The organism is Pseudomonas sp. BNK-44-b (genome assembly GCF_047456245.1).
In the GTDB taxonomy this organism is placed as follows: domain Bacteria; phylum Pseudomonadota; class Gammaproteobacteria; order Pseudomonadales; family Pseudomonadaceae; genus Aquipseudomonas; species Aquipseudomonas machongensis.
In genome coordinates this window covers 2,567,942-3,018,389 of the sequence record NZ_CP179908.1, presented here as the reverse complement: position 1 = coordinate 3,018,389, position 450,448 = coordinate 2,567,942, and the positions used below count along the sequence as shown (strand labels likewise).

Here is a 450,448-nt window from a genome sequence, read left to right as displayed (position 1 = left end):
GAGTGCGCCACCAGCAGCCCGACACAGCCCTGGCCGAAGCGGAACACTTGGCGATGCAGGCGCAGTTGCGCGCCGGATACTCCGAAGACGATGGCCATCAGCATGGGGCCGAGAAACAGCCCGGCCGGTACGGCGAGGGCGTGGAGGATTTGCCCGGCGGCGCCAGCACAGAGGATCAGCGCGAGCCATCGCAAAATCAGGGTGGGGGACGCGTTCTTTGCTGCTTGGGGGGGTAGGGCGGTGGGCAAGTCGATCTCCCTGTACGGCGAGAGCCAGAGGCGGCTGACAGAGAAAATTATCGACCTGTGAATTGATCAAGTCTATTTTCTAATTTCTATGAATCCATAACTGAAATTCATCGATCATGGACCTACGTGACCTGACTTACTTCGCCACCATTGCCGAACTCGGCCACCTGGGGCGCGCCGCACAGCAGCTCAACCGCAGCCAACCGGCGCTGAGTAAAAGCATCCAGCGCCTGGAAGAATCGTTGGGCGCGCGGCTGTTCCAGCGTGATGGCCGGCGCATCAAACTGACCGATGCTGGCGCGTTGTTGCTAGCGCGCGGCAAGCAGTTGCAGGTGAGCATCGCCGAGACCGAGCGTGAAGTGCGCGACTTCGCCAGCGGCCTGGTGGGCAACATCCGTTTGGGCTGTGCCGCGAGCATGGCCGAGCACCTGCTGCCGCAACTGACCGCTTCGCTGCTGGAGCGAGCGCCGCAACTGACCTTGAAGCTGTCGATCGGCCAGGACGACATGCTCAAGGACTCGCTGCGCTCAGGGCGGCTGGACGCAATCATCTGCGGCTTGATCGTCGATGACCCGCAGTTTCGTTCCTACCCGATCCTGCAGGACGAAGCGGTGGTGGTGGCCAGCGCCGATCACCCGGTGTTCTCGGGTGATGTGCAGTTGAAGGACCTGTGCAACTACCGTTGGGTGCTGGCAGCTCCCACGGTGACGGCGCGACGCTGGATCGACAATGTGTTCAGCAGCCACCAGTTGCCGCTGCCCGAGGTGCAGATCGAGACCAACTCGATCTCGCTGCTGCCTCGGCTTATTGCCAAGACCCGTCTGCTGAGCTTTGCCGCACGCGAGACACTGGAGCATGGCCTGGGCATGTCGTGGCTGCGCGAAGTGCCGCTGGAGGCCACTACCATGCGCCGCACGGTCGGGGTGACAGTGCGCGCCGAAGGCTACCTGCCGCCAGCGGCGGGGGCGATGGTGGAGTTGTTGAGAAATGCCGGGGATGGGTTCTTTCGCGGGGATTGATCGGTTTGGCGCTGGCCATGCCGGTATTTGCGCTCAAACCCGCCCCCCGGCCCCGGCTCACATGGGCAACAGCCGATCCTGGATCACTTCCTTCATCACCAGCGTGGAGCTCAGCCGTTTCACATTGGGAATGCTGGTGAGGATTTCGTCATACAGCTTCTGGAACGCCGGCAGGTCCTTGGCCACCACATGCAGCAGGTAATCCGGATCGCCGAACAGGCGCTGCGCCTCGACGATCTGCGGCACCTCGGTCACCGCGGCTTCGAAGTCGGCCACTGGCTGGCGGGTCACCTCGCGCAGGGTGACGAACACCAGCGCCGCAAAGTTCAGGCCCACCGCCGAAGGCGCCAGGCGTGCGTGGTAACCGAGGATCGCCCCGGACGCTTCCAGCGCCTTGAGCCGACGATGGCAGGGCGAGAGGCTCAGGCCAACGCGGTCGGCCAGTTCGGTAACCGACAGGCGACCGTCCTTTTGCAGTTCGGCAAGGATTTTTCGATCAGTGCGATCCATGAGGGAGAATCTTCCAGGCGTTCTACGGTTGTCGGCAATATACGAAAGATAATCCCCGCACGGAATCCGTAATCTTCCTTTCAACCAGACCTCTGAAAGGAACACCCGAAATGACCCTCAGTGTATTGGCCGCGTTCTGGGCCGTGTCGTTGCTGTTCGTCATCACCCCCGGCGCCGACTGGGCTTACGCGATCTCGGCCGGGATGCGCGGCCGTTGGGTGATGCCGGCGGTGGCCGGGATGTTGTCTGGGCATTTCATGGCCACCCTGGTGGTGGCGGCCGGGGTCGGTAGCCTGATCGCAGGGCACCCGCTGGCACTGACGCTGCTGACCCTTGCCGGTTGCCTGTACCTGCTGTGGCTGGGGGGCAACCTGTTGCTCAAGCCGGCGGCGCCGCAGGCGGGAGTGGTTCAGGCGGGAGAGACCGGATCGCGCTGGGCGCTGCGCGGATTTTGTGTCAGCGGGCTCAACCCGAAGGTGTTCCTGCTGTTCCTGGCCTTGTTGCCGCAATTCACCGACCCCACCTCCAACTGGCCGCTGCCGCTGCAGATCCTGCTGCTGGGGCTGGTGCACCTGTGCAGTTCGCTGGTGATCTACCTGATGGTCGGCTACGGCGCCAAGGCCGTGCTGCGCACCCGGCCACAGGCGGCGCAGATCGTCGGGCGGGTGTCGGGCTCGGTGATGATCACGATCGCGTTGGGTCTGATTGTCGGGCAGTTCGGATGAATGCCTGGATTTGCAGGGGCAGCCGTTCCACGATGGCCTCGACAGCGGATACACTTCGCGCTCCCCTCGCACGCCAAGGATGCGCCCGATGCCTGAGTTATCCCACCTGCTGGCTTTTGCCCTGATCGCACTGGGCATGGTCCTGACCCCCGGCCCGAACATGGTCTACCTGATCTCCCGCTCGATCTGCCAGGGGCGGGTTGCCGGGTTGATCTCGCTGGGCGGCGTGGCCATGGGCTTCGTCTTCTACATGCTCTGCGCCGCACTGGGCATCACCGCACTGGTGATGGCCGTGCCCTACGCCTATGACGCACTGCGCATTGGTGGCGCGCTGTACCTGCTGTACCTGGCCTGGCAGGCGCTCAAACCAGGCGGGCGTTCGCCGTTCCAGGTCCGCGACCTGCCGGCCGACAGCCCGCGGCGGCTGTTCATGATGGGGTTTCTGACCAACCTGCTGAACCCCAAGATCGCGGTCATGTACCTGTCGCTGATGCCGCAATTCATCGAGCCGGGCCATGGCAGCGTACTGCTGCAATCGCTGGTGCTGGGCTCCACGCAGATCGTCATCAGCGTCACGGTCAATGCGATCATCGCCCTGATGGCCGGCTCCATTGCCGTTTTTCTCGCCGGTCGGCCACTGTGGCAGCAGGCTCAGCGCTGGTTGATGGGGACGGTATTGGCCGCGCTGGCGGTGCGCATGCTGGCTGAAGGGCGTCGCTGAAGGCGCTGATGCGAAGACGGATGGAACGTCTGCGCTGCGCTGATTTCATATCCTCAGATACTCAATACAGTGCCCGGAAACACTGATGGTCTGCATGACATGAAATCACTACAGGACGGTGATACCGAACACGCTCGGCCCCTGGCGCCCGCCTTTCTGATCAACGGCGGCACGGTCGGCTCGCTGTTGCAGAGCCTGGAATGGACCGAGTCGCCGCTTGGCGCCCCAGGCACATGGTCATTCAGCCTGCAGACGCTCATGGCGACTATCCTCCCGGCCAAGGCCCAGATCGTGCTGTTCTGGGGGCCGGAGTACGTGGCGCTCTACAACGATGCCTACGCCCCGACCATCGGTGCCAAGCACCCACGTGCGCTAGGGCGGCCTGCCCGCGAGCACTGGAGCGAGTTGTGGGACGATCTCGAACCGTTGCTACGCAATGTGCGTGACACCGGCGAGACCTTCTCGGCGCGCGACCGTCCGTTCTATATCGAGCGCCGGGGCCTGGGCGAGACAGCCTATTTCGATGTCTCCTATTCGGCGGTACGCGAGGCCGATGGCAGCGTGGGTGGGGTGCTGTGCATCGTCACCGAAACCACCGAGCGCGTTCAGTTCGAGCGGCGCCAGGCGTTCCTGCTGGCATTGGGCCGGGCGCTTCCGGGGATGGACGAACCCGAGGCGATCGAGACCTTTGCCACGCGCCTGCTCGGTGAGGAGCTGGGCGCCTGCCGGGTGTGCTTTGCCGAGGATCTGGGCGATGACGAGCGCTATGTCGTCGCCCGTGACTGGGTCGATGGGGTGCCGTCGCAAACAGGGGAGCACTTCTGGCGCGGACATGACGGGTTGTTGCGCGAGCAACTTCAGGCGGGGCATGGGGTTCATGACGACTATCCGGCTGGCGCCTCCAGAGACCTGTGCGCCAGCCTGAAGGTGCCGCTGCTGCGCAGCGGTGTGCTCGACGCCATGCTGTGTGTCTACTTCAATCGCCCTCATGCGTTCGTCGACGATGAATGTCAGCTGGTGGAAGAGGCGGCCAAGCTGGCCTGGTCTGCGATCATCCATGCCCGCTCGGAGCGAGCGTTGCGCGCCAGCTCCGCGCACCTGGAGGCAACGCTGGCCGAGCTGATGACGCTCAACGCCACGCTGGAGGAGCGGGTTGCCAGCATGCTGGCCGAGCGTGAGTCCGACCTCATGCAGTTGCATGAAGCACGCAAGATGGAGGCCGTCGGCCAACTGACCGGCGGCATTGCCCATGACTTCAACAATATGCTCACCCCGATCATCGCCTCACTGGAGCTGATCGCCCGGCGGCCGGACGACGCGGCGCGTTCGACGCGTCTGATCGAGGGCGCCCTGCAGGCGGCGGAGCGGGCACGCAGCCTGGTCGGCCGTCTGCTCAGCTTTGCCCGGCGCCAGACCCTCAAGCCTGAGCCCGTCTGCCTGGCTGCACGGATCGGTGACATGCACGGATTGATCATGCGCTCGCTGGGGCCGACCATCGAGGTACAGGTCGATGTCGACCCGGCGCTGCCGGCAGCGGTGGTGGACCCGCATCAACTGGAGCTTGCGCTGCTCAACCTGGTGCTCAACGCGCGCGATGCGATGCCAGGCGGTGGCAGGTTGAGGATTCGTGCGGGGCTGGACGCAGCACGGGCAGCAGATCGGCCTGCAGGGCCTGGGCAAGGGGCGATGGTGTGGCTGGAGGTGGCCGATAGCGGCTGCGGTATGAGCGATGAGGTGCTGGCGCGCTGCTGCGAGCCATTCTATTCCACCAAGGGCGCGGGCAAGGGCACCGGGCTTGGCCTGCCGATGGTGCAGGGGCTTGCACTGCAGTCTGGCGGCGGGTTTGCCATTCGTTCGCAGCCGGGGCAGGGGTCGACAGCGACATTGTGGCTGCCGACCACTGACGCCGAAACCCTGTGTCGGGATGACCCGGTGGACGAAGTGTCCAGGCCGACGCGCCCGGTCAGGGTATTACTGGTGGATGACGAAGCCATCGTGCTCCATGCCACGGCAATGCAGCTGCGTGACTTGGGGTATGAAGTGAAAGCGGTCTTGAGTGCGGCCGAAGCCGAGCAGGTGCTGGAGCAGGGATTCGCCGTGGAAGTGCTGGTGACCGACCAGATGATGCCCGAGCGGACCGGCGCCGAGTTCGCCCAGGCGCTGCGGCGGCGTATGCCGGCGCTGCCGGTGTTGATCATCACCGGCTATGCCAACCTCACGCCGCGTGAGCTCTGTGGCTTCGAGGTATTGCGCAAGCCGTTCCGCCGGGCGGAGTTGGCGCAGAGCCTGGCGCGCTTGCTGCCGCTGGTTTACGCGCAATCCGAGGGCTGACGTCGTTTCCTGTGGGGGCGGACCCTGCAGACTCCAGTTGCAAAGACCCAGCGCCCACTGATCCCATCGCACAAATACTGTGCAAGGCCGTTGCAGCTACTGCGTGAGCACCTGATCCAGCAACTGGCACACCTGCTCGGCCGAATACGGCTTGGCCAGGAAGGCGAAGCCCTGATGCCCCCCTTCGGCAATGGCATCGCTGTAGCCGGAGGTGAGGATCACCGGCAGTTGCGGCCTGGTGCGGCGCAGTTCCCGGGCCAGAGCCAGGCCGCCCATACCGGGCATTACCACGTCGGAGAACACCACATCGAAGCCTTGCGGTGTCATGTGCAACTGCGCCAGTGCATCCTCGGCACTGGTCGCCCAGCTGATCTGGTAGCCATGATCCTTGAGTATCTGCGCGGTAAAGCTGCCGACGTCGCGGTTATCCTCCACCACCAGGATGCGCCGCGGCCGGCTGTCGACCGGGGCATTTGCAGCGCTGGCGAGGCTCTGTTCGGTTTCCGGGGGCGAGACCTGAGGCAGGTACAGGGTGAAGGTAGTGCCCTGGCCCGGCACGCTGGTGACCTGCACGTCGCCGCCGGACTGCTTGACGAAGCCGAACACCTGCGACAGGCCCAGGCCGGTGCCATGGCCCGAGGCCTTGGTGGTGAAAAACGGGTCGAAGATGCGCTCCAGCAATTCATGGGCGATCCCGACGCCGCTGTCGATCACCGAGATCGCCGCGAACACCCCAGGCTGCCCCGAGTGCCCACGTTGCGCCGGCATCAGCTGGTCTGGCCGCAGGCGCAGGCGCAGCGTGCCTTCGCCGTTCATGGCGTCGCGGCCGTTGATCATCAGATTGATCACCGCCGTTTCCAGCTGGCCAAGGTCGGCGCGGATATGGCAGGGCGTCTCGGGCAGATCCAGTTTGACCTGGATCCGTGCGCCGGTAGCGGTGTCGAGCATGTCGGCCATGGCTTCCAGCCGCGGGCCCACTTCGAACACCTGTGGGCTCAGGGCCTGGCGGCGGGCGAAAGCGAGCAGTTGGCCGGTGAGCTTGGCGCCGCGATCGACGGTGTCTGACACGGTCTTGAGGTAGCGCTGGCGGCGACTGTCATCCAGTTCCGGGCGCTGCAGGAAATGCAGCGACGAGCGGATGATGGTCAGCAGGTTGTTGAAGTCGTGGGCGACACCACCGGTGAGCTGGCCGATGGCTTCGAGCTTCTGGGTCTGGCGCAGTACGGCCTCGGTGTGCAGCAACTGTGCGGTACGTTCTTCGACACGCTGCTCAAGGGTGGCGTTGAGCGATTCGAGCGCCTGCATCGCTTCGCGTACTTCGGCATGTGCCTGAACCCGCTGGATGTGCGCCCAGCTACGCTCGGTGACTTCGCTGATCAGCGCCCGCTCGTAGCCGGTCCAGGCACGCGGCTGCTTGTCATGGATGGCCATCAGCGCCGTCAGGCGCCCATCCTTGATCAGCGGCATGCAGATGGTCGCAGTGATGCCGATGGCCTGGAAGGTCGCGGCCTCCTGCGGTTCGAGCTCGCTGAAGTTGTCGTTGATCACCAGCGCCAGGCCTGCGCGCAGGCGCTGTACGGCCAGGCGGCCGAAGTCGGCGAGACGATATTGGCCGAGCAGACGCGGCGAGCCGGGCGTGACCCAGTCTCCGCAGATGGTGAAACCGTCCTGATCGGGCTCCATCACTGCGTAGGCGCAGCTCGACAGGCGCAGGTGCTCGCCCAGCTTCCGGGTGGTGATGGCCAGGATCCGGTCCGGCTCGGTGGCGTTGGCCACGGCGCGGCCGAGGTCGTCGAGGAAGTTGAGGCGGCGGTTGGCGACCACGCTGGCGGTGGTTTCGGTGACAGTGTCGAGCATGCCGACGATCTGGCCGTCCTGGTCGCGGATCGGGCTGTAGCAAAAGGTGAAATAGGCACGTTCCGGCCCGTTGTGGCGGTCGATGATCAGCGGGAAGTCTTCGATGTACACCGCCTCGCCGTCCAGGGCGCGGCGGGTCATGGCGCCTATATCGTTCCAGGCTTCATGCCAGACGTGGCTGAAGGGGCGACCCAGGGCCAGAGGCTTGTCGCCGAGGATTTCGCTGAAGGCATCGTTGTGCAGGGTGATCAGGTCATCGCCCCACAGCACCGCCTGCGGGAATCGCGAGGCCAGGCACAAGGCCACGGTGGTCTTGAGCACGTCGGGCCAGGCATCAATTGCGCCCAGGGGCGTTTTCGCCCAGTCGTGATTGCGGATGCGTTCGGCCATTAGCCCGCCGCCATCCAGCCATTTCGCCATGAGGTTTGCCGCTTCGTTTGCGTGGAGGGGATAGGGTGCACCGAGAATGTCGGGCTGGCGAGCGATTTGTGAGACAGGGCCGGCCGTGTTGAGGGGCGGGCGCTATTCAGCGCATGAAATGCACCTTGCCGGTGTCGTCATTGCCCATGTAGATGCCATACACCCCGGCCTGGCGTTCGAGGATGTAGCGTTCGAGGATCTGGCGGATCGCCGGGTAGTAGATCGCGTCCCAGGGAATGTCCTCGGGCGCGAAGAAGCGGTAGTCGAGGGTCTCGGGGCCGAACTGGCCGGTCTCCTGGGTGGCGATGGCGCGGAAGATGATGTACACCTCGCTGATCCGCGGCACGCTGAAGATCGAATACGGCGAGACGATATCAGCGCGCACGCCGGTTTCTTCCCACACCTCGCGCAGCGCCGCCTGCTCGGTGGTTTCGCCGGCCTCCATGAAGCCTGCTGGCAGGGTCCAGGTACCAGGACGTGGCGGGATGGCGCGCTGGCACAGCAGGTACTTGCCGTCGCGTTCGATGATGCAGCCGGCGATGATCTTCGGGTTGATGTAGTGGATGTAGCCGCAGGCGGGGCAGTGCAGGCGCTCGTGGGTGTCGCCGGTGGGAACGCCCCGGTCCAGTGCCGTGGTGCATTGCGGGCAGTAGCGCGGGGCGTTGGGCATGATCGGTGGCCTGTGGGGGGTTAAATGCGTGGATCCTTCAGCGCCAGGGGCTCGACCATGTCGCGAACCTTGGCATTGTCGTCCTGCTTCTGGCGCAGGTAGTCCAGTGCCACCTTGGCGGCGGCGCGTACGTGGTCGACCGAGGCCTGATGAGCGGCCAGCGGGTCGCCGCTCTTGATCGCCTCGACCATCTTCTCCATTTCACGGTTGCTGGCGCCGCGGCGGTTTTCCTGCGAGACCGAGGTGGCGCGCAGGTAGCTGATACGTGCCTGCAACTGACGCAGCTGGGTAGCGGCGACGTGGTTGCCGGAGCCTTCGAGCAGCACGTCGTAGAAGCCCTGTACCGAATCGAGCACCTGCTGCAGCTCGCCTTCCTCCAGCGCCTCGCGGTTTACGTCAAGGGCGCGCTCCAGAGCGCGGATGTCCTTGGCTTTGGCGTTGAGGGTGAACAGTTGGACGATCAGGCCTTCGAGCACGCAGCGCAGCTCGTAGATGTCGCGGGCGTCTTCCAGGGTGATGATGGCCACGCGCGGGCCCTTGGCATCGGCGAACTCCACCAGGCCCTCGGACTCGAGGTGGCGCAGGGCTTCACGCACCGAGGTACGGCTGACGCCGAGACGGTCGCACAGGTCGCGCTCGACCAGGCGGTCGCCCGGCAGCAGGTGGAAGTTCATGATCGCCCCGCGCAGCTTGTCGAGCACGATTTCGCGGAGCGTGACGGGGTTGCGGTTGACCTTGAAGCTGTCGTCGAGTGGCTGGCGTTTCATCAGGTGCGCTCTTTATGAGGCTGTTGCGCCAACGTCGGAGTGCCCCGAACCCAGGCGCTCCTTGCAGTGGTTCGAACAGCCCGCTGTTAACGGGTTGGCTCCGCATCGGCTTCGGCGAACGCTTCGCGGGCCAGGCGGAAGCTGTCCACCGCCGCGGGCACGCCGCAATAAATGCCGACCTGGAGCAGGATTTCGCGAATCTGTTCACGGCTCAGGCCGTTGCGCAAGGCGCCGCGGATATGCAGCTTGAGCTCGTGGGGCCGGTTGAGGGCGGAAATCATCGCCAAGTTTATCATGCTGCGCTCTTTGAGCGATAAGCCGTCGCGGCCCCAGACATGACCCCAGCAATACTCGGTGACCAGCTCCTGGAGCGGCTTGGTAAAGTCGTCGGCGTTCTGGATGGAGCGGTTGACGTAGTCCTCGCCCAGCACCTGGGTGCGGATCTGCAGGCCTTTCTCGTACTTTTCATTGCTCATTGCAGTGCTCCGAATGAAAACAGGGGCCGCAACCGAGGGTGAGTCGATTAGCGCGGCCCCTAAAAACAGGGACATCGGTGTGGGTTTCTTCGCGGGTGAAACCGATCCCACAGAGGGCGCAGAAATTCTGACCCCTGTGCAGTCCCTGTGGGAGCGGGTTTACCCGCGAAGCAGACCGCGCGGTCTATCAGCCCAGCGAGGGCAGGGCGCCAAGCTTGCCCTTGTGATAGACCATCGGTGTCACCGGCTCGGCCGGCAGCACCAGGTTTTTCACCGCGCCGACGATAATCGCGTGATCACCGCCGTCGTACTCGCGCCACAACTCGCACTCGATGATCGCCGTGGCCTTGGCCAGCAGCGGGTTGCCCAGCTCGCTCAGGTGCCAGTCGATGCCTTTGGCCTTGTCCTTGCCTTTACCCGCAAAGGCATAGGCCTCGGCGGTCTGGTCGGCCGACAGCAGGTGAATGGCGAACTGCTTGCTGTCGCGCAGGATCGGGTAGGTGTCGGAGGCGTAGTTGGGGCAGAACAGCACCAGCGCCGGCTCGATCGACAGCGCGCTGAAGGCGCTGGCGGTAATGCCGACGATACCGCCATCGCCATCGAGCGTGGTGACCACGGTCACGCCGGACGGGAAGGAGCCCATCACGTCTTTATAGATGCCAGGTTCGATCATCTCGTCCTCCTTCTCAACGCATCACAAACGGATCGGGCATTGGCGCGGTGGACAGGTTGATCCACACGGTCTTCAGCTCGGTATAGGCCAGCACCGAATCGATGCCGCTCTCGCGACCGTAGCCGCTGTTCTTGAAGCCGCCGATCGGCGCCATGGCCGAGACTGCGCGGTAAGTGTTGACCCAGATGATCCCCGAGCGCACGTCGCGCGCCAGGCGATGGGCACGGCCCAGGTCGCGGGTCCAGATGCCGGCGGCAAGGCCGAACTGCGAGTCGTTGGCCATGGCCAGCGCCTCTTCCTCGGTCTTGAAGCGGATCACCGCGGCGACCGGGCCGAACACCTCTTCCTGCATGATGGTCATCGAGTTGCTGTCGCACTCGAACAGGGTCGGCTCGTAGAACCAGCCGTCGCCCTCGACCTCGGCGCGCTTGCCACCCAGGCGCAGCTTGGCGCCCTCGGCCTTGGCCGCAGCGACCAGGCCTTCGACCACGGCCAGTTGCTGGGCGGTGGCCATCGGGCCCATTTCGCTGGCGTCGTCCTGCGGGTTACCGATGCGGATGCGCTTGGCCCGCTCGATCAGGCGCTCGACGAACGCGTCGAAGATCTCGTCCTGCACCAGCAGGCGCGAACCGGCCACGCAGCTTTGTCCGGAGGCGGCGTAGATGCCGGCCACTGCGCCGTTGATGGCGCTGTCCAGGTCGGCGTCGGCGAAGATGATGTTCGGCGACTTGCCGCCCAGCTCCAGCGACAGCTTGGCGAAGTTCTCGGCGCTGCTGCGCACCACATGGCGGGCAGTGGCGGCGCCGCCGGTGAAGGCGATCTTGCGCACCAGTGGATGACGGGTGAGCGCCGCGCCGGTGCTTGGGCCGTAACCGGTGACGACGTTGACCACACCGGCCGGGAAACCGGCTTCCAGCGCCAGGCGGGCCAGCTCCAGAATGGTGGCCGACGCATGCTCCGAAGGTTTGAGCACGATGGTGTTGCCAGCGGCCAGGGCCGGGGCGAGCTTGATCGCGGTCAGGTACAGCGGGCTGTTCCACGGGATGATGCCAGCCACCACACCGATGGGCTCGTGCACGGTGTAGGCGAACAGGTCGGGCTTGTCCAGCGGCAGGGTGCCGCCTTCGAGCTTGTCGGCAAGGCCTGCGGTGTAGTGGAAGAATTCCGGCAGGTAGCCGACCTGGCCTCGGGTCTCGCGGATCAGCTTGCCGTTGTCGCGGCTTTCGAGCTGGGCCAGGTGCTCCTTGTTCTCGGCGATCAGGTCACCGAGGCGGCGCAGCAGCTTGCCCCGTGCGGTGGCGGTGAGCCCGCGCCAGGCCTTGCTATCGAAGGCGCGCTGGGCGGCCTGTACCGCCAGCTCGACGTCCTGCTCGTCGGCATCGGGCAGTTGCGCCCAGGCCTGGGCGGTGGCCGGGTCGAGGCTGTCGAAGGTCTTGCCGCTCTGGGCATCGCGCCATTGGCCGTCGATGCACATCTGGAAACGAACGAGGGTCATGCAACTATCCCCTTGGCGGATTCGGTGAGGGTGCGGGCTTGGCTCAGGAAGTCCAGCAGCATGCGGTTGACTTCGCGCGGAGCCTCAACGGGCATCATATGCCGTTGTTCGGCCAGGACCACGCTGCGGGCGCCGGGAATGCGCGCGGCGAGCTGGCGGGTCATGGCCGGAGTGGAGCCGGAATCGAGTTCGCCGGTGGCGATCAGCGTTGGCACCTGGATGCTGCCCAGGTCCGCTTCGCGGTACATGTCCTGGGTGGCGAACAGCGAATAGGTGGTGTGGTAGCCCTGGGGGTCGTTGCTGGCCAGCACCTGGCGGATGGCCGCGACCTGGGCCGGGTTGGCCGCCTTGTATTCGCGGCTGAACCAGCGGTCCAGCGCCGCGTCGACGTTGGCGTCCGGGCCAAGCTCGGCAGCCTGCGCGGCGCGGGCGATGACACCGGCGCTCTGCTCGGGGCTGCGGTTGAACACGCTGTTGAGCACGACCAGGGCCGCCAGCCGCTGCGGGTAGTGCAGGGCGAAGGCGCGGGCGACCAGGCCGCCCATGGAGAAGCCGATGACGGTGGCCTGGGGAATCTGCAGGTGGTCGAGCAGTTCGGCGAGCTGGGTGGCGTAGCCTTGCAGGTCGGTGTCCGGCGCGGGCAACGCGCTCTGGCCATGGCCGAGCATGTCGTAGGCGATGACCCGGTAGTCGGTGGACAGGCCGACGAACTGGCCACCCCACATTTCCTTGTTCAGGCCCACGCCGTGGATCAGCACCACGGGTTGGCCCTGGCCGAGGCTCAGGTAGCTGGTCCCGGCAGGTGTACGTTCAGCGACAGGCTGAATCATGGATGGCGCTCCTTGAAAGGCCGGTGCCGTGACGCTTGGCTCCGGCCCGTCTGCTTATTGTTATTGAGCGTTGGCTTTCTCGGCAGCCAGTTCTTCCAGGTCGATGTAGCGGTTGCCGATGCGCGGGTGCAGGCGGCCACCGTCGGAGGCGCCCAGGACCACGACGATCTCGTCGGCGCGCGGAGCGTCTTCGATCTGCATTTCCAGGGTGATGTAGTGCGAGCGCAGGCCTTCGTCGTCCTTCTGCATCATCGGGATCTGGATCGAGGTGCCCGGGCCGCCGCGCTTGTTGGTGAAGCTCAGGTAGCTCTTGGCCTGGACCGCTTCACGGTAGTGGTTGCCAAAGCGCAGGGTGTGGATCACCGCCGACGCGTGCTCGATCTCACCCTCGGCACCGACCACCGCTGCCTTGCCGTAGGCCTCAATCTTGTCGGCACCACCGATGGCGGCGGTCAGGCGCTCGACCATCAGCGCACCCAGTTCGGAGCAGTTGGCGCGGATTTCCGGCTTGAGGTCTTCGACGAAACCACGGCCAGCCCATGGGTTCTTGATCACCACGGCCAGGCCGACCATGGTCACTGGTTTGTCGGTGGCCTTGCCGCCTTCGATGCGGGTTTCTTCGGAGTAGGTGACGATCTTGCGGATTTCGAAACTCATGGGGGGCTCCTGGTGAGGGTTATCAGCTCTTGTTGTCTGATGGTATACCATAATATTTGATGTGCAAGAGGGGGCGGGAAATTTCTCCTGCGGGGGGACGAAAGGTGTGCTGTGCCGCGGTTTTCTGGGGTGTCTGTACTGATCTTCTGGTGGGCAGGCGCAGTTGAAGCGCAGCCAAAAAAAATGCCCGCTCTCACAGGTCATGAAAGCGGGCAGGTGCAGCGGGCTACCGATCAGGCAAACGCTGGCACCACTTCCTTGATGAACAGCTCCAGCGATTTGCGTTTCTCTGCGTGCGGCAGGCTGTTGTCACACCAGAAGCTGAATTCGTCGACGCCCAGTTCCTGGTAGTACTTGATGCGCGCAATGATTTCTTCGGGGGTGCCGATCATGGTGTTCTTGCGGATGTTCTCCAGCGCGAAGGCCGGTACCTCGGCGAACTTGGACTCGGGGCTGGGCTCCAGGAAGCCATTGACCGGGGTGGTCTTGTTGCCGAACCAGGCATCGAAGGTGCGATAGAAGCGCGAGATCGCCTGGGCGCCGATCTTCCAGCCATCGGGCTCGGCCGGGCTGTGCACGTGGGTGTGGCGCAACACCATCAGTTGCGGGCGCGGCACTTCAGGGTTGTTGTCCAACGCGGCCTGGAACTTGTTCTTCAGGTCCAGCACCTCTTCATCACCCTTCATCAGTGGGGTGACCATGACATTGCAGCCATGCTTGACCGCAAAGTTGTGCGAGTCCGGGTCGCGGGCGGCGATCCACATCGGTGGCATGCCGTGCTGCACAGGCTTGGGCACGCTGGTGGAGGTGGGGAAGTTGTACACCTCGCCTTCGTGGGCGTAGTCGCCCTGCCACAGGGCGCGGACCGCCGGGACCATCTCGCGCAGGGCCTTGCCGCCGTCGGTGGCGGGCATGCCACCGGCCATGCGGTCGAACTCGAACTGGTAGGCGCCGCGGGCCAGGCCCACTTCCATGCGGCCGTTGCTGATCACATCGAGCAGGGCGCATTCGCCAGCTACGCGGATCGGATTCCAGAACGGCGCGATGATGGTGCCGGCGCCCAGGCGGATGGTCTCGGTACGGGCAGCCAGGTAGGCCAGCAGCGGCATGGGGCTGGGCGAGATGGTGTATTCCATGGCGTGGTGTTCGCCGATCCATACGGTGCTGAAACCGCCGCGCTCGGCCATCAGGGTCAGTTCGGTCAGGTCTTCGAACAGCTGGCGGTGGCTGACCTGGTCATCCCAACGTTCCATGTGTACGAACAGCGAAAATTTCATGGGGCTTTCCTCGGAGCTTGTTGTGGTCGATGTGGGGACGGCGCGGCACAGGGAAACAGGCCGCGTCCTGAATGACACCGGCTTTGCCGGTGATCGCGGGACGAGCCCGCTCCCACAGAGTCTTGCGTCGAACTGCAGGTATCAGGCGAAGGCGGGCAGGCTGGCCATTTTGCCGCGGCAGTAGACCATCGGTCGTGGGGCGTCCTCAGGCACGATCAGGTTGTGTACCTTGCCGACCATGATGGCGTGATCGCCACCTTCGTACTCGCGCCACAGCTCGCACTCGATGATCGCCGTGGCACCGGCCAGCAGCGGGTTGCCCAGCTCGCTCAGGGCCCACTCGATACCGCTGGCCTTGTCCTTGCCCTTTTTGGCGAATGCATAGGCTTCGGCCTGCTGCTCGCCGGACAGCAAGTGGATGGCGAAGCGCTTTTGCTTGATCAGTACAGGATAGGAGTCGGAGCTGTAGTTGGGGCAGAACAGCACCAGCGGCGGGTCCATGGACAGGGAAGAAAAGGCGCTGGCAGTGAGGCCGACGACCGAGCCGTCGTCGTCCAGGGTGGTGATGACCGTGACGCCGGACGGGAAGGAGCCCAGGACGTGCTTGTAGACGGTTGCGTCGATCATGGCGTGAACCTCTAAGGGGCGTGCGGTGGTCCGCGTTTTTTATCGTTGATGTGTCTGATGGTATACCGTAATACCTATATTGCAAGCAGAATTTTCCGCGCACCGGAACACACGATGAACGGTAAAGGCCCCGTATTCATTGGTCTTGATTACTAGAGCCCTGCGCCACAGTGGCGCTCAAGGCAGATCCGATGCGCTGAAAAAGCACAGCGCAGTGTTGTCAAAAGTTTGGAATACCATAATATGGTCTTCAGCTGAGAGGCCGCCCCGAGCGGTTTCCATACAAAGATAAAAATGATCCTTTCGAGCTGAAATCCTATGTCCCAACCGTCGTCGCAACACCAGTTTGTCGAGAATCACACGGTCGATCATGTTCCCCCCTCCGAGCGCCACGGGAAGGCGCGCGACCTCTTCACCCTCTGGTTCAGTACCAATATCGCGCCACTGCCGATCGTCACCGGCGCGATGGTGGTCCAGGTGTTCCACCTGAACCTGCTGTGGGGCCTGGTCGCCATCGTGATGGGGCATCTGCTGGGCGGGATCGTCATCGCCCTGGCCTCTGCGCAGGGACCGCAGCTGGGCATTCCGCAGATGGTGCAGAGCCGCGGCCAGTTCGGGCGCTACGGCGCCTTGCTGATCGTGTTCTTCACCGCGCTGATCTATGTCGGCTTCTTCATTTCCAACATCGTCCTGGCGGGCAAGTCGATCCACGGCATCGCCCCGAGCGTGCCGATGCCCACGGCTATCGTCATCGGTGCCCTGAGTGCCACGGCCATTGGCGTGATCGGCTATCGCTTCATCCATAGCCTGAACCGCATCGGTACCTGGGTGATGGGCTCGGCGCTGCTGGCCGGCTTCATCATGATGTTCGCCCAGGAGCTGCCAGCCGACTTCTTCAGTCGCGGGGCCTTCAACCTGTCGGGCTTCATCGCCACGGTGTCGCTGGGCACCATCTGGCAGATCAGCTTCTCGCCCTACACCTCGGATTATTCGCGCTACCTGCCGCGCGAGATCGGTATCGCCAAGCCGTTCTGGGCGACCTATTTCGGCGCGACCCTGGGCACCATCCTGTGTTTCAGCTTCGGGGCGGTGGCGGTGTTGTGCGTGCCTGAAGGCACCGATGCGATGGATGCGGTCAAGCAGGCCACCGGCTGGCTGGGGCCGGTCCTGATGGTGCTGTTCCTGCTCAACATCATCAGCCACAACGCGCTGAATCTGTATGGCGCGGTGCTGTCGATCGTTACCGCGATCCAGACGTTCGTCGCCCACTGGACGCCGAGCGTGCGGGTGCGGGTAGTGCTGGCGTCGGTGATCCTGTTCGGGTGCGGGCTGGTGGCGCTGAATGCCTCGGCGGGGTTCATCGGCCAGTTCATCGGCCTGATCCTGGCACTGCTGCTGGTGCTGGTGCCCTGGGCGTCGATCAACCTGGTCGACTTCTACCTGATCAAGAAGGGCGAATACGACATCGCCTCGTTCTTCCGCGCCGATGGCGGCATCTACGGTCGCTTCAACCACCACGCCATCGTTGCCTATGTATGCGGGATCCTGGTGCAACTGCCGTTCGCCAATACGGCGCTGTATGTGGGGCCGTATTCGAACATCGTCGAAGGCGCCGACCTGTCGTGGCTGTTCGGGTTGCTGGTGACGGTGCCGCTCTATTATTGCCTGGCCACTCGCGGCAAGGCGCTGAAGGCGGGACGTGCGCTAGGTGTGAGCGACTAGTTGATGTGCAAGAGGGCCGCAAAGCGGCCCTCGGTGTTTCAGTTCACACCTTGAACTGTGCCACCATCCCGTTCAATTCCACCGCCAGGCGCGAGAGATCCTGCGCCGCGGCGCTGGTCTGGTTGGCTCCCGCAGAGGTCTGCATCGCCAGGTCACGGATGTTCACCAGATTGCGGTCTACCTCACGCGCCACCTGGGCCTGCTCTTCGGACGCGCTGGCGATCACCAGGTTGCGCTGGTTGATCGCGGCGATCGCCTCGGCAATCAGCTCCAGTGCCTGACCTGCGGCCTCGGCGATCTCCAGGGTGCCGCTGGCACGGCCCTGGCTGCTGTGCATCGAACCCACGGCGCGCTCGGTGCCGGTCTGGATACCCCCGATCATCTGCTCGATCTCGGCCGTGGACTGCTGGGTCCGGTGGGCCAGCGCGCGCACTTCATCGGCGACTACGGCAAAGCCACGTCCGGCTTCACCGGCCCGTGCCGCCTCGATGGCGGCGTTGAGCGCCAGCAGGTTGGTTTGCCCGGCAATCGAGCCAATCACATCGAGCACGCGGCTGATTTCGTTGGCGCTGGTGGCCAGTTGTTCGATCTCGCTGGAGGTGCCGGTGACGTCCTCGACCAGTTGCTGAATCGAACTCAGCGCCTGGTTGACCTGGTCGCGGCCATCGCGGGTGGTCTGGTCGGCGCCTTTGGAGGCGTCGGCGGTGCTGACCGCGTTGTTGGCCACTTCCTCCACCGCAGCGGTCATCTGGTTGACCGCAGTGGCGGCCTGGTCGATCTCCGCGCTTTGCTGGTGCAGGCCGCGGCTGGTGTCTTCGGTGACGGTGTGCAGCTCTTCGGACGCCGAGGCCAACTGGTCGGACGAGGCCGCAATCTTGCGGATGGTGTCGCGCAGGCTTTCCTGCATGCGGCTCAGGGCCCGCAGCAGCAGCGCCGGCTCGTCACGACCGACGATGCGGATTTCCTGGGTCAGGTCGCCGGTGGCCACGCGCTCGGCAACGCTCACGGCTGCGGCCAGCGGTACGACGATGCTGCGGGTCAGCAGCACGGCGATGGCCACCAGCGCGAGGATGATCACCACCAGCGACAGCACGATCAGTGTAAAGGCTTCTTCATAGGCGTCACTGCTGCGCTGCGAGGCTTTGTCGGCACCGTCGGAGTTGTACTGCATCAGGGTGCCGAGCGCTTTCATCATCGAGTCGGCGTACTCGGCCAGCGGGCCGTTGACCAGGCGCCTGGCCTCGGCAATGTCGCCGTTGGCCGCGGCATCGCGGATCGACTTCTGCAGGCCGTGGTAGCGCTGGGAGAGAGAGACGAAGTTATCGAACAGGGCGCGGTCGTCCTTTTCGATGATGGTCGATTCGTAGGTTTTGATGCCTGCTTCGAGCGAAGTATTGATCTCGCCGATGCGGCTGAGGGTGGTCTGGCGGACGGCGGGATCTTCCTCGATCACGCTGCGCAGGGTCATGGCACGGGCGCGGCCGAGATAGGTGCTGACCTCGTTCAGGGCGATGATCGCCGGCATCCAGGTGACGCGGATTTCATCGGTGGCGCTGTCCATGCGCCGGGTTTCGTACAGCGATATCAGACCCATGAACAGCACCAGAACGCCCAGCAGCGTAAATACGCTGGCTGCCCGGATACCGATCTTCATATTCCTTAAGTGCATGGAGCTACTCCTTGAATGTGGCGTGCAGGCTTCAAGCGCTGGGTCGTGGGGCCGGAATCGGCGAAAGGGGCCAGGCGTCTCGGTGCGCTGCGGGAAAGTACAATGTCCTTAACTTTAGTAGGTTTTTTGACGTCAATAATGCCACGGTGCCACTATTATTGACCAGTCATTCAATGTAACTACACGTATAAACAGATCCGTCATTTTTTGACGGATCTGTCAGGTTTATTCGCTTAAACGATGGCGATCATTGGATCGGCAGCGGCCAGGGCCTTGCTGCGATCAGCCTCGGGCGGGTAGATCCAGACCGAGTTGATCTGGCGCTTGAGCTGCTTGCCTTCATCGCCCTGCAGCTTCAGTTCACGGTCCCACCCTTCGCTGAACGCCGCGCCCCAGTCGCCCAGGTCGAGGCAGGTGACGTACTTGGGCTGGCGATACACCACCGGCGCCTCGCCGAGCAGGTCGGCCATGGCATTGTTGCCCGAGTGACGGCCCATGGGGATGGCGTGCTGGCAGGTCATCAGCGCGTGGTTGCCCAGGTCATCGACTGCGGCCCAGGCCACGTCGCCGGTGGCGTAGATATGCTGCTGGCCGATGACCTTGAGGTGCTCGTCGACGCGCAGGCGACCCTGGGCATCACGTTCGCCGACGATCTGCGCGGTCAGCGGGCTGGCCTTGACGCCTGCGGTCCAGATCACCGTCTTGCTGGCGATGTACTCGCCGTTGTCCAGGGTCACGCCACCGGCATCCACCGCGATCACCGAAGCATTGGTGAGCCATTGCACGCCGGCGTGCTGTGAGGCGGCAACGATGGCTGGGGTGATGCCTGCACCCAGGGCTGCGCCGACCTGTGCGCCGCGATCGATCACGATCACGCGGATATTGGCCTGCTCGCCCAGTACTGCGCGCAAGCGGGCAGGCATTTCGGTGGCGGTCTCGATGCCGGTGAAACCGCCACCGCACACCACCACGGTGTTGCGGGCCGGGGAGGCCGACAGGCTGGCGAGGTCGGTCAGGTGTTGCTCCAGCTTGATCGCCGACTCCATCTGGTCGACATCGAAGCTGTGCTGGTCCAGACCCGGTACGGCAGGGCGGGCAACCTGGCTGCCGGCGGCCAGTACCAGGCGCTCGTAACCCAGTTGGCGGGTCTGGCCATTGGCGTCGATATAGGCGACCGAATGTGCTCCGGCATCGATGGATTGGGCATGGCCCTGGATGAAATTCACCCCTACAGCCTCGAACAGCTCGCCAAGCGGCGCTTTCATGGTGTGCACATCGGCTTCGTAGAAGCGCGGCCGGATGCGCAGCTCGTCCTGCGGCGCGAGCACGCTGATATGGATGTCGCCACGCTTGGCGAGGTCGAGCAGCCGGGCGGCGCTCAGGGCGCTCCAGACGCCGGCAAAACCGGCACCGATGATCAGGATGTGTGGGTTCATGGACAGGCTCCGCGAGAGGATCGAAGGGGTTTGGGTCGAGGTTCGGCGTGCGTTGCTGCGCTTGCCGAATAACTACGACTCTATTGGTCGTAGTTTAAAACGACAAGCTTTTTTTTAGCGGGCAGTCGCAGGCGGCCCTCGCTTTGCAGGTGAAGCAGCGATAAATCAAGGGTTCTGGGTGATTGAGGAAAATAGGCAGGCGACCGATGGTGGCCGATGGCTTTGCCAGTTTCTGGGGAAGGGCGTACTATTTGCGACAGATTTGGTCGGAGATTGATATGTCGTTATACAGCGCGGGCGTCGAGTACGGCATTCACTGCCTGCTGTTCCTCATCGACGAACGCGGCGACAGCCGCGAGTCCAGCGTGCGCGATCTCGCCGAACTGCAAGGGGTGCCGCAGGAATACCTGGCCAAGGTCTTCACCAAGCTGGCGCGTGCCGGGCTGGTGGCGGCCACCGAGGGCGTGCGTGGCGGTTTTCGCCTGGCCCGGCCTTCGGACGAAATCACCGTGCTGGATATCGTCAACGCCATCGATGGGCCGAAGAAGATCTTCGATTGCCGCGAGATCCGAGAGCGCTGCTCGCTGTTCGACGGCGCAGCGCCCGGCTGGGCCACCGAGGGCACCTGTGCCATCCATGCGGTGATGCTCGGCGCGCAGAAACGCATGGAAGAGGCACTGGCTCAGCAGACCATCCTCGACCTGGCGCGGCGCTTCGGGCGCAAGGCGCCGGCCGAGTTCGGGCAGAAGGTCAATGACTGGATGAGCGAGCGGCGCGATGGCAAGGGTGGGGCAGGAGACATCGCGCTCAAGCAGCTCTAGCTCATAGGGGCTGTGTAGAACACTGCCAGCCAGACCGTCGTCGCATCGGCCTGCGTCCACTCCACGCGATGTCGGCAATGCGGCGGGATATCCAGGTGGTCGCCTGCCTTCAGTACCCGCGTTTCGCTTTCGTGCTCCAGGCGTAACCCGGCGCTGCCGGTGAGAACCACCACCCACTCGCCTTCGGCCTGGTCGTACCAGAAATCGGGCGGGCTGCATTGGCCGCTGGAGACGATGCGCTCGATGCGCAGCCCTGGGCGGCGCAGCAGTTCGTCGAATTGCTCGGCGGCCGCAGGGTCGAGCGGGGGCAGAGGGCTGAACAGGTTGTCGGGCATGGACGTTTGCCTTTCTTGATTCCGGACGGTGATTGTAGGAAGGTTCCGGGATTTTCCGCACGGAGCTACGTTGTTACGGAGCTACCTTACGGAGCTACTTTACGGCACTGCGCAAGGAATCACGCCAATGGACAAGCTGCTGGCCATCAAGATGTTCATGGCGACTGTTGAAGCCCAGGGCTTTTCCGCTGCCGGCCGACGGCTCGGGATCGCAACCTCGTCGGTGACACGCCTGGTCGATGCGTTGGAAAGCGAGCTGGGTACCAGCCTGCTCAACCGCTCGACCCGGCAGGTCAGCCTGACCGAGGCGGGTGTCGGCTACTACCAGCGCGCCCGCGCTATCGTCGCGGCCTTGGCCGAGGCCGATGCCAGCGTCGCCGATCGCGGGCAGGAACCGGTTGGCGTGCTACGCCTGTGCCTGCCGGTGGAGTTCGGGCGGCGGATGATTGCGCCGCACCTGGGCCGCTTCATGGCCCGCTACCCCTCGCTGGAGCTGGATATCGACCTGAGCGACCGCTTCGACGATTTGCTCGACGGGCGCTACGACCTGTCCATTCGCCTGGGGGATCCGGCGCCGAGCGACGAGCTGGTCAGTCGCACCCTGGGCACTTTCGAACGCTGGCTGGTGGCCAGCCCGGATTACCTGGCCAGCCATGCTGCGCTCGAACACCCCGCGCAGTTGAGCGAGCATGCCTGTTTGCGCTTTCGCTATAGCGGCCTGGGGCGACCTTGGCAACTGCGCCAAGGAGACGAGCTGATCGAGGTGGATGTGGCCGGGCCCTTGCGCTGCGCCAACTCCGACTTGCTGCGCGAGGCGGCGGTGGCGGGCAGTGGCGTCAGCCTGCTGGCAGACTGGCTGGTGCGCGACGATGTCGCTGCCGGGCGTCTGGTGCGGTTGTTCCCGGGCTGGCAGGCCAATCCGATCGCTGCCAGTTGCAATATCAATGCCCTGTACCTGCCCAACCATCGCTGGTCGCGGCGGGTAACGGCGTTCATCGAGTTCTGCGAGTCGTTGCTCAGGCCCTGAGCGTGGTGGCGTTGCGCTTGGCGCAAAGCGGCTTTGCGTTGCGCTCCGATTCCCTCGGCAGGCCCTGGCGGCTAAGGTGCGTGGCATGTCTTGCCATGTGTGAATAATCTGAAATGACTGCTTCTTTAGCGACTTCCTCTACATCCGGCACTTCACTGAGCCGAGGCCTGGTGACACTGCTGGCGTTCTGCTGCGGTGCCATCGTTGCCAACATCTACTACGCCCAACCCATCGTCGGCCTGATCGCGCCGGACCTTGGGCTGTCCACCGAGCGTGCCAGCCTGATCGTCTCGCTCACCCAGCTGGGCTACGCCCTGGGGCTGCTGTTGCTGGTGCCGTTGGCCGACCTGGTGGAGAACCGCCGGCTGATGATCGCCACGGCTGTGCTGTCCTGCGCCAGCCTGCTCCTGGCGGGCAGCAGCGGGCACGGCCAAGGTGAGCTGTTTCTCGGTTATGCCCTGCTGATCGGCTTCAGTTCGGTGGCGGTGCAGATGCTGATCCCACTGGCTGCGCATTTGTCGCCGGAGCAACAGCGTGGCCGGGTGGTGGGCAACATCATGGGTGGCCTGCTGTTGGGCATCCTGCTGGCGCGGCCCTTGTCGAGCCTGGTGGCCGATCACTTCGGCTGGCGTGCCGTGTTCCTGGGGGCGGCGGTGCTGATGGCGGCAATCGTCGTGCTGCTGGCCGTGACCCTGCCCCGGCGTGTGCCGGAGCACAAGGCCAGCTACGTCGAGTTGATGGCCTCGCTGGGCGGGCTGCTGCGGCGCTACCCGTTGCTGCGCCAGCGCTCGCTGTATCAAGGCTTGATGTTCGCGACGTTCAGCCTGTACTGGACCGCCGTGCCGCTGGTGCTGGCAACCGAGCATGGCCTGTCGCAGAGCCAGATCGCGTTGTTCGCATTGGTGGGCGCGGTGGGCGCCATTGCGGCCCCGATTGCCGGGCGCCTTGCCGATGCCGGGCATGCGCGCCAGGCGTCGTTGCTGGCCCTGGTGCTGGCGCCGTTGTCGCTGCTGTTCGGGCTGAGCGCGCCGGGCTACAGCGTGATCGGCCTGGGGTTGACCGGGGTGCTGCTGGACTTCGCCGTGCAGATGAACATGGTGATCGGCCAGCGTGAGATCTACGCACTGGACCCAGCCAGCCGCGGGCGGCTCAATGCCGTGTACATGACCAGCATCTTCATCGGCGGTGCCCTGGGTTCGGCAGTGGCCAGTGCCTTGTATGCGGGTTATGGCTGGAATGGCGTGGCGCTGGTGGGCGCGGTATTGCCGGGGCTGGCGCTGGTGATCTTCCTGATGGTTGCTCGGCGGGCTTGACCCACCCTTCGGTAGGCGCGGAACACGTCGCAGCGGCGAACCGCCGCGCCTACCGAGGCGAGGGTCAAGCCTGCATCTGTTCGATCAACGCCCACAGCCGTGGGTCGTTGTAATCCTCGATCACCAGTTGCGCGCCGGCCTGCAGCAGGCGCTCGGCCGGCTGGGTGGTGGCCAGGGCCACGGTGAAGATCCCGGCGTCGACCGCCGCCTTGACGCCGGGCAGCGAGTCTTCGAAGGCCAGTGCCTGCGCGGCCTTGGCTTCCAGGCGCTGGAGGCCGGTGAGGTAGGGCAGTGGGTCGGGCTTGGGCCGGGCCAGTTCGTCGGCCACCAGCACATGCTCGAAGCGCTCGCCCAGGCCCATGGCCCCCAGCATGTGCTCGGCGTTCAGCCGCGGGGCATTGGTCACCACGCACATGCCGATGCCATGGCGCTCGGCGTGCTCCAGCAGGCGCAGCAGGCCCGGCATCGGCTCGAGCGTGGGCGACATTTCGCGGAACAGCGCCTCCTTGCGGTCGGCCAGGTGCTTGCACTCGGCGGCATCGGCCTGGGGGAACAGCTCCTTGAACAGCAGGCCATTGGAGCGGCCGCTGACCTGGGCGTTGAATTGCTCCTGGGTCAGTTCGCGGCCGTCGTAATCGTGCAGCAGCTTGCGAAACGCCTGCAGGTGCAGGGTGTCGGTGTCGGTGAGGGTCCCATCGAGGTCGAACAGCAGGGCGGTCAGCATCGGGCATCCTGGCAGTGAAGAAACAATTCAGCAGCGGCCATCATACCTGTATCGATCGATTACCGGTCAAGGGACTCGGCATCACGCCATGGGCAGTCGCAAGGTGGCGGCCAGGCCTTTGTGCGGTCGATTTTCCAGTCGCACCTGGCCGCCAAGGCGATCGATGATGGTCGCCACGATCGAAAGACCAAGACCTGCACCGTTCGTGGTGTTACGACTGTAGAAGCGTTCGAATACACGGGAAAGACTCGCTTCATCGATACCCGGGCCTTCATCCTCGACCACTAATTCGAAGGCGTTGTCCAGGCGCTTGAGTGACACGATGATGCGGCCTGCCGGGGGTGAATGCTCTACTGCGTTGGACACCAGGTTCTGCAGGGCGATGCCCAGCGCACCAGCATCGATCACCAGGTGATGGTCGCCTTCGTCGATCTCCAGGGAGGGCTCCAGCCCCCGGTCCAGTATCCATGGGGTCAGCTCGGCCAGAGTGTCGGCGACCACCTCGGCCAGGTCTACGCGGGTAGTCGCACGCTGACCCAGCCGGGGCTCGACGCGGGCCAGTGTCAGCAGCTGATTGACCACTCGCGTCAACCGATCGACCCCGCCCATGAGAAAGCCCAGCGCTTTTTGCCGCTCGCTATCGTTACTGGCAGCCAAGGCGTTCTGTGCATGCAGGCGCAGGACCGCCAACGGCGTGCGCATTTCGTGGGCGGCATCGGCGATGAACCGATGCTCGCGCCGTAGCAGGTCCTTGATCTGTGCCAGCAAGCGGTTGATGGCGGCCTGCATGGGCTCAAGCTCCGAGGGCAGAGGCACCAGTTGCAGGGGCTCCAGCGAGTCGGCGTGACGCCCGCGTATGACATTGGCCATGTTCTGAAGCGGTCCAAGTCCCCAGCCAATGGCGACCCAGACCAGCAATGCCAATGCCAGGCTGCCGAGTAGAAAAGGCAGCAGGGTGTGACGCACGATGCGGTCGATCAGGTCGTAACGTACGTCGTCACGCTCGCCTACCCAGATCACCCAATGTTTCTCCGGCACCGGTAACACGAAACCACGCCACTGTTCGCCAGCGGTGATGAAATCGTAGAAGCCCGCCGCAGTTGGAGGCGGCATCGCCGGTGCGCTGGGGGTATGCACCAGCAGGCCTGCCCCCTCCTGCCACACCTGGAAAGCCAGTTTGCTTTCATACGGGTGCCCGACCTGATGCCGTCCTGCCTTGCTCAACGCCTGGTTGAAGGCCTGATACAGCACTTCCCGTGAGCCTTCCTGCACCGGCATGCTCATGACGCCCTGTAGCAGGCGGGCATTCTGGGCGAGGTGGGCGTCATAGACTTCGTTAATTTCGCGGCGGCTGTCGTGATAGTTGTAGAGCGCCAGCAGGCCGGTGCCGAGTAGCAGCAACAGCATCACCCGCCAGAGTGTGCGTTGGCGTAGCGAAGTCATGCCTTGGCCTCGACCAGGTAGCCGATCCCGCGCACCGTCCGGATCAGTCCGTTGAACAGCTTCTTGCGCAGGTGGTAGATATTGACCTCCAGGGTATTGCTCTCGGGCTCTTCGTCCCAGCCATACAGTAGCTGGGTCAGGCGTTCACGGGTGAAGACCCTGCCCGGTTGCGCCAACAGTTCGTGCAGCAGCAGGTATTCCTTGGGGGTCAGCACCACCTCGTTACCCTTGTAGTGCACTTGCTGGGTGGCCGGATCGAGGCTGACGCCTGCATGCTCGATCAATAGCTTGGCGCGCCCGGCGCTGCGCCGCAGCAAGGCGCGCAAGCGCGCCTTGAGCTCGTTGAGGTCGAAAGGCTTGACCAGGTAATCGTCAGCGCCGGCATCGAGGCCGGAGATACGGTCGTCCAGTGCATCCCGTGCCGTGAGGATCAGCACCGGCAGGCTTTCGCCACCGGCGCGGACCCGTCGCAACAGTTCCAGGCCATCCATGCGAGGCAGACCAAGATCCAGAATCACCAGGTCGAAGCTCTCATGTTGCAGCGCATGCAAGCCACTGACACCGTCACGAAGCCAGTCCAGGGTGTAGCCTTGCTGGCGCAAACCGTCACAGATCCCTTCGCCCAGTGCAATGTCGTCTTCAACCAGCAGCAGCCGCATGCTCAGTCCTGTTTGTCCTTGATCATTTTCATTAAAGCATCGATATCGCCGCGTCGACCTTGGTCAGCCAACTCACGTCCTGGTCGCGGTGGGGCCTGCAAGGCTTTGTGCAGGGCTTGAGTGGCTTCAGGATAACGCTTCTGCCGGTAGAGGTGATCGGCCCAGAAGTAGTTGCTGTCGATCCCGTTTGGGTTGATCTGCAGGGCTTGGCGCAGCAAGGCGTCTGCCTTGTCGGAATCGCCGAACCCGATCGGCCAGCCAGGCACTTGGTCGTATAGCGTGCCGAGACTGGTGTAGGCCGAACCCTGCAAGGCGTTGGGGTCCAGTTTCATGGCTTGTTCCAGGCTGGCCTTCGCCGCCTTGACCTTGCTCAATGCGCCAAGGCCACCTGTAGCCCCGGCCCAACTGCTGTTGATGATGCCTTGCCAGATCAAGGGTTCAGGGGCGCCGGGGTACTGATGCACGAACGTGGCGGCATCGCCAGCCAGCTTTTCAAGCGCGTCGGCACGTTTTTCCTTGGGCAGTTGATACTGGATCTGCGCCCAGCGCTGCTGCAGGCTGCTCAGGTGTTCGGAGCCGGCCTGGTCCAATGCCCAGGTCAAAGGTGTGAATGCCAGCAAGCTGGCGACGAACAGGCGCTTCATTTGATCGACTCCTTGGAGTGGTTGCCGATATAGCGGCGAATGACGGGCAGTTGCTTGCGTAGCGCACGATCGACGATGCCTGGCAGCATGCTGTTGATCCGCACGAAGAGTTTTTCCGGCCAGCCCAGGTATACCTCGCTGCGCTCGGACTGCACGGCCTCGAGCACCGCGCGCGCGACATCTGCCGGATCGTCCATGCCGACCTTCAGCGCTTGGTTGAGCGCGGTCGCGGCGCTGCTGTTCATGGCGGTATGGGTCGCCCGGGGGGCGGCGTACAGGACGTTGACCGTGGTGTCGGCCAGCTCACGGCGTAACGCCTCCGAGAACCCGCGCAAGGCGAACTTGCTGGCGCAGTAGGTGGCGTAGCCCGGATAGCCGATCGATCCATAGGTTGAGCCGACGTTGACCACCAGCGCCTTGGGCTGAGCACGCAGCAGTGGTAGGCAGGCACGTGTCAGTTGCAGCGGCGCCTTCAGATTGATGTCCAGCAGTTCGTCGAGCGCTTGCTCGTCCAACTGATCGAGCAGGGCGAAGCTGTTCACGCCAGCGGCGTTGATCAGCACGTTGACGTGGCCTCTCTCGCGGGCGCGGGCGACCACCTGTTCTCGCCCCTCTCGTGTGCGCAGGTCGGCGGCTTGCCAGTACAGACGGTCCGGGTATCGGTTCATCAGGCTGGCCAGCTTGCTCATGCGTCGGCTGACGGCCAGCACCTGGGCACCGGCAGCGCACAACTGCTCGGCCAGCTCCAGGCCAATGCCGCCACTGGCACCGGTAAGGATCACGACAGATTCAGGCAAACGCATGATTCACCTCATGCAGCCCAGCGCGTGGCAAGCCTTGGAACATCTCGGTGTACAGGCGATAGACGACTTTCGCTGCGTGGATGACGGCCTGTTGATCCGCAGCATCGTCGAGACGGTCCATCAACTGTTTGTAGGTCTGCATGTGGCCCTGGTCGAGCGCACCATGGGAGCTGAGGTAGCTGAACGCTTGGTTAGGCAGGCCCAGGGTACTTTGGATGGTGCCCGCCGCCTGGGTGGCCAGGGCGATACTGGTGCCTTCGAGCACATTGACCATGCCGAACAGGCCGACCGGGTTGCCGCGAGCAATCAGGTCGTAGAGGTAGGCGACCATCAGCTCTATCGACAGTGCCGGTCGACCATCACGTACCGCTTCCCAGTCACCGCCGCACGCCTTGATGTCGTTGAGAATCCACTGCTCGTGGCCGTACTCCTCGTCGATGTATTCGCACACCGCGCCGCGCAGCCACTCCAGCCGCGACGGCAAGCGTGCGCCACAGGCCATCATCAGTGGAACGGTGTGACGAACATGGTGGTAGGCCTGGGTCAGGAAGGCGACATAGCTGTCCAGGCTGACCTGGCCGGCCAAGGCTTCACGGATCACCGGCACAGCGAACAATGCCTGGCGTTGTTGGGCTGTCTGTGTTTGCAGCGTGTCGAAAAAGGACATGGTAGACCTCACAAAGAGATGTCGGATAACAACGTGTGGTAACGCTTCAGGATCGCCTCGCGCCGGGGACGGCCATTGGCTGTCAGGGTCTCGTCATGGATGCTCAGTGGGGTCGGCAACCGGCGCCATGCAGACACGCGGGCGTAATCGGGCAGTTGCGCGTTGCAGTGCTGCACGGCCTGCTCGATGGCTTCATCGCTGGCGGTGGGGTCCAGTGGCCACAGCAGTGCCAGGTTGTGCGGCAAGGCTTCGCCATGTACGAATGCCTGGGCGATGACGCCGCTCTGGGTCAGCTCGGCTTCAACCCACTCTGGGTTGACGTTGCGCCCGAAGCTGGTGATGAACTGGTGTTTCTTGCGCCCGTTCAGGTACAGGTAGCCCTCGTCGTCGAGGTGGCCGAGGTCGCCGGTCGCCCACCATGACCGGGTAACCGGGGCGTCCTCCAGGTAGCCAAGCAAGGTCGAGCCGGCCACCAGCACCTCGCCGTCCTCGGCAATGCGCACCTGCACGTGGGGCAATGGCTTGCCGACGCTGCCAGGGCGAATGGCCCCCGGACGGTTCAGCGCAACCACTGACGCGCATTCCGACAGACCATATCCTTCGAACACCGGTAACCCGACCGCTTCGGCCCGTGCCAGCAGGCTTGGCGATACCCGTGCACCGCCCACCGCGACTAAACGCAGTGGACCAACGCGCATCAGTTCGCGCTCGATGGCCATGACCAGCCCCATCAGCAATTGCGGTACGAGTATCAGGCTCTGCGCACCGCTGAGCGCAATGACGCCCAGCAGCTGCTTGAAGTCGACCTGGCTCGCCCCGTTCATGCCCAACTGCTGCTGCGGATATAGCTGTACGCAGGCGCCCGCCATCAGTGCGGCGTAGACGCCAATATTCTCCAGCAGCACACCCACTGGCAGCACTGCCAGATAGTGCAGTGCTTCGGCTGGTCGGCTGGCAGCTTCCAGCTCGCGCGCTACACGCAGTATGGCTTCGGCGCTGAGGCAGACACCTTTGGGGTTGCCGGTGCTGCCAGAGGTGTAGGTGATCTTGGCTGTGCCATCAGGCAATTGCGCGCGGGGCGCGTTTTCGCGTACCCAGAACTCACCATTCTGGACAAATCCCTTGTCTGGCAGATGCGGCGTCCACTGTGTCGCGCACAACACGGCTGATGCACCGCTTTGGACGATGCAGTGATCGAACTGCGCCGCACTGAAGAACGACGGCACGATCACGCAGGGGCGCTCTGCGAACAAGGCCGCCAGATCCCAGAACAACAGCTCAGGGCCGTTATCCAGGGCCAGTGCCAATGTACCCGCAGGTTGTCGATGCAGCACCTGAGCGCGCAGCCCCACCTCTGCGAGCAATTGCCGATAGGTGTAACGGTCATTCGCTCCCTTGACCGCCACGGCACCGGCATGATCACGTGCGAGCGACATCAGCTGCTCGCGGAAACGCTCCAGCTCACGCAGCATGACCGGCCTCCTTGGCAATCAAGGGAAAGCCCAGTCGTTGGAATACGCCGGATCGGGTCAATGCGTCGAAGCCGTCGCCGATGCGCCCGACGAACACCTGGGGGCGTTGGTCATAGTAGGTCCCCCATTGGTCTACCTGGCCTGGAAGGCGGTTTGGGTCTGCCGACGCCAGCACGGTGGGTGTCAGCCCTAGCCGCCGAAAGCTGTTGATCAAGGTCGCGGCGCCGGTGAATGCGACCCACTCAAGGCCACGGATGGCAAGCAGCCAGGTGATGGCAATGATAATGATGCGGGCGCTGCCGGCGCTGAGCGAAGCCAGGTTGCCTACCTCGACCATGCAGGCGCGGCTTGGCGAAGTGCCTGTGAGCTGGGAAACGGCGGCCTCCAAGGGCATGTCCAGATACTTTTCGAGGAAAAGCGGACCCTCGCAGGCGGGGCGCATGCCTGCAGCTGCGATCAGTTGCCCGTGACTGTCCCGCAATGCCAGCAGCTCTGGCAGGTAATGCTGCACATCGGCCCGGTGCACGGTGGCAAAACATTGGTGGATAAAGTGCTCCAAGTCCTTGCGCGCGGGGTCATCCGCTCGATGAAGCGACAGGTGCGCGCGATGATCCGGGTGATTGCCGATAGCGAGTGGGAGCAGGCTGCTCCATTGAGATTCGGTCATGAAACTCCCCCTAATTGGGCTTGACGGGGTGGATTATCGGTATCGAATCTGAATGGAATCTGAAGTGGTGCGTTCGATGTTGGGCGCGCGCAGCAGGGGCACTGTTCGAGGGTGTCGGTCTGGGCAAGGACCCGAGGTGCGGCGACGAAGGGGGCTGTTCAGTGTTCCTGGAAAAGAGTACAAATGTGCTCCATGGACAAACTATCTCCCAAACGCCGCGCCATTCTCGAATTCATCCGCGAGCGCATCGCCGACCACGGCCAGCCGCCGAGCCTGGCCGATATCGCCGAGCGCTTCGGTTTCGCCTCGCGCAGTGTGGCGCGCAAGCACATCACTGCCCTGCATGAGGGTGGCTACATCGAGGTCACGCCTAACCAGGCGCGGGGCATTCGCCTGGCCGAACCGCTGCGCCGCCCGGAAATCCTCGAGATTCCGGTGCTTGGCCGGGTCGCCGCCGGTGCGCCGATCGGTCCGGACCTGGGCATCCACGAACAATTGCTGATCGACCCCAGCCTGTTCCGTCGCACGCCCGACTACCTGCTCAAGGTGCGCGGCGATTCGATGATCGGCGACGGTATCCTCGACGGCGATCTGGTCGGCATTCTCCAGCAGGGCGATGCTCGCGACGGGCAGATCGTCGTTGCACGGCTCGATGGCGAGGTCACCATCAAGCGCCTGCAACGGGTGGCGGGTGGCTATCGGCTGCTGCCGCGCAACCCGGCCTATGCCCCCATCGACGTGGGCCCCGAGCACGACTTCTGCATCGAAGGTGTGTTCTGCGGCCTGCTGAGGCGTGACTGATGGGCGCGGTAGTCGATCTCGATGGGTTGCTCGACCAGCGCCGAATCTGGCGTGGGCGGCAGGTCCAGGCGCGCCCGCTCGGCTTGCAGCCCACTGGTCATGCCGCGCTGGACGAGCGCCTGCCTGAAGGGGGCTGGCCATCGGCGGCGCTCAGCGAGTTGCTGCTGGCCAGCCCCGGTTGTGGTGAACTGCAGTTGCTCTGGCCGACCCTCGCCCGGCTGAGCGGCGAGGGTGGGCGGGTGGTGCTGGTAGCGCCGCCGTTCATTCCCTATGCGCCGGCCTGGCAGGCGGCAGGCGTCGATCTGCGCTGGCTGGCGCAGGTCGCGGCCGAGCCAGACGAGGCCCTGTGGGCTGCCGAGCAGTGCCTGCGCTCTGGCAGTTGTGCGGCGGTGCTGTGCTGGCCGGAGCGCGCCGATGACCGCTCATTGCGCCGCTTGCAGGTCGCCGCTGAAACCGGTGAGGCGCTGGCCTTCGCCTGCCGACCCCAGCAGGCGGCGCACAACCCGTCGCCTGCGGCTTTGCGTATCGCCCTCGATACGCGTCCGGCACAGTGGCGAGTGCTCAAGTGCCGTGGCGGCCTGGTGCCGGCCACGCCCATCGCCGCTCCCGGACGAGGCTGATGCGCCATGCTCTGGGCCTGCATCCTGCTGCCGCAGCTGGCGCTGGACACTGTTCAGCGCGGGCGGGACGACGCCGATTCGCCGCTGGTCCTGCTTGGCGGCCCAGCGCAACGACGGGTGTTGCAGGCGGTCAATGCGGCGGCCGCCGACCTGGGGCTGCGCGCTGGGCAGACGCTGACTGCCGCCCGGGCTCTGGCTGACGGCTTCACCTGTGTCGAGGCCGATCCGGCGCGCATCGACGAAGTACAGCAACTGTTAGCGGCCTGGGCCTATCGGTTCAGCGCTCAGGTCAGCCTGCACTATCCGCGTGCGTTGTTGCTGGAGGTGGGGTCGAGCCTGCAACTGTTCGGTCCGTGGGCGAGTTTCGAGGCGCGTCTGCGTACAGAACTGCAGGAACTCGGCCTGCGTCATCGCATTGTGCTGGCGAGCAATCCGGTGGCGGCGCGCATGCTGGTCAACGGGCACGATGGCCTGGCGCTGACCTGCGCCGAGCAGACGCGCGCAGCATTGGCGAACATGCCTCTGGATCGGGTCGGCTTGCCTGCCGATGCCGCCCAGGCCCTCTCGCGCATGGGGTTGCGCCGGCTGGGCGAGGTCATGGCCTTGCCGCGTGATGCCCTGGCCAAGCGTTTTGCTGCGCCTGTGCAGTTGCACCTGGACCAACTCTTCGGCCAGCGTGCGCTGGGGCTGGATTTCTATCAGCCGCCAGACCGGTTCGAGTCCAGGCTGGAGCTGAATTTCGATGTGGAATCGCACCAGGCATTACTGTTTCCCCTGCGCCGGCTGATCAATGATCTGGCCGCTTTTCTTGCCGGGCGTGACTGCGGTGTGCAGCGCTTCGAGCTACATCTGGAGCATGTAGAAGGGCCGGATACCGTGCTGAAGGTCGGCTTGCTGGCGGCCGAGCGCGAAGCGGCGATGCTCTTCGAACTGGCCCGTGGCCGGCTGGAACCGCTGCGCATTCCGGCGCCGGTGCGCAACGTGCGCCTGCTGGCCGCCGACCTGCCAGCGTTCGTGCCACAGCATCGCGCGCTGTTCGATCCGCGTTCGCAGCAAGCCCAGCCCTGGGAGCAGTTGCGCGAGCGCTTGCGTGCCCGGTTGGGCGACGAGGCGGTCAAAGGCCTGCGCGCAGAAGCCGATCATCGCCCCGAGCACGCCTGGCAAGCCAGCGAGCAGGGCGCTGCGGGCAGCCTGGCAGTCGCGCCCGGCAGCCGTCCTGGCTGGTTGCTGCCCCAGGCCCTGGCCTTGCCCGAGGGCGGCCTGCAATGGCTTGGCCAAGCCGAGCGCATCGAATCGGGCTGGTGGGATGGCGGTGATGTGCGCCGCGACTACTACCGCATCGAAACCCGCGAAGGGTTGCGCGGTTGGGCCTACCGCGACCTCGCCCAACCCGGCCCCTTGTGGCTGCAGGGCTGGTTCGCATGAGCCTGCCTGAGTACGCCGAGCTGCATTGCCTGTCGAATTTCAGTTTTCAGCGCGGCGCCTCCAGCGCCGACGAGCTGTTTCGTCGTGCCCAAGAGCAGGGCTATCAGGCCCTGGCAATCACCGACGAATGTACCCTGGCCGGGATTGTTCGCGCCTGGCAGGCGGCCCGCGAGCATGGTGTACGGCTGATCGTCGGCAGCGAAGTGCAGGTGCAGGATGGGCCGCGCCTGGTGCTGCTGGTGGAGAACCTGACCGGCTACCAGAGCCTCTGCGCGCTCATTACCCGCGCGCGGCGCCGGGCAGAGAAGGGCGAGTATCGATTGCTGGCTGAAGACCTGCAGGCGCATTGCTCAGGCTTGCTGGCGCTGTGGATCGCTGACGACCCTGGCGACCCCGAACCCGGCCGCTGGTTGCAGGCACTGTTCCCCGAGCGGCTGTGGCTGGCAGTGCACCAGCACCGTGGCAGCGAGGACGCAGCGCGCTTGCAGCGTTTGCGTGCCCTGGCCGGGCAACTGGCGATTCGCGCCGTGGCCTGTGGCGACGTGCACATGCATGTCCGTGGTCGTCGCGCCTTGCAGGACTGCATGACCGCGATCCGCCAGCACTGCACGGTGGCCGAGGCCGGGCGTTACCTCTACCCCAATGGCGAACGCCACCTGCGCAGCCGCGAGCAACTGGCCGAGCTGCACCCCGGCGACCTGCTGAGCGAAACCCTGGTCATTGCCGAGCGCTGCCGCTTCGACCTGAGCGAGCTGAAGTACCAGTACCCCCATGAGCTGGTCCCTGAAGGCCACAGCCCGGCGAGCTGGTTGCGTCATCTGTGCGAGCAGCGCCTGTCGATACGCTGGCCGCAGGGTGCCAGCGCCGAGGTGTACCAGACGCTTGAGGGCGAACTGACGCTGATCGAGGAACTGGGCTACGAAAGCTACTTTCTCACCGTCCACGACATCGTCGATTTCGCCCGCCGGCAGAATATCCTCTGCCAGGGGCGGGGCTCTGCGGCCAACTCGGTGGTGTGTTTCGTGCTGGGGATCACCGAGCTCGACCCAATGACCCACCGCCTGCTGTTCGAGCGCTTTCTCTCACGTGAGCGCAATGAACCGCCCGACATCGATGTGGACTTCGAACACGACCGCCGCGAAGAGGTGATCCAGTATGTGTTCAGGCGCTATGGCCGGCACCGCGCGGCGCTGACCGCGGTGGTCAGCACCTATCACGCTGCTGGCGCCGTGCGTGACGTGGCTCGGGTGCTGGGACTGCCGAGCGACCAGGTGGATGCCCTGGCCAAATGCTGCGGGCGCTGGAGCGATCGCATTCCCGATGCGCAGCGCCTGGCCGAGGCTGGTTTCGAGGCGCAGAGCCCATCGTTGCGGCGTATCCTGGTGCTGGCGGGTGAGCTGATCGGTTTCCCTCGACACCTGTCGCAGCACCCTGGCGGTTTCGTGATCTGCGAGCAGCCACTGGACCAGCTGGTGCCGGTGGAGAACGCCGCCATGCCCGAGCGCACGGTGATCCAGTGGGACAAGGACGACCTGGACATGGTGGGTCTGCTCAAGGTCGATGTGCTTGCCCTGGGCATGCTCAGCGCCCTGCGCCGTTGTTTCGATCTGCTCCGGCTGCACCGTGGGCGCGAGCTGACCCTGGCCAGCATCCCCCAGGAAGACCCCGCCACCTACGCGATGATCAGCCGCGCCGAGACCATGGGGGTGTTCCAGATCGAGTCGCGGGCACAGATGGCCATGCTGCCGCGCCTGCAGCCGCGCACCTTCTACGACCTGGTCATCGAGGTGGCGATCGTGCGGCCCGGGCCGATCCAGGGGGACATGGTGCATCCCTATCTGCGGCGGCGTCTGAAGCAAGAGCCGGTCACCTATCCTTCGAAAAAACTCGAGGCGGTTTTCGAGCGGACCCTCGGTGTACCGTTGTTCCAGGAACAGGTAATGGAACTGGCGATGGTCGCGGCCGACTACACCCCAGGCGAAGCCGACCAGTTGCGCCGCAGCATGGCGGCGTGGAAGCGTCATGGCGGGCTGGAGCCGCATCGGCTGCGCTTGCTCGACGGCATGTTGCGCAATGGTTACGAGCTGGCCTTTGCCGAACGCATCTTCGAGCAGATCAAGGGGTTCGGCAGCTATGGCTTCCCCGAGTCCCACGCCGCCAGTTTCGCCTTGCTGTGCTACGCCAGCAGTTGGCTCAAGTGCCACGAGCCGGCGATCTTCACCTGCGCGTTGATCAACAGTTGGCCCATGGGGTTCTACAGCCCCGACCAGCTTTTGCAGGAGGCCCGTCGCCAGGGCATCGAGGTGCGACCGGTGGATGTCGTTCACAGCGCCTGGGACTGCACCCTGGAACCGCAAGGCGGTGATGCCCTGGCGATTCGCCTGGGGCTGCGGCAGGTTCGTGGTTTCGGCGAGGACGATGCCCGGCGCCTGGAGCAGGCGCGGGCGCAGCGGCCATGGCGGGATGTCGAGGATCTGTGCCTGCGTGCGTCCCTCGACAGCCGCGCCCGCGCGCGCCTGGCCGATGCCGGTGCCTTGCGTGCCCTGGCTCGCGATCGCCATCAGGCGCGCTGGCAGGTCGCTGCCGTGCAGGCGCAACTGCCGTTGTTCGCTGGGGTCGAGTCTGCGCCTGAGAGCGAAGTGAGCTTGCCGACGCCGAGCATCGCCGAAGACCTGTTCGCCGACTACGCGACCCTGGGCACCACACTTGGCCCGCATCCTTTGACCCTGCTGCGTTCACGCCTGCGCGCGCTGGGTTGCCGCAGCTCTCGTGAGCTGGATGGCTTGAGCCATGGCGACAGCGTTGCCGTGGCCGGCATCGTCGTGGGTCGCCAGCGCCCCCAGACGGCCAGCGGCGTGACCTTCGTCACCCTGGAAGACGAGTTCGGCATGCTCAACGTGGTGGTGTGGCGGGATCTGGCCGAGCGACAGCGGCGAGCCCTGGTGGGCTCGCAATTGCTCAAGGTCAGTGGCCGCCTGGAGCAGGAAAAGGGTGTCAGACACCTGATCGCGCGGCGGTTGGAGGATGTCAGTGGGTTATTGCGGGGGCTGGATGTGAGGAGTCGGGATTTTCATTAGCCTTCCTCACCCTCGCCTGACATGCCGCACCAACACCTTCTCCAGCAACTCCCACATCCCGGGATCCGTACTGAATGCCACATTGAACCGCATCCACCCCGTGGCCTGCGCATCGACCATGAACAACTGCCCAGGCCCAAGCATGATCCCCTGTTCCAGCGCATCGTCGAGCAGCGCCGCACTATCGGGAATGGCCGGGTGACGGGTCCAGATGTACATGCCTTCATCCGATTCGATGAACAGCTCGAAGCCCAGCCGATGCAGGTGTCTACCCACTTCCTGATGCGCTTCGGCCAGGCGCTGGCGCAGGCGCTTGAGGTGCTTGCGCCAGCGACCGTCGATCACTGCGGCGTACACCACCCGCTCCATCACCTGCGAGGTGGTCAGCCCTGAACGCATCTTCAGCTGCAACAGCTGCTGCATCACCTCGGCTTCGGCCACCAGGTAGCCCACCCGCACGTTGGGCGAGATGCTCTTGGAGTAGCTGCCCACGTATACCACCTGCTGCAGATGATCGAGGCTGGCAAGGCACGGCTGTGGCTCGGCGATCATGTCGGCGTAGAGGTTGTTCTCCACCAGGCGCAAACCATGCTGCGACGCCAGTTGCAGCAGGCGGTGCAACTGCGCGAGCGGCGTGCGCGAACAGGTCGGGCTGTGCAGGTGTGGCTGGGTGAAGAACACCGTCGGGCGATGGTGGGCGAGCAAGCGCTCCAACTGGTCGAGGTCGTAGCCCACCGGTGTGCGCGGGACGCCCACCAAGGTCGCGCCCTGAAAGCGCAGGATGCTCATCAGGTTGGGATAGCCTGGGTCGTCCACCAGCACCACGTCACCCGGTCGCACCAGGGTGCGCACGGCCAGGTCCAGCGCCTGGCTGGCGCCATGGGTGAGCATCAGTTGCGCAGGGCTGGCGACGATCGACAGCTCCTGCTGCAGGTTCTGCGCGGTCAGCGCGCGCAGTTCAGGCAGGCCCATCGGATCACCATAGCCAGACAGCTCCAGCGGGCTGCCGGCCACCTGGCGCATGCCGCGACGCAAGCCATCTTCGTACATCCAGTCGTTGGGCAGCCAGCCGCAGCCGGGTTTGAATGGCAGTTGGCGGGTTTCGAAGATCTGTTGCAGGTACCACTCGGAGTTGAACGATGGTCGGGTTGTGTCAGCTTGCGGGGTATGCGTGTCGAGCAACTCGCCCGCCGAGCGGCTGACGAAGAAACCCGCGTTGCCGCGACTGACCAGCAGCCCCTGGGCCACCAGGCGGTCGTAGGCTTCGACCACGGTGAAGGTGCTCACCGAGTAGGTCGAGGCAAACGCGCGGATAGACGGCACCTTGGCGCCGGGCTTGAGGGTCTGGTTGTCGATGAGCTCGCGCAATCCGTCGATGATCTGGTTGACCAGCGGGGTAGGGGAGTCGGGATGTAGTCGCAGCATGGGGTGCCTTCAGGTGTGCGTAACGCCAAGCGCCTGCAGGGTGTCGCGGGTGTATTGCATTGGCGGCCTGTACAGTGCAGTGCGAGTTTCATGCCACTGTGCATGGCTCTATGTGGCGGACATTTTTACATTAGGTGTCAGATATCGCCAGATGCAACACGTTCAGTTCGCCCGAGCGGCAACCCTCGGGCGCGTCAGCAGGCCGCCATGGATGGTCTGCGTGTGTTCTTCACACCTCCTGCCCGCAATAGCGCTGATGTACAGGTGAGGCCGATAACCATCGGGGTTTCACAGTTTTTCCTTGGATAAAAAGAAGCACGGGGTACACAACTGATGGACGCAACATCCACATCCACCACCTCCGCGGAAGGCGGGCACGAGAGCAAGCTCAGTGCCTCGCTCAAGTCGCGCCACCTGACGATGATGTCGATCGCCGGGGTCATTGGCGGCGCCTTGTTCGTCGGCTCCGGCAGCGTGATCCACAGCGCCGGCCCAGCGGCTGTCCTGGCGTACCTCGCCGGCGGCATCCTGGTGGTGCTGATCATGCGCATGCTCGGCGAGATGGCGACCTCCTCGCCGGACACCGGCTCGTTCTCCACCTACGCCGACCGCGCCATCGGGCGCTGGGCCGGTTTCACCATCGGTTGGCTGTACTGGTGGTACTGGGTCATCCTCATGGCCTGGGAAGCCTACGTGGCGGGCAAGATCCTGCATGGCTTCTTCCCTGGTGTCAGCGTCAACGTGTTCGTGCTGGCGACCACCTTGCTGTTGATCACCGTGAACTTCTTCAACGTCAAGCACTACGGCGAGTTCGAGTTCTGGTTCGCCTTGATCAAGGTGGTGGCGATCGTCTGTTTCCTGGTGGTGTGTACCGCCGCAGTGATGAACGTCTGGCAGTTCGGTGAGGTGCGCGGCATCACCCACCTGACCGCCGAAGGCTTCATGCCCAACGGCATCACCACGGTGATCGGCGCCTTGCTCGGCGTGATGTTCGCCTTCCTCGGTGCCGAGATCGTGACCATCGCGGCTTCGGAAGCGAAGGACCCGGCTACCCAGATCGTCAAGGCCACCAATTCGGTGGTGTGGCGTGTGTGCCTGTTCTACGTCGGCTCGATCTTCCTGATCGTCTGCCTGGTGCCGTGGAACGATCCGCACCTGGGCGTTTCCGGCTATGGCGCCTACCGTCGCACCCTGGAACTGCTGGGTGTGCCGTATGCCGAGCTGCTGATGAACTTCGTGGTGTTGACCTCGGTGAGCAGTTGCCTGATCTCCGGCCACTACACCGCTTCGCGCATGCTCTTCTCGCTGTCGCAGCGCGGTGATGCACCGTCGTTCTTCAAGATCACCCGCACCGGGACCGGCGTGCCGGTATACGCGATCCTCGGCTCCTGCGCCGTGGCGGTGGTCTGTGCGCTGATCAACTTCAGCGAGACCCTGCGCCCGAAGGACGTACTGGAAACCCTGATGAACACCACCGGCATGATCGCCCTGCTGGTGTACCTGGTGATCGCCTTCTCGCAACTGCGCATGCGCCGCAAGCTGATCGCCGAGGGCCGTGAGGTGCGCCTGAAGATGTGGCTGTTCCCCTGGCTGACCTACCTGGTGATCGCCTTCATCGTTGCCGCACTGGTGACCATGGCCTTCATGCCTGACTACCAGATCCTGGTGATCTCCACCGGCATCGCCGCGGCCATCGTGGTGGCCATGGGTGTGGTGCATCAGATCCGTAGCGCCAAGCGGCACTGATCGCTACCTGAGTTGTACTGAAAACGCGGCCGGCTCCTCCAGGGACCGGCCGCGTTTTCATTTGCGCCGCACCAGGGTCAGCCAGTCGGTGTAACGGGCGACCTTGATCGGCAGGGTGGCCTGCAGGTCATCCAGGGCCTGGTCGGTGTCGTCCAGGGCCAGGTCGTCTGCGACCTTCAGGTCGGCCAGCGAGGGGGCATCGAACAGCAGCAGGCCACGGTGGTGCCGGGCCAGGCGCTCGAGGGTTTCGTTCAATGGCTGATCATCGCCGGGTAGGCGCTCCAGGTACCAGGCTGCCTGGGTATCGCCGGTATCGACCTGGGTCAGGGTGCCGGGGGTGATGCCATCGAAGCGCAACTGCTGGCCGCGGTTGAGCGAGCGTTGGCGGTCGTTGCCCGCCAGTTCGACCCGCCCCTCCAGCACGGTGACTTCGCTGCTGTCCTGCAGCCGTTCGACGATCAGTTTCGCGTCCAGCGGCCGCAGGCTGCCGTGTGGGGTGACGATGAACAGCGGGCGGGTATCGCCCCGTGCCACCTCCAGCAACAGTTGGCCCTTGAGCAGGTCGATCCGTCGCTGGGCGCGGTCGAACGTCAGGTCCACGGCCGACCCGTTGTCCAGGGTCAACAGGCTGCCGTCCTCCAGTTGCCGGGTCAGGCGGTTCTGGCTGTCGGTGGACAGGTCGGACAGCTCGAAGCCCTGGCCCATCCAGGGCGAGGCGAGCAGGAAGGAGGCGCCGATCAACGCAAGGATGGCCAGAGGCAGGGCAAGACGCGGATAGGGGAAGGCATTCATGGCAAGCGACGTGTGGAGGTTATGCGGATGACCTCCAGCATAGGCTGTCGGTTCCTGTTTTCGTTCAGGCGAAGCGGATCGGTCAGACCGATACCCCGGACGTTCGGGAAAAGGCCTATGCTAGCGCTTCCAACTGCCGAAGGAGTCGCCCATGGCCTGGTCCGCCACCCAATATTCGCTCTTCGAAAATGAACGCACCCGCGCCGTGCGCGATCTGCTCGCGGCCGTGCCACCGCGGCCGGTGCGCCATGCCACTGACCTTGGTTGCGGCCCTGGCAACTCCACCGAGGTCTTGCTGCAACAGCATGGCGACGCCCAGGTGCTGGCCTTGGATAGCGACCAGGACATGATCGACAAGGCGCGCGAGCGACCACGCCTGAAGGTGCCGCGGGTGCGTTGCGAGGTAGCCGACATCGCCACCTGGAAGGCTGCCGAACCCCAGGACCTGATCCTCGCCAACGCGTCGTTGCAATGGGTGCCGAACCACCGTGAGCTGTACCCGCACCTGATCCGCCAGCTTTCCGAGGGCGGCAGCCTGGCGGTGCAGACTCCCGACAACCTTGACGAGCCTGCCCACAAGCGCATGCGCGAGATTGCCAGCCAAGGCCCGTGGAAAGACAAGTTCAGCGATTTTTCCTTGCCACCGCGACACAGCGGCGCGTTCTACTACGACCTGCTGAGCCCGCTGTGCGAACGCGTGGATGTGTGGCGTACCACCTATCACCATGTCCTTGAGGGCGGCGCGGGCGCCGTGGTGGAGTGGTTCAAGGGTTCGGGCCTGCGGCCGTACCTGGCGCGGCTGGACGAGGCCGAGCGCGAAAGCTTCCTGCAGCTCTACTTGCAGGCCATGGAGCAGGATTACCCGAAAGCCACCGATGGCAAGGTGTTGCTGCCGTTCCCGCGGTTGTTCGTGGTCGCTACCCGCTAGCACGCCACCCGCGCCAGAGCACATAGCCGTAGATGCCAAGGTTGAGCAGCAACACGATCAACCCGAGCAGCACCTGGATCTGCGGTGTCAGCCCTGCAGGGTAGATCAGCGGCCAGACATAGTGCTCGACGAACCCACCCTGGTAGCCAGCCTGGCCGACTGCCAGGCGCATGCGGTTTTCCCAGCCCGTCAACGGGCACTGCAGATGCAGGCATTCCACCGAAAGCCCCCACGCCAGGGCCGGCAGATGCAGGAGCAGGGCGCGGCGCCAGCGCAGCACCAGCAGGCCGCCGAACAGCACCAGCAGGATGAAGGCCAGGTGCAGCAGGACGAGGGCGTCGGCGCTTAGGCGGTAGAGCATGGTGGGCGGGGTCCGCTGTGGGGCGAGTCATCAGCATAGGGTAGATTGCAGGGTTGTCGGGGCCGGCCTGATCGCAGGGACGGCACCGATGGATTCACAGCGCCTCTTGCACCATCTGCAAAAATGTCGCCACCACTCGCCGCGTGCGTTGTTCGCTCAGGCACACCAGCGTCTCGGTCAGGTGGCGTTGGCAATCGACGATGGGCAGCGCACACACCCGTGAGTCGGCGCCGAACTCCGCCGCCGACACCACCCCCACGCCAATCCCCACCACCACCGCTTCACGCGCCGCTTCACGCCCCTCGACCTGGATGGCCGGGCGGATGCGCAGGCCCGCGCGCTGCATCTCTTCTTCCAGGGTCTGGCGTGTCACCGAGCCGGGCTCCCGCAAGACCAGCGGCGTGTCGTCCAGGTCGGCCAGGCTGATCGAGGCGCGGGTGGCCCAAGGGTGGTCCCGGGACACGAAGGCCACCATCGGGTCACGCCGCATCGGCACGCAGAACAGCCGCTCGTCATCGACGTCGCGCCCGAGCAGGGCCAGGTCGGCCTGGTAGCTGAACAGGCGCGCCAGCGACTCATCGGTGTTGCCCGTCTCGATCTTGACCTGAATCCCCGGGTAGCGCTGGCAGAAGCGCGCAACCTGCGGCAGTACGTGCACGGGGGCATCCACCGCCAGCACCAGGCTGCCGGTGTGCAGGGCTCGCGAATCCTGCAGCAGCTCCAGGGCTTCGGTTTCACAGGCGAACAGGCGTTGGCTGATGCCCAACAGGCGTTCGCCCAGGTCGGTGAGCTGCACCGAGCGCTTGTTGCGCTGGAACAGCAGCACGCCGAAGCGTTCCTCCAGCTTGCGCACCTGGTCGGACACCGCCGGCTGGGTGAGGAAGAGTTTCTCGGCGGCCCGGGTGAAGCTGCCGTGTTAGGCCACGGCGTGAAAGGCCTTGAGCTGCGCTTGCGAGACCGACATGAACACCTCGGAACAGATTCAGTTAAAAGCTGGGCTTATGTGTGAAATACGATAAATCGATTTTATTTATCAGTCATCAGCTGTTTCCATGTCGCTCAACCCGAGGCAGCGCCAAAAGCGCCTGCACCGGGCCATGGTCCAGCCAGATGACGTCCCTCCGTCATGCAGTGCGCAACACAACAACAAGACAGGCGTTTCTTCACATTCTGCCGGCACACTCAGCAAGAGGTCAGAGTCAAATGAACCAGTCTTTCGGTGCCATCAAGCGGTGGCGCATGCAGATCTTCGCCATCACCTGGCTGGCCTACGCCGCCTTCTACTTCACCCGCAAGGCCTTCTCGGTCGCCAAGCTTGGCATTGCTGAGGATCCAGGCTTCATGCTCGACAAGGCCGCCATGGCCAATCTCGACGCGATCTACCTGGCGGCCTACGCCGTGGGCCAGTTCACCTGGGGCATGCTCGCCGACCGCTTCGGCCCACGCGTGGTGGTACTCGGCGGCCTGCTGATCTCGGCCGCAGCAGCGGTGGTGATGGGCAGTTACGCGACCTTCCCGATCTTTGCCACCTGCATGCTGATCCAGGGCCTGGCGCAGTCGACCGGCTGGGCAGGGCTGTGCAAGAACATCGGCAGTTTCTTCCCGTCGTCCCAGCGTGGCCGGGTACTTGGGCTATGGAGTTCGTGCTACGCCTTTGGCGGCCTGGTGGCCTCGCCCTTTGCCGGGTGGTGGGCATACACCCTGGTTGGCAGCTGGCACGCAGCGTTTTTCTCCAGCGCCGTGGTGGTGGCAGCGGTGGCGCTGCTGTTCTTCTTCTTGCAGCGCAACAAGCCCGAAGATGTCGGCCTGCCGGCGGTGGAGCCGGAGCCGCAGAGCATGGCGCCAGGCGCGAACCTGTGCAGTGTCTGGGCGCCGCTGCGCGAAATCCTGCGCAACCGCACGGTACTCACGTTGGGTCTTGCCTACTTCATGCTCAAGCCGGCGCGCTACGCGATACTGCTATGGGGCCCGGTGATCGTTTTCGAGCAGATGCCCTCGGTGGGCAAGGTGGGCGCGGCGATCATTCCCACAGCCTTCGAGCTGGCCGGGTTGCTCGGCCCAATCCTGATCGGCCTGGCCTCGGACAAGCTGTTCGGTGCCCGGCGCATGCCGGCGTGCGTGATCAGCCTGGTGCTGCTGACCTTCACCCTGGCTGGTTTCATGGCCGCAATGCACAGCGGCAGTGTGGTGCTGGTCGTTGCGCTGTTGTTCGTCATGGGCCTGACCCTGTACGGACCTGACTCGATGATCAGCGGTGCTGCCGCGATCGACTTCGGCACCGCCAAGGCCGGCGCCACCGCCGCCGGTTTCGTCAATGGCTGCGGCTCGGTGGGCGCGGTGCTCGGCGGCCTGCTGCCGGGCTATTTCGACAGCGTCACGGTGTTCATCGTGTTCGCCGGTACTGCGCTGTTCTCCGCCCTGGTGCTGCTGCCGCACTGGAACAGCCGCCCGGCCAGTGCGGAGGCGGTACATGACGTGGCCCCCAATACCGGCATGGCGATCAAGCCGGTACGTACCTGAAGGAAAGTGAAACGATGAGACCGTTCTGGCTGCAACAGGCCCTGGATCCGCAAAACGAAGCGGTATGCCCGCCGCTGCAAGGTGATGTGCGCTGTGATGTGTGCATCGTCGGTGGCGGCTATACCGGCTTGTGGACCGCGCTGATGCTCAAGGAGGCGGTACCGGCGCTGGATGTGCTGCTGATCGAGGCGGATATCTGCGGCGCCGGTGCCAGCGGGCGCAATGGTGGTTGTGCGCTGTCGTGGTCGGCCAAGTACTTCACCTTGGAGCGCTTGTTCGGTGTGGCCGAGGCGGTGCGCCTGGTCCGTGAGTCGGAGCGCAGTATCGCGGCCATCGGCACGTTCTGCGCCGAACATCACATCGACTGCGACTACCGCATGGACGGCACCTTGTACACCGCCACCAATGCCGCCCAGGTCGGCAGTACCGATGCGGTGATCGCCGCGCTGCAGCGCCAGGGCATCAACTCGTTCCAGCGTCTGGCGCTGGATGAGGTGCAGCGCCGGGCAGGCTCTGACCGCCACCGGGAAGGCTGGTTCTCGCCAGCGGCCGCCACGGTACAGCCGGGCAAGCTGGTGCGTGGCCTGCGCCGGGTCGCGCTGCAGCGTGGCGTGCGCATCCACGAGGGCACGGCGATGACCAGCCTTGAGCACGGCGCCCCGGTGCAGGTGCGCACCGCCCACGGCACCGTGCGTGCCGACCGGGTCGTGCTGGGCCTGAATGCGTGGATGGCGCGACAGTTTGCGCAGTTCGAGCGCAGCGTGGCGATCGTCTCCAGCGACATGGTGATCACCGAGCCGTGCCCCGAACTGTTGCGCCAGACGGGCCTGGAGACCGGCATCAGCGTGCTCGATTCGCGCATCTTCGTGCATTACTACCACAACACACCCGACGGTCGGCTGATGCTCGGCAAGGGCGGCAATACCTTCGCCTATGGCGGGCGCATGCTGCCGGTCTTCGATCAGCCATCGCCCTATCGATCGCTGCTGAAACGGACCTTGGGCGAGTTCTTCCCGGCGCTGGCCGAGGTGCCGCTGGCCGCGAGCTGGAACGGGCCATCGGATCGCTCGGTGACCGGCTTGCCGTTCTTCGGCCGGCTGGACGGGCAGGGCAACGTGTTCTATGGCTTCGGCTATTCCGGCAGCGGGGTAGGGCCTTGCCACATGGGCGGGCAGATCCTTTCGTCGCTGGCCCTGGGGATGGACAACGCCTGGACGCGCTCGCCCCTGGTCAAGGGGCCGCTGGGGCAGTTCCCGCCGGAGCCGATCCGCTACCTGGGGTCGCTGATGGTGCGCGATGCCGTGCGGCGCAAGGAACGCGCCGAAGACCGAGGGTTGCGCCCACGGCGGCTGGATGTGCGGTTGGCGAAGTTCGCGGCGGCGGCGGGGAAGGCGGACAAGGGCTGAGTCGGTGTGGGCATTTTCGCGGGCAAGTCGGGTCGCCGCACCGCCGCTCCCACAGGTACCCACCGCTTGCAGGGGCGGCGGTTCGCCGCTACGAGCTGCCCGCGAATGTCCGCCATGCGATTTCTTGTCGATCCCACCCGCGAGGGCGTATAAACTCTCCGCACTTTTGGCCGGTCGCTTCCTGAACCGGCCGCTGAGACAAAGAGAGTCGAGATGGGCGCACAGTGGAAAGCCAAGCATAGAGAAACGGCCGCCAACGCCAAGGGCAAGATCATGGGCAAGTTGGCCAAGGAGATCCAGATCGCGGCCAAGTCGGGCGCTGACCCGGACATGAACCCGCGTCTGCGCTTGGCGATCGCCCAGGCCAAGAAAGCTTCGATGACCCGCGAAACCCTCGAGCGTGCGATCAAGAAAGGCGCTGGCCTGGATGGCGAGGCGGTGCAGTACCATGCCGTCAGCTACGAGGGCTTTGCGCCTCACCAGGTGCCGCTGATCGTCGAATGCCTGACCGACAACGTGAACCGTACCGTCGCCCAGATCCGGGTGCTGTTCCGCAAGGGCCAGCTCGGCGCAAGCGGCTCGGTGGCCTGGGACTTCAACCATGTCGGCCTGATCGAGGCCACCCCGGAGGGTGGTGCCGACCCGGAAATGGCCGCCATCGAAGCTGGCGCCCAGGACTTCGAGGACGGCGAGGAAGAGGGCTCGACCCTGTTCATCACCGACACCACCGACCTGGACGCGGTGCAGAAGGCCCTGCCCGAGCATGGTTTCACCGTCACCTCGGCGAAGATTGGCTATACCCCGAAAAACCCGGTGAGCGCCGCCAGCCTGAGTGCTGAAGCCCTGGCCGAGGTCGAGGCCTTCCTCGAGGCGATCGACGAGAACGAAGACGTGCAAAACGTCTATGTCGGTCTGACGGACTGACTTCCTGCCGGGCCGCCTCGCGGCCCGATGGGCCCCGCCATGGGGCCCTCCACCTCACCCGCGCAGGTCACCCCATGACCCCCACCTTCGCCTCACTAAGCCTGGCCCACCTGCGCACCCTCGATTGCCTCCTGCAATTGAAGAACCTCAGCCACGCCGCCGAGCGCCTGGGGTGCAGTCAGTCGGCCCTCAGTCGGCAGCTCGCTCACCTGCGCGATGCCTTCGGCGACCCGCTGCTGGTCCGCCAGGGGCGCGGCTATGTGCTCAGCGAACATGCCGAAACCTTGGTCGAACCCTTGCGCCAGGTGCTCGATGAGCTCAGCGCCCTGCGCCAGCCTGCCGCCTTCGACCCGGCGCGTTGCGAGCGGCGTTTCTGCATCGCTGCCTCCGACTATGTGGCCGAGCACATCCTTCCGGACCTGGTGACGGCACTGGAGCATGAGGCGCCCGGGGTGTCCCTCGAGTACCGCACCTGGCAGGCCGGCCAATACGCCTCGCTGGCCAGTGGTGAGGTCGATCTGGCCACCACACTGTTCGATGAGTCCCCGCCCAACCTGCATGGCCGGCTGCTCGGTGAAGACCGTGCGGTGTGCCTGATGGCGGGCGGGCATCTGCTGACCGCCTGCACCACGATCAGCCAGGACGACTACCTTGCCTATCGCCATGTGCGGGTATCCGGCGGCGGCGACAAGGACAGCTTCATCGACCGACACCTGCGTGCCCAGGGCCTGCAGCGACGCATGCAGCTGCAGGTGCCGTTCTTCAGTGCCATGGTGCAGGTGATCGGCAATGGTCAGGCGTTGGCCACGGTGCCGGAGCATATCGCCCGCCAGCTTTGCCGTTTGCATGGCCTGGCCTGGCGGCCGCTGGGCTTCATCGAGCACAGTCAGCGCTACTGGGTGGTCTGGCACCAGCGCTTGCAGGCCTCGGCCGAGCACCGCTGGTTGCGTAACCGGGTATTCGAGCTGTGGCGCCAGTCGTCGTTTGGCGTGCAGGGCGGGGATGCGCGGTTGCGATAGCAGCTATGCGCGAAACGGGGTTATTGCCCGATGGTGGGTTGCCTAGACTGGGCTTATTGCGGGGTGTCGGTGCTGACACCTCATCCCTTCGCCCAGGAGCCAGCCCAGTGACCCCCGAACAATTCCGCCAATACGGCCACCAGCTCATCGACCTGATCGCCGACTATCGCCAGACCGTCGGCGAGCGCCCGGTGATGGCCCAGGTCGAGCCCGGCTACCTCAAGGCCGCGCTGCCCGAGGCTGCGCCGCAGCAGGGCGAGCCGTTCGCCGCCATCCTCGATGATGTCTCCAGCCTGGTGATGCCCGGCCTGTCGCACTGGCAGCATCCGGACTTCTACGGCTACTTCCCCTCCAACGGCACGCTGTCGTCAGTTCTCGGCGACTTCCTCAGCACAGGGCTTGGCGTGCTCGGCCTGTCCTGGCAGTCCAGCCCAGCCCTGAGCGAGCTGGAGGAAACCACACTCGACTGGCTGCGCCAACTGCTGGGGCTGTCGGTGCAGTGGAGCGGGGTGATCCAGGACACGGCCTCCACCAGCACCCTGGTCGCGCTGATCAGCGCACGTGAGCGCAGCACCGACTACATCCTCGCCCGCGGCGGCCTGCAGGCCCAGGACAAGCCGCTGATCGTCTACGTCAGCGCCCATGCCCACAGCTCGGTGGACAAGGCCGCACTGCTGGCCGGGTTCGGCCGCGACAACATTCGCCAGATCGCAACGGACGAGCGCTTCGCCATGATCCCCGAAGCGCTGCAAGCCGCCATCGAGCAGGACCTGGCCGCAGGCAACCAGCCCTGCGCCGTGGTTGCCACCACCGGCACCACCGCCACCACGGCCCTGGACCCGTTGCGCCCAGTTGGTGAGATCGCCCAGGCGGCGGGGTTGTGGCTGCATGTCGATTCGGCGATGGCAGGCTCGGCGATGATCCTCCCCGAATGCCGCTGGATGTGGGACGGCATCGAGCTGGCCGACTCGGTGGTAGTCAATGCGCACAAGTGGCTGGGCGTGGCCTTCGACTGTTCGATCTATTACGTGCGCGACCCGCAGCACCTGATCCGGGTGATGAGTACCAACCCCAGCTACCTGCAGTCGTCGGTGGATGGCGAAGTGAAGAATCTGCGCGACTGGGGCATACCGCTGGGGCGGCGGTTCCGGGCGCTGAAGCTGTGGTTCATGCTTCGCAGCGAAGGGGTCGAGGCCTTGCAGCAGCGCCTGCGCCGAGACCTGGAAAATGCCCGGTGGTTGGCCGAGCAGGTCGCGGCGGCGCCGGGTTGGAAACTGCTGGCGCCGGTGCAGTTGCAGACCCTGTGCATTCGGCATGAACCAGAGGGGCTGGACGGTGAGGCGCTGGATGAGCACACCCGTGGCTGGGCAGACCGGCTCAATGCTTCCGGCGATGCCTACGTGACCCCGGCCACCCTGCAAGGTCGGTGGATGGTACGGGTGTCGGTCGGCGCGCTGCCGACGGAACGGGCGGATGTGGAGCGGTTGTGGAGAAACCTGCAGGCGGTGGTCAAGGCTTGAGGTTGCCGGGGCCGCTGTGCGGCCCCGACTGTCTTACGGGCTCACCACCTCGAAGCTGCTTTTGCGGCTGGCTTCATAGGCGTCCTTTTCCAGCGGTTTGGCCTGCGGGTTACCCAGGTCTTCCATCGCCATCCGGTAGGTTTCAGGCGCCACATAGGCGGCCAGTGCACACACGCAGGTGATGGCGAAGGCCAGTGCCCCGACTACCAGCCAGATATGCTCCGAACCGGGTGGGGCGACGGCTGCGAACAGCGCCGGCAGCATCGCCGTGAGCATGGTGCCGATGTTCTGTGCGATGGCCATGGCCGACACCCGGTAGCGGGTCTGGAACAGCTCGGGGTAGAAGCTTGGGAACACAGCGTTGTAGCCCTGGTAGACCATGCCCCACATCAGGATCGAGCCGACGAAGGCCAGTGGCACGTTCTGGATGCTGATCGCATACAGGTAGACGAACGCCAGCAGGCCCGATCCCAGGCACCCGGCAATCATGGTCGGGCGCCGGCCGATGCGGTCCGACAGGTTGCCCACGAACGGAATCACCAGCACCGCGACGATATTGCCCACCACCGGGATCCACAGGTACACGCTCTTGTCGAAACCGATGCCGTAGGCCGGCTGCACCGCATAGGCCGCGCCGAAGATGGTGGCGACCACCGGGATCACGTTCATCAGTGCCATGAACATCACCAGCACCATGTGTTTCCAGCTGTGGCGGAACGCTTCGCCGATTGGGGACTTGGCCACCTTGTCCTGTTTTTCTTCCTGAACGAATGCCGGGGTTTCGTGCACCTCCTTGCGGATGATGAAGCCTGCGATCAGCACCACTGCACTCATCAGGAACGGAATGCGCCAGCCCCATTCGTTGAACGCTTCGCTGGGCATGAAGTAGGCCAGTGGCAGGAATACCGCAGCGGCCATCACTTGGCCGGCCTGCACGCCTTGCAGCGTATAGCTGGCGTAGTAGCCGCGACGCCCGAAGGGCGCGTGCTCCATGATCATGGAACTGGCGCCGGAGATCTCTCCGGCCACGGCGAAGCCTTGGACCAGGCGCAGGACCACCAGCAAGGCAGGGGCGAGGAGGCCGATGTCGTGGTAGGTGGGCAGCAGGCCTACGGCCATGGTCGAGATGCCCATCAGGAACATGCACAGCAGCAGCACGTTCTTGCGTCCTCGCGTGTCACCCCAATGGCCGAGCACGAAGGCGCCGACCGGACGAGCCAGGTAGCCGACGCCATAGGTGGCAAGGGAGGCGATGATGGCCATCTTCGGGTCACTGGACGGGAAGAAGATCTGCGGGAAGATCAACGCTGCCGCCTGGGCATAGATGAAGAAATCGTAGTACTCGAGGGCCGAGCCGATCCACCCGCTGGCGGTGGCTTTCTTGGCCTGTGAAGAGTGGGCCATGGTGTCTCCGTTGTTCTTGTTGGTTGTCGGATGGCGGTCGCCCTCGGGCAGGCATGAGCCCGGATGGCGGCGACTGAATCCATGGTGGTCCAGGGTTCTGCGGTGAATCAATTCGCCTGGCTGGCTTTTGTTCGATTACCGAACACAAACTAACCATTTCGTACAAAGTGCATTGCCGTCCCGACTTTACCTGCGAATAATCGATCCTGCCATCGTCGAGAACAAGCAGGCTCACAGGTCAGACGAACCCGCGCCTGTACAAACAACAAGGAACTCAACATGCAGCGTTTGATCGCCACCGTCTCACTCAGCGGTACCCTGCCTGAAAAGCTCGAAGCCATCGCTGCCGCAGGCTTTGATGGCGTCGAGATCTTCGAGAACGACCTGCTCCATTACGCCGGTGCCCCGCGTGAAATTCGGCAGCGGTGTGCGGACCTGGGGCTGGCCATCACGCTGTTTCAGCCGTTTCGCGACTTCGAGGGCTGCCGCCGTGATCGCCTGCACAAGAACCTCGACCGCGCGGCGCGCAAGTTCGACCTGATGCAGGAACTGGGCACCGACCTGGTGCTGGTGTGCAGCAACGTGCAGCCCGATGCGCTGGGCGATGAGCAACTGCTGGTCGATGACCTGCGCCTGTTGGCCGAGCATGCCGGGGCGCGGGGCCTGCGCATCGGTTACGAAGCCTTGGCCTGGGGGCGTCACGTCAACACCTGGCAGCAGGTGTGGCACTTGGTGCGCAAGGCCGATCATCCGGCGCTGGGGGTGATTCTCGACAGCTTCCACACGCTCTCGCTCAAGGGCGACCCCAGTGCGATCCGCGATATTCCCGGTGAGAAGATTTTCTTCGTGCAGATGGCCGATGCGCCGATCCTGGCCATGGACGTGCTGGAGTGGAGTCGGCATTTTCGCTGTTTCCCCGGCCAGGGCGAGATGGACCTCGCAGGTTTCCTTGCGCCGATCATCGCCAGTGGGTATCGCGGCCCGCTGTCGCTTGAGATTTTCAACGATGGCTTTCGTGCCGCGCCTTCGCGTCAGAACGCCGCCGATGGTCTGCGCTCGTTGCTGTACCTGGAGGAAAAGACCCGCGTGCGGCTGGCCGAGCAGGCGGTCGCAGTGGAACCCGGCGTGCTGTTCGCACCGCCTGCGGCGAGCCGTTATGACGGGGTGGAGTTCGTCGAGTTCGCCGTAGATGACGCGGTCGGTGCACGGCTGGGTGGGTGGCTGAAGCGCCTGGGGTTCGCCGAGGCCGGTCAGCACCGCAGCAAGGCGGTCAAGCTGCTGCGCCAGGGTGATATCAATATCGTGCTCAACGCCGAACCCTATTCCTTTGCCCACAACTTCTACGAGGCTCATGGTCCATCGCTGTGCGCTGCAGCCTTGCGCGTGGATGACGCCCAGGCGGCGCTGCAACGGGCAATGGCCTATCGTGGTCAGCCATTCCGTGGCCTGGTCGGCCCCAACGAGCGGGAAATCCCGGCGGTGCGCGCGCCGGATGGCAGCCTGATCTACCTGGTGGAGCCGGCCGGGGCAGGGCAGAGCATCTATGACAGTGATTTCTGCCTCGATCCGTCGGCCACTGCCGCTGGCGGGCTACAGCGCATCGACCACATGGCCTTGGCCTTGCCGGCCGAGGGTCTGGACAGTTGGGTGCTGTTCTACAAGAGCCTGTTCGACTTCACCGCCGACGACGAAGTGGTACTGCCCGACCCTTATGGTCTGGTCAAGAGCCGCGCCCTGCGCAGCCCGTGCGCGACGTTACGCCTGCCGCTGAACATCTCCGAGAACCGCAACACCGCCATCGCCCACGCCCTGTCGAGTTACCGTGGTTCGGGCGTGCACCATATCGCCTTCGACTGCGCCGACATCTTCGCCGAGGTCACGCGGGCCAAGGAGGCTGGCGTGCCATTGCTGGAGATCCCGATGAACTACTACGACGATCTGGCGGCACGCTTCGAGTTCGACGATGAGTTCCTCAGCGAGCTTGCGTACTACAACGTGCTGTACGACCGCGATGCGCAGGGCGGCGAGCTGTTCCATGTGTACACCGAACCGTTCGAGGGGCGTTTCTTCTTCGAGATCCTCCAGCGCAAGGGGGACTACGCGGGGTATGGCGCGGCGAACGTGGCGGTGCGCCTGGCGGCGATGGCCAAGCTGCGCGCGAGTGCGGGTGGCTAGCAAGCCGCACATGCACCCTCGCGCTTCCCTGCACCGCCCGGCTCACGGATAATCCCCGCACATTCCAAACAACAGCCTGTGAGTCGGTATGAGTGATCCGCAAGTCAGCCTCGGTCAGCCCGCGGGCGGGGCGCGCAAGTCGCGCAAGAACAACCCGGAGAAAACCCGCGAGGACATTCTCCAGGCTGCGATCCACGAGTTCGTCCAGCAAGGCCTGGCCGGCGCGCGGGTCGATGCGATCGCCGAGCGCACCGCCACTTCCAAGCGCATGATCTACTACTACTTCGGCAGCAAAGAACAGCTGTACCTGGAATGCCTGGTCAAGCTCTACGGCGACATCCGCAAGACCGAGCACAGCCTGGACCTGGAGTCGCTGCCGGTCGAGCAGGCGATCCGCCGGCTGGTGGAGTTCACCTTCGATCACCACGACCACAATGTCGACTTCGTACGCATCGTCTGTACCGAAAACATCCATTACGGTGAGTTCGTCAAGCAGGCGCCGGTGATCCGCGAAATGAGCAGCCTGGTGCTCGAATCACTGGCGCGCACCCTGCAGCGCGGGGTCGAGGAAGGCATGTTCCGTGCGGGCATCGAGGTCATCGACCTGCATATGCTGATGAGTTCGTTCTGCTTCTATCGGGTCTCGAACCGGCATACCTTCGGCCAGATCTTCCAGATCGACCTGGCGGACGACGCAATCAAGCTGCGCCACAAGCAGATGATCTGCGAAGCCGTGCTCAACTACATCCGCGCCTGATGCCCAGCATCGGCATCACTCGCCCAGCCGCTGCTCACGTGAAGGTGGGTAGCCGAAATACGCCGCGTAGCACTTGCTGAAGTGCGACACCGAAACGAACCCGCACGCCACCGCCACTTCCATGACCGACAGGTCCGAGTACTGCAGCAGCCGCCGGCTCTTGGTGATGCGCAGCTCCATGTAGTAGCGCCGCGGCGAGGTACCGAGCTGGGCCTGGAACAAGCGGTCGATCTGCCGACGCGAGCGGCCGCTGTAGGCGGCCAGCTGATCGAGGCTGAGGGTCTCTTCCAGGTTGTTTTCCATCAGCTCGACAATGGTGCGCAGTTGCAGGCTCATGGACTTCTTCGCCCCGGGCCCGACCTGGCGATAGCGGGCGCCGGAGAACGACAGGATCTCTTCGACACCTTCGGCCAAGGCATCGCCATACAGCCGGCGTACCAGGCCCAGCATCAGTTCCATGGCGCCATTGGGGCTGGCGGCGGTCAGGCGATCGCGATCAAGGGTGAAGCTGGCCGGCGTGATGCGCGTCTGCGGGCTGCGTTCGGCGAGGCTGGCACGCTGTTCGGGGTGGATGCTGCAACCGTAGTCGCCCAGCACCCCGGCGCGGCCGAGGAACCATGCACCGCTCCACAAGCCACCCAGGGCCATGCCGTGGGCCGCGCAGTCGCCCAGCAGGCGGTCGAGCTCGGGGTATTTGAGCGGGGTGCGCAGGCCGGCGCAGATGACCAGGAGGTCGGGCTCCTTGAGCTTGCGCGGGTCCAGCTCGCTGGCCACCAGTTCCAGCCCCAGGTCACTCAGCACTCGGTCACCTTCGAGCGACAGCGGGGTGAAGCGGAAACTGTCGGCTCGCAGCAGGTTGGCGGTGACCAGCACGTCCATCGCCACGGTGAAACTGGCCATGGAAAAATGCTCGAGCAGAACGAAGTCGACGCGGTACGGCACCTGTTCGTCGCTGGCGCCGGATTTGAGCCGCAACATGTTACTGGTGCTAGTCTTCTTGCTGAACTGGCGAGGCGTGGGCACAGCGGACTCCGTTTCCTTCGATGGCGCAGGGAGTGTGCTGGGAGTTGCGGGGAAAGACAATCACTGGCCGGATAATGCCGCGAGCCCTGCACTGGCGGTACGCGGATTGGAATGAACCCTTGGCGCCTGGCGTGAACAAATGCATTACATGCTCACAGGAGAACGCTCATGGAAATCGGAACGGTCTGGATCCTCGTCGCAGTGCTGGTGATTCTTCTGCAGATCTGGGCGATATGGCACATCATCGGCAGCGAGCGCCGTGCCGAGCGCAAGATGTTGTGGGTCGTGTTCGTGGTTTGGGCGCCGTTCCCCGGCCTGTTGTTCTGGGCCTGGCGCGGGCCGCGGGCGGTGAAGGGCAGGGCCGTGCTGGAAGAGAAATGAGCCTTGCCTGGCGCCTGTCGCAAGGACAGGCGCCACGGACTTGGATCTCGGTGCCGATACCTGGAAAAACCTGTCTGGGCGGGTAGAATCGGCGCTCCTGCCTTCAGCGAGCCTGCCCCTATGTCAGCGCCGTCACTCGAGCTGTTCCCGACCGGCCCTGAACACGCCGAAATCATCCGCAATCTTTATCAGTTCTATGCCTACGAGTCCTCGGACTGGGAGCAGGAAGACGTCGAGGCGGATGGACGTTTCTACCTGCACGAGGCGCACATGGCGCGCTACTGGCAATCGTCCGGTTGGGGCGCCAGCCTGGTGCTGGTCGACGGCTTCATCGCCGGTTTCGTGCTGGTCGAGCGTAGCGAGCTGCCAGGGGTCGAGGCCCTCGAGCTGGCCGACCTGTTCATCCTCAAGCGCTACCGCCGTCAAGGCATTGGCCGGGCAATAGCGTGCCAGATGCTCTGCAGTGGCGCGCATGACTGGCTGTTGCGCTGCTATCGGCAAGATGAAGCGGCCATGGCCTTTTGCAGCCGCGTCGTCGCCGAGTTGCCGCGCGCCGTGCAGGCAATCGCGCCGGAAGATGACCCGCAGTTGCACACATGGCGTGTCGCGGCGGTGCGTCACTGAGGTCCAGCAAGCGCGAATTTTTGTGATCCACTTCACAAAATCCTGTCGCTCAAAGGCATAATGCCAGTATCTTGAAAAACGGCCCCGCAGGTTCAGGAAGAATGCCATGTCGCTAGTCGCGAGCCCCGACGTCATGTACCGGTTGTTGATCCAGAGCGTGGTGGACTATGCCATCTACCTGCTGACCCCGGAGGGGGTGGTCGCCAACTGGAACCCGGGGGCGCAGCGCGCCAAGGGCTATGAGGCTGCCGAGGTTGTCGGGCAGCACTACTCGCTGTTCTACAGCGAGGCGGACCGCGCTGCCGGCCTGCCGCAAGCCAACCTCGAGCAGGCGCGCCGCTGTGGTCGTTTCGAGGAGCATGGCTGGCGCCTGCGCAAGGACGGCAGCCTGCTGCGCGCCCATGTGGTGATCGAGGCGGTGCATGACGACGACGGGCAACTGGTGGGTTTCGCCAAGATCACCCGTGATTGCACCGAGCAGTACCATGCACAGATGGCTCAGCGCGAGCAGGAGCGGCATTTCCGCCTGCTGGTGCAGGGCGTGCGCGACTATGCCATCTATATGCTCGACAGCGCCGGCCATGTGATCAACTGGAACGCCGGGGCCGAGCGAGCCAAGGGCTACAAGGCCGATGAGATCGTCGGCCAGCATTTCTCGGTGTTCTACACCCATGAAGACCGCGTCCGCGGCCTGCCCGAACAGGGGCTGGAGACGGCACGTCGGGAAGGGCGCTTCCAGGCCGAAGGTGTACGCCAGCGCAAGGACGGCTCGCATTTCTGGACCAGCGTGGTGATCGAGGCCATCCATGACGAGGACAGCGGCCAACTGATCGGTTTCGCCAAGGTTACCCGTGACATCTCCGAGCGTCGCCGCTACGAGCTGGAGCTGCTGCAGGCCAAGGAGCTGGCCGAGCAGTACAGCCAGGAGATGAGTACCCTGTCGCAGTTTCTCGATTCGGTGATCGCCAATATTCCAGCCTGTGTCATCGTCCAGGACCTGGTCAGCCAGCGCATCCTGTTGGCCAACCAGCAGGCCGAGCGCTTGTTCGGTGGCCAGGGGGCGAGCCTGATCGGCACGCTGCCCGCAGATTGCGCGGTGCCGGCTGCCGCCGAGTTTCTCGAGCAGCAACTGGCGCGCGGCGCACGCAGTACGAAAGGTTACGCCGCTGAAACCCGTGTCGAAACCGTCGCGGGAGCTCGCACCCTGCGCAGCCGCGCGCTGCTCAGCCAGAACCGCGACAACCAGGCCGATTACGTGCTGTTCATCGCCGAGGACGCCACTGAAGAACTGGCAGCCCACGCGCAGATCCACCACATGGCCCATCACGATGCGCTGACCGGCCTGCCCAATCGCACGCTGTTCCATGAGCGCCTCAAGCAGGCGCTGGCGCGCGGCGAGGACAGTGGCAAGCTGACCGCCACCTTGTGCCTGGACCTGGACAACTTCAAGAACATCAACGACTCCCTCGGCCATGCCTTCGGCGACAAACTGCTGCGTGCCCTGGGCAAGCGCCTGCGTCGAGAGCTGCGCGAGCACGACACCTTGGCTCGGCTAGGCGGGGATGAGTTCGCCGTGGTTCTGGCCGGGCTGGACAACCGCGAGGCGGCCTGCAACACCGCCCGACGCCTGATCGATGCGATCTGCCCGCCGTTCCAGATCGAAGGGCACCAGTTCGCTGTTGGTGTGAGCATTGGTATTGCCTTTGCGCCCGAGGACCAGGACAACGCCGAGCAACTGCTCGGCTACGCCGACATGGCCCTGTACGAAGCCAAGCGCAATGGCCGCAACCGCTACGAATGCTTCCATGTCGAACTCGACGTCGCCGCACGCCAGCGCCGCCTGGTGGAGACCGATCTGCGCACAGCCCTGCACCTGGGGCAACTGCAATTGCACTACCAGCCGGTGGTGGACCAGCAGTGCAACAGCGTCACCGGCTACGAGGCGCTGCTGCGCTGGGAACACCCCAGTCGCGGCCTGATCTTGCCCATGGATTTCATTCCCATCGCCGAGGAGACCGGGCTGATCCACGAGATTGGCGCCCGTGTGTTGAATCTCGCCTGCCAGGAGGCGGCGACCTGGGAAGGGCAGGAGGTGGTGTCGGTCAACCTGTCGCCGGTGCAGTTCAAGAACACTGGGCTGGTGCACACCGTTTCCCTGGCACTGTCGGACTCAGGGCTTGCCCCGCATCGTCTGGAGCTGGAGATCACCGAGTCGGTGCTGCTGGGCAACAGCGAGGAGAACGTGCGGATCCTGCGGGAGCTGAAGGAGCTTGGCGTGTCGATCTCGCTGGACGATTTCGGCACCGGCTATTCGTCGCTGGGTTACCTGCGCTCGTTCCCGTTCGACCGGATCAAGATCGACAAATCCTTCGTCCACGACATGTGCGACAGTCGCGAGGCGATGTCGATCATCCGCGCGATCACCGAGCTGTCCAACAGCCTGAAGATCAAGACTACGGCCGAGGGCGTGGAGTCGGCCGAGCAGATGGAGCGCCTGGCGGCAGAAGGGTGTTCGCATTTCCAGGGCTATTTCTATGGGCGACCGGCACCGGCCAGCGAGCGTCTGAAGACGCCGGGCAGGATTGTCAGGGACTGAGGCACGGTGTCTGCTTCGCGGATAAACTCGCCCTGACGCGGGCAAAAACACTTGCCATCCGGCGCCCCATCTCTTCTAAACTCGCAAGGTTCGTCTTACCCAGAGATCCGCATGACCACCCGCACCCCGCTGTCCGGCGTCAACCACCCCTTGCGCGGCATCGCCCTGGTGGTGGCCGCGACTTTCCTGTTCGCTAGCCACGATGGGCTGTCGAAATTCCTCGGTGGTATCTACCCGGTGATCATGGTGGTCTGGGCGCGCTATGTGGTGCATACGCTGCTGATGGCCGGCATCTTCATGCCCCAGGCGGGGCTGCGTGTGCTGCGCACCCGGCGTCCGTTGCTGCAGACCTTGCGTGCCTTGAGCCTGCTCAGCACCAGCCTGTTGTTCACGGCGGGCCTGCAGTACCTGCCGCTGGCCGAGGCCACGTCGGTCAACTTTCTCGCCCCGGTGCTGGTCACTGCGCTGTCGGCTCCGCTGCTCAAGGAGCGGGTCACGCTCGGCCAGTGGCTGGCGGTAGTGATGGGGTTCATCGGGGTACTGGTGGTGGTGCATCCGGGCGGGGCGATGTTCACCCCGGCGATCCTGTTTCCCTTCGGTTCGGCCCTGGGTTTCTGCTTCTACCAGCTGCTGACCCGGATTCTGGCCGCCCATGACAGCCCAACCACCAGCAACTTCTACGCAGGCCTGTGCAACACCCTGATCATGAGTGCGCTGGTGCCGTTCTTCTGGCAGACACCGCAATGGCAACACGTACTGCTGATGCTCGCCCTTGGCGGTTGCGGCATGACCGCCCACCTGCTGCTGACCAAGGCCTTCCGCCATGCAGCGCCGGCGCTGCTGGCGCCGTTCAGCTACTGCCAGATCGTGTTTGCGGGTGTGCTGGGCCTGGTGGTGTTCGGCCAGGTACCCGATACCACCAGTATCGTGGGCATCGCCATCATCTGCCTGAGCGGCCTTGGTGCTGCCTGGATGCAGCGGCGCAAGTGACCGTCAGCCTTTGACCAGGGCCTTGAGCGAAGCGTCGAAGCTGCGCAGGGCGTCGGCCTGCACGTTTTGCTCGACCTGCAACTGGCGAGCGACATTCGCCGTGTCGCTGGGCAGCGCTTCACGGGCCTGGCCTTCGGCGCGGCCGATGTAGGTCAGTTGGTCGTCGTAGAAGCGTGCGACCACCTGGGTTTCGATGTCCGGGCTGTTGGCGCTGGCGAGCCGGCTCTGGGCATCGAGCAGCACGATCACGTCGGGGCGATCGGCGAGCAGGGTGTCCAGATCGTCGTAGAAGGTGACCTCGGCGAAGGTTTGCGCCAGCGACTGGGCCAGCCAGCCATAAGCCTGGCTGCCACCGTTGAGCGTGGCCACTTGCACGGCACGCGAGGCGCCAGGCACTGAAGGAGGGACCTCGCGATGGCGCTGCAGGTAGTCCAGGGTGGCAGCGGCATTGCGGCCCAACAGCACGGCGACGTGTTGGCCCGGTTTCAGCGACACGCTGGACAACTCGGTGGCCGAGTAGAAGTGACCGTAGGGTTGCGCCACCTGCGAGGTGGCCGAGGCGGCACAGCCACCCAGAGCGGCCAGCAGGGCCAAAATCGCGGCGAGCATGCCGCCTTTGCTGATCGATGCCATGATCGATGCCTCATCGAAGGTTCAATGAAGCCATCTTCCGCCTCCGGGCCCAGCGGTGGAACTTGAAGATATTCATGGTCGCTATCGACGATGTCGATGGGGCGCGGCTGCCTCGTCTGCCTGACAGACCCAGCCTATCGCCCTTCAATAATCGCTCTATTAGACCTCTGCCCATGCTGGGCTAGTCTTTCCCGTGGCCTCGCGATTTGCGCGTGCAGCGCCGCGGGCCTGCGTCGGCAACAGACCGACCATCACCTGATGAAGAGAAGGCACGAGCCTTGCGGCTCGGGCTGCAGAACACCTGGCATAGACCAGAAATCTGGACAACCGACCCATAAGGTACCCGCAGATGTCGAACGAATCGAAATGCCCGTTCCATCAAACCGCAGGCGGCGGCACCACCAACCGTGACTGGTGGCCCGATCAGCTCAACCTCAGGATTCTCCACCAGCATGGCAGCCAGTCCGATCCGATGGACCCGGATTTCGATTATGCCAAGGCGTTCAAGAGCCTTGACTTCCAAGCCCTGAAAAAAGACCTCACCGCGTTGATGACCGACTCCCAGGACTGGTGGCCTGCGGATTTTGGCCACTATGGCCCGCTGTTCGTCCGCATGGCCTGGCATAGCGCAGGCACCTACCGCATCGCGGACGGCCGCGGTGGCGCGGGCTCCGGTCAGCAGCGCTTCGCCCCGCTCAACAGCTGGCCCGACAACGTCAGCCTGGACAAGGCCCGGCGGCTGCTGTGGCCGATCAAGCAGAAATACGGCAACAAGATTTCCTGGGCCGACCTGATCGTGCTCACCGGCAACGTCGCGTTGGAGTCGATGGGCTTCAAGACCTTCGGTTTCTCCGGAGGCCGCGCCGATGTCTGGGAGCCGGACGAAGATGTGTACTGGGGCTCGGAGAAGGTCTGGCTGGGGGGCGACACCCGCTACGGCAAGGCCCAGCCGCCCGGTAAAGGTGATCTGGTGGCCGAGCCTGCCAAGCATGCAGAGGAGCAAAGTCGCACCGAGCCGGCAGGGCGCAACCTTGAAAACCCGCTGGCAGCCGTGCAGATGGGCTTGATCTACGTAAACCCCGAAGGCCCGGAGGGCAATCCTGACCCGGTCGCTTCGGGCAAGGACATTCGCGAGACCTTCGGCCGCATGGCGATGAATGACGAAGAGACCGTGGCCCTGATCGCGGGCGGCCACGCCTTCGGCAAGACCCACGGTGCAGGCCCTGCGGACAACGTCGGTGCCGAACCTGAAGCCGCAGGGCTCGAGCTTCAAGGGCTGGGTTGGGCCAACAAGTTCGGCACTGGCAAGGGTGGCGATACCATCACCAGCGGCCTGGAAGTGACCTGGACCTCGACCCCGACCCGTTGGAGCAACGAATACCTGAACAACCTGTTCAACTTCGAGTGGGAACTGACCAAGAGTCCGGCGGGCGCCCATCAATGGCGTCCCAAGGATGGCAAGGGGGCTAACAGCGTGCCCGATGCCCACGATCCGGCCAAGCGCCATTCACCGATGATGCTCACCTCTGACCTGGCCTTGCGCTTCGACCCGATCTACGAGCCGATCGCCCGGCGTTTCAAGGAGCATCCCGAGCAACTGGCCGACGCCTTCGCCCGTGCCTGGTACAAGCTGATCCACCGTGACATGGGGCCGCTGGCCCGTTACCTGGGCCCGGAAAACCCGCAGGAAGAACTGCTCTGGCAGGACCCGATCCCCAAGGTCGATCACCCGCTGGTAGACGAGCAGGACATCACGGCGCTCAAGGCCAAGGTGCTGGCCTCGGGCCTGAGCGTTGCCGAACTGGTGTCCACCGCCTGGGCGGCAGCTTCGACCTTCCGTGGCTCGGACAAGCGCGGTGGCGCCAACGGCGGGCGCCTGCGCCTGGAACCTCAGCGCTCCTGGGTCGCCAACCAGCCTCAGCAATTGGACAAGGTGCTCAAGGTGCTGGAGAAAATCCAGGGCGAATTCAACAGCGGCGGCAAGAAGATTTCGCTGGCCGACCTGATCGTGCTGGCGGGCTCCGCTGCGGTCGAGAAGGCCGCCCAGGACGCTGGGCACACTGTCAGCGTGCCTTTCCGGCCGGGTCGCACCGATGCCTCCCAGGAGCAGACGGATGTCGAGTCGTTCGCCGTGCTGGAGCCGCTGGCAGACGGCCTGCGCAACTTCACCAAGGCCAGGTACAGCGTCAAGGCCGAGAAGCTGCTGCTGGACAAGGCCCAGTTGCTGACCCTCACCGCGCCGGAACTGACCGTGCTGGTCGGTGGCCTGCGGGTGTTGGGCGCCAACCATGGTGGCAGCCAGCATGGGGTGTTCACCGACAAGCCTGGCACCTTGAGCAACGATTTCTTCCGCAACCTGCTGGACATGAGCGTGGAATGGAAGCCGACCTCGGCTGACAACGAGACCTTCGAAGGCCGTGACCGCAAGACCGGGCAGGTGAAATGGACCGGCACGCGGGTCGACCTGGTGTTTGGTTCTCACGCCCAGTTGCGGGCGTTGAGCGAGGTGTACGGCAGCAGCGATGCCAAGGAGAAATTCGTCAAGGACTTCGTGGCGGCGTGGGTGAAGGTGATGGAGTTGGATCGTTTCGAATTAAATCGCGGGGTGTAGAGGTGATGTTGCCATAACGTTGGCATTACCCGAACAAGGTGCTTCTGCGCGCCCTCCGGCTCCCACGCCAGCGGAGGGCGTCCAGCGCCCATCAACCTAGCATCCTTACCAATACCGGCTACCGGCCACGATTTCGAGGTTCAGAATGTTCCAATGACTACAAAGCAACCCGACTGGGAGGCGATCAAGCGAGCCTCTCCGGCCGGGCTGAGTGTGGTCAGGCCCGAGAGGCCTAGTTTTTACTGCACGTACTTGACGGTCGCGCTAACCAGCAACTGATCGTTTACTGTGACTTTGCAAAAGCGCTTCGTGACTGTTTTGTTATCATTCGCGAGCGTGGGGGCGCATTGCAAGAGCACCTTTTTGCCCTCCCAATCCTTAGTGACACCAGAAGTCGTTGCGCTCGCATACTCTTTCATGAATTTGCGATTCCAAGGCCCGAAAAAGACCTCCGGCTCGCCGCCTCCGAAGAAACCAGACTCATCAGTGGCGCAGATCGTACCTTCCACCCGTTTGCCGTCGATGATATTGGCATCGGTATAGCAATTCATCTGACCGTTCCAGGCGTCTAGATCCACTGGGCCCCTGTTAACCCAAGTGGGCGCGGTAACGCATCCCGAGAGAGTTGCGACTGCGAGAGCGCCAAGGCAGATGCATTTCATGCAAGACATTGAATTGAGCTTCCTTACTTTTTGAAGCCGCCACCAATACTCGTAATACCCCACAATTTCAAGTTCAGAGTGATCCATGGGAAGGCCATCCTCTCCATCATCACTTTCGACCTGTCCGAGCTTTCCTACTTCGGTATCCTTCTGACACCAGCATCCTGGCGTAGTAGGGCAACTCGTCCCTGAGCGCTTGTTGGCATCCATTGGTCCTTGCGTGCGAAAGAAGCCCGGCGCTTGGCCGGGCATGGAATCACCTGCTGTTCAGAGGCTTGGTGCCTGTATCGTCGCACGGAGCTGGGCTAGATCCTTGGACGGTATGACATAGGTTCTAGACAGCATGTCACCGACCCGCTGGCACCGTGCGGACTGCGTATAGATGAAGATCGTTATGATCCCCAGAGGTACGTCAATGTGTCTCATGAACCCTCGGATCAGAGCTTGAACAAGCGTTGGCGGCCCGCCTGCTCCGTTGATGACGGTCAGTCCAAAGACGTACTTTCCTGGTGTTCTACCTTTGAAAAGCCACTCGCACAGGGGATATAGGAATAGATGGACGAAGACCAGTTCAAGCCCTGCGAACAATAGGGTCTCTTGATTAGCAAGCCCGAGGCCGAGCAGGACGACTGCTCCGTAATCGATGATGTACGCCCCTATGCGTTTCATTAGAAGGGACGTTCTTGAGACTTCCATCAGGTGCTCCGTGCTGTGGTGTTTGTCATGCGAGAAGGGCTCAGTGCTTGGCCGGGCTTGGTTTCTCTAGGAATGGGCATGTGACCCGAGTAATGCAGGACGCCGATTTATGCACTTAGAGATCCTCCTGGTGTTCGTTTGGCTTATTCACGGGTTCCCTTCTCCTGAGTGCTCTACTGTATCTAGCCGGTAAAGCGATCGCCATCACACGTCTCAGGCGACAGCCTTCTGCGCCTCGGCCACCTTGGGCTTCGCCGGCTTGAGCCGCGATACCCCCAGCAACACCAGCACCAGCCCGGCAATCTGGTAGCCCGAGATCGCCTCGCTGAGGATGGCCCAGGACGCCAGCATGGTCAGCACCGGCCCGAGGTTGCCGACCGCCGCAGTGTGTGTCGGGCCAAGGCGCTGGATCGCCAGGGCCACCCAGTAGATCGGCAGTACCGTGGAAAACAGCGCCATCATCGCCGCGTTGGCCCACACTGCAGCGGGCAATTGCGCCAACTGGGTGACATCCGCCACCAGTAGGTAATGCGCCAGCACCATCAGCGACGAGGCCGAACCACACAGCCCGGCCATGCGCATCGAGCCCATGCGCTTGAGCATCACTCCGGTACCGGAGTAATACAGCGCGTAGGTGACGGCGCTGGCGAACACCCACAGCGACCCCATCAGCACTGCGTGCCCACCGCCGGCGGTGCCCAGGTCATGCACGAAGGCGATCCCCAGCCCCAGGTAGCACAACCCCATCGCCACCAGGGTGCGCGGGGTAGGGCGCTCACGCAGGGCGATGGCCTGGAAGACCAGCACCAGGGTCGGGTAGGTGAACAGAATCAGGCGTTCCAGCCCCGCGCTGATGAACTGCAAACCGTAGAAATCGAACAGGCTCGACAGGTAGTAGCCCAGCAGCCCGAGCACAGCCACGCGAAACCCGTCACCCAGGGTCGGCGGGGTGCTCGCCGAGCCACGACTGGCCCACACCAACCAGGCGAACAGCGGCAGCGACAGGCCCATGCGCAGCGCCAGCAAGGTCACTGCATCCACCGGCCCCGCGGCGTAGGCGAGCTTGACGAAGATCGCCTTGAAGCTGAAGCCCAGGGCGGCCAGGACGGCATAGAGGCTTCCGCTTCGCAGGTGTCGCTCAAGTGAGATACGCAGGCTGTTCATGCTGAATCCGCAACAAAATAAGTCAGAGGCTTATTCTGAATAGAAGGCTCGAAAGCTAGAATCGCTTTTTCTGGAACATGGCGTTCGCTTTTGGAGAAACCCCCATGCACTTCGATCTTCAGGACTTGCGTCTGCTGGCTGCCATCGCTGCGACTGGCAGCCTGAGCAAGGCCGCGGCCAGTTTTCCAGTGGCAGTGTCGGCGGCAAGCACACGCTTGCGCCTGTTCGAGGAGCGCAGCGGTCTGATGTTGTTCACCCGCAGGGCTGACGGTATGCAGTTGACCCCTTCTGGACGACTGGTACTGGAGTCGGCCCGTGGAGTGCTGGGCGAGGCGCAGAAACTGCAGGACACGCTCAAGGAGCTGGCCGGCCAGCGTCGAATCAACCTGCACCTGGCGGCCTCGACGGTCACCAACAGCACCTTGCTGCCGGCGGTACTGGGGCCGTTCCTGGCCGACTACCCCGAGGTCGACCTGCTGCTGGTCGAGCACAAGAGCGTCGATGTATTGCGGGTGGTGCTGGCTGGGGAGTGCGAGATCGGCGTGTTCGACGGCAACCTGGTCAACGATGGGCTGGTGTCGCTGCCGTTTCGCACCGAGCGTCTGGTGCTGCTGGTGCCTGCCGATCATGAACTGGCGACGCGTGAGCAACTGCGTCTGGTCGATGCCCTGGATCATGCCTTCGTCTGCCTGCCGGCAGAGCGCGCCATGCAGCGCTTTGTCGAGGAGCTGGCGATGAACCTCGCCATGCCGCTGAAGATTCGCGTGCGCGCGCCCAGCTTCGAGGCCATCGCCCAGCTGGTGGCCCAGCGCGCCGGGCTGGCGATTGTCCCGGAGATCGCGGCCGTGCGTGCCGAGCAGGAGCTGGCGGTGCGCAGGGTGGCACTGGAGGAGCGTTGGGCGACTCTGGAGCTGCGCATCTGCTTTCGCAGTTGGGAAGGCCTCAGTTCCCACGCCAGGCAACTGGTTACCTTCCTTTCCGGGCAGTAATCCGATGAGGTGGCACTCTGCAATCCTGGCCGGAGCGCTTACAATCACCGCTTTTGCCCTCCAAGACAGGCACGCCGGTCAATGACGCTCGACCCCCCAACCCTCCTGGCCCTGACCGTCGCCCTTGCGGCAGCAGCTGCGCTATACCTGGCGATCGAATGGCGCAGTGTGCGCGAGTCGTCGTTGCTCTACTGGAGTGCCGGTTTCGCCACCATCACCGTTGGTTCTACCCTCGCGCTGCTGCGCATGAACGGTTTTCTGCTGATTGGTATCTGGTTCGCCAATGGGATGCTGGTGTTCGCGCATTTCTGCTTCCTGCTGGGCGTTGCCCGTTTCACCGAGGTGCGATTGTCACGGGGCTGGCTGCTGGTCGTGCTGCTGTGGGTGAGCCTGCTGCTGCTGCCGGAAGGGCCGTCGTGGTCGAAGATCATGCTGGTGGTCAATTCGCTGCTGGTGGCCCTGGTGTCGCTACGTGCCAGTTTCCTGCTGCGTCCGCACGGTGTGTCGCTGAGTGTGGGGGCGGTGCAACTGCGCTACGTGATGCTGATCCACGGGCTGTTCTACGTGATCAAGGCCCTGACCGTGGTGATTCCGGGAACCTTGATCGACCTTGCGGCATTTCGCGGTGAAATCATCCAGATTTCGCTGATCGAAGGGGCGATGGCGATCATGCTGATCGCCCTGTCTATGACCGGCACCGAGCGCTACCGGCGTGAGGAGCGCATCGCGCTTCTGGCCGCGCGTGATCCGCTCACGGCGCTGTTCAACCGCCGCGCCCTGGAAGTGCGTGCGCCGGTGTTGCTGCGGGCGACAAGCCACGAGCGCCCTGGCGCCGTGCTGTTGATCGATATCGACAACTTCAAGCTGGTCAACGACCTTTACGGCCATACCGCAGGTGACCGGCTGCTGGTGGCGCTGAGCGAAACCATTCGTGGCCTGCTGCCGGCCAATGCCCTGGCAGCGCGACTGGGGGGTGATGAGTTCGTCATTCTGCTGGGCAATGCGCGCCGCGACGAAGTCGAGGTGCTGGGCACGATACTGCGCGAGCGCTTCCAGGACATCGCTGCACAATCCTTCGTCACCCCGATGGCGGTGACCCTGAGTATCGGTGCCAACCTGTTCGATCAGCCGCCGGCCAGCCTCACGGCACTGATCGAGCAGAGCGATGCCGCGCTGTACCAGTCCAAGCGCAGTGGACGCGACAGCATGCGCCTGGTGGACCTGACCTTGACGGGCGATTGAGCCGGCAGCGGGTTTTCACTTGTTGTTGATGCACTCGGACTGCACCGAATAACGCACGGTGCGCAGGGTGCCCTGGCTATCCTCGAAGGTCATCAGGCGCGTTACCACCTCGCACGTGCGCGGGTCGCCCGACTGGCGCACCAGCCGCGCCACATCCAGTGGCATGCCATAGCGGTAGTCGACGATCTCCGGCATGGGCTTGTCGCGCTTGATGGCGTAGGCGGCCACGGCTTGCTGGTGGGCCTGCAGCAACTGCTCGCTGCGCTGACCGGAAAAGCCGGTGGCCTGGGCGCCGAAGGCCAGCAGGAGCAGGGCGATTGCTGTGCTCAGTCGTTTCATGGGGTGTCTCCGGAAGGGCTGTGGTTTCCGGATCACGCTAGCGAGCAGCAGCCAACAAGGGCATGACGACAGCCTTACAGTTGTGAAAGGTCCGCACGCATGACGCCATTGTAATGTGCCGATCACCTTCCCGTTATCCACCTGCGGCGAGCATCGATGCTGGCCGCGAACGCACCTGCGAAACGGCCTGACAAGAACAACAGCCGTTATCGAAGGAGCATCGCATGAGATATCGTCCGGGACTTTCCCTGGCCGCGCTGGTGGCGCTGGCCGGTCCTTCGGCGTGGGCCGAGGACGCTACGAAAGAAGGGTTCATAGAGGGCAGCCGCCTGAGCGTGCTGAACCGCAACTACTACTTCAACCGTGACAACCGCGACGCGGTGGCACCGACCTATAACAGAGCCAAGGCGCCCGACAATGGCTATTCCGAAGCCTGGGCGCATGCTGTCATCACCCGCTTCGAGTCCGGCTTTACCCAGGGCACCGTGGGGGTAGGGGTCGATGCCTTCGCCATGCTCGGGCTCAAGCTCGACACCGGAGGTGGGCGCAACGGTGGACGCAGCTCGTTCGATGTACTGCCGGTGGATCGCGACGGCCAGGCGCGTGACGAATACAGCAAGCTCGGCGGCGCGGCCAAGGTGCGGGTGTTCGACACGGTGCTGCGGGTGGGCGATGTGTTTCCGGCCAACCCGGTGGTCGCGGCGGGCGATTCACGCCTGCTGCCGGAGAGCTTTCGCGGCGTGACCGTCGAGAACACCAGCCTGGCGGGCCTGAACTTGCAGGCCGGGCGCCTGCATGCGATGAGCCAGCCGATGTCCAGCGACATGCGCGAATCTTTCGCAACCTTCTATGGCGGGCCTGTGGACTCGCCATGGATCGCCTATGGCGGCGGCGACTATGCCATCAACGAACATGTCAGCGTCAGTCTGTTCGGCAGTCGCCTGAAGGATGTGTGGAACCAGTACTACGCCGGTACCAGCGTTACCTGGCCATTGAGCGAAGAGCTGGCGTTGATCGGTGGCTTCAACGTCTACAACGCCAAGGACGAAGGGCGTAAACGCCTCGGCACCTTCGACAACGACATCTGGAGCGCCAAGCTCGGTGTGCGTTACGGCGCCCACACCGTCGCCTTGACCCACCAACGCAACAATGGCGACGACGATTTCGATTACCTGCGCCAGTCCGACTCGATCTTTCTTGACAACTCCATCCAGTACAGCGACTTCAACTCGCCCAAGGAGCGCTCGTGGATGCTGCGCTATGACCTGAACATGGCCGGGTATGGCGTCCCCGGGCTGTCGTTCATGACCCGCTACGGACGCGGCAGTGACGCCGATTACTCGAACGCCAACGCCTACTACATGCGTCGCGATGGCAATGGCGATCCGCTGACCGACCAGAAGCGCTGGGAGCGCGACATCGAGGTCAAGTACGTAGTGCAGACCGGCGCGGCCAAGGACCTTTCGCTGCGCGTACGCCAGGCGACCACCCGGGCGACGGCGTTCGAGTCCGACCTGGATGAGGTGCGGGTGATCGTCGAGTATCCGTTGTCGATCCTTTGAGCTTGAGCCCATTCACCTTCAGAAGCCTTGCGCTCCTTTGGTTGCAGGTGAATGTCTTGGCGCCTCGATTGAGGCGCCTTTTTTGTGGCTGCCATTTGGCAGCGCACATCACCCCTTGTCGGAGGACGGCAGGATGCGGTTGATGACCGTGCTGCCGTTGTCGTTGCGGGTCAGGTAGATCGGCAGGACCTTGGGCAGGTTGTTCACCAGGCGGTTGACGTCGCGGGTGTCGTAGATGCCGCTGATGCGGATGTTGCCGACAGTGCTGTCGGCCAGCAACAGGGGTTTGTCCAGGTAGCGGTTGATCACCGGCAATGCCTGGGACAGGCTGAGGTTGTCGAGTACCAGGCGACCGCTGCGCCAGGCCAGGCTATTGGCATAGTCGTCGCTCTGGGCCAGTTGCGGTTCGAAGTCACCGATGCTGTAGCTGGCCTGCATGCCGGGGCCGAGGCGGTAGCCGCCTTCGCCACTGTTGCTGGAAACCAGCACTGAGCCTTCCACCAGGGTCACCTTGACCTGATCTTCGTACTTCCACACGTTGAATTGCGTGCCGGTGACCCGCGTCTGGCCGTGACCGGCGCGCACGATGAAAGGGTGCTCGCTGTCGTGGGTAACCTTGAAGAAAGCTTCGCCCTTGATCAGGTCGACCTGGCGCCGGTCCTTGTAGTTGAGGTAGCGCAGCTCGCTGTTCAAGTTGAGCTCGACCTGGCTGCCGTCGTGCAGTTGCACCGTACGCACCTGCTGGTCGCTGTCGAAGTGCTGGTAGCGATTGGGCAACCAGCCTTGCTCCCAGCCAACCCAGCCGGCCAGGGGCAGGGCGAGCAGGGTGATCACCGCGGCTGAGGCCAGTGGTCGCCAGTTGCGCTGGTGGGACCTGGCCACAGGCAGTTCGGTCACGTGGGTGACACGCGGCAGCATGTCGGCGGTATGCCAGATCTCCTGCATCGCCTGGTATTCCTCGGCATGCCGGGTGTCGGCGGCCAGCCACTGGGCAAACGCCTCACGCTCGGCGGCCGAGCAGTCCTCGGCGTGCACGCGCATGCACCAGTGCGCAGCGGCATCGGTGATGGCATCGTCGTCGAGGGGGGTGAGGCGGTCTTGGTTCATTGCGGCTCCCGGTTTTGCGCATTCTACCTGCCAGAAGGGCCCTGCGAGAACCAAGATAATGGCGAATGACTATCAGTTGCGATTTTTTTGTCGGTTTTCCGGCGCAGAGGCATAGGGGACACCAAGAGGACTGAGGGAACAACGACTTAGATAGCCTGCTAATAAAAGCTTTGACATTAACTGCCTAGGCAGTAATATTTTCTAACATCTTTTCTGAGCGATGCCGATGGCCCATTTCACCCCGGAAAACTTCCAGACCTGCGCCATTGGCATGTTGCTCGGCCGCGCCGCGTTATTGAAGGACCGCATTCTCGACTGGCACCTGGAAGCTGATGGCGTTACCGCTGCGCAGTTCAAGGTGCTGATCATCGTGACCCAGTACCAGGTAGATACCCCGGCCGAACTGTGCCGCTGCCTGGGGCTGGACAGCGGTTCGATGACGCGCATGCTCGATCGCCTCGAGCAGAAGGGCCTGATCCTGCGCAACCGCTGCCCCGACGACCGTCGTCAGGTGCGGCTGGCGCTGACCGACGACGGTCAACGTCTGGCTGACCGTCTGCCGGAGATCGGGGCAATGGCGATGAACGAGCTGGTCGGTTCGCTCGAACCCGACGAGCTCAAAATCCTCGAGGCGCTGCTGGCAAAGATTCTCTTGGCCGCCAGCGACCCGTTGACGATTGCCCGTTTCGGCGATCGCACCCCTGATCCGACTTGATTCAAAGGTACTTCTCATGGCCACACCCTCGGATGCACCCACTCCCGCCGAAGTGCCCGACGCCACGCGCAAGCGCAAGACCTGGCTGCTGGCCCTGCTGCTGGTATTGATATTGGCCGGCGCCGCCGGCTGGGCCTGGTACAGCTTGGTCGGGCGCTGGCACGAAAGCACCGACGATGCCTACGTCAACGGTAATGTGGTGGAGATCACTCCACTGGTGACGGGTACCGTCACCAGCATCGGCGCCGACGATGGCGACCTGGTGCATGCCGGCCAGGTGCTGTTGCGCTTTGACCCCAGTGACAGCGAGGTCGCGCTGCAGGCCAGCGAGGCCAAGCTGGCGCGCACGGTGCGCCAGGTGCGCGGCTTGTACAGTAACGTCGATGCACTCAAGGCCCAGATGCAGACGCGCCAGGCCGAACTGAAGAAGGCTCGCGAGAACTACGCCCGGCGCAAGGTCCTGGCTGACAGCGGGGCGATCGCCGCTGAAGAGCTGTCGCACTCACGCGACGACCTGACCGCCGCGCAGAGCGCCATGGACAACGCCCGCCAGCAACTCAACACCAGCACTGCGCTGATCGACGACACCGTGGTGTCGTCGCACCCGGACGTGATGGCCGCGGCCTCCGACCTGCGTCAGGCTTACCTGGACAACGCTCGCACGACGTTGGTGGCGCCGGTGACCGGCTACGTCGCCAAGCGCACCGTGCAATTGGGGCAACGCCTGCAGCCGGGCACCGCGACCATGGCGGTGATTCCGCTCGACCAGGTATGGATCGACGCCAACTTCAAGGAAACCCAGCTGCGTGACATGCGTATCGGTCAGCCAGTGGAGATCACCGCCGACCTGTACGGTAGCGAAGTCAAGTACAGCGGGACGGTCGACAGCCTGGGCGCCGGCACTGGCAGTGCCTTCGCCCTGCTGCCCGCGCAGAACGCCACGGGCAACTGGATCAAGATCGTCCAGCGTGTGCCGGTGCGGGTGCACCTGAACCCCGAGCAGCTCAAGGACCATCCGCTGCGCATCGGCCTGTCCACCGTGGTCGAGGTCGACCTGCACGACCAGAGTGGCCCGGCGCTGGCCCAACAGCCGCCGCAACAGGCCAGCTACACCACCCAGGTGTATGACCGTCAGTTGGCCGAGGCCGATCGTCTGATCGCCCAGCTGATCCATGACAACAGCGCCGCCAGTGGCAAGACGGCGCAGCGATGAGCAACGGCGCATCCGCCCAGTTCACCCCGCCGAGCCTGCTGCTGACCACCATTGGGTTGTCGCTGGCGACCTTCATGCAGGTGCTCGACACCACCATCGCCAACGTGGCGTTGCCAACCATTTCCGGCAATCTGGGGGTGAGCTACGAGCAGGGCACCTGGGTCATCACCTCGTTTGCGGTAAGCAATGCCATTGCGCTGCCGCTGACGGGGTGGCTGAGCCGCCGCTTTGGCGAAGTGAAACTGTTCATCTGGGCCACCTTGCTGTTCGTGCTGGCGTCGTTCCTCTGTGGTATTGCCCAGTCGATGCCCGAGCTTGTGGGCTTTCGCGTGCTCCAGGGCGTGGTCGCAGGCCCCTTGTATCCGATGACCCAGACCTTGCTGATTGCGGTCTACCCGCCCGCCAAACGGGGGATGGCCCTTGCGTTGCTGGCAATGGTGACGGTGGTGGCCCCGATTGCCGGGCCCATCCTCGGCGGCTGGATCACCGACAGCTATAGCTGGCCGTGGATTTTCTTCATCAACGTACCGATCGGTCTGTTCGCTGCCGCCGTTGTACGCCAGCAGATGCGCACACGTCCGGTGACCACCAGTCGCCAGCCGATGGATTACATCGGCCTGCTGACGCTGATCGTCGGTGTCGGCGCGTTGCAGGTGGTGCTCGACAAGGGTAACGACCTGGATTGGTTCGAGTCCTCGTTCATCGTGGTGGGTAGCCTGATCTCCGCGGTCTTCCTGGCCATCTTCGTGATCTGGGAACTCACCGATCGGCACCCGGTGGTGAACCTGCGGCTGTTCGTGCACCGCAATTTCCGCATCGGCACCCTGGTGTTGGTGGGCGGGTATGCGGGCTTCTTCGGCATCAACCTGATCCTGCCCCAGTGGCTGCAGACGCAGATGGGCTACACGGCGACCTGGGCGGGGCTTGCGGTAGCGCCGATCGGCCTGCTGCCGGTGATCATGTCGCCCTTCGTCGGCAAGTATGCGCATCGCTTCGACCTGCGCCTGCTGGCAGGGATCGCCTTTCTGGCCATTGGCGCAAGCTGCTACATGCGTGCGGGTTTCACCAGCGAGGTCGACTTCCTGCACATCGCCATGGTGCAACTGTTCATGGGGATCGGAGTCGCGCTGTTCTTCATGCCGACCCTGACCATCCTGCTTTCGGACCTGCCGCCGCATCAGATTGCCGACGGCTCTGGGCTGGCCACGTTCCTGCGTACACTCGGCGGCAGCTTCGCCGCCTCGCTGACCACCTGGATCTGGATCCGCCGGGCCGACCAGCACCACGCCTACCTGAGCGAGCACATCAGTCAGTACGACCCGGCAACGCGTCACACCCTCGAGCAACTCGGCGGGGCGAGTCCGCAGAGCTATGCGCAGCTTGAGCAGATCCTCAACAGCCAGGCTTACATGATGTCGACGGTGGACTACTTCACCTTGCTGACCTGGGTGTTTGGCGCCTTGATCCTGCTGGTGTGGCTCGCTCGCCCTCCCTTCACGGCCAAAGCCGGACCCGCTTCGGCGGGGCACTGAGGTGTACTTGCGGCACGGCTGCGTGCAGCCGTTGCCGCGATCGGGGCTTTTCCCCTAACCTTGCAGGTCTATTCCTTCGACAGTGGCAGTTTCATGGACAAGGTCATTCTCATCACTGGCGCCAGCCGCGGTATCGGTGCCGCGACCGCGCGGTTGGCGGCGCAACAGGGCTACCGCATCTGCATCAATTATCACGCCGACGATCACGCTGCCGAACGCATCCTTGCTGAGGTTCGGGGGCTGGGCGCCCAGGCCATCGCCGTGCGGGCCGATGCCAGCGTCGAGGATGAAGTGATCCAGGTGTTCCAGCGGATCGACCAGGAGCTGGGCCCTGTCACCGCACTGGTCAATAACGCCGGGACCATCGCGACTCAGAGCCGGGTCGACGAGATGTCCGAATTCCGCCTGCTCAAGCTGATGAAAACCAACGTGGTCGGCCCGATGCTCTGTGCCAAACATGCCTTGCTGCGCATGTCGCGGCGCCATGGCGGGCAGGGTGGTGCGATCGTCAACGTGTCGTCGGTGGCCGCACGCCTGGGCTCGCCCAACGAGTACGTCGACTATGCCGCTTCCAAGGGCGCGTTGGACACCTTCACCCTTGGGCTTGCCAAGGAAGTGGCGGGCGAGGGTGTGCGGGTCAACGGCGTGCGTCCCGGTTATATCCATACCGACTTTCACGCCCTGAGCGGTGATGCCCAGCGCATCACCAAGCTCGAACCTGGCCTGCCCATGGGCCGCGGTGGGCAACCGGAGGAAGTGGCCGAGGCGATCCTCTGGTTGTTGTCGGAGAAAGCATCCTATTCCACCGGCAGCTTCATCGATCTGGGTGGCGGGCGCTGAGCTTCAGCCCAGGATGTGTGTCACCCGTTCGAGCAGTGCTTTGAGCTCGAACGGGCTGGAAATGATTTCGATATTTGTTGGCAACCCGCCGTGGTCTGCCAGCGTCTGGGTGGCGTAGCCGTTGATGAGCAAGGCTGTGCAGCCAGGTGTCAGGGCCGCATTCATTTCGATCAGTTGCCTACCCTTGGGGCTGTCGGACAAGGCGATGTTGCCGACCAGCAGGTCCGGGCGCAGCCCCTTGCGCAGGGCGGCAAGCGCCCGGTCGATGCTGGCGAAGGCATGCACGTCGTAGCCCGCCTCGCTCAGCAGCTCGCTGATGACCAGCTTCATCGCCGCCTGGTCCTCGATCAGCAGGATTGACTGCGCAGTGGGCGGGGCCGGCAGGCTCTGCGGTTCGGGGGGCGGGAGGTTTTCGGCCCTGGGCAAATAAAGGTGAACGCAGGTGCCGTTGCCCGGAATCGAGTCGAGGTGCATTTGCCCTCCAGACTGCCGCACGAAGCCGTACACCATGGACAACCCCAAGCCAGTGCCCTGCCCGAGCGGCTTGGTGGTGTAGAACGGTTCGATGGCTCGTTGCGCCACCTCCGCTGGCATGCCTTGGCCGTTGTCCTCGACTCGCAAGTGCAGGTATTGGCCCGGGGCGAGCCGCAGACGTTGGGCTTGCGCCGGGGTCATTTCCAGGTTTTCGCAATGAATCACCAAGGTGCCACCGTCGGGCATGGCATCGCGGGCATTGATGCACAGGTTGAGCAGCGCGCTTTCCAGTTGCGAGGGGTCGATGCAGGTTGGCCACAGCTGTGAAGCTGTGCGATCGATGAGCTCGATGTCCGAGCGCAGCGAGCTCTGCAGCAGCGCCAGCATGTCGCCGACCAGTTGCTGGATGTCGGTGGCGCGGGGCAGCAATGTCTGTCTGCGCGAGAAGGCCAGCAGGCGCTGCACCAGTGACGCGGCCTTGGACGCGTTTTGCTCGATGATGCCGAACAGCCGGCTCACCTCATCGTTCTGCGGCCCGCACAGGCGTGGCTTGGCAAGCTCCAGCGCACCGAAGATGCCACCGAGCAGGTTATTGAAGTCGTGGGCGATGCCGCCGGTGAGTTGGCCGACCGCTTCCATTTTCTGCGCCTGGCGCAGTGCCTGCTCGGCTTCGCGCAGGCGCTCCTGCTCAAGGGTGCGCTCGGTGATGTCGTAGGCGAACAGACAGGCGCTGAAAGGCGGGCGTTCGTCGCTGTGCAGCGGGGTGATCCGCAGCTCGTAGTGGCGCCGATAGGGCGGCCCGTCGAAGGCGACGCTTTCGATCACCGTTTCACCCGCCAGCGCTCGGTTGACCAGTGGTAGCAGGCATTGGAGCGGCTGTGGCAGGCCGGCAAGCGCTTCGTCCAGGCGATCGCCGACTCTGAGGCAAAAACCGTGCAGGCGTTGGAATGTCTGCCGGCCGGTGCGGTTGATCGCTTGCAGGCGCAGGTCCGGGGCGATGACGAAGACATTGGCCAAGCTGTGATCGACCAGCTCGATGAACAGCCGGCGTTCGGCCAGGGTCTGGTCGAAGCGCTGCTCGAGTTGCTCGTGCACTCGGCGCAACAGGACGTTGTCCAAGGGCGATACTTCGGCTTGCTGCGCCAGCCGGTTTTCCAGCTCGCCGTTGCGCTGCTGCAAGGCCAGGATCTGTTGGCGCAGTTGAGTGGGGTCGTCCATCGGGTGCTCGTCCATGTGCAGGTAGCCTCACTATAGCGGCTGATCCTTCAGAATGAGCGCACGATACGCCCCAGTGTCTCCATCGCAGTCTCCGTGGCGTCGTTCCACGGGCTGCCGTAGTTCAGCCTGATGCAGTTGCCGAAGCGCCGGGTCGGCGAGAAGATCGGCCCCGGTGCGATGCTGATGCCTTGCGCCAGGGCCATGTGGAACAGCTTGAGCGCGTCCATCTGCTCGGGCAGTTCCAGCCACAGGAAGTAGCCGCCGGCGGGCTGGCTGACCCGTGTCTGCGCCGGGAAATGGCGGGCAATGGCGGCGAGCATGTTGGCCTGCTGGCCTTCCAGGGCGTAGCGCAACTTGCGCAGGTGGCGATCGTAACCGCCATGTTGCAGGTAGTCGGCGATGGCGGCCTGGGCCGGCATCGAGGCGCACAGCGAGGTCATCAGCTTGAGCCGCTCGATCTTCTGAGCGAAACGGCCGGCGGCGACCCAGCCCACCCGGTAGCCTGGGGCGAGGCTCTTGGAGAACGAGCCGCAGTGCATGACCAGGCCGTCGCGGTCGAAGGCCTTGGCCGGCTTGGGCGCTTGCTGGGCGTAGTAGAGCTCGGCGTAGACGTCGTCCTCGATCAGCGGCACCTGGTGGCGGTGCAGGAGTTCGACCAGTGCCTGCTTTTTCGCCTCGGGCATGCTCGCGCCGACCGGGTTCTGGAAGTTGGTCATCGACCATACGGCCTTGACCGGGTGTTTCTCCAGGGTTTGTGCCAGCACCCCCAGGTCCATGCCTTCACGTGGGTGCACGGGAATTTCCACGGCCTTGAGCTTCAGTCGTTCGAGCACCTGCAGGCACACGTAGAAGGCCGGGGCTTCGATGGCAACCAGATCTCCAGGCTCTGTGACTGCCTGCAGGCACAGGTTGAGGGCTTCCAGCGCGCCATTGGTGATCAGCAGCTCTTCCATCGGCAGCATCAGGCCGGCGACCATGTAGCGCAGGGCGATCTGGCGACGCAACTGCGGGTTGCCCGGTGACAGGTCGGTGACCACCACGCGTGGGTCCATGGCGCGGCTGGCGCTGGCCAGCGAGCGGGCCAGGCGCTGCAGCGGGAACAGGGTGGGGCTGGGGAAGGCCGAGCCGAAGGGGACGGTGTGAGGGTCCTTGATTGAATCAAGGATGGAAAATACCAGGGCACTGACGTCGACATCGGTGGATTCGCTGACCGGTGCCTGTGCCTGGGGTTCGCTGAACTGGCGAGGTGCGTGGGTATTGACGAAGTAGCCCGAACGCGGCCGGGCACGAATCAGCCCGCGGCGCTCGAGCAGGTAATAGGCCTGGAACACCGTGGAGGGGCTGACCCCATGGGTCTGGCTGGCGTAGCGTACCGAGGGCACACGCTGTCCGGGGCCAAGCACCCCGGAGCGGATCAGTTCGGCGATATCGTCGGCGAATCGTTCGTAGCGTTTCATCGTTGTGTTATTCGGCCTGGCAGGCAAGGTTCAAGGCAGTGTAAGGGATCAGCGGTTGAGCGGCGCAACGAAACGGCTGCGTGCACGGCTGTGCACCTGCGGCTGGTCGCTGTCCTGTACTTCGAATGTGAGGTCTACCGAACTGCTCGTGGGGCGGTCGGCGAGCATCGCCACCGATACCGGCAGTTCGCTCATTTCTCCGGCTGGAATGGATATCGCTTGCCTGCCGTGCAGCACGAAGCCTTCGGCGTCGACCAGACGCAGTCGATAGTGCTGGGGATGCTGGGTCTTGTTGATGATCTTGAGCAGGTAGATATTCTCGATCTGGCCCTGGGCATTCTCACGGAACAGGCCGCGGTCCTTGATGACGTCCAGCGACACCATCGGGCGCATCTGCAAGGCCATCACCAGGGCACCGATCATGACCAGCAGGGCCGTGGCGTAACCCAGCAGGCGCGGTCTCAGCCAGTGGGTGCGGCCGCCTTGGAGGTTGTGTTCGGACTTGTAGCCGATCAGGCCGCGGGGGTAGCCCATCTTGTCCATGACCCCGTCGCAGGCGTCGATGCACGCAGCGCAACCGATACAGGCCATCTGCAGGCCGTCGCGGATGTCGATGCCGGTGGGGCAGACCTGCACGCACAGGGTGCAGTCGATGCAGTCGCCCAGATGCTGTGCCTGTCGGTCGCTGCCTTTCTTGCGGGGGCCGCGGCTTTCACCGCGACCTGGATCGTAGGCCACGGCCAGGGTGTCCTTGTCGAACATCACGCTCTGAAAGCGCGCATAGGGGCACATGTGCATGCACACGGCTTCACGCAGCCAGCCGGCGTTCAGGTAGGTGGCGGCAGTGAAAAAGACCACCCAGAACAGCGCTACGCCGCCCAGCTGAAGGGTCAGCAGCTCGTGGGCCAGCGGGCGGATGGGGGTGAAGTAACCGACGAAGGTGATGCCAGTGATCACCCCGATGGCCAGCCACAACCCATGCTTGAGGCTGCGGCGGGCGAACTTGCCGAGGCTCCAGGGCGCGGCGGCCAGGCGGATGCGCTGGTTGCGGTCGCCTTCGGTGACCTTCTCGCACCACATGAAAAGCCAGGTCCAGACGCTCTGCGGGCAGCTGTAGCCACACCACACCCGCCCGGCGAAGACGGTGATGGCGAACAGGCCGAAGGCGCAGATGATCAGCAGTGCCGACAGCAGGATGAAATCCTGTGGCCAGAAGGTTGCGGCAAAGATGTGGAACTTGCTGTCGGCAAGGTCCCAGAGCACGGCCTGGCGACCGTTCCAGTTCAGCCAGGCCGTGCCGAAGAACAACACGAACAACAGGCCGGCGAAGCCGATCCGCAGGTTGCGGTACAGGCCTGTGAAGCTGCGGGTCTGGATACGCCCGTCTGCGTGGCGCTTGGGGGTCTTGGCCGCAGGCTCGATCTGGATGATTCGGAAGGGGATTCTCTCGCTCATGGTGGTTCGCTCATCAGGCCTCGATCAGGCCCGGGCACTATGGCCCCCGATCTGTTTACAGCACAGGCTCAGGTAGAGCGATAAAAACCATATCAGATGAACGAGAAGTCCCTTGCAGGCCTCAGATTACCGAGCCTGGAGCACTGCTCTTGAGATGTCTGCGACTATCCACCGCACCGATCACGGTCAGGGCGTCGGCTTCGGCTTCGGTGATTGGTATGCGTTCACCCGCCAGCACCGCGACCGACATGCGCAGCTGTTCATCGGTGAAGATCTCGATCTCCGGCCCCAGGCCTTCTATGTGCAGCTTGTCACCGATCAGTGTGCAGCGTTGGTTGCTTTCGTCGATTTCTACCGGCATGACGTTACCCTCCGCAGGTGGTTACGGGTGTGACCACGGCGAGCTTGGGGTTGCTGCATCGTTCTGCCGGGCGGATGCTGCCGCACTCCGGGCAAACGCAGCGGTCAATCTTTCAATAGGCCACGGCGCGCTGGTGTGGAGAAACCCATGGATTCCTGGTGGCAGAATGTTTGGCAAGCGATACGGGCAGAGTTCACCGACATCACCGATGAAGGCGAGGTGACGCGGATTCTCGTGCGTCTGCTGATGGCGGCGGTGCTTGGCGCGGTGTTGGGTTTCGAGCGCGAGCACAAGGGCAAGTCGGCCGGGGTGCGGACACACATGCTGGTGTCCATGGGTGCAGCCCTGTTCGTGCTGGCACCGAGCATGGCCGGTGCCGATGCACAGGCGCTGAGCCGGGTGATACAGGGGATCGTCGCCGGGATCGGTTTTCTCGGCGCGGGCACCATTCTCAAGGGCCATGGCCAGGACACCAATCACGTTAAAGGGCTGACGACGGCAGCCGGCCTGTGGATGACGGCGGCGATCGGCACGGCGGCGGGCATGGGGCGCGAGGCGACGGCGTTGGTCAGCACGGTGCTGGCCTTGCTGGTGTTGAGCAGCATGCCGGTGCTGGTGGAGAAGGTCGAGGGGGAGGGTGGTGAGGCGAAGAATGAGGAAAACACAAAGCACTGAGGGGAGCCGAAGCTCCCCTCAAAGCGTTGTTGCCTGCTCTTTTTATTATTGAAAACCGGCCTGTTGTTGTTTTTGTCAGCCTGTTTCGGTGTAACCGGGCCCCTATCCGGGGCCAAGAGCAAACGTATTTTTTTGAGCGCTGACCTGCCTTCATCATTGCTGATCCGATCCTGACAGTCGCTACCTCGAGGTAGTTTTGTTGTTCTGCGTCAGGTCGCGGGGACGAACCCCTGGAACGCGTGTCTACTCCAAAAAAATCTGCTTGCTGCGCCTCTGCCGTGTTGTTCTTGTTATGTCAGAGCCGGTGCATGTTGTTTTTATTGGGGTATCACGTTTTTTTATTTTTGTTGTGCCAGAGATAAAGCAGATGCCGTGCCAACTTTTCAATATCCATTAAAATCAAGGGCTTAGAGATTTTGGGCGATTTTTCACGACCTGAAAATCTCGCGAATTGTTTCCGTGTTACCCGATTTTTTGCCGGGTGGGCGGGGCCGGGTAACACTTTTGACACAGTCGTGTGGTCGGGCGCGGCTTACCCCTGTGCGAATGCCTTCAGGCGCTCGCCGTCCAGGCGATAACGTACCCATTCATCTTGCGCTTCTGCGCCCAGCGCCTGGTAAAAACCGATAGCCGGTTCGTTCCAGTCCAGTACGCTCCATTCCAGGCGCCCGCAACCTCTGGCTACGGCCTCGCGCGCGATGTGCCGCAGTACCTGGCGACCAGCACCGCCGCCGCGTTGTTCGGGGGTGATGTACAGGTCTTCGAGGTAAATGCCGTTGCGGCCCAGCCAGGTTGAGTAGCTATAGAAGTACACGGCAAAGCCGATGGCCGTGCCGTCGCGCTCGCACATCAGACTGTGCACGGTGCTGCCTTCATCGAACAGGCTGTGCTCGATATCGGCGAGGGTTGCTACCACTTCGTGGCGGGCGCGCTCGTAGTCGGCAAGCTCGGTGATGAAGGCGAGGATCTGGGCGGCGTCGGCGCGACGGGCAGGGCGGATAGTCAGGCTCATGAAGGCTTCCTTGTGGTTGGCGGGCACCATGGTAATGGGCCTGGGCCGGCTTGCCGAGATGTAAAGCAAGCTTGACATGGCGCGCGACCTCGCCTTCAATGTAAAACACACTTTACATCCGAGGCTGTTGGCATGCTGCACAAACGTCATGTGATTTCATTCGTTCTGTTCCTCGTCGCCTATATGGCCTGTGTGCTGGTCAGCAGCCATTTCCTCGCGTCCATGGCACCAGGCATTGCCAAGACCCTGGTGGCGCTGGTGCCGGTGCCGGCCATGATCGGTATGGCCTGGGCTGTGGTGCAGCAACTGCGCAGCCTCGATGAAATGGTCCGGCGCATCCAACTGGAGGCGTTGGGGCTGGCGTTCGTCGCGACGGCGCTGTTGACCTTCAGCTACGGTTTTCTGGAGACCGCAGGCTTCCCACGTTTGTCGATGTTCATGGTCTGGAGCCTGATGGGGCCGTTGTGGGCGCTGGGGACCTTCATCGGGGTGAGGCGTTACCGTTGAACAACCGCATCCGTGAATTGCGAAATGGGCGTGGCTGGTCGCAGGCCGAACTGGCCGAGCGGCTCGGTGTTTCGCGCCAGACCGTCAATGCCATCGAGACCGGCCGCTACGATCCCAGCCTGCCGCTGGCCTTCAGCATTGCCGGGGTTTTCGAGTTGAGTATCGAAGAGATCTTCGATCCCTCTGCGGCGGTACAGTGATGTGTACAGGTTTAATTTAAGGTAACTGTACCGGTCTGCGCGAGAGGGGTTCCGCTAGTGTGGCAGGACACGATAATCAGTACCTGACGGAAGTCCCTGCCATGCTCGGCTCATACGATCTGCTCACCGCATTCATCCTGTTCGCCTTCGTTTCTTCGATCACCCCAGGGCCGAACAACACCATGTTGCTGGCGTCCGGCGTCAACTTCGGTGTGCGCCGTTCGATCCCCCATGCAATGGGCATCAGCATCGGCTTCATGCTGATGGTGCTGGGCGTGGGGTTCGGGCTGGGCGAACTGTTCAAGGCCTGGCCGCCGCTGTACAGCATCCTGCGCTACGTGGGGGCCGCTTACCTGCTGTACCTGGCGTGGAAGATCGCCACTTCCGGGCCGATCTCAGGGGATGCCGCAGGGACGCGCAAGCCCCTGAGCTTCTGGGGAGCGGCTGCTTTCCAGTGGGTCAATCCGAAGGCCTGGGTCATGGCGGTCGGTGCGATCACGACCTACACCCCGGCCCAGGGCTATGTGCTCAACGTGATCGTCATCGCCGCGCTGTTCGCCTTGGTCAACCTGCCCAGCGTGGGGATCTGGGTCATGTTTGGCAGCGCCTTGCGCAACCTTCTGCAAAATCCGCGCTGGCTGATGCTGTTCAATGTCCTGATGGCCTTGCTGCTGGTGATTTCGTTGTATCCGCTGCTGTTTGTAGAATCGTCGTTTTCCTAGTTCGATGAGTGCGGTACACGATGCAGCTGATTCCCTGGTCCCATGATTGCTCGGAAGGTTTCACGCTACGGGGTTGGCATTCCGAGCCGAGCGGCAAACCGTTGCTGCATTTTCTGCACGGCAACGGTTTCTGCTGCCTGGCATACGAGCCCATGCTGATGCGCCTGGGGGAGCACTTCGACCTGTGGTTGTGCGACGTCCAGGGGCACGGCGACAGCGATCACGGCGGCGCCTTTCGTGGCTGGAACCGTACTGCGGAGTTGGTCCTGGAAGCATTCGAGGCGGGGCGCCAGGCGTTTGGCGATGTGCCGCGCCATGCGCTCGGACACAGTTTTGGTGGGGTGCTGACCGGGCTGATCCTCGCCAGCAGGCCTGGGTTGTTCGAGCGTGCAGTACTGCTCGATCCGGTGTTGTTCAGCCGACGCATGATCGGGGTGATGGGCGCGGCGGCACTGGTGGGCCTGCACCGGCGTCATGCCCTGGCGCGCAAGGCCGCAACCCGGCGCAGCCATTGGCCAGACCGCGAGGCGGCGCTGGCGTCGCTGCAGGGGCGGGGGATCTTCAAGGGCTGGAGCGACGCGGCGCTGCACGCGTATATCGGGCATGCCATCGGTGATTGCGGCGAAGGCGTGGTGCTCAAGTGCCGACCCGGCCGTGAGGTTGAGATTTTCAGCACCTTCCCGGCGCGCATGTGGCCCAGTCTGCAGCGCATCACCACGCCGACGCTGATCCTGCATGGTGAAACCACCTACCCATTCGTGCCGCATTCGGTACGGCGCCTGGTGGCGCTCAATGCCAATGTCAGCGAGCGGCAGGTAGCGGGTGGTCATTGCTTCATGCAGGAAGACCCGGTGAGCGCCGCGCAGGCGGTCGAGGCGTTCCTGCGCGGTTGAGTCCGGTGGCCTGCGCCGTCAGGCCAGTTCCAGCCAGATGGGGGCGTGGTCCGAGGGCTTCTCCATCGCCCGCAGTTCGTAGTCGACGCCCGCCGCCTTCAGGCGTGGAAGCAGTGCCTGCGACGCCATGATCAGGTCGATGCGCAGGCCACGCTTGGGTTCGTCCTCGAAACCGCGGCTGCGGTAGTCGAACCAGCTGAAGCGGTCCGCTACCTCCGGGTGCAGGTGACGGAAGCTGTCCACCAGGCCCCAGCCTTTGAGGCGTTCCATCCATTCACGTTCTTCGGGCAGGAAGCTGCATTTGCCGGTCTTGAGCCAGCGCTTGGCGTTATCGGCACCGATGCCGATGTCGCAGTCCTGGGGCGAGATGTTCACATCGCCCATCACCACCAATGGCTGGTCATTGCGGAACTGACCTTCGAGCAGGGTCTGCAGGTCGCTGTAGAAGCGTTGCTTGGCCGGGAACTTGGTGGGGTGGTCGCGGCTTTCGCCCTGGGGGAAGTAGCCGTTCATGATGGTGATCGGGGTGCCGTCGGCATCGGCGAAGGTGCCCCAGATGAAGCGGCGTTGGGCGTCCTCTTCATCGGTGCTGAAGCCCTTGACCAGCGACAATGGCGCCTGGCGCGAGAGCAGAGCAACCCCGTAGTGGCCCTTCTGGCCATGGAAATGCACGTGATAGCCCAATGCCTGTACTTCGGCCAGCGGGAACTGATCGTCACTGACCTTGGTTTCTTGCAGGCCGATGACGTCTGGCTGGTGCTTCTCGATCAGCGCAGCCAGCTGGTGCGGGCGGGCGCGCAGGCCATTGATGTTGAACGAGACGATCTTCATGGAAAGACGATCCTGGTAAAAGCCTCGGATGCTAGCCGACATTGGCCGTCATCACCAGCGTGGCAGCGTCGCCGGGGCGCTGCTAACGTGCTGGAGGGGGAACGATGTGCGACACGACGCCTCCAAGGCTCTGTTACGTACATTCCAGGAGGATCATCGCAATGTCCGACGCCCCGGCGCATATCAGCCTGCTCGACGATGGCTACAGCCGCGAAGTGCGTTCGCTGCTCTACCATGCCTATCGCCACGAGCCGACCTTCGCCTATCTGTTCGATGCACAGCGGCGGGGTTATGAGCGCCGCCTGCGGGTGATGGTGCGCGAATGGGTGCGTCAGCACTTCTACCTGCAGTTGCCGGCAATCGGTGTGCTGGTCGACGACCGCCTGGTCGGTGCCGCGCTGATCGTGCCGCCGCAACGTCGCCTTGGCGTGGCCGACAGTTGGGCCTGGCGCCTGCGCATGCTGCTGGGAACAGGCCGGCGCTGCACCCGTCGATACCTCGAGTATCAAGCGGCACTGGCGGCGTGCCTGCCCAGTCAGCAAGTCCATGTGCTGCCTCTGCTGGGGGTGCACCCGCAGTTTCAGGGGCAACACTATGGTGAGCAATTGTTACAGGCAGTGCACGACTGGTGCGCCGACGATCCCGATACCCAAGGCGTGATCCTCGACACCGGCAATGCCCATTACCTGGCCTTCTACGAGCGCCAGGGCTATCAGGAGATTGGTGAGGTCGCGGTCGGGCCAATCCGAGAGAGAGTGTTCTTTCATCCGAATCCGCTGTCCTCCAACCCGCCAATTGCTTGATCGCAACCTCCTGCGGCTTACGCTGCCGCTTCGCTCTGGTAGCATGCCCCGCATGACGTATTCAGGAAGACTTGGTTGGGGCGTGCTGTTGCTCGCCGCCAGCTGCACAGCATGGGGCCAGAGCGAACTGTTGGTACGGGTCAAACCGTCCAACAAGACGTTGCAGGCCAATATCGAAGGCTACATCGGCAGCCTGGGCGATCGCGACGAGGAGGCCTTGCTGCGGTTCAGCCGCGGGGCTGAGGAGCAGGCGCGCAAGGCGGCCCAGGCGCTGGGCTACTACCAGGCGCAGATCGATACCGAGGTCAAGCCGCCGAGCAAGGCCGATCAACCCGTACAACTGATCATTCGGGTCGACCCTGGCGAGCCGGTGCGCCTGCGCAATGTGACCGTGCGCATCGAAGGCCCGGCGAGCGAGATGAAGGCCTTTCGCATTCCGGACAGCAAGGCATTGCGCCCGGGCGAGCAGCTCAATCATGGTGTCTACGAGGACGCCAAGCGGCTGATCCAGAACCAGGCTTCGCGCTATGGCTTCTTCGACGGGCGCTTTTCCCGTCAGCGCCTTGCGGTAGACCCGCAAGCAGGCGTTGCGGATATCGAGCTGGTGTACCAGAGTGGCCCGCGTTATCGCCTGGGCAAGGTGACCTTCGGTGGCGACGCACCGCTGGACGACGACCTGCTGCAACGCATGGTCGGCTTCAAGCCGGGAACACCCTACGATTCAGAACTGGTGGCCGAACTCAATAACGACCTGCAGTCCAGTGGCTATTTCGAAGGAGTACGTGTCGATGCGGCGCCGACGGCGGCGGTCGATGACGTGGTGCCGGTGGACGTGCGCCTGGATACCCGTAAACCGCGAACGCTGGGGCTGGGCCTGGGGTTCTCGACCGACGTGGGGCCACGGGGCAAGGCGAACTGGACACGGCACTGGGTCAATCCCCAAGGCCACAGTTATGGCTGGGAGACCGAGCTCTCGGCGCCCCGGCAGAACGTCGGCCTGTGGTATGACATCCCGCTGGACCCTCCACTGACCGACAAGCTGCGCTTTGCCGGTGGTTACCAGAACGAAGAGATCGCCGGCACCGACACCCTCAGCAAGCTGCTGACTGTCGGCCCCGAATGGCACAGCAAACTGCCCAGCGGCTGGCAGCGGGTGATCTCGCTGAAGTACCAGCGCGAGGAGTACCGCCTGGGCGACGACTCCGGGCTGAGCAACCTGCTGATGCCTGGGGTGAGCTTTTCCTATTTGCGCAGTGACAACCGCATCGACCCGCACAATGGCTATCGCCTGCAGTTCGACCTGCAGGCGGCCAAGGAAGGGCTGGGCTCGGACACCAACCTGGTGCATGGCAATGTCCTGCTCAAGGGCCTCACCACCCTGGGGCAGAACCATCGCTTCCTCGGGCGCGTGCAGTTCGGTGGCAGCGCTACCAACGGCTACCAGCAGAACGTCCCGCCCTCACTACGCTTCTTCGCCGGTGGCGACCAGAGCGTCAGGGGCTATGACTACCAGACGCTGTCGCCGAAGAACAACAAGGGCGACCGTATCGGTGGCCGCTACCTGGTGGCCGGCAGTGCCGAGTACCAATATTCGGTCACGGAGAAATGGCGCGTGGCGACCTTCATCGACCAGGGCAACTCGTTCAATTCGCTGGAACTGCCCAGCCTCAAGACTGGCGTCGGCATCGGCGTGCGCTGGGTCTCGCCGGTCGGGCCGCTGCGTCTGGACCTGGCGCGCGCGCTGGACGACGACGGTGGTATCCGGCTGCATTTCTCCATGGGGCCTGAACTGTGATGCGCCTGCTCAAACCTGTGTTGTCGATCGTATTGGGCTTGCTGGTGCTGGTGGGGCTTTGCGCAGCACTGGTACTGGGAACGCAAGCGGGCAGCCGCTGGGCCCTGAGCCGGGTGCCGGGGCTTGAGGTCGAGGACTTCCAGGGCCATCTGGGAGGCCAATGGCAGGCCGCCCGTGTGGTCTGGGCCCAGGATGGCAGCCGGGTCGAGCTGCAGGCACCGCAACTGCAATGGTCACCCTCGTGCCTGTTGCGCGCCACGCTGTGCGTGCAGCGGTTGCAAGCCGAGCGCATCGACATGGCGTTCGCTGCGAGTGAGTCGCAGGCGGACACAGGGCCGTTGCAACTGCCCGAACTGCGTTTGCCGATCGCAATCGAGCTGGGTGAGGTCAAGATCGGTCAGTTACGCCTGGATGGCAGTGACCTGCTCGGCGACCTGCAACTGGCCGCCCACTGGACCACCGAAGGCCTGCGTATCGACGCCCTGCAATTGCAGCGTGACGACCTGCACCTGAGCCTGCAGGGCAATCTGCAGCCCCAGGGGGATTGGCCGCTTCAGGCCGATGCCACCCTGCAACTGCCGGCAGTGGATGGGCAGGCCTGGCAATTGGTGCTCAATGCCAAGGGCGACCTGCAGAAGACCCTGGCCCTCGAGGGCACCAGCACGGGTTATCTCGAGGCGAAGCTCGAGGGTGAGCTGCAAGCGCTGGCCGATCACTTGCCCGCGACACTGCAGATCCGCGCCGAGACGTTCCGGCCCTCTGCCTCGTTACCCGACCCCCTGCAACTGAATCAGCTCAACCTTCAGGCCAAGGGTGACTTGCTCAAGGGATACCTGCTCAAAGGTACGGCCAGCCTTCCGGCCGAGCAGGGGCCAGTGGCCCTGGCCCTGAATGGCAAGGTCGATGCCAAGGGGGCCCGGCTCGAGACACTGGACCTCAGCGCCAGTGAGACCCAGCGCCTCACGTTGCAGGCCAGTGCCGACTGGCAGCAAGGGCTGACGGCCGATGCCCGGATCGACTGGCTCGATTTTCCCTGGCTGCGTCTGTACCCGATGGACGAAGCACCGCAAGTCACGCTCAAACGCTTCAACGCCCAGGTGCACTATCGCGACGGTACCTACAACGGTGATTTCAAAGGAGACCTCGATGGCCCGGCCGGTGCGTTCAGCCTGGCCAGCCCGTTCGATGGCGACCTGACCCAGGTGCGCCTGCCACAGTTGGCATTGGTCGCCGGGCAGGGCAAGGCATCGGGTGCCGTGGCGCTGGGCTTTGCCGACGCGATTACCTGGGATGTCGATCTGCAACTGTCGGCGCTCGACCCCGCCTATTGGCTGGCGGAGCTGCCGGGCACCCTGGCAGGGCCGCTGCGCAGCAAGGGCGAATTGAAGAACGAGCGTCTGCAGCTCGATGCCCAACTCGACCTCAAAGGGCGCCTGCGTGGTCAGCCGGCGGTGCTCAAGGCTGATGCCAAGGGGGCAGGTGAGGCCTGGACGCTCGGAGCGCTGGCGATCCAGTTGGGTGACAACCGGATCAATGGCAGTGGCAGCCTGCAGCAACGCCTTGCCGGTCGCCTCGATATCGACCTGCCGCGCCTTGGCCAGCTGTGGCCGCGCTTGCAGGGGCAGGTCAAAGGTCGCCTCGATCTGGCTGGCACGCTGGCTGCGCCGCAGGGTGTCCTGAGTCTTCAGGGGCAACAGCTGGCCCAGGCCGACAACCGCATACAGCGCCTGGATCTCGACGCACGCCTGGACAGCGCCCAGCGTGGACTGATCACCCTCAAGGCCGGCAATATCCGCCTGGGCGAAACGGCCTTGGGCAATCTTGATGCCACGGGCAAAGGTGATATCCGCCAGCAGGCGCTGACAGTGGCGCTGAATGGACCCCAGCTCAAGCTCGACCTTGCGTTGGACGGCACGCTCGGCAAGGGTGATTGGCGTGGCCGCCTGGCCAGCGGGCGCATCCAGGCAGGCGGTCAGGACTGGCAATTGCAAGCCCCCGCACGCCTGCAGCGCCTGGCCAACGGGCAGCTCGACTTCGGTGCACATTGCTGGCGCTCCGGCGCTGCCAGCCTGTGTGGCGAGGATCAGCGCCTGGCGCCGGATCCACGTTTGCGCTACCACCTCAAGCAGTTCCCCATCGACAGTCTGGCCCAGTGGCTGCCGAAGGATTTCGCCTGGCAAGGCATGCTCAATGCCGACATCAACCTGGATATGCCGGCCAGCGGCCCCAAAGGCACGGTGCGCATCGATGCCAGCGGCGGCACGCTGCGGGTCCGTGATAACGGGCGCTGGATCGACTTCCCCTACCAGACGCTCCGCCTGGACAGTACCTTGGCACCGCGCCGGGTAGACACGTCGCTGGCGTTTCGTGGCGACCGGTTGGGGGCGTTGAACCTGTCGACACGCATCGATCCCCTGGGCCGGGACAAACCGCTTTCCGGTGAGTTTCGCCTTTCCGGGCTGGACCTGTCGATCGCCCGGCCTTTCGTGCCGATGGTCGAGCGCCTGGCCGGGCAACTCAACGGCGACGGGCGTTTGTCGGGTACCTTGCTGGCGCCACAGGTCAACGGCAACCTGACGCTTAGCGGCGGGCATGTCAGTGGCGCCGAGTTGCCGGTCAGCCTGGAAGACTTGTCGTTGCGTGCGCTCGTGGCCGGGGAGCAGATCCGGATCAGCGGTGACTGGCGAAGTGGCGGGGCCGGGCGCGGGCAATTGGCCGGCGAATTGGCTTGGGGGCAGGCGTTGGCTGTCGACTTGCGTTTGCAAGGCCAGCAGCTTCCAGTGAACGTCGAGCCCTATGCCGCGCTGGAGGTCGCGCCGGACCTCAATATCCGCCTGTCCGGCGACAAGCTGGCAGTGACGGGCAACGTTCAGGTACCCAAGGGCAAGATCACCGTGCGCGAGCTGCCGCCTTCGACGGTGAAGGTCTCCGACGACACGGTGATTATCGGCCACCAGACCGAAGAGGGCACGCCGCCGATGGCGGTCGCGATGGACATCGATGTCGAAGTCGGTCGTGACAAGTTGTCCTTCAGCGGCTTTGGCCTGACCGCCAATCTGCTGGGTCATGTGCACATAGGTGACAACCTGGACACGCGTGGTGAGTTGAGCCTGGCTGACGGTCGTTATCGAGCCTACGGCCAGCGCCTGACCATCCGTCGTGCGCGGCTGTTGTTCGCAGGCCCCCTCGATCAGCCATACCTGGATATCGAAGCGATCCGCAAGGTCGATGACGTGATTGCGGGTATTCGCCTGAGCGGCAGTGCCGAGCAGCCGACTACCCAAGTGTTCTCGGAGCCGGCCATGAGCCAGGAGCAGGCGTTGTCGTATCTAGTGTTGGGACGTCCCCTGGGCAATTCTGGCGAGGATAACAACATGCTGGCTGAAGCGGCCTTGGGCCTGGGCCTTGCCGGTAGCGCCGGGATTACCGGGAGCCTGGCCTCGAGCCTGGGAATCGATGATTTTCAGCTCGACACCGAAGGTTCGGGCAACAAGACCAACGTGGTGGCCAGCGGCAACCTGACCGAACGCCTCAGCCTGCGTTATGGGGTCGGTGTGTTCGAGCCAGCCAACACCATTGCCTTGCGCTACAAACTGAGCAAGAAGGTCTATCTGGAGGCCGCCAGCGGGCTGGCGAGCTCGCTGGACATCTTCTACAAACGCGACTTCTGATCTGATCGGCGGACAGTGGCGGCTTCGATGAACTCGTTGCCGTCTGCGCCTGGCTCCGGGGCGGGCATGGGCGGTGTGCGCACAGGCATGATCAGGTTGGTGTACTCCTCGATGAGCCGGTTGATCGCTTCGGGCGGCTCGCAGGCCTGGAACTGCATGCGAATCTGTACTTCGTCGGGGTCGCGTCCTTCGCCACGGCGCGTTTGGGCGCCGACGGTGACCTTGAAGTGCGAGCACGAGGTGGTGTCGTTGGCCTGCTGCAGCAAATCCTGTCGGGCCTGAGCGTTCTTCACGTGAACCGACAGGTCGACCTGCATGCGCTCCAGGGCCAGGCCCTTGGTGGACACCAGGGCAATCAACGGGATGCGCAACGTGTGCGTATCGTCCATCGCCACTTCGACCATCTTGGCGCGCATCGGCATGCCGGGCTGCTCGGCGTCCACGTCGAAGAACTGATCGAAGAGTCTGAGGTATTGCTGGGCAATCAGGGTATTGGTTGCCGCGGCGGCTTCCTGGAGCCCGCGCGTGATGTCGCGCAGGTCGGTGGATGTCATGGGGGTCGGTTGAGCGTGTTCGCAGGGCTGATCCAATCAAGGGTCTCCAGTGCGCAGGCCGCAGGTGCCCCGGAGGGGACCTGCGGCAGGTGTGGGTGAGGTAGGGCATTGCGCATCAAGTCGTTGTAGCGGGTTTCTCAGCGCCGGCCAGGGTGTCTTCGCTGGAGATGCTGTCGGTACTGCGTAGCTCTGAGCTGGCGAGCACGGCAGGTTTGGTTGCAGCATCGGTGAGGAATTCCATGACGCGCATGAGGGCTTCCGGTGGTTGCTGACGGCGCACGGTAGTGTTGAAGGCGTAGCGCGCGCGGGTATCGGTCTTGCGGGTCTGCTCCGACTTGTGGCTTACACTGCCTTTCACATTCAGCTTGAACGGTCCCCAGCCGAGCGAGGCCTCCATGCTGCCTTCCGCCTCCTTGGAGGATCGGTCCTCGGCCATCTGGTTGATGGTCATCTCGAACTCGATCTTGCCTTCGTCGATGGCAATGTTCGGGTGAGTGATGGCCGCCAGCAGTGGCACCTTCATGCTCTTGGCGACGATACCTTTGTATTCGCCATCCTCACCGACGATGGTCTCGTCGTAGTCGAACTGGATGGCGACTGCCTTGCCATCCTGGATGCAGACATTCATGAGGAAGTCGGCGTACGACTTGCTCGCGGTGACCTGCGCCTGGACCATGGCCTGCAAGGGGCCGGCAATCATTCGGTCCATGGGTAGAGAGTTGATGACGGAACCGATCAGGCTGTTGTCAATGGACATGGGTGATACTCCTTCGGGGGCGGTGAATGTTCAGGCCCGGTTTTCAGTGGGGGTGGTTGTCCTGGCGCCGGATGTTGCCGATCTGACGCAGGCTCAGTCCGTACTTGTCCGCGAGCAGGCTGCGCGACAGCCCGCTGGCACTTTCTTTCTGGATTTGCAGGTTGCGCAACTGGCGCTGGAAGTGGTCGGCCTTGGGAATCTCCAGGGCAATGCCGGCATAGCGCTTGATCAGTGCGTCCAGCGCGTCGGCTGGCAGCAGCTCGGCCAGCCGTGTGCGGTCACGGTGTTTGGGGATGTACTTGGGGCGGCCGCCGTAGGCGCAGGTCAGCCGGTACGCATTTTCAAGGCCGATGCACTCGATCAGCGATTGCAGTGAATGAGGTAGCTGGGCGACATCGATTGCAGTCAGATCTGGCAGTTCCATATTCGATTTCCCTGTGTCTTAGAGGCCAGCACGATGGGTGCCCAGGGATTCTCAGCCACCTCTCCCGATCATTCCTAGGCGCCAAGTGGCCCATGCTCTGTAGTTCCTGTAGAGCGTTTGTTGCAGGCAGAGGAGAGCTCTTACGTAGGAAGTTGAGCCGTGATTTTCCAGTAGGTCTTGTTCTTTCTCGGTCGACTTCTTAGGCGTGTTCCAAGGGTGTCGGTACCCATTTCAATCGCAGGGGTAGGCTTTGCGCAGGCTCGCCAAACCCAGGTAGCTCTGAGGGGCGGAAACCGCTGCGGCGGGCAATGCGCGCCAGTCCACGTCTACGCACAGTGCTTCGAGCGCTTGGCTACCGCGATAGCCGATGACTTGCGGGCTGAATACCCGGCGGTAGCGCGCGTGGGTAATGGCGAAGGGTTCCACATGCTGCGCCTGTGCCAAGGTCAATCTGACCATGGCCGGCAGTTCCGAGGGGGGAGGGACGAAGCGCAACTGGCCTGGCTGGGCCTGCAACAAGCCGTTGCCACGAACCTGTTGCCACAACTGCTGCCATTGGTTGCTGCCGCTGGACGCTTCGAGGCGTGTGCCGAGCTCGAGCAGTTGTTCGCGGGGCAGGGTGCTGGTATCGATGGCGTGGGCGCAGGTGAGTGGGAGAAACAGCAAGGTGCAAAGCAGGATGGGTGTTGGCATGGTCGCTCCGGGGCACGAGTCGGGCGTCCATGTTTTCAATCTTGAGCGGCGAAGCTCAGCAGGAAATGCATCGCGAGTGGATCTGGCCATGTATCATGTGGCCGGCTCGTGACGAGCTTCTTTTGTCCCTGATGCTCCAAGGAATTGCCGATGACACACATGCAGCGCTTCAAATATTCGATCCTCATCATCGTGGTGATGATGGGTGTGATGTTCGGCCTGAGCTACCTGCAGAAACAGGGCACGATCAGCGAGCAGACCTTCCAGTACCTGGCCATTGGTATCGCCGTGGTCGTCGTGGTGATCAACGGCATCCTGCGGCGCAAGGTGAAGTCCTGACGCAGGCCAGCCGGCCGTCCTGGCCGGCCGGGTAATCAGCGCAAGGCGTTCTGCTCCAGCACGGCGCGGGCTGCAGGCTGAAGGCTGTAGCACTTGTCATCGCCCAGGCTGATGACGCCCTCGGTGCAGAGTCGCTTGAGCACTTCGCGCACGCTCAGGAATGACAGCGGGATATCCAATTGCTCCAGCTGCGCATGTACGCCGCGTACGCCGATGCTGCGGCCACTGCGATCGGCCGAATGCAGCGCATCGATGACTTTCAGGCGAATCAGGCTGGTGCGCAGACCGTAGGCGCGCAACAGTTCGCGGATCTGTTCGTTGCCGATCCGTTCCTGCGCGCCAGTGCTGTCTTGCGGCGATGTGCGCTCAGCGGTGCGCTGGTGCTGCGCCTGCAGTTGCGGGTTGTACATGTGAATGCTCCTTTTCGTGGACTGTCCCGAAATCATGAGTGCCTAACTATTAGGACGAATGAGCGCGGGAAAACTGCAGTTCTGACTGAAAAAAAACTGCCACGTCCTTTTCAAGACGTTCCCGCGTAGCGCAAGACGTAAAATTTTCATCCGGCCGCTCGTCTGATCGGGATGACCTCTCATTCCCCAGGAGTGCCCGTGATCCCACTATCGCGACCCTTATCCTGCCTTGGCCTGGCCATCGTGCTTGCCACCGCTGCTGCCGGCGCGCAGGCGCGGGAAGTTGCCGGCGATGCTTCGGCGCAGATTCGCCGCACCAGCTTCGGTGTGCCGCACATCCTGGCCAGCAATGAGCGCGGCCTGGGCTATGGCATCGGCTACGCCTATGCCCAGGACAACCTGTGCCTGCTGGCTGACGAAGTGCTCACGGTCAATGGTGAGCGGTCGAAATATTTCGGTGCCGAAGGCAAGACGGTCGAGCAGCGCGACAACCTCGACAGCGATCTGTTCTTCACCTGGCTGAACGACAATGCGGCAGTCAACGGATTCCTCCAGGCGCAGTCGGCGCCCATTCGCGATCGCCTGGAGGGCTATGCTGCCGGCTGACAACCGAGCGCTTGCCGAACGCAAGGCCCAGGGGCTGCCGGTGGAGTGCGGGGCGGGCGACTGGGTCAGGCCAATCACCAGCCTGGACCTGGTGAAGCTGACCCGCCGACTGCTGGCTGAAGGGGGTATCGGCCAGTTCGCCGAAGCGGTGGTCGCAGCAACGCCGCCGGGGCTGGCCATGCACAGGCCGAAGGCCGACTACGGCGTGGCCCTGGCACGCCAGCAGGCGTTCGCCAGCGAGCGTGGCAGCAACGCCGTGGCCATCGGTGCGCAGCGCTCGGCCAATGGGCGTGGCTTGTTGCTCGCCAACCCACACTTCCCCTGGATCGGCGGCCTGCGGTTCTATCAGATGCAGTTGACCATTCCCGGGCAACTGGATGTGATGGGGGCTGCGCTGCCGGGGTTGCCAGTGATCAACATCGGTTTCAACCGTGATCTGGCCTGGACCCACACCGTCGACACCTCCAAGCACTTCACCCTGTACCGTCTGCAGCTCGACCCGAAGGATCCCACCCGTTACCTGCTGGATGGCCAGTCGCTGCCGCTTCAACAGCAGGCAATCACTGTTGCGGTGAAGGGGGCGGACGGAACGCTCAGCCAGGTGCAGCGCCAGATCCACGTCTCCAGGTTCGGCCCTGTGGTGCAGTGGCCGGGGCGCCTGGACTGGGATGGCAAATATGCCTACAGCCTGCGCGATGCCAATCTCGACAACACGCGAGTGCTTGAGCAGTGGTACGGGATCAATCGCGCCAAGGACATCGATGCTGTCAAGACCTCGGTGGCCAAGCTTCAGGGCATTCCTTGGGTCAACACCCTGGCAGTGGATGCCGGTGGCCGCGCGCTGTACCTGAATCAGTCGGTGGTGCCGTATGTCGACAAGGCCATGCTTGCCCAGTGCAGCGACCCGTCGCTGGTCGGGCCGTTGGTCGTACTGGACGGTTCGCGCAGCGCCTGCCAGTGGAAGGTTGACCCCGACGCTGCGCAACCTGGAATTTTCCCCGCGCGCCTGCAGCCAAGCCTTGAGCGCGCGGACTTCGTGCAGAACTCCAATGACTCGGCCTGGCAGGTCAACCCGGCCCAGCCGCTGACAGGCTTCTCGCCGCTGATCAGCCGTGAAGACCAACCCTTGGGGATGCGTACCCGCTTTGCCTTGCAGCGCCTGCAAGGTCGCGCCAAGCTCGGCGTAGCTGAGCTGCAGCACATGGTGCTGGACGACGAGGTGTATCTGGCCAGCCAACTCCTGCCAGAGCTGCTGGACTGGTGCAAAGGCGCCGAACGCGATCTGCAGGCTGTTTGCGCCAGCCTCAAGGCCTGGAACGGCAAGGCCGGCACCGACAGCGGCATGGGGCTTGTGCATTTTGCCAACATCATGGAAGCGCTGGGCGACCAGCCGCAAATCTGGCGTGTGGCGTTCGATCCGGCCGATCCGCAGCACACGCCGCGTGGTCTTGCAGTAGAGCAAGCAGCAGTGCGCGCGCTGCTGCGTGAGGCGGCGCTGGCTTCGTTGGCGCAGGTGCAGGAAGGCGGCATGGCGCAAGAACAACACTGGGGGCAGGTACAGCAAGCGCTGGACGGCACGCCGGTGCCGGGTGGCCCGCAGGAGTTGGGGGTCTACAACGCCATGGTCAGTGTGCCCAATGGGGCAGGGAAGCGTCTGGTAGTCAGCGGTACCAGCTATCTGCAGTTGGTCAGCTTCACCGAGCAGGGGCCCCAGGCCAAGGGGTTGCTGGCATTTTCACTGTCCAGCGAGTCGGCCTCGGTGCACGCATTCGACCAGACGCGTGCCTTTGCGGCCGGACAATTGGCCCCCATTCCGTTTACCGAAGCGCAGATTACCTCTGATCCTCAGTATCGCCAGTATGGGGTGAGCGAGCGGGATGAGCAGGCACTGGTCAGCGCGGGGAAATAGTCGAAATCAGTGGCCCTGTGGTGGCACGAGCCACCTCAGGGCCTGCGCGTCAGGAAAATTCGAACGGCGCCAGGTGCATGCCCTGGTCGTCCACCTGCAGCGCCCAGCCTCGGCGATCCCAGTCCCCCAGTACGATGCGCCGAGCCGGCTGGCCCTCGACCACCAGCTTGTGCAGGGCAGGGCGGTGAGTATGGCCATGGATCAGCGTGCGCACACCGTGCTCGCTCATCACCTTGGGCACTTCGTCGGGGGTGACATCGACGATTTCAGTGTTCTTCATCCGCACCTGCGCCTGGCTTTCACTGCGCAGCTTGCGCGCCAGTTTCTGGCGCGTGGACCGCGGCAAATGACGCAGAATCCAGAGGCTCAGCGGGTTGCGCAGGTAGCGGCGCAGCTTCATGTAGGCCACGTCGCGGGTGCACAGGGTGTCGCCATGCATCAGCAGTACCGGCTCGCCACCCAGCTCAACCACGCTAGGTTCGGTCAGCAGGGTGCAGCCAGCGGCCTTGCAGAAGTCCTGGCCGATGAGAAAGTCGCGGTTGCCGTGCATCAGGTAGATCGCCGTGCCGCTCTCGGACAGCGTGCGCAACGCCTGGCAGATCGATTGCTGGAACGGCGTCATGGCATCGTCGCCGATCCAGGCATCGAAGAAGTCGCCAAGAATGTACAGCGCCTTGGCGTGTCGCGCCCGCCCATCGAGCAGATCAAGAAACGCCCGGGTAATGTCCGGGCGTTCTTCTTGCAGGTGCAGATCGGAGATCAGCAGGATCACTCAATGATCTCGGCTTTCTCGATGATCACGTCGTCCTTCGGCACGTCCTGGTGGCCAGCCTTGGAACCGGTGGCGACTTTCTCGATGGCATCGACCACTTCACGGCCTTCGGTCACTTCGCCGAACACCGCGTAGCCCCAGCCCTGCACGTTCTTGCCGCTGTGGTTGAGGAAGTCGTTGTCGGAAGCGTTGATGAAGAACTGCGCCGAGGCCGAGTGCGGCTCCATGGTGCGGGCCATGGCGATGCTGTACTTGGTGTTCTTCAGGCCGTTGTCGGCTTCGTTCTGGATGCTGGCGCGGGTTTTCTTCTGGTTCATGCCAGGCTCGAAGCCGCCGCCCTGGATCATGAAGCCCTTGATCACACGGTGGAACACGGTGCCGTCGAAGTGGCCGTCCTTGACGTATTGAACGAAGTTCTCGACGGTTTGCGGGGCTTTTTCGGCGTTCAGTTGCAGAACGATGTCGCCGTGGTTGGTGCTCAGTTTGACTTTGGACATGCTGAAATTCGCTCTTTCAAGGCATTCGGGAATAGGGTGCACAGGTCGCGTACTGTACCTGACGCAGGATCTGGCGGCGGCGACACAAGGCGCGCGGCGGCCATTTTGCCAGCTGACGACAAAACGCTGCGAGAAATCGCGCCAGTTTGTCGGTGCCCGGCTGTCAGCAGCTTGACTGCTTCGGCTATGATAGGCCCTTTGATTCAATCGGCCTACCCGGACCGGACATCTGCATTCAAGGATCCTATGAGCAAGCCCACCGACAACGCGACCAACGCCGCTGCCAAAGGCGCCCCCGCCGTCCCTGCGAACTTCCTGCGACCGATCGTCCAGGCTGACCTGGACTCGGGCAAGCACAGCAGTATCGTCACCCGCTTCCCGCCGGAACCGAACGGTTATCTGCACATCGGCCACGCCAAGTCGATCTGCGTCAACTTCGGTCTGGCCCAGGAGTTCGGTGGCGCCTGCCACTTGCGTTTCGACGACACCAACCCGGCCAAGGAGGACCAGGAGTACATCGACGCCATCCAGCGTGATGTCAAGTGGCTGGGCTTCGAGTGGACAGGTCCGGTGCGCTTTGCTTCCGACTATTTCGACCAGTTGCACGACTGGGCGGTCGAGCTGATCAAGCGCGGCAAGGCCTACGTCTGCGACCTGACCCCCGAGCAGGCCAAGGAATATCGGGGCACCCTGACCCAGCCCGGCAAGAACAGTCCGTTCCGCGAGCGCAGCGTCGAGGAGAACCTCGACCTGTTCGCCCGCATGAAGGCTGGCGAGTTCAAGGACGGTGAGCGTGTGCTGCGTGCCAAGATCGACATGGCTTCGCCCAACATGAACCTGCGCGACCCCATTCTTTACCGCATCCGCCATGCCCACCACCACCAGACCGGTGACAAGTGGTGCATCTATCCCAACTACGACTTCACCCACGGCCAGTCGGACGCCATCGAGGGCATTACCCACTCGATCTGCACCCTGGAGTTCGAGGGCCATCGTCCACTGTACGACTGGTTCCTCGACAACCTGCCGGTCCCGGCGCATCCGCGCCAGTACGAGTTCAGCCGCCTGAACCTGAACTACACCATCACCTCCAAGCGCAAGCTCAAGCAGTTGGTGGACGAGCAGCACGTCGAGGGCTGGGACGATCCGCGCATGTCCACGCTCTCGGGCTACCGCCGTCGTGGCTACACCCCGGCCTCGATCCGCAACTTCTGCGACATGGTCGGCACCAACCGCTCCGATGGCGTGGTCGACATGTCGATGCTCGAGTTCAGCATTCGTGACGACCTCGACCGCACCGCGCCGCGCGCCATGTGCGTACTGCGTCCGCTGAAGGTGGTGATCACCAACTACCCTGAAGGCCAGGTCGAGCAGCTCGAACTGCCGCGCCACCCGAAGGAAGACATGGGCGTGCGCGTCCTGCCGTTCGCCCGTGAGCTGTACATTGACCGCGATGACTTCATGGAAGAGCCGCCCAAGGGATACAAGCGCCTGGAGCCAGCCGGTGAAGTGCGCCTGCGCGGCAGCTATGTAATTCGTGCCGACGAGGCGATCAAGGATGCCGAGGGCAATATCGTCGAGCTGCGCTGCTCGTACGATCCGGACACCCTGGGCAAGAACCCCGAGGGTCGCAAGGTCAAGGGCGTGATCCACTGGGTACCGGCCGCCGCTAGCATCGAGTGCGAGGTGCGCCTGTACGACCGCCTGTTCCGCTCGCCCAATCCGGAGAAAACCGATGAGGGCGGCAGCTTCCTTGAAAATATCAATCCGCAATCGCTGCAGGTGCTGACGGGTTGTCGTGCCGAACCTTCGCTGGGCCAGGCCCAGCCAGAAGATCGCTTCCAGTTCGAGCGTGAAGGCTACTTCTGCGCCGACCTGAAAGACAGCCAGCCGGGTCGCCCGGTGTTCAACCGCACCGTGACCCTGCGCGATTCGTGGGGCAGCTAAGGAATCCTCGTGCTTAACATCTACAACACCCTGAGCAAGACCAAGGAAGTCTTCAAACCCCTGGATGGCAACAACGTGCGCATGTACGTCTGCGGCATGACCGTGTACGACTACTGCCACCTGGGCCATGGTCGCAGCATGGTGGCGTTCGACCTGATCACCCGTTGGCTGCGCAAGAGCGGCTACGCGCTCACGTACGTGCGCAACATCACCGACATCGACGACAAGATCATCAACCGCGCCAACGAAAACGGCGAGCGCTTCGATGAGCTGACTGCGCGCATGATCGATGCCATGCATGAGGATGAGCGTCGTCTCAACATCCTCAAGCCGGACCTGGAGCCGCGTGCCACCGATCACATCCCCGGCATGCACGCGATGATCCAGACCCTGATCGACAAGGGCTATGCCTACGCGCCGGGCAATGGCGACGTGTACTACCGCGTCGGCAAGTTCGTCGGCTACGGCAAGCTGTCGCGACGCAAGATCGAAGACCTGCGTATCGGCGCGCGGATCGAGGTCGACGAGGCCAAGCAGGATCCGCTGGACTTCGTCCTGTGGAAGGGCGCCAAGCCGGGCGAGCCGAGCTGGGATTCGCCCTGGGGCCCAGGTCGTCCGGGCTGGCACATCGAGTGCTCGGTGATGTCCACCTGCTGCCTGGGCGAGAGCTTCGACATCCACGGTGGTGGCAGCGACCTCGAGTTCCCGCACCACGAGAACGAGATCGCCCAGAGCGAGGCGGCCACCGGCAAGCCTTATGCGGCGGCCTGGATGCACTGCGGCATGATTCGCATCAATGGCGAGAAGATGTCGAAGTCGCTGAACAACTTCTTCACCATTCGCGACGTGCTCGAGAAGTACCACCCGGAGGTGGTGCGTTATCTGCTGGTGGCCAGCCACTACCGCAGCGCCATCAATTACTCCGAAGACAGCTTGCGCGATGCCAAGGGCGCCCTGGAGCGTTTCTATCACGCACTGCGTGGCCTGCCGCGCGTCGCCGCCAAGGGTGGCGAGGCGTTCGTCGAGCGGTTCAGCGTGGCGATGAACGATGACTTCGGCACCCCTGAAGCCTGCGCCGTGCTGTTCGACCTGGTCCGCGAGATCAACCGCCTGCGCGACAGCGACGCTGAGGCAGCGGCAGGCCTTGCCGGTCGCCTGCGTGAGCTGGGTGATGTACTGGGTGTGCTGCAGCTCGATGCCGACGACTTTTTGCGTGCCGGTGCCGAAGGCAAGGTCGATGCTGCCGAGGTCGAAGCCTTGATCCAGGCGCGTTTGCAGGCGCGTACGGACAAGAACTGGGCAGAGTCCGATCGCATTCGCGATCAACTGGCTGCCATGGGTGTGGTGCTTGAAGACAGCAAAGGCACCACCACCTGGCGTCTGGCTGACTGATACGACTCGAGGGCTGCCCAGCAGCCCTGTTGCGGGACAAGTCGGGGCACCGAACCGACTTGTCCCGTGATGTTTTTCAGGCCGTCGAGCAGTGCAGCACCAGCTTCGCTCCACCCAGCTCGCTACTGCCCACTTCCAGTCTGAATCCATGCAGGTCGACGATCGCTGCGACGATCGACAAGCCTAGCCCGAACCCTGGGTGACGATGTCCTTCCTCGCTGCGATAGAAGCGCTTGAGCACCGCAGCACGCTCCTGTTCAGGAATCCCCGGTCCGCTGTCCTCGATGGCGATATGCACGCCATCGTCGTCGTGCAGTGCCTGGATCCGTACCTGCCCACCCTCCGGGGTGAACTTGATGCCGTTGCCGACCAGGTTGGCCAAAGCCTCGAACAGCAGTTCGCGGTCGCCGTGCAGCGCGGGCAGCTGCGCAGGCTGCTCCAGTTGCAGGCGAATGCTGCCATCCTCTGCGAGCGGCAGGTAGAAGTCGTGCAACTCCACCAGCAAATTGTGCGGATCAAGCTCGACGAACCCTGCGCGGCGTTGGCGGTCTTCCAGCTCGCTGATGCGCAGCAGGCCGCGGAAACGTGCCATCAGGGTGTCGGTCTCGCTAATGGCTTGATCCAGTGCTTCGGCTTCCGGCGAGTTCGCTCCGCTCTGCTGGCGAATGCGGTAGAGCTGGGCGCGCAGGCGGGTCAGCGGTGTACGCAGGTCGTGGGCAATGTTGTCGCAGACACCCTTGACCTCGTGCATCAGCCGTTCGATGCGGTCGAGCATGGCGTTGACGATCGCGGCCAGCATGTCCAGCTCGTCTCGTCGTGCCGACAGCGGCAAGCGGTGGGTGAGATCGCCGGCCACGATCAGCTCGGCACTCGCCTGTACGGCGCGGATACGCTTGAGCGGGCGCCTGCGTAGCAGATACCAGCCCGCGAAACCGGGAATCAGCGTCAGCGAAATGCCCCAGAGCAGCGCGTGCAGAATGATCCGGGTCACCACGAACAGCGAGCCGTTGTCGCGCACCAGCACCAGCCAGCGGCCATCGGGGATGCGGATCGCCACGGCATCGCAGCTGTCGCGCGGCAGGTGCGGATCGTCGGCATCCAGGCAACGCTTGAGTTCGTGAACCTTGCCGTCCAGGCCCAACTCCGACGGAATCGAGCGGATACGACCGCCGATGGGGTTGAGCTGCGGGTCGAACAGGCCGTACGCGTCGAAGCTGCGTTCCTCGAAGGCCTGGCTGGCGATCAACGCATCGTCCAGCTGCTTGCCGGTCATGTGCGCGAAGAGGTGCTGACGTTGCAGCATGGAGTGGCGGGTCAGCTTGTTGAGGTAGCTGGTGACCTCGAAGTACAGCACCCCCATGAGGATGCTGCTCCAGGCCACGAACAGGAAGCTGTACAGCGCCAGCAGGCGGCTGGTCGAGGAGCTCCAGCCCTTAGATGGGTTCAGCAATGGCATAACCGGAGCCCCGTACGGTTCGGATCAGCGGTGTCTGGCCGGGTGGGTCGATCTTCTTGCGCAGACGACCGATGTGGACGTCGATCAGGTTGGTGCCGGGATCGAAGTGATAACCCCACACTTCCTCGAAGATCATCATGCGAGTGATGACCTGCCCGGAGTGACGCATCAGGTATTCGAGCAGTTTGTATTCGGTTGGCAGCAGGTTCAGGCTGCTCTCGCCGCGTCGGGCCTCATGGCTGATCAAGTCCAGCTCCAGGTCGGCGACCTGGAGGCGGGTCTGGGTCATGGGCACGCTGTTGCGCCGCAGCAGCACCTCGACGCGGGCCGCCATCTCGTCGGAGGCGAAGGGCTTGGTCAGGTAGTCGTCGCCGCCCGCACGCAGGCCGCGCACGCGCTCGTCGACATCCGACAGGGCGCTGATCATCAGGATGGGCGTGGCGATCTTCAGGCTGCGCAGGGTGGTGACGATGGTCAGGCCGTCGACTTCCGGGAGCATCCGGTCCACGGTGATCAGGTCGTAGCCGCCGGCAATGGCCTTGGCCAGGCCTTCGCGGCCATTGTCTGCCCAGTCGACCTCCAGCCCGTGGCTGGAAAGTTCGGCGACGATTTCCTGGGCGGTGACGGCGTCGTCTTCGATAGTCAGTACGCGGGGCATGCTAATACCTGGGCGGCGATTGGATGGCTGATTGTGCCAAAGAATAGACAAGCGGCGATTTAAGAAAAATTCATCTATCAGAGGCAGGGTGCCAGTATCGGTGTTTTCACGCGCCTGGCGTTCAGCGCGACTCCGTTGGGGAGCAGGCTCGCCTGCGAAGAAACCGGCCCTGACAGCAATGAAAACGGGGCGTGCCATTGCTGGCACGCCCCGTTTTCATTGCAAGGCGATGCCTCAGGCGACCTTGATGATCCAGCCCGCCGGTGCTTCGACGTCACCGCTCTGGATGCCGGTCAGCTCGTTGTAGAGCTTCTGGGTGACCGGGCCGACCTTTTCCAGGTCGTGGAACACGTGCAGTTTGCCGTTGTACTCGATGCCGCCGATCGGAGTGATCACTGCGGCGGTACCGCAAGCGCCCGCTTCGATGAAGCGGTCAAGCTTGTTGATTTCGACGTCGCCTTCGATCACGGTCAGGCCCAGGCGCGATTGCGCCAGTTCCATCAGCGACAGGCGAGTGATACCGGGCAGGACCGAGGCCGATTTTGGCGTGACGAACTCGTTGTTGGCGGTAATGCCGAAGAAGTTGGCCGACCCGACTTCCTCGATCTTGGTGTGGGTCAGCGGATCCAGGTAGATGGCGTCGGCGAAGTTGGCTTTCTTCGCTTCGGAACCCGGTTGCAGGCTGGCGGCATAGTTGCCCCCGACCTTGGCTGCACCGGTGCCCTGCGGGGCGGCGCGGTCGAAGCTGGAGATCTGGAAGTTGTGCGGCTTCATGCCGCCCTTGAAGTACGAGCCAACCGGGATGGCGAACACCGAGAAGATGAACTCCGGCGCGGTGCGCACGCCGATGTTGTCACCGGTGCCGATCACGAACGGACGCAGGTACAGGGCACCCTTGCCATGCGGCGGGACGAACTTCTCGTTGGCCTTGACCACCTGCTTGCAGGCCTCGATGAACACATCGGTCGGCACGTGCGGCATCAGCAGGCGGGCGCAGCTGCGCTGCATGCGTGCGGCGTTCTGGTCCGGGCGGAACAGGTTGATCGAGCCGTCCTTGCAGCGGTAGGCCTTCAGGCCCTCGAAGCATTGCTGGCCGTAGTGCAGGGCAGTCGAGCCTTCGCTGATGTGCAGCACGTTGTCGTCGGTCAGGGTGCCTTTGTCCCACTCGCCGTTGCGCCACACGGACAGGTAGCGCTTGTCGGTCTTGATGTAGTCGAAGCCCAGCTTGTCCCAGTTGATCTCGTTGCTCATGACACCCTCTATTGTCTTGCAGAGGCCCGATCGCTCGGGCTGCTTTTAAATGCGCACCTCGCCACGATAATACATCCGCAGAGGATGGGGAACGGCCAGTCATGAATTGGTTGGCTGGCTGTCGGATGATCTGCAGTGCAGTGCTGGTGGGGGCTCTGGTCGGGCGTGAGGTATTTTGCGTAGCCGTGTGGCCTATCCGCAGTGCTCGCTCTGTACCGTTGTGCTACGAGCCTTCTCTCTGATCGGCATCTGAACAATGTTTCGTCTGATGGGTAAGCAAGTGGATTCCTGTGGCGGCCAGAAATATCGGCCATAGAAATCCTGGGATGCCCAGCAATGTTCCATGTTCGAGAAAGAAGCTTGCGATGGCACATGACATCAGAACGATGCCCGTCCACTTGCGCCGGTTTGGACGACGTAGGATTTGGTCTGTGAGGAGCGCTGTCAGGGACAAGCAGGCGATGCTGGTCAGGTCGTTCATCACGCTGCTCGGCTGTTGATGATTAGACTCTTGATGGTGCGCTCGTGATGACTGACGACTCGATATCTACTTGTAACCTGCAAGCGAAGCTCCTTATTGATGTCGAATCTATTTCAGGTTCGCGCACAATGCAGAGCTTTCGCTGCTGAGCCTACTCACTTGCTTCTAAGTAGTGCGTAGGAGATTTCAGTAACGCTATGCATCCCCTATCTGCTGACAAAACCGCAGCAAATTGCCGAACGGATCACGGATCTGCATTTGCAGACCCCAGTCCACCTGCTCGGCTTCGGGGCGTGAATAGCCGTACTTTTTGGCCTGCAGTTCGCTTTCGAGCGCCTTCAGATCTTCGACCCGGGCAAACACGGTAGAGCCTGGCGTGGCGTCGCCATAGTGCTCGGACAGGTGCAGGATCAGTCCGTCGCGATGAATCTGCGCATACAGCGGCAGGTCCGGGGCGAAGCGGTGTTCCCATTCGAGGCTGAAGCCCAGGAAGTCGAGGTAGAACTCCTTGGCCTTGTCGACCGAGAAGATGCGCAGCACGGGAATGGCGGGGGCGAATTGCATGGAGGCATCCTTACCGGGTGAGAGGTCGCCACTCTAGCGCATCGCGGTGGGCCATGGCGATTGGCTCACAGCCCCACGCTGGCGCGCACCATGGCATAGGCCTGGCGCACCAGCGGGTTGACCGTATTGGCCCGCACCCACAGGTGGTAGGTGACGTCCGGCAGTGGCGGCAGGCCGTCGCTCTGGCCGAGCACGCGCATGTCCGGGCCGACCATCTCCTGGCTGCGCGCGGTGATGCCCAATCCTGCGCGGACTGCAGCCTTGATGCCGATCAGGTTGGACGCCAGGTAGGCCTGGCGCCACGGGATGCCGGCCTGTTCCAGGGCGTCCAGGGCTAGTCGGCGGTACAGGCTGGGTTCGTCCACCAGCACCAACGGTAGCGGTTCGCCGGGGATGTGCTGGTACTGCGCTGCACAGATCCACCACACCGGCGAGGTGCGCAAGGCGAAACCCTCCACGCCGGGGGCGGTGACGGTGGAAATGACCATGTCGACCTTGCCACGCTGCAGGTCGTCCATCAGGAACGGGCTGCGGCCGACGTTTATCTCCAGGCGCAGGTTCGGCGCCGAACGGGCGATATGGCCGAGCAGAGGTGGCAGGATGGTGTCGGCGATGTCATGCGGCGAACCGATCCGCAGCACGCCGCTCAGGCCGTCCTGACGCAGGCCGGCGAGGGCTTCGTCGTTGAGCGCGAGCATCTGCCGGGCATGGCGCAACAACTGGCGGCCGGCATCGGTGAGTGCTTTGTGTCGGCCCTGCTTGCGCAGCAGCGCCACGCCCACCTGCTGTTCCAGCCGTTGCATGTGCTGGGTGACCGAAGCCTGGGTGCGGGCCAGGTGGCGACCGGCTTCGGCGAAGCTTGTGTGATCGACGATGGCGACGAAGGTGCGTAGCAGATCGAGGTCCAGGGCGGGTGTGGTCATGGGCGGGCCTGCGGTTGGAGTGGGGGAGGCGGAACGCCCGCTTTTACATTACTGTCAGTCAATAAATGATAAAGAAACATTATGTTTTGTTGGCCTGAATTTGCAATGCATGGATGCAATGCTCTTTGTTTTCGCTGCTTATACCAAATCAAGCTCCTACTCATTCGATCCAAGTTATAACGATAGTCAATATTTGCATTTCCCCTGATCCCACCAAGTTTCTAGGATGCGCCCTCATTGGCCGGGTGTTCCGGCTGCCGGGATGAGGAGCCCCACCATGTCGCTGTCCACCGTTGCCCGTCGCGGCCTGTTTGCCGCGTTGCTCGCCACCACCGGCCTTGCCGCCAGCGGCCTTGCCCAGGCCGATGCCACGCTGGACAAGATCCAGCAGCGCCACAAGCTGGCGGTGGGGGTGGTGCTTTCCGGCGGCCCCTTCGGTGCCATCGACCCGAACACCCGCGAGCCGATCGGTTTCAGCGTCGATCTGGCCCGCGACCTGGCGCGCCAGTTGGGTGTCGAGGTCGACCTGGTCGCGGTACAGCCGGCCAACCGCGTGCAGTTTTTGCAGCAAGGCAAGGTCGATCTGCTGATTGCCAACATGGAATGGACACCTGAGCGCGACAAGCTGCTGGGCCATGTGCCCACGCCGTTCTACCGGGTTGGCGGCACCGCCGCGCTGGCCAAGGACAGCCCGGTCAAGACCTGGGCCGAGCTCAAGGGCCAGCCGGTGTGCACCTCCCAGGGCAGCAGCTACACCCAGGCACTGATCGACCTGGGCGCCGACCTCAAGGCCTTCAAGACCTCCGCCGAATCCCTGCTGGCCCTGCGCGGTAACAACTGCGTGGCCGCCGTGCATGACGCCACGCTGATCAATCCGCTGTTGGCCAAGGGGGGAGAGTGGAGCGGCTATCGTGCCCTGACCCCGGAGCTGAACCCGGCGCCCTCGGTGATCTGGACCCGGCTGGGCGAAACCGACACCCAGCAGCGCCTGGACCCCTTCGTCAAGCAATGGCACCGCAGTGGCTGGCTGATCGAACGTGAGCAGGCCAACCACATCACCCCGGCCTCGCCGGCGCTGGTGGAGTTGCGTGCCAAGCTGCAGGGCGAAGGCGCCAGATGAGTGACAGCCTGCACTGGCTGGTGGGGCAGCTTGCCCATCTCGGCCTGAACTATGCGTTCCTGCTCGACGCCTACGCCAGCGGCAAGCTGCTCGACGGTGCGCTGACCACGCTCGGTCTGTGCCTGTTCAGCATCCTCGGCAGCTTGTTGGTGGGTGTGCTGCTGGCTGCTGCGGTCACGTCCGGGCAGCGCTGGCTGGCCTGGCCGGCGCGGGCCTTCATCGAGGTGACGCGTAACACGCCGACCCTGGTGCAGCTGTACTGCGCCTTCCTGGTGTTGAACATGCTGATCAACCAGAGCCTGGGCAGTGCCAACCCCATGACCCCCTTCGCCTGGGTGGTGCTGGTGATCTCCCTGCACAAGGGCGCCTTTCATGCCGAAGCCCTGCGCGCAGGGATCGAGGCGGTGCCGGCAGTGACCCTCGAAGCGGCCAGCTCGCTGGCCTTCAGCCGTCGCCAGCAACTGCTGCAGGTGCAGTTGCCACTGGCCGTGCGCTTCGCCTTGCCGGCGCTGGTCAACAATCTGATCGACCTGGTGAAGATGACCGCCGTAGCCTCGGCCATCGCCGTCAACGACATCACCTATGCGTCGATCATGATCTGGACCCAGGGCGACAACGTCATCGAATTGATGCTGCTGATCCTGGCCTTTTTCGGACTGCTCAGCTTTGCAGTCAACTGTATCGGCCGCGCCCTGGAAGCGCGCCTGAGGATGCCCGGTTATGGCCATTGAGCATTTCGCCACGCTCTGGCAGTGGTCGCCCACCCTGGGAGCGGGCCTGTTGCAGAACATCCAGATCAGCGTCGGAGCCATCGCCCTGGGTACGCTGCTGGGCCTGTTGGTGGGGATGCTGCTGCTGTCGCCGCTGCGCCCCTTGCGCGGGGTGGCGCGGTTGTGGGTGCAGGTGTTTCGCAATGCGCCCTGGTTGGTGCTGATCTACTTTACCTCCTATGTATTCCCGTTCGATGTGCAGATTGCCGGTACCTGGGTGGCCTTTCCCGACTGGCTCAAGGTCACTGTGGGCCTTGCACTGCCAGCCAGCGCCAACGTTGCCGAGATCTTCCGCGGCGCGGTCGCTTCGATTCCGGCCACTCAGTGGGAGGCTGCGCGTTCGCTGGCCTTCAGCCGTGGTCAGATTTTCTCCTCGATCATTCTGCCGCAGTGCCTGCGGCGCATGTTGCCGCCGTGGATGAACCTGTACGCGGTGGTGACCATGGGCACCGCACTGGCTTCGCTGGTGGGCGTGCACGACCTGATCGACAGCGCGCAGATCGCTGCCAACACCGTCAACCGCAGCGGTTTCACGGTGCTGGTGTATTTCAGTGTGCTGGCGCTGTTCTTCGTCTACTGCTACCCGATTGCCCGCCTGACCCAACGCCTGGAGCGTCGCTATGCCTTCTGAACCTTTGATCCAGCTTCGCGATGTGCACCTGGCCTTTGGCGACAATCCGGTGCTGCGCGGTATCGACCTGGACGTGCAGGCCGGGCAGGCGGTGTCGATCATCGGCCCGTCCGGCTCAGGCAAATCGACCATCCTGCGCTGCATGACCGGGCTGTTGCGCCCGCAGCGCGGCAGCATCCGCATAGGCGATACCGCGGTGGAGCAACTGCAGGGCGAAGCCGGGCTGATCGCCCTGCGCAAGCAGGTCGGTTTCGTCTTCCAGCAGTACAACCTGTTTCCCCACCTGAGTGTGCTCGACAACCTGCTGATCGCCCCGACCAAGGTGCTCGGTCGCCCGCGTCAGGAGGTACGTGACGAGGCCCTGGCACTGCTCGACAAGGTTCGCCTGGGCCACAAGGCCACGGCATTTCCCGGTGAGCTCTCCGGCGGTCAGCAGCAGCGCGTGGCGATTGCCCGTGCCCTGGCCATGCGGCCCAAGCTGATCCTGTTCGATGAGGTGACCTCGGCGCTCGACCCAGAGATGGTCGGCGAGGTGCTGGCGGTGATCCGCGAGTTGACCGAGGAGGGCATGACCTGCGTGCTGGTCACCCACGAGATGCGCTTTGCCGAAGAGATCAGCGACCAGGTGTACTTCACCGAGCATGGCCGCATCGTCGAGCACGGCAGCGCCGAGCAGGTGTTCCGTGCCCCGACCCATGCGCGCACCCAGGCCTTCCTCCAGCACGCGCTGGGCGAGAGCAGTCAGCGCCCGAGCCGCCCGGCGCCCGATGTATTGACCAACCTGGGGCGCTACAGCCTCAGCGTGTGATTTCAGCCTCCAGCCAAGAGAGACCGACCATGTCCCGTGATTCCGTGATCCAGCCGTTCCTTGCGCAAGTACGCGCCATCCATGCGCGCGGCGTCGACCGTGCAGCCCTGCAGCAGATCGTCAAGCTGCTCGAGGGCCTGGCCGAGCGCCGCGAATTGTTCAACTTCGAGCGTTTTCCTGCCCCGGATGCCGTCACCGGCGAAACCCAGTTTCGCTATCGCCTGAACGACGACGGCGAGTCGCCGACCCTGTACGTCAATTCGCTGTTGCCGGGCAAGGCGACCCTGCCGCACAACCATGAGACCTGGGCGATCATCGTCGCCGTCGAGGGCCAGGAGCTCAACCGCGTGTACCGCCGCGAAGACGACGGCAGCGATCCGGCCCGTGCCACCCTGGCGCTGGAGCGCGAGATCGTGGTGCAGCCGGGAACCTCGGTGGCCTTCCTGGGCGAGGACCTGCATGGCATCCGCGTCGAGGGCGACAGCCCGACGCTGCACTTCCACCTCTATGGCCGCCCGCTGGAGTCTCTGGAACACCGCTACGGCGTCAAGGATGACGGCAGCGTGGTGAACTACAACAAATCACAGATGGCGCCTTCGATCGAGGCTTACGGGCTTTGAGATCGGTGTCGCGCTTTTCGCGGGCAAGCCCGCTCCTGCATCCTGAATGCCCAGTAGGGCACCTGTAGGAGCGGGCTTGCCCGCGAAAAGCGCGACACGATCTGCCAGCCCTGCACCCCACCAACGACCACGGACTGCGTCCCATGATCCCCAGCATCACCCCCGAGCTCCTGCACACCTGGCTGTTCGACGGCCAGGAAATCGCCCTGTTCGACCTGCGCGAGCACGGTCAATACGGCGAGGCCCACCTGTTCTACGCCGTCAATCTGCCCTACAGCCGCCTTGAGCTCGAAGCGCAGCGCCTGGCGCCCAATCCCGCGGTACGCGTGGTGGTCTACGACGAGGACGGCGGTGCGTTGGCCCAACGCGGGGCCCAGCGTCTGCTAGCGTTGGGCTACACCTGCGTGCAGTGCCTGGAGGGCGGCAGCCTGGGCTGGCAGCGCGCCGGTTTCGAGCTGTTCGCCGGTGTGCACTTGCCCTCGAAGGCCTTCGGCGAGCTGGTCGAGCATGCCTGCCACACCCCGCGCATCAGTGCCCAGGAGCTGGCCGAGTGGCAGCGCCAAGGCAAGCCGTTGGTGCTGCTCGATGGTCGCCCGCTGGAGGAGTTCGCCAAGATGAGCATCCCCGGCGCCACCTGCTGTCCGAATGGCGAGCTGGGCTATCGCCTGGAAGACCTGGTGAGCGACCCGCACACCCCCGTGGTGATCAATTGCGCCGGCCGCACCCGCAGCATCATCGGTGCGCAGACGCTGATCAACCTGGGCATAGACAACCCGGTCTATGCCTTGGAGAACGGCACCCAAGGCTGGTACCTGGTGGACCTGCCGCTGGATCACGGCAGCCAGCGCGCGTATCCCGAACACAGCGGCGCCGCACTGGCCAGACAGCGTGCGCGAGCGCGGCAATTGGCCCAGCAGGCGGGGGTCGCCTGGGTGGACGCACAACAGGTCCGGCAGTGGGCCGCCGACGCCGGGCGCAGCCTGTTTCTCTGCGACGTGCGCACCCCTGAAGAATTCGCCGCCGGCAGCCTGCCGGGCGCACAGCATTGCCCAGGCGGCCAGCTGATCCAGGGCACCGACCTGTATATCGGTGTGCGCAAGGCCCGCGTGGTGCTGTTCGACGCCGATGGCGTGCGTGCGCCGGTGGTCGCCAGTTGGCTGCGCCAGATGGGCCACGAGGCCCATGTGCTCGAAGGCGGCCTGGACAGCGGCCTGGCTCTGGACGTCGCTGCGCCATTACCGGTGACCCTCGCCGAAGCCCGCGCCGATGAGCTTGCAGAGGCGTTGCTGATCGACCTGCGCTCCAGCACCTCCTACCGCAAGCGCCACCTGCAAGGCGCCCGGTGGTCGATCCGTCCGCAGTTGGCGCAGCAGGTGGGCGCAGCTGGGCAGCGCCTGGTGTTCATCGCCGACGATCCGCGCGTGGCACAGTTGGCGCTCGCCGAGCTGGCACCTGCCCAGCAACAGGCCGCGCGGCTGTTCCCCCGGGCATCGCTGGACGACTGGCCGCAGGTGGAGAACGACCTGTCTTTGCCGGATGCGGCCTGTATCGATTTCCTGTTCTTCGTCCATGATCGGCACAGCGGCAACAAGGACGCGGCGCGCCAGTACCTGGCCTGGGAAACCGGCCTGATTGCCCAGATGAACGAGGCCGAAACCCGCAGCTTCAGCCCATTGACCGCTGTCGACCCGGTGGCCACGCGCCTGGTGCACGGCGGGCGTGGCGAGCCGGGCGCAGGGGCGCATGGCGTCAATCCGCCGGTCAGTCGCCTGAGCACGGTGTTGTTCGACAGCGTCGCCGACATGCGCCAGGCCCGCAGCCGTCGCGACGAGGAGCGTGTGCTCAGCTACGGTGCCCGTGGCAACCCCACGGCCTTTGCCCTGGAAGACCTGGTCAGCGAGCTGGAAGGGGGGTATCGCACCCGGCTGTTTGCCACCGGCCTGCAGGCAATCGCGCAGACGTTCCTGGCCTACTTGCGTCCGGGAGATCATCTGCTGATCAGCGATGGTGTCTACGATCCGGTGCGGCGCCTGGCGCGTGAGCTGCTCGAACCCTTCGGTGTGCAGGTGCAGTACTTCGCCGCCGACGGTCGTGACCTGGAGCAGGCGCTGCGCGCCGAAACACGCATGGTCTACAGCGAAAGCCCCAGCTCGTTGCTCTACGAGCTCGACGACCTGCCGGCCATGGCTGCCCTGTGCAAGGCCCGCGGCGTGCTGCTGGCCGTCGACAATACCTGGGGCTCGGGCTACCTGCACCGGCCGCTGACCTTGGGCGCCGACATTTCGGTCATGGCCTTGACCAAGTACCTGGGCGGACACAGCGACGTGATGATGGGCAGTGTCTGCACCACTCGCGAAGCCTTTGCCGCGCTCTCGCGCATGAGCGACAACTGCGGCTGCACCGTAAGCCCCGACGATGCCTGGCTGGTGTTGCGTGGTGCGCGCAGCCTGGCCAGCCGCATGGCCGGGCACGAGCGTCAGGGGTTGGATATCGCGCGCTGGTTGCAACAGCGCGAGGACGTGGCGCAGGTGTTCCATCCAGCCTTGCCGGAGCACCCTGGGCACGCCTTGTGGCAGCGCGATTTCAGCGGTAGCAATGGCTTGCTCAGTTTTACCCTGGCGAACCCATCGCTGGCGAGCGCCGAGGCCTTTGTCAATGGCCTGCGCCTGTTCGGGATCGGTGCATCGTGGGGCGGCTACGAAAGCCTGGTGACCTTGGCCGGGACACGCGAGCGCCAGTTTGCGCCGACCCTGGGCGGGCCCCTGGTGCGCCTGCATGTGGGGCTGGAGGACGTGCGTTCGTTGCAACGCGATCTGGACCAGGCCCTGCGCCAGGTGTATTGAGTCAGAGCGTCGGCGGTCCCTCACGCCGACGCTGCGCCCACAGGCATGCCGCAGCACACAACCCGCCGCCGCAGGCGGCGGTGACCATCAGCGCGATGAACATGCTGCCGGGCATGCCTGTTCCCAGCAGGTAGCCGCACAGTACCGGGCTCAGTGCGCCGCCGACTGCCGCCAGGTTCTGGAATCCGTAGTAACTGCCCTTGAGGTGTTCAGGGGCAATGCTGTCGATGAACAGGAATTCGCTGGGCAGCAGGATCATCTCGCCCAGGGTGAAGACGAACATTGCCAGGCACCAGCTGATCAGGTTGTCGGCATACAGGAACCCCGCCAGCCCGCCGATGAACAGCACCGCACCGATGCTCATCCAGCGCCCCAGGTTGTCACGGCTGAGCAAACGGCCGAACTGGAATTGCAGGACGATCACCACCAGGGCGTTGCAGGCCAGCAGCGCCGAGAGGGTGGTCATGGCTTGCGCGGGTGGGTATTTCACCAGCAGGTACTGCGACAGGTAGATGGTGAAGCGGCCGTGCACCAGTGCGTTGAGCAAGCTGCCCGCGGTAAACAGCAACAGGATGCGGTCGGTGCGCACAGCCGCCAGTACCGCCATGAAGCGGGTTGGCGGCTGCGCGGACGGGGCGCTGCTCGCCGTGCTCGCGGGAACCGCGCTCATCACCCACAGGCTCAGCAGTGCCACCGCACTGGCGGTCCAGAAGGGCGCCAGCGGGTGCAGCCCGACCAGCACCACGCCGAGCATCGGGCCGGTCGCATAGCCGATGTTGGTAAGGGTGTAGCGCAATGAGAAGGCCTTGGCGCGCTGCTCGACGGCCAGGTACTCGCCGAGCATGGCCTTGGAACCGATGACGAACAGCGCCGAGGCCGATTCGGTCAGCACCAGGGTCAGCACGGCCTGCCAGGCGTCCTGGGCGAAGGTCAGCAGGAGGAAACCGATCGCGGTCGAAAGCATCGCCAGGCCCAGCAGGCGACGCTTGTCGAAGCGGTCGATCACGTAGCCGCCGTAGAGGCCGAACACCGTGCCCGACAGTGCGGCGACACTGATCAGCAAGCCGACGTCATGCTGGGCCATGCCCAGTTGTGTCGTGAGGAACAAGGCCAATAGGGGGCTGGTGAGCGAGCGGCTGATCACCAGGGTCAGCGAGCTCAGCATCAGGCGGCGGATGACGGGGGAGTAGGTGGCCACAGTCCATTCTCGGGCATTGGGAAATGTCGGTATGGGCCTTTTCGCGGTTTCACCCGCGAAAAGTACGCCGCAATTTCAACCGGTCGAATCACTTCCCGCCGTTGATGGTGATCGGGTTCAGCACGCCATCGGCTGCGCCCCATTTCTCCAGGATCTTGCGGTAGCTGCCATCGTCGACCATCGCCTGCAGCTCGCTGCGAATCGCAGCCGACAGCGCAGCGTTATCCTTGGCCACGCCCAACCCGGTGAGCTGGGTGGTCAGCGGCGTACCCAGAATCTTGAAGGTGCCTTTCTCCAGGTCCTGGATATACGGCAGCGTTTCGCTGCCTTGCACGGCGGCATCAAGGCGCCCTTGGCGCAGTTGCGCACGCGCGTCGGCACTGCCTTCGGAGCCGAGCACGATCACTGCCGGCTTGCCGTTGGCCTCGCAGTTGGCCTTGCTCCAGGTAGCGACATCGTTGGGCCAGGTGGTGCGGCGGCTGGTGCCGACTTTCTTGCCGCACAGGTCGGTCATCTCGTTGATCTCGCCGCGGCTTTGCAGGGTGTAGAACTGTGGGCCGCTGGTGAAGTAGTCGACGAAGGTCACCACCTGCTGGCGTTCCTTGGTGTCGGTCATGCCCGAAAGGATGATGTCGACGCGCTTGGTGACCAGGGCGCTGATCATCTGCTCGAAGGCGGTCTCCTGCCACTTGATCTTCACCCCCAGGCGTTCGGCCAGGGCGTTGCCCAGGTCGACATCGACGCCAGTCAGCTGGTTGGTGGCCGGGTCCTTGAAATCCATCGGTGGGTAGTTGGGGACGATTGCGGCGACGATTTCGCCCTTGGCCTTGATCGAGGCCGGAAGTTCCGTGGCGGCCTGGGCGTTGAAGGCCAGGGCGGTCAGTACGCTGCACGCAAGAAGGGTTTTTTTCATGCCTAGGGTTCTCTTTATGGTTGTGGGCGGCAGTCAGGTACGAACCGCGGAAATGAAGTTCTGGGTCCGCGGGTTCTGGGGGGCCAGGAGCACCTCTTCGGGGCTTCCTGCTTCTACGATCTGTCCGGCGTCCATGAATACCACTCGATTGGACACCTCGCGGGCAAAGCCCAGCTCATGGGTGACCACGACCATGGTCATGCCGGACTTGGCCAGGTCACGCATCACCGACAGCACCTCGCCGACCAGCTCGGGGTCCAGCGCGGAGGTGGGTTCGTCGAACAGCATCAGTTTCGGACGCATGGCCAGGGCGCGGGCGATGGCCACACGCTGTTGCTGGCCACCGGAAAGCTGGATCGGGTAATGGTCGCGCTTGTCGCTCAGGCCGACCCGGGCCAGCAGTTCGAGGGCATCCTCGGTGGCTTCCTTGGGCGAGCGGCGTAGCACCTGGCAGGGGCCTTCGATGATGTTCTGCAGCACCGTCAGGTGTGGGAACAGGTTGAAACGCTGGAACACCATGCCGGTGGCCAGGCGCTGGCGGGCGATCTGCGACTCGGTCAGTTCGTGCAGCTTGTTGCCGGCCATGCGGTAGCCGACCAGCTCGCCGTCGACCCACAGGCCGCCGCCATCGACTTTTTCCAGCTGGTTGATGCAGCGCAGGAAGGTGCTCTTGCCGGAGCCCGAAGGGCCGATCACGCAGAGCACTTCGCCTTGCTCGATTTCCAGGTTGATATCGTTCAGCGCGTGGTAGTCGCCGTAGTATTTCTGCAGGCCGACGGCCTTGACGATGCTTCTCATGGGCATGTTCTCTCTATGGCCGATCAGGAGCGCTTGCCAGCGCCCTTGGCGAAGTGACGTTCCAGGCGGCTCTGGCCGAACGACAGCAGGGTGACCACTGCCAGGTACCAGATGCCGGCAACGATCAGCAGCTCCATCACCCGAGCGTTGGCGTAGTAGATGTTCTGCGCGTTGTGCAGCAGCTCCGAATACTGGATGACGCTGGCCAGGCTGGTCATCTTGACCATGCCGATGAACTCGTTGCCCACCGGCGGGATGATGATGCGCATGGCCTGGGGCAGGATGATTCGGCGCAGCGCCTGCAGGCGCGGCATGCCGATCGACTTGGCCGCCTCGTACTGGCCAGTGTCCACCGACAGCAAACCGGCGCGCACCACTTCGGCGGTATAGGCGCCCTGGTTGATGCTCAGGCCCAGCAGCGCGGCAACGAAGGGGGTCATCAGCGTCACGGTGTCGAACTGGAACAGGCCAGGAATGACGATGGTGGGGAAGATCAGCGCCAGGTTGAACCACAGCAACAGTTGCAGGATCAGCGGCGTACCCCGGAACAGCCAGGTGTAGGCCAGCGCCACGTACTGCAGGATCGGGTTCTGCGACATGCGCATCACCGCCGTGATGACGCCGAAGACAATGCCCAGGGCCATGGCGATCACCGACATGACGATGGTATTGCCCAGGCCCCAGAGGATCGCCTCGGAGGTCAGGAACTGGCCGACGAAGGCCCATTCGATCTTGCCATTGGCAAAGGCATTGGCCAGCCCCAGCAACAGCACGACGATCAGCGTGGCGAAGAACATGCGCCCGTAATAACGGCGCGGGACATGCTCGTAGCGGCTGATGTCGAACTCGTTTTCCTGTTGCCTGCGCTCATCGGCGAGGCGTTTGGCGTGTATCTGACTCATGGTGTGGCTCCGCAGTCGGCGCAGGGCGCCTGGGCGTGTCGATCGGTGGCGGGCAGCAGGTCCTTGCGAAACCGCAGCCCACAGGTCTTCAGGTGCGCGGCCCTTGGTAATGGGCAGCCCAGGCCTGCTGTGCTTCAAGGGCGACTTTCAGGCGCGCGATCTGCTCGCGCACGCGTTGTGGGGCAGTGCCTCCGTGGCCGCTGCGCATGGCGATGGCAGCTTCCAGGGTGAGGCTCTCGCGCACCTCGGGCGTCAGGCGCGGGTCGATGTCGGCGAGCATCGCCGGGCTCGCCTGCCACAGCTCCATGTCCTGGGCTTCACACGCGCGCACCAAAGCCCCGGTGATCTCGTGAGCTTCCTTGAACGGTACGCCGCGCATGGCCAGCCAGTCGGCGACCTCGGTGGCCAGGGTGAAGCCCAGCGGCGCCTGGCGGCGCAGTTCGTCCACGCGCACCTGCATGGTCCGCACCATGCCGGCCATGGCCGGAAGCACCAGGCCCAGCGTGTCGAGCGTGTCCATCACCTCGCTCTTGTCCTCGGCCAGGTCGCGGTTGTACGACAGCGGCAGGGCCTTGAGGGTGGACAGCAGGCCGGTCAGGTTGCCGATCAGGCGCCCGGCCTTGCCGCGAGTGAGCTCGGCGATGTCCGGGTTCTTCTTCTGCGGCATGATCGAACTGCCGGTGGCATAGGCATCGTCCAGCTCGACCCAGCGGAACTGGCGCGACGACCACAGGCAGAATTCCTCGGACAGGCGCGACAGGTTGATGCCGAGCATGCTGGCGATGAACAGGAACTCGGCGACATGGTCGCGGCTGGCCACGGCGTCGATGGAGTTCTCGCACGGGCCGCTGTAGCCCATCTCCAGCGCCGACTGCTGTGGCTGGCGGGCGATGGCCGAGCCCGCCATGGCCGCGGCGCCCAAGGGCGACAGGGCCGTGCGTGCATCCCAGTCGACCAGGCGTTGCACGTCACGCAGCATTGCTTGCGCATGGGCCAGCAACTGATGGGCGAAGCTGATCGGCTGCGCCTGTTGCAGGTGGGTGAAGCCTGGGCACAGTGTGTCGACGTGCTGTTCGGCCTGGCTCACCAGGGCGTCCTGCAGCGCCAGCACCTGTTCGGCGAGCTTGCGTGCGTGATCGCGCAGGAACAGGCGCAGGTCGTTGGCCGCCTGGTCATTGCGCGAGCGCCCGGCGCGCAGCTTGCCGCCCAGCGCACCAAGACGCTCGGTCAGCACGCGCTCGAGGAAGGTGTGCACGTCCTCGTCGTCCTCGATCGGCTGCACGCGGCCGGCACGAAAGTCGGCGTCGAGGGTGTCGATGGCGGCCAGCATGCGCGTGGTCTCGTCGCTGTCCAGCAGGCCTGCGCGCTGCAGCTCACGGGTATGGGCACGGGAGCCTGCGAGGTCGTAGGGCGCCATCTGGAAATAGCGTTGCGGCGAGCGCGACAGGGCGGCGAGGGCGGCTGCAGGGCCTGAGGCGAAGCGGGCGCCCCAGAGGCGATCGGTGGGCTGAGTCATTGTTGTCGTTCCTCGAAGGAGAATCTTCTGTCAGCGGGTTCGGGCCGTCATGAGGCCTGCGAAGGCAGGTTTCACATAGCTTGGGGCAGGGTATAAAAATGAGTTAAATCAATCGCTTGCGACTGAAATAGGGATTACGGTGAGTCTTGCAATATGCCGTTGCATAAGGTCATGATGGCGAGGCCGGCTGATTTCTTGTTGTGCTATCCAGCCTGTTGAAAGCCGAGCGCGAGGTAAATACTTACAATGGAAACCTCACTTTCCACTGCGGGAAACCTGCCGGAAAAAACCCGCATTCGTGCGCCACTGGCCTTGAGTGGCCAGGACTTCAAACTGCTCAAGGTGTTCAAGGCAGTGGTCGAGGCAGGAGGCTTCAGCGCGGCGCAGAACGAATTGAACGTGGGCCTGGCAGCCATCAGCAAGCAGATTTCCGATCTGGAAATCCGTATTGGCATGCGGTTGTGCAGCCGCGGGCGCGAAGGTTTCAGCCTGACCGAAGAAGGGCAGGTGGTGTACCAGGCCTCGATCGAGCTGTTCAACTCGGTCGACAACTTCCGCGACCGCATCAGCAGTGCCCAGAACGAGCTGATCGGCGAACTGGGCGTAGGCGCCATCGACAACACCCTGTCCGATCGCGGCTCGCCGCTGATCGCTGCGATCCGGCAAATTTCCAGCGATCACCCGAAGGTGCGTGTCCGCCTGAACGTGGCACAGCTGGACGAGGTGGAGCGCGGCGTCATCGAAGGTCGGTTCATTGCCGGCATTGTCCCGCTGTACCAGCGCCGGGAAGAGTTCGACTACTTCGAGATGTACCAGGAAGCCTCGGCGTTGTATTGCGGCGAAGGCCATTCATTGTTCGCCCGAAGCGATGCGGACATCCCCCTCGACAGCCTGCGCGAACACAACTTCGTGCACCATCGCTATGCCATGCACACGGCCAAATGGCAGTTCTTCGAACAGGAGAACAACCAGACGTCGGCCACCCAGGTCGAGGCGGTGGCCATGCTGCTGCTCACGGGCAACTTCATCGGTTTTCTGCCCTGTCACTTTGCGCAATCGCTGGTCAGCCAGGGCCGCTTGCGTGCGATCCATCCAGAGATGGTGCGTTTTCATACACCGTTCTGCCTGATCCTGCGGCACAACACCCCACGCAGCCCACTGGTGAAAACCTTCGCCCAGGCCATGGGGGTGGATCTGCGTTTGCCCGGCACTTGAGACATAGCTACCACGTGCGCTTCTGCACCCGCTGGCTTCATGCGCGTTTTCAATGCGATGGAGCAGTATCATGTCGACCCAATCCCTTCCCGATGAAACGATCGATACACTGATCGCCAGCCGTCTGCCCAATTGGTTGAGCGCAGCCAAGCCCGAACAACTGGATGGACTGCACCGGGCGTTGCGCGCCCAGCAACGTACGCAGCATGCGGTGCGCGCCTTGCTTGGGCAGATCCAGCCGCTGGACGAATTCGCCGCGCCCTTGCTCAGCGAAGCGTTGGACAAACGGGTGCAACCCTCGTTGGATGTGCGTCGCAGCATGCTGCGGCGCGAAGTCCAGATCCGCTTCCCGTCAGGCGTCGGCTGGGTCCCGGATGGCATCGTCACTCGCAGTTTCGAAAACAGTCTGCTGGCCTCGGCACTGCATAATTTCGATCGTGCCGAAACATCGAAGGTCGCCTGGCAGGCAGCGTCGGCAGTGGTCGATGCGCAAGGCAACAGGCTTGCCCTGCAGCCCCGGGCCTTTGCGGGCCTGTGTCGCTCCCTGGATCTGGGGGGGCTTTACCAGCAGCATCTCAAGGGCGTGCTGTTTGGCAACGATGCCGTACGCCGAAACAATGAAGCCTTGCTCGAGCGGGGCTGGCGAGAGGGACTGGAGGCTGCAGCGTGGCTGGCGCGGCTCAAGGGCGATATCGACGAGCACATGCTGGCGGAGCTGCAAAAGGTCTGCGCTGCGACGCCCCAGTCAGCCACGTTGACGGCACTGGACATGCGCCTGCTGGGCCGCAAGATCCAGGGGGTGGTGGTGTTCCAGATGCCCGCAAAAGAGGGCGCAGATGCTCAGCTTGCACAGTTGATTGCCTGGATACCGGACGATCCGCAGGGCGTACTGAGTATCCACCGCTCCTGGTCCGAGCTGTTCAAAGCGTTGGGCAAGCGTTTTCGTAAGGCTGATTACTGGTCGTTCTTCCAGCGCTTCGTCAGCGCAAAGGATCGCGTGCATTTTGCTCAGGTGCTGAAACGGTTGCTGGCCGAAGGCGGCCCGCAGGATACCATCGAGCTGGATGGTCGGTGGCAGTCTGTCGGCGGCGCGCTGTTCGCCCACCTGCGCCAGGTGCAGGTCGATACCCTGCTGGACGATGCAAAGGTGCTGGCCGTACCGACCAGCCTGGTCGACAGCGTCGAGCGTGATCGTCGCCTGCACTGGCTCAAGGGCCTGGGTCTCGACATTCTGGGCATTGCCAGTTTCTTCGTTCCAGAACTTGGCTTGCCACTGCTGGCGATCACCGCCGAGCAGCTGACCGAAGAAGTGTATGAGGGCTACCGTGACTGGGAGCTCGGTGATCGCGAGGCTGCGCTTGGCCATCTTGTGGCCGTGGCGCAGAACGTTGCGATGCTCGGTCTCACGGTCGGCGCCAGCAAGGTGCTTGAGCGCGTAGCGCAGGTCGACGAGCTGGCACCCATACAGAATGCCGATGGTGAACTGCGCCTGGCGCGTGCCGATCTTCCGGGTTATGCCACGCAAGAGTTGGCGCTGGCGCCCGGTGAGCGTGCAATCCACGACGGACACGCGTATCAAGGGGTCGAGGAGATGACCTACCGGTTGGGCGCCGACCCGGATGTAGCCGCAGTGGCGCATCCGAACCGGCCCGAGGCGCCGACCATCGCACTTGAGGACAACGGCGCCGGTGGCGTGCGTCATGCCCTGGAGTCTGCCCAACGATGGCAGGGGGAAGGCGTGCTGATACGCCGCCTGGGCAGAGGGTTGCGTCAGGTGAGTGACGATATGGCCGGCCCGCTGCTGCGCAGCATTGGCATGGATGAGTCGCAGCTACGGCGCCTGCACCTTGAAAATGCACCTGCGCCAGCGCGCCTGTACGATGCGGCGCAGCGTTATCAGTTGCACGCCAGCTTCCCCAAATTGCGTGGCGCCGCCTTCGAAGCTCACGTCCAGGAGCAGCAGGCCACACCCGTCCCGGCAGCGCAGCCCTTGCACCGTGATTTTCCCTCCCTCACCACGCGTGCCGGCCAGGAGCTACTCGACCAGGCCAATGCTGACCAGCTCCAGCAACTGCTGGAGCAAGGGCGGGTGCCACTGGGGTTGGCCGAGCGTGCGCGATGGCAGTTGCGTGACGCCCGTCTTGATCGGGCCTGTGCAGGTTTCGAGCAGGCCGCCGCGGTGGTTCAGGATACCGAACAACTGACGTTGGGACTGTTGCAGGCCTGGTCGCCCTGGGACAGCTCTGTACGTGTCGAGGTGCGTGACGGACAGTTCGACGGCCAGGTGCTGGCACAGGTAGGCGATTCGCTTGCCAGCCAGACGCGTCGAATGATCAAGACCGCGAAAGGCTATCTGGCAGTCGATGCGCAAGGGACGCCCATGCCGGGTGCCTACGCCACGGACGATCTGTTCCAGGCCCTGCTGTGGCATCTGGATGCCCCACAACGCCTGCAGTTGGGCGAGGCGGCCAGTTCTGCCCGGCACCTGGCCAGTGCCCTGGCCGAGCGCGCCTTTGCCCAGCGCGAGCAAGCGGCCCGCCTCATTGGCATGGCGCCCATCGGTACAGGGCTGCGCCCTCCACAACGTTTGGGCGACGGACGCATCGGTTACCCGTTGAGCGGCCGGCCCGAAGGGTCACGTCTTGCGCTGCTGCGCGGCTACCAGCAAGTCTTTCCAACCCTGTCGGACGTCGAGGTGGAAACCTACCTGGAGACTGTGCGTCAACGCGGCGAGGGCCTGTGGGATCACCTGCGCAACCTGCAACAGCTAATGATTCGCCTCAACCAAAGCCTGGGCACCTGGCGTCGCGAGGCAACCCGCGTGCCCATGCTCGAGCGGCGTCGCCTGGTCGCCCGGCGCATCCGCCATTGCTGGCGGCGCAAGCGTGCCGAGCAGGATGGCCAATACCGGCTGATCATCGACAGCGAATGGCTCGACAGCCTGCCCGTACTCCCCGAGGGCGTGACGTTCGAGCATGTCACCCAACTGACGTTGCGCCGCTTGAACCTGCCGACAATCGGCGCAGATTTTCTCTCGCGCTTTGCCAACCTGCGCAGCCTCGATCTGCGTGACAACCTGATCGACAGTATTCCTGACGGGCTTCAGGTGCTGACGCAGCTCACCGAACTGCGCCTGGCCGGCAACCAGATCGTCATCGACGAAGCCGGCATGGCCAGGCTGAGCGTGTTGACGCAGCTGCGTACCCTGGACCTTGCGCACAACCCCATCGGTCGACTGCCGCCGCTTGGTCCCCTGGAGAACCTGCAGCGTCTGTCATTGCGTGGTACTGGTCTGGCCGAGCTGCCTGTCGAGGTGTACATGCATCCGCAGCTCGAGGATATCGACCTGCGCGACAACAATATCAACGACATGAGCCCGTCCCTTGCCCGTTCGCGTCGTCGCCTGGCAGGCCTGAGCCTGCATGACAATCCGTTGCCGGAAGCCACGCAGGCCGCACTGCGTACCACGATGGGAGAGGATGCTGCGGTGGCCTTGCCCCTGCGCCGACATGTCCCGGGAGGGCAGGAGTCGCTCGAACTCTGGCTGGCAGGCTCTACCGATGTGGAGAGAACGGTGCGAGAGCGCCAATGGACGGGACTGGTGCATGAACCGGGCAGCAGTGACCTGATGCGCTTTCTTCATGATCTTGGCCGTTCCCGTGACTACGCACTGCAGGGATTGGACCTGCGGCGCAGGGTCTGGCAGGTGATCGACGCCTGCGTACAGAACAGCGAGGTTCGCGAGGCGATCTTCCAGCAGGCTGCCGGGCCACGAACCTGCTCGGACCAGATGCTGCTGATTCTCAGCCTGCTGGAAGTCCGCGCCCTGGTCGCCACACGCACTGCCGGGCTGGCCCCCGCTGCGGTCGGCCCCGCATTGACGCAATTGGGCCGCGAGCTGTATCGGCTGGACGAGGTCGACAGAATCGCCGCCCAGCACATTCAACAGGCGCGTGCCACCAACCCCTATGGTTTGCACGACGAGGTAGAGGTGCATCTCGCATACCGGGCCGGGCTGGTCAGGCCGCTCGGGCTGCCGGCCCAGTCACGCTACATGTACCACCGGATGTTCTCTGATGTAGGGGACACACAACTGCGTGCGGCCAGCACGGCGATCCTGCAGGCGGAAACCGATACTCGCATTGCCGAATCCTTGGTACAGCGAAGCTTCTGGCAGGACTATCTGCGCAACACGCAGCCCGACGCATTCGAAACGCTCAACCAGCCCTACCATGATCGCCTCGAAACACTGATGGCCGAGGTCGAGTCCGCGCCAGAGCAGAGTGTGCTGGAAAATATCGAGGCGTTGGCCGAGGAGCGCAGTGCTGCCGAGCACGAGTTGGTCCTGGCGTTCACCCTGAGCATGCTGGACGCGCATCCGTGGGTTAAAGGCTAAAGGTTCAATGCGCCATGAGCTGCTCGAGCAGGCGCTGTTTCAGGATCTGAAGGGCGGGATGGGTGCGCTCGCGTGGATGTGCCAGGTCGATAGGCAGGTCTTCGCGAATGCGCCCCGGGTGGGCATCCATCACGATCACTCGGTCACCCAGGTACAGCGCTTCTTCGATGTCATGGGTGACCATCACCACGGTGCAACGCTCGCGCTCGCGGATGCGCTGCAGCTCCTGCTGCAGGCGTACCCGGGTCAAGGCATCGAGCGCGCCCAGGGGTTCGTCGAGCAGCAGCACCTTGGGCTTGTTCACCAACGCCCGGGCAATCGCCGCACGCTGGGCCATGCCGCCAGACAACTGGTGTGGATAGGCGTGTTCGAAGCCGCGCAGACCAACCAGCTCGATATGCTCGGCGACCAGGCGCTGCTTTTCCTCGGCAGGCAGCGCGTGGTTCTTCAGGGCCAGGGCGATGTTTTGCTGCAGGGTCATCCAGGGAAACAGGCGGTGGTCCTGGAACACGATGCCGCGCTCAAGGCCCGGGCCGCGTACCGGTTGGCCGTCGAGCACGATCGTGCCCTGGTGATCGGTGTCCAGGCCGACGATCAGCCGCAGCAGGGTCGATTTGCCGCAGCCGCTGGCACCGAGGATGCTGATGAACTCGCCGGGACGAATGTCCAGGTCGATGTCCTGCAGCACCGGCAGGGTCTGGCCCTTGAGCCGATAGGCCTTGCTCAGGCGGCGGATCTGCAGGGCGCCGGCCTGCACGGCAGGCGGGTGGGGATGGGCGATGGCATTCATGGTCGCGGCCTTCAATCAGTGGTGCGCCAGCGCAGCAGGCGCCGGCAGAAACGGGTGCACAGCCAGGTCATCAGGTAGCCGCACAGGCCGATGCACAGTACACAGACGATGATCACTTCCATCCGTGCGCCGGCTTCGGCGTTCATCATCAGGTTGCCAAGGCCGGCGCCAGAGGCGAGGAACAGCTCGCTGCCAACGGCCGTGACCCAGGCGAAGGCCAGGGCCTGCAGCACGCCGGTGGCGATGCTCGGCAAGGCACCGGGCAGCAGGATCAGGCGCAGTTGCTGCCAGCGATCGAGCATCAGCACCTGACCGACCTCACGCTGGCGGACGTCGACCTGGCGCAGGCCTTCGTAGGTGTTGAGCACCATCGGATAGAACGCCGCCACACTCACGATCAGCAACTTGGCCGGCTCGCCATTGCCGAACCACAGGGCGATCAGCGGAATCCAGCCGAGCATCGGGACCTGGCGCAGGGCATGGAACAGCGGTGCGGTCAGGCGGTTGGCCAACGGCGACAAGGCCATCAGTGCGCCGAGGGCGATGCCGGCCAGCATGCCCAGGGCGAGGCCGCTGCTGGTGCGCGCCAGGCTCGCCAGCAGGTTGACCGGCAGCTCGCCGTTGCCAAGCAGCTCGAGCAGTGCCGAGCCGACCTTGGACAAGGACACGAAGGCATAGGCGCCGGCTGCATCCTGGCGCGAGGCGTACTCCCAGGCCGCGAGCAGCAGCAGCGGCAGTAACAGGCCACGCAAGTGTCGGACAGTCATCATTCGCTCCTCAACTGCGCTGCCAGGCAGACAGGCGCCGCTCCACACGTCGCAGCGAACAGTCCAGGGTGAAACCGATCACCCCGGTGATCACCACGCCGACCATCACCACATCGATGCGCAGCATCTGGCGCCCCATTTCGATCATCTGCCCCAGGCCGCTGTCGGCGGCGAGCAGTTCGCAGGCCACCAGCACCACCCAGGCGCGGGTCAGCGCCACGCGTACGCCGGTGACGATGGCCGGTACGGCGGCGGGCAGGGCGATGCGTGCGACCAGGGTCGGCCAACCCAGGCGATAGACCGCCGCCACCTCGAAATGGCTGCGCGGGATGGCACGGATACCGTCGCCGGTGGCCAGGGCCACGGGGAAGAACGCGGTCTTGGCGACGATGACGATCTTGAAGGTCTCGTCGATACCGAACAGCAACACGAACATCGGGATCAAGGCGATGCTGGGGACCTGGCGCAGGGTATGGAACAGCGGTGCGCAATAGGCCTCGACAGTTTTCGACAGGGCCATGGCCGTGCCCAGGGCCAGGCCCGACAGAGCGCCGAAGGCAAAGCCAAGCCCCAGCCGCGAGAGGCTGCCGGCCAGGTGCTCCTGAAGCTCGCCGGTGCCCAGCAGCTCCTGGAAGCTGCGCCAGACCTCCAGCGGCGATACCAGCAGGTTGGCCGGAAACAGCCCGGCAGCGGCCACCGAGGCCCACAACGCGAGCAGGGCCAGGGGCGAGATCAACCAGGAGAGAGGAACGAGCAGGGCGCGCATGGAAGGCCTTGAGTGATCGGTGATACGGGGATATCGCAAGACCTGTGCCAGTGTGCCGAGCCCCGTGTTTTCGGGGCTCGGCCATGGGCGCTGATGATGGCGCAGCAGTACGCTGCTGCTGGGGCAGCAGTCGATCAGCAGTGGGGCGCGCGCCGAGTCAGAAGTCGTAACTCAGGCTGGTGTAGTAGAACGCCCCCTGTGCGCCCTCGGGGCTGGTGATCGAATACTTCGGCACACCATACAGCTGCGCGCCTTCGAGCTTGTCCGGGTGGCTGTCGAACAGATTGATCGCACCGACCGACAGGGTCAGCCCCAGGTCAAGGCGGTACGACACGTCCAGGTCGGTCACCCACTGCGGGCTGAACGTCTGGTCCAGCGTCGGGTTGCTGGCGTTCAGGCTCTTCCATTCACCATAGCGACGCTGGGCCAGGGTGATGCTCCAGCCGTCGTACAGCCAGTTGGCGCTCAGGGTCAGCTTGTCCTTGGGCGTGCCGTCTTCGATCAGGCCCTGGGTGTTGCGACCGATGATCTGGTTGCCGGGAATGCCGCCGACACTGTCCAGGCCGGTGATGCGGGTGTTATTGCGCGCATAGCCACCGTTGAGGTTGACCCGGCCCCAGGCACCCAGGTCCAGGTCGTAGTGCCCGGCCAGCTCGATGCCATCGGTGCGGGTGTCGGCGATGTTGCTGTAGAACGCAGCGCTCTGGATATTGGCGTAGGGCGTACCGGCGAAGATCGGCGAGACCACCGACGCCGGCAACTGGTCCGACAGGGTGATGCGGTTGTCGATGTCGATGCGGTAGGCATCGAGGGTCAGCGAGGCGTTGGGCAGCGGGCGCCAGACCAGCCCCACGGAGAAGTTGGTCGACTCCTCGGGCTTGAGCGCCTTGCCCCCGAGCAGCTGTGCCTCGGGGCTGTCGGCACGCAGGGTGCGTTGCTGCACCTCGACCCAGTTGCCGCTGCCAGGCGGCTGTTCGACGACTTGTACGCTGAACGACGAAAGCCCGCTCTGCACCAGGGACGGTGCTCGATAACCGGTGCTGGCGCTGGCCCGCGCGGCGATCTGCGGCGAGAAGTCATAGCGTAGCGACAGCTTGCCGTTGGTGGTGTCACCGAAGTCCGAATAATGCTCGCTGCGCACGGCCAGTCCGGCCTGGAATTTCTCGGTGATCTGCCCTTCGAGGTCGAAGTAGGCGCCGATCACCCGACGATCCAGCGAAGCGGCATCGACCTGGGTGATCCCCGAGTAGTAGCCCGGCAGGCGGCGGCCGGTGATCGGGTCGAGGGTATTGAACAGCGGGCCGTTGGACCAGCCGGCGGCGTCGCCAGCGGTTAGCTCGTAGTTCTCCTTGCGCCAGGCCAGGCCTGCAGAGACCGTCAGCGGCTTGAACAGCAGGTCCGTGGCGAAATCGCGGGTCCAGTCCAGGGTCAGGTTGGTCTGGTCGGCTTCACGTCGGCCGGTATAGATGGTCGACGGGCTGGCCGCGCCCCAGCTGGGGTTGATGGCGTCGCGGTCGGTGGAGTCGAGGCGGTTGTTGCCGTAGTTCAAGGCCAGGTCGAAGTTGCCCAGGGTGGCGTCTTCGAAGCGCAGGCCACCGGTGGCCGCGTAGTCCTCCAGGCCGTAGCGAGTGATCGGCAGGCGACCATCGGGGTAGCGGGCCAGGGCTGTGCTGCCGTAGTTGTTGCGCAGGGTGGTGGGCGGGTCGAAGAAGCCCTCGGCATCGGTGTTCTTGTGCGCGTAGCTGGCAAAACCGTAGGCCGTCAGCCCGGCGCCGAGGCCGGTCTCGGCGTTGGCCGTGAAATTGTACTGATCGGACACATTGCCTGAGCCCCAACGCCAGTTACGGTAGCGGTTGTTCTGCTCGCGCGGGGTGTTGATGCTGGTGTCGCCGGGGTAGAAGATCCGGTTGTCATCGCGGGTGTCGCTGGCCGGGTCCTGGCTGCCTGCATCGAAGGCCAGGGTGAGGAAACCATCGTTGGGCAGGGCGAAGCCTTTCCAGCCGCTGAGCTTGCGCTGCAGGCCGTCGCCCTTGTCGTAACCGCCGAAGCGATAGCCGATGTTGCCGCCGTCGTCGCGTTCCTTGAGCACGATGTTGATCACCCCGGCGATGGCGTCCGAGCCGTACTGGGCGGCGGCGCCATCGCGCAGGATCTCGACCCGCTCGATAGCGCTCAGCGGGATCAGGCTCAGGTCCACGGCGGCGGCGCCACGGCCATTGACCAGGCCCTGGCGGGTGACGTTGGCGCTGGTATGGCGGCGTTTGCCGTTGACCAGCACCAGCACCTGGTCGGAGGCCAGCCCGCGCAGCGAGGCGCCTTGGGCGATGGAGCCGGCGAAGGCACCCTGTGGCGATTGCGGGAAGCTGAACGACGGCGACAACGCGGTCAGCGCGCCAGACAGGTCGCTGGCGCCGGTCTCGCGCAGTTTCTCGCCGCTGAGCACGTCCACCGGGGCGGCGCTTTGCAGGGCGGTCACATCGCTTCTATGGGTGCCGACCACGACCACGGTGTCGAGTCGGTCGTTGGGTTCGGCAGCGAAAGCGGGCACGGCGAAGCCGGCGATGGCCACGGCGATGGCGCGTGCCAAGGGAGTGTGGTGGGGCATCTGGGGTTCCTGCTAGAAGTGTGTGTTGGTTGTGCTGACCCTATCGCTTGTGGGAGCGGGCTTGCCCGCGATAGGGCCCGCAAGAGCGACCTAGAACCGGCTGGTGACACTAAGCCCCACGGTGCGCGGATCGCCGTAGGTGATCACGTACTGCCCGGCGGTGCCGTTGGGCCGGCCGTGTACCTGGTAGCGGCGGTCGGTGAGGTTGTTGACGAAGCCGGTGACGCTGAGCTTGTCGTCGGCGCTGAACCAGCTCAGGCGCGCGTTGGCCAGGGTGTAGTGGGGCTGGCTGAGGGTTTCGTCGGCGCCGCTGCTCTGGCGGTCGGCCAGGAAATATTCCTTGTCGCGAAAGCTCACGTCGCCGCCGGCCACCACGCGCCCTGGCACATCCAGGGGCAGGGTGTAGTCGGCGCCCAGCGAGACCACGTTGCGTGGCGAACGCACGAAGCTGTTGCCGCTGTAGTCGGCGGTCACCGCGCCGGTGGCGGGGTTGACGTTCTTGAAGTCGGTGTACTCGGTGTCCAGGAACGACAGCGCTGCGCGCAGGTGCAGGCGTTCGGTGGGCTGGCCCTCGATCTCCAGCTCCGCTCCCTTGACCTTGCCCTTGGCGCCGTTGGTCAAGGCGGTGGTCAGCACGCCGTTGTTGACCGTCAGCAGGTTCACCTGGATATCCGAGTAGTCGTAGTAAAAGACGTTGGCGTTGACCGTCAGGCGCCGGTCGAACCACTCGGATTTCAGGCCCAGCTCGTAGGCGTCGAGCTCTTCCGGATCCACCGTGGTCAACTGCGCCAGGCTGGTGGACAGCCCGGTGTTGAAGCCACCAGAACGGAAGCCATGGGCATAGCGGAAGAACACTCGCAGGTTGTCGTTGATGCGGTACTCGGGCGTGAGGTCGTAGGTCCAGGCCTCCCAGGTCTTGTCCTGCTGGCGATTGCCATTGCTGCCAGCGCCGGCGATGGGGATCAGCGGGCCATTGGCGGTGGCGCGGGTCAGTTGCACCAGGTCCAGGTCGATATCCTTTTTCTCCTGGGTCCAGCGCAGGCCACCGGTCAGGCTGAAGGCATCGGTGAAGTCATAGGTGACGTTGCCGAACAGCGCATAGCTGTCGGTGCGGTGGTCGAAGTCCTGGTTGCGATAGGCGGTGCTGCCGACCTGGTTGGAGCCGGTGCCGTTGGGCGTCGGGCCAGGCGCGACGATACGCTGGGCCGAGCTGTCGAGGTTCTCGTGGAAATAATGCGCGCCGGCCAGCCAGTGCAGGGGGCGGTCCTGCGGCGAGGCCAGGCGCAGCTCCTGCGACCACTGGCGATAGGCGTTGTCGGTGATCGAGGCGCCGTTGACTTCATAGGGGGTGTAGTCGGCGTCGGTGGTGGAGCGGTTGCGGATGTAGTCGTAGGCGCTGATCGAGGTCAGGGTGTAGTCGCCCAGGTACCAGTTGAAGGTCAGCGAGGCGCCATCGTGGTCGAGGCGATAGTCCTCGTTGACGTTGAGCGAAATGTCGCGGCCATTGGGGCGCTGGTAGCCGACGTTGTAGTAACGGCCAACTGGCAGCGAGCCGTTGCTGCCATCGCCCTTGAACTGGCGACTGTGCAGCTTCAGCAGGGCATCCAGATCGGGGTTGAGCTGGGCGAGGAACTGCAGGCGGATGGCCTTCTTGTTCACGTCGCCATAGGTATTGCCATCGAAGTCGTTCTTCTGGAAGCCGTCGCGCTCCTCGGAATACAGCGACACCCGGCCGGCGAGCTTTTCATCCACCAGGGTGCCGCCCAGTGCACCGTTGAGGATGCGCTCGTTCTTGCTGCCGAAACCGACGGTGCCGTAGCCGTCGGTGTCGAAGGTCGGCTTCTTGGAAATGACGTTCACGGCGCCGGCCGTGGTGTTCTTGCCGTACAGCGTGCCCTGTGGCCCGCGCAGGATCTCGATGCGTTCCAGGTCGAACAGCGGCCCGCCGCCAGCAATGGGCGCGTTGAGGTAGACGTCGTCGGCATAGATGCCCACCGGGTAGACCGTCGCCGCACCGGTGTCGCCGGTGCCCAGGCCACGGATGTACCAGCGTGGGCGGCCGTCGCCATCGGGGTTCTTGGCCGAGGCGTTGGGCACGAAGGTGGTGATGTCGCCCATCGAGCGAACGCCGTCGGCGGTGAGCTGGGTGCCCTTGATCGCCGAGACCGCGACGGGCACTTCCTGCAGCGTCTGTTCGCGGTGCTGGGCAGTGACGGTGACGGTTTCGAGGGCGGGTTCGGTTTTCTTTTCTTCGCTGGTTTCGGTGGCGGCGTAGGCCTGGTTGCCGGCACCGGCCAGCAGCAGGGCCAGGCCTATCTGGCGGGCCAGAGGGTTGAGCTGGTGCATGTGGTTCTCCCCGTGTTTCAAGTGTTGTTGGGGAGGGGTAGAGCAGGGACTGTGCCAGTATCTGCAAGTGATTGTTTTATATTGATTTTCTTTGATTTAAAGAAGGCTTTTCGGCGCGGTTGCGGGCGGGGCAGCAAGGGGCTGTTTGCGGGGTGCTGCTGGGGCAGCAATGGGGCGGGGGGATGTTGCTTGGGCAGCAGGTCGGCGTGGCCCTTGTAGGAGCGGGCTTGTCCCGCGAACACGGGCGTAGCCCGTGCCAGGCAGCGCGGTGTCTTTTTCGCGGGCAAGCCCGCTCCCACGGGGTGTAGTGCTGAGGGCCGTTACGCCCTATGTGGACCTACGCTCAGACCGCCAGCCGCGACGTCGAGCCGATCACCTTCTCCAGCACACTGAAATCGATCCACTCGCGCACGTCGAAGCGCCGCGGGATGAACCCCCAGCGGTGGAGGAATTCGGTGAAGTCCTGCAGCGCCTCGATCGAGCGATTGTCCAGGGTGGTGCGCAATCGCCGGTGGGCATCCTCGCCATAGGCGGCTGCCACCCAGTACTCGCTGGTGTTCAGCTCACGGGCCAGAAAACGCCGGGTCTCCTCGGGGTTGGCCCAGGCCCATTGCTCGGTGCGCAGCACGGTATCGACCAAGGTCACGCTGGCGTCGAAATGCTCGTGCAGCAAGTGCGTATCGACCGTCAGGGTCCGCGCCGTGCCGTTGTTGCTGCGAATCAGCGGATCGGGATGGCTGCCAGTATCGACCACCACGCGCAGGCCGAACTCGTGGGCCAGGCTGACCGCGTGCGCACCCTTGAGGAAGATGGCGTCGATATCGCCGCGCAGCAGGCCGATCAGTTCGTTGTTGCGCCGACTGAAGCGGCTGGTGCCCAGGCTGACGGCGGAGCCGTGCAGGTGGTGCTTGGGGTCGTCGCTGTAGGTGCCGCCGTAGGGATAGTCGACCAGCTCGACATCGGCCACCGACAGGCCTTCGAGCTTGAGCGCGTTTTCCAGGCCGCGCAGGGCCTGGGCGCGGGTGAAGTCGATCTGCACGTTGGCCCATTTCGGCAGGCCGAAGCGGCGATTCTTCAGGTCGCGGATCGTGCGCACGCTGCTTTCTTCAGTGGTGAGAATCAGCTGGACCTCGTCGATCCACGACAGCCCCAACACCCGGGTCTGGACGCCGCTGGCATAGGCCCAGATCGCCGGGATGCTACCGCCGTGGCGCACCGAGTTCTGCAGGTGATGGTCGTAGTGGGCTTCGCGCACCTCCCGTTCGCTGGACTCGCGCAGTGATTGGATATTGGTGCCGAACGGTTGAAACGCCTGGGCCAGGCGTCCGGACTGCACGGCGATACCGAGCCCGGTGGGCACCGGGCTGTGGGTGTACCAGAGGGTTTCCAGTGGCTTGCTCATAGGGCGACGGAGGTCCTTTCCATGGCAGGGGTGTTGGCCAGCAGCGCGTCCAGTGGGCCGCGGTCGATCCAGTCGCTGACCGTGAAACTGGCGGGGATGAAGCGCCAGCGCTTGAGGAAATGGACGAAGTCCTGCAGGGCGGCGAGGGCCTGCTCGTCCAGGGCTGTGCGCAGGCGCAGGTGGGCATCGTTGCCGTAGGCGACGCTGACCCAGTACTCGCTGCTGTTGGTTTCGCGGGCCAGGTAGCGGCGGGTTTCGTCAGGGTGTCGCTGGGCCCAGTCTTCGGCGCGCAACACGGCGGCAAGGATCGTGCGGGCGACCTGCGGATGCTGGGCGAGCAGGTGGCTGTCCACCGCCAGGGTGCGCGGGGTGCCGTTGTTGCTGCGCACCAGCGGGTCGGGATGGGCACCGGTGTCGATCACCGTGTGCAGGCCAAAGGCATGGGCCAACTGCACGGCGCTGGCACCCTTGAGGAAGATCGCGTCGACCTCGCCACGCAGCAGCCCGGCCAACTCCAGATTGCGTCCGGCCGTCTGGGTGGTGGAGACCGGCGTGCCGGCCACGTTACGCACCGGGCGGTCGCTGAAGGTGCCGTCGTAGCGGTAGTTGACCAACTGCACGTCCCCCACCTGCAGGCCCTCGAGGCGCAAGGCGTTTTCCAGCCCGCGCAGGGCCTGGGCGCGGGTGAAGTCGATCTGTGCCGCGGCCCAGTCGGGCAGGCCGAAGCGCCGCCCGGCAAGGTCCTTGACCGTGCGGATGCCACTGCCCGGAAGGCTCAGGATCAACTGCGCCTCGTCTGCCCACGACAGGCCGATCACGCGGGTTTCGCGGCCTTGGGCGCGGGCCCAGATCGCCGGGATGCTGCCGCCATGGCGCACCGAGTTGCGCAGGCTGTGGTCGAAGTGCGATTCGCGCACGGCCTGGTCGTCGGCTTCGCGCAGCGACTGGACCTGGGTGCCGAGGGCAGACAGGTCGGCCTGCAGCCAGCCTTGCTGGACGGCGATGCCAAGCCCGGTGGGAACCGGACAGCGGGTGTACCAGAGGGTGTCGAGGGGATGGCTCATGGTGAGGTCTCTGCAAGGATTCAGGCGCGGGCCTTGAAAGGGGTGGCAGCCGGTTGCTGCACCAGCGGCAGCACTTCCTGGCCGATGCGCAGCGCTTCTTCAAGATGCGGGTTGGCGGCCAGGATGAAGGTGGAGAAACCGGCATCGCGGTATTCGGCCAGGCGTTCTGCAATGTTCTGGTGGCTGCCGACCAGGCCTACGGTCGGGCCGGGCTTGGCCTTGGCGAAACCGGCCCAGAGGTTGCGGGCCAGGATCAACTCGTCGAAGCCTTCCAGGTGCTGGTGATAAGCGGCCTGGCGTGCGCCGCCGACAGAATCGGAGCCGGTGATGAAGCGTTTCGCCGTGCTGCTGGCGTTGCCCTCCAGGCGCTCGAACTGCTGGCGCAGCTCGCGCCAGGCCTGGTCTTCGGTCTCGCGGGCGAACAGGTCGACACGCAGGCCGAAGCGCACACTGCGCCCTTGCTTGTCGGCCAGTTCGCGAACCCGCTCAAGGTGCGGCTTGAGCTTGTCGATCGGCTCGGCCCAGTTCAGGTACACGTCGGCGTGACGCGCGGCGACCTCCAGTGCCGCGTCGGAGAACCCGGAGAAATACACCCCCGGCTTGCGCTCGTGCTGCGGGCCCGGCGGCAGGCTGCCGTGCTCCAGGCGGTAGATGTCACCCTGGTAGGAGAAGCTGTCGTTGCTCCACAGGCCCTGGATCACGTCGAGGAATTCGCCGGTGCGCTTGTAGCGCAGGTCGTGTTCGAGGAAGTCGCCATTGGCGCGTTGGCTGGCGGGATTGCCGCCGGTGATGATGTTCCAGTCCAGCCGCCCACCGCTGAGGTTCTGCAGGATCGCAGCCTGTTGCGCAGCGTACGCGGGCAGGGTCCAGGTGGCCTGGAAGGCGATCAGGAAACGAATGCGTCGGGTCTCGCGCGCCAATGCCGCCGCCGCGATCCACGGCTCCGGCCCCGTGGGCAGCAGCGCCCCTTCGAAACCGGCCAGTTCGGCGGCCTTGGCCACCTGGGCGATATAGTCGATATAGCTGAAACCGTCGGCCTCGCCACTGGGCAGGCGTCCAGGCGCGATGTTGCCGGGGCGGTGCCGGGGGGCGCCACGGTTGTGGCGGTCGGTGGACAACTGCGGGCCGTCGGTGCCCAGCGGCAGGCGCCAGAAGAATTCGGTGGACATGGGGGCTCCTGTGAGCAATGAGCGAATGGATTCAGGGGTGCAACGGCTGTGCCATTGCCGCGGCGCACCCCGTGGGGCGCGGGCTCGGGCGATGCGAGGAGAGCGGGGTGCGTCTGTGGCAACACCCCGCCAGCAATGGTTGCTGGGGGAGCAGCAGGGCGCTGCGGTGCGCCGTTGCCATCCCCCGAGGCCCTGCACGTGCGACTTCAGGGTTGCGAGGTTGTTTCGAGCGCTGCGGCGCTGCGCATGTAGGCGTTATGCAGCGCTGTATAAGCACCATCCAGGGCTAGCAACTGGCCGTGCGATCCGTGCTCCACAACCCGTCCATGGCGCACCACGGCAATCCGGTCGGCATCGCGGATGGTTGCGAGGCGGTGGGCGATGACGATCGCCGTACGCCCTTCGCACAGGCGTCGTAGCGCCCGCTGGATGCGCCGCTCGGTATGTACATCCACCGCTGAAGTGGCTTCGTCCAGCACCAGTACTGCTGGGTCCGCCAGGTAGGCCCGCACCAGGCACACCAGTTGGCGCTGGCCATGGCTCAGGTGCGAGCCCAGTGCGCCGACTTCGGTGTGGTATTGCTGCGCCAGGCGCTCCAGCACCTCGTCAGCGCCCAGCTCGCGCGCCGCAGCAATCAGCTGGGCGTCATCAGCCTGCGGTGCGGCCAGGCGCAGGTTGTCGAGAATGCTGCCGCTGAACAGTACGTTGTCCTGCAGCACCACCCCGACATTGCGCCGCAGCTCGTGCTGCGACAGGTGGCGCAGGTCGATGCCGTCCAGCTTCACCGCGCCAGCGTGCACGTCGTAGAAGCGCGTCAGCAATTGCACCAGGGTGCTCTTGCCATGTCCGGAGGGGCCGACGATGGCCAGCACCTGGCCTGCGGGCACATGCAGGTCCAGGCGGTCGATCACCGGCCTTGTGGCCTGGGGGTGATAGGCGAATTCGACCTGCTCGAAATCCACTTGCCCGCGCGCCCGGCCCAGCGGTCGAGGGCGGTCCGGGTCGAGCAGTTGCGGACGGGTGTCGAGCAGCAGAAAGATTCGCTGGGCCGAGGCGGAGCCTGTGGCGTAGCGTTCGAACAGGTCCGACAGCTCCTGCAGCGGGCCGAGGAACAGGAACACATAGAACAGGCTCTCGGCCACCTGGCCGACGCTGACCGTGCCTTGCGCCAGGCCATGGGCGCCGACCAGCAACAGCACGGCCATGCCGGCGGTGCTGAGCAGCGCGGTGAAGGGGGCGAACCAGCCCGCGCGCAAACTCCCGCGGATCAGCGCCTGGTTGAAGTCCTCCAACAGGCGCCGGTAACGCTGTGCATTGGCCGTTTCCTGGCCGCACTGCTGGATCAGCCGCACGCCGTTGACGCTCTCGACCAGGTGCGCCGTGAAGCGGCTGCGCTGCTCGGCAACCTTTGCCCAGTTGCGCTGGGAGATGCGCTTGAAGCGCCAGGTCGCCAGCACCAGCAGCGGCACCGTACCTGCCAGGCTGAAGAAGAAGCTTGGCTCGATGCGCCACAGCATCACCGAGGCCAGGCCGCAGCGCAGCAGGGCGCCGAGCAGCTCCGGCGGACCTTGTACCAGCAACGGTTCCAGGGCATCCACGTCACGGTCGGCGCGAGAGATGATGCGCCCGGCGCGGGTCTGGTCGAAGTAGCTCACCGACAGTGCCTGGACATGGCTGAACACCTTCACCCGCAGATCGTTCAGCACGCGGATCGCCGCGGAGCCTGCGATGAACTGCGACACCCCCGCGAGCAGGAAACGCACCAGCCAGCTGGCCGCCAGGGCCAGGCCCAGCCACAGCACCAGGCGTTCGTCCAGCAGCCAGTGGTCGCCGTCGTGGATCAGCCCACGGTCGAGCAGCTCGCGCACGAACCAGGGCCGCAGAAACACGGTGAACACCAGCAGCAGCTCGATACCGATCACGGTCAGGATCGCGCTACGGATCGGCTGCATCAGCGGCAGCAGGCGGTGCAGCATGCCGCGGTCCAGGGCCTGGCGGGCGAGGGTCTGTTCGATCTCGAGGTCGCTCGGGGTCTTGCGTGGCTCAGTCATGCTCGATCCCCAGCAGGTCGCGGTAATGGGCGTTGTGCGCGCTGAGTTCGGCGTGGCTGCCGCTGGCGGCGATACGGCCGTTGTCCAGCACCAGCACGCGGTCGGCGAGCAGCAGGGTGGAGAGGCGGCTGGTGATCAGCAGCAGGGTGGGGGCGTGGCCCTGATCGCCGCGCAGGCGGCGGATGTTGTCCAAGACCCGCCGCTCGGCGTGGGCGTCGAGGGCGCTGGTGGCGTCGTCCAGGCAGAGGATGTCCGGGGTGCCGAGCAGCGAGCGGGCCAGGCACAGGCGCTGGCGCTGGCCGCCGGAGAGCGTTACACCACGGTCGCCCAGCGGTGTATCCAGGCCATGGGGCAGACGCTCCAGGATGTCCTCTGCCGCAGCCAGTCGCAGGCCCTCGCGCAGTTGCTGGTCGCTGGCGTAGGGGGCTGCCAGTCGCAGGTTGGCCGCCAGGCTGTCGGAGAACAGGAAGCTTTCCTGGGGCAGCACCTGCACGCGACGACGCAGTTCTGCCAGGTCCAACCCACGCACATCCTGCCAGCCGTGTTGCTCGGAGCCGATCAGCACGGCACCGCCCTGAACATCGGCCAGGCGTGGCAACAGGCTGGCCAGCAGGCTTTTGCCGGTGCCGGTGGCGCCCACCAGCGCGACCACTTCGCCGGGCTGCAGGGTGAGCGAGCAGTCGTGCAGGATGTCACGTCCGCCGTTCGGCGCGCCGACCCGTACCTTCTCGAACTTCAGGCCCAACGGCCCTCGGGGCAAGGCCTGAGGGCTGCTGCTGATCGCTGGCGGTTCGTCGAGCAGTTGCCAGATGCGCTCGGCGCTGGCACGGGCGTCGGCGAAAGTCTGCATGACCCGGCCGATGCCCTCGATGCGAAATACCAAAGTCGTGGCCAGCAGCAGCGAGGTCACCAGCTCGCCGATTCCCAGTCGCCCGTTCGCCACCAGGTGAGCGCCATGGACCAACACCCAGGCGTGCCCCAGCGCCACCACCGCCTGCGGCAGGGGAATGCGCGAGGCGGCGTAGGCGAGGGCGGCACGGGCATGCCCGGAGAACACTGCCACCTGCGCGGCAAAGCGTTCGATGCGTGTCTGTTCCAGGCCGAAGGCCTTGATCACCCGCACGCCGCCGATGCCTTCGGCGAGGTCCTGGCTGACCTGGTCATAGGCGGCACCTACGGCGCGGTCGAGGGTGACCAGGCGCTCGGTCTGTACCACGAACAACCACAGGCCGACACCGGTCAGCAGCAGCGGTACCAGGCCCAGCAGCGGGTCGTACCAGGCCAGCAGGCCGACCACCGCCAGCACCACCAGGGGTGTTTCGACGATCTGCCGCCAGAAGGTGATCAGCGCATCGCGGACCTTGTCGGCATCGCGGGTGGTACGGGTCACCAGTTCGCCCATGCCGTGCTGCCAGTGGTAGCCCAGGTGCAGGGCCTGTACCTGTTCGAGGATACGTTCGCGCAGGCGCGTGAGCAGCGCCTGGCTGAGCACCAGCGACAGTACGGCAGCCGCGTACTGCAGCAGGCCACGGCCGAGGGCGATGGCCAGCAAGAGCCACAGCCAGTACCAGGCGACACTGGCGTCGAGGCTGCCGTCGGCCTGGCGAACCACGGCGTGACCGGCGCTGACGTCGTTGACGGCATGGCCGATCAGCCATTGCTGCCATACCAGGCCGAGGTTGCCGGCGATGTAGAGCGAGGCGACCAGAAGAAAGCGCCAGGGCATCTCGCGGTAGATGGCCAGGGCGCGCAGCAGAGGGTGGGGCATACAGATGTCCGAAGGGAGTGGATGTGCCGGCCACGGCACGGGCTTGCCCCGCGACGTGGCCGCTGCGGATTCAGCGGCGCGTCGCGCCCTGGGCCTCCTTGGCATTGAGAATGGCGGTGTACTCGCCGGGATCCGCGCCATTGAGGTAGTAATTGCCGACGTTGTGCAGGCGCCAGCGGATCGGATCGTGAGTGGTGTGCACCCGCGCGTTGCGCCAGAAGCGATCGAGGTTCCACTTGCTCAGGCTGGCGCTGGCACCCAGCAGCGAGAACAGGTCGCTGGCGATTTTCAGCGAGGCGCTGTCGGCATGGGCGCGGGCGGTGGCCACCGAGAGGATCAGTTCGTCCTGCAACGCCTTGTTCTCCGGGTCGCGCTCGTGTTCGTCGAACACCCGTGCAGCATCGCGCAGCACCGACTCTGCCCCGCGCAGGGCCACGGCGTATTCGCCAATCTGGCGGATCACATGGGGCTCGTCACTGGCCCGTTCGACGCCGCTTTCAACCCAGGCCCGGGCATGCTCGCGCAGGTAGGCGGTGGCCGCCTGCAGCGCGCCGGCGGCGATGCCGGTGTCGATGGCCGCGTGGAGGATCTGCGGGAAGGTCAGGCCGGTGCGCTTCATCGGCCCGTTACGGCGCGAGAGATAGCGCTCGTCGAGGACGATGTCTTCGAAGTTGACGGTGCCGCTGACCGAGTTCTGCTGACCGAAGGCGTCCCAATCGTCGATCAGTGTCAGGCCTGGCGTATCGCGCTGCAGCAGCACGCCGACGCCGCCGTCGTCGCTGGCGGCGGTCAGCGAGATCCACTCGGCCAGGTAGGCGCCGGTGGAGTAGAACTTGCTGCCGTTGAGCACCAGCTTGCCGTCCGCGCGGCGCTCGACGCGGGTCTTGAGGGCGAACTTGTTCTTGCCGCCGACCTCGGCCAGGGCATTGCCCAGGCGCTTTCCAGCCAGCAGGTCGGCGACCAGGCGATCGCGTACTTCATCCGGATAGCCGCTGACGACGCCGCGCAGCATGACGTTGTGAATCTGCAGCAATTGGCCCACGCCACCGTCGGCGACCGAGATCAGGCGCACGGTTTCGACAAGGGTGGCGACGGAGGCACCGAGCCCGCCGAGTGCCGCAGGCACGCCGATGGCGGTGAGGCCGCTGCTGGACAGCAGCTCAGCCTGGCGGCGAGGGAGTTGGCCGTTGTTGCGTGGGTCGGCAGCGATGGCGGCGATTTCCTCGGCGACCTGGCGGGCGACTTCGATGGCCTCGGTTTCGCTGGTGAGGCGGCGGTGGGTGGGCGTTGTCATGGGGTTTCCTCGATGGGGGTCTGGGGGGCCGCTGCGCAGCCCATCGCGGGACAAGCCCGCTCCCACAGGTACGGCGCCGCTTCCAATGACGCCGGGGGTTCCTGTGGGAGCGGGCTTGTCCCGCGATGGGTCGCGCAGCGGCCCCACGCTCTGCCAGACCTAGAGCAACTTCTTTGCCACACCGCCGAAACCCTTGCGGCACAAGGCTTACAGCGCTACTCACAACGTCGATTGCTGCCCCAGCAACACCCCCATCCCGGCCACTGCTGATCTGGCAGCAGCCACCCCGCAATCCTGCCCGCCAATCAGCACTCGTCCCCCCGAAGCCTTGGCCTGGGCCCCGTGATTCGGGGCCTGCAGCCGTTGGCACGGGCGCTGCAATAGCGCTGTCACGACCCTCAAGGAGCGACCCCATGACCCTCGCCACTGCCCCTGTACTGCCAGCCGCCGACACGCGTCTGGAGCGCATCTGGTTCACGCGCTGCCCCGTCCCGACCGCTTCGGGTATCGCCTACAAGCTCGGCTGGCTAAACGAAGAATTCGCCGCCGACGGCCTGCCGGTGGAAACCCTTCAGGAGGCCCGTCAGCTCGGCCAGCATCACTATGATCACCAACTCCCCGGGCTGTTTCGCGAAGGCGGCAACCTGCCGGCGCTGGCGGCCCGTGCTGCCGGTGCACCGAGCCGGCTGATCGGCCTGACCTGGATCGAGGAATGGCAGACCATCCTGGTACGCCCCGACTCGGGCATTCGCAGTGCCGCCGACCTGCGCGGCAAGCGCCTGGCACTGCCGGCCTGGGGCGACAACCGCCCCGGCAGCATCGCTCGGGCCATGAGCCTGCATGGCTACAAGGGGGCCCTGGCCTCGGCCGGCCTGAGCCTGGACGACGTGCACCTCAAAGAGGTGGCGCTGCTCGACCAGACTCGGGCCGAAACTCCGCAATTGGGCCTGCAGCGCCTGTGGTCGGGCCTTGATTACCTGGCCCGCGGCGAGGTGGATGCGGTGTACGTCAAGGGCGCAGCCGCCGCCGATGCCGCGCGGCGCCTGGGCCTGGTGGTCGGTGTCGACCTCGACGCACTGCCTGATCCGCGCCACCGCATCAACAACGGCACGCCAAGGCCGATCACCGTGCACCAGAGCCTGCTCGACGATCACTTCGATCTGGTGGTGCGCTTTCTCGCTCAGACCCTGCGTGCCGCCCAATGGGCTGCAGGCAACCGCGATGCGCTCAACGCCATTCTCGAGGAGGAAACCCGCGCCGGCAGCCAGGGCGTGGCCGAGGCGTACCGCGGCGATTTCCACACCACCCTGGCGCCGGACCTCTCGGCGCAACGCCTGGACTACCTGGACGTGCAGAAGACCTTTCTCAACCTGCATGGCTTCCTCGAGCGCGACTTCGACCTCGCCGACTGGGTCGACCATCGCCCCCTGCAAGCTGCCCATGAATTGCTGGCCCAGCGCCGCGCCTGATACCGGAGACCTGAGATGACCGTACTGATCAACGAGCAAATCGACCTGGACACCTTCGTCGACCAAGTGGTGGCCGAGGCCGAAGCGGCCTTCACCGTGTTCCGTGAAACCCACACCATCACCGCCAATGGCACCGTCGGCTTCATCGAGCGGGTGCCTGGCCAGGAGCTGCTGGTATCGGTGAACTATGGCGGGCCGTGGAAGCGCCACCAGCCGCTGCAGGCCAGTGTCAGCGACTTCGCCGGCAATGTGGTGCGCGGCAAGGCGAAGGGCGGGCTGGGCCGCTACACCAAGCTGTTCCAGACCCACGCCGATGTCACCTCCGTGTCCCATGTGCACAGCCCCTACCTCGGCGCCTGGGCCCAGACCCACCGCACCTTGCCGTTCCACTACGTGCCGGTGCAGCGCTACCAGTTGGCCCGCGAGCTGCCGGTCTACATCGACCGACGCCAGGCCGAGGTGGACTTCATCCTCGACAAGATCGCCGAGAACCCCTTCAACCTGGCGATCCTGGAGGCCAACGGCGGCGCTACGGTATGGGGCAAGCAGGGCCTGCGCGCCACCGCCGAGTTCATCCTGCTGCTGGAGGAGGGCGCGCAGATCCAGTTGCTGGCCGACGCGCTCGGTGGCTCGCGCCCCTATGGGCCAGGGGTGCTGACCCAGCAATGGAAGATGAGCGGCCTGTACGAGCGCGCCACCGAGCTGGGCCTGGTGCCGGGCATCGACCGTCGCAACTGAGCCGTTCAATTTCTCGCAAGGAGCACGCCCATGGCGGTCAAGATCCTCTGGTACCTCACCACCCCCGACGGCCCCTATCCCTGGGAGCCCCAGGGGCGCTGGAACACCGATTTCCAGCACCTCAAGCAACTGGCCGTGGCGGCCGACCGCCTTGGCTACTATGGCGCGCTGCTGGGCTCGAGCCCGAACGAAAGCCTGGCGGTGTCGGCCGCGCTGATCGATGCCACCGAGCGCTTGCGTTTCCTGGTGGCCCAGCACCCCGGCGAGCTGTCGCCTGCGGTGCTGGCCAAGTGGGCGCTGACCTTCGACCAGTTCTCCAATGGCCGACTGCTGTTCAATGTGGTCAACGGCAACGATGCGGGCCTGGCGACCTTGGGCGTGCATTACCCGCACGATGAGCGCTACGACTTCAGCCTGGAGTACTGGCGCGCGTTCCAAGGTTTCTATGCAGGCGAAACGGCAGGCTACCAAGGGCGTTACGTCCAGCTCTCGCCGCGCTCGCCGGCAGCGGCCAGCCACCCGTTGGGCGGCTGGCACCCACCCAAGCAGAAACCGGGCATCCCGCTGTGGGGCGCTGGCACCTCGGCGCCGGGGGTGGCCCATTCGGTGCAATTGCTCGACGTCTACCTGAGCTTTGCCGATACCCCGCAACGATTGGGGGACAAGTTCCGCCGCGTCGCCGCCGAAGCGGCGAAGATCGGCCGCGAACTCACTTATGGCACGCGCCTGCAAGTGATCGTGCGCGAAACCGAGGAAGAGGCCTGGGCCCACGCCGAACGCCTGCTGCAACGCACGTCGCTGGCCACCGCGCGGGCCTCCATCGAGCGCCAGCTACCGCCGGGGCAGACCCTGGAAAGCTTCATCAGTGACGACCCACGCATCCAGCGCAACCTCGACAGCATTCGTGCCGGGCGCCTGCCGAGCGCGCGGGAGCTGGAGATTCATCCCAACGTCTGGCTCGGCCCGAGTCTGTTCGGCTTCAACATTCTTGGCCCAGCGGCCGGCACGTACCTGGTGGGCAGCGCCGAGCAGGTCGCCGAGCGTATCCGCGAGTACGAGGCGCACGGCACATCGGCCTTCATCCTTTCCGGCTTCCCGCTGATCGATGAAGCGCAGCGGGTCGCCGACCTGCTGTTCCCGTTGCTGGACCTGGACCACGGCTTCGAAGTGCCGCGCCTGGGCGCCGCACGCCAGGCGCCGGTGGCGCAACCGGCATGAGGACCGAGCGATGACTGAGTTTTCCCGCCGGGTCTTTCTCGGCCACAGCCTGGCGGTCGGTGGTGGCCTGTTGCTTGGCGGCAGCCTGCTCGGTGGTTGCGATGCCGGCCAGCCAGCGGCGGTCGGTGGTGCACTGCCGGGGACGCCGGTACGCGGCGGTCGCCTGCGGGTCGGGATCATCGACGGTGACCAGGCAGGCAACCTCGACGCCCACAAGCCGGTGGGCGGCGGAATCATTCGCGGCTGGGCGCTCTATGCCAAGTTCTGGGAATGGAACCCCGATGTCAGCACGCGCCTGGCCCTGGCCGAGTTCGCCGAGCCCAACCGCGATGCCAGTGTCTGGACCATCCGCCTGAAGCCGGGGCTGGAGTTCCACCACGGCAAGAGCATCACCGCCGACGACATGCTGTTCTCGATCCTGCGCCTGACCGACCCGAAGCTGGCCTCGCCCTATGCCGGGCTGGTCGGTGCCATCGACCGCGATGCCCTGCGCAAGGTCGACGATCGCACCCTTGAAATCCGTTTCAAGGGCGGCCAGAGCTTCTACCCGCTGGATGAAACCCTGATCAGCTTTGGCGGCATCGTGCCCACCGACTATCACCCGGTCACCAACCCGGTGGGCGCCGGGCCCTATCGGCTCAAGAGCTTCATCCCCGGGCAACGCTCGCTCTACACCCGCTTCGAGAACTACTACAAGCCCGAGCGCCCCTACACCGATGAACTGGAGATCATCGAATTCAAGGACCAGGTCTCGCGCGCCGCCGCGCTGCGCGCCGGGCAGATCGACGTCGCCAGCGGCGTGCAGGCCGAACACAGTGCATTGCTCAAGGCCGACCCGCGCCTGCGCCTGTATGTGTCGCCCACCACCTCGTTCAGTGGCTTCAACCTGAACCTGGCCAAGGCGCCGTTGCAGGATGTGCGCGTGCGCCAGGCTCTGCGCTTGCTCGCCGATCGTCAGGAACTGGTGGCCCGTGGGCTCAACGGCTTCGGTCGGGTGGCCAACGATCTGTATGCGCCGCACGATCCTACCTACAACCATGACCTGCCCCAGCGCCCTTACGATCTGGATCAGGCCCGCGCACTGCTGCGCCAGGCCGGCCACAGCGACCTGCGCCTTGAGCTGACCACGCCTGCAGGCTCCGGGGTGAATGCCGCCTTGGTGTTCGCGCAGCAGGCGCAGAAGGCGGGTGTTCAGGTCAAGGTCACCCAGGTCGATGGCTCGGTATTCAATGGGCCGCAGCGCGAGCACTGGCAACTGTCGCCAGGCTCGACGCCAGCGCGCGGTTTTCTGGCCTCGGCGCTGCACAACGATGCGCCGCAGGCGATCTACAACCGCAGCAACTTCCACGATCCGCGCTTCAGCGAACTGTTCGGGCAGGCCTTGGCCCAGCCCGACCTTGCCCGACGCAAGGCCCTGGTCCACGAGGCCCAGGCGATCCAGCACGCGCGCGGTGGCCTGCTGATCTGGGGCTTCAGTGATGTGCTCGATGCCGCCAGCGCACAGGTCGGCGGGCTCACTCCGGAGCAGACCACCTTCGCCTCCTGGCGCTTCGACGAGTTGTGGTTGAACCATGCCTGATCCTCATCACTGCACACCGCGCACGCCGGCCTGGCTGTCGTGGTTCATCGGCCGCCTGGGCTACGGCCTGCTCACCGCCTGGGTCATCAGCCTGGTGGTGTTCATTGCCACCCAGGCGCTGCCCTCGGACCCGGCGCGGGTGATCCTCGGCCCGGACGCGCCACTGGAAAGCATCCTCACCCTGCAGCGGCAACTGGGGCTGGACCAGCCGATCCTGGTGCAATACCTGCGCTGGCTCGGCGCCGCGCTACGCGGCGACCTGGGCATTTCGCTGGATTCCCAGGTGCCGGTGGCCGACCTGTTGTTCGGCCGCCTCGGCCACACCCTGGCGCTGTTGGCCGGTGTGCTCGCGCTGGTGGTGCCGCTGGCGCTGCTGCTGGGCGTGGCCCTGGCGCTGCGGCGCGACAGCCGCCTGGACCGCTTCGGCCTGTCGGCGCTGATCCTGTTCAAGGCCACGCCCGGGTTTCTCCTGGCCATCGGCCTGGTGCTGCTGTTCTCCATGCCCGGCATGGGCTGGCTGCCGGCAGTGTCGATCCTCGATCCGCAGCGGCCATTGTGGGTGCAACTGCAGTACCTGGTGCTGCCGGTCATTGCCCTGGGGCTTTCGGCCTTGCCCTACCTGACACGCATGGTGCGTGCCGCGATGATCGAAGCGCTGGAGTCGGACTATGTGATCGCTGCGCGCCTGCGCGGCATTCCCGAGCGGCGCATCGTCTGGCGGCATACCTTGCCCAACGCGCTGACCCCAGCGATCCAGGGCGTGGCCCTGACCCTGCGCACCTTGGTTGGCGGTGCGCTGCTGGCCGAGGTGATCTTCAGCTATCCCGGTATCGGCACGGCACTCAATGCGGCGATCCAGATGCGCGACCTGCCGATGATCCAGGGCATCGTCCTGGTCATCACCTTGGCGGTGGTGCTGATCAACCTGCTCGCGGACCTCCTCACCGTGCTGCTGACCCCCAAGCTGCGCACCGCGCGCCGGGTGCGGATGATCCGGCGCAACCGCCGCGGCATCCTGCCCTGGTGGCGCCGCTCGCGCAGCGTACCTGCCCAGGAGGCGAACCATGATTGATACCCCTTGGCATGCCGATCGGCAGATCCGCCGTGGTGCCTTCATCACTTTGCTGGTGGCCGGGTTGGCGCTGCTGGGCCCCTGGCTCGCACCGCATGCACCGACGGCCATGGTCGGTCCGGTGTACGGCCCACCGGCGGCCGGTGCGCCGCTGGGCCATGATTTTCTGGGGCATGACCTGCTCTCGCGGCTGCTCAGCGGCGGGCTGTCGGTCCTGTGGATGTCAGTGGCGGCTGCGACCCTCGCGCTGCTGGCTGGTGGCAGCCTGGGCTTGCTGGCGGGTTTTTCACGGCGACGCCTGGACCAGGCGATCAGTTGGGCGGCGGATGTTTCGCTGGCATTTCCCGACCTGATCCTGGTGCTGCTGATCGTGTCGATGCTGGGGCGTGCGCCTTGGCTGATCGTGCTCACTGTGGCCATCGCCTTCACCCCTGGGGTGATCCGCCTGGCGCGCGGCAGCGCGGTGGCGGTGGCCGGGCAGGAGTTCGTCGAGGCGGCGCAGATGATGGGCTATTCGCGCTGGCGCATCCTGTTCAGGGAGATCCTGCCGAACATTCTCACGCCGCTGCTGGTGCATTTCGGCAACATGCTGACCTGGGCCGTGGGCATGCTCTCGGGCCTGGGTTTTCTCGGATACGGGGTGGCACCGCCGGCCGCCGACTGGGGCCTGATGATCAACGAGAACCAGGCCGGCCTGCTGGTGCAGCCCTGGGCCGTGCTGGCCCCGGCGTTGCTGATCGGCGTGTTCGCCTATGGCACCAACATCCTGGCCGAAGGCATTGGTCGCGCCAGTGCGCGGATCGGGGAGAAACAACCATGAATGCGGTCGTGCAGAGCGTCGCCGAAGTGCTGCGGGTCAGCGACCTGCGGGTGGAACTGGCCGGCCGGGTGGAGGTGCTGTCGGGCGTGTCGTTCAGCCTGGCAGCAGGGGAGATCGTCGGGCTGGTCGGCGAATCCGGTTCGGGCAAGACCACCCTGGCGACGGCCTTGCTGCGTCATGCCCGCCAGGGCGCGCGGATCGTTGCCGGGCGTGTCGAGGTCTCCGGTCACTCGCTGCTGGAGCTCGAAGGCGAGGCATTGCGCCTGGCTCGTGGTGGGCTGGTCGGCTATGTTGCCCAGGACCCGGCCACGGCCTTGAACCCGGCGCTGCGCATCGGTGCGCTGCTACGCGAAACCGTGCTGGCCCATCAGCCGCGCCTGGCCCGCGAGGCCCTGCAACAGCGCATCGCCACGACGCTCGAGGAGGTCGGGCTGCCGTCTGACGCCGGATTCCTGCGCCGTTTCCCGCATCAGTTGTCCGGCGGGCAGCAACAACGGGTGATGCTGGCCCTGGCGTTCGTCCTGCGGCCGCGCTTGATCGTGCTCGACGAGCCGACCACGGCGCTGGACGTCACTACCCAGGCCCATGTGCTCGGCACCCTCAAAGACCTGTGCCGCAGCCACGGCGTGGCGGCGCTGTACGTCACCCATGACCTGGCCGTGGTGCGCGACCTGGTGGACCGGGTGATGGTCATGTATGCCGGGCGCCTGGTCGAGATCGCCGCGCGCGAGGCGTTGTTCGCCGCGCCAGCCCATCCCTATACGCGAGCGTTGCTCGGGGCGATCCCGGATGTTGCCCGGCGTCAGCCGCTGCAAGCCATCGGCGGTCATGCCCCGGCACCCGGACAGAGGCCCGAGGGTTGTGCCTTCGCGCCCCGTTGTGCACGGCGGCAGGCGCAATGCAGGGTGCTGGAGCCCGCGCTGGTGCGCCTGGGCCGCGAGCAGCAGGTGGCCTGCCTGGTGCCGCATCAAGAGCCGCTGGTATTGATCGATAGCGCGGCGGGTGAGGGGCACCTCGAAGCGCTCACTGCGACGCCGCTGCTCGAGGTACAGGGTCTGGACGTGGCCTACGACCGCCAGGTGCTGTTCGACGTTGCGCTGCAGGTGGGGCAGGGCGAGTGCCTGGCGTTGGTCGGTGAGTCCGGCTCGGGCAAGACCAGCCTGGCGCGGGCCATTGCCGGGCTTGGCGAGAACGTGCAGGGGCACCTGCGCTACGCCGGGCAGCCCCTGCCCTTTGCCGCCCGCCAGCGTGATGCCGGGTTGCGCCATCAGATCCAGTACATCTTCCAGAACCCCTACCGGGCGTTGAATCCTCGGCAGACGGTGTTGCAGACCCTGAGCGCGCCGTTGGCGCATTTTTTCGGTATTCGCGGCGACGAGGCCAGGCGTCGGGTCGAAGCGGTGCTCGAGCGGGTATCGCTGCCGGCACGGGTGGCTGGCCTGTATCCGCACAGCCTTTCGGGCGGCGAGCGCCAGCGCGTGGCGATTGCCCGGGCGCTGGTGTGCGAACCTCGGCTGCTGGTGTGCGACGAGATCACTTCGGCACTGGATGTGTCGGTACAGGCGTCGATCCTGGCGCTGCTGCGGCGTTTGCAGGGCGAGGGGCTGACCGTGCTGTTCGTCACCCACGACCTTGGGGTGGTGCGTGCGATTGCCGACCGGGTGCTGGTGTTGAATCGGGGCAGGGTGGTGGAGCAGGGCGCAGTGGACGCGGTGTTCGAGCGACCTCAGCAGGGGTACACCCAGACATTGCTCGCACATTCGCCGCGCTTGCACCTGTGACCTGCCGCGGTACCGGCGCACCTCTGTCGTAGCGACTTCAGGAAAAAATCATCAAGCGCGGAATTATTTAGTGTCCATTTGTATCTGACCCCATAGGGCCCGTTGCCACTATTGCTTTGGCAGCGTGGTCGAAAACTGTTCGCCCGCCCGATCTGCCCCGGGGACAGCGGATTGTCACGACAGGTCAGCTACAGAGTAAGCACTTATGAAATCACGCAAGAGAGTCAAGCCGATCGGCTTGAAAGACATCACCATCGTCGACGACGCCAAGATGCGCAAGGCGATCACTGCCGCAGCGCTCGGCAACGCCATGGAGTGGTTCGACTTCGGCGTCTACGGCTTCGTCGCCTATGCCTTGGGCAAGGTGTTCTTCCCCAACGCCTCGCCCAGCGTGCAGATGATCGCGGCACTGGCAACCTTCTCGGTCCCTTTCCTGATCCGTCCGCTGGGGGGGCTGTTCTTCGGTGCCCTGGGTGACCGCTATGGCCGCCAGAAAGTCCTGGCGGCGACCATCGTCATCATGTCGCTGAGCACCTTCGCCATCGGCCTGATACCGTCCTATGCCTCGATCGGCATCTGGGCGCCGATCCTGCTGTTGCTGGCCAAGATGGCCCAGGGCTTCTCGGTCGGCGGCGAATACACCGGTGCCTCGATCTTCGTCGCCGAATACGCCCCTGACCGCAAGCGCGGCTTCCTCGGCAGTTGGCTGGACTTCGGCTCGATCGCAGGCTTCGTGCTCGGTGCCGGCATGGTGGTGATGATCTCGGCCATCGTCGGCGAGGAGCAATTCCTCGACTGGGGCTGGCGCCTGCCGTTCCTCGTCGCGTTGCCGCTGGGCATCATCGGCCTTTACCTGCGCCACGCCCTGGAGGAGACGCCAGCCTTCCAGCAGCATGTCGACAAGCTCGAGCAGGGTGATCGCGAAGGCCTGGCCTCGGGGCCGAAGGTGTCGTTCAAGGAGGTCGCCACCAAGCACTGGCGCAGCCTGCTGACCTGCATCGGTGTGGTGATCGCGACCAACGTCACCTACTACATGCTGCTCACCTACATGCCCAGCTACCTGTCGCACAACCTGCACTACAGCGAAGACCACGGCGTGCTGATCATCATCGCGATCATGGTCGGCATGCTGTTCGTGCAGCCGGTGATCGGCTTCCTCAGCGACAAAGTCGGGCGTCGCCCGTTCATCGTGGTGGGCAGCGTCGGCCTGTTCGTCCTGGCGATCCCGGCGTTCATGCTGATCAACAGCGGCAGCCTCGGGGTAATCTTTGCCGGGCTGCTGATCCTGGCGGTGCTGCTGAACTTCTTCATTGGCGTGATGGCCTCGACCCTGCCGGCGATGTTCCCCACTCACATCCGCTACAGCGCCCTGGCCAGCGCCTTCAACATCTCGGTGCTGATCGCCGGCCTCACCCCGACCATCGCCGCCTGGTTGGTGGAAAGCACCGACAACCTGTACATGCCGGCCTACTACCTGATGGTCATCGCCGTGATCGGCCTGCTCACCGGGCTGACCATGAAAGAGACCGCCAACAAGCCCCTGCGCGGAGCGGCGCCTGCGGCCTCGGACCTGGAAGAAGCCAAGGAACTGCTGCAGGAGCACCACGACACCATCGAGCAGAAGATCGAGGACATCGACGAGCAGATCGCCGAGCTCGAGGCCAAGCGCAAAGTGTTGGTGCAGCAGCATCCGCGGATCGAATGAGTCAGGAAGTGATGATGGCAAAATGATGCAACCCCCTCGGGAGTGAACCAACTTTCCGGCTCCACTATGGACAGTGAGTCGGAACCATGGAACCCAACGTCACCCCGCAATCCCTCCTTGCAGCGGCGCAGGACACTGCGTCGCTACCCACCTTCAGCAGTTCTGCCACGCACACGGCGGCCCAGGACCTGGCCCACTGGCAGTTGATCGCCAGCGTGCTGTTCGATGTCGGTGCCCGCACACCCACGCCTTTTTGCACGTCCCTGACGGTCTACCACTTCAGCCGCTTTCTGTTCTGCAGCGGCCATCTGGACGCTGCCCGTTATCGACGCGATACCACGCGCCTGAGTTGGTGCGACCTCGATCACTACCTGCTGCACCTGCCACTGCAGCGCGGTCTGGCCTGTGCCAACGGCCTGCGGGTACGTCCGTGGGACGTGGTGTTGCTCGACCTGGCGCAACCGGCCACGTTCAGCATGGCGGCCAGCGAAGGAATCAGCCTGCTCATGCCGCGCACGGCACTGTCGCTGCTGTTGTTCGACGCTGGCCAGTTGCATGGCCTGGTGCTACGTCGGGAGACGGCCGCGGGCATGTTGCTGGCCCGCCTGCTGTCGTCGTTGGCGGCCACCGCGCCGCACCTGGGCATGGATGAAGCACTGCGTCTGGCGTTGCCGTTGCTGGGGATGGTCGCGGCCTGCCTGACCAAGGCCATGGCTGGCCAGGCGCAGGCTCAGGTCGCAGGCCAGTCTGACCTGGGGCGCCGTGTGCGCCTGCACATCGAGCGCAACCTGCACCGTGAAGACCTCACCCCGGCGGTACTGGCCAAGGAGGTCGGCACCTCGCGTAGCCAGTTGTATCGCTCTTTCGAGCGCTTCGGCGGCGTGCGCCACTACCTGCTGCAACGCCGCCTGCGCCGCTGCCTGTTCGCCTTGTGCGACAGCACCAACGCCGGCCGGCGCATCGGCGACCTGGCCTACGACCATGGCTTTGTCGACGAAACCCATTTCAGTCGCCTGTTCCGCAAGGCGTTCGGTCTCTCGCCGCGGGCTGCCCGTGCGGCGCTGAACAATGGCGGGGTCTCTGGATTCTGTTGCCTGGTGCCGGACAACGGCGAGCGGCCTGTGCTCGATCACTGGGTCAGGGAACTGATCCATGGCTGAGTGCGCGGCCGGATGAACCTGGGACGCACATCCAGGTTTTCGGGACGCCGATACCGGGACGGCGCGTGTCCCTGGCCATAACCTGAGCTCACCAACCACAACAGGTGTCAGCCGCTGATGGCCCGTTCCCGTGACGGCCCGCGCCCGGCACCGACAATCGACAAGGAGCGTCTGTCGTGGCGAACCACTCCCTTCATCACCTGATCCAGAGCATTGCCGGTGCCGTGGCCGAGGCCCAGGACAAGATCCAGCGCTTCCAGATGGCGACCGTGCGCCAGTACTTCGATGACGACAACCGTCCGGTCAGCGTCGATGTGCGCCTGCCGCTGCAGTCGCCCGACGCCAAGGACGGCGAGGAACGCCTGGTCCGGGTGCCCCTGCTGTCGCTGGTCGGCTCGCGCTTGCTGACCGTCAAGGACATGCAGATCGACTTCGAGGTCGGCCTGCATGCCGATCACCGTGAACCGAGTGCGGCACAGGCCGGTGATGTCGACCCCGACTCGCCATGGCCGACCGATACACACACGCCTTTGAACGTCGATATGGGCGTTCGCCGAAATGGTGAAAGCGGGCCAGTGGCGCGCGTCACCCTCAGAGTCGAAACCCAGCCCTCGTCCGAGGGCATGGCGCGACTGATCCACAACCTCGATAAATTGATCTAGGAGAGACGTCATGTCTGACTTTGTAATGGGTAACCAATTCCGCGGCCTGCCGATGGCAGACCTGATCGGTGCCCCCCTGAGCGCCGCCTGCGACGCTCAGGTCCGTCTGGCCAATGCCACCGCGAACTTCATCAAGGTGATTGGCTTCCTGCCCCCGGCCGACCCGGCCAACGCCGGCCCCAACGATGTCGGCGACATCCGCAACGTGTCGTTCCGCTACGACCGTTCGGCACCGACCGAAGACGATCCGGCCGCCATCGAGAAAGTCGAGCTGCAGCTGCCGCTGCTGGCGGTGGTGAAGGTGCCCAACCTTGCAATCAACAAGGTGGACATCAGCTTCGACATGGAGGTACGCAACTCCGAGCAGTCACGCGACACCGAAGACCGCTCCGGCAGCTTCTCCGCCGAAGCCAAGCTGGGCTGGGGACCGTTCAGCGCCAAGGTCAACGTGTCCGGTTCGGTGGCCTCGCACAAGGAGAACACCCGTTCCACCGACCAGTCGGCGAAGTACCACGTCGAGGTTCATGCCGTCGACGATGGCATGCCTGAAGGCCTGGCACGGGTGATGGACATCATCGCCCAGTCGGTCACGCCCAAGATCGCCGCGTGACGCGCGGATGTCCTGAGCGACACGCTGGCGAGGGAGAGGCCTGATCCGCAGGCCGACGCTGGCAACCCGTTTTTCCGGAGAGGGAATGCCGTGATGTTTGATTTGACGGATGTTGGATATGTGAAGCGCATCGTGGTCGGCAGTCTCGATCCGGAAAAACTGACCCCGGAGGAGGCGGTCGAGGCACAGGCCGCATTGCTCAACCGCTGCCTGAGCGGCACGCCGCGCGGGCGGGTGCTGGGCATCGAGAAGAGTTTCAAGCTGCTCAACATCGGCGAGCACCAGGTCGTGCTGCAGGCGTTGACCTACCACGTCGGTTTCGCCCGCAGGCCCTACTGGCTGACGGACGAAGCAGAGCAATCGTGATGGATAGCCTGGAACAGTTCGTGATGTCGCTGGGGGCCGAGATGCAGCGTGCGCAGCAAGCCTGCGACCGTCTATGGCCAGGCACCCAGGTGGCTTCGTTGAACGTGGTGGTGGACGCCACGGTGGAGCCGGTCGGGGAAGGTCTGGCGTTGCGTGTCGGCGGTACGCCCGCACGTGGACAGGGCAGCCATGCGTTGAGCATCGAGGTGCCGGGCTATGGCAACGAGGCCATCGTCGTGCGCGTGGACGGCGAGTTGTTGGGTATCTACAGGAGGCCAGGCGATGAGCAGGCGCAATGACCGTTCGATGCTGTTGGTTCTATCCCAGGAGGAGGGCAGTGCCTTGAAATCAATCATCGATCTGCAGTCGGTTCGCAACCGCAGGATGTCCGGCCCCCGGCGACTGGTGATCGGTATCGGTGCCAGCTTGCTGGTTGCGCTGATGGCGCTGGGCCTGGTGCGCCCGGAACTGGCGATCGCCATCGCCGAATGGGCGGGCTTGCTGTTGGCGTTCTGAACATGTGCATTCATTCAACAAGGAGAGTCGAGATGAAATCCACCTTTGCAACACTGGCCGGTGCACTCGCACTGGCGACACTGCTGCCGGCGTTCGCCGAGCAGAAATATGTAGGGCAGTTCGAGACCGAGGACGAGTTCCTCGACCTGAACCTGGTCATTCCCGACGAGGGGCGTGAAGGGACAGGCCGACTGCGCATCGATACCTGGTCGTGCAACCTGGCACTGGGCTCGCCAGCCCCAGCAGCGGTCGCCGATGCCACTCGCTATCCCATCATCAAGGCTGATGCCGGCCTTTGCGCCGATCTGGACAAAGGCTACGTACTTGGCTGGCAGGTCGGCAAGAACCTTCAGATCCAGGTGTTCAATCGCTACAAGAAGGACAGGTTCGGCACTCGCCTGACCCTCGTTCGCAAGTAGCGGCCAGACCCGCCCGACCCACCGCAACCCCTATCAAAACCAGCGCAAGGCAGGCATTGGCCGTCGCCGACGGGAAAGTCGTGCCCGCTGCAAGGAGGCAAGCATGTGCATCAAGCAATCGGTTGGTGAAGGTGGCAACAACGACAAGGGCGATGTCCGCACCCTGCAGTTGTTGCTCAACATGAACAGCGGGCGCGGCGAATTCGTCTGTGCCCTGGTGACCGACGGACTCTGGGGGCCGGGCTCGCGCACGGCCCTGAAGCGCTACCAGGAACTCCAGGGCATTGCTCAGAGCAAGACGGTCAGTGCCGACGACGACACCATCAAGGCCCTGCGCGCAGGCCTGCCATCGACGATCGGCACGGCGACCTTGTGGGCGGTGCTGATCCATGCCACCGGTGCGAAGGTCGAGGCGTTTCGACAGCCCATCCTCGATGTGTTCGCCCGTTACAAGATCGACACGCCACTGCGCCAGGCGCACTTCCTGGCGCAGATCGCCCATGAAAGTGGGTGCCTGCTCTACACCGAGGAAATTGCCAGCGGCAGCGCCTATGAAGGGCGCAAGGACCTGGGCAACACCCAGTCGGGCGACGGCAAGCGCTTCAAGGGACGTGGCCTGATCCAGCTGACCGGACGGGCCAATTATCGCCAGTACGGCCAGGCCTGCGGGCGCGACTTCGAACTCAAGGATGCGCCCACCCTGGTCAGTACCGACCCGTTCCTGGCGGTGGATGTCGCCGGCTGGTTCTGGGACAGCCGCAAGCTCAACACCTACGCCGACAAGGACGACGTGAAGGAAGTCACCCGCCGCATCAACGGTGGCTTCAACGGCCTCGACGACCGCATCGCCTACCTGACCCGCGCCAAGTGGCTACTGGGGCTGTGACCGGCTTGCCGGGCATTCGCCCGAGCAACGCATGAATGATTCAACCCAACGAAAAGGAGCTTCACGATGAACAAGCGTATTGTCAGAAACTGCACGCGCCTGGCCCTTGTCAGCCTGGTGACCCTGGTCGGCATCGGTGCCGCCCAGGCCGACCCGACCTGCAGCAAGGGAACCCTGGCCGGCACTCCGCGGATCAATGCCCAGCACATCTTCTGCGGTGAGGTCAGTGCACCTGGCGTTGCCAAGGGCTTCCACAGCCGTCCGGGCGGGATCAACCCCGACAGCGTCAGCAATGCACCGGCGGGGACGCACGGCGCGGGTGATGTCTACACCTTGAAGAACTTCACCATCGCCGAGGGTGCGAGAACCGGGACGAAGAGCATTTCCACGATGTTCCCCGATCGCTGCACCGAGACCCAGGTGATCGCTGCAGTGCGCAATGCCTACGCGACCAGGGTTCAGGATGCCTCGAACAAGAGCAAGTATGTCGGCTCCTCGGGGACCGAGTGCCAGAAGGGCACACCTGCTGCTGCGTTCGATATCGTGTTCTATCTGAACGGCGATCTGATCAATACCGCCTATCCTAAACCCTGATTGCATCCACTCGTCGCCACGGGGCAGGTACCCGTGGCGACTGTTTTTCACTTTGCGACAGGAGTACGCCCATGACCTTTTCCGATGGCTTGCAGGCATTCATCGCCGAAGAGGTGACTCGCGAAAGTATCGATACACTGCTGGAAAAGGCAGAAGCCGTTCGCTACGGATCGGCCGACGTTATCTACAGTGGCAACGCCTTCCTGGTGACCTTCGTGGCGGACACCGCCGTGCTGCGCCACCACCACGTGGCGGATTGGCCGGAAGTACGGGTGCCGCTGGCCGAGTTCATCCAGCGCTTGCGCGCCTGGGCCGAGTGAGGTGATGCAAAAGGGTTTTATGCGATGATGGCGAGTCGCCTTTAGCCAATACGCGCCAAGCGCAGGGCGGCTGCCTTCGACCAACCATGGATGATCATCGTGTTCAAACCGCTACTCCCTCTCGCCCTGAGCGCCCTGTTCCTGGGCGGCTGTGCCGGCCACGCGCCGAGCAAGGACAAGGTTTCCCTGCGCACCGACAAAAGTGCGATCGTCGGTATCTGGGCGATGATGCCGCTTAAGAGTGGCATCGCCAACGTCGCCGAATACAAGGCCGACGGCAAGGTGCTACTGCACCCGTTCAACTGCGCCGAGCCCAAGACCCAGGCCGTCGAGATTTCCGACTACAAGGTGGCCGAGGACGGCAGTTCGATCCACGTTCAGTCCGAGGCGCGTGCGTTCGACCTGAAGGTATTGGGTTTTGCCCCGACGGTCATGATGTTGAGCATGCCAGTCGCCGATGCCCAGCTCACCTTCCTCTACCGCAAGGTCGACCAGGTGGCGCCGCTATGTGACCTGTACGTCGATGCCAAGGGTGAGGCGGCACGGCGAACCCCGTTCCAGGCAAGTGACTTCGCCCCGGCGCCGGCAGTACCAGCAGGCCATGCGGGGCTCGAACGCTATATCGGCAAGTGGGCGAGCAAGGCCGGCGCGGTGCAGATCGAGGTCGTTCGTGACGCCAGTGGCGTCTACCTCTATCACCGCCCGGACGAGAACTGGCGCTACCTGTACAACAACGTGCGCTGGACGGGCGATGCCCTGGCCTTCAACAGCTACGCCTATACCGAGAAGCCGGCGCTGTTCCGCCATCCCTACCACAAGACCAATACGCCCATGACCCTGGAACCGCTGGAAAACGGCCAGGCGCGCCTGACCTACCTGATCGACGGCAAGCGCTTCGACAGCCTGCTGCACAAGACCAAGGACTGAGCCGAGCCCAGTAGAGACGGGCTTGCGTCATGGCGGCTCGTCTCTACAGGAATATGGAATATAAATTAATTTGCATATTAGGTTATTCCTAAAATCAATTTAATTTATCTATCGCGACTCGGTACAGTCAGTGCTCCAACGCACGTACCTTCCCGAGGAGCTCCATGCCGATCCGTTCCCGCCTACTGTTGATTGCCGCCAGCCTGCTGCTGGCAACCCAGGCCTTTGCCGCCGAGCGCCTCACCCTGCGCGTCGGTGACCAGAAGGGCAACATGCGCGCCCAGCTCGAGGCTGCCGATGCACTGCGCGACCTGCCCTACGACATCCACTGGGCCGAGTTTCCGGCCGCCGCGCCACTTGCCGAGGCGCTCAACGCAGGCGCCATCGATGCAGGCATCATCGGCGATGCCCCACTGCTGTTCGTGCTCGCCTCCGGGGCGCCGGTCAAGGCCATTGCGGTGGACAAGTCCGACCCCTACGGCACCGCGGTGCTGGTGCGCCCGGAGTCGTCTCTGCGCAGTGGCGCCGACCTCAAGGGCAAGCGCATCGCCACCGGCCGCGGCTCGATCGGCCACCATATTGCGCTCAAGGCCTTGGAGCAGGCCGGCCTGAGTGAGAAGGACGTGGAGTTTCGCTTTCTGGGGCCGGTGGACGCCAAGATCGCCCTGGCCAACGGCTCGGTGGACGCCTGGGCGACCTGGGAGCCTTACACTGCACTGGCCGAGACCAGCGGGCAGGGCAGGGTGCTGGTGAACGGTCGCGGCCTGTCCAGCGGCAACAGCTTCCTGGCGGTTACCGACCAGGCGCTGCAAGACCCTGCGCGACACGCGGCCTTGCAGGACTACCTCAAGCGCCTGGCTGGCGCCCAGGTGTGGGCCAACCAGCACCTGGACAGCTATTCCAAGTCCCTCGCGGCGATCATCGGTTTTCCCGAAGAGGCCGCGCGGTTGCAGTTCGAGCGGCGCAAGCTGCACTGGCAAGGCATCGATGAGCACACCGTGACCCAACAGCAGGAGACCGCCGACTTCTACCATGCCCATGGCCTGATGACGCAACGGCTGGATGTTACCCCAACCTTCGCCAAGGGTTTCAGCGTACCTGCCGACTGAGGCACGCGGCGAGGTTCACACCCCGCGGGTCAGCCCGCCATCGACCTTGATGTTCTGTCCGGTGATGTAGGCCGCACCTTCGCTGGCCAGGAAGGCGATGGTCGCGGCGATTTCCTCGCTCTTGCCGTAGCGCTTGAGCGGCACGCTGTCGCGGCGTTGCTCGGTGGCCGGCAGGCTGTCGATCCAGCCGGGCAGAACGTTGTTGATCCGCACGTTATCCTTGGCGTAGGTGTCGGCGAAGATCTTGCTGAACGCTGCAAGGCCGGCACGGAACACGGCCGAGGTCGGGAACAGGTCGCTGGGCTCGAACGCCCAGGCGGTGGAGATGTTGATGATCACGCCACCTTGCTGTTTCTGCATGGCCGGGGTGACCAGGCGGGTCGGGCGGATGACATTGAGCAGATAGGTGTCCATGCCCTTGTGCCAGTCGTCGTCGCTGATCTCCAGGATCGGCGCACGTGGGCCGTGGCCTGCGCTGTTGACCAGAACATCGATGCGCCCCCATTTCTCCAGCACGGTGTCGACCAGGCGTTGCAGGTCGTCGTTGGACTGGTTGCTGCCGGTCACGCCGATGCCGCCCAGTTCGTTGGCCAGGGCCTCGCCCTTGCCCGATGAAGACAGGATTGCCACCTTGAACCCGTCTGCGGCCAGGCGCCGCGCCGCCGCTGCACCCATGCCGCTACCGCCGGCGGTGATGATCGCTACTTTTTCTACTGACATGTGACCTCCAATGCAATGCTTGGCTGATGTGAGGGGGTCAGCCTAGCACCGGTACACCGCTGGCAGGGAGGCAGCAGGGGTTTGTCGATTCAGTAGAAAATCTATTGCCTCAGGGGGCTTCCACCTGCGCCAGCAGCCAGCCGCGAACCACGTCCAGTGCGGTCGGTGTGCTGCCCTTGCGGGGCCAGACCAGGTAGAAGTGCTTGTCCATCTCCAGCGCCTGCTCGAATACCTGCACCAGCCGCCCGGCCTGCAGGTCTTCCTGCACGAACAGTTCGCTGGACAGCGCCAGCCCTTGCCCGGCCACGGCGGCCTCGATGGCCAGCGAGGTCTGGTTGAAGCGTACGTTCTTCGGCATCGGTTGGGTCGGCTGGCCGAACAGCTGGGTGATGAACTCGGGCCAGAAATTATGCGCATCGTGCAGCAGCAGGAAATGCTGCAACTGCTCGAGGCTGTGCGGTTTACCCCACTGCGCCAGCAGTGCGGGGCTGGCCACCGCGACCACCCGCTGCCTGAGCAGCAGTTCGGTGTTGAGCCCTGCGCCGAAGGGCGGGTGGCCGTAGCGCACGGCAAGGTCCACGCCGTCGGCCTGGAAGCGCGACAGGCGATCGGTGGCCAGCACCCGCAGGTCGATCTCGCCATGGGCCTCGGTGAACGAACTCAGCCGTGGGATCAGCCATTTCGAGGCGAAGGTCGGGGTGACGCTGACGGTGAGGTGACGGTTGTCCGGGCGCAATGCCGCAGTGGCTTCGCCGATCAGGGCCAAGGCGTTGCGGATACTATGGCTGTAGCCCAGGCCCGCATCGGTCAGGCGCAGGCCGCGTGGCAAACGCTCGAACAGCCTGATGCCCAGGCTCGCCTCCAGCCCCCGTATCTGCTGGGCCACAGCCGCCTGGGTGACACCCAGCTCCTCGGCCGCCAGGCGGAAATTCAGGTGACGCGAGACAACCTCGAACACGCGCAGGGCATTGAGTGGGGGGAGGGCGGTCGGGCCTTCGGTCATGGTCGTGCCTGCTGGTGGAGATCGCTGGAGGATAACAGTTTGCGCCGCCGGCTCTGTTGCAGGATCGGTGTAACCGGTACCCTCGACGGCCCATCGTTTTCAGGACCATGCCCATGTCTCGAGGTGCCGTGATTGCAGCCGGGCTGCTGCTGTTCGCCAGTGTTCGGGTGTTCGCCGAGCCGCCCACCGTGATGCAGCGCTACGCCTGCAGCGCTTGCCACCAATTGGATGCGCGGGCCGTGGGCCCGTCCTGGCGGGAGATTGCTGCGCGTTATCGCGACGGCAGCAAGGACGCCGGGCAGTTGGTGCAAAGCGTCCGACAGGGCAGCCGGGGGCAATGGGGAGTGGTGCCGATGCCGCCACAGGCGCAAGCCCGCGAGGAAGATTTGCAGGCCATTACCCAGTGGATTCTCGAACAGCATTGAAAGCTGGGTTCACTATCCTGAAATTCGCAATGAATCATCCTGATCTGTCCTGCTTATCGCGACGGACCTGAACGCATAACCTGTGCCTCACCGACACCCGGCGAGGCCGTCAGTCCATGCAGCAAGTCCCTGTCTCACGTGCCCTCGCGGCACGCCTGCTCCGCCACTTCCCGGGCCAGTGCGAGAAACGCGGTCATGCCTGCCGAGGGATTGCGCCGCCCGGCGTAGTACAGGCACAGCCCCGGCAATGGTGGCGTCCAGTCGTCCAGCACACGCACCAGGCGCCCGGCCGCGATGTCCTCGCGCACGTCCTGCTCCATGAAGTAGCCAAGGCCCACGCCGGCCATGACGGCAGCACGTGCCAGGCTGGCCTCGTCCAGGGTGATGGGGCCCTGCACGTCGATCTGCTGCGCGCTGTTGCCGTTGGCGAACCGCCAGCGGAACAGCGCGCCATCCGGCAGGCGCACGCGGACGCAACTGTGGCGCTGCAGGTCGGCCGGCAACCGTGGCGTGCCCCGCGCGGCCAGGTAGGCGGCGGAGGCGACCACGGCATAGCGCTGCGGCCGGCCGAGGGAAAGGCTGATCATGTCGCTGGGCACCAGGTCGGCGACTCGCACGCCCAGGTCGAAACCATCGGCGACGATGTCCACCAGGCGCCCCTCGGTGACCAGGTCCACCTGCATCTGCGGATAGCGCCGCAAGAACTCCAGTACCAGCGGCCCGATGATCTCGCGTGCGGCGAACGCCGCAGCGTTGATGCGCAGCATGCCACTGGGCTGATCGCGCTGGGCGCGCACCACTTCCAGGGCGCCTTGCACCTCGCCCAGCGCCGGGGCGACGTGCTCGACGAACAGGCGCCCGGCATCGGTCAGCGACACGCTGCGCGTGGTGCGGTTGAACAGGCGCACGCCAAGGTTCGCCTCGAGCTTGCCGATGGCATTGCTCAAGGCGGTGGTGGACATCCCCAGGTCGATGGCCGCCGCGCGAAAACTGGCGCGCCGGGCGATGGCGAGGACGGCATCGAGGTCGTTGAGGCTGACGCGCTCCATGGTTCGGCTCGTTCGGACAAAAACACGATTCTATCCGCAACCCAGGTTGCTACCACCGGAGAATATCCATGAGTCATCCGTCAGAAACCCTGCGTGGCAAGCGCGTACTGGTCACCGCTGGCACCAAAGGCCTGGGCAAGGCCACGGTCGAGCTGTTCCTCGAGCTGGGCGCCCGTGTACTGACCTGCGCGCGCACAGCGCCCGTCGATGCCCCTCAGGCGTCGTTCGTCAAAGCCGATCTGACCACCCTCGAGGGGTGCGAGCAGTTGGCGGGCGAGGTCGAGCGGCAGCTGGGCGGTGTCGATGTCATCGTTCATGTGCTGGGCGGTTCCAGCGCACCGGCCGGGGGCTTTGCCGCCTTGGGCGAGGCGCATTGGCAACAGGAGCTGGACCTCAACCTGCTGCCCGCCGTGCGTCTGGATCGGGTCTTGCTGCCCGGCATGCTGGCGCAGGGAGGCGGGGTGATCGTTCACGTCACCTCGATCCAGCACCAACTGCCGCTGCCGGAAGCCACCACCGCCTATGCGGCGGCCAAGGCGGCGCTGTCGACCTACAGCAAGAGCCTGTCCAAGGAAGTCGCACCCAAGGGCGTACGCGTGGTGCGGGTCGCGCCCGGCTGGATCGAGACCGAGGCCTCGGTAGCCCTGGCCGAGCGCCTGGCCAGCGAGGCGGGCACCGACTACGAGGGCGGCAAGCGCATCATCATGCAGGCCTTGGGCGGCATCCCGCTGGGTCGGCCCGCCAGCCCGAAGGAAGTGGCCAACGTCATCGGCTTCGTGGCCTCGCCAGCAGCTGCGGCGGTGACTGGCACCGAGTTCGTGGTGGATGGCGGGACCGTCCCTACCGCTTGAACCGCGTTACGAGGCGGTCCACACGGCCAGTTCGTAGCCGTCCGGGTCGATGAAGTGGAAGCGCTGGCCGCCAGGGAAGGCGAAGGTGGCGCGGCTGATGCGCGCGCCTGCTGCTTCTGCACGTCGTTGGGTGGCTTCAAGGTCGTCGGCGTAGAGGATGACCAGCGGGCCACCGGGTCGTACCGCTTCGCCGGTGGTAAAGCCGCCGCTCAGGCGGCCATCGGAGAACTCGGTATAGGTGGGGCCGTAGTCGGTGAAGGACCAGCCGAACACTGCGCCGTAGAACGCCTTGCTGCGGCCGATGTCGGTGACGTTGAACTCGATGTTGTCGATCTGTCGATCCTGCCCGCGAATACCCATGTGGCCTCCTTGCGTGATGGAGCGCGCAGTCTAGCGCATCAGCGCAAGCGCAGGGGCTTGATCACGGTCTCTCCCAGCGTATCGCCGGCTCACCTGCTCGTGGCTTGCTCAAGCTCCAGGGCCTGCAACGATCGTCCACGGACGATATACTCCGCGGCCCATGTCGTCCCCCGGAGAACCCCATGCGGCAGGCTTTGCTTATCGTCGATGTCCAGTCCACCTTCAGCCCTCCTGAGTGGCTGATCGATGGAATCCGCGCGTTGGCCGCGAAACTCCCCGCCATCGCCTCGGTCGAGTTGCACGACGAGCAGGTCACGCCGTTCCAGCAGCAGCTTGGCTGGCATCCAGCGCGCGAGGACGAGAGCCTGATCGAGGCAGACGAAGTGTTCGTCAAGCACGGCTACGGGCAGACCGCCGAGGCCATCGACTACCTCAAGCGACTGGGGGTGGAGCGCGTGCTGGTCTGCGGCCTGCAGACCGAAACCTGCGTACTGGCCGCCGGCTTTGCGCTGTTCGATGCCGGACTGAACCCGACCTTGATCACTGACCTGACGGTGGGCTCTTCACTGGACCGCTCGGGCAAGTTGGGTATCGAGCTGTGGACCCATCACTTTCGCCAGGTGACCACGGTGGCGCAGGTGGTCGAGGGGCTGCAAGGCTGAAGGGGCTGCACGCCAGCCCCTTGCACCTACACCACCGCGATCAGGTCAATCTCCACCGCGGCATTCTTCGGCAACTGATACACCCCCACCGAGGTGCGGGTATGCTTGCCGGCGTCGCCCAGCACTTCATGCAGGATCGCCGAGGCGCCGTTGGCCACTTCGCTCTGCTGGGTGAAGTCTGCCGCCGACTGCACGAATACATTGATCCGCGCGATACCCTTGACCGCATCCAGCGAGCCCAGGCTTTCGCTCAGCAGCTTCAGGCAGCGCAGGGCGCTGATCTTGGCGGCAGTCTGCGCATCGGCGAGGCTGACGTCCTCGCCCACCCGCCCCGGGAGCACCACGGTGTCGTTGACCCGCGGGATTTGCCCACTGATGTACACCTGGTCGCCCAAGTGCAGCACCGGCACGTAGTCGCCGCCGATCTTCAGCGGGCCATCGAACGAATAACCCAGCGCCTGCAGAGCGGCTTCATAGCGGTCGTGTCTGGACATCGGTAGTGCTCCCTGTGTGCTCGAGGCGATGGCCAAGCGTAATCAAACGCCCGCGTGCCGACCAGTGGCTCAACCCTCCCAGCGCTTGAAAATCACGCTGGCATTGACGCCGCCGAAACCGAAGCCGTTGGACAGCGCGTATTCGGTATCCAGGGGCCGCGGCTGGCCCGCGGCAATGTCCAGCCCGGCGGCTGCGGGGTCAGGCTCGACCAGGTTGAGCGTGGCCGGCGCCTGTTGGTCGCGCAGGGCAAGCACGGTGAAGATCGCCTCGATTCCGCCGGCGGCGCCCAGCAAGTGGCCGGTGGCAGACTTGGTCGCGCTGATCACCGGTGAGGGCACGTTGGCGAACACCGCCTTGATCGCTGCCAGCTCGCCCTTGTCGCCCACCGGTGTCGAGGTGGCATGGGCATTGAGATGGCCGACCTGTTGTGCACGGATACCGGCCTGGCGCAGGGCCAGGGTCATGGCGCGTCGCGCGCCGTCGCCGTCTTCTGGCCCCGAGGTGATGTGATAGGCGTCGGCGCTGGTGCCGTAGCCCACCAGCTCGGCCAGCGGCGTGGCGCCGCGTGCCAGTGCATGCTGCAGTTCTTCGATCACCAGCAGGCCGGCGCCTTCGCCCATGACGAAGCCGTCGCGGCGGGTGTCGAACGGGCGCGAAGCCTGTTCCGGGTGCTCGTTGAAATCGCTCGACAAGGCCCGCGCGGCGGCAAAGCCGGCCAGGCTGACACGATGAATGGCCGCCTCCGCGCCCCCGCACAGCGCCACGTCCGCTTCACCGGCCAGGATCATTCGCGCGGCGTCGCCAATCGCCTGCACCCCGGCAGCGCACGCGGTGACCGGTGTACCCAGTGGGCCCTTGAGCCCGTGGGCGATCGACACCTGGCCGGCAGCCAGGTTGCCGAGGAAGGAGGGGATGGTGAAGGGTGACAACTTGCGTGGGCCTTTGCTGTCGGTGGTGCGCACGGCCTCGGCGATGGCCGGGAAGCCGCCCACGCCGGTACCGATGATGGTTGCCGTGCGTTCCTGCTGTTCGGCGCTTTGCGGTTGCCAGCCGGCCTGCGCCAGGGCCTCCTGTGCGGCGCCCAGGGCGAACAGGATGAAACGATCGACCTTGCGCTGCTCCTTGGCTGGCAGTACGCGGTCTGGATCGAAGCCGGCCTCGCTGTCCTGCTGCAGGTCCGGCACCTGGCCGCCGATGCGCACCGCCAGGTCGCCGATCAGCGATTCCGGCAACTGCGCAATACCCGAGCGCCCCGCCAGCAGGCGTTCCCAGACCCGCTCAACGCCACACCCCAGCGGTGTGACCGCTCCCATTCCGGTAACGACGATACGCTTGCTCATGAAGGTCCAACTCCCATGGAGGTTTGCTACTATTCAGCTCAAGAGACGTTACTATCATTATAGAAGTAACATCCAGCCCGAATATTTCACAGACCCGTGGTGAGCCTGCCTGATGCAACGCAAGACGCTTGTGGATTCCGAATGCCCTATCGCCCTGAGCCTTGAACACGTGGGGGAGTGGTGGAGCCTGTTGATCATGCGCGATGCCTTGCAGGGCCTGAGCCGCTTCGACGATTTCGCCAAGAGCCTGGAGATCGCTCCGAGCATGTTGACCCGCAGGCTCAATGCGCTGGTGGAGGCCGGCCTGCTCGAGCGCCATGCCTACAGCACCCGACCCTTGCGCCACGAATACCGGCCCAGTGCTCGGGGGCGCGACCTGCAGGGCGTGCTCTATGCGCTGATCGCCTGGGGTAATCGGCATTTTGCGCCTGAGGCCATCAGTGTGCAGGTGGTGGAAAAGGGCACGGGCAAGGCCTTGCAGCCGATGATGGTGGACGTGGAGTCCGGGCGCGTAGTGCCCTGGTCGCTGTGCGAGCTGGTGCAGGGCCCTGGCGCCAGTGAGGGGATGCGGGCGCGGCTGCAGCGCAGTCGCGAGGGCTGATCAGCCGCGCAGGGCAGGGGCCTGGCGCAGGCCGTCGCCGGCCACTTCCACCTGGTCGGCACGCAAGATTGCAGCGCGCTGATGTTCGTATTCCTGCTGCGACAGGCCTCGGCGTTGCAGCGCCTCGAGCTGCAACTGGCGCGTTTCCTCGGCTGTGTAGGGGCGTTGTTCGGGATGGCTGGCACAGCCGGCAAGTGCGGCGATACCAAGGGCGGCCAGGGCAGCGAGCAGCAGGCGGGCGGTGGCGTTCATCGGCGGGTTTCCTGGTTCGAGGATTCGTCTTGCGAGTCGTTGAACACAGGTTATCGAGCACGGCCGCCGGGCAGAAATCGTCGTGCTCGATAGTCACTATCGATGAACGCGTCCGGCTCAGATCACCCGCGCACTGTGCAGGGCTTCCAGCGCCTGGCCGCGCAGACGAGCCAGGCGTTCGTCCTGACGCTCGCGCGGGTAGCCGAGGCCGACCCTCAGTTCGCGGCAGACAGTGCCCGGCCGGTTGCCGATCACCAGCACGCGGTCGCTCAGGTACAGCGCCTCGTCCACGTCATGGGTGACCACCAGCAGGGCGATGCGGTGGCGGCGTGCGAGGTCCAGCAACAGGTCCTGCAGCTTGAAGCGGGTGAAGGCATCCACGGCGCTGAACGGCTCGTCGAGCAACAGCAATTGTGGTTGGCCGTACAGCCCGCGGGCGATGGCCACGCGCTGGGCCATGCCGCCGGACAATGCCTTGGGCAGCGCATCGGCGAAGCCGCCCAGGCCCACCTCGTCGATCAGGCCATTGACCCGGGCACGGTCGTAGCGCCGGTCCTCACTGAAGCCGATATTGTCGGCCACGCTCAACCAGGGCATCAGGCGCGGCTCCTGGAAAACGAAACCGACCTGTTCCGGGCGTTGCTGCAGATGGCCAACGAAGTCGCGGTCCAGTTGCGCCACCAGGCGCAGCAGGGTGCTTTTGCCGCAGCCACTGGGGCCCAGCAGGCTGACGATCTCGCCGGGTTGCAGTTGCAGCTCGACCGCCCCCAGTACCGCAGTGGCACCGAATGCCTTGTGCTCGACGCGCAGGTCGAGCAAGGGTGCAGGTGTCGGTGCGGCAACGCGCAAGGGTTGGTTCATGGATTCAGGCTCCTCGGTCCGTGCCGTCGAAGGTGTCGCGCCAGTTCAGCCAGCGCTGCTCCAGCCCGGCCAACAGGCCATCGCTGAGTTTGCCGAGCAGTGCCAGGACAATGATCGCCGCGAGCACCAGGTCCGGTCGTGAAGTCTCCCGGCCGTCGCTGAGCAAATAACCCAGGCCGCGGGTGGCGGCGATCAGCTCGGCGGCGACGAGAAACATCCAGCTCAGGCTCAGGGCGCTGCGCAGGCCGGTGAATACGCCGGGTATCGCAGCCGGCAGCAGGATGCGCCGGGCCAGGCGCAATGGGCCGAAGCCGTACATGCGCCCGACCTCGACCAGCTTGCGGTCGATGTTGCGGATCGCGGCCACGCCGTTCAGGTACACCGGGAAGAACGCGCCGATGGCGATCAGTGTCACCTTGGAGGTCTCGCCGATGCCCAGCCACAGCAGCAACAGCGGCACCCAGGCCAGGCTCGGGATCGCCCTCAGGCTGGCGAAAGTCGGTTCCAGCCAGGCCTCGGCCTCACGGCTCAGGCCCACCCAGGCGGCGAACAGCAGCCCCAGGGCGGCGCCGATGGCAAAGCCGGCCAACACCCGCGACAGGCTGGCACCGATGTGTTTCCACAGCGCGCCGTCGGCCAGTTGCACCAGGGTCTGCGCCACTTCGCTGGGGGCGGGCATCTGGTAGGAAGCGATCCAGCCCAGGCGCACGACGGCCTCCAGCAGCAGGATGATCGCCAGAGGCAGCGCCAGGCCCTTGAGCCGACGTGGCCAGGGCGAGGCGGCAGTGGCGGGCGCCGGCGCGCTCACGCTGCGAGTGTGCGTGGAGAGGCTCATCGCTCGATGCTGGCCTTGCCGAAGGACGGGTCGATCAGCTGGTCGATCACGGCGTTGACGTCGGCGCCACGCTTGACCAGCTCCTCCGACACCAGGATCGGCGCCGCGGCCTTGGAGGCTGCTACGTCCTGTTCGGTCAGTTGCGGTGCCGAGAGGTCGGTACGCGACAGCTGCAGCTTGGCCACATCCAGCGGGAGCTTGGATTCATCGGCCAGCAGGCGGGCGAACTCGTCCGGGTGTGCGACTGCCCAGTGGCGGGCCTGCTCGTAGGCCTTGATCACCGTGGCGATGGTTTGTGGATGCTGCTTGGCGAAGGTCTCGGTGACACTGACCACGCCATAGCTGTTGAAGTCCTTGTTGCGGTACAGCAGGCGTGAGCCGGCTTGCAGTTCGCTGGCAGCCATGTGCGGATCGAGGCCGGCCCAGGCATCGACATCGCCTTTCTCCAGTGCGGTGCGGCCATCGGGGTGCTGCAGGTGCAAGAGCTCGACGTCGTCCTTTTTCAGCCCGGCCTTTTCCAGTGCACGCAGGGTGAACAGGTACGGGTCGGTACCTTTTGTGGCGGCGATCTTCTTGCCCTTGAGGTCGTCGAGTGTCTTCAGCGGCGAGTCCTTGGCCACCACCAGCGCGGTCCATTCGGCGCGGCTGTAGACGTACACCGACTTGATCGGGCTGCCGTTGGCCCGGGCCAGCACCGCCGAGAGGCTGGCCGAAGAGCCGAAGTCGGCACCGCCGCTGTTGAGGTATTCCAGCGAGCGGTTGCTGCCCTGGCTGAACACCCAGGTGACCTTGGAGTCAGGCAGGGCTTTTTCCAACCACCCGAAATGCTTGAGCACCAGGCTTACGGGGGAGTAGTAGGCGTAGTCCAGGCGGACTTCCTTGGGCGCGGTTTCGGCGTGGGCGACGGGATTGAAGGCCAGGGCAACGAGGCCGGCAATAGACAGCGACTTCAGGGCGCTGGGCAGGGCTTGGGCAAACAGACGCATGGGGCGATCCAGTCGAGAAGAGGGATCAGGACCGGTTGCAGGCAGCGTGCCATCTCGCCAGGCCCTTGTTCTGCGTAGGCGCAGGAGCAAATCGGGGCTGACAGCTGTGGTGAGGCGGGCAAAGTGTTGCCCTGCTGTTGCAGGGCGAACAGTTGAAGGGGCAGCAGGTCAGCGCTGCGCGAACCGTGCCATCAACGCCGGATAATCCTGTGGGTCGGGAAAGCCTTCGAAGCTGACGACAGCACCGGTACAGGCCCATGGCAGCTTCTCCTGTGTCCAGGTTTCCATGAACGGTGCGTAGTGCTGCGGGTTTTCCAGCAGGCTGCTGCGCACGCCCACGACCGCGTCGTTACCGGCGGGCCGGGTGAACAGCCAGCTCATGCAGTGGGGGCAGAACTCATGACGGGTTGCGCCCCGAAGACCTCCAGGCACCGGCGCCCCGCGCGTGACCCTGAACCCTTCGGCTGGGAACAGCGCCGTCAGCGAGAACACACTGCCCGACATCTTCTGGCAGCCCGTGCAATGACAGGCGCTGGTCATGATCGCGGGGTGATCGGATCGAACGTCACCTGCCCGCAACGGCACCCACCTTGAATCTTCATGCAACGGACCTCGTGTCGGTATGGCAGGCCGTTTGACTAACGGCCTGGATACGTGAAGCATGCGCGAGTATCAGCCTGGTTAAAACTGATCAAACCTGCCGAGCTGCTCATAGGAAATGTATGAACACCCCTCAACTGCAATGGGAAACCCAGCGCCTGTTCCTGGCGGTCTTGCGCACGGGCAGCCTCTCTGCCGCCGCGCGCATGCTGGGCATTGCCCAGGCCACCGCGCGTCGGCGTATCGACGCGCTGGAGCAGAGCGTGGGCATGAGCCTGTTCGTGCGCTCGCCGGCAGGCTTGATGGCCACGGAAACGGCGAAGGAGCTGATCGGCCATGTCGAGTCCATGGCCCTGGCAGCGGAAGCCTTTGCCCGCGCCGCGTCTGCCGAGGCCCAGGTGCCGGGAGGCACGGTGCGCGTCACCAGCAATCAGTTGCTGGGGGTGGAGGTGCTGCCGGCGATGCTGGGTGAGATCCGCACGGCCCGGGCGGAGCTGACACTGGAGCTGAGCATCTCGAACCGGCTTGAGGCCCTGGCACTGCAGGAGTCTGACGTGGCGGTGCGGATTCGCAGGCCTACCGAGGCGGCAGTGGTCACCCGGCATGTGGGGGACCTGCGGATAGGCCTGTATGCGACCCCTGAGCTGCTGCTGCGCCATGGCGTGCCGAACACCCATGCATACCTTGCGCGCTATCCGCTGATCGGGCCTGATCGCAACCTTGCTGAAGTGATGTTTCTCGAGCAGAACGGCTTTATCTGTGTGCCGGAACGCATGGCGCTGCGCACCGACGATCACCTCGCCCAGTTCGCGGCACTCAGGGCTGGTGTGGGGGTTGGGGTGTGTGCCGAGCAACTGGCGCGGCGGCATGGGCTGGTGAGGGTGTTGCCGCAGGCCGTGGCATTTTCGGTGGATGTCTGGGTGGCAATGCACGGCGATCTGCGATGGGTTCGGCGGATTGGCCTGGTGTTCGAGGCGCTGGGGGCGGCGCTGTCGGCGTTTCTGGCCGCCCCGCGTGTCAACTAGTTCTGCTGCAGAGCATCGACAATAACCTGCCGCAGCCAGCGATGCCCTGGGTCCCGATGTACCCGCTCCGGCCACAGCATCAGCATCTCGAATCCCTGCACCGCCAGGGGCGCCTCTACCACCTTGAGCCTGGGGTCGCTGACCACCAGCCGCTGCGGAAGCATGGCTACTAGGTCCGAGCCGACCAGCACCGCCGCCAGCAGCATGAAATGCGGCACCGACAGCACCACGTTGCGCGCGAGTCCTTGCGCGGCTAGCGCGGCGTCCGTAGGGCCATGGAAGCCGCCGCCGTCGGGTGAGACGATCACCTGCTCCAGCGCACAGAACTGCTTGAGTGTCGGCTTGCGCCTGAGCCCTGGATGGTCGACTCGGCCGACCAGCACGTAGCGCTCGACGAACAGGCTGCGCTGGCGCAGCTCTGCCGGCGCCTGCAGGGCAATGTGAAAGGCCATGTCGATCTCGCCTAGCTCGGCCTGGCGGACCAGGGCCGAAGGCTGCAGGTCGAGCACCGCCAGGCGTGTGCCCGGGGCGGCGCTGCGTAACCTGGCCAGGGCGGGTAGCAGGATGCTCGAGGCACTGTAGTCGGTGGCGGCCACGCGCCAGGTCTGGCGGGCGGCGGCCGGGTCGAAGGGTTGCGGCGCCGCGATGGCAAGCTGCAACGCCTCCAGCGCCTGGCGCAACGGTGCGCGCAAGGCGTCTGCCCGCGCGGTCGGACGCATGCCCCTCGGTCCGGGTAGCAGCAGGGGGTCTTCAAGCAGCTCGCGCAGCCGCGCCAGCTGCACGCTGACGGTTGGTTGTGCCAGATGCAGGCGCTGCGCCGCGCGCGTCACATTGTGCTCGCTGAGCAGGGCGTCGAGGGTCACCAGCAGGTTGAGGTCGAGGCGACGCAGGGAATCGTGCAAGGCAATACCTGGAATAATGGATATTCATTTCAACTATACCTTGCGGCCGCCCATCATGGCTCGCATCCCTTTACGGAGAGCCACCATGAATGTGCTGATCGTCTACGCCCACCCCGAACCTCGCTCGCTCAACGGCTCGCTCAAGGACCATGCGGTTGCGCACCTGCAGCGCCAGGGCCACGTCGTGCAGGTATCGGATCTTTACGCCATGGCCTTCAAGCCGCTGATCGATGCCAGCGACAATACCGCCGGCCAACCCGGCGTGCGTTTTCGGGTCTCGGAAGACTCACGCCAGGCCTTCGCCGATGGCACGCAGAGTGCCGACATCGCCCAGGAGCAGGAAAAACTGCGCTGGGCCGATGCCATGATCCTGCAGTTCCCGCTGTGGTGGTTCGGCCTGCCGGCAATCCTCAAGGGCTGGGTCGAGCGGGTCTATGCCTATGGCTTCGCCTACGGTGTGGGCGAGCATTCCGACCAGCGCTGGGGTGACCGCTACGGTGAAGGCAGCATGGCCGGCAAGCGCGCCATGCTGATGGTCACGACCGGTGGCTGGGCTTCGCACTACGCGCCGCGGGGCATCAATGGCCCACTGGAGGCGATCCTGTTCCCCATCCAGCACGGCATCCTGTTCTATCCGGGGTTCGAGGTGCTGCCGCCGTTCGTGCTCCATCGCACCAGCCGCATCGACGATGCAGCATTCGTCGATGCCTGCGTGCAACTGGAGCGGCGCCTTGATGGTTTGTGGGTCGATACGCCGATTCCTTATCGACGCCAGAATGGCGGGGACTACCTGATTCCCGAATTGACCTTGAGGCCAGAGCTGGCACCGGGGGAGGAGGGGTTGGGGGTTCACTTGCGTGGCGATTGAACATGCAAGTATTTGAATAGCAGCTATGGTGTCAAAGTGCCATGTCTGGTGCCTACACGGCCATGGGTCAAGGACCTTTTACAAATCCATTGAAGGAGCAAGTGACATGAGCATCAAACCTGGACCGAAACCGATCGCTGAATCAACTGGCAAAGAGGATCAGCGTCGTCGTGTTACTCCAGAGAACCATCCGAAGCATCCAGATCTAAAAGAGCACAATCACAAGAAAGGTAAATGATTCTGAAGCCCCTCCTTGCAGGGAGGGGCTTTTACATCAATGTGCTGGGCGGACCAGTCGCACGTGCACATGCTTGTGATAATCAGGCTCGAGTGGTGTACCTCGTGTGCGAAGGCCCGGGATTTCAATCGACATTCTGCAGATAACACGGGTACTCGTATTTCTGTCGCCGAGCCTGCTCCAGGTCAATCCGTACAACCTGCAACAAGGCGTGGTCGTCAGCCTTGGCGGCGACGGCCAGTGGCTGGCCCGCGGGGGAGTACGCCATGCCGTGGCCGCCAAAGCGCTGACCCTGTGCAGCCTGCCCGGTGCGGTTGGCGCTGATCACGTAGGCGCCGGAAACGATCGCGGCCATCGCGGCGGCGCAATCCCAGTAGCGATAGTCGGTGCCGGAGGCGCGGGGGACGGCGATCAGGTCGGCACCATCGCGTCCGTAGTGGCGGGCGCGTTCGTTGAACATCAACTCGGTACACAGCAGCACACCGAGCTTGAGCTTGCCCACCTCGATCACCTCGAACCCTGGCTCGACGGTGGTGAACCAGGTCTGCTCATGAAAGCCCGGCTCCTCGGGGAAGAAGTGTTTCTGGTGGACGAAGCGGTAGCCTGTGGCATCCAGCACGAAGGCTTCGTTGATCAGGCGCCCGTCCGCGAGCAGCGGCCTGCTCGACAGCACGGCAGGTACGTCGAGCCTGGCCAGGGCGCCGAGGGCGGATTCATGCAGGGCCACACTGTGCTGTGCAGCCTGAGCGTCGAAGGTGGCGTGCTCGGCCAGCCAGGGGCCGAAGGGCATTTCGTTGGTGATCAGCAGATCGGCCTCGGCGGCACGAACCTGCTCGGCGATCTGTTGCCACTGCGGACTGTCAGGGGTCAGGCCTTCTGGCCATTGGGCGTAGGCCACGGTGATCAGGGACATCTGCAAACCTCGAGGGGCTGGGCGGGTGCGGCCAGTCTAGGCAACGAGCGGAAGAAGCACTTGCAGATTCTTGCGCTTGAGTCAGTGTCTCAACCCGCTTGCGACCGACGCCGCTTGACCCGGTACATCTCGCCGTCAGCATGGCTGAGCAGGGCATCGGCATCGCGCCCGTCGGCGGGGTAGCAGGCGACGCCGATGCTGCAGGTCGGCATGGCGAGGCCGCCGAAGTCGGCATCCAGCGGCTCGACCATGACGGCCAGGATCTGTGTGACCTTGTCGAATACGGCGCTGTGCGACGGCAGGTCGGTGAGCAGGATGGCGAACTCGTCGCCGCCCACCCGCGCTACCGTGGCATGCGCGCCGGCACAGCGCTCCAGGCGCTGGGCCACCAGGCGCAGCACGCGGTCGCCGGCACTGTGGCCGTGGGTGTCGTTGATTTCCTTGAAGTCGTCGATGTCGACGAATAGCAGCGCCAGGGTATCGCCGTGCTGCTGCGCCGCCTTCAACGCAGCGTCCAGGCGGCTGTTGAACAGGGTGCGATTGGCCAGCCGGGTCAGCGGGTCGTGGTGGGCGAGAAAGCGCAGCTCTTCTTCGGCCTCGGTGAGGGCGGTGACGTTGCGCGCCACGCCGATGCGTGCGCCGACCTCTTCTGACCAGAACGCCGCCCAGAGGATATGGACGACACCGCCATCCTTGCGGATGTAGCGGTTGCGAAAATCGAAATGCGCCTGGCCGGACATGACCCGGACGATCGAGGCCCGAGTGGCGGGCAGGTCGTCGGGGTGCATGTAATGCGTGATCGGCGTGCCGATGAGCTCCTCGGCGCGGTAGCCCAGCAGCGCTTGGCAGGCATCGCTGACGAACACGATCTGGTCGTCCTGGTCGACCACGAAGACGGTGTCGAGCATCAGGTGGACCAACTTGGGATAGAGCGCTTGCAGGTCGACGGGCATGGTGCGGGTGTCCGGGTCGTAAGGCTCGATCAGGGCCAGATCGCAGAAGGGCCGACGAGTCATCCTGCGCGCGCCCGGCACCCGGGCGGTACCGGCCGATCGTTCGCGGCCACAGCACAGCCTACAGGGTCTGACCGTTATGGCCAGCAGGGCGGTGAAAAATAGCGGCAGGCGCAGCCGAACGGGTTCGGTGATGGCATGATGCGCCGACGAATGGCATCTTGCAGCTGCCATTGCTGGCAGCTGACGGTTTCTGGTCCAGACTGTGTTAAGCCTGTCGCTGTTCATGTCGCCTGTCGGTCAGTCATCGCTTTTTCCCTGCTGTTCTATTCAGACGAGGGCCACCAATGATCGAGCGCCGTTCCTGTCGGGCCTTGCTGCTGTCGCTGACCTTCGCGGTATTGCCGCAGGTGGCGCTGGCGGTCGATGACTGCACGCGCCTGACCGCCACCGGCAACCCCGAGTATCCACCGTACCTGTGGCGTGACCCGCAGGACCCGCAGCACCTCGTCGGGGCCAATGCCGATCTGCTCAAGTACATGGCAGGTGAGCTGGGGCTGGATGTGGAAGTGAAATATTCCGGGCCCTGGGGACGCGCCCAGGAAGAAGTGCGTACCGGGCGGGTCGATCTTCTGGCGGGCTACTTCCTGACCCGCGCGCGGCAGAACGAGGTGAACTTCATCGAGCCGCCGTTCCTGCACACCCCAAGCGTGGTCTGGGTGCGCAGCGACAGCGCTTTCGCCTATAAAGGCTGGGACGATCTGCGCGGGCTCAAGGGTGGGGTACTGGTCAACAACAGCCATGGCGAGCAGTTCGACGAGTTCGCCCGGACCAACCTCAACCTGGAGGCAGTGCCCGGCGCCAGGCAGGCGTTCGAGAAGCTGCTGCACAAGCGTAGCGACTATGTGATCTTCGAGCAGTTTCCAGGCATGGCCCTGGCGCGCGTGCTGAAGGTCGACGAGCAGGTGCAGGTGCTCGAGCCTCCGGTATCCAGCGAGGGGCTGTACCTGGCGATGTCCCACGACTCGCCGTGCAACCGGCCACAGTTGCGCGAGCAACTGGCCGCGAAGATGAGGGAGATCGTGTCCAGCGATTTGCCGCAGCGCCTGGTTGCACGAAACCTGGCGCTTTGGCGCCAGCAGCAGGAGAACGTGGCGGCGCCTTGATCAGGGCGGTGTGGCTGCGGCAAGACTTCCCAGCGAAAAAACCGGATAATGGCGCCCATTTCGTTTTACGCGCTGGTGTGCCCGCATGGAAATAAAGGTCAATTTTCTCGACAATCTCCGACTTGAAGCCAAGTTCGACGACTTCACGGTGATCGCCGATCAGCCCATTCGCTACAAGGGCGATGGCTCGGCGCCTGGTCCGTTCGACTACTTCCTGGCCTCCTCGGCGCTGTGCGCGGCGTACTTCGTCAAGCTCTACTGCCAGACCCGCGACATCCCCACCGAAAACATTCGCCTGTCGCAGAACAACATCGTCGACCCGGAAAACCGCTACAACCAGATCTTCAAGATCCAGGTCGAGCTGCCCGAGGATATCAGCGAGAAGGACCGCCAGGGCATCCTGCGCTCCATCGACCGTTGCACCGTGAAGAAAGTGGTGCAGACCGGCCCCGAGTTCATCATCGAGGAGGTCGACAACCTCGACGCCGATGCCCAGGCGCTGCTGATGCCGGTGTCCGACACCACCACCTACATTCCCGGCAAGGACCTGCCGCTGGAGCAGACCATCGCCAACATGTCGGCGATCCTGGCCGATCTGGGGATGAAGATCGAGATTGCCTCCTGGCGCAACATCGTGCCCAACGTCTGGTCGCTGCACGTGCGCGACGCGCAGTCGCCGATGTGCTTCACCAACGGCAAGGGCGCCACCAAGGAAGCTGCGCTGGCCTCGGCACTGGGCGAGTTCATCGAGCGCCTGAACTGCAACTTCTTCTATAACGATCAGTACTGGGGCGAGGACATCGCCAACGCACCGTTCGTGCACTACCCGAACGAGCAGTGGTTCATGCCTGGCCCGAAGGACGCGCTGCCGCAGGAGATCCTCGACGAGTACTGCCTGGAGATCTTCAACCCCGATGGCGAACTGCGCGGCTCGCACCTGTACGACACCAACTCGGGCAACAAGGCCCGGGGCATCTGCTCGCTGCCGTTCGTGCGCCAGTCCGACGGGCAGACGGTGTATTTCCCGTCCAACCTGATCGAAAACCTCTACCTGAGCAACGGCATGAGCGCCGGCAACACCCTGGCCGAAGCCCAGGTGCAGTGCCTGTCGGAAATCTTCGAGCGGGCGGTCAAGCGCGAAATCCTCGAAGGCGAACTGTGCCTGCCGGACGTGCCGCAAGAGGTGCTGGCCAAGTACCCGGGCATCGTCGCCGGTATCCAGGGGCTGGAGCAGCAGGGCTTCCCGGTGCTGGTCAAGGATGCCTCGCTGGGCGGCGAGTTCCCGGTGATGTGCGTGACCCTGATGAACCCGCGCACCGGCGGGGTGTTCGCCTCGTTCGGCGCGCATCCAAGCTTTGAAGTGGCGCTGGAGCGCAGCCTCACCGAATTGCTCCAGGGTCGCAGCTTCGAGGGGTTGAACGATCTGCCTCAACCGACTTTCGAAAGCCAAGCGTTGACCGAGCCGAACAACTTCGTCGAGCATTTCATCGACTCCAGCGGCGTAGTGTCGTGGCGCTTCTTCAGTGCCAAGGCCGACTTCGAGTTCGTCGAGTGGGACTTCTCGGGCCAGGGCGAAGACTCCAACGAGCAGGAGGCGCAGACGCTGTTCGGCATTCTGGAAGGGCTGGGCAAGGAGGCGTACATGGCGGTGTACGACGACCTCGGTGCCACCGCTTGCCGCATCCTGGTGCCGGGCTATTCGGAAATCTATCCGGTCGAGGACCTGATCTGGGACAACACCAACCGCGCGCTGGGCTTCCGAGCCGACATCCTCAACCTGCACAACCTCGACAGCCGCTCGCTGAAGTTGTTGTACAAGCGCCTGGAACAGGTCGAGGTGGACGAATACACCACCATCACCACGCTGATCGGCGTCGAGTTCGACGACAACACGGTGTGGGGCCAGCTGACTATCCTCGAGCTCAAGCTGCTGATCCAACTGGCGCTGCAGCGTTTCGAGGAGGCCAAGGAACTGGTGGAGATGTTCCTGCAGTTCAACGACAACACCGTCGAGCGCGGGCTGTTCTACCAGGCGCTGAACGTGGTGCTGGAAGTAGTGCTGGACGACGAGCTGGAGATGGACGACTACGTTTCCAACTTCCGGCGCATGTTCGGCAATGAGCGCATGGACGCGGCACTCGGCTCGGTGGACGGCAGCGTGCGCTTCTACGGGCTGACCCCAACCAGCCTGAAGCTTGAAGGTCTGGACCGCCACCTGCGTCTGGTCGAGAGCTACAAGAAGCTGCATGCGGCGCGTGCCCGCGCGGCGGGCTGAGGGCCGCTTCAGCCAAAGAGGGGGTACATAGCGACCCTCTCGTCTATTTTTTGTACCAATCCCCTCAGCCATGTGTCCATTTGGCTGAACTTGGCGTCAGATTTGCCTGTCCATCATGTAACAAAACTGTCATATATCCGTGACAAGTGTGACGAGCTAATCCGATGCCGCTGACAACCCCTCCCGCCAAACACAGAGCGACGATCATCTGCTTCGACAAAGGAAGGGTCTTGCTCGTGCGCAAGAAAGGCGGCAAATGGAACTTCCCGGGCGGCGTCATCGAGCGAGGCGAACAGCCGCATGAGGCGGCAGCCCGAGAGTTGCATGAGGAAACCGGCCTGAGCGACCACGGTTTGCTGCATCTGTGCACCTTGGAAGTGGCCGGGGTTCTCCATTACATCTTCACCACCCACCTTCACCCCGGCGATCGCCCATGTGCGCGCAGAGAAATTGCCGCGTGTACATGGATCGAGCGCCGTGGGCTGGCGCGTGCGCCGCTCAATCCAGCGGCCGAGGCGTTGCTCGCCTGCCAGATTCCGGCGCTGTCGGCCTGGGCAGCCTGATACCGAACGCCGCTTCGCTTGGCAATGGCAGCCGAGACTTGTGACGGCGCCCGCATTACTGCATCTTCACCGTTCATTTCTGTAGGAGGTATCCCATGGACTGGAATGACCTGCGCGTCTTCCTGGCGATCGCCCGCAGTGGCTCGCTAGGGGCGGCCGCCAAGCAGTTGGGCGTCAGTCATCCAACCGTAGGTCGGCGCCTGCAGGTGCTCGAACAGAGCAACGGTCATGCTTTTTTCCGTCGCACCAGCGAGGGGCTGGTACTCACTGCGGCCGGGGAGAGCATTCTTGAGCTGGCCGAAAACATGGAACGTAGCGCCTTGGCCATCGAACGGCGTATCACAGGCTTAGGCGAACAGCCCGAGGGCTTGCTGCGCATCGCCTGTGCAGACTGGTTCGCAGGATTCGTGCTGGCACCTGTGCTGCATGAGTTGCACCGCCGTCATCCGTTGATCGTGGCCGAGGTGATCCCCAGCCATCGATTGTTCGACCTGGCCCGCCGGGATGCCGAAATCGCTTTTCGCATCGTGCCGTTCACCGAGCCGGACATCGTTCAGCGTCGGCTCATGACCCTGCGCTATGGGCTGTACCAGGCCGAGCACCAAGCCTTCGATCCCGGCGAGGGCGGTGAGGCGCTCGGTCTTGTCACCATGAATACGGCCCAATCCCATTACCCTGACGTCCACTGGTTGCAGTCGCACTTCCCCAAGGCGCGGACTGTGTTCACCAGCAGTAGCCGCAGTGTGCAGGCGCGGCTATGTGCATCAGGGCTGGGTGTTGCAGTGCTGCCGCGAGCGATCGGCGACCAGTCGCCGTTGCTGCGCCGGCTGGATATCGGCGAGCCGCCACCAGACCGTGAGATCTGGATGGGCTATCACCAGGACATGCGCCAGATGGACCGTCTGCGGGCATTGGCCGATCTGGTGGTAGAGAGGCTTGGCGATGCTCCATGAGCGCAGGCACCGCTACCGGGCAGCTGCGGGGCGGCGCGCCAGGGTAAAACTCAAGCCTGCGCCCAACACCAGGCAAGCGGCCATGCACAGCAGCGCAATGGTGAAGGCATGACTGATGGCGGTCGGGTCGGTGCCAGCGCCCAGCACCCCATAGAATATGCCGCCGATCACCGCCACGCTGAGCGCCGTGCTCACTTGCAAGGTCGAACTGGTGACACCGGCCATCATCCCGGACAACGCTGGGGCGACGCGCCCTGTGATCATGCGCATCAGGGTCGGCATCGCCAATCCCTGGCCGAAGCCGATGACGAATAGCACGACGGCGAAAATCGCGGGCTGCGGGCCAGGGTTGCCAGGTGTGAGGGTAATGAGGCCTGCGAGTGCGACCAGGCCTGCAACCATCAATGCCAGGCCAACGGCGTTGGTGTAGAGGCCCAGCACGCGTGTGCACAACGGCGCGGTCAACGGCCCGATGAGAAACCCCGCGCCGAAGGGCAGGAAGACCAGGCCTGCATGCAGCGCGCTCACATGCAATGCACCTTGCAGGTAGATCGAGAAAAGCAGGAAGAAGGCACCGATCGTGTAGAACGACAGGGCGACCAGCAATGCCCGGCGCAGCCCCGGCACGCGCAGCGCGGCCGGATCCAGCAAGGGCGCTCCCCCCGCGCTGGCCAGGCGGGCCTGGTGGCGCCAGAAGGTCCAGCCAAGCAATGGACAGGCGATCAGCGACAGCCACGCCCACAGCGGCCAGCCGGCCTCACGACCTTCGATCAACGGCACGATCAGCGTGGCAAGTGTGAGCATCGACAGGCCCATGCCGCCGAGATCGAGCCTGCGCGCATGGCTGGCGCGAGTCTCCTTGATCAAGGGAATGCCGAAGAGGATGACCAGCAGCGCGACCGGCAGATTGATGAGAAAGATCATCCGCCAGCCAAGCCCGAACAGATCGAGCGAAATCAGGATACCGCCCAGTGCCTGTCCGATCACGCTGGCCAGACCGAACACCGCACCATACAGGCTCAGCGCCAGGGGCTTTTCCGCCTCGGGGAAGATCGCCTGTACCGAGGCCAGTGCCTGTGGCGCCATCACTGCCGCGGTGATGCCTTGCAGCGCACGGCCAGTGATCAGCATCCAGGGCGTGGCAGCGAACCCGCAGAGCAACGAGGCGGCGGTGAAGCCGACAAGCCCGATGAAGAACATGCGTCCGCGGCCATGCAGGTCGCCCAGCCGGCCACCGGTGATCAGCGTTACCGCATAAAGCGCGGCATAGGCGGAAATGACCAGTTGCTCGGCCGATGCCGAAGCATTCAGGTCGCTGCGTATCGATGGCAGCGCCACATTGACGATGAAGAAGTCCAGCGGTGGGAGGAATGCCCCGACAAGCAGGACCACGAACATCGCCCAGCGGCGTTGGTCCGGGCCGGCTGCCCTGTCGTCAGGTGCCAGCGTGAGTGAGTGGTCAATATCAGGTGGGTTTTTCATACGAGGCCCTCGTAAAAGATGGGGCCATGCTAGGAAGCGCTTGCAGATGGGGTCAACGCTTTACCCCCTTACAAAAATGAACGTTGAAACTGCAGGAATGACAGTCCCGTCAATGCCTTGCGACTCGCACAATGGCTCGGACAACCGGCTGTGAACGCCGGCTCCCCAGACCTGCAGGAGATCGTTGCAATGAACCTTGAGACTTTGGAAAAACGCCTGGACCGCATCGAAAGCCGCCTGGCGATCGAGTCGCTGATCTGGACCTACGCCCAGGCCTATGACCGCGTGGATGAGGCACTGCTGGAAAGCATCTGGCATGTCGATGCAACCCTGGACTTGCCGGCATTCGGGCACGGAACCGGGCGCGAGGGCATTCTGGCCATGGCTCGGGAATCGTGGCGGAAAATGCCGCACATGCATCACTGGATGGCCAACCCGCTGATCGAGCTTGATGGCGAAAGCGCCACCGCGGTCTCACAGGCCGACTGTCTGTTCCATGACATCGAACAAGGCCCTGTGCAGGCCGCTGGCTTGTACCATGACCGCTTCGAGCGACGCGATGGAGAATGGCGCTTTACCGCGCGACGCTTTGAGCTGATGTTCCTGGTGCCACTGCAAAACTGGCAACCCATTGCCGGTTCGCAGGCGTTCGCCCGCTCATGAAATCAATAGCCTTGCTCGGATGTGGCAACTAGCTCGAACCCGTGTAGGAGCAACTGTCTTGTTCAAAATCTAAAGGCCAGCCCAGGAGCCCGCGCTGCTTCTGTAGGAGCGTCCTTGTGCCGCGATCGGGCGCGAAGCGGCCGCAAGCCAGGCAACCGAAATCTTCCTGATAGGTCTGAGGGCCTGGTTTCACGGCCGCTTCGCGCCCGATCGCGGCACAAGGCCGCTCCCACAGGGGATTGGGCTGGTCTTTAAATTTTGAGCAAGACAGTTGCTTCTACAGGTGCGATGGGCACCTGTAGAAGCGGTTCAGGGTGTGCGTCGGAGCAGCAAGACAGCGCCCGCCAGCTTGCGAAAACACCTTCACTCCTTCACCACCGCCAGCCCCGCTTCCTGGGGTGTTTCGGCCTCCAGCTTCAACCGGTCGGCCTTGCTGATGTACTTGGGCTTGTTGCTCTTGGGCGCCAGCTTAGCGTTGGCTTTCTTGGCGTGAGCCTTCAACAGCTGTTTGATCTTTTTCTGACGATTCATGTTTTTCGCGCCCCTTGAGCGCATCCACTGGCAAAACGCGGCGAGCTTAGCGCCGCCGGCCCTGATGGACAAGGTTATCGATGTGCCGCCAACGAGAAGGGTGCATCGGTCTCGTGCGGCCGGCCGTGAATGATCTGCCGGGTGATCATCTCGCCGCTGGCGCAGGCAAGGGTGAAGCCCAGCGCGCCATGGCCGACGTTAAGCCACAGGTTCTCCAGCCCCGGCGCCCGGTCGATGATCGGCTTGCCCAGCGCAGTGGCAGGACGCAGGCCCGCCCATGCCTGGGCCTGGCGCAGGTCCAGGGCGGGGAACAGTTCCGCCACCTGTGCCTTCAGGAGGTCGATGCGCCGCTTCGGGGCCTCGGCCGAACGCACGCCCATGTCCACCATCGCGGCGATCCGCAGGGTGCTGCCCAGCGGTGCGTAGACAATCTTGCGACTGGCGTCGGTGACGCTGAGCCGGGGCAGGGCGTTGGCATCGGCAGGCTGCACGCTGAGGCTGTAACCGCGCAGCCCATAGAGGGGCAGGCTGATCCCCAGCGGTTTGAGCAAGCCGACACTGGCGATACCTGAGGCGATGATGAAGGCGTCAGCCTCAAGGGTTTCGTTGCCCAGCTTCAGCGCCGTAATCCGCTTGCCCACCTTGGTAAAACCGCTCACGGCCTGGCCCAGCTTGAAGCGCACATTCGCCAGGCCATCCAGATGACGTTTGAGCCCCTCGCAGAACAACCGGCAGTCTGCGGTGGCTTCGCCGGGGGTGAAGATGCCGCCGGCAAGTTGCCCGACCACCCCTGACAGCGTGGGCTCAAGGTCGCTGCATTGGCTGGGCGTCAACAGGCGTTGCTGCGACCCGGCCTGTTGCTGAAGTTCGGCCAGCCTGACTGCGGCGCCCAGCGAAGCTTGGCTGCGATGGATGATCAGTTTGCCGGTCTGGCGGAGGTTGAAATCGATCGGTGTCTGTTGCAGCAACTGCTCCAGCAACGCCTGGCTGCGTTGAGACAGCCTGAGCATCTCGCGTACCGTGCGCTCGGCCCGGCTTGCCCGGCATGCCCGCAGGAAGGCCAGGCACCAGCGCCATTGCTGCAAATCCAGGCGCGGCTGCAGGCGCAGTGGCGAGTCGCTGGCGAGCAACCACCTGGGCAGGTTGGCGAACACCGACGGGTCGGCCAGGGGCGCCACGTAGTTGTAGCTCAGTTGCCCGCCATTGGCGAAGCTGGTCTCCAGGGCGATATCCTCGTTGCGTTCGACCAGCGTGACCTGAAGCCCTTCGCGCGCCAGGTACAGCGCACTCGAAAGGCCAATGACCCCACCCCCCACGACCACCACATGCATGTGCCTTCTCCTGAAATCGTGCCACTGCGCTCAGTATCCAGCCTTGCCGTTCACGTCCGCCAAGGCCTATAACTGCAGCTTCCATAACCTTGGGCTATGACCATGCGTATCCGTCACATCGAAGTGTTCCAGGCAATCCTGCGAACCGGTTCCCTGACGCGCGCAGCACAGGCGCTCAACATCACCCAGCCTGCGGCCAGCAAGCTGCTGGCCCATGCCGAGGCGAACCTGGGTTTCGTCTTGTTCGAGCGGGTCAAGGGGCGTCTGCAGCTCACCCGCGAGGCCGAAATACTGATCCCGGCCATCGACAAGGTGTTCCGCGACCTGGACGATGTGCGGCGGCTGTCGCGCAGCCTCAGGCATCAGTCCAGGGGTGCGCTGCGCATCGGCTGCATTCCGTCACTGGGCTTGAAGGTGCTGCCTCACGCCCTGGCTGCAAGCCAGCGCGCCAATCCCGAGCTGTCCCTGGACCTGATCACCGCCCACAGCGAACAACTGGCGCAGGCGCTGCTGGCGCGCGAGATCTCGATTGCCTTCACTTTCAATGGCCAGCCGCGACCCGGCTTGAAGGTCATTGCCTTGCACGAAGTCGAGCTGGTCTGCCATGACGGCACGCAAGACCAGGGGCCGGTGTCTCTGGATGCCATCGACCCTGCGCGGATCATTGGCCTGCCGGCCTCGGACCCCCTCGGTGAGCTGGTCCGGCCATGGCTTGGCGGCGTGGACAGCCGCACCCAGGTCCAGACCTACTATGTGGCTTGCGCCCTGGCCCAGGCGGGGGCAGGTATCGCCTTGATCGATGAGTTCACCGCCGACGCCTTGCTCCCGCCAGGGCAGCGCGCGCGACGGATCACGCCACGGCTGCCCGTGGTGCTGACAGCGGTGGTGCATGAGAATGCGGCGTTGTCGAAGCTTGAGAAAGACTTCATGGCCTCGGTCAGGCTCATGGCTGCCGGGGCAGCCATAACCTGAACTCATGCTTTGCTGCGTTTGCCTGCCTGGCGGATCGGGGTGCGACTGGCTGCACGCAGGTTGTTTCGCACGACCTTCTTGAACTGCGACGAGAGACGGGACAGGCGGTTATGCATCATGCAGGAGTAGACGAACACGATCGCGCAGACGATGAAGATGATGTGCAGATGCTGCGCGGACGCACACATGAGCGCTGTAATGCATCCTGCGAAGGCATTGAACGCCGCGCCTCGAGCGATGCGATCCCTGCTGACGTAGGTCTCCATCATCCTCACGGCATCGGGGATCGAGTGCGCGACGATCTGCGCGGTCTTTTCGTAAGGCTGTTTCTTCGGGCTGCCAACCAGTCCTTCCCAGATTGACAGGACACGATCGCGCTGTGGCGCGACGGGCTCCAGCCAGGCATGGATCTGCTTGTCCAGTTGCGCGCTTCTTCTGATCAGGAACGAAGACGTGGTGTCGACGTAGATACCCAGCACGTAGACGACTGGCAGGTAGACCAGGATGAAGAGTTCCTTGGTGTCCTTGAGTGCGGCCAAAGGATCCGCTGGAAGATAGGGCGCGTAAAACTTGTGCAGCAAAGCCGCCAGCCACGCCGAAGCGGCAATGCCGGAAATCAGGTATTCGATAAGCGCTACTGCGAACTGCATGGTGCCCTCGGTCAGGCTCGGGTGGGGGGTAGGGGTGGAGTGGCGGTGATCGGGGATATGTGTCCGGGATGATGTGGATCCTGCCACGAGCCTTCATGCGGCAGCCATTTGCAGGGGTTCAGATCGACGTCCTCGTATTGATTGAGCTGGATGCGCTTTCTGTTTTCACGCTCAAGCTGGCGGATATGCTCCATCACCTGTTTGTACCTCAGGTTGAAGGCATACTCGTTTCCTCGATAGGTGATCCCGCTCAGTCGTTTTCGACCCTCGGCAAGGGGAATGAACATTTTCAAGTAGCTTGGACGATAGTTCTTGTCGCACTGAGCCAGCCAGCCGGCCAGAAGGTTCGCCGCTGGCATCTTGTCCTCTGCCATCGCAAGGTTGGTGATCGAGTCGATCTCGCCCCAGGTATCGTCGATGAACGTTTCCTTGACCTTCACCGAGTCATAAGCGATGCCATGATGACTTGCGAACTCAAGGTAGGTTTTGAAGGTGTCGTTGATAAGGGCATAGAAAGCCTGGTCATCGCTTTTGAACAGCTTGCTCAACAAGGTTGAAAAATGCCCCCCGTTTGGGTCGGCATAGACGAAGTGGGTATCGGTCTTGAGCGAGAAGTAGCTGAAGAGGAAGAAGTCTCCCGGTTCGATGCCGCACTCCTTCAGTGCTACATAAGGATGGTCGGCCAGATACAGCTTGCGTTCGCCCTGTTCGTTGAAGCGCCCGATGGCGGCGCTCTGTGGGGGCGGGAAGAACGCATTGGCATCGATCGAGCGGTTCATGAAGGTATGCCTGCGCCCGCTTCTGATCTTGCGCACCCGAGAGAACACCGAACCCTTGCAGTAGGTACGCGACTCAAGAGGTATTGCACCCAGGCTGAAGGCGTAAGGGTTCGATTGCGGCAACAGGTGCTGGCGTATGGCTTTACGATAACCGTCCATTCCGATGATGGGATTGAAGGCGTCGAAGCTGACGGTCAGCGGTGGAACGAATCGAAGCTGGAAATTCATGCGTAGAGCCTTGGGACGTTCTTGCAGTTAACGATCGATTGCCCGCACAACCCTCTTGAACGAGGCGATCAGCGCGTTGGGCCAAGCTTTTTCTCGAAGTACACCCGGTTGAAGCCGTCTTCGCTGCGCCGTGCGACCTCGACATAGCCGAGCCTGGGGTAGAGGCCGAGGTTGTCGGTCATTCGCTCGTTGGTATAGAGCTGCACTGCATTCAGCCCGAGTTGGCGCGCGCGGCTTTCGCACAGGTTGATCAGCGCCTTGCCGATACCACGTCCGGCGGCACTGGGCAGCACGGCCACGTTTTCCAGCAGCATGTGGTTGTCGTGGGGGTAGAACACGATGAAGCCCTGCAGGCTGGCCTGCTCGTCCAGGGCCACGTGGACCCAGCCAGTTGCGATCTGGCTGGCGTAGTCGGCCAGCATGGGGGCGGGCTTGCGGCCTATCAAAGGGATGTAGCGGGCATAAGCCTGTTCGGCGCAGGCCTGGATGGCGGATTGGTCGGCGGGGGTAGCGGGGCGGATCATCGTGCGCTCTCCTGGAGGCGGATGCGGGCTGAACCCGCGGGCGCGATCAGGGCCCGCAGGCTTGCAACCTAGTGGAGATCCTTGAACAGGGCAACCAGATTGCGCATTTGCTCGACTGCCTCGGCAGCCGCTCTGGCGGGGGGAGGCTTTCGCTGCGGCGTATGGTGAAAAAGCCGTCTTCTCGTGAAGTCTTGCGGATGTTATGCAATGCCCGTTCAGCATTGGCGATCTTGATAAATGTATCTCGATACTGCGACTTCACGCAGCCAAGAAATATGAAGGAGGTAACCCTGAAGTGGTCTCCTTCCTGGCGCACTCTGATTGCCGCTGGAAATGATCCGCCCAGTTCATCGTCCCGGAAGCGGTCGAGCAGCTCCAGGCTGAAGTAGGTGACAACCCTCAGCGGATCGGACAGCAGTGTGCCAAACGCTTCGTGCAACGCGGTGTGAAAGCGCGCGAACTTGCGCTCCTTCAAACAACGATCCCAGATCAATGGTCGTCTGGCGTAAAGCTGGAACAGGCGGACATTTGCCTTTGCCTCGTTTCCAGACGGGCCGTTGATGAGTTTCGCCAGGTCTTTGGCCCGCGAACGGGGAGCGTTGGCTGTCAGGATGTCGTGCAATGCTTCCAGGGCTTCGTCATGATTGCTCGCCACTGTAGTGACAAGCTTGCCTAACCCATCGCTGTCGGCAATCTCTTCTTCTTCCTGAATAACTCGACGGAACTGGGCCATAGTGGATTTGACGTGAGGTGCTACCCAGGCTAATTGCTCGATCTGGGTAAGAAAGATCGTCAGCCAGGTGTAGTCGATCGGGATCCATTGCTCGTGGTCAGGTTCGTTTTCGTGACTGTCGAGGTAGATATGAATGCCACGATAGTTCGGGTAAAGGTCTCGCAACGCTTCATAGTAGGTTTTTGTCTGGTCTTTTCCCTCATGGTGACCAAACTTGTTTTCGATCGCGATGTAGAGCTTGGCTGCCGGGTCCACGGCCAGTACGTCGATGTAGCGCTTCTGGTTGTGCACACCCAGTTCGGCTTCGGTCATCACCACGATCGATGAAAATGCCAAGGTTTGGACATTGGATGCGGCCAGGAAGCGTCGGTCGTTGAGGCCCAGGTAATCCGTGCGGCTGGATTGTCCGGCTCGGGTCAGCAGGGACTTGATCGCCTGGTCGCCCAGCCCGTGGCCTTGTGTGGGGTCGATCAACCAGGCCAGAAAGCGAGAAATGTTCACTTCCTTGGGAAAGCAGATCTGAAGAGCGTCGCTGTGGGTGGAAAGCGCGAGCATCCGTTGCACATCCGAGTCGGCGTAAAGAGCGTCGACCAGAGATTCCAAAGTCATGCGAGTCCTGCAAGTCAGGTGGAGAAGATTGGTTCCGGGTGTTAGGGCCATTCACATGGCAGGCTTGTGCAACGTCGGGTGGACCGAGCGGTGGACAAGCGCTAAAGGCATTGTGCCATCAGCGCTTGTAGTGTTGCTATGGTGTCACGCCAATAGTTACTGCTTACGAATACCAACGATGTTCGCAGCCCCCCCTTCCATACGGAAATCGAAGCCGACCTTGTCACCGACCTTCAGCCCTTCGAGCTGCTCGGCGCTGGCCTTGAAGCCCATGGTCATCGCCGGCCACTGCAGTGCAGCCACAGGCCCATGGGCCAGCGTCACCTTGCCGTGCTCGGTGTCGATCGCCTTGACCGTGCCTTCGGCATGTGCGCTTGGCGCTGCCTTGCTGGCCGACATGTCCATGCCCTCCATCGTCATGCCTTCCATGCTTTGCTGCGCTTGCGCACCGGCGGCAAAGGCGACCATCAATACAGCGCCGAGGTACAGATTTTTCATTGGGTTTCTCCTGGTTGGGGGGTATCGGTTACTGCAAGATCGCGACGCCTGATCAGCCAGTACGCCGCGGGAATCACGAACAACGAGAGCAGGGGGGCGGTCAGCATGCCGCCGACCATGGGTACGGCGATGCGGCTCATCACTTCGCTGCCGGTGCCGCTGCTCCAGAGAATCGGCAACAGTCCGGCGACGATCACGGCCACGGTCATTGCCTTGGGCCGGATACGTTGCACGGCGCCCTGGCGAATCGCCTCGCGCAATGCCGCTTCGGAGTGCTCGCCCGTGGCCTGGCGCTCGGTCCAGGCGTTGTTCAGGTAGATCAGCATGATCACCCCGAACTCCGCCGCGACCCCGGCCAGGGCAATGAAGCCGACCCCGGTGGCCACTGACAGGTTGAAGCCCATCAGGTACAGCAGCCACACCCCGCCCGTCAGGGCGAAGGGCAGGGTGCCCATGATCAGCAGCGCCTCGCCGAGACGGCCGAAGGTCAGGTAGAGCAGTACGAAGATGATTGCCAGGGTCGCCGGCACCACCCAGGCCAGGCGGGCATTGGCGCGTTCCAGGTACTCGAACTGGCCGGAGTAGCTCAGGCTCATGCCAGGGTCGAGCTTCACCTCGCGGTCCACGGCCTGGCGCAGGTCGTCGACCACCGACGACAGGTCGCGCCCACGCACGTCGATGTACACCCATCCGGAGGGGCGGGCGTTCTCGCTCTTGAGCATGGGCGGGCCTTCGGCAAGGCGCACCTGGGCCACGCTGGCGAGGGTGATCTGGCCGCCCAGGGCGGTGTAGATCGGCAATTCGCGCAGTGCCTGGACCGAGTCGCGCCACTCGCGGGGGTAGCGCAGGCTGATCGGGTAGCGCGCCAGGCCCTCGACCGTTTCACCCACCGTATCGCCACCGATGGCGCCGGCGACGATGGCCTGCACGTCGGCGATGTTCAGGCCATAGCGCGCCGCGGCCTGGCGATCGATGTCGAGGTCGATGTAGCGCCCGCCGGTGAGACGCTCGGCCAACGCCGAGGTGACGCCCGCTACCCCCTTGGCTGCGCGCTCGACCGCCTGGGTGGCGCGGTCGATCTGGGCCAGGTCGCTGCCGGCCACCTTGACCCCGATCGGGCTCTTGATACCGGTGGCGAGCATGTCGATACGGTTGCGGATCGGCGGAATCCAGATGTTGGTGAGCCCCGGCACACGCACGGTGCGGTCGAGTTCCTCGACCAGTTTTTCGCTGGTCATGCCTGGGCGCCACTGATCCTTGGGTTTGAGTCGCACGAGGGTTTCGAACATCTCAAGCGGCGCCGGATCGGTGGCCGACTCGGCGCGCCCAGCCTTGCCGAACACACTGGCCACCTCGGGTACGGTGCGGATCAGGCGGTCGGTACGTTGCAACAGCTCCGCGGCTTTTTGCGCCGACAGACCGGGCAGGGCGGACGGCATGTACAACAAGTCGCCCTCATCCAGCGGTGGCAGGAACTCGCCGCCCAGGTGGCTCAGCGGCCACAGGCTGCTGAGCAGCACCAGCAGTGCCCCGGCCAGGGTCAGCAACGGCTTGCGCAGCACCTGCTCCAAGGCTGGGCGATAGAGGCGGATCAGCCCGCGATTGAGCGGGTTGCGCGCCTCGGCCGGCAGAGGGCCGCGGATCCAATAACCCATCAGTACCGGCACCAAAGTGACCGCCAGCCCGGCAGCAGCGGCCATGGCGTAGGTCTTGGTGAACGCCAGCGGTGCGAACAGCCGCCCCTCCTGGGCCTGCAGGGTGAACACCGGGACGAACGACAGGGTGATGATCATCAGGCTGAAGAACAGCGCGGGTCCGACTTCCTGCGCCGCTTCGGTCATCACCTTCCAATGCTGTTCACCGCGCAGCACCTGCCCGGGATGCCGCGCATGCCAGGCCTCGACATGCTTGTGCGCGTTCTCGATCATCACCACGGCCCCGTCCACCATCGCGCCGATGGCGATGGCGATACCACCCAGCGACATGATGTTGGCGTTGATGCCCTGGTGGCGCATGACGATCAGTGCGATCAGCACCCCCACCGGCAGCGACACGATCGCCACCAGCGAGGAGCGCAAGTGCCAGAGAAACGCGGCACAGACCAGCGCGACGACGATGAACTCCTCGAGCAGCTTGTGGCTGAGGTTGTCCACTGCACGGTCGATCAGTTGGCTGCGGTCATAGGTGGTGACCAGCTCCACGCCGGCCGGCAGGCTTTTCTTGAGTACTTCGAGCTTGTCCTTGACGCGCCCGATGGCCTCGCGGGCATTCTTGCCGCTGCGCAGGATCACCACGCCACCCACGGCCTCGCCCTGGCCATCCAGCTCGCCGATACCGCGGCGTTCCTGCGGGCCAAGCTGGACCCTGGCCACATCGCCCAGGGTCACCGGTGCACCATTGGCCGCCAGGCGCAGAGGGATGGCGCGAAAGTCATCGAGCGTCTTCAGGTAGCCCGAGGCGCGCACCATGAACTCCGCCTCGGCCTGTTCCAGCACGCCGCCACCGGTCTCCTGGTTGGCCTTGCCGATCGCCTGCGCCACCTCGTCCTGAGTGATACCCAGGCTTGCCATGCGCAGCGGATCGAGCACCACCTGGTACTGCTTGACCATGCCACCGATGCTCGCGACCTCGGCCACATCGGGCAGGGTCTTGAGCTCGAAGCGCAGGAACCAGTCCTGCAGGCTGCGCAACTGTGCAAGATCGTGCCCACCGCTGCGGTCGACCAGGGCGTACTGGTAGATCCAGCCCACCCCCGTGGCATCCGGGCCAAGCACAGGCCTGGCCGTGGCCGGCAGGCGCGACTGCACCTGGCTGAGGTACTCCAGCACACGCGAGCGTGCCCAGTACAGGTCGGTGCCGTCCTCGAACAGCACGTAGACGAAGCTGTCGCCGAACGCGGAGAAACCGCGCACGGTCTTGGCCCCCGGCACCGAAAGCATGGTGGTGGTCAGTGGGTAGGTGACCTGATTCTCGACGATCTGCGGGGCCTGCCCGGGGTAGGAGGTGCGGATGATCACCTGCACGTCCGACAGGTCCGGCAAGGCATCGATCGGCAGGCTGCGCAGGGAAAACACGCCCCAGGCTGCCAGGAACAGCGTGGCCAGCAACACGAGGATGCGGTTGCCGACCGACCAGCGAATCAGTTTCGCGATCATGGCCGAGCCTCCTGCGCGGCAGGCATCGAATCCGGCGCAGTGGTGGCCTCGATGCCCTTGAGGCTGGCCTCGGAGTCGATCAGGAACTGTCCCGATGCAACGACCTTCTGGCCTGCCTGCAACCCCTGCAGCACGGCGACCTGGCCGCCGCTCTCCTGGCCCAGCAGCACCTCGACCGGACGGAAGCGGCCCTGGTCCTCGGCGAGCATCACCAGGTCGCGCTTGCCGGTCCGGATGACGGCCTCGGCCGGCAGCGTCAGGCCCTCATCGTCTGGCGCTTCCGGGCTCAGGGTTACCTGTGCCGTCATGCCGGGCCGCAGTCGTCCCTCGCGGTTGGGCAGCTCGATGCGCAGGCGCAAGGTGCGGCTTTGCGGATCGGCATCGGCCAGCAGGGCGGTCAGTGTGCCGCTCACCGTCTCGCCGGGATACGCCGGCAGGCGTGCCTGCACCGCCTGGCCCTCGCGCAGACCCTGGGCCTGGGCTTCGGGTACCGCGGCTTCGAGCCATACCTGGGCGATACCGTTGATCCGCGCCAGTGTTGCGCCCGGCGTCAGCGTCATGCCCGGTCGCAGGTCCAGGCTCTGCAGCGAACCCGCGCTGGGCGCCACCAGGGTCACCCACTGCTGCACCTTGCCGCTGCGCGCGACTCGCTCGATCAGCTCGGCAGGCATGCCGGCCAACAGCAACCGCTGGCGCGCAGCAGCCTGCAACCCCGCATCGCCGGTACGGCGCAGTGCGAGAAACTCCTCCTGCAACCCGGCCCACTCCGGTGCCAGCACATCGGCCAGCGGCGCGCCTTTGGCGACCACATCGCCGGTGGCGCGCCCGTAGGTGCGCTCGACGAAACCCGCGGTACGTGCCTGCAATACGCTGAAGTCGCGTTCGTCGAAGGCCAGCACGCCGCTGACCTGCAGTGTGCGTTGCAGCCGGCTGCGCGTCACGGTCGCCAGACGTACCCCCAGATTCTGCTGAACGCCCGGGGTGATCTGCACCGCCGGTTGCCCCTGACCGCCATCACCCTCGGCATACTTGGCCACCAACTGCATGTCCATGAAGGGTGACTTGCCCGGTGCCGGGAAATGCTGCTGCGGGTACATCGGGTCATACCAGTACAGCGCCTTCTGTTCTGCGAGTGCCGCCGCCGTGGTCGGGCCGCCTTTGCGGGCGAGCCCGTAGCCGACGCTGGCGCCGACCGCCAGCGCGAGCACCGCGATCAAGCCGATGGATGTGTGTTTCATGCCTGCACCTCGCCATAGATGAAGTGCAGCCGCGCGGCGGTCGCCGCCAACTGCCCTTGCCAAACGATATCCTGCAATTGCGCCTCGACCCGCTGACGGCGGGCTGCGAGCAGATCGCCCAACGCCGACTTTCCGGCCCGGTAATCGGCCAGGGCCAGGCGAACCCGTTCTTCGGCCAGGGGTAGCAACGTCTCGCGACTGCGCGTGACGGCCCGTTGCAGGCGCTGGTACTCGGCCAGGTCCGTTTCCAGTTGCGCGGTGTGCTCGCGCAGCGCGGCTTGTTGCTCATCCTCGAGCTGACGCACTTGGGCCTGGCGAGCGGCGATGGTCGGGTCCTGGCGCGAGCCGGTGAACAGCGGCAACTGGAAGCTGACTTGCAGGCTGACCATGTTGCTGAATGCCGGGCCGCGTCGTTGGTAGTCCAGCTCCCAGCCCCAGTCGGATTTCTTCTCGGCTTGTGCCTGGTGCACCTGCGCCTGGGCTTCGCGGGTCATCGCGCCATAGGCGGCCAGTTCCGGGTGCACATGCAGGGCGTGCAGGTATGCCGGGGCATCCACTGCCCATTGCGGGAAGCTGCGCGCCAGGGTCTCGCCGTCCTGGCCGATCCAGCGTTTGAGCGCCGCACGCGCCTGGGAGGCCTGGCTGAGCAACTGGTCTTTCTGCTCATCCAGTTGCGCGGCCTCCTGCCCAGGTGCCAGGGCATCGGCCGCGGCGCCGCCACCACCGGCCAGGCGCGCCCGCACGGCGGCGTCCAGCAGACGGTTCTCGTGGTAGAACGCCTCGAACTGCTGCAGCTTGCGTTGCACGGTATAGGCCGCGATCCACGCCTGGGCCGTGGCTGCGCGTACTTTCAGGCGCTCCACCAAGGCTTCGGCATCGGCCCGTTCGACGGTCGCTTGGGCGGTCTCGACCCGCGCCTTGCGCTTGTCGCGGTTGGGCACTTCCTGGGCCAGGCCGACCACTTGCATGGTCATGAAGTCGCGGTTCGTGCTCCAGCGGTCGCTGCCGTCCACCGGCAGGTTCTGCAGCCCGAGGTTCAGGCGTGGATCGGGCAATTCACCGGCTGGCAGCACCGCATTGCGTGCCGCAGTGACCTGCTCCTGGCGCGCCTGCAGGGAAGGGGCGTTGCGTTCGGCCAGTCGCAGGGCGTCGTCCAGGGACAATGCAGCGGCCTGCGCCGACAGTGCCGGCAGCAGGATCAGCAGGGTGGCCGCAAGCGTCCACCCGGCTTGGAAACGTAGGGGAGTCATGGACATGATTCCTTGAAAACACTCGCGCACAGGCGCATGCCATTGCCTGGCCGCAAGGACAGGGCAATGGAGTGAGGGTCAGCAAGGGATCAGGCGCGCGGAGGACGCCAGCGATCAGGCGGTGCGCGCGACAGCAGACTGTGGGCGTAGCTGTCGGAGGGGCGTGGGGTGGCGAAGGTCAGGGCAGGTGTCGCGAGGCTGACCTGCAAGGTGGTGGCGGTCTTGCACTCTTGGCCGGCCTTGCAGGCCTTGGAGGCGTGCTGCGAGGAGGATTTGCCGCTGTCCTGGTCCTGGCAGCAGTCATGGTCCATCCCCGCCATCATGCTCATGCCCATGGCCTGCATGGGGCAGGGTTCGGCAGGCGATTCGATGCCCGCCATCCCGGAGAGGGGAAGCGAGAGCATCAAAAGCAGGATGATCAGGCGGCGCAGGGTGGCGGACATGGCGCGAGTCTAGCGGGAATTGCGTTAGGGGAACATTAACAAAATGTGTCTGCGCCAGGCTGGCCGCTCGCTTCGAAACCAAAAGCCAGCCCAATCCTTGTTCAACATCCAAAAGCCAGCCCAATCCCTGTGGGAGCGGGCTTGCCCGCGAAAAGGGCACTGCGGTGAATGGCACGGGCTACACCCGTGTTCGCGGGCGAGCCCGCTCCCACCAAGAGGCAGAGCCGGGCGGTTCAGTGAACGGCGCCGAACCCCGATCCTGGTACCTGCCGCAATGCTCCGACCAGGGCATCTGCCTGTCCGAGCGCGATCTCAAGGCTGCGCATGCTGGCACCCATCAACTGGCGCACCTCGACATCGGCACAGGTATCGTGGGCATGGTACGCATCGGTATAGGCGTGGAGCATGAAGTGGCAGGCGTTGGACAGCACCTCCTCGATGGGGACCAGACCTTCGAGAATGGCGGTGGAGAGGGATTTGCCGGCGGGGACTGCGAATTTGCGGAGGAGATTTTCGGGTGGGTCGGGGACGATTTTTTTCATGACAGCTCCGTGTAGGTTGAACTGCATCCTTTCGTTTCCACACGTTAGGGTGGCAGCTGTTCACGGGGTGGAAAGCCGGGTACACGGAAAACCCCGGTAGGTCCGAAGACCTCCCGCGCACAGCTGCCATAAAGGGCTGCCGCTTTCCATGTATCCGGGTTTCCACACCCGGTCGCTGAACATCAGCGACCGGGGAAGCCTATGGGCCAGGCTTCCCCGGGACAATCAGACGGGAGTCGACAGGTTGCGTAGGGTATTTCCCTGTGGCCATTGCTCTCTGTCAGACGCGGAGTAGTCCGCTGTAGGAATTAGCCCTTTATCGCGGCGCTTACGGCAAGTCGAGGCTGTACTCAGCGGCCGCGCCCCAGCGCATCCGGATTGGCCACGTTCATCGGCGCACCCTCGAAAAACGCCAGCACATTATCGAAAGCATCACCGAAGTACAGCTCGTAACCCGCCTTCTCCACATACCCCAGGTGCGGCGTGCACAGTGCGCGCGGGTGCTGGAGCAAGGGGTGGGCAGGGTCGAGCAGCGGTTCGCTCTCGTACACATCCAGGGCAGCAAAGCCCGGGCGTCCATTGTTCAGTGCCGCGAGCAGGGCACCGGGGGCGATCAGCTCGGCGCGGCTGACGTTCACCAGCAGGGCATCGGGCTTCATGTGTGCCAGGTCTTCGCCGGTCACGAGGTGGCGAGTGCTGTCGGACAGGCGCAGGTTGAGGCTGACAATGTCGGCTTCGGCGAAGAACGCCTCGCGCGAAGCTGCAGCCCGGTGGCCATGGGCCTGGGCAGCTGCGCGGCTGCTCTCGCTGCCCCACACCAGCACCGGCATGTCGAAGGCCTGGGCGTAACGCGCCAGGCGTTGGCCGATCTTGCCGTATCCCCAGATCCCCAAGGTCTGCCCCGCCAGGGCCTGCCCCAGGTTGACCTGCCAGCGCCCTTGCCTGAAGGCATCGATGGCCGGCACTAACTGACGGCGGGCGTTGAGGATCAGCGTCCAGGCCAACTCAGCCGGCGCTACCGGCGAGCCGCGGCCTTCGGTCACGACAACGCCGCGTGCGGTGCAGGCAGCCAGGTCCAGGTGGCTGGATACCTTGCCGGTCTGGCTGATCAGCTTGAGCTTGGGCAACCGGTCGAGCAGCGCCGCGTCGATGCGCGTGCGTTCGCGGGTGAGCACGAGCGCGTCGGCATCGGCGAATCGCTCGACGAGCTGGTCCTCGGTGGCCGGTTGCAGTTGGTGGAGCACAGTGACCTGGTGCTTGCCCAGGCGGGCGAAGCAGTCGAGCGTGCTGATCACATTCTGGTAGTCGTCGGGGATGACAATGTGCATGTGCGGCGGTCCGAGCGGGTCTGGAGAGATCAGACGATAGCCGAATTCGCCAGCGGTGCACGAGCCCTCTTCAGGTATCGCCACCGCGCGATAGCGCCTGGAGTACGGCCATCGCCTGTGCAGCGTCGTCACTGGCGACAAAGATATGGTCGTGATAATAGGCGGCGATCACGTTGCAACTGATGCCCGCTTCCCCAAGTGCGCTGGCGAAGGCCGCAGTGAGGCCGACGGCATCGAGCGCGGAGTGAATGGTCAGGGTGATCCAGGCCGCGACGAAGCTGTACTCCAGGCCCAGCGCATCGGCGCGTGAACGGTCGAGGATTGCGGTCAGACCTTCCTGCTCGCGGAAGCTGCCGAGCACTTCGCTGCCCTGCAAAGCTGCGCTGTCGGCCACGGTGCAGAACACGTATTCGCCGGGGTTGAGTTTGGGGCTCATGCCGCGCAGCAGCGCGGTGATGGATTTTTCGCCTGACATGGGGGAGCTCTGTGTCTGAAAAGTTTGCCAGTGTGCCTGTCCGGTACCGATCAGTAGAGCGAATGTTGCTGATAGCCGATTAGCCTGGCTTATGTAGACAACGATGGACGCAGGCTTGCGGGCTGTGGAAGATTGATCCCCCTTTGGTGCCAGACTGTTCCCCCGCAAAGCGAGTGAAGCAATGGATCTGAAATTCAGTCATGTCGATGTACTGGTGAGCGACCTCGAGGCCGCGTGTGCGTATTACGCACGGATACTCGGTGCGCGGATCTCGAAAACCCAGGTCTGGGAGCGCGGCGGCCTGCATGTGCACTACGCCGTGGTGCTGATGGGGGCGGAGCGTTTCATGCTGGTCCAGCCGCTGGCAGGCAATCTCAAGACGCTACTCGAGACCCAGGGCGAGGGCACCATCTACCGCCATTGCTATTCGACCCCGGACATCGAGGTGGTGTACGACCAGCTGATGGCGCAAGGTGTTCAGCCCGAGGACGAAAATGGCAACCCGCTGGCCCGAAATGACCTGCAAGCACCGGGAGGCGGGCGGATCATCTGGCTGCCCAAGCAGTTCGGGCACTTTTCGATCGAGATCCTCGAGGCCGAGGGGCTGGAGCGCTTTATCGAAGAGGTGTTTGCCTGACCTGGCATCGACCTCGATCGATCAACGGAAGATCAGCGACTGATGGGCTGCACCGCCAGTACGGGCGCCGTCACCTACCGCAATCGCCACGTTCCCTGCGGCCACTGCCGCATCGCCGCAGGCGAACACACCCGGCACGCTGGTTTCGCGCAAGGCATCGACCTTGATGAAGTCGCCGGTCGGTCCCGCCTCGAGGGCGCAACCCAACTGCTGCGCCAGCGGGCTGGCGATACGCGTGTGTGGCTGGGTGAACAGGCCCGCCAGGGCGATCACCCGGCCGCTGGCCAATCTCACCTCGGCGTGCTCGCCGCCCACCGCTATCACCGCCTCGCGCTCGACCACCACACCGCGCTTGTCGAGCAGCGCCTGCTGTTCGGCATCGGGCTCGAAGACCTGATTGAGGAACAAGGTGGTCGGCCCCCAGTCGGGGACCAGCAATGCGTGGTGGATGGCCAGGGGTGAGGCGGCCAGAACGCCAATCGCCGCACCGCCCATTTCATACCCATGACAGTACGGGCAATGCACCACGCTGCGGCCCCAGCGCTCCTGCAGACCGGGCACATCCGGCAGTTCATCGACCACACCGGTGGCCAATATCAACCGCGCACCGGTGAAGGTCTGGCCATCGGCGCAGGTGACCGCGAAGCCTTGGTCAGCCTTGCTGGCCTCGACGGCTGCTTGTGCTAGCCACTCGACGGTCGGGTAGGCAAGCAACTGCTCGCGTGCCTGACGGGCGATGAGGGCGGGGTCGGTGCCGTCCTGAGCGAGGAAGCCGTGGGCGTTGCGGGCGAAGCGGTTACGCCGCTGCCCGGCATCGATCACCAGGACCTTGCGGCGTGCCCGCGCCAGTTGCAGGCCGGCCGAGATACCGGCGTAGCTGCCGCCAACGATGATCACATCGAATTGCATGGGAGGTTCTCCGTGAAAGTCTCGACACAACGTAAGTTGCGTGAATGAGCGCGTCAAGTTTCTCGTAACTTTTGTTGTGTCGGGTGATACTGCGCGCACCTCCCTCGACGATTGCCCTCCCATGAGAAACGACACCCGCCTGTCCCGCATGCTCCATGTGCTGATTCACATGGCGCGGCACGAACAGCCTGCGACGTCCGAAACCCTCGCGCAGATGCTTGGCACCAACCCGGTGGTGGTGCGGCGCACCATGGGGCTTTTGAGAAAGCAGGGCTATGTGCAGTCCGAAAAGGGCCACCGCGGCGGGTGGACATTGGCCCGCCCGCTGGAACAGATCACCCTGCTGGATATACACGAAGCACTCGGGGCTTCGACGTTGTTCGCCATTGGTCTTGCGACCGATCACCCGCAATGCCTGGTCGAACAGGCAGTGAACGCCGCGCTGACCGACGCCTTCGATGCAGCACAGGCGCTGCTGCTCGAGCGCCTGGGGAGCGTGACCCTGGCGCAGTTGGCAGAAGATTTCGAACGGCGTTACCAGGGCCGTGTGCCCTTGGCCAAAGCGTGATTTGCCGGTATCGATCAATACCGGCACCGGTCACCAAAGCACGATATCGTAGGTCAGGTAGAGCCGATTGCTATCGCGGCCACGGGCGAAATCCGAGCGGTACACGTAGTTGCGCAGCTTGGCGCCCAGCCCCTTGAACGGTCCGGATTGCACAACGTAGGCCAGTTCCGCGTCGCGTTCCCATTCGCGCAACCCGTCTTCGCCTGAGCGCTGGTTGTCGCCACTCAGGTAGCGGGTCATGAAGGTCAGTCCCGGCACCCCTGCGGCAGCGAAGTTGTAGGCATAGCTGGCCATCCAGGTCTTCTCGTCTTCCTCGATGAATTTTCCGATACCGACGTTGCTGAACGAATACACGGTCGCGCCGCTGATGTAGGGCAGGCCGGCGTCGCCGCGCAGCACCTGGTAGCCGGTGCCGAAGGCATGGCCACTGTGGCTGTAGGTCAGTTGCCCGCTGAGCATGTGGTTGTCGATGCGTCCGGCCTGGGCCGCGCCCTCGTCGCGACTCCTGAAATAGCGCAGGTCGCTGGCAAGCGTGCCACCGGCCAGCGGTAGGTCATGCTGGATGCCGGCGAAGTCCTGGCGGTAGAAGTCGCTCAACTCACCGTGGAAATAACTCAGGCGCAGTTGCTTGCTGACCGCGTAGTCGGCGCCGCCGTAGCTGAAATCGCCGGATTCACGACCGCTGTAGCCGTCCACAAACAGCCCGGTGCTGTTCGATGAGTCGCGCTGCTTGAAGCGATCCAGATGCCCGAACGTGAGGGTGAGGTTGTCGAAGTCGTTGCTGACCAGTTGGCTGCCCTGGTAGGTCTGCGGCAGCAGGCGGGCGTCGTTGTAGACCAGTACGGGTGTCTTGGGCAGCAGTGTGCCGTGCTTGACGACTGTCTTGCCCAGGCGTGCCTTGGCAGTGACGCCGGCGCTGGCGAATTCTTCGGCGGCGTGGCCGTCGTCGTGTACCGGCAGCAAGCCGGTGCCACTGCGTCCGGGGCCTGAGTCCAGGCGCACGCCAAGCAGGCCCGATGCGTCGATGCCAAGCCCCAGGACACCCGGGGTATAGCCGGATTGATAATCGAGCAGAAAGCCTTGCGCCCATTCCACTCGCTCGCTTTTGGCGTTGGCGGCGGCGCGGCTGCTCATGCCCTGTTCGTCACGGAAATTCTCGTTGAAGTAGACGTTGCGCAGTTGCAGCTTCAGTGTGCTGTCGTCGATGAAACCGGCAGCGTCGACAACAGGCATGCAACCGCAGAGCAGGGCACAGCCGGCCCCTCGCAGAACGATTCGAGACATGATCGGTACTCTAATGTGGGACGCGCAGAAGGCGGGCGCCAGTGGGCGCCGCGCAGTGGTTCAGACGAAGAACGACAGGGCGCCGGTGAGCAGCGCCAGTGCGGTGATCACCAGTGAGGTCAGCACCGCCCATTTCACCGTGGCCTTCTGGAAGTCGCCGATGTCGCGGTCGACCATGCCCACCAGCAGCAGGGTCGAAGCCACCAGTGGGCTCATCAGGTGCACCGGTTGGCCGAGTACCGAGGCCCGGGCAATCTCCACCGGATCGATGCCGTAGGCTGCCGCAGCGTTGGCCAGGATCGGCACCACACCGAAGTAGTAGGCGTCGTTGGAGAGCACGAAGGTCAGCGGCATGCTGGTCAGCGCCACCACCAGCGGGAACCAGTGGCTCCAGGCCTCCGGGATCCAGTCCACCAACGTCTGGGCCAGCGCATCGACCATCTTGGTGCCGGAGAAGATACCGGCGAAGATGCCCGCTGCGAACACCAGCAGCACCACGGTCATGGCGTTGCCGGAATGGGCGAGGATGCGTGCTTTCTGCACCTCGAGTTGCGGGTAGTTGATCATCAGTGCGGCGACGAAGCCAATCATGAACAGGATCGCGGCGTGCATCAGGCCCATGACCAGGGCGCTCATCACGATGATGACCAGCACCAGGTTGACGTAGGCCAGGCGTGGGCGCTTGTGCGGGTTATCGCCGAGGATCTCCTTGATGTAGCAGTTGCCGCCCCCGGACTCCAGCGCCACGTTGCCGATGCGTCGGCGTTCGGCACGACCGAGCAGGAACGCGGTGAATACCACCCAGGCGGCACCTCCGATCACCGTCGGCAGCATCGGGATGAAGTATTCGGTCGCATCCAGGCCAAGTGCGGCGATGGCGCGGGTCGCCGGGCCACCCCAGGGGCTCATGCCGCTCATGATGCTCAGCGACAGCATGGAAATGGTGGCGAGGATCATCGGGTTCATGCCGATGCGCTTGTAAAGCGGCAGCATCGCCGCGCAGGTGATCATGTAGGTGGTGGTGCCGTCGCCGTCGAGGGCCACCAGCAACGACAGCAGCGCGGTGCCGATGGCGATCTTGATCGGGTCACCATTGACCCGCTTGAGGATCTTGCGAATCAGCGGATCGAACAGGCCGGCATCGATCATCAGGCCGAAGAACAGGATGGCGAACAGTAACAGGGCGGCCGATGGTGCGACCATTTTCAGACCGTCGAGCATCATCTTGCCCAGGTCCGGGGCGAAGCCGCCGATGATCGCGAAGACGATCGGCACCACGGTGAGTGCGACGATCGGTGACAGGCGTTTGCTCATGATCAGGTAGGTGAAGGTCACCACCATGACCAGGCCAAGGAGTGCAAGCATGGGTCGTTTCTCTTGTTTTTATTGTCGTCATGGTCGCCTGGCGCGCAGGCGTCCGCCAGCCCCCGCCCGAGGCGGGGGATCAAGTGAGGTGAATGTCAGTGAGTACGATGGGGTGGGGTTGCAGCCTGGGTAGGCTGCCAGGCCTGCTCGGCCGGGGTGTCGGCTTTGCCGCTGGCCAGGGTGCGCATGAGCGTTTCCCGGTCGCAGGCGTTCTCCGACAACGAAATGACTACGGTGGCCACCGCGTTGCTCGCCAGGCTGGTGAGGGCTCGCGCCTCGGACATGAAACGGTCGATACCGATCAGCAGTGCAAGGCCGGCCAGCGGGATGTCGTGGATGACCGTAAGGGTCGAAGCCAAGGCGACGAAGCCGCTGCCGGTAACACCTGCAGCCCCTTTGGACGACAGCAGCATGATCGCCAGCATGGTCAGGATCTGGCCGAGGCTCAGGTCGATGTTGCAGGCCTGGGCGATGAACACCGCGGCCAGCGACAGGTAGATCGCGGTGCCGTCGAGGTTGAACGAGTAGCCGGTCGGTAGCACCAGGCCCACCACGCCTTTCTTGCAGCCCAGAGCCTGGAGCTTTTCCAGCATGCGTGGCAGCACCGGCTCTGTGGACGAGGTCCCCAACACCACCAGGAACTCTTCGCGCAGGTAGCGCAGCAGCTTCCACAGGCTGAAGCCATGCGCCCGGCAGATGCCGCCCAGCACCACTATGACGAAGAAGGCGCAGGCGATGTACAAGGTGCCGATCAGCTTGGCCAAGGCACCGAGCGAGGTGATGCCGTACTGGCCGACGGTGAAGGCCAGTGCGCCGAAGGCTCCGATCGGGGCGAAGCGCATCAGGTAGCCAAAGATGCGGAACACCATCTGCGACGCGGACTCCAGCACCTCCAGCACCGGCCTTGCGGATTCGCCCATGGCTGAGAGGGCGAAACCGCAGAGCACGGCGATGAACAGCACCGGCAGTACTTCGCCTTTGTCGAAGGCACCGATGAAGGTCTCGGGGATGATATGCATGAAGAAGTCCACCACGCCCAGTTTGGCGGCGGAGGTGGTGTATTGGCTCAGGCCCGCAGTACTGAGCGTTGCTGGGTCGATGTTCATGCCCACGCCTGGACGGAACAGGTACACCGCGACCAGGCCGATGATCAGGCTGACCACGGTCAACACCAGGAACAGCAACAAGGTCTTGCTCATCAACCGACCCAGCGAACGGCGGTCGGTCATGCCGGCGATGCCGGTGACGATGGTGCAGAACACCACGGGCGCGATCATCATCTTGATCAGCTTGATGAAGGCATCGCCCAGCGGCTTGAGCGCAACGGCCTGTTGCCCCCAGAAGTGACCGACCACCACGCCTAGCAGGACGGCGCAGAGAATCTGAAAGTACAGCGATTTCATGAGTTTCATAAGGCATCACCCATTATTGAAGTTGTGCGGATGCGCTGGATGGAGCTGGATCGGGCTTAGCCCGCGAGTCGCCGCGTGGACGGTGCGTAGACGAACCCCGAGAACAATCGGCGTGCGGTGCGTACCACCGAGGCTTGCAGTGTCTGGCCATCGGCACCGGAGCGCGACAGGGCGATGTCGATGGCCCCGCTTGGATGCTCCAGACGTACCTCACGCAGGGTCAGGGCCTGTTCACCGAGCAGGTCGCCGATCACTGTGCCGGGGCTGACACAGGCAGTGGCCAGTCCGATCGCACCGGTGATCGCCAGCGCCCGGTGGCAGCTGTGCGGCATGAAGTAGCGAACCTGCAGAGTGCCATCGAAGCGTGGTGCGGATACCACGACCGGCTTCGGGATCACCATGTTGCTTACATCTCCCAGGCCCATGGCCCGGCCGGCCTTCAGCCGCAGGGCTTCGAGGCGTTTGAGCAGCTTTGCATCGGCGTCCAGTTGAGCCGGGCTCTCGCTGCCCTCAAGCCCCAGGTGACGGGCGTCGACGATCATCATCGGCATGGCCATGTCGATACAGGTGACCGGTACGCCATCGATCACCTGCTGGGACTGGCCAGTGGGGAACAGGCTGCCGGTCTTGCTGCCGACGGCATCGAGGAATGTCAGGTGCACAGGGGCCGCGGTCCCAGGAACGCCGTCGATGGCGGTACGGCCCTCGTAGCGCACGATCCCGCCAGGCGTCTGTACCAGAGAGTTGACGAATGTGCCGGTATTGAGGTTGCGGATGCGGACCAGTGTCTGGCCGTCGTTGCCCTTGACCAGCCCTTGTTCGATGGCGAAGGGGCCGACCGCGCAAAGCATGTTGCCGCAGTTGGGCGCGGTATCGACACGGCGCTCGGCGACCATCACCTGCACGAACAGATAATCGACATCGGCATCGGGGTGCAGTGAGGGGCTGATGATCGCAACCTTACTGGTCTGCGGGCTGCCGCCGCCAATGCCGTCGATTTCCAGTTCATGGCCCGAGCCCATCAGGGCGATCAGCATCTCGTCGCGCTCGACGATATTGGACGGCAAGTCCCAGGCATGGAAGAAGGGGCCTTTGGAGGTCCCGCCGCGCATCAGCACACAAGGAATTCGTTGCATGAAGTCTAGCTCTTGTTGATCAATGGACATCATTGATGTGTATGGGACAAGAGTGACAGGGGTGGATAAATCAATCAAATGCAAATATCGTCGCTATTATTGCGTTATACAAATAAATTGTCGGCCAGTGTCTGAAAGAGAATCAGCATGGAATATGAGCTTCAAGACATACGATCTTTCGTGAAAATCGCCGAACTGGGCAGTTTCCATGAGGCTGCAGAGGTTTTGCACTTGTCGCAGCCAGCCTTGAGCCGCCGCATCAAGAAGCTTGAGGACGGCCTTGGGACACCCCTGCTCGAACGCACCACGCGGCGCGTCGGACTGACCAGTGTCGGGCGTGACTTTCTACCCAAGGCCCGGCGCCTGCTGGACGATTTCGAGGATTCGATCCTGAGCATTCGCGAGCTGGCCGAGCGCCAGACCGGGCAGGTAACTTTGGCCTGCATCCCTACCGCAGCGTTCTACTTCCTGCCCTCGGTCATTCGCCTCTACAACGAACAGTACCCCAAGATTCGTATTCGCCTGCTCGACCTCAGTGCCAACGATGGCCTCGAGGCGGTGCTGCGTGGCGAGGCCGATTTCGGGATCAACATGATGAGCGGGCAGCACCCGGACATCGAGTTCGTTCCACTGGTGCAGGAGCAGTTCGTGCTGGCCTGTCGGCGCGACCATGTGCTGGCTGGGCGCGTGTCGGTGAGCTGGACGGAACTGGCCGAGCACCGGCTGATCGGGGTAGGGCGGCTCAGCGGCAACCGCATGCTGCTCGACCACGCGCTGTCGGGATTGGGGCTGCGGCCAAAGTGGTTCTACGAAGTACAGCATCTGTCGACCTCGCTGGGCATGGTCGAGGCCGGGTTGGGGGTGTCGGCGATGCCGAGCCTGGCGATGCCGGCGGCGGATCACCCGACCCTGGTCAGCGTGCCGCTGATCGAGCCCGAGGTGACCCGCACGCTGGGCCTTGTGTATCGCCGCGGCGCTTCATTGTCGCCAGCGGCGGAGAAATTCGTCTCGATCCTGCTGGAGCAGTGGCCGAACGTGTGAGCCGCCCTGTAGACAGGGCGGGCTGTTGCGCCTCGGTCAGCGAATCGCCACCGGGTTGATGTTCACCTGGGTCGAACCTTTGTAGAGCGGCTGGCCAAGCACGAACATGAACTCGAAGGCCTTGTCCTTGACCAGCGCCCGAGTGTCGATCAGCTCGAGGTTGTAGATCCCGCGCTTGGCCAGCATGAACTGGTTGACCGGGAACTCGTCGCCCGTGGGGTTCGGATACACCTCCGAGGCCCAGGTATCACCGCCGAAGGCGACGATGCCCTGGTCGGCCAGCCATTGCGCAGCCGGCAGGTCGATGCCGGGCTCGGTGGCGAGAAACTGTGCGTTATCCTTGCCGATCAATTCCAGCCAACCGGTGTTGAACAGCACCACATCGCCTTTGCGCAGGGTGATGTGCTGCTTTTTCAGCACGGCCTGGATGTCGGCGACGGTGAACGCGGTGCCGCCGGGAACGATGGCCTGGCCGTAGTGTGCGGTCATGTCCAGCACCACGCCGCGGGTCACCATCGGCGGTACCTTTTCGATCCCAAGCTTCGTCACGCCTTCGACCGTGACGAAATCGGCGGCCTTGTTGCCGTTGTAGTAGACGTTGTCGATGCCGATATGGCCGATGCCGTTGAGCTGGGTGCCGACGCCGGTCCAGCCGTTGACCAGTTCATCGTTGAAGGTGAACTTGTTGCGACCGAGGGTCTGGCCGGCCTGTTCGCCGGGCTGGATGTTGTAGAGGTGGAAGCTGCGGTGGCGAAAGGCTGGCAGGTCCTTGCTCACCGGCACGGCAAGGGGGTAGGTCTTGCCGGTCTTGATCAACTCGGCGGCCTGCTTGACCACGTCGGGGGTGAGCAGGTTGGCCGCGCCGATTTCATCCTGGGCGCCATAAGGCGAGGCTTGCCAGTCGGCGGCCAGTGCACTGTGCGCAGTGGCGGCCAGTGCGGTGGCCAGGAGCAGGGGTTTGAACGCTTTCATGGAATCTCCGAGGTGTGAAATGCAGTCGGGAGATTCTCGGCAGCGGGCGGTCTGGGAAAAAGTAGCGGTCGGGACAATCACTTTTGTCTGTGGGGCAACAGGGGGGCCATCGCGGGACAAGCCCGCTCCCACAGGGATTGAGCTGGCTTTTAGATTGTTGGATGAGGCCCTTGCTCCTGCCATCACGGTGTCCAGCTACCTGAGAACACTCGACAATCACACCTCCAGACACCGCTGCAACGCCTCGATAAACACCCCCTCTGCCCGACTCAAGCGCTGCTCGCGGTTCCACAGCAGGTGGATATCCACATCGGCAATCCCTTCATGCGGCGCCAGCTTCCATAGCAGCCCGGCCTGCACATCGGCGGCCACCACATGCTCGGGCAGGCATCCTATACCGAACCCTGCGATCACCAGCCGACGCACTTCTTCAAGGCTCGGGGAGGACGCGACGATCCTGCCGGAAAACCCTTGCTGGTCGCGGAAGATGGTCAATGGCGAGAGCATGCCGCCAATCTGGTCGCTGGTGAAACTGACGAAATTCTCCCGTTGCAGGTCGCCTTCCTGGGCGCCGAACAGCGCATGGTGCTTGCCGCAGAAGAAGGCATAGCGCTGGCGCAGGAACAGGCGTTGCTCCAGGCGCGGTTGAGCACGGCGGTTGAGGCTCAGGCCTGCGGTGGCGGTCTTTTCCTGCAGGGCGGCGACGATGTCGGAGCTGCGCATGACGTCGATTTCCAACTCCACCCGTGGGTGCTGGCGATGAAAGTCGGCGAGAAAGTCGTCGAAGCGCTCACTGACGATACGGCTGATCATCAGCAGGCGCACCTTGCCCACCACTTCGTCAGCAGGCTGCTCCAGCAGCCCACCGATCTGCGACATCTGCCCATACACCTCGCCTGCCAGCTGGAACAGTTGCTCGCCCGTTTCGGTAAGCACGAAGCGTGGGCCGCGGCGGGCGATGAGCTGGCGGCCGAGTTGTTCTTCCAGGCGCTTGAGCGCCTGGCTCACGGCAGGTTGCGTAAGGTGCAGGCGAGCGGCTGCGCGGCTGATGGAGAGTTCCTGGCCGATCACGCGGAAGGTGCGCAGCAGGTTCCAGTCGAGGCGGTCGTTGAGCAGGCGGTCGGACATGATGGGCTCGAATTATAAGTGCGTCTAATAATTCGAATAATAAATAGAAAATTGACTAATCATAGCCCCAGGCCGATAAATCAAGGGCATGCAGGGGCCAGTAAAAGCGGGCTTGACCGTGAAACGGCCACCCCTGCAGCAAGACCAAGCGCCAAAGAGCGCCACCGTGACCCTCAACTCCTGCCAGAACAACAAGCAAAGGAGCCACCCCCATGCAGCCTTCCGCTTCGCCCCAGCCACGCCGGGCCGCGGCCGCCGCGTTCATCGGCACCATGATCGAATGGTACGACTTCTACATCTACGCTACTGCCGCCGCCCTGGTGTTCGGTGCCTTGTTCTTTCCTTCCGACAACAGCCTGTTCAGCACCATGGCGGCCTTCGGCACCTTCGCCGTGGGCTTTTTCGCCCGGCCATTGGGCGGCATCGTGTTCGGCCATGTGGGTGACCGCATCGGGCGCAAGAAATCCCTGGTCATCACCCTGCTGATGATGGGCGTCGTCACCATCGGTATCGGCCTGCTGCCGACCTACGCACAGATCGGCGCCACCGCACCGGTGCTGCTGATCCTGCTGCGTATCGTCCAGGGCATCGCCGTGGGTGGCGAGTGGGGCGGGGCGGTGTTGATGGCGGGCGAGCATGCGCCCAAGGGCCGACGTACCTTTTTCGCATCGTTCGCCCAGCTGGGCAGCCCGGCCGGCTTGATCCTCTCGCTGCTGGCCTTTGGCGCCGTCACCCGCCTTCCGGAAGAAGACCTGATGAGCTGGGGCTGGCGCCTGCCGTTCCTGGCCAGTGCGTTGCTGCTGCTGGTGGGCCTGGCGATTCGCCTGGGGGTCAACGAGTCGCCGGAATTCATCGCCAGCCGCGAGCAGGCGCTCAAGGCCCAGCGCAAGGAGCAGGCGCCGGTGCTGGAGGTGCTGCGTACCGCCTGGCGTCCGCTGTTGCTGTGCATCGGTGCCAATACGCTGGGTATCGCCGGCGTCTACTTCACCAACACCTTCATGATCAGCTACACCACCCAGCAGCTGCACCTGGAGCGCGCGCTGATCCTCGAATGCCTGTTCTTCGTGGCGATCATCCAGTTCTGTGTGCAGCCGGTTGCGGCCTGGCTGTCGGAGAAGCTCGGCGCCACCCGCTTCCTTGCCCTGATGGCGCTGCTGGCGATGGCTTCGCCCTACCCGATGTTCGTGCTGGTCAGCTCCGGGCAGGGGCCGCTGATCGTGCTCGGTATCGCCCTGGCGGCGGCTTGCATGGCGTCGTTCTACGCGGTGATTGCCGGCTTCGTCAGCGGCATGTTCCCGACGCGGGTGCGCTACACCGCGATTTCCCTGGCCTACCAGGTGTGCGGCGCTATCGCTGGTGGCCTGACGCCATTGATCGGCACCTGGCTTGCCCATCAGTTCAGCGGCCACTGGTGGCCGATGGCGCTGTTCTACACCTTGATCGCCAGCATTTCGCTGGTCTGTGTACTGGCCCTGGCCCGCCAGTATGCCCACAGCCAGCGCCTCGAGCTGGCCTGAAATCCCGATTCGACTGGAGGACCCATGATGTTGAAAAGCAATGGCGAGCGCCTGTGGGCGAGCCTGATGGCCATGGCCGAGGTCGGCGCTACCGCCCGTGGTGGCAGTTGCCGCCTGGCCTTGAGCGAGGATGACAAGGCCGGCCGCGAGCTGTTCGCCGGTTGGTGCCGCGAGGCTGGCTTGAGCCTGTCGGTGGATGCCATCGGCAACCTGTTCGCCCGGCGCCCCGGCCTCGACCCGCAGGCCGCGCCCGTGATGATGGGCAGCCACCTGGACACCCAGCCTGAAGGTGGGCGCTTCGATGGTGTGTACGGCGTGCTGGCGGGCCTGGAGGTGATGCGCCGCTTGAACGACCTCGGCATCCAGACCCGCAAACCCCTGGAAATCGCTGTGTGGACCAACGAGGAGGGCGCACGCTTCACCCCGGCGATGTTCGGCTCGGCGGTGTTCACTGGCGTGCTCGACCTGCAGCAGGCCCTGGCGATCCTCGATGCCGATGGCATCAGCGTTGCCGAGGCGCTGGCGTCCACTGGCTATGCCGGTGAGCGGCCATTGGGCGGGCCGGTGGACGCCTATTTCGAGGCGCACATCGAGCAGGGGCCGATCCTGGAAGACAATGCCAAGAGCATTGGCGTGGTGACGGGCGGTCAGGCGATTCGCTGGCTCGACGTCACGGTCCAGGGCATGGCCGCCCACGCGGGCACCACGCCGATGGCTCTGCGCAAGGATGCGTTGTATGGCGCTGCGCGGATGATCCAGGCGGTGGAGCAACTGGCGGCCGACTTCGCCCCCGAAGGGCTGACCACGGTGGGCGAACTGTCCATCGCCAAAGCGTCGCGCAACACGATCCCGGGCGTGGTGCGCTTTACCGTCGACCTGCGCCATCACCGCGACGAAGCCATCGAGGCCATGGAACGTGGCCTGGGAGAGTTGCTGCAGGCTGTCGCCGCCCAGCGCGGGCTGCAGGTGAGCGTCACGCGGCACTGGGTCAGCCCGGCCACCCCGTTCGACGCCGAGTGTGTGGCGACGGTGCAGCACGCGGTCGATGCCCTCGGCCATACCCAGCAGCGGATCGTCAGTGGCGCCGGGCACGATGCGATTCTGCTGGCGCGCTACTGCCCGACAGCCATGATCTTCATCCCTTGCGTAGGCGGCCTTAGCCACAACGAAGCCGAAGACGTGCTGCCCGACGACGCCCGTAACGGCGCCGATGTATTGCTCAACGCCGTGCTGGCCCGTGCCGGCCGTGTCGAACCAGGAGAGGCCTGATGCGCTGCTATTTCCACCCCGAACAACTGCTGCACCATCCGCGCAGCTACTACTCCCGTGGTGCCATGCGCACCCCCCAGGAAGTCCCTGAGCGTGCTCAGCGCCTACTGCAAGCGGCTCGCGACCTGGACATGGACATCCGCCAACCGCAGGATGCCGGCCTGGCGCCGCTCGTTGCGGTGCATGGCGAGGCCTACCTGGCCTTCCTTCAGGAGGCTCACGCGCGCTGGAAAGAAGTGCCCGAGGATTGGGGCGATGAAGTGATGTCGAACATCTTCGTGCGCGAACCCAACGCCTTGCGCGGCATCCTGGCCCAGGCCGCGCGCTACCTGGCCGATGGCAGTTGCCCGGTGGGCGAGCAGACCTGGCGCTCGGCCTACTGGTCGGCGCAGAGTGCGGTTGCCGGGGCACGGGCGATTCTCGACGGTGAGCGTGCGGCCTACGCGCTGTGCCGACCGCCAGGGCACCACGCACGCTTCGAGGCTGCAGGCGGTTTCTGCTACCTCAACAATGCGGCCGTCGCCGCCCAGGTATTGCGCGAGCGCTACCACAAGGTCGCAGTGCTGGACACCGACATGCACCACGGCCAGGGCATCCAGGAGATCTTCTACGCGCGCAACGATGTGCTGTATGTCTCGGTGCACGGTGATCCCACAAACTTCTACCCGGGCGTGGCCGGCTTTGCCGACGAGCGCGGCACGGGTGAGGGCGAGGGTTACAACCTGAACTTGCCGATGGCCCATGGCGCGAGCGAAGGGGATTTCATGGCGCAACTGGGCATTGCCCTGGATGCGGTGAAGGATTTCGATGCCGAGGTGCTGGTGCTGTCGCTCGGCTTCGATATCTACGAACTCGACCCGCAGAGCAAGGTGGCGGTCACTACCCAGGGCTTCGCCACCCTCGGCGAGCGGATTCGCGAGCTGGGGCTGCCGTGCCTGATCGTGCAGGAGGGCGGCTATCACCTGCAGAGCCTGGAAGCGAATGCCCAGGCGTTCTTCGCTCAAACGAGTGACTGGCGCTGAGATTGACATCCAAATGGATTGTTTTGCCGCGTAAAGTCGCTTTTTTGCTCGCCAAAACCGGGCAAGCTGCTGTGCAGCTCGCCCGATTGGCCGGTACCGCTCAGGCCGAGCGGCGTTGAGTCTCGGCCATGGTCGGGGCCATTTGCTCGGCCGATTCGAGAATCAGGTCTGCACCTTTCTCCGCCACCATCATCACTGCCGCGTTGGTATTGCCTGAGGTCACATTGGGGAATACCGAGGCATCGACGATGCGCAGCCCCTCCAGCCCATGCACTGCCAATCGCGCATCCACCACGCTGGTCGACGGGTCGTTGCCCATCGCGCAACTGCCGCACAGGTGATAGATCGATCCGCAGTTCTCGCGAAAGTACTGCAGCATGCTCGCGTCGTCGTCCACCGCCGGGCCCGGCAGCACTTCCTCGACCGTGATCGCGCGCAGCGCCGGGGCCTGCATGATCGAGCGCATCAGACGGCTGCCCTGGATGGCCTCGTCGATGTCTTTCTGCGTGCTCAGGTAGTTCGGATCGATCAGCGCAGGCTCACGCGGATCGCGCGAGGCGATGCGAACTTCGCCGCGGCTGGTCGGTCGGCAGGGGTTGAAGCACAGCAGGAAGCCCGAGTAAGGCTCCGGCTGCAAACTGGCCTTGTTGTTCTTGGGAATCTGGTACGACAGCGGGTTGAAGTACAGCTGCAGGTTCGGGTGCGCCTGTTGGGCATCGCTGCGGAAGAACCCGCCGGACTGGTTGACGCTCAGCGCCAGCGGCCCCTTGCGGGTCAGCAGGTATTGCAGGCCGAGCCTGAGCTTGCCCAACAGCGAGCCGAACACATCGTTCAGGGTCGGGATATTGGCCTTGTAGTAGTAGCTCACGCACAGGTGGTCCTGCAGGTTCTTGCCCACGGCCGGCAGGTGGTGGCGGGTGTCGATGCCGTGCCGGCCGAGCAGGGCGCGGTCACCGATGCCGGACAGTTGCAGGATCTTGGGCGTGTCCACCGCACCTGCCGCCAGGATTACCTCGCGGCGGGCACGAAACTCGCGCGCTACGCCGTTCTGCGAAATGCGGACGCCGACCGCGCGCTTGCCCTCGAGCAACACCTGTTCGACCAAGGCGTGATGCTCGATGTGCAGGTTCGGGCGCCCCAGCGCCGGGTGCAGGTAGGCGAAGCTGCTGGAGCTGCGTTGGCCGTCACGCACGTTGACGTCGTAGATGCCGGCGCCTTCGAAGTGCTTGCCGTTGAAGTCTTCGCTGCGCGGGTAGCCCAGTTGCTCGCAGCCTTCGAGAAACACATCGCAGATCGGATGGGCCTGGCCCTTCATCGGGGTGATGCCGATCGGCCCGCTGGCACCGTGGTATTCGCTGGCCCCGGCCGGGTGCGATTCGAGCTTGCGAAAATACGGCAGCACGTCCTTGAACGACCAGCCCTTGGCGCCATTGGCGGCCCAGTCATCGAAATCATGAGCCTGGCCGCGTACGTAGATCATCGCGTTGATCGAACCGGAACCCCCTTGCACCTTGCCGCGCGGCGCATACAGGTTGCGCCCGGCCAGATGGGCCTGGGGCTGGGTGTAGTACATCCAGTTGAAGGTGGGGTTGTAGTAGAGCTTGGCGAAGCCCACCGGCAGCTTGAACCATGGCGAGCTGTCCTTGCCGCCGGCTTCGAGCAGCAGCACGCTGTGGCGCCCCGACTCGCTCAGGCGCGCGGCGAGGATGCAGCCAGCCGAGCCTGCGCCGGCGATGATGTAGTCAAAATCGTTCATGTATCGCTAACCCTGTGAATAGAGGGCCGCCCCGAGGTCGGGGCGGCTTGACGCTCAACCTTTGGCCGGCGAGACGTCCTTGACGTCGACCGGATGCGGCGCCATCTGCAGGTGCAGGCGCTCGCCTTGGTAGCCCGAGTGACGGCGTACCACGTCCATGTCCAGCTCGACCCCGAGGCCCGGCTCGCGAGAAGGGATGATGTAGCCGTCCTCCCATTGCAGGGGCTTCTTGAGGATTTCGGCGTGGAAGCCATCCCAGGTGCCGATGCTTTCCTGGATCAGGAAATTCGGCGTGCAGGCCGCCAGCTGGAAGCTCGCCGCCGCGCCGATCGGGCCGTTGTAGAGGTGCGGGGCGATCTGCGCGTAGTAGGCCTCGGCCATGCTGGCGATCTTCTTGCCTTCGAGCAGGCCGCCGCAGCGCCCGACGTTCATTTGCAGGATCGACGCACCGCCCGCCTGCAGCAGCTTGAAGAACTCGTACTTGGTGGTCAGGCGCTCGCCGGTGGCAATCGGAATGCTGGTCTTGGCCGCGACCTGGGCCATGGCTTCTTCCTGGCCCGGAGGGATCGGCTCTTCGAACCACAGCGGATCGTATTTTTCCAGGCGCTTGGCCAGGCGGATCGCCGACGACGGCACCATCTGCCCGTGGGTGCCGAACAGCAGATCGCAACGGTTGCCCACCGCTTCACGGATGCGCTTGCAGAAGGTTTCGCAGCGCTCCAGCACCTCCAGCGACAGCTGATGGCCGGAGAACGCGGTGTAGGGGCCGGCCGGGTCGAACTTCAGTGCGGTGAAGCCCAGTTGCATGTTCTGCACGGCGCACTCGGCGGCCAGGTCCGGGTCGCTGTAGTCGTACTCGCCCTGGGCGTTGACGGGGTAGAGGTAGGTGTAGGAGCGCAGGCGCTCGTGCACCTGGCCGCCGAGCAGCTCGTAGACCGGCTTGTTCGCGGCCTTGCCGATGATGTCCCAGCAGGCCATTTCCAGGCCGCTGACCACGCCCATCATGGTCAGGTCCGGGCGCTGGGTGAAACCGCTGGAGTAGGCGCGGCGGAAGAAGCGCTCGATATGGTGCGGGTCCTGGTCGAGCAGGTAGCGCTCGAACACATCCTCGATGACCGGCACCATGGCGCGCGGATGGAAGGTCGCGGCGTAGATCTCGCCGACGCCCTCGATACCGCAGTCGGTCTTGAGGGTGACGAACAGCCAATACATGCCGCCGACATGCGGCGGTGGCACGGCCACCACGTGGGTTTGCAGGGATACGATCTTCATGCTTTGCCCGCCTTGGACTTGATGCGTTTGTTCAGGATGAGGGTGGCGACGACGCCGAGCAGGCCCATCACCACGACGTAGGAGAAGTAGATCTGGTAGCCGAGGAAGCCTGGGAAGTGATCGATGATCCAGCCGTTGAGCAGGGGCAGGAACACGTCAGGCGAGTAGCCGACCAGGGAGATGATGCCGATCGCCAGGCCCGTGACCCGCAGCGGCACCTGGCAGTCGTCGAGGATGGCCCAGTACAGGCCGCGGATGGCGTAGGTCATCAGGCCGATGAAGATCACCAGGAACACCAGCACGCCCAGCACCCGCAGGCTCGGCAGCACGATCAGGCCGATCATGCCGACGGCGGCGAGGACCATGGCCCAGGCCAGTACGCCGGTCTTGGAGAAGCGGTCACCCAACCAGCCGCCGCCGATGCCGCCCAGCGGGCGCATCCACAGCTTGATGGTGGTGATCAGGCCGGCGGCGGTGGCGCTGAGTCCGAAGCCACCCTCCTGCAGGTAGGCCGAGAAGCTGTAGGTGGCCCAGAAGAAGTGGTAGCCGCAGAACACGATGGCAGTGACCAGCCACAGCTCCGGGATCGCCATCAGGGTGCGCAGGTCGTGCAGCAGGTTGGCCTTTTCGCGGGCCTGCTGGGCGCTGCTCTTGACCTGCGGGTCGCGCACCAGCATCAGCGCCAGGCCCAGGATCACGCAGCAGGCGGCATAGAAGTGGATGACCCGGGTCAGGCCCACGGCGCTGCCACCGGCACTGTCGGCGACCTGGGCGAACAGGGCGATGGCGATGGTCGCCAGCAGCGCCTCGACCAGGCCACGGCCGCCATCGAGCACACCGAAGAAGCGGCCTTGTTCGCTTTCACCCGCGATCATCTTGACCCGCTTGATCAGCGAGGCCCAGAAGGTCAGGCCGGTGGTGATGCCAAAGCCGCAGAAGATCGCCAGCAGTGCTTCGAAGCCTGGCAACTGGGCGTACCAGACGCCGAGCAGGCCGGTGCCGACCAGCGAGAAGCTGATCAGGAAACGCGGTGAAATGCGGTCGGCGAGCCAGCCGCTGGGCAGGTAGCTGACCAGGAAGGCGGTGCCGAGGATCGAGTACAGATAGCCCAGCTCGCTGTTGCTGATCGACAGCGCCTCAAGCATGGTGCTCTGGTACACCTGGCGCAGGTACAGCATCGGGTAGATGGCGCCAGCGGCCAGCACCAGCAGGGCCAGTTGCAGGTAGCGTGAGAAGTTGGCAGAAGTGCTGGGCACGCTGAGCGCCTCGGGGTTTATTGTTTTTTTCATTGTTGTTCTCGTGGGCGGATCTGTCGTCGGGGTTGTCGCCGGGCAGTGGAGCAGGGCACGCAGGCAGCGTGCCCTGCGCGGGTCAGTACTTGAGGACCACCAGGCGGGTCTGGGTGAATTCGAGCATGCCGTGCTTGCCGTCATCGCCGCCCAACCCCGAGCGTTTCCAGCCGGCGTGGTAGCCCTGGTACGGATCGGCAGGTGTGCGGTTGACGTACAGCTCGCCAGCCTCGATGGCGTTGGCCAGCTTCATGGCGCTGCGGTAGTTCTCGCTGTAGAGCACCGACGACAGCCCGAACTGGTGGTCGTTGGCCATGGCCAGGGCCTCGTCGAGGGTGTCGTAGGCCAGTACCGGCAGCACCGGGCCGAAGGTCTCTTCCTGGACGATTTCCATGTCCTGGCGGCAAGCGCTGAGCAGGGTCGCGGGGTAGAAATTGCCTGGGCCCTCGGGCAGGTAGCCGCCGGCTTCGATACGGGCCCCGGCCGCCACGGCGCGCTGCACCTTGGCGTGGATCTCCTCGCGCGAGCCTGCACTGATCAGCGGGCCCATGCAGGCGGCATCCTCGGCGCGATTGCCGATGCGCACGGCGGCGAACTTGTCGCGCAGCAGGTCAAGGAAGCGCTGGTGCACGCTGGCCTGCACATAGACGCGCTCGATGGCGGTGCACAGTTGGCCGCAGTGGGTGGTCTTGGAGGCGACGATGGCGGCGGCAGCGGCCTCCAGGTCGGCATCGGCCTCGATGATGGCCGGGGTCTTGCCGCCCAGCTCCAGCGAGGGCTTGGCGATGTTGGCCTTGCAGTATTCGAGCACCGTGCGCCCGGCGCGCACGCTGCCGGTGAGGGTGATCATGCCGACCGCCGGCTGGGTGCAGAGGGTGGCGGCGACATCGTGCTGCATGGCCAGGATGTTGATTACTCCGTCGGGCAGTTGTGCCTGTTGCACGGCGCGGGCGATGGCGAAGGCCGACAGCGGGGTGTTGTTGCTTGGGCGCACGACGACGGTGTTACCGGCGATCAGCGCCGGGGCAACCTTGCGCAGCAAGGTGTAGACCGGGTAGTTGAACGGGATCAGGCAGGCGACCACGCCGATGGCTTCGCGCTTGAGCAGGAGGGTTTCGTCGCGGGTGTCGCTGGGGATCACTTCGCCTTCGATGCGGCGTGCCCATTCGGCGTGGTAACGGGTGATCTCGGCGGCGTACAGCGCCTCGTTGCGGGCTTCGCCGGGGGCCTTGCCGGATTCGCAGGCCAGCGCTGCACCGATGTCGTCGGCGCAGGCTTCGAGGGCATCGGCCAGGCGGCGCAGGTGCTGGGCACGCTCGATCGAGGGCAGGGCAGCCCAGCTGCGCTGGGCGCGGCTGGCGGCTTCGACGGCCTGGATCGCCTGGGCAGGGCTGGCGGCGCTGACGCTGCCGACCTGTACGTCGGTGGCCGGGTCGAACACGCTCAGGGCGGGTTGCTCGGGGGCGACGACGAAGCGACCGTCGATGAAGTTGTGCTCTGTACGCATGAAATTGTCCGCTTGCGGGGTGAACGGGCCCACAAGGGCTGGCGAGCGGGCACGGGGCGGCGCTGGCGTAGCGGTTTTTCTTGTGGGTTATGGCGAACAATTTGTCGCAGGCAGGGACGGGGAACAAACGATTAATGCGTGGGGGTAATGTGCTTAAAACGCATGTTACTTGAGCGGTAGTGGGGACTGCTTCGCGGGCATGCGGGGCGCCGAACCGCCACTCCTGCGGGTACCCCAACGACTCTGAAATCGGCGCGGTACCTGTGGGCACCGGTCTTGCTCAAAAATCCAAGGCCAGCCCGATCCCTGTGGGAGCGGGCTTGTCCCGCGATCACCGGCGTAGCCGGTGCCATGCTCCGCGGTGTTCTTTTCGCGGGTAAACGCGATCCCACAGGGATTGGGCAGGCCTCAGATTTTTGAGCAAGACAGTTGCTCAACAGGTAACTGGAGCAGTATTCAGAAGTTGCGGGGCTGTTGTAGGCGGTTCGGCGCCGCGACTTGCCCCGCGATGGCGGCGGCGCCTATTCGCAGACCGCCACCTCCGATGGCCCACCCAGGTTGCGCTCGGCCAGCCACACTTCCTGCATCAGCCACTCGCGAAACTGCTCCACATGCGCGGGCAGTTGCTGGTCCGGTCGGGTCACGAACCAGTACGACTGGTGGCCGTCGACCTGCACGTCCAGCACCTGCACCAGTTGCCCGGCAGCCAGCTCCCTGGCGACCATCTGCCGGTCGGCGATGGTGATGCCCAACCCGTCGATGGCGGCGCGGATGGCCATGTCCAGCAGGTCGAATTCATAGCCGCCACGCAGGTCCACGCCCTGGATCCTGGCGGCGTCCAGCCAATGGCGCCAGGTCAGGAAGCGTTGGTCCTCGCGGGCCAGGACATGCAGCAAGGTCATGTGGTGCAGGTCGACCCGGCGCTCCTCCTGCTGTGCCAGCAGCGAGGGCGAGCACACCGCGATGTGCCGTTCGTGCATCAGCAGCGAACTGTCCAGGCCGTCCCATTCGCCATTGCCGAAACGGATCGCGCAGTCGAGCGTGGCGATTTCCGCGAGGTTGTCCTGCAGCTGGGTCGTCAGCGTCACCTCCAGGCCCGGACACGCCTCACGCAGGCGCCCAAGGCGCGGCAGCAGCCAGCGGCTGGCAAAGGTTGGCGGGGCGTTGAGGCGGATGCGCGTGGGGTGCTGGCGTTGCTGGATGCCGCGTACGGTGAGCTCGATGCGGTCGAACGATTGCTGCAGTGCATTGAGCAGCGTACGCCCGGCGTCGGTGAGCTGCAGGTGATGGTGGCGGCGCTGCAACAGCGATTCGCCAAGCTGCTCTTCAAGCTGACGCACCTGGCGGCTGACCGCGCTCTGGGTGACATTGAGCAGTTCGGCGGCGCGGGTGAAGCTGCCGGTGCTGCCGGCCACCTCGAAGGCTTTGAGGGCGTTGAGTGCCGGGATCTTGCGTTTCACTCGCCGGGTCTCCTGGTGGGAGTGGGGCCGCACAGCGGCCCGGGGTTTCAGAAGTAATAGCCGATGTTCATGTACAGCTGGTTCTCCCAATGGTCGGTGCCGCCCTGGGCGAGGCTTTCGGTGTAGCTGCTGCCGCCGATGTACGGGTCGTTGCGTCCGTTGAGCCACTCCACCGCGATGTAGAAGCTGCGCACCGAGAACGAGGTGCCGAGGATGAAGCGTTCGGAGCTGTCGAAGCCGCTGGCGGACTTGTCGAAGCGGCTGTAGTTGCCATACAGCGTGACCCCGCTGACCCAGTCGCCGAGAAAGGTGCCGGGCACGCTGTAGCTGAGGTCGCCGACGTACAGGTTACCGCGACTGGCAACGTTGTAGGTGCCGTCGTAGCCACCGAAGGTCACTCGCTCGCTGTTGTCCGGGTTGCGTGGCGACATCTGCTGGCGCGCGGCAAGCATCTGCACGCCCCAGGGGCCGTTCTTGCCCAGGTAGTGCACGCCGATCACATTGCGCCGGCCGTCGTCGTGGGTGTCGCGGTTTTCCAGGCGCGAGGTCAGGCCCGAGATGCCGGCCTCCGATTGCCAGTCGCCGAGCTTGAACGAGCGCGCCAGGCGCGCCACGGCGATCTGGCGCTCCTGGTTGCGGCTGCCGTTGGCGACATAGTCGTCGGCCGAGGTCACCACGCTGGAGTAGGTGGTGCCGTTGCTGGTGCCGCGGCCAGGCCAGGCGGGGCGTCCGTAGAGACCCAGTTGCAGGTTCCAGTCGCCTTGCTGGTGGATGTACTTGGCGCCCACCGCCTCGACGTCCTCCAGGCCGATCACGTTGCCGAGGGTCTCGTAGAAGGTGCTGCCGAAGTACGGCTGCAGGCCGAAGGGGATCTTGTTCAGGCCGACCTGGACCTGGCGGTTCTCGTCGAACTTGTAGCCGACCCAGGCGTACTCGGCGAACTGGATGTCGCCGATTTTGTCGGTGTACTGGTAGGGGTAGGCCTTGCCATAGAAGCGGTAGCGCACGGCGCCGATCCAGCTGTCCGAATCGTAGTTGGCGCGCAGCATGATGGTGTCCAGGCCGGCCTTGTCGATCTTGCGGTCGGGGTCGTGGTCGAAGCGTGCGCGGATCGCACCGCCGACGTCGAGGTTCTCGGTGATCGGCACGGCGTGGGCGGCGGCGCTGAGGGTCAGCAGGGCGGGAAGCAGGGTGTGACGCAACGGAAGTGCGGGCATGGGTGGAGGCACCTTTGGTGGTTTCTTGTCGTTATTGGGGCCGCTGTGCAGCCCAATCGCGGGGCAAGTTGCAGCGGCGAACCGCCCCTCCCACAGATACAGCGGTGCGCTTAGGAACGGCGCGGTACATGTGGGAGCGGGCTTGTCCCGCGATTGGGGCGACCCTATCCAACGCCCGTGCCCCGGCACAAACGAGCATTACGCAGCGGTAACCCGAGAAAAACGCATGTTTGCAGGCAGTCGCACGCCTGTAGAATCGCCCTACAAAAACAACGATCAGCAGAGTCCCACCATGCGCACCCTGCCGCCTTTGAACATGCTCAAGGTCTTCGAGGAAGTTGCCCGCCACCGCAGCTTCAATCGCGCCGCCGATGCGCTGAACGTCACCCAGGGCGCCATCAGCCGACAGATCAAGCAGCTGGAGGATTACCTGGGCGTGGTGCTGTTCGTTCGGGGGCCGCGCGGCTTGACCCTGACCGACGCCGGCAACGCCCTGGCCCCGCACCTGGGCGAGGCCTTCGATCGCATCGAGCGGGCACTGGAGGCGGTGCGCGTGCCCAATCTGCGCCAGCGTCTGCGCATCCTCGCGCCACCGACCTGGGCCACCCGCTGGCTGTCGCCACGCCTGCGCGGTTTCATGCAGCGCTACCCGGACATCAGCCTCAGCGTCACCAGCCAGCGTGACGACGAACACCCCGGCGAGCTCGATTGCCGCATCCTGTTCAGCCGCGAAGGCGAGGGCACGGGCAATCGCCGTTTGCTGGTGATGGAACGGCACATCGCCGTGGCCAGCCCCGAGCTGTTCCAGGACGGCCGCGAGCCGTGCCTGCGCGATCACCCGCTGCTGCACATTCTCCATGAAGGCCGCCGCCTGCGGGTGTGGGAGAACTGGCTGGCGGCCACCGGGCGCAGCGATGTCGATGCCGACAGCGGTATCGAGTTCAGCACCCTGGACCAAGTGATCCATACCGCGCTGGCCGGCGGCGGCCTGGCGGTGATCGACCGGCAGATGATCGAGCGCGAATTGGCCAGCGGCAGCCTTGTGCCGATCACCCCGGTGGAGGTGATCGGGCCTTATGGCTACTGGCTGGAGGTGCCGGGCGACAAGCGCGGGTTGTCCAAGGTGGAGCGCTTTGCCGATTGGCTGGCAGTGGTGAGCAATCCTTAAGATTGCGGCGTCCGATCAGGCCGCCGCCACCTTGCCCGCAGGCGCCGGGTTCTCCTCGCCGCGACAGGCCTCGGCCAACGACAGGCTCTTGGTCTCCGGTGCCCAGGCCATCGACACCAGCGCCCCGAACAGCAGGATCCCGGCGAGGATCGCCATGGTCGGGTTCAGGCCGATCCCAGCCACGCTCACCGGTAGCAGGAAGGTACTGATCGCCGATCCCAGCCGGCTTGCGGCGGTGGCCAAGCCGATGCCGCTGGCGCGCACTTCGGTGGGGAAGCTCTCGGCGGGGTACACCCCGACCAGGTTGCTCACCGCCGACAGTACCAGGGTGAACAGCCCGAACAGCGCCACCATCGCCCAGGCCATGCTGCTCGGCATCAGCACCAGCAGGAACAGCGCCGCCGCCAGGATCAGGAAGCTGTTGATCAAAAAGCCTCGGCGGCTGAACTTGATGGTGCACCAGATCCCCAGCAGCGCGCCGATGATCAGCAGGGCATTGAGCATCATCTCGGTGCCGAAGCCTTCGGCCAGCCCCATCTTCTGCAGGATCGCCGGCAGGAAGGTGTAGATGGCGAAGTAAGGCATGACGATGCAGATGAAGAACAGGCAGTTGAACGCTGTGCGCTTGCGGTACTCACGGCTGAACAGCGCGGCGAAACCGCTGTGGCTGGGGCGGGCGATTTCGTCGTCGAGCACCACGTTGGCACCCAGGTGCTTGCGCACGATGGCCCGGGCTTCCTCGGCGCGGCCCTGGTGCATCAGCCAGCGTGGCGATTCCGGCGTGCCGATGCGGGCGATGAGGATCATGGCTGCCGGAATGGCCGAGGACGCCAGCATCCAGCGCCAGGCGTCGTCGCCCAGCGGCAGCAGGGCGGTGCCGACGAAGGTCGCGGCGACATAGCCGAAGGTCCAGATCACGCTGAACGAGCCCAGCAGCACGCCACGGTGCTTGCGTGGCGAGAACTCGGCGAGCATGGCGTGGCCGACGCTGAAGTCGCCGCCAAGCCCGATGCCGATCAATACCCTGCAGAGGAACAGTTGCGTCGCCGTCTCGACGAAGAACTGCATCACCGAGGCGAGGGTGATCAGCACGAAACTGATCAGGAAAATTTTCTGCCGCCCCAATCGGTCGGAGATCCAGCCGAAGAACAGGCTGCCCAGAAACAGCCCGAGCAGCGCCGAGGCGCCGATCAGTCCTTGCCAGAAAGGGCTCAACTGCATCTGCGGATTGATCAGGGTAAAGGCGATGCCGATCAGGCCGAGGATATAGCCGTCGGTGAAATGCGCGCCGAAGGTCAGACCGGCGATCTTGATATGAAAACGTCCGATCGGCAGGTCGTCGATCTTGATTGTCTGTCCCGTCATGTTGACACCTCGTTGTTATTGTTTGGGTCAGGGGCGTTGCTCTGAGTCGCGCGCGATACGTGTAGACGCGGCACAAGGCCGCGTCTACAGGGCTGGATCAGCTGTTCAGCCCACCCATCAGCACGTACTTGATCTCCAGGTAATCCTCCAGGCCGTACTTGGAGCCTTCGCGGCCCATGCCCGACTCCTTGATGCCACCAAACGGCGCCACCTCGGTGGAGATGATCCCTTCGTTGACGCCGACGATCCCGGCCTCCAGGCCCTCGGCCATGCGCCAGACACGGCCGATGTCGCGGCTGTAGAAGTACGCCGACAGTCCATAGGGCGTGTCGTTGGCCAGGCGCAGGACCTGGGCTTCATCCTGAAAACGGAAGCAGGCAGCCACCGGGCCGAAGGTCTCCTCGTTGGCGATCAGCATCTCTGTAGTGGCTTCGGCCAGCACCGTCGGCTCGTAGAAGGTGCCGCCCAGCGCATGCCGACGGCCACCACAGAGCAGGCGTGCGCCGTGCTCCAGGGCATCGCCCACGTGCTGCTCGACCTTGGCCAGGGCCGCAGCGTTGATCAGCGGCCCTTGCTCGGTCTCGCCCTGCAGCGCCTCACCGACGCGCAAGGCCTGCACGGCTTCGGCGAGCTTGTGGGTGAAGGCTTCGTACACACCGTCCTGGATATAGAAGCGGTTGACGCATACGCAGGTCTGCCCGGTATTGCGGAACTTCGAGGCCATCGCTCCGCGCACGGCGGCGTCGAGGTCGGCATCGTCGAAGACGATGAACGGGGCATTGCCGCCCAGTTCCAGCGACACCTTTTTCAAAGTGTCGGCGGCCTGGCGCATCAGCAGCTTGCCAGTGCGGGTGGAGCCGGTGAACGACAGCTTGCGCACCACCGTGGAGGCCTGTAGGGCGCCACCGATGGCCGGGGCGTCGCCGGAAACGATGTTGAACACACCTGCCGGGACGCCGGCCTGTTCGGCCAGCAGCGCCAGGGCGAAGGCCGACAGTGGCGTCTCTTCGGAGGGCTTGAGGATCAGCGTGCAGCCGGCCGCCAGGGCCGGGCCGACCTTGCGGGTGACCATTGCCAGCGGGAAGTTCCATGGCGTGATCGCCGCCACCACACCGATTGGCTCCTTGGTCACCAGCACCCGCGCGTCGGCCTTGGGGGTAGGAATGACGTCACCGTACACGCGTCGACCTTCCTCGGCGAACCATTCGAGAAAGCTTGCCGCATAGGCCACTTCGCCCTTGGCTTCGGCCAGCGGCTTGCCTTGCTCGCGGCTTAGCAGGGTGGCGAGGGCGTCGCGCTGCTCGAGCATCAGCTCAGACCAACGGCGCAGGATCTGCGCACGCTCCTTAGCCAGCTTGCCACGCCAGGCGGGCAGGGCGCGTTCGGCGGCAGCGATGGCCGCCTGTGTTTCCTCGGCGCCGCCGCGCGGCACCTGGGCGAGGGTTTCACCGGTGGCCGGGTTGAGCACTGGATAGGTGGCAGCGCCACTGAGCCATTGCCCGTCGATGTAGTGACCCGCCTTGAGCAACGTACTCATGCCACCGCCTCCTGGATCGCGAAGTCGCCACGTGGCGGACGACCGACGCGCAGGATGCGCTTGCCGGCGGTGTAGTCGTTGATCAGGTCGCAGGGCGTGTAGTTGCGCTCCAGTTCGTATAAGTCTTCTTCGTCCAGGCGCATGTCCAGGGCCGCGAGGGCGCTGTCGAATTGCGCGGTGGAGTCGGCGCCGACCAGCATGCTGTCCACGACCGGGTGTTGCAGGACCCAGGCCTGGGCCACCTGGGCGTTGGACACGCCGTGACGATGGGCCACGCGCTGTACCGAACGGGCGATGGCGAACGAGGCTTCGTCGCTGTACATCTGCTGGGTGAAGAAGTCGGTCTGGTTGCGGGTCGACTGGACGTCGCCAGTGAGCAGGCCGCGGGCCAGCGGGCTGAACACCGAGACGCCCAGGCCCTGGTCGCGGCAGAACGGAATCATCTCGCGTTCTTCTTCGCGGTAGGCGCAGTTGAGCTGCAACTGCATGTTGATCGGCTTGGCCCAACCATGGCGCTCGCAGGCCAGGAGGATTTTCGCCAGTTGCCCGGTGAGCATGGTCGAGACCCCGATGTAACGGGCCTTGCCGGCGCGGACGATATCGTTGAGCGCTTCCATGGTTTCTTCGACGGGGGTGTTCACGTCGAAGAAATGCAGCATGTAGACGTCGAAGTAATCCATGCCGGCGCGCTGCAGCGAGGCGTCGATGCCGTCGAGGATGTGCTTGCGCGAATGGCCACTGGCGTTGATGCCGCTGCGTGTGCCGTAACCGACCTTCGTCGTCACTACCACGTCGTCACGCCGGACCAGGCGCTTGAGGATACGCCCGACCACTTCCTCGCCGACGCCGGCGGAATAGAAGTCGGCCAGGTCGATGAAGTTGACCCCTTTGTCCAGCGCGTGGCGCACGATCGGCTCGCTGGCCGCCTCGTCGAAGATCCACGGCTTCCACTGCGGGGTGCCCATGTTCATGGTGCCGAGGCACAGCTTGGAAACCTGCAGGCCGGAGTTGCCCAGACGAATGTATTGCATGATCGGACCTCAGGCTTTCGGGGTGTAGAAGGGGTTGGCGATCTGATTGACTACATCGGCCAACTGCGCACGCGCCGGCAGGCCCTGGAGGGCGGCGCGGATCGCGGTGCGGCAGGCGTTGTAGTTGTTCAGGTAGACGGCATCGAGATCGTCGCAGGCCGGGTTGACCCAGTTGGCGGTAACGATGGCCCATTCATCCTCGGCTTCGGCCGGCAGGGTGCCATCGAGCAAGGCTTCGGTGACCGCCTTGGCGATACCGGCCTGGGACGCCCCCCACGTGGCGTTGGCGTGCAGGTCGCCGGCGATCACCGCCTTGTTGACGTACAGGGTCATGGGTTTGACCGGGATGTTCGGCTGGGCGATGACCATGAACGGGCAGTGGCCCTGGCTGGGGGACGCCAGGCTGTTGGCGAAGGCCTGGCCGGCCGGGCCGTTGCGTGGCCCCATCATGATGTTGATGTGCGCGGCGTTGACGCCGGGACCTTCGAAACCTTCGCCGATGTACAGGGCAAGTTGCTTCATGACAAAACCTCGATCACTCACGGGATGAACGAAGCCTCGGCGGCGCCTGCCGCGCGAGGCGCGAAATCAGGTGCTCGGCACGCAACAAGGGCGAAGGGATAGCTGCAATGCAGGCATGGCGCGACGCTCTTTGTTGTTTTTGGGCGAGCAGTGCTGGCGGTCGCCAGTCGTGAGGATTTTTATCAGGCCGGCGTGGGGAGGCAGTAGGGAGAAGAAATCAAGAGGGTATGAGGGCAGGTCATAGCTGTGCAGCGGGCCTTGTACGAGCCATTGCCTTGAAGACCAGCGCAGGCCATTGGAGCTCCCACATGAGCTCCACATGGATTGCGCTGGTTTGCGGTTTTCGAGCTGCAGGCGGCGAAAGCGCTAGCTGCCGCTGCCGCCCGATCCGGAACCCCCAGATCCGCCGGAACCCCCTCCGCCGATGCCGCCGCCGGTACCGCCACTGGTCGAGCCGCTGCGAGTGCCGTCGCCGCCAGTGCCATTGGTATCGTTGCTATCGGTTCCACCGCTGCCGGAGCCCATGCCGTCACCCGGCGTGCCGGAGCCGGTGCCAGTGCCAGTGCCACTGCCGTTGTCCTGCATGGTGCCGCTGCCGTGGGGCTGTTGACCCGGTGCGCGCTGGTCGTTCATGTCGGTGGCTGCCAGGGCCAATGGGGCGGCCGTGGCCAGACACAGTGCGAAGAGACTTGCGTGTATGCGTTTGCCGATCATGGTCGATCTCCTGTCCAAAGGTTTACCCTTGTTAAGGCTTTGGCGCAGTGTCGATGTGCGGATGGATCGACCGGAGGTCGCAGTCACTGGGGTACTTGAATATAGCGCTCGAAGAAATCCAGCGTGGCCAGGTTCTTGTGCTTGGCCTCGAACATGATGTCGAAGCGCTCGATGAACTGCAGGGCATAGCGATTGGTCCAGTCGTTCCACATACGTTCGCTGTGCTGGTAGAGATCGCGCTTGCTGACCTGCTTGAGCAGCATGTTGATCGTCAGTTTTTCCCCGGCGCAAAAGCCCAGTTCCTGCAGGCGCTCGGGTGGTTGCGAGTAGTGCATGGTCGGCCGCACGCCGCGCCAGCTGTCGATGATCCGCGCAACCCGCGGGTCGTGCGGGTCGATGTAGTCATTTTCATGGATCCAGCAGTGATGGATGTCGAGCACCACAGGCGCAAGGTCGGCCAGGGCCAGGCAATCGTCCACGCCATAGGTCTTTTCGTCGTTCTCGAACGTGATGACATTACGCGCCTCCTGCGACAGTCGCGGCCAGACGGCGCGCACGCCCGCTGCACCCAGGCGACCGGCGATATGGATATTGCACTTGAAGTCCTGGAAGCGCCGGCCGTAGCCCATCATGCGGATCATGTCGGCGTGGTACTCGAACTCGGCCAGGCTGTTCTCGACCACTTCGGCGCGGTCCGAGCCGAGCACGCAGTACTGGCCAGGATGGAACGACAGGCGGATGTCGTGCGCTCGGGCGAAATCGCCGATGCGCGCGAAGCGTTGCTCCAGCATCGCCTGGACGGGTGGCTCGTGGTAGAAGGCGGCCACCTCGGGGTGGCTGTACAGCGGCAGCAGGTCGCTGGACAGGCGCATCATGTGCAACATCGCCGGCAGCTCGGCCACATAGCCGAGCAGGCGCAGTTGGGCATCGAGGTTGTGCTCCACCAGCTCCAGCAACTTGGCACGTGCCGCTTCCTGGCTCGCGCCAGACAGCCACCGCAGCGTGGTGGTGCGCGGATTGAAGGCGCGTTCGATGGCCTCCAGCGTCTTGATCGATTGGTCGCGGTGAGGATGGCGGTACTGGCAAGCGAAACCGAGGCGCGGCATGGGACATTTCCTGAAGGGGTACGGTCAGCTTGGACAGCGGCATGGCGGCAAGCGATCCGCGCGATCAGGCCTGGCTCGCTTCCACGCGGTTGCGGCCGCTGCGCTTGGCGACGTAGAGGGCGCGGTCGGCCTGATTCAGGGCCAGCGTCGGATCTTGTTCGTCGCTTGCACAATGCGCGACCCCCAGCGAGATGGTCACCGTACCCACCGGGGCGATCGGTGTTTCGGCGACGATCCGGCGCAGGCGTTCGGCGACATTCATTGCCACGTCCAGGCTGGCACCGGGCAGCAGCATGAGGAACTCCTCGCCGCCGATGCGGCACAGCACATCGCCTTCGCGGCAACAGGTGCGCATCAGCTCGGCCAGCGAGCGCAGTACCTGGTCGCCGATGTCGTGGCCATGCTGGTCGTTGATTCGCTTGAAGTGATCGATATCCAGGACGATGACGCAGAAGCTGCGGTGATCGGCCTGCAGCAGCGACAAGCTCAGGTCCAGGTGACGACGGTTGCCAAGGCCGGTGAGCGGGTCGGTCTGGACATCCCGGTTCAGGCGCCCGATGCGCTCCTGCAACAGGTTCAAACCGAACAGCAGGGCACGCTTGAGCTCGGCGGCCTCGAAATACCAGGCACGCACGGCATGGATGCGTTCGTGAGTGTCGGCCTTGTCCAGGCTGCGGGCGCCGGCAGCCAGTTGCCAGAGTGGTCGGGTGATGGTCAGCGCGAGCCACCACAGGGCAAGGCCGCCGAGCAGGGCAAGCGGTACGGAAATGCCGACCACGTTGAGGATCAGCCGCTGCGACGGTTGCACGGTCTGTGACAGCGGCTGCTGGGCGACGATGCCCCAGCCGCTGATCGGCACCGTGGCGAAGCCTGCGACCATTTCCTTGCCCAGGCTGTTGGTGAACTGTTGGGTGCCGCTGCGCTTTTGGTGCAATTGATTGATCAGCGGGTTGTCATTCACCACCGTGCCCACCCGTTCGGCGTCGGGATGATAGAGCAGGCGGCGGTTGTGATCGACCACGTAGAGGTAGGAGCCATCCTGATAGAAATGTTCACCCAGCAGGCTGTTGAAGATGTTGTGCTGGCGTAGATAGAGGCTGCCGCCGACATAACCCAGGTAGCGCCCGTCCTCGGCGAAGATCGGCTGCGAGGCGACCACCACCAGGTTGTTGGCCTTGGAAATGAACGGCGTCGAGATCAGCGCCCGGCGCTCACGCAGCGCTTCCAGTGACCCCGGCGTTTCCAGGTGTTGTCCGAGCATGGTGCGCAGGGGCGCGGGCGAGATCGCTCGCAGGACACCTTCGCTGTCGACGAAGAAGGTGGAGTTGAAGGCAGTGCTCTGGGCCAGCAGGCGTTCACTTTCGCGTTGCAGGCGGGCCGTGTCGTCAAGCGTCCCTCCACTGGTGTCGGCACTGAACGCGAGCTGCTTGAGCGCGCCTTCCAGGAACAGTTCGGTGATCGAGGCCAGCTTGGCTGCATATACCAGGTTCGATTCCAGGGAGTGATCGATCAGCAATTGTCGCTGCACCCGATAGCTGGCGAAGTAGCTGGTCAGCAACATCACCACGGCGGTGAGTGTCGACAACAGAAGGATGAGCGTGCGCAGGTCCAGGCGCAGGCCTTTCTTGGCGTGTGGCAATCCGGAACTCACTGGCAAGTCGATTTGCGCAACATTACTCGGAATGCGTGCAGTCAGCTACGGGGCGAAACGAACGGGCCGCCAGCGGGTTTCATTTGCCGGGTGCGCTCAGCTCCGACAGCTCGTCTTCCACCTGCTGCATGCGCTCTTCAGCCAATGCCTGTACGTGTTTGTCCTGCGCTGTGGCGCGCATCAAACCGGTCAGTTTCTCGCTCAGGCGCTTGCCTTCCTCGCTCTCGCCCAGCTGCCGGGCTTTCTGCGGGTCCTGGGTGGCGGCAACGATGGTGTCGAACTCGGCATCGCTGAAGTTCTTCTCGCTGTAGAGCTTGAACAGGTCCTTGCGTTGGTCCTCGACGGTCAGGTGCTTGCGCAGCACGTCCTTGATCTTGTCCTGCGGCACCTGCGGGTGGGTCATCGCCAGCAGTTGGGCCATGCGCTCGATGTTGTGGTCGTAGGCTTCCTGCAACGGCAGGTTGGCCAGGATCCGCTCTTCGCGGGTGGGTTTCTGGTCGCAGGCGGCGAGGGTGGCGAGCAACAGCAAGGGCAGCAGCAGTTTCGGCAGGCGAGGCATGGGGGTGGCTCTGGAGGTTCGAGGGAAGTGAGTTTACTGCAAGGCCCGCAGGCGCGGCAGTGTGGGAAAGGTCGTGGGCAAGTGTCCTGCGCTGCCAGGTAGCGGCTCAACACCGCGTTTTTGACGTGGGGCCTGTTGCGCTCGGTTAATACGGGCCGTACCGACCAAGGAGACCTCCATGCATATCGACCACTTGATTGGTGGCATCGTGCCAGTTCTGCCCTTCGCTTCGTCCGAAGACGCCCAGGCGTTTCTATCGAACCTGGAGGCCGAGGATCAGATTGCCCTGATCTCGGCGCTGTACTTCGGCCGCTCGCATCTTCACAGCGATACCGTCAACGAAGACTACCTGCCCTACCTGCTTTCCGGTGACATGAACCGGTTCTGGGAACAGGGCAATGTCGCACCGAGCGACTTTGCCACCGTCCTTTATGAAAAAGGCAGCAACCTGGTCAGTTACTACGACGCGTTCATCCGCGCAACCGACGGATCGGGCTACGACCGTTCGAACTACTGAACCCTCGGTCGCCCAGGATCAGTCCTTCATCGGATTGCGCAAGCGCACCCAGACGATCGCGGGCAGCGCCATCAGCAGCCATTTGAGGTACTGGTTCACACCAAAGTGTTCGCAGAGCGTGCCGATGGCCGTGCAGAGCACGACCACCACCACGAACTGAATCATCCTGTTCATCTCGGGGTTTCCGTCGTTGAGAGCGGCGATGGTAAACGATTCGGGCGCTTTCGCTCACAGATACTTGAGCCAGCGAATGTCTCGGCGGCGGGCCTTGAATCCGGCGAACTGCCGCACTGGCCAGTACAGGGCGGCGGCCAGCAACGCTGCAACCAGCCACAGTGCGCCCACGCTATCGAAACCGAAGTACTCGCCCTGGTTGTGCCCGAACAGGCCGACGCTGGCCAGGTAGAGGGCTTTGAGCACGTAAAGGTGCAGCAGATAGAAGAACATCGGTGCGCTGCCGAACACGGTCAGCACGCCGATCCAACGTGCCTGGCCGGCGCGCTCGAAGGCCCGCAGCAGCAACAGGCCGACACCCAGGGTCAGCAGCAGGAACAGCAGCGACGGTGGGTACTTGGTGATGTTGAACAGGCTCATCAGGGTCTGGGTCAGGTCGGGGTAGAGCTGCCACTGGGCCTCGCCGTAGCCGTTGAGCAGACGCAGCGCGACGAAACCCACCAGGGCAGCGCTACCGGCGAAGAACAACTGACGCTGGCGCTTGGCGGTATTGCTGCCACGCGCGAACCATGGCCCCAATGCATAGCCCACGGCGATCACGCCGATCCAGGGCAGCAGTGGATAGGAGGTCCGCAGGCGCAGGTTCTGCGACACCTCGAGCCAGCCGCGATCATGCAGGATCGCCCAGGGTGCGTGCAGCAGTGTGCCGGGGGCAAAGTGCAGGCCGTCGAGCAGGTTGTGGCCGGCGATGATGATTACACCCAGGGCCATCAGCAACGGGCGCGGCAGCCACACCAGCAGCGACAGGACGATCATGCTCAGGCCGATGGCCCAGATCACTTGCAGGTAGATCACGCTGGGCGGCAGTTGGAAGGTCCAGGCGAAGTTGACCAGGGTGAACTCCAGCACCACCAGGAACAGCCCGCGCTTGAACAGGAACGCCGAGACATCGCCCAGGCCCTGGTGTTTTTCGCCATAGAGCCAGGCGCTCAAGCCGGTCAGCAGGACGAACACCGGGGCACACAGATGAGCGAGGGTGCGGCTCGCGAACAGCGCGGGCTCGGTGGCGTCGATGGTCATCGGGTCGCTGACCTGGCGATGCAGGAAGAAGGTTTCGCGCACGTGGTCCAGTAGCATGAACAAGATGACCAGGCCGCGCAGGGCGTCGATGCTGTGCAGGCGGGAAGAGGGTGGGGTAGATGGCATGGGTCTGGGGCGGCGTTGAGTAAGATTTGGAATGTTATCTTATATCTTTGCTGTTGTGGTGATGTTGAGGGCCCTATCGCGGGACCAGCCCGCTCCCACAGGTAATCACTCTCCTGAAGACTGGCGGAGCACCTGTGGGAGCGGGCTCGTCCCGCGATAGGGCCGGCACTTACAACCAAACAGCATCCCAGTGCGAATACTCCCGCACACTCCCAACCAGCCCCGCACGCAGCGGGTTGGAAACGATGTACCGCGCCACGGCCTGAACATCCTCCTCCCTGCGGATAGCCCTGTCCTGGTACCCAGGCTGCCAGATCCGCCCTGTACCCCCACCCTGTGTGGTAAAGCGCATGACTGGTCCTGGACTTGAACCTGCGCATCAACGCCCCTAGCGTCCCAGTGCGCAACTCGATCAGCCAGTGGAGATGATCCGGCATCACAACCCAGGCCAGGGAGCGACATGACTGTTCCTCTTCGGCGTGACGCAGTTGCTGGACGACTGCACGTGCCGGACGCAGAAACTGGAAAAAAGGCTGGCGGGAGCGCGTGACGGTGGTGAGCAGATAGATTCTGCCGGGCTCGGAAAAGCGGCCACGACGCAACAGGCTGGAATGAGGGCGATCCATGCTTTCTCCTTGAACATCTTCCTGTGCTCAAGGTAGCGAGGCTGTGGCTGGTTGCCCGGGAGATTTTTTGCTGAATGTGCCGGCCCTATCGCGGGACCAGCCCGCTCCTACAGGTGCTCCACCAGTCTTTAGGAGGGTGGTTACCTGTGGGAGCGGGCTGGTCCCGCGATAGGGCCGGCGAGGCCTACGGCATCAGAAGCTGTAGTCCACCGTTGCGAAGTACGAGCGTGGCGCGCCCAACAGCCATTGTTCGCCACTGTGCGCGGCAACCACGTAGTCGCGGTTGAACAGGTTGTTCAACTGCAGGCCCAGGCGTACGTCAGGCAGTATGTGCCAGCCGAGATTGGCATCAACCACGGTGTAGCCGGGGACGCTGTAAGCGTTGGCGGTGTCGGCATAGCGCTGGTCGACGTAGCGCAGGCCGATGCCGGCGTCGACGGTCTGGCCGAAGCCCTTGTTGAGCCAGAGGTTGGCGGTGCGGCGCGGAACGTTGGCGGGGCGGTTGCCGGCGCGGTCCTGGGCGATGCCGCCGACGAGCTCGTCGAAGTCATCGTACTTGGCGCGGACCACCGAGGCGTTGGCCGATACCTGCCATTGATGGCCCAGATCCAGCTCAAGCGCGGCTTCCAGGCCGTCGGAGGTCTGCTGGCCGGCCTGCTGTTTCTCATGGCTGATCGGGTCGTCGACCAACAGCTTCTTCTTGACGATGTGATACGCCGCCAGGGTCCATTCACCACGCCCATCCCAGAAGCGCTGCTTGAGCCCCAGCTCGGTCTGCTTCGATTCGGTCAGGTCGTAGTTGATCTGGCTCGGGCTGAGGCTGATCAGGTTGCTCACCCCGTCTTCGCTGGTGGAGTACTGGCCGTACAGCGACAGGTTGTCGGTTACCGCGAATACCAGGCCGGCGCGCCAGTTGCCGCCTTGCAGGCTGCGGTCGACTCGCGTGTCGTTGGTCAGGTTGTCACGGTCTATGTGGTTCTGGTCGCGGCGGATACCGGTCACCAGCGACAGGCGATCGGTCAGTTGGGTACGGTTCTCGGCGAACAGGGCGAAGGTGTGGGTTGTCGAGAGAGTCTGTGGACGTGTGACGTTCTGGCTCTGGAACCCGCCCGGTGCCGGACTCCAAGGATCGACGTAATCGCCGCCGACATCGTTGTACGGCGAGTTGCTGTCGACATTGAAACGGATCTTGTTGTACTCGGCACCGACCACGGTCTTGCTGTTCAGCCCGAACAGCGAATGATCGAAGGTGAAGCTCTGGCGGTCGCCGATCTGCTCCTGGGTGTGCTTGATCTCCAGGTAGCTTGCCCGCTCCAGCTGCTCGCGGGTCGGATCCCAGGTGTAGTCCTCGGCATTGCGCCAGTGCCGACGGCTCTTGATGTAGTACAACTGGTTGCTGGCCGTGACGCTGTCGCTGAGGGTCCAGTCGGTGTTGAAGCGGGTCCATTCGTCGTGGTAGCGCTGCACGTCGTTCTGGATGTTGTAGTTCTTCTTGCGCAGGCTGTCGCGCAGGTGGCCGTCGATCAGCGGAGTGCCAAAGTAGTTCGAGGGCTGTGCGTCGCTACGCTCATGGGCGAGGGTGAAGCTCAGGTCGTCGGTGGCATCGAAGCGCAAGGCTGCACTCAAGGCCAGGCTGCGCGAATCGGTACGGTCGACCCAGCCATTGCCTTTCTGCTTGTTCACGGTCACGCGGTAGCTGAGGCGCTCGCTCAGGCTGCCGCCGCTGTCCAGCCCCAGTTGCTGGCGATCCCATGAGCCATAGCCCAGGCGCAGGTGGTTGCGGATCTCGCCGGCGAAGGGTTTTTTCGGGATCACGTTGATCACAGCGCCCGTGGCGCCTTCGCCATAAAGCACCGAGGCGGGGCCGCGGATCACATCGATGCGCTCGACCATCCACGGGTCGACCGGAAAGGTCTGGGTGCCGGCGCCGGTGTACAGGCGCGAGCCGTCGAACAGGGTCATCACCGAGGCGTGTCCGGTGAAACCACGGGCGGAGAGGGCGGTGTTGCCGTTGCCCGGGGTGCCGACGGAGGTGATGCCGGGCGATCGGGTCACTGCATCCTGCACCGTGAGGTTGGCGCGCTGCTGGATCTGCTCGGCGGTGATGCTGGTGGTGCTGGCCGGGGTTTCCAGGGCGCTGAGGTTCAGGCGCGAACCGGCTTGGGTAGGGGTTGCCAGGTCGACGATCTGCTCGTCGCGGGTCTCGGTGATCGCCGTCGAGGGCAGGTCGAGGACCTTGCCTTGCGGCTGCTCGGCCAGCGCCGGCAGGGACACGGCCATGCAGGCGGCCAGGGTGTGAAGCTTGAAGTGTCGGGACATGTCGTTCCACGGGTTCAGGAATGAATGGATCCCGGTGGAAACAACGCAAAGACGAGCAGACACGCACGCAGGCGCGCACGCGAACACCGGCCTGCGCCCGCCCACCGCGGGTTTGCCAACAGAAGCGTCAGGCCGGTCTCCGGGCTTGCGAGGGTCGTGAAGCCTTCACCTTCCCATGCATGAGCACAGTGGTGTGTCGAAGGATTCGCTCGCTTACCGTTGCGGGGGCAGCGCCGGACTTGTCTGCAAAGACGCACCGGCTTCCCGTTTCACCCTGCGCACGGCGGCGCAGGACACCTGAAACTGGCGGCATCTGACCATCGAACGCAGGGGGAGTCAATCGTTTGGATAGGCGAAAAAACGTGATGGGCTGCAGGGTTGCGCGTTTTTATTAGATTTTTTTCGAACTTTTCCGACTGACGTTGTCTCGAACCGCTCGTTCGCCCTTTTTATTCAACGTCATGGAGACTTTTGCGAATGTTTACTGGAAAACTGCTGCGTCACACTTGCGCCCTGGCCCTCCTCGGCGCGCCGTTGGCAGCGATGGCAGCCCCCAGCACCGAGCCCCTGTTCACCTTCGGCCTGCTCGGTTCCTACGACAAGTTCAAGTTCGAAGGCGGCGGCGACTCCGACAAGGAGCACCTGGGCCAAGGCGGTGTGTTCGCCAACTTCGGCAACAAGATGACGGCCGAGTCCGGTTTCATCTACCAGATCGGTGCCGAAGCCAAGTATGGCAAGAAGAACGACAACAAGCTCAAGGAGGCGCAGGCCGACCTCGACCTTGGCTGGCGTGCCGCGCTGGATGCGCGCAACTTCGTCGACGTGATCGTCGGTGGCGGTTACAGCTGGACCCGTTTTGAGCCCGAGATCAACGACCTGGACACCAAGCTGACCTACAAGTCGCCATTCGCCAAGGCCGCGCTGGGTTACAACCACCAGTTCGATGCCTCGACCCTGCGTGTCGAAGTCGGTGCTCGTCACACCATCGATGGCCGTGCGCGCTTGAAGGTCGACGACTTCGGCAGCGACAGTGTCGACATGAAGGACCGCACCAACCCGTATGCCGAAGTCACCCTGCTGATGAACCAGCAAGGCAGCATGCCGATCCAGGCGGGCGTGTACTACACCCGTACCGAGTACAAGATCGACGAGGACTCGCCGGTTGCCGACAACAACAAGCTCAAGCGTGACGAGTTTGGCGTGAAGGTCGGCCTGGCGTTCTGATGCCTTCGATGGTTGTACGCCGTTTGTAAGGGCAGCCTCGTGCCGCAATCTCGGCACGAGGATTCCCCTGCAGGCTCAAGGGCGCCTAGCGGCCCCGGCGCCGCGATACCCGCGCCTCGATGTTCTTGCGTCCGATCAGCAGCGCCGGTTTCTCGGTCACCGGCTCATCGGCCAGCCACTTGTACATCACCAGGCAATCCACCAGCCCCAGTGCTGCATGACGAAAAGCCTTGGGCAGGCGCCCGACGGTCTCGAAACCGAGCTTGTGCCACAGCCCCACGGCCACCTCGTTGCTCGCCACTACCGAATTGAACTGCAAGGCCAGAAAACCCTCCTGGCGCGCCAGCTTCTGCGAGTGCTCGCACATCAGCCGTGCCACGCCACGTCCGCGTGAACGGGGTGTGACCATGTATCCGCAATTGCCCACGTGCGCGCCCGGGCCGGCGGCATTGGCCTTGAGGTAGTAGGAACCGAGCAGCTCGCCATCCTCTTCGGCCACCAGGGTGTGCAACGGAAACTCCAGCCACAGCGTGCGCGCCTGCTCCTGCGACATCTGCGGGTCGTATGCGTAGGTTTCGCGCGCCTGGACGATGGCCTGGAAGGTCGGCCAGAAACGCTCGAAGTCTTCCGGGGTCATTGGGCGAATGTGGATCATGTCGGTTCCTGCTCGGGCTGGGCCTGGCAAGTCTGGGTGGATGGGCGCCGTCATGCAAGGGCTGTGGCGCCCAAAAGCGTCAACTGCCGGCCTTGCCGACCGCATCCAGCGCCCGTGCCGAATACACCAGGGCAGCGCCCGCGTTCATGGCCACGGCCACGCCGAGGGCTTCGGCGATTTCCTCGCGGGTCGCACCGTGCTTGACCGCCTGCTGCGAATGCACGGCGATGCAGCCGTCGCAGCGAGTGGTCACCGCCACGGCCAGGGAAATCAGCTCGCGGGTCTTGGCGTCGAGGTGGTTGGTCTTGGCGCCGGCAGCGCTGGCGGTGGCGTAGCCGGCCACGGTGTCGGGGGACAGCTGCTTGAGATCGCCGATGCCGGCCATCAACTGCTTACGGTAGGCGTCCCAGTCCATCATGCTCATCGTCTTCACCTTGTCAGGTTGGCAACAGGAGCTTTCAGGCTAGTCGAAGATGGGGGGAAGGGCAGGCCTCGTCACCGAGGGGCAAGGAGGCCGCAGGACGTGTCAGATGTAGATGAACAGCAGCACCAGTGCCGCCACCACGGCCCATTTCTCGAGGTAGTAGCGGGTGCGGTTGCGCTTCTTCATGGCCTTGCCACGTTCACGGATCTTGTAGATGCGCGTGAACAGTCGATTGATGCCGCCAGTCTTGTCGTTGGCATCGTTGGGCGCGGCTGCCGCGGCCATGACGTTGCGGCTGAACCAACGGTTGAAGGCGCTTGCCCAGCGGTACTTCAACGGGCGCTCGACGTCGCAGAACAGGATGATACGGTTGTGCTCGGTGGTATTGGCCGCGTAGTGGATGTACGTCTCGTCGAAGATCACCGCCTCGCCGTCGCGCCAGGAATACTTCTCGCCGTCCACATCGATGTAGCAACCATCGTCGTTCGGTGTGTCCAGGCCCAGGTGGTAACGGTAGGAGCCGGCATAGGGGTCACGGTGACGAACCAGCTTGGCTCCCGGCGGCAGGGTGGCGAACATCGCCGCCTTGACCGTGCCGATACCTTGCAGCAGTTCGGTCGTGCGTGGGCACAGGGTCATCGCCGAAGGGTGGCTCTCGCCGTACCACTTCAGATAGAAGCGCTTCCAGCCGGTCTTGAAGAACGAGTTGAAGCCAACGTCATCATAGTTGTCGGATTTCTTGATCTCGCCGGCGTGCAGCAATTGCTGGGCTTCTTCGCGGATTTCCTGCCAGTGGTCCTTGAGCGGCTGCAGCTCAGGGAACGACTCGACGGGCAAATAGGGCTTGGCCGGGTGCTTGGAGAACAGGTACAGGAAACTGTTGACCGGGGCGAGGAAGCTCGAGTGGTCGCCCAGCTGGCGAGTCAGCTTGTGGCGAACGCGACCGCGCAGGTGAACATAGGCGATCGAGAGGACGAAGATCAGTACGAGTGCAATTTTCATGGACGGTTACTTGTCGAATAAAAATGGCCATGCGCCATGGCTGTAGCCCGCCAGCATAAACAATCGTGTCGCCAGTTTGTACTTATTGTTAAGTCATCGCTGATGGACGAAGGTGGAATACCCTGCAAGCTGCGCAAACGATTCAACCCTGGCAGCGTTTGAACCTGCATGCCCTTCAGCCCTCGAGGAGTTTCCGATGGTCCAGGATGTACGCCCAAGCGGCGCGCCCTTCAAGCGCCTGTTTTTCGCCCTGGCTTTGCCCGAAACCCAGCGCCGGGCCGTTGCCCAGTGGCGTCGTGAATTGGGGTTGCGGGCCGGCAAGCCGGTACCCGCCGAGAATTTTCATGTGACGTTGCTGTTTCTGGGCGATGTGGATGCCGCCCAGGTACCGGCACTGTGCGCGGCGGTAGACGGCATGACGCGCCCAGGGGCGCCGATACGCCTGTTGCTCGACCGTCTGCAGGTGTGGCGACGTGCCGGCGCGCTGGTACTCGAACCTGGCGATACCCCTGCCAGCCTGCGCCAACTGGTCTACGGACTGGAGCAGCGGCTACTGCCACTGGGCATCGCCGAGCAGGCCCGTGAATACCGTCCGCACCTGACGCTGTCACGGGATTTCCAGGGACAGCCACCAGAGGCGGCGCAGGCTCCGGAGTTCTTCCTCAATGCCCGCCGGTTCGGTCTCTATGAATCGCGCAAGGGCCGTTACTGTCCGCTGGCCGAGTGGACGCTGGACGAAGCCTGAGCGGCGAACAGACGTTGTCCGAGGGTGTAGGCGGTGGGTAAGTGCCTGGCGGTATCCGGGCCTTCGCTCTCGTCCAGAAGGATCGAGCTCGAGACCTGGGCGCCGCACCAGTCGAAAATGCCATGCTCGATCTGTACGCGCATTGCAGCGCCGTAGCCATGGCGGTCGAACAGGGCAGCGTCGGCGCCGCCGACCGCCACCAGGTGGACCTTCAGGTGGTTGAGCAGCTTGGTGGTCTTGCCGTCTTCGTAGCTGAAGGCCCAGCCATTGCTGAACACACGGTCGATCCAGCCCTTGAGCAGTGCGGGGAACGACCACCAGTACACTGGGTAGACCAGCACCAGGGTATCAGCCCGTTCGATGCGTGCCTGCTCGGCAAGGACGTCCGCCGGCGGCTTGGCCAGGTGACGATGGACATTGAGGTCGGGCAACTCGAAGCGCGGATCGAAGCCCTCTGCGGCCAGGTCGGCGATTTCGCTGGTATGGCCTGCTTGGGCCAGGCCGTCGGCGATCTGCCTGGACAATGCGTGGGTGAGTGATTGGGCGTCGGGGTGGGCGAGTACGATCAGGGCGTGCATGAATGCGTTCCTTATGGGATGCGGGAAGAGGCCGGGCGCTATATACTCGGCGTAAGTTACGGTTGGTAAGTTACTTTTGGTAGGTAAGCTATGTCAAGCGATGAGACGCGCCCTGTACGTAAACGCCTGTCCCGTGAGGATCGTCGGCGGCAATTGATAGCGGTGGCCTGGCAGATGGTTCGCGAGGAGGGCACCGATGCGCTGAGCCTGGGGCGCCTGAGTGAGCTGGCAGGGGTGACCAAGCCGGTGGTGTACGACCACTTCGAAACCCGCAACGGCTTGCTGGTGGCGCTTTACGAGGAATACGACGCGCGCCAGACCGCCATGCTCGAGGTCGTGCTGGCGGACTGTCCTGTGGACCTTGAGGCGCGTGCGGCGGTAATCGCCGCAGCCTATGTCGATTGTGTGATGACCCAGGGGCGTGAGATACCGGGCGTCAGTGCGGCGTTGGCCGGTTCGCCGGAGCTCGAGGCGCTCAAGCGGGGGTACGAGGATCCGTTCCTGGACCGGTGCCGCCAGGCGCTGGCGCCGTTTGCGCCGGGCGGGGATATCGGATTGGCCGGCTTGCGTCTGCTGGTCGGCGCCGCCGAGGCATTGTCACAGGCGGCGGCGTCGGGGGAAGTCGAGCCAGGGCAGGCCAAGGCGGAACTGAGCGCCGGTATCGTGGCGATGGTCCGGCGCCAGGGCTGAGGGCTGGGTCATACCGGCAGGCTGCGGTAGGGCAGTTCGTCTCCCGGGCTGCGGGCGAATTCGCGCTTGTATTCGCGGCTGAACTGCGAGGTGCTCTGGTAGCCTACCCGGTGCGCCACCTGGGCCACGCCCAGGCTCTCGCCGATCAGCATCTGCTGCGCCTTGAGCAGGCGCAGGCGTTTGAGGTACTGCATCGGCGCCAGTTCGGTGCAGCGCTTGAAGTGTTCGTGGAAGGTCGAAACGCTCATGTTGGCACGGCTGGCCAGCGCTTCGACACTCAACGGCTCGGCGAAATGATCGCGCAGGTAGGCGAGCGCGACACCGATCCGGGCAAAGTGCCCCTGCTGTTCGACCAGGGCCCGCAACACACCGGCTTGAGGGCCGCGCAGGGCCGTATACAGCACCTCCCGCACCCGTGCGGCCCCCAGCATTTTCGCATCCAGTGGGTCCTGCAGGCATTCGAGCAGACGCTCGACGCTGGCGCGCATTGGAGCACCCAGCGCCGCCGAGCTCATCGACTGCGGCGTCTGCGCCTGTACCGCCGGGTCCGGCGGCAGGGCCATGTTCTGCACCAGTTCGCTCAGCACGGTACGGTCGATGCTCACGGCCACGCCGAGCATGGGCGCCTGGGGCGTGGCGAAGGTTTCGCACATGAAGGGCACTGAAAGCGCCTGGATCAGGTAGTGCCCGGCACCGTATTCCAGCGTGCGCGGCCCCAGGCGCGCGAGCTTGCTGCCCTGGGCGATGATGATCAGGCTCGGTTCGTAGATCTGTGGGCTGCTCGCCACATAGTGGTCCCACGACAACACCTGGACCTGGGGCAGGTAGGTGTCGACGAATCCGGGGCGCGAGGCGAGGGCGCGGATCAGCGAGCAGAGAGGGGCATTGGCGTCGACGTGTTGGGTCAGGTGCATGGCAAACCAGGGACAGAGAATCAGACACTGGCATCTTCGCAGATTGACAGTCCAGCGCCAGATCGCTGCGGCCAATTCCGGAGAATCAGGCACGAATGCCGGAGGATCGGCTGTGGGCCGGGCCCGTTTCGATGCGCAGAATGCGTGGCCTGAATCGTTTCAATATTGCGAGGTCCAGAGCATGTACACCGCCATCGGTTATGCCGCCCAGTCTTCCACCGCGCCCCTGGCGCCCATGACCTTCCAGCGCCGTGGCCTGCGCCCGGATGATGTCGCCATCGACATCCTCTACTGCGGCGTGTGCCACTCCGATATTCACCAGGCCCGCAATGAGTGGGGCATAGCCGTCTACCCACTGATGCCCGGCCACGAGATCGTCGGTCGTGTCACCGCTGTAGGTGAAAAGGCCGGCAAGTACCAGGTCGGTGACCTGGTCGGCGTCGGCTGCATGGTCGATTCCTGCCGCCATTGCGAGGCTTGCCGGCAGGACCTGGAGCAGTATTGCCTGGAAGGGCCGACCCAGACCTACGCCAGTCCCGACCGTATCGACGGCAGCAATACCCTGGGTGGCTATTCCAGCAGCATCGTGGTCAGCGAGCACTTCGTCCTGCGTATTCCCCAAGGGATGGACCTGCCCAGTGCAGCGCCGATCCTCTGCGCGGGCATCACCACTTACTCACCGCTCAAGCACCACGGCGTGGGGCCTGGGCACAAGGTCGGCGTGCTGGGCATGGGCGGCCTGGGCCACATGGGCATCAAGTTCGCCAAGGCCCTGGGCGCCGAGGTGACGCTGTTCACCCGCTCCCCGGCCAAGGCCGAGGAAGCCCGTCGCCAGGGCGCCGATCATGTCATCGTCTCCACTGACGAGGCGCAGATGCGCGAGGCGGCGGGTCGCTTCGACTTCCTGCTCGACACCATCCCGGTGCAACACGACCTGAATCCCTACCTCGAAACCCTGAAGTTCGACGGCGTGCACATCCTGGTCGGCCTGATCGAGCCGGTCGATCCGCCCGTGCATGCGGCCAACCTGGTGCTCAAGCGGCGGGTGCTGGCCGGCTCCTTGATCGGCGGCATCGCCGAAACCCAGGAAGTGCTGGACTTCTGCGCCGAGCACGGCATCAGCTGCGATATCGAGATGCTGGATATCCGCCACATCAACGAGGCGTTCGAGCGGATGATCAAGGGTGATGTGAAGTACCGCTTCGTGATCGACATGGCGACCTTGCAGGCCTGATCCGGGCGTTGAACGCAATCGCGGGGGGAGTCCCGCGATTGCGGCCAGTACAGGCGCTACCAGACCATCGCCTTCTTCCACCCTTTCCAGAACAACCAGCGCCGCACCTCGGCGTGTTCGCCAGTGCCGATCTGCCAGGCAGGCCGCTTGCTGTCCAAGGCGATCAGCGAGATGAATCCGGCATGGCTGGCTGCGACCAGGGTGCGGCCGTCGGCGCTGATGTCCATGGCGCTGATGGCCGACCCCAGATAATGCTGCCAGTGCGCGCGACCGTCTTCGCCGAAGCCACGCAGGTAACCTTGGGCATCGCCGACGATGTACTCGCCTTGACGTGCGACGCCGGCATGGATCTGCACGCCGTCCTGCAGCATCGAGACCTGCGGATCGATTGCCAGATTGGCGAGCGTTACGCCAAGGCTGGCGCCGCCGTCGCCCTGGCAGGCATTGAGCAGCAACTGGTCGCCGCAGTGGTTGAACAAGGCGAAGTGCGGATGTTCCCCCGCCGGGACGATCTCGGCCAGCGGCTCCAGGTGCTCGTCGAGTACCTGGTGGTTGCCGCGCTGCTCGCCCAGCACGATCCGTCTGCCGTCCGGCGACAGTGCGGCATGGGCTTGGGTCAGGGGCAGCGCGATGTCGTCAGGGTCGGTGCCGTCGGCCAGTTGCCCGAGGATGTCTGCTTCGCGGCGCAGCAGGCGGGTGGCACCTTGAGGTGTGAGCAGGAAGATGCCCTCGCGGCTGACCAGCAGTACCCGTCGGCCATCCGGCAGGGGGAGCAGGCGGGTTGGGGTGGGTGGCAGGTCGAAGGGATCGAACGGGTAGCCAGGCGGCAGGCCTTCCAGGCCATGGGGCCAGGACAGCCGAGCGACCTGAGGGCCGCCCCAGCCGTCGGTGACCCTTACGCCCTCCGCATTGGCCAGGGCGAAGTAGCGTCGTCGCGGGCAGCGGCCGAAGTGCTCGACACCGATCATGGGGGTCACTCCGTTGCGGTCGATCTGCACCACCTGGCCGTTGTCATGGGGCATGCCGATGCGTGCCAGCAAGCGGCCGTCATCGAGCAGCAGCACCTGGGCGATACCCTGGCCATGGCTCGGGAGCAGTGGCAGCAAGGGATCATGGGCGGGCGGCCAGGCTTCGCGAAACAACTGACGCTGGTGCTCGTCGATGCCAGGTCGGTTGATGGCGTGCAGTGCGAGCTGCCAGGCGTCGAGCAGGTGATCGATGGCCGGTGGGCAGGGCGCTTGTGCTGTGTCGTGTCCTTGTGCGCAACCTTGCGCAACATGGCGGTTGACGGCCTCGGCGTAGGCGGTGACCGCCTGTTGCCACTGCTGCTGAGGGTGTTGCGTGTCCATGAGCGGATCGGACTCCTTGTTCCGCATGTTGCTACAGTGCGTCATGGTACTCCGTGCGCGCGCGGTTGTGAGGCCTGGCCTTGACGCGTACCATGCCGAGTATTCCTACCAATAACAAACGTGCATCCGCGACCCGAACCTGGGCACGTGGGGCGCGTCCTATCGCTTTGCCTGCGGAGATTGCATTGGCCTCGATGAATGGACCCCTACCTGATTCCCTACCTGCACCGGCAGGCGGCGGCAGTTGGCTGAGCGTGATCGCGCTGGCGCTGGCGGCGTTCATCTTCAACACCACCGAGTTCGTGCCGGTGGCACTGCTCAGCGACATCGGTCGCAGCTTCGACATGACCACCGCGCAGGTGGGCCTGATGTTGACCATCTACGCCTGGGTGGTGGCACTGGCTTCGCTGCCGATGATGCTGATGACCCGTAACATCGAGCGGCGGCGCCTGTTGCTGTTCGTGTTCCTGGTATTCATCGTCAGCCACTTGCTGTCGTGGATGGCGCAGAGTTTCGCCATGCTGCTGGTCAGCCGCATCGGCATCGCCTTGTCGCACGCGGTGTTCTGGGCGATCACCGCGTCGCTGGCGGTGCGCGTGGCGCCGGCTGGCAAGCAGGCCAAGGCGCTCGGGTTGCTGGCCACCGGCACTACCCTGGCGATGGTCCTGGGCATACCGCTCGGGCGTGTGGTGGGCGAGGCGCTGGGTTGGCGCATCACCTTCCTCAGCATTGCGGGCGTGGCGCTGGCGACCATGCTGTGCCTGATGAAGTCGCTGCCCTTGCTGCCGAGCCAGAACTCCGGTTCGCTGCGCAGCCTGCCGATCCTGTTCCGCAGGCCTGCCCTGGTCATCACCTATCTTCTGGTCACGCTGGTGATCACCGCACAATTCACCGCCTATAGCTACATCGAACCGTTCGCCCTGCATGTGGCGCAGATCAGCGGTGAGCACACGACCCTGATCCTGTTGCTGTTCGGTGGGGCGGGTGTGCTCGGCTCGGTGCTGTTCAGCCGTTACAGCGATCGCTTCCCGCACGGTTTCCTGGTCGGCTCGATCGGTTGTCTGGCCGCGTGCCTCTTGCTGCTGTTGCCGCTGTCGGGGAACTTCGCCGCGTTCGCCGTGCTGAGCATGTTCTGGGGCGTGGCGATCCTGAGCTTCAGCCTGTCGCTGCAGTCGAAGACGCTCAAGTTGGCGTCCGACGCTACCGATGTGGCCATGGCACTGTTCTCGGGGATCTACAACATCGGTATTGGTGGCGGGGCATTGCTGGGCAGCATCGTCAGCAGCCAGATCGGTGTGGCCAATATCGGCCTGGTCGGTGGTGTGGTGGCGGTGCTGGGGTTGGGCCTGGCCTTGGCCAGCAGCCAGCGCTTTCGCGATGCCCTGGCCGCGCCCCCCGCGCCTTGAGCTTCACGCCAGTAAAGCCGACCACGCCGACACCAGCAGCAACAGTGCCAGCAACTGATTGAAGCGCTGCAGGTGCCGGGGCGAACGCAACCAGCGGGCACTGCCGATCCCGAGCAGGGCCCAGGCGCCCATGCAGGGCAGGGCGATGATCAGAAATACCAGCGCCAGGTGCCACACCGGCAATCCTGGCGTGGCAAACACCCCGATCACCGCCACCGCCATCAGCCAGACCTTGGGGTTGACCAGTTGCAGCGATGCCGCGCTGCCGACCCCGAAGCGCTGCCGCGCCGTGGCATGCAAGGGCTCGCCAGCGGCGCGGAACAACTGCCAGGCCAGGCGACTCAACCACAGCACGCCCACCCAGCTCATCACCTGCTGCGCCAGCGGGTGGCGCAGCAGCACCTCTCCCAGCCCCAGGCCTACCACCCAGACGATCGCCGCGGCCGCCGCACAGGCCGCGAAGATCGGCGCCAGGCTGGCACGCAAGCCGTTGTGCGCGCCGTGGGCGAGAATCAGCAGGTTGGTCGGCCCGGGGCTGATGCTGGCGGCCAAGGCGAAAAGGATGAAGGGCAACAGCGATGACGACATGGTGAGGCTCCTGTGGTTCGGAACACCATGGTCAGGCGTGGGGGCGGTTCAGTCTGGAAGCTTTGAGCAGCGTCGGCGGTAGTCGGCCGGTGTCAGCCGGTAGGCACGACGGAACCAGCGCCCCAGGTGGCTCTGGTCGGCAAAGCCCAAGGCCATGGCCACTTCGCTGGGTGTGTCGCCGCGAGCCAGCAGGCGCCGGGCGCGGGCCAGGCGCAACTGGATCAGGTAGGCGTGCGGCGCCAAGCCGAAGGCGGCCTTGAAGGCGCGGGTCAGGCGAAAGCGATCGACGCCGCAGGCCTGCGCTACTTCGTCCAGGCCGATGTCCTGGTCGATATGGGCGTGCAGGTAGTCGCGCGCTCGCTGGGCGCACAGCGGCAGGCGTGGATCGGGGTCGAGGCGCTTGCGCCAGTGCAGGTGCCGGGTCAGGCAGGCCAGCAGGTCGTCCATGGCGGTCTGGCGCACGATTCGTAGCTCGCCGCCGTGCATGACCTGGAAGGCGCGCAAGGTGGCGCCCGCCAGTCGCGGGTCGGTGCATAGGGTGTCGGCGAAGGCCGGCAGGCAGCCTGCCGGTGCCTGTTCGAACAGTGCGTGCAGTTCGTTTTCCAGCCACTTCGAGTCCAGGTACAGCGTGGAGTAGGTGAAGCCTTCGCGCGTGGGAGCGTCGCCATCGTGAAGGTCACCGGGTTCCAGCAGGAACACCTGGCCCGGCGTGCTCTGGTGCCGAACCCGGCGGCAATTGAACTGCTGCACACCCTGTTCGGTGACCCCGACCAGAAAGCTGTCGTGCCAGTGCGGGTCGTAGGCGTGGCCGACGAAATGCGCGCGGACCGACTCTATGCCGGTGTCGGCGTCTTGCTTGAGGTCGATCCAGTTGGACATGGGCGGGGCCTGCGAAAGGGAGTCTTCACCTTAGCCTAAAAGCGCTTCGGATTTTAGAACGGATGTGCATGGGATGGCCTGGGTAGTGGCATTGAGCCGGTATACTGGGTGTTTTTGCAGGAAGCTGTTGATCTGATGAAAAAGACATCCGGAAATTGGCTGCGCGCGTTGCTGGTCACGATCGTCGCTGCGGTGATCGCTCAAGTGGTAGCGATCTTGGTACTGATTCCCTTGGTCCAGAACATGGGCGCTACGAGCACCTCGCTGTTGTTCGTCTACCTGGTGTTCGTCGGCTTGTGCTCCCTGGCGAGCGGAGCTCTATCCTTCCGAGCGCCGACGGTGGGGTTTGCCCATGACTGGAAAATAATGTCGCTGATCGCCTCCAGCAAACTCATGCTTCTGGTGACTGTGGCCCTGAGTGTCGTACCTCTGGCGGTCGAAGGGTTCAAGCTGGCGGGATATATCAAGCAAATGCCCTTCAGCTTGTTCATGTATTGGCTGAGCGGTTTGAGCCTACTGGTTTTTTCCGTGCTGTATCACCTGTGCGCACCCGTCGCGTATCGGTATCCGACCTTTGAAGACCTGATCAGGCGTGAAGGCAGTGCCAGGGTACTCCGTGGCGATGCTGGCAAGATCTTGGAGGGCTTGCGCGCCAGGCAAACGGCGAGCGAGGCTGCTGGTGCGGCGCCCTTCACGAGCCAGGACGAGCATGTTCTGGAAGTGCTCGCCCAAGGCCGTGTCATTGACGATGCCCAGTGTTATTTCGTCATGCGCGTGCATAGCGCCAACGCCAATTGGAAGGTGCGTTTGGTGCTGACGCTGGCGCTGCTGATTCCCGCCTATGTCATTCCAACCGTGACCGTGGGCAAGATGTTCGCGGTGGTGGACACCGCTCGGCAGCAGGTGCACGAGCGGGGTGGCTGGTTGTGCGCCATCTATGGCAACGTGCTGATGCTTGGCAAGGATGCCAACGAGAGGGCCGAGTCTTCCTGCAAAGCGCACTAACCAGGGTCGGGCTGCAACTGCCCAAACTTGCCCTGCAACCACTGATGCAAACGCGCCACCGCCGGCGACAGCTGCTTGCGGTGCGGGCACACCAGGATCAGGGGGCGCAGGTCGCCGGGGAAATCCGGCATCAGCACCTCGAGTTCGCCGGCCGCGACATTGGCGTGCACGTCCAGCCATGACTTGAAGGCGATGCCTTCGCCGGCCAGTGCCCAGCGCCGTACCACATCGGCGTCATCGCAGAACAGCGGCCCGCTGACCTGCACCGTCTGCTCACCCAGTTGCCAGCGGTCGAAGACCCGCGACTGCTGCAGGTACAGCAGGCAATCGTGCTGTTGCAGGTCTTGCGGGGTGTGCGGGCGGCCGCGGCGGGCGAGGTAGGCGGGGGCGGCGACCAGTACCCTGCGGTTCCACGGCGCCAGTGGCAGCGAGATGTAGTTGGCAGTGTCGTCGATGCCATAGCGGATGCCGACATCCACTGGGTCGCGGTACAGGTCGGCGAGTTCGTCGGAGAGAAAGAAGCGCAGGCTCAAGCCCGAGTGTTCGCGGCGAAACTCGGTGAGCCAGGGCAGCACCAGGTTGCGTCCGACATCCGAAGGCGCCGACACCTGCAGTACACCACGCAGTTCACTGTGATCGCCATGCAGGCTCTCACGCCCGTGACGCAGGGTCTCCAGCACACTGTGGGCGGTGGGCAGGTACAGTTCGCCCTCGGCGGTCAGGCGCAGGCTACGGGTGGTGCGGGCAAACAGACGCACGTCCAGCTCTCGCTCCAGGCGCTTGATCGCTGCTGCGACCTGGCCCGGTAGCAGGTCGGCTTCCAGGGCGGCGGCGGTGAAGCTGCCCAAGGCGCTGGAGCGAATGAACAGTTGTAGATCGTCAAGGCGCAGCATTTTCACTCCTGGAATGAAAGTGTTGCTGCATTGTGCTGGTTTTTCTTTCCTGTGGGAAAGATAAGATACGCGCCATCACCTTCCCTGACAGGAGCAGTTCCGATGGATACCGTCACCCTGGCCAAGCGCCGCTACACCACCAAGGCCTACGACGCCAGCCGCAAGATCCCGCAGGCCACCGTCGATGCACTGCTCGAGCAATTGCGTCATAGCCCGTCCTCGGTCAACTCGCAGCCCTGGCACTTCGTCGTCGCCGACAGCGCCGAAGGCAAGGCACGCCTGGCCAAGGCCACTGAAGCCTTCGCCTACAACACACCCAAGATTCTCAACGCCTCGCACGTGATCGTGTTCGCCACCCGCACCGAAATGACCGAGGCGCACCTGCACGCCGTGCTTGACCAGGAAGCGGCCGACGGCCGTTTTCGCGATGATCAGGCCCGTGCCGGCCAGGACACGACGCGCCGTGGCTATGTGAACCTGCATCGCTACGACCTCAAGGATGCGCAGCACTGGATGGAAAAGCAGACCTACCTGGCCCTGGGCACCGCTTTGCTGGGCGCTGCCGCCCACGGGCTCGATGCGACCCCGATCGAGGGCTTCGACAGCAAGGCGCTGGACGCCGAGCTGGGCCTGCGCGAGCGTGGCTTCACCAGTGTCGTGCTGCTGAGCCTGGGGTACCGCAGCGAAGATGACTTCAATGCCGGCCTGAGCAAGTCGCGGCTGCCGGCCGAGACGGTGTTCACCTTCCTCTGAAAAAAACCGGGGCAGGCCTCTACGGTCTGCCCCGGCTTTCAATCCTCCTCCAGCGCCTGCTCGACCACGTCGCGGCTGGCGTCCAGCACTTGCTGCTGTACTTCCTCGCTGGCCAACATACGCCCGACCACCAGAGCACCGACGCACTGGCTGATCAACGCCCAGGCCCTGCGCTCGTCCCCAAGCGTTTCACTCCACGCGGCCTGCAGTTCGAGCAGCCAGTGTTCGGCCTGTTCACGCACCGGTCGCTCGGCGCGAGCGATCTCGACCCCCAGCGGCGGCAGCGGGCAGCCACCTTCGGGATTGTGCAGGTGGGCCAGGCTCAGGTACTGCTTCAGGCAGCGGCGCAGGCGTTCGCGGTCGGCGCCCTGGCTGGCCAGGCGAGCGAACGGGCTATTGCACAGCTCGCGTCGCACCACCTCGCTGAACAGGTCATCCTTGGACGGGAAGTGATTGTAGAAGGCGCCACCGGTAAGGCCGATGGCCTTCATCAACTCGGCGACGCCGGTACTGGCGAAACCACCACGCTTGGCCAGGACGCCGCTGCTGGCCAGCAGCTTCTCGCGAGTCTGTTGCTTGTGATCGGTGGAGTAGCGCATCCGCGACCCTCGGTGTGCTGGCTTGACGGTGCAGCGATCATAGCATAGCGTTCGTTTACTAAATGATCGTTCATCAATTGGGGTGCCGATGACAGAACAACGAAAAGCGGTCCTGGTGATAGGGGCGGGTGATGCCACCGGCGGCGAGATCGCCAAGCGTTTTGCCCGCGAAGGTTATATCGCCTGTGTGACCCGTCGCGACGCTGACAAGCTGCAACCACTGGTGGACGAGATCCGTGCGGCTGGCGGTCAGGCCTACGGTTTCGGCTCCGATGCACGCAAGGAAGAGGCGGTGGCCGAGCTGATCGAAACCATCGAGCGTGATATCGCCCCGATCGAGGCCTTCGTGTTCAACATCGGCGCCAACGTGCCCTGCAGCATCCTCGACGAAACGCCGCGCAAATACTTCAAGATCTGGGAAATGGCCTGCTTCGCCGGCTTTCTCACTTCTCAGGCAGTGGCGCGGCGCATGGTCACCCGCGAACGCGGCACCCTGATCTTCACCGGCGCCACTGCCGGCACCCGCGGCGCCGCCGGTTTTGCTGCCTTCGCCGGTGCCAAGCACGCCTTGCGCGCCCTGGCCCAGAGCATGGCGCGCGAGCTGGGGCCGCGAAACATCCACGTGGCGCACGTGGTGGTCGACGGCGCCATCGACACGGCGTTCATTCGCGATACCTTCCCTGAGCGCTACGCCCTGAAGGACCAGGATGGCATCCTTGACCCGGCGCATATCGCCGACAGCTACTGGTACCTGCATACCCAGCCCCGGGACGCCTGGACGTTCGAACTTGACTTGCGCCCCTGGATCGAACGCTGGTGATCCGCTGTGCCCAACCACCTTCCGCCACAAGGAGTGCTGCATGAGCAAGTGCGTCGAGTTCTACTTTGATCTGGGCAGTCCGGCCAGCTACCTGGCTTGGACCCAGTTGCCCGCCCTGTGTGCCCGCCGAGGCGCCACCCTGGCGCTGCGGCCAATGCTGCTGGGCGGCGTGTTCCAGGCCACCGGCAATGCCTCGCCGGCGACGATACCGGCCAAGGGGCGCTACATGATCGGTGACCTGAAACGCTTCGCTGCCCGTTATGGCGTGCCGTTCAGCCTCCCGCCCGGGTTTCCGGTCAATACCCTGAACCTGATGCGGGGCGTGCTCGGCACGCAGATGCGTTCGCCCGAGCGCCTCGAACCCTTGCTCAAGGCGTTGTTCGACGGGCTTTGGGTGCAACAGCGCAATCTGTCGGAACCTGAGGTGCTCGATGCGACGCTGCGCGAAGCAGGCATGGACCCCGAGGCGTTTCGTGCCCTGGCGGCCGACGTCGAGGTCAAGGAGCGGCTCAAGCAGGTGACCCAGGAGGCGGTCGAGCGGGGCGTGTTCGGCGCGCCGATCTGTTTTGTCGGCGGGCAGATGTTCTTCGGTCAGGACCGCTTGGACTTCATCGAAGAAGCATTAACCTAACAGCCGCTCCAGTTGCGTGCGTTCCCAGACGCTGAGCAGCTCGACCGGGTCGGTGCCATAGCGCTGCCAGTGGCCGCGCTCGGCCTCGCGGCCATCGGGGGCGCGGCATTCGCTGCAATGGGCGAGGCCTTCGTCGTCGAGGGTCAGGATCAGTTGCCAGTGGCCGATCTGTACCCTGACCCGCCCGTCGCTCAGGTGCTCGTGCACGTCCAGCGCCTGGACGCCGAGGGCGGCGTCACGCAGGCACTGGTAGATCTCACGGCTGTTGGGGGCGGACATGAACGATCAGAAGTTCGCCGGGGTGTTGGCGCTGATGATTTCTGCTTCGTCCGGGCCGATGTTCTTGAAGCTGTGCGGCAGCGTGGTGGGGATGTAGTAGCCGTCGCCCGAGTTGAGCACGCTGACCTGGCCATCGACCCACAACTCGACCGTCCCCCGGGTGACCAGCCCGCATTCCTCGCCTTCGGCATGCACGATCGGCTCGCCCGAGTCGGCACCCGGTGCGTAGAGCTCGCGCAGCATGCGCATCTGTCGGCCTTCGACACTGGCGCCGACCAGCAGCATGCGCAGCCCGTTGCGACCCAGGTCAGGTTGCTCGCTGCCGCGGAACACGTAGCGCTCTTCGCGTGCAGGTTCATCGAAGCTGAAGAACTCGGCGAGGCTCATGGGGATGCCTTCGAGGAGTTTTTTCAGGGAACTGACCGAGGGGCTGACGCGGTTCTGCTCGATCTGCGAAATCGTCGAGTTGGTCAGGCCGCTGCGGCGGGCCAGCTCCCGCTGGGAGAGGTTGTTGCGTTCACGCACCAGTTTGAGTCGTGTCCCCGTGTCCATAGCCGCCTTGAGTAGTGAGTGATCAGAGGTGTCAAAAATAATGGGCAGCGCATTAAAACACACTCTGACCGGCAACGCGCTGTGCTTGTCAGGTGCGCTGGACGGCGGGGGCAGGCCACAGCCCGACCAGCAGCAACAGCACGGCCACGGCCACGAACGGCAGGCGCGGATCGACGGCGTAGACCAGCGTCCCGGCCAGCGGCCCGATCACCGCTCCCATGCCTTGAGCAGCGCTGATCGACCCCGCGGTGGCCCCTTGTTCGCTGGCTTGCATGGCATTGGCGGCCAGCGCCGAGAAGGCAGGGAAGACGAAACCCATGCCGGCAGCGGCGACGAAGAAGCACGCCCACAATGCCGGAGCAGTGGTGGCCAAGGCCCCGGCGGCAAAGCCCAGCGCGCTGATGCTGGCGCCCACGCGGATCATCTTCAGCGGTGGCCACTCCAACTGGCGCAGCAGAATCTGCGAGCCAATCAGCGCCACGCCCACGGCGGTCAGGGCGATGCCTGCGGCCTGGGCGGCATCGGCACTGTTCAGTTGCAAGCGATCAAGGGCGAAAAAGCCCACGGTGATCTGCGACACGGTCACGCTGAGCATGGCGCTGAAGGCCACGATCAACGGTCGGCGCAGGCGCGGGTCACCCAGGCGCACAGGGCTTGGCGCGTGGTTGTGGGGCAGCGGCTGAGGCTTGAGCTTGAACAGCAGCACGAGGAATGCGCTGGCCGGCAGCAGCGACATGATGAAGAACGGGGCGCTCAGGCTATGGCGAGCCAGCAACGCGGCCAGTGCCGGGCCGAGCACCAGCCCTACGGCATTGGCTGCGCCGAGCAAGGCCATGGCGCGGGCGCGGCGCTCGGGCTCGACATGGTCGGCGATCAGTGCATTGCCGCCCACCGGCAGCGCGGCATAGAAGGCGCCGATCAGGCCGCGGGTCAGCATCAGGCCGAGAAAGGCCAGGGTCGCGCCCGGCAGCCAGCGCAAGGCGCCATCGATGAACAGGCACAGCAGCCAATAGGCGACGGTGAAGCCGGCACTGCCCATCAGCAGGATGCGTCGCCGGCCCAGGCGGTCGGCGGCCCGGCCCCATGGGCGTGCAAGAATGACCCAGACCACGCCTGCCACGGTGACCGCCGCACCGGCTTGCCAGGTGGCCATCCCCAGCAGGCGGGCGATGGGGCCGATCAAGGCGACGAACGCCATCATCGACATGGTGCAGGCCATGTTCACCAGCAGCAGCGGGCGCAGGTCCAGGGCGGGGGCTTGGGGCGGGGTGGGAGATGCAGTGTCCTTCGCGGTGGTCATTGAAACATCCATGGCAGGCGGAAAGGTATCGGCCCCATTCCGCCTGCAGGCGTTTTTCAGTCGCCGCGGCGCAAGGGCCCTGGCCACATGCTACGCAATACGCCATCGCGACGCACGAGTGCATGGAACAGCGCTGCGCCGAGGTGGGCCAGGATGGTGACGAACAGCAGGTAGCCCGCCCAGCCGTGCGCTTGGCGCAGCACGGCATACAACTGCAGGTCGTGAGGCATGATCGCCGGCAGTTGCAAGGGCCGTGGGTAGCCGCCGGCCGAGAGCATCGCCCAGCCGAGCAACGGCATGGCCAGCATCAGCCCGTACAGCGCCAGGTGCGAGGCGCCTGCAGCGAAACGCTGCAGCGGTGGCAGGTCGGCGGGCAGTGGCGGGTGCGGCAGGGTCAGGCGCAGGATGATGCGCAGCACCACCAGTGCCAGCAGCGCCAGGCCCGTAGCCTTGTGCAGCTCCACCAGCCAGGGGTGACGTGGCGACAGGTCGCCGACCATGCTCACGCCGATGAACAGCATCGCCAGGATCAGTATCGCCATGAGCCAGTGCACCAGGCGGGCCAGGGGGTGGAAGGCGGACGGTTTCATGGGCGGGCTCCTGCGCCGAGGCTTTCACGGCTACGGCGGTTGAACGATTCCGAGTAGGCGGCCGAGCGCGCGGCCAGGATCGGATCGGCGGAGGCTTCGATGCCGCTGGGCAGAATCAGCGGGTCGAAGTTGAGGTCGCGGCAGGCGCCTTGTTCAGGTGCATCGACGTGGTCGATCACCAGGGTGCCGGCATCGATGCTGCGGCGCGAGTCGGGCCATTGGCTGGCCGGGTCGTCGATGGCGTCGCCGGGTTCGGCGAGGGTCAGGCGCAGTGTCCAGCGCAACGGCGCCTGGCTCAGGCGTTGTTGCAGGTCGTGTTGAAGGTACAGGTTGTCCTCGACCTGGGCGGGCAGAGGGGCAAAGGGTGTTTGCGCGACCATGCGCCAGCGCACGGCTTGCGCCTTGCCGCTGGCATCGATCAGGCGAAAGGCGTTGATGCTGTTGTAGTCGGTGTTGGCGAAGCTGTCGCTGGGCTTGGCGCTGGCGGCCCATTGGCGAAAGGCTGCGCTCTCCGGGTGGGCGGCGAAGAACGCCTGCAGCTTGGCCGGGTCCGGTTTGCCGGTGGCCGGGCTCGGGCCGCTGGCCACGACCAGTTCATAGAAACCTTGCGGGGTGCTTACCGCCAACACGGGTGGATTGTTCATGCCGGTACGCCAGACCTGGCCGTCGTCGGTACTCAGCTGGACCGCCAGGCTGCGGGTCGGTACGCCGGCGTCGGGGCTGTAGGGGTTGGCACCGCCGATGGCGAAGCGGCCGATCACCGGCACCCGTGCCTGGCTGAATACCCGCGCACTCGACAGCGCCTGCGCCTGGCCGCTGCTTTCGAAGTAGCCGCTGACGCACAGGCCCTTGGCGTGGTTCTTGCGGTAGCCGGGATGGTGGCCGGCCTGGGCTTCGAAGGTGTCGATGATGCGCTGTGGCGTCAGGGCAGGGGTGCCGATCCATCCGGCGGCATAGGCGAAGCCCGCACCCAGCGCCACGACCGTGGCGCCTATGGCGGCCAGGCGCAGGGCCTTGGCAGGGCCTTGCAGGGGTGTGTTCATGGTGACGTTCCGAGTCAGTGAATGAGCCGGTATGACGTGGGAGCGAAAAATTTATTCCCTCGACGGGAATAGATTTCGTCGCGCCCCGTCTGCCCATTACACTGACAGCCCATGGGGCCGGGGCCTGACCATGCATGACCTGGATGAACAACAATGGCGCGAACTGCTGCAGAGCCTGCGGCGCTTCGCCCTGTGGCTGACCCGCGAAAGCGGCAGTGCCGACGACCTGGTCCAGGCCACCGTCGAGCGTGCGCTCACCCGCAGCGGTCAACAGCGAGAGGAACAGAACCGGCGTGCCTGGCTGTTCACCATCCTCTATCGGCTGTTCCTCGACGGCAAGCGTCGCGATCGCCTGCACTCGCGCTGGCTGAACTGGTTCGGTCGTGGCGGGCAGGCCGAGGAGCCGCTGGGCTACGAGACCGAGAGCATCGTGCTGGCCCAGGCCGACCTGCAGGCCTTCGCCCGCCTGCCCAGCGAACAGCGCGCGCTGTTGCTGCTGGTCAGCGTCGAGGGCTTGAGCTACAAGGAAGTCGCCCAGGCCCTGGATATACCGATCGGCACCGTCATGTCGCGCTTGTCGCGCGCCCGTGCCGCGTTGCGTGAACTGACCGAGGGCAAGCCATCGTCCCCGGCCTTGCGGAGACTGAAATGACTCGCCTGATCCCCACCGAGCAAGAGCTGCACGCCTTTGTCGACGACCAACTGGAGCCTGTACGCCGGGCCGAGGTCGAGGCCTGGCTTGCGGCCAACCCGGAGCAGGCCGCGCGGATCGAGGCCTGGCGCAGCGATGCCCGGCGCCTGCGCGCGGCGCTTGCCGGTTTCAACGACATGCCCCACAACCCGCAACTGGAGCTGGCCCACCTGCGACGGCGGGTGCGTCAGCGTCGCCAGCAGCGCTTCGCGTCGGCCGCTGTCCTGCTGCTGGCGTTGGGGCTTGGCGGGCTAGGGGGCTGGCACGCACGTGAATCGACGATGCTGGCTGGGGATTTGCCGATGGCCGACGCGGTGCAGGCACACAAGCTGTTCGCCGATGCCACGGCCCTCGATGTCCAGGCCGATGACCCTGCGCAGTTGCAGTCGTGGCTGGGGCAGCATTTCAACCGGGTCGGCCAGGTGCCGGATCTCAGCGGATACGGCTTCCAGCCTGTGGGTGCACGCCTGCTGGCCAACGAGGACGGCCCGGCGGCATTGTTGGTGTTCCAGGACAAAAAAGGCGAACGCATCAGCCTGTTCATGCGCTCCCCAGGCGGGCGCTACGACCAGATGCCCAGCGGGCAGCGCGTCGATGGGCAGCTCGAGGCGCGCTACTGGTCCCATGGTGACTACAACTTCGCCTTGGTCAGTGCGGCGGATGATGCCCGTAGCGAGCAGCTGCGCAAGGTACTGGGGGTCAGTCTCTAGCGACGATTTCCAGGGGAGGCGAATTTTCATTTGAAAGCGCTATGCTTGGCCCATGTCCAGCACACCTGCCTTGCGCCAGCCTTGCCCTCCCGGCGCCTGTGATTGCGGGCGCGAGCAGTTGCACGCGCACCCACCCCAGGCCCAACGCATTCTTCTGCTCAACCGCCAGGAGGAGAAGCGCCTGCTCGAACGTCTGGAAAACCTCCAGAGCCTGGAAGACCTGCAGCGCCTGCAGTCACGCCTCTACGAGCAATTGGGCATTCGCGTGCATATCGCACCAGGCTACAACGAGGTGCGTACCATGCGCGGCTTCGTCATCGAGCTGGACGACCAGCCGGGGCTGTGCCGCAAGACTCGCCAGTCGATCCCAGCCGCCATTCGCAAAGGCCTGGAGCGCAATCCGGAAGTGGCCTTCCGGCTGCTCGATGCCCACGACCTGCTTGGTGGTGCCTGAGTCTCAGCGCATTGCCGCCAGCTTGATGCCAAACCCGACCAGACAAGCGCCGGCCAGCCGCTCGAGCAGGTTGGATATCCGCGGATTGGCGCGCATGCGCTCGGCCAGGTGGTGGGTCAGCAGCACCGCGAACAGGCCGTAGAGAAGGGTCAGCCCGGCGACCGTCACCGCCATGAAGGCGAAAGTGATGAAGCCCTGATGCTGTACCGGATCGATGAACAGTGGGAAGAAGGCCATGTAGAACATGATCGCCTTGGGGTTGAGCAGGGTGATCATCATGGTCTGGCGCAGGTAGTGGCCGCTGTCCATGCGGCTTTCACGCGGCGCAGTGCCGGGCTTGCTCAGCACCATGCGCAGGCCGAGCCAGGCCAGGTAGGCGGCGCCAGCCCACTGCACGACGTGAAAGGCGGCCGGGTAGGCGGCGAGCAGGGTGGCGACGCCTGCAACGGCCAGCCACATCAGCACCTGGTCGCCGAGGATCACCCCGAGGGTCGCCGCCAGCCCGCCCTTGATCCCGCCTTTGCCGGTGGCGGTGATCAGGGCGAAGTTGCCGGGGCCGGGAATGGCCAGGAGGACGATGAAGGCGATGACGAAGGCGCCGTAGTCGGTTACGCCGAGCATGGGAAAGTTCTCCTGGGGGAATGCCAGGATATATGCCACGTTCCGCCCGCCTTGCATAGCGGCCCATCATGAATGCGCTGGAACCTGCAGAAGCGGATCTTGCCGGTCAGAACGTCGCCTTGACCTGCAGCCCCACGACAAGTGCGTTGTCGATCGCTTCGCCGGAGAAGGCGCCCGGCTCGATGATGTACTGCACATCCGGGCGCAGGTTCAGCCACGGCGTGGCCTGGTAGCCATAGCTGAGTTCGATCAGTTGCTCGGCGCTGTCCAGGCCGGGGAAGTCACGCCCGGCATCCAGCGCGGTGGTTTCCAGCAACTGACGGCTGCGCGGATTCGGCACCGCCCGCCCGTAGCCCAGCGCCAGGGTGTCGCGCGGTCGTCCTTCGAAGGGCTTGTACAGCACCACGCCGGCGCCATACCAGCGAGTGAAGGGCGAGGCGGCCTTGCTGGACGCTGAATATTGGCCGAACGCATGCAGGCTGCGACCCGCAGAGGCTGGGTCGCTCCACAACGCCTGGTCGACCAGCAGATAATGGCCACTGCGTCCGGCCACGTCCTGGTCGCTGCCGATGCGCTTCACGTTGGAGCTGTCGTAGTAGTAGCCCAGCTTGTACTCGCCCGGCCGTTCGCCCTGCACCTTGTAGACCAGCTCCACAGGCACCACGGTGCCGGTACTGTGCTTGGGCCCCAGGTGCCAGGCGCGGCTGGAGTTGCCGTTGCTCTGCGGATCGACGTTGAAGGCCGCCACGCGCAGTTGCCAGGAGGGCGAGAGATCGTATTTTACCCGGGCGCCGAGGTGCGCGTTGGGGTAGTTGGTCCAGCCGCTGCCACCGGACATGTTCAGCGGGTGGCCGCAGAAGCCGGCATTCATGAAATTGCACAGGATGCCGCTGTCCAGGCCGCCGAGGTCGTTGCCCATGGCCATGTAGCCGAGCTTGAGGTTCAAGGCCGGGGTGAACAGGTTGCGCTCGTAGCTCAGTTCGGTGAGGCGGGTATACAGGCCGCCGTAGTTCTCCTGGATCGGCAGACGGTTGCCGACCAGGTCTTCAGAGGCGCTGTTGCCACGACGGTCGTTGACGGTGAGCTGGACCTTGCCGCCGTTGTCCAGGCCATACAGTTTCGACAGGTCGAACTGCACGCCGAACTTGAGGTTCTGCGAGTAGCGCGCCGAGCGGTGCAGGCCACCGTGGGCGTTGTAGGCGGTCTCGCCGCTGTAGTCGCCGGTGATGTGGATGCCGTCTTCTTCCAGTTGCTGGCGCAGGCCGCCCCAGTCACCGGTCAGGGTGTTGTCGGCGGCGAGCGAAGCGGTGCTGGTCAGGGCGAAGACAAGAGGGGTCAAGCGAAAAGCGGGGGACATTGCAGGGTCTGGGATGGTCTGTGAGGGCCCCTTCGCGTGCAGGCCGCAGCGACTTGCACGCGAAGGGAGCAACGCGGTCTATGGCAAGGCGTACGAAATCACATAGTCGCCACGGTCAGTCGACTGTCGCGCGCCACCGGCGGTGATCACCACGTACTGCTTGCCGGTCTTGGGCGATACGTAGGTCATCGGCCCGCCCTGGCTGCCGACCGGCAGGCGCGCCTTCCAGATCTCGTTGCCGTTGCTGCTGTCGTAGGCACGCAGGTAGAAATCCTGGGTACCGGCGATGAACACCAGGCCGCCTTGGGTGGACAGGGTGCCGCCCAGCGTCGGCAGGCCGATCTTGATCGGCAGGTGCATGCGGATACCGAGCGGGCCGGTGTCCTCGACGGTGCCGACCGGCACCTGCCAGGCGATCTGCCGGGTCTTCATGTCGATCGCGGTGAGGGTACCGAACGGCGGCGCCTGGCAGGGGATGCCGGCCACCGACAGGAAGCGGTTCTTGTTCACCGCGTAAGGCGTGCCCTTGAGCGGCACGGCACCCATGCCAGTGTTCAGCGCCTCGCCACCGGAGGCTGCCTGGCCACTGTTCTGCGAAGGGATCATCTGGATCCACAGGCCCAGGCGCATGTCGTTGACGAAAATGAAGCCGTGCACCGGATCAGTCGAAAGGCTGCCCCAGTTCATGCCGCCCAGCGAGCCGGGGAAGCTCAGCGACAGGTCAGTGCCGGGGGCGGTGTACAGGCCGTCGTAGCGCATCTTCTTGAAGTCGATGCGGCACAGCAGTTGATCGTACGGGGTGGCACCCCACATGTCCGACTCGGTCAGGGTCTGCGCGCCGATCTGCGGCATGCCGACGGATTTGGGCTGGGTCGGCGAATAGGGCTCGTTGGGGATGTTGCTCGGCTTGACCGGTACTTCATCGACCTGGGTCAGCGGTGTACCGGTGGCGCGGTCGAGCACGTAGATCTGCCCGGCCTTGGTGCCGATCACGACTGCCGGCACCGTGCTGCCGTCGTCCTTGGTGAAGTCGATCAGGCTTGGCTGCATCGGCAGGTCGAAGTCCCAGAGATCGTTGTGCACGGTCTGGTAGACCCACTTCTGGTTGCCGGTGGTGGCGTCCAGGGCCAGCACCGAGGCACCGTAGGTGTGGTCGAGCTTGCTGCGCTCCACGCCGTAGATGTCGGTGGAGGAGGAGCCCATCGGCAGGAACACCGTGTTCATCGCCGGATCGTACGACATCGGCGCCCAGCTGTTGGGGGTGCTGCGCACGTAGGTGCTACCGTCGGCGGGGGCGTTGCGGTCCTGCGGATTGCCCGGATCGAAGGCCCAGCGCATCTGCCCGGTCATTACATCGAAGCCGCGCAGTACGCCGCCGGGCATGTCGGTCTGGACGTTGTCGGCGACCCGCCCGCCGACCACTACGGTGGTGCCAGCCATCAGTGGCGCCGAGGAAAGCTGGTAGTAGGAATCCGGGACGTCACCCAGGCCGGCCTTCAGATCGACCTGGCCGTTGTTGCCGAAGCCTTCGCAGAAGGCACCGGTGTCGGCATCCACCGCGATCAGGCGACCGTCGATGGTGTTGGTCAGCAGGCGGCGCTGGCAGTTGGCGCCCGCCGGCAGCGCGGCAACGGTGATCGGCGAACTGTGCGGTTGGGTCGGCTGGACGATTGGCGCGGTGGCATCGAAGTAGGCCAGGCCACGGCAGCGCTGCCAGACCTTGGATTGCGCGTTGATGGCGTTTTTCCAGAGCTCCTTGCCGGTGTCGGCATCCAGGGCGATCAGGTTGTTGTGCGGGGTGCAGATGAACACCTTGTCGCCGACCTGCAGCGGGGTGAGCTGGTCTTCGGCGCCATTGCCGTCGCTGATCGCGACATCACCGGTGTGGTAGGTCCAGGCCACCTTGAGCTTGTCGACGTTGGCGCGGTTGATCTGGTCCAGCGCGGCGAAGCGGCTGCCGCCTTCGGTGTTGCCGTAGTGCGCCCAGTCCTTCTGCTCTTTGCCCGGTTCCACGGCGGTCAGGCCAGGGCCGTTGCCGGTCGGTGCGACGCTGGGGTGAGCGACGAACATATTGCCTGCGGCGATGGCCAGTACCACTGCCAGTGCTGCAGCCAAAGCATAGGCGCGTCGGCCGCTACTGCCGCCGTTGGCACGCACCAACAGGGGATAGACCAGCGCAACCACCAGGCCGATGGCGCCGAACATGAACAGTCGCGAGAACAGCGGCCAGAACACCAGGCCTGCATCGGCCAGTGCCCAGATAACGGTGCCGAGCAGGAACACGGCGTAGAGCCATGCGCCGGCAGGCTTGCGACGGGCGATGAGCAGGCCGGCGATGGCCATCGCCAGGCCGCCGATCAAGAAGTACCAGGAACCGCCCAGGCCGACCAGCTTGACGCCGCCTGCGGCCAGGAGCAGACCGAGCAGGGCGATGATCACGCCCAACCCGACCAGGAGGAATGTGGAGGCGCCAGAAGCGCGGGGTGTGTCGTTCATGCCAGGGATCTCGCAGGTGGAATGCGTGAAGTCTAAGCCCTTAGCAAGCTAATTAACAAGTTAGTACATTTTATTGGGTGACGGATTGTCGCAGGCGCCTAACAGCGTATTTCCGGGAATTCTCACGAAAATTGCGATTAAATGTAGCCAAATGGAGGCGAACGGTATTACTTGCGCATGCGACCAACGTCGTATGCGCAAGGTCGCGCTACGTCGAAATCAGCGCTTGAGTTCGTGTTGCTTGCGGTAGGCACCCGGTTGCATGCCGATCGCTTTTGCGAATGCTCGGGTGAAGGCCGCCACGGATTGATAGCCCGCCTGGGCGCCGACCTGTTCCACGGTATTGCCTGCGCGCAGCAACTGGCAGGCATGGCGCATGCGCAAGGCCAGCAGCACCTGGCCCGGCGACTGCCCGGCGAGTTCGTTGAAACGCTTGAAGAACGCCGAACGCGAAAGCCCGGTGCAGGCCGCCATGCTCTCCAGCGACCAGCTCTGGCCCGGGTCTTCGATCAGGCGTTCGAGCAGGCCGGCAAAGGCCGGCTGGCGGGCGAGGGCGATCAGCCCGCCCAGCGATTGGCCGCCATTTGCCTGCTGGCGCAGCACATAGAGGAACAGCAGGTGGGTCAGGCGTTCGAGCAACGTCTGCGACGGTGTCGGCTGGCGGCGGCACTCTTCCAGGATCAGCTCGAACAGCGCTCGCGCGGCGCTGCCGGCCGGATCGTTGGCCCGCAGCAGGATCCAGTCGGCCAGCCCTTCGACGATCAGCGATGACAGCCCCGACTGGAACTGGAAGAACCCGCACACCAGGCCCACGCCATCCCCTGCTTCGAGGTCCAGCGCCTGCATGGTGCGCCGCGGCTGGGCGCAGGCATCGACGGGGTCGGCGTCGCTGGAGAGCCTATAGGCCAGGTCGCGCAGCAGAAACACCGCATCACCGCTGTCCAGGCGGATCGGCTCCGGTTGCCCGTCGATGTGCAGCCAGCAGTGTCCCTGAACCACCAGGTGAAAGCTGGCCCGGCCCATGCCCTGGGTGCTGGCGTGCCAGCCGCCGCAGTAGCGGCCGACATGAAAGAGGCTGGCGTCGAGCTCCAGGCCCTCTAATAACCAATCGACAAGGTGGCAGGACGAAATCATCTAATGCAAAGACTCAGGAGCAAGGAAAGGCGACTGATGAATATGGATGCTATTTCTTATAACCAACAGACTGTATGGACACACATCAAAGGAGACTACTCCATGTCCTCGCGCATTACTCTACACACTCTGCAGAGCGCCCCGGAAGCGGCACGTCCCTTCCTTGAAAACGCCCAGAAGAATTCCGGCTTCATCCCCAACCTGCTGGGCATTCTCGCCAACGCCCCGGCGGCCCTGGAAACCTACGTCACGGTTTCGGCCCTCAACGGCAAGTCCGAACTGACCCTGGCCGAGCGCGAAGTGGTGCAACTGATCGCCGCCACCCAGCACGGTTGCGACTTCTGCGTTGCCGGCCACACCGCAGTGGCCCTGAACAAGGCCAAGCTGCCGCAGGAGGTGGTCGATGCCCTGCGTGCGCGTGGCGAGCTGCCTGATGCGCGCTACGAAACCCTGGCCGAGTTCGCCCGTGAAGTCATCGCCACCCGCGGCAATGTCAGCGATGCCACTTACCAGGCCTTCCGCGATGCAGGTTTCAGCGAAGGCAATGCTCTGGAAGTGATTCTGGGCGTGAGTCTCGCAACCCTGTGCAACTTTGCTAATGTGTTCGCCCAGACGCCGCTCAACGACGAGTTGAGCAAGTACCGCTGGCAGCCTTCGGCGTAATCCACGCCTGGTGCCGGCGCGCCGGCGTTTTCAAAGGAGTAGGGACATGCTTGATTCTGCATTTCGACAATGGCTGGATGCCAATGCCGAGGCAATCGACCAGGGCCAGTGCGACCCGCACCTGGTGCTGGCCCATATCGCCGAGTCGCAGTTGCTGCGGGTTGGCGTCGATCCGGCACTTGGCGGCTCGGGCGGTGACGTCACCGACGCCGTAGAGGCCATCGCCGCCATCGCCAGCCGCTCGCTGGCCTCGGCCTTCGTCTGCTGGGGACAGCGGGCCTTCATCGAATACCTGCTGCACAGCCCCAACCAGGCCTTGCGCGAGCGGTTGCTGCCAGACCTGCTGACCGGCGAACTGGCCGGCGCCACTGGCTTGTCCAATGCCATGAAGTTCCTCTCCGGTATCGAGGCCCTGCAAGTGCAGGCGCGTACCGAGGGCGAGGGCTGGACCCTTGAAGGCCGCCTGCACTGGGTGACCAACCTGCGCAAGAGTGGCTTCGTGGTAGCGGCGGCGATCGAGGCTGAAGCGGGCCAGGCACCTTTCGTGATGGCGATTCCGTCCAGCAGTCAGGGCCTTGAGCGTTCCGACGACCTGCAACTGATGGGCCTGCAGTCGAGCAGCACCGCCGCGCTGGCGTTCCACCAGGTCGCGCTGGACCGGACCTGGCTGCTGCACGAGAACGCCCGCGAGTTCCTGCCTCGGGTGCGGCCGGCATTCCTGGCGCTGCAGTGCGGCATGTCCATCGGCCTGACCCGTCGCGCCCTGGATGAAGTGCGCGAACACCTGCAAGGGCGCGGTTCGTTCCTCGCCGAAGCGGAACAGGTGTTGCGCGAGCGTCTGGAGAATACCGTCGGCGAGCTCAAGCAGGGTCTGCTCGACGGGCGTTTCCTCAACCAGCCCGCGGCACTGTTCAAGCTGCGCATCACCCTGGCCGAAAGCGCCGCCGATGCGGTGCAGATGGAGCTTCAGGCCAGCGGCGGCAAGGCTTATCTCACCGCCTATGGAGAAGGCTTTGCCCGGCGTTGGCGCGAGTCGGCCTTCGTGCCGATCGTCACGCCGAGCCTGGTGCAACTGCGCGCCGAACTGCAACGCCAGGCGGCGAACGTATGACCGACGTGTTGCTCGAAGCCCGCGCCATCAGCCTGGGCTACCCCCGCGAGGGCGGCTGGCAGGCGGTGCTGGAACAGTTCGACCTCAAGCTGTCGCCGGGCGAAGTGGTGACCATCCTCGGCCCCAGCGGTGTCGGCAAGTCCAGCCTGCTCCGCGTGCTGGCCGGTCTGCAGCAGCCTGGTGGCGGTGCGGTGTCCCTGCACGGCGAGCCCCTGCAGGGGCCGCACCCGCGTCTGGCCGTTGCCTTCCAGGATCCAAGCCTGCTGCCCTGGCTGAGCCTTGAAAAGAACGTTGCCTTTGGCCTCGACTTCGCCCGTCAGCCTGCGCTGGCGGCGGCCGAGCGGCGTGCCCGGATCGACCACGCCATCGAGGCAGTGGGCCTGAACCATGCGCGCAGCCAGTACCCGGCGCAGCTGTCGGGCGGCATGGCCCAGCGCACGGCACTGGCCCGTTGCCTGGCGCGCCAGCCCGAAGTGCTGCTGCTGGACGAACCCTTCGGCGCACTCGATGAAGTGACCCGCGCGGACATGCAGCAACTGCTGCTGCAACTGATCGCTACCCACAACACCGCGGCGGTGCTGATCACCCACGATATCGACGAAGCCCTGCTGTTGTCCGATCGCGTGCTGCTACTGGGCAACCACCCGGCGCGCACCCTCGGGCAATGGCACATCGACCTGCCGCAGCCGCGCGCGCAGCGGGTCGAGGAGCTGGGCGCGCTGCGCATCGAGATTCTGAAAACCCTACGGCAGGCGAGCCGCCCCACCTCAACATCTTCTTCCCCCCTGTCGTCGGAGCCTGCCCATGTGCATGGATGATTGCTGCTCTTCCACGTCGCGTCGCGATTTCATCAAGCTCAGCGCCATGCTCACCGCCGCCGGCGCCTTGCCGATGCTGTCGAGCCTGCAGGCACGCGCTGCCGCCGAGCCGGACGCGCCGGTACGCATCGGCTACCTGCCGATCACCGACGCCACGCCCTTGCTGGTGGCGCACAACAATGGCCTGTTCGAGGCCGAAGGCATCAAGGCCGAGCGTCCGGTGCTGCTGCGCAGCTGGGCGCAGGTGATCGAAGCGTTCATCTCCGGCCAGGTCAACGTGATCCACCTGCTGTCACCGATGACGGTCTGGGCCCGCTATGGCAGCAAGGTGCCGGCCAAGGTCGTGGCCTGGAACCACGTCGGCGGCTCGGGCCTGACCGTTGCGCCGGACATCACCGACATGAAACAGCTCGGTGGCAAGACCGTCGCCATTCCGTTCTGGTACTCGATCCACAACGTGGTGCTGCAACAGATGCTCAGTGACAACGGCCTGAAGCCTGTGTCCAAGCCTGCCACTGCGCAACTGGCGGCCAACGAGGTCAACCTGCTGGTACTGCCGCCTTCGGACATGCCGCCAGCGCTCGCCAGCAAGCGCATCGCCGGCTACATCGTCGCCGAACCCTTCAATGCCCTGGCCGAGAATCTCAAGGTCGGGCGCGTGCAGCGCTTCACCGGCGATGTCTGGCGCAACCATGCTTGCTGCGTGGTGTTCATGCACGAGCATGACCTGAACAATCGCCCGGAGTGGTCGCAGAAGGTGGTCAACGCCATCGTCAAGGCGCAGCAATGGACCCGCGATCACCGCGCCGAGGCCGCGGCGTTGCTGTCCAAGGCCGGTCCCAACAAATACACCCCGCACGAGCCTGCGGTGCTGACCAAGGTCCTGGCGCCTTCGGCCGAAGACCGTGCCGCCTACATCGCCAGCGGTGCGATCCAGCATCAGCAGTGGGACGAAAAGCGCATCGACTTCCAGCCGTACCCGTTCCCCAGCTACACCGAGGAGCTGGTCAAGCGCTTGAAGCACACCCTGATCGAGGGCGAGAGCGGCTTCCTCGCCGGGCTGGATCCGGCGCAGACCGCGCGCGACCTGGTGGACGACCGCTTCGTGCGCAACGCCATCGCCGCCGTGGGTGGCCCGTCGGTGTTCGGCATCGCCGACAACTTCGAGCGTAGCGAGGAGTTCGCGGTCTGATGCGCAAGCATGTCGTACATGGCGCCCTGGGCCTTGCCGGGCTGGCGGTGCTGTTGCTGTTGTGGTGGGCGGGGGTGCAGGTGTTCGGCGAGGCCGACGGCCTGTCGGCGCGTTTCTCGCCCCAGGCGACGCTGGAGAGCCTGGTCGAGTTGCTGGGCCATGGCGAGGTCTACGGGCACATCTGGGTGAGTCTCAAGCGTATTCTCATCGGCCTGCTGTTGGCGCTGCTGATCGGTGTGCCGCTGGGTTTGCTGGTGGGCAGCTACCGGCATCTGGAGGCGGCGACCACGCCGGCGTTCCAGTTCCTGCGGATGATCTCGCCGCTGTCGTGGATGCCGGTGGTGGTGATGCTGATGGGGGTGGGCGATCAGCCGATCTACTTCCTCCTGGCGTTCGCCGCGCTGTGGCCGATCCTGCTCAACACCGCCGCAGGCGTGCGTCAGCTCGACCCGCGCTGGTTGCAGCTGTCGCGCAGCTTGAGTGCCACGCGCTGGGAAACCCTGTGCAAGGTGATCATCCCAGGGGTGATCGGCCATGTGCTGACCGGCGTGCGCCTGGCGATCGGCATCCTGTGGATCGTGCTGGTGCCGTGCGAGATGCTCGGGGTCAGCGCGGGCCTTGGGTACTTCATCCTCGACACCCGTGACCGCCTGGCCTATTCGGAGCTGATGGCGATGGTGCTGCTGATCGGTGTGCTGGGCTTCATGCTCGATGCCCTGGCGCGCGGGCTGCATCGGCGCTGGGTGCATGCCTGAGGTGTTGCTGGCGCCCGCAGGTTGGGCGCCGCACACCGGGCAGCGCCCCACCTGTGGCGGCGCTGACGGTCAGCGTGTGACGCGGGCCTGGCGCCGCCGCACTTCTTCTCGCACCGCCGGAATCACCCAGCGTCCATAGTCCACGGTGTCGTACAGCGGGTCGTAGCCACGGTTGAGGAAGGTGGTCACGCCCAGGTCGACATAGTCGAGCAGGGCCTGCGCCACGGTTTCCGGTGTGCCGACCAGCGCGGTGGTGTCGCCATAGGCACCGACTGCGGTCGCGGTCGGCATCCACAGAGCACGATCATGCCGGTCTGCACGTGCTGCAGCGGCGAGCAGGCGCTCGGAGCCGGTGCCCTTGATGCGCTTGCTCCAGGGGCTGTCGGCGGCGAACTGTGGGTTGGCCTTGATCTGCGCCAGGATCTGCTCCGCTCTCTGCCAGGCCAGCTCCTCGGTGGCGCCGAGGATCAGGCGTACCGACAGGCTTACCCGCGGCGCCGCCACCCCGGCGCTGCTGGCGGCCGCCTTGAGCTTGGCGATCTGCTCGGCCACGCCACTCAACGGCTCGCCCCACAGGGCGTAGAGGTCGGCGTGCTTGACCGCGATCTGGTAGGCGATGTCCGACGAGCCGCCGAACGAGATCGGGATGTGCGGCTGTTGCAGCGGCTTGACCGGCGAGAACGCGCCCTTGATGTTGAAGTAGCGCCCCTCGAAATCGAACGGCGCCTCGGCGGTCCAGGTGCGCCGGACGATTTCCAGGTATTCGTCGGTGCGCTGGTAGCGTTCGGTCTTGTCCAGCAGGGTGTCGCCTTCCTGGGGTTCGGCGGTGATCCCGGTAATCGCGTGCAGACGGATACGCCCGCCGCCGGTGGTGTGGTCGAGGGTGGCGAAGGCGCGCGCCGCCACGGTCGGGGCGGTGAGGGCCGGGCGGTGGGCGATCATGAAGCCCAGGCGCTCGGTGTGCGCGGCGGCGTAGGCGGCGATCTGCAAGCTGTCGGCGCTGCCGGGGCCGCTCGCGATCAGCACCCGGTCGAACCCGGCGTGCTCGTGGGCGCGGGCATGATGACGAATGAACGGCAGGTCGAAGTCGGGCGTGCGTACGCCGCGGGTCTCGGACCACTGGCGGGGAAAGATCATACCGACGAATTCGATGGACATGGCAAAGCCTCCCGGGTGTGGGGTTGAGGGTCAGAACTGGTAATCGACCTGTGCCAGCAGGGTTCGGCCCGGCATGGGTTGCAGGAAGGTGTTGGTGGAGCCGGCCAGGCCGCTGACGAAATTCAGCTCGTCGGTGACGTTGAGCATGCGCAGCGTCACCCCCCACTGCGGCTGGCGGTAGTACACGGCCAGGTCGAGGTTGTATTCGTCGGGCACCTTCACCGTCTTGCTCAGGTTCAGGTACCAGCTGCTGGTCCACCAGCCGGACAGCTCCACGCCAAAGCCTGAGTCGAAGCGATAGTCCACATAGCCCCCGGCGTTGTACTCGGGGATCTGCACGGCATCGAACTTGCCCGAGGGGCGCTGGTTGAGGCTGTTGTTGTCGCCGAACACGGTGCCGTTGTCGGGAATGAATCCGGCAGAGGCGAAGCCGGCCTGGCTGGTGAACTCGTTGTAGGCGCTGATGCGCCTGAGATTGAGGCCACCGCGCAGGTGTTCGTCCTGGTAGCGCAGCGTCGCTTCCAGGCCTTTGACGATCAGCCGGGCGATGTTGTTGTTGCTGTCCGGCGCCTGGTCGCGGGCCTGGCGATAGGCCGCCAGGGTCAGGAACAACTGGTCGGGCACGGCTTCGACCTTCAGCCCAAGCTCGTGCAATACGCTCAGGCTCTGGAACGCCAGGGGGTTGAGCTGGTTGGCGCCGGTGCCGCTGCCCCAGCCCAGGCCGTTGGTGAAGAAACCGGTGTTGACCGCCAGCGAGCGGTCGAAGGTGTAGTACAGGGTGCTGTTGTCGGTGGGCTTGACGTAGGGGCTGACCTGGACCGAGAACAACCGGTAGTTGTTTGCGTCCTTGCGCTGGCTGGCGCCATTGACCACGAAGGGGTTCTCGATGCGTGCGTCGATCCAGCTGCGGCTGGCGCCGATGTTCAGGCCTGCACGTTCGCCCAGGCGCAGGTTGTGCTGGCTGAACAGGGTCTTGGTGGTCCAGGTGCTGTCGGCGGTGTACGGCGCGATGGATTCGGCGTACAGGCCATGCCCGGCCGGGTACATGGCCGGCAGGTTGAGCCAGCCGTAGAGGTTGGAGAACTGCGCCACACCGGGCTGGCCGATCCAGGCCGCGTTGCCGCCGGCGGGGTTGCGACCGGCGAGGCCGAGCAGGTCGCCTGGGTTTTTCAGGCGCGGGTCCTGGGTCAGGTCGTAGGCGTTGATGGTCGAGCCGAAGCTGTTGTTGGCAGCGATCGACTGGTTCGATTCGCGGCGATAGATCAGGCCGCTGTTGCTGTCGTCGACCAGGGTCAGGCCGCCGAGCTGCCATTGCCCGCGGGCACGGAACTCGAAGCGGTTGTCGAAGATGTCGTCCTTGCCCTGGACCTGGAAGGCGCCTACCGCATCGGTGGTGTCGGTGGAGTGCTGGTAGAAGGTGCTGTTGGCCAGGGTAATCGACGGTGTCAGCTCTCCTTCGATGCGCAGTTGCGTGGTGAAGCGTCTTGAGCGGTTCTCATCCTGGGCGCGCTGGCCGGTCTGCGACGACAGCGAGGTCAGGCCGTTGCCTTCCAGCGACGGGTCGTAGACCCAGCCGCGCAGGCTGCCGGGGTTGGCCTGGGTGTTGGGCGACGCGCCCTGGAAGCTGCCGTTGACCACCGAATACTGCCCTTGGGCATTGCGCTGGCGTTGCACCCAGCCCAGCACCTGTGCGTCGCTGGCACCGGAGGACAGCACCGGCGACCACAGCGTATTGCCGTTCTGGATGATCGGTGTGGCGCGGCCGGCGTAGTATTTGCCGTGGTCGACCAGGTCCTGGGTGGCGCGGTTCCAGCCGTGGGTGATGTTGTAGTCGTAGTAATCGTCGTAGGCGGCGTTCCAGTCCACGCGCACATGGTCGTTGCGAAAGGCCAGGGCGCCGTAGAAGGCGTCGAAGTTGTTCTCGACGTTGTCGTAGAAGTCTTCCTGGCGCTGGCGGGTGATGCTGACCCGGTAGGCGAGGTTGTCGCTGATTGGGCCTGTGTTGTCGATGCTGAATTTGGTCGCATCGCTCGATTCGCCGTCGGGGATCCAGCTGCCGATTTCACCGGAGAGCTTGGTGCGAAAACGTTCGAAGTCGGGCTTCTTGCTCAGGTAGTTGACGTAGCCGCCGCTGCCGCTGACCGAGCCGTAGGTGACCGACGAGGGGCCGGCCACGATGTCGGCGCCCTCATAGGCGTTGAAGTTGGCAGGGTGGCGTACGCCATAGGCGCGCTGGCCGTCCTGGAACACTTCGCTGTTCTGGCCGCGCATCTGCGGGGCGATACCGGCGTTCTGGCCACCGCCGCGGGTGATGCCGGGGGCGTACTTGACCAGGTCGTCGGCACTGCGGATCGGGTCGCGAGCCAGTTGCTCGGCGTTGACCTGGGTGACCGAACGTGGGGTGTCGAGCACCTTGGCTTCGAGGCCGCCGTAGATCGATGAGGGTGGGCGAGTGGGCAGGGCGTCGTCGTCGGGTTGTTCGGCCTGGACGGTGACGGTTTGCAGGACCGTGTCGTCGGCCAGCAACGGGGTGCTGGCCAGGGCCAGCAGGGCGAATGCAGGGTGCAGGGCTGCGCGGGGCATGGAGTGGGCCTCGTTCGGGTAAGGTGGAATGGAGGTGGGGCGCAGCCGCGCCTGCGGTTGTTTTTGGAGTTATGTGGGGGGTGTGCCGGCCCTATCGCGGGACAAGTCGGCGCGCCAAACCGCCGCTTGTGTCTTGATAGGGGATTAGAATCTGGAGTGAGAGCGGTGAATGGCAAGCTGAATGCCGCGTGTGCCTTGAGCACGAGTGGGAGCACAAGCTGCCATTCACCGTTCCACTTTGGCGAGAGCCCGAACAGTTGGATGCGGCCTTGATCTCGAATCACAAGCGTGGGCCAAGCCAAAGTCCTCTCACTCTGTTGAGTCTAGGAGATTTTGGTGATGGTTTCCTTTGTGGGTATCGATGTTTCTAGTCGCACGCTGGACATAGCGGTCCGTCCCCAGAGCCTCAAGATCAATGTCACCAACGATCAGGCAGGGTTCGAGGTATTGGAGAAGAGCCTTCGAGGCCTCAAGGTCAAGCGTGTCCTGCTGGAGGCGACAGGCGGATACGAGCGTGAGGTTCTGAGCTTTCTGCAGAGCGCTGGCTACAAGGTCATTCGCGTCAACCCCAGGCGAGCCAGGTCGTTTGCCGAGTCCATGAATATCAAAGCCAAGACCGACGCCATCGATGCAGCGGTATTGGCGCATTTCGCCGAAGTTATCCCCGATAAACCTACTCTGCAGGTCAGTCCGCAGAGGGCGTTGCTGCGCGAGCTGCTGCAGCAGCGTGATCGTCTGGTCCAGCAGCGAGACGACGACCGGCGGCGCCTGAAACAGGCTCAGTCTGAGGTGGTCGCTCGCTTCCTGAAGTCCAACCTCCAGCACTTCAGGTCTCAGATCAGACAGATTGAGCATGAGCTCAAGCTGCATGCCGAAGGGCTGGGTGATGAACGAATTGCTCAACTAGTCCAGGTCAAAGGTATCGGGCTGGTGACGGCTGGGAAGCTTGTAACGCTGCTGCCGGAGTTGGGCCATGTGGAGGCCCGAGAAATAGCCTCGCTGGTTGGGGTGGCACCTTTCAATCACGACAGTGGAACATCCGTAGGCAAGCGCTCGATCTCGGGAGGCCGTTTCGGGATAAGGTTCGCGTTGTACATGTCGTGTTTGGTGGCCGTAAGGCAAAACCCCTCGCTTAAGGCGAAGTACCAAGCACTGCGTGAAAGGGGCAAGGCAGCCAAGGTCGCGATTGTGGCCTGCATGAGAGTTTTCATCGTACGACTCAATGCGATGCTAAGAACGGGTACCCCCTGGCAGGATGTGGAATTGCCTCAGTGCAAGAGCGCAACACCGGCGTAAATCCGAACGCCGTACGTGTGGGAGCGGGTTTACCCGCGAAAAAGACACCGCGCTGCCTGGCACGGGCTACGCCCGTGTTCGCGGGACAAGCCCGCTCCCACAGGGGATTGGGCTGGCTTCTAGATTTTGAGCAAGACAGTTGCTCCCACAGGTACCCTGTGGTCTGGGAAATCGGTGAGGTACCGGTGGGAGCGGGCTTGTCCCGCGATAGGGCCGGCAAAGGCAGCGCGTGATCATGACTTGAGCCACAAACTTTCGAACCGCCAGGTACTGAACAGCGAGCGCTCCGGCTGCGCCCCGCCGACGCGGTTGCTGACGCTGTCGAGCAGGTCGGCGTAACCCCAGATCAGCATCCCGCCGCGCTGGTACTGGATCTCTTGCGCGCGATGCACCAGCACTTTGCGCTTCTCCAGGTCCGGCTGGGCCATGGCGGCGAGAAACGCCTCGCTGAATTGCGCGTCGTGGAAGTGGGTCTTGTTCGCCACCGCGAACGGCGCATCGGTATGGATGGCGCTGGCCAGGAACGGCGCACCGATGCTGCCCCCGGTGCTCAAGGTCCAGTCGTCGCGCTGCGGCCCCTGGAACGTTGCCAGGTCAACCTGGCGCACCTTAAGGGTGACGCCGATGCGTTTGGCCTGCTCGGCCAGTACCAGCGCCGAGGCGAGTCCCGGCCCGGGTGTGGTCACCAGCTCCACCTCCAGCTGTTCGTGGCCTGCCTCGCGCAGCAACTGCGCGGCCCGCTGCGGGTCGTGCGGCCGCGGGCCGAGGGCGTTGTTGAAGGTTGGGTCGAAGGGGGCGTACAGGTCATTCGCCACGCGACCCTGACCGTTCAGCGCACGGCGTACCAGCTCTTCACGGTCAGCCAGCAGGCGGAAGGCTTCGCGTACCCGTGGGTCGTCGAACGGCGCCTTGGCGGTGTTCATGTCGAACGACAGCCAGTTGCCACTCACCGACTTGAGCAGGGTCAGTCGCGGGTCGGCCTGCAGCACCTGCAGGTGCTCGGTGGACATGACGTTGGCCATGTCGATCTGCCCGGCGCGCAGGGCCGCCAGGCGCCCGGTCTGATCCTTGAAGTCGATGATCTCCAACTCGTCCGCGTAAGGCTTGTTCGGCTTGAAGTAGTTGTCGAAACGGGTGAACAGCGAGCGTTGCCCAGGGGTAAAACTCTTGAGCTTGAACGGCCCGGCGCCGACTGGATTGCTGACCGGATGGTAGTCCACCGGCACGATGCCGCCGAAATTGACCCAGGTCTCGGGCAGCGGCAGGTAGCTACGGCCTTCGCGAAAACGCAGGCGCACAGTGCGCTCGTCGAGCTTCTCCAGATGGTCACGATCGACCCAGTGCAGCAGCGCTGCATAGGGCGAGGCCAGTTGCGGATCGGTGAGGCGGCGGATGGAGAAGATCAGGTCGTCGGCATCGATGGTCTTGCCATGGTGGAACTCCAGGCCCTGCTTCAGGCGCAGGGTCCAGCCGCTGGCATCGGCGTTGGGCTCGGCGAACTCGGCCAGGGCCAGGCGCGGCTGCATCTGCTCGTCCCATTCCCACAGTTTGCTGTACAGCGCAAAGCCTCGCACGATGCCGCTGCCGATGGGCTTGTGGGCGTCGAGGTTGCCGCTCTGGTTGCCGTCGATGATACCCAGGCGCAGGCGCCCGCCGTGGCGTGGCTGGTCGGCGACTGCGGTGGCCGGGCTGTCGCTGGGGCCGCAACCGACCAGCAGCCCGCCCGCCAGCACGCCGGTATGGCCGAGGAAGCTGCGCCGGCTCAGGGGGTAACCGTCCCTGGTCATGGGCTCAGGCTCCGTTGGCCGCGTGCAGTTGCACGGGCGTTTCAGGCAGGCGGGCAAGGGCGGCGCGCTCGCCACGGAAGTGCGGCAGGATGTGCTCGCCGATCCGATAGGCCTCTTCCAGGTGCGGGTAGCCGGCGAGGAAGAACAGGTCGATGCCGATGGCGTTGTACTCGCGGATCCGCGCCACCACGTTCTCGTAGCTGCCGACCAGGGCGCAGCCGGGTGGGATGCCGATGTAGCCGAAGCCGGTCCAGACATTGGGATGGATGAAGAAGTCGTCGATGCCGGGGGTATCGCCCTTGTCGGTAAAGCCTTGCTCGTAGCTGAGCTTGCGTGCCGTGCGCAGACCAGCGTGCGCGGCCCTGGCCTTGACCGCGCCCTTGGCGATGCCTTCGTCGAAGAAGCGCTGCGCCTCGGCGCGGGCCAGGGTCTCGGTCTCGCGGGCGATCACATCGATCGACAGGCCGAAGCGGATGTCGTTGCGTCCGTACTTCAATGCGCGGGCGCGGATGTCGGCGATCAGCGCGGCGATTTCGTCCGGGTGCTCGGCGCGCATCAGGTAGAAGTCGGCATGCTTGGCGGCGAACTCACGCGCCGCGACCGACGAGCCGGCGGTGCAGATCAGCGGCAACTCGGCCTTCTTCAGCGGCCCACGCAGGCCACCACCGTCGGCGTGGTAGTACTTCCCGTCGTAGTGGAACTGCTCGTTGTGCCAGTAACCCCTGACCACATCCATGAACTCGGTGGCGCGCGCATAACGGTCATCGTGGCTTTCGTAGTCGCCGACCTGGCGCTGGATCGCGTCCGAGCCGCCGTTGATGATGTTCCAGACCAGGCGGTTGCCGGTGGCTCGCTGATAGGTCGCTGCCTGCTGCACCGCGACCCAGGGCGTGTAGTGATAGGGCTGGAAGGCTGTGACGAACTTCAGTGTCCGGGTCTCGCGGGCCAGCAGCGAGCACACCGTCCAGGGCTCCTCGCCGCTGGGGGCGTTGACCATCAGCGCGCCGCCGAAGCCGTTGATCTCGGCGGCGCGGGCCACCTGGCCGAGGTAGTCGATGTAGGTGAAGTGATCACCCACGGCGAACCCCGATACCGCGCCGGTGCTCGGCCCGCCCGGGTGCCAGTCGCCGCGGTTGCGGCTGTCGCCGGGAAGAAACTGCGTTTCGCCATGCAGTGGCAGGCGGGTGAAGAACTCGATGCTCATGTCGGGCCTCCTTTACTGGACTGTCGGTTTGCAGATCGGGGTGATGGGTTCGCCGTTGATGACTTTGTGGGCGAAGGGGATCGAATCCTTGAGCGAGGCGTTGACGGTCTCGCTGTGGCCCAGGCCCTTGTACAGGTGGCCTTCGACGATGGAGCCGGCGTCGCAGGCGTCCTGCATCAGCTTGGCCTGGCTGGCGGCGGTGGGGGTCTGGTCCTCGGCGCCGGTGCCGATGAAGATCGGCTGCGCCAGCTTCAGCGTCGGGTAGGAGACCTGCGCCAGCCATGGCTTGAGCTTGTCGCCCTGGTAGTCCTTCTTGGAGTTGGCGGTGGTAAGGCCGGTACCGACCACGTCGCTGACCAACGATGACAGGCAGCTGCTGCGGGCCTGCTCGAACAGTGGCAGCGCCTTGTCGGTGTAGTGATCGCGAGGGTCGATGCTCGGGTCGTACTGCTGCGCGGCGAGCAAAGTGTAGAAGCCATAGGCCAGGGATGGGTCGACCTTGTTGTTGTCCCGTTCACCGACGTTCTTCGAGCCGACGGTGTAGATCACTCCGGTGCCGATGCTGCCCCTGACGCCCAGCTCCGGCGCGTAGGTGGCGGCATAGGCGCCTGCGGCGAAGGCACCGGCGCCGCCCTGGGACTGGCCGACGATCAGCACCTTGTCGGCCAGGCCCGGCACGCCGTGTACCACGGCACGCGCGGCGTCGAGGATGCCGTAGGCCGCGGTGCGGTTGTTCAGCAATGGGTGACCACCGGGCACGCCCAACCCTTGGTAGTCGGTGGCGACGATGGCGAAGCCCTCCTTGAGCCAGCGGTCGAGGTATTGCACGTCACGGTAGGAGCGCCCGGCCCAGGACGGCGCGCAGATGTCGGCGACGCCGACCGTGCCGTGGCCCCAGCTCAGCACCGGCCAACCGCCGGCGGGAGCCTTGCCCTTGGGGATGAACAGCGCCCCGGAAACCACGACCGGGGTCTTGCCGTCGCGTCCGTCCAGCGAGCTGTAGAGAATCCGCTGGGCGCTGGCGGCGTTGGGCAGGCTCAGCGTCTGCTCCAGCGGCTCGCTGCGTAGCAGCTTGCCGGGGGCGGCGGGGATCACTTCGCTCCAGCTGTAGAACGCCGAGACACGGCCGTCGCCTTGCTGCGGGTCGGGCTTGGGGGCGTAGGTCGGGGCGGCCAGGGCGCTGATCGAAAAGGCCAGGGCGCTAAGGCTGAAGACGAGGGTGGCAGGCAGTTTCATGGACGGGTCTCTTTTCGGAAATTCAGGGTTGTTTGCTCAATTGCGTGGCGACCGCAGGCCAGTAGCCGGTGAGCTGCAGGTCTTGCAGGGCCTGGCGGGTGAAGTGGGTGGCGAGGTCGTGGCGAATGTCGTAGGGCGTGCGGATCAGCCGGTTCTCCAGGGCGTAGCGGGCCAGGGCCTGGTAATGGGCTTCGAGCTGGGCGTCGGTCTTCGGTGCCCAGCGGTCTTTCCAGGCCACCGGGTCGTCCTGGTCATCGCGGCGCAGCACGCTTTCGGCAATGCCGGCGCGAGAGGAGAGCTTGTAGTAGGCGTCGCGGTTCTCTGCCTGGGAGATCCACCAGGCGGCCTTGACCCAGGCGGTGGCGACCAGTTGGGTGAGGTCGGGGTGCTGCTCGACGAACAGGTCGGTGCCGAACAGGTCGGAGACCAGGCGCCAGTCGTTGGCGCCTTGCTTGGTCGACCAGAGAATGCGCGCCACGCCTTTGTCTTCCAGGGCATAGGCTTCGTTGAGCAGCACGGCGGCATCGACCTTGCCGGCGGACACCGCGGCGGCGCCAACCTGCGGGTTGAGGTTGGCGATCTTGAAGTCGGCCAGGCTCAGGCCCTGGCTGTGCAGGAAATTGCTGAAGGCGAACTCCCACGGACGGCCACGGTGCAGGGCCAGGCGCTTGCCCTTGAGGTCCTGGATGCTGCGCACTGGCGAGTCGGCGGGCACGACGAGATAGATGTTGTTGCCGCTGCCACCGGGCACGACCAGCTTGCCCGGCACACCACCGGCACCGGCGATCACGGTCGGCAGGTCGCCGCGCACGGCGAAGTCCAGGCTGTTGTTGCTGAAGCCCTCGTTGATCTGCGGGCCGGCGCCGGCGTGGGGCAGGGCGACCCATTCGAGCTTGACGCCGCGCTCGGCCAGTTGTTGTGCCAGCCAGCCCTCTTCGATGACCCGGCCAGGGATGCCGCCGAATACCGGCGCGCCGCCCTGGGTGAAGGCGACGATGGCGATGCGCACGGCGGGCGGGGCTTCGGCGGCGACGGTGGAGAAGCTCAGTAGCAGGCCGGTGAGCAGGGCCAGGGCGTGACGCCAGGGGTTGTTCATATGCGGCTCCAGGAGGTGGTGGTGCGGTCGGGGCTGCGGTGCAGCCCATCGCGGGGCAAGCCCGCTCCCACAGGTACCGCGCGGTTCTCAGGACCTGCGCTGAACCTGTGGGAGCGGGCTTGCCCCGCGATGGCCGCACAGCGGCCCCAACCACCAACAGGGTGTTACCTCCCCTTGAGCGAAATGCATGCCAGCACCGGCCCGGATCCGCTCCAGCCCCGGTGGCACTAAGCCTTCAGCCCTGCGACCCAGAGCCCTCGCGATGGCCTGGCTGCTGATCCCTGCGCAGGCCATTGCTGGCTCGTTGCTGCTCCAGCAGCAATCGAGGTGCTGATTTTTTCAATATGTCAATTTCGAATATATAAATATTTATTAATAATTTTTGGGTCTAAATTTATTCGTGCACTATGAGGGCGCGCTTCAACTGCCAGGAATGCATCATGTCGCTGATCACTCACCCCAATGCCCGAGAGCTGACCAAGTCGGTACGTGCCACCGTGCTCGTCTTCAAGGACCCACGCTCGCAGGAGCTGCTCAGCCGCATCGAGCGCCTGGCCCCGAGCGAGGCCAACACCCTGATCATCGGCGAGACCGGCACCGGCAAGGAGCTGGTTGCCCGCCACATCCATCACCTGAGCCGCCGTGGCCGTGAGCCGTTCGTAGCGGTCAACTGCGGCGCTTTTGCAGAAACCCTGGTGGAGAGCGAACTGTTCGGCCACGAAAAGGGTGCCTTCACCGGCGCCACCTCGAACAAGGCCGGCTGGTTCGAGGCCGCCAATGGCGGCACGCTGTTTCTCGATGAAATCGGTGACCTGCCGTTGAACATGCAGGTCAAGCTGCTGCGCGTACTGCAGGAGCGCGAGGTTGTGCGCCTGGGCTCACGCACGCCGATCCCGATCAACGTGCGGCTGGTGGCGGCGACCAACGTCAACCTGGCCGACGCGGTGGTGGCCGGGCATTTTCGCGAGGACCTGTTCTACCGTCTGCACGTGGCGACCATCCGCCTGCCGCCACTGCGCGAACGACCTGGGGATATCCTGCCGCTGGCCGAATTCTTCATCGAGGAGCACTGCCGACGCCTGGGCTATGACCGCGCGTCACTGAGTCTCGAGGCTGAGCGCAAGCTGCTGGCGCATAGCTGGCCTGGCAACATCCGCGAGCTGGAAAACGCCATCCATCATGCATTGCTGGTGTGCAGGCAGCAGGTGGTGGCACCGCAGGACCTGCACCTGGTGGACATGCGCCCGCAGGCGGTGTTGCCGGGAGAAGTGGCCGTGACGGCGGGATTGCCAGCAGCGGCAGCGGCGCCGGTGAGCCTGGAAAGCGCACTGCTGGCGCTGTTCGAGCAGAACGTGCCGAACCTGTACGAGCATATCGAGGAGACGGTGTTTCGCGCGGCCTACCGCTACTGCCATGGCAACCAGTTGCAGACTGGGCGTTTGCTCAATATCAGCCGCAACATCGTGCGGGCGCGGCTGGAGAAAATCGGTGAGCTGGGGAAAGCCGGGTAGCCGAGGCTTGCTCGGCATGGGCCGCGGGGTGCCTGAGCACCCCACGCAGCCCGCTTAGCCTTCGTAGCCCAGATTCGGCGCCAGCCAGCGCTCGCTCACGCTGACATCCTGGCCTTTGCGGGCGCTGTAGCTGTCGATCTGGTCCTTCTCCACCTTGCCGACGGCAAAGTACTGCGCTTGCGGATGGGCGAAGTACCAGCCGCTGACCGCCGCCGCCGGGAACATCGCGAAGTGCTCGGTGAGGAACACGCCGCTGGGGCCGGTTTCGCCGATGGCCGTGCCATCGAGCAGGCGGAACAGGGTCTCTTTCTCGGTGTGATCCGGGCACGCTGGATAGCCCGGAGCAGGGCGGATGCCGCTGTACTGCTCCTTGATCAGCGCATCGTTGTCCAGTTGCTCGTCCTTGGCATAACCCCAGTAGTCCTTGCGCACCCGCTCGTGCAGCCATTCGGCGCAGGCCTCGGCCAGGCGGTCGGCCAGCGCCTTGACCATGATCGAGCTGTAGTCGTCGCCCTTGTCCTGGTAGGCCTTGGCCACTTCCTCGGCACCGATGCCGGCGGTGGTGATGAACCCGCCCACATAGTCGCTGATGCCACTGTCCTTCGGTGCGACGAAGTCGGCCAGCGACCAGTTCGGCTTGCCGTCGGGCTTGATGGTCTGCTGGCGCAGGTGGTGCAGGGTGGCCAGCGGCTTGCCGTCGTCGCCATAGACTTCGATGTCATCATGCGCGACCTGGTTGGCCGGCCAGAAACCGAACACCGCGCGGGCGCTGATGAGTTTTTCACTGATCAGCTTCTCGAGCATGTCGCAGGCGTCCTGGTACAGCGCGGTAGCCGCTTCGCCGACCACCTCGTCGGTGAGGATGCGCGGGAACTTGCCCGCCAGGTCCCAGGAGATGAAGAACGGTGTCCAGTCGATGTACTTGGCCAGTTCGCGCAGGTCGATGTCCTCCAGCACCTTGACGCCGGTGAAGGAGGGCACTGCTGCCTGGTAGTTGGCCCAGTCGTACTGCGGCTTGGCGGCGATCGCCTGCGCATAGCTCAGACGCTCGGTGCGGGCGCTGCGGTTGGCGGTGCGCTCGCGCACTTCCACGTACTCCTGGCGGGTCTTCTCGACGAAGCCAGGCTTGAGCTCCTTGGACAGCAATTGCGTGGCCACGCCCACGGCGCGCGAGGCGTCGGTGACGTAGACCACCGCGTCGTTGGCGTACTTGGGTTCGATCTTCACCGCGGTGTGCGCCTTGGAGGTGGTGGCGCCGCCGATCATCAAGGGCAGGTGGAAGTCCTGGCGCTGCATCTCGCGGGCGACGTGGACCATCTCGTCCAGCGACGGGGTGATCAGGCCGGACAGGCCGATGATGTCGCAATTCTGCTCGCGGGCGGTCTGCAGGATCTTCTCGGCCGGGACCATCACGCCCATGTCGACGATGTCGTAGCCGTTGCAGCCCAGCACCACGCCGACGATGTTCTTGCCGATGTCGTGCACGTCGCCCTTGACCGTGGCCATGAGGATCTTGCCCTTGGCCTCGGGCTTGTCGCCTTTTTCGGCCTCGATGAACGGGATCAGGTGGGCCACCGCCTGCTTCATCACCCGCGCGGACTTGACCACTTGCGGCAGGAACATCTTGCCCGCGCCGAACAGGTCGCCGACCACGTTCATGCCGCTCATCAGCGGGCCTTCGATGACTTCGATGGGGCGCGCCGCTTGCTGGCGGCACTCCTCGGTGTCTTCGACGATGTAGGCGGTGATGCCCTTGACCAGCGCGTGTTCCAGGCGCTTGTCCACGGGCATCGAGCGCCACTCTTCGTTTTCCACTTCCTTGGCCGCGCCGCCACCCTTGTAGTCGTCGGCGATGGCCAGCAGGGCGTCGGTGCCTTCGGGGGTGCGGTTGAGCACCACGTCCTCGACCTTCTCGCGCAGTGCCGGCGGGATCTCGTCGTAGATCTCCAGCTGGCCGGCGTTGACGATACCCATGGTCAGGCCGTTCTGGATGGCGTGGTAGAGGAACACCGAGTGGATCGCCTCGCGCACCGGGTTGTTGCCACGGAACGAGAACGACACGTTGGACACGCCGCCGCTGGACAGCGCGTAGGGCAGGTGGTCACGGATGTAGGCGCACGCCTCGATGAAGTCCACGGCGTAGTTGTTGTGTTCCTCGATGCCGGTGGCGACGGCGAAGATGTTCGGGTCGAAGATGATGTCTTCGGGCGGGAAGCCCACTTCGTTGACCAGGATGTCGTAGCTGCGCTGGCAGATCTCGCGTTTGCGTGCCGCGGTGTCGGCCTGGCCGACCTCGTCGAAGGCCATCACCACCACGGCGGCGCCGTAGCGCTTGCACAGCCGGGCGTGATGCTTGAACTGCTCGACGCCCTCCTTCATGGAGATCGAGTTGACGATGCCCTTGCCCTGGATGCACTTCAGGCCCGCTTCGATCACCTCCCACTTGGAGGAATCGATCATGATCGGTACGCGCGAGATGTCCGGCTCGCCCGCGATCAGGTTGAGGAAGCGGACCATGGCGGCCTGGGAGTCGAGCATCCCTTCGTCCATGTTGATGTCGATCACCTGGGCGCCGGCCTCGACCTGCTGCAGGGCGACCTCCAGGGCTTCGGTGTAGTTTTCCTCGCGGATCAGCCGGGCGAACTTGGCGGAACCTGTGATGTTGGTGCGCTCGCCGACGTTGACGAACAGCGACTGGCGATCGATGGTGAACGGTTCCAGGCCCGACAGGCGGCAAGCCTTGGGAATGTCCGGAATGGCCCGCGGCGGGTACTTGGCCACGGCCTCGGCGATGGCCTTGATATGCGGCGGGGTAGTGCCGCAGCAGCCGCCGATGATGTTGAGGAAACCGCTGGCGGCGAACTCCTCGACCACGGCGGCCATTTCCGCCGGGGTTTCGTCGTATTCGCCGAAGGCGTTGGGCAAGCCGGCGTTGGGGTGCGCTGACACGTGGGTGCCGGCCTTGGTCGACAGTTCTTCCAGGTACGGACGCAGGTCCTTGGCACCCAGGGCGCAGTTCAGGCCGACCGAGATCGGGTTGGCATGGCGCACCGAGTTCCAGAAGGCTTCGGTGGTCTGACCCGACAGGGTGCGGCCGGAGGCGTCGGTGATGGTGCCGGAGATCATGATCGGCAGTTCGATGCCGTCATCCTCGAACACCTGCTGCACGGCGAAGATCGCCGCCTTGGCGTTGAGGGTGTCGAAGATGGTCTCGATCAGGATCAGGTCGGCGCCGCCTTCGATCAGGCCGCGCGTGGCCTCGATGTAGTTTTCCACCAGTTCGTCGAAGGTGACGTTGCGGTAGCCGGGGTCGTTGACATCCGGGGAAATGGAGCAGGTGCGGCTGGTCGGGCCGAGCACGCCGGCGACGAAGCGCGGGCGGTCGGGGGTTTCGAGCGTCTTGGCGTCGGCTACCTGGCGGGCGATGCGCGCGCCCTCGACGTTGAGCTCGTACACCAGTGCTTCCATGCCGTAGTCGGCCTGGGAAATCTGCGTGGCGTTGAAGGTGTTGGTCTCGAGAATATCGGCGCCGGCGTCCAGGTAGGCCTTCTCGATGGCGGCGATGACATCGGGCTGGGTGAGCAGCAGCAGGTCGTTGTTGCCTTTAACATCGCTTGGCCAATCGGCGAAGCGCGTGCCACGATAGTCGTCTTCCTCGAGGCGGTAGCTCTGGATCATAGTACCCATGCCGCCGTCGAGAATCAGGATGCGCTCCTTGAGGGCATGCTGGAGTGCTTGGAGACGAGCGCTGCGGTCGGACATGAGAACTACCTGGTCGGACAAATAACGGAAGTGCGGAATAATAACAAAGCTGCACGGATTTTAGGCGCATCGCCCGGTCTCATGAATTTGATTCATGTTGGTGGTGCCAAGGCTCAGTCCCAGGGACAGAAAGGCAAATCGTGACAGCTATCAAGAACCAGGACATTCGGCACATGGTGCATCGTTTTATCGTTGCCATCTTCGCCCTGCTCGTCAGCGGCGCAGCATTGGCGCAGGCCCCTCAATCGAGCTCGGCCATCTCTTATACCCGTGACATCCAGCCGATCTTCACCCAGAAGTGCGTGGCCTGCCACGCCTGCAACGACGCCGCCTGTCAGCTCAACCTGGGCAGCGCAGAAGGTGCCGAGCGCGGCGCCTCCAAGGTGCCGGTGTACCAGGGCGAGCGCAGCCAGGCGGTCGCCACCACGCGATTGTTCTATGACGCGCAGAATGAAGAGGGCTGGCGCAAGAAAGGCTTCTACTCGGTGCTCGACAATCAGGGCAGCCAGGCCGCGCTGATGGCGCGCATGCTCGAACTGGGCCACAAGACGCCGCTCACGCCTAACGCCAAGCTGCCCGAGGAGATCGTCCTGGGCCTGAACCGCAACAACATGTGCCCGCTGCCGCACGAGTTCGACGCCTATGCCGGTGCGCACCCGAAAGAGGGCATGCCGCTGGCGGTTACCGGGCTGACCGACCAGGAATATTCGACCCTGCAGCGTTGGCTGGCGGCCGGTGCACCGGTCGAGTACCAACCGATCCAGCCAAGCCCCAGCGAAGCGAAGCAGATCGCCGATTGGGAGGCGTTGCTCAACCGTCCGGGCTCCACCGAGGCGCTGGTCGGGCGCTGGCTGTACGAGCATTTGTTCCTGGCGCACATCTATTTCGTCGGCGGCGAGCAGGGGCACTTCTTCCAGTGGGTCCGCTCGCGCACGCCCAGTGGCCAGCCGGTCGACGTGATCGCCACGCGCCGCCCCAACGACCCGCCGGGCAATGATTTCTACTACCGGTTGATCCCGGTGCAGGGCGTGATCGTGCACAAGACGCACATCACCTACCCGATGGGGCCGCAGAAGCTCAAGCGGGTCAAGCAGCTGTTCTACAGCGGCGACTGGCGCGCCACCTCGCTGCCGGGCTATGGCCCGCAGCGCCGGGCCAACCCGTTCGAGACCTTCGAGGCGATTCCGGCGGTGGCGCGCTACCAGTTCATGCTCGACAACGCCGAGTACTTCGTGCGCACCTTCATCCGTGGCCCGGTGTGCCGCGGGCAGATCGCCACTGACGTGATCCGCGACAACTTCTGGGCGCTGTTCCAGGAGCCGGCCCATGACCGCTACGTCACCGATGCCGCCTACCGCGGCCAGGCCACGCCGTTGCTGGCCATGCCGGGGCAGATCGACGATGTCGGCAGCGTGCTGAGCCTGTGGCGTGCCTACCGCGACAAGCGCAACGACTACGAGACCCTGCGCCGCGAGGCCTACGCCGAAATGCCAGCGCCGAGCTGGTCGACGCTGTGGGCAGGCAACGACAACGCCTTGCTCAGTATCTTCCGTCACTTCGACAGCGCCTCGGTGAGCAAGGGGCTGATCGGTGACGTGCCGTTGACCATCTGGCTGTTCGACTACCCGCTGCTGGAGCGCACCTACTATCAACTGGCGGTCAACTTCGACGTGTACGGGAATGTCTCGCACCAGTTGCAGACGCGCCTGTACTTCGACCTGATCCGCAATGGCGCCGAGGTCAACTTCCTGCGCCTGATGCCGGCCAACAAGCGCGGCGCGATCCTCAGCGACTGGTACCAGAACAGCGGCAAGGTGAAGATGTGGCTCGACTACACCGACATCGACACCGATACCCCAAGCGCCCTGCAACTGAACGAGCACAATGCCACACGCGACTTCGGCCTCAAGCTGCTGCAACGCACCGGCAGCCTGAACGCAGCACCCGATCCGATCAACCGCTGCACCGGTGCCTACTGCTCGCGACCACAGATGAACGAAGCGTTTCGTGATGTGGAGCAGAGCCTGAGCCGCCTGGTGTCGCGCCCGGCGGCCGGGCTCAAGGTGATCGGCCAACTGCCCGAGGCGACCATGCTGCGCATCGAAGGGCAGGGCGGTCAGCGTCAGGTCTACAGCCTGTTGCGCAACCGCGCGCACAGCAACGTCGCCTTCCTGCTGGGCGAGGCCTATCGCTACCAGCCGGGGCTGGACACCCTGACCCTGTATCCGGGCGTGCTCAGCAGCTACCCGAACTTCATCTTCAACATTCCGGCCAGTGACGTGCCGGAGTTCGTCGAGGACATGGAGGCTGCGCGTGACGACCAGGGCAAGTTCGAGCGTATCGTCGAGCGTTGGGGCGTGCGCCGCAGCCACCCGCAGTTCTGGCGGTACTTCCACGACCTGAACACCTACATCAAGGAGACCGAGCCGGTGGAGGCGGGTGTGCTGGACATGAACCGCTACGAGAACCTCTGATCGATTGCCGGGAAAGGCGTCCGACCTTTCCCGGCTTTCTGCGGTCGGACCTGTGGGTGGCCCCGGCGATGCGTTGCAGCCCATCGCGTGACAAGCCTGCTCCCACAGGCGGGTTCCGTGATTCGCGCGAGCAGTGCTCGCCTGTGGGCCTGAATGCACCAAGAACCGCAGGACAACCCATGCTGTATTCGCTTCAAGCGCTTCGGGCGTTCGCCGCCTGGGTGGTGGTCTGCCACCACTTCATGCAGATCTTCTTCGATTTCAATGCCAAAGGCCCCGTCGGCCGCCTGCTCGCCGAGCGCGGTGCGGTGGGGGTCGACATCTTCTTCGTCATCAGCGGCCTGGTGATCTACCTCTCGACCCGCGACAAGGAGATCGCCCCGCGCGAATTCCTGCTCAACCGCGCCTTGCGCATCGTCCCGGCGTACTGGTTCTACACCTTGCTCATGGCGCTGCTGTTGCTGGTGGCCAGCCGCTGGATGCCGCATCAGGTATTCGAGTGGCAGCACCTGGTGCTGTCGTTGTTGTTCGTGCCAGCGGAAAACCCGGGTGGCTATGGGCTGTACCCCACCCTCAATGTGGGTTGGACGCTGAACTTCGAGATGTTCTTCTACCTGCTGTTCGGCCTGGCGTTCCTGGTACGCCAGCGTCATCACCTGGTGCTGGTCACCGCGGCGCTGCTGCTGGTCAGCGAGGTGCTGGGGCGCCTGGGTGTGCTCAGCCGCTTCTACAACAACGACATCATCTACGAGTTCCTGCTGGGCATCGGCCTGGGTGTGCTGTACCGGCGCGGGCTGATCCGCGAGGGGCTGTGGCTGCCGCTGGCGGTGCTGGCGGCGGCGGGGTACGCGCTGTACCAGCTCGACGCCTCGCAGCGCCTGCTGCACTGGGGCCTGCCGAGTGCGATGGTGGTGCTGGCCTTCATCGCGCTGGAGCCGTACTTTCGCGGCAACCGGGTGCTCAAGGCGCTGGGCGACTGTTCGTACTCGGTGTATCTCACCCACGTGCTGGTACTGTGGGGCGGCTGGTTCATCAGCCAGCGGCTGCGGCTCAATCCGTATCTGGTGTTCGCCTTCTGCGTACCGTCAATCGGACTAATGTCGTGGTTCAGCTACCAGTGGCTGGAGCGCGGCCTGTATCGGCGCCTCAAGGCCTGGTTCGGGGCGCGGGGGACACACCAGGCGCAGCCGGCATTATCCCGAGTCAATTACTAGGACTTTGTTCGAGGCCTGGCTTGGCGTACACTGGGCGGCAAGTCTGTGAGGAACTTCCATGAGCGCTATAACCATTACCGACGCCGCCCATGATTATCTGGCCGATCTGCTCTCGAAGCAGAACACGCCCGGGATCGGCATCCGCGTTTTCATCACCCAGCCGGGCACCCAGTACGCCGAGACCTGTATCGCCTACTGCAAGCCGGGCGAAGAAAAGCCTGACGACACCGCCGTGGGTCTGAAGAGCTTTACCGCCTACATCGACGCCGTCAGCGAGCCGTTTCTCGAAGACGCACTGGTCGACTACGCCACCGACCGCATGGGCGGGCAACTGACCATCAAAGCGCCGAACGCCAAGGTGCCGATGGTCAACGAAGACAGCCCGATCAACGAGCGCATCAACTACTACCTGCAGACCGAGATCAACCCCGGTCTTGCCAGCCACGGCGGCCAGGTGAGCCTGGTCGATGTGGTCGACGACGGCATCGCCGTGCTGCAGTTCGGTGGCGGTTGCCAGGGTTGCGGTCAGGCGGACGTCACCCTCAAGGACGGCATCGAGCGTACGCTGCTCGAGCGCATCCCGGAGCTCAAGGGTGTGCGTGACGTGACCGACCACACGCAAAAAGAGAACGCCTACTACTGATAGGCTCTATCGCGGGGCAAGCGCGCTCCTGCAGGTACGGCGTCGTACCTGTGGGAGCGGGCTTGTCCCGCGATTGCATTCGCCACCCGCCAAAAATGCCTTTGCCTAGCAACAAAGTGTTACTGTTTCAAGCCCTGCGACAACAGGCCGCAGCCCGTAAATCAAGGGCTGCAGGCCGATCTCCCGGGTGTCGGGTAGCTGGTCTCGGGGTGTCATGCCAGAATGCCCCGGTTTTTCGACCGGCCCTGCTCGAGGGCCGGCACCTTCCCTGTAAAGGATGGTTCCATGACTGATCTACTGACCCGGCGCGCGGTCGTCGCCGGGATGGGCGTACTGGGGCTTGGCCTGCTGGCGGGTTGCAACCCGGCCCGGGGCCTGGACTTCAAGTACGGCAAGAACATGAGCAACGAGATCCTTGGACGCAAGTTCAAGCTCAAGGATCCGCAGGGTAACGAGCGTACCCTGTCGAGCTTCTACGGCTCGATGCCGATGATCTTCTTCGGTTTCACCCAGTGCCCGGCGGTCTGCCCGACCACGCTGGCACGCGCCGCGCAGATCCGCAAACTGCTCAAGGGCCGTGACCGCGACCTGTTCCAGGTGGTGTTCATCACCCTGGACCCGGAGCGTGATACCCCTGAAGTGCTCGACGCCTACGTCAAGGCCTTCGATCCATCGTTCGTCGCCCTGACCGGCACCCCGGAGGAAATCGACGAGGTGGCCAGGGAGTTCAAGGTGTTCTACGAGAAGGTCCCTGCCGGCGACACCTATACCATTTCCCACTCGTCCACCAGCTACGTCTACGATACGCGTGGCACCCTGCGCCTGAGTCTGGGCCATTCCCTGAATGCCCAGGAATGCGCCGAAGACCTGCGCACCCTGATGGAGATCTGCTGAATGTCGATGCAACCGATCAAGCGCGGCCTGGCCGCTCTCGCCCTGCTGGGCCTGGCCCTGCCGGCCCTGGCCGACACCACCGTAAGCGACGCCTGGGTGCGCGCCAGCGTGCCGCACCAGCAGTCCACCGGTGCCTTCATGACCCTGACCGCCAGCACCGACAGCAAGCTGGTGAGCGTGGCTTCGCCGGTGGCCAAGACCGTGCAGGTGCACGAGATGACCATGAATGGCGATGTGATGGGCATGCGTGAAGTGAAGGGCGTGGAGCTGCCGGCCGGCAAGCCGGTGACCCTCGATCCCAACGGTTTGCACGTGATGTTGATGGGCCTGAACGAGCAGGTGAAGGAAGGGCAGCAGGTGCCACTGACCTTGACCATCGAAGATGCCAAGGGCCAGAAGCAGACACTCGAGGTGCAGGCGCCGGTCAAGCCGCTGACTGCCGAGATGGATGCCGGGCACGACCACATGCACATGAAGCACTGAGTACCGACAAGGGCCGCGCAAGCGGCCCTTGTGCTTTCTGCTTGCTGTCGTTCAGCTACGGAATCGCGGCAGCGGCCGGTCAATGGTCAGCGAAGTCAGGGTTTTGCGAACCTGGGCTTCGTCGGCCTCCAGGGCCTTGAGGCTCGCGCGGATCTTGCCGGCCGAGGGCACATCGCCCTGCCGGTCGATCCAGTCGGCGATTTCCTTGCAGGCGCTGCTCAGGCAGGCCTGGCGCTGGTTCATCAGCGTGATGAGGGTGGTGAGCTCTCGTTCTGACATGGCAGGATCCTCCGTTCAGCCTTCTCAGTGTAGCAGCGGCTGGCGGTCTTGCCGGGCGACGGGTCAGTGGTTCAGGCAGGCGAGGCGGTAGGCGCCTGGCGTCACACCGAAGGCCTGTTTGAACTGCCGGCTGAGGTGGCTTTGGTCGGCGAAGCCCAGTGCAAAGGCCACTTCCGAAGCCGGGAGGCCACGGCGCAGGAACTCCCGGGCGCGGGCCAGGCGACGCTGCTTGAGCCAGGCATGGGGCGGCAGCCCGGCGGCCTGGCGAAACACCCGGGCAAAGTGGAAGGGTGACAGGTTGACCGCCGCGGCCAGTGCCTCCAGCGAAGGCGGGTCGGCCAGTTGGCTCTCCAGCAGTTCGCGGGCCCGTGCCACGGCCAGCGGTTCGTGGCCGGGGGCAGCAGGTTCGCTGCAGTGGCCATGACGTTGTACCAGCGCCAGGACCGCCTCGCGCCAGGCGGTTTGCTGCTCCAGCGCGCTCGCGCCGGCTTCCGACAGGCGATGCACGCGGCTGAAGGCCGCCGCCAGGATCGGGTCCTGCACCACGCTCTGCCTGAAGTGCGGCAGGCCGTGGCGGCCCAGTTCCAACTCGTCCAGCACCCCGGTGACGCGTTCGTGTTCCGGATAGAACGCACGGTAGCGCCAGCCCGCCTCGTGGGCCTTGGCGCCGGTGTGCAATTCGTCGGGGTTGATCAATACCACGCTGCCGACCGGCGCCAGGTGATCACTGCCACGGTGCCAGAAACACTGGGCGCCGGACTCGATCACGGTGAACACATAGCCTTCGTGCACATGCGGCGCAAAGCGCTGCTGTACGTAGCGGGCGTGCAGCATCTCGACATCGCCGAGGGCTGGTGCCTGCCACAGGTGGATCTGTTCGCGCAGGGGCGTGCTCATGTCAGCCAGCTGCGCAGGACAAAGAAGATCAGCATGCTCGCCAGCATGCTCAGCAATACGCTGCGGGTCAACAGCACCAGGGCGATGGCCACCAGCGAGCCGAGCAGGTACGGATTGAGCGGATCGAGGTTCAACTGATGCTCGGGCAGGAAGATGATCGGCCCGCAGATTGCCGTGAGCATTCCCGGCACGGCGAAACCGAGGAACTGGCGCACGTTGGACCCCAGACGCAGGGGCAGGCGCGGCTCGAGAAAGACGTAGCGATTGAGGAACACCACCACACCCATGGCGACGATCAGCAGCCAGATCATGCGCGGCTCCCGGCGAATTTCTGACAGACAAAACCCGCAGCCATGCCCAGCAGGCCGGCGGCCACCAGCGCCGTTTCCCAGTGCCAATGGCTGAACAGCACCGAGCAGAACAGCGACACCGCCACGCACACCAGGGTCGGCACGCTGCGTACCAGCGGGGTGATCAACGCGACGAAGGTGGCGACGATCGAGAAGTCCAGGCCGAGCTGGTCCAGGTGCGGGATGTTCTGGCCGAGGATGATGCCGGCCAGTGTGAAGAGGTTCCAGGCCACATAGAAGGTCAGGCCCACGCCCAATGCGTACCAACGGTTGAACTGTTGCTGGTCGTGGTGGCTGGTCAGGGCGAAGAGTTCGTCAGTAAGCAGAAAGCCCAGCCCCAGTCGCCAGCGGGTCGGCAGGCCGGACACCACAGGGCGCATCGACAGCCCATAGAGTAGGTGCTGCGACGTCAGCAACAGGGTGGTGAGCAGGATCGACAGCAGCCCAGCGCCGCTCTTGAGCATGCCGATCGCCACCAGTTGCGCAGCTCCAGCAAAAACGATCGCCGACAGCCCTTGGCCTTGCCAGGCGCTGAGGTTGGCTTCGATGGCCATGGAGCCGGCCAGCAGCCCCCAGGGCGCAACCGCGAGCGATAACGGCAGGATGGCGACGGTGCCTTGGGTGAAAGCATGGCGGGCGAGGGGCGGACTGCTGGACATGGCGGCTACGGACAGGGGCAGGGATGTTCAGCATGCCAGAGGAAAAAGCTGCCTGGCTTGAACGATCTTGCTGGTTTGCGGGTGCGATGCGCTTCACGACATTTTTTTCACATCCCCTTGCTAGGATCGCCGCCACAAGAAGGAGCGATCGATGATTCAAGTGTTGCGCAAGCGTGGTGTAAAGCTGACCTTGACGGCGACGGCAGGCGTGGTGGCCTGCGCCCTGGGCTTCTTCGCCTGGCAGACGTTCTATCCGGTGCAGGCCTCCGATGGCTGGCACGTGCAGGTGCTGCACCGTGACGTGGCCAAGGCCGCCTCGCTGCTGCCGCTGGCCGATGGCAGCCTGTTGGTCAGCCGTGAGCTGGACGATGGGCTGGGCAGCATTCTCAAGATCACCCCACAGGGCGAGCGGGTGGTAGTGGTCGATGGCCTGTCCAAGCCTGACGGCATGGTCGCGGTCGAGGGCGGCTGGGTTTTCAGCCAGGAGGGCGGACTGGCCCCGGTCAGCGTGTCTCGCGATGGCCAGATCACTGCCTTGTTCAACGGCGAAAGTGTGCAGGGCCTATGGAACGATGGCGATCACCTCTACGCCATCGAGGATCGCAAGGGCGATGGCCGCCTGATGCGCTACGACTGGCAGAGCGGCCAGGTGGAAGTGCTGCGCTCGGCGCTGACTGAAACCGAAGGCCTGACCCGCTGCAGCGGTGGTCAGTTGCTCTATACCGAAAAGGCTGCCGGCAAGATCCGCGCGCTGAACGAAGGGGGTGAAGACCCGGTAGTGGCCGAGGGGCTGCGCAATCCCACCTTCCTGTTCTGCGACCAGCGCGGGCTGTGGATCAGCGAAGACTCCACGCATCGCGCGCGCCTGCTGCGCATCGATGCCGATGGCAAGCGGCATACCGTGTTGTCCTTCCTCAAGGCGCCGCAGTCGATCGTGCCCGATGGCAAGGGTGGCTACCTGCTCGCCGAAGGCGGCCGCGATCGCGTCCTGCACCTGTCGCCGCCCGAGCAGGAACTGGATGCGCATGTGGCCAGCCTCGACAGCCAATAGCCCTGGCCCGTTGGGCGGGCAATGCGTTGCGGCAAGCCCTCCCAGGGCCGGCAAGCGTTTCACTTGGGTTGCGCGATCAGCAGCAGCGACTGCGGCCCCGGGCTTTGGGGGTGTTGCGGCTCCTGTAGCGTGCACAGGTTGAAGCCTGCCATGTCCAGTGCGGCAAGCCAGCTGGACAGCGTGCGGAAATACCAGGGCATGGGTTCCCAGTTGCCCTCGAAGCCTGCAAAGGACTCGACCCGCCAGCCATCCTGGTAGTTGCCCGCGGCAGCACTCCAGGGGTGCAGGGTCTGGATCAACAGTGCGCCGTCGTGTGCCAGCCTTGGCGCCAAGGCGCCGAGCAGCGGGATGATGTCCTGATGCAGCAGGGCGAAGTTGGCACAGATCAGCGAATAGTCCCGACCGATCTCCACCTCGGCGCCAATCAGTTGCGCGTAGCTGGCCAGGTGCACCTGCGACGAGCCTGCAGCCTTGGCCGACTCGACCAAGGTCCTGTCGCCGTCTACACCCACCGCCTCGATTCCCCGGCTCTCCAGGGCGCGCAGCAGCCAGCCCTCGCCACAGCCGAGGTCGAGCACACGCTCCGGCTGGCGGCCGAGGATCGCCAGCAAGATCGCCTGGTCGGTGACCTGGCGGCGCGAGGCGATGCTGCCGCTGCGCACGGCCTCGATCCAGGCCTTGGCATTGTGCTGCCAGCTGTCCAGCAACTGGGTGGTGGGAGTGGGCATCGGTTGGCCTGCGTAGCGTGGGCGGTGAACATCATTCTAGTGCAACGCTGCCACGATACTTGTGCATCGACCCATGCCGCCGCCACACTGGCCTCCCCGGACAAGGAGCAGCGCATGGCACTTTCGACGACGGATTTCACCACCCGGTTGCTGATTGACGCGGGCATCGGCCCTGGCATGCGGGTGCTGGATGTCGGCTGTGGAACGGGTGATGTAAGTGTGCTGCTCGCCGAGTTGGTCGGGCGTGACGGGGCGGTGGTCGGGGTCGACCAGTCCTTCGCCGCGCTTGAGCTGGCGCGCCAGCGTTCGCCTGTTTCAGGCCATGCCCCGGTCGAGTTCGTCGCCTGTGACCTGCATCGCTTGCCTGAAGCCCTGGGGCTGTTCGATGCCATCGTCGGTCGGCGGGTGCTGATGTACCAGCCAGACGCCGTCCTGGCCGTGCGCAGGTTGTCCAGGCTGTTGCTGCCTGGTGGTGTGCTGGTGTTCCAGGAACACGACAGCACCCTGACCCCGGCAAGCCTGGCGCCTTTTCCGCTGCATCGCCGTGCCCAGCAGTGGCTGCAGCGCATGCTCGCCCACGAAGGGGCGGACCTGCATATCGGCTTCAACCTGCATCGCATCTTCACCGAAGCCGGACTGCAGGTGCAGAGCCTGCGCGCCGAATGCCTGTTGCAGACCCCGGACAGTCCCTACGGGCTGGCAGCGATCATACGTGCGTGCCTGCCACGAATCCTCGAGCACGGCATCGCCACGGCGCGTCAGGTGGGGATCGAAACGCTACAGGCACGGCTGGATGCCGAGCGCATGCAGTCGCAGGGGATCTATATCGGCGACATGGCCTTCGGGGTGTGGGCGAACAAGCGTTGACGCAATAGGAGAGGGGGCTTGCCAATCGCTAATGATTCTCGTTAATGTAATGTTATTACGTTATCAAACGCCCTATCGGAGAATCACCATGCAAGTCTTGTCATCCCTCAAGCACGCCAAGCTGCGCCACCGCGACTGCCAGGTGGTCAAGCGCCGCGGCCGCCTTTATGTCATCTGCAAGTCGAATCCGCGCTTCAAGGCGCGCCAGGGTGGCGTGAAGAAGAAGCGCGGTTGAGCGGCAAGTCTGCTTTCAAGGATGTGAGCAAGACGGTTGCTCCCATCCGCGAATGTGCGGCGGTATACTCGCCGCCCGTTCGACTGTTAATCCGAGTATTTCAATGGGTTTTTCCGCTACCGTCACACCTGAGCCGCGTCGCCTTGGCGCGCCGCTGATTGCCCTGGCCCTGCTGCTGGCAGGCGCCTGGTTCCTCAACCTCAATGCCGGTTTCAAGCAGGTGCTGTTGCTGCTGGTCGGCGCGGCGCTGGGCCTGACCCTCTACCATGCCGCTTTTGGCTTTACCTCGGCCTGGCGGGTGTTCATCAATGAACGCCGTGGCGCAGGTTTGCGCGCGCAGATGGTCATGTTGGCGCTGGCGGTCCTGCTGTTCTTCCCGGCGCTGTCGGCGGGCAGCTTGTTCGGCAACCCGGTCACCGGTCTTGTGGCCCCAGTCGGGGTATCGGTGGTGTTCGGCGCGTTCATCTTCGGCATCGGCATGCAACTGGGCGGTGGTTGTGCCTCGGGCACGCTGTTCACTGTCGGTGGCGGCAATGCGCGGATGCTGGTGACGCTGCTGTTCTTCATCATCGGCTCGGTCACCGCGACCCACCATGCCGACTGGTGGTTCGCCTTGCCCTCGTTCCCGGCCACCTCGATCGTCCAGGCCTGGGGCATGGTGCCTGCGCTGGTGGCCAGCCTCGCACTGTTCGGGGTGATCGCCTGGGTCACCGTGGTGCTGGAGAAGCGTCGCCATGGCGCACTGGAAGCACCCGTGAGCAGCGAGCACCAAGGCCTGCGTCGTTTCCTGCGCGGGCCGTGGCCGCTGGTGTGGGGCGCAATCGCGCTGGCACTGCTGAACTACGCCACCCTGGCGCTGGCCGGACGCCCTTGGGGCATCACCTCGGCCTTCGCCTTGTGGGGCGCCAAGACCTTGAGCGGGTTGGGCGTGGATGTGGGCAGCTGGGTGTTCTGGCAGGCGCCGGCCAACGCCAAAGCCTTGGCTGCACCGCTGTGGCAGGACATCACCACGGTAATGGACCTGGGGATCGTACTAGGTGCCTTGCTCGCTGCCGGCCTGGCTGGACGCTTCGCGCCGAGCCTGAAGATCCCGACGCGTTCGCTGGTCGCCGCGGTGATCGGCGGCCTGCTGCTGGGGTACGGTTCGCGCCTGGCCTATGGCTGCAACATCGGCGCCTATTTCAGCGGCATCGCCTCAGGCAGCGTGCATGGCTGGTTGTGGTTGGTGGCGGCTTATACCGGCAACCTGATCGGTGTGCGACTGCGGCCGCTGTTCTTCGCTGGCGCGACGCGCAGCGACCCTGACCGGTTGCTGAGGCGCGTTCAGGGCACTGCAGCGTAAGCGATAGGTGCCTGTCAAATGTTGAGAAACTACATGAGGTTTTTCTATAAATGACCTCATGTATGTTTCTTATGCTATTGATATACATAAGATTATTTTGCTGATAATTCCAATCTTGCCGCGGCTCTGAACCTTACAAGCTGATCCTCTGTTTTCGTTGCGATGACAATTCGATAATGATTCTCATACGAGATTCGTTATCATATGAATGCCGGTCAACCGGTATCCAGGACTTTCATCGAATCGAACAAGGAGAAAGGCAGCGATGTTCGCGCCCATCAGCCGTAGCATGACCCTCACCCTGGGTTTGTGCGCCACCGTCATCAGCCCGGCAGGGTTGGCCGAAGAGCGCGAAAAGCGTTCCGAGGAAGGCGTGCTGGAGCTCGGCTCCACCGAAATCCTCGCCCAGGGCCTGGGCAGCACCACCGAGCACACCGGCTCCTACACCACCGGCAGCATGAGCGCCGCCACGCGCCTGAACCTGTCGATCAAGGAAACCCCACAATCGGTCTCGGTGCTGACCCGCCAGCAGCTGGACGACTTCCAGCTCGACACCCTGTCCGAAGCGCTGAGCCACGTCACTGGCGTGACCGTCCAGCGCAACGACTCCGAGCGACCGACGTACTATGCGCGCGGCTACTCGATCAACAACTTCCAGATCGATGGAATGCTCAACACCTTCTCGGGGCTCAAGTCCGACTCCGACACCATCATCTACGACCGTATCGAGGTGGTGCGTGGCGCCACCGGCCTGACCACCGGCGCGGGTGATCCCTCCGGCACCATCGCCATGGTGCGCAAACGCCCGACCCATGAGCTGGCGGTGAAGACCGGCATCAGTGCCGGCAGTTTCGACAATTACTACAGCTACCTGGACGTTGGCGGCCCGTTGGGCTGGGACGGGCGCTTGCGTGGGCGCACGGTGCTGGCCTATCGCGACAACAAGTCGTACATGGACCACTACCAGACCCAACGTGAGGTGGCCTACGGCATTCTCGAGGCCGACCTTACCGACAGCACGGTGCTGGCGGTCGGCTACGACTACCAGAACAAGCATGTCCAGGGCTCCAGCTGGGGCACCGTGCCCTACTGGAACGCCGATGGCAGCAAGGCCAACCTGCCGCGCTCGACCAACCTGGCGGCGCCCTGGTCGTCCTGGCCGCTGAAGGACCAGACGGTGTTCGCCACGCTCGATCAGCAACTGGGCAATGATTGGCTGCTCAAGGCGGCCTACACCCACCGCCAGAGCGACAGCGACGGCAAGGTCTACTACGGCGGCAATGGCTTCCCCGAGGCCGACCGCAGTGGCATGAAAGCCTGGAGCAGTCATTTCTCCGGAGAGGAGCAGATGGATGCCGTGGACTTCAACCTTGCCGGCCCCTACCAGCTGCTGGGCCGTACCCACGACTTCATGATCGGCTACGGGGTCTCCGAGCGACGCGACAGCTCGCCGTACTACACCGGCCGCAACGATCCGCAGGGCTACGCGATCATCCCCGACTGGAAATACATGGGCGGGATTCCCAAGTTCTACGATCGCAAGACTGGCCTGGATGAATCGCGCTCGCGCATCGAGCAGAAGGCCGGCTACATCGCTACCCGGCTCAACCCCACCGATCGCCTGCACCTGGTCCTCGGCAGCCGCTACGGCAGTTGGAAGACCACCAGCAAGTCCTGGACATACGATGACAACCTGGCGGTCACCGACATCTCCCGCAGCGAGCAGACCCAGAACGACCAGTGGACGCCCTATGCCGGTGTGCTTTACGACCTCAACGAGCAGTTCACCGTCTATGTCAGCTACACCGACATCTTCAACCCGCAGACCAACAAGGACATCAGCGACAAGTACCTGGACCCGGTCGTGGGCAAGGTCTACGAGCTGGGCCTGAAGGGCAGCCTGTTCGAGGATCGGGCCAACCTCAGCGCCGCGGTGTACCGCAGCAAGCAGGACAACGTTGCGGAGGTCGACGACTCGGTGCCGCCAGGCCCCAACGGTGAGCAGTACTACAAGTCCGGTGGCAAGGGGGCGGTGGTCGAGGGCTTCGAGGCCGAGTTGGCAGGCGAGGTGATGGCGGACTGGCAGATGAGCCTGGGCTACAGCTACACCCACGCGCTGCGTGGCGACAAGACGCGCAAGGACACGGCCCGACCGATGAATCTGGTGCGTTTCTCCAGCACCTACAAGGTGCTGCCAAAACTGACCGTGGGCGGCACTCTCGACTGGCAGAGTCACACGTTCGGTGTCGGCAACCGCCCGGTGGGGCGCAATGCATCGGGTGGCATCATCACCGTCAGGGACCGCATGAGCCAGCGGGCGTTCTCGGTGGTCGGGCTGATGGCCCGCTACCAGGTCGACGAACACCTGTCGGCCTCGGTGAACGTGAAGAACCTGTTCGACGAGCACTACTACAACAACCTGGGGTTCTACAACGGCGTCTATAACGGCGAACCGCGCACCCTGATGGTCAGCCTGGACTGGTCGTTGTAGCGTCTTGCGCCTGGCCTGCGATGTGCACGCGCTCGCAGGCCAGGCTCAGCGCCCCAGCGGCAACGCCACTGCGATCATCGCGAACAGCGCGCCGCAGCAGCGGTTGAAACCCTTGCCGCCCTTGGCCAACCACGGCCTGATGCGACCGGCCAGGCGTGCCAGCAGGTATTCGACCAGGCATTCCACGCAGGCGAACGTCGCCGCCATCACGATGAACTGCAGGGCCAGGCCGCGTTGCGGGTCGATGAACTGTGGCAAAAAGGCGCCATAGAACAGCAGCACTTTCGGGTTGGACAGCGCCGACAGCAAACCCTGGCGAAACAATCCGGTATTTCCCAGCCGGGCCTGGCCCTGGGCCAGGTCCAGGTGCAGGGGTGGGGCACGCCAGAGCTGGATGCCGAGCCACAGCAGATAGGCGCCGCCGACCCACTTGAGCACTTGCAGCACGGAACCCGACGTTTGCAGCAGTGCGCTCAGCCCGAACATCGCCAGGGCGATCAGGGCGCTGAAACCACACATGCCGCCGAGGATGGTGAACAACGTTCGCCGCGCGCCGTAGCGGGCGCCATGAGTGAGGGCCAGCAAACTGTTCGGCCCCGGGGTCAGTGACAGGCCGATGCTTGCCAGCAGGTAAATGAACCAGGTGTCGAGTGCCATGAGAACGCCTTGTAGGGGAAGGGGCGGCGGGCCCGCTGCGCGGAAGCGGCCCTGTGAGTGCGGAGTATAGGGCCGCTTGTCTTTATGCATGGGTATGAACTGACAGTTCAACTGTTGGCTTGCCAACACCCTGCGCACACTTTGCCCGCCATCGATCACCACGTATTTGGCAAATCCCAGCAAAATCAGGGGGTTGAAACCCGGCACAACTCCTGCAAATGCCCCTGCATGCCCAGTCATCCGCAGGAGCGCCCTTGAACCGACTCAACTTCCCCTTGATCCCGCTCTGTGCCGTGCTGGCGCTGGTCGGCTGCGAGCGTGCCGAGCAGGTCACGACCCATAGCGACCAGCCGGTGCGCGGCGGAACCCTGGTCTATGCCACCGACCGCGAGCCCACCTGCCTGGACCCGCATGTGGCGGGTGACATGCCGCAAGTGTTCGTGGCCCAGCAGTACCTGGATTCGCTGGTGTCGATGGACAGCGACGGCCGTATCGGCCCTTGGCTGGCCGAGCGCTGGGAGGCGTCCGCCGATGGCCTGAGCTACACCTTCCACCTGCGCCACGACGTGCATTTCACTGACGGAACGCCGTTCAATGCCCAGGCGGTCAAGGCCAATCTCGACCACATGGCCGACCCCAAGACCCAGTCCAGCACCGCAGGCGGCTATATCCGCCAGTATCGCGGCACCGACATCGTCGACGAATACACCGCCGTGGTGCACCTGGCCACGCCTTACGCCGCCTTCCTCGAAGTGCTCGCCCAAGGCTTTCTCGGTATCCAGTCACCCACCGCGCTCAAGCGCAGCCGTGACGAGAACTGCGAAAGCCCGGTGGGCAGCGGGCCATTCAAGGTGCTGCGCTGGGACCGGCAGAACCAGGTCGAGCTGGTTCGCAATGCCGACTACAACTGGGCGCCGCCGACTGCCAGGCACCAGGGCCCGGCGTATCTCGAGCGTATCGTGTGGAAGTTCATCCAGGAGCCTTCGGTGCGTTTCGCCTCGCTGCAGGCCGGTGAGGTGGACGTGATCGAGAGCGTGCCGCCCGAGTCGCACGAGGCGGCGCGGCGCAATCCGGATGTCGAGCTGATCATTGCCCAGCGTCCCGGCAACCCCACCAACGGCACGTTCAACCTGCGCCGGGCGCCCTTCGATGATATCCGTGTGCGCGAAGCTTTCGTGCGCAGCGCCGATATCGAAGGTGCGCTCAAGAGTGTGTACTTCGGCGAGTTTCCGCGAGCCGGCGGCCCGCTCAGCGTGGCCACGCCGTTCTACAGCGGCGAGTTCGAGCGCAGCCAGGACTACGATCCGCAGCGCGCCGCCCGATTGCTCGATGACGCAGGCTGGACCGGGCGTGATGCGCAGGGTTACCGCACACGCAATGGCAAGCGCCTGAGCGCGGTGGTGCTGATCGGCGCGCGTACACCGCCTTCGGAGCTGACCCTCTGGGAGCAGGTGCAGGCCACCACCCGTCAGGCCGGCCTGGAGCTGGTGATCGACCAGATGAGCGACGCCCAGGTCACCGCGCGTCAGGCCGCCTGGGACTATGACATCCGCACCGGCTATTGGAACACCAACACCCCGGATGTGCTGCGCATCATCTTTGGCTCGGCGTTCGTCCAGCCGGCAGGCGTCGGCGGCTATCACCAGAACTCCTCAGGCTTCGCCGATCCGGGCTTCGACGCGCTGCTCGACGACGCCCTCGCCACCCAGGACCCGGAGCGCCGTCGGGCGCTGTACTTCAAGGCTCAGCAACAGGCCGCCAGCCAGTACCTGCAATTGACCACTTACCCGCAGAGCACCCGGCTGGGCCTCTACAAGACGGCCCACGGTGTGCGCCTGGAGCCCTCGCTGGCGGTGACCTACCTCTATGACGCATGGGTGAGCAAATGAGTGAAACGACGACCCTGACCGATCCCCGTCGCGAGCGCCTGCGTGTGCTCGGACGTCGCGCCGCCATTCGCCTGGGCGGCGGCCTGCTGGTGCTGTGGGCGGTGGCGACCCTGACGTTCTTCGCCCTGCGTCTGATGCCGGGTGACCCGGTGCTGGCGATTCTCGGTGGCACCACCGGCAACCCGACGCCGGAGGCCATCGAGGCAACCCGGCGCGAGTACGGCCTGGATAAACCGTTGCCGGTGCAATACGCGCTGTATCTCGGGCGTCTGGTGCAGGGCGACCTGGGCCAGTCCTATTCCCAGCACCAGCCTGTGACCCGCGTGCTGGCGGAACAGGCCGGGGCAACCCTCGAGCTGACGTTCGCCGCACTGGTGCTGGCCTGGTTGCTGGTGCTGCTGCTGACGGTGGTCACGGCTGGCCGTGGCCGGCTCATCGGCGGACTCGCCTCGCTGGCCGAAACCCTCAGCGCCGCCTTGCCGCACTTCTGGCTGGGGGTGGTGGTGCTGGCGGTATTCGCCTTCGGCTTGCGCTGGTTCCCGCCGGCGGGCAGCGACAGCCTCGCAAGCCTCGTGCTGCCGGCATTCTCCCTGGCCATTCCGCTGGCAGGGTTCATCGCCCAGGTGACCCGGGAATCACTCGAGCTGACCCTCGATCAGCCCTTCATTCTCAGCGCCCGCAGCCGTGGCCTGAGCGACCTGGCGGTGCGCTTCCGGCATGCGCTGCGCCACGCCCTGCTGCCGGGCGTGTCGCTGTCGGGCTGGGCCATCGGTGCGCTGATCAGCGGGGCGGTGGTGTGCGAAGTGATCTTCTCGCGCAAGGGCGTGGGCCGTCAGTTGTACCAGGCGGTGCAACTGCAGGATTTGCCGTTGGTGATCGGCATCACCCTGGTGGTGGCTGCTGCCTACGTGCTGGCCAACGTTCTCGTGGACCTGCTCTATCAATGGATCGACCCACGCCAACAGGAGACGAGCGCATGAGCGACCTGATTCTTGAACACAGCCAGACGCCAGTGCGTCGACAAGTGCGTTTGCCCTGGCCGCCGCTGGGGGCGAGCCTGGCGATCCTGTTCCTGCTGGCGCTATTGCTGGCGGCGCTGGCGCCGGGGTTGTTCACTCGCATCGACCCGTTGGCGATCGTGCCTCGTGAGGCCTTCCAGGCACCGAGCTGGACGCACTGGCTGGGCACCGACCAGTCGGGGCGCGACATCTTCGCGCGTATCGTCCACGGCGCGCGTCAGAGCCTGCTGATCGGCGTGGCGGCCACCTTGCTGTCGATGGCCATCGCCGTCAGCCTCGGGCTGCTCGGCGGATTGGGCGGGGCGCGGGTGGATCGTGGCGTGGGCTGGCTGCTGGAGGTGCTGTTCGCCTTTCCCAGCCTGGTGCTGGCGCTGCTGTTCGTGGCGGTGTTCGGTAGCGGTGTTGGCCCACTGATCATCGCCACCGGTCTGGGTGGGGCTCCTGGCTACGCGCGGATGGTCCGCGGCCAGGTGCTGGCGGTGCGCAATTCGGGCTATATCGAAGCGGCGCGAGCGCTGGGGCACCCGACCGCACGCATTGTCTTGCGTCAGTTATTGCCCAATGCCATGCGCCCGTTGGTGGTGACCCTGACCATGGGTGTCGGTCAAGCCATTGTCTGGGCATCTGCCCTGAGTTTCCTGGGCCTTGGTGCCCGACCACCTGCGCCTGAGTGGGGCACCATGCTGTCGATGGGCCGCGATTTCATCGCCAGCGCCTGGTGGCTGACCTTTTTCCCCGGCCTGTTCATCGTACTCACCACGTTAGCGACCACCGCGGCCGGCCGCTACCTTCAACACCGCCTGGAGGGCCGCCTGCCATGAGCGACAAGACCTTGATCGTCGAGGGCCTGAACGTGACGTTCGAAGGCCGCAGCGTGGTGCGTGAACTGTCTTTCACCCTGGCGCCGGGTCGCTGTGTGGCCCTGGTGGGGGAGTCTGGCTCGGGCAAGAGCGTCAGCGCCCGCAGCCTGGTGGGGTTGGTGGGTGCGCGTGGCGAGGTGACCGCGCGCACCTTGGGCTTTGGCGGTCGCGACCTGCTGGCCCTGAGCGAGCGTCAGTGGCGTGCGGTGCGTGGCAAGGATATCGGCTTCGTGCTGCAGGATGCGCTGGTGTCGCTCGACCCGCTGCGGCCCGTGGGCAAGGAAATCCTCGAGGTGTTGCAGACCCATGGCTATGGAGATCGGGCGCAGCGCGCTGCGCGCGTGCTGACGCTGCTCGAACGGGTCGGGGTGCCGGATGTGGCGTTGCGTGCGCGGCAGCGGCCAGGCCAGCTTTCTGGAGGGCTGCGCCAACGGGCGCTGATCGCCAGTGCGCTGGCACTGGATCCGGCGCTGGTGATCGCCGACGAACCCACCACTGCGCTCGATGCCACGGTCCAGGCGCAGATTCTTGAGGTGTTCCAGCAGATCAAGGCGCGGGGGGCATCGTTGCTGATCATCAGTCATGACCTGGCGGTGGTCGCGCAACTGGCCGATGAGGTGGTGGTGCTGCGCCATGGCGAGGTGGTGGAGCAGGGGCCGATGCAGCAGGTGCTGCGCCAGCCACGACATCCCTATACCCAGGCGCTGTTGGCCGCGGTGCCGGCGGAGCATCCGCGTGGCAGCCGCCTGTCGCCGGAGCGTTCGGGCGAGCGAGTAGCGCGTAGCGTCGTGCCTGGCGAGGTGCTGCTGCAGGCCCATGGCCTGGGCAAGCGCTACACCGGCCCTGACGGCGTTGTGCGTCAGGTGGTCCAGGGCGTGGACTTCACCCTGCGCGCCGGGCAGACCCTGGGCATCGTCGGTGAGTCCGGCTCGGGCAAGACCACGGTTGCGCGCATTGCCCTCGGACTGCTGCAACCGGACCAGGGCGAGGTGCTGTATCGCGGCCAGCCATGGAACCGCCCGGGCAATGCCGTGAGCGAAGCCAGCCGCCGCCCGCTGCGCCAGCAGATCAGTGTGATCTACCAGGATCCGCTGGGTTCGTTCGACCCGCGCTGGACCGTGGCACAGATCCTCGATGACGCCTTGCAGGTGGCGGGCTTCGCGGCTGCGGCGCGCCCGGCGCGCATTCATGTGCTGCTCGAGCAGGTGCGCCTGCCGGCCAGCCTGGCCAGCCGCCGCCCGTTGCAGCTCTCCGGCGGCCAGCGCCAGCGTGTGGCGATCGCCCGCGCCATCGCCAGCGAGCCGAAGCTGATCATCTGCGACGAGCCGGTGTCGGCGCTGGACGTGTCGGTACAGGCCCAGGTACTCGACCTGCTGGCCGACCTGCAGGACACCTTGGGCCTAGCCTATCTGTTCATCTCCCACGACCTGGGCGTGATTCACCATGTCAGCGATGACGTGCTGGTGATGCGCCATGGCCAGGTGGTCGAGCACGCGCCGGTCGAGCAGTTGTTCGAGCAGCCTGCCCACGAATACACCCGCCGTCTGCTCGGCTCGGTGCCGCACTTGCCGGGCAGCGGCGCCGAGCTGGTGGTGCCCCCGCTGGACCTGGAACACGAAGCTTTCGACCTGTTCGATGAATCTCGCCTCTGGAAAATCGCCATTTAAGGATTGCCCCATGACCACCTTCCAACGTTTCCCCTCCCAAGCTCCCGCCGCCAGCGTAGAGGCCTTGAAGGTGCGCATCGATGCACTGCTGCCACATATCGCCGCCGGTGCGGCCGAACGCGAGCGCGAGCGCCAACTGCCGTTCGAGGCCATCGCCCAACTGGCTGCGGCCGGGCTCTACACCGTGCGCATTCCGACCCGCTATGGTGGGCCCGGTGGCACGGTGAGCGATGTCATCGAGCTGCTGCTGAAGATCGCCTCGGCCGATTCCAACGTTGCCCAGGCCCTGCGCCCGGGTTTCGCCTTTGTCGAGGGCCTGCTGGTGTCGAGCGCAGAGGATGCCGAACAGGAGCGCGAGCGCTGGTTCGCGCGCTACCTGCAAGGCGCGGTGATCGGCAATGCCGGCTGGGAACTGGGCGGCGCCAATGGTGCCATCGCCGCACGGCTGGTCCGCGAGGGTGATCACTATCGCGCCAATGGCAGCAAGTTCTATAGCACCGGGGCGCTGTTCGCCGACTATGTCAGCGCGGTGGCGCTGGATGAGGACGAGCAACCGGTGTCGTTCATCCTCCCGCGTGATCGCGACGGCCTGGAGCTGGTCGATGATTTCGATGCCATGGGCCAGCGCCTGACCGCCAGCGGCACCACGCACCTGCGCAATGTGCGGGTGGAGGAGAGCGAACTGCGCACGCGTACCGTGGAGGAGGGCCGGCGCACGCTGGTGACGCCGTTCCTGCAACTGTTCCTGGGCACCGTGCTGGCCGGGATCGCCCGCAATGCGCTGGACGATGCCACCCGCTTCGCTCGCGAGCATGCCCGGCCGATCAAGCACAGCACGGCCAGTCGTTCGGTGGACGACCCCTATGTGGAACTGAGCGTGGGCGATATCGCAGCGCGCGCCTACGGCGCCGAGGCGCTGGTGCTGAAGGCGGCCGCCACGATCGACCGGGCCTGGGCGGCGCAGTTGGACGAGGCAGCGGTGGAGCAGGCTGCCCTCGAGGTGGCGCAGGCCCAGTACCTGGTCGCAGAACTTGCGCTCAAAGCGGCCGAGACGCTGTTCGACGTCGGCGGCGCCTCGACCACCGGGCGCGCGCACAATCTCGACCGCCATTGGCGCAATGCCCGTACCGTGGCCAACCACAATCCACGGCAGTGGAAGGCGGCGGTGGTCGGGGCCTGGCAGCTCAAGGGCACCCGCCCACCGGTGTCGGGGTTGTTCTGAGGAGGCGCTATGCAAACCTGCACTCACAGCTTGCACATTCAATGATGTTCCTTGCGCGCCACTGCAGGTATGCTCGGGGAAGCCTTTCCGAACTGTCCTGATCCAAGGAGCTGCACGCTGTGTTCAAACATGTCGATGCCTATGCCGGCGACCCGATTCTCTCGTTGATGGAAGCCTTCAAGGTCGATCCCCGTGCCGACAAGGTCAACCTGAGTATCGGCCTGTACTACGACGAAGCCGGTGTGGTGCCGCAGCTGCCATCGGTAGGCCAGGTCGAGGAACGCCTGGCCGGCCAGCCGCATGAAGCCTCGCTCTACCTGCCCATGGAGGGCCTGGCCAGCTACCGCCAGGCGATCCAGGCACTGCTGTTCGGTGCCGACCACCCGGCCGTGACCGGCGGGCGTGTCGCCACTGTGCAGACCGTGGGTGGCTCGGGTGCGTTGAAAGTCGGTGCCGACTTCCTCAAGCGCTACTTCCCGCAGTCCGAGGTGTGGGTCAGCAATCCGACCTGGGACAACCATCGCGCGATCTTCGAAGGCGCGGGCTTCAAGGTGCACACCTACCCGTACTTCGACCAGGCCACCCGCGGCCTGGACTTCGATGGCATGCTTTCAAGCCTGCAAACCTTGGCCAAGCACAGCATCGTCCTGCTGCACCCGTGCTGCCACAACCCCACCGGCGTCGACCTGAGCCAGAGCCAGTGGCAGCAAGTGGTCGAGGTGGTCAAGGCGCGTGAGCTGATCCCGTTCCTCGACATCGCCTACCAAGGCTTCGGCGAAGGCCTGGCCGAAGACGCCTACGCCATCCGGGAAATGGCCCGTGCCGGTGTGCCGTGCCTGGTCAGCAACTCGTTCTCCAAGATCTTCTCGCTGTACGGCGAGCGGGTAGGGGGGCTGTCGGTGGTCAGCGATGACGCGCAAACTGCCCAGAGCGTACTGGGTCAGCTCAAGGCTACCGTGCGCCGCAACTACTCCAGCCCACCCAGCCATGGTGCACTGCTGGTCGCTGGCGTGCTCGGCGATGCCGGCCTGAACGCCCAGTGGCAGGCGGAAGTCGAGACCATGCGCAAGCGTATCCTCGACATGCGCCAGGGGCTGGTCGATGCACTGGCCAAGCAGTTGCCAGGCCAGGACTTCCAGTTCTTCCTGCGCCAGCGCGGCATGTTCAGCTACACAGGCTTCAGTGCCGAGCAGGCACGTCGCCTGCGTGACGAGTTCGGTGTGTACATCATCGACAGCGGCCGGGTGTGCATGGCGGGCCTGCGTCCGGACAACCTGCAGCGTGTCGCCGAGGCATTCGCGGCGGTGCAACAGGGCTGATCCGCCGGCCCAGGCATGCCTGGGCTGTGGGAGCGGGCTTGCCCGCGAATGAAGACGTGAGATTACCGACGCCTTCGCGGGCAAGTCGCAGCGGCGAACCGCCGCTCCCACCATCATCCGCTTCCTTTTCCCAAAACAGGTGCCGTCCCTCGGACGGGGCTTCGCAACAGCACCTATTCAGTGCACAATCGCGCCCCTCTTTTTCGGTTGAGGTGGCGTGAGGCTTCTATTTCGCCACTCTCAGCCTGTTGCAGTCTTGCGAGTGGAGTTGCACCCGGAATGAATGAGCAGGCCCAAAGCGTCGAACAACGCTTCGAATCGACCCAACAAGCCACCCTCGGTAGCTGGTCGCGTCAAGACACCACCTGGATGCTGGGCCTGTTCGGCACGGCCATCGGCGCAGGTACGCTGTTCCTGCCGATCAACGCCGGCCTCGGCGGTTTCTGGCCGCTGCTGATCCTGGCCGTGCTGGCCTTCCCCATGACCTACTACGCACACCGTGCGCTGACCCGCTTCGTGCTGTCCGGCAGCAAGGGCGGCGATATCACCGAGGTGGTCGAGGAGCATTTCGGCATCACTGCCGGTGCACTGATCACCGTACTGTATTTCTTTGCCATCTTCCCGATCCTGCTGATCTACAGCGTGGCGCTGACCAACACGGTCGCAAGCTTCATGGAGCATCAATTGCACATGACGCCACCGCCCCGGGCGATCCTCTCGTTCGTGCTGATCCTCGGCCTGCTGGCCATCGTGCGTTGCGGTGAGCAGGCCACGGTCAAGGTCATGAGCCTGCTGGTGTATCCCTTCATCGTCGCCCTGGCGCTGCTGGCCCTGTACCTGGTGCCGCACTGGAATGGTGGCATTCTCGATACGGCTGGCCAGTTGCCGTCTGGCTCTGCGTTCGTGCGCACCCTGTGGCTGGCGATCCCGGTAATGGTGTTCTCGTTCAACCACTCGCCGATCATCTCGGCCTTCGCGGTCGACCAGAAGCGTCGTTATGGCGACCACGCCGATGAGCGCAGCGGGCAGATCCTGGCCCGTGCCCACCTGCTGATGGTGGTAATGGTGCTGTTCTTCGTGTTCAGTTGCGTACTGACCCTGAGCAGCGCGCAACTGGCCGAGGCCAAGGCGCAGAACCTGTCGATCCTGTCGTACCTGGCCAACCACTTCAGCAATCCGGCCATCGCCTTTGCTGCGCCGCTGATCGCTTTCGTCGCGATTGCCAAGTCGTTCCTGGGCCACTACATCGGTGCCAGCGAAGGCCTCAAGGGCATCATCGTCAAGACCGGCCTGCGCCCGGGCGCCAAGGCCCTGGACCGCGTGGTCGCGGCACTGATGCTGGTGGTGTGCTGGATCGTCGCCACGCTCAATCCGAGCATTCTGGGCATGATCGAGTCGCTGGGCGGGCCGATCCTCGCGGTGCTGCTGTTCCTGATGCCGATGTACGCCATCCGCCGTGTGCCGTCGATGCGCAAGTACAGCGGCGCGATGTCCAACCTCTTCGTCGTGGTGATCGGCCTGGTGGCGCTGAGCTCGGTGGTCTACGGCCTGCTGAACTGAGGCCTTTGCACGGATCAGGCGGGCGCGCGGCAATCCGCGCCTGCCTGTTGCTCTAAGCTTGCAGCCCGGCGCTAAAAGCGATTAACTCGGAATCCTTTTCAAACCCCGTATAAGGATTTCTGCCATGGCTCAAGTGACTCTCAAAGGCAACCCGGTTCAGGTCAAGGGCGAGCTGCCCAAGGTCGGTGCCCAGGCGCCTGCCTTTTCCCTGGTCGGCGAAGGCCTGGCCGACAAGTCGCTGAAGGACTATGCCGGCAAGCGCAAGGTGCTGAACATCTTCCCGAGCGTCGACACCCCGACCTGCGCCACCTCGGTACGCAAGTTCAATGCCCAGGCCAATGACCTGGCCAACACCGTGGTGCTGTGCATCTCGGCCGACCTGCCGTTCGCCCAGGCCCGCTTCTGCGGCGCCGAAGGCCTGGAGAATGTAAAGAACCTGTCGACCCTGCGTGGTCGTGAGTTCATCGAGAACTACGGCGTTGCCATCGCCGACGGCCCGCTGGCCGGCCTGACCGCCCGCGCCGTGGTGGTGCTGGATGAAAACGACAAGGTGCTGCACGCCGAGCTGGTCGGGGAAATCGCCGACGAGCCGAACTACGAGGCGGCTCTGGCTGTCCTGAAGTAAACGCTGGCCAGAGGGTCGCCCCGCGGCCCTGGCGGTTTACACACTGTTACGCCGGCCCGGAAGCCATTCCGGGCCGTTTTCATTTAAAGTTCATCGTTTTAGCAACGTCAGCCAATGGTAAATGCCTGGTAAAGGCCCTTTGCTAAAACGATGCCAGTGCTTATCGTTCAAACCTCCCCAGTCGCCATTCTCTGAACAAGGTTCGTTCAACCCATGCAAGCTTCTGCCTCCCGTTCTCCCCGTCGCTGGCTGTTCGGCCTGCTGATCCTGCTGCTGGTGGCCTTGCTGGCCTGGTGGCTGTGGCCTGCCGCTGCCCCGACGCACAAGGAGCAGGGCGTGCGCATGGGCAAAGGCGGGCGCCCAGGCTTTGGTGCCTCCAGCGACCCGGTGCCGGTGCGCGTCGAGCCCGTGCGGGTCGGCGACTTCCCGCTCTACTACAAGGCGCTGGGTACGGTGGCGGCGACCAACACGGTCAATGTTCGCAGCCGGGTGGCGGGTGAGTTGGTCAAGATCCACTTCAAGGAAGGGCAGCAGGTCAAGGCTGGCGACCTGCTGGCGGAAATCGACCCGCGTTCGTACCGTATCGCCCTTCAGCAGGCAGAGGGCACCCTGGCGCAGAACCAGGCGCAGTTGAAGAACGCTCAGGTCGACCTGGCCCGCTATAAAGGCCTGTATGCCGAAGACAGCATCGCCAAGCAGACCCTGGACACCGCCGAGGCCCAGGTGGCGCAGTTCCAGGGGCTGGTCAAGACCAACCAGGCGGCAGTCAATGACGCGCGCCTGAACCTCGAATTCACCCAGATCCGTGCACCGATCAGCGGTCGCCTGGGGCTGCGCCAGCTCGACCTGGGTAACCTGGTGGCAGCCAACGACACCACGGCGCTGGTGGTGATCACCCAGACCGAGCCGATCAACGTCGCCTTCACCCTCCCGGAAACCGAGCTGTCCACGGTGCTCGAGCGCTACCGCAGCGGCGCGCGCCTGCCGGTCGAAGCCTGGGACCGTGGCGACAGCAAGCTGCAGGCCACCGGCGTGCTCGGCAGCCTCGACAACCAGATCGACACCACCACCGGCACCCTGAAGTTCAAGGGTTTCTTCGAGAACAAGGACCTCGCCCTGTTCCCCAACCAGTTCGTCAACGTGCGCCTGCTGGCCGACACCCTCAAGCAGGTGGTGCTGGCCCCGGCGGCGGCGATCCAGTTCGGCAACGACGGCACCTTCGCCTATGTGGTCAACGGCGAGAACAAGGTCAATGTGCGCAAGCTCAAGGTCGGCGCCAGCGACGGCGAGAACAGTGTGATCCTGGAGGGCCTGAAGGCTGGCGAGCGTCTGGTGCTCGAAGGCACCGACCGCCTGCGCGAGGGCACCCAGGTCGAGGTGGTCGAAGACAGCTCGCAAGTCCCGACCACCCCTGGCCAGCACCTGCAAGGCCAGGAAGCCAAAGGTTCGGCCCAGACCGGTGAGTCGAGCAAGGCGGGCGCATGAACATCTCGCGGCTGTTCATCCTGCGCCCGGTCGCCACCACGCTGAGCATGCTGGCCATCGTCCTGGCCGGCTTGATCGCCTACAAGATGCTGCCGGTGGCGGCCTTGCCCCAGGTCGATTACCCGACCATCCGAGTCATGACCCTGTACCCGGGCGCCAGCCCTCAGGTGATGACCAGCGCGGTCACTGCGCCGCTGGAGCGCCAGTTCGGCCAGATGCCGGGCCTCAGCCAGATGGCCTCGACCAGTTCGGGCGGTGCTTCGGTGCTGACCCTGCGTTTCAACCTGGACATGAACATGGATGTCGCCGAGCAACAGGTCCAGGCTGCGATCAACGCCGCCAGCAACCTGCTGCCCAGCGACCTGCCGGCGCCGCCGGTGTACAACAAGGTCAACCCCGCCGATACCCCGGTGCTGACCCTGGCCATCAGCTCCGGCACCCTGCCACTGCCAAAGCTCAATGACTTGGTCGATACCCGCGTGGCGCAGAAGATCGCCCAGATCAGCGGTGTCGGCATGGTCAGCATCGCCGGCGGCCAGCGCCAGGCGGTGCGGATCAAGGTCAATGTCGATGCCCTGGCCGCCAACGGTCTGAACCTGGACGACGTGCGCACCTTGATCGGCGCCTCCAACGTCAACCAGCCCAAGGGCAACTTCGATGGCCCGACCCGGGTGTCGATGCTCGATGCCAACGACCAGCTGCGTTCGCCCGATGAATACGCCAACCTGATCCTCAAGTACAACAACGGCGCACCGCTGCGCCTGAAGGACGTCGCCGAGATCGTCGATGGTGCCGAGAACGAGCGCCTGGCCGCCTGGGCCAACGAAAACCACGCGGTGCTGCTGAACATCCAGCGCCAGCCCGGCGCCAACGTCATCGAAGTGGTCGACCGCATCAAGCAGATGCTGCCGTCGATCACCGACAACCTGCAGGCCGGCCTCGACGTCAGCGTGCTCACCGACCGTACCCAGACCATCCGCGCTGCGGTGCGCGATGTGCAGCACGAGCTGCTGTTCGCTATCGCCCTGGTGGTGATGGTGACCTTCGTCTTCCTGCGTCGGGTCAGCGCCACCATCATTCCGTCGATCGCCGTACCGCTGTCGCTGATCGGCACGTTTGGTGTGATGTACCTGGCCGGCTTTTCGATCAACAACCTGACCTTGATGGCCCTGACCATCGCCACGGGTTTCGTGGTGGACGACGCCATCGTCATGCTGGAGAACATTTCCCGGCACATCGAAGAAGGCGAAACGCCGATGCAGGCAGCGCTCAAAGGCGCCCGGCAGATCGGCTTCACCCTGATCTCGTTGACCTTCTCGCTGATCGCGGTGCTGATCCCGCTGCTGTTCATGGCCGATGTCGTTGGCCGGCTGTTCCGCGAGTTCGCCATCACCCTGGCGGTGGCTATCCTGATTTCGCTGGTGGTATCGCTCACCCTCACGCCGATGATGTGCGCGCGTTTGCTCAAGCGTGAACCCAAGGAAGAGGAGCAGAGCCGCTTCTACCGCGCCAGCGGTGCCTGGATCGACTGGCTGATCGAACGCTACAGCCACGCCCTGACCTGGGTGCTCAAGCACCAGCCGCTGACCTTGCTGGTGGCGGTGGCCTCGCTGGCGCTGACGGTGTTCCTCTACATCATCGTGCCCAAGGGCTTCTTCCCAGTGCAGGACACCGGGGTGATCCAGGGTATTTCCGAAGCCCCGCAATCCATCTCGTTCAGCGCCATGAGCGAGCGCCAGCAGGCGCTGAGCAAGGTGATCCTGCAGGACCCGGCGGTACAGAGCCTGTCTTCCTACATTGGTGTGGACGGTGACAACGCTACCCTCAACAGCGGGCGCCTGCTGATCAACCTCAAGCCCCATGCCGAACGTGATGTCACGGCCAGCCAGGTGATCAGCCGCCTGCAGCCGCAGCTCGACCGGCTGGTGGGTATTCGCTTGTTCATGCAGCCGGTACAGGACCTGAGCATCGAGGACCGGGTCAGCCGCACCCAGTACCAGTTCAGCCTGTCCTCGCCTGACCCGGACATGCTCGCCGAGTGGAGCGGCAAGCTGGTCCATGCCCTGCAACAGCGCCCTGAGCTCACCGACGTTGCCAGCGACCTGCAGGACAAAGGCCTGCAGGTGTACCTGGTGATCGACCGCGACATGGCCAGCCGCCTGGGCATCACCGTCGCGCAGATCACCAACGCCCTGTACGACGCCTTCGGCCAGCGGCAGATCTCGACCATCTACACCCAGGCCAGCCAGTACCGCGTGGTGCTGCAGTCGCAGGCAGCGGCCAGCATTGGTCCGCAGGCGCTGGAGTCGATCCACGTCAAGGCCACCGATGGCGGCCAGGTTCGCCTCTCGGCGCTGGCGCGCATCGAACAGCGGCAGGCACAGTTGGCTATTTCGCACATCGGCCAGTTCCCCGCTGTGATGATGTCCTTCAACCTCGGCCAGGGCGTGTCGTTGGGCGAGTCGGTGCAGGTGATCGAGCAGGTGCAGCAGGACATTGGCATGCCGCTGGGCGTGCAGACCCGCTTCCAGGGCGCCGCCGAAGCCTTCCAGGCCTCGCTGTCGAGCACCTTGCTGCTGATCCTCGCCGCCGTGGTGACCATGTACATCGTGCTCGGCGTGCTCTACGAGAGCTACATCCACCCGGTGACCATCCTCTCGACCCTGCCGTCGGCGGCAGTGGGCGCCTTGCTGGCGCTGCTGCTCAGCGGCAACGATCTGGGGATGATCGCCATCATCGGTATCATCCTGCTGATCGGTATCGTCAAGAAGAACGCGATCATGATGATCGACTTCGCCCTCGAGGCCGAGCGTCACCAGGGCATGACCCCGCGTGAGGCGATCTACCAGGCGGCGCTGCTGCGTTTCCGGCCGATCCTGATGACCACCCTGGCGGCGCTGTTCGGTGCCTTGCCGCTGATGCTCGCCACGGGCTCCGGTGCCGAACTGCGCCAGCCGCTGGGCCTGGTGATGGTGGGCGGGCTGCTGGTCAGCCAGGTGCTGACGCTGTTCACCACGCCGGTCATCTACCTGTATTTCGACCGCCTGGCGCGCCGCTGGCGGCCGGCTGACGACACTGCGCAGGCCGAGGCATGAACCTTTCCGGTCCGTTCATTCGCAGGCCAGTAGCGACCATGCTGCTGAGCCTGGCGATCATGCTGCTGGGCGGTGTCAGCTTCGGGTTGCTGCCAGTGTCGCCGCTGCCACAGATGGACTTCCCGGTGATCGTGGTGCAGGCCAGCCTGCCGGGTGCGAGCCCCGAGGTGATGGCCTCGACCGTGGCAACGCCGCTGGAGCGCAAGCTGGGCAGCATCGCCGGGGTCAGCACCCTGACCAGTAGCTCCAGCCAGGGCTCGACGCGGGTGATCATCGGCTTCGACCTGGGGCGCGACATCGACGGTGCCGCGCGCGAGGTGCAGGCTGCGATCAACGCTACCCGCAACCTGTTGCCCAGTGGTATGCGCAGCATGCCGACCTACAAGAAGGTCAACCCGTCGCAGGCGCCGATCATGGTGCTGTCGCTGACCTCGGACGTGTTGTCCAAAGGGCAGCTGTACGACCTTGCCGACACCATCCTCTCGCAGAGCCTGTCGCAGGTCGCCGGGGTAGGGGAGGTGCAGATTGGCGGCAGTTCGCTGCCGGCCGTGCGCATCGAACTCGAGCCGCAACTGCTCAACCAGTACGGCCTGGCCCTGGACGATGTACGCACCGCAGTGGCCAACGCCAACCAACGTCGGCCCATGGGCTTCGTCGAGGACGCCGAACGCAACTGGCAGGTACGCGCCAACGACCAGCTGGAAAAGGCCGATGACTACAAGCCGCTGGTGATCCGCCAGCAGAACGGTGCGATCCTGCGCCTGGCCGATGTGGCCAAGGTCAGCGACGGCGTCGAGAACCGCTACAACAGCGGCTTCTTCAACGACGATGCGGCGGTGCTGCTGGTGGTCAACCGCCAGACCAACGCCAACATCATCCAGACCGTGCAACAGATCAAGGACCAGCTTCCGGCCCTGCAGTCGCTGCTGCCGGCCAGCGTCAAGCTCAACATCGCCATGGACCGCTCGCCAGTGATCAAGGCCACGCTCAAGGAAGCCGAGCACACCCTGCTGATCGCCGTGGTGCTGGTGATCCTGGTGGTCTACCTGTTCCTCGGCAACCTGCGCGCCTCGCTGATCCCGAGCCTCGCTGTGCCGGTGTCGCTGGTGGGCACCTTTGCGGTGATGTACCTGTGCGGCTTCTCGCTGAACAACCTGTCGCTGATGGCGCTGATCCTGGCCACGGGCCTGGTGGTGGACGATGCCATCGTGGTGCTCGAGAACATCTCCCGGCATATCGAGAACGGCGCCAAGCCCATGCGCGCGGCGTTCCTGGGCGCCAAGGAAGTGGGTTTCACCCTGCTGTCGATGAACGTTTCGCTGGTGGCCGTGTTCGTTTCCATCCTGTTCATGGGTGGCATCGTGCGCGGGTTGTTCCAGGAGTTTTCGATCACCCTGGCGGCGGCGATCCTGGTGTCGCTGCTGGTGTCCCTGACCCTCACGCCGATGCTCTGCTCGCGCTGGCTCAAGCCCCATGCGCCACAGGGCCAGACGCGCCTGCAGCGTTGGAGCGACCGGGTACACCAGCGCATGGTCGAGGGGTACGACAAGAGTCTGGGGTGGGCCTTGCGCCACCGGCGCCTGACCCTGATCAGCCTGCTGGCGACCATCGTGCTCAACGTTGCCCTGTACGTGATCGTGCCCAAGACCCTGATGCCACAGCAGGACACTGGCCAGCTGCAAGGCTTCGTGCGCGGTGATGACGGCCTGTCGTTCACCGTGATGCAACCGAAAATGGAAACCTACCGCCGTGCGCTGCTCAAGGACCCTGCGGTACAGAGCGTTGCCGGCTTCATCGGTGGCAACAGCGGCACCAACAATGCCTTCGTGCTGGTGCGCCTCAAGCCCATCGGCGAGCGCAAGGAAAACGCCCAGAAGGTCATCGAGCGGCTGCGCAAGGAGCTGCCCAAGGTGCCGGGCGGACGCCTCTACCTGATGGCCGACCAGGACCTGCAGCTCGGTGGCGGTGGCCGTGACCAGAGCACCTCGCAATACCTCTACACCCTGCAGAGCGGCGATCTGGCGGCCCTGCGCGAGTGGTTCCCGAAAGTGGCTGCGGCCTTGCGCAAGCTGCCCGAGCTGACCGCCATCGATGCCCGTGACGGTGCCGGCACCCAGCAGGTGACGCTGGTGGTCGATCGCGACCAGGCCAAGCGCCTGGGCATCGACATGGACATGGTCACCGCGGTACTGAACAACGCCTACAGTCAGCGGCAGATCTCGACCATCTACGACAGCCTCAACCAGTACCAGGTGGTGATGGAGATCAACCCCAAGTACGCCTGGGACCCCAGTACGCTCGAGCAGGTTCAGGTGATTACCACCGATGGCGCGCGCGTGCCGCTGTCGACCATCGCCCGCTACGAGAACAGCCTGGCCAACGACCGTGTCAGCCACGAAGGGCAGTTCGCGTCCGAGGACATTTCCTTCGATGTCGCCGAGGGCTACAGCGTCGACCAGGCCCTGGCCGCGCTGGAGCGCGAGGTGGCCAAGCTGGGCCTTCCCGAGTCGGTGATCGCCAAGCTCGGCGGCGACGCCGATGCCTTCACCAAGAACGCCGAAGGCCAGCCGTTCATGATTCTCGGCGCCCTGGTGCTGGTGTACCTGGTGCTGGGCATTCTCTACGAAAGCTACATCCACCCGCTGACGATCCTCTCGACCCTGCCTTCGGCCGGCGTCGGTGCGCTGCTCACGCTGTACCTGACCGGCGGGGAGTTCAGCCTGATTTCGTTGCTGGGCCTGTTCCTGCTGATCGGGGTGGTGAAGAAGAACGCCATCCTGATGATCGACCTGGCCCTGCAACTGGAACGCAACGAAGGCCTGTCGCCGGAAGAGTCGATTCGCCGCGCCTGCCTGCTGCGCCTGCGGCCGATCCTGATGACCACCATCGCTGCCATCCTCGGTGCGCTGCCGCTGCTGCTCAGCCAGGCCGAAGGCGCGGAAATGCGTCAGCCGCTGGGCCTGACCATCATCGGTGGCCTGGTCTTCAGCCAGATCCTCACCCTCTACAGCACGCCGGTGGTCTACCTGTACCTGGACCGCGCGCGCCACCGTTTCAACCGTTGGCGCGGCGTGCGCACCGACGCCGCCCTGGAAACCCCGCTATGAACTTTGCCCAGACCCCGCTGCACCGTGCCCTGCAACTGCTGACCCGTGGCCGTGGCTCGCGCCTGCTCGGTGCCGGCCTGTGCGTGGCGATGCTCAGCGCCTGTACCCTGAGCCCGGATTATCATCGCCCGGAGGTCAGCAGCCCGGCGCAGTTCAAGCAGGCCGAGGGCTGGACCCAGGCCAACCCCTCGGATGCCATCGCCCGCGGGGCCTGGTGGGAGCTGTACGGCGACAAGGGCTTGAACGCTTTGGTCGAGGAGCTCAACCGCAGCAACCAGACGCTTGCCCAGTACGAAGCGCAGTACCGTCAGGCCCAGGCCCTGGTACGCAGCAGCCGCGCCTCGCTGTTCCCGTCGCTGAACCTCACCACCAGCAAGAACCGTTCAGCCCAGGGCACCGGCAGCTCCAGCTCCAGCCTGTCGAACAACAGCAGCGGCATTCGCGACACCTACAACGCGCAGTTGGGCGTGAGCTGGGAGATCGACCTCTGGGGCAAGTTGCGCGAGACCATGAACGCCAATGAGTCCAGCGCCGAGGCCAGCCTGGCCGACATGGCGGCGATCCGTCTGAGCCAACAGTCGGAGCTGGTGCAGAACTACCTGCAACTGCGCGTCATCGACGAGCAGAAGCGCTTGCTCGAAGCCACCGTGGCCGCCTACGAGCGCTCGTTGCGAATGAACCAGAACCAGTACCGTGCAGGCGTCGCCGGCCCCGATGCCGTCGCTCAGGCGCGTACCCAGCTCAAGAGCACCCAGGCCGACCTGATCGACCTGGCCTGGCAGCGCGCCCAGTATGAAAACGCCATCGCCGTACTCATGGGCAAGGCGCCTGCCGAGTTCTCGCTGGCTGCCAGCAATGATATTCCGGCGCTGCCGCCAATCCCGGTAAGCGTGCCGTCGCAGTTGCTGGAGCGCCGCCCGGACATCGCCTCGGCGGAGCGCAAGGTGATGGCGGCCAACTCGAACATTGGTGTGTCGCGCGCAGCCTATTTCCCCGACCTGTCGTTGAGCATGAACGGCGGCTATTCGAGCAGCAGCTTCAACAACTGGATCGAGCTGCCGAACCGCTACTGGTCGGTCGGGCCACAACTGGCGCTGACCCTGTTCGATGCCGGCAAGCGCAGCGCCGAGGTGGACCGCACCGTGGCGGTCTACGACCAGACCGTGGCCCAGTATCGGCAGACCGTGCTCGATGGCTTCAAGGAGGTCGAGAACTACATGGTGCAACTGAAGGTGTATGCCGACGAAGCCGTGGTCCGCCAGGAGGCGCTGGATGCTGCCCGCGAGTCGTTGCGCCTGACCGAGAACCAGTACCGCGCCGGACTGATCGGCTACCTGGACGTGGTGAACGTGCAGACCACAGCGCTGAGTAACGAGCGCAGTGTGCTGAATCTGCTGCAGGGTCGCCTGGTGGCCAGTGTGCAGTTGATCGCGGCATTGGGTGGCGGCTGGGAAGCGGGGCCGGCGTTCGCAGAGGCTGACAAACAGTAAGGTTGCAGTGCCGGCGTGATCGCGGGGCAAGCCCGCGATAGCGTCGGCACCGTGCGTAACCGACCGCTGGATCTTCCACCCTGTAGCCCCCGCAAAATCCCGTGCCTTTGCTCCCTGTTCGCGTAAAATCCTCCGCCTTTTCCGGGCCCTTCCTCGCCCTCTGCCGGAACTTGAAATGCTGACAGGTAGCTACTCCTCTTCGCTGGTGTTGATCTCGCTGTGCGTGGCCATCCTGGCATCCTACACCGCACTCGACCTCGCAGGCCGCATCGCCACCGCCAAGGGTCGCGCGGTGTATCTGTGGATGGGCGGCGGGGCGCTGGCGATGGGAACCGGCATCTGGTCGATGCACTTTATCGGCATGCTGGCCTTCGAGTTGCCCATCGAGCTGGGCTACGACCTGGGCTTGACCGCGCTGTCACTGCTGATCGCCGTGTTGTCTGCAGGCTTTGCCTTGTGGTTGGTCAGCCAGCCGCGGTTGAGTTGCCCGCAGGTGGGCTTGGGTGCGCTGTTCATGGGTACCGGGATCGCCTGCATGCACTACACCGGCATGGCTGCCTTGCAGATGCTGCCCGGGATCGACTACGACCCGGCGCTGTTCGGCGCTTCGCTGGCCATCGCCGTGGGCGCCTCGGCGGCAGCCCTGTGGATTGCCTTCCGCCTGCGCAGGCAGACGCCGTACGTTCGGCAGATTCGCGGTGCTGCTGCGGTGCTGATGGGGGTTGCCATCGTGGGCATGCACTACACCGGCATGGCGGCGGCCAACTTCCCCGAGGGCAGTTACTGCGGTGCGCTGGTCGGCGGGTTGTCTGGTGACTGGCTGGACTATGCAGTATTGATCACCACCCTGGCAGTGCTGGCGGTGGCCTTGCTGACGTCGGTGCTGGACGCGCGCCTCGAATCCCGCACCGCGGAACTTGCGCGCTCATTGACCCAGGCCAACCAGGAGCTGACGCAACTGGCCCTGCACGACACCCTGACCGGGCTGCCGAACCGCACCTTGCTGGCCGACCGTATCGAGCAGGCCATGGCCAAGGTGGCAGAGCAAGGCGGTTGCTTTGCGCTGATGTTCATCGACCTGGACGGGTTCAAGCCGGTCAACGATGCCTTTGGTCACCATGTTGGTGATCAGTTGCTCAAGGCCGTGGCTGCGCGGTTGCGCGGGCATCTGCATAGCCAGGACACCCTGGCGCGGATTGGCGGTGACGAGTTTGTCCTGCTGGTCGAGTTGCAGGAGCCCGACGATGCCGTGGGCGTGGCGGACAAGCAGGTCAACCTGGTGGCCAGGCCGTTCCGCGTGGCAGACCACGACCTGCAACTGTCGGCAAGCGTGGGTATCGTGCTCTATCCGGGTAATGGCCAGGACCAGCACGAACTGTTGCGCAACGCCGATGCGGCCATGTATCACGCCAAGAGTGCCGGGAAGAATGGCTACAGTTTTTTCGACACCTCGATGAACAGCAATGCCCGCCAGCAACTGCAATTGCTGCAGGACCTGCGCGCGGCGCTCGAGCATGGCCAGTTCCGCCTGTATTACCAACCCAAGTTCGACGCGCACCGATGCACGCCGATCGGCGCCGAGGCCTTGTTGCGTTGGGAGCACCCCCAGCAAGGGATGTTGCTACCGGACCGTTTCATCGGCCTGGCGGAGAAGACCGGCCTGATCATCCCCATCGGCGAATGGGTGCTGGGCGAGGCCTGTCGGCAGATGCGCCTGTGGCTGGATCAGGGCCATGAACATTGGCGCATCGCGGTGAACCTGTCGGCGATCCAGTTCTGCCATTCAGGGTTGGTCGACAGTGTCGCCCGGGCCCTGGCCGATAACGGCCTGCCGGCCAACCGCCTGACCCTGGAGATCACCGAGACCACCGCCATGCGCGATGCCGATGCCAGCCTGACGGTGTTGCAGCGCCTGTCCGACATGGGCGTCGATTTGTCCATCGACGACTTCGGCACGGGCTATTCCAGCCTGATGTACCTCAAGCGTCTGCCGGCGAACGAACTGAAGATCGACCGCGGTTTTGTCCGCGACCTGGAGCATGACAGCGACGATGCCGCGATCGTCTCGGCGATCGTTGCACTGGGGCAGGCGTTGGGCTTGCGGATCGTGGCCGAGGGCGTTGAAACCGACCGTCAGCAGGACTTCCTGACCCGCTTGGGCTGCGACTCGTTGCAGGGTTACTTGCTGGGGCAGCCGGTACCGGCCGAGCAGTTCATGCAAGGGCTGAAGCAGGGCGAGGAGGGTTAACCGGCGTCGCGCAGGGTAGGGAAGGGCATGAACGCGTCCATCTCGGCTTCGACTGCCTCGATGATGCGCTCCACATCTGCCGCGGCCATGATCGCGGCGCAGGGAATACCAGCGATGGCCAGTACGGTTTCGCCGGTGGCCCGGTCGAACAACCGCGCGACCATGCTGCGGGGCGCATCCATGCTGGCCTCGAAGCCCAGGGGGTGGAAATGCCAGCGCATTACCTGGCAGGCGTTGGGGAACGTCATCTTGTTCATGCCAGCCTCCATTTCCGGGTATTCGGGCGCCTGGTCGTTGTACGGCGAAACCTAAACATAGCAGCTAAGGCGCCAGTGTCGCGCAGCGAAGATGACAAATTGGCGAATGCTTGACCCAGGTCACATCCATGCGGCTCTGGTAAACCAGCCGCGGCCATGCGTGCAAACGTTTTCCTCGTGGCTTGGCGAGGAACGGCTGCGAGCTTGAGCGACCTGCGCTTTCAGACCAGCGGTCAACTGAGCAGGCCGGCAGCGATATTGATGGTGAAGCCCAGGATCGCGGTGTTGAACACGAAACCGACCAGGGAGTGGGCCAGTACCACCCGGCGCATGCCGCGGCTTGCCACGCCGATGTCGGAGGTCTGGACCGCGACACTGAGGGTGAAAGCGAAATAGTGGAAGTCCCAATAGTCGGGGTTGCGCTCGCCATCGGCGAAGCGCAGAGGGGGTTCCTTGCGGCTGTCGGTGTAGAACAGCCGCGCATAGTGCAGGCTGAAGATACAACCGATCAGCAACCAGGATCCGGCCACGGTCAGGCCGGTATACAGGTAGTGCAGGGCCTGCGCGCTACCGTGCAGGCCGCGGCTGGAGGCCAGTTGCAGGGTCACGGCGACCAGGCTGGCAATGGCAGCGATGCACACGGTGAACAGCACCAGGCCTGCGTTCTCGTCCTCGATGTTGGCCACCTTGCGCACGGTCTGCGATGTGGCGCGCCAGGTCAGCCACAGCACCAGCGCCAGGTACAGCCAGACGCCGAGGTTCCAGCCGGCGAGAAAACGTTGGGTCCAGTCGTCTGCGGGGATCAGCCAGCCGCCGAGCAGGCCGACGAGCGTGGCAAGGGTCAGGCGTGGGTGGGTGTGGGTCAGGCGGTAGAAAGCCATGGGCGCTCGGCGGTGGTGGATTGCCCTCCACTTTAGCCTGCGCCAGGTGATGTTGTATCGCCACGTGTTCGATCCGAACTCGATCATCAGGTACCATCCGCGTTCGCCATCAATAAAAGCCTTGCGTATCAAGGTGATGACTCGCTTCACGCAACAGGATCCACGTTTTGACCGATTCCCTGCACAATCCCTTGCTGCAGTACCTGGCACGCCTGGCGCCCTCCAGCCAGTTGACCATGCGCTATATCCTCCAGGATGCCGCCGACCGGCTGGGGTTCGCCGACTGCGACATCGCCGCGGTGCCCTGGCACCTGATCGAACCTGGCCACGTCATTGCCTTGGTGGCGGCCTTGCGTGCCGATGGTTTTGCGCCCAACACGTCCTCGCTGTACGTCAATGCGGTGCGCGGGGTGATGAACGAGGCCTGGCGCCAGGGCCTGATCGACCACGAGCATCTGCTCAGGATTCGCGAGGTCAAGCCTGCGAGTGGCACGCGCCTCCCGCCGGGGCGCAACCTGCGTCGCAGCCTGATCCGTGAGCTAATGGACGTGTGCGCTGCCGATCCGCGGCCGCAAGGTGTGCGCGATGCGGCGATCATCGCCTTGCTGTACGGCACCGGCATGCGCAAGTCCGAGTCGGTGGACATCGACTTGTGCGATGTCGATTTCCATGAGCGCAGCCTGCAGGTGCTGGGCAAGGGCAATCGGCAACTGGTCAAGTACGCCCCGGCCTGGGCCTTCGACAAGCTGCAGGCCTGGCTCGACCTGCGCCGCGCGCAACTGCCGGAGGGCACGGGGGACGATCCCTTCCTCTTCAACCGGATCCGCCGGGGCAGCCATATCACCCGTGCGCGCATCACCAAGCATGCGATCTACTACATCGCCCGCCAGCGCGGCGCGCAGGTAGGGGCGAAGATCATGCCGCACGATTTTCGTCGGGCGTTCATTACCCGGGTGATCGAAGAGCACGATCTGTCGATTGCCCAGAAACTCGCCCACCACGTGAATATCCAGACCACGGCAGGTTATGACCGCCGTGACGACAACGAGCGGCGGCGGGCGGTGGACCGGTTCGACTATTGAGGTCAGCGTTTCGCCCCGGCCCGCGTCGGTGAGTACCAGTGCCAGCAGGAGCTCCCCGAGGGGGCAAGGGTCAGTGCGGGATGACGGAGGGCACTTCGTCGCCACCCAGCGAAAAGCGATACCCGGTGTCGATCTCGGGGGCGGGCCGCTTGCAGTGTGTGCGGCTGAGCAGGAATTCGAACGCCGGCTCGTACAACCCGTCACGCACCACTGCGCCGGCAAGGACCTCGACCTGGTACCAGCCGTTGTCGAGTTCGATCATCGGCCGGCCTGGCACCTGATAGCGGGCCATGAAGTCGCCAAGGGTCTTGTTGGTGAAGTGCTGCAGCATGCGCCAGGTGAAAAGCATCAGCGCACGGTTCTCCACGTGCAGCACGTAGCCTGCGCGGCGGTGTGCCACGCGATTGCCGGCTTCGAGCAAGGCCGGGGTTCGTTCGTCAAGGCTGAAGATGATGCGGTAGGGCAGGTTATCGATGCCCGCCAGAGGCAGTACCACGCCTTCGAGCACGGCGCGGTCGCCGCTGTCGGTGCTGGTGAATTCGCGGGCAAGGTCGTCGGGTAGCGCGTTTTCATCCTTGAAGCGCGCCAGGCGCTGGATGTCGCCGACGAGGAAATAGTCGACCAGGTCGTTCAGGACTTCGCTGAATTCGTAGCGCATCGGCTTTTCCTTGTTCTATGTGCGCTGGCGGGTAAACAGAATGTAGCGGATGCCGTGGGGGCTGTCGCCTCTACCGCATTGCGCCGTGATCAATGGCGTTGGGCGATCTGGATCAGGTTGCCGCAGGTATCGTCGAACACCGCCACGGTGACGGGCCCCATTGGCGTAGGTGGCTGGGTGAACAGGACGCCGCCCGCGTGCAGGCGCGTGTATTCGGCCTGGATATCACGCACTGCGAAGGAGGTGGCCGGGATGCCGTCGGCCTTGAGTGCAGCCTTGTAGGTTTTGGCGGCCGGATGGGCGTCGGGCTCGAGCAGCAGCTCGACACCATTGGGGTCGTTGGGGGAGGTGAGGGTGAGCCAGCGGTACCGGCCCATGGCGATGTCTTCTTTGGGCTGGAAGCCCAGAACGTGATGATAGAAAGCCAGGGCCTTGGCCTGGTCGTCGACGAGGATGCTGGTGACTACGATCTTCATAGGCTGCACCGTTCCTGAGGGACGTACCTTGAAGTAAAGACGCTGTATGGCATTTGACCAGTCTGATGGCGTCAGGCGCCGAGGCCGCTGCGCACCCCATGCATCCGCCTCACTGCGGCGACCCGAACATTGCCGTCCAATAGATCCCCGCATCGCTCTTGGGGTCCACGGCGTAGGCGGCGCCCAGTTCGCGGTAATCGGGGTTCATCAGCGTTGCGCAGTGGCCAGGGCTGGCCAGCCAGCCATCGACCACCTTGCGTGGCGTGTCGCGGCCGGCAGCGATGTTTTCGCCGATCTGCTGGTAGAGATACCCGGCAAGCTCGGCCCGGTCACCCGGCGTGCGACCCTCTCGGTCGATATGATCGAAGAAGTTCTGGTTGGCCATCGCCCGCGTGTGGTTGGCGGCGGCACCGGCCAGCGTGGCATTCCAGCTCAGGGCCGGTGCTGCGGCGAAGGGCTGCCCGCCGCATTGGCGCGGGATCTTGCGCGCGGCATTGACCTCTTGCAGCAGTTTCTGACCCTCTGCCTGCCAGTCACCCAGACGCCCGCTGAGCAGCGGGCGCGCCAGCACGATGCGCCAGTCGCGGCCTTCCTGGCTGACACCGATATCTACGAACTGCGGGTCGAGCACTACCTGGCAGAAGCTTTCTTCGATGGCGTGCATCGCCGCCTTGGCATCCCGTGGCCCGGACAGGCTGATGGCCTGGACGTTGACCATGGGGTAGGCGGCACGGGTCATGGCCTGCTGCAGGTCGCGGGTGCCTTCCGGCGACAGCGCCAGGCGGGTGTCGCTGTTGAGCGGCGGCAGCTCCAGCGAGCCTGCGGCGCCGCAGCGCTGGGCCTGGCTGCGGTAGGCATTGATCGACTCGATCAGTTGCGCTTCGTCGCCGCTGATCGCCTGGGCACTGGTGGAAATGACCAGGCCGAGTGACAGGGCGCCAAGGCAGGCAACAGATGACAGGACGCGCATCAAGAATCTCCCTATGACTGGCAGCGACCTCGTGTTGGCGCTGCCCATCCTACACAAGCCGTAGGCTGTTGGTCTCGTCTTGTGAGTTGCAGTAAACCACCGGCAACCGATTGTTGCGGCAAAAGAGGCAGTAGACCGGCGAAGGGCGAAAAAGTGCGATTGGTTGGAAATAATTCGCAATATCCATTATAAACACGACTCACTCGCAATCATGCATGCCAGGAAGGCGCTCCATTCACCTCATCGGGAGCCTTTCATGGCACGTTCCTGTCCTTTTCGTCCGACCCTGCTCGCCCTCTGCTGTTCCCTTGGCGTTGCTGCCCATGCGGCTGACGCGCCGCTGGAGCTCGACGCCACCGCCATCAACGCCGATGCCGTCAAGGCGCCTCGCACCCAGTTGCCGGAGGCCTTCGCAGGTGGGCAAGTGGCCCGTGGCGGGCAGATGGGCGTGCTGGGCAACCAGGACATGATGGACGTGCCGTTCACCATGACCAGCTACACCTCCCAGTTGATCGAGGATCAGCAGGCCGAGGATATCGGTGATGTGCTGCTCAATGACCCATCGGTGCGCCAGTCGTTCGGCTTTGGCAACCAGTCCCAGGTCTTCGTGATCCGCGGCCTGCCGTTGAGCGGCGACGATGTGTCGTTCAATGGCTTGTATGGTGTGCTGCCGAGGCAGATGATCTCCACCGACGCGGTAGAGCGGGTCGAGCTGTTCAAGGGCCCCAACGCGTTCCTCAACGGTGCCAGCCCTACCGGCACCGGCCTTGGCGGCAACGTCAACTTGCAGCCCAAGCGCGCCGGCGACACGCCGATCCGGCGCTACACCCAGGACATCAGCAGTGATGGCCGGGTGGGTGAGCACCTGGACATCGGTCAGCGTTTCGGTGAGGACAACCGTTTCGGTGCGCGCCTGAACCTGTCCCAGCGTGAAGGCGAAACCGCCGTGGACGACCAGGACCAACGCAGCAAGCTGTTCGTCGCCGGGCTGGACTACCGTGGTGACCAACTGCGCCTGTCGGCCGACATCGGTTACCAGAAGCAGCGCGTCAATCACCTGCGCAACTCGGTGCGCCTGGGTTCGGCGGTGACCAGCATCCCGCGCGCGCCGAGCGCCGATCACAACTACGGCCAGGACTGGTCGTGGACCGAAACCGAAGACACCTTCGGCATGCTGCGCGGCGACTACGACTTCAACGAGAACTGGAGCGGGTACATCAGCGGTGGCGTCAAGCACACCCGTGAGAACGGCTTCTACGGCACGCCGGTCCTCACCAACGCTGCCACGGGCGCCGCGACCATCGGCGGTTCGCAGATTCCGCACAACGAAGACAACACTAGCCTGATGGCCGGTATCAACGGCCGCTTCCAGACCGGCCCGGTGAGCCACCAGCTGAATCTCGGTGCGGCGAGCATCTGGACCCAGCAGGAAAACGCCTATGTGTTCTACAGCTCGCAGAACACCAACATCTTCAACACCAACCCACTGCCCAAGCCGACGACGCCTACGCTGGTCGGTGGCATGCTCGATGACCCGGGCGTGACCGGCAAGACCCGCAACCGCAGCCTGGCGTTGTCCGATACCGTGGGCCTGTTCGACGACACGCTGCTGCTTACCGCAGGCGTGCGCCGCCAGCAACTGCGCGTCGAAGGCTATGCCTACCGCGGCACGGGGGTGGACGCCGGACGCACTGCGTTCTACGACGAAGCGGTCACCACGCCGGTGTATGGCATCGTCTACAAGCTCAACCCGTCGGTCTCGTTGTACGCCAACAGCATCCAGGGCCTGGCCCAGGGCGCCACGGCGTCGGGGCAGGTGGTCAACCTCGGTGAGGTGTTCCCGCCGGCCAAGACCAAGCAGATCGAGGCGGGCATCAAGTTCGACCGCCAAACCTACGGTGCCAACCTGGCGGTGTTCCGTATCGAGCGACCCACCGATGGCTACGTGCAGGGCAATCTTTATGTGCAGGACGGTGAGCAGGTCAACAAGGGCGTCGAACTCAGCGTGTTTGGCGAGCCGGTGCCGGGCCTGCGCCTGATGGCCGGTGGTACGCGCATGGACACGGAACTGAAGAACACCCAGAACGGCACCAACGATGGCAATCACGCGGTGGGTGTCCCGACCTTCCAGCTCAATGCCAGCGTCGACTGGGACGTGCCAGGGCTCGACGGCGTGGCGCTCAATGCACGCATGCTGCGCACCGGCGGGCAGTACGCCAACCCGGCCAACACCCTGAGCCTGCCGACCTGGAACCGTTTCGACGTCGGTGCGCGCTATCGCTTCAAGGTGCAGGAAAAAGACATCACCTTGCGCATGAACGTCGAAAACCTGACCGACAAGAACTATTGGGCCTCGGCCAACGGCGGTTACCTGACCCAGGGCGACCCGCGGTTGGTGAAGTTCTCCGGGACCCTCGATTTCTGATGACCCGTCGTCGCGCTAGCGCGCCAGTGCCTGGTTGGGCTTGTAGAAGATGAAGTGCGTGGTCTGCGCTGTGCGCCGATAGGCCTTGGCCCAGTCTGGCCGCACAGTGCGATCATGGAAGTACAGCGCTCCGGCGGTGCTGTCCTGCAACTGCTGGTTCAAGGCCTTGCGCGCGATTTCCTTGGCGACCCGGTAGCGCTCCTTTTCCTCGACCTGGTCAGGTCGCCCGTCGCACCACCAGGAGAACTGGCAGCTCTTGCTCTCGACGCCTTGCTTGACCACCCCGCAGATGGTGTCGGGGAAGCCGTCCTTGCCCAGGCGGTTGAGCACGACGCTGGCGACCGCCTTCATGTCTGTCTCGTCGGCGCCCTTGGCTTCCCAGTAGAGGGTGCGGGCAAGGCAGGTAATGCTGTCGTCCAGCGGCGCCTGCCCGGCCGGGTCCACGGCCTGCACCTCGGTGGGGGTGATCTTCTCCGGCGCCTTGGGTGGCGGGGCGTCGTTTACCACTTTCTGTTCGAGCGCCTGGGCCTTGTCTTCGGCGACTGCAGCCTTGGCGCTGTCGGCGGCATGCAACGGGCCTGCGGGCAGGGCCAGGAACAGGCTGATGACCATCCACGAGTGGCGCATGATCGGGCTTCCGCGTCAGTGAGCTGACTCCATTCTAGCCAAGCGGCTTCAACTTAGCGTGAGGCTGAGCATCAATGGCAGGGTGGCTGCTGCAGCGACGGTCTGCAACGCGATGATGGTCGCCATCAGCGGCGCGTTGCCCCCCATCTGCCGGGCCATGACGTAGGACGACGACGCGGTGGGCAGTGCCTGGAACAGCACGGCCACCACGGCGGCCTGGCCGCTGAGACCGAGCAGGCGACACAGGCCGAAGGTGGTCAGTGGCATGACCAGGAACTTGAACGCCGAGGCGGCCACCAGGGGCTTGACCTGCTGGCCCATCCGCGCGCCGCCCAATGCCGCTCCGACGCACAGCAACCCAAGGGGCAGGGCGGCCTGGCCAAGGGCCTTGACCGTCGGTTCCAGGCCCGCCGGCAGGCCAAGGCCGGTGACCCGCAGCAGCAGGCCAGCCGCACAGCCCACGATCAACGGGTTGGCGAAAATCGCCCGCAGCACGGTGAGGGGAGAGCTGTGGCGAGCGCTGAATCGGGCGAACACCAGTACGCAAAGCAGATTGACCAGCGGCACGATTGCCGCGTTGGCCACGGCCGCCAGGGCGATGCCGGCGCTGCCGTAGATGCCTGCCGCCAGGGTCGCGCCGATGTAGTTGTTGAAGCGTATGCCGCCCTGGAACACCGAGGTGAAATCAGCGCCATCGTGGCCTGCTGCGCCCTGGTAGAGCACCAGCAGGAGCGCGCCGGCCAGGGTCGAGAGCATCAGCACGCCGACCATGCCGAACACCGGTACACCCTCCAGGTTGGCGGTGGCGAGGCCATGCAGGAACAGCGAGGGCAGCAGCACGTAGTAGCTCAGGCGCTCGGCGCCGGGCCAGAAACCCTCCGCGAGAAAACCGCGCACCCGCAACAGGGTGCCGAGGGCGATCAGCAGGATGATGGGCACCAGGGTGGTGAGGAGCAGGGGCAGCATGGTCGCGGTTCCGTGGTCGGGTACCGGCACAGGTTAGCGGGGTGAGTCAGCAGAAAAAAACGTTGTTTTCTGCATTCACTGTTGAGGAAAACTGCATGGTTGTAGGTGGCTGCGTGATCAACTGCCCAAGGCGGTCTTGAGCACCGCGCTCAGGTGCCGGCGCTGACTCTTTTCATGTTCCAGCAACACCACGTGGCGACTCAATTGCGGCTCGCCAAAGGGCAGCACGGTGGCGGGCGGCAGCCGTTGCAGGTCATCGTCGCTCATCGGGATGATCGCCAACCCGAGGCCCATTGCCGCCATGCGTGCCAGGGCTTCCTGGCTGTCCAGCTCCATCTGCTCGCTGACCTGCAAATGCTGGCGGCGCAGTTCCTGTTCGATCTCCAGGCCCGCCCAGGCGCGTTTGTCGAAGCGCAGGAACGGTTGGCTGGCGAGCAGTTGCGCCAGGCTTTGCCCGGCCAGATCGGGGCTGGCCACGGCCCAGAAACGGTCCGAGAACAGCGGGCTGAATTGCAGGCTCTGCGGGTAGGGGCTGACCGGTTCGGTGGTGATGGCGGCGTCCAGTTCACCGTCTTCGATCCGCCGGGCCAGCTCGGCGGACATGCCCGAGACCACGCTGATGTGCAGTTGCGGATGGTGCGCCTTGATCCACACCAGCGCCTTTGGCAGGCGTCGGGCGAGCACGGTATGGATCGCACCGATACGCAGCCGACCACGCAGGCTCGGGCCGCTGGCCAGGGTGTCGGCCAGCTCGTCGTAGGCGCTAAGAATGCTTTCGGCACGCGCCACGGCCAATTGCCCGGCTTCGGTGAGTGTCACCTGGCGGCGGCTGCGGTCGAACAGCGGCACTTGCAGTTCGTCCTCGAGCGTCTTGATGTGCAGGCTGACCGCCGAAGGGGTCAGGCTCAGCAGGTCGGCGGCGCGGGCGAAGGTGCCGTGACGGGCGATGGTGACCAGAGTACGCAGGGCTTTGAGGGACACGCGACGGTTCTCCTGCACAGGAATGCCCGGCACGGTACGCGCATCGCGCCTCTGGGGGCAAGCGCCAGGCGGGTCAGTAGACCCAGACCTCGACCCGGCGATTGCGCAGGCGTCCCTGTTCCAGGTCGTTGTCGGCCACCGGCAGTTCATCACCCATGCCGGTGACATCCCGGATCTCCACGCCATTGCGCGCCAGTTCGCGGCGCACGGCCATGGCGCGCAGGCGCGAGAGCAGGGCGGCGCGGCCGGGTGTTTCCTTGGGGTCGCCAAACCCCACCAGTACCGTTTTGTCATGCAGCTTGCCGGCCTGACGCAGGTAGTCGCTGACCCGCTGTACATCGCGCAGTGCCTTGTTGTCGAGGCTGGCGCTGCCTTCCTGGAAACGGAAGTTGACGCTCAGGCGCTGGGCCTCTGCAGCCAGGGCACGGTATTGCGCGGGCATCTGGGCCTGTACCGCGACCGGCACTGCCTTGACCTGCTGCGAGACGAAACCCTGGGCGGCGACAATGGCCTGGCCGGCTGCGCTCTGGGTGAATTCGGCCAAGGCCTTGGCCTGAACACTCGGGTGAGTCGGCAGATAGAAGAACAGCCGCCGCGACAGTGGATAGTCTTCGCTGGCCACGGCTGCACGGGTTGGCAACAGGGCTGGAGCATCACCCTCGGCGATGGCCAGCAGCTTGGCGCCATGCACGGTGGTCAGGCTGCTGAAGCCGATGGCCGCAGGATCGGCCTTGACCCGTTCGGCCAAGGCGTCGCCGGATTCGAAGCGTTTGGCCCGTGGCGAGAGCTCCAGTGCCTGCGGTTGCAGAACCAGGGCGCGAAAGGTTTCGAAGGTGCCGGAGCGGTCGTCACGGGCGTACAGGTGAATGGGGCCGCCCGCTACGCCGAGTTGCTCCCAGCGTTGGATCTGGCCAGAGAAGACCTGTGCCAATTGTGCGGTACTCAACTGCTGCAGGCGGTTGTCGGGGTGCACCATGACCGCGACGCCGTCCAGGCCGATCACCTGCTCGCTGGCCGCGCTGCGCAAGTCGCCCAGACGTTGCAGTTGCTGGGCTTCCTGGTCGGAGATAGGGCGCGAGGCGGCGGCAAGGTCGGCTTCGCCGCTGTCCAGGGCACTGAAGCCGGTGCTGGAACCATGTGCGGCGATATTGATCAGCAATGGCTGGCCCTGGGCGTCGCGGGCACGGATGTCAGTCTCGTTGGGCCGTTTCCCACGTTCGCTGCGGATGTCTTGTGCACCTTGGCTTTGCAGCAGCCCGCGCACCAGCGCAGGGCCCAGTGCTGCGCCAATGGTGTTGGAGCCCTGGATACGCAGTGTGGCGGGCTCCGCCTGAGCCAGCAGGGGTAGCAGGCAGAGCAGAACAGCGAGAGGGCGGGGCATGCCGGGATCCTTGAGGCACAGGTATGTCCGGCAGATTACGACAGGGGTGTGAATGGAAAATGACGATCAGGCGCAGGCGATCGTTCAGAAGGTTGGCGGCGTGATCACCCAGATGACCACCGTGTCCACCTCGCCAGGGTTGCCATAGCGGTGTGGCTCCTGGCTAGGGAAACTGAAGCTGTCGCCTTCTTCGAGCAGGAAGTGGCGTTCGCCTACCCACAGCTCGAAACGCCCTGACAACACATAGCCGGCTTCCTCGCCTTCGTGGCTGTAGCTTTCCTGGCTGTAGGCGCCCGGCGGGAAGCGCGAATGCAGCATCTCCAGCTGGCGGTTGGGTTGCGGGGTGAGCAACTGGTCGACCACGCCATCTTCGTAATGCACGCTCAGGCGGCTTTGCCTGCGCACCACGAAGCCTTGGTCCTCGGGCGCGGTGCTGGCTTCGCTGGCGAAGAACCACTGGATGGTCACGCCCAGGCTGCGGGCGATGTTGAACAGCGCCGGGATCGACGGGTATGAAAGGTTGCGTTCCAGCTGGCTGATGTAGCCGGCGGTCAGCTCGCTCAGACGGGCCAGCTCCGCCAGGGTCATGCCGCGGCGCTTGCGCAGGCCGCGGATGCGGGAACCGAGGAACTGCGGGGCGGCAGTGCCGCCTTCGGCGAGTTGCGGGACGAGGGGGCGCTGGCTCATCGAGGGTCGGTCCATCGGCAAAACCGCGAGTATGACCAGCCTCAGAGCGACCAGGCAACCGCCAGGCCGTCATGGATCGCCTCTTCAGCGGTTCGCGGGGACAGGCAGTCGCCGATGCGCCGTACTTCGACCAACCCGGCCAGCTCCTGGGCCAGGGTGTCGACAGGCTGGTGACCCAGGCACAGCACCAGGGTGTCGATCTGTTCGAAGATCATGGGCTCGCCACTGGCGGTGTGTTGCAGGTACACGGTGTTGTCGTCGGTGCCGTAGAGGCGGGCGTAGGGGGTGATGGGGATCCCGAGGCGGTGCAGTTCCCCGGCCATCTGGTCACGTACGTAGAGTGGCAGGCTTTCGCCGCAGTGAGTGCCGTTGACCGCCAGTTGCACGTGATGGCCTTCACGCACCAGGTGTTCGGCGATGCCCGGGGCGATCCAGTCGCAGCGCCAGTCCAGCACCAGCACCGAGCGTCCCAGGGCGTGCTCGTTGCGCAGCACCTGCCAGGCATCCACCACCTGCAGCTCGCCGCTGCGCTCGAATGCAGGCCAGTAGGGCTCGGCGCCGGTGGCAGCAATCACCAGGTCTGGCCGTTCGCGCTCGACCAGCGCGCGGTCTACGCGGGTGTTGCGCACCACCTGCACCCCGGCCAGTGCCAGTTCGCGCTGCAGGTTGGTGCTGGCGCCGCCGAACTCGCTGCGCCGTGGCAGCAGTTGCGCCAGCAGCACCTGGCCGCCGAGCTGCGGGCTCGCTTCATAGAGCGTCACCTCATGGCCTCGGGCGGCGGCGACGATGGCTGCCTTCATGCCCGCCGGACCACCGCCGGCCACCAGGATGCGCTTGCGCAGGGGCGCGGGTGTGACGCTGCCGTACTGCAGTTCGCGACCGGTTTCCGGGTGCTGGATGCAGGAGATCGGCAGACCACGGTGGAAATGGCCGATGCAGGCCTGGTTGCAGGCGATGCAGGCGCGCACGTCCTCGACACGGCCTTGTTCGGTCTTGGCCGGCATCTGCGGGTCGCAGATCAGCGCGCGGGTCATGCCGCACACATCGGCCTGGCCGCGGGCGAGCATTTGTTCGGCTTCCTGTGGCTGGTTGATACGGCCAGTGACGAACAGCGGGATGTCCAGGCGCGCCTTGAAACTGCCGGCTTCGCGGGCCAGGTAGGCCGGCTCGATGGCCATCGGCGGGACGATATGCACCGCGCCACCCAGGGTGGCCGAGGTGCCGGCGACGATGTGCAGGTAATCGACCTGATTCTGCACCGCGATGGCGGCCGCCAGTGATTCGTCTTCGCTCAAGCCTTCGCTGTCGCGTTCGTCGGCGCTGATGCGCAGGCCGACGATGAACTGTTCGTCAGTGGCTGCACGCACTGCCGCCAGCACTTCGCGCAGAAAACGCAGGCGGGCTTCGAGGTTGCCGTTATAGCCATCGGTGCGGCGGTTGACGCGTGGGTTGAGAAACTGCGCGGGCAGGTAACCATGGCTGGCCACCACCTCGACGCCATCCAGCCCGGCCTGGTGCAGGCGCCGGGCTGCACTGGCGTAGCCCTGGACGATTTCGTCGATCATCGGCTGTTCCAGGGCGCGCGGCATCACGCGAAAGCGCTCGTTGGGCACCGCCGAGGCCGAGTAGGCCACCGCCAGCAAGCCATCGGCCGATTCCATGATCTCCCGGCCGGGATGGAACAACTGCGACAGCACCACCGTGCCGTGTGCATGACAGGCCTGGGCGATGCGCCGGTAGCCGTCGATGCAGGCATCGTCGGTGGCCATCAGCACGTGAGAGGTGTAGCGCGCACTGTCGTGCACCCCGGCGACCTGCAGCACGATCAGGCCGGCGCCGCCCTCGGCGCGGGCGCGTTGATAGGCGACGAGCTTGTCGTTGACCAGGTTGTCGGTGGGCAGACAGGTGTCATGACCACTGGACATGATGCGGTTCTTCAGGCGTTTGCCACGGATCTGCAAGGGTTCGAACAGGTGAGCGAAGGCAGTCGACATGCGTGCGGGCTCCAGCGTGCGTTCTTGTTTTTTTCATGGAAGTGTACCTTCAGTAAAAAATCAACTTGTTTTTTTACTTTGGCAGGACTAGCTTCGGCTCATCCCCTCGTACCGGGGTAAGCTCGTCCCACAAGAACAACCTGGATGACACCATGCACCCCAGCGAACGTACCCTGCGTGAGGAACTGGCCGCCTGTTATCGGCTGATTGCCCATTTCCGCATGACGGACCTGATCTTCACGCACATCTCGGTGCGCATACCCGGCCCCGAGCATCATTTTTTGATCAATCCCTACGGCCTGCTGTTCGAGGAAATCACCGCGTCCAACCTGGTGAAGATCGACTTGCAAGGGCGCGCCGTGGAGGCGTCGCCGTACCCGGTCAATCCGGCGGGCTTCGTCATCCACAGCGCCATCCACGGCGCACGCGAGGATGCCCAGTGCGTATTGCACACCCACACCCGCGCCGGGTGCGCGGTGGCGGCGCTCGAGTGCGGGCTGCTACCGGTCAACCAGATCTCCATGGAGTTCTACGGCAAGGTTGCTTACCACGACTATGAAGGCGTTGCCCTGGACATGGACGAGCAGCAGCGCCTGGTCGCCGACCTCGGCGACAAGCCGGTGATGATCCTGCGCAATCATGGGTTGCTGACGGTGGGACGCACGGCGGGCGAGGCGTTTCTGCGCATGTTCTATCTGGAGAAGGCCTGCGAGATTCAGTTGGTGGCGCAGAGCGCCGGGAAGGTGGTGCTGCCATCGCCCGAGGTCTGCGCGCATACCGAGCGGCAGTTCAATGCCCCGGCACGGCCGCTCAAGCCCGGTGAGTTGGCGGACCCGGATGCCATGGGGCTGGCCTGGGGGGCGCTGTTGCGGTTGCTGGAGAAAGTGGCGCCGGATTATCGGGACTGACAGCAGGAGCGGCCTTGTGTCGCGAAAGGCCGCTCCTGCAAAAGACTGCGCTGGCGTCGGTCAACGTGCCTGGGGTTCGATCAGCTGCGCCGGCGCTTGCTTGGCCTTGCCCCGGGCAACCCAGTAATACAGCACGCTAGGCACCATCAACCCGATCAGCCACGACACATCGACGCCGCCCAGGTGCGCAACCATGGGCCCGGTGTACAGCTTGGTGTCGATGAAGGGCATCTGGATCAGCACTCCGATGCTGTAGACGATGATGCCGGGCCAGTTCCAGCGGCCATAGCGTCCGTCGGGATCGGCCAGGGCAGGGATGTCGTAGCGCTCGCGGGTGATGAAGTAGTAGTCCACCAGGTTGACCGCGCTCCAGGGCACGAAGAAGGTCAGCAGGAACAGGATGAACGACTTGAATGCACTCAGGAACGAATGCTGGCCGAGCAGGGCCACCAGCGTCGCTGCACCCACGATGCCCAGCACGAACAGCAAGCGCTGCAGGCGGCTGATCTGCAGGCTGCCGCGAAAACCGCTGATGATCGTGGCGATGCACATGAAGCTGCCGTAGCTGTTGAGGGTGGAGATGGTCACCTTGCCGAAGGCGATGGCGAAGTACAGCAGCGCTGCGGTGGTACCGGCGCCGCCCAGGCCGACGATATAGGCCACTTCACGCCCCGAGAACTGGCCGCTGGCAATGGCGGCGGCGAACACGCCGAGGATCATCGATGCCTGGGCGCCGATCACCGAGCCCAGGCCGGCGGCGAGAAAGGTCTTCAGCGCGGAGGTGTTGCTGGGCAGGTAGCGTGAATAGTCGGCGACGTAGGGGCCGAAAGCGATCTGCCATGAGGCGGCCAGCGATACCGCCAGCAGGAACGAGGCCCAGGTGAAGTGGCGGTTGTCCAGCAGTTGGCCGATATCGGCGAGCAGCAGGATACGGCTGAACAGATAGACGAACGCAATGATCCCCAGCACGCTGGCCACGCGGCCGATCCAGTGGATCACGCGGTAGCCGGCGAGGGTGGCCAGCACGATCACGCCGGCGAAGATCAGGATGCCGGCGCTGTCGCTGACGCTGAGCAACTGGCCGATGGCCTGGCCCGACAGTACCGTGCCGGTGGCGGTGAACCCCAGGTACATCAGGCACACCAGCACCATCGGGATGGCCGCGCCATAGACGCCGAACTGCACGCGGCTGGAGATCATCTGCGGCAGCCCCAACCGCGGCCCTTGGGCTGCGTGCAAGGCCATGACCGCTCCGCCGATCACCTGGCCCAGCAGCAGGCCGATCAATGACCAGAACACATCACCGCCGAGCACGACGGCGAGGGCGCCGGTCACGATGGCGGTGATCTGCAGATTGGCTCCCAGCCACAGGGTGAACTGGCTGTACACGCGTCCATGGCGTTCAGCTTCGGGAATGTAGTCGATCGAGCGCCGCTCGATCACGGGCTTGCTGGACATGTGGGGCTCCGCTTGTTTGTTGTTGTAGGGCGGCAAGGGCAACCAGAGGAATGACTTCGCTCTTATATCATCATGTATATACAAGATGGTCAATGCATAGAAATCGACTTCTGCAGGAGTGGCCTCGTGTCGCGAAAGGGCCGTGCAGCAGCCCCCGACATGCTGTATCTGCATCGAGCGTCAGTAGCGCAATGGAAGGCAGAACAGGTGGCGAAGAGGCCGAAACGAGCGAAGCGGGTCATTAACCCGCGAAAAAGACACCGCGCTGCCTGGCACGGGCCACGCCCGTGTGCGCGGGACAAGTCGCGGCGGCGAACCGCCGCTCTCACAGGGATTGGGTTAGACCTTTAGATTTTGAGCAAGACAGAATTTCCCACCGCGGCGTGCTGCGAAGAGGCCCTCAGTGTGCGCCGGCAGCCTTGCTCAGGTCGCTCTCGGCCCACTCGGTGTACACGCAGGCATCGGCCACCGCCCAGCGTACCTTGACCGTATCGCCTGACTGCATCGGCATGCCTGCCGCCGATAGCGCCTTGACCGTCATTTCGGTACCGCCTGCCGTCACCACGTGACAGGTCTGGCTTTCGCCGAGGAACAAGACCTCGCCGACCTTGGCGCTCACTTCATTCCAGCCTGCCGGCAGCGGTTCACGGGTCGCCTGTTCGGCGCTCAGCGCCAGGGCCTTTTCCGGGCGAACCATGATCAGCGCATCCTGACCTGCGGCCAACCCCGAGGTCAGGCGAATGGCCAGCGACTGGCCCTCGAACGCCGCCGCGCCATGGCTGCTGGCGGTGACCCGGAGGAAGTTGGAGTTGCCCAGGAACGAGGCGACGAACGCGTTTGGCGGGTTCTGATAGAGGTCGTAACCGCTGCCCAGACCGACGATCTTGCCGTGGCTGAAGATGGCGATGCGCTGGGACAGGCGCATCGCTTCTTCCTGGTCGTGAGTGACGTAGACGATGGTGATACCCAGGCGCCGGTGCAGCTGACGCAACTCGTCCTGCAGGTCTTCGCGCAGTTTCTTGTCCAGGGCACCGAGGGGCTCGTCCATCAGCAGGATGCGTGGCTCGTACACCAGCGCTCGGGCGATCGCCACGCGCTGTTGCTGGCCGCCGGAGAGCTGGGCCGGGCGCCGGTGTGCGAAGGTTTCCAGCTGCACCAGCTTGAGCATGGCGTCGACGCGCTTGGCGATCTCGGCGCTGCCCAGCTTGCGGATGGCCAGTGGGAAGGCGATGTTGTCGCGCACGCTCAGGTGCGGGAACAGCGAGTAGCGTTGGAACACCATGCCGATGTCACGCTTGTGCGGCGGCACGTTCACCAGCGAGCGGCCTTCGACCAGGATCTCGCCGCTGCTGGGGGTCTCGAAGCCGGCCAGCATCGACAGGGTGGTGGACTTGCCCGAGCCGCTGGAGCCGAGGAAGGTGAGGAATTCGCCGTCCTGGATGTCCAGGCTGATGTTGTCGACCGCGGCGAAGTCGCCGTAGTGCTTGTTCAGGTTGCGCAGGGAGACCAGGGTCTTGCCGTGCGCGGCTTCTTTGATGACTGCACTCATTATTGTTGTCTCCGGCACTCAGGCGTTGGTTTCGTTGCGGCGGCGCAGGGCGCTGGCGATGAACATGACCAGCAGCGACAGGCCGATCAGCAGTGTCGAGGCGACGGCGATCACCGGGCTCAGGTCCTGGCGCAGGGTGGTCCACATCTTCACTGGCAAGGTCTGCAGGTCGGGGCTGGCCATCATCACGCTGAGCACGACCTCATCCCACGACACCAGGAAGGCGAACAGGCCGCCGGCGATCATGCCCGGGCGGATGGCCGGGAAGGTGACCTTGACGATCGCCTGCAGCCGCGAGGCGCCGCAGATCACCGCGGCATCCTCGATCGACTGGTCGAACAGCTTCAGCGAGTTGATGATCGAGATGATGGTGAAGGGCAGGGCGACGATCACGTGGCTGACCACGAAGGCGAACAGCGTGCCGGTATAGCCCAGCTTCAGGAACAGCGCGTAGACCGCGACCGCGATGATCACCAGCGGCACGATCATCGGCATGGTGAACAGGCCATAGAGCAGTTCGCGCCCGGGAAAGCGCCCGCGTACCAGGGCGAAGGCGGTCGGCAGGCCCAGGGCCACGGCGGCGAAGGTGGTCAGCAAAGCCACCTTGAGGCTGGCCAGCGCGGCGTCCATCCACTCGGGGTTGGAGAAGAACTGGTCGTACCATTTGAAGGTCCAGCCGGGGGGCGGGAACACCAGCCACTGGGAGGAGCCGAACGACAGCAGGACGATGAACACCACCGGCAGCAGCAGGAAGGCGGCGATGATCCCGGTGGTCAGGTACAGGCCGGTGCGCAGCGGGCGACCCATGGCGTTGGGGGACAGGAGCATGAAGCATTACCTCGCATTGCCGACCGGGGATTCCGGCTGCAGCTTCAGGTACAGGTAGAAGAGCACCAGGGTGATCACCACCAGCAGTGCCGCGGCAGCGCTGGCCAGCCCCCAGTTCAGGAACGACTGCACCTGCTGGATGATGAACTCGGGCAGCATCATGTTCTGCGCACCGCCCAGCAATGCCGGGGTGACGTAGTAACCGAGCGACATCACGAACACCATCAGCGCACCCGAGAACAAGCCTGAACGGCACAACGGGATGAACACTTTCCAGAAATTGGTCCAGGGGCTTGCACCGCAAATCGAGCCTGCCTGCAGCACCATCGGGTCGATGGCCTGCATGGTCGCCTGCAGTGGCAGCACGATGAACGGGATCATGATGTAGCTCATGCCGATCACTACACCGGTGAGGTTGTGCACCATTTCCAGCGGCGCATCGATGATGCCCAGCGCCATCAGCAGCTTGTTGATCACTCCCGAGCCTTGCAGCAGCACCAGCCAGGAATAGGTGCGGGCCAGCAGGCTGGTCCACATGGACAGCAGCACGATGTTCAGCAGCCAACGCCCCCAGCCACGAGGGACCAAGGTGATCGCCCAGGCCAGCGGAAAGCCCAGCAATACGCTGATCACCGTCACCAGACCCGCCACCGAGAAGGTGTTGAACAGCACCCGCGCGTAGGCTGAGTTGGCGAACAGCTGCTCGTAGTTGCCCAGCCCTGGCACCGGCTCCAGCACCCCACGCAGCAGCAGGCCGATCAATGGCGCAAAGAAAAACAGGCCGAGGAACAACAGGGCCGGCAGCAGGTTGCGACTGCCACGCCAGCGCTGGCTCAGTGGCGGGCGGCGCACGGCCGCTCGCGGGGCGCCGGTGCCGGGGTCGGCACCTTGGGCATTGTGCAGGGCGTTGATGGCGACTTTCATTTGACCAGCCACTCATTCCAGCGCGCAGCGATTGCCTGGCCGTTCTTGGCCCAGTAGGCGAAGTCGAGGGTGACCTGGTCCTGGGCGTAGGCGGTTGGCAGGTTGGGTGCGAGTTTCTTGTCGAGCTCGGCGACGCTGTCGAGGTTCACCGGAGCGTAGGCGGTAAGGTTGGCGAAGTCGGCCTGGCCCTTGGCGCTGCTGGCGTTGGCCAGGAACTTCATGGCCGCGTCCTTGTTCTTGGCGCCCTTGGGAATGACCAGGAAGTCGGCCATGACCAGGTTCTGCTTCCAGCTCACGCCCACCGGGGCACCATCCTGCTGCAGCGCGTAGACGCGCCCGTTCCAGAACTGCCCGAGCGCGGCTTCACCGGAGGCCAGCAATTGCTGGGACTGGGCACCGCCTCCCCACCAGACGATGTCTTTCTTGATGGTGTCGAGTTTCTTGAAGGCGCGGTCCAGATCCAGCGGGTAAAGCTTGTCGGCAGGTACGCCGTCGGCGAGCAGGGCCAGCTCGAGCACGCCGGGGCTCGGCCACTTGTACAGCGCACGCTTGCCGGGGTAGGTCTTGGTGTCGAACAGCGCGCTCCAGTCGACCGGCTTGTTGGCCCCAAGCTTGCCCTCGTTGTAGCCGAGCACGAAGGAGAAGAAGAACGAGCCGACGCCATGGTCGGAGACGAAGCGCGGGTCGATGCGATCACGCTGGATGGTGGAGAAGTCGAGGGGTTCGAGCAGGCCTTCGCTGGCGGCCCGCAGGGCGAAGTCGGCTTCGACGTCGACCACATCCCATTGCACGTTGCCGCTTTCGACCATGGCCTTGAGCTTGCCGTAGTCGGTCGGACCGTCCTGTACGACCTTGATGTTGCTGCCCTTGCTGAAAGGGTCGGCCCATGCCTGTTTCTGGGCGTCCTGGGTGGTGCCGCCCCAACTGACGAAGTTGAGGCTGTCGGCGGCCTGGGTGGCCTGGCAGGCCAGTGCCAGCAGGCTTGCGGACAGCACAGCGGTGACTCGTTTGCTCAACAGCATGGTTACGCCCTCGTTGCTTTTGTTATTCGAGGCGGGCTTTTGTCGCGCCCGCCAACTGTGTTCGGGAGCAGCTATCTCAGGTAATTCGCGGCCGTTGTGTGATTGTAGGTGCGGCCGGCAGATTCAAGGTCTACGGGATATCATATTATGGTATTCCAAACTTTTGGCAAGCGTTCGCTGTTACCAGTCATCCTGTCGGTGACGCAAGATTCAGTGAGCTTCGAATGGAAGGCTCTGCACCACTTCCAGCTCATACCCCGCCAGCCCTGCGTACTTGAGCGGTGGGCCCAGGTGGCGCAGTTTGCCCACGCCCAGGTCCTGCAGGATCTGCGCGCCGGTACCCACCTCCGAGTAAACCTTCGACTGCCCGCGCTGGTAGGGGCGCTGTGGCTGGGTGAGTTGCGGCACGCGTTCGAGCAGGGCCTGGGAGGACTCATGGTTGGCGAGGATCACCACCACCCCGGCACCCTCTGCTGCGACCCGCTCCAGCGCCGCCCACAGCGTCCAGTTGGCAGGGCCTGCATATTCAGCGCCGACCAGGTCGCGCAGCGGATCGATGACATGCACGCGTACCAGCGTCGGCTGCTCGCGGCGAATGTCGCCCATCACCATGGCCATGTGCACGCCACCTTCGATACGGTCCTCGAAGGTCACCAGGCGAAACGTGCCGTGGACCGTTGGCAGCTCGCGCTCGCCGATGCGCTTGACCGTTTGTTCGGTGCTCAGCCGATAGTGAATGAGGTCGGCGATGGTGCCGATCTTGATGCCGTGGCGCTCGGCGAACAGCTCCAGGTCCGGGCGGCGGGCCATGGTGCCGTCGTCGTTGAGCACTTCGACGATCACCGAGGCCGGTGCGAAGCCTGCCAGGCGCGCCAGGTCGCAACCGGCTTCGGTGTGTCCGGCGCGGGTCAGCACGCCGCCTTCACGGGCGCGCAGGGGGAAGATGTGGCCAGGCTGGACCAGGTGCTCGGGGCGGGCGTCCGCGGCCATGGCGGCGGCCACGGTCCGCGCGCGGTCGGCGGCAGAGATGCCTGTGGTGACACCGCTGGCGGCCTCGATCGATACCGTGAACGCCGTGCTGAATACGCTGCCGTTGGTCGGTACCATCTGCTCAAGGCCCAGGCGTTGGCAGTGTTCGTCGGTCAGGGTCAGGCAGATCAGGCCACGTGCTTCGCGGGCCATGAAATTGATTGCTTGCGCGTCACAGCGCTCGGCGGCGATCAGCAGGTCGCCTTCGTTCTCCCGGTCTTCGTCGTCCACCAGCAGCACCATCTTGCCCTGGCGGTAGTCTTCGAGAAGGTCTTCGATGCTGTTGAAAGCCATGCTGCACGCTCACTGTGGTCAGGTGATTTTTGTGGTATACCATAATACACAAATAACCCTGTACAGGAGAGCGACGGATGAAGGCTTACTGGATCGCCCATGTGGACGTTACCGACCCGGAGCAGTACCAGCAGTACACCCAGCGTGCGCCGGCGGCGTTCGTGGCATTTGGCGGGCGCTTTCTGGCCCGGGGTGGCAAGAGCGAGGCGATGGAGGGAAGGGTGACGCCGCAGCGCAGCGTGGTGATCGAATTCGACTCGTACGAGCAGGCGCTGGCCTGCTACCGGTCTGATCTGTATCAGGAGGCGTGCCGACATCGGCAGGGAGTGGCCAAGGCCGAGGTGATCATCGTCGAAGGGTTCGAGCCGTAGAGTAGCCCGATTCAGCCGAGAAAGGGCAGCACAAAAACCAGCTAGCCCTGCACAAATGCAGGGCTAGCGCTATGCATCAATGTCCGGCAGCGAGCTTGGCACCCACCTGGCGACGACGGTAGGCGCTGTCACGGCTGGCCAGCCACCAGTACAGCGGCGTGGTCACCGCCAACCCGACCAGCCACGACAGGTCGGCACCATTGATGTGTTCCGATACCGGCCCTACGTACAGCGGTGTGTTCATGAACGGAATCTGCACCACGATCCCGACGGCGTAGGCAATCAGCGCCTGCGGGTTGTAACGACCGTAGATTCCGCCGTCGACCTTGAAGATCGACTGGATGTCGTACTCGCCCTTGTGGATGGCATAGAAGTCGATCAGGTTGATCGCGGTCCACGGCACCAGCACGACCAGCAGCACCAAGACCATGTCGACGAAGTGCCCAATGAAGTCGGACGAGGCGAAAACTGCCACCACGCTGCACGCGGCCAGCACGATCAACGAGAGCACGGCGCGGGTCTTGGCGGTCGGGATCCAGCGATAAGCGAAGGTCTGCACCAGGGTGATGATCGACAGCACCGCACCATACAGGTTGAGCGCGTTGTGGCTGATCACGCTGAGCAGGAACAGCACCAGCATCAGCGGGCCGATGGCGCCGGTGGCCAGCTTCACGGCGTCCATGGTGTCCATCCCGGCGGGGATCGCCAGCACGGCGACTGCGCCGAAGATGAACGACAGGCTCGAGCCCAGGGCTGAGCCCAGGTAGGTGGTCCAGAAGGTCGACGACACTTTCACGTCGGCCGGCAGGTAGCGCGAGTAGTCCGACACGTATGGGGCAAAGGCGATCTGCCACAGCGCCGCCAGCGACACGGTGGCCAGCCAGCCGGAAATGTTGAAGCTGCCGCGGGTCAGGAAGTCATCGCTCTGCACATGGGTGAAGATATAGCCGAAGCCGACCACGATGCCGATGCCCAGCACCCAGGTGCCGATGCGGTTGAGCACATGGATGAAGCGGTAGCCGATGATGCCGATGATCCCCGAGCCCAGGGCGCCGATGACGATGCCTACCGGCACCGGCACGCTTTCGACCACGCCATGCAGCGATTTGCCGGCCAGCACGATGTTGGAAGCGAAGAAGCCGATGTACATCACCCCCGCGATCACCACCACCAGCAAGGCGCCGAGGGTGCCGAACTGGGCGCGGCTCTGGATCATCTGTGGGATGCCCATCTGCGGGCCCTGGGCCGAGTGCAGGGCCATCAGCACACCGCCGACCAGATGGCCGACCAGGATGGCGACGATGCCGCAGATCAGGTTGAGGTGGAACAGCTGCACGCCCAGGGCGCCGGTGACGATGGGCAGCGGCGCGATGTTGCCGCCGAACCACAGGGTGAACAAGTCCTTTACCTTTCCATGGCGGTCTTCGGGGGGCACGTATCCGATCGTGTGTTTTTCTATGAGAGGTGCCGATGTGGCTGCGCTGGTCATGACGGACTCCAAGGCAAGGATGGGCACTTCACAGGTGCCCGGATGCGCGTCGGCAAAAGGCGACGCTTTCTTGTTGGAAGCGATCATGGGGCGTGGGCGCAGATGGATAAATTAGTAAATATGTGCTCATGAACGTTAAAAAAACTAAGTTCGCGAATGGGGCACGGTAGACCGTCGCAAAGGCTGTGCCACCAGGCTGCAGCGCGCATGGGACGGGGTACGTGGGAGGCGGTTGCGGCGCCTTTGCACTAAAAGAGTGCTTTGCGCGCGCAGGTGGGGCGGGTCAGGAAAAATCGGCGAGGGCGTTCGGGGCGCAGAAGCGCGCCCCGGAGGGGAGGAGGATCAAGCCTGGGCGACCACCGTTCGCTGGCTGACCGGCCGGAGCAGGGCGCTCAAGGCAAGCAGCAACACAGCCCCGCCACCCATGACGGCCCAGGCCCAGTGCAGCGAGCTGAACTCATCGCGCACCAGCCCGGCCACCACCGGCATCGAGGCTGCAATCAGGTAGCCACCCCCTTGCACGAAGGCCAGCAGCGACCCGGCTTCGGCCGGTGAGCGTGCATGATCGAGGGTGACGATCAGCGACAGCGGGAACAAGGCACCGATGCCCAAACCCAGGCACAGGATGGCCAGGGCGGTCAGTTGCAGCGGCGCCGTCATCAGGCAGGCCAGCCCGCCGATCAACAGCAGGATCACCAGCGCCAAGGGTTGGCGGCGATCCGGGAAACGGTGAATCAGCGCCGACACCAGCAAACCGGCGATGACCTCGGTAATGGTCAGCGCACCGAGCAGGTAGCCGGCACTTTTCGCTGTCCAGCCCAGCTCGACGTAGAACGGGGGTAGCCAGGCGAGCACCAAGGTGTATGCCCCGGTTCCAATCCCGAAGAACACCAGCAGCAACCAGGCCCGGCCACTGCGCCAGGGCAGGCCGGCTGCCGTGGGGTAGGCATGGACGTTGCCTGCGGCGAGCAGCCAGGCGATCAGTGCGATCATGGCCGGAATGGCGGCATAGCCTAGAGTGAGGTTCCAGCCCAGCTTGCCCGCGCTGGGAGCAGCAATCGCGGCGGCGATGGCTGCACCGCCCATGATCCCCGTAGTGAACAGCCCCATGAGCATCCCTGCGCTTTGCGGGTGGTTGCGCTTGATGAATGCAGGCATCAGCGACTGAATCACGGCAATGCCGACGCCCCCTACGGCAGCGCTGGCGATCAGCGCGGTGGACGACTCGACATAGGTACGTACCGCGCAGGCCGCAGCAATCAGGGTCATGCCGATGGCCACGCCCTTGACCTCGCCGAGCAGGCGCAGCAGCCAAGGGCCGGCGAGGGCGAACAGGCCCATCATCATCACCGGCAGTGTGGTCAGCAAACCGCCCTGGAAGTTGCTCAGGCCCAGGTCGCGCTGTAGCAGATCGAGCAGCGGGCCGACCGAGGCCATGATCGGCCGCAGGTTGATGCCGACCAGAATCGCCAGCAGCACTACGCTGGCCTTGGAGGGTGTATCACCCATGTCGCTGTTGCTCCTGCAGGAAACCACTGAGTGCCCGGTTGAAGGCCGGGGCATGGGAAACGTTGAAGACATGGCCGTCGCCTGGAAGAGTGATGAGCTGGGCGTGAGCAATACGGCTGGCAATGGCCTCGGCCTCGCCAGGTGGGCTGATGCGGTCGCCGTCGGTGCCAAGTACCAGGGTGGGCGCCTGGATGTGTGACAGTCGATCGTTCAGGTCGTAGGTTTTCATACCCTCGCACCAGTGGATCTGGCAGCGCGCCCGCTGCATCGCGGCCTGGGCATGCCAGGCCTGGTAAAGGCTCTGCCCCTGGCTGGAGGCGGCGAAGGAACTGCCGACCAGTTGTGGCCATGTTGTCTTGAAGCGCTTCAGGCAGCCGTCCGGCTGGCGAAGGTTTTCGGCCCACTCATCGAGCTGTTGATGGCGCGCGGTGCTGCTCATGCTGGCGAAGGACGCCGCCACCACCAGTTTGTCCACGGCATCCGGGTAGGCGCAGGCCAGTTCCAGGGCAATCATGCCGCCCAGCGAAAGCCCGATGAGCTGAGTGCTGGCCAGTCCGAGGTGATCCAGCAGTGCGATCAGCTCCTGGGCTTGCAGATGAGGCGTGATGTGTTCCGGCGCATTGCTGGACGCGCCATGGCCGAGCAGGTCCGGTACGATGACGCGATGGCCCAGGCGCAGCAGGGCCCCGACCTGGTCTGTCCAGGCGCGGCCACTGTTGCCCAGCCCGTGCAGGAGCAGGGTGGGGGTGCCGGCCCCGGCGTCAAAGTAGTAATAGCGATTTCGGTTGTGTTCGAAGAACGCCATGTTCCCTCCCGATTCATACCTCGTGCATATCAAGATAACTTAACGTTAAGATACTTGGAAGGTGCCGGGGGGCGGCAGGGATGTGGCCCTTGGGGAGTTCAGGGTGAACGGACGGTTATGCCAATGAAAGATCATGTCGATTTCGTCGTCGCGCAATGGGCGCAGGCGATGCCCTCCGTGGATGCTTCGTCCATGGAGGTCTTCGGGCGCATGGCGCGCCTGCAGAAACACCTCGAGCGCCGCCGTTGCGCGGTGCTCGAGCAGTACGGTTTCAAGGAGGGGGAGTTCGATGTCATGGCGACCTTGCGCCGCTCCGGTGCACCGTACCAGTTGACCCCGACCGAGCTGTACAACTCGTTGTTGATCACCTCCGGGGCGATGACCAATCGTCTGAGCCGCCTCAAGGAGGCGGGCATGGTCGAGCAGATCCACGACCCTGCCGACAAGCGCAGCTACAAGGTGGCGCTGACCGCAGCAGGGCTTGCGGCTATCGAGAAAGCGGTTTTCAGCCACACCGATCTGCAGAACCAGTTCCTCGCTCCGCTGCGGATCGAGGAACGCGAAGCTCTCGCGCAGATGCTCAAGTTGATGCTGGCCAAGCTTCCCGAAGACGTCGATCCCATCCCATGAACATGATGACCCAGGAGGGGCCTGCATGCTTCACAGCAATTATCTGAAGCAGCTGGACCTGCAAGACATCGTGGTGTTTCTCAACTTGCTGGAATATCGCAGTGCCAAGCGCACCGCCGAACTGATGAACGTCAGCCAGCCCACGGTGAGCTACTGCCTCAAACGCCTGCGCGGCTGTTTCGACGACACCCTGTTCGCCTCCTCGCAGGGTTTGTTGCAGCCAACCGCCAAGGCGGAAAAGATCGCACCCTACCTGCGCGTGGTGATCGAGTCGGTCAACCGCTGCGCCGAGGATGCCCCCTCCGGCGATGGCGTCGCTGCCCCGAGGATCTGGCGCCTGTGCGCGCCGGAATACTTCGAGCTGGCCTTTCTGCCCCAGGCCCTGGCGACCTTGTCGAGCAATCACCCCAATACCTCCCTGCACCTCGATCGGCTAAGCCGCGACTTGCCGGTGGACCGGCTGATTTCCGGCGATATCGACCTGGCCATCGGCTTCGGCCCGAGTTACCACCAATTGCACCCCGAGCTGCAATGGCAGCCGGTGCTCAGCGATGGTTTCGTCTGCCTGACCAGCCAGCGTGGGCTTGCGCTGGACGGGGCGATGAGCCTGGATGAGTTCTGTGCTTCGGCCCATGTCTTTCCTACGCCGTGGATCTCGGAGAAGAACATGGTCGATAGCTGGCTGGAGAAAATAGGCCGCACGCGCAATGTGCTGGTGCGGGCGAACGGCTACCAGGCCTGCGTCAACATCCTGGCCGCCGTTCCCTCGACCTTGGCCTTGCCGGCGCGCTTGCTGCCACACCTGCGTATCCCCGAGGGGGTGAGGGTGTGTCAGCCACCGATGGGGTTTCCGGTGTTCACGGTAGATATGATCTGGTCGCGTGATCGAGGGCTGGGTGCGGATGTCTCCAGTTTGCGCAGGTTGATCCAGGATGTGGCGGGGGACCTGCTCCGCGCAGGGTGACACAGGTTTTTGACACGGATTGCAGGCGCTCAGGATGAGTGAACATTCAGTGGTTACAGGGCCATTTGCGGCCTCTTCGCGCAAAGCCATGCCTATCGGCAGCGCTTGCTCGGGTGCGATGTTTCGTGCCCCGACAAACGCTCCCCCCTGTGCGTTCCGTCGCACGGCCGCACTTTTAATTTTTCATCACGGCTTTAGGTTTCTTAAAACCAGCACCCACGACATTTCCCCTAACGTGTTTTCGTCAGGCGGCGGACGGCCTGCCTGTCTGTAATCCATTTCCCAAGGAAGATGTCAGATGTTGGCCCACACTCAAGCTAAAGCTCTACCTTTCTATCGTCATCCCACGCCGTGCTACGGCTTCGAATGTGTCTATGCCGTCGAACCGGGACTGCGCGTCTTCGACTCGATGGACACTGCGGCACTCTATGAAGACCTGGCCCATAGCGGCGCGGTGATCTACCGCGACTTCAGCGACTCGCTCGAAGACTTCAACGATTTCGTCAGCGCGCATTCCTCCCGGGTCACCTTCGATCCCGCGCGCAAGGCCGCCACGGCCAATACCGCCGAGATCGAAGCAGGCGTTCACGAGATGGGGCTGCACCGGGAGAACGGCAATTTGCCGTTCAACCCGGACCTGCAGTGGTTCTACTGCCTGGAAGCGGCGTCGGTCGGCTCCGAGACCACGTTGTGCGATGGCGAGCGAGTGCTGTTCGACCTCTCCCCGAAAACCCGTAAGAGCTTCGAATCCCGTGCCATTCGCTATGCGCGTCGCATTCCCTGGCACAACGTGCGGCGCTTCCTGAGCATCGAGCTGCAATTGCCGATCGACAGCGTCACCGACGAGCACTTGCAGCAGGTCAACGACCAGGTGGCCGGCCAGACCTACCGTCGCATCGACCAGAACCTGATCGCCTCCGAATTGGTGATCAGCGCGGTGGAGACCAGCTGCTTCAGTGGTCGCAAGGCCTTCTGCAATTCGATGCTCGGCCCTAGCGTCAACTACGAGCCGCCACGCATCACCTGGGCCGACGGCGAGGAGATCGCCCTTGAAATCTGGGACGAGATCAAGGAAGTCACCGCCCGTCACACCTACAGCCACTTCTGGAAGAAGGGCGACATCGTGGTCATCGACAACACCCGCGTGATGCACGGTCGCCGTCGCCTCGACGATATCAGCCGACGCATCTTCGGTGCCCAGAGCTATCGCATCGGGGGTAACGGCCAATGATCAGCCAGAAAATGCAGCACTACCTGACCACCAGCACTGACCGCGTGGTGATCCGCGAAATGCACGGGCGCGACTACACCCTGCATGGCCTGCGCGATGACGTCGAACGCCTGGCCCAGGCCCTGCAGGCTCGGGTCGGCAACTGCGAGCGCAAGGTGTTCGGTATTGCGATGCGCTCATGCTATGAGTGGGTGTACACCCTGTTGGCAATCCAGAAGGTCGGTGGTGTGTTGCTGCCGGTGCCCATCGAGTTTTCCGACGATCAGATCGGTAGCCTGCTCGGCAAGGCCGCCGCCGTGTTCGTCAGCGATGAGCCGACCGCCCGGCGCCTGCACCGCATCCTGCCGGACAAGCCCAGCTTCATCCCCCGGCAACTGATGATCCAGTCCACTGACACGCCCTGGGCCCAGGACGACGAACTGATCCCCGCCGGTATCGTCTCGGTGATCCACACCTCGGGTACCACCTCCAAGCCCAAGGGCGTGATGATTCGCGACGCGGCCGTGGGGCTGCTGGTCGACAACGTGATGAAGCGCTTGCCGCAGCAGCCGCTGCACTACTTCTCGATCGTGCCGATGAGCCTGCTGATCGAGCAGGTGCTGGGTGTGTTCATTCCGATCCTGTCCGGTGGCACCCTGACCCTGATGCCCGAGGGCGTCACCGAGTACGGCGCGGCCAGTGGCAATGCCCGTCATTACCTGGAGTTGATCGCACCCAATCACCCCAACTTCCTCTACCTGCCGCCCAAGCTGCTGGAAGAGGCCAACCTGCTGCTTGAGCAGGGTGCGAGTGTCGAGGACCTGTTCGGCCCCGCCAATCCGCACATCATCACCGGCGGCGCGAAGATTCCTGCCACGGTGCTCCAGGCCCTGGATGCCAGCGGTGTGCAAGTGTTCGAGGCCTATGGGCTGAGCGAGAACTCCTCGATCATCTCGCTGAACTCGCCTGCAGAGCGGCGCATCGGCTCGGCCGGCAAGCTGCTCGACGGCATCGAGCCCAAGCTGGTCGACGGCGAGTTGCTGGTGAAGACGCCGACCCTCTGCGCGGGTTACTACAACGCCGACGACACGGCCTGCGACCTGTCCGACGGCTACCTGCACACCGGTGATATCGCCGAGTTCCGTGACGGTTTCCTGTACATCACCGGGCGCAAGAAGCACGTGATCATCCTCTCGACGGCACGCAACATTTCGCCTGAGTGGGTGGAGAACGTCTACAAGGAGAGCCCGCTGGTCGACGACATGATCGTCATGGGCGAAGGGCGCGACGAGCCGTGCGCCATCATCCTCAGCACTGCGAGCCCGGCCAGCGTGCAGGACGAGATGGCGCGCCTGGAGCACCGCCTTGCGGACTTCGCACGGGTGCGACGCATCCAGGTCGTCGGCGACATCGCAGGGTTTCGTGACCAGTTCTACACGGTCACCGGACGACCGCGGCGCGCCGAGATCGAAGCGCGGTTCATCGATCAACTGTACGCCTAGGACGGGACGTCGCCCATGTACATCGTGCGCAATTTCTACAAGGGTCGCCCCGGCTACCGCTGCCTGCAGGAGGCGGTACGGGGTCATTACCTCAAGCACTACGAGGCAACGCCCGTGCCGCAGCCTGACCTGTTCGTCTGCTTGACCGGCTCCACCGGCGGGGCGCCGGGCTACGCCTGTGCCGGCATCAGCTACGGCGACTCCGGCAAACTGTTCAGTGAGTACTACCTGGACCAAACGGTGGATGAACGCTACGCCATCGACCGTGCGCGTATCGCGGAGATCGGCGCTTTCGCCTCGTTCCAGAGCGGCAGCGGTGCTGGCAAGTATCTGCTCGACAACGTCATCCGCACCCTGGCCCTGCGCAACTTCGGCCTGGTGGTGCTGACCGCGACGCCGCAGGTCCAGCAACTGCTGGCAGCGATTGTCGACAACCTCGACGACCTGGGCCAGGCCGATTCACGCCGGGTCAAGGACCCCAGTGTCAACTGGGGGACCTACTACGACCAGGCACCGCGCGTACTGGTTTCGCGCCTGTCCTCGCCCAGTGCCTGGCTCAAGGCGCCGACACCTTCCATCCCGCCACCGCAGTTCGCCCACCAGGCGTCTGTCTGACCCATGTGCGTGCCGGGCGCTTCGCTGCCCGGCACGCCGGAGATCCTATGCACGCCAACACGCGTTATGAAAACTTCATCGTCTTCCTGGCTCCCCTGGTCAACAGCCTGGGGGGCATCGCCATCGACCTGTATGCGCCGAGCCTGCCGTCCATCGGGCGCGAACTCGGGGCGGGGCCTGCGCTGATGCAGAACACCATCACCATCACGCTGCTGTTCTATGCCCTGGGGCAGCTGTTCTTCGGCGTGATGGCCGACGCGCGCGGGCGGCGACCTGCCGTACTGCTGGGCCTGGGTGTGTTCGTGGCCGGCAGCCTGCTGGCGACCGCCGCGACGTCCATCGAGATGCTGCTGCTGGCGCGTGCGCTGCAGGGCTTTGCCATTGGCGCCTGCCAGGTCGTTGCCCGTGCTGTGCTGGTCGACGTCGTCAAAGGCCCGCGCTTCTACGTCGCGATCATCTACCTCAGCCTGGCGTTCGGCCTGGGGCCCGTCATCGCGCCCTATATCGGTGGGCTGATCGAGGTGCATTTCGGCTGGCGCTACAACTTCGTGCTGTATGCCGCCTATGCCGTCATGGTCCTGGCTTTCGTCGTTGCCGGGCTCAAGGAGTCGCTGCCCGCCAGTGCCCGCCGCGGCGCCTTGCAGACAGTGGTCGGCTATCGGTTCATTCTGGCCGACAGACGCTTCCGTGCTTCGGTGGTGGTACTCGGCGCGAGCTTTTCCGCATTCTTGCTGTGGAACGTGTTCGGGCCGCATATCGTCCAGGATGTGCTCGGCCATGACGCGCATTACTTCGGCACCACGGCGCTGGGGGTGGGATGCTGCTATCTGGTCGGCACGCTGACCAACCGTGCGCTGGTGCGCATCGTCTCACCCGATACCCTGATGTGGAGTGGGTTGGCGCTGTTTCTGCTCGGGGTGCTGTGCATCGCGGCGGCTGCCGACACCTTGAGCCTGGTGAACATTCTTGCTGGCATCATGCTGATCGCCTTCGGCCAGGGCTTTATCTTCTCCAATGCCATGGCCCGCTCGATGGCACTGTTTCCCGACCGCGCTGGGGTGGCTGCGAGCTTGCAGGGCTGCTTGATGCTGGTGTTCGGTTCGATTGCCTCGGCGACGGTCAGCGGCTTCGGGTTGGAGTCGAACCTGCCGATCGCCGGGGTGTTCGCGGTACTGATGCTGATATCTTTTTCCGGGATGCTGGGGGCACGGGTGGCGCGCCAGGCGTCCTTGGCCTAGGGGCTTGCACGAGTCGTATAGCGCGCCCGATCAATCCAGTGGCCGGGCCAGCAGACGGTCCAGCTACTGGGCATAGGCAGCAAGCGCTGCCGGCCTCGCGCAACCGTCACCCCAGTGCTTCGTGCTCTTGCTTGTACAGTTGCAGGCCACGGGCCTGATAGTTGGCCAGAGCGGCGGGGTGGTCGAGGCTGCAGGTGTGCACCCAGACCCGCCGCGTGCCGGGCCACTCCCAGGCGCTGCGGATGGCCTGGCTGAGCAGCGGGCCGCCGAAGCCCTTGTCAAGAAACTGCGGGGCGAGGCCGAAGTAGCGGATCTCGGCGTTCTCGCCGTCGGGGCGGTGCAGTTCGTAGTAGCCGGCGATGGCGCCACGGTAGTAGGCGACCCAGGTGCGGTGGCAGTCCTGGCCGACAACCGCCAGCCACTGCTCGTCGCTCCAGCTGTTCAGGTCGTTCCAGCCCCAGGCCTTGCCCACCAGTTGGTAGAGGAAACGGTTGAGCTGCGGTTGGACGACTTCGCACTCGACGATCGTCAGGCCATCGGGAACAGGCTTGCAGCGCAGGGCGTGCGCAGAGGTCATTTCCAGGTAGTAGGTGGTCAGCGTGGTGGTCACCGGCGGGGCTCCAGGTCGGGGGCAAGCCCGCTAGCGTACCTGCCAGGGCGTGAGGATCAAAGCCTGTCGGTCTTTACTCAAGCCGATGTAGGCGGGATATCGGCGGGTGTATCGATATCGCGCAGGATGCCAGGGTCGTCGAGATCCAGCACAAGACAGGCGTGAGGGTTGGCTTCGATGACCGGTCGCCCACCCTGGTCACCGTGCAGGCGGGTGAGGGCCGCCCAGAAATGGCGCCCGAAGATGACCGGATGGCCACGTCGGCCTTGGTAGCACGGCAGGAGGATAAGCTCGGCAGCGAGGTGACCGAGCAGGTGTTCGAAGGTGCGTGGTGCGATCCACGGCATATCGCCAAGCAGCACGGCCACGGCCGGGGCATCGATGCTGGCCAGGGCCGTGATGCCGGCCGCGAGGCTCGCTCCCATGCCATCAGCTGCCTGTGCGGCGCGTACGATGTGGACTTGCGCATCGATGCCCAGAGTTTGCGGATCATCGTCGCAGCGCACCACCACATACACCGGGTCGAAACAGGCTTGTACCTGTTTCAAGGTGCTGGCCAGTAGTCCCTGTCCATCCGCGAGCACGGCCTTGCGCTTGTCGCTGCCAAAGCGCGTGCCGCGTCCGGCGGCGAGCACAAGGGCGGCGCAGCGAGCTCTGGCTTGGGGTTCGGTCATGCTGGGTTGTCCGAGTGTGACGGCATGGAAAGCTCGCAAGCATACCGCAGGGTCAGGTGGCAGGCAGTGTCTGTTCCCGCGCCTGCTTGGCCTTGGTGACGTTCACTGCACCAGGCAGTTCGACGCCGTTCTTGGCGGCGAGGATCTCGGCCATCACACTCACGGCAATTTCGGCTGGGGTCTTGCTGCCGATGTAGATGCCGATGGGGCCGTGCAGGCGCGCAAGGCTGGCATCGGACTCACCGAAGTGCTCGATCAGCCGCGCGCGACGCTGCTGGCTGTTGCGCCGCGAGCCGATGGCACCGATATAGAAAGCCGGGCCATGCAGCGCTTCGAGCAGGGCCAGGTCGTCGAGCTTGGGGTCGTGGCTGACCGCGACGATGCAGGTGCGCACGTCCGGGGCGAAGTCGCGCACGACATCGTCGGGCATGCCGACCAGACACTCGACACCGGCCACGTTCCAGCCGTCGATGTACTCGGGCCGAGGGTCGCAGACCGAAACACGAAACCCATTGAACAGGGCCATGGTCGCCAGGTATTCGGCCAGGGCGCCCGCGCCGATCAGCAGCAGTCGATAACCTGGACCCAGGGTGCTTGCCATGTGCTCGCCATCAACGCTGAACTGCTCCGGGGCAGCACTGGGGAGGAGGGTGGCCGCGCCGCTGTGCAGGTCGAGCTGACGGCGCACCAGTTGGCCGCTGTCGAGCTGCTCAAGCAGTTGGGCCAGCGACTGCCACGATGGCGAAAACTCCAGAATCAGCTCAAGCGTGCCGCCACAGGGCAGCCCGAAGCGATGGGCCTCGTCGGCGGTAACGCCGTAGCGCACCCGCTGTGGGGTGCTGTCAGGCAGGCCGGGGCCACCGTAGGCGGTGGTGTAGCGGTGGATCAGGTCGTCTTCGATGCAGCCGCCGGAGACGCTGCCGACCACACGCCCGTCGCTGCGCAAGGCCATCATCGAGCCGACCGGGCGTGGTGACGAACCCCAGGTACGGGCGACGGTGGCCAGTAGCACGCGGTGGCCGGCTTGCAGCCAGTCCCGAGCGGTACGCAGGACCAGCAGGTCGATACTTTCCATGGGCGCTCCTTCAACGCATATGCAGCACGATCGGGCTGCTGCTGGCAGGGTCGGTATGTTCACGCAGCTTGGCCACCGCCTGTGCATCGACCGCACCACCGGTATTACCCCAGGTCGTACGGACGAAGCTCAGCACTTCGGCGATCTCCTGGTCCGACATCTGTTCACGCAGCGCGGGCATGCGGTAGGCATCCGGCACCCCGGCGGCGACGATACGCTGCGAGCCGTTGAGGGTGATATTGATTGCCGAGGCGTTTTCCTTGGCCAGCATCGAGGTCGCACCGGCCAGTGGCGGAATCCACTCGGCCTGGCCCTGGCCGTCAAGGCCATGGCACGACGCGCAGCGGGTCACGTAGCTGTGTGCGCCCGGGGCATCGAGGCGGGTAGCCGCCGACACGGCCTGATACTGCCAGGGGGCGCCGTCGCGCTGGGGGTCGCCCGGCAGCGACTTCAGGTAGCGGGCAATCGCGCCCAGGTCTTCGTCGCTCATGAACTGCGTGGAGTTGTTGAACGCCTCGGTCATCGAACCGTACACCACCGCATGTTTGTTGCGACCGGTCTTGAGGAACTGCACGATCTCGGGTTCGCTCCAGCGCCCAAGCCCGGTGTTGTGGTCCTGACGCAGGCTCGGCGCGTACCAGCCGTCGAGCAGGGCTCCGGCGAGAAACGCCTTGCCGGAGTCGTCCAGCGCCTTCTCGTTGAAGGCAAGGCCACGTGGCGTATGGCAACTGCCGCAGTGGCCCGGGCCCTGGACGATATAGGCGCCGCGGTTCCACAGGGGGTCTTCGGTGGGCTTTTCAGCGTAGGGCTTGTCGGCGGCGAACAGGCCGTTCCACAAGGCGATCGGCCAGCGCAGGTTCAGCGGCCAGGGAATATCGCTGGGGATATTGGCCTGGTCTGACGGCTGCACGCCCTTCATGAAGAAGGCATAGAGCGCCCTCATGTCGTCATCGCTGAGCTTGGCGTAGGACGGGTAGGGCATGGCCGGGTACAGCCGGCGCCCGCCCGGCCCGACGCCGTGGCGCACGGCGCGGTCGAAGTCGGCGAGGCTGTAGCTGCCGATACCGTTGTTGCGGTCCGGGGTGATGTTGGTGGCATGGATCGCGCCCAAGGGTGTTGCCATTTCCAGGCCGCCGGCGAACGGCGCCTTGCCCGGCAGGCTGTGGCACGCCACGCAGTCGCTCAGGCGCGCGACGTATTCGCCGCGGGCGATCAGCGCCTGGTCGGGGCTTGGGGTTTCCTGCTCGAAGGGCGAGGTGACCTCGCGGGTGACATACCAGGCCAGCAGGCCTGCCGCGACAAGGCACGGCAGCGCGAGCCAGCGGGTGGTGGTTACCAGTCGGCTGTTTTTCATGAGGGCTTCCGTGTCAGGCAAAGGTATGGCGGCTCAGGGGCAGGCTGCGCGCGCGTTGGCCGGTCAGCCGCGCCACGGCGTTGGCCACCGCTGGTGCCACTGCCGGCAGCGGCGGCTCGCCGATGCCACCCATCTTCGCCCCGCTCTCGACGATGCGCACATGCACCCGGGCCATGCGCGATGGCGGCAGGATCGGGTACAGGTCGTAATTGCGCGCACGCGGCATGCCGTTGACCCACACCGCTTCCTCCACCAGCGTCTGCGACAGGCCGAGCGCCACGGCGCCGTTGACCTGATGCTCGACGATCGCCGGGTTGACGATGCTGCCCGGGTCGATCGCCTGCCAGATGTCGTGCACCTTGACCTGGCCGTTCTCGATCGACACTTCGGCAATCACCGCCGCCTCCGAACCGAACGGCGAAGCCATGGCCACGCCGCGGGCACGCTTGGTGCCATCCTCGGCGGTAAATGGCCCGCGTTTCCAGCCACCGGACAATTCGCCGACTGCCTGCAGTAGGGTGGTCAGGCGTTGATTGTCGCGCAACAGGTGCAGGCGCAGCTCGAACGGGTCGTGCCCGCCTTTGTCGGCCAGTTCATCAAGGAACGACTCATAGAAGAAGTCGTTCAGCGAATTACCGACCGAACGCCAGTAGCCCAGCATGGCCGGGCCCTTGACATAGATTTGCGCGATGCGTTTGTTGGCAATGGCATAGGACTTGCCCGCCAGGCCTTCCACGGCAGTGGGGTCGATCTTCTCGCCCTGTTTGCCTGCGATTGCCTCGGTCGGGCCCTCGGTGGCGCTGACCGCTTCGATGGCAACCGGCAGGCCCTTCTCGTCGAGCCCGGCGCGGAACTTGACCACTGCCACGGGCCGCAGCACGTCACGTACGAACTCTTCCTCGCGGGTCCAGATCAGCTTGACCGGGCGCCCGACCGCCTTGGCCAGGGCAATGGCCTGTGGGTAGGGGTTGGCCGAGTCGTACAGGAAGTGGCGCCCGAAGAAGCCGCCCAGGAGCGGCGAATGCAGGATGATCTGCTCCTTGGCAAGGCCGGTGCGCTTGGCGATGTCGTCGCGGAACATGTCCGGGGCCTGGTTGGGCAGCCAGACTTCGAGCGATCCATCGGGATTGAAGCGCGCGAGCGCCGACGGTGGTTCGAGCTGGCCGTGGTTGAGGTACTGGTTGTGGTAGGTGGCTTCCACCTGGGTCTTGGCCCCCTTGAGCGCAGCCGCCACATCGCCTTCGTTCTCGTCATCGCGCGCCGGGCCGGTTTGCGCGGCCAGGTGATCGCGATAGGCATCGCTGGAGAAGTCGGCTGGCATCGTGCGCACCTTCGAATCGGCGCCTGGCTCCTGCCAGTCGACCTGTACCGCCTCCACGGCACGCTTGGCATGCCACCAGCGTTCGGCGACCACCGCCACGGCACCCGGCAGTACGTGCACCGAATGCACGCCCTTCATCGCCTTGACCTGCGCTTCGTTGCGCAGGCCGCCCACGGTCATGCCCAGCCGTGGCGCGTGCTGTACCGCCGCGTGGAGCATGTCGTCGACCTTGAGGTCGATACTGTACAGGGCCTTGCCGGTGGACTTGTCATAGGCATCGACACGGCGTACCGGCTTGCCGATCCAGCGGAACTGGCTGGGATCGCGCAGCTTGATGCTGGCCGGATCCGGGACTGGCAGGTCCATGGCGCGCTCGGCCAGGTCGCCATAAGCGACCGAGCGGCCGGAGGCAGCATGCACCACCTTGCCCGGTTCGGTGCTCAGCTCACTGACCGGCACCTTCAGGGTGTCGGCACCGGCCTGCAGCAGCATCGCCCTGGCCAGCGCGCCAAGGCGGCGCATGGTCGGGTAGCTCATGCGCACCGACATGCTGCCGCCGGTGATGCGCAGGCCATTTTCCATCACCACGTAGGCTTCGCCGGGCGGTGCGGCATCGATCAGGAAGCTGGCCGGGTCCATATCCAGTTCTTCGCCGACGATCTGCGCCATGGCGGTGAATGTGCCCTGGCCACCTTCCATGAAGGGGCAGAGCAGGCGCACGGTGCCGTCAGGGCGGATTTCCAGGAATGCCGGCACCTGCGTGCCGCGTTCTACGGCCGCCGCGGTGGCGGCCTGCACTCGGGCCGAGCCGAGCGGCAAGCCAAAGCCGATCACCAGCGCACCGATGGCGCTACCCGCGAGAAAGCGGCGGCGCGAAAGATTGACCGGCTGATCCAGTTTCAGGTCGCGCAGTTCGGACGGGATGTCGAGGGGCGAGTTCATCAGACGCTCTCCTTGGCGGCAGGCTGGCCGGCGAGCTCATGCACCGCGGCGTGGATCGCGTTGTAGGTGCCGCAGCGGCACAGGTTGACCATTGCGGCATTGATCTGCTCGTCGCTCGGCGCTGGCGTGTGCTTGAGCAGCGCGGTCGCGGCCATCACCTGGCCAGACTGGCAGTAGCCGCACTGGGCGACCTGATGCTCGACCCAGGCTGCGACCACCCGCTTGCCCACCGGGTCGGCCTCGATCGCTTCGATGGTGGTCACTTCACGGCCAACCACACCGGCCACCGGCGTGACACAGGCACGCACCACGTTGCCGTCCACCAGCACCGAGCAGGCGCCACATTGGGCTAGGCCGCAGCCATATTTCGTGCCGGTCATGCCCAGGTCATCGCGGATCACCCACAGCAGTGGGGTATCGGCGTCGGCGTCGACCTGATAGGTCTTCTGGTTGATGCGTAGTTCCATGGCGTTCACCCGCTGATCATCGGTTGGTGTTTCGTTGTTATACGCAGGGCGGTGCGTCGAGGCAGTGCCCTGGGAGGAACGCCGCGCGCGCAGGGCGGGTTTCCGATCTGAAAACTCTAGACCTTGGCGGACAGCTTTCCTATCCATCGGGCAGCATGTTCAGAGAATCAGGCAAGAAATCAAGTGGATTGCGCTAGTGGCAGGATCGGGCGGGGGCGTCGCAGCGGAGCTGTCACGCCCACGCTGTAGGGAAAATGCCGTCATCGATATTGGATGTCGGCATCCAGGCCAGTTGAACAGGGGTTGTTGATGAGCCGCCCGCGTTGGTTATCGGCGCGCGACGGCGTGCTGGACGCACTGTTCGTAGTAGGTCTGCTTGATGGCCTTCGGCGGCAGGCGTGAGCTGCTGTTGTAGGTTTGCTCGGTGATGCCGAACGCTGTCATGCGCATCCAGGGTTTGGCGAAGCGCCGCACTTGCAGCTTCTTGCGCGCTGCATAAAGCGTCACCCCGGAGAGCTTGGCGTGCTGCGCCTCCGAGGCGATCTGCGCGCCCCAGCCGCACACGCTGCGATCGTTCTGGCTCAGCGGCCTGGCCTGGGCGCCGAATGCGGTGGCCGCCAACACGCAGCTGGCCAGGGTTGCTAGAAATACCCGCATGTTGCTGTCCTAAGCGTCTGAAGGAAAAGGGAGTTTGCCTTCGCTTTCAGCGCCTGGGGGCCAGCAATTTGCCGTCAGGCGACGGGCAGCTTCGCCTGGCCCGAGACAGGCTGACGCAAGGAGTAACACGCCAGCCCGGCTATCCAGAGCACCGCCACGCCGTAGTTGATTCGTTGATAGAGGCCGAAGAGCTGGCCTGTTTCGGCTGCCCTTGCCATCAACGCCACCGTGCCGATGGAGACCACCGCACAGAGCAGGGAGCCGCTGGCCAGCAGCCGTGAATCAGCGATGCGCAATGCCAGCCAGACCCACAGCAGGGCGGCCAGGGTCAGCGACAGAAACATCAGCAGGCCGCTGAGGTTATGCATGTGCTGGGAGAACGACGGCTCGGTGGGGGTGCAACCCGGATCGCAGGCGAATGCACCAGTCCCAAGGCTCGCAACGCCGTGCAACAACACCAGCAGCGCACTCGCCAGGGCGACGTTCGAACGACGCCAACGGCGGGCCAGCCCCCAGGCGAACAAGGCAAACAGCAGTGCCAAAGGGAAGTTGTTGACCCAGGGCGAAAATGCCGCGGTCGGTGCGCCTGTTGCCCCGAGTTGGCTCATGGCCTGCTGCAGGTGCTGGTAACCGGGGTAAGCCTGGGCGGTAAACCAAACCCCCAGTAGCAACCAGGGTGGGATGAACAGGCCGGTGGTGAGCAGGGCTCGGTCGAGTGTCGTCATAGAATGCCTTCCTTGGGCCGTGCCGCGTCATCTGGCGGCACGTAAACCCGCACACTACAGGCCTCGACGGGCGATTCGCCACTCGTTTCGCATCAGAGGCCGGTCACCAGCATCACCACCAGCACGCAGGCCAGCAGTGCCAGGTAGGCCCGCGCATGCAGGGTATCGCTCAGGCGGCCCAGCAGCGGCGCAGCCAGGTGCATGCCGAGCCAGGCGCCTGCAGCCATTGCCAGTGCCGCACGCAGGTCGATATAGCCCAGCAGCCCGGAACCCAGGTTCGCTTCTGGCGCCGGCACCAGGGCATACACCAGGGTGGCGGCCAGCGCCATGGGCAATGACAGCGGGTTGGCCATGGCGGTGGCGGTGCCCATGCTGGCGCCGCGCCTGCGCATCAGCGGCACGGTCATCACGCTGCCGCCGACCCCCAGCAGCGCTGCCAGTGCGCCGATCGGCAGGCCGACCAAGGCAGCCGCAGCCTTGCCCAGCGGCACCGGACCTTGGTTGCCAACGCGCATGAAACCTGGACGCAGCCACGCATCGAGCAGGCTCAGCAGCAAGTAGCCGATAAACAGCCAACGCAGCCAGGTGCTGTCCAGGTACAGGGCGGCCCAGGCGCCAGCCATTGCCCCGAGGGCGATGGCCGGAGCCAGTGGGCGCACCAGGTCCCAGCGCAACGTGCCGGCGCGCTGGTGCCGCCAGGTGGCCAGGGCGCTGCTGAAGATCATCAGCATGGCCGAGGTGGCCACGGCGATCTGCATGGCGTGCAGCGCCACCGGGGAGCCCGCCGCATGGCGGGTGAGCAGCAACGCATAGAGCAAGGGCACGGCGAAGAAACCGCCGCCGAAGCCGAACAGCAGCGTGGTGACGCCAGCACACAGGCCGAAGACACCGAGCAAGGGGTACAGCATGATCGCCAGCCTTTGTCAGGGGAGTGGAGATGCAGGGTAGGGAGGCGAGGGCTGGCCAGCATTCGAGCATTGGCCAATAATCCGTGCGTTTCAGCCACGGGAGATCCCCATGCGCAATGTGCCGCTGTGCCAGGTCGATGCCACGCCACGTCCGGTGCTGGCGATCGCTACCGATTATCCGCCTGGCACGCTATTGCCACGCCACGTGCACCGGCGTGCGCAGTTCCTTTATGGCATGAGCGGTTTGATGGAAGTACTGACTGACGATGGCGCCTGGGTCGTTCCACCCTACAGCGGTGTGTGGATTCCGTCGGGGAAGCCCCATCAGGTGCTGATGCGAGGGGTGAGCACGCGCAGCTTGTACATCGAGGCCGTTGCGGCGCCGAGACTGGGACAGGCCTGCGAGGCGCTGCTGGTCACGCCGCTGCTGCATCAGTTGCTGCTGGCCAGTGCCGAACTGCCCGCGTTGTATGACCCTCAAGGGCGCGACGGCCAACTGGTCGGCCTGATCCTGCATGAGCTGCGCAGCGCCGAGCGCCTGCCGCTGTTCGCGCCGATGCCAGGGGAGCCGCGCCTGGCGCTCTTGTGCCAGGCGTTTCTCGCGGCGCCTTCGATCAGCACGACGGCCGAGGCCTGGGCGATGCACCTGAACTGGAGCCCGCGGACATTCAGCCGGCGCTTTCGCGAACAGACCGGGTTGTCGTTCGGACAATGGCGTCAGCAAGCCTGCCTGATGGCAGCCGTCACGCGATTGGCAGCGGGTGAGGCGGTCACCCGGGTTGCCCTCGACCTTGGGTATGACAGCCCCAGTGCGTTTTCCAGCATGTACCGCAGGGTCATGGGCGAGGCGCCCTCGGCGGTTCGGCACAAGGCTTTGGCGGCGAGATGAAAACCCTGGCGGATGTATGTGATCGTACAACTGCATGAGCTATGATGACGGCTGTCTTTTCACGATGAAACGTACAGGGCATGACAGAGCAGCAGCTACAGGCACGGACCCGACGCAAACCGCGCAGTCTGGCGCAGGAACTGGTCACAGTGCTGACCGAACGTATTCGCAGCGGCCAACTCAAGCGTGGCGACAAACTGCCGACCGAATCGCAGATCATGGTCGAGGAGGGCGTCAGCCGCACGGTGGTGCGCGAGGCGATCTCGCGGCTGCAGGCCGCCGGCCAGGTGGAGACCCGCCACGGCATCGGCACCTTCGTGCTCGACGCGCCGAGCACCGGCGGTTTCCGTATCGACCCGGCGACCATCGTCACCCTGCGCGAGGTGCTGGCGGTGCTGGAGTTGCGCATCGCCCTGGAGATCGAGTCGGCCGGGCTCGCCGCCCAGCGCCGTAGCGACGAACAACTGACCGGCATGCGTGCTGCGCTCGACGAAATCAACGAAGGCGCCGCGCATGCCTCCGATGCGGTCTCGGCGGATTTCCAGTTCCACCTGCGCATCGCCCAGGCCAGCGGCAATCATTATTTCGCTGATATCATCAATCACCTGGGTACCAGCATCATTCCCCGTACCCGGCTCAATTCGGCGCGCCTGGCCCATGATGACCAGGCCCATTACATGAGCCGCCTGAGCCATGAGCACGAGGCCATCTATGAAGCCATTGCCCGACGCGACAGCGAAGGAGCGAAAATGGCCATGCGCCTGCACCTGAGCAACAGCCGCGAGCGGCTGCGCCAGGCGCATGAGGCGGCAGAAGCACAGGGCGTCTGACAGGCTTCAACACGCTAACCCGCTCTCATCGGTGCGTTTGTGGGCGGGGAAAGGCTCACGACTGTTTCTTCGAGAGAAATAATCAATTGCCACCCGCAGTGATTCTAAGTGTCGGGCGAATGAGTAAGGATTGATACACCCTCACTCAACCGTTCAGGTGCCACCATGAACCAGCCTCCGTCGGACCTCAAGCCCTCTCCCTGGCACGACGGCGAGCTTACGCTGCAGCGCAGCGTCGGTGCGGTCGAGCGCATGGTGGGGATTGGCAAGGTGCAGATGTCGCGTGACTTCATGCCCGACCAGCACCGTGAGTTCTATGCCCAACTGCCTTTCGTGGTGCTCGGCAGCGTCGACCCGCACGGCGATCCGTGGGCGACGCTGCGCACCGGCCAGCCCGGTTTCATGCAATCCCCCGATCCGCGCCGGCTGCTCCTGGACCTGCCCCGTGAGCCAGCCGATCCTGCGGATGCCGGGCTGGAGGACGGTGACGGCGTCGGCATGCTCGGCATCGAGTTGCACACCCGCCGACGCAATCGCCTGAACGGCTTCGTGCGCCGGGCAGACGACAGCGGTTTTACCATCGAGCCGACCCAGTCCTATGGCAACTGCCCGCGCTATATCAATCTGCGCCGCTATGTCTTCGATGACAGCGCGCCCGGCGAGCCCAGCGAGTCGAGCGAGCTGAACGCAGCGGACCGCGCGATGGTGGCCGCCGCCGACTCCTTCTACGTTGCCTCGTACGTGGTGCGCGATGGCGTGTGCCAGGTGGACGTCTCGCACCGTGGCGGCAAGCCTGGCTTCGTCCACATCGACGTCGACGGCACGCTGAGCGTGCCTGATTTCAATGGCAACCTGTTCTTCAATACTTTGGGCAACATGCTGCTCAACCCCCGTGCCGGGCTGGTGTTCGTCGACATGCGCAGCGGCGACCTGCTGCAGATGACCGGGCGCACCGAAGTGATCGTCGACGATCCACAGACACTCGCCTTCATCGGCGCCGAGCGCATGTGGCGGTTCTACCCCGAGCGGATCGTCCGCCGACCGGGAGGATTGGCGCTGCGCTGGGTCGACATGGATGACGGCATCTCGCCCAATGTGTTGATGACCGGCAGTTGGGAAGACATGCAGGCGCGCCTGAAGGCCGCGGCATTGCAGCAAAGTTGGCGTCCGTACCGGGTAACGCAGATCGTCGACGAGAGCGAGCACATCCGTTCGTTCCACCTGGCGCCCGACGATGGTCTGGGCTTGCCGGTGCGCCAGGCGGGGCAGCACCTGCCGATCCGGGTACGGTTGCCTGGGGAGGAGGCGCCATTGGTGCGCACCTACACCCTGTCTGGCGCGCCGGCCGATGATGCACTGCGCATCAGCGTCAAGCGCGAAGGTGTGGTCTCTCGGCACCTGCATGAGCAGGTCAGGATCGGCGACCTGATCGAGGCGCGTGCGCCGGCCGGAGCCTTCACCCTCGATGCTACGGTGCGCCGTCCGGTAGTCTTGCTGGCCGCGGGCGTAGGGGTGACCCCCGTCTTGGCCATGGCCAGGCACCTGGTCAATGAGGGGCGGCGTACACGCTACGCCCGACCGGCCTGGGTGTTTCAATCGGCCTCGACCCGGGCACAACTGGCCTTTGCCAGTGAATTTGCAGCGCTGGTGACTGCCTCCGAGGGCAAGCTCAGGCATGTGCGCCTGCTCAGCGACGCCAGCGGTGCGGTAGCAGGCGTGGATTACGAGCGCGAAGGGCGTCTGGGCGTCGACCTGTTGCGCGAGCTGCTGCCGTTCGACGACTACGACTTCTACCTGTGCGGGCCGCAGGGGTTCATGCAGCAGATGTACGACGGCCTGCGCGCACTGGATATCAACGATGCACGGATCCACGCCGAGGCCTTCGGCCCATCGAGCCTGCGCCGCACGCGCAGTGAACAGCAGGCAGCGCCGGCCTTGCCGGCGGTGGCCACTGAGTCGGTTGCGGTGATGTTCATGGACTCGGCGAAAGAGGCGCGCTGGAACCCAGGGGATGGCTCGCTGCTGGAACTGGCCGAGCAGCGTGGCCTCGAGCCGCCTTTTGGCTGCCGTGGCGGGTCATGCGGAAGTTGTCGGACCCGTGTGCTCAAGGGGGCGGTCACCTATGCCGAGGCACCGGAGTTCGCCGTGGCGCAGGACGAGGCGTTGATCTGCTGCGCCATGCCGGCTGACGGATCCGGGCCCTTGCACCTGGCGTTGTGATAGCAAGCTGTCTCTTCGGTTGTAGGAGCAACTGTCTTGTTCAAAATCTAAAGACCAGCCCAATCCCTGTGAGGGCAACTGTCTTGTTCAAAATCTAGAAGCCAGCCCAATCCCTGTGGGAGCGGGCTTGCCCGTGAACACGGGCGTAGCCCGTGCCAGGCAGCGCGCTATCTTTTTCGCGGGCAAGCCCGCTCCTACAAGCGCGTCAGAGCGCGCGGTCGCTCCACTGACCATTGACCAGGCGTCGCAGCCCCAGTGGGTTGCCGTCCTGCAGGGCCTTCGGCAGCAAGGCCTGCGGGTAGTTCTGGTAGCACACCGGACGCAGGAAGCGATCGATGGCCAGGGTGCCGACCGAAGTACCGCGGGCGTCGGAGGTGGCCGGGTAGGGGCCGCCGTGCACCATGGCATCGCTCACTTCCACACCGGTCGGGTAGCCGTTGACCAGAATCCGTCCGACTTTTTCTTCCAGCAGCGGCACCAGCCAGGCATAGGCCTCGAAGTCTTCGGGTTCGCCGATCAGGGTGGCCGTGAGCTGGCCGCGCAGGCCCAGCAGCGCGGCGCGCAATTGAGCATCGTCACTGACTTCGACGGCCACGGTGGTGGGGCCGAACACTTCTTCCTGCAGCAGCGGGTCGGCGTCCACCAGCAGGCGTGCGTCGGCCTTGAACAGCTGGGCACGGGCCTGGCTGCCTGCCTGCGCCTGGCCGGCCAGGTGCTCGATGCCGACGTGCGCTTGCAGGTGTTCCAGCCCGCTCACATAACTGCGCAGGCCCCCGGCATTGAGCAGGGTCTGCCCAGCCTGCTGCGCCAGGTGCTGGCCGAGGTCGGCGAGCAACTGGCTGAACGGCGCCGACTGCAGGCCGATCACCAGCCCTGGGTTGGTACAGAACTGACCGGCGCCCAGGCATACGGAGCCTGCCAATTCACGGGCGATGGTCTCGCCGCGTTTGGCCAATGCGCCAGGCAGCACGATCACCGGGTTGATGCTCGACATCTCGGCGAATACCGGGATCGGCTGTGGACGTTCGGCGGCCATGCGGCACAGGGCGTCGCCGCCCTTGAGCGAGCCGGTGAAACCGACCGCCTGGATGGCCGGATGCTTGACCAGCCACTCGCCCACGCCGCCGCCGAAGACCATGTTGAACACGCCTTTGGGCATGCCGGTGCGTTCGGCCGCACGGACGATGGCGCAACCCACCAGGTCGGCGGTGGCCATGTGGCCGCTGTGCGCCTTGAACACCACCGGGCAGCCGGCGGCCAGCGCAGCTGCGGTGTCGCCGCCTGCGGTGGAAAAGGCCAGCGGGAAGTTGCTGGCACCGAACACCGCCACCGGGCCTACGCCGATGCGCATCTGGCGCAGGTCGACCCGTGGCAGGGGTTGACGGTCCGGCAGCGCCAGGTCGATACGGGCACCGAGGAAATCACCCCGGCGCAGCACTTGGGCGAACAGACGCATTTGCCCGCTGGTACGGCCGCGCTCGCCCTGAATGCGGGCAGCGGGCAGCGCGGTTTCGCGGCAAACGATAGCGACGAAGCTGTCGTCCAGCTCATCCAGTTCGGCGGCAATCGCGTCGAGGAACTCGGCGCGACGGGTGGGTGGCAACTGGCGGAACTCGGCGAAGGCGGCGGCAGCGGCTTTGGCGGCTTGATCGACTTCGTCTTCGGTAGCTTGCATGAAGCTGTAGGGCAGGGCCTCGCCCGTGGTGGCGTCCAGGCTCTGCAGGCGCTGTTGGCCGGCGGCACTGCGCTGGCCGGCGATGAAGTTGTGGCCGAGGATCTCAGGCATGGGGTGCTCCTGTAGTCGCTGAAGGAATAATGTTGTCTGGGCGGGTTCGCTTGCCCCCCAGTGGGAGCGGGTTCACCCGCGAAGCAGACGACTCGGTGTATGGCACCGGCGGCGCCGGTGTTCGCGGGTAAACCCGCTCCCACAGAGAGAACGCTGTCAGGTAATCGGTGCCGGGTTGAACAGGGTGATGTCGTTGTGCAGCTTGTGCCGCTCGGCCCAGGTCTGCTTGCGGCCGCTGGCAACGTCGAGGTAGTAGTGGAACAGCTCCCAGCCCAGCTCCTCGATGCTTGCTCGACCGCTGGCGATGCGCCCGGCATCGATGTCGATCAGGTCGGGCCAGCGCTGGGCCAGTTCGCTGCGGGTGCAGACCTTGACCACGGGGGCCATGGCCAGCCCGTAAGGTGTGCCGCGACCCGTGGTGAACACGTGCAGGTTCATGCCCGCTGCCAGTTGCAGGGTGCCGCAGACGAAGTCGCTGGCCGGCGTCGCGCAGAAGATCAGGCCTTTGCGTGCGACGCGCTCGCCTGGGCCGACCACGCCCTGGATCGCAGCGCTGCCGGACTTGACGATCGAGCCCAGGGACTTTTCGACGATGTTCGAGAGCCCGCCTTTCTTGTTGCCCGGCGTGGTGTTGGCGCTGCGGTCGGCTGCACCCTGTTGCAGGTAGCGGTCGTACCAGTCCATTTCGCGTACCAGCGCGTCGGCCACTTCCGGGGTTTCGGCGCGGGAGGTGAGCATGTAGATGGCGTCGCGGACCTCGGTGACCTCCGAGAACATCACCGTGGCACCGGCGCGCACCAGCAGGTCGGCGGCATAGCCCAGCGCCGGATTGGCGGTGATGCCGGAGAAAGCGTCGCTGCCGCCGCACTGCATGCCCAGGATCAGCTCACTGGCCGGCACCGTTTCGCGACGGCGCTGGTCGAGCTTCTTCAGGCGGGTTTCAGCCAGTTGCATGATCTGTTCGATCATCTCGACGAAACCCAGCGAAGCGTCCTGCAGGCGATACAGCCAGGGCTCGCTGAGGTCCACGGACGGGTCGTCTTCGTGCATCACCTGGCCGGCCTGCAGCTTTTCGCAACCCAGGCTGATGACCAGGGCTTCGCCGCCCAGGTTGGGGTTGCGCGCCAGGTTGCGCACGGTGCGGATGGGGATATAGGCGTCACGCGCGTTGATCGCCACGCCACAGCCGTAGCTGTGGGTGAGGGCGACCACGTCATCGACGTTGGGGTACTTGGGCAGCAGCTCGTCGCGGATGCGTTTGACCGCGTGGTCGAGCACGCCGGTCACGCATTGCACGGTAGTGGTGATGCCGAGGATGTTGCGGGTACCGACGGTGCCGTCGGCGTTGCGATAGCCTTCGAAGGTAAAGCCTTCAAGTGGTGGCAGGGCCGCGGGCACTGCGTCGCAGCGCGGCAGGCTGTCGAGTTCGGGGGCGGCGGGCATCGATAACTGGGTTTCCTGAACCCAACTGCCCTGACGCAGGTCTTGCAGGGCATAACCGATGATCTGTCCATAGCGGCGTACAGGCTCGCCCTGGTGGATATCGACGGTGGCGACCTTGTGGCTTTGCGGCACGCCCTCGACCAGGGTCAGGCCATCGGCGAAGCGCGCACCTTCGCCCAGGCCACCGTCATTGACCACCACCACGACATTGTCGTCATCGTGCAGGCGGACGTAGCGGGGCGACTCGGAATGTTCGATCAACTGCATGGTCAGGCCCTTCTTGTCATTTCTTTCAGGCTTTTATCCGGCTACCGACGCCCGCTGCCGGGCGTCGGCGTGCTTCAGGTTACTGGCGCGAGCCGGCCAGTTCGGCGTTCGGCGCCGCTTGCGGCCCAGCTTCTTCCTTGAGCTCGATGCGCTTGATCGGGCCGACGATCACCAGGTAGCTGAATACCGCTACCAGCGCATTGGCGCCCACGTACACCAGCGCCCATTTGAACGAGCCGGTGGCGCTGATGATGTAGCCGATGACGATCGGCGTGGTGATCGACGCGATGTTGCCGAAGGTGTTGAACAGGCCACCCGAGAGCCCCGCGATCTGTTTGGGCGAGGTGTCGGCGACCACGGCCCAGCCCAGGGCGCCGATGCCTTTGCCGAAGAAGGCCAGGGTCATGAAGCCGACCACCATCCACTCGGCGTCGACGTAGTTGCAGAAGACCATGGTGGTCGACAGCAACAGGCCGCAGACGATTGGCAGCTTGCGCGAGAAGGTCAGCGAGTTGCCGCGGCGCAGCAGCCAGTCCGACAGCACTCCGCCCAGCACCCCACCGATGAAGCCGCAGATGGCCGGCAAGGAGGCGATGAAGCCGGCCTTGAGGATGGTCATGCCGCGCTCCTGCACCAGGTACACCGGGAACCAGGTCAGGAAGAAGTAGGTGATGGCGTTGATGCAGTACTGGCCCAGGTACACGCCCAGCAGCATGCGACTGGTCAGCAGTTGCTTGATGTAGCCCCATTTCGGGCCGTCGTTGCTGCGTTTCTGGTCCATGTCCACCAGGCCGCCGTTCTGCTCGATGTGCTCGAGTTCGGCCTGGCTGATGCGTGGGTGCTGGCGAGGGTTGTAGATGGTCTTCATCCATACCATCGAGAACAGGATGCCAAGGGCGCCCATGACCACGAACACATGCTCCCAGCCGAAGGTGAACACGATCCAGCCCATCAGCGGTGCGAACAGCGCGGTGGCGAAGTACTGCGCCGAGTTGAAGATCGCCGAAGCCGTGCCGCGTTCGGCGGTGGGGAACCAGGCCGCAACGATCCGGGCATTGCCCGGGAACGACGGGGCTTCGGCGAAACCGACCAGAAAGCGCAGGGTGAACAGGGTGACGACCGCCCAGGCCACCGGCAGGCCGCCGACGAAACCTTGCAGCAAGGTGAACAGCGACCAGGTGAAGATGCTGAATGCGTAGACGTTCTTCGAACCGAAGCGGTCGAGCAACCAGCCGCCGGGAATCTGCCCGGCCACGTAGGCCCAGCCGAAGGCGGAGAAGATGTAACCGAGGGTGACCGCGTCGATGCCCAGATCCTTCTGCAGGCTTGAACCGGCGATGGCGATGGTGGCGCGGTCGGCATAGTTGATCGTGGTCACCAGGAACAGCATGAACAGGATCAGGTAGCGTACATGCGTCTTTTTCGTCGCTTGCATGCTGGTGTTCTCCCACTATTTATTGTTGTGCGGGGCATTCGGATTGTGGGCCGGAGCGCGGGTGGCACTCCGGCAGCGGCATTGGCAGGCCGCGGGGCTGCGCTTATTGCGGGCCCATCTTGTCCATCAGGGCGGCGAGCATTTCGTACTCTTCGCCGGTGAGGTCGGTCAGCGGGGTGCGTACCGGGCCTGCATCATAGCCAGCAAGCTTGGCGCCGGCCTTGACGATGCTCACGGCGTAACCGGCCTTGCGGTTGCGGATGTCCAGGTATGGCAGGAAGAAGTCATCGATCAACTTGCCGACCGTGGCGTGGTCGTCGCGGGCGATGGCGTTGTAGAAGTCCATTGCGGTCTTGGGGACGAAGTTGAACACGGCCGAGGAGTAGACCGGCACGCCCAGCGCCTTGTAAGCCGCAGCATACACCTCGGCGGTCGGCAGGCCACCCAGGTAGCTGAAGCGATCGCCCAGGCGGCGACGAATCGACACCATCAGCTCGATATCACCCAGGCCATCCTTGTAGCCGATCAGGTTCGGGCAGCGCTCAGCCAGTTTTTCGAGCTGCGCCGCGTTCAGGCGGCAGACGTTGCGGTTGTAGACCACCACACCGATCTTCACCGAATTGCACACGGCCTCAACGTGGGCGGCTACGCCGTCCTGGCTGGCTTCGGTGAGGTAGTGCGGCAGCAGCAGCAGACCTTTGGCGCCCAGGCGCTCGGCTTCCTGGGCGTACTCGATGGCCTGGCGGGTAGCACCGCCCACGCCAGCCAGGATGGGTACGGAGGTGGCGCAGGTATCGACGGCGGTCTTGATCACCTGGCTGTATTCGCTGGCAGCGAGGGAGAAGAATTCACCGGTGCCACCGGCGGCGAACAGTGCGCTGGCACCATAGGGGGCCAGCCATTCCAGGCGCTTGATGTAGCCGGCGGGGTTGAAGTCGCCCTGGGCGTTGAAGTCGGTGACAGGGAACGACAGCAGGCCGTGGGAGAGGATGGATTTCAGTTCTTGTGGATTCATTGTTGTAGGCATCCTGTGGGCGCTTGGGTAAGAAGGTGTACCAAGGTGAGAGGTAAGTTATCGTACAACTTGTACGATGACTAGCCCTGCCCGAGAAATTTTTGCAGCGATGCCTATCCGCTGGGCCCTGTCGCGGTGAGCGGCAGCTGCTGGCGGATCACCTGGAACTGCGCTTTTGCGGGAGCGGGCTCGTCCCGCGATAGCGCCGCAACAGCCAACCGAAACGGCCGATCGTGCACTGCGGTCGATCAGTCATCGTATGTCTTCAGGAAAAAAAAGATCGCGGAGACAGGCACAAGCCCGCCGCCCGCTTCCACGGGAGGTGTTCTGGGACCAGCAGAGGGTGACCGGGGAAGCGGGGGCGACCTTGCGCCGCCCCGCGATCAAAGCTGACGAAGAGGGGGTCAGGCCGCCTGGTGGCGTTTGCTGGCCTGGGACTTGCGGACCTGGGCGCGGCAGGCGTCGCCGAAGGCTTGGAACATCTTGATCGAATCCGGGTTCTTCGCCGCTTGCCACTCGGGGTGCCACTGCACCGCGAACAGGAAGGGCGAAATGCTCGGTGCATGAATGGCCTCGACCAGGCCATCTTCGGCGTGGGCGATCGGCTCGATGCCTTCGCCGAGGTTGCGCAGACCCTGACCGTGCAGCGAGTTCACGCGGATCTCGTCGGTGCCCAGGGTTTCACGCAACCAACTGCCGGGTTTGATCTTCACCCCGTGGGAGGCGGCGTATTGCACGTCTACCGGGTCTTCAGGGTTTTCGCGATGGTCGTTGAAGCCTGGTTCGGCGTAGACCTTCTGGTAGATGTCACCACCCAGGGCCACGTTGATTTCCTGCATGCCGCGACAAATGCCGAAGATCGGCAGGCCGCGGGCGATGGCCAGTTGCACCAGGGGGATGTCGAACAGGTCGCGGTTCTTGTCCTGGGCCTTGCCGGGGGTTTCGTTCTCCTGGCCATAGAGAGCCGGATCGATATTGCTGCCGGCGCCGGTCAGGTAGATGCCGTCGGCCATGTCCAGGTACGCCTCGAGGGCGTCGGTGCCGCAGCAGGTCGGGACCAGGACCGGGATGCAGTCTGCGAAATCGACCAGGGGAGTGATGTATTTATGGGTCATGACCTGATAGTCGTGACCTTTGCGCTCTTGGCTGCCCATGGTCATCAGGACGACGGGCTTGCGCAGGGAGGGTTGCTTGTTGCCAATGTTGCTGTTGGACATATGTCACCTTGGGACAGGTTTTACCTGTCGTTGTTGTGCAGGTCCGCGGCCTTGGGCCCTTGATGCGTGACCTGTGGTCCCGAGCACTGCCGGCGCGGCTTGAAGGCTGCGGAACCGGTCGGAACATGCTTCATAGCTTGCCAGAGCCGTTTAATATGTCAAACGACTGACGCGTCGGCTTCATCGGGTAATCGGCCTGTTTTCGGGGGCTTTACCTGCTGCAAGCCTGAGCCGACAAGGCTTTGGCAGGGGCGTAGGTCAATAATATTTAACGATGCAGTCGGGTCTTTGCAGCGCTGCAATAAACCTGGCGTTTGCGGCGCTGGCCGGATTTGACAGCACACCCTCGCCGAGGGAAGAGTGGCAGGCAGTGCCCTGGGCCATCGCCATTTCAAATCCAATAAAGGGAGCTTCAGATGTCCGCACCGTCCACAGGTCCTGTCGTACGTGTTCCTCTTGCGCAGTTGCAGGAGCGGTTGCAGCAGATCTTCCAGCGTCATGGATGCAGCGACGCAGTGGCCGCAGTGCTGGCCGCCAACTGCGCCAGCGCCCAGCGCGATGGTGCGCACAGTCATGGTGTGTTCCGCATGCCGGGTTATGTCTCGACCCTGGCCAGCGGCTGGGTCGATGGCGCTGCGGTGCCCGAGGTCACGGATGTCGCTCCAGGCTTCGTGCGGGTCGATGCCAGGGGCGGTTTCGCCCAGCCAGCCCTGGCGGCGGCACGCACGCTGTTGGTGGAGAAGGTGCGGCAGGCGGGTATTGCCGTGCTGGCTATCCATAACTCCCACCATTTCGCGGCGCTCTGGCCAGATGTGGAACCCTTTGCCGAAGAGGGCCTGGTTGCATTGAGTGTGGTCAACAGCATGACCTGCGTGGTGCCCCATGGCGCACGCAAACCGTTGTTCGGCACCAATCCCATCGCCTTCGCGGCGCCGTGCCAGGGGCTCGCCCCGATCGTCTTCGACATGGCCACCAGTGCCATGGCCCATGGCGATTTACAGATCGCTGCGCGCCAGGGTGAGCAATTGCCGCCAGGTGTCGGCGTCGATGCCGAAGGTGAGCCGACCACCGATCCCAAGGCGATTCTCGAAGGCGGCGCCTTGCTGCCGTTCGGTGGGCACAAGGGCTCGGCGCTGTCGATGATGGTCGAACTACTCGCGGCGGCGCTGACGGGCGGGCATTTTTCCTGGGAGTTCGACTGGTCGCAACATCCAGGCGCCAAGACCCCCTGGACCGGGCAGTTGATCATTGTCATCGACCCGAGCAAGGCCGAAGGCGGGCGTTTTGCCGAGCGCAGTCGTGCATTGGTAGAGCAGATGCACACGGCGGGGTTGTCGCGTTTGCCGGGGGAGCGGCGGTTCAGGGAGCGGGCGGTTTCGCAGCGCGAAGGCGTGGCGGTCAGCGAGCAGGAGTGGCAGGGGCTAGAACGTTTGCTGGCGTCGGATCGACCGATGTAGCGTACCCATCCTTGCGAGCATCAAGCTGGCGCGCTCCCATAGGTGGCACGCCAGCATTCAGATGCTTTGCTCTGCGCGTAGTGCCGCGCTAGAACTTCACATCCATCGCCACCTCGAAGGTGCGCGGCGCGCCCATGTAGTACTGCTGCCCATAAGCCTGCTTGGCATACACCTCATCGGTGAGGTTGCGTACGCGACCGGTGAGGGTGGTGTGTTGGTCCAGGCGATAGCGGGCGAAGGCGCCGAACAGGGTGTAGGCGGGGGCCTTCAGGCTGTTGGCGTTGTCGGCGTAGACCGAGTCTACGTAGCGAGCATCCACGCCGGCCGACCAGTCTTGAGTGAAGGCATAGCTCAACCACAGGTTGGCGACGTTGGCCGGCACGTTGACCGGCGCATTGCCTTTGCGAGATACCGACACGCCGCCCACCGCTTCGTTGAATTCATCGTATCGGGCATCGACATAGGCGTAGTTGGCCTCGGCCAACAGCTTGGGCGTGACCTGCAGGCGCCCGGACAGCTCGATACCGCGCGAGGTCTGCTGGCCCGCCTGCACCGTCAGGTTGGGGTCGTTGGCGTCACGCACCGCGAAATCCTTGCGCACGATCTGGTAGACCGCCACGGTGGCGGCGCCGCGTCCGTCAAGGAAGTCGAACTTGCTGCCGGCCTCCCACTGCTCGCCCTTGGACAGATCGAACAAGCCGACGTTGGAATAGGTCGCCGATGCCAGCGAACCGGCTGGCAGGTCGGCGGAGTTGCTGTACTGCAGATAGATACTGGCTGTCGGCGTCAGCTCGTAGGTCAGGCCGATGCGTCCGGACAGCGGCTCCCAGCGGCGCTCGAAGTAGGCCGGCGAGCTGGGGCTGACCGGGCCATAGTTGGTGACCTGCATGTCCAGGTAGTCGTAGCGCAGGGCCGTCAGCAGGGCCAGGCGGTCGGTCAGTTGCAGGCGGTTCTCGGCGAACAGTGCGCGATTGAGCACCTCGTTGCGTCGTTGTTTGGTCAGGCCGCGATTGACGCCTGGAATGTCGTAGAAGCTGCCGGGGTCGAAGTGATCCGGATCGACCACGTCGCTGTAGCTGCCCGAGGTCGGGTACAGGGTCTGGTGCATGCTCGACCAGTCCAGCCCCAGCGACCACTGGCTGCTCAGCCCGAACAGGCTGTTGTCGTGGCGCAGCTCGACGCGATCGCCGATCACGCTCTGCTGGTGGCGCTGCAGGTAGGGGCTGGAGCGCACCACGTTGCCGGCGCTGTTGTAACGGTAGCTTTCAAGATTGCGGTAATCACGCTGGGCATTGTAGTGGTAGAGGGTGTTCTGCACGCTGGTGCTGTCGCTCACCTGGTAATCGAGGATCGAGCGCAGCCAGCGCACTCGCTGCTCGTAGCGTCCGTCGGCGACATTGTAGTTCTCGAAGCGGCGGCTCTTGTCGATCTTCATGGTGCTGCGCCCCGGCAGGATGGGCGACCCCCAGTAGGGGCTGTCCTCTTTGTCTTCCTGGTACTCCAAGGCCAGGGTGTGGGTGAGGTTGGGCGTGAGGTCGCTGAGCAACGAGAAGGCCAGGCTGTCGGTGTTGCGCTGGTTGCGGTCAATGTAGCCATTACCCTGGCTGTGGCTGAAGTCCAGGCGCGCGAAGTGACGGGCATCGGCGGGGTTCTCGGCCAGGGCCTGGTTGATGCCGAAGGCGACTTCCGAGTCGTCGTAGCTGCCGTAGCGGATGCGCCCATCAAGGGTTTGCGCTTCGCGGCTGGCGAGCTTGGTGATGTAGTTGATCGAGCCACCCACGGCACCGGCGCCATGCAGGAACGACGACGGTCCGCCGATCAGCTCGACCCTATCCAGCACCCAGGCATCCACCGGACGGGTGGCGCTGCTGTAGCCCAGGTTGATGCCGTTGTAGAGCTGGGTCACCTGGTTCTGGGTGAAGCCACGGTAGGCGACGAAACCACCGTAGCCGGGGTTGGCCGAGGCGTTGACGCCGGTCATGGCGTTGATCACGTCTTGGCTGTCCTTGGCGTCACGCTGCTCGATCACCCGGCGGTCCGAGACGCTGACCGAAGCGGGTGTCTGCCGTGCGGTGAGGCCCAGGCGCGAGCCGGTACGGATCGGTTCGTCCAGTTGCACGCCGGAGGGCGCCTGCTGTTCGGCGTCGATGGTGGTGGCGTCGAGTTGCACGGGGGCGACGTCGGCCCAGGCACAGGTGCAGGTGCAGGTGGTGCCCATCAGGAGCATCAGAGAAGTGTTGCGGATCATGTTGTAGTGATTCCACGCAAAGGTCATGGCTGACCCGCGGGCACGGGCGTGCCCGCCTGGGGTCAGGCGAGGGGAGCTGCTGCGGGGAAATCGGAAGGGGATGCGCGGGGCGGGATGGCGGGGCGCAGGTAGCGCGGCGGCGGCTGCGCCCAACTGCGCACGATGATCGGCGAGGGGGCCCCGCTGTGTGCTGCAGGGAATGACCACAGGCTACCGGTCAGCGGCACGGCCAGTGCAAAGGAGGAGCATACCGGGCAATCGAGCTGGGCCATGTGCTGGTCGCTGCTGCTGTCGCCCAGGTCGATGGCCGGGCCTTTGCCGGTGCTGTCGAGGGCGCAGAAACCACCGTCCAGGCCCGACAGACGCAGGCCACTCATCTGGCCGTGGTGCAGGCCACAGAGCAACAGGCTGAACAGAACGCTGGCATAGAGCGTCCAGGCGGTCAGCGAACGTGTCCGACGGGTGGTTTTCATGGCCGCGAATCTACCATTCGGATGGCGGGGAGGGTGGCGGTGTTGGTGTGGTGGATTGTCGCAGCGCCGTGGCGAATATCGCGGTGCCGTTTTCGCGGGTAAGCCTGCTTGAAGCACTCTGCAGCCACTGACGCAGCCCCTGGGCCCATAAGCACCGAAACCGGGCTCAAGGCCGCTCCGCGGTTGTGCGCGGCGCCCTATCCCGGAGCGGCGACCGAAAAATTTCATCTTCGTTCATCTGCGGAGTTGGCCCGCAACCTGCTATATCAGTTCAGCAATTCAGACAAGCGGTCATTGCGTACCCCATCGTAGGTAAACGCGACAGATCAGCCAATATTTAGCCACACCACGGATTTCAGGGGCTGCAGGATGTCGTCCGCGCAACAATTCGAACAATCTGAAGGCGATAGCGGCTGGAGTGCTCACCTGCAATTGCGCTTCGTCAAGCGCGGGGACGTGACTCGCCTTGGTGCGCGCAAACATTACGGCCCTCTTTTGGTGCAGCGCCCGTTCTATCCTGAAGGCGCGCCGTGTCATGTCTACATCCTTCACCCGCCCGGCGGCATCGTCGCAGGTGACCGGCTCGAACTCGATATCCATCTGGAGCCTGGCAGCCACGCGCTGCTGACCATGCCGGGCGCGAGCAAGTTCTACCGCAGCATCGGTCCGACCGCGCAGCTGGCGCAACGCTTCCACCTGGCGGCTGACAGCACGCTGGAATGGCTGCCTCACGACAGCATCTTCTTCGACGGCGCCCGCGCCCGGCTCGACAGCCGTTTCACCCTTGAACCCGGCGCTCGCCTGCTGGCCTGGGAAACCTTGTGCCTGGGCCGTCCGGTGATGAACGAGCACTTCGATCATGGCGCCCTCGACAGCCGGCTGCAGGTCGAGCTGCCCCACGAGCCGGGGCTCCACGAGCGCCTGCGCATAGAGGGCGGGCATCTGGAAAAACTCGGCGGTTATCCGCTGGTCGCGACCTTCTGCGCCGCACCTGCCGATACGCACCTGCTTGAGCAGGTACGCCAGGTGCTCGACGACGTGGACACTCCGGCTGGCGCGACCCTGCTCGGGCCGTTGCTGGTGATTCGCCTGCTCGATAACGACAACCAACATGTGCAACGCACCCTGCAGCGCCTCTGGCATCTGTTGCGCCCGGCCGTCCTGGGCCTGGCGCCGAGCCCGCCGCGCATCTGGGCCACCTGAGAGAGCCTCCCATGGAGCTGACCCCGAGAGAGAAAGACAAACTGCTGCTGTTCACGGCCGCGCTGGTCGCCGAGCGCCGCCTGGCCCGTGGATTGAAGCTCAACTACCCGGAAGCTGTGGCACTGATCAGCGCCGCAGTGATGGAGGGCGCGCGTGACGGTCGCACGGTTGCCGAGCTGATGAGCCTGGGCCGCGAGGTGCTCAGCCGTGACCAGGTCATGGAGGGCGTGCCGGAGCTGATCCCCGACGTCCAGGTGGAAGCGACCTTCCCCGATGGCACCAAGCTTGTGACGGTCCACGAGCCTATCGTCTGACGCTGCCCAGGAGGCATTCATGATTCCCGGAGAAATCCAGGTCGCCGCAGGCGACATCGAGCTCAATGTCGGCCGTGAAACGGTCAGCGTCAGCGTTGCCAATCATGGCGACCGCCCGGTGCAGGTCGGCTCGCACTACCACTTCTACGAAGTCAACGATGCGCTGGTGTTCGAGCGCGAACCAGCCCGGGGTTTTCGCCTGGACATCCCCGCCGGCACCGCCGTGCGTTTCGAGCCTGGCCAGTCACGTACCGTGCAGTTGGTGGCCTACGCTGGCAAGCGTGAGGTGTATGGCTTCCAGGGCAAGGTGATGGGCGCGCTGGAGGGCAAGGCATGAGCCGTATTTCCCGTCGGGCCTACGCCGACATGTTCGGGCCCACCGTCGGCGACCGCGTGCGCCTGGCCGATACGGCGCTGTGGGTCGAAGTCGAGAAGGACTTCACGATCTATGGCGAGGAGGTCAAGTTCGGTGGTGGCAAGGTCATTCGCGATGGCATGGGGCAGGGCCAGATGCTGGCTGCCGAAGCTGTGGACCTGGTGCTGACCAATGCGCTGATCATCGATCACTGGGGGATCGTCAAGGCCGACATCGGCGTGCGCGGAGGGCGTATCGTCGCCATCGGCAAGGCGGGCAACCCGGACATTCAACCCGACGTCACCATCCCGGTTGGCGCAGCGACGGAAGTGATCGCCGCCGAGGGCAAGATCGTCACCGCAGGCGGCATCGACACACACATCCACTTCATCTCCCCGCAGCAGGTGGATGAAGCCCTGACCAGCGGCGTCACTACCTTCATCGGCGGCGGCACCGGTCCGGCGACCGGTACCAACGCCACCACCTGTACGCCGGGGCCCTGGTACCTGGCGCGCATGCTCCAGGCTGCCGACAGCTTGCCGATCAACATCGGTTTTCTCGGCAAGGGCAACGTCTCCAAGCCCGAACCGCTGCGCGAGCAGATCGCGGCCGGTGCCATGGGCATGAAATTGCACGAAGACTGGGGTTCGACGCCGGCGGCCATCGATTGCTGCATGAGCGTGGCCGAAGAGATGGACATCCAGGTCGCGATCCACAGCGATACGCTCAACGAATCCGGCTGCATCGAGGACACCCTGGCAGCGATTGGCGATCGCACCATCCACACCTTCCACACCGAAGGGGCGGGCGGTGGTCATGCGCCGGACATCATTCGCGCGGCGGGGCAGGCCAACGTGCTGCCGTCCTCGACCAACCCGACCTTGCCCTACACCATCAACACCGTGGATGAGCACCTGGACATGCTCATGGTCTGCCACCACCTGGACCCGAGCATTGCCGAAGACGTGGCCTTCGCCGAGTCGCGTATCCGCCGCGAGACCATCGCCGCCGAGGACATCCTCCACGACATGGGCGCGTTCTCCATGACGTCGTCCGACTCCCAGGCCATGGGCCGGGTCGGCGAAGTGGTGCTGCGGACCTGGCAGGTGGCCCACCAGATGAAGGTGCGTCGTGGGCCCCTGGCGCCGGACAGCAGCTACAGCGACAACTTCCGGGTCAAGCGCTACATCGCCAAGTACACCATCAATCCGGCGCTGAGCCATGGGATCGCGCACGAGGTCGGTTCGGTGGAGGTGGGCAAGCTGGCCGACCTGGTGGTCTGGTCGCCAGCGTTCTTCGGTGTCAAGCCGTCGGCGGTGATCAAGGCCGGCCTGATCGTCACGGCGCCCATGGGCGACATCAACGGCTCGATCCCGACCCCGCAGCCGGTGCACTACCGTCCGATGTACGCAAGCTTCGGTGCAGCTCGCCACGCCACGCGCATGACTTTCCTGCCCCAGGCCGCCATGGACCGTGGGCTGGCCGAGGAGCTCGGGCTGCGCAGCCTGATCGGGGTCACCCGCGGCTGTCGCCGGGTGCGCAAGGCCGACATGGTGCATAACGGCCTGCAACCGTTGATCGAGGTCGATGCCCAGACTTACCAGGTGCGCGCCGATGGCGAGTTGCTGGTGTGCGAACCGGCCAGCGAACTGCCGCTGGCCCAGCGTTATTTCCTGTTCTGAAGGAGCAAGCATGATTGTCCTGACCCGCCGTGTCGCCGAGGCTGCCTCGGTCACCGGTACTGTCACCCTGGATGTGGACAGCCGAATCAAGAGCCGCCTGCGCGTGACCCTCGACGATGGCCGCGATGCCGGCCTGATGCTTGAGCGCGGCCATCTGCTGCGCGGTGGCGAACTGCTGGCCGATGCCGATGGCCAGCACCTGGTGCAGGTGCTGGCGGCACCGGAGCGTGTGTCCACGGTGCGCTGCGCCGATCCGTTGTTGCTGGCGCGTGCGGCCTATCACCTGGGCAATCGCCATGTGCCGTTGCAGATCGAGGCCGGCCTTTTGCGCTACCAGCATGATCATGTGCTGGACGAAATGGTGCGCGGCCTGGGCCTTGAGGTGCTGATCGAGCAGGCGCCGTTCGAGCCGGAGGCTGGCGCCTACCAGAGCGCCCCTCACGGCCACGCCCACGATCATCCCTTCGTTCGCCTGTAATCCTTCCGAATTGCTTTGGAGCACATAATGAAAAAAGCCCTTGCCCTGGCGTTACTGATGATTGCCTTGCCAGCCTTCGCCCACCCCGGCCACGACAACAACCCGCTGCAGGATGGCCTGCTGCACCCGCTGACAGGCCTGGACCACTTGCTCATGCTGCTGGGTACCGGCGTATTGGCCGCGCTGACCCGACGCAACCTGAGCTTGCCCCTGGCCACCCTCTCGGCGATGTTCGGCGGCGCGGTGCTGGGGCATCTGTTCGGTGACCTGGTGGGTGTCGAAACCATGATCTCCATCTCGCTGGTGGTGGCCGCCTGCGCCATGCTGCAGCCTAATCGCCAGGTGCTGCTGGCCCTCGCCATGCCGGTGTTCGCCCTGTTCCATGGCTGGGCCCACGGCGTGGAAGCGACGCCCAGCGCGTTCTGGATGTTCAGTGCAGGCTTCGTCACCGTCAGTGCGCTGCTGCTGGTGGTCGGGTTCGGCGTAGGCTGTCTGCTGCGCCGCCACAGCAAGCTGCAGAAGCTGTTCGGTGGTGGCTTGCTGGCCGGCGCCGCGTTCGTGCTGGCCGGCTGATGAGCAGCGACCTGGCGCTGTTGCGTCTGCTGCAACTGGCGAGCCCGGGCCTGCCGGTGGGTGGTTTCACCTACTCGCAAGGTCTGGAGTGGGCCGTCGAGGCCGGTTGGGTGCGTGACACGGCCGGCTTTTGTGCCTGGCAGCGTGAGCAGTTGCACGACACCCTGGGCTGTCTCGACTGGCCGTTGCTGGCGCGCCTCTACCGCGCATGCCAGGACGATGATGCCGAGGCCTTCGCACGCTGGACCCAGTTTCTGCTGGCCAACCGGGAGACGGCCGAGCTGCGGCTTGAAGAGCGCCAGCGGGGCAGCGCCCTGGCGCGGCTGCTCGATGGCTGGCAACTGGCCCAGGCGCCGGCCTGGCGTGAGAGCATCGAGCTATCCCAGCTCGGTGGCATGGCCTGGCTGGGCGCGCACTGGTCGATCCCGCTGCGCGACTTGGCCCTCGGCCATGGCTTCGCCTGGCTGGAAGGCGCGGTCATGGCCGGGGTCAAGCTGGTGCCTTTCGGCCAGCAGGCGGCCCAGACCTTGCTGCGCGACTTGGGCGCCGAGTTGCCCGCCGTGCTCGACCAGGCCCTGACCCTTGGCGATGACGAACTGGGCGGCGGCCTGCCGCTGCTGGCCATCGCCTCGTCACGACACGAAACCCAATACACCCGTTTGTTCCGTTCCTGAGGACTGCCAACATGCAAAGCTATCAGCAACCCCTGCGCGTCGGTGTCGGCGGCCCGGTCGGCTCCGGCAAGACCGCGCTGCTCGAGGCCCTGTGCAAGGCCATGCGTGACCATTACCACATCGCCGTGGTGACCAACGATATCTACACCAAGGAGGACCAGCGCATCCTCACCGAGGCTGGGGCCCTGGAGCCTGAGCGTATCGTCGGTGTCGAGACCGGCGGCTGCCCGCACACCGCGATTCGCGAGGACGCCTCGATGAACCTGGCGGCGGTCGAGGCGCTGGCGCGCAAGTTCGGCAACCTGGAGGTGATCTTCGTGGAGAGTGGTGGCGATAACCTGAGCGCCACTTTCAGCCCGGAACTGGCCGACCTGACCATCTACGTGATCGACGTTGCCGAAGGCGAGAAGATCCCGCGCAAGGGCGGGCCGGGCATCACCAAGTCGGACTTCCTGGTGATCAACAAGACCGACCTTGCACCTTATGTCGGGGCTTCGCTGGAAGTAATGGAGCGCGACACCAACCGCATGCGCCCCGAGCGACCCTGGACGTTCAGCAACCTGAAGAAGGGTGACGGGTTGCAGGCGGTGATCGATTTCATCGTCGATCGCGGGATGCTGGGGGTGCGGGGGTAAGCCTTCTCTGAGCTTGACTGAGTCCCTGTGGCGGCGGCGGTTCGCCGCTCCCACAGGTCCTTTGTCAGGCCGCGATCTTCGACGGATCGGTCTGCAGCAACCAGCGACTGCGCTGCGATTGCAGCAGCCCTTCGAGCAGCGACACACCGCGGTCGCGCTGGGCGATGCGGTCCTGCTCGAATGCATCCCTGAGCAGGTTCAGCACGTTGCGCGACTGGGTCACTGCCTTGGGCGTGGTCACGTCGCTTTTCAGGTCGCCATCGACATAGGTGAGGATCCGCTCTTTCTGGCTCGCCTGCTGGGTCGCGCTGGCTTCCACCAGTTGGCCTTTGTCATAGGCCAGGCGGGTGGTGCTGCTGGCCTGGTCGTCGATCAGGTGGTAGCTGTAGTTCTGCGACTCGCGGTCGCTGCCCAGCACCAGGTTGGTCAGCGGATTGAGGCCGCGGTGGAACGAGGCGGTGAGTTTGCTCTGCTGGTTCTGCTCCACCGACCGGTCCTGCAGGCCGCGGCTCTTGACCGTGGTGCTCTGCGAGGTGCTGAAGGTGAAACTGTCGGTTTCGTCCAGGCGCATCGGGTTGCTTCTGCGTGTGGTTTCGCTGATCGAGGCGCTGAAGTCGGCCAGGCCGCTGAGCAGGGCACGGTCCTTGTCGTTCAGGGCCGTCGGGCTTTGCACCGCAGGTTGGCGATTGTCGTCGATGCTGTTGAGCTGGGTGAACGCGTTCTTGAACAGGTTCATCAGGTTCTCGTCGCCACGGCCACGGCGCTGGGCGGCGTCGAACTGGGTCAGGTAGTTGTCGATCGCCGCCTTGCGCTGCGCCGACTTGCCCAGCAGCTCGGCGTCCTGGGTGTCCAGGCTCAGTTGCACCTGGCCGGTCGGGCCCTGCAGGCTGAGGCTGCGCGCCTTGTCATCGAGGCTCAGGGAGAACGTCTGCTCGCCGCTCAGGGATTCGAACTTGCTGCTCATCTGCAATGCGCTGAACAGCTTCGGATCGAGCTTGACCAGTGCGCCGAGCTTGAGCTGGGGTGGCACCTCGTTGAGGCCATCGATGGTGGACTGGAAGGCGTCGGCGAGGTTGCCCAGGCCCTTGAGTTCTTCGCTGCTGAGCGAGCCGCCTTCGACTTCCGCGCTCACCGCCAGGCCCTTTTCGCTGCTGGCCAGCGACAAGCGAATGGTCGCGCCGGACGCGGTGGTCAGGCTGAAGGTGACGCCGCTGTCAGGATTCTCGCGCAGGCGCTGCTGCTGCAGCTTGAGCACGCCAGGGTCGATTGGAGAGTCGTCGCTGAAGGCGAACACCGACTGCGAGATGTTCTTTCCGCCGTTCTGTGCGAGCTGTTCGATCAAGGCCGCACCAATGCCTTTGAAGCGGCCCGCGCTGCTGGATGACTGGAAGGCGGTCTGCAGCGTGGTGGCGAGCTTGTCCTGGCTGTCCTTTTCCCAGACATAGCGGACCTGGCCTGGCAGCAGACCCTGGCGCGAGTAGGTCTCGGAATCGCTGATGGTGTTGCTCTGGCCGAGAATCACGCTGGTGCTCGGGACTGCCGAGACACTGGCGATGCCGGTCGGGTTGCTGGCGCTGGCCGGGGCCGGTTGCGGGGCAGTCAGGACCGGGGCCAGGCGCTGTGCAGCTGCTATCGGATTCATTAGCGTCCTGCCGAATAGAGATACGGGTACACCCGTGATATCGGCAGGCCAGCACTCAACATTAGAAAAAACGCGCAAACGAAACGGCCCGCGAGAAGGCGGGCCGTTCGTTACAGCAGGCGGCGATCAGCGGCGGCGGAACAGCGGCAGCGGCTCGTCGGTGGCACCCTGGTAGGTGACCGAGAAGTCCTTCAGGCTCTGCAACGCGTCTTCCGGGTCCTTGTCGGCACGGATGGCGAAGGCATCGAAGCCGCAGCGGGCCATGTAGAACAGTTGGTCGCGCAGTACGTCGCCAATGGCACGCAGCTCGCCCTTGTACTGGTAGCGATCACGCAGCAGGCGCGCATTGGAGTAGTTGCGCCCGTCGGTGAAGGCCGGGAAGTTCAGGGCGATGACCTGGAAGTGCTGGACGTCCTCGCCGATTTCCTCGGCTTCTTCGTCGCTGTCCAGCCACACGCCCAGGCCGCCGTCGCGGGCCTTGAGGGCATGGGCATGGTCGCGCCACAGCTGCAGTGGAACGATGTAGTCGTCGCAGTTGGTCAGCTCGTCGAACGAGGTTTCCTTGGGCAGCAGGTGCCAGGTTTCGTCGATGAGCTGGTTGTTCTTAATGATTCGCTGCATAGACGCGTTCCTTGAATGGGTCGATGCCGATACGCTGGTAGGTGTCGATGAAGCGCTCGTCTTCGTTGCGCTGCTCGACGTACACGTTGATCAGCTTCTCGATCACGTCAGCCATGTCGTCCTGGGCGAAGGAGGGGCCGAGAATCTTGCCCAGGCTCGCATCGCGCGCGGCGTTGCCGCCCAGCGACACCTGGTAGAACTCCTCGCCTTTCTTGTCCACGCCGAGGATGCCGATGTGGCCCACGTGGTGGTGGCCGCAGGCGTTCATGCAGCCGGAGATGTTGAGGTCGAGCTCGCCGATGTCGAACAGGTAGTCCAGGTCGTCGAAGCGGCGCTGGATGGATTCGGCGATCGGGATCGACTTGGCATTGGCCAGCGAGCAGAAGTCGCCGCCTGGGCAGCAGATGATGTCGGTCAGCAGGCCGATGTTGGGCGTGGCGAAACCGCCTTCACGCAGTTCCAGCCACAGTGCGTGCAGCTGGCGCTGCTCGACGTCGGCGAGGATGATGTTCTGCTCGTGCGAGGTGCGCAGGAAGCCGAAGCTGTAGCGCTCGGCGAGGTCCGCCACGGCATCGAGCTGCTTGTCGGTCAGGTCGCCAGGAGCGACGCCGGTAGGTTTGAGCGACAGGGTCACGGCCACATAGCCAGGCTTTTTGTGCGCACGGGTGTTGCGCGAACGCCAGCGGGCGAACCCTGGGTGCTCCTGGTCCAGGGCGCTGTAGTCGACATTGTCGAGGGCCTGGTACTCGGGGTCGATGAAGTGACGCGAGACGCGCTGGACTTCTGCTTCGGTCAGGGTGCTGTTGCCGCCACGCAGGTGGGCCATTTCGGCCTCGACCTTCTCGGCGAACACTTCTGGCGTCAGGGCCTTGACCAGGATCTTGATCCGCGCCTTGTACTTGTTGTCACGACGGCCGTAACGGTTGTACACGCGCAGGATGGCGTCGAGGTAGCTGATCAGGTCCTGCCAGGGCAGGAACTCATTGATGAACGAACCGACCACCGGCGTGCGGCCCAGGCCGCCACCGACCAGCACGCGGAAGCCCAGCTCGCCAGCTGCGTTGCGCACAGGCTCAAGGCCGATGTCGTGCACTTCGATGGCCGCGCGGTCTTCCTTCGAACCGTTGATCGCAATCTTGAACTTGCGCGGCAGGTAGGCAAATTCCGGGTGGAAGGTGGTCCACTGGCGGACGATCTCACACCAGGGGCGTGGATCGATCAGCTCGTCTGCGGCAACGCCGGCAAACTGGTCGGTGGTGGTGTTGCGCAGGCAGTTGCCGCTGGTCTGGATCGCGTGCATCTGCACGGTGGCCAGTTCAGCCAGGATGTCCGGGATGTCTTCCAGCGCAGGCCAGTTGAACTGCACGTTCTGGCGGGTGGAGATGTGCGCGTAGCCCTTGTCGTAGTCGCGGGCAATCTTGGCCAGCATGCGGACCTGGCGCGCGTTCAACTGGCCGTAGGGCACGGCGACGCGCAGCATCGGGGCGAAACGTTGGATGTAGAGGCCGTTCTGCAGGCGCAGAGGGCGGAATTCTTCTTCGCTCAGCTCACCGGCCAGGTAGCGGCGGGTCTGATCACGGAACTGCTTGACGCGGTCCTCGATGATCCGCTGATCGTACTCGTCGTATACGTACATAAAAGTCCTGTCTCAGGCTGCATGCAGCTAATCGCGCGCACGGCCGCGCACTCCGGGTCGGAGCGGGGGAACGATAACAGGTTGTATTTATGCGCTAAAGTGATGTTTTTGCATATGAAAAGAACCATTTGGACTAAGTGAGACTGGCTGCTATTTATCCGTGATGGCCATGCGCCGTTATACTGTATCCTTTGCTTTTGCAGGGATGTCTCGCATGGTCATCAGGACGCTGTGCCGCAGCCTGTGCCTGGGTCTGCCGCTGGTGGCAAACGCCCAAGCCGCTTCGGTGGTTTTTCTCAATCCCGGGTTGTCCGATGAGACGTTCTGGGTTGGCTATTCGCGTTTCATGCAAGCGGCGGCCGACGACCTGGGCATGGATCTGCGCGTGGAGTACGGCGAGCGCCAGGCCGAGCGGCTACTGGAGCAGGCGCGGGCGATCCTGCAGGGCGAGCACAAGCCCGACTACCTGGTGCTGGTCAACGAGCAGTATGTGGCGCCAGAGATCATGCGCCTGTCGCAGGGCAGCGGGGTCAAGCTGTTGTTGGTCAACAACGGCCTGACCGAGGGGCAGGCCGAGGCGATTCAGGCACAGCCGGGCAAGTACGCGCCGCTGCTCGGCTCACTGGTCGGCAATGACGAACAGGCGGGATACCAGATGCTGCACGACCTGGTCGCCAGCCTGCCCCCAACAGGCGAACCGATCGAGCTGCTGGCGTTTTCCGGCATCAGCACCACGCCTGCTTCGCAACTGCGCGAGCAAGGCATGCAGCGGGCGTTGGCCGAGTTTCCGCACGTACGCTTGCGCCAGCTGGTGTATGGCGGCTGGAGCCGCCAACGGGCCTTCGAGCAGGCCAAGTTGCTGCTGCAGCGCTATCCGCGGGTGCGCCTGGTGTGGTCGGCGAACGACCAGATGGCGTTCGGTGCAATGCAGGCGTTCGAGGCGGCTGGCCTGGTGCCGGGACGCGATGTGTTGTTCAGCGCGGTCAACAGTTCGCCCGAGGCCTTGCAGGCGCGCGTGGATGGGCGGCTGAGCGTGCTCATGGGCGGGCATTTCAGCCTGGGCGGCTGGGCCATGGTGATGCTGCATGACGACGCCCGGGGCCTGTCGATGGACCGTGACGGGCAACACCTGTACCGCCTGCCGGTGCTGCAGGCCATCGATGCGGCGAAGGCGCAGCGCTGGCTGGAACTGAGCGCCCGCAAAGGCTATGGCATCGACTTTCGCCGCTACAGCGCAGAGGGGCGGGGCACCGACTATCGCTACCCGTTCCTGACGTCACCCGTCGATTATTGAAAGACCCTGCTTGAGCAAAGGGCATTGCTGGACTTAACTGCTGGTGTGACGTGCATTCCCATAACCACTACAAGAGGCAATGCAATGGGAAACCCGACCAAGCTCCGCAAGCCTGACAGCAGTGTCGACGCCTGGGCGATCCTGTGCCTGATCGTGCTGGTTGTCGTGACCGCTGTGTACTGGGTCAGCCATCAGTAACGCAAACTTCAGACCGTGAACTGCAACCTGAGCCGCCCGCGGGAGGGAATTCCGCGGGCGGGTGCGTTCTGGCCTGCGCGCGTCAAATGATTGTTTCACCGCCCCGTCAGATGCATCGCCAACTGCACCAGCCCCACCAGCACCAGGATGAACACCAGGGTGAACATCACCCCCATCACGATGAAGTGGCTGGCCTTGCCGTGGGTGAAGTCGCGCGCGCGGTTCTTGCCGCTCTGCACGCCGAAGGCGGCAGCCAGAATGCTGTGCAGCATCTGCCAGAAGGTGGGTGGCTTGCCTTGGCTGGAATCGTCCATGGTGGCTCCCGGAAATCAGAGGCAATCAGCGAAAGTGTAGGCAACAACGACGCTCAGCGCCCGACCCGCTTGCCACGTTGCAAGCCAACCTCCAGTGCCTGCCCGTCGCGTTGCTTGCCTTGGCGCGCCAAACCTTCGAGCTGGGGGATGAGCATGCCCTCGGGCAGGTGGCGCCAGAAACGCCCCGGCATGTGCAGGCGCAGGGCATCAGGGTTCAGCCGCGCCGGGTTGAAGGTGGAGCGGTAGTAGGTACGCCACAGCTCGGCGTCGGGATCTTCGGCATGGCGCGCCCAGTCGACCCACTCACGCGGACATTGCCGACGGTAGTCGAGCTCGCTGCCGTCGAAACGTATGCCATCGGTGGGCGTTGCGATCAGCCAGCGCTGGCGCCCGAGGCGGTCGGCAAAATGGCCACTGGCGCTTTCGAGGATGTCATGGGCAGGTTCGTGGTAGGCCACCAGGTCCAGTTGCAGGCGCTCGGCGACCGCTTCCGGCAACGGCACGAAGCGCACGAAGGCGTGCAGGTGATGCGCCTCGCGGGAGACCTGCTTGATACGCCGCTGCAACTCGCTGCCCAGGCGGTCGCCGGCGAGCATTGCAGTGCGATCTCCATGGGCGACACGCCAGAGGACTTCGTACAGCAGGTTCCAGCGTTGTTCGCCGCGATAGCGAGCGGCCTGCTCAAGCTGTGCCAGCAAGGCCGCGGGCACCCGCGCACGGAAGGGGCCGGGCCCTTGTGGCAAAGGCGTGGGGATGGCCAGCAGGTCGTCCATCGGCCCCTGGCCCCAGGTCACCTCGGCCGGGTCGATGCCATGGCCGAGCAGCACCCGCGCCTGGTCGCGCCAGGTGCCGAACAGGTCGTCGCAATCCAGCGCGATCATGCCCATAGCCCCATCTGCACCGGTGCCTGCGGTTCGCGCAGGCGTTGGCGCAGCAAGCCGCTGCGCAGTTCGGCCTGGGCCGGGCGGTAATCGCTGGTGACGATGAACGGCCGGGCTTTTTCCAGCACGCAGCGCAGTTGGATCAGATCGTCGTAGCGGATCCGCCGCTCGCGTCGCAGCGCCACCAGCCGCTGTACGCTGCGCAGGCCGATACCGGGAATGCGGGCGAGCAGGGCGGGCTCGGCGCGGTTCAGGTCCAGCGGAAAGACCTCGCGGTTGGCCAGGGCCCAGGCCAGCTTGGGGTCGATGTCCAACGCCAGGTTACCGGCCTGGCCGAGCAGCTCGCCGGCCTTGTAGCCGTAGCCGCGCATCAGGAAGTCGGCCTGGTACAGGCGGTGCTCGCGCAGCAGCGGCGGTGCGGCCAGCGGCACGCTATTCGGGCTGTCCGGGATCGGGCTGAAGGCGGAGTAGTACACGCGCTTGAGACCATAGCCCTGGTACAGCGATTCGGCGTTGCGCAGCAGGGTGCGGTCGTCGGTGGTATCGGCACCGACGATTACCTGGGTGCTCTGCCCGGCCGGTGTGAAACGCGGCGCTCGTGGTTCGCCGGCCACGGCCTGCTGGCCCTGGTGAATCACGCCCATGGCCTGGCGGATGGTGTGTGCCTGTTTTTCCGGCGCCAGGCGCTTGAGGCTGGCCTCGGTGGGCAGCTCGACGTTGACGCTCAGCCGGTCGGCCAGGCGCCCGGCTTCTTCGATCAGCAGCGGGTCGGCGTCGGGGATGGTCTTGAGGTGGATGTAGCCGCGGAAACCGTGCTCTTCGCGCAGCAGCCTGGCAACGCGGTTCAACTGCTCCATGGTGTAGTCGGCCGAGCGGATGATGCCCGAGCTCAGGAACAGCCCGCTGATGCAGTTGCGCCGGTAGAAGTCGAGGGTCAGGCGCACCACTTCCTCGGGGCTGAAGCGTGCGCGAGGCACGTTGCTGGAGCGGCGATTGACGCAGTACTGGCAGTCGTACAGGCAAAAGTTGGTGAGCAGCACCTTGAGCAGCGACACGCAGCGCCCGTCAGGGGTATAGCTGTGGCAGATGCCCATGCCATCGGTGGCGCCAAGCCCGTCACGCCCCCGCGAGCTGCGCTTGGGCGCGCCGCTGCTGGCGCAGGATGCATCGTATTTGGCGGCGTCGGCGAGAATGCCGAGCTTGGCGATGAGTTGCATGGGGATGTCTCGATATACTGGTTTTTCATACAGTATTTGCAGAGCGGTCGAGTTGCAAGAGGCTTCTTGAAGTTGCCTGACGGCTTGACCTCGGTTCCACCACCACAGCCTGAATGCGCGAGCGGCTAACCTGAGTGAATCACTCAGCTAAGCTTGCCTGGGATTTCGTACGCCACAGGCACGATCACTCGGACCAGGGGCAAGGCACATTCACGGACAGGATCGGGGCCAGCGGTGCCTCGACGGAGGGAGCACATGAACAGAGTAATCGCATTCAAACCGGCCCTGGCGGGCCTGGCCTTGGCCTTTGGCCTCACGGCCGTGCAGGCCGCCGAGGGCAAGCGGGTCGATGTGCTGCTGGTGGGCGGCGGGATCATGAGCTCCACGCTGGCCGTGTGGCTCAACGAGCTCGAACCCGGTTGGTCGATGGAGATGATCGAGCGGCTGGACAAGGTCGCCGAGGAAAGCTCAAACGGTTGGAACAACGCCGGTACCGGGCATTCGGCGCTGGCCGAATTGAACTACACCCCTGAAAAGGACGGCAAGATCGACATCAGCAAGGCCGTGGAGATCAACGAGTCGTTTCAGGTCACCCGACAGTTTCTCGCCTGGCAGGTCAAGCAGGGAGTACTGAAGAACCCACGTTCGTTCATCAACGCCACACCGCACATGAGCTTTGTCTGGGGCGATGACAATATCCGTTTCCTGCGCAAGCGCTACGAGGCGCTGCAGGCCAGCCCGCTGTTCAAGCCCATGCAGTATTCGGAAGACAACGCACAGATCGCCAAGTGGGTGCCGTTGATGATGGAAGGGCGCGACCCGAACCAGAAGCTTGCGGTGACCTGGACGCCGATCGGCACAGACGTCAATTTCGGCGAGATCACCCGTCAGTACGTGACGTACCTGCAGACCCGCCCCAACTTCGACCTCAAGCTCTCCAGCGAAGTGCAGGACATCACCCGCAACGACGACGGCTCGTGGCATGTGCAGTACAAGAACCTCAAAGATGGCAGTACGTCGGCCACCGATGCCAAGTTCCTGTTCATCGGCGCCGGTGGCGCGGCGCTGCCTCTGTTGCAGAAGTCAGGCATCCCCGAGGCGAAGGAGTACGCAGGTTTCCCGGTGGGGGGATCGTTCCTGGTGACCGAGAACGCTGCCATTGCCGAGCGCCACATGGCCAAGGCTTATGGCATCGCCTCGACGGGGGCGCCGCCGATGTCGGTGCCGCATCTGGATACGCGGGTGCTCGACGGCAAGCGGGTGATCCTGTTCGGGCCTTTTGCAACCTTCTCGACCAAGTTTCTCAAGGAAGGCTCGCTGCTCGACCTGTTCGGCAGCATGACGCTACACAACAGTTGGCCGATGGTGCGTGTCGGGGTCCGCGAGTTCGACCTGGTGCAGTACCTGATCGGCCAGGTCATGCAATCGGACGACGACCGCTTCGCTGCGCTGCAGACTTACTTCCCCCATGCCAAGAAAGAAGACTGGCGCCTGTGGCAGGCTGGGCAGCGCGTACAGATCATCAAGAACGACCCTGAGCAGGGCGGGGTGCTCAAGCTTGGCACCGAGGTCGTGACCTCTGCCGACGGCACCATTGCCGGCCTGCTGGGTGCCTCGCCGGGCGCCTCGACCGCGCCACCGATCATGCTCGACCTGCTGCGCAAGGTGTTCAAGGACAAGGTCGCTTCACCACCCTGGCAGGAGAAGCTGCACCAGATCATCCCAAGCTACGGGCTCAAGTTGAACGAGCATCCTGACAAGGTGCAGGAGGAGTGGGACTACACCAATGAAGTGCTGCAGCTGCAGCCTCTGACTTCGCCAGCGGGCTGAGCCCGGCGGTTGGCGGCCCTGGTGCGGGGCCGCCAGATGCGGAGCTATAGTCTCGAAAGCGTGCCGCCATACCGCAGCTCGCTTTCGCGTTCGCTTGCTAAGATGCGTCCAATCTCAAGCACTGGACATCCTCAATGAGCGACCACACTCCGATCATTCCCGCTTCCCAGCAGAAACTTGCCGAACGTGCCGGTTATCTGCCGGCCTTGAAGGTCGGTAATACGTTGTATCTGGCAGGTCAGGTGGGGCGTACGGCGGATCTGCAGGTCATTGCCGACCCGCGGCAGCAGTTTCACGCGGCGTGGGAAAACCTGAGGGACGTGCTGGCGGCTGCCGGTTGTGATTTCGCGGATGTGGTGGAACTGACCACTTATCATGTCGGCTTGCGCGAGCACATGGCGGTGTTTCGTGAGGTCAAGGACGCGCTGTTCCCGCGGGGTACCTGCCCCTGGACCTGTATTGGTGTCAGCGAACTGGCCCATGACGGGCTGCTGGTGGAGATCAAGTGCGTGGCGGTTGCGCGCCAGGGGTGAAATGCAGAAGGGGCGCCAACGGGCGCCCCTTCTTTTTGCTGCTTAGGCTTCAGCGTCCCATGGACGATCGCCTTTTTCATCCTTGACGCGGGTCGGCAGGCCCATCACGTCCAGCGCCTTGAGGAACGGCTCGGCGGGCAGTTCCTCGACGTTGACCATGCGCCCTGCATCCCACTCGCCGCGGGCGACCAGCAGGGCTGCGGCCACTGGCGGCACGCCAGCGGTGTAGGAGATGCCCTGGCTGTCGGTCTCGGCGTAGGCTTCTTCGTGGTCGGCGACGTTGTAGATGAACACTTCGCGTGCCTGGCCGTCCTTGGTGCCTTTGACCAGGTCGCCGATGCAGGTCTTGCCGGTGTAGCCCGGAGCCAGGGAAGCCGGATCGGGCAGTACGGCCTTGACCACTTTCAGCGGCACGACTTCAAGGCCTTCGGCGGTCTTGACCGGTTGCTCGGAGAGCAGGCCGAGGTTCTTCAGCACGGTGAACACGTTGATGTAGTGTTCGCCGAAGCTCATCCAGAAACGCACATTGGGTACGTTCAGGTTCTTCGAGATCGAATGTACTTCATCGTGACCGGTCAGGTAGAGGTTCTGCGAACCCACCACCGGGAGGTCGTCGGTGCGCTTGACCTCGAACATGGTGTTGCTGGTCCACTGGCTGTTCTGCCAGCTCCATACTTGCCCGGTGAACTCGCGGAAGTTGATTTCCGGGTCGAAGTTGGTGGCGAAGTACTTGCCGTGGGAACCGGCATTGACGTCGAGAATGTCGATCGAATCAATGCGGTCGAAGTACTGCTGCTGCGCGAGTTTTGCGTAGCTGTTCACCACACCCGGGTCGAAGCCGACACCGAGAATGGCGGTAATGTTCTTCTGCTGGCACTCCTCGAGATGCTTCCACTCGTAGTTGCCATACCAGGGCGGGGTTTCGCAGATCTTGCCCGGTTCTTCGTGAATCGCGGTATCGAGATAAGCGACACCGGTATCGATGCAGGCACGCAGCACCGACATGTTGAGGAAGGCGGAACCGACGTTGATCACGATCTGCGATTCGGTCTCGCGGATCAGTGCCTTGGTCGCCTCGACATCGAGGGCGTTGAGCGAGAAGGCCTGGATGTCTGCGGGTACCTTGAGGCTACCCTTGGCCTTGACGCTGTCGATGATGGCCTGGCATTTGGAGATGTTCCGTGACGCAATCGCAATACGACCGAGTTCGTCGTTATGCTGTGCGCACTTGTGGGCCACCACCTTGGCGACACCTCCTGCACCAATGATAAGAACGTTCTTCTTCAATTTATCCCTTGCTCCTTACTGAAAGCCGGTCTTACGACAGGCTGGAAACGTAGTCTTCGAAACCGAACTCGCGCTTGACCTCGACGCTGCCGTCGAGCTGCTTGACGACGATGGCCGGCATCTTCAGACCGTTGAACCAGTTCTTCTTGACCATGGTGTAGCCCGCCGCGTCGATGAACGACAGGCGATCGCCGATGGCCAGAGGACGATCGAATTGGTATTCGCCGAAGATGTCGCCGGCCAGGCACGACTTGCCGCAGACCATGTAGGTGTGCTCGCCGTCGTTGGGGGCCATCTTGGCGTTGAGGCGGTAGATCAGCAGGTCGAGCATGTGCGCTTCGATGGAGCTGTCGACCACGGCCAGGTGCTTGCCGTTGTAGAGCGTGTCCAGCACGGTGACTTCCAGCGAGGCGCTGTTGGTGATCGCTGCTTCACCGGGCTCCAGGTAGACCTGCACGCCGTACTTCTCGGAGAAGCCTTTCAGGCGGGCGCAGAAAGCGTCGAGTGCATAGCCTTCGCCGGTGAAGTGGATGCCGCCGCCGAGGCTGACCCACTGGACCTGGTGCAGCAAATGGCCGAAGCGCTCTTCGATGTGCGAGAGCATCTTGTCGAACAGGCTGAAGTCGCCGTTTTCGCAATTGTTGTGGAACATGAAGCCGGAGATCGTGCCGATCACCTTTTCGATCTTTTCCGGATCCCATTCGCCCAGGCGGCTGAACGGACGCGCCGGGTCGGCCAGCAGGTAGTCGGAGCTGCTCACCTGCGGGTTGACGCGCAGGCCGCGGGTCTTGCCTTCGGACTGCTCGGCGAAGCGCTGGAGCTGGCCGATGGAGTTGAAGATGATCTTGTCGCAGTTCTCCAGCATTTCCTCGACCTCATCGTCGGCCCAGGCCACGCTGTAGGCGTGGGTCTCGCCGGCGAACTTCTGGCGGCCGAGCTTGAGCTCGTAGAGCGAGGAGGAGGTGGTGCCGTCCATGTACTGCTCCATCAGGTCGAATACCGACCAGGTGGCGAAGCACTTGAGGGCGAGCAAGGCCTTGGCGCCGGAGTGTTCGCGCACGTAGGCGATCTTCTCCAGGTTGCCCAGCAGCTTGGTTTTGTCGATGAGGTAGTACGGCGTCTTGATCATTTCAAAGGCCCCCGGCCAGGCCGGCCAAAAAAAAGGACACGCATTGTGCCTTCACTTGCCGCATATCGAAAGGGCGCGATGCGCATTTCGTCCGAGCTCGCAGGCTGCGTGCCGCGTGAGGGGAGTAGAGCAGGGGAATATGACTGTCTTAATCGTTGTGGAGGCAGATGGCCCTATCGCGGGACAAGTCGGGGCGCCGAACCGCCGCTCCCATAAGTGACACTGCTGTATTCAGCAGTTGCGGCGCTTTTGTAGGAGCAGGCTTGTCCCGCGATAGGGCCATCTGCCTCCCTACATCACTGCGGCAACCGCGCCACCACCTTGATCTCGAAATCGAAGCCGTACAACCAGGTTACCCCGACAGCCGTCACCGTTGGGTAAGGTGCTGGCCCCCAGAATTCAGCGCGCACCAAGTCCCAGATGGCCTGGAACTTGTTTTGTGGGTCGACGATGAACAGGGTCACGTCCTGCACGTCAGCGAAGCTGCAACCGGCGGCGGCGAGAATCGCCTGGAGGTTGGCGAAGGCCCGGCGCACCTGGTTTTCCAAGCCCGGCTCGGGTGAGCCGTCCTCGCGGCTGCCAACTTGCCCGGAGACGAACAGCAAGCCGTTGCTGCGCACGGCCGGGGAGTAGTGATTGATGTCGTACAGGGCCTGACGGCCAGCAGGGAATACAACGTCGCGTTGGTTCATGGTGTTTTCTCCATCAGGGGGTGATGGGGCGACTGTACGAGCCCAGACCTGTTCGATAAACGTGCGAGTCTGGTTATCATTGTTTGTTGATTCCAAACAATCGAGGCGCTGATGGACCGGTTCGACGCAATGCGTGCCTTTGCCCGGGTGGTAGAGGCGGGCAGCTTCACCAAGGCTGCGGAGACGCTGCACATGAGCCGTACCAGTGTGACCCAGCTGGTGCAGCAGTTAGAAACCCGCCTGCGCGTGCGCCTGCTCAACCGCACCACGCGCAAGGTGAGTGTGACCCGCGATGGCGAGCAGTTCTACCAGCGGGTGTTGCGACTGTTGGCGGAGCTCGAGGATGCGGAGAGTAGCCTCAGCGGCGCTGCCGGCCTGCCGCGTGGCAAGTTGCGGGTCGATGTACCGAGCCCGCTGGCAAGCCTGGTGCTGGTGCCGGCGCTGCCGGACTTCCATGCCCGCTACCCGGACATCCAGATCGACATGGGCGTCAGCGATCGTATCGTCGACATCATTGGCGAGCATGTCGATTGCGTGGTGCGCGGAGGCGAACTGCTGGACCAGTCGCTGATGGCGCGCAAGGTTGCCGACCTGCAGTTGGGGGTGTATGCGGCGCCGGCTTACCTCGAACGCCTTGGCACCCCTGCCCACCCTTCGGACCTGGAGGGTTCTGACCACCGTACGGTAGGTTTTCTCTGGGCACGTACCGGCAAACCGCTGCCCTATGCCCTCGTTCGCGGCACCGAGCGGCTGCAGGTCCGCGGCACCCAGGTGCTGGCGGTGGACGATGGCAACGCCTACCTGGCGGCCGGGGTGGCTGGGCTTGGGGTGCTGTGGCTGCCGGACTACATGGCCCGCGCGCCACTGGCCAGCGGTGCGCTGGTGCGGGTGTTCGAAGATTGGCAGTTGGAGCCGATGCCGTTGTACGTCGCTTATCCGCCGAATCGGCATGTGGGCGCGCGGTTGCGGGTGTTCATCGACTGGGTGGTGGAGGTGATGGGGCGCTGATCAGAGCCTCACCCGACCGGATAAAGCGCGCGTTGGGCGTTGGGCAATACCGCCGGTCATGCAGAGGCTCAAGCACACCTCGCAGCCGTTTCATGGCTCATCACGCTGTATACGAACCCCAGCGCCTCGAGGCCGGAGCCAGCCTGCCGGACATGGACCGCGACAGGGCCTGCCGAACCCTTGAGCGCACCGACCGGAATGTCACCAAGTCGGCACGCTTGCTGGGGCCGTCACGCGGCATGCTCTACAAGATCGAAAAGCTGGGGTTGAGCAGGCCGGACAAGCGGCAGTGGTGACCCTCAGGGCTTGCCACCGCCGCCCTGGCTACCATTACCCTCAGAGCCGCTGCCGTCCATGCCGGGCAGGTCGCGGTTGTCGTTCTGCCGGGCCGGCGGGCTTTCCGGGTCGTTGCCCTGGATCCGCGGGTCGGTATCGCGCGGCATGGGTTTTTCAACCGGGTTGAGGGTGCTGTCTACACCAGGCTGTGGCGCGGGGTTATGCGGATCGTCCGGGTAAGTGGTGCCGGTGCCAACCGCCATGGCCAGTGGTGAGCAAAGCAAGGCGGCGAGCAGGCAGGTACGGGTCAGGGATCGCTTCATGGGGCAAACTCCTTTGCGCAGGACAGGGGCATCTTCCTCTTGGGCCCCGTCCTGCTCAGCAAGGTGCCATCATCCCGACCGACGGTCACACCACCATCGACAACAGCATGATGAAGATGATGCCGACCACGGACAGGATGGTTTCCATCATGCTCCAGGTCTTGAAGGTCTCGGCCACGGTCATGTTGAAGTACTGCTTGACCAGCCAGAACCCGGCGTCGTTGACGTGGGACAGAATCAGCGAGCCAGCGCCGGTGGCCAGTACCAGCAGCTCACGGTTCACCCCCGGCACCAGTTCGATCACCGGCGCGACGATACCGGCGCCGGTGATGGTCGCCACGGTTGCCGAACCTGTAGCGATGCGAATCACCGCCGCCACCAGCCAGGCCAGCATGATGGGTGAAATTTGAGCCTGCACGGCCATCTGTCCGATCACGTTACCGACGCCGGTGTCCACCAGCATCTGCTTGAAGCCGCCGCCTGCACCGACGATCAGCACGATCGCCGCGGTGGGCGCCAGGCTCTGGTCGAGCATCTTCATGATCTGCTGACGGCTGAAACCGCGGGCCGAACCGAAGGTGTAGAACGCCAGGAGCAAGGCGGCGAGCAGCGCGGTGATGGGGTGGCCGATCAGGTCCATCCACTGACGCACGATGTGGTCAGTCGGGAGTACCACGTCGGCGAAGGTCTTGAGCAACATGAGCGCCACTGGCAGCAGCACGGTGACCAGCGTGATGGTGAAGCTGGGCAGGTTTTTCTGGTCGGAGTCGCGGGCGATCTGGTCCATCAGCTCCTGGGACGGGTTGCCCGGAATGTAGCGGGAGATGAAGTTACCGAACAGCGGCCCGGCGATGACTGCAGTAGGCAGTGCCACCAGCAGGCCGTAGAAGATGGTCTTGCCGATATCGGCGTGGAAAATGCCGATCGCCAGCAATGGGCCAGGGTGCGGCGGCACCAGGCCATGCACCACCGAGAGCCCTGCCAGCAGCGGGATGCCGATCTTCACCAGCGACACCCCGGAGCGGCGGGCGACGATGAATACCAGCGGGATCAGCAGCACGAAGCCGATCTCGAAGAACAGTGGGATGCCCACCAGGAAAGCGGCGAACATCATCGCCCAATGCACTTTCTGCTTGCCGAAGGCTCGGATCAGCGTCTGTGCGATCTGGTCGGCGCCGCCGGAGTCGGCCATCAGCTTGCCGAGCATGGTCCCCAGCGCCAGGACGATGCCGACAAAGCCGAGCACGCCGCCGAAGCCGTCCTGGAACGATTTCATGACCTTGGCCACCGGCATGCCGGAGGTCAGGCCGAGAAAGCCTGCGGCCAGGGTCAGGGCGACGAAGGGGTGGACCTTGAAATGGGTGATCAGCAGGATGAGCCCGACGATGGTAACCAGCGCGTCGAGCAGCAGGTAGGTATCAGTAGCCAGTCCGAACATGGTGTCTATGCCTCGGTCTTGTCGTTGTTGTAATGGCGAAACGTGAGTGAACTTTTGACGCCTGCAGGCGTCGGGACAGCGCTGTCTTTGGTGAGCCGGAAAACCGCCGGATCAGGCAGTTCGCGCCAGGGGCCGGTCACCGCAGGGCTTTAGCCAGTCGTGCACGGATTCGGCAAGTGCTTCGATCGGACGGGTGGCGTCCAGTGCCAGCGTGAGCGGTTCGCCATGCGGCGATTCGAGGGTCGCGAACTGGCTGCTGATGAGGCTTGCCGGCATGAAGTGGCCGGGACGTGCGAGCACGCGTTTTTCGGCCTCTTCAGGGCTCAATTCGAGAAAAACGAATCCCAGGCCTGGCACGGCCTGGCGCAGGGTGTCGCGGTAGCGGCGCTTGAGCGCCGAACAGGTGAGGATCGGGCGTTCGCCGGCCTGGAGAATGGCCTGCAGCTCTTCGCCCAGGCGTACCAGCCAACCGGCACGGTCGTTGTCGTCCAGGGGAATGCCGGCGCTCATTTTCTGGATGTTTTCGGCAGGGTGGAAGGCGTCGCCCTCGATCAGGCGTCCGCCACTACGCGCAGCGACGGCCTGGCCGACGCAGCTTTTGCCGCAGCCTGCCACGCCCATGACCACGATGGCGCAAGGGGAAAGGTTCATCGGTACCTCCTGCGGGGTAAGACAGCGCTGTCTCACGCTCGACGAGCAGTGGTGCAAGCGCCACCCTCCCGGGTGTTATTGATCTTGTGATACGCAGTATGGATGCTGCGGCAATTATTACGTTGCCTGCGTCCTGAGACAGCGCTACCTTAGTGACCGTTCCCACTTCTTGCAAGTAGTAAAATTACAACATTCATGACCCGCACCGGCTCCCGCACCACAGGTCGTCCCACTCTGGCCGAAGTCGCCAGGCTTTCAGGGGTTTCTCCCATTACCGCTTCGCGCGCGCTGCGCGGCGTCAGCACGGTTGCACCGGAGTTGGTGGAAAAGGTCATTGCCGCCGCAGCGAGCCTGGGGTACGTGGCCAACCCGGCCGCCCGTGCCCTGGCATCGGCACGCAGCCAGTCGGTGGTGGTATTGATTCCATCGCTGTCCAACCAACTGTTCATCGACACGCTGGAGGCGATTCACGACGTGATGCGTCCTCGCGGGTTGGAGGTGCTGATCGGCAACTATCACTACGACAGCGCCGAGGAAGAGAACCTGATCCGCAACTACCTCGCCTACCAGCCCTGCGGCATCCTGCTGACCGGGTTCGAGCGCAGCGATGCTTCGCGGCAGATGCTCGCAGCCAGCGGCGTGCCCTGTGTCCACATGATGGAGCTTGGCGGGGAGCCGGGCGCGCTGTCGGTGGGGTTTTCGCAGCAGCAGGCGGGGCGCGCCGCCGCTCGCCACCTCATTGAGCGTGGCCGCAGGCGCCTGGGCTTCATCGCGGCGCAGCTCGATCCGCGGGTGATGCAGCGCGCCGAGGGGTTTCGCCAGGCGTTGACGGAGGCCGGCTTGCAGGCACCGGAGCTGGAGATGCTGGACCCACAACCCTCATCGATCGGCCTTGGTGGCGAGCTGTTCAGCCGTTTGCTGGCCAAGGCACCGGATGTCGACGGACTGTTCTTCTGCAACGATGACCTGGCTCAGGGCGCGGTGCTCCAGGCATTGCGCCAAGGTGTCGAGGTTCCGCGGCAGGTGGCGATGGTCGGCTTCAACGACCTGCCGGCTTCGGCGCACATGGTGCCGCGCCTGACCTCGATCCGTACGCCAAGGGCCGCTGTGGGGCGCACTGCCGCGCAGGCGCTGTTGAGTCTGCTCGACGGCAAGCGGGACGTGGAGCAGCAGCAGGACATGGGCTTCGAGTTGGTGGTGCGGGAAAGTACCTGACCGGGTGCGGGTACGGTCGAATCTCCCTTCGAAACCGCCTAATCACAAGGTGATATCAGATCGCTTGCATGGCGGCGGGGCCCATCTATGCTCAGGAAACCCCTGCGCACACAAGGAGGCCCGGCGCATGTTCGAGTACCATCGCAAGTCCGACCTGATCGAGATTCAGCGTAGCCGCCAGGCACTGGCAGGCATGGAAGCCAAGTTAGCCGCGATCAGTCGCTCCATGGCGATGATCGAGTTCGCCCCGGATGGCACCATCCTCGACGCCAACGACCACTTCTGCGCAACGATGGGCTACAGCGCCGATGAGATCCGCGGCAAGCATCACCGTCTGTTCTGCGACCCAACCTATGCCAAGAGCGCCGAGTACCTGCAGCTATGGCATGAGCTGGGGCAGGGCAAGGCGATCAGCGGTACGTTCGAACGTATCGACAAGTCCGGGCGCGAGGTGTGGCTGGAGGCGAGCTACATGCCAGTGCTCGATGATCAACAGCAGGTTACCAGCGTGATCAAGGTCGCGGCCGACATCACCCGCGGGGTCAACGAAGAGCATGAGAGCGAAAGCCTGCTCAAGGCCATCGGTCGCTCGATGGCGGTGATCGAGTTCACGCCCGAAGGGCGGGTGATCACGGCCAACCAGAACTTCCTCGATACCATGGGCTATCGCCTGGAGGAGGTCACGGGGCGTCATCATGGGTTGTTCTGCCTGCCCCATGAGCGCGAATCGCCCCAGTACCGGGAGTTCTGGGCATCGCTCAACCGGGGCGAGTATCACTCCCACCGCTTCGAACGGGTCAACAAGCAAGGCCAGACGGTGTACCTGGAGGCTTCCTATAATCCGATCTTCGATGGCAAAGGCCGCCTGTACAAGGTGGTCAAGTTCGCCAGCGACATCACCAATCAGGTCAGCACCCAGCAGAGCGCGGCCGATGCGGCTCACGCAAGCTCCGTGCAGACCGACGCCTGCGCGCGCAAGGGAACCCAGGTGGTGCAGCAGACGGTGCAGGTGATCGAGCAGATTTCCGAGGAGCTCAACGACGCGGCGCGCAGCATCGATGCGGTGAGCAAGCAGTCGGAGCTGATCGGAAAGATCGTCCTGACCATTCGCGGGATTGCCGACCAGACCAACCTGTTGGCACTCAATGCCGCCATCGAGGCCGCGCGTGCCGGTGAGCACGGGCGCGGTTTCGCGGTTGTGGCTGACGAGGTGCGCAGCCTGGCGGCGCGGACCAGCAAAGCCACGCTGGAGATCGTCGAGGTGGTGCGACAGAATCACGACCTGTCACTGACGGCGGTGGCCAGCATGCAGTCGAGCCTGTCGCGCACGGGGTTGGGCGTGGAGCTGGCCAACGAGGCCGGTACCGTGATCATGGAGATCCAGCAAGGCTCACGTCACGTGGTCGATGCGATCAGCCAGATCAGTTCGACCCTGCAATTGCATTGAGCCCCTCGCGCAACTGATGCTCCAGGCCCTGGAGGTTTGCCTCCAGGCGCGCGAGCAATGCATCGCTGGGCGCTCCATCGGCCAGTGCCTGTTCCAGCGTTTCGCAATCGCGGACCACCCCCCTGACCTTGAGCATGCGCGCACCGCCTTTGATCCGGTGCACCAGCGTTTTCACCTGCGCTGATGTGTGGCCCGGCGCCAGCTCGCGCAGGGCCTGCAGGTCTTGCGCGGTGCTCTGGGCGAGTTGTTCGAGCAGGCGCCGAGTCAGCTCTACGTCGTCCTGGGTGAGATGGCGCAACTGAGCAATGTCGAAACCACTGTCCGGCGGTGCATCTTCCGGGGGCGTTGCCTCGGTAGTCGGCGCCTGGGGCAAGTGGGCCTTGAGGGTACGCAGGTCGATCGGTTTGAACAGGCACTCGTCCATGCCATCGGCCAGGCACTGTGCCTTGGCTTCGGCCTGGGCGTTGGCCGTGACGCCGAGGATTCGGCAGGGCTGGGCACCGCGTTCGCGTTCCAATGCGCGGATGCGTCGTGTCAGCTCGTGGCCATCCATCACGGGCATGCTGCAGTCGGTGATCACCAGGTCGAACGCTTCTGCCTGCCAGAGCGCCAGGGCCGTCTGGCCATTTTCAGCCAGGCGCACCTTGTGCCCGAGAGTGCATAGTTGCTTTTCGAGGAGCATGAGGTTGGCCGGGTAGTCATCCACGACCAGGACATGCAAAGGACCGGCCTGGGCAGTGTCGCCGAGTAGCTCGGGCTGGGGCTGCGCGACCAGGGGCTCGGCGCTCGGCAGCGACAGGCTTATATCGATTCGGGTGCCGACGCCCTGCAGGCTCTGCAGTTGCAGGACGCCGCCCATGAGTTGGCACAATGTACGGCTGATGATCAGGCCCAGCCCGGCACCATGGCGCGCGCGCTGGCCGTCGAGTTGGGCGAAGGCCTGGAACAGCCTGGCCTGATCGGCTTCGCTGATGCCGATGCCGCTGTCTTGCACCTGCAGTTCCACTTGCAGGACATCTTTGGTCTGGGCCTGCACGTTCAGACCGACTTCGACCTGGCCTTGCTCGGTGAACTTGATCGCATTGCTGAGCAGGTTGGACACCACCTGGCGTAGCCTTACCGGATCGACAGAGGCCCAGATCGGCGACTCTGGGAGCCTGGTTTGAAGCGTCAGTCCCTTGACCTTGGCATTGGCTTCGAAGGCGCGTACGGTCGAGCGGACGAGCTCGACCAGGTCGGTGGCTACGGGCTGCAAGACCATGTGCCCGGACTCGATGCGCGAGATGTCGAGAATGTCGCCGATCAGGTCGAGCAGGCCGAGTGCGGCATCGTGTGCAGTCTGCAAGCCCTGCGGGTCGCTGTGGCCTTGACGGTTGTCTTCGAGTGCCAGTTCCAGCAGCCCGATCACCGCGTTCATGGGGGTGCGGATCTCATGGCTCATGATTGCCAGGAAGCTGCTTTTGGCCTGGCTGGCACGCTCGGCATCCTCCTTGGCCTGACGCAACTGTTCCAGCAGGCTGCGGCTGAGCGTGAGCTGCGCCTGCAGCGCCCGTTGTGCCTCGCTGCGCTGGTGGATCAACTTGCGCAGATAGCCGTTCCAGAACACCACGCCGGCCAGCAAAAATGCCGAAAGCACCAGCACCTGCAATGCCAGCGAGCGGTAGTTGCCCCACAGGCTATCGCTGACGATGGTGCTGGTGCGCCAACGGTTGATCAATTGGTCCAGTTCTTCCGGCGGGATACTCAGCAACGCCTTGTCCATGATCGACTGCAATTGCGGCAGATCCGGCGCCACGGCAAAAGCTATTGCTGTCTGGCTGTCGTCCTGCAAGCCGGCGATGCGCAACCTGTCCTTGAACACATGAGTCAGGTAGTAGGACGCGCTGATGTTGCTGATCAGCGCGACGTCGGCATTGCCCTTGGCCACCGACTCCATCATCGCCAACGTGTTGTTGGCCTCGACCACATGAGCCTGCGGATAACGCTGGCGCAGCGCGACCTCCTGGGAGCCGTCACGCACCAGCGCGATGCGTTGTGCGTCCTGTGGGCCGGCCTGCGTGCTGGTGTGGCGCACGACCTGCACGTTGGGGCTGACCAGGTAGGGGCGGGTGAAACGCACGCGCGATGCGCGCGACGGGCTGTAATCCAGGGCTCCGACCATCTGTGCATCACCCCGTGCCACCTCATCGACCATGGCCGCTACGGAGTTGCGTTCAACGATGTCGAAACGCAGGCCGGTGCGCAAAGTGATCTGTTTGAGAACGTCCAGTGTAATGCCGTTGGGTTGCTGCTGGGTGTCGTTGAATGTGATTGGTGCAAAGCTTGGGTTGATCAGTACCCGTATCCTGGGGGCTCTGGCCAGCCAGCGCTGTTCTTCATCGGTGAGCGTGGAAAGGCGACGCTGCAGGAGTAGGCTGGTGTTGCCACTGGACCAGCGGCGCAGGATGTTCAGGCGCTCGCTGTCGGTAATCCTCTGTAACGCCTGGTCGACCAGGCTGAGTAGCCTGGTGTTGTGTTGGTCCAGTGCGAAGGCGAAAGCGCCTGCGGGTGCCTGGACGAAATGGTCGATGCGCACCAGGCCTTGATAGGCTCGTCCAATGGCGAAGTCCGAGCTGATGGCATCGCCGATGTAGGCATCGGCATCACCCTGCGCCACTGCGCTGAGGCCTGCGTAGGTCGAGCTGTAGAGGATCAGCTGCGCCTGGGGATACAGGGCTTGGACAGCCGTCTTGGGCAGGTAGTGATCGACCATGGCCAGGCGCAGGCCGGCCAGATCTTCACTGTGCAACTGGGGGCGGTCCTGACGTGTGACGATCACCGGAAGGTCGTCGGCATAGGTTTGGCTCAGGGACAACTTGGCATCGGCTGCTTCGAAGCCGTTGGAGCTGCCAAGCAGGTCGATCTGCCCCTGGTGCAGGGCTTCGATGGCCGCTGTGCGACTGGCAAAACGGCGTACTTCGATCGGCATGCCCAGTTGCTCGCCGATCAGGCCAGCATAGTCCGCACTCAACCCTTCGTAGTCGTTTGGGCTGACATTGATTTCAAAGGGGGGGTAGTCAGGACGCGAACTGCCCAGGACCAGCACCTTGCGCTCGCGCAGCCACTGGCGGTCGCTGTCGCTCAGCGGCAGCGCGACACTGGCACTGATCGAGCGAGCCAGCAAGTGTCGCGGTTCGCTTTCACCAATGACGGCGCCCGATACCAGCAGGGCCGCCGCTGCCAGTAGCAGGCCGCCAAGGGTGTGCCTCATGGTCGCGAGGCTCAGTTCACTTGGTTGCGTTTGGCCAGGTCGACCATTTCGACCAGCGACTCGGTCTTGAGTTTTTCTCCGATTCGACCGCGGTAGGTGCTGATGGTCTTGGCGCTGAGGTTCATGGCCGTCCCTATGTACTTGTTGTTCTCTCCCCGCGCGAGCCTGCGCAGGACTTCCATTTCCCGGTTCGACAGGCTGTTGAGCCTGTCCGTTTCCGATTCCAGGGTGCTGCTGTTCACCGACATCTGCGGAAAGGTCGAATAGCCTTTGACCAGTGCCTTTAGCGCGAACAACAGCGCATCGAGGTCTTCGTCCTTGTTGACGAAAGCCGAGATTCCGGCATCCAGGCAGCGACGGACGTAGAGATCAGAGGACTGCCCGGTGAGTACCATGATTTTTGGCGCAGGATCGAGCAATTGCAATCGCTTGATCACTTCCATGCCATCCAGGCCCGGTAACCCAATATCGAGAATCACCACTTTCGGCGCAAGCTGACGCGCCATCTGTACGGCCTCGATGCCATTGCCCGACTCACCGACAACCTCAAAGCGTTCCCGCTCGAGCAGAATACGCACGGCGAGTCGGACGGTAGGGTGATCATCGACCATCAGTACGGTGGTCATTGGAAAACTCCTGTACGAAGTAATGTTCGTTCCTGACGTTATCCAGGAATGCGTCTGTAGGGCCAATCTGGCTGCGGGCACGATACGTCCATCAGAACGCTTTGATAATGGCGAGTATAGGCGTGTGGAAAAAGCCGCCATTTGCTGGTGAAAAGTCCTACAAAAGAAACTAGGGGCGAGGGGCGATGAGGCCCTCGCCGGCAGGCGTGGGGTGAGGGCGCTCAGGTCGGGCGCGCACAGGCGGGATGCGGTTTGTTCACACGATGCGTCGAAGCGGGATTGTTGAGCAGCGCGGTACCGAGCCGTGTCGGGCGTTGCAGCAATTGTCCCGCGCAATTGGGGCATTGTCCCTGCAGATGCTGTTCAGCGCAGCGGCGGCAGAAGGTGCACTCGAACGAGCAGATCAGCGCGTCCAGGGTGTCGGGGGGCAAATCGGCATCGCAACATTCGCAATTGGGGCGTAGCTCGAGCATGGCGCAACTCCGGAGTGGACAGAGATGCGCCAGTGTCGGTCGCTGGACGCTGGCTGGCAATCCTCAGTCGGCGGGGCGATACAGATGGGCGTGGCCGGCGCGGTACAAGGCCGAGTCGGCAAACGGTGCATCGCCAAGAACGTGGCCGACGAGAATCAGTGCCGTGCGCCGGAAGCCTTTGTTGGCAACACCCTCGACGATATCGGCGAGACGGCCCCTGACCCAGTCCTGGTCCGGCCAGGTGGCGCGGTGGATCACTGCCACCGGGCAATCCGCCCCATAGTGCGGCAGCAGCTCCTCGACGATGCGCGGCAGATGGCGTACCCCCAAGTGAATGGCCAAGGTACTGCGGTGGCGCGCCAGGTCCGCCAGTTGCTCGCCTGCCGGCATCGGCGAGTGCTCGCCGTAGCGGGTCAGGATGACGGTCTGCGAGATGTCCGGCAGCGTCAGTTCGCAGCCGAGCAGGGCGGCGCTGGCGGCTGTGGCGGTAACGCCAGGAATGATCTGGTAGTCGATGCCCAGTTCGCGCAGGTGGCGAATCTGTTCGCCGATGGCGCCATACAGGCTCGGGTCCCCACTGTGTACACGGGCCACATCCAGACCCTTGTCATGGGCGTCACGGATTGCGCCGATGATCTGCTCCAGGTGCAGTTCGGCGCTGTTGATCAGGGTACTGGCGGTGTGGCCTTCGAGTACCGCGGGCGGTACCAGTGAGCCGGCGTAGATGATCACCGGGCATTGACGGATCAGGCGTTGGCCCTTGACCGTGATCAGCTCCGGATCGCCGGGGCCGGCACCGATGAAATAGACCGTCATGGCAAGTCCTTGAACGTGAAATGAAGTGCGATTATCCGTTGCTGGCCAGGGCCAGGGTAGCGTCACCGAGCACCTGTCGGGTGACTGTCAGGATCGGCGAGCGCTGACCCTCGCCCGCTGCCAGTGCCAGCGCCGCGCTTTCTGCCACTCCCCAACAGCCGGTGGTGTCGAAGGCCATTTCGGAGCGGTGGCTGAGCAAGGGCAGGAAGGGCTGCAGTTGCTGGGCGCTGTACAGCGTCAGCGGCAGGCCGAGCTGCTCGGCCAGTTGCCGCAGGCCGGGCTCCTGAGCCTTGAGATCGATGCTGGCGATACCTCGCAACGCGGCCAGCGTCAGGCCGTTGTTGGCCAGTGCAAGGTGCAGCAGGGTTTCCAGAACTGCCGCCGGGCAACCCCGGCGGCAGCCGAAACCGGCATAGAGCGCGGCCATCAGGCCTGCGCGGAGCGGCGGTAGAGCCAGGCGCTCAGCAGACCCAGTGCGACCCAGAAGGCTGCGTTGGTCAGCCAGGAGGCAACCTTGAACTGTGCTTCCAGCGCTTCGGGCGCCAGGCTTTCATGCACCAGTGGCTGAGGGGCGCCGATCAGGTGCGGTACCACCAGCAGCGCTGCGCCAAGCACTTTGAGCAGCCAGTGCCGCGCGAAGACCAGCAACGCCAGGCCCACTGCAGTGGCGGCGGCGGTGCCGATCCACCAGGTCTGGCGTTGACCCAGATCGGCTGCGGCGGTGCCAGGCAGTTCGGGTGGCAGGCCCAGGGTCGGCGCCAGGCAGAACACGGCAAAGCCGCCCAGGCCCCACAAGGCGCCAGTACTGACTCGACCGGGTTCGCGCAGGCTGTAGAGTGCGGCGAGGATCAGCGCGAAACCGACTGCCACCACCAGGTTACCGCCGGTGGTCGACAGCACGCGCTGCCAGCCGTCTTCCGGCGACCAGGCTTCTGCACCGTGCTCATGGCCAGCGGCACTTTCACCGGCGTGCTCGTGCTGCTCGGTGGGGGCCGAGTTTTCATAGGTTTCGGCTTGAAGGATCAACGGAGCGACCCAGAAACTCTGCAATAGCGTCAGCAAAAGTGCGGCGAGCAGGCCACTGAAGCCTGCCGTGCGAGCGATACGCTTGATCATCATCGGACACTCAGTGGCAAGGGAAGGCGGCGCTGTGACGGGTATCGTGGGCAGCGTTGTGCACCGCCTCCAGGTGCGAGAACCCGGCGAAGTACACCAGGCACAAGCCCAGCAGGCTGGCGCCGACCGCAACGACGAGGCGCTGGCTGAGGCTGACGGGGGTGGCGATGCTGTGTTTGGCGCTGGTGACGGACATGACGCATTCCTCTGCTTTTTTCATGGGCGACAGGAAGCGCGGCAACCCCAGGCGAGAACCGCCCAGGGACATGCAACAGCGCCCGCCCACCGCGGGGTGTGATCACAAGACGTCGGGCCGGTCTCCGGGCTGACGAGCAGGAGCCTGGCTCCTGGGGAGAGCGTCACCTTCCCATGCCGCACTGCAGGCACAGTGGATCAGACGCTCGCTCGCTTACCGTTGCGGGGGCAGCACCGGACTTGCCGGACCCATGAAGGGCCTGTGACGCACCGGTTTCCCGTTTCACCCCTGCAAAGGGGCACCCTACGTAATGTATTAGGAGATCACGGCCACGCTTTGGTCGTCAATTCTTGTTACGAATTGAGCAAATGGGCCGGCTGAAAATCTTTAGTCAGCCTTGAACGTCGCACTTTTTTACATTCAGGGGCTCTATGCATGGCCAGGCTGCGCCGATTCCCGGCCCGGCCGCTGACCCTGGACCCCGGTGCAAATGCCTGTTCCTGCCTTTCGCCGCCATGCCCGCCTGTCATTGGTGGGTGTCTTGATTGCCCTGTGCGGGTGCACCGGGCAGCAGGGGCATGACGTATTCACCCAGTTGGGTAACGGGCATCCTGGCGAGCTGTTCCAGACCAGTGTCGACCGCATGGCCACCTTGTCCATGCGCGACAACCTGCAGAGCCTGTATCTGCTGATGAACAAGCTCTACCTGCGCAACCCCAGTCAGTGGAAGCAGTCCGGATACCTGGATGCCGCCACTGCCGAGCGCCAGATCCGCCAGGCCATCGAGCAGCGCCAGTCGTTGCCGCAACTGGGCGAGCGCCGTGACCTGGCGGCGCTGAGCTATGCTTTGAGCCCGGAGTTTCGCGGTGATCGGGTCGGTGCGTTCATCTATGCGATCGGCAGCATGTTGATTACCGCCCACGGTGGGCGCACCGAGTTCTACATGACCGACGCCATTGACCCACTGTTCGTCAATAACGCCGCGCGCAACATCGAAAAGGCCACCTGGATGCTCGGTCAGCGCCAGGACGCCAATGGCGTGTTGCTGCTGTTTTCCAACGAGATCTCGGAGGAGGGCAGCAATCTGAGTTTTGCCGTCGAGTTCGGCAAGATCGTCGCACGCCTCGACCTGCTGGCGCAGATGCTCGATGAGCGCTACCGACGGATCGGCCTCAACTATGCGCAGAGCCTGCTGCTGATGAATTTCCTGCCCGTACAGTGATCATCGTCGCGTGCCTCAGAGCAAGGCTTCGATGGCGCGGCGATAGCGCTGGCCTGCCAGGCTCATGCTGTTGTTGTGGCTTGCCCCCGGCACCAGCAGCAAGGTCTTGGGCTGCTGCGCGGCCTCGAACAGCGCCTGGCTGAAGCGTGGCGGCACATAACGGTCGTCCAGGCCGTGCACCAGCAGCAGGGGTAAATCGATATCGGCGATCTTGCCCAGCGAGTCGAACTTCTGCGACAGCAGCCAGCGTACCGGCAGTGCGGTATCGGCCACCGATGCTGCTACGTCGCCAAGGGAGGTGAAGGTGGATTCGAGAATCAGGCCGCGCGCAGGTACGGGCTGGCCTTGCTGGCGCGCCTGACGTGCGAGCTCCGACGCAAGCTCGACAGCGACCGCACCGCCCAACGAATGGCCGAAGATCAGGCGCTTGCTTGGCACCGGCTGCAACTGGGCGAAGCGCTCCCAGGCAATTCGGGCGTCCTCGTATACCGTGGCCTCGGACGGCAGGTCACCTTGGCTCTGGCCAAACCCGCGGTAGTCCACGGCCAGCACCGAATAGCCCATGGCGTGCAGCTGCTCGATGCGGAACAACTGGCCGGTGAGGTTCCAGCGTACGCCGTGCAGGTAGAGTATCGCTGGCGCGTTGGCGCGTTCGGACGGCCACCACCAGGCGTGCAGGCTCTGGCCGTCGGTGAAGTTGCGCGGGCGCAGGTCCAGTTCCTGTACGCCGGCCGGCAGGCCCCTGAACCAACTGGCCTGGCCCGGCTCGATACGAAACACCAGTTCGCGCTCCTTGTGCTGCAAGACCGCGCAACCCGCAGGCAGGCCCACCACCAGCAAGGCCATGGCCAGCCAGGTGAGCCAGCGGCGTTTGAAGTGAGTGAGCAGGGTGTCGGTCATGGGTGTCATCAGGCGTACTGGAAATCGTCGTTTTTAACAGAAGCCATGGCCTCGCTGCAGGCAATTTTTCCCGACCGGTGCTGACACATGTTTGCAAGCTGTTTCCCCGGCGCCCTCGAGGGGTTCTGCACGCTTGCCGCAGCGGGCGCCGAGGGGTAGGTTTCCCTGACCCTGTCGATGGAAGACTTACCTTGGACTCGATTACCCAAGCCGTACTTGGCGCCGCCCTGCAAGGTACCGTGCTCGGCCGCATCCAGGGCCGCCGTTCGCTGTTGTACGGTGCCGCGCTGGCCACCTTGCCCGATCTCGATGTGGTGATCCGGTATGCGGACCCTGTTTCGCAGATGACCTACCACCGCGGTTTTTCCCATTCGATCTTCGTCCTTACCGGCCTGGCGCTGCTGCTGGCGTGGCTGGTGGCCTGGGTAGGGCAGAGGCGCTGGCCCGACAGAGGCTACCGTTGGCCCCGACTGTTCGTGGCGTTCTGGCTGGTGCTGGTCACCCATCCCCTGTTGGACGCCTTCACGGTCTATGGCACGCAATTGTTCTGGCCGCTGCCGTTCACTCCCGAAAGCTGGGCGGCAGTGTTCATCATCGACCCGATCTACACCGTGCCGCTACTGGTAGCTGTGATCTACGCCGCGTGGCGGGGGCTGAGTGGCCGGGCGATACCCCTGATGGCGGCGGCTCTGCTGTTCAGTACGGCGTATCTGGGGTTCGGGCTGGCCGGGCGCATGGCGGTCGAGCAGCGTTTCCATGAGGCCCTGGGCCGCCAGGGCGTTGTTGTCGATCATGTGCGGGCAGTGCCCATGGCCTTCAACAGCCTGGTCTGGCGGGTGCTGGCCAAGACGGCGGATGGTCATTACTACGAGGGCGTGAGCAGCGTTTTCGACCGCGAACCACCCGAGATGCAGCGCCTGTCGCTGAACCTGGACGCCGCCAAGGTGCTCGAGGGCGTCGCGCTGCACGAGCGGCTGCGCTGGTTCACCGATGATTGGCTGCGTTATGACGTGGTCGGCGATGTGCTGGTGGTGACCGACCTGCGCATGGGCATTCCCGGTAACTACACCTTCCGTTTCCGCATGGCTCATCGCGACAGCCAGGGTCAGTGGGTGGTCGATACCCCAGCCAACTGGAGTGACGGTGCCGCGATGTTCAACGGCCATGACCTGGGGCTGATCTGGCGTCGGATCCTCCAACAGCAACCTCCGCTGCCCCTGGCGGCTTGGACCACACGCTACCTGAATCCCTCGCCGCAATCCGGGGTGGCGCCCTGAACTGCCGCTCGGCCGGGCTCGACCTGGTCAAGTGGACGGCGATCCTGAGCATGGTCGCCGATCATTTGCGCTACCTGTGGCCCAGTGCCGACGGGTTGTTCGTGGTCGGGCGCCTGGCGTTTCCACTGTTCTGCCTGGTGATCGCCTGTCATGTCTCACGCGCCCAGCCAGGCGCGCTGTACACGGCAGCCAACGCGCGCTACCTGAGCTGGATGTTGGCCTTCTCGGTACTTGCCGAGGGCCCGTACCGTTGGTTGGACAATGGCTCGCACACGCTCAATGTCATGCCCACCCTGACCCTTGGCCTGCTGGTCGCCTGGGGGGTGAAGCATCCACAGCCTGCTGCGCGCATTGTCGGCCTCGGTAGTGCCGGGCTGGCGCTGGTTTTCGGTGATCGACTGATGTATGGCCTGCCGGGAGTATTGCTGCCGGCGGCCTGCCTGATGCTGTGGTCGCGAGGTCGGCCCGGCTGGCTGGTGCCCTGTCTGCTGGCAATGGGCGCCAACCTGACCAACAGCTGGTTATGGGCACATCCCTGGCAGCCCTTTTCTTTGCTGGTGCTGGCCACCGCGGCAATGGCGCTGCCGTTGGGTTTGCGCATGCTGGCGTACCAGGGCGCCTCGATCGTGCCTGTGGGACGCTGGGCCTACGGGTTCTATCCTTTGCACCTGATGGCGATCAAGGCCTTGCAATACCTCGATCTGCCCCCATCCTAGGCAGCCTCGGATATCCAGGAACAGCTTCATGGAACCCAACCGCTTCGGCGACATCGCCGCCTTCGTCAGTGCCGTGAAGGTCGGCAGCTTCACCGCAGCCGCCGCGAGCCTGGGCCTGACCCGCTCGGCGGTGGGCAAGAGCATCGCGCGCCTCGAATCGCGCATGGCCGTGCGCCTGCTCAACCGTACCACGCGCAAACTGAGCCTGACCGATGAAGGCCAGGTCGCGTTCGAGCGTTGGCGGCAGATCCTCGAAGACCTGGACGAAGTCGAGACCACGATGGCCCAGCGCCGCGGACGACCGACCGGCACTCTGCGCCTGACTGCGCCGCTGTCGTTCGGCCAGCGTCATGTGCTGCCGATCCTGGATGTCTACCTCAAGCAATGGCCGGAACTGCGCGCCGATATCCGCTTCACCGACCGTTTCGTCGATCTGGTGGAGGAGGGGGTGGACGTTGCCGTGCGCATCGGTGCGCCCAAGGAGGACTCGCAACTGCTGACACGCACCGTGGCGTGGCAGCAGTTCGTCACCTGCGCTGCACCCGAGTACTTGCAGCGTCATGGGGTGCCCCAGGTACCGGCAGACCTGTATGGGCACGACAAGATCGCTTTTCTGGCGGGCGAGAAGGCCAGCCCCTGGCGCTTCCACACCAATGAAGGGCTGCACCTGTGCGAAGAGCCCGGGCGCTTGAACATCGACAGCTCCGAGGCCATGCTCGATGGCGCCCGCGCCGGGTTCGGGCTGATTCACCTGCCCACCTACATCACCGGCAACGACTTGCGCGCCGGAACGCTGGTCGAGGTACTCGCGGATTACCGGCCGCCAGCGGACCCGATTCGTATCGTCTACCCCAGCAAGCGCCATTTGTCGCCACGGGTGCGAGGTTTCATCGACCTGCTGGTCGCCCGCTGGGAGCACGGAGTGCCCTGGGAACGCTGATTGGGGAATGCAGGGACCGTGTGTAGGGCCCGTTTTGCGGTTTATCGCCCAGGCGTGGCCCTGGACACTGTGCAGTCATATCCGTCACGACTTATGGAGACGCCATGACTGCGTTGTCTGTCCTGGACCTGGTCATGATCGGCGAGGGCAAGACCCTGGCCGATGCGATCGAGGAATCCCGTCAACTGGCACGCCACGTCGAGCAGCACGGCTACGCTCGATACTGGATCGCCGAACACCATGACATGCCCGGCATCGGCTCTGCCGCCACAGCGCTGGTAATCAACGAGATCGCCAATGCCACGCGGCATATTCGCGTGGGTGCCGGTGGCATCATGCTGCCCAATCATGCCCCGCTGGTGGTCGCCGAGCAGTTCGGCACGCTCGATGCCCTGCACCCCGGGCGCATCGACCTGGGGTTGGGGCGTGCCCCCGGCAGCTCAGGCCCGACCGTCCGTGCTTTGCGCGGCGTCGCACCCGAGCGTGACTTTGCCCAGGACATCGCCGAGTTGCGCGACTACCTGGCCGACAACGGCCAGCGATCGGTGCGCGGGGTGCCGGGCAAGCACGAGGTGCCGGTGTGGATATTGGGTTCCAGCCTGTTCGGCGCCGACCTTGCGGCACGGCTCGGCTTGCCTTATGCCTTTGCCTCCCATTTCGCCCCGCGCTACCTGCTGCAGGCCATCGCCCATTACCGCGCGAACTTCCAACCCTCGGCGCAACTGGCCAAGCCCTACGTCATGGTGGGCATGAATCTGTTCGCAGCAGCCAGCGATGCCGAAGCCGATTATCTCGCCAGCTCGCACCGCAAATGGATGCTCGATCTGCATGTCGGACGTCACGGCCTGCTGCCCCTGCCGCAGGAAGGGTATGTCGAGGGCTTGCCGGGCCATGAACGGGCGGTGCTGGAACAGGTGATGGCCTGTACCGTGGCCGGTGGGCCGCAGCGGGTGAGGGATGGGTTGCGCACACTGATCGAACAGACTGGCGCCGATGAGTTGATGATCGATTGCCGGATCCATGACCCCTTGGCGCGCTTGCGCTCCCACGCATATGCGGCCCAGGCCCTTGCCGACCTGGCCTGACTCGACCTGAGCGGCAGGCGCCAAGGCGCGGCCGCGGGCGACGGCCTGCCTTCAGTGCGCGTCTGTCCAGCCTCCCCCTAACGCGGCATAGAGGTTCACCTCTGCCAGCAATTGCGCCAGCCGGTCGTTGATCAAGCCCTGCTGGGCACTGAACAGCGAGCGCTGGGCGTCGAGAAAGGTCAGGCTGCTGTCCACGCCAATGCGGTAGCGGTTGCGGGCCAGGTCGTAGTAGCGCTGAGTGGAGGCCACCAGGTCGCGTTGGGCCACCAGTTGCCGCTGATAAGTGGCGCGCGCCGCGAGGCCGTCAGACACCTCCTGGAACGCCCCCTGAATCGATTTCTCGTAGCGAGCCACCTCGATTTCCTTTTGCAGGCGCGCATAGTCCAGGCTGGCCCGCAGGCTACCGGCGGTGAACAGCGGCAGGTTGATCTGCGGCTGAAACAACCAGGTTCCGCTGCCGCCGTCGAACAGCCCGGACAATTCGCGACTGCTGGTGCCTGCGTTGGCAGTCAGGCTGATGCTGGGAAAGAACGCTGCCCGTGCGGCACCGATGTCGGCATTGGCCGCACGCAGCTGGTATTCGGCTTCCAGGATGTCCGGGCGACGTTGTAGCAGTGCCGAGGGCAGGCCGGGCGGCAAGCCGACGATCTGCTGCGAGGCCAGCGGCAGGCTGGGCGCACGCTCATCGAGGGGCGCGCCGACCAGCAGGGTCAGCTGGTTGATATCTTGGGCAACCTGGCGCTGGTAGCGGGCTACTGCGGCACGAGCGGTGTCGACGCTGGTCTGCGCCTGGATCTGCTGCAATGCCGACGCAGTGCCGGCGCGACGCTGACCCTGGGTCAGGCGCAGGCTTTCCTGGTCGGCGATCAGGGTCTGGCGTGAAAGCTCGAGCAGCTCCAGGTCGGCTCGCCAGGTCATGTAGCTGCTCGCCACGCTGGCCACCAACCCCAATTGCACACTGCGCCGGGCCTGTTCGCTGGCGAGATAGGTCAGCAAGGCCTTGTCACTCAGGCTGCGCAGGCGGCCGAACAGGTCAAGCTCATAGGCGCTCACCCCGAGCGTGGCGGCGTAGGTCTGGGTGATGGCTCCGTCGCCGGTCCCGGTCATGCGTCGCGGCAGGTACTGGCGCTGGCCCTTGGCGTCGGCGGAGACCTTGGGCAGCAACTCCGAGCGCTGGATACGAAACTGCGCGCGATAGGCTTCGACGTTGAGCGCTGCCACGCGCAGATCGCGGTTGTTGAGCAGTGCGTTGTCGATCAGTTGGCGCAGCAACGGATCCTGGAACACCTGGTGCCAGTCGTCGTGCTGGCGGCTGGGTGCCATGGCATCCAGGCTGGCTTCTCCCGGGAATCGAGGTGCGACAGGCAGGCCGGGGCGTTGATAGTCGGGGGCCAGGGTGCAGCCGGTCAGCAATACCGCCAACACGGCAGCAGGGTATCTGGGCATCGCGGGTTCTCTGGGGTCAGGCACCGGCCATCCATCTGGCCAGGCCGTGGCGGCCACTGACGCCAAGCTTGGCGGTGGCGCGTTTGAGGTAGGTTTCCACCGAACTGTTCTTCACGTTCAGGCGTTGGGCCATTTCCGGTACGGTGCCACCGGTGAGCAGCCCCAGGCAGACTTCCTGCTCACGGCTCGACAGTTGCACGGCTTCCTGGGCCAGGCGCTCGTCGAAGCCGTGGCGCAAGGTGTCGGGCGTCGCCGAACCTTCACCCTGCACGTGCACCTGGTGCTGCGCATGGTGTTCAAGCAGAGGCAGCAAGGTGTCGGAGAGGCGTTTGAGCAGCGACAGTTCGCCGAGGGAAAAGGCCATCTGGCTGGGCAGGCGATGGAAGCAGATGACCCAACGGCGGTCGCCATTGCACGACACCAGATTGCACTGGTGAGCACTGGATTGCGGGTTGCCGGTGACGTGAGGCGCCTTTACCTGAATGAGCAAGGGATCGTTCATCTGCAGGATGTTCTGCAGCAGCGGGTGGTTGGGCTGATCAGGTGGAGGAAACTCCTGGGCAAGCCCCGCGCCGCCCAGCACCTTGACCCGACTGACGCCGGTCTGTCGGGCATCCAGGGTCCACTCGCTCAGGTCGAGCCGGTGCACTGGCACCAGGCTGTCCACCAGCCGGAGCATGCGCTCGGCAAAATGATCCTCGCCGGTGCTGGCGATCAGCTCTCCCAGTTGCAGGTAGAGGCGCGCGTCGTGGTGATGTTCGAGGCTGCGGGTCAGCTTCATGTCCTGTTCATCCTTGAATCGGGTGCTGCGCAGGCGGGGTGGCGAATGGCCTTACGCCTTGGCCGGTCGAGGGAGGCGCTATTCAAGCCTGGCCCTGGCGCCTGCGTCTGTAGTGGAAACCGGGGACAGAAAATGGCATCAAATCGGACAAAGTGGGGGGATGATTCGGACAGACTAAATGCAGATGTTTCGGCAGTAGTCGGCAAATTGACGTCATAAAGCTGCTGTTGCCATCACGTTTGCCACGGTTGGCCCTGCGGGTAGGCTATCGAAGGGGTTGATATGTAGCTGATTTCCTACAGAAAAATCAGCGACCGAGGATGCGCGGGCGACTGTCCGGGTTTCCGGGGCCATACAGGGTAGGGAAGCGATGCTTGAATCCGCGGACGATCAACGGAGAAGGACCCTCCCAGCCCATGCCTGCCGCAGATACCTACCCCCTGACCAGCGCTCAACGGGACATCTGGCTCGACCAGTTGAGCAACGGCGATTCTCCGCTCTATACCATCGGCGGCTATGTCGAACTCACGGGCGACCTGCGGCCGGACACCCTGCGCCAAGCGTTGCAGCAACTGGTGGCGGCCAACCCGGTGTTGCGCACCGAGCTGCTGCCAGGTGCCGGGGCCGACGGCCTCCCTGTGCAGCGCTTCGCCGAGCATGCCACCTTGGCATTGCCCCTGCTGGACCTGTCGGCTGAAGCTGACCCGGCAGCGGCGGCCACGGCATTGATTCAGGCGCAAATGGGCCAGGGTTATCGCTTCGACGGCACGGCACTGCTGCGTTTTGCCCTGATTCGCCTGGGGCCGGAGCACCATTGGCTGGCAACCCAGGCCCATCACCTGATTCTCGACGGCTGGGGCTTCGGCCAGATGCTCAAGGCACTGGGCGAGCATTACACCGCGCTGCTCGAAGGCGGCGAGGCACCACGGGCCCAGGCCGGTTATGCCGACTTCATCGACGAAGACCGCCAGTACCAGGGCTCGATTCGCCAGGCCCGCGATCGCGCCTACTGGCTCAAGCGCTTCGCCAGCGTGCCGGAGCCGCTGCTGGCAGCGCGTCACCCTTACCGTCGAGCCACCGATGAAGCACCTTCGCGCACCTGGGTTCAGGCGTTCCCCGATGCGTTGCACGAGCGCATGAAACGCCTGGCCGAAGCTCACCAGGCCTCGGCGTTCCATGTACTGCTGGCTGCACTGCATGTGCTGTTCTCTCGCAGCGCACAACGCGAGGATTGGGTGGTGGGCCTGCCGCTGCTCAATCGTGGCGGCGCACGTTTCAAGGCTACGCTGGGTACCTTCGTGCAGGTCAGCGCGGTGCCGTTGGCGTTCTCTCCGGCACTGGGTTTCGCCGAACTGGTGGTCGCGATACGCGACACCCTGCGCCGCGATTTTCGCCATCAGCGGCTGGCCGTGAGCGAGCTGAACCGAGCACTGGGCCTGTTGCGCGAAGAGCGCGGGCAACTGTTCGAGGTGTCGGTCTCCTACGAGCAGGACGATCACGACTACCGTTACGGCGCGGCCAGCGCCCACACGGTGAAGGTCTCCAACAGCCACGAATCCACGCCCTTGGCCATCCATCTGCGCAGCAACCGCCATAACGACAAGGCCTGGTTGCACCTGGTGCATCACCGCGCCTGGCTGGCGAGCGACGAGGCCGAGGCGTTGGCACAGCGGCTGCTGCACGTGCTGGATCAAGGCTTGGCGACACCCGCGTTGGCGGTTGCCGATTTCGATCTGCCGACACCTGCCGAGCATCGCCAGATGCAGGCATGGAACGCGACGGGGCGTGCAGTTGGCGAGCCGTTTGTGCATCGCCGAATCGAGGCACACGCGGCGCTGATGCCAGAGGCCATCGCCGCCGTGCACGAAGAGCGCAGCCTGAGTTACGGCGAGCTGAATCAGCGCGCGAATGCACTGGCCCTGCGTCTGATCGAGCGAGGTGTGAGGCCCGAGCAGCGCGTTGCGGTGGTTGCCCGCCGTGGCCTGGATACCCTCGTGGGCCTGCTGGCGGTGCTCAAGGCGGGTGCGGCCTACGTACCGATCGACCCAGCACATCCGCGTGAGCGCATCGCATACCTGCTCGAAGACAGCGCACCCGTGGCACTGCTGACACAGCGGGATCTGCTGGCGCGTCTGCCACGCCATGCACTGCCGTCGATCGAACTCGACGCCTGCCCGGCAGCCGCGACCACCTTGGACAATCCTCGCGTGGCGGGGCTTGTGGCCGAGAGCCTGGTCTATGTGATCTACACCTCAGGCTCCACCGGCCAACCCAAGGGGGTGATGGTCGAACACCGCATGCTGGCCAACCTGGTCGACTGGCATTGCGAGACGTTTGACCTGGGCGTCGGCGGGCACACGTCGAGCCTCGCTGGTTTTGGTTTCGATGCCATGGCTTGGGAGGTCTGGCCAGCCTTGTGCGCGGGTGCGACGCTGCACCTGGCGCCTACCAGCGAAGGTGGCGAGGATATCGACAAGCTGCTGCGCTGGTGGCGTGCCCAGCCACTGCAGGTCAGTTTCCTGCCAACCCCGGTGGCCGAACATGCGTTCACCCAGCATGATCATCCGACCCTGCGTACCCTGCTGGTGGGGGGCGACCGGCTGCGCAGCCTGTCGCGTGAGCGGGCCTATGCGGTCATCAACAACTACGGCCCTACCGAAGCCACGGTGGTCGCCAGCTCCGGGCGGGTAATGGCGGGTGGAGTGCTGCATATCGGCACGCCTGTGGCCAATACACGGTTGTATGTGCTCGATGCGCAGCTCAAGCCATTGCCGGTCGGCGTACCGGGTGAGCTCTACGTAGCAGGCCTGGGTGTCGCTCGCGGCTACCTGAATCGCCCGCAGATGACCGCCGAGCGTTTCCTGGACGATCCGTTCAGTGACGAAGCCGGCGCACGGATGTACCGCACCGGCGACCGGGTGCGCTGGCTTGCCGACGGCACGCTTGAATACCTGGGGCGCAACGACGATCAGGTGAAGATCCGCGGTGTGCGTGTCGAACTCGGCGAAATCGAGGCTGCGCTGACTAGCCATGGACAGGTGCGTGAAGCAGTGGTACTGCTGCGCGATGGCCAACTGCAGGCCTGGTTCATTGGAGATGCGGTCACCCCTGGCGACCTGCATGAGCACCTGCGCGGCCTTCTGCCTGTAGCCCTGCTGCCGGTCGGCTACCAGCGCGTCGACCACTGGCCGCTGACCGCCAATGGCAAGCTCGACCGCCGCGCCTTGCCGGCCCTGGATGAAACCGCGTCGGTACGCCGCGCCCATGAAGCACCTCGCGGCGACGTGGAGGTACGCCTGGCGGCACTCTGGAGCGAGCTGCTGGGAGTGCAGCGCATTGGTCGTCACGATCACTTCTTCGAGTTGGGCGGCCACTCGTTGCTGGCAGTGCAACTGGTCGAGCGCATGCGCCAGCAAGGCCTGCAGGCTGACGTGCAGGTCCTGTTCGGCCAGCCGACCCTGGCAAGCCTTGCCGCGGCCAGCCAGCGTTCGCTCGCTCAGGTGGAAGACAACCGTGTGCCTGTTGATTGCAGCCACATCACGCCGGCGCTGCTCAGTCTGTCGTCGCTGACCCAGGGCGAGATCGACGCCATCGTCGCGGGGATACCGGGTGGTGCGGGCAATGTGCAGGAAATCTACCCCTTGGCGCCTTTGCAGCAGGGGCTGCTCTATCACCACCTGCGCGACAGCCATGATCCTTATCAGCAACAGGCGCTGTTCGCCTTTACCGACCAGACGGCATTCGAGGCATTCGCCCACGCGTTGCAACAGGTCGTCGAGCGTCACGACATCCTGCGCACCAGCCTGGCCTGGGAAGGGCTCGAACAACCGCAGCAGGTGGTCTGGCGTCAGGCGCCATTGCCCGTGGAGGTATTGCGGGCCGGGCCTGACGATACGGCGCAGGCGTTGGCTGCGCATTACTCTGCGGCGCAACGCCCGCTGGACCTGCGTCGTGCGCCGATGATGGCGCTGGCGGGCGCCGAAGACCGTGAGCACGGTCGTTGGTTGGGTCTGTTGCGTTTCCACCATCTGGTCAACGATGCCGTGTCGGTGCAGGTGTTGCTCGGTGAGCTGCGGGCCCTGATGAGCGATCAGGGTCATACGCTGCCGGCGCCTGTGCCTTATCGCAACTATGTCGCGCTCAGCGGCGCCGAGGCGCGGCAGCAAGGGCACGAGGCGTTCCTGCGGGCATTGCTGGCAGGTGTCGAGGCACCGCCTACGTTGCCGGGCATGGTCGAGGATCAGGTGCAGGTGGGCGCGCTGGAGAGCCTTGCGCATGAGGTTCCGCTCGTGCTGACCGAGGCCTTGCGCCGCCTGGCCCGGCAGCAGGATGTTGGCCTGGCCAGCCTTTTCCACCTGGCTTGGGCACAGGTGCTGGGGGCACTGGGCGGTCGTGACGACGTGGTGTTCGGCAGCGTGTTGCTGGGGCGGATGATGGCGGGCGAGGGGGCCGATCGGGCGTTGGGCATGTTCATCAACAGCTTGCCCCTGCGGGTGAGCCTGGCGGGGCGCAGCGTGGCGCAGGCACTGGCCGACACCCATGCCGGGCTTGCCGCGCTGTTGGGCCACGAAGATGCCCCCTTGCTGCTGGCTCAGCGTTGCAGCGGGCTGCCAGCGGGTGTGCCGCTGTTCAACAGCCTGATCAATTTCCGCCATGGGCTGGTGGCAGGGCAATCGACATTGCCAGGTGCCCGCTTGCTGGAAGCCAGCGAAGTACACAGCCATGCGCTGGTGCTGTCGGTGGATGATCAGGACGAGGCCTTGCACCTGAACGTTCGCGCGCCGCGAGCGTTGGGTGCAGCGCGTGTGCTGGCCTACCTCGAGCGTACCCTCGAGGGCCTGGTCGAGGCGCTGGAGCAGGGCGGTTCGGCACCGATCGAGCAGTTGTGCAGTGTGCCTGAGAACGAGCTGCAACGGCTGCTGCACGAACTCAATGCCACCGAGGAGCCCCACGAGTTGATGCGCCAGACCCTGCCGGCGCTGTTCCAGGCCCAGGTGCTGCGCACGCCGGACGCGGTGGCGCTGCAGACCGACCAGGCGGCGCTGAGCTACCGTGAGCTCGACGAGCAGGCCAACCGTCTGGCCCATCACCTGGTGGCCCTGGGCGTACAGCCTGACACACGTGTCGGCGTCTGCATCGAGCGCGGCCTGTCGCTGCTGGTCGGGCTGCTGGGCGTGCTCAAGGCCGGCGGTGCCTACGTGCCGTTGGATCCTGGTTACCCGGATGAACGCCTGCGCTACATGGTCGAGGACAGTACACCGCTGGCAGTGTTGGTCCATGGGGCGACACGTGGCCTGTTCGATCTGTCGGCGGTGCCGCTGGTGGATCTCGACCAGGGCGGCTGGCAAGCGCAGCCTGCCAAGGCCCCTGAGGTGCCGGCGTTGACACCTTCGAACCTTGCCTATGTGATGTACACCTCCGGCTCGACCGGCATGCCCAAAGGCGTGATGATCGAGCACCGCGGGCTGGGCAACCTCATGCACTGGGGCTCGCGCATCTGTCCGCCGCGTCCGGGTGACGCGCTGTTGCAGCGTGCGCCATTCAGCTTCGACGGTTCGGTCTGGGAGTTGTTCTGGCCGTTGTGCGCGGGTCTGCGCCTGGTGCTGGCTCGCCCCGACGGTCATCGCGATCCGGCTTACCTGGTGCAGCTGGTCCAGGCTCGCCAGGTGACCACGATCAAGTTCGTCCCAGCGTTGTTGCACCAGTTTCTCGAGCAGCCCGGCGTCGAACGCTGTACGAGCCTGACCGACATCTTCTGTGGCGGGGGTGAGTTGACCCTGGCGCTGGCTGCCAGCGTGCGCCGGCGCCTGCCGCAGGTGCGCTTGCACAATGTCTATGGGCCGACCGAGGCTACGGTCGACAGCACGGCCTGGACGCTCGAACCCGATCAGCCGCTGCCGCGCACGCCACCGCCGATCGGTCGGGCGATCGCCAATACCCGGCTCTACGTGCTCGATGCCCACGACCGGCCGGTGCCGCTGGGCGTGGCGGGAGAGCTGCACATCGGCGGTGTCGGAGTGGCGCGCGGCTATTTGGGGTTGCCGTCGCTGCAGGCCGAGCGCTTCATCGACAGCCCGTTCGTCGAGGGCGATCGGCTGTACCGTACCGGGGACCTGGTGCGCTATCGCGAGGATGGCGAGCTGGAGTTCCTCGGGCGCAACGATTTCCAGGTCAAGCTGCGCGGTTTGCGCGTCGAGCTCGGTGAAATCGAGGCACTGCTGGGTGGGCATCCCGCGCTGGGCCAGACTGTGGTCCTGGTGCGCGACGAGCGCCTGGTCGCCTATTTCACCTGCCGAGAGGGGCAACCCGCTCCGGCGCTGGATACGTTGCGTAGCCACCTGTTGGCGCGACTGCCGGAGTACATGGTGCCCTCGGCCTTCGTCGCCCTGGCCGACATGCCGCTGAGCCCCAACGGCAAGATCGACCGCAAAGCACTGCCCGAGCCAGGTGCGGAGTCGGTGATCAGCCGCGCCTACGTGGCGCCACGCAACGCGCTGGAGCAGACCCTGGCGCAGATCTGGAGCGAAGTGCTGAAAGTCGAGCAGGTTGGGCGCGACGACAACTTCTTCGAACTGGGCGGGCATTCACTGCTGGCGGTGAATCTGGTGGCGCGCATGCGCCAGGCGGGGTTGCAAGCCGACGCACGCACCTTGTTCCGCCAGCCGACGCTGGCAGGCCTGGCGGCCAGTACCGGGTGGGAAAAGCCGCAGGTCGAGATCGCAGCCACTACCATCCCGGGGCTGAAGGCACGACGCAGGATCTGAGGCGGGCAGGGGCTGCGTCGCAGCCCCGGACTCACTGTGCCGGCGAATGACCACGCCACTGTGCTTGACCGCATGGCGCCAGGGCGCAAGGCTACCGGGGTCCGCATGGAGAAAAACAATGGACCTTTCGAGCCTGTTGCTGTTCATCCCCGCCTGCTTCGCCCTCAATATGGCGCCGGGACCCAACAACCTGCTGTCGTTGCACAACGCCAGCCGCCACGGCTTGCGCACTGCCTGCCTGGCAGGAAGCGGGCGCATCCTCGCCTTCAGCGGCATGATCGCCTTGGCGGCGATGGGGCTGGCGGTGGTGCTGCATACCAGCGAATACCTGTTCTTGAGCATCAAGCTCGTGGGCGCGGCCTACCTGTTCTATATCGCCTGGCAGTTGTGGCGGGCGCCCGTGGCGGAGGCGCCCCATGCCGGCTGGCAGCCCCGCGGTATCTGGCGCCTGGCACGGCAGGAGTTCTGGGTGGCGGCGGGCAACCCGAAGGCGATTCTCATATTCACGGCCTTCCTGCCGCAGTTCGTGTCGATCGGCAGTCCCACTCCCGTGGGCGAGCAGTTCCTTTGGCTGGGGTTGTTGTTCCTGTTGCTGGAGTGGGCGGCGATCGCGATCTATGCGGCGCTGGGTGCCTACCTGCAGCGCTGGTTCAATCAGCCGCGGCCACGGCGGCTGTTCAATCGGATCAGCGCCTCGTTGCTGGGGTGTGCAGGGCTTGGCTTGCTGGCTGCACGGCGATAACCCCTCAGCTGGCCTTCTCGCAGGTATCGGCAGGCAACGGGGCTTGCTCGCGTAGCGCCGATGCCACGACGAACGCCAGGGCCACCAATGTCAGGACCGGCAGCATCGCCAGGCGCAAGCCATGATGTTCGCCGATGAAACCCAGCAAGGGCGGGCCGACCAGAAACGCCAGATACCCCGCCGTTGCTGCCAGCCTTACCCGCTGATCGCTGTGTGCACCGCTTTCCCCGGCTGCCGAGATCGCCAGGGGAAAACCCAGCGATGCGCCAATGCCCCAGAGCATCACGGCAGCCGCGGCGATCCACGGCACCTCGCAGAACACCACCAATGCCAGGCTGCCTGCACCCAGCAGTGCGCTGGCGCGCAAGGTGAGCGCCCGGCCAAAGCGGCGCACCACCGGCGCTCCGGCGAATCGACCCAGGGTCATGCCCATGGTGAACACCAGGTAGATCAGCGTGCCGGTGGTTTCTGCAAATCCGTGCCCGTCGATCATCAGCAACGGCAGCCAGTCATTGGCCGCACCCTCGGCCAGCGCCATGGCCAGCACCACGAAACCGATCAGCAACAGGCGCCGGTCGCTGAGCAGGGCGCCCCAGGCAAACTCGGCTGCCTGCGTTGTCGGTTGGTTCGTTGCCCGTTCACTGGCCCGAGGGGCGTGGGGGACGAGGGCCAGGGTCACGCCGGCCGAAAGCAGTGCCGCGACGACCAGGTGCAGGTCCAGGGGGACCTGCAGCGCAGTCATGCCCATGCCGGCCAGCGCGCCCACCAGGGTACCGAGGCTGAAGAATCCGTGCAGGGTGGTCATGATCGGCGCATCGATTTCCCGCTCCACGGCGGCACCTTCGATGTTCACTGCGATGTCCGCCCAGCCCATGCCGATGCCGTAGATGAACAGCCCGGCAAAGGCGCACCAGGCACTGGCCAACTCGCTGCTGCCGGCGAGCACCAGCATGCCGGCGGACAGGCCGAGCAGGCCGATGCGCATCATTCGGTGCGCACCGAAGCGGGTGATCAGGCGTCCGGCACTGAGAATCCCGCACATCGCTCCGGCTGAAAATCCAAACAGGATCATCCCCATCTGTTCGGTGGAGGCCGACAGGCCGTCGCGCAGTGCTGGGGTGCGGGTGACCCAACTGGCGAGGGTCAGGCCAGGAAGCAGAAACAGCAGATACAAGGCGTAGCGGGCCAGGCGGTGGGTGGCAGGCATGGTACAGACTCGCTGGAATAATTTCGTACGGATGTACGAATAAATCGTACGGATGTCCGAAAAGGGCGTCAATCCCGTATTGAGTCGTGTGCGGGCTGATTGTTCAAACCTTTCCACAGGCAACCGGCGCCCGGCCGGTTGCCTTCAGGAGAACAGGTCGGCGCCGGTGGATGTAGAGATCGCGTCCAGCTTGGCTTGCAACTCGGCCACCCGGCGTTGGTGACGGGCGATGGCCGTGAGGTGTTCATCGATCTGCTGACGAATGGCTACCGGATCTTCGACTTTCCTCGAGAGCCGTTCGATCCGCCTGGACAAGCCGACCTTCTTGTCGGCCTCCAGGCGAGCCGGCTCGTCCATCTGGGCGATGAGCGCCTGCAGATCGTCCAGACAATGGACGTTGCAGAACAATCCCGCGGCCTGACGGTAAACCACCGACTTCCGGGCTCTGTCCAGCAGTTCGAAGACGTTGCTCAAGGTGCCGGGGCTTTTGCCGTCCCAGATCATCAGGCCGAAATCCGCTGCTTCGGCCATTTCCAGGTCCTTGGCGGTGTAGAACGCGCGACCCCTGGCATTGGCGGGTGGGCAGACAGCCACGAGTGGCCATGCTCCAAGGTTGTGGCGAGGCGTGTCACCGGTGCAGTACACCGTAACGGCGGCGTACTGGCGATTGGCGAAATACTGCTGCACGCATTGGTCCACGCCTGCGGCATCACCGACCAGCACTTCATGGCCGCTGGCAACGATATTGTCGAGCCGCGCCTCGACCTGGGAGTCGAGACGCTTGAGCGTGATCGAGCCGGAGATGAAAACCTTCGGCATCAATGCCTCCGTGTAAGGGTGACGACTGCAATTGAGCGGATGCTAGCGTATCCGCGCAAGGCGGTACAGGCGGCTTCCAGCGAGGCGCCAGTGTCGAACAGGTCGTCGATCAGCAGAATATTGCACGGGTGGAGTTTGTCGTGGGTGATAAAGCAACCTTGCAGCGCAGCGCAACGCTCCTCATAGGTCGCCAGGTCTTTCATTGCGACGGTGCTGCTGTGCTTGATCAGTGTCTGGTCGCAGTACTCGAGCTCCAGCAGCTGGGCTACCCGTTCTGCCACCGCGTGCACGGGCTGGCGAGTACGCTGGCGGCTGGCGGGCATGGGCAGCACGACATCCACCGGGACATTCTGTATCGCATGGGCGACAGATTCTGCGAGGAAGTCCACCAGGTCGTAGTCGTCGCGGTACTTGAGCTGGAACACAGCCTCGCCGATGGCGGTGCGGGTGGTGTCGAACTGCATGTAGCCTTGGGCGTTTTCGCCGACCGGCACGCTGTAGAGGACATGTTTGTCGAGGCTGATACCGTAATCCCAGGCGTCGTTGCCCGGCAGTTCGCGTATGTCCATGTGGGGCTTCCTTGTCGTTGATATGCCAGAGATGTTCGAACGGCTATCAATCAGCCGCGGTGGCAATGTTGCGACGGGGAAGTCCCAATTTCGACTTCTCGCTTTCCGTTTCTTGCGTAGGAAAATTCCGAGTTTTCCGTGTGTCGCCCTCGTCAGCTACCTGTGACGGGCCCGGCTAGACTGCTCAGGATCATCCACCGATCCGGGAGCGCGCCATGCCCAGCAAGAACACCATCTGTCTGTGGTTCGACAGCGATGCCGAGGCGGCGGCGCAGTTCTACGCCGACACCTTCCCCGACAGCCGTGTGGTGGCCGTGCACAAGGCGCCGGGTGACTATCCCTCGGGCAAGGAGGGTGATGTGCTTACGGTGGAGTTCATCGTGATGGGCATCCCGTGCCTGGGCCTCAATGGTGGGGCCGCGTTCAAGCATTCCGAGGCGTTTTCGTTCCAGGTGGCCACTGACGACCAGGCCGAGACCGATCGCTACTGGCACGCGATCATCGATAACGGTGGCCAGGCCAGCGTGTGCGGCTGGTGCAAGGATAAATGGGGGCTGTCGTGGCAGATCAGTCCGCGGGTGCTGACCGACGCGGTTGGCGGTAGCGACCGTGCGGCAGCCAAGCGGGCGTTCGAGGCGATGATGAAGATGGACAAGATCGACATCGCCACGATCGAGCGCGCGATCAGGGGCTGACAGGCCTGGCCCGCCAGCCCGCGAGGGTCAGAAGCTGTACTTGGCCGTCAGCATCAGGTTGCGTGGATCGCCGAAGGTGTCGCCGCCGTAGTCCACCGACTTCGAAATGGACGAGTAGTACTTCCTGTCGAAGATGTTGTTGGCGTTGAGCTGCAGGTCCAGATGCTGGTTGACCTGGTAGCCGGCCAACAGGTCGGTGACTGCGTAGCTACCTTGTACCAACCGATAGTTGCCGCCATTGACCGGGATGTCGTTGTACATACGGCTCTGCCAGGTGATGCCGCCGCCCACTCGCAGTTTTTCCAGTGGGCCCTGGAAGCGGTAGGTGGTGAACAGCTTGAACTGGTGTTCGGGTGTGTCGGACTTGAGCGGCTTGTTGACGCTCGCGGGGTTCTTCTCGTCCTTGATGGTGTGCACGCGGGCGTAGGTGTAGCCGGTGCCGATCTGCCAATGGTCGGTCAGTGCGCCCTGGAGTTCGAAATCGATACCTTGGCTGCGTACCTCGCCCGAGGCTTCATAGCAGGTCATCTGCGGGCAGTTGGCCGCGCCGATCTGGACCTGACGGTTTTCCTGGTCGATACGGAACACCGCAAGGCTGGCGTTCAGGGCACCGTCGAAATATTCGCCCTTGATGCCGACTTCATAGTTCTTGCCGACGATCGGGATGATCGGCTTGCCGGAGACGTCCTTGCCGCTCTGCGGAGTGAAGATGTCGGTGTAGCTCACATACACCGAATGATGCTCGTCCAGGTCATAGATCAGGCCGCCGTAGCGAGTGACGTTGCGGGTCACCTTGTAGTCGCCGTCGTTGTTGTCGCGCTGGTCGTAGTCGTACCAGTCCAGGCGTCCGCCGAGAATCAGCTTGAGCGGGTCTGCCAGGCTCAGGCGGGTGGTGGCGTAGACGCCTTCCTGGTTGATCAGGTAGCGATTGTTGCCAGTGTGCAGGAAGTTCGGCTTGCCGCTATCGAGCGGATAGTCGGTGTCATAGGGGCTGTATTCGCGCTCGTTCATGTCGTAGATGCGCTTGCTGGCACCCAGCACCAATTCATGGCTGCGGCCCAGCAGCTCGAAGGGGCCACTGGCGAAGGCGTCGAGACCCAGTTGGTTCTCGTCGTGCGCGGACTGGTAGACCGTCCTGCTCAGGGTCTTGGCGGTGTTCCAGCGCGACAGGTAAGAGCCGCGGAACAGCGCGTTCTGCTCGCTGTAGTTGGCGTTGACCTGCAGCTTCCAGTCATTGGCCAGGTGGTGGCGCACTTCGGCGAAGAGGGTGTTGATCTCCTGGTCCTTGTCTTCCCAGTCGGTGCCGGGGTTGTACGAACGCGACACATCCAGGTGATGGCCGCTGAGGTCGGTCGGGATGGCACCCCAGAAGAAATTGGTCTTGTCCTTCTGGTGCGAAAAGCCCAGGGTCAAGGTGGTGTCGTCGCTCAGGTCGGCTTCGCTGATGGCATAGAACAGCCCATGGTTTTCTTCCTGACCATCACGGAATCCGTTGGCGTCGCGGTAGGAGGTCACTATCCGGCCGCGCAGGGTGCCGCTGTCGTTGAGCGGGCTGGAGGCGTCGAGCTCGCCGCGGTAGTTGTCCCAGCTGCCGGCCGCGCCGGTGACGGTGACTTTCTGTTCGGCCAGTGGGCGCTTGCGCACCAGGTTGATGGCCGCTGATGGTGTACCGGCGCCTGTGACCAGGCCGGTGGAGCCGCGAACCACTTCGACGCGGTCGAACATCGCCAGGTTGGGTTGGGCGCCAACCACCCAACCGGTATAGGCGCTTGGGATGCCGTCGTACATCAGGTTGTCGACGTCGAAGCCTCGGGCGGTGTAGCTCTGGCGGCCGGGGCCGCTGGACTGGTTGAGGAACAGCCCCGGGGTGTATCGGGCCACGTCGTTGATGCTGGTCATGTTCTGGTCGTCCATGCGCTGACGGGTGATCACGGTGACCGCCTGCGGGGTCTCGCGCATGGTCAACGGCAGCTTGGTCGCGGTGTTCATGGCGCCGGTGGTGTAGGACGTGCTGCCTTCGGTGGTGCTGCCCAGCCGGTTGTCGCTGATCTCGGTGGCGCCCAGTTCCAGCGTTGCGGGTGGTTGCTGGTCGTCAGCCATGGCATGGGGCAGGGTGCTGAAACCGATGGCCAGGGTCAGCAGGTTGAGCGCGAAACGACGAGGCGGAGCAGCAGGGGTCATGCCTGGATATCCTTGTTGCTAGTGCTTATGAGAATGATTGGCAATAAGTCTGTCAGGATTTGTCGCGCCCCGAAAGCGTGGTATGCCAAAAAATCGACAAATTTTTCACATCTGCCCGCGTGTTGCGGAATCGCCAGACGTCCCGGGGCTTGCGCAAAGCGGGTAGAATTCGCGCTTGATCAAGTGTGTGAGGTCCATGTGGAGCTGCAGCAGGGTTTTGTCCTGACCCGCCATTGGCATGACACCCCCGACGGCACGTGTGTGGAGTTCTGGCTCGCTACCGACCAGGGTCCCCGGCGTGTGCGCCTGGGCGCGCAGGTTTCGGTGGCGTTCGTGCCCGCGCAGCAGGCCGCACATGCACAACTGTTGCTCGGCGATGAGCCGGGCGCAGAGCTGCGCCCCCTTGAACTGCGCGACTTTCAGCAGCGGCCGGTGATGGGCCTTTACTGCCGCCAACACCGCCAACTGATGGCCTTGGACAAACGCTTGCGCACGGCCGGCGTCGAGGTGCTGGAAGCCGACATCCGACCGCCGGAGCGCTATCTGATGGAGCGCTTCATTACCGCGCCGGTCTTGTTCGGTGGTCGTGTCGATGCCGAGGGAACGGTCGTGGATGCCCAGCTCAAGCCTCATCCGGACTACCGCCCGAGCCTGCGCCTGGTGTCTCTGGATATCGAGACCAGCGAACGGGGCGAGCTGTACAGCATCGCGCTGGAGGGATGCGGTCAGCGCCAGGTCTACATGCTCGGACCTCCCAACGGCCCAATGCAGGTGGAGGATTTCGACCTGCACTACTGCGCCGACCGTGGCCAGTTGCTCGAATGCCTCAACCGCTGGTTGGAGCGTCACGACCCGGACGCGATCATCGGCTGGAACCTGGTGCAGTTCGACCTGCGTATCCTCCATGATCACGCTCGGCAGTTGCAGGTGCCTCTGTGCCTGGGCCGCGATGGTGCGCCGATGACCCTGCGCGAGCATGGCAGCCGCACGCACTTCTTCGCCGATGCACCGGGGCGGCTATTGATCGACGGCATCGAAGCCCTGCGCTCGGCGACTTGGAGCTTCCCCTCGTTCAGCCTGGGAAACGTCGCCCAGACCCTGTTGGGGGAAGGCAAGGCCATCGACACTCCCTACCAGCGCATGGATGAGATCAACCGGATGTTCGCCGAGGACAAGCCGGCCCTGGCGCGCTACAACCTCAAGGATTGCGAGCTGGTCACCCGCATCTTCGAGCACACCCGGCTGCTCGACTTCCTTCTTGAACGTGCCACGGTGACTGGCCTGCCGGTGGACCGCAGCGGCGGCTCGGTGGCGGCGTTCTGTCACCTGTACATCCCGGCCATGCACCGGCTGGGCTTCGTCGCGCCGAGCCTGGGCAGCCGCGAGGGCGAGGCCAGCCCAGGCGGGTTCGTCATGGACTCGCGGCCAGGCTTGTACGAATCGGTGCTGGTGCTGGACTACAAGAGCCTGTACCCGTCAATCATCCGTACCTTCCTGATCGACCCGGTGGGCCTGGTGGAAGGCTTGCGCGAGCCCGATCAGACAAGCTCGGTCGAGGGCTTTCGTGGCGCCCGCTTCTCGCGTACCCGCCACGCCTTGCCAGCCATCGTCGAGCGGGTCTGGCAGAATCGCGAAGCGGCGAAGAAAGCGGGTAACGCTCCGTTGTCCCAGGCCCTGAAGATCATCATGAACGCCTTCTACGGCGTGCTTGGCTCCAGCGGTTGTCGGTTCTTCGACCCGCGCCTGGCTTCGTCGATCACCCTGCGCGGGCATCAGATCATGCGCCAGACCCGGGCGCTGATCGAAGCACGTGGTTATGACGTGATCTATGGCGACACCGACTCCACCTTCGTCTGGCTCAAGGGGGCGCACGACGAGGAGCAGGCGGCGCGTATCGGGCGTGCACTGGTGGCTGAGGTCAACCAGTGGTGGCGCGAGCATTTGGATCAAGAGCTGGGGCTGCACAGTGCGCTGGAGCTGCAGTTCGAAACCCACTACCGGCGCTTCCTGATGCCGACCATCCGCGGCACCGAGGAGGGCAGCAAGAAGCGCTATGCCGGGTTGGTACAGCGCGCAGACGGCCAGGACGAGGTGGTGTACAAAGGGCTGGAGTCGGTACGCACCGACTGGTCGCCGCTGGCTCGGCAGTTCCAGCAGGAGCTGTATGGCCGGATCTTTCGGGGCCAACCCTACCGCGACTATGTGCGCGATTATGTACGACGCACGCTGTTGGGCGAACAGGATGAACTGCTGGTGTATCGCAAGCGGCTGCGTCGTCCCTTGCAGGACTACCAGCGCAACGTGCCTCCCCATGTGCGCGCCGCGCGCCTTGCCGATGAATACAACCTGCGCCTGGGTCGCCCGCTGCAATACCAGCGGGGGGGCTGGATCAGCTACCTCATCACCACGGCAGGCCCGGAGCCGCTGGAGAACCTGCAGTCGCCAGTCGATCACGAGCACTACCTGAGTCGGCAGTTGCAGCCGGTGGCGGATGCGATCTTGCCGTTCGTTGGGGATGATTTCGCCAGCCTGACCGATCGCCAGCTCCTGCTCTTCTGAGGGCCCCGCCGCACGCTCGGTGGGCCGCCGTCGGGGTGGCATCTATCTACTGCCCGAGCGGGGACCCTGCCACCTAGCCTGCGCTTCTTTTTTCAAGGAGCGCGATGCCATGCCGACCCCCCGCGAACAGCGCGAAGAAGACGCCACGACCGTCCCCGATTTTCCGGCCTTGCATCAGGACGCCGTGATTGGGGAGCGTTTGCCGGACTGGCTGCGTCAGGCCTCCCCGGAACACGTCAAGCAGTTGCACGAGGCGATGCAGCTCAGCGTGTACTTCCAGACGCGGGCTCGAGCCATCATGGGGCAGTTGGAACCCCTGGACAGCTTTGCCCAGACTCGTCTGGCCAAGGCCCTCAAGCCCCATGTCGACGAGCCTTTCGATGTCCGCACGTTGCAGTTTCGGCGTGGACACCGTGAGCCGGTGCTGACCTCGATACCCATCGGCTATCCGGTGACGGTGCCGGTGTACACGCAAATACCCCTGCTCGAGGCCGCGCTGGGCAACTTCCGCGAGGAGGAAACCGAGGACGGCGGGCAGTTACCCGGTAACCGGCTAGGCGATCCTGGCAATAGCTCTGCACGTCTGCCTAGCGCGCGTCATTTCGCTGCGCTGTGCCGGTCACTGGACCTGGGCGGTCAGTACCAGCGCCATTTGCACACGGTGCTGGAGCAGTACAGCGACTCGGAGGCTGGCGCCGACTCGGTGTTTGGCCGTGCCCATCGCTACGGCATGCTGGCCGATGCCTGTGTCGCTCGGCTGAAGGGCGTCCTGAGCGAGAACGAATATGTGCTGGTGAAGAATCTCTGCGCGCAGAAAGCCCCGTTGACCTTCGAAGGACGACCGGTGCAGTGCAAGCGGCTGAGCCTGCTGGCGTGCATCCTGGAGCAGATCGTGGTGCTGGATGTGCGCGATGAGACCTTCAGCCCCCTGTACAGCTCCAGCCACCGGGTGCTGGTCCATATTCCGGGCGATCCCGCGACCCCATGGAGCGCGTTCCCCAACCTGCGCTATTTTGCCAATGACCTGGGCAAGCGCTTGCGGCTGCCCGGGTATCAGCGTTTCTTCAGCCGCTTCGTGTTGCGCCGCGATGCGCAGTCGTTCTTTTCTGCTGTGGCTTCGGGCTACCAGGGTGTGTCGGACCTGGCGAACATTGCGTTGGAAGAGCACATGCATCCTTGGGAGATCAGCGACCAGGCCACCGCCAGTACCTTGGAGGGCTCGCTGTTCATTGCGCTGGGTCGTGCGCGCATCGCGCAGGTCAAGGCCGATGCGGCGATGATTGCCGTGCCCTCGGCTGCTGTGGATGAACAGGTCCGGCGTGAGCACGATCAGCGCTTGTCCGCAGAGGGCTGGGCTTTGCTCAGCATAGCGGGGCTTTTCGTGCCGGCCCTGGGCGCGGTGTTGCTCGCAGTGAGCGCATGGCAACTGCTGGGTGAGGTCTACCACGGTGTCGAGGCCTGGCACGAGGGTGACAGCAGCGAGGCACTCGATCACCTGCTCAACGTCGCCGGCGATGTCGCCATGATTGCGGTTACGGCGGCAGGTGCGCAGTTGGCGCGAGCGGCCTGGAGCCGTTCGGCACTCGTCGATAGCCTATTGCCGGTGCGGCTGGAGGACGGCAGCACGCGGCTGTGGAAAGAAGACCTCACACCCTTTCGCAGTGCGCCGCCTGCGGGGGCCGTGCGTGACGACCTGGGTGTATACCGGGCAGGTGAAGGCTGCTGGGTTGAAATGGATGGCCAGCACTATCGCGTTGCGCAGGGCAGCGATCAGCGCTGGCGCCTGCAGGGTGACGACAAGCATGCGCCGGTGCTCAGACACAATGGCGCGGGTAGCTGGCGGCTGTGGTGGGAGCAACCGCTGGAGTGGGATGACCCTCGGCGCTCTTTCCGGCGCCTGGGCCATGACTTTGCCGAGCTGGATGACGACCAGATCGATGAGATCCTGCTCGCCCACGACATACAGGCCCAGCATCTGCGAGCGGTACATGTCGAGGGGCGCGTGGCCCATGGCGAATGGCAGGACAGTGTCGTTCGGTATCGGCTGGACCTGCGCATCCGTCGAGTGGTCAGGCAATTGCGCGGCGGGGTCATGCCCACCGAAGAGGCCGTGCTTGATCAGGCGCGGTTACTGCCCGGCGCCGCGGGTGCTTCGGACCAGGCATTGGCGGAGTTGATCTGGTCCGAACGAAGGCGTCTGTTCGAGCAGCTGTATGCGTTGGAGCAGCCACCGGGGAACGCAGGCGTCCAGCGTCTGTGTCGGCAGTTCGCTTCATTGCACGGTCGAGCGGCTGCGCAACTGATGCGCGAAGCCAGTGTTGTGGATCGCCAGCGCTTGCTGGATGACGGCCGGGTTGCGATGGACCTTGCTTCAAAGGCGGGCGCTGCGGTGTGGCGTATCAGAGTGGCCCGAGTGTTCGAAGGGTTGTACCTGGACGCTAGCCAGAATGCCGACCTTGCCCGTGTTGCGCTGCAGGTGCTCGACACCCTGCCGGGTGCTTCGCGCAACGTGGCCTGGCGCTTGTGCGAGGGCTCTGCGAACGGCCCGGTGCTGCTGTCGATAGACCGCACACAGGCCGTTCGCACTCTGACACTGGTTCACACCGATGGGGACTTCCTACTGCTCGATGGGGCAACCGAGGCGGTGCTCGGGGAAGGGGAGTTGTTCGAGGTCCTGAGCAGTGCGATGGATGGCCCTCAGCGGGAGGCCCTGGGATTGGGCGAGCCCCTGGCCCACAACCTGCGTGTGACCCTGGCGCGCGCGACCGCGGCCCGTCGGGCGGACGTCCAGACGATGCTCGGCAGGCGGGCCTCCGCAGGCTGGTTCCGCGCGCCGCAACGTCTGGCGGATGGCCGGGTCGGTTACCCGTTGAGCGGTCGCGGAGGAGGACGGGGGCGAGGCCGGCCGTTGTTCGCCAGGGTGCGTAACCTCTACCCGAACCTGAGCGACAACGATGCACGGGCCTGGCTGGTGACGCTTGGCAACAGCGGCGGGAACATTCACACCGAGCTGAGTCGGCTTGAGGATGAGTTGGCCGTGCTGGAGACGGACCTGCAATTGTGGACCAATCAGCCCATGAGCCTGAGCGCCCGTGGCGAAAGGGTCTACATGCGTGACGCCTTGCTTGCGGCCTGGCGGCGCACGCTGCCCAGGGTGTACGACCAGAACGGGCGCGTGATCGGTCAACGCTTGAACCTGTGGACCGTGTCGCTGCAGTCGCTCCCGGAGCTTTCGCAACAGGTCCGCTTCGATCAAGTGGTGTCGTTGTCGTTGCGCGGCATTGGCCTGACCGAGATTTCCAGCACATTCATGCGGGCGTTCAGTCGCCTGGAAGTCCTTGAGTTACCCAACAACAGGCTTACCCGCCTGCCGCCCCGGTTACGTCACCTGTCGCGACTGCGTGAGCTGGACCTGACCGGCAATCAGATCATGCTGGACGATCGCCAGGCGACCACGCTGCTGCAACTGGCGCACCTGAGGCTGCTGGATTTGTCGTACAACCCATTGGGGCGCAGTTTTTCCGTGGCGGGCATGCCGCATCTGAACTCCCTGCAACTGGCACACACCGGAATCAGCGAGTTGCCCGAGGGCTTGCTGAGTCGAGGCTCTTTGGTGGTCGCTGACCTGCGTCACAACGCAATTGTCGAACTTCCCGATCACTTCTTCAGTGCCCCGAGGTGGTACGCCCGCGCGGTGCTGTTGAGCGAGAACCCGCTGAGCGCCACGTCGACCCAGCGACTGCGCAGCTTCATGATTCGTCATCAACTGATAATTGAAGAGGAGCTGGAAGCCGAAAATGTCAGTGATCAAGCGGAGGAGGGTGCTGCTGCGCTCGACAGTGCCCGCAGTGCCTGGCAACACGTGATCGAAGCAGGCGCCACCGCACAGTTCGACGAGTACTGGAATGGGCTGGCCGAGGCGCCAGGCAGCGCCGACTTCATGGCCTTGTTGCGCCGCCTGCTGGAGACACTGGATTTTCGCAACCATGGCGCCGATCTCGGGCGGCGAGTGACCAGCATGATGCTTGCGATGGGCGAGCATGCCGAGTTGCGCGAGGAACTGTTCACCCAGGCGATGTTGCCCAGGACCTGCCAGGACAGTGTCATCGGTAATTTCAGTCGACTGGAGGTGCGCATGCTGGTCTGGAAGGCGCTGGTCGACGCCAAGGCGGGTGCCCAGGATGCGGCATTGGTTCGCCTGGGGCGGCAGCTGTGGCGCCTGGATGAAATCGAACGGATTGCCGTCGATGACATTGCCGCTCGTCTGGTCGCGGGGCGTGACCCCGATGAAGTCGAGGTGGAACTGGCCTACCGTGTCATGCTGCGCGATGACTTCGATCTGCCTGCACAACCGGCCGACATCGCCTACCAGCAGACTGCCGGCTTGACTCCCGAGCGTCTGGCTGCCGCCCGCCAGCGGCTGCGCGAGGGGGAAACCGAGCAGGCCATGGTCGAGTCGTTGTTCATGCGTGAATTCTGGACCGAGCATCTCAAGAACAGCCATCAAGCGGAGTTCGACGCCATCAAGAAGCCGTTCTTCGAGCGTATCGAGGTGGTTCAGGAGATGGCTGGCAATGATTCATCAGGCGCCCGATCCTATGACGACACCTTGCAAGCCCTGCGTGACGAGGTGCAGCGGCTGCAGGCGCAGTCCGGCCAACTGAGCCTTCAAGCCGACGGCCTGAGCGGGGACGCCCTGGAGGACCATCAGCAGCGGCAGGCCGATATCGACCGGCAACTGCGCGAGCAGCGTGCCAGCCTTGAGATGCGCTTGGTCGATAGCGAATTCGCTGAGCGCATGCGCGCGCTTGGCACAGGCATGGATTCACAGACCTTTCGCCAGACGATGGACCTGCTGTCGACCGAGCACGATGCGGCGGTGCAGGCACGGATCATAGAACTGACCCGAGCCGCACTGGCGCAGAACCCATCCCAGCTGGAACCGGGTGCTTCCGAGCCGCAGCCTGGACCAAGCCGTGGCAGCGGCATGGGCTGAGCGGCGAAGGGGGCCGGCGTTCATTGTTGGGCTATGCTCTGCAGTGGGTGCCGGCCATTTCCGTACCTCCTGAGCGAAGGCCTGGACACCGGAAGTTACCTTTGCACAGCGCATGGTCCACCGCAGGTGGTTTAGGCTCCGTTTCGGATCTTTCTCTATGATCTGTAGTCATTGATATATCGAGAGAACAAGGAGATACACATGCTCGTCCGGTCACTGACCCTCGCCACCCTGCTTGCCGTCGCCGCCCCGCTATTGGCGGCCGACAGCGATGCGCCCCTGGCCAAGGAGCTGGGCAAGGCACGGCCACTGGTCGTGATCGCCCCCAGCAGCGCCGACCCGACCTTGCGCGGGCTGGAAGAGGCCATGAAAGATCCAGCTACCCAGGCCGGGTTCAAGGAGCGCAACCTGGTGCTGTTCAGCGTTGCCCAGATGATGGGCAAACGCGAAGACAAGAACCTCGAGCAGCAGACCACCATGGCGCTGATCCGCGAGCTCAAGCTTGGCGCGAGCAAAGGCACCAAGGTGATCCTGATCGGCAAGGATGGCGAGCGGCACATGCTCAAGGATGATGAAAGCGGTGAGAAGATCGACCCGCAGGCGATTTTCAAGGCGGTTGACGAATTGCCCGCCGCTGAGAAAGCCATCGCGACACCCGAGCCGGTAGCGGCCACCCCGGCCGCAGAGCCCAAAGCGAAAGAAACTGGCAAGGCCGCCAAACCAGCCAAGCCGGCAGCACCGCCCAAGCCACTGGACGACTGAAACCCCCGCGCCGGTCTTTGCAGACCGGCGTTTTTGTATCGCACTGTATCACCGGGCCCCGGTGACCGATTGCCATACAAATTCCGCCATTGCCCGATACACCAAGGACACACCATTGCGGCGAAATGAGCTGACCTTTCGACCGATGTGGAGCCTTGCCATGACCGCTATCTGCAATCTTCTCCCGCCGTTCTGCCGTTTCATTCGACAAATCTGACCTCTCGCCGGTTAGCGCGCGGGGCAAGCCATCTTCCATCGTTCAACGGAAGGCGGCTTGCCCCGCAGTCGTTTCCGGCCCCTGCGGAGACTTCTCTCATGCATTCCCAACCCTTGCTCACCGGCCTTGGTTTGCGCCGCGGCCTGCTTGCCGAACTGCTGAAACTGGAGCCAGGCACCGTGGACTTTCTCGAATGCGCCCCGGAGAACTGGATCAATGTCGGCGGCGCCTTTGGCCATGGCCTGGCGCAGCTCGCCGAACGTTTCGCAATCGCTTGCCATGGCCTGTCACTGTCGCTGGGCGGCCCCGAGGCGCTGGACCTGAAGCTGCTCGATAGCACCCGCCGTTTCATGGACCGATACCAGGTGAAGCTGTACAGCGAACACCTGAGTTATTGCAGCGATGATGGCCATCTCTACGACCTGATGCCTATTCCTTTCACCGACGAAGCTGTCCGCCATGTCTCTGCGCGTATCCGCCAGGCCCAGGATTGTCTGGGCAGGCGTATCGCGGTGGAAAACATCAGCTACTACGCCGCGCCTTACCAGGCGATGAGCGAGTTGTCGTTCATCCGCGCGGTGCTCGAGGAAGCCGACTGTGACCTGCTGCTGGACGTCAACAACGTCTTCGTCAATGCCTGCAACCATCGATACGACGCATTGGCCTTTCTCGAAGGGCTGCCGCGCGAACGGGTGGTTGGCATGCATGTGGCGGGGCACTACGACGAGGCGCCGGACTTGAAGGTCGATACCCACGGCGCTGCGGTGAAGGAAGACGTTTGGACGCTGTTCTCGATCGCTTGCCAGCGTTTCGGCAATCAGCCGACAGTGCTGGAGCGCGATTTCAACTACCCGCCCATCGCCGAGCTGCTGGCCGAGACGGCACGCATCCGGGCGCTGCAGCAGGCTGCCGGAGGGTTGCGCCATGACTGAGCTGCGCGAGCAACAATTCACCCTGGCCCGTCACCTGCGCGACCCGCAGCGCCATCCGGCGCCACCCGGTATCGAGGCGCGACGGTTGAGGGTTTACCGCGAGCTGTTCTACGGTGCCATCGAGGGCTTGCTGGCCGGCAGTTTCCCGGTGATGCGCAGGACCTTGGGCGATCAGGTCTGGCATGCCCGGGTGCGCGACTTCTACGCCAACTATCGCAGCCAGACCCCGTTGTTCACCGAGATTGCCGAGTGCTTCATCGACTATCTGCAAGGTGTCGAGCTGGATACCCCCTGGCAACTGGAACTGGCGCATTACGAGTGGATCGAGGCGTACCTGAGCCTCACTGATGCGCAGGACCCGGCACACGATCCAGACGGCGACCTGCTCGACGGGGAGCCGCTGCTGTCCTGTGTGGCCCAGGTGCTGGCTTACCAGTGGCCGGTGGAGCAAATCGGCCCGGGCTACCAGCCTGAACAGGCGCCAGAGATGCCGTCCCTGCTGCTGGTACACCGCGATGCAGGATTCAAGGTGCACTTTTCCCGCCTGGCGCCACTGGCGTGGCAGCTGTTGAACGCCTCGGGCAGTGGGCGTGAGCGTTTGCTGGCGCTGGGGGGCGAGGCGTCGCTCGAGGGCGGGAGAGTAATGCTCGAAGGGTTGCGCGCCCAGGGTGTGATCATTGGAACCCGGGCGCCCTGACGGGGCGCTTCAACCGGTGCCCGTATCAATCGTCCGGGCCCATCCACGGGTGTTTCCACTTCGCGAAAAACACAAAGCCCACACCTGGTAACAGGCGTGGGCTTTGTGTTCTGCGGGTCTTGATCAGCCGTGCTGCCAGCGGCGAGTCAGCCAATAATCCAGGCTCAGACGACCCGATCCCTTGAGCATCAGGGGCAGCAACGCCACCAGGTAGATCAGCGGAAGCTTGAAGTTGCCGAAGCCGCGGTCGGTAATGGTATAGCCCTGGGCCAGCTCAGCCAGCGAGGACCAATGTGCCGGCCAGTGCACGGAGGCGATCGCGACGACCGTCACCACGGCCAACACCGCCGAGGCCAGGCGTGTACCGAAGCCCAGCAGCAGGAGCAACGGACAGATCAGTTCGGCCCACATCGACACTTGCCAGTTGAACTCAGCGGGCAGCATGTTGAACGGGAAGGGGAAGTTGGCCTGCAAGTCGACGAACCAGTTGTTGCCATTGAACTTTTCAAGGCCCGACTCGAAGAACTCCCAGGCCAGGAACAGCCGCAGGGGCAGGTCCGCGCTCCAGTTGCCGGTGTTGTCAATGCGTGCAAGGGTGCGATTGATCAGTGTTGTCATGGTGCAGGTCTCGCTTCAGCAGGAAAGGGCGGGTTTGGCGCGGCGCAGGTGTTGAGCGCGCTTTGCGGTGAGCTTGAGGACGATGGCGGCGAACATCAGGGCGAATGCCAGCGGGTACCAGCCGCCCATCGGGATGCGCTTGTAGAACGACAGGCAGAACACCCCGGCCAGCACCCAGGTGCCGGTGCTGTGCAGGCCTCGCCACAGGCGACCGCCTAGCAGGCGCATGGCGCCTTTGAACGAGGTCAGGGTCAGCAGCAGGATGAACAGGTAGCCGACACTGCCGGGAATGTTGGCCACTGCGGTGCGGCCGGCCCAGAACAGCTCCGGGAAGCGTTGCGCATAGAGGTAGATCAGCACGCCATGAACCGTGTGGGAGAAGGCGAAGGCCAACCCGAGGAAACGTCGCTCACGCAGCACCTGGCGGCTGAAGGCGCCAGGCAACAGGGTCACCAGCGAGGAGGCCAGAAACGTCAGCAGGAACAGCGCGAAGGAGCTTCGCGCGGTGGCGCGGATGGCGGTGCGCAGGGCATCGGCAGAGCCGACGGGGTGCATCCACAGTGCCAGTCCGGTCATCAGCAGGGTCAGGCCGGCAAGGGCAGCGAACAGCTTCCAGCCGGAGGGTAACGCGAGGTTTTTCATGAGCAGCTCCCAGGTCGTCGACGGCGAATGCCGTCGCGTTGTTGTGGCTGGGAGTGTGTTGGGAAGGGGTATCTGCAGTGTGTCGGCGAGGCGCGGATTGTGTATCGGCGTGTACCGTTAGGCGGGTGTGCTACAGAACCGTACAAGACCCGAGGGTAGGAGGGGAGACCCCTCCTATAGGCAGGGTTATTTCTACAGGTGCGAGGGCGGCAGTTCTATCTGGGCGCACAACCCACCGCTTTCACGATTGCTCAGGCTCAGTCGCCCACCCATGGCCTGGGTCAGTTGATGGGCAATTGCCAGCCCTAGCCCGGTCCCACCGGTACTGCGATTGCGTGAACCTTCGACCCGATAGAAGGGTTTGAGCACCTCGCCCAACTCCTGCTCGGGAATCCCCGGACCTTCGTCGAGCACCCGGATCAGGGTGTCGCCGGTACTCCGGTGGCTGACTTCCAGGCGCGCAGAGCCGGCGAACTTCAAGGCGTTGTCCAGCAGGTTGACCAGGACTCGGCGCAGGGCATGGGGGCGGGTGTGCAGCACCGTGTCGGTATCGCCGCAGCGTACGACCTGCGCACCGCTGTCCTGGTAATCGAATACCAGGCTGTCGAGAAACGCGTCTAGATTGACCTTGCATGGCTGTTCGGTGCTGCTGTCCATGCTGCGGGCGTAGGCTACCCCCTCGCGCACCAGATGCTCCATGGCGCTCAGGTCGCTCCACAGTTTGTCCTTCTCCAGCCCGTCGTCCATCACTTCCACGCGCAGCTTCATACGCGTGATCGGTGTCTGCAGGTCATGGGAGATGGCGGCCAACAATTGCATGCGCTCCTTGAGATAAGCGGCGATGCGTGCCTGCAGGGCGTTGAAGGCGACGGCGGCGTACTTCACCTCGCGCGGGCCGCTCTCATCCAGCTGTGGCCCGGGCTTGTCGGGGTCGAGGTGGTCGACGGCCTGGGCCAGGCGCGTCAGCGGGCCGATCGCCAGGCGTACCGCAAGCCAGGTGCACAGCAGCAGGATCGCCAGCTGGAACAACAGCACCACCGGTAGCCAGGTGGCCAGTGGCACCGGCGCCGGGGTGACGTCGATGGTCAGTGGCGCGCCGTCGGCGAACTTGAGGTGCGCCTGGAAGTGCGGGTTCGGCCCAGGGATATCCTGGAAGGTCAGGTGATAGTCCTTGCCGATCGCCTTGACGATCGACTCTGCTGCCATGGGCGGGTCGGCGCTGGGCATGCTCTGGCCGACAAGGCCTTGGTCGAGGCGGTAGCGGTAGTTGTGACGCTCCAGGCGCGCAAGCCACCCAGCACGTTCGGCGGCGGGCAGGCGATCGAGGATGGCCACCGAGGTGGCGACGTCCATTTCCAGGTTGCTCAGCATCATCGAGCGGCTGCTGACATAGCGCTCGTAGAACTGAAGGCCGAACGAGGAGCCGTAGGCCAGCACCAGCCCCGTCAGGAAGATCAGTGCCAGGCGCGAAGCGAGGGTGCCCGGCCACTTCATGTCGGCGACTCGATCAGCGAGACCGGCAGCGAGAACACATAGCCCTCGCTGCGCACGGTCTTGATGCAGGTCGGTTCGCGCGCGTCATCGCCCAGGCGCTGGCGCAACCGGCTGACCAGCAAGTCGATGGAACGGTCGAAGATGTCGGCTTCGCGGCCCTGGGTGAGGTTGAGCAGTTGCTCGCGGCTGAGCACCCGCTGCGGATGGTCGAGGAATACCCGTAAAAGGCGGTACTCGGCGCCGCTCAAGGCCACGAGTGTGCCTTCGTCGTCGAGCAGGTGACGGGCGGTGGTGTCCAGGCGCCATTGGCCGAAAGCGATCAGCCGGCTGCTTTCGCTGATGGTGAGGTTGGGCGGCAGCATGCGCGTGCGGCGCAGCACTGCATTGATCCGCGCCAGCAGCTCGCGGGCGGAGAACGGTTTGGTCAGATAGTCGTCGGCGCCCATTTCCAGGCCGATGATGCGGTCGGTCTCGTCGTTGCGTGCAGTGAGCATCAAGACTGGCGTGTTGCGGTGCTTGCCAGCGCGTAATTCGCGGCACAGCAACAGGCCGTCGTCGCCAGGCATCATGATGTCGAGCACGACCAGGTCGACGGAGTTGCCCTCGAGAAAGCTGCGCATCTGCCGACCGTCAGCGACGATGCTCGTGCGCAGACCGTTCTTCTTAAGGTAGTTGCCGACCAGCTCGCGAATTTCGCGGTCGTCGTCGACGATCAGGATGTGATCGACGTGTTCCATCATGGTGGTCCTGTAATGAGTGCGATGGGCACAGTGTAACGAGGCTCGGCTCGCTTGCCTGCGGGTGTTTGTATTGCAGTGTATCTGTCGGCGACACAGATACAGAACGAAGCAGCACGTGCGTTTCTCGACACACGGGCGATACCTGGCGGGCTTCAAATGGCTCTCGACCGGGGAGTGAACTGCTCTCCACCTAAAGCCCCGCAGGAGATACACCATGAACTTCAAGACCCTTGCCAGTGCCAGCCTGTTCGCCGTACTCAGCTTCGGCGCCATCGCCGCCCAGGCCAGCACCCAACCGATGCCCGACAGCCAGGCCATGCAGTACCGCTACGGTGATCACCTGGACGTCAAGCGCGTACTGTCGGTGAAGAACGATCGCAGCAACGCCTGTGGCGTGGTCAATACCCGCATGGATTACCTGGACTCGCAGGGTCAGGCACAGAGCGTCGAGTACCGTACCTATGCCACCGGTGGTTGCCATGACAACTGATCGCAGCCAGGCTGAGCCAGGCAGCCCCTGGCGACGCCGCTGGCTCAAGGTCGGCGGTGTGGTCCTGGCGCTCGCAGGCCTGGGCCTGGCCGGGCACCTGCTGGCGCGCGACGACCTGGGGCCGATGCCTTCGCTGGCAGGTGCCCAGGCGTGGATCAACTCGCCGCCGTTGGATGCGCCTGCGCTCAAGGGCAAGGTCGTGCTGGTGGACTTCTGGACCTGGGACTGCATCAACTGCAAGCGCAGCATGCCGTACGTCAACCAGTGGGCCAAGCGCTATGCCGACCAGGGGTTGGTGGTGGTGGGCGTGCATACGCCGGAGTACGACTACGAGCATGATGTGGGCAATCTCAGGCAGAAGGTACGCTCGCTCGACATCGGTTATCCGGTGGCGGTCGACAACGATTACCGGATCTGGAATGCCTGGGGCAACCAGTTCTGGCCGGCGCATTACTTCGTCGATCGCAAGGGGCAAGTGCGCCATGTGCATTTCGGTGAAGGGGACTACGCTGGCCAGGAACAGGTGATCCGCGAGCTGCTGGCCGAGCCGTCGACGTAGGCGCCGGCCAGCGCCGCTGCAGCGGGCCACTCAGCGCAAACTGGCAAAGTGTTCCTGCATCCGTATCGGGTCGGCCTTGCGACCGCTGAACAGCTCGAATGCCTTGACCGCCTGGAACACGGCCATGGTGCCGCCGTCGAGTGTCTGGCAGCCCAGCGCTCGGGCGTGGCGCAACAGCTCGGTTTCGAGTGGGAAGTAGATAATCTCGGCCACCCACAAGCGCCTGTGCAGCAGTTCGACCGGCAACGGCGTACCCGGCAGCTTGGCCATGCCCACCGGCGTGGTATTGACCAGCCCGTCGGCTGTCGCCAAGGCGTGGGCCAGGTTTGCGCCCAACTGCGCGCGGCCGGCCCCGAAGCGTGCGCTGAGGTTGTCCACCAGCGCTTGCCCGCGTGCGCGGTCTACCTCGAACAGCACCAGGCTCTCGACTTCCTCGGCCAGCAACGCATGAGCCACCGCGGCCCCCGCGCCGCCAGCGCCCATTTGCACCACCTGGCGCCGAGCAACGCCGGGCAGGCCTCGGCGCAGGCCTTCGGCGAAACCCAGGCAGTCGGTGTTGTGGCCAATGCGCCTGCCGTCCTTGAACACCACGGTGTTGACGGCGCCGATGCCGCGCGCCTCGTCCGATAGCTCATCGAGCAGCGGCAGGATCGCCTGCTTGAACGGGAAGGTGATGTTCAACCCGGTAAAACCGGTGTGCTGCGCCGCGTCGAGCAAGCGGGGCAGGGCGCTGTCGTCCACACCCAGCTGGTCGGCATCGATCAGCCGGTACAGGTAGCGCAAGGCCTGGGCGTCGCCTTCGTGCTCGTGCAGCGCAGGTGTGCGCGAGGCCTGGATGCCGCGCCCGATCAGGCCGGCGAGGATGCTGTGCGGGGTCATGCTGCGACCTCCTGCAGCAGTTGCTGGAAGTGGGCAAGCGCTGCGCGGTAGCCCTGGCTGCCCAACCCGCAGATCACCCCCACGGCCACCGCCGATACGAACGAGAGATGCCGGAACGGCTCGCGCTTGTAGACGTTGGACAGGTGCACCTCGATCACCGGCAGTTCACAGGCGACCAGCGCGTCACGGATGGCAACCGAGGTGTGGGTCCAGGCGCCGGGATTGATCAGGATGCCGGCGCAGCGGCCACGGGCGCCATGTATCCAGTCGATCAGTTCACCTTCGTGGTTGGTCTGGCGAAACTCGGTTTCCAGGCCCAGCTCACGGGCGCTGGCAGCGCACAGATTGGCAAGGTCGGCGAGGGTTTCCCGGCCGTAGTGATCAGGTTCGCGGGTGCCCAGCAGGTTGAGGTTGGGGCCGTTGAGTACGAGGATTGGGCATGGCATGGCGCAGCATCGCTTTTATTGTTGGTTGCAACAAGTTTTGTACTATCTGGTTAGTTTTGTAAATCAGCTGGCGCCGCTCGGTATGAAAATCGGGGGCGATAATCGCCCACCGTTCCGGCTGGATTACAGAATCGTAATCTTCACGCCACCGCCACGATAACCGCCGCGCCCTAGAGTCCCTCGCCAGCAACCGCCAGCCGTCGAGGACCCCAGACCGTGCCGTTCAAACCCTCCCGCTTCCTCGCCCTGATTTGCCTGCTGTCGGCCAGTGCTGTCGCCCAGGCAGGACAGGGCCTGACCCTGAACCAGGCGCTCGATGCGGCGTTTGCCGATAATCCGGACCTGGCTGCCGTGCGCCAGGCGCTTGGCATTGCCGAAGGCGAACGGCGCCAGGCGGGTCTGATACCCAACCCGGAGCTTTCCTGGGAGCGTGAAGACACTCGCCGCGATACCAGCACCACCACGGTCATGCTCAGCCAGGCGCTCGAGTTGGGTGGCAAGCGTGGCGCGCGTGTCGAGGTGGCCAAGGCCGGGCAGGATATCGCGCGATTGGAGCTCGAGCGCCAGGGCAATGGCCTGCGTGCCGATGTGACCCAGGCTTTCCATGCTGCACTGCGGGCGCAGACTGCGGTGGAGCTGGCCGAGCAGTCCAAGGCCTTGACCGAACGGGGCCTGCGGGTGGTAAAGGCGCGGGTTGCGGCGGGCCAGTCATCGCCGGTCGAGGCCACTCGCGCCGACGTGCAGTTGGCCCAGGCTCTGGCGCAACTGCGCCGTGCCGAAGCGGATCGCACGGTGGCCTGGCAGGCGCTGTCGCGCTTGATTGGCAGCGCCGATGTGGCGTTCACGCAGCTTGATGGCAACGGCTTGTTGCCTGGCCCGGTGCCACAGGCCGAGGTCTTGCTGGGCAAGGTCGAGCAGACCGTCGAGTGGCGCCTTGCGGCCGCGCAGATCGAGCGTGGAGACGCCGCGCTGGGTTCGGAAAAGGCCCAGCGGATCCCCAACCTCACGGTCAGCCTGGGCAGCCAGTACAGCCGCGAGGACCGTGAACGGGTCAACGTGGTCGGGCTGTCCATGCCGCTGCCGCTGTTCGACCGAAACCAGGGCAACGTGCTGGCGGCCTCGCGTCGCGCCGACCAGGCCCGCGACCTACGCAACGCAGTGGAACTGCGCCTGCGCAGCGATACCCGCAGCGCACTGAGCCAGTGGACCATGGCCATGGCCGAGGTCAACGCTTACGACCGCACCATCCTGCCCTCGGCACGCCAGGCGGTAGATACCGCTACGCGTGGCTTCGAGCGCGGCAAGTTCGCTTTCCTCGACGTTCTGGACGCCCAGCGCACGCTGATCGAGGCCCGCGGGCAGTACCTCGACGCCCTGGCGTCGGCAAGCGATGCCCGGGCACAGGTCGAGCGGATCTATGGCCAGCTGGATGCCGGGCGCTGAGGCGCGAATCGAGCGTTCTACCTTCTTCATTTGCAGCAGGAGCCCCCATGAACACCACCCGCAAGTTCGCCATCCTTGCCACTCTGGTCGCCGTGATCGGCGTCGGTGGGCTGGCCTGGACCGGCAATCTCGCCCCCGCAAAGACCAGCGAATCAAACCATGACGAGCATGGCGATGACGGCCACGACCACGGCAGCGCGCCTGCTGCGTCCGGCGAGGAAGGTCACGATGAAGAGGGCGAGCTGCATCTTTCTGCAGCGCAGATCGAGGCGGCCGGGATCCAGTTGGTGACCGCCGGCCCGCGTGCCCTGGGTACGGCGATCAGTTTTCCTGGCGAGATTCGTTTCGATGAGGACCGTACCGCCCACGTGGTGCCGCGTGTTCCGGGTGTGGTCGAGTCGGTGCAGGCCGACCTCGGCCAGCCGGTCAAACGTGGCCAGGTGCTGGCGGTGATCGCCAGCCAACAGATCTCCGAGCTGCGCAGCGAGCAGCAGGCGGCGCAGCGGCGGGTCGAGCTGGCGCGGCTGACCTTCGAGCGTGAAAAGCAGCTATGGCAGGAGCGCATCAGCGCCGAGCAGGATTACCTGCAGGCTCGCCAGGTTTTGCAGGAAGCTGAGATCGCCTTGGCCAATGCCGGGCAGAAGGTTGCGGCCGTGGCCCCGGCGGGGGTGGGTAATCGCTACGAGCTGCGTGCACCGTTCGATGCGGTGGTGGTGGAAAAACACCTGACCGTCGGCGAAGTGGTGAGTGAGGCCAGCAATGCCTTCACCTTGTCCGATTTGAACCGAGTCTGGGCCACGTTCGCCGTGACCCCGCGCGATCTGGACAAGGTCACCAGCGGCCGCGCCGTGACCGTGAGTTCGCCGGACCTCGATGCGCAAGTCGAGGGCACCATCAACTATGTCGGCAACCTGCTCGGCGAGCAGAACCGCGCCGCCACTGCCCGCGCCACGCTGACCAATCCCAAGGGGGCGTGGCGCCCCGGGTTGTTCGTCAATATCGCGGTGACCGTCGAGCAAGCAGCGGCGGCCGTGGTGGTCCCACAGATTGCCCTGCAGACCCTCGAAGAGCGCAGCGTGGTGTTCGCTCGTACCCCTGATGGCTTCCAGGCGCTGCCAGTCAAGACCGGCCGCCGCGATGGCGGCTTCGTCGAAATCACCGAAGGCCTGGCCTGCGGCACCCAGGTAGCGGCGGCAGGTAGCTTTGTCCTCAAGTCCGAGCTGGGCAAGGGCTCGGCCGAGCACAGTCACTGATCCGGGAAACCCTCATGTTCGAACGCCTGATTCAATTTGCCATCGAGCAACGCCTGGTGGTGATGCTCGCCGTGGTGCTGATGGCTGCGGTGGGCATCCACAGCTACCAGAAGCTGCCGATCGACGCGGTGCCCGATATCACCAACGTGCAGGTGCAGATCAATGCCGCTGCACCAGGCTATTCGCCGCTGGAAACCGAGCAGCGCATCACCTACGCCATCGAAACGGCCATGGCCGGCCTGCCCGGGCTCAAGCAGACCCGTTCGCTGTCGCGTTCGGGTTTGTCGCAGGTGACCGTGATCTTCGATGACGCCACCGATATCTTCTTCGCCCGGCAACTGGTCAACGAGCGCCTGCAAGTCGCCCGCGAGCAGTTGCCCGAGGGCATCGAAGCGGGCATGGGGCCAATCTCGACGGGCCTGGGGGAGATCTTCCTGTGGACGGTCGAGGCTCGGGACGGTGCACTCAAGGAGGACGGTACGCCCTACACCGCTACCGACCTGCGGGTGATTCAGGACTGGATCATCAAGCCCCAACTGCGCAATGTGCCGGGGGTGGCCGAAGTCAACAGCATCGGTGGCCACGCCAAGCAGTACCTGATCGCACCGGATCCCAAGCGCCTGGCGGCCTACAAGCTCACGCTCGACGACCTGATCGCGGCGTTGCAGGGCAACAATGCCAACGTCGGCGCGGGTGCCATCGAGCGCAACGGCGAGCAGTTGCTGGTGCGTGCGCCGGGGCAGGTGGCGTCGATCGAGGACATTGCCAACATCGTCATTTCCAGTGCCGATGGTGCGCCGATTCGTGTCAGCCATGTGGCCCAGGTCGGCCTGGGCGAAGAACTGCGCTCGGGAGCGGCGACCGATAATGGTCGCGAGGTGGTGTTGGGCACGGTGTTCATGCTGATTGGCGAGAACAGTCGCACGGTGTCCCAGGCCGTCGCGGCGAAGCTTGCCGAGATCAACCGCAGCCTGCCCGAGGGCGTGGTGGCGGTCACGGTGTACAACCGCACCAACCTGGTGGAAAAAGCCATTGCCACGGTGAAGAAGAACCTGGTCGAAGGCGCCATCCTGGTGGTCGCCGTGCTGTTCCTGTTCCTGGGCAACATCCGTGCAGCGTTGATCACGGCCATGGTCATTCCGCTGTCGATGCTGTTCACCTTCACCGGTATGTTCGCCAACAAGGTCAGCGCCAACCTGATGAGCCTGGGGGCGCTGGACTTCGGCATCATCGTCGACGGTGCGGTGGTGATCGTCGAGAACGCCATCCGTCGACTGGCCCATGCCCAACACAAGCACGGGCGCATGCTGACCCGTGCCGAGCGCTTCCATGAAGTGTTCGCGGCTGCCCGCGAGGCACGCCGGCCCCTGATCTACGGGCAGTTGATCATCATGGTGGTGTACCTGCCGATCTTTGCCCTGACCGGTGTCGAAGGCAAGATGTTCCACCCCATGGCATTCACCGTGGTCATGGCCTTGCTGGGGGCGATGATTCTTTCGGTGACCTTCGTGCCGGCAGCGATTGCGCTGTTCGTCACAGGCAAGGTCAAGGAGGAAGAGGGTGTGTTGATGCGTACGGCTCGCCAGCGTTACGCCCCGGTGCTCGCCTGGGTACTGCGTCGACGCAAGCTGGCCTTCGCCGCTGCCGCAAGCCTGGTACTGTTGTCGGGTGTATTGGCCAGTCGCATGGGCAGTGAGTTCATTCCCAGCCTCAGCGAGGGCGACTTCGCCCTGCAATCGCTGCGCGTGCCGGGCACCAGCCTGAGCCAATCGGTGGACATGCAGCAACGCCTGGAACGGGCGATCATCGCCCAGGTACCCGAAGTCGAGCGGGTGTTCGCCCGCACCGGGACCGCCGAGATCGCCTCGGACCCGATGCCGCCGAACATCTCCGATGCCTACGTGATGCTCAAACCGCGTGAGCAGTGGCGCGATCCAGGCAAACCGCGCGAAGCGCTGATTGCCGAGGTGCAGCAGGCTGCCGCCAGCGTGCCGGGCAGCAACCATGAACTGTCGCAACCCATCCAGCTGCGCTTCAACGAGCTGATTTCCGGGGTGCGCAGCGATGTGGCGGTGAAGGTCTTCGGCGACGACATGGACGTGCTCAACGCCACGGCGGCGAAAATTGCCACCACCTTGCAGCAGGTGCCGGGGGCATCGGAGGTGAAGGTCGAGCAGACCACCGGGCTGCCGGTACTGACCATCGATATCGACCGCGACAAGGCGGCACGCCACGGTCTGAACGTTGCCCAGGTGCAGGATGCGGTGGCCATCGCTGTCGGCGGGCGCAAGGTGGGGACGCTGTATGAAGGGGACCGGCGCTTCGACATGGTGGTGCGCCTGTCCGAGGCCCTGCGCACAGACGTCGACGGCCTGGCGAACCTGCTGATACCGGTGCCGGCCAGTGCTGGCGCCACTCAGATCGGCTTTATCCCGTTGTCGCAGGTGGCAACCCTCAACCTGCAATTGGGGCCGAACCAGGTCAGCCGCGAGGATGGCAAGCGCGTGGTGGTGGTCAGTGCCAACGTGCGTGGCCGTGACCTGGGTTCGTTCGTCGAACAGGCCGAGCAGACCCTGATCGACCAGGTGCAGGTTCCGCCTGGGTACTGGACACGCTGGGGTGGGCAGTTCGAGCAGTTGCAGTCGGCTGCCGAGCGGCTGCGGGTGGTGGTGCCGGTTTCACTGCTGCTGGTGATGGCGTTGCTGCTGATGATGTTCAACAACCTGCGTGACGGCTTGCTGGTGTTCACAGGCATTCCGTTTGCCCTTACCGGAGGGGGGCTGGCCCTGTGGCTGCGGGATATTCCATTGTCGATTTCGGCAGGGGTCGGGTTCATCGCGCTGTCGGGGGTGGCGGTGCTCAACGGCCTGGTGATGATCGCCTTCATTCGCAGCCTGCGAGAAGAGGGGCGATCGCTGCGGGAGGCGGTCGAGGAGGGCGCGTTGACCCGTCTGCGGCCGGTACTGATGACCGCGCTGGTGGCGTCGCTGGGGTTCATCCCGATGGCGCTGGCCACCGGCACGGGCGCCGAGGTGCAGCGGCCGCTGGCGACAGTGGTGATCGGTGGGATCCTGTCGTCGACGGCCTTGACCTTGCTGGTGTTGCCCGCACTCTATCGCTGGGCGTACCGGCGGGAGGAAGATTGAGAGGGCTACCCGCCGGCTCCGGTGATGTCAGACCGAGGCTGGCTGGCTCCCCAGCGATTCCTCATGCAGGGAGATGCGTGAAGTCTCCGGTAGCGCCAGCCCGCCAACCAGCGCCACCAGGGCGATAACCACCAGGTAGAAGGCCGGCGCCAGGCTGCTGCCGGTCTGGCCGATAAGCCAGGTCGCCACCAGCGGCGCGGTGCCGCCGAAAAGTGTATAGGCGACGTTGTAGGTGATGGCCGAGGCGGTGTAGCGGGTGCGGGTCGGGAAGCTCTCCGACAGCAAGGCCGCGGTGACCACCCCGCTGGACAAAGCGCCTACCGCCAGCAGGATCACCCCCAGCAACGCGCCCGCCATCGAGCCGGAGCTTGCCAGCCAGTAAGCCGGGAACACGCAGACCATCACCCAGAGGCATGTGAAGCCAATGGTTCGGCGGCGTCCGATCCAGTCGGAAAAGGCACCTGCCAGCGGGCAGCCAGCCGCTGCGAACAGCAGCGCCACGGTGGTGACCAGTAGCGACTGGGCGCGGCTGAGGTTGCCGACCAGTTGCAGGTAGGTGGCGAAGTAGGTGGTGAACATGTAGAACGACAACGCCGTCAGTGAGATGAACGCGCCCAGGTTGCGGATCGCCCGGCCATGGTGGCGCAGCGTTTCCTTGAGTGGCGAATGTTCGTGCTCGCGGCCCTCGGCGATGGCTTCGCGGAAGGCCGGTGTTTCCTCCATGCGCCAGCGCAGGTAGAGCCCGACCAGACCCAGCGGCGCGGCGATCAGGAAAGGCACGCGCCAGCCCCAGCTGTTCATGGCGTCCGGCGTCAGGCTGGCTTCAAGGGCATAGGCAATGACCGCCGCGCAGGCGAATGCCGAGAAGGTCGAAACTGGCACGAAACTACCGTAGAACGCACGTTTTTCCCGAGGCGCATGCTCCATCAGGTAAGCGCAGGCCCCGGCGTATTCGCCACCGGCGGAAAAACCTTGCAGGCAGCGCGCCAGGGTCAGCAGTACGGGCGCGGCGATGCCGATGCTGGCGTAGGTCGGCAGCAGCCCGATGAGCGTGGTGGAGCCCGCCATGAGCAGGATGGTCAGCGACAGGATGCGCTTGCGTCCCAGGCGATCGCCCAATGCGCCGAACACGATGCCGCCCAGCGGACGCAGGGCGAAGGCCACGGCGAAGACGGCAAAGGTCTTGAGCAGGGCGACACTGGCGTCCTGGCTGGCGAAGAACTGGCTCGCGATCAGCGTGGCGAGAAAACCGTATACCGCGAAATCGAACCACTCGACGAAGTTGCCGATGGCCGAGGCGGCAATCACCC

General features: G+C 64.4%; 403 protein-coding genes, 6 pseudogenes and 2 riboswitches (2 of these 411 cut by a window edge). Of the genes and pseudogenes, 184 read left to right on the top strand and 225 right to left on the bottom strand.

What is annotated here, in order from left to right; translation table 11 throughout:
- On the bottom strand, nt 1-248 hold the 5' end (the start) of the coding sequence (locus tag ACMGGG_RS13610; protein ID WP_414155667.1) for an AbrB family transcriptional regulator. Its footprint begins 841 nt before the window's first position; only the first 248 of its 1,089 coding nucleotides appear in the window; it begins with the start codon at nt 246-248; the stop codon falls past the left edge of the window.
- A 116-nt stretch (nt 249-364) separates the two neighbouring features.
- On the opposite strand from ACMGGG_RS13610, the gene ACMGGG_RS13605 reads away from it, so the two are divergent.
- Nucleotides 365-1,267: a LysR family transcriptional regulator gene (locus tag ACMGGG_RS13605; protein WP_054892028.1), complete on the top strand. Its 903-nt coding sequence runs from the start codon at nt 365-367 to the stop codon at nt 1,265-1,267.
- Nucleotides 1,268-1,324: 57 nt separating this feature from the next.
- Here ACMGGG_RS13605 and ACMGGG_RS13600 read toward each other — a convergent pair whose 3' ends face one another.
- A complete protein-coding gene (locus ACMGGG_RS13600; protein WP_054892027.1) occupies nt 1,325-1,777 on the bottom strand; it encodes an Lrp/AsnC family transcriptional regulator in 453 nt (150 codons plus the stop codon).
- A gap of 110 nt (nt 1,778-1,887) precedes the next feature.
- On the opposite strand from ACMGGG_RS13600, the gene ACMGGG_RS13595 reads away from it, so the two are divergent.
- From ACMGGG_RS13595 to ACMGGG_RS13585, 3 genes are all read left to right on the top strand, one after another.
- Nucleotides 1,888-2,502, top strand: coding sequence for a LysE family translocator (locus ACMGGG_RS13595; protein ID WP_372822537.1), 615 nt, complete (start codon nt 1,888-1,890; stop codon nt 2,500-2,502).
- Between the two features lie 88 nt (nt 2,503-2,590).
- Nucleotides 2,591-3,223, top strand: a complete 633-nt coding sequence (locus ACMGGG_RS13590) for a LysE family translocator (RefSeq protein ID WP_054892025.1) — start codon at nt 2,591-2,593, stop codon at nt 3,221-3,223.
- A 99-nt stretch (nt 3,224-3,322) separates the two neighbouring features.
- The gene (locus tag ACMGGG_RS13585) at nt 3,323-5,554 is read left to right on the top strand and encodes an ATP-binding protein (protein ID WP_414155666.1); all 2,232 of its coding nucleotides are present in this window, start codon (nt 3,323-3,325) and stop codon (nt 5,552-5,554) included.
- 96 nt (nt 5,555-5,650) lie between these two features.
- Here the strand turns inward: ACMGGG_RS13585 and ACMGGG_RS13580 are convergent, their stop codons facing one another.
- The 10 genes from ACMGGG_RS13580 to ACMGGG_RS13535 all read right to left on the bottom strand — a co-directional run bounded on the left by ACMGGG_RS13580 (nt 5,651) and on the right by ACMGGG_RS13535 (nt 15,303).
- Nucleotides 5,651-7,831 carry an ATP-binding protein gene (locus tag ACMGGG_RS13580; RefSeq protein ID WP_414155665.1) on the bottom strand — a complete coding sequence of 727 codons (2,181 nt, stop codon included), beginning with the start codon at nt 7,829-7,831 and terminating at the stop codon, nt 5,651-5,653.
- Between the two features lie 106 nt (nt 7,832-7,937).
- Nucleotides 7,938-8,501 carry an NUDIX hydrolase gene (locus tag ACMGGG_RS13575; protein WP_414155664.1) on the bottom strand — a complete coding sequence of 188 codons (564 nt, stop codon included), beginning with the start codon at nt 8,499-8,501 and terminating at the stop codon, nt 7,938-7,940.
- Nucleotides 8,502-8,521: 20 nt separating this feature from the next.
- The gene (locus tag ACMGGG_RS13570) at nt 8,522-9,268 is read right to left on the bottom strand and encodes a GntR family transcriptional regulator (protein WP_054892021.1); all 747 of its coding nucleotides are present in this window, start codon (nt 9,266-9,268) and stop codon (nt 8,522-8,524) included.
- 86 nt (nt 9,269-9,354) lie between these two features.
- Complete coding sequence (locus tag ACMGGG_RS13565) at nt 9,355-9,744, bottom strand: carboxymuconolactone decarboxylase family protein (protein ID WP_054892020.1); 390 nt, start codon at nt 9,742-9,744, stop codon at nt 9,355-9,357.
- A gap of 187 nt (nt 9,745-9,931) precedes the next feature.
- Nucleotides 9,932-10,417 (bottom strand): flavin reductase family protein, encoded by a 486-nt coding sequence (locus ACMGGG_RS13560; protein ID WP_065862551.1) that lies wholly within the window; start codon nt 10,415-10,417, stop codon nt 9,932-9,934.
- Between the two features lie 13 nt (nt 10,418-10,430).
- Nucleotides 10,431-11,912: an aldehyde dehydrogenase gene (locus tag ACMGGG_RS13555; protein WP_112898546.1), complete on the bottom strand. Its 1,482-nt coding sequence runs from the start codon at nt 11,910-11,912 to the stop codon at nt 10,431-10,433.
- Nucleotides 11,909-12,742: an alpha/beta fold hydrolase gene (locus ACMGGG_RS13550; RefSeq protein ID WP_063545281.1), complete on the bottom strand. Its 834-nt coding sequence runs from the start codon at nt 12,740-12,742 to the stop codon at nt 11,909-11,911. Before ACMGGG_RS13550 ends, ACMGGG_RS13555 begins: the two co-directional genes overlap by 4 nt.
- A gap of 60 nt (nt 12,743-12,802) precedes the next feature.
- Entirely contained in the window at nt 12,803-13,399 is a 597-nt protein-coding gene (locus tag ACMGGG_RS13545; protein ID WP_054892016.1) for an amino acid synthesis family protein, read from the bottom strand.
- 233 nt (nt 13,400-13,632) lie between these two features.
- The gene (locus ACMGGG_RS13540; protein WP_414155663.1) at nt 13,633-14,676 is read right to left on the bottom strand and encodes an LLM class flavin-dependent oxidoreductase; all 1,044 of its coding nucleotides are present in this window, start codon (nt 14,674-14,676) and stop codon (nt 13,633-13,635) included.
- Between the two features lie 141 nt (nt 14,677-14,817).
- Nucleotides 14,818-15,303: a flavin reductase family protein gene (locus ACMGGG_RS13535; RefSeq protein ID WP_125929614.1), complete on the bottom strand. Its 486-nt coding sequence runs from the start codon at nt 15,301-15,303 to the stop codon at nt 14,818-14,820.
- Between the two features lie 318 nt (nt 15,304-15,621).
- On the opposite strand from ACMGGG_RS13535, the gene ACMGGG_RS13530 reads away from it, so the two are divergent.
- The gene (locus ACMGGG_RS13530; RefSeq protein WP_054892013.1) at nt 15,622-17,025 is read left to right on the top strand and encodes a purine-cytosine permease family protein; all 1,404 of its coding nucleotides are present in this window, start codon (nt 15,622-15,624) and stop codon (nt 17,023-17,025) included.
- 43 nt (nt 17,026-17,068) lie between these two features.
- Here ACMGGG_RS13530 and ACMGGG_RS13525 read toward each other — a convergent pair whose 3' ends face one another.
- Nucleotides 17,069-18,679 (bottom strand): methyl-accepting chemotaxis protein, encoded by a 1,611-nt coding sequence (locus ACMGGG_RS13525; RefSeq protein ID WP_414155809.1) that lies wholly within the window; start codon nt 18,677-18,679, stop codon nt 17,069-17,071.
- A gap of 248 nt (nt 18,680-18,927) precedes the next feature.
- Entirely contained in the window at nt 18,928-20,130 is a 1,203-nt protein-coding gene (locus tag ACMGGG_RS13520; protein WP_414155662.1) for an NAD(P)/FAD-dependent oxidoreductase, read from the bottom strand.
- 278 nt (nt 20,131-20,408) lie between these two features.
- On the opposite strand from ACMGGG_RS13520, the gene ACMGGG_RS13515 reads away from it, so the two are divergent.
- Nucleotides 20,409-20,951 (top strand): RrF2 family transcriptional regulator, encoded by a 543-nt coding sequence (locus ACMGGG_RS13515; protein ID WP_063545276.1) that lies wholly within the window; start codon nt 20,409-20,411, stop codon nt 20,949-20,951.
- Here ACMGGG_RS13515 and ACMGGG_RS13510 read toward each other — a convergent pair.
- Nucleotides 20,948-21,286, bottom strand: coding sequence for a cupin domain-containing protein (locus ACMGGG_RS13510; RefSeq protein WP_112898543.1), 339 nt, complete (start codon nt 21,284-21,286; stop codon nt 20,948-20,950). The two genes, ACMGGG_RS13515 and ACMGGG_RS13510, sit on opposite strands and share 4 nt — an antisense overlap.
- Before the next feature lie 127 nt (nt 21,287-21,413).
- Here ACMGGG_RS13510 and ACMGGG_RS13505 point away from each other — a divergent pair, with 127 nt between their 5' ends.
- Entirely contained in the window at nt 21,414-22,313 is a 900-nt protein-coding gene (locus tag ACMGGG_RS13505) for a LysR family transcriptional regulator (protein ID WP_414155661.1), read from the top strand.
- Nucleotides 22,314-22,426: 113 nt separating this feature from the next.
- Nucleotides 22,427-23,626: an MFS transporter gene (locus ACMGGG_RS13500; protein ID WP_414155660.1), complete on the top strand. Its 1,200-nt coding sequence runs from the start codon at nt 22,427-22,429 to the stop codon at nt 23,624-23,626.
- A 64-nt stretch (nt 23,627-23,690) separates the two neighbouring features.
- Here the strand turns inward: ACMGGG_RS13500 and ACMGGG_RS13495 are convergent, their stop codons facing one another.
- From ACMGGG_RS13495 to ACMGGG_RS13460, 8 genes are all read right to left on the bottom strand, one after another.
- The gene (locus tag ACMGGG_RS13495; protein ID WP_063545272.1) at nt 23,691-24,350 is read right to left on the bottom strand and encodes an HAD family hydrolase; all 660 of its coding nucleotides are present in this window, start codon (nt 24,348-24,350) and stop codon (nt 23,691-23,693) included.
- Nucleotides 24,351-24,431: 81 nt separating this feature from the next.
- Complete coding sequence (locus ACMGGG_RS13490; protein ID WP_063545271.1) at nt 24,432-25,793, bottom strand: sensor histidine kinase; 1,362 nt, start codon at nt 25,791-25,793, stop codon at nt 24,432-24,434.
- Nucleotides 25,790-26,452 (bottom strand): response regulator, encoded by a 663-nt coding sequence (locus ACMGGG_RS13485; protein ID WP_063545270.1) that lies wholly within the window; start codon nt 26,450-26,452, stop codon nt 25,790-25,792. Before ACMGGG_RS13485 ends, ACMGGG_RS13490 begins: the two co-directional genes overlap by 4 nt.
- A gap of 2 nt (nt 26,453-26,454) precedes the next feature.
- Nucleotides 26,455-27,096: a tetratricopeptide repeat protein gene (locus ACMGGG_RS13480; RefSeq protein ID WP_063545269.1), complete on the bottom strand. Its 642-nt coding sequence runs from the start codon at nt 27,094-27,096 to the stop codon at nt 26,455-26,457.
- Nucleotides 27,093-27,899, bottom strand: a complete 807-nt coding sequence (locus ACMGGG_RS13475) for an SDR family oxidoreductase (RefSeq protein ID WP_414155659.1) — start codon at nt 27,897-27,899, stop codon at nt 27,093-27,095. Before ACMGGG_RS13475 ends, ACMGGG_RS13480 begins: the two co-directional genes overlap by 4 nt.
- Nucleotides 27,886-28,566: a TenA family transcriptional regulator gene (locus ACMGGG_RS13470; protein ID WP_063545267.1), complete on the bottom strand. Its 681-nt coding sequence runs from the start codon at nt 28,564-28,566 to the stop codon at nt 27,886-27,888. The genes ACMGGG_RS13475 and ACMGGG_RS13470 overlap by 14 nt, the downstream gene beginning before the upstream one ends.
- Nucleotides 28,567-28,574: 8 nt before the next feature.
- Nucleotides 28,575-30,038, bottom strand: coding sequence for an AMP-binding protein (locus tag ACMGGG_RS13465; protein WP_414155658.1), 1,464 nt, complete (start codon nt 30,036-30,038; stop codon nt 28,575-28,577).
- On the bottom strand, nt 30,028-30,705 hold the full coding sequence (locus ACMGGG_RS13460) for a thermostable hemolysin (protein WP_414155657.1): 678 nt from the start codon (nt 30,703-30,705) through the stop codon (nt 30,028-30,030). Before ACMGGG_RS13460 ends, ACMGGG_RS13465 begins: the two co-directional genes overlap by 11 nt.
- Before the next feature lie 183 nt (nt 30,706-30,888).
- On the opposite strand from ACMGGG_RS13460, the gene lexA reads away from it, so the two are divergent.
- Genes lexA through ACMGGG_RS13440 form a run of 4 tightly spaced genes read left to right on the top strand, consistent with a single transcriptional unit; the run spans nt 30,889 to nt 36,628 of the window.
- Complete coding sequence (lexA, locus tag ACMGGG_RS13455; RefSeq protein ID WP_063545264.1) at nt 30,889-31,506, top strand: transcriptional repressor LexA; 618 nt, start codon at nt 30,889-30,891, stop codon at nt 31,504-31,506.
- On the top strand, nt 31,506-32,126 hold the full coding sequence (imuA, locus tag ACMGGG_RS13450; RefSeq protein ID WP_112898538.1) for a translesion DNA synthesis-associated protein ImuA: 621 nt from the start codon (nt 31,506-31,508) through the stop codon (nt 32,124-32,126). The genes lexA and imuA overlap by 1 nt, the downstream gene beginning before the upstream one ends.
- A 6-nt stretch (nt 32,127-32,132) precedes the next feature.
- A complete protein-coding gene (locus ACMGGG_RS13445) occupies nt 32,133-33,551 on the top strand; it encodes a Y-family DNA polymerase (RefSeq protein ID WP_054891569.1) in 1,419 nt (472 codons plus the stop codon).
- Nucleotides 33,548-36,628, top strand: coding sequence for an error-prone DNA polymerase (locus ACMGGG_RS13440; RefSeq protein ID WP_414155656.1), 3,081 nt, complete (start codon nt 33,548-33,550; stop codon nt 36,626-36,628). Before ACMGGG_RS13445 ends, ACMGGG_RS13440 begins: the two co-directional genes overlap by 4 nt.
- Before the next feature lie 6 nt (nt 36,629-36,634).
- Here the strand turns inward: ACMGGG_RS13440 and ACMGGG_RS13435 are convergent, their stop codons facing one another.
- Complete coding sequence (locus ACMGGG_RS13435) at nt 36,635-38,053, bottom strand: PLP-dependent aminotransferase family protein (protein ID WP_054891567.1); 1,419 nt, start codon at nt 38,051-38,053, stop codon at nt 36,635-36,637.
- Between the two features lie 333 nt (nt 38,054-38,386).
- Between ACMGGG_RS13435 and ACMGGG_RS13430 the strand changes: the two genes are divergently transcribed.
- Complete coding sequence (locus ACMGGG_RS13430) at nt 38,387-39,799, top strand: amino acid permease (protein ID WP_112898536.1); 1,413 nt, start codon at nt 38,387-38,389, stop codon at nt 39,797-39,799.
- Nucleotides 39,800-39,856: 57 nt separating this feature from the next.
- Here ACMGGG_RS13430 and ACMGGG_RS13425 read toward each other — a convergent pair whose 3' ends face one another.
- Entirely contained in the window at nt 39,857-40,591 is a 735-nt protein-coding gene (locus ACMGGG_RS13425) for a FecR family protein (RefSeq protein ID WP_414155655.1), read from the bottom strand.
- 151 nt (nt 40,592-40,742) lie between these two features.
- Between ACMGGG_RS13425 and tam the strand changes: the two genes are divergently transcribed.
- The gene (gene tam, locus ACMGGG_RS13420) at nt 40,743-41,519 is read left to right on the top strand and encodes a trans-aconitate 2-methyltransferase (RefSeq protein ID WP_063545259.1); all 777 of its coding nucleotides are present in this window, start codon (nt 40,743-40,745) and stop codon (nt 41,517-41,519) included.
- Here tam and ACMGGG_RS13415 read toward each other — a convergent pair.
- Complete coding sequence (locus tag ACMGGG_RS13415) at nt 41,509-41,880, bottom strand: DUF2784 domain-containing protein (protein ID WP_414155654.1); 372 nt, start codon at nt 41,878-41,880, stop codon at nt 41,509-41,511. The genes tam and ACMGGG_RS13415 overlap by 11 nt on opposite strands.
- A gap of 94 nt (nt 41,881-41,974) precedes the next feature.
- A pseudogene (locus tag ACMGGG_RS13410) lies at nt 41,975-42,844 on the bottom strand (LysR substrate-binding domain-containing protein).
- A gap of 239 nt (nt 42,845-43,083) precedes the next feature.
- On the opposite strand from ACMGGG_RS13410, the gene ACMGGG_RS13405 reads away from it, so the two are divergent.
- From ACMGGG_RS13405 to ACMGGG_RS13385, 5 genes are all read left to right on the top strand, one after another.
- Complete coding sequence (locus ACMGGG_RS13405; RefSeq protein ID WP_125929635.1) at nt 43,084-44,400, top strand: MFS transporter; 1,317 nt, start codon at nt 43,084-43,086, stop codon at nt 44,398-44,400.
- Nucleotides 44,401-44,414: 14 nt separating this feature from the next.
- Complete coding sequence (locus ACMGGG_RS13400; protein WP_063545257.1) at nt 44,415-45,806, top strand: FAD-dependent oxidoreductase; 1,392 nt, start codon at nt 44,415-44,417, stop codon at nt 45,804-45,806.
- A 213-nt stretch (nt 45,807-46,019) separates the two neighbouring features.
- Nucleotides 46,020-46,730, top strand: a complete 711-nt coding sequence (locus tag ACMGGG_RS13395; protein ID WP_414155653.1) for a YebC/PmpR family DNA-binding transcriptional regulator — start codon at nt 46,020-46,022, stop codon at nt 46,728-46,730.
- Nucleotides 46,731-46,804: 74 nt separating this feature from the next.
- On the top strand, nt 46,805-47,749 hold the full coding sequence (locus ACMGGG_RS13390; RefSeq protein ID WP_414155652.1) for a LysR family transcriptional regulator: 945 nt from the start codon (nt 46,805-46,807) through the stop codon (nt 47,747-47,749).
- Between the two features lie 107 nt (nt 47,750-47,856).
- The gene (locus tag ACMGGG_RS13385) at nt 47,857-49,269 is read left to right on the top strand and encodes a DOPA decarboxylase (protein ID WP_414155651.1); all 1,413 of its coding nucleotides are present in this window, start codon (nt 47,857-47,859) and stop codon (nt 49,267-49,269) included.
- Nucleotides 49,270-49,302: 33 nt separating this feature from the next.
- On the opposite strand, the gene ACMGGG_RS13380 is transcribed toward ACMGGG_RS13385, so the two are convergent.
- The gene (locus ACMGGG_RS13380; protein WP_054891558.1) at nt 49,303-50,673 is read right to left on the bottom strand and encodes an MFS transporter; all 1,371 of its coding nucleotides are present in this window, start codon (nt 50,671-50,673) and stop codon (nt 49,303-49,305) included.
- A gap of 279 nt (nt 50,674-50,952) precedes the next feature.
- Between ACMGGG_RS13380 and quiC the strand changes: the two genes are divergently transcribed.
- Together quiC and ACMGGG_RS13370 are read left to right on the top strand one after the other, a co-directional pair.
- On the top strand, nt 50,953-52,848 hold the full coding sequence (gene quiC / locus ACMGGG_RS13375; protein ID WP_414155650.1) for a 3-dehydroshikimate dehydratase QuiC: 1,896 nt from the start codon (nt 50,953-50,955) through the stop codon (nt 52,846-52,848).
- A gap of 88 nt (nt 52,849-52,936) precedes the next feature.
- On the top strand, nt 52,937-53,605 hold the full coding sequence (locus ACMGGG_RS13370) for a TetR/AcrR family transcriptional regulator (RefSeq protein ID WP_063545252.1): 669 nt from the start codon (nt 52,937-52,939) through the stop codon (nt 53,603-53,605).
- Between the two features lie 15 nt (nt 53,606-53,620).
- Here the strand turns inward: ACMGGG_RS13370 and ACMGGG_RS13365 are convergent, their stop codons facing one another.
- Nucleotides 53,621-54,628 (bottom strand): GlxA family transcriptional regulator, encoded by a 1,008-nt coding sequence (locus tag ACMGGG_RS13365; protein WP_054891555.1) that lies wholly within the window; start codon nt 54,626-54,628, stop codon nt 53,621-53,623.
- Between the two features lie 168 nt (nt 54,629-54,796).
- Between ACMGGG_RS13365 and ACMGGG_RS13360 the strand changes: the two genes are divergently transcribed.
- The 4 genes from ACMGGG_RS13360 to ACMGGG_RS13345 all read left to right on the top strand — a co-directional run bounded on the left by ACMGGG_RS13360 (nt 54,797) and on the right by ACMGGG_RS13345 (nt 59,219).
- Nucleotides 54,797-55,009, top strand: coding sequence for a PLDc N-terminal domain-containing protein (locus tag ACMGGG_RS13360; RefSeq protein ID WP_054891554.1), 213 nt, complete (start codon nt 54,797-54,799; stop codon nt 55,007-55,009).
- Nucleotides 55,010-55,129: 120 nt separating this feature from the next.
- Nucleotides 55,130-55,633, top strand: coding sequence for a GNAT family N-acetyltransferase (locus ACMGGG_RS13355; protein ID WP_063545251.1), 504 nt, complete (start codon nt 55,130-55,132; stop codon nt 55,631-55,633).
- 106 nt (nt 55,634-55,739) lie between these two features.
- The gene (locus tag ACMGGG_RS13350) at nt 55,740-58,229 is read left to right on the top strand and encodes an EAL domain-containing protein (RefSeq protein WP_414155649.1); all 2,490 of its coding nucleotides are present in this window, start codon (nt 55,740-55,742) and stop codon (nt 58,227-58,229) included.
- Nucleotides 58,230-58,340: 111 nt separating this feature from the next.
- On the top strand, nt 58,341-59,219 hold the full coding sequence (locus tag ACMGGG_RS13345) for a DMT family transporter (protein WP_054891552.1): 879 nt from the start codon (nt 58,341-58,343) through the stop codon (nt 59,217-59,219).
- A 3-nt stretch (nt 59,220-59,222) separates the two neighbouring features.
- Here ACMGGG_RS13345 and ACMGGG_RS13340 read toward each other — a convergent pair whose 3' ends face one another.
- Nucleotides 59,223-59,852, bottom strand: a complete 630-nt coding sequence (locus tag ACMGGG_RS13340; RefSeq protein WP_414155648.1) for an ATPase — start codon at nt 59,850-59,852, stop codon at nt 59,223-59,225.
- 349 nt (nt 59,853-60,201) lie between these two features.
- On the opposite strand from ACMGGG_RS13340, the gene katG reads away from it, so the two are divergent.
- Nucleotides 60,202-62,463: a catalase/peroxidase HPI gene (katG, locus tag ACMGGG_RS13335; protein WP_414155647.1), complete on the top strand. Its 2,262-nt coding sequence runs from the start codon at nt 60,202-60,204 to the stop codon at nt 62,461-62,463.
- A 239-nt stretch (nt 62,464-62,702) separates the two neighbouring features.
- Here katG and ACMGGG_RS13330 read toward each other — a convergent pair whose 3' ends face one another.
- The 3 genes from ACMGGG_RS13330 to ACMGGG_RS13320 all read right to left on the bottom strand — a co-directional run bounded on the left by ACMGGG_RS13330 (nt 62,703) and on the right by ACMGGG_RS13320 (nt 64,985).
- A complete protein-coding gene (locus tag ACMGGG_RS13330; RefSeq protein ID WP_081255254.1) occupies nt 62,703-63,014 on the bottom strand; it encodes a hypothetical protein in 312 nt (103 codons plus the stop codon).
- 378 nt (nt 63,015-63,392) lie between these two features.
- On the bottom strand, nt 63,393-63,821 hold the full coding sequence (locus ACMGGG_RS13325) for an RDD family protein (RefSeq protein ID WP_414155646.1): 429 nt from the start codon (nt 63,819-63,821) through the stop codon (nt 63,393-63,395).
- 213 nt (nt 63,822-64,034) lie between these two features.
- On the bottom strand, nt 64,035-64,985 hold the full coding sequence (locus ACMGGG_RS13320; protein WP_414155645.1) for a DMT family transporter: 951 nt from the start codon (nt 64,983-64,985) through the stop codon (nt 64,035-64,037).
- A 104-nt stretch (nt 64,986-65,089) separates the two neighbouring features.
- Here ACMGGG_RS13320 and ACMGGG_RS13315 point away from each other — a divergent pair, with 104 nt between their 5' ends.
- Both ACMGGG_RS13315 and ACMGGG_RS13310 read left to right on the top strand, forming a co-directional pair.
- Nucleotides 65,090-65,974 carry a LysR substrate-binding domain-containing protein gene (locus tag ACMGGG_RS13315; RefSeq protein WP_063545245.1) on the top strand — a complete coding sequence of 295 codons (885 nt, stop codon included), beginning with the start codon at nt 65,090-65,092 and terminating at the stop codon, nt 65,972-65,974.
- Nucleotides 65,975-66,055: 81 nt separating this feature from the next.
- Nucleotides 66,056-67,216, top strand: coding sequence for a GGDEF domain-containing protein (locus ACMGGG_RS13310; RefSeq protein WP_054891547.1), 1,161 nt, complete (start codon nt 66,056-66,058; stop codon nt 67,214-67,216).
- A gap of 15 nt (nt 67,217-67,231) precedes the next feature.
- On the opposite strand, the gene ACMGGG_RS13305 is transcribed toward ACMGGG_RS13310, so the two are convergent.
- On the bottom strand, nt 67,232-67,555 hold the full coding sequence (locus tag ACMGGG_RS13305) for a DUF2790 domain-containing protein (RefSeq protein ID WP_414155644.1): 324 nt from the start codon (nt 67,553-67,555) through the stop codon (nt 67,232-67,234).
- Nucleotides 67,556-67,779: 224 nt separating this feature from the next.
- Here ACMGGG_RS13305 and ACMGGG_RS13300 point away from each other — a divergent pair, with 224 nt between their 5' ends.
- The gene (locus ACMGGG_RS13300) at nt 67,780-69,117 is read left to right on the top strand and encodes an OprD family porin (protein ID WP_063545243.1); all 1,338 of its coding nucleotides are present in this window, start codon (nt 67,780-67,782) and stop codon (nt 69,115-69,117) included.
- A 108-nt stretch (nt 69,118-69,225) separates the two neighbouring features.
- Here ACMGGG_RS13300 and ACMGGG_RS13295 read toward each other — a convergent pair whose 3' ends face one another.
- Nucleotides 69,226-70,224, bottom strand: a complete 999-nt coding sequence (locus tag ACMGGG_RS13295; protein WP_414155643.1) for a FecR family protein — start codon at nt 70,222-70,224, stop codon at nt 69,226-69,228.
- 226 nt (nt 70,225-70,450) lie between these two features.
- On the opposite strand from ACMGGG_RS13295, the gene ACMGGG_RS13290 reads away from it, so the two are divergent.
- From ACMGGG_RS13290 to ACMGGG_RS13275, 4 genes are all read left to right on the top strand, one after another.
- Nucleotides 70,451-70,939 (top strand): MarR family winged helix-turn-helix transcriptional regulator, encoded by a 489-nt coding sequence (locus tag ACMGGG_RS13290; protein ID WP_414155642.1) that lies wholly within the window; start codon nt 70,451-70,453, stop codon nt 70,937-70,939.
- 16 nt (nt 70,940-70,955) lie between these two features.
- Nucleotides 70,956-72,152 carry an HlyD family efflux transporter periplasmic adaptor subunit gene (locus ACMGGG_RS13285; RefSeq protein WP_414155641.1) on the top strand — a complete coding sequence of 399 codons (1,197 nt, stop codon included), beginning with the start codon at nt 70,956-70,958 and terminating at the stop codon, nt 72,150-72,152.
- Nucleotides 72,149-73,684, top strand: coding sequence for a DHA2 family efflux MFS transporter permease subunit (locus tag ACMGGG_RS13280; protein ID WP_414155640.1), 1,536 nt, complete (start codon nt 72,149-72,151; stop codon nt 73,682-73,684). The genes ACMGGG_RS13285 and ACMGGG_RS13280 overlap by 4 nt, the downstream gene beginning before the upstream one ends.
- A gap of 93 nt (nt 73,685-73,777) precedes the next feature.
- Nucleotides 73,778-74,524, top strand: a complete 747-nt coding sequence (locus ACMGGG_RS13275; protein WP_414155639.1) for an SDR family oxidoreductase — start codon at nt 73,778-73,780, stop codon at nt 74,522-74,524.
- Between the two features lie 3 nt (nt 74,525-74,527).
- Here ACMGGG_RS13275 and ACMGGG_RS13270 read toward each other — a convergent pair whose 3' ends face one another.
- The 4 genes from ACMGGG_RS13270 to ACMGGG_RS13255 all read right to left on the bottom strand — a co-directional run bounded on the left by ACMGGG_RS13270 (nt 74,528) and on the right by ACMGGG_RS13255 (nt 79,489).
- Nucleotides 74,528-76,216, bottom strand: a complete 1,689-nt coding sequence (locus ACMGGG_RS13270) for an ATP-binding protein (RefSeq protein WP_414155638.1) — start codon at nt 76,214-76,216, stop codon at nt 74,528-74,530.
- Nucleotides 76,217-76,263: 47 nt separating this feature from the next.
- Entirely contained in the window at nt 76,264-77,673 is a 1,410-nt protein-coding gene (gene mapR / locus ACMGGG_RS13265; RefSeq protein ID WP_054891539.1) for a GntR family transcriptional regulator MpaR, read from the bottom strand.
- 48 nt (nt 77,674-77,721) lie between these two features.
- Nucleotides 77,722-79,128: a cytochrome c oxidase accessory protein CcoG gene (gene ccoG / locus ACMGGG_RS13260; protein ID WP_414155637.1), complete on the bottom strand. Its 1,407-nt coding sequence runs from the start codon at nt 79,126-79,128 to the stop codon at nt 77,722-77,724.
- Nucleotides 79,129-79,249: 121 nt separating this feature from the next.
- Complete coding sequence (locus tag ACMGGG_RS13255; protein ID WP_414155636.1) at nt 79,250-79,489, bottom strand: DUF3203 family protein; 240 nt, start codon at nt 79,487-79,489, stop codon at nt 79,250-79,252.
- A 147-nt stretch (nt 79,490-79,636) separates the two neighbouring features.
- Here ACMGGG_RS13255 and ACMGGG_RS13250 point away from each other — a divergent pair, with 147 nt between their 5' ends.
- Nucleotides 79,637-80,164: an MgtC/SapB family protein gene (locus tag ACMGGG_RS13250; RefSeq protein ID WP_054891536.1), complete on the top strand. Its 528-nt coding sequence runs from the start codon at nt 79,637-79,639 to the stop codon at nt 80,162-80,164.
- Nucleotides 80,165-80,696: 532 nt separating this feature from the next.
- On the opposite strand, the gene ACMGGG_RS13245 is transcribed toward ACMGGG_RS13250, so the two are convergent.
- A complete protein-coding gene (locus tag ACMGGG_RS13245; RefSeq protein WP_054891590.1) occupies nt 80,697-81,176 on the bottom strand; it encodes a GNAT family N-acetyltransferase in 480 nt (159 codons plus the stop codon).
- 132 nt (nt 81,177-81,308) lie between these two features.
- Here ACMGGG_RS13245 and ACMGGG_RS13240 point away from each other — a divergent pair, with 132 nt between their 5' ends.
- From ACMGGG_RS13240 to ACMGGG_RS13225, 4 genes are all read left to right on the top strand, one after another.
- Nucleotides 81,309-81,683 (top strand): hypothetical protein, encoded by a 375-nt coding sequence (locus ACMGGG_RS13240; protein WP_065862587.1) that lies wholly within the window; start codon nt 81,309-81,311, stop codon nt 81,681-81,683.
- Nucleotides 81,680-81,883 carry a helix-turn-helix transcriptional regulator gene (locus ACMGGG_RS13235; RefSeq protein WP_063545237.1) on the top strand — a complete coding sequence of 68 codons (204 nt, stop codon included), beginning with the start codon at nt 81,680-81,682 and terminating at the stop codon, nt 81,881-81,883. Before ACMGGG_RS13240 ends, ACMGGG_RS13235 begins: the two co-directional genes overlap by 4 nt.
- Nucleotides 81,884-81,984: 101 nt before the next feature.
- Nucleotides 81,985-82,605: a LysE family translocator gene (locus tag ACMGGG_RS13230; RefSeq protein WP_054891533.1), complete on the top strand. Its 621-nt coding sequence runs from the start codon at nt 81,985-81,987 to the stop codon at nt 82,603-82,605.
- 20 nt (nt 82,606-82,625) lie between these two features.
- Nucleotides 82,626-83,498 (top strand): alpha/beta fold hydrolase, encoded by an 873-nt coding sequence (locus ACMGGG_RS13225; protein WP_414155635.1) that lies wholly within the window; start codon nt 82,626-82,628, stop codon nt 83,496-83,498.
- Between the two features lie 18 nt (nt 83,499-83,516).
- Here the strand turns inward: ACMGGG_RS13225 and xthA are convergent, their stop codons facing one another.
- Nucleotides 83,517-84,329: an exodeoxyribonuclease III gene (xthA, locus tag ACMGGG_RS13220; protein WP_054891531.1), complete on the bottom strand. Its 813-nt coding sequence runs from the start codon at nt 84,327-84,329 to the stop codon at nt 83,517-83,519.
- A gap of 161 nt (nt 84,330-84,490) precedes the next feature.
- On the opposite strand from xthA, the gene ACMGGG_RS13215 reads away from it, so the two are divergent.
- Genes ACMGGG_RS13215 through ACMGGG_RS13205 form a run of 3 tightly spaced genes read left to right on the top strand, consistent with a single transcriptional unit; the run spans nt 84,491 to nt 90,598 of the window.
- Nucleotides 84,491-85,132 (top strand): GNAT family N-acetyltransferase, encoded by a 642-nt coding sequence (locus ACMGGG_RS13215; RefSeq protein ID WP_054891530.1) that lies wholly within the window; start codon nt 84,491-84,493, stop codon nt 85,130-85,132.
- A 52-nt stretch (nt 85,133-85,184) separates the two neighbouring features.
- Nucleotides 85,185-86,927, top strand: a complete 1,743-nt coding sequence (locus ACMGGG_RS13210) for an autotransporter assembly complex protein TamA (protein WP_063545235.1) — start codon at nt 85,185-85,187, stop codon at nt 86,925-86,927.
- Complete coding sequence (locus ACMGGG_RS13205; protein WP_414155634.1) at nt 86,927-90,598, top strand: translocation/assembly module TamB domain-containing protein; 3,672 nt, start codon at nt 86,927-86,929, stop codon at nt 90,596-90,598. Before ACMGGG_RS13210 ends, ACMGGG_RS13205 begins: the two co-directional genes overlap by 1 nt.
- Here the strand turns inward: ACMGGG_RS13205 and ACMGGG_RS13200 are convergent.
- The 4 genes from ACMGGG_RS13200 to ACMGGG_RS13185 form a co-directional block, all read right to left on the bottom strand.
- Nucleotides 90,580-91,152 carry a DUF2589 domain-containing protein gene (locus ACMGGG_RS13200; protein ID WP_151924919.1) on the bottom strand — a complete coding sequence of 191 codons (573 nt, stop codon included), beginning with the start codon at nt 91,150-91,152 and terminating at the stop codon, nt 90,580-90,582. The genes ACMGGG_RS13205 and ACMGGG_RS13200 overlap by 19 nt on opposite strands.
- Nucleotides 91,153-91,267: 115 nt before the next feature.
- Nucleotides 91,268-91,909, bottom strand: a complete 642-nt coding sequence (locus ACMGGG_RS13195) for a DUF2589 domain-containing protein (RefSeq protein WP_063545232.1) — start codon at nt 91,907-91,909, stop codon at nt 91,268-91,270.
- Between the two features lie 43 nt (nt 91,910-91,952).
- Nucleotides 91,953-92,333, bottom strand: coding sequence for a Mor transcription activator family protein (locus ACMGGG_RS13190; RefSeq protein WP_063545231.1), 381 nt, complete (start codon nt 92,331-92,333; stop codon nt 91,953-91,955).
- A gap of 231 nt (nt 92,334-92,564) precedes the next feature.
- Nucleotides 92,565-93,026, bottom strand: a complete 462-nt coding sequence (locus ACMGGG_RS13185; protein WP_063545230.1) for a hypothetical protein — start codon at nt 93,024-93,026, stop codon at nt 92,565-92,567.
- A 150-nt stretch (nt 93,027-93,176) separates the two neighbouring features.
- Here ACMGGG_RS13185 and ACMGGG_RS13180 point away from each other — a divergent pair, with 150 nt between their 5' ends.
- Nucleotides 93,177-93,365 (top strand): hypothetical protein, encoded by a 189-nt coding sequence (locus ACMGGG_RS13180; RefSeq protein ID WP_054891523.1) that lies wholly within the window; start codon nt 93,177-93,179, stop codon nt 93,363-93,365.
- A 35-nt stretch (nt 93,366-93,400) separates the two neighbouring features.
- On the opposite strand, the gene ACMGGG_RS13175 is transcribed toward ACMGGG_RS13180, so the two are convergent.
- The gene (locus tag ACMGGG_RS13175) at nt 93,401-93,775 is read right to left on the bottom strand and encodes a hypothetical protein (RefSeq protein WP_063545229.1); all 375 of its coding nucleotides are present in this window, start codon (nt 93,773-93,775) and stop codon (nt 93,401-93,403) included.
- 198 nt (nt 93,776-93,973) lie between these two features.
- On the opposite strand from ACMGGG_RS13175, the pseudogene ACMGGG_RS13170 reads away from it, so the two are divergent.
- Nucleotides 93,974-96,290, top strand: a pseudogene (locus tag ACMGGG_RS13170) (acylase).
- Between the two features lie 49 nt (nt 96,291-96,339).
- Here ACMGGG_RS13170 and ACMGGG_RS13165 read toward each other — a convergent pair.
- A complete protein-coding gene (locus ACMGGG_RS13165) occupies nt 96,340-97,062 on the bottom strand; it encodes a UDP-2,3-diacylglucosamine diphosphatase (RefSeq protein ID WP_414155632.1) in 723 nt (240 codons plus the stop codon).
- Nucleotides 97,059-97,559, bottom strand: coding sequence for a peptidylprolyl isomerase (locus ACMGGG_RS13160; RefSeq protein WP_063545226.1), 501 nt, complete (start codon nt 97,557-97,559; stop codon nt 97,059-97,061). The genes ACMGGG_RS13165 and ACMGGG_RS13160 overlap by 4 nt, the downstream gene beginning before the upstream one ends.
- A 246-nt stretch (nt 97,560-97,805) precedes the next feature.
- On the opposite strand from ACMGGG_RS13160, the gene ACMGGG_RS13155 reads away from it, so the two are divergent.
- Nucleotides 97,806-99,506, top strand: a complete 1,701-nt coding sequence (locus ACMGGG_RS13155; RefSeq protein WP_054891518.1) for a glutamine--tRNA ligase/YqeY domain fusion protein — start codon at nt 97,806-97,808, stop codon at nt 99,504-99,506.
- Nucleotides 99,507-99,515: 9 nt separating this feature from the next.
- Nucleotides 99,516-100,898, top strand: coding sequence for a cysteine--tRNA ligase (cysS, locus tag ACMGGG_RS13150; protein WP_063545225.1), 1,383 nt, complete (start codon nt 99,516-99,518; stop codon nt 100,896-100,898).
- A gap of 76 nt (nt 100,899-100,974) precedes the next feature.
- Here cysS and ACMGGG_RS13145 read toward each other — a convergent pair whose 3' ends face one another.
- The 6 genes from ACMGGG_RS13145 to ACMGGG_RS13120 form a co-directional block, all read right to left on the bottom strand.
- Nucleotides 100,975-102,354, bottom strand: coding sequence for a sensor histidine kinase (locus ACMGGG_RS13145; RefSeq protein WP_054891516.1), 1,380 nt, complete (start codon nt 102,352-102,354; stop codon nt 100,975-100,977).
- On the bottom strand, nt 102,332-103,012 hold the full coding sequence (locus ACMGGG_RS13140) for a response regulator transcription factor (protein WP_054891589.1): 681 nt from the start codon (nt 103,010-103,012) through the stop codon (nt 102,332-102,334). Before ACMGGG_RS13140 ends, ACMGGG_RS13145 begins: the two co-directional genes overlap by 23 nt.
- 234 nt (nt 103,013-103,246) lie before the next feature.
- Complete coding sequence (locus tag ACMGGG_RS13135; protein ID WP_063545224.1) at nt 103,247-104,263, bottom strand: branched-chain amino acid aminotransferase; 1,017 nt, start codon at nt 104,261-104,263, stop codon at nt 103,247-103,249.
- Nucleotides 104,264-104,486: 223 nt separating this feature from the next.
- On the bottom strand, nt 104,487-104,744 hold the full coding sequence (locus ACMGGG_RS13130; protein ID WP_155738211.1) for a hypothetical protein: 258 nt from the start codon (nt 104,742-104,744) through the stop codon (nt 104,487-104,489).
- Between the two features lie 195 nt (nt 104,745-104,939).
- A complete protein-coding gene (locus ACMGGG_RS13125) occupies nt 104,940-105,308 on the bottom strand; it encodes a glyoxalase superfamily protein (RefSeq protein WP_414155631.1) in 369 nt (122 codons plus the stop codon).
- A 65-nt stretch (nt 105,309-105,373) separates the two neighbouring features.
- Nucleotides 105,374-106,231, bottom strand: coding sequence for a LysR substrate-binding domain-containing protein (locus ACMGGG_RS13120; protein ID WP_063545222.1), 858 nt, complete (start codon nt 106,229-106,231; stop codon nt 105,374-105,376).
- Between the two features lie 277 nt (nt 106,232-106,508).
- On the opposite strand from ACMGGG_RS13120, the gene ACMGGG_RS13115 reads away from it, so the two are divergent.
- The 6 genes from ACMGGG_RS13115 to metC all read left to right on the top strand — a co-directional run bounded on the left by ACMGGG_RS13115 (nt 106,509) and on the right by metC (nt 113,023).
- Nucleotides 106,509-107,351, top strand: coding sequence for a transporter substrate-binding domain-containing protein (locus tag ACMGGG_RS13115; protein ID WP_063545221.1), 843 nt, complete (start codon nt 106,509-106,511; stop codon nt 107,349-107,351).
- On the top strand, nt 107,348-108,082 hold the full coding sequence (locus ACMGGG_RS13110; protein ID WP_063545220.1) for an amino acid ABC transporter permease: 735 nt from the start codon (nt 107,348-107,350) through the stop codon (nt 108,080-108,082). Before ACMGGG_RS13115 ends, ACMGGG_RS13110 begins: the two co-directional genes overlap by 4 nt.
- Nucleotides 108,072-108,752 (top strand): amino acid ABC transporter permease, encoded by a 681-nt coding sequence (locus ACMGGG_RS13105; RefSeq protein ID WP_063545219.1) that lies wholly within the window; start codon nt 108,072-108,074, stop codon nt 108,750-108,752. Before ACMGGG_RS13110 ends, ACMGGG_RS13105 begins: the two co-directional genes overlap by 11 nt.
- Entirely contained in the window at nt 108,742-109,560 is an 819-nt protein-coding gene (locus ACMGGG_RS13100) for an amino acid ABC transporter ATP-binding protein (RefSeq protein ID WP_112898504.1), read from the top strand. The genes ACMGGG_RS13105 and ACMGGG_RS13100 overlap by 11 nt, the downstream gene beginning before the upstream one ends.
- A 29-nt stretch (nt 109,561-109,589) precedes the next feature.
- The gene (locus tag ACMGGG_RS13095; RefSeq protein WP_414155630.1) at nt 109,590-110,180 is read left to right on the top strand and encodes a cysteine dioxygenase; all 591 of its coding nucleotides are present in this window, start codon (nt 109,590-109,592) and stop codon (nt 110,178-110,180) included.
- A gap of 143 nt (nt 110,181-110,323) precedes the next feature.
- A complete protein-coding gene (metC, locus tag ACMGGG_RS13090; RefSeq protein ID WP_414160001.1) occupies nt 110,324-113,023 on the top strand; it encodes a cystathionine beta-lyase in 2,700 nt (899 codons plus the stop codon).
- Nucleotide 113,024: 1 nt separating this feature from the next.
- Here metC and ACMGGG_RS13085 read toward each other — a convergent pair whose 3' ends face one another.
- The 5 genes from ACMGGG_RS13085 to argH form a co-directional block, all read right to left on the bottom strand.
- Nucleotides 113,025-114,221, bottom strand: a complete 1,197-nt coding sequence (locus ACMGGG_RS13085) for an MFS transporter (protein ID WP_054891505.1) — start codon at nt 114,219-114,221, stop codon at nt 113,025-113,027.
- A gap of 88 nt (nt 114,222-114,309) precedes the next feature.
- A complete protein-coding gene (locus tag ACMGGG_RS13080) occupies nt 114,310-115,134 on the bottom strand; it encodes an ABC transporter substrate-binding protein (RefSeq protein ID WP_063545214.1) in 825 nt (274 codons plus the stop codon).
- A 33-nt stretch (nt 115,135-115,167) separates the two neighbouring features.
- Complete coding sequence (locus ACMGGG_RS13075; protein ID WP_054891503.1) at nt 115,168-115,932, bottom strand: amino acid ABC transporter ATP-binding protein; 765 nt, start codon at nt 115,930-115,932, stop codon at nt 115,168-115,170.
- Nucleotides 115,933-115,955: 23 nt separating this feature from the next.
- A complete protein-coding gene (locus ACMGGG_RS13070) occupies nt 115,956-116,834 on the bottom strand; it encodes an amino acid ABC transporter permease (RefSeq protein WP_414155628.1) in 879 nt (292 codons plus the stop codon).
- An 88-nt stretch (nt 116,835-116,922) separates the two neighbouring features.
- On the bottom strand, nt 116,923-118,350 hold the full coding sequence (gene argH / locus ACMGGG_RS13065) for an argininosuccinate lyase (protein WP_063545213.1): 1,428 nt from the start codon (nt 118,348-118,350) through the stop codon (nt 116,923-116,925).
- A 246-nt stretch (nt 118,351-118,596) separates the two neighbouring features.
- Here argH and ACMGGG_RS13060 point away from each other — a divergent pair, with 246 nt between their 5' ends.
- Nucleotides 118,597-119,565 (top strand): LysR family transcriptional regulator, encoded by a 969-nt coding sequence (locus tag ACMGGG_RS13060; RefSeq protein ID WP_414155627.1) that lies wholly within the window; start codon nt 118,597-118,599, stop codon nt 119,563-119,565.
- A 70-nt stretch (nt 119,566-119,635) separates the two neighbouring features.
- A complete protein-coding gene (locus ACMGGG_RS13055; protein ID WP_414155852.1) occupies nt 119,636-123,961 on the top strand; it encodes an NEL-type E3 ubiquitin ligase domain-containing protein in 4,326 nt (1,441 codons plus the stop codon).
- Between the two features lie 4 nt (nt 123,962-123,965).
- Here the strand turns inward: ACMGGG_RS13055 and ACMGGG_RS13050 are convergent, their stop codons facing one another.
- The 11 genes from ACMGGG_RS13050 to ACMGGG_RS13000 all read right to left on the bottom strand — a co-directional run bounded on the left by ACMGGG_RS13050 (nt 123,966) and on the right by ACMGGG_RS13000 (nt 139,983).
- Nucleotides 123,966-124,751 carry an ABC transporter ATP-binding protein gene (locus tag ACMGGG_RS13050; protein ID WP_054891498.1) on the bottom strand — a complete coding sequence of 262 codons (786 nt, stop codon included), beginning with the start codon at nt 124,749-124,751 and terminating at the stop codon, nt 123,966-123,968.
- Between the two features lie 11 nt (nt 124,752-124,762).
- The gene (locus ACMGGG_RS13045) at nt 124,763-125,518 is read right to left on the bottom strand and encodes an ABC transporter permease (RefSeq protein WP_112898499.1); all 756 of its coding nucleotides are present in this window, start codon (nt 125,516-125,518) and stop codon (nt 124,763-124,765) included.
- A gap of 10 nt (nt 125,519-125,528) precedes the next feature.
- A complete protein-coding gene (locus ACMGGG_RS13040; protein WP_063545209.1) occupies nt 125,529-126,284 on the bottom strand; it encodes an ABC transporter permease in 756 nt (251 codons plus the stop codon).
- Between the two features lie 157 nt (nt 126,285-126,441).
- Nucleotides 126,442-128,889: a TonB-dependent receptor plug domain-containing protein gene (locus ACMGGG_RS13035; RefSeq protein ID WP_063545208.1), complete on the bottom strand. Its 2,448-nt coding sequence runs from the start codon at nt 128,887-128,889 to the stop codon at nt 126,442-126,444.
- A 90-nt stretch (nt 128,890-128,979) separates the two neighbouring features.
- Complete coding sequence (locus tag ACMGGG_RS13030) at nt 128,980-131,235, bottom strand: TonB-dependent receptor (protein WP_063545207.1); 2,256 nt, start codon at nt 131,233-131,235, stop codon at nt 128,980-128,982.
- A 343-nt stretch (nt 131,236-131,578) separates the two neighbouring features.
- A complete protein-coding gene (locus tag ACMGGG_RS13025) occupies nt 131,579-132,637 on the bottom strand; it encodes an ABC transporter substrate-binding protein (RefSeq protein ID WP_063545206.1) in 1,059 nt (352 codons plus the stop codon).
- The gene (locus tag ACMGGG_RS13020) at nt 132,634-133,701 is read right to left on the bottom strand and encodes an ABC transporter substrate-binding protein (RefSeq protein ID WP_063545205.1); all 1,068 of its coding nucleotides are present in this window, start codon (nt 133,699-133,701) and stop codon (nt 132,634-132,636) included. The genes ACMGGG_RS13025 and ACMGGG_RS13020 overlap by 4 nt, the downstream gene beginning before the upstream one ends.
- Nucleotides 133,702-133,721: 20 nt before the next feature.
- Nucleotides 133,722-134,870, bottom strand: a complete 1,149-nt coding sequence (locus ACMGGG_RS13015; RefSeq protein ID WP_414155624.1) for an LLM class flavin-dependent oxidoreductase — start codon at nt 134,868-134,870, stop codon at nt 133,722-133,724.
- 206 nt (nt 134,871-135,076) lie between these two features.
- The gene (locus ACMGGG_RS13010) at nt 135,077-136,921 is read right to left on the bottom strand and encodes an ABC transporter ATP-binding protein (protein ID WP_063545204.1); all 1,845 of its coding nucleotides are present in this window, start codon (nt 136,919-136,921) and stop codon (nt 135,077-135,079) included.
- Nucleotides 136,914-138,689 (bottom strand): ABC transporter ATP-binding protein, encoded by a 1,776-nt coding sequence (locus tag ACMGGG_RS13005; protein WP_414155623.1) that lies wholly within the window; start codon nt 138,687-138,689, stop codon nt 136,914-136,916. The genes ACMGGG_RS13010 and ACMGGG_RS13005 overlap by 8 nt, the downstream gene beginning before the upstream one ends.
- Before the next feature lie 70 nt (nt 138,690-138,759).
- A complete protein-coding gene (locus tag ACMGGG_RS13000; RefSeq protein ID WP_054891488.1) occupies nt 138,760-139,983 on the bottom strand; it encodes an acyl-CoA dehydrogenase family protein in 1,224 nt (407 codons plus the stop codon).
- A gap of 413 nt (nt 139,984-140,396) precedes the next feature.
- Between ACMGGG_RS13000 and ACMGGG_RS12995 the strand changes: the two genes are divergently transcribed.
- The 20 genes from ACMGGG_RS12995 (at nt 140,397) to ACMGGG_RS12900 (ending at nt 157,934) form a co-directional block, all read left to right on the top strand.
- Nucleotides 140,397-141,452, top strand: a complete 1,056-nt coding sequence (locus ACMGGG_RS12995; RefSeq protein WP_414155622.1) for an ABC transporter substrate-binding protein — start codon at nt 140,397-140,399, stop codon at nt 141,450-141,452.
- A gap of 15 nt (nt 141,453-141,467) precedes the next feature.
- Complete coding sequence (locus tag ACMGGG_RS12990; protein ID WP_414155621.1) at nt 141,468-142,190, top strand: class II aldolase/adducin family protein; 723 nt, start codon at nt 141,468-141,470, stop codon at nt 142,188-142,190.
- Nucleotides 142,191-142,220: 30 nt separating this feature from the next.
- Entirely contained in the window at nt 142,221-143,408 is a 1,188-nt protein-coding gene (locus ACMGGG_RS12985) for an LLM class flavin-dependent oxidoreductase (RefSeq protein WP_414155620.1), read from the top strand.
- A gap of 10 nt (nt 143,409-143,418) precedes the next feature.
- Nucleotides 143,419-144,987, top strand: a complete 1,569-nt coding sequence (locus ACMGGG_RS12980) for an ABC transporter substrate-binding protein (protein WP_414155619.1) — start codon at nt 143,419-143,421, stop codon at nt 144,985-144,987.
- On the top strand, nt 144,980-146,059 hold the full coding sequence (locus ACMGGG_RS12975) for an ABC transporter permease (protein ID WP_063545197.1): 1,080 nt from the start codon (nt 144,980-144,982) through the stop codon (nt 146,057-146,059). The genes ACMGGG_RS12980 and ACMGGG_RS12975 overlap by 8 nt, the downstream gene beginning before the upstream one ends.
- On the top strand, nt 146,052-146,879 hold the full coding sequence (locus ACMGGG_RS12970) for an ABC transporter permease (RefSeq protein WP_063545196.1): 828 nt from the start codon (nt 146,052-146,054) through the stop codon (nt 146,877-146,879). Before ACMGGG_RS12975 ends, ACMGGG_RS12970 begins: the two co-directional genes overlap by 8 nt.
- The gene (locus tag ACMGGG_RS12965) at nt 146,876-148,660 is read left to right on the top strand and encodes a dipeptide ABC transporter ATP-binding protein (RefSeq protein ID WP_414155618.1); all 1,785 of its coding nucleotides are present in this window, start codon (nt 146,876-146,878) and stop codon (nt 148,658-148,660) included. Before ACMGGG_RS12970 ends, ACMGGG_RS12965 begins: the two co-directional genes overlap by 4 nt.
- A 205-nt stretch (nt 148,661-148,865) precedes the next feature.
- Complete coding sequence (gene proP, locus ACMGGG_RS12960) at nt 148,866-150,365, top strand: glycine betaine/L-proline transporter ProP (RefSeq protein ID WP_054891480.1); 1,500 nt, start codon at nt 148,866-148,868, stop codon at nt 150,363-150,365.
- Nucleotides 150,366-150,451: 86 nt separating this feature from the next.
- Nucleotides 150,452-151,525, top strand: a complete 1,074-nt coding sequence (locus ACMGGG_RS12955; protein WP_081255252.1) for a helix-turn-helix domain-containing protein — start codon at nt 150,452-150,454, stop codon at nt 151,523-151,525.
- 176 nt (nt 151,526-151,701) lie between these two features.
- A complete protein-coding gene (locus tag ACMGGG_RS12950; RefSeq protein WP_063545194.1) occupies nt 151,702-152,187 on the top strand; it encodes a DUF2589 domain-containing protein in 486 nt (161 codons plus the stop codon).
- Nucleotides 152,188-152,197: 10 nt separating this feature from the next.
- Entirely contained in the window at nt 152,198-152,797 is a 600-nt protein-coding gene (locus ACMGGG_RS12945) for a DUF2589 domain-containing protein (RefSeq protein ID WP_063545193.1), read from the top strand.
- A gap of 93 nt (nt 152,798-152,890) precedes the next feature.
- Complete coding sequence (locus tag ACMGGG_RS12940) at nt 152,891-153,163, top strand: hypothetical protein (RefSeq protein ID WP_063545192.1); 273 nt, start codon at nt 152,891-152,893, stop codon at nt 153,161-153,163.
- Complete coding sequence (locus ACMGGG_RS12935; RefSeq protein WP_063545191.1) at nt 153,163-153,462, top strand: hypothetical protein; 300 nt, start codon at nt 153,163-153,165, stop codon at nt 153,460-153,462. Before ACMGGG_RS12940 ends, ACMGGG_RS12935 begins: the two co-directional genes overlap by 1 nt.
- On the top strand, nt 153,446-153,679 hold the full coding sequence (locus tag ACMGGG_RS12930; protein WP_063545190.1) for a hypothetical protein: 234 nt from the start codon (nt 153,446-153,448) through the stop codon (nt 153,677-153,679). Before ACMGGG_RS12935 ends, ACMGGG_RS12930 begins: the two co-directional genes overlap by 17 nt.
- Before the next feature lie 32 nt (nt 153,680-153,711).
- Nucleotides 153,712-154,098, top strand: coding sequence for a hypothetical protein (locus ACMGGG_RS12925; protein ID WP_063545189.1), 387 nt, complete (start codon nt 153,712-153,714; stop codon nt 154,096-154,098).
- Nucleotides 154,099-154,201: 103 nt separating this feature from the next.
- Complete coding sequence (locus ACMGGG_RS12920) at nt 154,202-154,984, top strand: glycoside hydrolase family 19 protein (protein ID WP_081255251.1); 783 nt, start codon at nt 154,202-154,204, stop codon at nt 154,982-154,984.
- Between the two features lie 66 nt (nt 154,985-155,050).
- Nucleotides 155,051-155,578: an EndoU domain-containing protein gene (locus ACMGGG_RS12915; protein WP_151924892.1), complete on the top strand. Its 528-nt coding sequence runs from the start codon at nt 155,051-155,053 to the stop codon at nt 155,576-155,578.
- A gap of 71 nt (nt 155,579-155,649) precedes the next feature.
- On the top strand, nt 155,650-155,898 hold the full coding sequence (locus ACMGGG_RS12910; RefSeq protein WP_063545187.1) for a hypothetical protein: 249 nt from the start codon (nt 155,650-155,652) through the stop codon (nt 155,896-155,898).
- A gap of 90 nt (nt 155,899-155,988) precedes the next feature.
- Nucleotides 155,989-156,825, top strand: coding sequence for a hypothetical protein (locus ACMGGG_RS12905; protein WP_063545186.1), 837 nt, complete (start codon nt 155,989-155,991; stop codon nt 156,823-156,825).
- A 164-nt stretch (nt 156,826-156,989) separates the two neighbouring features.
- On the top strand, nt 156,990-157,934 hold the full coding sequence (locus ACMGGG_RS12900) for an ABC transporter substrate-binding protein (RefSeq protein WP_063545185.1): 945 nt from the start codon (nt 156,990-156,992) through the stop codon (nt 157,932-157,934).
- 15 nt (nt 157,935-157,949) lie between these two features.
- Here ACMGGG_RS12900 and ACMGGG_RS12895 read toward each other — a convergent pair whose 3' ends face one another.
- Entirely contained in the window at nt 157,950-158,654 is a 705-nt protein-coding gene (locus tag ACMGGG_RS12895) for an SDR family oxidoreductase (RefSeq protein ID WP_063545184.1), read from the bottom strand.
- 109 nt (nt 158,655-158,763) lie between these two features.
- Nucleotides 158,764-159,657 carry a LysR substrate-binding domain-containing protein gene (locus tag ACMGGG_RS12890; RefSeq protein WP_063545183.1) on the bottom strand — a complete coding sequence of 298 codons (894 nt, stop codon included), beginning with the start codon at nt 159,655-159,657 and terminating at the stop codon, nt 158,764-158,766.
- 113 nt (nt 159,658-159,770) lie between these two features.
- Between ACMGGG_RS12890 and ACMGGG_RS12885 the strand changes: the two genes are divergently transcribed.
- A complete protein-coding gene (locus ACMGGG_RS12885; protein WP_196759865.1) occupies nt 159,771-160,082 on the top strand; it encodes a c-type cytochrome in 312 nt (103 codons plus the stop codon).
- Between the two features lie 134 nt (nt 160,083-160,216).
- Here ACMGGG_RS12885 and ACMGGG_RS12880 read toward each other — a convergent pair whose 3' ends face one another.
- Entirely contained in the window at nt 160,217-161,131 is a 915-nt protein-coding gene (locus tag ACMGGG_RS12880) for a LysR family transcriptional regulator (protein ID WP_063545182.1), read from the bottom strand.
- A 68-nt stretch (nt 161,132-161,199) separates the two neighbouring features.
- Between ACMGGG_RS12880 and ACMGGG_RS12875 the strand changes: the two genes are divergently transcribed.
- Nucleotides 161,200-161,982: an SDR family oxidoreductase gene (locus tag ACMGGG_RS12875; RefSeq protein WP_063545181.1), complete on the top strand. Its 783-nt coding sequence runs from the start codon at nt 161,200-161,202 to the stop codon at nt 161,980-161,982.
- Between the two features lie 6 nt (nt 161,983-161,988).
- Here the strand turns inward: ACMGGG_RS12875 and ACMGGG_RS12870 are convergent, their stop codons facing one another.
- Nucleotides 161,989-162,342 (bottom strand): VOC family protein, encoded by a 354-nt coding sequence (locus tag ACMGGG_RS12870; protein WP_063545180.1) that lies wholly within the window; start codon nt 162,340-162,342, stop codon nt 161,989-161,991.
- Nucleotides 162,343-162,524: 182 nt separating this feature from the next.
- On the opposite strand from ACMGGG_RS12870, the gene ACMGGG_RS12865 reads away from it, so the two are divergent.
- Nucleotides 162,525-163,004, top strand: a complete 480-nt coding sequence (locus ACMGGG_RS12865; protein ID WP_063545179.1) for an isochorismatase family protein — start codon at nt 162,525-162,527, stop codon at nt 163,002-163,004.
- 26 nt (nt 163,005-163,030) lie between these two features.
- On the opposite strand, the gene ACMGGG_RS12860 is transcribed toward ACMGGG_RS12865, so the two are convergent.
- A complete protein-coding gene (locus tag ACMGGG_RS12860) occupies nt 163,031-163,498 on the bottom strand; it encodes a RidA family protein (RefSeq protein WP_414155617.1) in 468 nt (155 codons plus the stop codon).
- A gap of 69 nt (nt 163,499-163,567) precedes the next feature.
- The gene (gene fabF, locus ACMGGG_RS12855) at nt 163,568-164,839 is read right to left on the bottom strand and encodes a beta-ketoacyl-ACP synthase II (protein WP_063545177.1); all 1,272 of its coding nucleotides are present in this window, start codon (nt 164,837-164,839) and stop codon (nt 163,568-163,570) included.
- Between the two features lie 112 nt (nt 164,840-164,951).
- On the opposite strand from fabF, the gene ACMGGG_RS12850 reads away from it, so the two are divergent.
- Nucleotides 164,952-165,440 carry a winged helix-turn-helix transcriptional regulator gene (locus tag ACMGGG_RS12850; RefSeq protein WP_063545176.1) on the top strand — a complete coding sequence of 163 codons (489 nt, stop codon included), beginning with the start codon at nt 164,952-164,954 and terminating at the stop codon, nt 165,438-165,440.
- Here ACMGGG_RS12850 and ACMGGG_RS12845 read toward each other — a convergent pair whose 3' ends face one another.
- From ACMGGG_RS12845 to ACMGGG_RS12825, 5 genes are all read right to left on the bottom strand, one after another.
- Nucleotides 165,441-165,692 carry a hypothetical protein gene (locus ACMGGG_RS12845; protein ID WP_054891461.1) on the bottom strand — a complete coding sequence of 84 codons (252 nt, stop codon included), beginning with the start codon at nt 165,690-165,692 and terminating at the stop codon, nt 165,441-165,443.
- Between the two features lie 117 nt (nt 165,693-165,809).
- Nucleotides 165,810-166,553: an ABC transporter ATP-binding protein gene (locus tag ACMGGG_RS12840; protein ID WP_054891460.1), complete on the bottom strand. Its 744-nt coding sequence runs from the start codon at nt 166,551-166,553 to the stop codon at nt 165,810-165,812.
- A gap of 4 nt (nt 166,554-166,557) precedes the next feature.
- Nucleotides 166,558-167,388, bottom strand: a complete 831-nt coding sequence (locus ACMGGG_RS12835) for an ABC transporter permease (protein WP_153773882.1) — start codon at nt 167,386-167,388, stop codon at nt 166,558-166,560.
- Nucleotides 167,385-168,374 (bottom strand): aliphatic sulfonate ABC transporter substrate-binding protein, encoded by a 990-nt coding sequence (locus ACMGGG_RS12830; RefSeq protein WP_323452263.1) that lies wholly within the window; start codon nt 168,372-168,374, stop codon nt 167,385-167,387. The genes ACMGGG_RS12835 and ACMGGG_RS12830 overlap by 4 nt, the downstream gene beginning before the upstream one ends.
- Before the next feature lie 168 nt (nt 168,375-168,542).
- Entirely contained in the window at nt 168,543-168,878 is a 336-nt protein-coding gene (locus ACMGGG_RS12825) for a GFA family protein (RefSeq protein ID WP_414155808.1), read from the bottom strand.
- 218 nt (nt 168,879-169,096) lie between these two features.
- On the opposite strand from ACMGGG_RS12825, the gene ACMGGG_RS12820 reads away from it, so the two are divergent.
- Nucleotides 169,097-169,999 (top strand): LysR family transcriptional regulator, encoded by a 903-nt coding sequence (locus ACMGGG_RS12820; protein WP_414155616.1) that lies wholly within the window; start codon nt 169,097-169,099, stop codon nt 169,997-169,999.
- Here ACMGGG_RS12820 and ACMGGG_RS12815 read toward each other — a convergent pair.
- The gene (locus ACMGGG_RS12815) at nt 169,996-170,901 is read right to left on the bottom strand and encodes a LysR family transcriptional regulator (protein WP_112898482.1); all 906 of its coding nucleotides are present in this window, start codon (nt 170,899-170,901) and stop codon (nt 169,996-169,998) included. The two genes, ACMGGG_RS12820 and ACMGGG_RS12815, sit on opposite strands and share 4 nt — an antisense overlap.
- Before the next feature lie 85 nt (nt 170,902-170,986).
- Here ACMGGG_RS12815 and ACMGGG_RS12810 point away from each other — a divergent pair, with 85 nt between their 5' ends.
- Nucleotides 170,987-171,769, top strand: a complete 783-nt coding sequence (locus ACMGGG_RS12810; protein WP_414155615.1) for an NAD(P)H-dependent oxidoreductase — start codon at nt 170,987-170,989, stop codon at nt 171,767-171,769.
- Nucleotides 171,770-171,875: 106 nt separating this feature from the next.
- Nucleotides 171,876-172,007 carry a hypothetical protein gene (locus tag ACMGGG_RS12805; RefSeq protein ID WP_256093727.1) on the top strand — a complete coding sequence of 44 codons (132 nt, stop codon included), beginning with the start codon at nt 171,876-171,878 and terminating at the stop codon, nt 172,005-172,007.
- Nucleotides 172,008-172,131: 124 nt separating this feature from the next.
- On the opposite strand, the gene ACMGGG_RS12800 is transcribed toward ACMGGG_RS12805, so the two are convergent.
- Together ACMGGG_RS12800 and ACMGGG_RS12795 are read right to left on the bottom strand one after the other, a co-directional pair.
- Nucleotides 172,132-172,920, bottom strand: coding sequence for a carbon-nitrogen hydrolase family protein (locus ACMGGG_RS12800; RefSeq protein ID WP_414155614.1), 789 nt, complete (start codon nt 172,918-172,920; stop codon nt 172,132-172,134).
- Nucleotides 172,921-173,009: 89 nt separating this feature from the next.
- The gene (locus ACMGGG_RS12795) at nt 173,010-173,873 is read right to left on the bottom strand and encodes a diguanylate cyclase domain-containing protein (RefSeq protein ID WP_414155807.1); all 864 of its coding nucleotides are present in this window, start codon (nt 173,871-173,873) and stop codon (nt 173,010-173,012) included.
- A gap of 347 nt (nt 173,874-174,220) precedes the next feature.
- Between ACMGGG_RS12795 and ACMGGG_RS12790 the strand changes: the two genes are divergently transcribed.
- The 4 genes from ACMGGG_RS12790 to ACMGGG_RS12775 all read left to right on the top strand — a co-directional run bounded on the left by ACMGGG_RS12790 (nt 174,221) and on the right by ACMGGG_RS12775 (nt 178,830).
- Nucleotides 174,221-175,039: a substrate-binding periplasmic protein gene (locus tag ACMGGG_RS12790; RefSeq protein ID WP_112898480.1), complete on the top strand. Its 819-nt coding sequence runs from the start codon at nt 174,221-174,223 to the stop codon at nt 175,037-175,039.
- An 85-nt stretch (nt 175,040-175,124) separates the two neighbouring features.
- Nucleotides 175,125-177,314, top strand: coding sequence for an OsmC domain/YcaO domain-containing protein (locus tag ACMGGG_RS12785; RefSeq protein WP_414155613.1), 2,190 nt, complete (start codon nt 175,125-175,127; stop codon nt 177,312-177,314).
- Between the two features lie 164 nt (nt 177,315-177,478).
- Entirely contained in the window at nt 177,479-177,877 is a 399-nt protein-coding gene (locus ACMGGG_RS12780; protein ID WP_054891454.1) for an NUDIX domain-containing protein, read from the top strand.
- 95 nt (nt 177,878-177,972) lie between these two features.
- A complete protein-coding gene (locus ACMGGG_RS12775; RefSeq protein WP_414155612.1) occupies nt 177,973-178,830 on the top strand; it encodes a LysR family transcriptional regulator in 858 nt (285 codons plus the stop codon).
- 12 nt (nt 178,831-178,842) lie between these two features.
- On the opposite strand, the gene ACMGGG_RS12770 is transcribed toward ACMGGG_RS12775, so the two are convergent.
- Nucleotides 178,843-180,312, bottom strand: a complete 1,470-nt coding sequence (locus ACMGGG_RS12770) for an MFS transporter (RefSeq protein ID WP_196759864.1) — start codon at nt 180,310-180,312, stop codon at nt 178,843-178,845.
- Nucleotides 180,313-180,501: 189 nt separating this feature from the next.
- Between ACMGGG_RS12770 and ACMGGG_RS12765 the strand changes: the two genes are divergently transcribed.
- Nucleotides 180,502-180,975, top strand: a complete 474-nt coding sequence (locus ACMGGG_RS12765) for a nuclear transport factor 2 family protein (protein WP_054891452.1) — start codon at nt 180,502-180,504, stop codon at nt 180,973-180,975.
- A gap of 363 nt (nt 180,976-181,338) precedes the next feature.
- Here ACMGGG_RS12765 and ACMGGG_RS12760 read toward each other — a convergent pair whose 3' ends face one another.
- Together ACMGGG_RS12760 and ACMGGG_RS12755 are read right to left on the bottom strand one after the other, a co-directional pair.
- Complete coding sequence (locus ACMGGG_RS12760; RefSeq protein ID WP_065862662.1) at nt 181,339-181,506, bottom strand: DUF2986 domain-containing protein; 168 nt, start codon at nt 181,504-181,506, stop codon at nt 181,339-181,341.
- 74 nt (nt 181,507-181,580) lie between these two features.
- Nucleotides 181,581-182,837 (bottom strand): D-amino acid dehydrogenase, encoded by a 1,257-nt coding sequence (locus tag ACMGGG_RS12755; RefSeq protein WP_414155611.1) that lies wholly within the window; start codon nt 182,835-182,837, stop codon nt 181,581-181,583.
- A 102-nt stretch (nt 182,838-182,939) separates the two neighbouring features.
- On the opposite strand from ACMGGG_RS12755, the gene ACMGGG_RS12750 reads away from it, so the two are divergent.
- On the top strand, nt 182,940-183,809 hold the full coding sequence (locus tag ACMGGG_RS12750; protein WP_112899576.1) for a LysR family transcriptional regulator: 870 nt from the start codon (nt 182,940-182,942) through the stop codon (nt 183,807-183,809).
- A gap of 2 nt (nt 183,810-183,811) precedes the next feature.
- Here ACMGGG_RS12750 and ACMGGG_RS12745 read toward each other — a convergent pair whose 3' ends face one another.
- The 12 genes from ACMGGG_RS12745 to ACMGGG_RS12690 all read right to left on the bottom strand — a co-directional run bounded on the left by ACMGGG_RS12745 (nt 183,812) and on the right by ACMGGG_RS12690 (nt 196,261).
- Nucleotides 183,812-184,459 carry a hypothetical protein gene (locus tag ACMGGG_RS12745; RefSeq protein WP_414155610.1) on the bottom strand — a complete coding sequence of 216 codons (648 nt, stop codon included), beginning with the start codon at nt 184,457-184,459 and terminating at the stop codon, nt 183,812-183,814.
- An 11-nt stretch (nt 184,460-184,470) separates the two neighbouring features.
- On the bottom strand, nt 184,471-185,466 hold the full coding sequence (locus ACMGGG_RS12740) for a hypothetical protein (protein ID WP_112898474.1): 996 nt from the start codon (nt 185,464-185,466) through the stop codon (nt 184,471-184,473).
- Between the two features lie 68 nt (nt 185,467-185,534).
- Entirely contained in the window at nt 185,535-185,990 is a 456-nt protein-coding gene (locus tag ACMGGG_RS12735) for a GNAT family N-acetyltransferase (protein WP_054891450.1), read from the bottom strand.
- Between the two features lie 46 nt (nt 185,991-186,036).
- The gene (locus ACMGGG_RS12730; protein WP_414155609.1) at nt 186,037-187,332 is read right to left on the bottom strand and encodes a PD-(D/E)XK nuclease family protein; all 1,296 of its coding nucleotides are present in this window, start codon (nt 187,330-187,332) and stop codon (nt 186,037-186,039) included.
- A 156-nt stretch (nt 187,333-187,488) separates the two neighbouring features.
- Nucleotides 187,489-187,830, bottom strand: a complete 342-nt coding sequence (locus tag ACMGGG_RS12725; RefSeq protein WP_054891448.1) for a copper-binding protein — start codon at nt 187,828-187,830, stop codon at nt 187,489-187,491.
- Entirely contained in the window at nt 187,827-190,985 is a 3,159-nt protein-coding gene (locus tag ACMGGG_RS12720; RefSeq protein WP_414155608.1) for an efflux RND transporter permease subunit, read from the bottom strand. The genes ACMGGG_RS12725 and ACMGGG_RS12720 overlap by 4 nt, the downstream gene beginning before the upstream one ends.
- Complete coding sequence (locus ACMGGG_RS12715; protein WP_414155607.1) at nt 190,982-192,223, bottom strand: efflux RND transporter periplasmic adaptor subunit; 1,242 nt, start codon at nt 192,221-192,223, stop codon at nt 190,982-190,984. The genes ACMGGG_RS12720 and ACMGGG_RS12715 overlap by 4 nt, the downstream gene beginning before the upstream one ends.
- Nucleotides 192,220-193,473: a TolC family protein gene (locus ACMGGG_RS12710; RefSeq protein ID WP_414155606.1), complete on the bottom strand. Its 1,254-nt coding sequence runs from the start codon at nt 193,471-193,473 to the stop codon at nt 192,220-192,222. The genes ACMGGG_RS12715 and ACMGGG_RS12710 overlap by 4 nt, the downstream gene beginning before the upstream one ends.
- 89 nt (nt 193,474-193,562) lie before the next feature.
- Entirely contained in the window at nt 193,563-193,916 is a 354-nt protein-coding gene (locus ACMGGG_RS12705; protein WP_063545159.1) for a hypothetical protein, read from the bottom strand.
- Between the two features lie 233 nt (nt 193,917-194,149).
- A complete protein-coding gene (locus ACMGGG_RS12700) occupies nt 194,150-194,458 on the bottom strand; it encodes a hypothetical protein (protein WP_112898469.1) in 309 nt (102 codons plus the stop codon).
- Nucleotides 194,459-194,808: 350 nt separating this feature from the next.
- Nucleotides 194,809-195,786: a D-2-hydroxyacid dehydrogenase family protein gene (locus ACMGGG_RS12695; protein ID WP_414155605.1), complete on the bottom strand. Its 978-nt coding sequence runs from the start codon at nt 195,784-195,786 to the stop codon at nt 194,809-194,811.
- 70 nt (nt 195,787-195,856) lie between these two features.
- Nucleotides 195,857-196,261: an ACT domain-containing protein gene (locus ACMGGG_RS12690; protein ID WP_414155604.1), complete on the bottom strand. Its 405-nt coding sequence runs from the start codon at nt 196,259-196,261 to the stop codon at nt 195,857-195,859.
- 181 nt (nt 196,262-196,442) lie between these two features.
- On the opposite strand from ACMGGG_RS12690, the gene ACMGGG_RS12685 reads away from it, so the two are divergent.
- Nucleotides 196,443-196,898: a VOC family protein gene (locus tag ACMGGG_RS12685; protein ID WP_054891441.1), complete on the top strand. Its 456-nt coding sequence runs from the start codon at nt 196,443-196,445 to the stop codon at nt 196,896-196,898.
- Between the two features lie 21 nt (nt 196,899-196,919).
- On the opposite strand, the gene ACMGGG_RS12680 is transcribed toward ACMGGG_RS12685, so the two are convergent.
- Nucleotides 196,920-197,807 carry an NAD(P)/FAD-dependent oxidoreductase gene (locus tag ACMGGG_RS12680; RefSeq protein ID WP_125929704.1) on the bottom strand — a complete coding sequence of 296 codons (888 nt, stop codon included), beginning with the start codon at nt 197,805-197,807 and terminating at the stop codon, nt 196,920-196,922.
- 121 nt (nt 197,808-197,928) lie between these two features.
- Between ACMGGG_RS12680 and ACMGGG_RS12675 the strand changes: the two genes are divergently transcribed.
- Nucleotides 197,929-198,375, top strand: a complete 447-nt coding sequence (locus tag ACMGGG_RS12675; RefSeq protein WP_125929705.1) for an Rrf2 family transcriptional regulator — start codon at nt 197,929-197,931, stop codon at nt 198,373-198,375.
- A gap of 30 nt (nt 198,376-198,405) precedes the next feature.
- On the opposite strand, the gene ACMGGG_RS12670 is transcribed toward ACMGGG_RS12675, so the two are convergent.
- From ACMGGG_RS12670 to ACMGGG_RS12655, 4 genes are all read right to left on the bottom strand, one after another.
- The gene (locus ACMGGG_RS12670; RefSeq protein WP_414155603.1) at nt 198,406-199,659 is read right to left on the bottom strand and encodes an OprD family porin; all 1,254 of its coding nucleotides are present in this window, start codon (nt 199,657-199,659) and stop codon (nt 198,406-198,408) included.
- 60 nt (nt 199,660-199,719) lie between these two features.
- Nucleotides 199,720-201,024, bottom strand: coding sequence for a CitMHS family transporter (locus ACMGGG_RS12665; protein ID WP_054891438.1), 1,305 nt, complete (start codon nt 201,022-201,024; stop codon nt 199,720-199,722).
- A 95-nt stretch (nt 201,025-201,119) separates the two neighbouring features.
- Nucleotides 201,120-202,436 carry a C4-dicarboxylate transporter DctA gene (gene dctA / locus ACMGGG_RS12660; RefSeq protein ID WP_414155602.1) on the bottom strand — a complete coding sequence of 439 codons (1,317 nt, stop codon included), beginning with the start codon at nt 202,434-202,436 and terminating at the stop codon, nt 201,120-201,122.
- Between the two features lie 56 nt (nt 202,437-202,492).
- Entirely contained in the window at nt 202,493-203,572 is a 1,080-nt protein-coding gene (locus tag ACMGGG_RS12655; protein ID WP_082430640.1) for a 4-oxalomesaconate tautomerase, read from the bottom strand.
- A 147-nt stretch (nt 203,573-203,719) separates the two neighbouring features.
- On the opposite strand from ACMGGG_RS12655, the gene ACMGGG_RS12650 reads away from it, so the two are divergent.
- A complete protein-coding gene (locus ACMGGG_RS12650; protein ID WP_054891435.1) occupies nt 203,720-204,613 on the top strand; it encodes a LysR family transcriptional regulator in 894 nt (297 codons plus the stop codon).
- Nucleotides 204,614-204,649: 36 nt separating this feature from the next.
- Here the strand turns inward: ACMGGG_RS12650 and ACMGGG_RS12645 are convergent, their stop codons facing one another.
- Complete coding sequence (locus ACMGGG_RS12645) at nt 204,650-205,585, bottom strand: cyclase family protein (protein WP_414155601.1); 936 nt, start codon at nt 205,583-205,585, stop codon at nt 204,650-204,652.
- 216 nt (nt 205,586-205,801) lie between these two features.
- Nucleotides 205,802-206,713: a LysR family transcriptional regulator gene (locus tag ACMGGG_RS12640; protein WP_054895604.1), complete on the bottom strand. Its 912-nt coding sequence runs from the start codon at nt 206,711-206,713 to the stop codon at nt 205,802-205,804.
- 212 nt (nt 206,714-206,925) lie between these two features.
- Here ACMGGG_RS12640 and ACMGGG_RS12635 point away from each other — a divergent pair, with 212 nt between their 5' ends.
- The 3 genes from ACMGGG_RS12635 to ACMGGG_RS12625 are packed head-to-tail and all read left to right on the top strand — an operon-like array spanning nt 206,926 to nt 210,521.
- On the top strand, nt 206,926-208,230 hold the full coding sequence (locus ACMGGG_RS12635; RefSeq protein ID WP_054895603.1) for an MFS transporter: 1,305 nt from the start codon (nt 206,926-206,928) through the stop codon (nt 208,228-208,230).
- 27 nt (nt 208,231-208,257) lie between these two features.
- Nucleotides 208,258-209,499 carry a Zn-dependent hydrolase gene (locus ACMGGG_RS12630; RefSeq protein WP_414155806.1) on the top strand — a complete coding sequence of 414 codons (1,242 nt, stop codon included), beginning with the start codon at nt 208,258-208,260 and terminating at the stop codon, nt 209,497-209,499.
- Nucleotides 209,499-210,521 carry a histone deacetylase family protein gene (locus ACMGGG_RS12625; protein WP_414155600.1) on the top strand — a complete coding sequence of 341 codons (1,023 nt, stop codon included), beginning with the start codon at nt 209,499-209,501 and terminating at the stop codon, nt 210,519-210,521. The genes ACMGGG_RS12630 and ACMGGG_RS12625 overlap by 1 nt, the downstream gene beginning before the upstream one ends.
- Nucleotides 210,522-210,621: 100 nt before the next feature.
- On the opposite strand, the gene ACMGGG_RS12620 is transcribed toward ACMGGG_RS12625, so the two are convergent.
- The 6 genes from ACMGGG_RS12620 to ACMGGG_RS12595 all read right to left on the bottom strand — a co-directional run bounded on the left by ACMGGG_RS12620 (nt 210,622) and on the right by ACMGGG_RS12595 (nt 219,022).
- Nucleotides 210,622-212,277 (bottom strand): GMC family oxidoreductase, encoded by a 1,656-nt coding sequence (locus ACMGGG_RS12620; RefSeq protein WP_414155599.1) that lies wholly within the window; start codon nt 212,275-212,277, stop codon nt 210,622-210,624.
- A gap of 54 nt (nt 212,278-212,331) precedes the next feature.
- Entirely contained in the window at nt 212,332-213,549 is a 1,218-nt protein-coding gene (locus ACMGGG_RS12615; RefSeq protein ID WP_054895600.1) for a mandelate racemase/muconate lactonizing enzyme family protein, read from the bottom strand.
- Nucleotides 213,546-214,838, bottom strand: coding sequence for an MFS transporter (locus ACMGGG_RS12610; RefSeq protein WP_054895599.1), 1,293 nt, complete (start codon nt 214,836-214,838; stop codon nt 213,546-213,548). The genes ACMGGG_RS12615 and ACMGGG_RS12610 overlap by 4 nt, the downstream gene beginning before the upstream one ends.
- An 82-nt stretch (nt 214,839-214,920) precedes the next feature.
- Nucleotides 214,921-216,345, bottom strand: coding sequence for an aldehyde dehydrogenase (aldA, locus tag ACMGGG_RS12605; RefSeq protein ID WP_054895598.1), 1,425 nt, complete (start codon nt 216,343-216,345; stop codon nt 214,921-214,923).
- Between the two features lie 521 nt (nt 216,346-216,866).
- A complete protein-coding gene (locus ACMGGG_RS12600; protein ID WP_063545145.1) occupies nt 216,867-217,805 on the bottom strand; it encodes a LysR substrate-binding domain-containing protein in 939 nt (312 codons plus the stop codon).
- A 47-nt stretch (nt 217,806-217,852) separates the two neighbouring features.
- Entirely contained in the window at nt 217,853-219,022 is a 1,170-nt protein-coding gene (locus ACMGGG_RS12595) for a porin (RefSeq protein ID WP_414155598.1), read from the bottom strand.
- Between the two features lie 292 nt (nt 219,023-219,314).
- Between ACMGGG_RS12595 and ACMGGG_RS12590 the strand changes: the two genes are divergently transcribed.
- Nucleotides 219,315-220,190, top strand: a complete 876-nt coding sequence (locus ACMGGG_RS12590) for a LysR substrate-binding domain-containing protein (RefSeq protein ID WP_125929716.1) — start codon at nt 219,315-219,317, stop codon at nt 220,188-220,190.
- Between the two features lie 15 nt (nt 220,191-220,205).
- On the opposite strand, the gene ACMGGG_RS12585 is transcribed toward ACMGGG_RS12590, so the two are convergent.
- The 8 genes from ACMGGG_RS12585 to ACMGGG_RS12550 form a co-directional block, all read right to left on the bottom strand.
- Complete coding sequence (locus tag ACMGGG_RS12585) at nt 220,206-221,555, bottom strand: MFS transporter (protein WP_414155597.1); 1,350 nt, start codon at nt 221,553-221,555, stop codon at nt 220,206-220,208.
- A gap of 97 nt (nt 221,556-221,652) precedes the next feature.
- Nucleotides 221,653-223,092, bottom strand: a complete 1,440-nt coding sequence (locus ACMGGG_RS12580) for an NAD-dependent succinate-semialdehyde dehydrogenase (RefSeq protein ID WP_063545142.1) — start codon at nt 223,090-223,092, stop codon at nt 221,653-221,655.
- Entirely contained in the window at nt 223,089-224,123 is a 1,035-nt protein-coding gene (locus ACMGGG_RS12575; RefSeq protein ID WP_414155596.1) for an aldo/keto reductase, read from the bottom strand. The genes ACMGGG_RS12580 and ACMGGG_RS12575 overlap by 4 nt, the downstream gene beginning before the upstream one ends.
- 9 nt (nt 224,124-224,132) lie before the next feature.
- Nucleotides 224,133-224,645, bottom strand: coding sequence for a formaldehyde-activating enzyme (gene fae, locus ACMGGG_RS12570; protein ID WP_054895590.1), 513 nt, complete (start codon nt 224,643-224,645; stop codon nt 224,133-224,135).
- A gap of 366 nt (nt 224,646-225,011) precedes the next feature.
- Entirely contained in the window at nt 225,012-225,359 is a 348-nt protein-coding gene (locus ACMGGG_RS12565; protein WP_414155595.1) for a hypothetical protein, read from the bottom strand.
- A gap of 83 nt (nt 225,360-225,442) precedes the next feature.
- Complete coding sequence (gene uvsE / locus ACMGGG_RS12560; protein WP_414155594.1) at nt 225,443-226,465, bottom strand: UV DNA damage repair endonuclease UvsE; 1,023 nt, start codon at nt 226,463-226,465, stop codon at nt 225,443-225,445.
- 64 nt (nt 226,466-226,529) lie between these two features.
- Nucleotides 226,530-228,104: a sensor domain-containing diguanylate cyclase gene (locus ACMGGG_RS12555; protein ID WP_414155805.1), complete on the bottom strand. Its 1,575-nt coding sequence runs from the start codon at nt 228,102-228,104 to the stop codon at nt 226,530-226,532.
- Between the two features lie 91 nt (nt 228,105-228,195).
- Nucleotides 228,196-228,675, bottom strand: a complete 480-nt coding sequence (locus ACMGGG_RS12550) for a hypothetical protein (protein WP_063545136.1) — start codon at nt 228,673-228,675, stop codon at nt 228,196-228,198.
- A 178-nt stretch (nt 228,676-228,853) separates the two neighbouring features.
- On the opposite strand from ACMGGG_RS12550, the gene ACMGGG_RS12545 reads away from it, so the two are divergent.
- Complete coding sequence (locus ACMGGG_RS12545) at nt 228,854-229,192, top strand: hypothetical protein (protein WP_414155593.1); 339 nt, start codon at nt 228,854-228,856, stop codon at nt 229,190-229,192.
- 18 nt (nt 229,193-229,210) lie between these two features.
- Here ACMGGG_RS12545 and ACMGGG_RS12540 read toward each other — a convergent pair whose 3' ends face one another.
- From ACMGGG_RS12540 to ACMGGG_RS12525, 4 genes and pseudogenes are all read right to left on the bottom strand, one after another.
- Nucleotides 229,211-229,366 (bottom strand): hypothetical protein, encoded by a 156-nt coding sequence (locus tag ACMGGG_RS12540; protein WP_153773843.1) that lies wholly within the window; start codon nt 229,364-229,366, stop codon nt 229,211-229,213.
- Nucleotides 229,367-229,420: 54 nt separating this feature from the next.
- Entirely contained in the window at nt 229,421-230,572 is a 1,152-nt protein-coding gene (locus ACMGGG_RS12535) for a DUF1624 domain-containing protein (RefSeq protein WP_414155592.1), read from the bottom strand.
- A gap of 169 nt (nt 230,573-230,741) precedes the next feature.
- Nucleotides 230,742-231,198: pseudogene (locus ACMGGG_RS12530) on the bottom strand (REP-associated tyrosine transposase).
- 192 nt (nt 231,199-231,390) lie between these two features.
- Complete coding sequence (locus ACMGGG_RS12525) at nt 231,391-233,517, bottom strand: TonB-dependent receptor (RefSeq protein ID WP_414155591.1); 2,127 nt, start codon at nt 233,515-233,517, stop codon at nt 231,391-231,393.
- A gap of 112 nt (nt 233,518-233,629) precedes the next feature.
- Nucleotides 233,630-233,833: riboswitch (cobalamin riboswitch) on the bottom strand.
- A gap of 161 nt (nt 233,834-233,994) precedes the next feature.
- On the opposite strand from ACMGGG_RS12525, the gene ACMGGG_RS12520 reads away from it, so the two are divergent.
- A complete protein-coding gene (locus tag ACMGGG_RS12520; protein WP_054890880.1) occupies nt 233,995-234,741 on the top strand; it encodes an outer membrane beta-barrel protein in 747 nt (248 codons plus the stop codon).
- 85 nt (nt 234,742-234,826) lie between these two features.
- On the opposite strand, the gene ACMGGG_RS12515 is transcribed toward ACMGGG_RS12520, so the two are convergent.
- The 3 genes from ACMGGG_RS12515 to lpxO form a co-directional block, all read right to left on the bottom strand.
- Nucleotides 234,827-235,396, bottom strand: a complete 570-nt coding sequence (locus ACMGGG_RS12515; protein WP_054890879.1) for a GNAT family N-acetyltransferase — start codon at nt 235,394-235,396, stop codon at nt 234,827-234,829.
- A gap of 79 nt (nt 235,397-235,475) precedes the next feature.
- Entirely contained in the window at nt 235,476-235,820 is a 345-nt protein-coding gene (locus tag ACMGGG_RS12510; protein ID WP_054890878.1) for a carboxymuconolactone decarboxylase family protein, read from the bottom strand.
- Nucleotides 235,821-235,922: 102 nt separating this feature from the next.
- Complete coding sequence (gene lpxO, locus ACMGGG_RS12505) at nt 235,923-236,822, bottom strand: lipid A hydroxylase LpxO (protein ID WP_054890877.1); 900 nt, start codon at nt 236,820-236,822, stop codon at nt 235,923-235,925.
- A gap of 196 nt (nt 236,823-237,018) precedes the next feature.
- Between lpxO and thpR the strand changes: the two genes are divergently transcribed.
- Nucleotides 237,019-237,567, top strand: a complete 549-nt coding sequence (gene thpR / locus ACMGGG_RS12500) for an RNA 2',3'-cyclic phosphodiesterase (RefSeq protein ID WP_063545131.1) — start codon at nt 237,019-237,021, stop codon at nt 237,565-237,567.
- On the opposite strand, the gene ACMGGG_RS12495 is transcribed toward thpR, so the two are convergent.
- The gene (locus ACMGGG_RS12495; RefSeq protein ID WP_063545130.1) at nt 237,528-238,145 is read right to left on the bottom strand and encodes an NAD(P)H-dependent oxidoreductase; all 618 of its coding nucleotides are present in this window, start codon (nt 238,143-238,145) and stop codon (nt 237,528-237,530) included. The two genes, thpR and ACMGGG_RS12495, sit on opposite strands and share 40 nt — an antisense overlap.
- A 90-nt stretch (nt 238,146-238,235) precedes the next feature.
- On the opposite strand from ACMGGG_RS12495, the gene ACMGGG_RS12490 reads away from it, so the two are divergent.
- Entirely contained in the window at nt 238,236-238,835 is a 600-nt protein-coding gene (locus ACMGGG_RS12490) for a TetR/AcrR family transcriptional regulator (RefSeq protein WP_054890874.1), read from the top strand.
- An 8-nt stretch (nt 238,836-238,843) separates the two neighbouring features.
- On the opposite strand, the gene ACMGGG_RS12485 is transcribed toward ACMGGG_RS12490, so the two are convergent.
- Nucleotides 238,844-239,749 carry an AraC family transcriptional regulator gene (locus ACMGGG_RS12485; protein ID WP_054890873.1) on the bottom strand — a complete coding sequence of 302 codons (906 nt, stop codon included), beginning with the start codon at nt 239,747-239,749 and terminating at the stop codon, nt 238,844-238,846.
- 181 nt (nt 239,750-239,930) lie between these two features.
- On the opposite strand from ACMGGG_RS12485, the gene ACMGGG_RS12480 reads away from it, so the two are divergent.
- Nucleotides 239,931-240,983, top strand: coding sequence for an NAD(P)-dependent alcohol dehydrogenase (locus ACMGGG_RS12480; protein ID WP_153773837.1), 1,053 nt, complete (start codon nt 239,931-239,933; stop codon nt 240,981-240,983).
- 56 nt (nt 240,984-241,039) lie between these two features.
- Here ACMGGG_RS12480 and ACMGGG_RS12475 read toward each other — a convergent pair whose 3' ends face one another.
- Nucleotides 241,040-242,332, bottom strand: coding sequence for a hypothetical protein (locus tag ACMGGG_RS12475; RefSeq protein ID WP_414155590.1), 1,293 nt, complete (start codon nt 242,330-242,332; stop codon nt 241,040-241,042).
- 194 nt (nt 242,333-242,526) lie between these two features.
- Here ACMGGG_RS12475 and ACMGGG_RS12470 point away from each other — a divergent pair, with 194 nt between their 5' ends.
- Entirely contained in the window at nt 242,527-243,738 is a 1,212-nt protein-coding gene (locus tag ACMGGG_RS12470) for a sugar transporter (RefSeq protein ID WP_054890871.1), read from the top strand.
- A gap of 3 nt (nt 243,739-243,741) precedes the next feature.
- Here the strand turns inward: ACMGGG_RS12470 and ACMGGG_RS12465 are convergent, their stop codons facing one another.
- Nucleotides 243,742-244,326 carry a LysE family translocator gene (locus tag ACMGGG_RS12465; RefSeq protein ID WP_151924839.1) on the bottom strand — a complete coding sequence of 195 codons (585 nt, stop codon included), beginning with the start codon at nt 244,324-244,326 and terminating at the stop codon, nt 243,742-243,744.
- Nucleotides 244,327-244,374: 48 nt separating this feature from the next.
- Complete coding sequence (locus ACMGGG_RS12460; RefSeq protein ID WP_414155589.1) at nt 244,375-245,205, bottom strand: AraC family ligand binding domain-containing protein; 831 nt, start codon at nt 245,203-245,205, stop codon at nt 244,375-244,377.
- 135 nt (nt 245,206-245,340) lie between these two features.
- Between ACMGGG_RS12460 and ACMGGG_RS12455 the strand changes: the two genes are divergently transcribed.
- On the top strand, nt 245,341-246,210 hold the full coding sequence (locus ACMGGG_RS12455; RefSeq protein ID WP_414155588.1) for a hypothetical protein: 870 nt from the start codon (nt 245,341-245,343) through the stop codon (nt 246,208-246,210).
- Here ACMGGG_RS12455 and ACMGGG_RS12450 read toward each other — a convergent pair.
- Nucleotides 246,207-247,103 carry a LysR family transcriptional regulator gene (locus ACMGGG_RS12450; RefSeq protein ID WP_414155587.1) on the bottom strand — a complete coding sequence of 299 codons (897 nt, stop codon included), beginning with the start codon at nt 247,101-247,103 and terminating at the stop codon, nt 246,207-246,209. The genes ACMGGG_RS12455 and ACMGGG_RS12450 overlap by 4 nt on opposite strands.
- Before the next feature lie 102 nt (nt 247,104-247,205).
- Here ACMGGG_RS12450 and nfsB point away from each other — a divergent pair, with 102 nt between their 5' ends.
- Nucleotides 247,206-247,856: an oxygen-insensitive NAD(P)H nitroreductase gene (gene nfsB, locus ACMGGG_RS12445; protein ID WP_414155586.1), complete on the top strand. Its 651-nt coding sequence runs from the start codon at nt 247,206-247,208 to the stop codon at nt 247,854-247,856.
- 38 nt (nt 247,857-247,894) lie between these two features.
- On the opposite strand, the gene ACMGGG_RS12440 is transcribed toward nfsB, so the two are convergent.
- Nucleotides 247,895-248,455, bottom strand: a complete 561-nt coding sequence (locus ACMGGG_RS12440) for a TetR/AcrR family transcriptional regulator (RefSeq protein ID WP_054890865.1) — start codon at nt 248,453-248,455, stop codon at nt 247,895-247,897.
- 88 nt (nt 248,456-248,543) lie between these two features.
- Between ACMGGG_RS12440 and ACMGGG_RS12435 the strand changes: the two genes are divergently transcribed.
- Both ACMGGG_RS12435 and ACMGGG_RS12430 read left to right on the top strand, forming a co-directional pair.
- Nucleotides 248,544-249,275, top strand: coding sequence for an SDR family oxidoreductase (locus ACMGGG_RS12435; protein ID WP_063546751.1), 732 nt, complete (start codon nt 248,544-248,546; stop codon nt 249,273-249,275).
- A gap of 40 nt (nt 249,276-249,315) precedes the next feature.
- On the top strand, nt 249,316-249,906 hold the full coding sequence (locus tag ACMGGG_RS12430; RefSeq protein WP_112898439.1) for a 2-hydroxychromene-2-carboxylate isomerase: 591 nt from the start codon (nt 249,316-249,318) through the stop codon (nt 249,904-249,906).
- Here the strand turns inward: ACMGGG_RS12430 and ACMGGG_RS12425 are convergent.
- The 5 genes from ACMGGG_RS12425 to ACMGGG_RS12405 all read right to left on the bottom strand — a co-directional run bounded on the left by ACMGGG_RS12425 (nt 249,898) and on the right by ACMGGG_RS12405 (nt 253,670).
- Nucleotides 249,898-250,185: a hypothetical protein gene (locus ACMGGG_RS12425; protein ID WP_063545120.1), complete on the bottom strand. Its 288-nt coding sequence runs from the start codon at nt 250,183-250,185 to the stop codon at nt 249,898-249,900. The two genes, ACMGGG_RS12430 and ACMGGG_RS12425, sit on opposite strands and share 9 nt — an antisense overlap.
- 6 nt (nt 250,186-250,191) lie before the next feature.
- On the bottom strand, nt 250,192-250,737 hold the full coding sequence (locus tag ACMGGG_RS12420; protein WP_063545119.1) for a cupin domain-containing protein: 546 nt from the start codon (nt 250,735-250,737) through the stop codon (nt 250,192-250,194).
- 88 nt (nt 250,738-250,825) lie between these two features.
- Nucleotides 250,826-252,037, bottom strand: a complete 1,212-nt coding sequence (locus tag ACMGGG_RS12415; protein ID WP_063545118.1) for an MFS transporter — start codon at nt 252,035-252,037, stop codon at nt 250,826-250,828.
- 56 nt (nt 252,038-252,093) lie between these two features.
- A complete protein-coding gene (locus ACMGGG_RS12410; protein ID WP_414155585.1) occupies nt 252,094-252,627 on the bottom strand; it encodes a cytochrome b in 534 nt (177 codons plus the stop codon).
- Nucleotides 252,624-253,670: a catalase family peroxidase gene (locus ACMGGG_RS12405; RefSeq protein ID WP_065862706.1), complete on the bottom strand. Its 1,047-nt coding sequence runs from the start codon at nt 253,668-253,670 to the stop codon at nt 252,624-252,626. The genes ACMGGG_RS12410 and ACMGGG_RS12405 overlap by 4 nt, the downstream gene beginning before the upstream one ends.
- Nucleotides 253,671-253,800: 130 nt before the next feature.
- Between ACMGGG_RS12405 and ACMGGG_RS12400 the strand changes: the two genes are divergently transcribed.
- Genes ACMGGG_RS12400 through ACMGGG_RS12390 form a run of 3 tightly spaced genes read left to right on the top strand, consistent with a single transcriptional unit; the run spans nt 253,801 to nt 255,525 of the window.
- Entirely contained in the window at nt 253,801-254,322 is a 522-nt protein-coding gene (locus ACMGGG_RS12400) for a sigma-70 family RNA polymerase sigma factor (RefSeq protein WP_054890858.1), read from the top strand.
- On the top strand, nt 254,319-255,071 hold the full coding sequence (locus ACMGGG_RS12395; protein ID WP_414155584.1) for an anti-sigma factor family protein: 753 nt from the start codon (nt 254,319-254,321) through the stop codon (nt 255,069-255,071). Before ACMGGG_RS12400 ends, ACMGGG_RS12395 begins: the two co-directional genes overlap by 4 nt.
- Before the next feature lie 52 nt (nt 255,072-255,123).
- The gene (locus ACMGGG_RS12390) at nt 255,124-255,525 is read left to right on the top strand and encodes a hypothetical protein (RefSeq protein WP_054890856.1); all 402 of its coding nucleotides are present in this window, start codon (nt 255,124-255,126) and stop codon (nt 255,523-255,525) included.
- Nucleotides 255,526-255,528: 3 nt separating this feature from the next.
- Here ACMGGG_RS12390 and ACMGGG_RS12385 read toward each other — a convergent pair whose 3' ends face one another.
- From ACMGGG_RS12385 to ACMGGG_RS12370, 4 genes are all read right to left on the bottom strand, one after another.
- Entirely contained in the window at nt 255,529-256,146 is a 618-nt protein-coding gene (locus ACMGGG_RS12385; protein ID WP_414155583.1) for a LysE family transporter, read from the bottom strand.
- A 106-nt stretch (nt 256,147-256,252) separates the two neighbouring features.
- Entirely contained in the window at nt 256,253-257,503 is a 1,251-nt protein-coding gene (locus tag ACMGGG_RS12380) for a carbohydrate porin (protein WP_414155582.1), read from the bottom strand.
- A gap of 78 nt (nt 257,504-257,581) precedes the next feature.
- Nucleotides 257,582-259,999, bottom strand: coding sequence for a glucose/quinate/shikimate family membrane-bound PQQ-dependent dehydrogenase (locus ACMGGG_RS12375; protein ID WP_414155581.1), 2,418 nt, complete (start codon nt 259,997-259,999; stop codon nt 257,582-257,584).
- Nucleotides 260,000-260,218: 219 nt separating this feature from the next.
- Nucleotides 260,219-261,133, bottom strand: coding sequence for an AraC family transcriptional regulator (locus ACMGGG_RS12370; protein WP_065862709.1), 915 nt, complete (start codon nt 261,131-261,133; stop codon nt 260,219-260,221).
- A 102-nt stretch (nt 261,134-261,235) separates the two neighbouring features.
- Between ACMGGG_RS12370 and ACMGGG_RS12365 the strand changes: the two genes are divergently transcribed.
- The 5 genes from ACMGGG_RS12365 to ACMGGG_RS12345 are packed head-to-tail and all read left to right on the top strand — an operon-like array spanning nt 261,236 to nt 265,672.
- Nucleotides 261,236-261,796 carry a carboxymuconolactone decarboxylase family protein gene (locus tag ACMGGG_RS12365; protein WP_054890851.1) on the top strand — a complete coding sequence of 187 codons (561 nt, stop codon included), beginning with the start codon at nt 261,236-261,238 and terminating at the stop codon, nt 261,794-261,796.
- Nucleotides 261,797-261,842: 46 nt separating this feature from the next.
- On the top strand, nt 261,843-262,907 hold the full coding sequence (locus tag ACMGGG_RS12360; protein ID WP_054890850.1) for an acyl-CoA dehydrogenase family protein: 1,065 nt from the start codon (nt 261,843-261,845) through the stop codon (nt 262,905-262,907).
- Nucleotides 262,904-263,725 (top strand): ABC transporter ATP-binding protein, encoded by an 822-nt coding sequence (locus ACMGGG_RS12355; RefSeq protein ID WP_054890849.1) that lies wholly within the window; start codon nt 262,904-262,906, stop codon nt 263,723-263,725. Before ACMGGG_RS12360 ends, ACMGGG_RS12355 begins: the two co-directional genes overlap by 4 nt.
- Nucleotides 263,712-264,917, top strand: a complete 1,206-nt coding sequence (locus ACMGGG_RS12350; protein ID WP_414155580.1) for an ABC transporter substrate-binding protein — start codon at nt 263,712-263,714, stop codon at nt 264,915-264,917. The genes ACMGGG_RS12355 and ACMGGG_RS12350 overlap by 14 nt, the downstream gene beginning before the upstream one ends.
- Complete coding sequence (locus ACMGGG_RS12345; RefSeq protein ID WP_054890847.1) at nt 264,917-265,672, top strand: ABC transporter permease; 756 nt, start codon at nt 264,917-264,919, stop codon at nt 265,670-265,672. The genes ACMGGG_RS12350 and ACMGGG_RS12345 overlap by 1 nt, the downstream gene beginning before the upstream one ends.
- Before the next feature lie 69 nt (nt 265,673-265,741).
- Here ACMGGG_RS12345 and ACMGGG_RS12340 read toward each other — a convergent pair whose 3' ends face one another.
- Together ACMGGG_RS12340 and ACMGGG_RS12335 are read right to left on the bottom strand one after the other, a co-directional pair.
- Entirely contained in the window at nt 265,742-266,830 is a 1,089-nt protein-coding gene (locus ACMGGG_RS12340; protein ID WP_112898429.1) for an LLM class flavin-dependent oxidoreductase, read from the bottom strand.
- A 30-nt stretch (nt 266,831-266,860) separates the two neighbouring features.
- Nucleotides 266,861-269,413 (bottom strand): TonB-dependent receptor plug domain-containing protein, encoded by a 2,553-nt coding sequence (locus tag ACMGGG_RS12335; protein ID WP_414155579.1) that lies wholly within the window; start codon nt 269,411-269,413, stop codon nt 266,861-266,863.
- A gap of 339 nt (nt 269,414-269,752) precedes the next feature.
- Here ACMGGG_RS12335 and ACMGGG_RS12330 point away from each other — a divergent pair, with 339 nt between their 5' ends.
- Nucleotides 269,753-270,709, top strand: a complete 957-nt coding sequence (locus ACMGGG_RS12330; RefSeq protein WP_414155578.1) for an IS110 family transposase — start codon at nt 269,753-269,755, stop codon at nt 270,707-270,709.
- A 233-nt stretch (nt 270,710-270,942) separates the two neighbouring features.
- Here ACMGGG_RS12330 and ACMGGG_RS12325 read toward each other — a convergent pair whose 3' ends face one another.
- From ACMGGG_RS12325 to ACMGGG_RS12310, 4 genes are read right to left on the bottom strand one after another with little or no spacing between them, the layout of a single operon-like run.
- Nucleotides 270,943-272,496, bottom strand: a complete 1,554-nt coding sequence (locus ACMGGG_RS12325) for an ABC transporter substrate-binding protein (RefSeq protein ID WP_065862715.1) — start codon at nt 272,494-272,496, stop codon at nt 270,943-270,945.
- A gap of 4 nt (nt 272,497-272,500) precedes the next feature.
- The gene (locus ACMGGG_RS12320) at nt 272,501-273,700 is read right to left on the bottom strand and encodes an LLM class flavin-dependent oxidoreductase (protein ID WP_065862716.1); all 1,200 of its coding nucleotides are present in this window, start codon (nt 273,698-273,700) and stop codon (nt 272,501-272,503) included.
- A gap of 12 nt (nt 273,701-273,712) precedes the next feature.
- A complete protein-coding gene (locus ACMGGG_RS12315) occupies nt 273,713-274,936 on the bottom strand; it encodes a lipase family protein (protein WP_414155577.1) in 1,224 nt (407 codons plus the stop codon).
- 22 nt (nt 274,937-274,958) lie between these two features.
- The gene (locus tag ACMGGG_RS12310; RefSeq protein ID WP_414155576.1) at nt 274,959-276,032 is read right to left on the bottom strand and encodes an ABC transporter substrate-binding protein; all 1,074 of its coding nucleotides are present in this window, start codon (nt 276,030-276,032) and stop codon (nt 274,959-274,961) included.
- A gap of 440 nt (nt 276,033-276,472) precedes the next feature.
- On the opposite strand from ACMGGG_RS12310, the gene ACMGGG_RS12305 reads away from it, so the two are divergent.
- Nucleotides 276,473-277,543: a sigma-54 interaction domain-containing protein gene (locus ACMGGG_RS12305; RefSeq protein ID WP_112898426.1), complete on the top strand. Its 1,071-nt coding sequence runs from the start codon at nt 276,473-276,475 to the stop codon at nt 277,541-277,543.
- Nucleotides 277,544-277,597: 54 nt separating this feature from the next.
- On the opposite strand, the gene metH is transcribed toward ACMGGG_RS12305, so the two are convergent.
- Nucleotides 277,598-281,305 carry a methionine synthase gene (gene metH / locus ACMGGG_RS12300; protein ID WP_112898425.1) on the bottom strand — a complete coding sequence of 1,236 codons (3,708 nt, stop codon included), beginning with the start codon at nt 281,303-281,305 and terminating at the stop codon, nt 277,598-277,600.
- A 173-nt stretch (nt 281,306-281,478) separates the two neighbouring features.
- On the opposite strand from metH, the gene ACMGGG_RS12295 reads away from it, so the two are divergent.
- The 5 genes from ACMGGG_RS12295 to ACMGGG_RS12275 all read left to right on the top strand — a co-directional run bounded on the left by ACMGGG_RS12295 (nt 281,479) and on the right by ACMGGG_RS12275 (nt 287,013).
- Complete coding sequence (locus tag ACMGGG_RS12295; protein WP_063545102.1) at nt 281,479-283,779, top strand: fatty acid cis/trans isomerase; 2,301 nt, start codon at nt 281,479-281,481, stop codon at nt 283,777-283,779.
- A gap of 179 nt (nt 283,780-283,958) precedes the next feature.
- Nucleotides 283,959-284,993, top strand: a complete 1,035-nt coding sequence (locus ACMGGG_RS12290) for an acyltransferase family protein (protein WP_414155575.1) — start codon at nt 283,959-283,961, stop codon at nt 284,991-284,993.
- A gap of 58 nt (nt 284,994-285,051) precedes the next feature.
- Complete coding sequence (gene nfuA, locus ACMGGG_RS12285; protein WP_063545100.1) at nt 285,052-285,636, top strand: Fe-S biogenesis protein NfuA; 585 nt, start codon at nt 285,052-285,054, stop codon at nt 285,634-285,636.
- Nucleotides 285,637-285,921: 285 nt separating this feature from the next.
- Nucleotides 285,922-286,530 (top strand): SCO family protein, encoded by a 609-nt coding sequence (locus ACMGGG_RS12280; RefSeq protein ID WP_054890835.1) that lies wholly within the window; start codon nt 285,922-285,924, stop codon nt 286,528-286,530.
- Nucleotides 286,531-287,013, top strand: coding sequence for a copper chaperone PCu(A)C (locus ACMGGG_RS12275; protein ID WP_063545098.1), 483 nt, complete (start codon nt 286,531-286,533; stop codon nt 287,011-287,013). It begins immediately after the preceding gene.
- 51 nt (nt 287,014-287,064) lie between these two features.
- Here the strand turns inward: ACMGGG_RS12275 and ACMGGG_RS12270 are convergent, their stop codons facing one another.
- From ACMGGG_RS12270 to ACMGGG_RS12255, 4 genes are all read right to left on the bottom strand, one after another.
- Nucleotides 287,065-287,292 (bottom strand): hypothetical protein, encoded by a 228-nt coding sequence (locus ACMGGG_RS12270; protein ID WP_054890833.1) that lies wholly within the window; start codon nt 287,290-287,292, stop codon nt 287,065-287,067.
- Between the two features lie 63 nt (nt 287,293-287,355).
- On the bottom strand, nt 287,356-288,189 hold the full coding sequence (locus ACMGGG_RS12265) for an AraC family ligand binding domain-containing protein (protein ID WP_414155574.1): 834 nt from the start codon (nt 288,187-288,189) through the stop codon (nt 287,356-287,358).
- Nucleotides 288,186-288,500, bottom strand: a complete 315-nt coding sequence (locus ACMGGG_RS12260; protein WP_054890831.1) for an AzlD domain-containing protein — start codon at nt 288,498-288,500, stop codon at nt 288,186-288,188. The genes ACMGGG_RS12265 and ACMGGG_RS12260 overlap by 4 nt, the downstream gene beginning before the upstream one ends.
- Nucleotides 288,497-289,198 (bottom strand): AzlC family ABC transporter permease, encoded by a 702-nt coding sequence (locus ACMGGG_RS12255; RefSeq protein ID WP_065862730.1) that lies wholly within the window; start codon nt 289,196-289,198, stop codon nt 288,497-288,499. Before ACMGGG_RS12255 ends, ACMGGG_RS12260 begins: the two co-directional genes overlap by 4 nt.
- A 151-nt stretch (nt 289,199-289,349) precedes the next feature.
- Between ACMGGG_RS12255 and ACMGGG_RS12250 the strand changes: the two genes are divergently transcribed.
- Nucleotides 289,350-290,249 carry a hypothetical protein gene (locus ACMGGG_RS12250; protein WP_112898419.1) on the top strand — a complete coding sequence of 300 codons (900 nt, stop codon included), beginning with the start codon at nt 289,350-289,352 and terminating at the stop codon, nt 290,247-290,249.
- Nucleotides 290,250-290,308: 59 nt separating this feature from the next.
- On the opposite strand, the gene ACMGGG_RS12245 is transcribed toward ACMGGG_RS12250, so the two are convergent.
- Nucleotides 290,309-290,977 carry a class I SAM-dependent methyltransferase gene (locus tag ACMGGG_RS12245; protein WP_414155573.1) on the bottom strand — a complete coding sequence of 223 codons (669 nt, stop codon included), beginning with the start codon at nt 290,975-290,977 and terminating at the stop codon, nt 290,309-290,311.
- Nucleotides 290,978-291,091: 114 nt separating this feature from the next.
- Here ACMGGG_RS12245 and ACMGGG_RS12240 point away from each other — a divergent pair, with 114 nt between their 5' ends.
- The 4 genes and pseudogenes from ACMGGG_RS12240 (at nt 291,092) to ACMGGG_RS12225 (ending at nt 295,912) form a co-directional block, all read left to right on the top strand.
- On the top strand, nt 291,092-291,844 hold the full coding sequence (locus ACMGGG_RS12240) for a methyltransferase domain-containing protein (protein WP_414155572.1): 753 nt from the start codon (nt 291,092-291,094) through the stop codon (nt 291,842-291,844).
- 88 nt (nt 291,845-291,932) lie between these two features.
- Nucleotides 291,933-292,079, top strand: coding sequence for a type B 50S ribosomal protein L36 (gene ykgO, locus ACMGGG_RS12235; protein WP_054890826.1), 147 nt, complete (start codon nt 291,933-291,935; stop codon nt 292,077-292,079).
- A gap of 103 nt (nt 292,080-292,182) precedes the next feature.
- A pseudogene (locus ACMGGG_RS12230) lies at nt 292,183-293,395 on the top strand (YeeE/YedE family protein).
- A 291-nt stretch (nt 293,396-293,686) separates the two neighbouring features.
- A complete protein-coding gene (locus ACMGGG_RS12225; RefSeq protein ID WP_153773796.1) occupies nt 293,687-295,912 on the top strand; it encodes a TonB-dependent siderophore receptor in 2,226 nt (741 codons plus the stop codon).
- A gap of 45 nt (nt 295,913-295,957) precedes the next feature.
- On the opposite strand, the gene ACMGGG_RS12220 is transcribed toward ACMGGG_RS12225, so the two are convergent.
- Nucleotides 295,958-296,569, bottom strand: coding sequence for a LysE family translocator (locus ACMGGG_RS12220; RefSeq protein ID WP_065862737.1), 612 nt, complete (start codon nt 296,567-296,569; stop codon nt 295,958-295,960).
- Nucleotides 296,570-296,787: 218 nt separating this feature from the next.
- Between ACMGGG_RS12220 and ACMGGG_RS12215 the strand changes: the two genes are divergently transcribed.
- From ACMGGG_RS12215 to ACMGGG_RS12155, 13 genes are all read left to right on the top strand, one after another.
- A complete protein-coding gene (locus ACMGGG_RS12215) occupies nt 296,788-298,458 on the top strand; it encodes an ABC transporter substrate-binding protein (RefSeq protein WP_063545088.1) in 1,671 nt (556 codons plus the stop codon).
- Complete coding sequence (locus ACMGGG_RS12210) at nt 298,455-299,438, top strand: ABC transporter permease (protein ID WP_414155571.1); 984 nt, start codon at nt 298,455-298,457, stop codon at nt 299,436-299,438. The genes ACMGGG_RS12215 and ACMGGG_RS12210 overlap by 4 nt, the downstream gene beginning before the upstream one ends.
- On the top strand, nt 299,435-300,298 hold the full coding sequence (locus ACMGGG_RS12205; protein ID WP_063545087.1) for an ABC transporter permease: 864 nt from the start codon (nt 299,435-299,437) through the stop codon (nt 300,296-300,298). The genes ACMGGG_RS12210 and ACMGGG_RS12205 overlap by 4 nt, the downstream gene beginning before the upstream one ends.
- Nucleotides 300,295-302,004, top strand: a complete 1,710-nt coding sequence (locus ACMGGG_RS12200) for a dipeptide ABC transporter ATP-binding protein (protein ID WP_414155570.1) — start codon at nt 300,295-300,297, stop codon at nt 302,002-302,004. Before ACMGGG_RS12205 ends, ACMGGG_RS12200 begins: the two co-directional genes overlap by 4 nt.
- A 10-nt stretch (nt 302,005-302,014) precedes the next feature.
- A complete protein-coding gene (locus ACMGGG_RS12195) occupies nt 302,015-303,226 on the top strand; it encodes an acyl-CoA dehydrogenase family protein (protein ID WP_063545085.1) in 1,212 nt (403 codons plus the stop codon).
- 119 nt (nt 303,227-303,345) lie between these two features.
- Nucleotides 303,346-304,545: an aromatic amino acid transaminase gene (locus ACMGGG_RS12190; protein WP_414155569.1), complete on the top strand. Its 1,200-nt coding sequence runs from the start codon at nt 303,346-303,348 to the stop codon at nt 304,543-304,545.
- Between the two features lie 279 nt (nt 304,546-304,824).
- Nucleotides 304,825-306,105: a serine/threonine transporter gene (locus ACMGGG_RS12185; RefSeq protein ID WP_414155568.1), complete on the top strand. Its 1,281-nt coding sequence runs from the start codon at nt 304,825-304,827 to the stop codon at nt 306,103-306,105.
- 124 nt (nt 306,106-306,229) lie between these two features.
- Nucleotides 306,230-306,730, top strand: coding sequence for a thiol peroxidase (gene tpx, locus ACMGGG_RS12180; protein WP_054890816.1), 501 nt, complete (start codon nt 306,230-306,232; stop codon nt 306,728-306,730).
- 213 nt (nt 306,731-306,943) lie between these two features.
- Nucleotides 306,944-308,215: an MdtA/MuxA family multidrug efflux RND transporter periplasmic adaptor subunit gene (locus ACMGGG_RS12175; protein WP_414155567.1), complete on the top strand. Its 1,272-nt coding sequence runs from the start codon at nt 306,944-306,946 to the stop codon at nt 308,213-308,215.
- Nucleotides 308,212-311,310 (top strand): MdtB/MuxB family multidrug efflux RND transporter permease subunit, encoded by a 3,099-nt coding sequence (locus ACMGGG_RS12170; protein WP_414155975.1) that lies wholly within the window; start codon nt 308,212-308,214, stop codon nt 311,308-311,310. Before ACMGGG_RS12175 ends, ACMGGG_RS12170 begins: the two co-directional genes overlap by 4 nt.
- Nucleotides 311,307-314,417, top strand: a complete 3,111-nt coding sequence (locus ACMGGG_RS12165) for a multidrug efflux RND transporter permease subunit (RefSeq protein WP_414155565.1) — start codon at nt 311,307-311,309, stop codon at nt 314,415-314,417. The genes ACMGGG_RS12170 and ACMGGG_RS12165 overlap by 4 nt, the downstream gene beginning before the upstream one ends.
- Nucleotides 314,414-315,907, top strand: a complete 1,494-nt coding sequence (locus tag ACMGGG_RS12160; RefSeq protein WP_414155564.1) for an efflux transporter outer membrane subunit — start codon at nt 314,414-314,416, stop codon at nt 315,905-315,907. The genes ACMGGG_RS12165 and ACMGGG_RS12160 overlap by 4 nt, the downstream gene beginning before the upstream one ends.
- A 175-nt stretch (nt 315,908-316,082) precedes the next feature.
- Nucleotides 316,083-318,155 (top strand): putative bifunctional diguanylate cyclase/phosphodiesterase, encoded by a 2,073-nt coding sequence (locus ACMGGG_RS12155; protein ID WP_414155563.1) that lies wholly within the window; start codon nt 316,083-316,085, stop codon nt 318,153-318,155.
- On the opposite strand, the gene ACMGGG_RS12150 is transcribed toward ACMGGG_RS12155, so the two are convergent.
- Entirely contained in the window at nt 318,152-318,412 is a 261-nt protein-coding gene (locus ACMGGG_RS12150; protein WP_054890810.1) for a DUF1652 domain-containing protein, read from the bottom strand. The two genes, ACMGGG_RS12155 and ACMGGG_RS12150, sit on opposite strands and share 4 nt — an antisense overlap.
- A gap of 233 nt (nt 318,413-318,645) precedes the next feature.
- A complete protein-coding gene (locus ACMGGG_RS12145) occupies nt 318,646-319,293 on the bottom strand; it encodes a DUF1345 domain-containing protein (protein ID WP_063545079.1) in 648 nt (215 codons plus the stop codon).
- A gap of 167 nt (nt 319,294-319,460) precedes the next feature.
- On the opposite strand from ACMGGG_RS12145, the gene xerC reads away from it, so the two are divergent.
- A complete protein-coding gene (gene xerC / locus ACMGGG_RS12140; RefSeq protein ID WP_151924801.1) occupies nt 319,461-320,375 on the top strand; it encodes a tyrosine recombinase XerC in 915 nt (304 codons plus the stop codon).
- A 70-nt stretch (nt 320,376-320,445) separates the two neighbouring features.
- Here xerC and ACMGGG_RS12135 read toward each other — a convergent pair whose 3' ends face one another.
- The 3 genes from ACMGGG_RS12135 to ACMGGG_RS12125 all read right to left on the bottom strand — a co-directional run bounded on the left by ACMGGG_RS12135 (nt 320,446) and on the right by ACMGGG_RS12125 (nt 322,479).
- Nucleotides 320,446-321,033, bottom strand: a complete 588-nt coding sequence (locus ACMGGG_RS12135; protein WP_414155562.1) for a hypothetical protein — start codon at nt 321,031-321,033, stop codon at nt 320,446-320,448.
- Between the two features lie 89 nt (nt 321,034-321,122).
- Nucleotides 321,123-321,509, bottom strand: coding sequence for a VOC family protein (locus ACMGGG_RS12130; RefSeq protein WP_063545077.1), 387 nt, complete (start codon nt 321,507-321,509; stop codon nt 321,123-321,125).
- Nucleotides 321,510-321,618: 109 nt separating this feature from the next.
- Nucleotides 321,619-322,479, bottom strand: a complete 861-nt coding sequence (locus ACMGGG_RS12125) for a CAP domain-containing protein (protein WP_054890805.1) — start codon at nt 322,477-322,479, stop codon at nt 321,619-321,621.
- 256 nt (nt 322,480-322,735) lie between these two features.
- Between ACMGGG_RS12125 and ACMGGG_RS12120 the strand changes: the two genes are divergently transcribed.
- Nucleotides 322,736-324,904, top strand: coding sequence for a TonB-dependent receptor (locus tag ACMGGG_RS12120; protein WP_063545076.1), 2,169 nt, complete (start codon nt 322,736-322,738; stop codon nt 324,902-324,904).
- A gap of 15 nt (nt 324,905-324,919) precedes the next feature.
- On the opposite strand, the gene ACMGGG_RS12115 is transcribed toward ACMGGG_RS12120, so the two are convergent.
- The 6 genes from ACMGGG_RS12115 to ACMGGG_RS12090 form a co-directional block, all read right to left on the bottom strand.
- Nucleotides 324,920-325,531, bottom strand: a complete 612-nt coding sequence (locus ACMGGG_RS12115) for a cell wall hydrolase (protein WP_112898405.1) — start codon at nt 325,529-325,531, stop codon at nt 324,920-324,922.
- Between the two features lie 48 nt (nt 325,532-325,579).
- The gene (locus ACMGGG_RS12110; RefSeq protein ID WP_054890802.1) at nt 325,580-326,497 is read right to left on the bottom strand and encodes an AEC family transporter; all 918 of its coding nucleotides are present in this window, start codon (nt 326,495-326,497) and stop codon (nt 325,580-325,582) included.
- Nucleotides 326,498-326,614: 117 nt separating this feature from the next.
- The gene (locus ACMGGG_RS12105; RefSeq protein WP_414160020.1) at nt 326,615-327,478 is read right to left on the bottom strand and encodes a LysR family transcriptional regulator; all 864 of its coding nucleotides are present in this window, start codon (nt 327,476-327,478) and stop codon (nt 326,615-326,617) included.
- A gap of 73 nt (nt 327,479-327,551) precedes the next feature.
- On the bottom strand, nt 327,552-328,859 hold the full coding sequence (locus tag ACMGGG_RS12100; protein ID WP_414155560.1) for a substrate-binding domain-containing protein: 1,308 nt from the start codon (nt 328,857-328,859) through the stop codon (nt 327,552-327,554).
- Between the two features lie 84 nt (nt 328,860-328,943).
- Entirely contained in the window at nt 328,944-329,546 is a 603-nt protein-coding gene (locus tag ACMGGG_RS12095; protein WP_063545072.1) for a cupin domain-containing protein, read from the bottom strand.
- Nucleotides 329,547-329,587: 41 nt separating this feature from the next.
- Nucleotides 329,588-331,540 carry an FAD-dependent oxidoreductase gene (locus ACMGGG_RS12090; RefSeq protein ID WP_414155559.1) on the bottom strand — a complete coding sequence of 651 codons (1,953 nt, stop codon included), beginning with the start codon at nt 331,538-331,540 and terminating at the stop codon, nt 329,588-329,590.
- A 140-nt stretch (nt 331,541-331,680) separates the two neighbouring features.
- On the opposite strand from ACMGGG_RS12090, the gene ACMGGG_RS12085 reads away from it, so the two are divergent.
- The gene (locus ACMGGG_RS12085) at nt 331,681-332,448 is read left to right on the top strand and encodes a class II aldolase/adducin family protein (RefSeq protein ID WP_414155804.1); all 768 of its coding nucleotides are present in this window, start codon (nt 331,681-331,683) and stop codon (nt 332,446-332,448) included.
- A gap of 60 nt (nt 332,449-332,508) precedes the next feature.
- On the opposite strand, the gene ACMGGG_RS12080 is transcribed toward ACMGGG_RS12085, so the two are convergent.
- The 6 genes from ACMGGG_RS12080 to ribBA form a co-directional block, all read right to left on the bottom strand.
- Complete coding sequence (locus ACMGGG_RS12080; protein ID WP_414155558.1) at nt 332,509-333,906, bottom strand: purine-cytosine permease family protein; 1,398 nt, start codon at nt 333,904-333,906, stop codon at nt 332,509-332,511.
- Nucleotides 333,907-334,306: 400 nt separating this feature from the next.
- Complete coding sequence (locus tag ACMGGG_RS12075) at nt 334,307-335,455, bottom strand: ABC transporter ATP-binding protein (RefSeq protein WP_063545069.1); 1,149 nt, start codon at nt 335,453-335,455, stop codon at nt 334,307-334,309.
- Nucleotides 335,456-335,473: 18 nt separating this feature from the next.
- Nucleotides 335,474-336,283, bottom strand: coding sequence for an ABC transporter permease (locus tag ACMGGG_RS12070; protein ID WP_414155557.1), 810 nt, complete (start codon nt 336,281-336,283; stop codon nt 335,474-335,476).
- 6 nt (nt 336,284-336,289) lie between these two features.
- Nucleotides 336,290-337,207: an ABC transporter permease gene (locus ACMGGG_RS12065; protein ID WP_054890793.1), complete on the bottom strand. Its 918-nt coding sequence runs from the start codon at nt 337,205-337,207 to the stop codon at nt 336,290-336,292.
- Nucleotides 337,204-338,229 (bottom strand): ABC transporter substrate-binding protein, encoded by a 1,026-nt coding sequence (locus tag ACMGGG_RS12060; protein WP_063545067.1) that lies wholly within the window; start codon nt 338,227-338,229, stop codon nt 337,204-337,206. Before ACMGGG_RS12060 ends, ACMGGG_RS12065 begins: the two co-directional genes overlap by 4 nt.
- Nucleotides 338,230-338,439: 210 nt before the next feature.
- The gene (gene ribBA, locus ACMGGG_RS12055) at nt 338,440-339,552 is read right to left on the bottom strand and encodes a bifunctional 3,4-dihydroxy-2-butanone-4-phosphate synthase/GTP cyclohydrolase II (protein ID WP_414155556.1); all 1,113 of its coding nucleotides are present in this window, start codon (nt 339,550-339,552) and stop codon (nt 338,440-338,442) included.
- Between the two features lie 77 nt (nt 339,553-339,629).
- On the opposite strand from ribBA, the gene ACMGGG_RS12050 reads away from it, so the two are divergent.
- Complete coding sequence (locus tag ACMGGG_RS12050; RefSeq protein WP_063545065.1) at nt 339,630-339,923, top strand: DUF1330 domain-containing protein; 294 nt, start codon at nt 339,630-339,632, stop codon at nt 339,921-339,923.
- Between the two features lie 76 nt (nt 339,924-339,999).
- On the opposite strand, the gene ACMGGG_RS12045 is transcribed toward ACMGGG_RS12050, so the two are convergent.
- The 3 genes from ACMGGG_RS12045 to ACMGGG_RS12035 form a co-directional block, all read right to left on the bottom strand.
- A complete protein-coding gene (locus ACMGGG_RS12045) occupies nt 340,000-341,412 on the bottom strand; it encodes a purine-cytosine permease family protein (RefSeq protein ID WP_414155555.1) in 1,413 nt (470 codons plus the stop codon).
- 342 nt (nt 341,413-341,754) lie between these two features.
- A complete protein-coding gene (locus ACMGGG_RS12040; protein ID WP_112898395.1) occupies nt 341,755-342,921 on the bottom strand; it encodes an MFS transporter in 1,167 nt (388 codons plus the stop codon).
- A complete protein-coding gene (locus tag ACMGGG_RS12035) occupies nt 342,914-343,726 on the bottom strand; it encodes an alpha/beta fold hydrolase (RefSeq protein WP_054890787.1) in 813 nt (270 codons plus the stop codon). The genes ACMGGG_RS12040 and ACMGGG_RS12035 overlap by 8 nt, the downstream gene beginning before the upstream one ends.
- Before the next feature lie 123 nt (nt 343,727-343,849).
- Here ACMGGG_RS12035 and ACMGGG_RS12030 point away from each other — a divergent pair, with 123 nt between their 5' ends.
- The 6 genes from ACMGGG_RS12030 (at nt 343,850) to ACMGGG_RS12005 (ending at nt 349,885) form a co-directional block, all read left to right on the top strand.
- The gene (locus ACMGGG_RS12030) at nt 343,850-344,356 is read left to right on the top strand and encodes a MarR family winged helix-turn-helix transcriptional regulator (RefSeq protein ID WP_063545064.1); all 507 of its coding nucleotides are present in this window, start codon (nt 343,850-343,852) and stop codon (nt 344,354-344,356) included.
- Nucleotides 344,357-344,381: 25 nt separating this feature from the next.
- Nucleotides 344,382-345,320 (top strand): LysR family transcriptional regulator, encoded by a 939-nt coding sequence (locus ACMGGG_RS12025; RefSeq protein WP_063545063.1) that lies wholly within the window; start codon nt 344,382-344,384, stop codon nt 345,318-345,320.
- Between the two features lie 298 nt (nt 345,321-345,618).
- Complete coding sequence (locus ACMGGG_RS12020; protein WP_414155554.1) at nt 345,619-346,551, top strand: TauD/TfdA family dioxygenase; 933 nt, start codon at nt 345,619-345,621, stop codon at nt 346,549-346,551.
- Complete coding sequence (locus ACMGGG_RS12015) at nt 346,548-348,032, top strand: AMP-binding protein (RefSeq protein ID WP_197891117.1); 1,485 nt, start codon at nt 346,548-346,550, stop codon at nt 348,030-348,032. The genes ACMGGG_RS12020 and ACMGGG_RS12015 overlap by 4 nt, the downstream gene beginning before the upstream one ends.
- Nucleotides 348,033-348,047: 15 nt before the next feature.
- Nucleotides 348,048-348,647 carry a thermostable hemolysin gene (locus ACMGGG_RS12010; protein WP_414155553.1) on the top strand — a complete coding sequence of 200 codons (600 nt, stop codon included), beginning with the start codon at nt 348,048-348,050 and terminating at the stop codon, nt 348,645-348,647.
- Nucleotides 348,648-348,694: 47 nt separating this feature from the next.
- On the top strand, nt 348,695-349,885 hold the full coding sequence (locus ACMGGG_RS12005; protein WP_414155552.1) for a multidrug effflux MFS transporter: 1,191 nt from the start codon (nt 348,695-348,697) through the stop codon (nt 349,883-349,885).
- Between the two features lie 106 nt (nt 349,886-349,991).
- Here the strand turns inward: ACMGGG_RS12005 and ACMGGG_RS12000 are convergent, their stop codons facing one another.
- The 9 genes from ACMGGG_RS12000 to ACMGGG_RS11960 form a co-directional block, all read right to left on the bottom strand.
- Nucleotides 349,992-350,495 (bottom strand): GNAT family N-acetyltransferase, encoded by a 504-nt coding sequence (locus ACMGGG_RS12000; RefSeq protein ID WP_414155551.1) that lies wholly within the window; start codon nt 350,493-350,495, stop codon nt 349,992-349,994.
- 77 nt (nt 350,496-350,572) lie between these two features.
- Nucleotides 350,573-351,169, bottom strand: coding sequence for a nucleotidyltransferase family protein (locus ACMGGG_RS11995; protein ID WP_414155550.1), 597 nt, complete (start codon nt 351,167-351,169; stop codon nt 350,573-350,575).
- Nucleotides 351,170-351,221: 52 nt separating this feature from the next.
- Nucleotides 351,222-352,244, bottom strand: a complete 1,023-nt coding sequence (locus tag ACMGGG_RS11990; RefSeq protein ID WP_063545059.1) for an XdhC family protein — start codon at nt 352,242-352,244, stop codon at nt 351,222-351,224.
- Nucleotides 352,245-352,254: 10 nt separating this feature from the next.
- Nucleotides 352,255-353,598 (bottom strand): c-type cytochrome, encoded by a 1,344-nt coding sequence (locus tag ACMGGG_RS11985; RefSeq protein WP_414155549.1) that lies wholly within the window; start codon nt 353,596-353,598, stop codon nt 352,255-352,257.
- 13 nt (nt 353,599-353,611) lie between these two features.
- Nucleotides 353,612-355,861 (bottom strand): molybdopterin cofactor-binding domain-containing protein, encoded by a 2,250-nt coding sequence (locus ACMGGG_RS11980; protein WP_414155548.1) that lies wholly within the window; start codon nt 355,859-355,861, stop codon nt 353,612-353,614.
- Complete coding sequence (locus ACMGGG_RS11975; protein ID WP_414155547.1) at nt 355,861-356,328, bottom strand: (2Fe-2S)-binding protein; 468 nt, start codon at nt 356,326-356,328, stop codon at nt 355,861-355,863. The genes ACMGGG_RS11980 and ACMGGG_RS11975 overlap by 1 nt, the downstream gene beginning before the upstream one ends.
- 327 nt (nt 356,329-356,655) lie before the next feature.
- Nucleotides 356,656-356,985: a hypothetical protein gene (locus ACMGGG_RS11970; protein ID WP_054890776.1), complete on the bottom strand. Its 330-nt coding sequence runs from the start codon at nt 356,983-356,985 to the stop codon at nt 356,656-356,658.
- A 74-nt stretch (nt 356,986-357,059) separates the two neighbouring features.
- Nucleotides 357,060-357,710 carry a DUF998 domain-containing protein gene (locus ACMGGG_RS11965; RefSeq protein ID WP_414155546.1) on the bottom strand — a complete coding sequence of 217 codons (651 nt, stop codon included), beginning with the start codon at nt 357,708-357,710 and terminating at the stop codon, nt 357,060-357,062.
- 92 nt (nt 357,711-357,802) lie between these two features.
- Nucleotides 357,803-358,618 (bottom strand): sulfite exporter TauE/SafE family protein, encoded by an 816-nt coding sequence (locus ACMGGG_RS11960; RefSeq protein ID WP_414155545.1) that lies wholly within the window; start codon nt 358,616-358,618, stop codon nt 357,803-357,805.
- Nucleotides 358,619-358,727: 109 nt separating this feature from the next.
- On the opposite strand from ACMGGG_RS11960, the gene ACMGGG_RS11955 reads away from it, so the two are divergent.
- The 3 genes from ACMGGG_RS11955 (at nt 358,728) to ACMGGG_RS11945 (ending at nt 362,557) form a co-directional block, all read left to right on the top strand.
- Complete coding sequence (locus ACMGGG_RS11955) at nt 358,728-359,507, top strand: AraC family transcriptional regulator (RefSeq protein ID WP_125930027.1); 780 nt, start codon at nt 358,728-358,730, stop codon at nt 359,505-359,507.
- An 80-nt stretch (nt 359,508-359,587) separates the two neighbouring features.
- Nucleotides 359,588-360,337: a FadR/GntR family transcriptional regulator gene (locus ACMGGG_RS11950; RefSeq protein ID WP_054890774.1), complete on the top strand. Its 750-nt coding sequence runs from the start codon at nt 359,588-359,590 to the stop codon at nt 360,335-360,337.
- A gap of 165 nt (nt 360,338-360,502) precedes the next feature.
- The gene (locus ACMGGG_RS11945) at nt 360,503-362,557 is read left to right on the top strand and encodes a pyridoxamine 5'-phosphate oxidase family protein (protein ID WP_414155544.1); all 2,055 of its coding nucleotides are present in this window, start codon (nt 360,503-360,505) and stop codon (nt 362,555-362,557) included.
- A 205-nt stretch (nt 362,558-362,762) separates the two neighbouring features.
- Here the strand turns inward: ACMGGG_RS11945 and ACMGGG_RS11940 are convergent, their stop codons facing one another.
- The 5 genes from ACMGGG_RS11940 to ACMGGG_RS11920 all read right to left on the bottom strand — a co-directional run bounded on the left by ACMGGG_RS11940 (nt 362,763) and on the right by ACMGGG_RS11920 (nt 369,720).
- Nucleotides 362,763-364,343: an aldehyde dehydrogenase (NADP(+)) gene (locus ACMGGG_RS11940; RefSeq protein WP_112898385.1), complete on the bottom strand. Its 1,581-nt coding sequence runs from the start codon at nt 364,341-364,343 to the stop codon at nt 362,763-362,765.
- A 156-nt stretch (nt 364,344-364,499) separates the two neighbouring features.
- Nucleotides 364,500-366,053 carry a galactarate dehydratase gene (gene garD, locus ACMGGG_RS11935; RefSeq protein ID WP_151924565.1) on the bottom strand — a complete coding sequence of 518 codons (1,554 nt, stop codon included), beginning with the start codon at nt 366,051-366,053 and terminating at the stop codon, nt 364,500-364,502.
- Between the two features lie 79 nt (nt 366,054-366,132).
- Nucleotides 366,133-367,488, bottom strand: coding sequence for an MFS transporter (locus ACMGGG_RS11930; RefSeq protein WP_054890770.1), 1,356 nt, complete (start codon nt 367,486-367,488; stop codon nt 366,133-366,135).
- Nucleotides 367,489-367,591: 103 nt separating this feature from the next.
- Nucleotides 367,592-368,503: a 5-dehydro-4-deoxyglucarate dehydratase gene (gene kdgD, locus ACMGGG_RS11925; protein ID WP_054890769.1), complete on the bottom strand. Its 912-nt coding sequence runs from the start codon at nt 368,501-368,503 to the stop codon at nt 367,592-367,594.
- Between the two features lie 404 nt (nt 368,504-368,907).
- Nucleotides 368,908-369,720, bottom strand: coding sequence for a gamma-glutamyl-gamma-aminobutyrate hydrolase family protein (locus ACMGGG_RS11920; protein WP_063545051.1), 813 nt, complete (start codon nt 369,718-369,720; stop codon nt 368,908-368,910).
- Between the two features lie 416 nt (nt 369,721-370,136).
- Here ACMGGG_RS11920 and ACMGGG_RS11915 point away from each other — a divergent pair, with 416 nt between their 5' ends.
- Complete coding sequence (locus ACMGGG_RS11915) at nt 370,137-371,177, top strand: Ldh family oxidoreductase (RefSeq protein WP_414155543.1); 1,041 nt, start codon at nt 370,137-370,139, stop codon at nt 371,175-371,177.
- Nucleotides 371,178-371,265: 88 nt separating this feature from the next.
- Here the strand turns inward: ACMGGG_RS11915 and ACMGGG_RS11910 are convergent, their stop codons facing one another.
- Both ACMGGG_RS11910 and ACMGGG_RS11905 read right to left on the bottom strand, forming a co-directional pair.
- Nucleotides 371,266-373,425, bottom strand: coding sequence for a TonB-dependent receptor (locus ACMGGG_RS11910; protein ID WP_414155542.1), 2,160 nt, complete (start codon nt 373,423-373,425; stop codon nt 371,266-371,268).
- Between the two features lie 62 nt (nt 373,426-373,487).
- Nucleotides 373,488-373,898: a DUF2946 domain-containing protein gene (locus ACMGGG_RS11905; protein ID WP_112898382.1), complete on the bottom strand. Its 411-nt coding sequence runs from the start codon at nt 373,896-373,898 to the stop codon at nt 373,488-373,490.
- A gap of 369 nt (nt 373,899-374,267) precedes the next feature.
- Here ACMGGG_RS11905 and ACMGGG_RS11900 point away from each other — a divergent pair, with 369 nt between their 5' ends.
- From ACMGGG_RS11900 to ureG, 8 genes are read left to right on the top strand one after another with little or no spacing between them, the layout of a single operon-like run.
- On the top strand, nt 374,268-375,101 hold the full coding sequence (locus ACMGGG_RS11900) for an urease accessory protein UreD (protein ID WP_197890760.1): 834 nt from the start codon (nt 374,268-374,270) through the stop codon (nt 375,099-375,101).
- Nucleotides 375,102-375,112: 11 nt separating this feature from the next.
- Nucleotides 375,113-375,415 carry an urease subunit gamma gene (locus tag ACMGGG_RS11895; protein WP_054890764.1) on the top strand — a complete coding sequence of 101 codons (303 nt, stop codon included), beginning with the start codon at nt 375,113-375,115 and terminating at the stop codon, nt 375,413-375,415.
- A gap of 19 nt (nt 375,416-375,434) precedes the next feature.
- On the top strand, nt 375,435-375,752 hold the full coding sequence (locus ACMGGG_RS11890) for an urease subunit beta (RefSeq protein WP_054890763.1): 318 nt from the start codon (nt 375,435-375,437) through the stop codon (nt 375,750-375,752).
- Nucleotides 375,749-377,452 (top strand): urease subunit alpha, encoded by a 1,704-nt coding sequence (gene ureC, locus ACMGGG_RS11885; protein ID WP_414155541.1) that lies wholly within the window; start codon nt 375,749-375,751, stop codon nt 377,450-377,452. Before ACMGGG_RS11890 ends, ureC begins: the two co-directional genes overlap by 4 nt.
- Nucleotides 377,453-377,462: 10 nt before the next feature.
- Nucleotides 377,463-377,930, top strand: coding sequence for an urease accessory protein UreE (ureE, locus tag ACMGGG_RS11880; protein ID WP_112898380.1), 468 nt, complete (start codon nt 377,463-377,465; stop codon nt 377,928-377,930).
- Between the two features lie 27 nt (nt 377,931-377,957).
- The gene (locus tag ACMGGG_RS11875; RefSeq protein WP_414155540.1) at nt 377,958-378,503 is read left to right on the top strand and encodes a HupE/UreJ family protein; all 546 of its coding nucleotides are present in this window, start codon (nt 377,958-377,960) and stop codon (nt 378,501-378,503) included.
- A complete protein-coding gene (locus ACMGGG_RS11870) occupies nt 378,503-379,177 on the top strand; it encodes an urease accessory protein UreF (protein ID WP_054890759.1) in 675 nt (224 codons plus the stop codon). The genes ACMGGG_RS11875 and ACMGGG_RS11870 overlap by 1 nt, the downstream gene beginning before the upstream one ends.
- 11 nt (nt 379,178-379,188) lie before the next feature.
- Nucleotides 379,189-379,812: an urease accessory protein UreG gene (gene ureG, locus ACMGGG_RS11865; RefSeq protein ID WP_054890758.1), complete on the top strand. Its 624-nt coding sequence runs from the start codon at nt 379,189-379,191 to the stop codon at nt 379,810-379,812.
- Nucleotides 379,813-379,876: 64 nt separating this feature from the next.
- On the opposite strand, the gene ACMGGG_RS11860 is transcribed toward ureG, so the two are convergent.
- The 3 genes from ACMGGG_RS11860 to ACMGGG_RS11850 all read right to left on the bottom strand — a co-directional run bounded on the left by ACMGGG_RS11860 (nt 379,877) and on the right by ACMGGG_RS11850 (nt 383,711).
- Nucleotides 379,877-381,454, bottom strand: a complete 1,578-nt coding sequence (locus tag ACMGGG_RS11860) for a hypothetical protein (RefSeq protein WP_414155539.1) — start codon at nt 381,452-381,454, stop codon at nt 379,877-379,879.
- Nucleotides 381,455-381,580: 126 nt separating this feature from the next.
- Nucleotides 381,581-382,075 carry a DUF934 domain-containing protein gene (locus ACMGGG_RS11855; RefSeq protein WP_054890756.1) on the bottom strand — a complete coding sequence of 165 codons (495 nt, stop codon included), beginning with the start codon at nt 382,073-382,075 and terminating at the stop codon, nt 381,581-381,583.
- Nucleotides 382,059-383,711: a nitrite/sulfite reductase gene (locus tag ACMGGG_RS11850; protein ID WP_063545044.1), complete on the bottom strand. Its 1,653-nt coding sequence runs from the start codon at nt 383,709-383,711 to the stop codon at nt 382,059-382,061. Before ACMGGG_RS11850 ends, ACMGGG_RS11855 begins: the two co-directional genes overlap by 17 nt.
- A gap of 214 nt (nt 383,712-383,925) precedes the next feature.
- On the opposite strand from ACMGGG_RS11850, the gene ACMGGG_RS11845 reads away from it, so the two are divergent.
- Nucleotides 383,926-385,005 (top strand): ABC transporter substrate-binding protein, encoded by a 1,080-nt coding sequence (locus ACMGGG_RS11845; protein WP_414155538.1) that lies wholly within the window; start codon nt 383,926-383,928, stop codon nt 385,003-385,005.
- Between the two features lie 293 nt (nt 385,006-385,298).
- Here ACMGGG_RS11845 and ACMGGG_RS11840 read toward each other — a convergent pair whose 3' ends face one another.
- From ACMGGG_RS11840 to ACMGGG_RS11830, 3 genes are read right to left on the bottom strand one after another with little or no spacing between them, the layout of a single operon-like run.
- On the bottom strand, nt 385,299-385,517 hold the full coding sequence (locus ACMGGG_RS11840) for a DUF2970 domain-containing protein (protein WP_054890753.1): 219 nt from the start codon (nt 385,515-385,517) through the stop codon (nt 385,299-385,301).
- Between the two features lie 53 nt (nt 385,518-385,570).
- Nucleotides 385,571-386,404, bottom strand: coding sequence for a TIGR03915 family putative DNA repair protein (locus tag ACMGGG_RS11835; RefSeq protein WP_414155537.1), 834 nt, complete (start codon nt 386,402-386,404; stop codon nt 385,571-385,573).
- Complete coding sequence (locus ACMGGG_RS11830) at nt 386,395-387,615, bottom strand: putative DNA modification/repair radical SAM protein (protein ID WP_153773757.1); 1,221 nt, start codon at nt 387,613-387,615, stop codon at nt 386,395-386,397. Before ACMGGG_RS11830 ends, ACMGGG_RS11835 begins: the two co-directional genes overlap by 10 nt.
- 255 nt (nt 387,616-387,870) lie before the next feature.
- On the opposite strand from ACMGGG_RS11830, the gene mqo reads away from it, so the two are divergent.
- Both mqo and ACMGGG_RS11820 read left to right on the top strand, forming a co-directional pair.
- Nucleotides 387,871-389,445, top strand: coding sequence for a malate dehydrogenase (quinone) (gene mqo / locus ACMGGG_RS11825; RefSeq protein WP_414155536.1), 1,575 nt, complete (start codon nt 387,871-387,873; stop codon nt 389,443-389,445).
- A 134-nt stretch (nt 389,446-389,579) separates the two neighbouring features.
- Nucleotides 389,580-389,978 carry a RidA family protein gene (locus ACMGGG_RS11820; protein WP_414155535.1) on the top strand — a complete coding sequence of 133 codons (399 nt, stop codon included), beginning with the start codon at nt 389,580-389,582 and terminating at the stop codon, nt 389,976-389,978.
- A 42-nt stretch (nt 389,979-390,020) separates the two neighbouring features.
- Here the strand turns inward: ACMGGG_RS11820 and ACMGGG_RS11815 are convergent, their stop codons facing one another.
- The 3 genes from ACMGGG_RS11815 to ACMGGG_RS11805 all read right to left on the bottom strand — a co-directional run bounded on the left by ACMGGG_RS11815 (nt 390,021) and on the right by ACMGGG_RS11805 (nt 393,086).
- Nucleotides 390,021-391,265, bottom strand: a complete 1,245-nt coding sequence (locus ACMGGG_RS11815; RefSeq protein ID WP_063545038.1) for a saccharopine dehydrogenase family protein — start codon at nt 391,263-391,265, stop codon at nt 390,021-390,023.
- A 31-nt stretch (nt 391,266-391,296) separates the two neighbouring features.
- Entirely contained in the window at nt 391,297-392,394 is a 1,098-nt protein-coding gene (locus ACMGGG_RS11810) for a carboxynorspermidine decarboxylase (RefSeq protein WP_054890747.1), read from the bottom strand.
- Nucleotides 392,395-392,690: 296 nt separating this feature from the next.
- Nucleotides 392,691-393,086: a RidA family protein gene (locus tag ACMGGG_RS11805; protein ID WP_112898372.1), complete on the bottom strand. Its 396-nt coding sequence runs from the start codon at nt 393,084-393,086 to the stop codon at nt 392,691-392,693.
- Nucleotides 393,087-393,197: 111 nt separating this feature from the next.
- On the opposite strand from ACMGGG_RS11805, the gene ACMGGG_RS11800 reads away from it, so the two are divergent.
- Nucleotides 393,198-394,094: a LysR substrate-binding domain-containing protein gene (locus ACMGGG_RS11800; RefSeq protein WP_323454788.1), complete on the top strand. Its 897-nt coding sequence runs from the start codon at nt 393,198-393,200 to the stop codon at nt 394,092-394,094.
- Nucleotides 394,095-394,222: 128 nt separating this feature from the next.
- Nucleotides 394,223-394,390: pseudogene (locus tag ACMGGG_RS11795) on the top strand (sigma-54-dependent Fis family transcriptional regulator); the annotation flags it as partial.
- A gap of 3 nt (nt 394,391-394,393) precedes the next feature.
- Here the strand turns inward: ACMGGG_RS11795 and ACMGGG_RS11790 are convergent.
- The 3 genes from ACMGGG_RS11790 to ACMGGG_RS11780 all read right to left on the bottom strand — a co-directional run bounded on the left by ACMGGG_RS11790 (nt 394,394) and on the right by ACMGGG_RS11780 (nt 396,782).
- Nucleotides 394,394-394,693, bottom strand: a complete 300-nt coding sequence (locus ACMGGG_RS11790; protein WP_063545035.1) for a hypothetical protein — start codon at nt 394,691-394,693, stop codon at nt 394,394-394,396.
- A gap of 85 nt (nt 394,694-394,778) precedes the next feature.
- A complete protein-coding gene (locus ACMGGG_RS11785; protein ID WP_054890743.1) occupies nt 394,779-396,131 on the bottom strand; it encodes a GntP family permease in 1,353 nt (450 codons plus the stop codon).
- A 111-nt stretch (nt 396,132-396,242) separates the two neighbouring features.
- Nucleotides 396,243-396,782: a gluconokinase gene (locus tag ACMGGG_RS11780; protein WP_414155534.1), complete on the bottom strand. Its 540-nt coding sequence runs from the start codon at nt 396,780-396,782 to the stop codon at nt 396,243-396,245.
- A gap of 195 nt (nt 396,783-396,977) precedes the next feature.
- Here ACMGGG_RS11780 and ACMGGG_RS11775 point away from each other — a divergent pair, with 195 nt between their 5' ends.
- From ACMGGG_RS11775 to ACMGGG_RS11765, 3 genes and pseudogenes are all read left to right on the top strand, one after another.
- Complete coding sequence (locus ACMGGG_RS11775) at nt 396,978-397,997, top strand: LacI family DNA-binding transcriptional regulator (protein ID WP_112898369.1); 1,020 nt, start codon at nt 396,978-396,980, stop codon at nt 397,995-397,997.
- Nucleotides 397,998-398,124: 127 nt separating this feature from the next.
- Nucleotides 398,125-398,907, top strand: a pseudogene (locus tag ACMGGG_RS11770) (PAS domain-containing protein); the annotation flags it as partial.
- Between the two features lie 42 nt (nt 398,908-398,949).
- Nucleotides 398,950-399,444, top strand: a complete 495-nt coding sequence (locus tag ACMGGG_RS11765) for a methyl-accepting chemotaxis protein (protein WP_370672098.1) — start codon at nt 398,950-398,952, stop codon at nt 399,442-399,444.
- On the opposite strand, the gene ACMGGG_RS11760 is transcribed toward ACMGGG_RS11765, so the two are convergent.
- The 7 genes from ACMGGG_RS11760 to ACMGGG_RS11730 form a co-directional block, all read right to left on the bottom strand.
- Entirely contained in the window at nt 399,419-402,694 is a 3,276-nt protein-coding gene (locus ACMGGG_RS11760; protein ID WP_414155533.1) for a transporter substrate-binding domain-containing protein, read from the bottom strand. The two genes, ACMGGG_RS11765 and ACMGGG_RS11760, sit on opposite strands and share 26 nt — an antisense overlap.
- Before the next feature lie 11 nt (nt 402,695-402,705).
- The gene (locus tag ACMGGG_RS11755; protein ID WP_063545031.1) at nt 402,706-403,320 is read right to left on the bottom strand and encodes a response regulator transcription factor; all 615 of its coding nucleotides are present in this window, start codon (nt 403,318-403,320) and stop codon (nt 402,706-402,708) included.
- 221 nt (nt 403,321-403,541) lie between these two features.
- Nucleotides 403,542-403,793, bottom strand: a complete 252-nt coding sequence (locus tag ACMGGG_RS11750) for a DUF1272 domain-containing protein (protein ID WP_081255245.1) — start codon at nt 403,791-403,793, stop codon at nt 403,542-403,544.
- A 63-nt stretch (nt 403,794-403,856) separates the two neighbouring features.
- Complete coding sequence (cobM, locus tag ACMGGG_RS11745) at nt 403,857-404,609, bottom strand: precorrin-4 C(11)-methyltransferase (protein ID WP_112898367.1); 753 nt, start codon at nt 404,607-404,609, stop codon at nt 403,857-403,859.
- A 31-nt stretch (nt 404,610-404,640) separates the two neighbouring features.
- The gene (locus ACMGGG_RS11740) at nt 404,641-405,036 is read right to left on the bottom strand and encodes a cobalamin biosynthesis protein (protein WP_112898366.1); all 396 of its coding nucleotides are present in this window, start codon (nt 405,034-405,036) and stop codon (nt 404,641-404,643) included.
- A complete protein-coding gene (locus tag ACMGGG_RS11735; protein WP_054890887.1) occupies nt 405,036-405,725 on the bottom strand; it encodes a CbtA family protein in 690 nt (229 codons plus the stop codon). The genes ACMGGG_RS11740 and ACMGGG_RS11735 overlap by 1 nt, the downstream gene beginning before the upstream one ends.
- Before the next feature lie 10 nt (nt 405,726-405,735).
- Entirely contained in the window at nt 405,736-405,921 is a 186-nt protein-coding gene (locus ACMGGG_RS11730) for a CbtB domain-containing protein (RefSeq protein ID WP_063545029.1), read from the bottom strand.
- A gap of 97 nt (nt 405,922-406,018) precedes the next feature.
- A riboswitch (cobalamin riboswitch) is annotated at nt 406,019-406,242 on the bottom strand.
- Between the two features lie 169 nt (nt 406,243-406,411).
- On the opposite strand from ACMGGG_RS11730, the gene ACMGGG_RS11725 reads away from it, so the two are divergent.
- Entirely contained in the window at nt 406,412-407,143 is a 732-nt protein-coding gene (locus ACMGGG_RS11725; protein ID WP_054890733.1) for a hypothetical protein, read from the top strand.
- Between the two features lie 15 nt (nt 407,144-407,158).
- On the opposite strand, the gene ACMGGG_RS11720 is transcribed toward ACMGGG_RS11725, so the two are convergent.
- The gene (locus ACMGGG_RS11720; protein ID WP_414155856.1) at nt 407,159-408,043 is read right to left on the bottom strand and encodes an alpha/beta hydrolase; all 885 of its coding nucleotides are present in this window, start codon (nt 408,041-408,043) and stop codon (nt 407,159-407,161) included.
- Between the two features lie 191 nt (nt 408,044-408,234).
- On the opposite strand from ACMGGG_RS11720, the gene ACMGGG_RS11715 reads away from it, so the two are divergent.
- The 4 genes from ACMGGG_RS11715 to ACMGGG_RS11700 all read left to right on the top strand — a co-directional run bounded on the left by ACMGGG_RS11715 (nt 408,235) and on the right by ACMGGG_RS11700 (nt 412,061).
- Nucleotides 408,235-409,320 (top strand): metal-dependent hydrolase, encoded by a 1,086-nt coding sequence (locus ACMGGG_RS11715; protein WP_414155531.1) that lies wholly within the window; start codon nt 408,235-408,237, stop codon nt 409,318-409,320.
- The gene (locus ACMGGG_RS11710; RefSeq protein WP_414155530.1) at nt 409,269-410,036 is read left to right on the top strand and encodes a TraX family protein; all 768 of its coding nucleotides are present in this window, start codon (nt 409,269-409,271) and stop codon (nt 410,034-410,036) included. Before ACMGGG_RS11715 ends, ACMGGG_RS11710 begins: the two co-directional genes overlap by 52 nt.
- A gap of 28 nt (nt 410,037-410,064) precedes the next feature.
- The gene (locus ACMGGG_RS11705) at nt 410,065-410,976 is read left to right on the top strand and encodes a LysR substrate-binding domain-containing protein (protein ID WP_414155529.1); all 912 of its coding nucleotides are present in this window, start codon (nt 410,065-410,067) and stop codon (nt 410,974-410,976) included.
- A gap of 104 nt (nt 410,977-411,080) precedes the next feature.
- Nucleotides 411,081-412,061, top strand: coding sequence for an LLM class flavin-dependent oxidoreductase (locus ACMGGG_RS11700; RefSeq protein WP_125929998.1), 981 nt, complete (start codon nt 411,081-411,083; stop codon nt 412,059-412,061).
- 51 nt (nt 412,062-412,112) lie between these two features.
- Here the strand turns inward: ACMGGG_RS11700 and ACMGGG_RS11695 are convergent, their stop codons facing one another.
- Both ACMGGG_RS11695 and ACMGGG_RS11690 read right to left on the bottom strand, forming a co-directional pair.
- Nucleotides 412,113-413,507 carry an efflux transporter outer membrane subunit gene (locus ACMGGG_RS11695; protein WP_414155528.1) on the bottom strand — a complete coding sequence of 465 codons (1,395 nt, stop codon included), beginning with the start codon at nt 413,505-413,507 and terminating at the stop codon, nt 412,113-412,115.
- Between the two features lie 16 nt (nt 413,508-413,523).
- Nucleotides 413,524-414,288 (bottom strand): helix-turn-helix transcriptional regulator, encoded by a 765-nt coding sequence (locus ACMGGG_RS11690; protein WP_054890726.1) that lies wholly within the window; start codon nt 414,286-414,288, stop codon nt 413,524-413,526.
- Between the two features lie 416 nt (nt 414,289-414,704).
- Here ACMGGG_RS11690 and ACMGGG_RS11685 point away from each other — a divergent pair, with 416 nt between their 5' ends.
- The gene (locus ACMGGG_RS11685) at nt 414,705-421,052 is read left to right on the top strand and encodes an amino acid adenylation domain-containing protein (protein ID WP_414155527.1); all 6,348 of its coding nucleotides are present in this window, start codon (nt 414,705-414,707) and stop codon (nt 421,050-421,052) included.
- Between the two features lie 118 nt (nt 421,053-421,170).
- Nucleotides 421,171-421,794: a LysE family translocator gene (locus tag ACMGGG_RS11680; protein ID WP_414155526.1), complete on the top strand. Its 624-nt coding sequence runs from the start codon at nt 421,171-421,173 to the stop codon at nt 421,792-421,794.
- 4 nt (nt 421,795-421,798) lie between these two features.
- Here the strand turns inward: ACMGGG_RS11680 and ACMGGG_RS11675 are convergent, their stop codons facing one another.
- From ACMGGG_RS11675 to ACMGGG_RS11665, 3 genes are all read right to left on the bottom strand, one after another.
- The gene (locus tag ACMGGG_RS11675) at nt 421,799-423,001 is read right to left on the bottom strand and encodes an MFS transporter (RefSeq protein WP_054890723.1); all 1,203 of its coding nucleotides are present in this window, start codon (nt 422,999-423,001) and stop codon (nt 421,799-421,801) included.
- Between the two features lie 144 nt (nt 423,002-423,145).
- Entirely contained in the window at nt 423,146-423,820 is a 675-nt protein-coding gene (locus ACMGGG_RS11670; RefSeq protein WP_054890722.1) for a hypothetical protein, read from the bottom strand.
- Nucleotides 423,820-424,389 (bottom strand): ComF family protein, encoded by a 570-nt coding sequence (locus tag ACMGGG_RS11665; RefSeq protein ID WP_063545019.1) that lies wholly within the window; start codon nt 424,387-424,389, stop codon nt 423,820-423,822. The genes ACMGGG_RS11670 and ACMGGG_RS11665 overlap by 1 nt, the downstream gene beginning before the upstream one ends.
- Nucleotides 424,390-424,604: 215 nt before the next feature.
- On the opposite strand from ACMGGG_RS11665, the gene ACMGGG_RS11660 reads away from it, so the two are divergent.
- A complete protein-coding gene (locus ACMGGG_RS11660) occupies nt 424,605-425,084 on the top strand; it encodes a VOC family protein (RefSeq protein WP_063545018.1) in 480 nt (159 codons plus the stop codon).
- Between the two features lie 27 nt (nt 425,085-425,111).
- Here the strand turns inward: ACMGGG_RS11660 and ACMGGG_RS11655 are convergent, their stop codons facing one another.
- Complete coding sequence (locus ACMGGG_RS11655) at nt 425,112-427,265, bottom strand: TonB-dependent siderophore receptor (protein ID WP_372820928.1); 2,154 nt, start codon at nt 427,263-427,265, stop codon at nt 425,112-425,114.
- Nucleotides 427,266-427,463: 198 nt separating this feature from the next.
- Here ACMGGG_RS11655 and ACMGGG_RS11650 point away from each other — a divergent pair, with 198 nt between their 5' ends.
- The 5 genes from ACMGGG_RS11650 (at nt 427,464) to ACMGGG_RS11630 (ending at nt 437,428) form a co-directional block, all read left to right on the top strand.
- A complete protein-coding gene (locus tag ACMGGG_RS11650; RefSeq protein ID WP_414155525.1) occupies nt 427,464-429,824 on the top strand; it encodes a DNA polymerase II in 2,361 nt (786 codons plus the stop codon).
- 109 nt (nt 429,825-429,933) lie between these two features.
- Nucleotides 429,934-434,820 carry an NEL-type E3 ubiquitin ligase domain-containing protein gene (locus ACMGGG_RS11645; RefSeq protein ID WP_414155524.1) on the top strand — a complete coding sequence of 1,629 codons (4,887 nt, stop codon included), beginning with the start codon at nt 429,934-429,936 and terminating at the stop codon, nt 434,818-434,820.
- Between the two features lie 201 nt (nt 434,821-435,021).
- Nucleotides 435,022-435,582: a DUF4174 domain-containing protein gene (locus tag ACMGGG_RS11640; RefSeq protein WP_151924602.1), complete on the top strand. Its 561-nt coding sequence runs from the start codon at nt 435,022-435,024 to the stop codon at nt 435,580-435,582.
- Between the two features lie 315 nt (nt 435,583-435,897).
- The gene (locus ACMGGG_RS11635) at nt 435,898-436,731 is read left to right on the top strand and encodes a DUF692 domain-containing protein (protein ID WP_054890715.1); all 834 of its coding nucleotides are present in this window, start codon (nt 435,898-435,900) and stop codon (nt 436,729-436,731) included.
- Nucleotides 436,724-437,428 carry a DUF2063 domain-containing protein gene (locus ACMGGG_RS11630; RefSeq protein ID WP_414155523.1) on the top strand — a complete coding sequence of 235 codons (705 nt, stop codon included), beginning with the start codon at nt 436,724-436,726 and terminating at the stop codon, nt 437,426-437,428. The genes ACMGGG_RS11635 and ACMGGG_RS11630 overlap by 8 nt, the downstream gene beginning before the upstream one ends.
- Nucleotides 437,429-437,551: 123 nt before the next feature.
- Here ACMGGG_RS11630 and ACMGGG_RS11625 read toward each other — a convergent pair whose 3' ends face one another.
- The 4 genes from ACMGGG_RS11625 to ACMGGG_RS11610 all read right to left on the bottom strand — a co-directional run bounded on the left by ACMGGG_RS11625 (nt 437,552) and on the right by ACMGGG_RS11610 (nt 440,919).
- A complete protein-coding gene (locus ACMGGG_RS11625; protein WP_063545011.1) occupies nt 437,552-438,046 on the bottom strand; it encodes a DoxX family protein in 495 nt (164 codons plus the stop codon).
- Between the two features lie 15 nt (nt 438,047-438,061).
- Complete coding sequence (locus tag ACMGGG_RS11620; protein WP_054890712.1) at nt 438,062-438,688, bottom strand: ferric reductase-like transmembrane domain-containing protein; 627 nt, start codon at nt 438,686-438,688, stop codon at nt 438,062-438,064.
- A gap of 192 nt (nt 438,689-438,880) precedes the next feature.
- Complete coding sequence (locus ACMGGG_RS11615) at nt 438,881-440,182, bottom strand: sensor histidine kinase (RefSeq protein ID WP_063545009.1); 1,302 nt, start codon at nt 440,180-440,182, stop codon at nt 438,881-438,883.
- Complete coding sequence (locus ACMGGG_RS11610) at nt 440,179-440,919, bottom strand: response regulator (RefSeq protein WP_054890710.1); 741 nt, start codon at nt 440,917-440,919, stop codon at nt 440,179-440,181. Before ACMGGG_RS11610 ends, ACMGGG_RS11615 begins: the two co-directional genes overlap by 4 nt.
- A 217-nt stretch (nt 440,920-441,136) precedes the next feature.
- On the opposite strand from ACMGGG_RS11610, the gene ACMGGG_RS11605 reads away from it, so the two are divergent.
- Entirely contained in the window at nt 441,137-441,412 is a 276-nt protein-coding gene (locus ACMGGG_RS11605; RefSeq protein ID WP_063545007.1) for a DUF2790 domain-containing protein, read from the top strand.
- The gene (locus tag ACMGGG_RS11600) at nt 441,402-441,971 is read left to right on the top strand and encodes a thioredoxin family protein (protein ID WP_063545006.1); all 570 of its coding nucleotides are present in this window, start codon (nt 441,402-441,404) and stop codon (nt 441,969-441,971) included. Before ACMGGG_RS11605 ends, ACMGGG_RS11600 begins: the two co-directional genes overlap by 11 nt.
- A gap of 30 nt (nt 441,972-442,001) precedes the next feature.
- Here ACMGGG_RS11600 and ACMGGG_RS11595 read toward each other — a convergent pair whose 3' ends face one another.
- A complete protein-coding gene (locus ACMGGG_RS11595) occupies nt 442,002-442,850 on the bottom strand; it encodes a shikimate dehydrogenase (RefSeq protein WP_414155522.1) in 849 nt (282 codons plus the stop codon).
- A complete protein-coding gene (gene aroQ, locus ACMGGG_RS11590; protein WP_063545004.1) occupies nt 442,847-443,296 on the bottom strand; it encodes a type II 3-dehydroquinate dehydratase in 450 nt (149 codons plus the stop codon). The genes ACMGGG_RS11595 and aroQ overlap by 4 nt, the downstream gene beginning before the upstream one ends.
- 216 nt (nt 443,297-443,512) lie before the next feature.
- Here aroQ and ACMGGG_RS11585 point away from each other — a divergent pair, with 216 nt between their 5' ends.
- From ACMGGG_RS11585 to ACMGGG_RS11575, 3 genes are read left to right on the top strand one after another with little or no spacing between them, the layout of a single operon-like run.
- Nucleotides 443,513-444,739: a TolC family protein gene (locus ACMGGG_RS11585; RefSeq protein ID WP_414155521.1), complete on the top strand. Its 1,227-nt coding sequence runs from the start codon at nt 443,513-443,515 to the stop codon at nt 444,737-444,739.
- Between the two features lie 47 nt (nt 444,740-444,786).
- Nucleotides 444,787-445,992, top strand: coding sequence for an efflux RND transporter periplasmic adaptor subunit (locus ACMGGG_RS11580; protein WP_414155520.1), 1,206 nt, complete (start codon nt 444,787-444,789; stop codon nt 445,990-445,992).
- Between the two features lie 14 nt (nt 445,993-446,006).
- A complete protein-coding gene (locus ACMGGG_RS11575) occupies nt 446,007-449,138 on the top strand; it encodes an efflux RND transporter permease subunit (RefSeq protein WP_414155519.1) in 3,132 nt (1,043 codons plus the stop codon).
- Between the two features lie 27 nt (nt 449,139-449,165).
- On the opposite strand, the gene ACMGGG_RS11570 is transcribed toward ACMGGG_RS11575, so the two are convergent.
- Nucleotides 449,166-450,448 carry the 3' portion of an MFS transporter gene (locus ACMGGG_RS11570; protein WP_054890702.1) on the bottom strand. 40 nt of this gene lie beyond the right edge of the window, so only the last 1,283 of its 1,323 coding nucleotides appear in the window; its start codon lies off the right edge, out of view — the gene reads right to left on this strand; it ends in the stop codon at nt 449,166-449,168.

Excerpts from the sequence above, each read along its gene's own strand:
- ACMGGG_RS13605 (WP_054892028.1), top strand. The coding sequence starts at position 365 with ATGGACCTACGTGACCTGACTTACTTCGCCACCATTGCCGAACTCGGC.
- ACMGGG_RS13600 (WP_054892027.1), bottom strand. The coding sequence starts at position 1,777 with ATGGATCGCACTGATCGAAAAATCCTTGCCGAACTGCAAAAGGACGGT.
- ACMGGG_RS13595 (WP_372822537.1), top strand. The coding sequence starts at position 1,888 with ATGACCCTCAGTGTATTGGCCGCGTTCTGGGCCGTGTCGTTGCTGTTC.
- ACMGGG_RS13590 (WP_054892025.1), top strand. The coding sequence starts at position 2,591 with ATGCCTGAGTTATCCCACCTGCTGGCTTTTGCCCTGATCGCACTGGGC.
- ACMGGG_RS13585 (WP_414155666.1), top strand. The coding sequence starts at position 3,323 with ATGAAATCACTACAGGACGGTGATACCGAACACGCTCGGCCCCTGGCG.
- ACMGGG_RS13580 (WP_414155665.1), bottom strand. The coding sequence starts at position 7,831 with ATGGCGAAATGGCTGGATGGCGGCGGGCTAATGGCCGAACGCATCCGC.
- ACMGGG_RS13575 (WP_414155664.1), bottom strand. The coding sequence starts at position 8,501 with ATGCCCAACGCCCCGCGCTACTGCCCGCAATGCACCACGGCACTGGAC.
- ACMGGG_RS13570 (WP_054892021.1), bottom strand. The coding sequence starts at position 9,268 with ATGAAACGCCAGCCACTCGACGACAGCTTCAAGGTCAACCGCAACCCC.
- ACMGGG_RS13565 (WP_054892020.1), bottom strand. The coding sequence starts at position 9,744 with ATGAGCAATGAAAAGTACGAGAAAGGCCTGCAGATCCGCACCCAGGTG.
- ACMGGG_RS13560 (WP_065862551.1), bottom strand. The coding sequence starts at position 10,417 with ATGATCGAACCTGGCATCTATAAAGACGTGATGGGCTCCTTCCCGTCC.
- ACMGGG_RS13555 (WP_112898546.1), bottom strand. The coding sequence starts at position 11,912 with ATGACCCTCGTTCGTTTCCAGATGTGCATCGACGGCCAATGGCGCGAT.
- ACMGGG_RS13550 (WP_063545281.1), bottom strand. The coding sequence starts at position 12,742 with ATGATTCAGCCTGTCGCTGAACGTACACCTGCCGGGACCAGCTACCTG.
- ACMGGG_RS13545 (WP_054892016.1), bottom strand. The coding sequence starts at position 13,399 with ATGAGTTTCGAAATCCGCAAGATCGTCACCTACTCCGAAGAAACCCGC.
- ACMGGG_RS13540 (WP_414155663.1), bottom strand. The coding sequence starts at position 14,676 with ATGAAATTTTCGCTGTTCGTACACATGGAACGTTGGGATGACCAGGTC.
- ACMGGG_RS13535 (WP_125929614.1), bottom strand. The coding sequence starts at position 15,303 with ATGATCGACGCAACCGTCTACAAGCACGTCCTGGGCTCCTTCCCGTCC.
- ACMGGG_RS13530 (WP_054892013.1), top strand. The coding sequence starts at position 15,622 with ATGTCCCAACCGTCGTCGCAACACCAGTTTGTCGAGAATCACACGGTC.
- ACMGGG_RS13525 (WP_414155809.1), bottom strand. The coding sequence starts at position 18,679 with ATGAAGATCGGTATCCGGGCAGCCAGCGTATTTACGCTGCTGGGCGTT.
- ACMGGG_RS13520 (WP_414155662.1), bottom strand. The coding sequence starts at position 20,130 with ATGAACCCACACATCCTGATCATCGGTGCCGGTTTTGCCGGCGTCTGG.
- ACMGGG_RS13515 (WP_063545276.1), top strand. The coding sequence starts at position 20,409 with ATGTCGTTATACAGCGCGGGCGTCGAGTACGGCATTCACTGCCTGCTG.
- ACMGGG_RS13510 (WP_112898543.1), bottom strand. The coding sequence starts at position 21,286 with ATGCCCGACAACCTGTTCAGCCCTCTGCCCCCGCTCGACCCTGCGGCC.
- ACMGGG_RS13505 (WP_414155661.1), top strand. The coding sequence starts at position 21,414 with ATGGACAAGCTGCTGGCCATCAAGATGTTCATGGCGACTGTTGAAGCC.
- ACMGGG_RS13500 (WP_414155660.1), top strand. The coding sequence starts at position 22,427 with ATGACTGCTTCTTTAGCGACTTCCTCTACATCCGGCACTTCACTGAGC.
- ACMGGG_RS13495 (WP_063545272.1), bottom strand. The coding sequence starts at position 24,350 with ATGCTGACCGCCCTGCTGTTCGACCTCGATGGGACCCTCACCGACACC.
- ACMGGG_RS13490 (WP_063545271.1), bottom strand. The coding sequence starts at position 25,793 with ATGACTTCGCTACGCCAACGCACACTCTGGCGGGTGATGCTGTTGCTG.
- ACMGGG_RS13485 (WP_063545270.1), bottom strand. The coding sequence starts at position 26,452 with ATGCGGCTGCTGCTGGTTGAAGACGACATTGCACTGGGCGAAGGGATC.
- ACMGGG_RS13480 (WP_063545269.1), bottom strand. The coding sequence starts at position 27,096 with ATGAAGCGCCTGTTCGTCGCCAGCTTGCTGGCATTCACACCTTTGACC.
- ACMGGG_RS13475 (WP_414155659.1), bottom strand. The coding sequence starts at position 27,899 with ATGCGTTTGCCTGAATCTGTCGTGATCCTTACCGGTGCCAGTGGCGGC.
- ACMGGG_RS13470 (WP_063545267.1), bottom strand. The coding sequence starts at position 28,566 with ATGTCCTTTTTCGACACGCTGCAAACACAGACAGCCCAACAACGCCAG.
- ACMGGG_RS13465 (WP_414155658.1), bottom strand. The coding sequence starts at position 30,038 with ATGCTGCGTGAGCTGGAGCGTTTCCGCGAGCAGCTGATGTCGCTCGCA.
- ACMGGG_RS13460 (WP_414155657.1), bottom strand. The coding sequence starts at position 30,705 with ATGACCGAATCTCAATGGAGCAGCCTGCTCCCACTCGCTATCGGCAAT.
- lexA (WP_063545264.1), top strand. The coding sequence starts at position 30,889 with ATGTGCTCCATGGACAAACTATCTCCCAAACGCCGCGCCATTCTCGAA.
- imuA (WP_112898538.1), top strand. The coding sequence starts at position 31,506 with ATGGGCGCGGTAGTCGATCTCGATGGGTTGCTCGACCAGCGCCGAATC.
- ACMGGG_RS13445 (WP_054891569.1), top strand. The coding sequence starts at position 32,133 with ATGCTCTGGGCCTGCATCCTGCTGCCGCAGCTGGCGCTGGACACTGTT.
- ACMGGG_RS13440 (WP_414155656.1), top strand. The coding sequence starts at position 33,548 with ATGAGCCTGCCTGAGTACGCCGAGCTGCATTGCCTGTCGAATTTCAGT.
- ACMGGG_RS13435 (WP_054891567.1), bottom strand. The coding sequence starts at position 38,053 with ATGCTGCGACTACATCCCGACTCCCCTACCCCGCTGGTCAACCAGATC.
- ACMGGG_RS13430 (WP_112898536.1), top strand. The coding sequence starts at position 38,387 with ATGGACGCAACATCCACATCCACCACCTCCGCGGAAGGCGGGCACGAG.
- ACMGGG_RS13425 (WP_414155655.1), bottom strand. The coding sequence starts at position 40,591 with ATGAATGCCTTCCCCTATCCGCGTCTTGCCCTGCCTCTGGCCATCCTT.
- tam (WP_063545259.1), top strand. The coding sequence starts at position 40,743 with ATGGCCTGGTCCGCCACCCAATATTCGCTCTTCGAAAATGAACGCACC.
- ACMGGG_RS13415 (WP_414155654.1), bottom strand. The coding sequence starts at position 41,880 with ATGCTCTACCGCCTAAGCGCCGACGCCCTCGTCCTGCTGCACCTGGCC.
- ACMGGG_RS13405 (WP_125929635.1), top strand. The coding sequence starts at position 43,084 with ATGAACCAGTCTTTCGGTGCCATCAAGCGGTGGCGCATGCAGATCTTC.
- ACMGGG_RS13400 (WP_063545257.1), top strand. The coding sequence starts at position 44,415 with ATGAGACCGTTCTGGCTGCAACAGGCCCTGGATCCGCAAAACGAAGCG.
- ACMGGG_RS13395 (WP_414155653.1), top strand. The coding sequence starts at position 46,020 with ATGGGCGCACAGTGGAAAGCCAAGCATAGAGAAACGGCCGCCAACGCC.
- ACMGGG_RS13390 (WP_414155652.1), top strand. The coding sequence starts at position 46,805 with ATGACCCCCACCTTCGCCTCACTAAGCCTGGCCCACCTGCGCACCCTC.
- ACMGGG_RS13380 (WP_054891558.1), bottom strand. The coding sequence starts at position 50,673 with ATGGCCCACTCTTCACAGGCCAAGAAAGCCACCGCCAGCGGGTGGATC.
- quiC (WP_414155650.1), top strand. The coding sequence starts at position 50,953 with ATGCAGCGTTTGATCGCCACCGTCTCACTCAGCGGTACCCTGCCTGAA.
- ACMGGG_RS13370 (WP_063545252.1), top strand. The coding sequence starts at position 52,937 with ATGAGTGATCCGCAAGTCAGCCTCGGTCAGCCCGCGGGCGGGGCGCGC.
- ACMGGG_RS13360 (WP_054891554.1), top strand. The coding sequence starts at position 54,797 with ATGGAAATCGGAACGGTCTGGATCCTCGTCGCAGTGCTGGTGATTCTT.
- ACMGGG_RS13355 (WP_063545251.1), top strand. The coding sequence starts at position 55,130 with ATGTCAGCGCCGTCACTCGAGCTGTTCCCGACCGGCCCTGAACACGCC.
- ACMGGG_RS13350 (WP_414155649.1), top strand. The coding sequence starts at position 55,740 with ATGTCGCTAGTCGCGAGCCCCGACGTCATGTACCGGTTGTTGATCCAG.
- ACMGGG_RS13345 (WP_054891552.1), top strand. The coding sequence starts at position 58,341 with ATGACCACCCGCACCCCGCTGTCCGGCGTCAACCACCCCTTGCGCGGC.
- ACMGGG_RS13340 (WP_414155648.1), bottom strand. The coding sequence starts at position 59,852 with ATGGCATCGATCAGCAAAGGCGGCATGCTCGCCGCGATTTTGGCCCTG.
- katG (WP_414155647.1), top strand. The coding sequence starts at position 60,202 with ATGTCGAACGAATCGAAATGCCCGTTCCATCAAACCGCAGGCGGCGGC.
- ACMGGG_RS13330 (WP_081255254.1), bottom strand. The coding sequence starts at position 63,014 with ATGAATTGCTATACCGATGCCAATATCATCGACGGCAAACGGGTGGAA.
- ACMGGG_RS13325 (WP_414155646.1), bottom strand. The coding sequence starts at position 63,821 with ATGGAAGTCTCAAGAACGTCCCTTCTAATGAAACGCATAGGGGCGTAC.
- ACMGGG_RS13320 (WP_414155645.1), bottom strand. The coding sequence starts at position 64,985 with ATGAACAGCCTGCGTATCTCACTTGAGCGACACCTGCGAAGCGGAAGC.
- ACMGGG_RS13315 (WP_063545245.1), top strand. The coding sequence starts at position 65,090 with ATGCACTTCGATCTTCAGGACTTGCGTCTGCTGGCTGCCATCGCTGCG.
- ACMGGG_RS13310 (WP_054891547.1), top strand. The coding sequence starts at position 66,056 with ATGACGCTCGACCCCCCAACCCTCCTGGCCCTGACCGTCGCCCTTGCG.
- ACMGGG_RS13305 (WP_414155644.1), bottom strand. The coding sequence starts at position 67,555 with ATGAAACGACTGAGCACAGCAATCGCCCTGCTCCTGCTGGCCTTCGGC.
- ACMGGG_RS13300 (WP_063545243.1), top strand. The coding sequence starts at position 67,780 with ATGAGATATCGTCCGGGACTTTCCCTGGCCGCGCTGGTGGCGCTGGCC.
- ACMGGG_RS13295 (WP_414155643.1), bottom strand. The coding sequence starts at position 70,224 with ATGAACCAAGACCGCCTCACCCCCCTCGACGACGATGCCATCACCGAT.
- ACMGGG_RS13290 (WP_414155642.1), top strand. The coding sequence starts at position 70,451 with ATGGCCCATTTCACCCCGGAAAACTTCCAGACCTGCGCCATTGGCATG.
- ACMGGG_RS13285 (WP_414155641.1), top strand. The coding sequence starts at position 70,956 with ATGGCCACACCCTCGGATGCACCCACTCCCGCCGAAGTGCCCGACGCC.
- ACMGGG_RS13280 (WP_414155640.1), top strand. The coding sequence starts at position 72,149 with ATGAGCAACGGCGCATCCGCCCAGTTCACCCCGCCGAGCCTGCTGCTG.
- ACMGGG_RS13275 (WP_414155639.1), top strand. The coding sequence starts at position 73,778 with ATGGACAAGGTCATTCTCATCACTGGCGCCAGCCGCGGTATCGGTGCC.
- ACMGGG_RS13270 (WP_414155638.1), bottom strand. The coding sequence starts at position 76,216 with ATGGACGACCCCACTCAACTGCGCCAACAGATCCTGGCCTTGCAGCAG.
- mapR (WP_054891539.1), bottom strand. The coding sequence starts at position 77,673 with ATGAAACGCTACGAACGATTCGCCGACGATATCGCCGAACTGATCCGC.
- ccoG (WP_414155637.1), bottom strand. The coding sequence starts at position 79,128 with ATGAGCGAGAGAATCCCCTTCCGAATCATCCAGATCGAGCCTGCGGCC.
- ACMGGG_RS13255 (WP_414155636.1), bottom strand. The coding sequence starts at position 79,489 with ATGCCGGTAGAAATCGACGAAAGCAACCAACGCTGCACACTGATCGGT.
- ACMGGG_RS13250 (WP_054891536.1), top strand. The coding sequence starts at position 79,637 with ATGGATTCCTGGTGGCAGAATGTTTGGCAAGCGATACGGGCAGAGTTC.
- ACMGGG_RS13245 (WP_054891590.1), bottom strand. The coding sequence starts at position 81,176 with ATGAGCCTGACTATCCGCCCTGCCCGTCGCGCCGACGCCGCCCAGATC.
- ACMGGG_RS13240 (WP_065862587.1), top strand. The coding sequence starts at position 81,309 with ATGCTGCACAAACGTCATGTGATTTCATTCGTTCTGTTCCTCGTCGCC.
- ACMGGG_RS13230 (WP_054891533.1), top strand. The coding sequence starts at position 81,985 with ATGCTCGGCTCATACGATCTGCTCACCGCATTCATCCTGTTCGCCTTC.
- ACMGGG_RS13225 (WP_414155635.1), top strand. The coding sequence starts at position 82,626 with ATGCAGCTGATTCCCTGGTCCCATGATTGCTCGGAAGGTTTCACGCTA.
- xthA (WP_054891531.1), bottom strand. The coding sequence starts at position 84,329 with ATGAAGATCGTCTCGTTCAACATCAATGGCCTGCGCGCCCGCCCGCAC.
- ACMGGG_RS13215 (WP_054891530.1), top strand. The coding sequence starts at position 84,491 with ATGTCCGACGCCCCGGCGCATATCAGCCTGCTCGACGATGGCTACAGC.
- ACMGGG_RS13210 (WP_063545235.1), top strand. The coding sequence starts at position 85,185 with ATGACGTATTCAGGAAGACTTGGTTGGGGCGTGCTGTTGCTCGCCGCC.
- ACMGGG_RS13205 (WP_414155634.1), top strand. The coding sequence starts at position 86,927 with ATGCGCCTGCTCAAACCTGTGTTGTCGATCGTATTGGGCTTGCTGGTG.
- ACMGGG_RS13200 (WP_151924919.1), bottom strand. The coding sequence starts at position 91,152 with ATGACATCCACCGACCTGCGCGACATCACGCGCGGGCTCCAGGAAGCC.
- ACMGGG_RS13195 (WP_063545232.1), bottom strand. The coding sequence starts at position 91,909 with ATGTCCATTGACAACAGCCTGATCGGTTCCGTCATCAACTCTCTACCC.
- ACMGGG_RS13190 (WP_063545231.1), bottom strand. The coding sequence starts at position 92,333 with ATGGAACTGCCAGATCTGACTGCAATCGATGTCGCCCAGCTACCTCAT.
- ACMGGG_RS13185 (WP_063545230.1), bottom strand. The coding sequence starts at position 93,026 with ATGCCAACACCCATCCTGCTTTGCACCTTGCTGTTTCTCCCACTCACC.
- ACMGGG_RS13180 (WP_054891523.1), top strand. The coding sequence starts at position 93,177 with ATGACACACATGCAGCGCTTCAAATATTCGATCCTCATCATCGTGGTG.
- ACMGGG_RS13175 (WP_063545229.1), bottom strand. The coding sequence starts at position 93,775 with ATGTACAACCCGCAACTGCAGGCGCAGCACCAGCGCACCGCTGAGCGC.
- ACMGGG_RS13160 (WP_063545226.1), bottom strand. The coding sequence starts at position 97,559 with ATGTCCAAAGTCAAACTGAGCACCAACCACGGCGACATCGTTCTGCAA.
- ACMGGG_RS13155 (WP_054891518.1), top strand. The coding sequence starts at position 97,806 with ATGAGCAAGCCCACCGACAACGCGACCAACGCCGCTGCCAAAGGCGCC.
- ACMGGG_RS13145 (WP_054891516.1), bottom strand. The coding sequence starts at position 102,354 with ATGCCATTGCTGAACCCATCTAAGGGCTGGAGCTCCTCGACCAGCCGC.
- ACMGGG_RS13140 (WP_054891589.1), bottom strand. The coding sequence starts at position 103,012 with ATGCCCCGCGTACTGACTATCGAAGACGACGCCGTCACCGCCCAGGAA.
- ACMGGG_RS13135 (WP_063545224.1), bottom strand. The coding sequence starts at position 104,263 with ATGAGCAACGAGATCAACTGGGACAAGCTGGGCTTCGACTACATCAAG.
- ACMGGG_RS13130 (WP_155738211.1), bottom strand. The coding sequence starts at position 104,744 with ATGAACGACCTGACCAGCATCGCCTGCTTGTCCCTGACAGCGCTCCTC.
- ACMGGG_RS13125 (WP_414155631.1), bottom strand. The coding sequence starts at position 105,308 with ATGCAATTCGCCCCCGCCATTCCCGTGCTGCGCATCTTCTCGGTCGAC.
- ACMGGG_RS13120 (WP_063545222.1), bottom strand. The coding sequence starts at position 106,231 with ATGACCACACCCGCCCTGGACCTCGATCTGCTACGCACCTTCGTCGCC.
- ACMGGG_RS13115 (WP_063545221.1), top strand. The coding sequence starts at position 106,509 with ATGTCGCTGTCCACCGTTGCCCGTCGCGGCCTGTTTGCCGCGTTGCTC.
- ACMGGG_RS13110 (WP_063545220.1), top strand. The coding sequence starts at position 107,348 with ATGAGTGACAGCCTGCACTGGCTGGTGGGGCAGCTTGCCCATCTCGGC.
- ACMGGG_RS13105 (WP_063545219.1), top strand. The coding sequence starts at position 108,072 with ATGGCCATTGAGCATTTCGCCACGCTCTGGCAGTGGTCGCCCACCCTG.
- ACMGGG_RS13100 (WP_112898504.1), top strand. The coding sequence starts at position 108,742 with ATGCCTTCTGAACCTTTGATCCAGCTTCGCGATGTGCACCTGGCCTTT.
- ACMGGG_RS13095 (WP_414155630.1), top strand. The coding sequence starts at position 109,590 with ATGTCCCGTGATTCCGTGATCCAGCCGTTCCTTGCGCAAGTACGCGCC.
- metC (WP_414160001.1), top strand. The coding sequence starts at position 110,324 with ATGATCCCCAGCATCACCCCCGAGCTCCTGCACACCTGGCTGTTCGAC.
- ACMGGG_RS13080 (WP_063545214.1), bottom strand. The coding sequence starts at position 115,134 with ATGAAAAAAACCCTTCTTGCGTGCAGCGTACTGACCGCCCTGGCCTTC.
- ACMGGG_RS13075 (WP_054891503.1), bottom strand. The coding sequence starts at position 115,932 with ATGAGAAGCATCGTCAAGGCCGTCGGCCTGCAGAAATACTACGGCGAC.
- ACMGGG_RS13070 (WP_414155628.1), bottom strand. The coding sequence starts at position 116,834 with ATGAGTCAGATACACGCCAAACGCCTCGCCGATGAGCGCAGGCAACAG.
- argH (WP_063545213.1), bottom strand. The coding sequence starts at position 118,350 with ATGACTCAGCCCACCGATCGCCTCTGGGGCGCCCGCTTCGCCTCAGGC.
- ACMGGG_RS13060 (WP_414155627.1), top strand. The coding sequence starts at position 118,597 with ATGGAAACCTCACTTTCCACTGCGGGAAACCTGCCGGAAAAAACCCGC.
- ACMGGG_RS13055 (WP_414155852.1), top strand. The coding sequence starts at position 119,636 with ATGTCGACCCAATCCCTTCCCGATGAAACGATCGATACACTGATCGCC.
- ACMGGG_RS13050 (WP_054891498.1), bottom strand. The coding sequence starts at position 124,751 with ATGAATGCCATCGCCCATCCCCACCCGCCTGCCGTGCAGGCCGGCGCC.
- ACMGGG_RS13045 (WP_112898499.1), bottom strand. The coding sequence starts at position 125,518 with ATGACTGTCCGACACTTGCGTGGCCTGTTACTGCCGCTGCTGCTGCTC.
- ACMGGG_RS13040 (WP_063545209.1), bottom strand. The coding sequence starts at position 126,284 with ATGCGCGCCCTGCTCGTTCCTCTCTCCTGGTTGATCTCGCCCCTGGCC.
- ACMGGG_RS13035 (WP_063545208.1), bottom strand. The coding sequence starts at position 128,889 with ATGCCCCACCACACTCCCTTGGCACGCGCCATCGCCGTGGCCATCGCC.
- ACMGGG_RS13030 (WP_063545207.1), bottom strand. The coding sequence starts at position 131,235 with ATGCACCAGCTCAACCCTCTGGCCCGCCAGATAGGCCTGGCCCTGCTG.
- ACMGGG_RS13025 (WP_063545206.1), bottom strand. The coding sequence starts at position 132,637 with ATGAGCAAGCCACTGGAAACCCTCTGGTACACCCACAGCCCGGTGCCC.
- ACMGGG_RS13020 (WP_063545205.1), bottom strand. The coding sequence starts at position 133,701 with ATGAGCCATCCCCTCGACACCCTCTGGTACACCCGCTGTCCGGTTCCC.
- ACMGGG_RS13015 (WP_414155624.1), bottom strand. The coding sequence starts at position 134,870 with ATGTCCACCGAATTCTTCTGGCGCCTGCCGCTGGGCACCGACGGCCCG.
- ACMGGG_RS13010 (WP_063545204.1), bottom strand. The coding sequence starts at position 136,921 with ATGACTGAGCCACGCAAGACCCCGAGCGACCTCGAGATCGAACAGACC.
- ACMGGG_RS13005 (WP_414155623.1), bottom strand. The coding sequence starts at position 138,689 with ATGCCCCACCCTCTGCTGCGCGCCCTGGCCATCTACCGCGAGATGCCC.
- ACMGGG_RS13000 (WP_054891488.1), bottom strand. The coding sequence starts at position 139,983 with ATGACAACGCCCACCCACCGCCGCCTCACCAGCGAAACCGAGGCCATC.
- ACMGGG_RS12995 (WP_414155622.1), top strand. The coding sequence starts at position 140,397 with ATGACCCTCGCCACTGCCCCTGTACTGCCAGCCGCCGACACGCGTCTG.
- ACMGGG_RS12990 (WP_414155621.1), top strand. The coding sequence starts at position 141,468 with ATGACCGTACTGATCAACGAGCAAATCGACCTGGACACCTTCGTCGAC.
- ACMGGG_RS12985 (WP_414155620.1), top strand. The coding sequence starts at position 142,221 with ATGGCGGTCAAGATCCTCTGGTACCTCACCACCCCCGACGGCCCCTAT.
- ACMGGG_RS12980 (WP_414155619.1), top strand. The coding sequence starts at position 143,419 with ATGACTGAGTTTTCCCGCCGGGTCTTTCTCGGCCACAGCCTGGCGGTC.
- ACMGGG_RS12975 (WP_063545197.1), top strand. The coding sequence starts at position 144,980 with ATGCCTGATCCTCATCACTGCACACCGCGCACGCCGGCCTGGCTGTCG.
- ACMGGG_RS12970 (WP_063545196.1), top strand. The coding sequence starts at position 146,052 with ATGATTGATACCCCTTGGCATGCCGATCGGCAGATCCGCCGTGGTGCC.
- ACMGGG_RS12965 (WP_414155618.1), top strand. The coding sequence starts at position 146,876 with ATGAATGCGGTCGTGCAGAGCGTCGCCGAAGTGCTGCGGGTCAGCGAC.
- proP (WP_054891480.1), top strand. The coding sequence starts at position 148,866 with ATGAAATCACGCAAGAGAGTCAAGCCGATCGGCTTGAAAGACATCACC.
- ACMGGG_RS12955 (WP_081255252.1), top strand. The coding sequence starts at position 150,452 with ATGGAACCCAACGTCACCCCGCAATCCCTCCTTGCAGCGGCGCAGGAC.
- ACMGGG_RS12945 (WP_063545193.1), top strand. The coding sequence starts at position 152,198 with ATGTCTGACTTTGTAATGGGTAACCAATTCCGCGGCCTGCCGATGGCA.
- ACMGGG_RS12940 (WP_063545192.1), top strand. The coding sequence starts at position 152,891 with ATGTTTGATTTGACGGATGTTGGATATGTGAAGCGCATCGTGGTCGGC.
- ACMGGG_RS12935 (WP_063545191.1), top strand. The coding sequence starts at position 153,163 with ATGGATAGCCTGGAACAGTTCGTGATGTCGCTGGGGGCCGAGATGCAG.
- ACMGGG_RS12930 (WP_063545190.1), top strand. The coding sequence starts at position 153,446 with ATGAGCAGGCGCAATGACCGTTCGATGCTGTTGGTTCTATCCCAGGAG.
- ACMGGG_RS12925 (WP_063545189.1), top strand. The coding sequence starts at position 153,712 with ATGAAATCCACCTTTGCAACACTGGCCGGTGCACTCGCACTGGCGACA.
- ACMGGG_RS12920 (WP_081255251.1), top strand. The coding sequence starts at position 154,202 with ATGTGCATCAAGCAATCGGTTGGTGAAGGTGGCAACAACGACAAGGGC.
- ACMGGG_RS12915 (WP_151924892.1), top strand. The coding sequence starts at position 155,051 with ATGAACAAGCGTATTGTCAGAAACTGCACGCGCCTGGCCCTTGTCAGC.
- ACMGGG_RS12910 (WP_063545187.1), top strand. The coding sequence starts at position 155,650 with ATGACCTTTTCCGATGGCTTGCAGGCATTCATCGCCGAAGAGGTGACT.
- ACMGGG_RS12905 (WP_063545186.1), top strand. The coding sequence starts at position 155,989 with ATGATCATCGTGTTCAAACCGCTACTCCCTCTCGCCCTGAGCGCCCTG.
- ACMGGG_RS12900 (WP_063545185.1), top strand. The coding sequence starts at position 156,990 with ATGCCGATCCGTTCCCGCCTACTGTTGATTGCCGCCAGCCTGCTGCTG.
- ACMGGG_RS12895 (WP_063545184.1), bottom strand. The coding sequence starts at position 158,654 with ATGTCAGTAGAAAAAGTAGCGATCATCACCGCCGGCGGTAGCGGCATG.
- ACMGGG_RS12890 (WP_063545183.1), bottom strand. The coding sequence starts at position 159,657 with ATGACCGAAGGCCCGACCGCCCTCCCCCCACTCAATGCCCTGCGCGTG.
- ACMGGG_RS12885 (WP_196759865.1), top strand. The coding sequence starts at position 159,771 with ATGTCTCGAGGTGCCGTGATTGCAGCCGGGCTGCTGCTGTTCGCCAGT.
- ACMGGG_RS12880 (WP_063545182.1), bottom strand. The coding sequence starts at position 161,131 with ATGGAGCGCGTCAGCCTCAACGACCTCGATGCCGTCCTCGCCATCGCC.
- ACMGGG_RS12875 (WP_063545181.1), top strand. The coding sequence starts at position 161,200 with ATGAGTCATCCGTCAGAAACCCTGCGTGGCAAGCGCGTACTGGTCACC.
- ACMGGG_RS12870 (WP_063545180.1), bottom strand. The coding sequence starts at position 162,342 with ATGGGTATTCGCGGGCAGGATCGACAGATCGACAACATCGAGTTCAAC.
- ACMGGG_RS12865 (WP_063545179.1), top strand. The coding sequence starts at position 162,525 with ATGCGGCAGGCTTTGCTTATCGTCGATGTCCAGTCCACCTTCAGCCCT.
- ACMGGG_RS12860 (WP_414155617.1), bottom strand. The coding sequence starts at position 163,498 with ATGTCCAGACACGACCGCTATGAAGCCGCTCTGCAGGCGCTGGGTTAT.
- fabF (WP_063545177.1), bottom strand. The coding sequence starts at position 164,839 with ATGAGCAAGCGTATCGTCGTTACCGGAATGGGAGCGGTCACACCGCTG.
- ACMGGG_RS12850 (WP_063545176.1), top strand. The coding sequence starts at position 164,952 with ATGCAACGCAAGACGCTTGTGGATTCCGAATGCCCTATCGCCCTGAGC.
- ACMGGG_RS12845 (WP_054891461.1), bottom strand. The coding sequence starts at position 165,692 with ATGAACGCCACCGCCCGCCTGCTGCTCGCTGCCCTGGCCGCCCTTGGT.
- ACMGGG_RS12840 (WP_054891460.1), bottom strand. The coding sequence starts at position 166,553 with ATGAACCAACCCTTGCGCGTTGCCGCACCGACACCTGCACCCTTGCTC.
- ACMGGG_RS12835 (WP_153773882.1), bottom strand. The coding sequence starts at position 167,388 with ATGAGCCTCTCCACGCACACTCGCAGCGTGAGCGCGCCGGCGCCCGCC.
- ACMGGG_RS12830 (WP_323452263.1), bottom strand. The coding sequence starts at position 168,374 with ATGCGTCTGTTTGCCCAAGCCCTGCCCAGCGCCCTGAAGTCGCTGTCT.
- ACMGGG_RS12825 (WP_414155808.1), bottom strand. The coding sequence starts at position 168,878 with ATGTCGGGCAGTGTGTTCTCGCTGACGGCGCTGTTCCCAGCCGAAGGG.
- ACMGGG_RS12820 (WP_414155616.1), top strand. The coding sequence starts at position 169,097 with ATGAACACCCCTCAACTGCAATGGGAAACCCAGCGCCTGTTCCTGGCG.
- ACMGGG_RS12810 (WP_414155615.1), top strand. The coding sequence starts at position 170,987 with ATGAATGTGCTGATCGTCTACGCCCACCCCGAACCTCGCTCGCTCAAC.
- ACMGGG_RS12805 (WP_256093727.1), top strand. The coding sequence starts at position 171,876 with ATGAGCATCAAACCTGGACCGAAACCGATCGCTGAATCAACTGGCAAA.
- ACMGGG_RS12800 (WP_414155614.1), bottom strand. The coding sequence starts at position 172,920 with ATGTCCCTGATCACCGTGGCCTACGCCCAATGGCCAGAAGGCCTGACC.
- ACMGGG_RS12795 (WP_414155807.1), bottom strand. The coding sequence starts at position 173,873 with ATGCCCGTCGACCTGCAAGCGCTCTATCCCAAGTTGGTCCACCTGATG.
- ACMGGG_RS12790 (WP_112898480.1), top strand. The coding sequence starts at position 174,221 with ATGATCGAGCGCCGTTCCTGTCGGGCCTTGCTGCTGTCGCTGACCTTC.
- ACMGGG_RS12785 (WP_414155613.1), top strand. The coding sequence starts at position 175,125 with ATGGAAATAAAGGTCAATTTTCTCGACAATCTCCGACTTGAAGCCAAG.
- ACMGGG_RS12780 (WP_054891454.1), top strand. The coding sequence starts at position 177,479 with ATGCCGCTGACAACCCCTCCCGCCAAACACAGAGCGACGATCATCTGC.
- ACMGGG_RS12775 (WP_414155612.1), top strand. The coding sequence starts at position 177,973 with ATGGACTGGAATGACCTGCGCGTCTTCCTGGCGATCGCCCGCAGTGGC.
- ACMGGG_RS12770 (WP_196759864.1), bottom strand. The coding sequence starts at position 180,312 with ATGAAAAACCCACCTGATATTGACCACTCACTCACGCTGGCACCTGAC.
- ACMGGG_RS12765 (WP_054891452.1), top strand. The coding sequence starts at position 180,502 with ATGAACCTTGAGACTTTGGAAAAACGCCTGGACCGCATCGAAAGCCGC.
- ACMGGG_RS12760 (WP_065862662.1), bottom strand. The coding sequence starts at position 181,506 with ATGAATCGTCAGAAAAAGATCAAACAGCTGTTGAAGGCTCACGCCAAG.
- ACMGGG_RS12755 (WP_414155611.1), bottom strand. The coding sequence starts at position 182,837 with ATGCATGTGGTGGTCGTGGGGGGTGGGGTCATTGGCCTTTCGAGTGCG.
- ACMGGG_RS12750 (WP_112899576.1), top strand. The coding sequence starts at position 182,940 with ATGCGTATCCGTCACATCGAAGTGTTCCAGGCAATCCTGCGAACCGGT.
- ACMGGG_RS12745 (WP_414155610.1), bottom strand. The coding sequence starts at position 184,459 with ATGCAGTTCGCAGTAGCGCTTATCGAATACCTGATTTCCGGCATTGCC.
- ACMGGG_RS12740 (WP_112898474.1), bottom strand. The coding sequence starts at position 185,466 with ATGAATTTCCAGCTTCGATTCGTTCCACCGCTGACCGTCAGCTTCGAC.
- ACMGGG_RS12735 (WP_054891450.1), bottom strand. The coding sequence starts at position 185,990 with ATGATCCGCCCCGCTACCCCCGCCGACCAATCCGCCATCCAGGCCTGC.
- ACMGGG_RS12730 (WP_414155609.1), bottom strand. The coding sequence starts at position 187,332 with ATGACTTTGGAATCTCTGGTCGACGCTCTTTACGCCGACTCGGATGTG.
- ACMGGG_RS12725 (WP_054891448.1), bottom strand. The coding sequence starts at position 187,830 with ATGAAAAATCTGTACCTCGGCGCTGTATTGATGGTCGCCTTTGCCGCC.
- ACMGGG_RS12720 (WP_414155608.1), bottom strand. The coding sequence starts at position 190,985 with ATGATCGCGAAACTGATTCGCTGGTCGGTCGGCAACCGCATCCTCGTG.
- ACMGGG_RS12715 (WP_414155607.1), bottom strand. The coding sequence starts at position 192,223 with ATGAAACACACATCCATCGGCTTGATCGCGGTGCTCGCGCTGGCGGTC.
- ACMGGG_RS12710 (WP_414155606.1), bottom strand. The coding sequence starts at position 193,473 with ATGACTCCCCTACGTTTCCAAGCCGGGTGGACGCTTGCGGCCACCCTG.
- ACMGGG_RS12705 (WP_063545159.1), bottom strand. The coding sequence starts at position 193,916 with ATGTCCGCCACCCTGCGCCGCCTGATCATCCTGCTTTTGATGCTCTCG.
- ACMGGG_RS12700 (WP_112898469.1), bottom strand. The coding sequence starts at position 194,458 with ATGAAAAAAATCGTCCCCGACCCACCCGAAAATCTCCTCCGCAAATTC.
- ACMGGG_RS12695 (WP_414155605.1), bottom strand. The coding sequence starts at position 195,786 with ATGCACATTGTCATCCCCGACGACTACCAGAATGTGATCAGCACGCTC.
- ACMGGG_RS12690 (WP_414155604.1), bottom strand. The coding sequence starts at position 196,261 with ATGTCAGGCGAAAAATCCATCACCGCGCTGCTGCGCGGCATGAGCCCC.
- ACMGGG_RS12685 (WP_054891441.1), top strand. The coding sequence starts at position 196,443 with ATGGATCTGAAATTCAGTCATGTCGATGTACTGGTGAGCGACCTCGAG.
- ACMGGG_RS12680 (WP_125929704.1), bottom strand. The coding sequence starts at position 197,807 with ATGCAATTCGATGTGATCATCGTTGGCGGCAGCTACGCCGGTATCTCG.
- ACMGGG_RS12675 (WP_125929705.1), top strand. The coding sequence starts at position 197,929 with ATGAGAAACGACACCCGCCTGTCCCGCATGCTCCATGTGCTGATTCAC.
- ACMGGG_RS12670 (WP_414155603.1), bottom strand. The coding sequence starts at position 199,659 with ATGTCTCGAATCGTTCTGCGAGGGGCCGGCTGTGCCCTGCTCTGCGGT.
- ACMGGG_RS12665 (WP_054891438.1), bottom strand. The coding sequence starts at position 201,024 with ATGCTTGCACTCCTTGGCCTGGTCATGGTGGTGACCTTCACCTACCTG.
- dctA (WP_414155602.1), bottom strand. The coding sequence starts at position 202,436 with ATGAAACTCATGAAATCGCTGTACTTTCAGATTCTCTGCGCCGTCCTG.
- ACMGGG_RS12655 (WP_082430640.1), bottom strand. The coding sequence starts at position 203,572 with ATGCAACGAATTCCTTGTGTGCTGATGCGCGGCGGGACCTCCAAAGGC.
- ACMGGG_RS12650 (WP_054891435.1), top strand. The coding sequence starts at position 203,720 with ATGGAATATGAGCTTCAAGACATACGATCTTTCGTGAAAATCGCCGAA.
- ACMGGG_RS12645 (WP_414155601.1), bottom strand. The coding sequence starts at position 205,585 with ATGAAAGCGTTCAAACCCCTGCTCCTGGCCACCGCACTGGCCGCCACT.
- ACMGGG_RS12640 (WP_054895604.1), bottom strand. The coding sequence starts at position 206,713 with ATGTCCGACCGCCTGCTCAACGACCGCCTCGACTGGAACCTGCTGCGC.
- ACMGGG_RS12635 (WP_054895603.1), top strand. The coding sequence starts at position 206,926 with ATGCAGCCTTCCGCTTCGCCCCAGCCACGCCGGGCCGCGGCCGCCGCG.
- ACMGGG_RS12630 (WP_414155806.1), top strand. The coding sequence starts at position 208,258 with ATGTTGAAAAGCAATGGCGAGCGCCTGTGGGCGAGCCTGATGGCCATG.
- ACMGGG_RS12625 (WP_414155600.1), top strand. The coding sequence starts at position 209,499 with ATGCGCTGCTATTTCCACCCCGAACAACTGCTGCACCATCCGCGCAGC.
- ACMGGG_RS12620 (WP_414155599.1), bottom strand. The coding sequence starts at position 212,277 with ATGAACGATTTTGACTACATCATCGCCGGCGCAGGCTCGGCTGGCTGC.
- ACMGGG_RS12615 (WP_054895600.1), bottom strand. The coding sequence starts at position 213,549 with ATGAAGATCGTATCCCTGCAAACCCACGTGGTGGCCGTGCCACCGCCG.
- ACMGGG_RS12610 (WP_054895599.1), bottom strand. The coding sequence starts at position 214,838 with ATGAAAAAAACAATAAACCCCGAGGCGCTCAGCGTGCCCAGCACTTCT.
- aldA (WP_054895598.1), bottom strand. The coding sequence starts at position 216,345 with ATGCGTACAGAGCACAACTTCATCGACGGTCGCTTCGTCGTCGCCCCC.
- ACMGGG_RS12595 (WP_414155598.1), bottom strand. The coding sequence starts at position 219,022 with ATGCCCGCACTTCCGTTGCGTCACACCCTGCTTCCCGCCCTGCTGACC.
- ACMGGG_RS12590 (WP_125929716.1), top strand. The coding sequence starts at position 219,315 with ATGCGCACCCTGCCGCCTTTGAACATGCTCAAGGTCTTCGAGGAAGTT.
- ACMGGG_RS12585 (WP_414155597.1), bottom strand. The coding sequence starts at position 221,555 with ATGACGGGACAGACAATCAAGATCGACGACCTGCCGATCGGACGTTTT.
- ACMGGG_RS12580 (WP_063545142.1), bottom strand. The coding sequence starts at position 223,092 with ATGAGTACGTTGCTCAAGGCGGGTCACTACATCGACGGGCAATGGCTC.
- ACMGGG_RS12575 (WP_414155596.1), bottom strand. The coding sequence starts at position 224,123 with ATGCAATACATTCGTCTGGGCAACTCCGGCCTGCAGGTTTCCAAGCTG.
- fae (WP_054895590.1), bottom strand. The coding sequence starts at position 224,645 with ATGAAGCAACTTGCCCTGTACATCGGCGAAGGTTTCGAAGGTCCCGGC.
- ACMGGG_RS12565 (WP_414155595.1), bottom strand. The coding sequence starts at position 225,359 with ATGATCGGCAAACGCATACACGCAAGTCTCTTCGCACTGTGTCTGGCC.
- uvsE (WP_414155594.1), bottom strand. The coding sequence starts at position 226,465 with ATGCCGCGCCTCGGTTTCGCTTGCCAGTACCGCCATCCTCACCGCGAC.
- ACMGGG_RS12550 (WP_063545136.1), bottom strand. The coding sequence starts at position 228,675 with ATGCCTCGCCTGCCGAAACTGCTGCTGCCCTTGCTGTTGCTCGCCACC.
- ACMGGG_RS12545 (WP_414155593.1), top strand. The coding sequence starts at position 228,854 with ATGCATATCGACCACTTGATTGGTGGCATCGTGCCAGTTCTGCCCTTC.
- ACMGGG_RS12540 (WP_153773843.1), bottom strand. The coding sequence starts at position 229,366 with ATGAACAGGATGATTCAGTTCGTGGTGGTGGTCGTGCTCTGCACGGCC.
- ACMGGG_RS12535 (WP_414155592.1), bottom strand. The coding sequence starts at position 230,572 with ATGCCATCTACCCCACCCTCTTCCCGCCTGCACAGCATCGACGCCCTG.
- ACMGGG_RS12525 (WP_414155591.1), bottom strand. The coding sequence starts at position 233,517 with ATGTCCCGACACTTCAAGCTTCACACCCTGGCCGCCTGCATGGCCGTG.
- ACMGGG_RS12520 (WP_054890880.1), top strand. The coding sequence starts at position 233,995 with ATGTTTACTGGAAAACTGCTGCGTCACACTTGCGCCCTGGCCCTCCTC.
- ACMGGG_RS12515 (WP_054890879.1), bottom strand. The coding sequence starts at position 235,396 with ATGATCCACATTCGCCCAATGACCCCGGAAGACTTCGAGCGTTTCTGG.
- ACMGGG_RS12510 (WP_054890878.1), bottom strand. The coding sequence starts at position 235,820 with ATGAGCATGATGGACTGGGACGCCTACCGTAAGCAGTTGATGGCCGGC.
- lpxO (WP_054890877.1), bottom strand. The coding sequence starts at position 236,822 with ATGAAAATTGCACTCGTACTGATCTTCGTCCTCTCGATCGCCTATGTT.
- thpR (WP_063545131.1), top strand. The coding sequence starts at position 237,019 with ATGGTCCAGGATGTACGCCCAAGCGGCGCGCCCTTCAAGCGCCTGTTT.
- ACMGGG_RS12495 (WP_063545130.1), bottom strand. The coding sequence starts at position 238,145 with ATGCACGCCCTGATCGTACTCGCCCACCCCGACGCCCAATCACTCACC.
- ACMGGG_RS12490 (WP_054890874.1), top strand. The coding sequence starts at position 238,236 with ATGTCAAGCGATGAGACGCGCCCTGTACGTAAACGCCTGTCCCGTGAG.
- ACMGGG_RS12485 (WP_054890873.1), bottom strand. The coding sequence starts at position 239,749 with ATGCACCTGACCCAACACGTCGACGCCAATGCCCCTCTCTGCTCGCTG.
- ACMGGG_RS12480 (WP_153773837.1), top strand. The coding sequence starts at position 239,931 with ATGTACACCGCCATCGGTTATGCCGCCCAGTCTTCCACCGCGCCCCTG.
- ACMGGG_RS12475 (WP_414155590.1), bottom strand. The coding sequence starts at position 242,332 with ATGGACACGCAACACCCTCAGCAGCAGTGGCAACAGGCGGTCACCGCC.
- ACMGGG_RS12470 (WP_054890871.1), top strand. The coding sequence starts at position 242,527 with ATGAATGGACCCCTACCTGATTCCCTACCTGCACCGGCAGGCGGCGGC.
- ACMGGG_RS12465 (WP_151924839.1), bottom strand. The coding sequence starts at position 244,326 with ATGTCGTCATCGCTGTTGCCCTTCATCCTTTTCGCCTTGGCCGCCAGC.
- ACMGGG_RS12460 (WP_414155589.1), bottom strand. The coding sequence starts at position 245,205 with ATGTCCAACTGGATCGACCTCAAGCAAGACGCCGACACCGGCATAGAG.
- ACMGGG_RS12455 (WP_414155588.1), top strand. The coding sequence starts at position 245,341 with ATGAAAAAGACATCCGGAAATTGGCTGCGCGCGTTGCTGGTCACGATC.
- ACMGGG_RS12450 (WP_414155587.1), bottom strand. The coding sequence starts at position 247,103 with ATGCTGCGCCTTGACGATCTACAACTGTTCATTCGCTCCAGCGCCTTG.
- nfsB (WP_414155586.1), top strand. The coding sequence starts at position 247,206 with ATGGATACCGTCACCCTGGCCAAGCGCCGCTACACCACCAAGGCCTAC.
- ACMGGG_RS12440 (WP_054890865.1), bottom strand. The coding sequence starts at position 248,455 with ATGCGCTACTCCACCGATCACAAGCAACAGACTCGCGAGAAGCTGCTG.
- ACMGGG_RS12435 (WP_063546751.1), top strand. The coding sequence starts at position 248,544 with ATGACAGAACAACGAAAAGCGGTCCTGGTGATAGGGGCGGGTGATGCC.
- ACMGGG_RS12430 (WP_112898439.1), top strand. The coding sequence starts at position 249,316 with ATGAGCAAGTGCGTCGAGTTCTACTTTGATCTGGGCAGTCCGGCCAGC.
- ACMGGG_RS12425 (WP_063545120.1), bottom strand. The coding sequence starts at position 250,185 with ATGTCCGCCCCCAACAGCCGTGAGATCTACCAGTGCCTGCGTGACGCC.
- ACMGGG_RS12420 (WP_063545119.1), bottom strand. The coding sequence starts at position 250,737 with ATGGACACGGGGACACGACTCAAACTGGTGCGTGAACGCAACAACCTC.
- ACMGGG_RS12415 (WP_063545118.1), bottom strand. The coding sequence starts at position 252,037 with ATGACCACCGCGAAGGACACTGCATCTCCCACCCCGCCCCAAGCCCCC.
- ACMGGG_RS12410 (WP_414155585.1), bottom strand. The coding sequence starts at position 252,627 with ATGAAACCGTCCGCCTTCCACCCCCTGGCCCGCCTGGTGCACTGGCTC.
- ACMGGG_RS12405 (WP_065862706.1), bottom strand. The coding sequence starts at position 253,670 with ATGAACACACCCCTGCAAGGCCCTGCCAAGGCCCTGCGCCTGGCCGCC.
- ACMGGG_RS12400 (WP_054890858.1), top strand. The coding sequence starts at position 253,801 with ATGCATGACCTGGATGAACAACAATGGCGCGAACTGCTGCAGAGCCTG.
- ACMGGG_RS12395 (WP_414155584.1), top strand. The coding sequence starts at position 254,319 with ATGACTCGCCTGATCCCCACCGAGCAAGAGCTGCACGCCTTTGTCGAC.
- ACMGGG_RS12390 (WP_054890856.1), top strand. The coding sequence starts at position 255,124 with ATGTCCAGCACACCTGCCTTGCGCCAGCCTTGCCCTCCCGGCGCCTGT.
- ACMGGG_RS12385 (WP_414155583.1), bottom strand. The coding sequence starts at position 256,146 with ATGCTCGGCGTAACCGACTACGGCGCCTTCGTCATCGCCTTCATCGTC.
- ACMGGG_RS12380 (WP_414155582.1), bottom strand. The coding sequence starts at position 257,503 with ATGTCCCCCGCTTTTCGCTTGACCCCTCTTGTCTTCGCCCTGACCAGC.
- ACMGGG_RS12375 (WP_414155581.1), bottom strand. The coding sequence starts at position 259,999 with ATGAACGACACACCCCGCGCTTCTGGCGCCTCCACATTCCTCCTGGTC.
- ACMGGG_RS12370 (WP_065862709.1), bottom strand. The coding sequence starts at position 261,133 with ATGATTTCGTCCTGCCACCTTGTCGATTGGTTATTAGAGGGCCTGGAG.
- ACMGGG_RS12365 (WP_054890851.1), top strand. The coding sequence starts at position 261,236 with ATGTCCTCGCGCATTACTCTACACACTCTGCAGAGCGCCCCGGAAGCG.
- ACMGGG_RS12360 (WP_054890850.1), top strand. The coding sequence starts at position 261,843 with ATGCTTGATTCTGCATTTCGACAATGGCTGGATGCCAATGCCGAGGCA.
- ACMGGG_RS12355 (WP_054890849.1), top strand. The coding sequence starts at position 262,904 with ATGACCGACGTGTTGCTCGAAGCCCGCGCCATCAGCCTGGGCTACCCC.
- ACMGGG_RS12350 (WP_414155580.1), top strand. The coding sequence starts at position 263,712 with ATGTGCATGGATGATTGCTGCTCTTCCACGTCGCGTCGCGATTTCATC.
- ACMGGG_RS12345 (WP_054890847.1), top strand. The coding sequence starts at position 264,917 with ATGCGCAAGCATGTCGTACATGGCGCCCTGGGCCTTGCCGGGCTGGCG.
- ACMGGG_RS12340 (WP_112898429.1), bottom strand. The coding sequence starts at position 266,830 with ATGTCCATCGAATTCGTCGGTATGATCTTTCCCCGCCAGTGGTCCGAG.
- ACMGGG_RS12335 (WP_414155579.1), bottom strand. The coding sequence starts at position 269,413 with ATGCCCCGCGCAGCCCTGCACCCTGCATTCGCCCTGCTGGCCCTGGCC.
- ACMGGG_RS12330 (WP_414155578.1), top strand. The coding sequence starts at position 269,753 with ATGGTTTCCTTTGTGGGTATCGATGTTTCTAGTCGCACGCTGGACATA.
- ACMGGG_RS12325 (WP_065862715.1), bottom strand. The coding sequence starts at position 272,496 with ATGACCAGGGACGGTTACCCCCTGAGCCGGCGCAGCTTCCTCGGCCAT.
- ACMGGG_RS12320 (WP_065862716.1), bottom strand. The coding sequence starts at position 273,700 with ATGAGCATCGAGTTCTTCACCCGCCTGCCACTGCATGGCGAAACGCAG.
- ACMGGG_RS12315 (WP_414155577.1), bottom strand. The coding sequence starts at position 274,936 with ATGAAACTGCCTGCCACCCTCGTCTTCAGCCTTAGCGCCCTGGCCTTT.
- ACMGGG_RS12310 (WP_414155576.1), bottom strand. The coding sequence starts at position 276,032 with ATGAACAACCCCTGGCGTCACGCCCTGGCCCTGCTCACCGGCCTGCTA.
- ACMGGG_RS12305 (WP_112898426.1), top strand. The coding sequence starts at position 276,473 with ATGTCGCTGATCACTCACCCCAATGCCCGAGAGCTGACCAAGTCGGTA.
- metH (WP_112898425.1), bottom strand. The coding sequence starts at position 281,305 with ATGTCCGACCGCAGCGCTCGTCTCCAAGCACTCCAGCATGCCCTCAAG.
- ACMGGG_RS12295 (WP_063545102.1), top strand. The coding sequence starts at position 281,479 with ATGGTGCATCGTTTTATCGTTGCCATCTTCGCCCTGCTCGTCAGCGGC.
- ACMGGG_RS12290 (WP_414155575.1), top strand. The coding sequence starts at position 283,959 with ATGCTGTATTCGCTTCAAGCGCTTCGGGCGTTCGCCGCCTGGGTGGTG.
- nfuA (WP_063545100.1), top strand. The coding sequence starts at position 285,052 with ATGAGCGCTATAACCATTACCGACGCCGCCCATGATTATCTGGCCGAT.
- ACMGGG_RS12280 (WP_054890835.1), top strand. The coding sequence starts at position 285,922 with ATGACTGATCTACTGACCCGGCGCGCGGTCGTCGCCGGGATGGGCGTA.
- ACMGGG_RS12275 (WP_063545098.1), top strand. The coding sequence starts at position 286,531 with ATGTCGATGCAACCGATCAAGCGCGGCCTGGCCGCTCTCGCCCTGCTG.
- ACMGGG_RS12270 (WP_054890833.1), bottom strand. The coding sequence starts at position 287,292 with ATGTCAGAACGAGAGCTCACCACCCTCATCACGCTGATGAACCAGCGC.
- ACMGGG_RS12265 (WP_414155574.1), bottom strand. The coding sequence starts at position 288,189 with ATGAGCACGCCCCTGCGCGAACAGATCCACCTGTGGCAGGCACCAGCC.
- ACMGGG_RS12260 (WP_054890831.1), bottom strand. The coding sequence starts at position 288,500 with ATGATCTGGCTGCTGATCGTCGCCATGGGTGTGGTGGTGTTCCTCAAT.
- ACMGGG_RS12255 (WP_065862730.1), bottom strand. The coding sequence starts at position 289,198 with ATGTCCAGCAGTCCGCCCCTCGCCCGCCATGCTTTCACCCAAGGCACC.
- ACMGGG_RS12250 (WP_112898419.1), top strand. The coding sequence starts at position 289,350 with ATGATTCAAGTGTTGCGCAAGCGTGGTGTAAAGCTGACCTTGACGGCG.
- ACMGGG_RS12245 (WP_414155573.1), bottom strand. The coding sequence starts at position 290,977 with ATGCCCACTCCCACCACCCAGTTGCTGGACAGCTGGCAGCACAATGCC.
- ACMGGG_RS12240 (WP_414155572.1), top strand. The coding sequence starts at position 291,092 with ATGGCACTTTCGACGACGGATTTCACCACCCGGTTGCTGATTGACGCG.
- ykgO (WP_054890826.1), top strand. The coding sequence starts at position 291,933 with ATGCAAGTCTTGTCATCCCTCAAGCACGCCAAGCTGCGCCACCGCGAC.
- ACMGGG_RS12225 (WP_153773796.1), top strand. The coding sequence starts at position 293,687 with ATGTTCGCGCCCATCAGCCGTAGCATGACCCTCACCCTGGGTTTGTGC.
- ACMGGG_RS12220 (WP_065862737.1), bottom strand. The coding sequence starts at position 296,569 with ATGGCACTCGACACCTGGTTCATTTACCTGCTGGCAAGCATCGGCCTG.
- ACMGGG_RS12215 (WP_063545088.1), top strand. The coding sequence starts at position 296,788 with ATGCCCCTGCATGCCCAGTCATCCGCAGGAGCGCCCTTGAACCGACTC.
- ACMGGG_RS12210 (WP_414155571.1), top strand. The coding sequence starts at position 298,455 with ATGAGTGAAACGACGACCCTGACCGATCCCCGTCGCGAGCGCCTGCGT.
- ACMGGG_RS12205 (WP_063545087.1), top strand. The coding sequence starts at position 299,435 with ATGAGCGACCTGATTCTTGAACACAGCCAGACGCCAGTGCGTCGACAA.
- ACMGGG_RS12200 (WP_414155570.1), top strand. The coding sequence starts at position 300,295 with ATGAGCGACAAGACCTTGATCGTCGAGGGCCTGAACGTGACGTTCGAA.
- ACMGGG_RS12195 (WP_063545085.1), top strand. The coding sequence starts at position 302,015 with ATGACCACCTTCCAACGTTTCCCCTCCCAAGCTCCCGCCGCCAGCGTA.
- ACMGGG_RS12185 (WP_414155568.1), top strand. The coding sequence starts at position 304,825 with ATGAATGAGCAGGCCCAAAGCGTCGAACAACGCTTCGAATCGACCCAA.
- tpx (WP_054890816.1), top strand. The coding sequence starts at position 306,230 with ATGGCTCAAGTGACTCTCAAAGGCAACCCGGTTCAGGTCAAGGGCGAG.
- ACMGGG_RS12175 (WP_414155567.1), top strand. The coding sequence starts at position 306,944 with ATGCAAGCTTCTGCCTCCCGTTCTCCCCGTCGCTGGCTGTTCGGCCTG.
- ACMGGG_RS12170 (WP_414155975.1), top strand. The coding sequence starts at position 308,212 with ATGAACATCTCGCGGCTGTTCATCCTGCGCCCGGTCGCCACCACGCTG.
- ACMGGG_RS12165 (WP_414155565.1), top strand. The coding sequence starts at position 311,307 with ATGAACCTTTCCGGTCCGTTCATTCGCAGGCCAGTAGCGACCATGCTG.
- ACMGGG_RS12160 (WP_414155564.1), top strand. The coding sequence starts at position 314,414 with ATGAACTTTGCCCAGACCCCGCTGCACCGTGCCCTGCAACTGCTGACC.
- ACMGGG_RS12155 (WP_414155563.1), top strand. The coding sequence starts at position 316,083 with ATGCTGACAGGTAGCTACTCCTCTTCGCTGGTGTTGATCTCGCTGTGC.
- ACMGGG_RS12150 (WP_054890810.1), bottom strand. The coding sequence starts at position 318,412 with ATGAACAAGATGACGTTCCCCAACGCCTGCCAGGTAATGCGCTGGCAT.
- ACMGGG_RS12145 (WP_063545079.1), bottom strand. The coding sequence starts at position 319,293 with ATGGCTTTCTACCGCCTGACCCACACCCACCCACGCCTGACCCTTGCC.
- ACMGGG_RS12135 (WP_414155562.1), bottom strand. The coding sequence starts at position 321,033 with ATGCGCTACGAATTCAGCGAAGTCCTGAACGACCTGGTCGACTATTTC.
- ACMGGG_RS12130 (WP_063545077.1), bottom strand. The coding sequence starts at position 321,509 with ATGAAGATCGTAGTCACCAGCATCCTCGTCGACGACCAGGCCAAGGCC.
- ACMGGG_RS12125 (WP_054890805.1), bottom strand. The coding sequence starts at position 322,479 with ATGCGCGTCCTGTCATCTGTTGCCTGCCTTGGCGCCCTGTCACTCGGC.
- ACMGGG_RS12120 (WP_063545076.1), top strand. The coding sequence starts at position 322,736 with ATGGCACGTTCCTGTCCTTTTCGTCCGACCCTGCTCGCCCTCTGCTGT.
- ACMGGG_RS12115 (WP_112898405.1), bottom strand. The coding sequence starts at position 325,531 with ATGCGCCACTCGTGGATGGTCATCAGCCTGTTCCTGGCCCTGCCCGCA.
- ACMGGG_RS12110 (WP_054890802.1), bottom strand. The coding sequence starts at position 326,497 with ATGCTGCCCCTGCTCCTCACCACCCTGGTGCCCATCATCCTGCTGATC.
- ACMGGG_RS12100 (WP_414155560.1), bottom strand. The coding sequence starts at position 328,859 with ATGCCCCGCCCTCTCGCTGTTCTGCTCTGCCTGCTACCCCTGCTGGCT.
- ACMGGG_RS12095 (WP_063545072.1), bottom strand. The coding sequence starts at position 329,546 with ATGAGCCAGCGCCCCCTCGTCCCGCAACTCGCCGAAGGCGGCACTGCC.
- ACMGGG_RS12090 (WP_414155559.1), bottom strand. The coding sequence starts at position 331,540 with ATGTCGACTGCCTTCGCTCACCTGTTCGAACCCTTGCAGATCCGTGGC.
- ACMGGG_RS12080 (WP_414155558.1), bottom strand. The coding sequence starts at position 333,906 with ATGTCCAGCAAGCCCGTGATCGAGCGGCGCTCGATCGACTACATTCCC.
- ACMGGG_RS12075 (WP_063545069.1), bottom strand. The coding sequence starts at position 335,455 with ATGAGTGCAGTCATCAAAGAAGCCGCGCACGGCAAGACCCTGGTCTCC.
- ACMGGG_RS12070 (WP_414155557.1), bottom strand. The coding sequence starts at position 336,283 with ATGCTCCTGTCCCCCAACGCCATGGGTCGCCCGCTGCGCACCGGCCTG.
- ACMGGG_RS12065 (WP_054890793.1), bottom strand. The coding sequence starts at position 337,207 with ATGAAAGTCGCCATCAACGCCCTGCACAATGCCCAAGGTGCCGACCCC.
- ACMGGG_RS12060 (WP_063545067.1), bottom strand. The coding sequence starts at position 338,229 with ATGCTGTTGAGCAAACGAGTCACCGCTGTGCTGTCCGCAAGCCTGCTG.
- ribBA (WP_414155556.1), bottom strand. The coding sequence starts at position 339,552 with ATGGCTTTCAACAGCATCGAAGACCTTCTCGAAGACTACCGCCAGGGC.
- ACMGGG_RS12050 (WP_063545065.1), top strand. The coding sequence starts at position 339,630 with ATGAAGGCTTACTGGATCGCCCATGTGGACGTTACCGACCCGGAGCAG.
- ACMGGG_RS12045 (WP_414155555.1), bottom strand. The coding sequence starts at position 341,412 with ATGACCAGCGCAGCCACATCGGCACCTCTCATAGAAAAACACACGATC.
- ACMGGG_RS12040 (WP_112898395.1), bottom strand. The coding sequence starts at position 342,921 with ATGGGTGATACACCCTCCAAGGCCAGCGTAGTGCTGCTGGCGATTCTG.
- ACMGGG_RS12035 (WP_054890787.1), bottom strand. The coding sequence starts at position 343,726 with ATGGCGTTCTTCGAACACAACCGAAATCGCTATTACTACTTTGACGCC.
- ACMGGG_RS12030 (WP_063545064.1), top strand. The coding sequence starts at position 343,850 with ATGAAAGATCATGTCGATTTCGTCGTCGCGCAATGGGCGCAGGCGATG.
- ACMGGG_RS12025 (WP_063545063.1), top strand. The coding sequence starts at position 344,382 with ATGCTTCACAGCAATTATCTGAAGCAGCTGGACCTGCAAGACATCGTG.
- ACMGGG_RS12020 (WP_414155554.1), top strand. The coding sequence starts at position 345,619 with ATGTTGGCCCACACTCAAGCTAAAGCTCTACCTTTCTATCGTCATCCC.
- ACMGGG_RS12015 (WP_197891117.1), top strand. The coding sequence starts at position 346,548 with ATGATCAGCCAGAAAATGCAGCACTACCTGACCACCAGCACTGACCGC.
- ACMGGG_RS12010 (WP_414155553.1), top strand. The coding sequence starts at position 348,048 with ATGTACATCGTGCGCAATTTCTACAAGGGTCGCCCCGGCTACCGCTGC.
- ACMGGG_RS12005 (WP_414155552.1), top strand. The coding sequence starts at position 348,695 with ATGCACGCCAACACGCGTTATGAAAACTTCATCGTCTTCCTGGCTCCC.
- ACMGGG_RS11995 (WP_414155550.1), bottom strand. The coding sequence starts at position 351,169 with ATGACCGAACCCCAAGCCAGAGCTCGCTGCGCCGCCCTTGTGCTCGCC.
- ACMGGG_RS11990 (WP_063545059.1), bottom strand. The coding sequence starts at position 352,244 with ATGGAAAGTATCGACCTGCTGGTCCTGCGTACCGCTCGGGACTGGCTG.
- ACMGGG_RS11985 (WP_414155549.1), bottom strand. The coding sequence starts at position 353,598 with ATGAAAAACAGCCGACTGGTAACCACCACCCGCTGGCTCGCGCTGCCG.
- ACMGGG_RS11980 (WP_414155548.1), bottom strand. The coding sequence starts at position 355,861 with ATGAACTCGCCCCTCGACATCCCGTCCGAACTGCGCGACCTGAAACTG.
- ACMGGG_RS11975 (WP_414155547.1), bottom strand. The coding sequence starts at position 356,328 with ATGGAACTACGCATCAACCAGAAGACCTATCAGGTCGACGCCGACGCC.
- ACMGGG_RS11970 (WP_054890776.1), bottom strand. The coding sequence starts at position 356,985 with ATGCGGGTATTTCTAGCAACCCTGGCCAGCTGCGTGTTGGCGGCCACC.
- ACMGGG_RS11965 (WP_414155546.1), bottom strand. The coding sequence starts at position 357,710 with ATGACGACACTCGACCGAGCCCTGCTCACCACCGGCCTGTTCATCCCA.
- ACMGGG_RS11960 (WP_414155545.1), bottom strand. The coding sequence starts at position 358,618 with ATGCTGTACCCCTTGCTCGGTGTCTTCGGCCTGTGTGCTGGCGTCACC.
- ACMGGG_RS11955 (WP_125930027.1), top strand. The coding sequence starts at position 358,728 with ATGCGCAATGTGCCGCTGTGCCAGGTCGATGCCACGCCACGTCCGGTG.
- ACMGGG_RS11950 (WP_054890774.1), top strand. The coding sequence starts at position 359,588 with ATGACAGAGCAGCAGCTACAGGCACGGACCCGACGCAAACCGCGCAGT.
- ACMGGG_RS11945 (WP_414155544.1), top strand. The coding sequence starts at position 360,503 with ATGAACCAGCCTCCGTCGGACCTCAAGCCCTCTCCCTGGCACGACGGC.
- ACMGGG_RS11940 (WP_112898385.1), bottom strand. The coding sequence starts at position 364,343 with ATGCCTGAGATCCTCGGCCACAACTTCATCGCCGGCCAGCGCAGTGCC.
- garD (WP_151924565.1), bottom strand. The coding sequence starts at position 366,053 with ATGCAGTTGATCGAACATTCCGAGTCGCCCCGCTACGTCCGCCTGCAC.
- ACMGGG_RS11930 (WP_054890770.1), bottom strand. The coding sequence starts at position 367,488 with ATGCAAGCGACGAAAAAGACGCATGTACGCTACCTGATCCTGTTCATG.
- kdgD (WP_054890769.1), bottom strand. The coding sequence starts at position 368,503 with ATGAATCCACAAGAACTGAAATCCATCCTCTCCCACGGCCTGCTGTCG.
- ACMGGG_RS11920 (WP_063545051.1), bottom strand. The coding sequence starts at position 369,720 with ATGTCCAACAGCAACATTGGCAACAAGCAACCCTCCCTGCGCAAGCCC.
- ACMGGG_RS11915 (WP_414155543.1), top strand. The coding sequence starts at position 370,137 with ATGTCCGCACCGTCCACAGGTCCTGTCGTACGTGTTCCTCTTGCGCAG.
- ACMGGG_RS11910 (WP_414155542.1), bottom strand. The coding sequence starts at position 373,425 with ATGATCCGCAACACTTCTCTGATGCTCCTGATGGGCACCACCTGCACC.
- ACMGGG_RS11905 (WP_112898382.1), bottom strand. The coding sequence starts at position 373,898 with ATGAAAACCACCCGTCGGACACGTTCGCTGACCGCCTGGACGCTCTAT.
- ACMGGG_RS11900 (WP_197890760.1), top strand. The coding sequence starts at position 374,268 with ATGTCGTCCGCGCAACAATTCGAACAATCTGAAGGCGATAGCGGCTGG.
- ACMGGG_RS11895 (WP_054890764.1), top strand. The coding sequence starts at position 375,113 with ATGGAGCTGACCCCGAGAGAGAAAGACAAACTGCTGCTGTTCACGGCC.
- ACMGGG_RS11890 (WP_054890763.1), top strand. The coding sequence starts at position 375,435 with ATGATTCCCGGAGAAATCCAGGTCGCCGCAGGCGACATCGAGCTCAAT.
- ureC (WP_414155541.1), top strand. The coding sequence starts at position 375,749 with ATGAGCCGTATTTCCCGTCGGGCCTACGCCGACATGTTCGGGCCCACC.
- ureE (WP_112898380.1), top strand. The coding sequence starts at position 377,463 with ATGATTGTCCTGACCCGCCGTGTCGCCGAGGCTGCCTCGGTCACCGGT.
- ACMGGG_RS11875 (WP_414155540.1), top strand. The coding sequence starts at position 377,958 with ATGAAAAAAGCCCTTGCCCTGGCGTTACTGATGATTGCCTTGCCAGCC.
- ACMGGG_RS11870 (WP_054890759.1), top strand. The coding sequence starts at position 378,503 with ATGAGCAGCGACCTGGCGCTGTTGCGTCTGCTGCAACTGGCGAGCCCG.
- ureG (WP_054890758.1), top strand. The coding sequence starts at position 379,189 with ATGCAAAGCTATCAGCAACCCCTGCGCGTCGGTGTCGGCGGCCCGGTC.
- ACMGGG_RS11860 (WP_414155539.1), bottom strand. The coding sequence starts at position 381,454 with ATGAATCCGATAGCAGCTGCACAGCGCCTGGCCCCGGTCCTGACTGCC.
- ACMGGG_RS11855 (WP_054890756.1), bottom strand. The coding sequence starts at position 382,075 with ATGCAGCGAATCATTAAGAACAACCAGCTCATCGACGAAACCTGGCAC.
- ACMGGG_RS11850 (WP_063545044.1), bottom strand. The coding sequence starts at position 383,711 with ATGTACGTATACGACGAGTACGATCAGCGGATCATCGAGGACCGCGTC.
- ACMGGG_RS11845 (WP_414155538.1), top strand. The coding sequence starts at position 383,926 with ATGGTCATCAGGACGCTGTGCCGCAGCCTGTGCCTGGGTCTGCCGCTG.
- ACMGGG_RS11840 (WP_054890753.1), bottom strand. The coding sequence starts at position 385,517 with ATGGACGATTCCAGCCAAGGCAAGCCACCCACCTTCTGGCAGATGCTG.
- ACMGGG_RS11835 (WP_414155537.1), bottom strand. The coding sequence starts at position 386,404 with ATGGGCATGATCGCGCTGGATTGCGACGACCTGTTCGGCACCTGGCGC.
- ACMGGG_RS11830 (WP_153773757.1), bottom strand. The coding sequence starts at position 387,615 with ATGCAACTCATCGCCAAGCTCGGCATTCTCGCCGACGCCGCCAAATAC.
- mqo (WP_414155536.1), top strand. The coding sequence starts at position 387,871 with ATGAACAGAGTAATCGCATTCAAACCGGCCCTGGCGGGCCTGGCCTTG.
- ACMGGG_RS11820 (WP_414155535.1), top strand. The coding sequence starts at position 389,580 with ATGAGCGACCACACTCCGATCATTCCCGCTTCCCAGCAGAAACTTGCC.
- ACMGGG_RS11810 (WP_054890747.1), bottom strand. The coding sequence starts at position 392,394 with ATGATCAAGACGCCGTACTACCTCATCGACAAAACCAAGCTGCTGGGC.
- ACMGGG_RS11805 (WP_112898372.1), bottom strand. The coding sequence starts at position 393,086 with ATGAACCAACGCGACGTTGTATTCCCTGCTGGCCGTCAGGCCCTGTAC.
- ACMGGG_RS11800 (WP_323454788.1), top strand. The coding sequence starts at position 393,198 with ATGGACCGGTTCGACGCAATGCGTGCCTTTGCCCGGGTGGTAGAGGCG.
- ACMGGG_RS11790 (WP_063545035.1), bottom strand. The coding sequence starts at position 394,693 with ATGAAGCGATCCCTGACCCGTACCTGCCTGCTCGCCGCCTTGCTTTGC.
- ACMGGG_RS11785 (WP_054890743.1), bottom strand. The coding sequence starts at position 396,131 with ATGTTCGGACTGGCTACTGATACCTACCTGCTGCTCGACGCGCTGGTT.
- ACMGGG_RS11780 (WP_414155534.1), bottom strand. The coding sequence starts at position 396,782 with ATGAACCTTTCCCCTTGCGCCATCGTGGTCATGGGCGTGGCAGGCTGC.
- ACMGGG_RS11775 (WP_112898369.1), top strand. The coding sequence starts at position 396,978 with ATGACCCGCACCGGCTCCCGCACCACAGGTCGTCCCACTCTGGCCGAA.
- ACMGGG_RS11760 (WP_414155533.1), bottom strand. The coding sequence starts at position 402,694 with ATGAGGCACACCCTTGGCGGCCTGCTACTGGCAGCGGCGGCCCTGCTG.
- ACMGGG_RS11755 (WP_063545031.1), bottom strand. The coding sequence starts at position 403,320 with ATGACCACCGTACTGATGGTCGATGATCACCCTACCGTCCGACTCGCC.
- ACMGGG_RS11750 (WP_081255245.1), bottom strand. The coding sequence starts at position 403,793 with ATGCTCGAGCTACGCCCCAATTGCGAATGTTGCGATGCCGATTTGCCC.
- cobM (WP_112898367.1), bottom strand. The coding sequence starts at position 404,609 with ATGACGGTCTATTTCATCGGTGCCGGCCCCGGCGATCCGGAGCTGATC.
- ACMGGG_RS11740 (WP_112898366.1), bottom strand. The coding sequence starts at position 405,036 with ATGGCCGCGCTCTATGCCGGTTTCGGCTGCCGCCGGGGTTGCCCGGCG.
- ACMGGG_RS11735 (WP_054890887.1), bottom strand. The coding sequence starts at position 405,725 with ATGATCAAGCGTATCGCTCGCACGGCAGGCTTCAGTGGCCTGCTCGCC.
- ACMGGG_RS11730 (WP_063545029.1), bottom strand. The coding sequence starts at position 405,921 with ATGTCCGTCACCAGCGCCAAACACAGCATCGCCACCCCCGTCAGCCTC.
- ACMGGG_RS11725 (WP_054890733.1), top strand. The coding sequence starts at position 406,412 with ATGCCTGTTCCTGCCTTTCGCCGCCATGCCCGCCTGTCATTGGTGGGT.
- ACMGGG_RS11720 (WP_414155856.1), bottom strand. The coding sequence starts at position 408,043 with ATGACCGACACCCTGCTCACTCACTTCAAACGCCGCTGGCTCACCTGG.
- ACMGGG_RS11705 (WP_414155529.1), top strand. The coding sequence starts at position 410,065 with ATGGAACCCAACCGCTTCGGCGACATCGCCGCCTTCGTCAGTGCCGTG.
- ACMGGG_RS11700 (WP_125929998.1), top strand. The coding sequence starts at position 411,081 with ATGACTGCGTTGTCTGTCCTGGACCTGGTCATGATCGGCGAGGGCAAG.
- ACMGGG_RS11695 (WP_414155528.1), bottom strand. The coding sequence starts at position 413,507 with ATGCCCAGATACCCTGCTGCCGTGTTGGCGGTATTGCTGACCGGCTGC.
- ACMGGG_RS11690 (WP_054890726.1), bottom strand. The coding sequence starts at position 414,288 with ATGAAGCTGACCCGCAGCCTCGAACATCACCACGACGCGCGCCTCTAC.
- ACMGGG_RS11685 (WP_414155527.1), top strand. The coding sequence starts at position 414,705 with ATGCCTGCCGCAGATACCTACCCCCTGACCAGCGCTCAACGGGACATC.
- ACMGGG_RS11680 (WP_414155526.1), top strand. The coding sequence starts at position 421,171 with ATGGACCTTTCGAGCCTGTTGCTGTTCATCCCCGCCTGCTTCGCCCTC.
- ACMGGG_RS11675 (WP_054890723.1), bottom strand. The coding sequence starts at position 423,001 with ATGCCTGCCACCCACCGCCTGGCCCGCTACGCCTTGTATCTGCTGTTT.
- ACMGGG_RS11670 (WP_054890722.1), bottom strand. The coding sequence starts at position 423,820 with ATGCCGAAGGTTTTCATCTCCGGCTCGATCACGCTCAAGCGTCTCGAC.
- ACMGGG_RS11665 (WP_063545019.1), bottom strand. The coding sequence starts at position 424,389 with ATGGACATACGCGAACTGCCGGGCAACGACGCCTGGGATTACGGTATC.
- ACMGGG_RS11660 (WP_063545018.1), top strand. The coding sequence starts at position 424,605 with ATGCCCAGCAAGAACACCATCTGTCTGTGGTTCGACAGCGATGCCGAG.
- ACMGGG_RS11655 (WP_372820928.1), bottom strand. The coding sequence starts at position 427,265 with ATGACCCCTGCTGCTCCGCCTCGTCGTTTCGCGCTCAACCTGCTGACC.
- ACMGGG_RS11645 (WP_414155524.1), top strand. The coding sequence starts at position 429,934 with ATGCCGACCCCCCGCGAACAGCGCGAAGAAGACGCCACGACCGTCCCC.
- ACMGGG_RS11640 (WP_151924602.1), top strand. The coding sequence starts at position 435,022 with ATGCTCGTCCGGTCACTGACCCTCGCCACCCTGCTTGCCGTCGCCGCC.
- ACMGGG_RS11635 (WP_054890715.1), top strand. The coding sequence starts at position 435,898 with ATGCATTCCCAACCCTTGCTCACCGGCCTTGGTTTGCGCCGCGGCCTG.
- ACMGGG_RS11630 (WP_414155523.1), top strand. The coding sequence starts at position 436,724 with ATGACTGAGCTGCGCGAGCAACAATTCACCCTGGCCCGTCACCTGCGC.
- ACMGGG_RS11625 (WP_063545011.1), bottom strand. The coding sequence starts at position 438,046 with ATGACAACACTGATCAATCGCACCCTTGCACGCATTGACAACACCGGC.
- ACMGGG_RS11620 (WP_054890712.1), bottom strand. The coding sequence starts at position 438,688 with ATGAAAAACCTCGCGTTACCCTCCGGCTGGAAGCTGTTCGCTGCCCTT.
- ACMGGG_RS11615 (WP_063545009.1), bottom strand. The coding sequence starts at position 440,182 with ATGAAGTGGCCGGGCACCCTCGCTTCGCGCCTGGCACTGATCTTCCTG.
- ACMGGG_RS11610 (WP_054890710.1), bottom strand. The coding sequence starts at position 440,919 with ATGGAACACGTCGATCACATCCTGATCGTCGACGACGACCGCGAAATT.
- ACMGGG_RS11605 (WP_063545007.1), top strand. The coding sequence starts at position 441,137 with ATGAACTTCAAGACCCTTGCCAGTGCCAGCCTGTTCGCCGTACTCAGC.
- ACMGGG_RS11600 (WP_063545006.1), top strand. The coding sequence starts at position 441,402 with ATGACAACTGATCGCAGCCAGGCTGAGCCAGGCAGCCCCTGGCGACGC.
- ACMGGG_RS11595 (WP_414155522.1), bottom strand. The coding sequence starts at position 442,850 with ATGACCCCGCACAGCATCCTCGCCGGCCTGATCGGGCGCGGCATCCAG.
- aroQ (WP_063545004.1), bottom strand. The coding sequence starts at position 443,296 with ATGCCATGCCCAATCCTCGTACTCAACGGCCCCAACCTCAACCTGCTG.
- ACMGGG_RS11580 (WP_414155520.1), top strand. The coding sequence starts at position 444,787 with ATGAACACCACCCGCAAGTTCGCCATCCTTGCCACTCTGGTCGCCGTG.
- ACMGGG_RS11575 (WP_414155519.1), top strand. The coding sequence starts at position 446,007 with ATGTTCGAACGCCTGATTCAATTTGCCATCGAGCAACGCCTGGTGGTG.